Origin of the sequence: Klebsiella variicola (assembly GCF_000828055.2) — a bacterium.
GTDB classification, from domain to species: Bacteria; Pseudomonadota; Gammaproteobacteria; order Enterobacterales; family Enterobacteriaceae; genus Klebsiella; species Klebsiella variicola.
Window position 1 is genome coordinate 4,445,826 of the sequence record NZ_CP010523.2, and the last position, 461,373, is coordinate 4,907,198.

General features: G+C 57.2%; 406 protein-coding genes, 7 tRNA genes, 4 rRNA genes, 8 pseudogenes and 1 other annotated feature (1 of these 426 cut by a window edge). Of the genes and pseudogenes, 205 read left to right on the forward strand and 220 right to left on the reverse strand.

What is annotated here, in order from left to right; all coding sequences use genetic code 11:
* Positions 1 to 40: 40 nt before the first annotated feature.
* The 4 genes from SP68_RS20870 to gmhB all read right to left on the reverse strand — a co-directional run bounded on the left by SP68_RS20870 (position 41) and on the right by gmhB (position 2,774).
* Positions 41 to 116 (reverse strand) — tRNA-Ala (locus SP68_RS20870).
* Between the two features lie 36 nt (positions 117 to 152).
* Positions 153 to 229, reverse strand: a tRNA-Ile gene (locus SP68_RS20875).
* A gap of 69 nt (positions 230 to 298) precedes the next feature.
* A 16S ribosomal RNA gene (locus SP68_RS20880) occupies positions 299 to 1,838 on the reverse strand.
* Positions 1,839 to 2,207: 369 nt separating this feature from the next.
* Positions 2,208 to 2,774 (reverse strand): D-glycero-beta-D-manno-heptose 1,7-bisphosphate 7-phosphatase, encoded by a 567-nt coding sequence (gmhB, locus tag SP68_RS20885; protein ID WP_008807333.1) that lies wholly within the window; start codon positions 2,772 to 2,774, stop codon positions 2,208 to 2,210.
* A 188-nt stretch (positions 2,775 to 2,962) separates the two neighbouring features.
* Here gmhB and metN point away from each other — a divergent pair, with 188 nt between their 5' ends.
* The 7 genes from metN to SP68_RS20920 all read left to right on the forward strand — a co-directional run bounded on the left by metN (position 2,963) and on the right by SP68_RS20920 (position 9,453).
* Positions 2,963 to 3,994: a methionine ABC transporter ATP-binding protein MetN gene (gene metN, locus SP68_RS20890; protein WP_008807334.1), complete on the forward strand. Its 1,032-nt coding sequence runs from the start codon at positions 2,963 to 2,965 to the stop codon at positions 3,992 to 3,994.
* Positions 3,987 to 4,640: a methionine ABC transporter permease MetI gene (locus tag SP68_RS20895; protein WP_004204478.1), complete on the forward strand. Its 654-nt coding sequence runs from the start codon at positions 3,987 to 3,989 to the stop codon at positions 4,638 to 4,640. Before metN ends, SP68_RS20895 begins: the two co-directional genes overlap by 8 nt.
* 43 nt (positions 4,641 to 4,683) lie before the next feature.
* Positions 4,684 to 5,499 carry a methionine ABC transporter substrate-binding lipoprotein MetQ gene (gene metQ, locus SP68_RS20900; RefSeq protein ID WP_008807336.1) on the forward strand — a complete coding sequence of 272 codons (816 nt, stop codon included), beginning with the start codon at positions 4,684 to 4,686 and terminating at the stop codon, positions 5,497 to 5,499.
* A gap of 107 nt (positions 5,500 to 5,606) precedes the next feature.
* Positions 5,607 to 6,014 (forward strand): Rcs stress response system protein RcsF, encoded by a 408-nt coding sequence (gene rcsF / locus SP68_RS20905; RefSeq protein ID WP_008807337.1) that lies wholly within the window; start codon positions 5,607 to 5,609, stop codon positions 6,012 to 6,014.
* A complete protein-coding gene (gene tsaA, locus SP68_RS20910; RefSeq protein ID WP_012968898.1) occupies positions 6,011 to 6,718 on the forward strand; it encodes a tRNA (N6-threonylcarbamoyladenosine(37)-N6)-methyltransferase TrmO in 708 nt (235 codons plus the stop codon). The genes rcsF and tsaA overlap by 4 nt, the downstream gene beginning before the upstream one ends.
* Positions 6,719 to 6,831: 113 nt before the next feature.
* Positions 6,832 to 8,550, forward strand: a complete 1,719-nt coding sequence (gene proS / locus SP68_RS20915) for a proline--tRNA ligase (RefSeq protein ID WP_012968899.1) — start codon at positions 6,832 to 6,834, stop codon at positions 8,548 to 8,550.
* A gap of 60 nt (positions 8,551 to 8,610) precedes the next feature.
* The gene (locus SP68_RS20920) at positions 8,611 to 9,453 is read left to right on the forward strand and encodes a YaeF family permuted papain-like enzyme (protein ID WP_022065553.1); all 843 of its coding nucleotides are present in this window, start codon (positions 8,611 to 8,613) and stop codon (positions 9,451 to 9,453) included.
* A 130-nt stretch (positions 9,454 to 9,583) separates the two neighbouring features.
* On the opposite strand, the gene nlpE is transcribed toward SP68_RS20920, so the two are convergent.
* From nlpE to SP68_RS20935, 3 genes are read right to left on the reverse strand one after another with little or no spacing between them, the layout of a single operon-like run.
* Positions 9,584 to 10,282, reverse strand: coding sequence for an envelope stress response activation lipoprotein NlpE (gene nlpE, locus SP68_RS20925; RefSeq protein ID WP_012542804.1), 699 nt, complete (start codon positions 10,280 to 10,282; stop codon positions 9,584 to 9,586).
* Between the two features lie 42 nt (positions 10,283 to 10,324).
* Positions 10,325 to 10,738 carry an alternative ribosome rescue aminoacyl-tRNA hydrolase ArfB gene (arfB, locus tag SP68_RS20930; protein WP_008807342.1) on the reverse strand — a complete coding sequence of 138 codons (414 nt, stop codon included), beginning with the start codon at positions 10,736 to 10,738 and terminating at the stop codon, positions 10,325 to 10,327.
* A complete protein-coding gene (locus tag SP68_RS20935) occupies positions 10,735 to 11,280 on the reverse strand; it encodes a YaeQ family protein (protein ID WP_008807343.1) in 546 nt (181 codons plus the stop codon). Before SP68_RS20935 ends, arfB begins: the two co-directional genes overlap by 4 nt.
* 196 nt (positions 11,281 to 11,476) lie before the next feature.
* On the opposite strand from SP68_RS20935, the gene SP68_RS20940 reads away from it, so the two are divergent.
* Complete coding sequence (locus tag SP68_RS20940; RefSeq protein WP_002889429.1) at positions 11,477 to 11,677, forward strand: YaeP family protein; 201 nt, start codon at positions 11,477 to 11,479, stop codon at positions 11,675 to 11,677.
* The gene (gene rof, locus SP68_RS20945) at positions 11,664 to 11,924 is read left to right on the forward strand and encodes a Rho-binding antiterminator (RefSeq protein ID WP_002889424.1); all 261 of its coding nucleotides are present in this window, start codon (positions 11,664 to 11,666) and stop codon (positions 11,922 to 11,924) included. Before SP68_RS20940 ends, rof begins: the two co-directional genes overlap by 14 nt.
* Positions 11,925 to 11,936: 12 nt before the next feature.
* Here rof and tilS read toward each other — a convergent pair whose 3' ends face one another.
* The 20 genes from tilS to rpsB all read right to left on the reverse strand — a co-directional run bounded on the left by tilS (position 11,937) and on the right by rpsB (position 35,613).
* Positions 11,937 to 13,250: a tRNA lysidine(34) synthetase TilS gene (gene tilS / locus SP68_RS20950; protein ID WP_016160329.1), complete on the reverse strand. Its 1,314-nt coding sequence runs from the start codon at positions 13,248 to 13,250 to the stop codon at positions 11,937 to 11,939.
* Between the two features lie 53 nt (positions 13,251 to 13,303).
* Positions 13,304 to 13,693 carry a VOC family protein gene (locus SP68_RS20955; RefSeq protein WP_002889387.1) on the reverse strand — a complete coding sequence of 130 codons (390 nt, stop codon included), beginning with the start codon at positions 13,691 to 13,693 and terminating at the stop codon, positions 13,304 to 13,306.
* A gap of 46 nt (positions 13,694 to 13,739) precedes the next feature.
* Positions 13,740 to 15,893, reverse strand: coding sequence for a lysine decarboxylase LdcC (locus SP68_RS20960; protein ID WP_032691340.1), 2,154 nt, complete (start codon positions 15,891 to 15,893; stop codon positions 13,740 to 13,742).
* 113 nt (positions 15,894 to 16,006) lie between these two features.
* Positions 16,007 to 16,966 carry an acetyl-CoA carboxylase carboxyl transferase subunit alpha gene (gene accA / locus SP68_RS20965; RefSeq protein WP_008807345.1) on the reverse strand — a complete coding sequence of 320 codons (960 nt, stop codon included), beginning with the start codon at positions 16,964 to 16,966 and terminating at the stop codon, positions 16,007 to 16,009.
* A 12-nt stretch (positions 16,967 to 16,978) separates the two neighbouring features.
* Positions 16,979 to 20,461 carry a DNA polymerase III subunit alpha gene (dnaE, locus tag SP68_RS20970; protein ID WP_008807346.1) on the reverse strand — a complete coding sequence of 1,161 codons (3,483 nt, stop codon included), beginning with the start codon at positions 20,459 to 20,461 and terminating at the stop codon, positions 16,979 to 16,981.
* Between the two features lie 17 nt (positions 20,462 to 20,478).
* Positions 20,479 to 21,078 carry a ribonuclease HII gene (rnhB, locus tag SP68_RS20975; protein WP_012542806.1) on the reverse strand — a complete coding sequence of 200 codons (600 nt, stop codon included), beginning with the start codon at positions 21,076 to 21,078 and terminating at the stop codon, positions 20,479 to 20,481.
* A complete protein-coding gene (gene lpxB, locus SP68_RS20980; RefSeq protein WP_022065547.1) occupies positions 21,075 to 22,226 on the reverse strand; it encodes a lipid-A-disaccharide synthase in 1,152 nt (383 codons plus the stop codon). Before lpxB ends, rnhB begins: the two co-directional genes overlap by 4 nt.
* On the reverse strand, positions 22,226 to 23,014 hold the full coding sequence (lpxA, locus tag SP68_RS20985) for an acyl-ACP--UDP-N-acetylglucosamine O-acyltransferase (RefSeq protein ID WP_008807349.1): 789 nt from the start codon (positions 23,012 to 23,014) through the stop codon (positions 22,226 to 22,228). Before lpxA ends, lpxB begins: the two co-directional genes overlap by 1 nt.
* 3 nt (positions 23,015 to 23,017) lie before the next feature.
* A complete protein-coding gene (fabZ, locus tag SP68_RS20990; protein ID WP_004145858.1) occupies positions 23,018 to 23,473 on the reverse strand; it encodes a 3-hydroxyacyl-ACP dehydratase FabZ in 456 nt (151 codons plus the stop codon).
* Positions 23,474 to 23,578: 105 nt separating this feature from the next.
* Positions 23,579 to 24,604: a UDP-3-O-(3-hydroxymyristoyl)glucosamine N-acyltransferase gene (gene lpxD, locus SP68_RS20995; protein WP_022065546.1), complete on the reverse strand. Its 1,026-nt coding sequence runs from the start codon at positions 24,602 to 24,604 to the stop codon at positions 23,579 to 23,581.
* A gap of 3 nt (positions 24,605 to 24,607) precedes the next feature.
* The gene (gene skp / locus SP68_RS21000; protein WP_002889325.1) at positions 24,608 to 25,093 is read right to left on the reverse strand and encodes a molecular chaperone Skp; all 486 of its coding nucleotides are present in this window, start codon (positions 25,091 to 25,093) and stop codon (positions 24,608 to 24,610) included.
* Positions 25,094 to 25,214: 121 nt separating this feature from the next.
* Positions 25,215 to 27,644, reverse strand: a complete 2,430-nt coding sequence (gene bamA, locus SP68_RS21005; RefSeq protein ID WP_008807351.1) for an outer membrane protein assembly factor BamA — start codon at positions 27,642 to 27,644, stop codon at positions 25,215 to 25,217.
* A 31-nt stretch (positions 27,645 to 27,675) separates the two neighbouring features.
* Positions 27,676 to 29,028, reverse strand: a complete 1,353-nt coding sequence (gene rseP, locus SP68_RS21010) for a sigma E protease regulator RseP (protein ID WP_008807352.1) — start codon at positions 29,026 to 29,028, stop codon at positions 27,676 to 27,678.
* 11 nt (positions 29,029 to 29,039) lie between these two features.
* Positions 29,040 to 29,897 carry a phosphatidate cytidylyltransferase gene (cdsA, locus tag SP68_RS21015; RefSeq protein WP_022065545.1) on the reverse strand — a complete coding sequence of 286 codons (858 nt, stop codon included), beginning with the start codon at positions 29,895 to 29,897 and terminating at the stop codon, positions 29,040 to 29,042.
* A gap of 12 nt (positions 29,898 to 29,909) precedes the next feature.
* A complete protein-coding gene (gene ispU, locus SP68_RS21020) occupies positions 29,910 to 30,668 on the reverse strand; it encodes a (2E,6E)-farnesyl-diphosphate-specific ditrans,polycis-undecaprenyl-diphosphate synthase (protein WP_012968905.1) in 759 nt (252 codons plus the stop codon).
* 237 nt (positions 30,669 to 30,905) lie between these two features.
* Positions 30,906 to 32,108 (reverse strand): 1-deoxy-D-xylulose-5-phosphate reductoisomerase, encoded by a 1,203-nt coding sequence (gene ispC / locus SP68_RS21025; protein WP_012968906.1) that lies wholly within the window; start codon positions 32,106 to 32,108, stop codon positions 30,906 to 30,908.
* Positions 32,109 to 32,335: 227 nt separating this feature from the next.
* Positions 32,336 to 32,893, reverse strand: a complete 558-nt coding sequence (gene frr, locus SP68_RS21030; RefSeq protein WP_002889308.1) for a ribosome recycling factor — start codon at positions 32,891 to 32,893, stop codon at positions 32,336 to 32,338.
* Between the two features lie 150 nt (positions 32,894 to 33,043).
* Positions 33,044 to 33,769 carry a UMP kinase gene (gene pyrH, locus SP68_RS21035; protein WP_004098747.1) on the reverse strand — a complete coding sequence of 242 codons (726 nt, stop codon included), beginning with the start codon at positions 33,767 to 33,769 and terminating at the stop codon, positions 33,044 to 33,046.
* Between the two features lie 147 nt (positions 33,770 to 33,916).
* Positions 33,917 to 34,768: a translation elongation factor Ts gene (gene tsf / locus SP68_RS21040; RefSeq protein WP_004151930.1), complete on the reverse strand. Its 852-nt coding sequence runs from the start codon at positions 34,766 to 34,768 to the stop codon at positions 33,917 to 33,919.
* A 119-nt stretch (positions 34,769 to 34,887) separates the two neighbouring features.
* Positions 34,888 to 35,613 (reverse strand): 30S ribosomal protein S2, encoded by a 726-nt coding sequence (gene rpsB, locus SP68_RS21045; protein ID WP_008807356.1) that lies wholly within the window; start codon positions 35,611 to 35,613, stop codon positions 34,888 to 34,890.
* 323 nt (positions 35,614 to 35,936) lie between these two features.
* On the opposite strand from rpsB, the gene map reads away from it, so the two are divergent.
* The 4 genes from map (at position 35,937) to SP68_RS21065 (ending at position 40,801) form a co-directional block, all read left to right on the forward strand.
* Positions 35,937 to 36,731: a type I methionyl aminopeptidase gene (map, locus tag SP68_RS21050; protein WP_004204446.1), complete on the forward strand. Its 795-nt coding sequence runs from the start codon at positions 35,937 to 35,939 to the stop codon at positions 36,729 to 36,731.
* A 117-nt stretch (positions 36,732 to 36,848) separates the two neighbouring features.
* On the forward strand, positions 36,849 to 39,452 hold the full coding sequence (glnD, locus tag SP68_RS21055) for a bifunctional uridylyltransferase/uridylyl-removing protein GlnD (RefSeq protein ID WP_228961067.1): 2,604 nt from the start codon (positions 36,849 to 36,851) through the stop codon (positions 39,450 to 39,452).
* Between the two features lie 30 nt (positions 39,453 to 39,482).
* Entirely contained in the window at positions 39,483 to 40,307 is an 825-nt protein-coding gene (dapD, locus tag SP68_RS21060) for a 2,3,4,5-tetrahydropyridine-2,6-dicarboxylate N-succinyltransferase (RefSeq protein ID WP_002889295.1), read from the forward strand.
* Between the two features lie 107 nt (positions 40,308 to 40,414).
* Positions 40,415 to 40,801, forward strand: a complete 387-nt coding sequence (locus SP68_RS21065; RefSeq protein ID WP_002889292.1) for a DUF3461 family protein — start codon at positions 40,415 to 40,417, stop codon at positions 40,799 to 40,801.
* 116 nt (positions 40,802 to 40,917) lie between these two features.
* On the opposite strand, the gene cdaR is transcribed toward SP68_RS21065, so the two are convergent.
* The 3 genes from cdaR to dgt all read right to left on the reverse strand — a co-directional run bounded on the left by cdaR (position 40,918) and on the right by dgt (position 45,326).
* Positions 40,918 to 42,075 (reverse strand): DNA-binding transcriptional regulator CdaR, encoded by a 1,158-nt coding sequence (cdaR, locus tag SP68_RS21070; protein ID WP_002889289.1) that lies wholly within the window; start codon positions 42,073 to 42,075, stop codon positions 40,918 to 40,920.
* A gap of 168 nt (positions 42,076 to 42,243) precedes the next feature.
* Positions 42,244 to 43,677, reverse strand: a complete 1,434-nt coding sequence (gene degP / locus SP68_RS21075) for a serine endoprotease DegP (protein WP_008807359.1) — start codon at positions 43,675 to 43,677, stop codon at positions 42,244 to 42,246.
* Between the two features lie 134 nt (positions 43,678 to 43,811).
* Positions 43,812 to 45,326 (reverse strand): dGTPase, encoded by a 1,515-nt coding sequence (dgt, locus tag SP68_RS21080; RefSeq protein WP_008807360.1) that lies wholly within the window; start codon positions 45,324 to 45,326, stop codon positions 43,812 to 43,814.
* An 83-nt stretch (positions 45,327 to 45,409) separates the two neighbouring features.
* On the opposite strand from dgt, the gene mtnN reads away from it, so the two are divergent.
* From mtnN to SP68_RS21095, 3 genes are read left to right on the forward strand one after another with little or no spacing between them, the layout of a single operon-like run.
* Positions 45,410 to 46,108: a 5'-methylthioadenosine/S-adenosylhomocysteine nucleosidase gene (gene mtnN / locus SP68_RS21085; protein WP_040972999.1), complete on the forward strand. Its 699-nt coding sequence runs from the start codon at positions 45,410 to 45,412 to the stop codon at positions 46,106 to 46,108.
* Positions 46,101 to 46,901 (forward strand): vitamin B12 ABC transporter substrate-binding protein BtuF, encoded by an 801-nt coding sequence (gene btuF / locus SP68_RS21090; RefSeq protein WP_012542811.1) that lies wholly within the window; start codon positions 46,101 to 46,103, stop codon positions 46,899 to 46,901. Before mtnN ends, btuF begins: the two co-directional genes overlap by 8 nt.
* 36 nt (positions 46,902 to 46,937) lie before the next feature.
* The gene (locus SP68_RS21095; RefSeq protein WP_002889277.1) at positions 46,938 to 47,561 is read left to right on the forward strand and encodes a TRIC cation channel family protein; all 624 of its coding nucleotides are present in this window, start codon (positions 46,938 to 46,940) and stop codon (positions 47,559 to 47,561) included.
* 85 nt (positions 47,562 to 47,646) lie between these two features.
* Here the strand turns inward: SP68_RS21095 and erpA are convergent, their stop codons facing one another.
* Positions 47,647 to 47,991: an iron-sulfur cluster insertion protein ErpA gene (gene erpA / locus SP68_RS21100; protein ID WP_008807363.1), complete on the reverse strand. Its 345-nt coding sequence runs from the start codon at positions 47,989 to 47,991 to the stop codon at positions 47,647 to 47,649.
* Positions 47,992 to 48,072: 81 nt separating this feature from the next.
* Positions 48,073 to 49,491, reverse strand: coding sequence for a H(+)/Cl(-) exchange transporter ClcA (gene clcA / locus SP68_RS21105; RefSeq protein ID WP_040972995.1), 1,419 nt, complete (start codon positions 49,489 to 49,491; stop codon positions 48,073 to 48,075).
* Positions 49,492 to 49,671: 180 nt separating this feature from the next.
* Here clcA and hemL point away from each other — a divergent pair, with 180 nt between their 5' ends.
* The gene (hemL, locus tag SP68_RS21110; protein WP_022065539.1) at positions 49,672 to 50,952 is read left to right on the forward strand and encodes a glutamate-1-semialdehyde 2,1-aminomutase; all 1,281 of its coding nucleotides are present in this window, start codon (positions 49,672 to 49,674) and stop codon (positions 50,950 to 50,952) included.
* 309 nt (positions 50,953 to 51,261) lie between these two features.
* Here the strand turns inward: hemL and fhuB are convergent, their stop codons facing one another.
* The 5 genes from fhuB to mrcB all read right to left on the reverse strand — a co-directional run bounded on the left by fhuB (position 51,262) and on the right by mrcB (position 59,977).
* Positions 51,262 to 53,244: a Fe(3+)-hydroxamate ABC transporter permease FhuB gene (gene fhuB, locus SP68_RS21115; protein WP_040972993.1), complete on the reverse strand. Its 1,983-nt coding sequence runs from the start codon at positions 53,242 to 53,244 to the stop codon at positions 51,262 to 51,264.
* Entirely contained in the window at positions 53,241 to 54,134 is an 894-nt protein-coding gene (fhuD, locus tag SP68_RS21120; RefSeq protein WP_012968911.1) for a Fe(3+)-hydroxamate ABC transporter substrate-binding protein FhuD, read from the reverse strand. Before fhuD ends, fhuB begins: the two co-directional genes overlap by 4 nt.
* Entirely contained in the window at positions 54,134 to 54,931 is a 798-nt protein-coding gene (gene fhuC / locus SP68_RS21125) for a Fe3+-hydroxamate ABC transporter ATP-binding protein FhuC (RefSeq protein WP_022065535.1), read from the reverse strand. The genes fhuD and fhuC overlap by 1 nt, the downstream gene beginning before the upstream one ends.
* Before the next feature lie 45 nt (positions 54,932 to 54,976).
* Positions 54,977 to 57,184: a ferrichrome porin FhuA gene (gene fhuA, locus SP68_RS21130; protein WP_022065534.1), complete on the reverse strand. Its 2,208-nt coding sequence runs from the start codon at positions 57,182 to 57,184 to the stop codon at positions 54,977 to 54,979.
* A gap of 234 nt (positions 57,185 to 57,418) precedes the next feature.
* Complete coding sequence (mrcB, locus tag SP68_RS21135) at positions 57,419 to 59,977, reverse strand: bifunctional glycosyl transferase/transpeptidase (protein WP_016160318.1); 2,559 nt, start codon at positions 59,975 to 59,977, stop codon at positions 57,419 to 57,421.
* Between the two features lie 587 nt (positions 59,978 to 60,564).
* Here mrcB and gspS point away from each other — a divergent pair.
* Positions 60,565 to 60,939, forward strand: a complete 375-nt coding sequence (gene gspS, locus SP68_RS21140) for a type II secretion system pilot lipoprotein GspS (RefSeq protein WP_012968915.1) — start codon at positions 60,565 to 60,567, stop codon at positions 60,937 to 60,939.
* Positions 60,940 to 60,978: 39 nt separating this feature from the next.
* Here gspS and gspB read toward each other — a convergent pair whose 3' ends face one another.
* Complete coding sequence (gene gspB, locus SP68_RS21145) at positions 60,979 to 61,536, reverse strand: type II secretion system assembly factor GspB (RefSeq protein ID WP_040972991.1); 558 nt, start codon at positions 61,534 to 61,536, stop codon at positions 60,979 to 60,981.
* A gap of 256 nt (positions 61,537 to 61,792) precedes the next feature.
* On the reverse strand, positions 61,793 to 65,101 hold the full coding sequence (gene pulA / locus SP68_RS21150; RefSeq protein WP_016160315.1) for a pullulanase-type alpha-1,6-glucosidase: 3,309 nt from the start codon (positions 65,099 to 65,101) through the stop codon (positions 61,793 to 61,795).
* Positions 65,102 to 65,285: 184 nt separating this feature from the next.
* On the opposite strand from pulA, the gene SP68_RS28600 reads away from it, so the two are divergent.
* Genes SP68_RS28600 through SP68_RS21215 form a run of 14 tightly spaced genes read left to right on the forward strand, consistent with a single transcriptional unit; the run spans position 65,286 to position 77,029 of the window.
* Positions 65,286 to 65,423, forward strand: coding sequence for a hypothetical protein (locus SP68_RS28600; protein WP_004219434.1), 138 nt, complete (start codon positions 65,286 to 65,288; stop codon positions 65,421 to 65,423).
* On the forward strand, positions 65,408 to 66,250 hold the full coding sequence (gspC, locus tag SP68_RS21155; protein WP_040972989.1) for a type II secretion system protein GspC: 843 nt from the start codon (positions 65,408 to 65,410) through the stop codon (positions 66,248 to 66,250). The genes SP68_RS28600 and gspC overlap by 16 nt, the downstream gene beginning before the upstream one ends.
* 9 nt (positions 66,251 to 66,259) lie before the next feature.
* Complete coding sequence (gene pulD, locus SP68_RS21160) at positions 66,260 to 68,233, forward strand: GspD family T2SS secretin variant PulD (protein WP_162493344.1); 1,974 nt, start codon at positions 66,260 to 66,262, stop codon at positions 68,231 to 68,233.
* The gene (gene gspE / locus SP68_RS21165) at positions 68,230 to 69,723 is read left to right on the forward strand and encodes a type II secretion system ATPase GspE (protein ID WP_012542822.1); all 1,494 of its coding nucleotides are present in this window, start codon (positions 68,230 to 68,232) and stop codon (positions 69,721 to 69,723) included. Before pulD ends, gspE (SP68_RS21165) begins: the two co-directional genes overlap by 4 nt.
* Before the next feature lies 1 nt (position 69,724).
* Positions 69,725 to 70,939, forward strand: coding sequence for a type II secretion system inner membrane protein GspF (gene gspF, locus SP68_RS21170; RefSeq protein ID WP_040972986.1), 1,215 nt, complete (start codon positions 69,725 to 69,727; stop codon positions 70,937 to 70,939).
* A 20-nt stretch (positions 70,940 to 70,959) separates the two neighbouring features.
* Complete coding sequence (gene gspG / locus SP68_RS21175) at positions 70,960 to 71,382, forward strand: type II secretion system major pseudopilin GspG (RefSeq protein ID WP_002889054.1); 423 nt, start codon at positions 70,960 to 70,962, stop codon at positions 71,380 to 71,382.
* Positions 71,382 to 71,897: a type II secretion system minor pseudopilin GspH gene (gspH, locus tag SP68_RS21180; RefSeq protein WP_008807378.1), complete on the forward strand. Its 516-nt coding sequence runs from the start codon at positions 71,382 to 71,384 to the stop codon at positions 71,895 to 71,897. Before gspG ends, gspH begins: the two co-directional genes overlap by 1 nt.
* Complete coding sequence (gene gspI, locus SP68_RS21185) at positions 71,894 to 72,259, forward strand: type II secretion system minor pseudopilin GspI (protein WP_004894160.1); 366 nt, start codon at positions 71,894 to 71,896, stop codon at positions 72,257 to 72,259. The genes gspH and gspI overlap by 4 nt, the downstream gene beginning before the upstream one ends.
* A complete protein-coding gene (gene gspJ / locus SP68_RS21190; RefSeq protein WP_040972976.1) occupies positions 72,256 to 72,852 on the forward strand; it encodes a type II secretion system minor pseudopilin GspJ in 597 nt (198 codons plus the stop codon). Before gspI ends, gspJ begins: the two co-directional genes overlap by 4 nt.
* Entirely contained in the window at positions 72,849 to 73,829 is a 981-nt protein-coding gene (gene gspK / locus SP68_RS21195; RefSeq protein WP_077259456.1) for a type II secretion system minor pseudopilin GspK, read from the forward strand. The genes gspJ and gspK overlap by 4 nt, the downstream gene beginning before the upstream one ends.
* The gene (gspL, locus tag SP68_RS21200) at positions 73,822 to 75,018 is read left to right on the forward strand and encodes a type II secretion system protein GspL (protein ID WP_032740434.1); all 1,197 of its coding nucleotides are present in this window, start codon (positions 73,822 to 73,824) and stop codon (positions 75,016 to 75,018) included. The genes gspK and gspL overlap by 8 nt, the downstream gene beginning before the upstream one ends.
* Positions 75,011 to 75,496: a type II secretion system protein M gene (locus tag SP68_RS21205; protein ID WP_040972974.1), complete on the forward strand. Its 486-nt coding sequence runs from the start codon at positions 75,011 to 75,013 to the stop codon at positions 75,494 to 75,496. Before gspL ends, SP68_RS21205 begins: the two co-directional genes overlap by 8 nt.
* Entirely contained in the window at positions 75,486 to 76,232 is a 747-nt protein-coding gene (locus SP68_RS21210; protein WP_040972972.1) for a type II secretion system protein N, read from the forward strand. The genes SP68_RS21205 and SP68_RS21210 overlap by 11 nt, the downstream gene beginning before the upstream one ends.
* Positions 76,229 to 77,029 (forward strand): prepilin peptidase, encoded by an 801-nt coding sequence (locus tag SP68_RS21215; RefSeq protein WP_008807384.1) that lies wholly within the window; start codon positions 76,229 to 76,231, stop codon positions 77,027 to 77,029. Before SP68_RS21210 ends, SP68_RS21215 begins: the two co-directional genes overlap by 4 nt.
* A gap of 46 nt (positions 77,030 to 77,075) precedes the next feature.
* Here SP68_RS21215 and hrpB read toward each other — a convergent pair whose 3' ends face one another.
* A complete protein-coding gene (gene hrpB / locus SP68_RS21220; protein WP_040972970.1) occupies positions 77,076 to 79,505 on the reverse strand; it encodes an ATP-dependent helicase HrpB in 2,430 nt (809 codons plus the stop codon).
* A 72-nt stretch (positions 79,506 to 79,577) separates the two neighbouring features.
* Here hrpB and thpR point away from each other — a divergent pair, with 72 nt between their 5' ends.
* The 9 genes from thpR to panD all read left to right on the forward strand — a co-directional run bounded on the left by thpR (position 79,578) and on the right by panD (position 86,573).
* Entirely contained in the window at positions 79,578 to 80,114 is a 537-nt protein-coding gene (thpR, locus tag SP68_RS21225) for an RNA 2',3'-cyclic phosphodiesterase (protein WP_008807387.1), read from the forward strand.
* Positions 80,114 to 80,830 carry a DNA/RNA nuclease SfsA gene (sfsA, locus tag SP68_RS21230; RefSeq protein ID WP_022066362.1) on the forward strand — a complete coding sequence of 239 codons (717 nt, stop codon included), beginning with the start codon at positions 80,114 to 80,116 and terminating at the stop codon, positions 80,828 to 80,830. Before thpR ends, sfsA begins: the two co-directional genes overlap by 1 nt.
* A gap of 162 nt (positions 80,831 to 80,992) precedes the next feature.
* A complete protein-coding gene (dksA, locus tag SP68_RS21235; protein WP_007749299.1) occupies positions 80,993 to 81,448 on the forward strand; it encodes an RNA polymerase-binding protein DksA in 456 nt (151 codons plus the stop codon).
* Between the two features lie 59 nt (positions 81,449 to 81,507).
* Complete coding sequence (gene gluQRS, locus SP68_RS21240) at positions 81,508 to 82,389, forward strand: tRNA glutamyl-Q(34) synthetase GluQRS (protein ID WP_008807390.1); 882 nt, start codon at positions 81,508 to 81,510, stop codon at positions 82,387 to 82,389.
* 62 nt (positions 82,390 to 82,451) lie between these two features.
* Positions 82,452 to 83,846: a polynucleotide adenylyltransferase PcnB gene (gene pcnB, locus SP68_RS21245; protein WP_071582539.1), complete on the forward strand. Its 1,395-nt coding sequence runs from the start codon at positions 82,452 to 82,454 to the stop codon at positions 83,844 to 83,846.
* Positions 83,843 to 84,322 carry a 2-amino-4-hydroxy-6-hydroxymethyldihydropteridine diphosphokinase gene (gene folK / locus SP68_RS21250; RefSeq protein WP_012542831.1) on the forward strand — a complete coding sequence of 160 codons (480 nt, stop codon included), beginning with the start codon at positions 83,843 to 83,845 and terminating at the stop codon, positions 84,320 to 84,322. The genes pcnB and folK overlap by 4 nt, the downstream gene beginning before the upstream one ends.
* 119 nt (positions 84,323 to 84,441) lie before the next feature.
* Positions 84,442 to 85,233, forward strand: a complete 792-nt coding sequence (panB, locus tag SP68_RS21255; RefSeq protein ID WP_012542832.1) for a 3-methyl-2-oxobutanoate hydroxymethyltransferase — start codon at positions 84,442 to 84,444, stop codon at positions 85,231 to 85,233.
* Positions 85,234 to 85,244: 11 nt separating this feature from the next.
* On the forward strand, positions 85,245 to 86,099 hold the full coding sequence (gene panC / locus SP68_RS21260) for a pantoate--beta-alanine ligase (protein WP_008807394.1): 855 nt from the start codon (positions 85,245 to 85,247) through the stop codon (positions 86,097 to 86,099).
* Positions 86,100 to 86,192: 93 nt separating this feature from the next.
* Positions 86,193 to 86,573 carry an aspartate 1-decarboxylase gene (panD, locus tag SP68_RS21265; RefSeq protein WP_008807395.1) on the forward strand — a complete coding sequence of 127 codons (381 nt, stop codon included), beginning with the start codon at positions 86,193 to 86,195 and terminating at the stop codon, positions 86,571 to 86,573.
* 35 nt (positions 86,574 to 86,608) lie between these two features.
* On the opposite strand, the gene SP68_RS21270 is transcribed toward panD, so the two are convergent.
* The 4 genes from SP68_RS21270 to SP68_RS21285 form a co-directional block, all read right to left on the reverse strand.
* Positions 86,609 to 87,862, reverse strand: a complete 1,254-nt coding sequence (locus tag SP68_RS21270) for a polysaccharide deacetylase family protein (protein WP_008807396.1) — start codon at positions 87,860 to 87,862, stop codon at positions 86,609 to 86,611.
* A gap of 58 nt (positions 87,863 to 87,920) precedes the next feature.
* Positions 87,921 to 88,361: a PTS sugar transporter subunit IIA gene (locus SP68_RS21275; protein WP_008807397.1), complete on the reverse strand. Its 441-nt coding sequence runs from the start codon at positions 88,359 to 88,361 to the stop codon at positions 87,921 to 87,923.
* A gap of 122 nt (positions 88,362 to 88,483) precedes the next feature.
* Positions 88,484 to 89,254: an ABC transporter permease gene (locus SP68_RS21280; protein ID WP_008807398.1), complete on the reverse strand. Its 771-nt coding sequence runs from the start codon at positions 89,252 to 89,254 to the stop codon at positions 88,484 to 88,486.
* Positions 89,251 to 90,177: an ABC transporter ATP-binding protein gene (locus tag SP68_RS21285; RefSeq protein WP_008807399.1), complete on the reverse strand. Its 927-nt coding sequence runs from the start codon at positions 90,175 to 90,177 to the stop codon at positions 89,251 to 89,253. Before SP68_RS21285 ends, SP68_RS21280 begins: the two co-directional genes overlap by 4 nt.
* A 184-nt stretch (positions 90,178 to 90,361) precedes the next feature.
* On the opposite strand from SP68_RS21285, the gene can reads away from it, so the two are divergent.
* Positions 90,362 to 91,024, forward strand: coding sequence for a carbonate dehydratase (gene can, locus SP68_RS21290; RefSeq protein WP_004204385.1), 663 nt, complete (start codon positions 90,362 to 90,364; stop codon positions 91,022 to 91,024).
* 57 nt (positions 91,025 to 91,081) lie between these two features.
* Here the strand turns inward: can and hpt are convergent, their stop codons facing one another.
* Positions 91,082 to 91,618, reverse strand: coding sequence for a hypoxanthine phosphoribosyltransferase (gene hpt, locus SP68_RS21295; RefSeq protein ID WP_004204384.1), 537 nt, complete (start codon positions 91,616 to 91,618; stop codon positions 91,082 to 91,084).
* Positions 91,619 to 91,622: 4 nt separating this feature from the next.
* Positions 91,623 to 91,742 carry a hypothetical protein gene (locus SP68_RS28605; RefSeq protein ID WP_012542835.1) on the reverse strand — a complete coding sequence of 40 codons (120 nt, stop codon included), beginning with the start codon at positions 91,740 to 91,742 and terminating at the stop codon, positions 91,623 to 91,625.
* Positions 91,743 to 91,821: 79 nt separating this feature from the next.
* Between SP68_RS28605 and SP68_RS21300 the strand changes: the two genes are divergently transcribed.
* Positions 91,822 to 94,212 (forward strand): glucose/quinate/shikimate family membrane-bound PQQ-dependent dehydrogenase, encoded by a 2,391-nt coding sequence (locus SP68_RS21300; RefSeq protein ID WP_040972963.1) that lies wholly within the window; start codon positions 91,822 to 91,824, stop codon positions 94,210 to 94,212.
* A gap of 82 nt (positions 94,213 to 94,294) precedes the next feature.
* Here the strand turns inward: SP68_RS21300 and cueO are convergent, their stop codons facing one another.
* Complete coding sequence (gene cueO / locus SP68_RS21305) at positions 94,295 to 95,914, reverse strand: multicopper oxidase CueO (RefSeq protein ID WP_040972961.1); 1,620 nt, start codon at positions 95,912 to 95,914, stop codon at positions 94,295 to 94,297.
* A gap of 146 nt (positions 95,915 to 96,060) precedes the next feature.
* On the opposite strand from cueO, the gene SP68_RS21310 reads away from it, so the two are divergent.
* The 5 genes from SP68_RS21310 (at position 96,061) to speD (ending at position 100,841) form a co-directional block, all read left to right on the forward strand.
* On the forward strand, positions 96,061 to 96,408 hold the full coding sequence (locus SP68_RS21310) for a YacC family pilotin-like protein (protein ID WP_002888808.1): 348 nt from the start codon (positions 96,061 to 96,063) through the stop codon (positions 96,406 to 96,408).
* Between the two features lie 253 nt (positions 96,409 to 96,661).
* Positions 96,662 to 97,072, forward strand: a complete 411-nt coding sequence (locus tag SP68_RS21315; protein ID WP_008807403.1) for a hypothetical protein — start codon at positions 96,662 to 96,664, stop codon at positions 97,070 to 97,072.
* Positions 97,073 to 97,752: 680 nt separating this feature from the next.
* Positions 97,753 to 99,015, forward strand: coding sequence for an FKBP-type peptidyl-prolyl cis-trans isomerase N-terminal domain-containing protein (locus tag SP68_RS28610; RefSeq protein WP_162500009.1), 1,263 nt, complete (start codon positions 97,753 to 97,755; stop codon positions 99,013 to 99,015).
* 146 nt (positions 99,016 to 99,161) lie between these two features.
* Entirely contained in the window at positions 99,162 to 100,022 is an 861-nt protein-coding gene (speE, locus tag SP68_RS21325) for a polyamine aminopropyltransferase (protein ID WP_008807405.1), read from the forward strand.
* Positions 100,023 to 100,046: 24 nt separating this feature from the next.
* Positions 100,047 to 100,841 carry an adenosylmethionine decarboxylase gene (gene speD / locus SP68_RS21330; RefSeq protein ID WP_008807406.1) on the forward strand — a complete coding sequence of 265 codons (795 nt, stop codon included), beginning with the start codon at positions 100,047 to 100,049 and terminating at the stop codon, positions 100,839 to 100,841.
* A 157-nt stretch (positions 100,842 to 100,998) separates the two neighbouring features.
* Here speD and yacL read toward each other — a convergent pair whose 3' ends face one another.
* Entirely contained in the window at positions 100,999 to 101,361 is a 363-nt protein-coding gene (yacL, locus tag SP68_RS21335) for a protein YacL (protein WP_004204373.1), read from the reverse strand.
* 187 nt (positions 101,362 to 101,548) lie between these two features.
* Positions 101,549 to 104,146: a bifunctional aconitate hydratase 2/2-methylisocitrate dehydratase gene (gene acnB / locus SP68_RS21340; RefSeq protein ID WP_071891597.1), complete on the reverse strand. Its 2,598-nt coding sequence runs from the start codon at positions 104,144 to 104,146 to the stop codon at positions 101,549 to 101,551.
* Positions 104,147 to 104,577: 431 nt separating this feature from the next.
* On the opposite strand from acnB, the gene SP68_RS21345 reads away from it, so the two are divergent.
* Positions 104,578 to 106,200 carry a DUF3300 domain-containing protein gene (locus SP68_RS21345; protein WP_040972953.1) on the forward strand — a complete coding sequence of 541 codons (1,623 nt, stop codon included), beginning with the start codon at positions 104,578 to 104,580 and terminating at the stop codon, positions 106,198 to 106,200.
* A gap of 11 nt (positions 106,201 to 106,211) precedes the next feature.
* A complete protein-coding gene (locus SP68_RS21350) occupies positions 106,212 to 107,018 on the forward strand; it encodes a DUF2950 family protein (protein WP_032701154.1) in 807 nt (268 codons plus the stop codon).
* Between the two features lie 44 nt (positions 107,019 to 107,062).
* Here SP68_RS21350 and SP68_RS21355 read toward each other — a convergent pair whose 3' ends face one another.
* The 5 genes from SP68_RS21355 to pdhR all read right to left on the reverse strand — a co-directional run bounded on the left by SP68_RS21355 (position 107,063) and on the right by pdhR (position 114,630).
* The gene (locus SP68_RS21355; protein WP_008807410.1) at positions 107,063 to 107,347 is read right to left on the reverse strand and encodes a hypothetical protein; all 285 of its coding nucleotides are present in this window, start codon (positions 107,345 to 107,347) and stop codon (positions 107,063 to 107,065) included.
* Positions 107,348 to 107,511: 164 nt separating this feature from the next.
* Positions 107,512 to 108,936, reverse strand: a complete 1,425-nt coding sequence (lpdA, locus tag SP68_RS21360) for a dihydrolipoyl dehydrogenase (RefSeq protein WP_002888731.1) — start codon at positions 108,934 to 108,936, stop codon at positions 107,512 to 107,514.
* 206 nt (positions 108,937 to 109,142) lie between these two features.
* Positions 109,143 to 111,035, reverse strand: coding sequence for a pyruvate dehydrogenase complex dihydrolipoyllysine-residue acetyltransferase (gene aceF, locus SP68_RS21365; RefSeq protein ID WP_040972949.1), 1,893 nt, complete (start codon positions 111,033 to 111,035; stop codon positions 109,143 to 109,145).
* 14 nt (positions 111,036 to 111,049) lie between these two features.
* Entirely contained in the window at positions 111,050 to 113,713 is a 2,664-nt protein-coding gene (gene aceE / locus SP68_RS21370; RefSeq protein ID WP_008807412.1) for a pyruvate dehydrogenase (acetyl-transferring), homodimeric type, read from the reverse strand.
* 137 nt (positions 113,714 to 113,850) lie between these two features.
* The gene (gene pdhR, locus SP68_RS21375; protein ID WP_002888699.1) at positions 113,851 to 114,630 is read right to left on the reverse strand and encodes a pyruvate dehydrogenase complex transcriptional repressor PdhR; all 780 of its coding nucleotides are present in this window, start codon (positions 114,628 to 114,630) and stop codon (positions 113,851 to 113,853) included.
* 644 nt (positions 114,631 to 115,274) lie between these two features.
* Between pdhR and aroP the strand changes: the two genes are divergently transcribed.
* The 3 genes from aroP (at position 115,275) to SP68_RS21390 (ending at position 119,186) form a co-directional block, all read left to right on the forward strand.
* A complete protein-coding gene (gene aroP, locus SP68_RS21380; RefSeq protein ID WP_008807413.1) occupies positions 115,275 to 116,645 on the forward strand; it encodes an aromatic amino acid transporter AroP in 1,371 nt (456 codons plus the stop codon).
* 184 nt (positions 116,646 to 116,829) lie between these two features.
* Positions 116,830 to 118,236, forward strand: a complete 1,407-nt coding sequence (locus SP68_RS21385; protein WP_008807414.1) for a glycoside-pentoside-hexuronide (GPH):cation symporter — start codon at positions 116,830 to 116,832, stop codon at positions 118,234 to 118,236.
* Positions 118,236 to 119,186, forward strand: a complete 951-nt coding sequence (locus SP68_RS21390; protein ID WP_012968931.1) for a glycoside hydrolase family 43 protein — start codon at positions 118,236 to 118,238, stop codon at positions 119,184 to 119,186. Before SP68_RS21385 ends, SP68_RS21390 begins: the two co-directional genes overlap by 1 nt.
* A 120-nt stretch (positions 119,187 to 119,306) precedes the next feature.
* Here the strand turns inward: SP68_RS21390 and ampE are convergent, their stop codons facing one another.
* Positions 119,307 to 120,161, reverse strand: a complete 855-nt coding sequence (gene ampE / locus SP68_RS21395; RefSeq protein WP_012542846.1) for a beta-lactamase regulator AmpE — start codon at positions 120,159 to 120,161, stop codon at positions 119,307 to 119,309.
* Positions 120,158 to 120,721, reverse strand: coding sequence for a 1,6-anhydro-N-acetylmuramyl-L-alanine amidase AmpD (gene ampD / locus SP68_RS21400; RefSeq protein WP_012968932.1), 564 nt, complete (start codon positions 120,719 to 120,721; stop codon positions 120,158 to 120,160). Before ampD ends, ampE begins: the two co-directional genes overlap by 4 nt.
* A 133-nt stretch (positions 120,722 to 120,854) precedes the next feature.
* On the opposite strand from ampD, the gene nadC reads away from it, so the two are divergent.
* The 4 genes from nadC (at position 120,855) to hofC (ending at position 124,952) form a co-directional block, all read left to right on the forward strand.
* On the forward strand, positions 120,855 to 121,748 hold the full coding sequence (gene nadC / locus SP68_RS21405; RefSeq protein ID WP_002888684.1) for a carboxylating nicotinate-nucleotide diphosphorylase: 894 nt from the start codon (positions 120,855 to 120,857) through the stop codon (positions 121,746 to 121,748).
* A gap of 181 nt (positions 121,749 to 121,929) precedes the next feature.
* On the forward strand, positions 121,930 to 122,361 hold the full coding sequence (ppdD, locus tag SP68_RS21410) for a prepilin peptidase-dependent pilin (protein ID WP_008807418.1): 432 nt from the start codon (positions 121,930 to 121,932) through the stop codon (positions 122,359 to 122,361).
* 10 nt (positions 122,362 to 122,371) lie between these two features.
* Positions 122,372 to 123,757: a type II secretion system protein GspE gene (gspE, locus tag SP68_RS21415; RefSeq protein ID WP_012968933.1), complete on the forward strand. Its 1,386-nt coding sequence runs from the start codon at positions 122,372 to 122,374 to the stop codon at positions 123,755 to 123,757.
* The gene (gene hofC / locus SP68_RS21420; RefSeq protein WP_040972939.1) at positions 123,747 to 124,952 is read left to right on the forward strand and encodes a protein transport protein HofC; all 1,206 of its coding nucleotides are present in this window, start codon (positions 123,747 to 123,749) and stop codon (positions 124,950 to 124,952) included. The genes gspE (SP68_RS21415) and hofC overlap by 11 nt, the downstream gene beginning before the upstream one ends.
* 36 nt (positions 124,953 to 124,988) lie before the next feature.
* Here hofC and SP68_RS21425 read toward each other — a convergent pair whose 3' ends face one another.
* The gene (locus SP68_RS21425; RefSeq protein ID WP_023297067.1) at positions 124,989 to 126,032 is read right to left on the reverse strand and encodes a GMP reductase; all 1,044 of its coding nucleotides are present in this window, start codon (positions 126,030 to 126,032) and stop codon (positions 124,989 to 124,991) included.
* A gap of 343 nt (positions 126,033 to 126,375) precedes the next feature.
* Here SP68_RS21425 and coaE point away from each other — a divergent pair, with 343 nt between their 5' ends.
* The 3 genes from coaE to yacG are packed head-to-tail and all read left to right on the forward strand — an operon-like array spanning position 126,376 to position 127,943.
* Positions 126,376 to 126,996 carry a dephospho-CoA kinase gene (gene coaE / locus SP68_RS21430; protein ID WP_016160296.1) on the forward strand — a complete coding sequence of 207 codons (621 nt, stop codon included), beginning with the start codon at positions 126,376 to 126,378 and terminating at the stop codon, positions 126,994 to 126,996.
* A complete protein-coding gene (gene zapD / locus SP68_RS21435) occupies positions 126,996 to 127,739 on the forward strand; it encodes a cell division protein ZapD (RefSeq protein WP_008807424.1) in 744 nt (247 codons plus the stop codon). The genes coaE and zapD overlap by 1 nt, the downstream gene beginning before the upstream one ends.
* 9 nt (positions 127,740 to 127,748) lie before the next feature.
* Entirely contained in the window at positions 127,749 to 127,943 is a 195-nt protein-coding gene (yacG, locus tag SP68_RS21440; protein ID WP_008807425.1) for a DNA gyrase inhibitor YacG, read from the forward strand.
* Between the two features lie 52 nt (positions 127,944 to 127,995).
* Here yacG and mutT read toward each other — a convergent pair whose 3' ends face one another.
* From mutT to leuO, 23 genes are all read right to left on the reverse strand, one after another.
* Positions 127,996 to 128,388, reverse strand: coding sequence for an 8-oxo-dGTP diphosphatase MutT (mutT, locus tag SP68_RS21445; RefSeq protein WP_012542850.1), 393 nt, complete (start codon positions 128,386 to 128,388; stop codon positions 127,996 to 127,998).
* Positions 128,389 to 128,445: 57 nt separating this feature from the next.
* Positions 128,446 to 131,151: a preprotein translocase subunit SecA gene (gene secA, locus SP68_RS21450; RefSeq protein WP_008807427.1), complete on the reverse strand. Its 2,706-nt coding sequence runs from the start codon at positions 131,149 to 131,151 to the stop codon at positions 128,446 to 128,448.
* A gap of 62 nt (positions 131,152 to 131,213) precedes the next feature.
* Positions 131,214 to 131,711 carry a secA translation cis-regulator SecM gene (secM, locus tag SP68_RS21455; protein ID WP_049245540.1) on the reverse strand — a complete coding sequence of 166 codons (498 nt, stop codon included), beginning with the start codon at positions 131,709 to 131,711 and terminating at the stop codon, positions 131,214 to 131,216.
* Between the two features lie 323 nt (positions 131,712 to 132,034).
* Positions 132,035 to 132,952 (reverse strand): UDP-3-O-acyl-N-acetylglucosamine deacetylase, encoded by a 918-nt coding sequence (gene lpxC, locus SP68_RS21460; RefSeq protein WP_002888632.1) that lies wholly within the window; start codon positions 132,950 to 132,952, stop codon positions 132,035 to 132,037.
* A 100-nt stretch (positions 132,953 to 133,052) separates the two neighbouring features.
* Positions 133,053 to 134,204, reverse strand: a complete 1,152-nt coding sequence (gene ftsZ, locus SP68_RS21465) for a cell division protein FtsZ (protein ID WP_002888628.1) — start codon at positions 134,202 to 134,204, stop codon at positions 133,053 to 133,055.
* A 62-nt stretch (positions 134,205 to 134,266) separates the two neighbouring features.
* Positions 134,267 to 135,529: a cell division protein FtsA gene (ftsA, locus tag SP68_RS21470; protein WP_004204343.1), complete on the reverse strand. Its 1,263-nt coding sequence runs from the start codon at positions 135,527 to 135,529 to the stop codon at positions 134,267 to 134,269.
* Positions 135,526 to 136,356, reverse strand: coding sequence for a cell division protein FtsQ (ftsQ, locus tag SP68_RS21475; RefSeq protein WP_008807429.1), 831 nt, complete (start codon positions 136,354 to 136,356; stop codon positions 135,526 to 135,528). The genes ftsA and ftsQ overlap by 4 nt, the downstream gene beginning before the upstream one ends.
* A gap of 1 nt (position 136,357) precedes the next feature.
* Positions 136,358 to 137,278 carry a D-alanine--D-alanine ligase gene (locus SP68_RS21480; RefSeq protein WP_008807430.1) on the reverse strand — a complete coding sequence of 307 codons (921 nt, stop codon included), beginning with the start codon at positions 137,276 to 137,278 and terminating at the stop codon, positions 136,358 to 136,360.
* A complete protein-coding gene (gene murC / locus SP68_RS21485; RefSeq protein WP_008807431.1) occupies positions 137,271 to 138,746 on the reverse strand; it encodes a UDP-N-acetylmuramate--L-alanine ligase in 1,476 nt (491 codons plus the stop codon). Before murC ends, SP68_RS21480 begins: the two co-directional genes overlap by 8 nt.
* A gap of 48 nt (positions 138,747 to 138,794) precedes the next feature.
* Entirely contained in the window at positions 138,795 to 139,865 is a 1,071-nt protein-coding gene (murG, locus tag SP68_RS21490) for an undecaprenyldiphospho-muramoylpentapeptide beta-N-acetylglucosaminyltransferase (RefSeq protein ID WP_008807432.1), read from the reverse strand.
* The gene (ftsW, locus tag SP68_RS21495; RefSeq protein ID WP_004204337.1) at positions 139,862 to 141,136 is read right to left on the reverse strand and encodes a cell division protein FtsW; all 1,275 of its coding nucleotides are present in this window, start codon (positions 141,134 to 141,136) and stop codon (positions 139,862 to 139,864) included. The genes murG and ftsW overlap by 4 nt, the downstream gene beginning before the upstream one ends.
* On the reverse strand, positions 141,136 to 142,452 hold the full coding sequence (gene murD / locus SP68_RS21500) for a UDP-N-acetylmuramoyl-L-alanine--D-glutamate ligase (protein WP_008807433.1): 1,317 nt from the start codon (positions 142,450 to 142,452) through the stop codon (positions 141,136 to 141,138). Before murD ends, ftsW begins: the two co-directional genes overlap by 1 nt.
* 2 nt (positions 142,453 to 142,454) lie before the next feature.
* Positions 142,455 to 143,537, reverse strand: coding sequence for a phospho-N-acetylmuramoyl-pentapeptide-transferase (gene mraY, locus SP68_RS21505; protein WP_008807434.1), 1,083 nt, complete (start codon positions 143,535 to 143,537; stop codon positions 142,455 to 142,457).
* Positions 143,531 to 144,889, reverse strand: coding sequence for a UDP-N-acetylmuramoyl-tripeptide--D-alanyl-D-alanine ligase (gene murF / locus SP68_RS21510; RefSeq protein WP_012968939.1), 1,359 nt, complete (start codon positions 144,887 to 144,889; stop codon positions 143,531 to 143,533). Before murF ends, mraY begins: the two co-directional genes overlap by 7 nt.
* Complete coding sequence (gene murE, locus SP68_RS21515; RefSeq protein WP_032732509.1) at positions 144,886 to 146,373, reverse strand: UDP-N-acetylmuramoyl-L-alanyl-D-glutamate--2,6-diaminopimelate ligase; 1,488 nt, start codon at positions 146,371 to 146,373, stop codon at positions 144,886 to 144,888. Before murE ends, murF begins: the two co-directional genes overlap by 4 nt.
* The gene (locus tag SP68_RS21520) at positions 146,360 to 148,126 is read right to left on the reverse strand and encodes a peptidoglycan glycosyltransferase FtsI (RefSeq protein WP_008807437.1); all 1,767 of its coding nucleotides are present in this window, start codon (positions 148,124 to 148,126) and stop codon (positions 146,360 to 146,362) included. The genes murE and SP68_RS21520 overlap by 14 nt, the downstream gene beginning before the upstream one ends.
* Before the next feature lie 15 nt (positions 148,127 to 148,141).
* On the reverse strand, positions 148,142 to 148,507 hold the full coding sequence (gene ftsL / locus SP68_RS21525; RefSeq protein ID WP_002888550.1) for a cell division protein FtsL: 366 nt from the start codon (positions 148,505 to 148,507) through the stop codon (positions 148,142 to 148,144).
* A complete protein-coding gene (rsmH, locus tag SP68_RS21530) occupies positions 148,504 to 149,445 on the reverse strand; it encodes a 16S rRNA (cytosine(1402)-N(4))-methyltransferase RsmH (protein ID WP_008807438.1) in 942 nt (313 codons plus the stop codon). The genes ftsL and rsmH overlap by 4 nt, the downstream gene beginning before the upstream one ends.
* Before the next feature lie 2 nt (positions 149,446 to 149,447).
* Positions 149,448 to 149,906, reverse strand: coding sequence for a division/cell wall cluster transcriptional repressor MraZ (mraZ, locus tag SP68_RS21535; RefSeq protein WP_012542858.1), 459 nt, complete (start codon positions 149,904 to 149,906; stop codon positions 149,448 to 149,450).
* 640 nt (positions 149,907 to 150,546) lie between these two features.
* The gene (gene cra, locus SP68_RS21540) at positions 150,547 to 151,551 is read right to left on the reverse strand and encodes a catabolite repressor/activator (protein ID WP_004145952.1); all 1,005 of its coding nucleotides are present in this window, start codon (positions 151,549 to 151,551) and stop codon (positions 150,547 to 150,549) included.
* A gap of 180 nt (positions 151,552 to 151,731) precedes the next feature.
* Positions 151,732 to 152,223: an acetolactate synthase small subunit gene (gene ilvN / locus SP68_RS21545; RefSeq protein ID WP_002888536.1), complete on the reverse strand. Its 492-nt coding sequence runs from the start codon at positions 152,221 to 152,223 to the stop codon at positions 151,732 to 151,734.
* A gap of 2 nt (positions 152,224 to 152,225) precedes the next feature.
* Positions 152,226 to 153,950, reverse strand: a complete 1,725-nt coding sequence (ilvI, locus tag SP68_RS21550) for an acetolactate synthase 3 large subunit (protein WP_008807441.1) — start codon at positions 153,948 to 153,950, stop codon at positions 152,226 to 152,228.
* Between the two features lie 394 nt (positions 153,951 to 154,344).
* Positions 154,345 to 155,313 (reverse strand): transcriptional regulator LeuO, encoded by a 969-nt coding sequence (gene leuO, locus SP68_RS21555; RefSeq protein WP_072121929.1) that lies wholly within the window; start codon positions 155,311 to 155,313, stop codon positions 154,345 to 154,347.
* A gap of 612 nt (positions 155,314 to 155,925) precedes the next feature.
* On the opposite strand from leuO, the gene leuL reads away from it, so the two are divergent.
* From leuL to aroD, 9 genes are all read left to right on the forward strand, one after another.
* Positions 155,926 to 156,012: a leu operon leader peptide gene (gene leuL / locus SP68_RS26945; RefSeq protein WP_004222662.1), complete on the forward strand. Its 87-nt coding sequence runs from the start codon at positions 155,926 to 155,928 to the stop codon at positions 156,010 to 156,012.
* Between the two features lie 95 nt (positions 156,013 to 156,107).
* Positions 156,108 to 157,679, forward strand: coding sequence for a 2-isopropylmalate synthase (leuA, locus tag SP68_RS21560; protein WP_008807443.1), 1,572 nt, complete (start codon positions 156,108 to 156,110; stop codon positions 157,677 to 157,679).
* A complete protein-coding gene (gene leuB / locus SP68_RS21565; RefSeq protein ID WP_040972925.1) occupies positions 157,679 to 158,770 on the forward strand; it encodes a 3-isopropylmalate dehydrogenase in 1,092 nt (363 codons plus the stop codon). The genes leuA and leuB overlap by 1 nt, the downstream gene beginning before the upstream one ends.
* Positions 158,771 to 158,772: 2 nt before the next feature.
* Positions 158,773 to 160,173 carry a 3-isopropylmalate dehydratase large subunit gene (leuC, locus tag SP68_RS21570; protein WP_008807445.1) on the forward strand — a complete coding sequence of 467 codons (1,401 nt, stop codon included), beginning with the start codon at positions 158,773 to 158,775 and terminating at the stop codon, positions 160,171 to 160,173.
* A gap of 10 nt (positions 160,174 to 160,183) precedes the next feature.
* The gene (gene leuD / locus SP68_RS21575) at positions 160,184 to 160,789 is read left to right on the forward strand and encodes a 3-isopropylmalate dehydratase small subunit (protein WP_008807446.1); all 606 of its coding nucleotides are present in this window, start codon (positions 160,184 to 160,186) and stop codon (positions 160,787 to 160,789) included.
* A gap of 397 nt (positions 160,790 to 161,186) precedes the next feature.
* Positions 161,187 to 163,220, forward strand: a complete 2,034-nt coding sequence (locus SP68_RS21580; RefSeq protein WP_040972924.1) for an oxidoreductase — start codon at positions 161,187 to 161,189, stop codon at positions 163,218 to 163,220.
* Between the two features lie 11 nt (positions 163,221 to 163,231).
* Complete coding sequence (locus SP68_RS21585) at positions 163,232 to 164,095, forward strand: shikimate dehydrogenase (RefSeq protein ID WP_008807448.1); 864 nt, start codon at positions 163,232 to 163,234, stop codon at positions 164,093 to 164,095.
* A gap of 10 nt (positions 164,096 to 164,105) precedes the next feature.
* Positions 164,106 to 165,320, forward strand: coding sequence for an MFS transporter (locus SP68_RS21590; protein WP_012542861.1), 1,215 nt, complete (start codon positions 164,106 to 164,108; stop codon positions 165,318 to 165,320).
* Between the two features lie 30 nt (positions 165,321 to 165,350).
* Positions 165,351 to 166,106: a type I 3-dehydroquinate dehydratase gene (aroD, locus tag SP68_RS21595; protein WP_038422108.1), complete on the forward strand. Its 756-nt coding sequence runs from the start codon at positions 165,351 to 165,353 to the stop codon at positions 166,104 to 166,106.
* Between the two features lie 37 nt (positions 166,107 to 166,143).
* Here the strand turns inward: aroD and SP68_RS21600 are convergent, their stop codons facing one another.
* On the reverse strand, positions 166,144 to 167,040 hold the full coding sequence (locus SP68_RS21600) for a LysR family transcriptional regulator (RefSeq protein ID WP_012542863.1): 897 nt from the start codon (positions 167,038 to 167,040) through the stop codon (positions 166,144 to 166,146).
* A 231-nt stretch (positions 167,041 to 167,271) separates the two neighbouring features.
* Between SP68_RS21600 and SP68_RS21605 the strand changes: the two genes are divergently transcribed.
* Entirely contained in the window at positions 167,272 to 168,582 is a 1,311-nt protein-coding gene (locus tag SP68_RS21605) for an MFS transporter (protein ID WP_040972921.1), read from the forward strand.
* A 44-nt stretch (positions 168,583 to 168,626) separates the two neighbouring features.
* Here SP68_RS21605 and SP68_RS21610 read toward each other — a convergent pair whose 3' ends face one another.
* Together SP68_RS21610 and sgrT are read right to left on the reverse strand one after the other, a co-directional pair.
* A complete protein-coding gene (locus tag SP68_RS21610) occupies positions 168,627 to 169,811 on the reverse strand; it encodes a sugar efflux transporter (RefSeq protein ID WP_040972919.1) in 1,185 nt (394 codons plus the stop codon).
* 271 nt (positions 169,812 to 170,082) lie between these two features.
* Positions 170,083 to 170,235, reverse strand: a complete 153-nt coding sequence (sgrT, locus tag SP68_RS26955) for a glucose uptake inhibitor SgrT (protein WP_012542866.1) — start codon at positions 170,233 to 170,235, stop codon at positions 170,083 to 170,085.
* A gap of 87 nt (positions 170,236 to 170,322) precedes the next feature.
* Between sgrT and sgrR the strand changes: the two genes are divergently transcribed.
* The 4 genes from sgrR (at position 170,323) to thiQ (ending at position 175,522) form a co-directional block, all read left to right on the forward strand.
* On the forward strand, positions 170,323 to 171,978 hold the full coding sequence (gene sgrR, locus SP68_RS21615; RefSeq protein WP_008807454.1) for an HTH-type transcriptional regulator SgrR: 1,656 nt from the start codon (positions 170,323 to 170,325) through the stop codon (positions 171,976 to 171,978).
* A gap of 289 nt (positions 171,979 to 172,267) precedes the next feature.
* Positions 172,268 to 173,251, forward strand: coding sequence for a thiamine ABC transporter substrate binding subunit (thiB, locus tag SP68_RS21620; RefSeq protein ID WP_023297063.1), 984 nt, complete (start codon positions 172,268 to 172,270; stop codon positions 173,249 to 173,251).
* On the forward strand, positions 173,227 to 174,837 hold the full coding sequence (thiP, locus tag SP68_RS21625) for a thiamine/thiamine pyrophosphate ABC transporter permease ThiP (protein ID WP_032732502.1): 1,611 nt from the start codon (positions 173,227 to 173,229) through the stop codon (positions 174,835 to 174,837). Before thiB ends, thiP begins: the two co-directional genes overlap by 25 nt.
* On the forward strand, positions 174,821 to 175,522 hold the full coding sequence (gene thiQ / locus SP68_RS21630; RefSeq protein WP_023322058.1) for a thiamine ABC transporter ATP-binding protein ThiQ: 702 nt from the start codon (positions 174,821 to 174,823) through the stop codon (positions 175,520 to 175,522). Before thiP ends, thiQ begins: the two co-directional genes overlap by 17 nt.
* Here the strand turns inward: thiQ and SP68_RS21635 are convergent.
* Both SP68_RS21635 and araC read right to left on the reverse strand, forming a co-directional pair.
* Positions 175,509 to 176,276, reverse strand: coding sequence for a DedA family protein (locus SP68_RS21635; protein WP_008807458.1), 768 nt, complete (start codon positions 176,274 to 176,276; stop codon positions 175,509 to 175,511). The two genes, thiQ and SP68_RS21635, sit on opposite strands and share 14 nt — an antisense overlap.
* Before the next feature lie 128 nt (positions 176,277 to 176,404).
* A complete protein-coding gene (gene araC / locus SP68_RS21640; protein WP_004204301.1) occupies positions 176,405 to 177,250 on the reverse strand; it encodes an arabinose operon transcriptional regulator AraC in 846 nt (281 codons plus the stop codon).
* A gap of 336 nt (positions 177,251 to 177,586) precedes the next feature.
* On the opposite strand from araC, the gene araB reads away from it, so the two are divergent.
* The 6 genes from araB to rluA all read left to right on the forward strand — a co-directional run bounded on the left by araB (position 177,587) and on the right by rluA (position 187,869).
* Positions 177,587 to 179,296: a ribulokinase gene (gene araB / locus SP68_RS21645; RefSeq protein ID WP_012968947.1), complete on the forward strand. Its 1,710-nt coding sequence runs from the start codon at positions 177,587 to 177,589 to the stop codon at positions 179,294 to 179,296.
* 10 nt (positions 179,297 to 179,306) lie between these two features.
* Entirely contained in the window at positions 179,307 to 180,809 is a 1,503-nt protein-coding gene (araA, locus tag SP68_RS21650) for an L-arabinose isomerase (protein WP_008807461.1), read from the forward strand.
* Positions 180,810 to 180,946: 137 nt separating this feature from the next.
* The gene (gene araD / locus SP68_RS21655) at positions 180,947 to 181,642 is read left to right on the forward strand and encodes an L-ribulose-5-phosphate 4-epimerase (RefSeq protein ID WP_012968949.1); all 696 of its coding nucleotides are present in this window, start codon (positions 180,947 to 180,949) and stop codon (positions 181,640 to 181,642) included.
* A 104-nt stretch (positions 181,643 to 181,746) separates the two neighbouring features.
* Entirely contained in the window at positions 181,747 to 184,104 is a 2,358-nt protein-coding gene (gene polB / locus SP68_RS21660; RefSeq protein WP_040972913.1) for a DNA polymerase II, read from the forward strand.
* 186 nt (positions 184,105 to 184,290) lie between these two features.
* Positions 184,291 to 187,197 (forward strand): RNA polymerase-associated protein RapA, encoded by a 2,907-nt coding sequence (gene rapA / locus SP68_RS21670; protein WP_008807464.1) that lies wholly within the window; start codon positions 184,291 to 184,293, stop codon positions 187,195 to 187,197.
* A 12-nt stretch (positions 187,198 to 187,209) separates the two neighbouring features.
* Positions 187,210 to 187,869 (forward strand): bifunctional tRNA pseudouridine(32) synthase/23S rRNA pseudouridine(746) synthase RluA, encoded by a 660-nt coding sequence (gene rluA, locus SP68_RS21675; RefSeq protein ID WP_008807465.1) that lies wholly within the window; start codon positions 187,210 to 187,212, stop codon positions 187,867 to 187,869.
* Between the two features lie 42 nt (positions 187,870 to 187,911).
* Here the strand turns inward: rluA and citX are convergent, their stop codons facing one another.
* Both citX and SP68_RS21685 read right to left on the reverse strand, forming a co-directional pair.
* Positions 187,912 to 188,451: a citrate lyase holo-[acyl-carrier protein] synthase gene (gene citX / locus SP68_RS21680; protein WP_040972911.1), complete on the reverse strand. Its 540-nt coding sequence runs from the start codon at positions 188,449 to 188,451 to the stop codon at positions 187,912 to 187,914.
* Between the two features lie 179 nt (positions 188,452 to 188,630).
* Positions 188,631 to 189,995 carry a 2-hydroxycarboxylate transporter family protein gene (locus tag SP68_RS21685; protein ID WP_008807467.1) on the reverse strand — a complete coding sequence of 455 codons (1,365 nt, stop codon included), beginning with the start codon at positions 189,993 to 189,995 and terminating at the stop codon, positions 188,631 to 188,633.
* Between the two features lie 323 nt (positions 189,996 to 190,318).
* Here SP68_RS21685 and SP68_RS21690 point away from each other — a divergent pair, with 323 nt between their 5' ends.
* Together SP68_RS21690 and SP68_RS21695 are read left to right on the forward strand one after the other, a co-directional pair.
* Entirely contained in the window at positions 190,319 to 191,944 is a 1,626-nt protein-coding gene (locus SP68_RS21690) for an ATP-binding protein (RefSeq protein WP_012542874.1), read from the forward strand.
* Positions 191,934 to 192,632 (forward strand): response regulator, encoded by a 699-nt coding sequence (locus SP68_RS21695; RefSeq protein WP_008807469.1) that lies wholly within the window; start codon positions 191,934 to 191,936, stop codon positions 192,630 to 192,632. Before SP68_RS21690 ends, SP68_RS21695 begins: the two co-directional genes overlap by 11 nt.
* A gap of 32 nt (positions 192,633 to 192,664) precedes the next feature.
* On the opposite strand, the gene djlA is transcribed toward SP68_RS21695, so the two are convergent.
* A complete protein-coding gene (gene djlA, locus SP68_RS21700; RefSeq protein ID WP_040972909.1) occupies positions 192,665 to 193,492 on the reverse strand; it encodes a co-chaperone DjlA in 828 nt (275 codons plus the stop codon).
* A gap of 243 nt (positions 193,493 to 193,735) precedes the next feature.
* Between djlA and lptD the strand changes: the two genes are divergently transcribed.
* The 6 genes from lptD to apaH are packed head-to-tail and all read left to right on the forward strand — an operon-like array spanning position 193,736 to position 200,471.
* Positions 193,736 to 196,084 carry an LPS assembly protein LptD gene (gene lptD, locus SP68_RS21705; protein WP_040972907.1) on the forward strand — a complete coding sequence of 783 codons (2,349 nt, stop codon included), beginning with the start codon at positions 193,736 to 193,738 and terminating at the stop codon, positions 196,082 to 196,084.
* Positions 196,085 to 196,138: 54 nt separating this feature from the next.
* On the forward strand, positions 196,139 to 197,425 hold the full coding sequence (gene surA / locus SP68_RS21710) for a peptidylprolyl isomerase SurA (protein WP_008807472.1): 1,287 nt from the start codon (positions 196,139 to 196,141) through the stop codon (positions 197,423 to 197,425).
* Between the two features lie 5 nt (positions 197,426 to 197,430).
* A complete protein-coding gene (pdxA, locus tag SP68_RS21715; RefSeq protein WP_040972904.1) occupies positions 197,431 to 198,420 on the forward strand; it encodes a 4-hydroxythreonine-4-phosphate dehydrogenase PdxA in 990 nt (329 codons plus the stop codon).
* Positions 198,417 to 199,238 (forward strand): 16S rRNA (adenine(1518)-N(6)/adenine(1519)-N(6))-dimethyltransferase RsmA, encoded by an 822-nt coding sequence (gene rsmA, locus SP68_RS21720; RefSeq protein WP_008807474.1) that lies wholly within the window; start codon positions 198,417 to 198,419, stop codon positions 199,236 to 199,238. Before pdxA ends, rsmA begins: the two co-directional genes overlap by 4 nt.
* Positions 199,239 to 199,240: 2 nt before the next feature.
* Positions 199,241 to 199,618, forward strand: coding sequence for a Co2+/Mg2+ efflux protein ApaG (gene apaG / locus SP68_RS21725; protein WP_004204274.1), 378 nt, complete (start codon positions 199,241 to 199,243; stop codon positions 199,616 to 199,618).
* Between the two features lie 4 nt (positions 199,619 to 199,622).
* Positions 199,623 to 200,471, forward strand: coding sequence for a bis(5'-nucleosyl)-tetraphosphatase (symmetrical) ApaH (apaH, locus tag SP68_RS21730; RefSeq protein ID WP_008807475.1), 849 nt, complete (start codon positions 199,623 to 199,625; stop codon positions 200,469 to 200,471).
* Between the two features lie 291 nt (positions 200,472 to 200,762).
* Here the strand turns inward: apaH and folA are convergent, their stop codons facing one another.
* The 6 genes from folA to SP68_RS21760 all read right to left on the reverse strand — a co-directional run bounded on the left by folA (position 200,763) and on the right by SP68_RS21760 (position 207,432).
* Complete coding sequence (folA, locus tag SP68_RS21735) at positions 200,763 to 201,242, reverse strand: type 3 dihydrofolate reductase (RefSeq protein ID WP_008807476.1); 480 nt, start codon at positions 201,240 to 201,242, stop codon at positions 200,763 to 200,765.
* 174 nt (positions 201,243 to 201,416) lie between these two features.
* Positions 201,417 to 203,282 (reverse strand): glutathione-regulated potassium-efflux system protein KefC, encoded by a 1,866-nt coding sequence (gene kefC / locus SP68_RS21740; RefSeq protein WP_012542877.1) that lies wholly within the window; start codon positions 203,280 to 203,282, stop codon positions 201,417 to 201,419.
* Positions 203,275 to 203,808 carry a glutathione-regulated potassium-efflux system oxidoreductase KefF gene (kefF, locus tag SP68_RS21745; RefSeq protein WP_008807478.1) on the reverse strand — a complete coding sequence of 178 codons (534 nt, stop codon included), beginning with the start codon at positions 203,806 to 203,808 and terminating at the stop codon, positions 203,275 to 203,277. The genes kefC and kefF overlap by 8 nt, the downstream gene beginning before the upstream one ends.
* Positions 203,809 to 203,903: 95 nt before the next feature.
* A complete protein-coding gene (locus SP68_RS21750; protein WP_008807479.1) occupies positions 203,904 to 205,208 on the reverse strand; it encodes an MFS transporter in 1,305 nt (434 codons plus the stop codon).
* 70 nt (positions 205,209 to 205,278) lie between these two features.
* A complete protein-coding gene (locus tag SP68_RS21755; protein WP_040972901.1) occupies positions 205,279 to 206,229 on the reverse strand; it encodes a 2-hydroxyacid dehydrogenase in 951 nt (316 codons plus the stop codon).
* A gap of 210 nt (positions 206,230 to 206,439) precedes the next feature.
* Positions 206,440 to 207,432 (reverse strand): LacI family DNA-binding transcriptional regulator, encoded by a 993-nt coding sequence (locus tag SP68_RS21760; protein ID WP_012968956.1) that lies wholly within the window; start codon positions 207,430 to 207,432, stop codon positions 206,440 to 206,442.
* Between the two features lie 236 nt (positions 207,433 to 207,668).
* Between SP68_RS21760 and idnO the strand changes: the two genes are divergently transcribed.
* From idnO to SP68_RS21775, 3 genes are read left to right on the forward strand one after another with little or no spacing between them, the layout of a single operon-like run.
* Complete coding sequence (idnO, locus tag SP68_RS21765; protein WP_008807482.1) at positions 207,669 to 208,433, forward strand: gluconate 5-dehydrogenase; 765 nt, start codon at positions 207,669 to 207,671, stop codon at positions 208,431 to 208,433.
* A 15-nt stretch (positions 208,434 to 208,448) separates the two neighbouring features.
* Entirely contained in the window at positions 208,449 to 208,979 is a 531-nt protein-coding gene (locus SP68_RS21770; RefSeq protein WP_016160279.1) for a gluconokinase, read from the forward strand.
* Complete coding sequence (locus tag SP68_RS21775) at positions 208,976 to 209,443, forward strand: NanQ anomerase/TabA/YiaL family protein (RefSeq protein WP_008807484.1); 468 nt, start codon at positions 208,976 to 208,978, stop codon at positions 209,441 to 209,443. Before SP68_RS21770 ends, SP68_RS21775 begins: the two co-directional genes overlap by 4 nt.
* A 47-nt stretch (positions 209,444 to 209,490) precedes the next feature.
* Here SP68_RS21775 and SP68_RS21780 read toward each other — a convergent pair whose 3' ends face one another.
* The 9 genes from SP68_RS21780 to citC form a co-directional block, all read right to left on the reverse strand.
* On the reverse strand, positions 209,491 to 209,724 hold the full coding sequence (locus SP68_RS21780) for a YgdI/YgdR family lipoprotein (RefSeq protein ID WP_002888059.1): 234 nt from the start codon (positions 209,722 to 209,724) through the stop codon (positions 209,491 to 209,493).
* A gap of 167 nt (positions 209,725 to 209,891) precedes the next feature.
* Positions 209,892 to 213,116, reverse strand: a complete 3,225-nt coding sequence (gene carB, locus SP68_RS21785) for a carbamoyl-phosphate synthase large subunit (protein ID WP_008807485.1) — start codon at positions 213,114 to 213,116, stop codon at positions 209,892 to 209,894.
* A 17-nt stretch (positions 213,117 to 213,133) separates the two neighbouring features.
* Entirely contained in the window at positions 213,134 to 214,282 is a 1,149-nt protein-coding gene (gene carA, locus SP68_RS21790; RefSeq protein ID WP_012542883.1) for a glutamine-hydrolyzing carbamoyl-phosphate synthase small subunit, read from the reverse strand.
* Positions 214,283 to 214,739: 457 nt separating this feature from the next.
* Positions 214,740 to 215,561, reverse strand: coding sequence for a 4-hydroxy-tetrahydrodipicolinate reductase (dapB, locus tag SP68_RS21795; protein ID WP_008807487.1), 822 nt, complete (start codon positions 215,559 to 215,561; stop codon positions 214,740 to 214,742).
* Between the two features lie 228 nt (positions 215,562 to 215,789).
* Positions 215,790 to 216,698 (reverse strand): triphosphoribosyl-dephospho-CoA synthase CitG, encoded by a 909-nt coding sequence (gene citG, locus SP68_RS21800; protein WP_012542885.1) that lies wholly within the window; start codon positions 216,696 to 216,698, stop codon positions 215,790 to 215,792.
* Between the two features lie 18 nt (positions 216,699 to 216,716).
* On the reverse strand, positions 216,717 to 218,243 hold the full coding sequence (gene citF / locus SP68_RS21805) for a citrate lyase subunit alpha (RefSeq protein WP_040972894.1): 1,527 nt from the start codon (positions 218,241 to 218,243) through the stop codon (positions 216,717 to 216,719).
* Positions 218,244 to 218,253: 10 nt separating this feature from the next.
* Positions 218,254 to 219,123: a citrate (pro-3S)-lyase subunit beta gene (gene citE / locus SP68_RS21810; RefSeq protein WP_040972892.1), complete on the reverse strand. Its 870-nt coding sequence runs from the start codon at positions 219,121 to 219,123 to the stop codon at positions 218,254 to 218,256.
* A complete protein-coding gene (gene citD / locus SP68_RS21815; RefSeq protein WP_012542888.1) occupies positions 219,120 to 219,413 on the reverse strand; it encodes a citrate lyase acyl carrier protein in 294 nt (97 codons plus the stop codon). Before citD ends, citE begins: the two co-directional genes overlap by 4 nt.
* 30 nt (positions 219,414 to 219,443) lie before the next feature.
* Entirely contained in the window at positions 219,444 to 220,472 is a 1,029-nt protein-coding gene (gene citC, locus SP68_RS21820) for a [citrate (pro-3S)-lyase] ligase (protein WP_040972889.1), read from the reverse strand.
* Positions 220,473 to 220,728: 256 nt separating this feature from the next.
* Between citC and citS the strand changes: the two genes are divergently transcribed.
* The 6 genes from citS (at position 220,729) to citB (ending at position 228,076) form a co-directional block, all read left to right on the forward strand.
* Positions 220,729 to 222,069 (forward strand): citrate/sodium symporter CitS, encoded by a 1,341-nt coding sequence (citS, locus tag SP68_RS21825; RefSeq protein ID WP_040972887.1) that lies wholly within the window; start codon positions 220,729 to 220,731, stop codon positions 222,067 to 222,069.
* 156 nt (positions 222,070 to 222,225) lie between these two features.
* Complete coding sequence (locus SP68_RS21830; RefSeq protein ID WP_012540458.1) at positions 222,226 to 222,477, forward strand: oxaloacetate decarboxylase subunit gamma; 252 nt, start codon at positions 222,226 to 222,228, stop codon at positions 222,475 to 222,477.
* Between the two features lie 15 nt (positions 222,478 to 222,492).
* Positions 222,493 to 224,262, forward strand: a complete 1,770-nt coding sequence (gene oadA / locus SP68_RS21835; protein WP_040972885.1) for a sodium-extruding oxaloacetate decarboxylase subunit alpha — start codon at positions 222,493 to 222,495, stop codon at positions 224,260 to 224,262.
* A 15-nt stretch (positions 224,263 to 224,277) separates the two neighbouring features.
* Positions 224,278 to 225,579 (forward strand): oxaloacetate decarboxylase subunit beta, encoded by a 1,302-nt coding sequence (locus SP68_RS21840; RefSeq protein ID WP_040972883.1) that lies wholly within the window; start codon positions 224,278 to 224,280, stop codon positions 225,577 to 225,579.
* 171 nt (positions 225,580 to 225,750) lie between these two features.
* Entirely contained in the window at positions 225,751 to 227,379 is a 1,629-nt protein-coding gene (gene citA, locus SP68_RS21845; RefSeq protein ID WP_044649941.1) for a citrate sensor histidine kinase CitA, read from the forward strand.
* The gene (gene citB / locus SP68_RS21850; RefSeq protein WP_023339573.1) at positions 227,372 to 228,076 is read left to right on the forward strand and encodes a citrate response regulator transcription factor CitB; all 705 of its coding nucleotides are present in this window, start codon (positions 227,372 to 227,374) and stop codon (positions 228,074 to 228,076) included. Before citA ends, citB begins: the two co-directional genes overlap by 8 nt.
* Positions 228,077 to 228,081: 5 nt before the next feature.
* Here the strand turns inward: citB and SP68_RS21855 are convergent, their stop codons facing one another.
* Positions 228,082 to 228,711: an alanyl-tRNA editing protein gene (locus SP68_RS21855; RefSeq protein ID WP_040972881.1), complete on the reverse strand. Its 630-nt coding sequence runs from the start codon at positions 228,709 to 228,711 to the stop codon at positions 228,082 to 228,084.
* A 92-nt stretch (positions 228,712 to 228,803) separates the two neighbouring features.
* Between SP68_RS21855 and SP68_RS21860 the strand changes: the two genes are divergently transcribed.
* Positions 228,804 to 229,733 carry a LysR family transcriptional regulator gene (locus tag SP68_RS21860; RefSeq protein WP_032756186.1) on the forward strand — a complete coding sequence of 310 codons (930 nt, stop codon included), beginning with the start codon at positions 228,804 to 228,806 and terminating at the stop codon, positions 229,731 to 229,733.
* Here the strand turns inward: SP68_RS21860 and SP68_RS21865 are convergent.
* The 8 genes and pseudogenes from SP68_RS21865 to SP68_RS29125 all read right to left on the reverse strand — a co-directional run.
* Positions 229,681 to 230,046 (reverse strand): DUF805 domain-containing protein, encoded by a 366-nt coding sequence (locus SP68_RS21865; protein WP_016160277.1) that lies wholly within the window; start codon positions 230,044 to 230,046, stop codon positions 229,681 to 229,683. The two genes, SP68_RS21860 and SP68_RS21865, sit on opposite strands and share 53 nt — an antisense overlap.
* 30 nt (positions 230,047 to 230,076) lie before the next feature.
* Positions 230,077 to 230,991, reverse strand: coding sequence for a ribonucleoside hydrolase RihC (gene rihC, locus SP68_RS21870; protein WP_025711711.1), 915 nt, complete (start codon positions 230,989 to 230,991; stop codon positions 230,077 to 230,079).
* A 67-nt stretch (positions 230,992 to 231,058) separates the two neighbouring features.
* A complete protein-coding gene (gene ispH / locus SP68_RS21875; protein WP_002887979.1) occupies positions 231,059 to 232,009 on the reverse strand; it encodes a 4-hydroxy-3-methylbut-2-enyl diphosphate reductase in 951 nt (316 codons plus the stop codon).
* A 1-nt stretch (position 232,010) separates the two neighbouring features.
* The gene (gene fkpB, locus SP68_RS21880) at positions 232,011 to 232,460 is read right to left on the reverse strand and encodes an FKBP-type peptidyl-prolyl cis-trans isomerase (protein ID WP_002887976.1); all 450 of its coding nucleotides are present in this window, start codon (positions 232,458 to 232,460) and stop codon (positions 232,011 to 232,013) included.
* A 117-nt stretch (positions 232,461 to 232,577) separates the two neighbouring features.
* The gene (gene lspA, locus SP68_RS21885) at positions 232,578 to 233,078 is read right to left on the reverse strand and encodes a signal peptidase II (protein WP_008807492.1); all 501 of its coding nucleotides are present in this window, start codon (positions 233,076 to 233,078) and stop codon (positions 232,578 to 232,580) included.
* Entirely contained in the window at positions 233,078 to 235,894 is a 2,817-nt protein-coding gene (gene ileS / locus SP68_RS21890; RefSeq protein WP_039104211.1) for an isoleucine--tRNA ligase, read from the reverse strand. The genes lspA and ileS overlap by 1 nt, the downstream gene beginning before the upstream one ends.
* A 43-nt stretch (positions 235,895 to 235,937) precedes the next feature.
* Positions 235,938 to 236,876, reverse strand: coding sequence for a bifunctional riboflavin kinase/FAD synthetase (ribF, locus tag SP68_RS21895; protein WP_040972852.1), 939 nt, complete (start codon positions 236,874 to 236,876; stop codon positions 235,938 to 235,940).
* A 7-nt stretch (positions 236,877 to 236,883) separates the two neighbouring features.
* Positions 236,884 to 237,089: pseudogene (locus tag SP68_RS29125) on the reverse strand (DUF2575 domain-containing protein); the annotation flags it as partial.
* A gap of 116 nt (positions 237,090 to 237,205) precedes the next feature.
* Between SP68_RS29125 and rpsT the strand changes: the two are divergent.
* Positions 237,206 to 237,469 (forward strand): 30S ribosomal protein S20, encoded by a 264-nt coding sequence (gene rpsT, locus SP68_RS21900; RefSeq protein ID WP_002887965.1) that lies wholly within the window; start codon positions 237,206 to 237,208, stop codon positions 237,467 to 237,469.
* A gap of 119 nt (positions 237,470 to 237,588) precedes the next feature.
* Here the strand turns inward: rpsT and nhaR are convergent, their stop codons facing one another.
* The 4 genes from nhaR to dnaK form a co-directional block, all read right to left on the reverse strand.
* A complete protein-coding gene (nhaR, locus tag SP68_RS21905) occupies positions 237,589 to 238,485 on the reverse strand; it encodes a transcriptional activator NhaR (RefSeq protein WP_008807495.1) in 897 nt (298 codons plus the stop codon).
* Positions 238,486 to 238,539: 54 nt separating this feature from the next.
* Complete coding sequence (gene nhaA / locus SP68_RS21910) at positions 238,540 to 239,715, reverse strand: Na+/H+ antiporter NhaA (RefSeq protein ID WP_008807496.1); 1,176 nt, start codon at positions 239,713 to 239,715, stop codon at positions 238,540 to 238,542.
* A 175-nt stretch (positions 239,716 to 239,890) separates the two neighbouring features.
* The gene (gene dnaJ / locus SP68_RS21915; RefSeq protein ID WP_008807497.1) at positions 239,891 to 241,024 is read right to left on the reverse strand and encodes a molecular chaperone DnaJ; all 1,134 of its coding nucleotides are present in this window, start codon (positions 241,022 to 241,024) and stop codon (positions 239,891 to 239,893) included.
* A gap of 87 nt (positions 241,025 to 241,111) precedes the next feature.
* A complete protein-coding gene (gene dnaK / locus SP68_RS21920; protein ID WP_008807498.1) occupies positions 241,112 to 243,028 on the reverse strand; it encodes a molecular chaperone DnaK in 1,917 nt (638 codons plus the stop codon).
* A 386-nt stretch (positions 243,029 to 243,414) separates the two neighbouring features.
* Here dnaK and SP68_RS21925 point away from each other — a divergent pair, with 386 nt between their 5' ends.
* From SP68_RS21925 to satP, 3 genes are all read left to right on the forward strand, one after another.
* Positions 243,415 to 243,819: a DUF2541 family protein gene (locus SP68_RS21925; RefSeq protein WP_008807499.1), complete on the forward strand. Its 405-nt coding sequence runs from the start codon at positions 243,415 to 243,417 to the stop codon at positions 243,817 to 243,819.
* Between the two features lie 27 nt (positions 243,820 to 243,846).
* The gene (gene msyB / locus SP68_RS21930; RefSeq protein WP_008807500.1) at positions 243,847 to 244,596 is read left to right on the forward strand and encodes an acidic protein MsyB; all 750 of its coding nucleotides are present in this window, start codon (positions 243,847 to 243,849) and stop codon (positions 244,594 to 244,596) included.
* An 88-nt stretch (positions 244,597 to 244,684) separates the two neighbouring features.
* Positions 244,685 to 245,251 (forward strand): acetate uptake transporter, encoded by a 567-nt coding sequence (satP, locus tag SP68_RS21935; RefSeq protein ID WP_012542907.1) that lies wholly within the window; start codon positions 244,685 to 244,687, stop codon positions 245,249 to 245,251.
* Positions 245,252 to 245,307: 56 nt separating this feature from the next.
* On the opposite strand, the gene SP68_RS21940 is transcribed toward satP, so the two are convergent.
* The 3 genes from SP68_RS21940 to tal all read right to left on the reverse strand — a co-directional run bounded on the left by SP68_RS21940 (position 245,308) and on the right by tal (position 248,372).
* Positions 245,308 to 246,612: an MFS transporter gene (locus SP68_RS21940; protein WP_016160273.1), complete on the reverse strand. Its 1,305-nt coding sequence runs from the start codon at positions 246,610 to 246,612 to the stop codon at positions 245,308 to 245,310.
* A 119-nt stretch (positions 246,613 to 246,731) separates the two neighbouring features.
* The gene (gene mog, locus SP68_RS21945; protein WP_008807503.1) at positions 246,732 to 247,319 is read right to left on the reverse strand and encodes a molybdopterin adenylyltransferase; all 588 of its coding nucleotides are present in this window, start codon (positions 247,317 to 247,319) and stop codon (positions 246,732 to 246,734) included.
* A gap of 99 nt (positions 247,320 to 247,418) precedes the next feature.
* A complete protein-coding gene (gene tal / locus SP68_RS21950) occupies positions 247,419 to 248,372 on the reverse strand; it encodes a transaldolase (protein WP_004204228.1) in 954 nt (317 codons plus the stop codon).
* Positions 248,373 to 248,574: 202 nt separating this feature from the next.
* On the opposite strand from tal, the gene SP68_RS21955 reads away from it, so the two are divergent.
* A complete protein-coding gene (locus SP68_RS21955) occupies positions 248,575 to 250,005 on the forward strand; it encodes an alanine/glycine:cation symporter family protein (RefSeq protein WP_016160272.1) in 1,431 nt (476 codons plus the stop codon).
* A 77-nt stretch (positions 250,006 to 250,082) separates the two neighbouring features.
* Positions 250,083 to 250,856: a peroxide stress protein YaaA gene (gene yaaA / locus SP68_RS21960; protein ID WP_008807505.1), complete on the forward strand. Its 774-nt coding sequence runs from the start codon at positions 250,083 to 250,085 to the stop codon at positions 250,854 to 250,856.
* A gap of 39 nt (positions 250,857 to 250,895) precedes the next feature.
* Here yaaA and SP68_RS26975 read toward each other — a convergent pair whose 3' ends face one another.
* From SP68_RS26975 to yjjY, 7 genes are all read right to left on the reverse strand, one after another.
* Positions 250,896 to 251,195 carry a DUF2502 domain-containing protein gene (locus tag SP68_RS26975; RefSeq protein WP_012968980.1) on the reverse strand — a complete coding sequence of 100 codons (300 nt, stop codon included), beginning with the start codon at positions 251,193 to 251,195 and terminating at the stop codon, positions 250,896 to 250,898.
* Between the two features lie 194 nt (positions 251,196 to 251,389).
* Positions 251,390 to 252,670: a threonine synthase gene (thrC, locus tag SP68_RS21970; RefSeq protein WP_008807507.1), complete on the reverse strand. Its 1,281-nt coding sequence runs from the start codon at positions 252,668 to 252,670 to the stop codon at positions 251,390 to 251,392.
* A 3-nt stretch (positions 252,671 to 252,673) separates the two neighbouring features.
* On the reverse strand, positions 252,674 to 253,603 hold the full coding sequence (thrB, locus tag SP68_RS21975) for a homoserine kinase (RefSeq protein ID WP_008807508.1): 930 nt from the start codon (positions 253,601 to 253,603) through the stop codon (positions 252,674 to 252,676).
* A 1-nt stretch (position 253,604) separates the two neighbouring features.
* The gene (gene thrA, locus SP68_RS21980) at positions 253,605 to 256,067 is read right to left on the reverse strand and encodes a bifunctional aspartate kinase/homoserine dehydrogenase I (protein WP_040972846.1); all 2,463 of its coding nucleotides are present in this window, start codon (positions 256,065 to 256,067) and stop codon (positions 253,605 to 253,607) included.
* 25 nt (positions 256,068 to 256,092) lie between these two features.
* Positions 256,093 to 256,210 (reverse strand) — a sequence feature (Thr leader region).
* Positions 256,149 to 256,217 (reverse strand): thr operon leader peptide, encoded by a 69-nt coding sequence (gene thrL / locus SP68_RS26980; RefSeq protein ID WP_004222578.1) that lies wholly within the window; start codon positions 256,215 to 256,217, stop codon positions 256,149 to 256,151. Its footprint overlaps the feature before it by 62 nt.
* A 211-nt stretch (positions 256,218 to 256,428) precedes the next feature.
* Complete coding sequence (locus tag SP68_RS21985) at positions 256,429 to 257,115, reverse strand: tRNA/rRNA methyltransferase (RefSeq protein ID WP_008807510.1); 687 nt, start codon at positions 257,113 to 257,115, stop codon at positions 256,429 to 256,431.
* A gap of 396 nt (positions 257,116 to 257,511) precedes the next feature.
* On the reverse strand, positions 257,512 to 257,652 hold the full coding sequence (yjjY, locus tag SP68_RS27965; RefSeq protein ID WP_001541509.1) for a YjjY family protein: 141 nt from the start codon (positions 257,650 to 257,652) through the stop codon (positions 257,512 to 257,514).
* A gap of 95 nt (positions 257,653 to 257,747) precedes the next feature.
* On the opposite strand from yjjY, the gene arcA reads away from it, so the two are divergent.
* Positions 257,748 to 258,464 carry a two-component system response regulator ArcA gene (gene arcA / locus SP68_RS21990; protein ID WP_002887843.1) on the forward strand — a complete coding sequence of 239 codons (717 nt, stop codon included), beginning with the start codon at positions 257,748 to 257,750 and terminating at the stop codon, positions 258,462 to 258,464.
* A 62-nt stretch (positions 258,465 to 258,526) separates the two neighbouring features.
* Here the strand turns inward: arcA and creD are convergent, their stop codons facing one another.
* Genes creD through creA form a run of 4 tightly spaced genes read right to left on the reverse strand, consistent with a single transcriptional unit; the run spans position 258,527 to position 262,545 of the window.
* Positions 258,527 to 259,885, reverse strand: a complete 1,359-nt coding sequence (gene creD, locus SP68_RS21995; protein ID WP_040972829.1) for a cell envelope integrity protein CreD — start codon at positions 259,883 to 259,885, stop codon at positions 258,527 to 258,529.
* Positions 259,886 to 259,945: 60 nt separating this feature from the next.
* Complete coding sequence (creC, locus tag SP68_RS22000; protein ID WP_040972827.1) at positions 259,946 to 261,370, reverse strand: two-component system sensor histidine kinase CreC; 1,425 nt, start codon at positions 261,368 to 261,370, stop codon at positions 259,946 to 259,948.
* A complete protein-coding gene (gene creB, locus SP68_RS22005) occupies positions 261,370 to 262,059 on the reverse strand; it encodes a two-component system response regulator CreB (RefSeq protein ID WP_032731599.1) in 690 nt (229 codons plus the stop codon). Before creB ends, creC begins: the two co-directional genes overlap by 1 nt.
* Positions 262,060 to 262,071: 12 nt before the next feature.
* The gene (gene creA / locus SP68_RS22010; RefSeq protein WP_012542917.1) at positions 262,072 to 262,545 is read right to left on the reverse strand and encodes a protein CreA; all 474 of its coding nucleotides are present in this window, start codon (positions 262,543 to 262,545) and stop codon (positions 262,072 to 262,074) included.
* Positions 262,546 to 262,754: 209 nt separating this feature from the next.
* On the opposite strand from creA, the gene robA reads away from it, so the two are divergent.
* The gene (gene robA / locus SP68_RS22015) at positions 262,755 to 263,624 is read left to right on the forward strand and encodes an MDR efflux pump AcrAB transcriptional activator RobA (RefSeq protein WP_008807515.1); all 870 of its coding nucleotides are present in this window, start codon (positions 262,755 to 262,757) and stop codon (positions 263,622 to 263,624) included.
* On the opposite strand, the gene gpmB is transcribed toward robA, so the two are convergent.
* The gene (gene gpmB / locus SP68_RS22020) at positions 263,621 to 264,268 is read right to left on the reverse strand and encodes a 2,3-diphosphoglycerate-dependent phosphoglycerate mutase GpmB (RefSeq protein WP_008807516.1); all 648 of its coding nucleotides are present in this window, start codon (positions 264,266 to 264,268) and stop codon (positions 263,621 to 263,623) included. The genes robA and gpmB overlap by 4 nt on opposite strands.
* Before the next feature lie 113 nt (positions 264,269 to 264,381).
* Between gpmB and yjjX the strand changes: the two genes are divergently transcribed.
* Positions 264,382 to 264,897 carry an inosine/xanthosine triphosphatase gene (yjjX, locus tag SP68_RS22025; RefSeq protein ID WP_008807517.1) on the forward strand — a complete coding sequence of 172 codons (516 nt, stop codon included), beginning with the start codon at positions 264,382 to 264,384 and terminating at the stop codon, positions 264,895 to 264,897.
* Here yjjX and trpR read toward each other — a convergent pair.
* Both trpR and sltY read right to left on the reverse strand, forming a co-directional pair.
* A complete protein-coding gene (gene trpR, locus SP68_RS22030; protein ID WP_008807518.1) occupies positions 264,884 to 265,213 on the reverse strand; it encodes a trp operon repressor in 330 nt (109 codons plus the stop codon). The two genes, yjjX and trpR, sit on opposite strands and share 14 nt — an antisense overlap.
* Before the next feature lie 88 nt (positions 265,214 to 265,301).
* Positions 265,302 to 267,239 carry a murein transglycosylase gene (gene sltY / locus SP68_RS22035; RefSeq protein WP_040972824.1) on the reverse strand — a complete coding sequence of 646 codons (1,938 nt, stop codon included), beginning with the start codon at positions 267,237 to 267,239 and terminating at the stop codon, positions 265,302 to 265,304.
* 228 nt (positions 267,240 to 267,467) lie between these two features.
* Between sltY and ettA the strand changes: the two genes are divergently transcribed.
* The gene (ettA, locus tag SP68_RS22040; protein WP_012968984.1) at positions 267,468 to 269,135 is read left to right on the forward strand and encodes an energy-dependent translational throttle protein EttA; all 1,668 of its coding nucleotides are present in this window, start codon (positions 267,468 to 267,470) and stop codon (positions 269,133 to 269,135) included.
* 175 nt (positions 269,136 to 269,310) lie between these two features.
* Here the strand turns inward: ettA and nadR are convergent, their stop codons facing one another.
* The 3 genes from nadR to serB are packed head-to-tail and all read right to left on the reverse strand — an operon-like array spanning position 269,311 to position 272,928.
* On the reverse strand, positions 269,311 to 270,543 hold the full coding sequence (nadR, locus tag SP68_RS22045; RefSeq protein ID WP_002887802.1) for a multifunctional transcriptional regulator/nicotinamide-nucleotide adenylyltransferase/ribosylnicotinamide kinase NadR: 1,233 nt from the start codon (positions 270,541 to 270,543) through the stop codon (positions 269,311 to 269,313).
* 21 nt (positions 270,544 to 270,564) lie between these two features.
* Positions 270,565 to 271,947 (reverse strand): DNA repair protein RadA, encoded by a 1,383-nt coding sequence (gene radA / locus SP68_RS22050; protein WP_002887800.1) that lies wholly within the window; start codon positions 271,945 to 271,947, stop codon positions 270,565 to 270,567.
* Positions 271,948 to 271,956: 9 nt separating this feature from the next.
* Complete coding sequence (serB, locus tag SP68_RS22055; protein ID WP_016160266.1) at positions 271,957 to 272,928, reverse strand: phosphoserine phosphatase; 972 nt, start codon at positions 272,926 to 272,928, stop codon at positions 271,957 to 271,959.
* Positions 272,929 to 273,032: 104 nt separating this feature from the next.
* On the opposite strand from serB, the gene SP68_RS22060 reads away from it, so the two are divergent.
* Both SP68_RS22060 and lplA read left to right on the forward strand, forming a co-directional pair.
* Positions 273,033 to 273,680, forward strand: coding sequence for a YtjB family periplasmic protein (locus SP68_RS22060; RefSeq protein ID WP_012542920.1), 648 nt, complete (start codon positions 273,033 to 273,035; stop codon positions 273,678 to 273,680).
* Positions 273,680 to 274,696 carry a lipoate--protein ligase LplA gene (gene lplA, locus SP68_RS22065; protein ID WP_040972809.1) on the forward strand — a complete coding sequence of 339 codons (1,017 nt, stop codon included), beginning with the start codon at positions 273,680 to 273,682 and terminating at the stop codon, positions 274,694 to 274,696. Before SP68_RS22060 ends, lplA begins: the two co-directional genes overlap by 1 nt.
* Positions 274,697 to 274,785: 89 nt before the next feature.
* Here lplA and deoD read toward each other — a convergent pair whose 3' ends face one another.
* The 12 genes from deoD to SP68_RS22125 all read right to left on the reverse strand — a co-directional run bounded on the left by deoD (position 274,786) and on the right by SP68_RS22125 (position 285,855).
* Positions 274,786 to 275,505 carry a purine-nucleoside phosphorylase gene (deoD, locus tag SP68_RS22070; protein ID WP_004886539.1) on the reverse strand — a complete coding sequence of 240 codons (720 nt, stop codon included), beginning with the start codon at positions 275,503 to 275,505 and terminating at the stop codon, positions 274,786 to 274,788.
* 102 nt (positions 275,506 to 275,607) lie between these two features.
* Positions 275,608 to 276,831, reverse strand: a complete 1,224-nt coding sequence (deoB, locus tag SP68_RS22075; RefSeq protein WP_016160264.1) for a phosphopentomutase — start codon at positions 276,829 to 276,831, stop codon at positions 275,608 to 275,610.
* Positions 276,832 to 276,883: 52 nt separating this feature from the next.
* A complete protein-coding gene (gene deoA / locus SP68_RS22080) occupies positions 276,884 to 278,206 on the reverse strand; it encodes a thymidine phosphorylase (protein WP_022065752.1) in 1,323 nt (440 codons plus the stop codon).
* A gap of 113 nt (positions 278,207 to 278,319) precedes the next feature.
* Positions 278,320 to 279,099: a deoxyribose-phosphate aldolase gene (gene deoC, locus SP68_RS22085; protein WP_074184587.1), complete on the reverse strand. Its 780-nt coding sequence runs from the start codon at positions 279,097 to 279,099 to the stop codon at positions 278,320 to 278,322.
* Positions 279,100 to 279,514: 415 nt separating this feature from the next.
* Positions 279,515 to 280,300 carry a TatD family hydrolase gene (locus tag SP68_RS22090; RefSeq protein ID WP_022065753.1) on the reverse strand — a complete coding sequence of 262 codons (786 nt, stop codon included), beginning with the start codon at positions 280,298 to 280,300 and terminating at the stop codon, positions 279,515 to 279,517.
* The gene (locus SP68_RS22095; RefSeq protein ID WP_008807527.1) at positions 280,297 to 281,370 is read right to left on the reverse strand and encodes a patatin-like phospholipase family protein; all 1,074 of its coding nucleotides are present in this window, start codon (positions 281,368 to 281,370) and stop codon (positions 280,297 to 280,299) included. Before SP68_RS22095 ends, SP68_RS22090 begins: the two co-directional genes overlap by 4 nt.
* A gap of 153 nt (positions 281,371 to 281,523) precedes the next feature.
* Entirely contained in the window at positions 281,524 to 281,685 is a 162-nt protein-coding gene (locus SP68_RS22100) for a DUF1328 domain-containing protein (protein WP_002887716.1), read from the reverse strand.
* 129 nt (positions 281,686 to 281,814) lie between these two features.
* Positions 281,815 to 282,435 carry a molecular chaperone OsmY gene (gene osmY / locus SP68_RS22105; RefSeq protein ID WP_008807528.1) on the reverse strand — a complete coding sequence of 207 codons (621 nt, stop codon included), beginning with the start codon at positions 282,433 to 282,435 and terminating at the stop codon, positions 281,815 to 281,817.
* A gap of 219 nt (positions 282,436 to 282,654) precedes the next feature.
* Positions 282,655 to 284,244 carry a peptide chain release factor 3 gene (prfC, locus tag SP68_RS22110; RefSeq protein ID WP_008807529.1) on the reverse strand — a complete coding sequence of 530 codons (1,590 nt, stop codon included), beginning with the start codon at positions 284,242 to 284,244 and terminating at the stop codon, positions 282,655 to 282,657.
* A 90-nt stretch (positions 284,245 to 284,334) separates the two neighbouring features.
* The gene (gene yjjG, locus SP68_RS22115; protein ID WP_008807530.1) at positions 284,335 to 285,012 is read right to left on the reverse strand and encodes a pyrimidine 5'-nucleotidase; all 678 of its coding nucleotides are present in this window, start codon (positions 285,010 to 285,012) and stop codon (positions 284,335 to 284,337) included.
* 14 nt (positions 285,013 to 285,026) lie between these two features.
* Complete coding sequence (gene rimI, locus SP68_RS22120) at positions 285,027 to 285,473, reverse strand: ribosomal protein S18-alanine N-acetyltransferase (RefSeq protein WP_008807531.1); 447 nt, start codon at positions 285,471 to 285,473, stop codon at positions 285,027 to 285,029.
* On the reverse strand, positions 285,442 to 285,855 hold the full coding sequence (locus SP68_RS22125) for a DNA polymerase III subunit psi (protein ID WP_004146046.1): 414 nt from the start codon (positions 285,853 to 285,855) through the stop codon (positions 285,442 to 285,444). Before SP68_RS22125 ends, rimI begins: the two co-directional genes overlap by 32 nt.
* Before the next feature lie 102 nt (positions 285,856 to 285,957).
* On the opposite strand from SP68_RS22125, the gene rsmC reads away from it, so the two are divergent.
* The 4 genes from rsmC (at position 285,958) to SP68_RS22145 (ending at position 287,477) form a co-directional block, all read left to right on the forward strand.
* The gene (gene rsmC / locus SP68_RS22130) at positions 285,958 to 286,986 is read left to right on the forward strand and encodes a 16S rRNA (guanine(1207)-N(2))-methyltransferase RsmC (RefSeq protein WP_008807532.1); all 1,029 of its coding nucleotides are present in this window, start codon (positions 285,958 to 285,960) and stop codon (positions 286,984 to 286,986) included.
* Positions 286,987 to 287,157: 171 nt separating this feature from the next.
* A tRNA-Leu gene (locus tag SP68_RS22135) sits at positions 287,158 to 287,244 on the forward strand.
* A 28-nt stretch (positions 287,245 to 287,272) separates the two neighbouring features.
* Positions 287,273 to 287,359, forward strand: a tRNA-Leu gene (locus SP68_RS22140).
* A gap of 31 nt (positions 287,360 to 287,390) precedes the next feature.
* A tRNA-Leu gene (locus tag SP68_RS22145) sits at positions 287,391 to 287,477 on the forward strand.
* 21 nt (positions 287,478 to 287,498) lie between these two features.
* Here the strand turns inward: SP68_RS22145 and SP68_RS22150 are convergent.
* On the reverse strand, positions 287,499 to 287,738 hold the full coding sequence (locus SP68_RS22150) for a DUF1435 domain-containing protein (RefSeq protein WP_023297035.1): 240 nt from the start codon (positions 287,736 to 287,738) through the stop codon (positions 287,499 to 287,501).
* A 70-nt stretch (positions 287,739 to 287,808) separates the two neighbouring features.
* On the opposite strand from SP68_RS22150, the gene SP68_RS28640 reads away from it, so the two are divergent.
* The 3 genes from SP68_RS28640 to fhuF all read left to right on the forward strand — a co-directional run bounded on the left by SP68_RS28640 (position 287,809) and on the right by fhuF (position 289,949).
* Complete coding sequence (locus SP68_RS28640; protein WP_162500012.1) at positions 287,809 to 287,979, forward strand: hypothetical protein; 171 nt, start codon at positions 287,809 to 287,811, stop codon at positions 287,977 to 287,979.
* A 23-nt stretch (positions 287,980 to 288,002) separates the two neighbouring features.
* Positions 288,003 to 289,049: a GGDEF domain-containing protein gene (locus SP68_RS22155; RefSeq protein WP_008807534.1), complete on the forward strand. Its 1,047-nt coding sequence runs from the start codon at positions 288,003 to 288,005 to the stop codon at positions 289,047 to 289,049.
* A 111-nt stretch (positions 289,050 to 289,160) separates the two neighbouring features.
* The gene (fhuF, locus tag SP68_RS22160) at positions 289,161 to 289,949 is read left to right on the forward strand and encodes a siderophore-iron reductase FhuF (protein WP_040972797.1); all 789 of its coding nucleotides are present in this window, start codon (positions 289,161 to 289,163) and stop codon (positions 289,947 to 289,949) included.
* A gap of 48 nt (positions 289,950 to 289,997) precedes the next feature.
* On the opposite strand, the gene SP68_RS22165 is transcribed toward fhuF, so the two are convergent.
* A complete protein-coding gene (locus SP68_RS22165; RefSeq protein ID WP_008807536.1) occupies positions 289,998 to 291,341 on the reverse strand; it encodes a PTS cellobiose transporter subunit IIC in 1,344 nt (447 codons plus the stop codon).
* A 333-nt stretch (positions 291,342 to 291,674) separates the two neighbouring features.
* Between SP68_RS22165 and SP68_RS22170 the strand changes: the two genes are divergently transcribed.
* Positions 291,675 to 292,133: a YbaK/EbsC family protein gene (locus SP68_RS22170; protein WP_008807537.1), complete on the forward strand. Its 459-nt coding sequence runs from the start codon at positions 291,675 to 291,677 to the stop codon at positions 292,131 to 292,133.
* 5 nt (positions 292,134 to 292,138) lie between these two features.
* On the opposite strand, the gene bglJ is transcribed toward SP68_RS22170, so the two are convergent.
* The 4 genes from bglJ to pobA all read right to left on the reverse strand — a co-directional run bounded on the left by bglJ (position 292,139) and on the right by pobA (position 295,843).
* The gene (bglJ, locus tag SP68_RS22175; protein WP_022065583.1) at positions 292,139 to 292,813 is read right to left on the reverse strand and encodes a DNA-binding transcriptional activator BglJ; all 675 of its coding nucleotides are present in this window, start codon (positions 292,811 to 292,813) and stop codon (positions 292,139 to 292,141) included.
* Positions 292,774 to 293,496, reverse strand: coding sequence for a helix-turn-helix transcriptional regulator (locus tag SP68_RS22180; protein WP_008807539.1), 723 nt, complete (start codon positions 293,494 to 293,496; stop codon positions 292,774 to 292,776). Before SP68_RS22180 ends, bglJ begins: the two co-directional genes overlap by 40 nt.
* Before the next feature lie 264 nt (positions 293,497 to 293,760).
* Entirely contained in the window at positions 293,761 to 294,642 is an 882-nt protein-coding gene (locus SP68_RS22185; RefSeq protein ID WP_023339552.1) for a helix-turn-helix domain-containing protein, read from the reverse strand.
* Between the two features lie 16 nt (positions 294,643 to 294,658).
* A complete protein-coding gene (gene pobA, locus SP68_RS22190) occupies positions 294,659 to 295,843 on the reverse strand; it encodes a 4-hydroxybenzoate 3-monooxygenase (protein WP_022065581.1) in 1,185 nt (394 codons plus the stop codon).
* Between the two features lie 281 nt (positions 295,844 to 296,124).
* On the opposite strand from pobA, the gene SP68_RS22195 reads away from it, so the two are divergent.
* The 6 genes from SP68_RS22195 (at position 296,125) to opgB (ending at position 301,856) form a co-directional block, all read left to right on the forward strand.
* Complete coding sequence (locus tag SP68_RS22195) at positions 296,125 to 296,901, forward strand: threonine/serine exporter family protein (RefSeq protein ID WP_040972793.1); 777 nt, start codon at positions 296,125 to 296,127, stop codon at positions 296,899 to 296,901.
* Complete coding sequence (locus tag SP68_RS22200; RefSeq protein WP_012542936.1) at positions 296,892 to 297,365, forward strand: threonine/serine exporter; 474 nt, start codon at positions 296,892 to 296,894, stop codon at positions 297,363 to 297,365. Before SP68_RS22195 ends, SP68_RS22200 begins: the two co-directional genes overlap by 10 nt.
* 102 nt (positions 297,366 to 297,467) lie before the next feature.
* Complete coding sequence (dnaT, locus tag SP68_RS22205; RefSeq protein ID WP_012968990.1) at positions 297,468 to 298,007, forward strand: primosomal protein DnaT; 540 nt, start codon at positions 297,468 to 297,470, stop codon at positions 298,005 to 298,007.
* Between the two features lie 2 nt (positions 298,008 to 298,009).
* Entirely contained in the window at positions 298,010 to 298,747 is a 738-nt protein-coding gene (dnaC, locus tag SP68_RS22210) for a DNA replication protein DnaC (protein ID WP_008807545.1), read from the forward strand.
* Between the two features lie 65 nt (positions 298,748 to 298,812).
* Entirely contained in the window at positions 298,813 to 299,307 is a 495-nt protein-coding gene (locus tag SP68_RS22215; RefSeq protein ID WP_008807546.1) for a YjjA family protein, read from the forward strand.
* Positions 299,308 to 299,564: 257 nt separating this feature from the next.
* Positions 299,565 to 301,856, forward strand: coding sequence for a phosphatidylglycerol--membrane-oligosaccharide glycerophosphotransferase (opgB, locus tag SP68_RS22220; protein WP_012542938.1), 2,292 nt, complete (start codon positions 299,565 to 299,567; stop codon positions 301,854 to 301,856).
* Between the two features lie 60 nt (positions 301,857 to 301,916).
* Here the strand turns inward: opgB and SP68_RS22225 are convergent.
* The 10 genes and pseudogenes from SP68_RS22225 to SP68_RS22270 form a co-directional block, all read right to left on the reverse strand.
* Positions 301,917 to 302,423 (reverse strand): annotated as a pseudogene (locus SP68_RS22225) (Rpn family recombination-promoting nuclease/putative transposase); the annotation flags it as partial.
* 199 nt (positions 302,424 to 302,622) lie between these two features.
* Positions 302,623 to 303,633 carry an SIS domain-containing protein gene (locus SP68_RS22230; RefSeq protein ID WP_023339550.1) on the reverse strand — a complete coding sequence of 337 codons (1,011 nt, stop codon included), beginning with the start codon at positions 303,631 to 303,633 and terminating at the stop codon, positions 302,623 to 302,625.
* A gap of 17 nt (positions 303,634 to 303,650) precedes the next feature.
* The gene (locus SP68_RS22235; RefSeq protein ID WP_023339549.1) at positions 303,651 to 304,712 is read right to left on the reverse strand and encodes an SIS domain-containing protein; all 1,062 of its coding nucleotides are present in this window, start codon (positions 304,710 to 304,712) and stop codon (positions 303,651 to 303,653) included.
* Positions 304,713 to 304,724: 12 nt separating this feature from the next.
* A complete protein-coding gene (locus tag SP68_RS22240) occupies positions 304,725 to 305,576 on the reverse strand; it encodes a PTS system mannose/fructose/sorbose family transporter subunit IID (RefSeq protein ID WP_023339548.1) in 852 nt (283 codons plus the stop codon).
* Positions 305,554 to 306,333, reverse strand: a complete 780-nt coding sequence (locus SP68_RS22245) for a PTS mannose/fructose/sorbose/N-acetylgalactosamine transporter subunit IIC (RefSeq protein WP_008807552.1) — start codon at positions 306,331 to 306,333, stop codon at positions 305,554 to 305,556. The genes SP68_RS22240 and SP68_RS22245 overlap by 23 nt, the downstream gene beginning before the upstream one ends.
* 16 nt (positions 306,334 to 306,349) lie before the next feature.
* Positions 306,350 to 306,820 carry a PTS sugar transporter subunit IIB gene (locus SP68_RS22250; RefSeq protein WP_012542941.1) on the reverse strand — a complete coding sequence of 157 codons (471 nt, stop codon included), beginning with the start codon at positions 306,818 to 306,820 and terminating at the stop codon, positions 306,350 to 306,352.
* A gap of 14 nt (positions 306,821 to 306,834) precedes the next feature.
* Positions 306,835 to 307,257 (reverse strand): PTS sugar transporter subunit IIA, encoded by a 423-nt coding sequence (locus SP68_RS22255; RefSeq protein WP_012542942.1) that lies wholly within the window; start codon positions 307,255 to 307,257, stop codon positions 306,835 to 306,837.
* Between the two features lie 99 nt (positions 307,258 to 307,356).
* Positions 307,357 to 310,122: a sigma 54-interacting transcriptional regulator gene (locus SP68_RS22260; RefSeq protein ID WP_040972790.1), complete on the reverse strand. Its 2,766-nt coding sequence runs from the start codon at positions 310,120 to 310,122 to the stop codon at positions 307,357 to 307,359.
* 134 nt (positions 310,123 to 310,256) lie between these two features.
* The gene (locus tag SP68_RS22265) at positions 310,257 to 311,702 is read right to left on the reverse strand and encodes a tagaturonate reductase (RefSeq protein ID WP_040972788.1); all 1,446 of its coding nucleotides are present in this window, start codon (positions 311,700 to 311,702) and stop codon (positions 310,257 to 310,259) included.
* 11 nt (positions 311,703 to 311,713) lie between these two features.
* A complete protein-coding gene (locus SP68_RS22270; RefSeq protein WP_032731589.1) occupies positions 311,714 to 312,736 on the reverse strand; it encodes a zinc-binding alcohol dehydrogenase family protein in 1,023 nt (340 codons plus the stop codon).
* A 136-nt stretch (positions 312,737 to 312,872) separates the two neighbouring features.
* Here SP68_RS22270 and SP68_RS22275 point away from each other — a divergent pair, with 136 nt between their 5' ends.
* Together SP68_RS22275 and SP68_RS22280 are read left to right on the forward strand one after the other, a co-directional pair.
* Positions 312,873 to 313,787: a GntR family transcriptional regulator gene (locus tag SP68_RS22275; RefSeq protein WP_008807558.1), complete on the forward strand. Its 915-nt coding sequence runs from the start codon at positions 312,873 to 312,875 to the stop codon at positions 313,785 to 313,787.
* A 179-nt stretch (positions 313,788 to 313,966) separates the two neighbouring features.
* Entirely contained in the window at positions 313,967 to 315,328 is a 1,362-nt protein-coding gene (locus SP68_RS22280; RefSeq protein WP_040972786.1) for an MFS transporter, read from the forward strand.
* Positions 315,329 to 315,331: 3 nt separating this feature from the next.
* On the opposite strand, the gene SP68_RS22285 is transcribed toward SP68_RS22280, so the two are convergent.
* Positions 315,332 to 316,168 carry a GNAT family N-acetyltransferase gene (locus SP68_RS22285; RefSeq protein ID WP_040972784.1) on the reverse strand — a complete coding sequence of 279 codons (837 nt, stop codon included), beginning with the start codon at positions 316,166 to 316,168 and terminating at the stop codon, positions 315,332 to 315,334.
* 32 nt (positions 316,169 to 316,200) lie between these two features.
* On the opposite strand from SP68_RS22285, the gene SP68_RS22290 reads away from it, so the two are divergent.
* Positions 316,201 to 316,734: a GNAT family N-acetyltransferase gene (locus SP68_RS22290; protein WP_008807561.1), complete on the forward strand. Its 534-nt coding sequence runs from the start codon at positions 316,201 to 316,203 to the stop codon at positions 316,732 to 316,734.
* 28 nt (positions 316,735 to 316,762) lie between these two features.
* On the opposite strand, the gene SP68_RS22295 is transcribed toward SP68_RS22290, so the two are convergent.
* From SP68_RS22295 to SP68_RS22315, 5 genes are all read right to left on the reverse strand, one after another.
* Positions 316,763 to 317,773 carry an Ldh family oxidoreductase gene (locus SP68_RS22295; RefSeq protein ID WP_040972782.1) on the reverse strand — a complete coding sequence of 337 codons (1,011 nt, stop codon included), beginning with the start codon at positions 317,771 to 317,773 and terminating at the stop codon, positions 316,763 to 316,765.
* Between the two features lie 11 nt (positions 317,774 to 317,784).
* A complete protein-coding gene (locus SP68_RS22300) occupies positions 317,785 to 319,386 on the reverse strand; it encodes an APC family permease (RefSeq protein ID WP_052470377.1) in 1,602 nt (533 codons plus the stop codon).
* Positions 319,387 to 319,401: 15 nt separating this feature from the next.
* Positions 319,402 to 321,006, reverse strand: a complete 1,605-nt coding sequence (locus SP68_RS22305; protein WP_040972780.1) for an aldehyde dehydrogenase (NADP(+)) — start codon at positions 321,004 to 321,006, stop codon at positions 319,402 to 319,404.
* A 14-nt stretch (positions 321,007 to 321,020) separates the two neighbouring features.
* Complete coding sequence (locus SP68_RS22310) at positions 321,021 to 321,941, reverse strand: dihydrodipicolinate synthase family protein (RefSeq protein WP_008807565.1); 921 nt, start codon at positions 321,939 to 321,941, stop codon at positions 321,021 to 321,023.
* A gap of 151 nt (positions 321,942 to 322,092) precedes the next feature.
* Positions 322,093 to 322,917: a helix-turn-helix domain-containing protein gene (locus SP68_RS22315; RefSeq protein WP_008807566.1), complete on the reverse strand. Its 825-nt coding sequence runs from the start codon at positions 322,915 to 322,917 to the stop codon at positions 322,093 to 322,095.
* A gap of 310 nt (positions 322,918 to 323,227) precedes the next feature.
* On the opposite strand from SP68_RS22315, the gene SP68_RS22320 reads away from it, so the two are divergent.
* Genes SP68_RS22320 through SP68_RS22335 form a run of 4 tightly spaced genes read left to right on the forward strand, consistent with a single transcriptional unit; the run spans position 323,228 to position 326,784 of the window.
* Positions 323,228 to 324,175, forward strand: a complete 948-nt coding sequence (locus tag SP68_RS22320; protein WP_040972778.1) for a 4-hydroxyproline epimerase — start codon at positions 323,228 to 323,230, stop codon at positions 324,173 to 324,175.
* Entirely contained in the window at positions 324,172 to 325,281 is a 1,110-nt protein-coding gene (locus SP68_RS22325) for an NAD(P)/FAD-dependent oxidoreductase (RefSeq protein ID WP_040972776.1), read from the forward strand. The genes SP68_RS22320 and SP68_RS22325 overlap by 4 nt, the downstream gene beginning before the upstream one ends.
* The gene (locus SP68_RS22330) at positions 325,278 to 325,541 is read left to right on the forward strand and encodes a (2Fe-2S)-binding protein (protein WP_023322030.1); all 264 of its coding nucleotides are present in this window, start codon (positions 325,278 to 325,280) and stop codon (positions 325,539 to 325,541) included. The genes SP68_RS22325 and SP68_RS22330 overlap by 4 nt, the downstream gene beginning before the upstream one ends.
* The gene (locus tag SP68_RS22335; RefSeq protein ID WP_023322029.1) at positions 325,522 to 326,784 is read left to right on the forward strand and encodes an FAD-dependent oxidoreductase; all 1,263 of its coding nucleotides are present in this window, start codon (positions 325,522 to 325,524) and stop codon (positions 326,782 to 326,784) included. The genes SP68_RS22330 and SP68_RS22335 overlap by 20 nt, the downstream gene beginning before the upstream one ends.
* A gap of 3 nt (positions 326,785 to 326,787) precedes the next feature.
* Here SP68_RS22335 and hpaR read toward each other — a convergent pair whose 3' ends face one another.
* Entirely contained in the window at positions 326,788 to 327,228 is a 441-nt protein-coding gene (gene hpaR, locus SP68_RS22340; RefSeq protein WP_002887503.1) for a homoprotocatechuate degradation operon regulator HpaR, read from the reverse strand.
* Between the two features lie 64 nt (positions 327,229 to 327,292).
* Between hpaR and SP68_RS28645 the strand changes: the two are divergent.
* From SP68_RS28645 to SP68_RS22395, 12 genes and pseudogenes are all read left to right on the forward strand, one after another.
* Positions 327,293 to 327,457, forward strand: a pseudogene (locus SP68_RS28645) (hypothetical protein).
* Between the two features lie 58 nt (positions 327,458 to 327,515).
* Positions 327,516 to 328,148 carry a fumarylacetoacetate hydrolase family protein gene (locus tag SP68_RS22345; RefSeq protein ID WP_012969003.1) on the forward strand — a complete coding sequence of 211 codons (633 nt, stop codon included), beginning with the start codon at positions 327,516 to 327,518 and terminating at the stop codon, positions 328,146 to 328,148.
* Positions 328,145 to 328,909: a fumarylacetoacetate hydrolase family protein gene (locus SP68_RS22350; RefSeq protein ID WP_008807571.1), complete on the forward strand. Its 765-nt coding sequence runs from the start codon at positions 328,145 to 328,147 to the stop codon at positions 328,907 to 328,909. Before SP68_RS22345 ends, SP68_RS22350 begins: the two co-directional genes overlap by 4 nt.
* On the forward strand, positions 328,906 to 330,372 hold the full coding sequence (gene hpaE / locus SP68_RS22355) for a 5-carboxymethyl-2-hydroxymuconate semialdehyde dehydrogenase (RefSeq protein ID WP_023297017.1): 1,467 nt from the start codon (positions 328,906 to 328,908) through the stop codon (positions 330,370 to 330,372). The genes SP68_RS22350 and hpaE overlap by 4 nt, the downstream gene beginning before the upstream one ends.
* A gap of 1 nt (position 330,373) precedes the next feature.
* Positions 330,374 to 331,231 carry a 3,4-dihydroxyphenylacetate 2,3-dioxygenase gene (hpaD, locus tag SP68_RS22360; RefSeq protein WP_002887492.1) on the forward strand — a complete coding sequence of 286 codons (858 nt, stop codon included), beginning with the start codon at positions 330,374 to 330,376 and terminating at the stop codon, positions 331,229 to 331,231.
* A gap of 9 nt (positions 331,232 to 331,240) precedes the next feature.
* On the forward strand, positions 331,241 to 331,621 hold the full coding sequence (locus SP68_RS22365; RefSeq protein WP_040972771.1) for a 5-carboxymethyl-2-hydroxymuconate Delta-isomerase: 381 nt from the start codon (positions 331,241 to 331,243) through the stop codon (positions 331,619 to 331,621).
* A 108-nt stretch (positions 331,622 to 331,729) separates the two neighbouring features.
* Positions 331,730 to 332,533 (forward strand): 2-oxo-hept-4-ene-1,7-dioate hydratase, encoded by an 804-nt coding sequence (gene hpaH, locus SP68_RS22370; RefSeq protein ID WP_002887487.1) that lies wholly within the window; start codon positions 331,730 to 331,732, stop codon positions 332,531 to 332,533.
* Positions 332,534 to 332,543: 10 nt separating this feature from the next.
* A complete protein-coding gene (gene hpaI, locus SP68_RS22375; RefSeq protein WP_040972764.1) occupies positions 332,544 to 333,335 on the forward strand; it encodes a 4-hydroxy-2-oxoheptanedioate aldolase in 792 nt (263 codons plus the stop codon).
* Between the two features lie 118 nt (positions 333,336 to 333,453).
* Entirely contained in the window at positions 333,454 to 334,830 is a 1,377-nt protein-coding gene (gene hpaX, locus SP68_RS22380; protein ID WP_040972762.1) for a 4-hydroxyphenylacetate permease, read from the forward strand.
* 9 nt (positions 334,831 to 334,839) lie between these two features.
* Positions 334,840 to 335,730: a 4-hydroxyphenylacetate catabolism regulatory protein HpaA gene (gene hpaA / locus SP68_RS22385; RefSeq protein ID WP_012969005.1), complete on the forward strand. Its 891-nt coding sequence runs from the start codon at positions 334,840 to 334,842 to the stop codon at positions 335,728 to 335,730.
* A 225-nt stretch (positions 335,731 to 335,955) separates the two neighbouring features.
* A complete protein-coding gene (gene hpaB / locus SP68_RS22390; protein WP_040972760.1) occupies positions 335,956 to 337,518 on the forward strand; it encodes a 4-hydroxyphenylacetate 3-monooxygenase, oxygenase component in 1,563 nt (520 codons plus the stop codon).
* A gap of 19 nt (positions 337,519 to 337,537) precedes the next feature.
* Positions 337,538 to 338,050, forward strand: a complete 513-nt coding sequence (locus SP68_RS22395; protein WP_002887467.1) for a 4-hydroxyphenylacetate 3-monooxygenase reductase subunit — start codon at positions 337,538 to 337,540, stop codon at positions 338,048 to 338,050.
* 431 nt (positions 338,051 to 338,481) lie between these two features.
* Here SP68_RS22395 and SP68_RS29225 read toward each other — a convergent pair whose 3' ends face one another.
* From SP68_RS29225 to SP68_RS22435, 6 genes are all read right to left on the reverse strand, one after another.
* Positions 338,482 to 339,501: a hypothetical protein gene (locus tag SP68_RS29225; RefSeq protein WP_223168419.1), complete on the reverse strand. Its 1,020-nt coding sequence runs from the start codon at positions 339,499 to 339,501 to the stop codon at positions 338,482 to 338,484.
* Between the two features lie 400 nt (positions 339,502 to 339,901).
* Positions 339,902 to 340,519: a hypothetical protein gene (locus SP68_RS22415; RefSeq protein ID WP_023297013.1), complete on the reverse strand. Its 618-nt coding sequence runs from the start codon at positions 340,517 to 340,519 to the stop codon at positions 339,902 to 339,904.
* Between the two features lie 21 nt (positions 340,520 to 340,540).
* Positions 340,541 to 340,786: a hypothetical protein gene (locus SP68_RS22420; RefSeq protein ID WP_012969006.1), complete on the reverse strand. Its 246-nt coding sequence runs from the start codon at positions 340,784 to 340,786 to the stop codon at positions 340,541 to 340,543.
* Between the two features lie 81 nt (positions 340,787 to 340,867).
* Entirely contained in the window at positions 340,868 to 341,086 is a 219-nt protein-coding gene (locus tag SP68_RS22425; protein ID WP_012969007.1) for a hypothetical protein, read from the reverse strand.
* Positions 341,079 to 348,986 carry a two-partner secretion domain-containing protein gene (locus tag SP68_RS22430; protein WP_071891600.1) on the reverse strand — a complete coding sequence of 2,636 codons (7,908 nt, stop codon included), beginning with the start codon at positions 348,984 to 348,986 and terminating at the stop codon, positions 341,079 to 341,081. Before SP68_RS22430 ends, SP68_RS22425 begins: the two co-directional genes overlap by 8 nt.
* A gap of 88 nt (positions 348,987 to 349,074) precedes the next feature.
* Positions 349,075 to 350,757 (reverse strand): ShlB/FhaC/HecB family hemolysin secretion/activation protein, encoded by a 1,683-nt coding sequence (locus SP68_RS22435; RefSeq protein WP_040972755.1) that lies wholly within the window; start codon positions 350,755 to 350,757, stop codon positions 349,075 to 349,077.
* A 540-nt stretch (positions 350,758 to 351,297) separates the two neighbouring features.
* On the opposite strand from SP68_RS22435, the gene SP68_RS22440 reads away from it, so the two are divergent.
* From SP68_RS22440 to SP68_RS22460, 5 genes are all read left to right on the forward strand, one after another.
* Positions 351,298 to 353,448, forward strand: coding sequence for a carbon starvation CstA family protein (locus SP68_RS22440; protein ID WP_008807580.1), 2,151 nt, complete (start codon positions 351,298 to 351,300; stop codon positions 353,446 to 353,448).
* A 110-nt stretch (positions 353,449 to 353,558) separates the two neighbouring features.
* A complete protein-coding gene (locus tag SP68_RS22445; RefSeq protein WP_002887451.1) occupies positions 353,559 to 353,762 on the forward strand; it encodes a YbdD/YjiX family protein in 204 nt (67 codons plus the stop codon).
* 11 nt (positions 353,763 to 353,773) lie between these two features.
* Positions 353,774 to 354,730, forward strand: a complete 957-nt coding sequence (gene yjiA / locus SP68_RS22450; RefSeq protein WP_008807581.1) for a GTPase — start codon at positions 353,774 to 353,776, stop codon at positions 354,728 to 354,730.
* 393 nt (positions 354,731 to 355,123) lie between these two features.
* Positions 355,124 to 355,669, forward strand: coding sequence for a YfaZ family outer membrane protein (locus SP68_RS22455; RefSeq protein ID WP_008807582.1), 546 nt, complete (start codon positions 355,124 to 355,126; stop codon positions 355,667 to 355,669).
* Entirely contained in the window at positions 355,669 to 355,989 is a 321-nt protein-coding gene (locus SP68_RS22460; RefSeq protein ID WP_016160232.1) for a hypothetical protein, read from the forward strand. Before SP68_RS22455 ends, SP68_RS22460 begins: the two co-directional genes overlap by 1 nt.
* 49 nt (positions 355,990 to 356,038) lie before the next feature.
* On the opposite strand, the gene SP68_RS22465 is transcribed toward SP68_RS22460, so the two are convergent.
* Together SP68_RS22465 and SP68_RS22470 are read right to left on the reverse strand one after the other, a co-directional pair.
* A complete protein-coding gene (locus SP68_RS22465) occupies positions 356,039 to 357,409 on the reverse strand; it encodes an NAD-dependent succinate-semialdehyde dehydrogenase (protein WP_040972731.1) in 1,371 nt (456 codons plus the stop codon).
* A 158-nt stretch (positions 357,410 to 357,567) separates the two neighbouring features.
* Complete coding sequence (locus SP68_RS22470) at positions 357,568 to 358,482, reverse strand: Rpn family recombination-promoting nuclease/putative transposase (RefSeq protein WP_022065035.1); 915 nt, start codon at positions 358,480 to 358,482, stop codon at positions 357,568 to 357,570.
* A 217-nt stretch (positions 358,483 to 358,699) separates the two neighbouring features.
* Between SP68_RS22470 and SP68_RS22475 the strand changes: the two genes are divergently transcribed.
* The 8 genes and pseudogenes from SP68_RS22475 to SP68_RS22510 all read left to right on the forward strand — a co-directional run.
* A complete protein-coding gene (locus SP68_RS22475) occupies positions 358,700 to 359,515 on the forward strand; it encodes an AraC family transcriptional regulator (protein WP_040972729.1) in 816 nt (271 codons plus the stop codon).
* A gap of 47 nt (positions 359,516 to 359,562) precedes the next feature.
* On the forward strand, positions 359,563 to 360,225 hold the full coding sequence (locus SP68_RS22480) for a LysE family translocator (protein ID WP_040972727.1): 663 nt from the start codon (positions 359,563 to 359,565) through the stop codon (positions 360,223 to 360,225).
* Entirely contained in the window at positions 360,218 to 361,510 is a 1,293-nt protein-coding gene (locus tag SP68_RS22485; protein ID WP_008807587.1) for a DUF445 domain-containing protein, read from the forward strand. Before SP68_RS22480 ends, SP68_RS22485 begins: the two co-directional genes overlap by 8 nt.
* Before the next feature lie 53 nt (positions 361,511 to 361,563).
* Entirely contained in the window at positions 361,564 to 362,811 is a 1,248-nt protein-coding gene (mdtM, locus tag SP68_RS22490; RefSeq protein WP_012969015.1) for a multidrug efflux MFS transporter MdtM, read from the forward strand.
* Positions 362,812 to 362,836: 25 nt separating this feature from the next.
* Positions 362,837 to 363,076 carry a DUF2164 domain-containing protein gene (locus SP68_RS22495; protein WP_008807589.1) on the forward strand — a complete coding sequence of 80 codons (240 nt, stop codon included), beginning with the start codon at positions 362,837 to 362,839 and terminating at the stop codon, positions 363,074 to 363,076.
* A 97-nt stretch (positions 363,077 to 363,173) separates the two neighbouring features.
* A complete protein-coding gene (locus tag SP68_RS22500; RefSeq protein ID WP_040972725.1) occupies positions 363,174 to 364,325 on the forward strand; it encodes a double-cubane-cluster-containing anaerobic reductase in 1,152 nt (383 codons plus the stop codon).
* A gap of 9 nt (positions 364,326 to 364,334) precedes the next feature.
* A complete protein-coding gene (gene yjiL / locus SP68_RS22505; RefSeq protein ID WP_040972723.1) occupies positions 364,335 to 365,102 on the forward strand; it encodes a putative 2-hydroxyacyl-CoA dehydratase activator YjiL in 768 nt (255 codons plus the stop codon).
* Positions 365,099 to 365,350: pseudogene (locus SP68_RS22510) on the forward strand (putative Se/S carrier protein); the annotation flags it as partial. The gene yjiL and the pseudogene SP68_RS22510, both read left to right, overlap by 4 nt.
* A gap of 134 nt (positions 365,351 to 365,484) precedes the next feature.
* Here the strand turns inward: SP68_RS22510 and SP68_RS22515 are convergent.
* The 3 genes from SP68_RS22515 to SP68_RS22525 are packed head-to-tail and all read right to left on the reverse strand — an operon-like array spanning position 365,485 to position 367,752.
* The gene (locus SP68_RS22515; protein WP_032732454.1) at positions 365,485 to 366,588 is read right to left on the reverse strand and encodes a M20 peptidase aminoacylase family protein; all 1,104 of its coding nucleotides are present in this window, start codon (positions 366,586 to 366,588) and stop codon (positions 365,485 to 365,487) included.
* A 20-nt stretch (positions 366,589 to 366,608) separates the two neighbouring features.
* The gene (locus SP68_RS22520) at positions 366,609 to 367,076 is read right to left on the reverse strand and encodes a YjiG family protein (RefSeq protein ID WP_008807593.1); all 468 of its coding nucleotides are present in this window, start codon (positions 367,074 to 367,076) and stop codon (positions 366,609 to 366,611) included.
* Positions 367,069 to 367,752, reverse strand: coding sequence for a nucleoside recognition domain-containing protein (locus SP68_RS22525; RefSeq protein ID WP_008807594.1), 684 nt, complete (start codon positions 367,750 to 367,752; stop codon positions 367,069 to 367,071). The genes SP68_RS22520 and SP68_RS22525 overlap by 8 nt, the downstream gene beginning before the upstream one ends.
* 363 nt (positions 367,753 to 368,115) lie before the next feature.
* Here SP68_RS22525 and SP68_RS22530 point away from each other — a divergent pair, with 363 nt between their 5' ends.
* On the forward strand, positions 368,116 to 369,030 hold the full coding sequence (locus SP68_RS22530; RefSeq protein WP_040972718.1) for a LysR family transcriptional regulator: 915 nt from the start codon (positions 368,116 to 368,118) through the stop codon (positions 369,028 to 369,030).
* A 2-nt stretch (positions 369,031 to 369,032) separates the two neighbouring features.
* Here SP68_RS22530 and SP68_RS22535 read toward each other — a convergent pair whose 3' ends face one another.
* From SP68_RS22535 to SP68_RS22550, 4 genes are all read right to left on the reverse strand, one after another.
* A complete protein-coding gene (locus tag SP68_RS22535) occupies positions 369,033 to 370,097 on the reverse strand; it encodes a DUF2955 domain-containing protein (RefSeq protein ID WP_008807596.1) in 1,065 nt (354 codons plus the stop codon).
* Positions 370,087 to 371,154 carry an HlyD family secretion protein gene (locus tag SP68_RS22540; RefSeq protein ID WP_039102796.1) on the reverse strand — a complete coding sequence of 356 codons (1,068 nt, stop codon included), beginning with the start codon at positions 371,152 to 371,154 and terminating at the stop codon, positions 370,087 to 370,089. Before SP68_RS22540 ends, SP68_RS22535 begins: the two co-directional genes overlap by 11 nt.
* A 6-nt stretch (positions 371,155 to 371,160) precedes the next feature.
* Positions 371,161 to 371,625 (reverse strand): MarR family winged helix-turn-helix transcriptional regulator, encoded by a 465-nt coding sequence (locus tag SP68_RS22545; protein ID WP_040972717.1) that lies wholly within the window; start codon positions 371,623 to 371,625, stop codon positions 371,161 to 371,163.
* 165 nt (positions 371,626 to 371,790) lie between these two features.
* Complete coding sequence (locus tag SP68_RS22550; protein WP_008807599.1) at positions 371,791 to 371,955, reverse strand: DUF1127 domain-containing protein; 165 nt, start codon at positions 371,953 to 371,955, stop codon at positions 371,791 to 371,793.
* 177 nt (positions 371,956 to 372,132) lie between these two features.
* On the opposite strand from SP68_RS22550, the gene SP68_RS22555 reads away from it, so the two are divergent.
* On the forward strand, positions 372,133 to 373,545 hold the full coding sequence (locus SP68_RS22555; RefSeq protein ID WP_012969021.1) for an aminotransferase-like domain-containing protein: 1,413 nt from the start codon (positions 372,133 to 372,135) through the stop codon (positions 373,543 to 373,545).
* Between the two features lie 72 nt (positions 373,546 to 373,617).
* On the opposite strand, the gene fosA is transcribed toward SP68_RS22555, so the two are convergent.
* Positions 373,618 to 374,037, reverse strand: coding sequence for a FosA5 family fosfomycin resistance glutathione transferase (gene fosA, locus SP68_RS22560; RefSeq protein WP_032756137.1), 420 nt, complete (start codon positions 374,035 to 374,037; stop codon positions 373,618 to 373,620).
* Positions 374,031 to 374,939, reverse strand: coding sequence for a LysR family transcriptional regulator (locus SP68_RS22565; RefSeq protein ID WP_032756134.1), 909 nt, complete (start codon positions 374,937 to 374,939; stop codon positions 374,031 to 374,033). The genes fosA and SP68_RS22565 overlap by 7 nt, the downstream gene beginning before the upstream one ends.
* A gap of 86 nt (positions 374,940 to 375,025) precedes the next feature.
* On the opposite strand from SP68_RS22565, the gene SP68_RS22570 reads away from it, so the two are divergent.
* From SP68_RS22570 to trpS, 18 genes are all read left to right on the forward strand, one after another.
* A complete protein-coding gene (locus tag SP68_RS22570; RefSeq protein WP_012542981.1) occupies positions 375,026 to 375,808 on the forward strand; it encodes an NAD(P)H-dependent oxidoreductase in 783 nt (260 codons plus the stop codon).
* Positions 375,809 to 375,949: 141 nt separating this feature from the next.
* On the forward strand, positions 375,950 to 376,534 hold the full coding sequence (locus SP68_RS22575; protein WP_022065974.1) for a TetR/AcrR family transcriptional regulator: 585 nt from the start codon (positions 375,950 to 375,952) through the stop codon (positions 376,532 to 376,534).
* Positions 376,535 to 376,555: 21 nt separating this feature from the next.
* Positions 376,556 to 377,359, forward strand: coding sequence for a winged helix-turn-helix domain-containing protein (locus tag SP68_RS22580; RefSeq protein ID WP_022065975.1), 804 nt, complete (start codon positions 376,556 to 376,558; stop codon positions 377,357 to 377,359).
* A complete protein-coding gene (locus SP68_RS22585; RefSeq protein WP_004182811.1) occupies positions 377,356 to 377,874 on the forward strand; it encodes a FidL-like protein in 519 nt (172 codons plus the stop codon). The genes SP68_RS22580 and SP68_RS22585 overlap by 4 nt, the downstream gene beginning before the upstream one ends.
* Before the next feature lie 446 nt (positions 377,875 to 378,320).
* Complete coding sequence (locus SP68_RS22590) at positions 378,321 to 378,599, forward strand: BMC domain-containing protein (RefSeq protein WP_012542984.1); 279 nt, start codon at positions 378,321 to 378,323, stop codon at positions 378,597 to 378,599.
* A 17-nt stretch (positions 378,600 to 378,616) separates the two neighbouring features.
* Positions 378,617 to 378,901: a BMC domain-containing protein gene (locus SP68_RS22595; protein WP_002442227.1), complete on the forward strand. Its 285-nt coding sequence runs from the start codon at positions 378,617 to 378,619 to the stop codon at positions 378,899 to 378,901.
* Positions 378,902 to 378,913: 12 nt separating this feature from the next.
* Positions 378,914 to 379,192: a BMC domain-containing protein gene (locus SP68_RS22600; protein ID WP_004146125.1), complete on the forward strand. Its 279-nt coding sequence runs from the start codon at positions 378,914 to 378,916 to the stop codon at positions 379,190 to 379,192.
* Positions 379,193 to 379,245: 53 nt separating this feature from the next.
* Positions 379,246 to 380,847: an acetaldehyde dehydrogenase (acetylating) gene (locus SP68_RS22605; RefSeq protein ID WP_023297000.1), complete on the forward strand. Its 1,602-nt coding sequence runs from the start codon at positions 379,246 to 379,248 to the stop codon at positions 380,845 to 380,847.
* A 24-nt stretch (positions 380,848 to 380,871) separates the two neighbouring features.
* Positions 380,872 to 381,129: a EutN/CcmL family microcompartment protein gene (locus tag SP68_RS22610; RefSeq protein WP_040972713.1), complete on the forward strand. Its 258-nt coding sequence runs from the start codon at positions 380,872 to 380,874 to the stop codon at positions 381,127 to 381,129.
* Between the two features lie 17 nt (positions 381,130 to 381,146).
* Positions 381,147 to 382,328 carry a 1-propanol dehydrogenase PduQ gene (locus SP68_RS22615; RefSeq protein WP_040972711.1) on the forward strand — a complete coding sequence of 394 codons (1,182 nt, stop codon included), beginning with the start codon at positions 381,147 to 381,149 and terminating at the stop codon, positions 382,326 to 382,328.
* 131 nt (positions 382,329 to 382,459) lie between these two features.
* Complete coding sequence (cutC, locus tag SP68_RS22620) at positions 382,460 to 385,846, forward strand: choline trimethylamine-lyase (RefSeq protein WP_022065979.1); 3,387 nt, start codon at positions 382,460 to 382,462, stop codon at positions 385,844 to 385,846.
* Positions 385,847 to 385,931: 85 nt separating this feature from the next.
* Positions 385,932 to 386,879 carry a choline TMA-lyase-activating enzyme gene (gene cutD, locus SP68_RS22625; protein WP_032713216.1) on the forward strand — a complete coding sequence of 316 codons (948 nt, stop codon included), beginning with the start codon at positions 385,932 to 385,934 and terminating at the stop codon, positions 386,877 to 386,879.
* A 12-nt stretch (positions 386,880 to 386,891) separates the two neighbouring features.
* Complete coding sequence (locus SP68_RS22630; protein ID WP_040972707.1) at positions 386,892 to 387,290, forward strand: BMC domain-containing protein; 399 nt, start codon at positions 386,892 to 386,894, stop codon at positions 387,288 to 387,290.
* Positions 387,287 to 387,907 (forward strand): phosphate propanoyltransferase, encoded by a 621-nt coding sequence (locus SP68_RS22635; RefSeq protein ID WP_023296997.1) that lies wholly within the window; start codon positions 387,287 to 387,289, stop codon positions 387,905 to 387,907. The genes SP68_RS22630 and SP68_RS22635 overlap by 4 nt, the downstream gene beginning before the upstream one ends.
* Before the next feature lie 12 nt (positions 387,908 to 387,919).
* On the forward strand, positions 387,920 to 388,585 hold the full coding sequence (locus tag SP68_RS22640) for a hypothetical protein (RefSeq protein WP_040972704.1): 666 nt from the start codon (positions 387,920 to 387,922) through the stop codon (positions 388,583 to 388,585).
* 31 nt (positions 388,586 to 388,616) lie between these two features.
* A complete protein-coding gene (locus tag SP68_RS22645; protein WP_023321997.1) occupies positions 388,617 to 389,030 on the forward strand; it encodes a DMT family transporter in 414 nt (137 codons plus the stop codon).
* Between the two features lie 17 nt (positions 389,031 to 389,047).
* Positions 389,048 to 389,377, forward strand: a complete 330-nt coding sequence (locus SP68_RS22650) for a DMT family transporter (RefSeq protein WP_004204123.1) — start codon at positions 389,048 to 389,050, stop codon at positions 389,375 to 389,377.
* Between the two features lie 200 nt (positions 389,378 to 389,577).
* Positions 389,578 to 390,585, forward strand: coding sequence for a tryptophan--tRNA ligase (gene trpS, locus SP68_RS22655; protein ID WP_012542992.1), 1,008 nt, complete (start codon positions 389,578 to 389,580; stop codon positions 390,583 to 390,585).
* Between the two features lie 48 nt (positions 390,586 to 390,633).
* On the opposite strand, the gene SP68_RS22660 is transcribed toward trpS, so the two are convergent.
* Positions 390,634 to 392,028: a diguanylate cyclase gene (locus SP68_RS22660; RefSeq protein ID WP_040972698.1), complete on the reverse strand. Its 1,395-nt coding sequence runs from the start codon at positions 392,026 to 392,028 to the stop codon at positions 390,634 to 390,636.
* A 403-nt stretch (positions 392,029 to 392,431) separates the two neighbouring features.
* On the opposite strand from SP68_RS22660, the gene SP68_RS22665 reads away from it, so the two are divergent.
* The 3 genes from SP68_RS22665 to SP68_RS22675 are packed head-to-tail and all read left to right on the forward strand — an operon-like array spanning position 392,432 to position 397,379.
* Entirely contained in the window at positions 392,432 to 393,499 is a 1,068-nt protein-coding gene (locus SP68_RS22665) for an HlyD family secretion protein (RefSeq protein WP_008807610.1), read from the forward strand.
* Complete coding sequence (gene rbbA / locus SP68_RS22670) at positions 393,496 to 396,255, forward strand: ribosome-associated ATPase/putative transporter RbbA (protein WP_040972696.1); 2,760 nt, start codon at positions 393,496 to 393,498, stop codon at positions 396,253 to 396,255. The genes SP68_RS22665 and rbbA overlap by 4 nt, the downstream gene beginning before the upstream one ends.
* Positions 396,255 to 397,379, forward strand: a complete 1,125-nt coding sequence (locus SP68_RS22675) for an ABC transporter permease (protein WP_012542996.1) — start codon at positions 396,255 to 396,257, stop codon at positions 397,377 to 397,379. Before rbbA ends, SP68_RS22675 begins: the two co-directional genes overlap by 1 nt.
* A 40-nt stretch (positions 397,380 to 397,419) precedes the next feature.
* On the opposite strand, the gene SP68_RS22680 is transcribed toward SP68_RS22675, so the two are convergent.
* From SP68_RS22680 to SP68_RS22710, 6 genes are all read right to left on the reverse strand, one after another.
* Positions 397,420 to 397,737 carry a hypothetical protein gene (locus tag SP68_RS22680; protein ID WP_012969041.1) on the reverse strand — a complete coding sequence of 106 codons (318 nt, stop codon included), beginning with the start codon at positions 397,735 to 397,737 and terminating at the stop codon, positions 397,420 to 397,422.
* Between the two features lie 323 nt (positions 397,738 to 398,060).
* Positions 398,061 to 398,336, reverse strand: a complete 276-nt coding sequence (locus SP68_RS22685; RefSeq protein WP_012542998.1) for a DUF2574 family protein — start codon at positions 398,334 to 398,336, stop codon at positions 398,061 to 398,063.
* A 362-nt stretch (positions 398,337 to 398,698) separates the two neighbouring features.
* A 5S ribosomal RNA gene (gene rrf / locus SP68_RS22695) occupies positions 398,699 to 398,814 on the reverse strand.
* Between the two features lie 191 nt (positions 398,815 to 399,005).
* Positions 399,006 to 401,909, reverse strand: a 23S ribosomal RNA gene (locus SP68_RS22700).
* A gap of 191 nt (positions 401,910 to 402,100) precedes the next feature.
* Positions 402,101 to 402,176, reverse strand: a tRNA-Glu gene (locus tag SP68_RS22705).
* Between the two features lie 85 nt (positions 402,177 to 402,261).
* Positions 402,262 to 403,801, reverse strand: a 16S ribosomal RNA gene (locus SP68_RS22710).
* The 16S, 23S and 5S rRNA genes sit together here with 1 tRNA gene alongside, the layout of an rRNA operon.
* 592 nt (positions 403,802 to 404,393) lie before the next feature.
* Here SP68_RS22710 and SP68_RS22715 point away from each other — a divergent pair.
* Positions 404,394 to 405,515 (forward strand): ribosomal protein uL16 3-hydroxylase, encoded by a 1,122-nt coding sequence (locus tag SP68_RS22715; protein WP_012542999.1) that lies wholly within the window; start codon positions 404,394 to 404,396, stop codon positions 405,513 to 405,515.
* A gap of 63 nt (positions 405,516 to 405,578) precedes the next feature.
* On the opposite strand, the gene SP68_RS22720 is transcribed toward SP68_RS22715, so the two are convergent.
* Both SP68_RS22720 and cusR read right to left on the reverse strand, forming a co-directional pair.
* On the reverse strand, positions 405,579 to 407,012 hold the full coding sequence (locus SP68_RS22720) for a Cu(+)/Ag(+) sensor histidine kinase (RefSeq protein WP_040972695.1): 1,434 nt from the start codon (positions 407,010 to 407,012) through the stop codon (positions 405,579 to 405,581).
* Positions 407,002 to 407,685, reverse strand: coding sequence for a copper response regulator transcription factor CusR (cusR, locus tag SP68_RS22725; RefSeq protein ID WP_008807068.1), 684 nt, complete (start codon positions 407,683 to 407,685; stop codon positions 407,002 to 407,004). The genes SP68_RS22720 and cusR overlap by 11 nt, the downstream gene beginning before the upstream one ends.
* 172 nt (positions 407,686 to 407,857) lie before the next feature.
* Between cusR and SP68_RS22730 the strand changes: the two genes are divergently transcribed.
* From SP68_RS22730 to SP68_RS22750, 5 genes are all read left to right on the forward strand, one after another.
* Positions 407,858 to 409,243 carry an efflux transporter outer membrane subunit gene (locus tag SP68_RS22730; RefSeq protein ID WP_040976030.1) on the forward strand — a complete coding sequence of 462 codons (1,386 nt, stop codon included), beginning with the start codon at positions 407,858 to 407,860 and terminating at the stop codon, positions 409,241 to 409,243.
* Between the two features lie 17 nt (positions 409,244 to 409,260).
* Entirely contained in the window at positions 409,261 to 409,605 is a 345-nt protein-coding gene (gene cusF, locus SP68_RS22735) for a cation efflux system protein CusF (RefSeq protein ID WP_032736753.1), read from the forward strand.
* Positions 409,606 to 409,649: 44 nt separating this feature from the next.
* The gene (locus tag SP68_RS22740) at positions 409,650 to 410,912 is read left to right on the forward strand and encodes an efflux RND transporter periplasmic adaptor subunit (RefSeq protein ID WP_022064526.1); all 1,263 of its coding nucleotides are present in this window, start codon (positions 409,650 to 409,652) and stop codon (positions 410,910 to 410,912) included.
* An 11-nt stretch (positions 410,913 to 410,923) separates the two neighbouring features.
* Entirely contained in the window at positions 410,924 to 414,073 is a 3,150-nt protein-coding gene (locus SP68_RS22745) for a CusA/CzcA family heavy metal efflux RND transporter (protein WP_040972692.1), read from the forward strand.
* 72 nt (positions 414,074 to 414,145) lie between these two features.
* On the forward strand, positions 414,146 to 414,493 hold the full coding sequence (locus tag SP68_RS22750; RefSeq protein WP_008807073.1) for a DUF1294 domain-containing protein: 348 nt from the start codon (positions 414,146 to 414,148) through the stop codon (positions 414,491 to 414,493).
* A gap of 9 nt (positions 414,494 to 414,502) precedes the next feature.
* On the opposite strand, the gene SP68_RS22755 is transcribed toward SP68_RS22750, so the two are convergent.
* Entirely contained in the window at positions 414,503 to 415,036 is a 534-nt protein-coding gene (locus SP68_RS22755; protein ID WP_008807074.1) for a lipocalin family protein, read from the reverse strand.
* Between the two features lie 116 nt (positions 415,037 to 415,152).
* On the opposite strand from SP68_RS22755, the gene SP68_RS22760 reads away from it, so the two are divergent.
* The 10 genes from SP68_RS22760 (at position 415,153) to SP68_RS22805 (ending at position 422,966) form a co-directional block, all read left to right on the forward strand.
* On the forward strand, positions 415,153 to 415,881 hold the full coding sequence (locus SP68_RS22760; protein WP_008807075.1) for a MerR family transcriptional regulator: 729 nt from the start codon (positions 415,153 to 415,155) through the stop codon (positions 415,879 to 415,881).
* A gap of 230 nt (positions 415,882 to 416,111) precedes the next feature.
* A complete protein-coding gene (locus tag SP68_RS22765; protein WP_023323565.1) occupies positions 416,112 to 416,546 on the forward strand; it encodes a nuclear transport factor 2 family protein in 435 nt (144 codons plus the stop codon).
* Complete coding sequence (locus SP68_RS22770) at positions 416,543 to 417,262, forward strand: SDR family NAD(P)-dependent oxidoreductase (RefSeq protein ID WP_032736750.1); 720 nt, start codon at positions 416,543 to 416,545, stop codon at positions 417,260 to 417,262. The genes SP68_RS22765 and SP68_RS22770 overlap by 4 nt, the downstream gene beginning before the upstream one ends.
* Positions 417,259 to 418,518, forward strand: a complete 1,260-nt coding sequence (locus tag SP68_RS22775) for an NAD(P)/FAD-dependent oxidoreductase (RefSeq protein ID WP_040972689.1) — start codon at positions 417,259 to 417,261, stop codon at positions 418,516 to 418,518. The genes SP68_RS22770 and SP68_RS22775 overlap by 4 nt, the downstream gene beginning before the upstream one ends.
* Before the next feature lies 1 nt (position 418,519).
* Complete coding sequence (locus SP68_RS22780) at positions 418,520 to 419,242, forward strand: DUF1365 domain-containing protein (protein ID WP_016160202.1); 723 nt, start codon at positions 418,520 to 418,522, stop codon at positions 419,240 to 419,242.
* On the forward strand, positions 419,239 to 420,459 hold the full coding sequence (locus tag SP68_RS22785) for an SAM-dependent methyltransferase (protein WP_040972687.1): 1,221 nt from the start codon (positions 419,239 to 419,241) through the stop codon (positions 420,457 to 420,459). Before SP68_RS22780 ends, SP68_RS22785 begins: the two co-directional genes overlap by 4 nt.
* The gene (locus tag SP68_RS22790) at positions 420,456 to 420,941 is read left to right on the forward strand and encodes a DUF2878 domain-containing protein (RefSeq protein WP_032756428.1); all 486 of its coding nucleotides are present in this window, start codon (positions 420,456 to 420,458) and stop codon (positions 420,939 to 420,941) included. Before SP68_RS22785 ends, SP68_RS22790 begins: the two co-directional genes overlap by 4 nt.
* Complete coding sequence (locus SP68_RS22795; protein WP_032756426.1) at positions 420,938 to 421,462, forward strand: hypothetical protein; 525 nt, start codon at positions 420,938 to 420,940, stop codon at positions 421,460 to 421,462. The genes SP68_RS22790 and SP68_RS22795 overlap by 4 nt, the downstream gene beginning before the upstream one ends.
* Complete coding sequence (locus SP68_RS22800) at positions 421,459 to 422,010, forward strand: DUF3833 domain-containing protein (RefSeq protein WP_040972685.1); 552 nt, start codon at positions 421,459 to 421,461, stop codon at positions 422,008 to 422,010. Before SP68_RS22795 ends, SP68_RS22800 begins: the two co-directional genes overlap by 4 nt.
* Entirely contained in the window at positions 422,007 to 422,966 is a 960-nt protein-coding gene (locus SP68_RS22805; RefSeq protein WP_004178436.1) for a YbgA family protein, read from the forward strand. Before SP68_RS22800 ends, SP68_RS22805 begins: the two co-directional genes overlap by 4 nt.
* A gap of 130 nt (positions 422,967 to 423,096) precedes the next feature.
* Here the strand turns inward: SP68_RS22805 and SP68_RS22810 are convergent, their stop codons facing one another.
* Both SP68_RS22810 and xylA read right to left on the reverse strand, forming a co-directional pair.
* Positions 423,097 to 424,479, reverse strand: coding sequence for a carbohydrate porin (locus SP68_RS22810; RefSeq protein ID WP_040972683.1), 1,383 nt, complete (start codon positions 424,477 to 424,479; stop codon positions 423,097 to 423,099).
* 330 nt (positions 424,480 to 424,809) lie between these two features.
* Complete coding sequence (gene xylA, locus SP68_RS22815; RefSeq protein ID WP_040972681.1) at positions 424,810 to 426,129, reverse strand: xylose isomerase; 1,320 nt, start codon at positions 426,127 to 426,129, stop codon at positions 424,810 to 424,812.
* Between the two features lie 426 nt (positions 426,130 to 426,555).
* Between xylA and SP68_RS22820 the strand changes: the two genes are divergently transcribed.
* The 3 genes from SP68_RS22820 (at position 426,556) to SP68_RS22830 (ending at position 430,847) form a co-directional block, all read left to right on the forward strand.
* On the forward strand, positions 426,556 to 427,995 hold the full coding sequence (locus SP68_RS22820) for an MFS transporter (protein ID WP_162500013.1): 1,440 nt from the start codon (positions 426,556 to 426,558) through the stop codon (positions 427,993 to 427,995).
* Between the two features lie 58 nt (positions 427,996 to 428,053).
* A complete protein-coding gene (locus SP68_RS22825) occupies positions 428,054 to 429,733 on the forward strand; it encodes a glycoside hydrolase family 43 protein (protein WP_040972678.1) in 1,680 nt (559 codons plus the stop codon).
* A 244-nt stretch (positions 429,734 to 429,977) separates the two neighbouring features.
* Positions 429,978 to 430,847 carry a phosphorothioated DNA-binding restriction endonuclease gene (locus SP68_RS22830; RefSeq protein WP_040972676.1) on the forward strand — a complete coding sequence of 290 codons (870 nt, stop codon included), beginning with the start codon at positions 429,978 to 429,980 and terminating at the stop codon, positions 430,845 to 430,847.
* 28 nt (positions 430,848 to 430,875) lie between these two features.
* On the opposite strand, the pseudogene SP68_RS28775 reads toward SP68_RS22830, so the two are convergent.
* The 5 genes and pseudogenes from SP68_RS28775 to SP68_RS22850 all read right to left on the reverse strand — a co-directional run.
* A pseudogene (locus SP68_RS28775) lies at positions 430,876 to 430,968 on the reverse strand (type VI secretion system tube protein Hcp); the annotation flags it as partial.
* Between the two features lies 1 nt (position 430,969).
* Positions 430,970 to 431,236: a hypothetical protein gene (locus SP68_RS29135; protein ID WP_032701145.1), complete on the reverse strand. Its 267-nt coding sequence runs from the start codon at positions 431,234 to 431,236 to the stop codon at positions 430,970 to 430,972.
* Positions 431,237 to 431,245: 9 nt separating this feature from the next.
* Positions 431,246 to 431,479: pseudogene (locus SP68_RS29140) on the reverse strand (tlde1 domain-containing protein); the annotation flags it as partial.
* A 174-nt stretch (positions 431,480 to 431,653) separates the two neighbouring features.
* The gene (locus SP68_RS22845) at positions 431,654 to 432,190 is read right to left on the reverse strand and encodes a hypothetical protein (RefSeq protein WP_040972674.1); all 537 of its coding nucleotides are present in this window, start codon (positions 432,188 to 432,190) and stop codon (positions 431,654 to 431,656) included.
* Positions 432,191 to 432,343: 153 nt separating this feature from the next.
* Positions 432,344 to 433,384 (reverse strand): DUF1176 domain-containing protein, encoded by a 1,041-nt coding sequence (locus tag SP68_RS22850; protein ID WP_008807088.1) that lies wholly within the window; start codon positions 433,382 to 433,384, stop codon positions 432,344 to 432,346.
* A 149-nt stretch (positions 433,385 to 433,533) separates the two neighbouring features.
* Here SP68_RS22850 and SP68_RS27005 point away from each other — a divergent pair, with 149 nt between their 5' ends.
* From SP68_RS27005 to SP68_RS27010, 4 genes are all read left to right on the forward strand, one after another.
* A complete protein-coding gene (locus SP68_RS27005) occupies positions 433,534 to 433,716 on the forward strand; it encodes a hypothetical protein (protein ID WP_048331342.1) in 183 nt (60 codons plus the stop codon).
* Positions 433,717 to 433,980: 264 nt separating this feature from the next.
* Positions 433,981 to 434,655: a hypothetical protein gene (locus SP68_RS22855; RefSeq protein ID WP_040972671.1), complete on the forward strand. Its 675-nt coding sequence runs from the start codon at positions 433,981 to 433,983 to the stop codon at positions 434,653 to 434,655.
* 1 nt (position 434,656) lies between these two features.
* Positions 434,657 to 435,004: a hypothetical protein gene (locus tag SP68_RS22860; protein ID WP_040972669.1), complete on the forward strand. Its 348-nt coding sequence runs from the start codon at positions 434,657 to 434,659 to the stop codon at positions 435,002 to 435,004.
* Between the two features lie 2 nt (positions 435,005 to 435,006).
* On the forward strand, positions 435,007 to 435,486 hold the full coding sequence (locus tag SP68_RS27010) for an Hcp family type VI secretion system effector (protein ID WP_071891603.1): 480 nt from the start codon (positions 435,007 to 435,009) through the stop codon (positions 435,484 to 435,486).
* 271 nt (positions 435,487 to 435,757) lie between these two features.
* Here the strand turns inward: SP68_RS27010 and SP68_RS22865 are convergent.
* Together SP68_RS22865 and SP68_RS22870 are read right to left on the reverse strand one after the other, a co-directional pair.
* Positions 435,758 to 436,279: pseudogene (locus tag SP68_RS22865) on the reverse strand (tyrosine-type recombinase/integrase); the annotation flags it as partial.
* Positions 436,280 to 436,617: 338 nt separating this feature from the next.
* Positions 436,618 to 436,890, reverse strand: a pseudogene (locus tag SP68_RS22870) (VOC family protein); the annotation flags it as partial.
* Between the two features lie 170 nt (positions 436,891 to 437,060).
* Between SP68_RS22870 and queD the strand changes: the two are divergent.
* On the forward strand, positions 437,061 to 437,423 hold the full coding sequence (gene queD / locus SP68_RS22875; RefSeq protein WP_040972668.1) for a 6-carboxytetrahydropterin synthase QueD: 363 nt from the start codon (positions 437,061 to 437,063) through the stop codon (positions 437,421 to 437,423).
* Between the two features lie 50 nt (positions 437,424 to 437,473).
* Here queD and dpdD read toward each other — a convergent pair whose 3' ends face one another.
* From dpdD to SP68_RS22930, 13 genes are all read right to left on the reverse strand, one after another.
* Entirely contained in the window at positions 437,474 to 439,741 is a 2,268-nt protein-coding gene (gene dpdD, locus SP68_RS22880) for a protein DpdD (protein ID WP_040972666.1), read from the reverse strand.
* Complete coding sequence (gene dpdK, locus SP68_RS22885) at positions 439,738 to 440,280, reverse strand: phospholipase D-like domain-containing protein DpdK (protein WP_040972664.1); 543 nt, start codon at positions 440,278 to 440,280, stop codon at positions 439,738 to 439,740. The genes dpdD and dpdK overlap by 4 nt, the downstream gene beginning before the upstream one ends.
* A complete protein-coding gene (dpdJ, locus tag SP68_RS22890) occupies positions 440,277 to 444,806 on the reverse strand; it encodes a protein DpdJ (RefSeq protein WP_040972662.1) in 4,530 nt (1,509 codons plus the stop codon). Before dpdJ ends, dpdK begins: the two co-directional genes overlap by 4 nt.
* Before the next feature lie 14 nt (positions 444,807 to 444,820).
* Positions 444,821 to 445,606, reverse strand: a complete 786-nt coding sequence (locus SP68_RS22895; protein WP_040972660.1) for a hypothetical protein — start codon at positions 445,604 to 445,606, stop codon at positions 444,821 to 444,823.
* Complete coding sequence (gene dpdH, locus SP68_RS22900) at positions 445,603 to 448,665, reverse strand: protein DpdH (protein ID WP_040972658.1); 3,063 nt, start codon at positions 448,663 to 448,665, stop codon at positions 445,603 to 445,605. The genes SP68_RS22895 and dpdH overlap by 4 nt, the downstream gene beginning before the upstream one ends.
* Positions 448,665 to 449,573 carry a protein DpdG gene (dpdG, locus tag SP68_RS22905; protein WP_040972656.1) on the reverse strand — a complete coding sequence of 303 codons (909 nt, stop codon included), beginning with the start codon at positions 449,571 to 449,573 and terminating at the stop codon, positions 448,665 to 448,667. The genes dpdH and dpdG overlap by 1 nt, the downstream gene beginning before the upstream one ends.
* A complete protein-coding gene (gene dpdF, locus SP68_RS22910) occupies positions 449,557 to 452,124 on the reverse strand; it encodes a protein DpdF (protein ID WP_040972653.1) in 2,568 nt (855 codons plus the stop codon). Before dpdF ends, dpdG begins: the two co-directional genes overlap by 17 nt.
* Positions 452,125 to 452,129: 5 nt before the next feature.
* The gene (gene dpdE / locus SP68_RS22915; protein ID WP_040972651.1) at positions 452,130 to 455,285 is read right to left on the reverse strand and encodes a protein DpdE; all 3,156 of its coding nucleotides are present in this window, start codon (positions 455,283 to 455,285) and stop codon (positions 452,130 to 452,132) included.
* 424 nt (positions 455,286 to 455,709) lie between these two features.
* Positions 455,710 to 456,840 (reverse strand): DGQHR domain-containing protein DpdB, encoded by a 1,131-nt coding sequence (gene dbpB, locus SP68_RS22920; RefSeq protein WP_040972649.1) that lies wholly within the window; start codon positions 456,838 to 456,840, stop codon positions 455,710 to 455,712.
* Positions 456,841 to 456,842: 2 nt separating this feature from the next.
* Positions 456,843 to 458,087: a tRNA-guanine transglycosylase DpdA gene (dpdA, locus tag SP68_RS22925; protein ID WP_040972647.1), complete on the reverse strand. Its 1,245-nt coding sequence runs from the start codon at positions 458,085 to 458,087 to the stop codon at positions 456,843 to 456,845.
* A 70-nt stretch (positions 458,088 to 458,157) separates the two neighbouring features.
* Positions 458,158 to 459,114, reverse strand: a complete 957-nt coding sequence (locus tag SP68_RS27015; protein WP_071891604.1) for a hypothetical protein — start codon at positions 459,112 to 459,114, stop codon at positions 458,158 to 458,160.
* 102 nt (positions 459,115 to 459,216) lie between these two features.
* The gene (locus SP68_RS27020; RefSeq protein WP_023157763.1) at positions 459,217 to 459,450 is read right to left on the reverse strand and encodes a hypothetical protein; all 234 of its coding nucleotides are present in this window, start codon (positions 459,448 to 459,450) and stop codon (positions 459,217 to 459,219) included.
* Positions 459,451 to 459,648: 198 nt separating this feature from the next.
* Positions 459,649 to 459,733: transfer RNA gene (locus tag SP68_RS22930), tRNA-Leu, on the reverse strand.
* A gap of 591 nt (positions 459,734 to 460,324) precedes the next feature.
* On the opposite strand from SP68_RS22930, the gene SP68_RS22935 reads away from it, so the two are divergent.
* Both SP68_RS22935 and SP68_RS22940 read left to right on the forward strand, forming a co-directional pair.
* Positions 460,325 to 461,005 (forward strand): carbonic anhydrase, encoded by a 681-nt coding sequence (locus SP68_RS22935; protein ID WP_040972645.1) that lies wholly within the window; start codon positions 460,325 to 460,327, stop codon positions 461,003 to 461,005.
* Positions 461,002 to 461,373: the 5' end (the start) of a SulP family inorganic anion transporter gene (locus SP68_RS22940; RefSeq protein ID WP_040972644.1), read on the forward strand. The gene runs 1,098 nt beyond the window's last position; 372 of the gene's 1,470 nt are visible here — the first part of the coding sequence; it begins with the start codon at positions 461,002 to 461,004; its stop codon lies beyond the right edge, outside the window. Before SP68_RS22935 ends, SP68_RS22940 begins: the two co-directional genes overlap by 4 nt.

Consider the following 461,373-nt stretch of genomic DNA (forward strand, 5'->3'; position numbering starts at 1 on the left):
TCAGGTTCACTCTGAAGTTTTCTTGTGTTTGCAGTAAAGATGGTGGAGCTATGCGGGATCGAACCGCAGACCTCCTGCGTGCAAAGCAGGCGCTCTCCCAGCTGAGCTATAGCCCCATCGTTTGCAACCTCTTCAAATTTGCTTCGCAAATTTGGTAGGCCTGAGTGGACTTGAACCACCGACCTCACCCTTATCAGGGGTGCGCTCTAACCACCTGAGCTACAAGCCTGTAGAGGTTTTTACTGCTGTTTTTCATCAGACAATCTGTGTGAGCACTACAAAGGCAGGTTCTTTAAGGTAAGGAGGTGATCCAACCGCAGGTTCCCCTACGGTTACCTTGTTACGACTTCACCCCAGTCATGAATCACAAAGTGGTAAGCGCCCTCCCGAAGGTTAAGCTACCTACTTCTTTTGCAACCCACTCCCATGGTGTGACGGGCGGTGTGTACAAGGCCCGGGAACGTATTCACCGTAGCATTCTGATCTACGATTACTAGCGATTCCGACTTCATGGAGTCGAGTTGCAGACTCCAATCCGGACTACGACATACTTTATGAGGTCCGCTTGCTCTCGCGAGGTCGCTTCTCTTTGTATATGCCATTGTAGCACGTGTGTAGCCCTGGTCGTAAGGGCCATGATGACTTGACGTCATCCCCACCTTCCTCCAGTTTATCACTGGCAGTCTCCTTTGAGTTCCCGGCCGGACCGCTGGCAACAAAGGATAAGGGTTGCGCTCGTTGCGGGACTTAACCCAACATTTCACAACACGAGCTGACGACAGCCATGCAGCACCTGTCTCACAGTTCCCGAAGGCACCAATCCATCTCTGGAAAGTTCTGTGGATGTCAAGACCAGGTAAGGTTCTTCGCGTTGCATCGAATTAAACCACATGCTCCACCGCTTGTGCGGGCCCCCGTCAATTCATTTGAGTTTTAACCTTGCGGCCGTACTCCCCAGGCGGTCGATTTAACGCGTTAGCTCCGGAAGCCACGCCTCAAGGGCACAACCTCCAAATCGACATCGTTTACAGCGTGGACTACCAGGGTATCTAATCCTGTTTGCTCCCCACGCTTTCGCACCTGAGCGTCAGTCTTTGTCCAGGGGGCCGCCTTCGCCACCGGTATTCCTCCAGATCTCTACGCATTTCACCGCTACACCTGGAATTCTACCCCCCTCTACAAGACTCTAGCCTGCCAGTTTCGAATGCAGTTCCCAGGTTGAGCCCGGGGATTTCACATCCGACTTGACAGACCGCCTGCGTGCGCTTTACGCCCAGTAATTCCGATTAACGCTTGCACCCTCCGTATTACCGCGGCTGCTGGCACGGAGTTAGCCGGTGCTTCTTCTGCGGGTAACGTCAATCGGTGAGGTTATTAACCTCACCGCCTTCCTCCCCGCTGAAAGTGCTTTACAACCCGAAGGCCTTCTTCACACACGCGGCATGGCTGCATCAGGCTTGCGCCCATTGTGCAATATTCCCCACTGCTGCCTCCCGTAGGAGTCTGGACCGTGTCTCAGTTCCAGTGTGGCTGGTCATCCTCTCAGACCAGCTAGGGATCGTCGCCTAGGTGAGCCGTTACCCCACCTACTAGCTAATCCCATCTGGGCACATCTGATGGCATGAGGCCCGAAGGTCCCCCACTTTGGTCTTGCGACGTTATGCGGTATTAGCTACCGTTTCCAGTAGTTATCCCCCTCCATCAGGCAGTTTCCCAGACATTACTCACCCGTCCGCCGCTCGTCACCCGAGAGCAAGCTCTCTGTGCTACCGCTCGACTTGCATGTGTTAGGCCTGCCGCCAGCGTTCAATCTGAGCCATGATCAAACTCTTCAATTTAAGTTTGATGCTCGTGAATTAAACTTCGTAATGAATTACGCATGTTCACTCAGAGACTTGGTATTCATTTATTGTCCGAAGACATTAAGAATCCATGTCACTTTGAGTGCCCACACAGATTGTCTGATAAATTGTTAAAGAGCAGTTGCGACGCGCTTTAGCGCTCTGTCGCGAGGTGGCGTATATTACGCTTTCCTCTTTCAGAGTCAACCCTGAATTTCAGGATTTTTCTCTTCAATCGAACTGGCTGTTTGTGTGAAGTGATTCACATCCGCCGTGTCGATGGAGGCGCATTATAGGGAGCTCTCCGGGAATGACAAGCGGAAAAATACAATTTTATTTCAACCGCTCATCTTTTAAACGCAACGCTTATTTTTGCTGCTTTTTAATCGCCGCAGGCAACTCTGCCAGGCTATTTAGCACCCAGTCAGCCGCTTTTTCCGCTTCTTCAGTCAGGGGCTTACCGGTACGCACAAGCACTTTAGTACCGACATCTGCCGCCGCAGCAGCCTGCATATCTTCCAGTTTGTCCCCTACCATATAGGAAGAAGCCATATCGATATGCAGATAATCGCGGGCGGAGATCAGCATCCCCGGATGCGGTTTACGACAATCACAGGTCTGACGGTACTCTTCCACCGCACCCTGCGGGTGATGCGGGCAATAGTAGATACCGTCCAGGTCGACGCCACGATCGGCCAGAGACCAGTCCATCCATTCGGTCAGCGTTTCAAACTGGGCTTCGGTAAATTTACCGCGAGCAATACCGGACTGGTTAGTGACCAGCACCAGCGCATAGCCCATCTCTTTTAGTTCGCGCATCGCGTCAATGACGCCATCGATAAATTCAAAATTGTCGATTTCGTGGACGTAGCCATGATCGACATTAATAGTGCCGTCACGGTCGAGAAAAATTGCGGGTACTGACTTTGCCACCGGTTTGCTCCTGAAAAAGGCTAGTGCCGTTAGTATCGCATGTTTCAGCATGCAAGAAAGTGCTCATTATAAAGAGTCAGATTGATTTAGACGTCTGGATGCCTTAACATCCATTTCATTGACAGGCATCGCCTGGATACGGCAGAAGAAAATGCCACGGCAAACGGCTAAACGATAATAAATAACTGATGATTAAACTTTCCAATATCACCAAAGTGTTCCAGCAGGGGAATCGCAGCATTCAGGCGCTGAATAACGTCAGCCTGCATGTCCCTGCCGGACAAATTTATGGCGTCATCGGTGCCTCCGGCGCCGGTAAAAGTACGCTGATTCGCTGCGTCAACCTGCTGGAGCGCCCGACCGAGGGCAGCGTACAGGTTGACGGTCAGGAATTGACTGCACTGTCGGAAAAAGAGCTAACCCGTGCGCGCCGTCAGATTGGCATGATTTTCCAGCATTTTAACCTGCTGGCCTCCCGGACCGTTTTCGGCAACGTCGCGTTGCCCCTGGAACTGGATAACACCCCGCAGGCAGAAATCAAACGTCGTGTGACGGAGCTGCTGGATCTCGTCGGCCTGGGTGATAAGCACGACAGCTACCCGGCTAATCTCTCCGGTGGCCAGAAACAGCGCGTCGCCATTGCCCGCGCACTGGCCAGCAATCCTAAGGTATTGCTGTGCGATGAAGCCACCAGCGCTCTCGACCCAGCCACCACCCGTTCCATTCTCGAACTGCTGAAAGACATTAACCGTCGTCTGGGACTGACCATTCTGCTAATCACCCACGAAATGGATGTGGTGAAACGCATCTGCGACTGCGTGGCGGTGATTAGCAACGGCCAGCTTATTGAGCAGGACACGGTGAGCGAAGTCTTCTCCCATCCGAAGACGCCGCTGGCCCAGCAGTTTATTCAGTCCACGCTGCACCTGGATATTCCGGATGACTACCAGGCACGCCTGAAACCTACCGCCGCAGCGGACAGTGTACCGATGCTGCGCATGGAATTTACCGGCCACTCCGTCGATGCGCCGCTGCTCTCTGAAACCGCGCGTCGCTTCAATGTGAATAACAACATTATCAGCGCGCAGATGGATTATGCCGGCGGGGTGAAGTTCGGCATCATGCTCACCGAAATGCACGGTACACAGGAAGACACTCAGGCGGCCATCGCCTGGCTGCAGGAACATCATGTAAAAGTAGAGGTATTGGGTTATGTCTGAGGCAATGATGTGGCTGCTGTTGCGCGGCGTATGGGAAACGCTGGCAATGACCTTTGTCTCCGGCTTCTTCGGTTTTGTCCTTGGTCTGCCGGTGGGCGTGCTGCTGTATGTGACCCGGCCGGGGCAAATCGTCGCCAATGCCAAACTGTACCGTACTCTGTCGGCGCTGGTGAACATTTTCCGTTCCATTCCGTTCATTATCCTGCTGGTCTGGATGATCCCGTTTACCCGCGTAATCGTCGGCACCTCGATCGGCCTGCAGGCGGCAATCGTTCCGCTGACGGTGGGCGCCGCGCCGTTTATCGCCCGCATGGTGGAGAACGCCCTGCTGGAGATCCCGACCGGGCTCATCGAAGCTTCCCGCGCGATGGGCGCCACACCGCTGCAGATCGTCCGCAAGGTTCTGCTGCCTGAAGCGCTGCCGGGGCTGGTCAACGCCGCCACCATCACGCTTATTACCCTGGTAGGCTACTCCGCCATGGGCGGCGCGGTGGGCGCCGGTGGTCTGGGGCAGATTGGTTATCAGTACGGTTATATCGGCTACAACGCAACGGTGATGAATACCGTACTGGTGTTACTGGTTATTCTGGTTTATTTAATTCAATTCTCTGGCGATCGTATCGTCCGGGCTGTGACTCATAAATAACGTTATTGGCAGACAACACTCATTCTTACAGGAAGGAAATAACATGGCCTTTAATTTCAAAACCTTTGCGGCAGTTGGCGCGTTAATCGGTTCTCTGGCGCTGGTGGGTTGCGGTCAGGATGAAAAAGATCCGAATCATATTAAAGTCGGCGTTATCGTCGGGGCGGAACAGCAGGTCGCTGAAGTTGCGCAGAAAGTGGCAAAAGAGAAGTATGGTCTCGATGTTGAGCTGGTGACCTTCAACGATTACGTGCTGCCAAACGAAGCGCTAAGCAAAGGCGATATCGACGTGAACGCCTTCCAGCATAAACCGTATCTCGACCAGCAGATTAAAGACCGTGGCTATAAGCTGGTCTCCGTTGGCAACACCTTCGTCTATCCGATCGCGGGTTACTCGAAGAAAATCAAATCGCTGGACGAACTGCAGCCGGGCTCGCAGATCGCCGTCCCGAACGATCCGACTAACCTCGGCCGTTCCCTGCTGCTGCTGCAGCAGGTGGGTCTGATCAAACTGAAAGACGGCGTGGGCCTGCTGCCGACCTCGCTGGATATCGTCGAAAACCCGAAAAACCTGAAAATTGTTGAACTGGAAGCGCCACAGCTGCCGCGTTCGCTGGACGACGCACAGATTGCGCTGGCCGTCATCAACACCACTTACGCCAGCCAGATTGGCCTGACCCCGGCGAAAGACGGTATCTTTGTTGAAGGCAAAGAGTCTCCTTACGTGAACCTGATTGTGGCGCGTGAAGACAATAAAGATGCTGAGAATGTGAAGAAATTCGTTCAGGCTTACCAGAGCGATGAAGTTTACGAAGCGGCGAACAAGATCTTTAACGGCGGCGCAGTGAAAGGCTGGTAATCTTTTCTCACCGTAATATCATTCAGGACGGGCTTCACGCCCGTCTTGTCATTTATGCAAGCACCTGATTCAATAACGCCCTGTTTTTTATTCATTGAGGAAATACTATGCGTGCTTTACCGGTCTGTTTGTTAGCACTCATGTTAAGCGGTTGTTCCATGCTAAGCAGATCCCCCGTTGAACCTGTTCAAAGCACTGCAACCCCCCCGGTTAAATCTGAGCCGAGCAAACCACGCGCAACCCGTCCGGCGCCGGTACGTATTTATACCGATGCGTCAGAGCTGGTGGGAAAACCGTTCCGCGATCTGGGTGAAGTGACTGGTGAGTCATGCCAGGCCTCAAATCAGGATTCTCCGCCGAACATCCCAACCGCCCGCAAGCGTCTGCAGGTGAATGCGGCACGCATGAAAGCCAATGCCGTCCTGCTTCACCGCTGCGAAGTGACCAGCGGCACGCCAGGCTGCTACCGTCAGGCGGTTTGTCTGGGCTCGGCGCTTAACGTTTCGGCACAATGAGTGCATTCCAGTTCGCGCAGATAGGCGTTATCCGCTCGCCGTATAAAGAGAAATTTGCCGTTCCTCGCCAGCCTGGTCTGGTGAAACACGGCGGCGGAGAACTGCATCTGGTTGCGCCCTACAACCAGGCCGACGCCGTGCGAGGCCTGGAAAACTTCAGCCATCTGTGGATCCTGTTTGTGTTTCATCAGACCATGGAAGGCGGTTGGCGTCCGACGGTGCGCCCTCCCCGACTGGGAGGCAATGCGCGGATGGGCGTCTTCGCCACCCGTTCGACGTTTCGCCCCAACCCCATCGGCATGTCGCTGGTTGAGCTGAAAGGCGTTCGCTGCCAGAAGGATCAGGTGATCCTGGAACTCGGTAGCCTCGATCTCGTCGACGGGACGCCGGTGGTTGATATCAAACCGTATCTTCCTTTCGCCGAAGCCCTGCCGGATGCCAGCGCCAGCTATGCGCAACAGGCGCCGCTGGCGGGTATGAACGTCAGTTTTACACCGGAAACAGAAGCACAGTTACTGACCCTGGAAAAACGCTACCCGCATATCAAAGCGTTTATCCGCGAAGTATTGGCGCAGGATCCGCGCCCGGCCTACCGTAAAGAGGAAGAAGCAGGAAAAAATTATGCCGTCTGGTTGCTGGATTTCAACGTCCGCTGGCGGGTGGTTGCCTCTGGTTTTGAAGTCTTTGCCCTCGAAGCGCGCTAATTTTATTTTTCCTCTCTTTTGGCATCTTTGCCACACTGGTAAACTAAACCACTTTTTTTGTTTCAGGCTGGGCAACCAGCCTGTTCCGCTCGTTTAACTGGAACCGTTACAACATGCGTACTAGCCAATATCTGCTCTCCACTCTGAAGGAGACACCTGCCGACGCCGAGGTAATCAGCCACCAGCTGATGCTGCGCGCCGGGATGATCCGCAAGCTGGCCTCCGGGTTATACACCTGGCTGCCGACCGGCGTGCGCGTCCTGAAAAAAGTCGAAAACATCGTGCGTGAAGAAATGAATAATGCCGGTGCGATCGAGGTGTTAATGCCGGTCGTTCAGCCTTCTGAACTGTGGCAGGAGAGCGGTCGCTGGGAGCAGTATGGCCCGGAGCTGCTGCGCATTGCCGATCGTGGCGATCGCCCGTTTGTCCTCGGTCCAACCCACGAAGAGGTCATTACCGATCTGATCCGCAACGAGCTGAACTCCTATAAGCAGTTGCCGCTGAACTTCTATCAGATCCAGACCAAATTCCGCGACGAAGTGCGCCCGCGTTTCGGCGTGATGCGCTCCCGTGAATTCCTGATGAAAGATGCTTACTCTTTCCATACCTCTCAGGAATCGCTGCAGGAAACCTACGACGCGATGTATACCGCTTACAGCAAAATCTTCAGTCGTATGGGGCTGGATTTCCGTGCGGTACAGGCTGACACCGGTTCTATCGGCGGCAGCGCCTCTCATGAATTCCAGGTGCTGGCGCAGAGCGGCGAAGACGATGTGATCTTCTCCGACAGCTCCGACTACGCGGCAAACATCGAGTTTGCGGAAGCCGTTGCGCCAAAAGAGCCGCGCGCAGCCGCCACCCAGGAGATGACCCTGGTTGATACGCCGAACGCCAAAACCATCGCCGAGCTGGTTGAGCAGTTCGACCTGCCGATCGAAAAAACCGTGAAGACCCTGCTGGTGAAAGCGGTTGAAGGTAGCGCCTCCCCGCTGGTTGCCCTGCTGGTGCGCGGCGATCACGAGCTGAACGAAGTGAAAGCGGAAAAACTGCCGCAGGTCGCCAGCCCGCTGACCTTCGCCACCGAAGAAGAGATCCGCGCTCTGGTGAAAGCGGGTCCGGGCTCCCTGGGTCCGGTGAACCTGCCGATCCCGGTGGTTATCGACCGTACCGTCGCGGTAATGAGCGATTTCGCCGCTGGCGCTAACATCGATGGCAAACACTACTTCGGCATCAACTGGGATCGCGACGTCGCGACTCCGGAAGTTGCTGATATTCGTAACGTCGTTGCCGGCGATCCGAGCCCGGACGGCAAGGGTACTCTGCTTATCAAGCGCGGTATCGAAGTGGGCCACATCTTCCAGCTGGGTACTAAGTACTCTCAGGCGATGAATGCCGCAGTTCAGGGCGAAGATGGCCGTAACCAGATCCTGACCATGGGCTGCTACGGTATCGGGGTGACCCGCGTGGTGGCCGCCGCCATTGAGCAAAACTTTGACGATCGCGGGATTATCTGGCCAGACGCCATCGCGCCGTTCCAGGTGGCAATTCTGCCGATGAATATGCACAAGTCCTATCGCGTGCAGGAGCTGGCGGAGAAGCTGTACGCCGAGCTGCGTGCGCACGGCATCGATGTGCTGATGGACGACCGTAAAGAGCGTCCGGGCGTGATGTTCGCCGATATGGAGCTGATCGGTATTCCGCACACCATCGTGCTGGGCGATCGGAACCTCGATAACGATGATATCGAATACAAGTATCGTCGCAATGGTGAGAAGCAGCTGATTAAAACCGGTGATATCGTGGAATATCTGGTTAAAGCGATAAAAGGCTAAGCAACCACCTCAGGGCCCTGAACGGATGTCAGGGCCTTTTTTTTTACAAGGAAAGTACCCATGACTGCACCTATCCTCAGCAGCGGATTGCTTACTTCCGCCCTGCTGCTGCTTACCGCCTGCACCATAGACGTCGGCCGCAGCGCCGCTTCCGCATCCGCTACCGAGGGCCGCTCCCCGCCATGGGCTGTCACTCTCCAGCGTCAAAGCTCGATTGCCGGCAGCGGGCTCCACGAAATTGACGAAAGCGATCTCCGTTCCGGCGACCTGCTCTTCTCGTCCAGCCTGGGTATCACTTCGCTTGGGATCCGCGCCTTCAGCGCCTCTTCCGTTAGCCACGTCGCACTGTATCTTGGCGAGGGTCAGATCGCGGAAGCCACCGGCGCTGGCGTACAGGTGATTTCTGTTCAGCAGGCGCTGGCGCATAGCGATAAACTCTTTGCCCTCAGGGTGCCCGACCTGACGCCGGACCAGGCAACGGCGATGAAAAATTTTGTCTGGCAGGTCAAAGACAGCGGGTATAACTATCGCGGCATTATTCAGTTTATCCCTTATATGGTCACCAAACCGCTCTGCTCGCTCAACCCTTTCTCGCGTAACTTTCGTCAGCAGTGCGTGAGCGGCCTGGCCAAAGCGCAACTGGGCGATGCGGCAAGCGCCGACAAGAAAGCGTGGTTTTGCTCGGAGTTTGTCAGCGAGGCCTTCGTCAGAGCCGGGCATCCGCTGACCCTGGCGCAGGCGGCGTGGATAAGTCCTTCCGATCTGCTGCACATGCGGGAAGGAGACGTCGCCACGTTTAAACCCGAAACGCAGCTACAGTATGTCGGGCATCTGAAACTGGGCGTTTATCTTCAGGCCGGGAAGCTGGTGGGGCTGAATAAACCGAAGGACGATGCGGAGTAAAGAAAAGATTTGCGCTTTTCCGCCAGCCAGACCCACGCTCACTCTGTATATGACAGGGCGAATAGCAGGAGCAAGTAGGGGGACTGTGTGGGATCATCCCCTGCCCGTTTCCCGGGCAGGGGCCTGACAATCAATGGCTACAGTCTTTACCGGGAATAAATTTGCCGGCCTGGTCCGTCATCAGCGTCTTCATCATTTCGCCGGTGTCCGGGTTCGCCTCGAGGGTAAAGTGCCCCTCCACCACCAGCAGCACCGGTCGTGAATCATTGCCGCGGGCAGCGGCATAATCCCGCTCAAGCTGGGCATTGTTCGCCACCGCGACGCGTTTACCGGTCGCGCAATCGGTAAAGGTTGCCGCATCGGCCATATAGAAATACATGCCGCGCATCGCCATCGGGGTGGTCGGCAGGCTGGCCTTCACCGGCTCCAGGGTATAATTGAGAGGAGACTGAACGGGGCTCCCGTTGCGGTCAAGCATCTCCAGCTTGTCGCCCTTCGCGCGAAAATATGATTTCTCGCCTTTGCTGTCGGTCAGCACCAGTTTATCCGCTGTGCGAGCCCAGGTGCCATAAGAGGCAAAAGATGACGGTTCACGACGAGCGCCCTGGTAGTGCTCGTTCATCACCCAGGTACCGTCTTTTTCCAGGAACAGCGAGGTGTCGATACCTTCACAATCCGCGCAAGGCAGCACCCCACGCCAGCTTTGCTGCATCGGTTTGAGCTCTTCCATCGCCGCTGGCTGTACGGTGTCAGTCTCGGCGCGATGGTTACAACCAAACAGCGCGAACAGCGAGCAGGCCGCTATCACGGAGAATACGATTTTCTTCACTTTGCTTTCCTTATCATCCATTTCACCCGTTCGCCGACGTCTTCACTGGCGAACTTTCCCACGCAGCGCCTTGACTGAGGACTTCTGTGCCTTGGAAGCAAGGCGTCGCTCTTTGGATGCCCGAGTCGGTCGCGTCTCCCGGCGACTTTTTTGCACTGCGGTTAATTCTTTTATGAGGGCCACCAGCCGGGCAATCGCCGCTTCGCGGTTCATCTCCTGGCTGCGGTATTCCTGAGCCTTAATGATAACCACACCGTCAGCAGAAATTAAGTGGTGCCTGGCGGCGAGCAGGCGCTCTTTGTAAAACTCCGGCAGGCTTGAAGCTTTAATATCAAAGCGCAGATGAATTGCCGTCGACGCTTTGTTCACATGCTGGCCCCCGGCCCCCTGGGCACGAATACCTTCCAGCGTGACCTCGTTATCGGCAAGGGTCACGCTGCGGCTAATGGTAATCATGCCGGTGCTTGCCAGGCCGTCAAATGAATTTCCAGATTATTCCGAGCATCGGATAACCAGATACTACCGTCCTGCAGAGTAGCCTGCAGTGTCATGGTACGGTCGGCAAAGGCGCTAAGCTGCGCCAGTTGCGCGTCATCAAGATACCAGATGGTCAACTTCGGGTACGCCGCAAGCTTGTTCTGATTCTGCTGCCACCAGATTTCAGCGGCCCGGCTATTATAGGCAAACAGCGCTACCGCCTGCGCCCGTGAGCAGGCTTTCTTAATCCGCCGCTCATCCGGCAGACCCAGTTCGATCCACAGATCGACCCCGAGATGATCGTTAAGCAGCCACAGCTCCGGCTCGTCGTCCGACGACAGGCCGCGGGTAAACTGCAGCCGTTCATCGGCATATTTGATCCACGCCAGCAGGCGCAGCATCATGCGCTCCTGGGTTTCCGAGGGGTGCTGCGCCAGCGTCAGGTTAGCATCCAGAAACTGGTTGCGATCCAGATCGGCTACATTTACCGCAGCTTTATATATTGTCGCTTTCAGCGCCATGAATAAACTCCTGAAAAGAATGGCGGACATTGTAGCGAAACTGGCGGCAAAAGGCTGTCGTCAATCGCAGCAACCTGTTTCATCCTGCTGAAATTGCTTAAATGACTATGATATAGTTCCCTTGCTAAACAGAGTTTATCTTCGTAGGCTTAAACTTGCATCCCACGGTTGAGTCAGAACGCTGACAGGAGGGCATGTGGACCACTATTGTGAGTTAATACGCAAGCGGTATGCGGAAATAGCCAGCGGAGACTTAGGGTATATCCCGGATGCGCTGGGTTGCGTGTTGAAAGTATTGAATGAGATTGCGGCGGATGAGGCCCTTTCGGAGTCAGTCAGGGAAAAGGCCGCTTATGCGGCAGCAAACTTACTGGTGAGCGATTATGTCAATGAATGATACTTATCAACCCATTAACTGCGATGATTACGACAACCTGGAACTGGCTTGCCAGCATCACCTGGTGCTGACGCTGGCGCTGAAGGATGGCGAACAGCTGCAGGCAAAGGCCAGCGATCTAATCTCGCGTAAAAATATCGAGTATCTGGTGGTCGAACTCGCCGGCAACGTCCGCGAGCTGCGCCTGGATAAAATCGCCAGCTTCAGTCACCCGGAAATCGGCACCGTGGTGGTGAGCGAATCCTGAATCAAAACGGGCTTAACCGCCCGTTTTCCTCCATGACAGCCTGACCCCTTCCCCGTCCTTCACTTCACCTTCGGTGGTCACAAACAGATCGTCCGCTGCAGCGATCGGCGTTTCGCCGTAAAACAGCAGCGGCGTAGTGTCTCGTCGCCAGGGAGGAACGCCCAGCTCCTGCCAGATCTTCTTCAGCTTACGTCCGCCGTGGCGTCCGACGATATGCAGGTGGCCGCTGGCGCGAAAGCGGACAGTGACCGGCTCATCCGCAGACGGCGGGCGCAGCCTGCCGCCGGGCTGCAGCATCAGCTCGCCGAGACCGTCTGCCAGCCGCAGCGGCTGGCGCCAGTCGGGCCAGTGCTGGACACTTTCCGTCTGGCCGGGAAGATACTTCACCCAGTACAAACGCTGTTGAAAACGGCGGACGGTAAAATCCCCGAGCCGCAGACAAGGGCTGGCATCTTCCCGCGCCAGCGCCACCTCATGCCAGAGGCGCTCTGGCACCTCCCGGGCCGGCATCGGCGCCTGATGCCCGGCGAGCCAGCGACGCAGCAGCGCCGCGCGACGGGGTGGGCTCATCGACGTCAGCGGCGTGATAGACAGCGAGCCATCTTCGGCCACCAGCGACGCCAGCTCCGCCGCCAGCATTTCGTCCAGCAGTTGTTCCTGCTCGGCGCACAGGCTGGCGCTGCGGGCAACGGCCTCGCTAAAGTGCGGCCAGCGCTCGCGCAGGACCGGGATCACCCGCAGGCGCAGAAAGTTGCGGTCATAGGTATCGTCCTGATTACTCTCATCTTCAATCCACGACAGCTGATGGGCGAGCGCCCACTGGCGTAGCGATTCGCGGGTTTCATTGAGGAGAGGACGCAGTAGTCGGCTGCCGGCAAAGGCAGAGGATGGTGCCATCGCCGACAGACCAGTAGGACCGCTGCCGCGTTTTAACGCCAGCAGCAGCGTTTCGCACTGGTCATCCTGGTGCTGGGCGGTCACTAACACCTCGCCGGCATTGAGCGTATCCTGAAAGGCCTGATAGCGCGCCGCGCGGGCATGGGCCTCCACGCCGAGACCACCCCTGGCTAACGTCACATGATGCACCACCAGCGGCACCTGCCACTGCTGGCAAATCTGCCGACAATGCGCCACCCAGTCGTCTGCATGGGCGCTCAGGCCGTGGTGAACATGCACCGCCCGCAGCGTCAGCGAGGGATCCTGTTCCCGCAGCAGCACCAGCTGGTGCAGGAGAACCGTCGAATCCAGACCGCCGCTGAAGGCCACCAGCAGCTGGCGATGGGGATGAAGCGTATGCGCAATATCAGCCGTCATATCCACGAACATACCGAGAAGTGATGGCCCGGCAAGTTACCGGGCCAGGGTCGCGCTGGCAAGGTTTACTGCTGATATATTTCCAGCGGCAGGTCGTCCGGATCGCTAAAGAAGGTAAAGCGTTTGCCGGTAAAGGGATCGACGCGAATCGCTTCGCACTCGACGCCATGCGCCGTCAGATGCGCTACCGCGGCGTCGATATCATCCACGCTAAAGGCCAGATGACGCAGCCCGCAGGCTTCGGGGCGGCTGGGGCGGGCCGGGGGAAACGGGAACGAGAACAGCTCAATCACGTACTCGCCATTGAGCGCCAGATCGCCCTTCCAGGAGTCGCGCTCGGCGCGATAGAACTCACTTTGCAGCGTAAACCCCAGAATATCGCAATAGAACGCTTTACTGCGGGCGTAGTCAGTCGCAATGATGGCAATATGGTGAACCCGTTTCAAACCCAGCATGGTCAAACTCCTTCTGTTAAGCCAGCCACGTTACTCGTGCGCGCCGTTAACGCGCAAGCCTTTCGTCATTTTTTAAGACTCGTACCCGATACACGCCGTCCTCATCGCGCTTCGCCCCGTGAATATCGGTCTCAAACCCCGGATAATGACGGCCGATAGAGCAGAGCATCAGCAGGAAATCGAGCACTGCCCGGCTCTCCTCCGTGATCATCTCTCCCGGCATCAGCAGCGGTACGCCCGGCGGATAAGGGAGGATCATGTTGGCCGAAATCCGGCCGACCAGGTTCTCCAGTTCAATGGTTTCCACCTCACCCTTAATCTGGCGCTGCCAGGCGTGATGCGGCGTCATTTTCATTTCCGGCAGGACGTCAAAGGCGCTGAGCATCAGCTGCGGCAGCTGGTGCTGACGGATCAAGCGGTGGATCCCCTGCGCCAGATCCTGGATCCGCATGTTGCGGTAGAAGTCGGGATCTTCCGCGTACAGATCCGGCAACATATTTTTCACCCGCAGATTGAGATCGTAGGCGCGTTTGAACTCGGTCAGGCCGCGCAGCAGCCCCATCGCCCGGGTTTTATCAATACCGATGCTGAACAGGAACAGCAGGTTATAGGGGCCCGTTTTTTCCACCACCACGCCCCGCTCGTCGAGGAACTTCGCCACCAGCGCCGCCGGGATCCCCTCTTCATCCATATTCCCCTGCTCGTCCATGCCCGGCGTCAGAATGGTGACCTTCACCGGATCGAGATACATATGATCCGCATCGGCATCTTTGAAACCGTGCCAGTCTTCGCCAGGCGCCACCGGCCAGCACTCGGCTTTATCCACCACTTCCGGCTGCCAGATATCAAAGAACCAGCCGTCCGACTCCTCGCGCAGTCGCTGCACCTCTTTGCGGAAATCCAGCGCCCGCTCAATGGAGCGCTGGATCAGGCGCTTACCGGAGTTACCGCGCAGCATCGCCGCCGCGGTCTCAATCGACGCGACGATGGGATAGCTCGGCGACGTCGAGGTATGCATCATAAAGGCTTCATTAAAGGTCTCTTCATCATAGTTGCCCTTAATGTGGATCAGCGAGGCCTGCGACAGCGCGGCCAGCATCTTATGCGTGGACTGCGTCTCGAAGATGACTTTTCCGGGGATCCGCTCACCGCTCATGCCGCTTTTCCCCTGATATATCGGATGGAAATGGGTATAGGGCACCCAGGCGGAATCGAAATGGATCGACGGGACGTCGAGCGTCTCCTTAAGCCAGGTGGTGTTATAGAGCAGACCATCGTAGGTGGAGTTGGTGATCACCGCATGCACGGGCCACTGCGCCCCGCCCGTGTCGCGCACTTTCTGCTGAATGCTGTCGCGGGTAAATTCGCGTCGGGGGATACCGCCGAGGATCCCCAACGCGTTGCGGGTCGGCTTCAGCCACAGGGGAACCACATCGCTCATCATCAGCAGGTGGGCCAGTGATTTGTGACAGTTACGGTCAATCAGCAGCGTGCTGCCGGCGGGCGCCGAGTACATACCAACAATTTTGTTGGACGTCGAGGTGCCATTGGTCACCATGTAGCTCTGTTCAGCGCCAAAGGCGCGGGCAATATACTCCTCCGCCTCCAGATGCGGGCCGGTATGATCCAGCAGGGAGCCCAGCTCGGTGACCGAAATCGAGACATCCGCCTTCAGCGTATTTCCGCCAAAGAAATCATAGAACAGGCAGCCCACCGGGCTTTTCTGATAGGCGCTACCGCCCATATGGCCCGGTGTACAAAAGGTATACTTCCCCTCCTGCACATAGTTAAACAGCGCGCGGGTAAACGGCGGGGTGATATTGTCCAGGTACTCGCGGGTATACTGCCCAATGCGGGTGGCGATCTCTTCGGAGAGTCCCAGCGCATATTCGAAGAACCACAGCGTCATACGCAGATCCTGACTGCTGACGTCCATCGTCGAGTGGGCATTAATAAAGGCGTACAGGGGCAGATATTCATTGAGCTGATTGATATCGCTGCACAGATCGACGCTGTATTCATCCCAGTCGAAGATCACCCCGCAGATGCGCGGGTTGTGCTCAATAAACTGCAGCAGGTCGGCGCTGTTTTGCGGCCAGATGGTCTGGAAGCCCTGGCGCTGCAGCGCCGCTTCCAGTTCTTTGATCGGCTCGTCTTTGTGGTAGACGCCGTGAGGCCCCATGATGGCGATAATATTCACGCTTTCCTCCTGGTATTCACCTAAGTCAAGCATCATAGCAATCCCCTGGGCGCATCGCACACAAAAAAAGGGCCGGAAAATCCGGCCCTTAGTGTTTTTCGCTAGCGGAAAACTTAGGCGTAACCGTAGCTCATCAGACGCTGATAGCGGCGGTTCAGCAGCTCTTCTTCGCTGAGCAGATCGAGATCGGCCAGGTCTGCCAGCAGCTGCGCTTTCAGGCTCGCTGCCATTGCTTCCGGGTTGCGGTGCGCGCCGCCCAACGGTTCCTGAACGATAGAATCAATCAGCTTCAGCTCTTTCAGACGCGGTGCGACGATACCCATCGCTTCCGCGGCCAGCGGTGCTTTATCCGCGCTTTTCCACAGAATGGACGCGCAGCCTTCCGGCGAAATCACCGAATAGGTGCTGTACTGCAGCATATTGACCTTGTCGCCCACGCCAATCGCCAGCGCGCCGCCGGAGCCGCCTTCGCCGATCACGGTGCAGATAACCGGCACGCTCAGACGCGACATCTCACGCAGGTTGCGGGCAATCGCTTCCGACTGGCCGCGCTCTTCCGCGCCGACGCCCGGGTAGGCGCCAGGGGTGTCGATGAAGGTGATGATCGGCATTTTAAACCGCTCGGCCATTTCCATCAGGCGCAGCGCTTTGCGGTAGCCTTCCGGGGCCGGCATACCAAAGTTGCGACGGATCTTCTCTTTGGTTTCGCGACCTTTCTGGTGGCCGATGATCATCACCGGACGACCATCAAGACGCGCGATACCGCCGACAATCGCTTTATCGTCAGCGTAGGCGCGGTCACCGGCCAGTTCGTCAAATTCGTCGAACGCCAGGCGGACATAATCCAGGGTATAAGGACGGCGCGGGTGGCGCGCCAGTTGCGCAACCTGCCATGCACCGAGATCGGCGAAGATTTTGCGCGTCAGCTCTACGCTTTTCTCGCGCAGACGATGCACTTCTTCGTCGATGTTAATATCCAGTTTCTCATCCTGACGGCTTACCGCAGTCAGGGAATCGATTTTCGCTTCCAGCTCTGCAATCGGCTGTTCAAAATCTAGGAAATTCAGACTCATAGTATTCCTGTATTAGTCAAACTCCAGTTCCACCTGCTCCGAGCCGATAAGGCCACGCAGATCGTTAAGTAAACGATCGCTCGGAGAGACGCGCCATGTTGCGCCGAAACGCAACCGCGCGCGTGCATCCGCCCTCTGATAGTAGAGGTGCACTGGAATGGTTCCCGAACGGTGGGGTTCCAGAGACTGACGGAGTCGGTTTAAAAGCTGGTCATCAATTTGCCTGTCCGTCAGCGAGATAGCAAGCCCGCGAGCATATTTTTCCCGGGCTTCGTCAATGTCCATGACTTCGCGGGCGGTCATTTTAAGCCCCCCGCTAAAGTCATCAAAGCTGACCTGTCCGCTGACGATAAGTATGCGGTCTTTTTCCAGCAACTGCTGATATTTATCCAGCGCGTCGGTGAACAACATCACCTCCAGACGCCCGGAACGGTCATCCAGGGTACAGATGCCGATACGATTGCCGCGCTTGGTGACCATTACCCGCGCCGCAATCACCAGCCCCGCCGCCGTGGTCACTTTACCACGATCGGTCGGATGCATGTCTTTGAGCCGCACGCCGCCGACGTAGCGCTCAATCTCTTTCAGGTACTGGTTAATCGGGTGCCCGGTCAGGTATAGCCCCAGGGTTTCCCTTTCACCATCCAGCACCACCTGCTCAGGCCATGGCTGGCAGCTGGCGTAGGACTGTTCTATTTGTTCAGGCTCTTCCGCCAGTACGCCGAACATATCGGCCTGGCCAATAGCCTCCGCTTTCGCGTGCTGGTCGGCGGCTTTCAACGCATCGCCCAGCGAGTTCATCAGCGCCGCGCGATGCGGACCGAGACGATCGAACGCCCCGGACATAATCAGTTTTTCCAGCACCCGGCGGTTGAGCTTTTTAATATCGGTCCGCGCGCAGAGGTCGAACAGCTCGCGGAAATAACCGCCGTTGTTGCGCGCCTCAATGATCGCTTCGATCGGCCCTTCGCCAACGCCTTTGATGGCGCCGATGCCGTAGACAATCTCGCCGTCGTCGTTAACGTGGAAATGGTACAGGCCGGAGTTAATATCCGGGGGCAAAATTTTCAGCCCCATGCGCCAGCACTCGTCCACCAGGCCAACGACCTTCTCGGTGTTGTCCATATCGGCGGTCATTACCGCCGCCATAAACTCAGCCGGATAGTGCGCCTTAAGCCACAGCGTCTGGTAGGAGACCAGCGCGTAGGCGGCGGAGTGCGACTTGTTAAATCCGTAACCGGCGAATTTCTCCACCAGGTCGAAGATTTTCATCGCCAGTTCGCCGTCAACGCCGTTTTTCTTCGCCCCATCTTCAAAGATAGAACGCTGCTTGGCCATCTCCTCCGGTTTTTTCTTACCCATCGCACGGCGCAGCATATCCGCGCCGCCGAGGGTATAACCGGAGAGCACCTGGGCAATCTGCATGACCTGTTCCTGATACAGGATAATGCCGTAGGTCGGCTCCAGCACCGGTTTCAGGCTCTCATGCTGCCACTGCACGTCCGGGTAGGAAATCTCTTCGCGGCCGTGCTTACGGTCGATAAAGTTATCTACCATCCCCGACTGCAGCGGACCCGGGCGGAACAGGGCCACCAGCGCGATCATATCTTCGAAGCAGTCAGGCTGCAGACGCTTAATCAGATCTTTCATGCCGCGCGATTCAAGCTGGAAGACCGCGGTGGTTTCCGAGCGCTGCAGCATGTCAAAGCTTTTCTTGTCATCCAACGGGATAGCGGCGATATCCAACGGCCCTTCGCCGTTTTTCGCCCGCCGCTTGTTGATCATCTCCAGCGCCCAGTTAATGATAGTGAGCGTACGCAGACCGAGGAAGTCGAATTTTACCAGCCCGGCGTATTCCACGTCGTTTTTGTCAAACTGGGTAACCGGATGCAGCCCCTGCTCATCGCAATACAGCGGCGCAAAGTCGGTAATTTTAGTGGGAGCGATAACCACCCCACCGGCGTGTTTACCGGCGTTTCGCGTCACCCCTTCCAGCTTACGCGCCATGTCGATCAGCGCTTTAACTTCTTCGTCCGCCTCATAGATTTCCGGCAGCTGCGGTTCGGCTTCAAACGCTTTCGCCAGCGTCATACCCGGATCGGGCGGCACCAGCTTGGAGATACGGTCGACAAAGCCGTACGGGTGACCCAGCACGCGGCCCACATCGCGGATGACCGCTTTCGCCGCCATGGTGCCGAAGGTGATGATCTGCGATACCGCATCGCGGCCATACATGTCCGCCACGTGCTCAATAACCTGGTCGCGTTTCTCCATGCAGAAATCGACGTCGAAGTCGGGCATCGAGACACGTTCCGGGTTAAGGAAACGTTCGAACAGCAGGTCGAATTCCAGCGGATCAAGATCGGTGATCTTCAGCGCGTAGGCCACCAGCGAGCCGGCGCCGGAACCGCGGCCCGGGCCAACCGGCACGCCGTTATCCTTCGACCACTGGATAAACTCCATGACGATCAGGAAGTAGCCCGGGAACCCCATCTGGTTGATAACCTGCAGTTCAATATCCAGACGCTGGTCATACTCCGGGCGCTTTTCAGCACGGACGGCAGGATCCGGGAAGAGAAATTCCAGCCGCTCTTCCAGACCCTCTTTCGATTTCATGACCAGGAAATCTTCCGTGGTCATATCGCCGGTCGGGAACTGCGGCAGGAAATATTCGCCAAGCCGCACGGTGACGTTGCAGCGTTTGGCGATCTCGACGCTGTTCTCCAGCGCTTCCGGGATATCGGCGAACAGCTCGCACATCTCCTCCTCACTGCGCATATATTGCTGCGGCGAGTAGTTGCGCGGCCGTTTCGGGTCGTCGAGCGTAAAGCCGTCGTGGATCGCGACGCGGATTTCATGGGCGTCGAAATCGCTGGTGTCGAGGAAGCGGACATCGTTGGTCGCCACCACCGGCAGGCCGCGTGCTTCCGCCAGCGCCACGGCGGCGTGGAGATAGGCCTCTTCATCCTGACGACCGGTCCGGATCAGCTCAAGAAAATAACGGTCCGGGAAATGCTCTTCATAGAACGCGACGCACTGTTCCACTAACGGCATATTGCCGCGGATCAGGCTAACGCCGACGTCGCCTTTACGGCCGCCGGAAAGCAGAATCAGCCCTTCCTGGTGTTCCACCAGCCAGTCGCGGTCAATCCACGGCCCCAGCGCGCCGTAGCCGCGCTGATAGGCGCGGGAAATGAGCAGCGTCAGGTTCTGGTAACCGGTGTTGTTCGCCGCCAGCACGGTCAGCTCGGTAAACTCATCGCCGAGCAGGTCGCACTGCACGTGAAAATCGGCGCCGACAATCGGCTTAATACCCGCGCCGTGTCCCGTCCCGTAGAACTTCACCAGCCCGCACAGGTTGGTGAAATCGGTGATCGCCAGCGCCGGCATGCCAAGCGAGGCCGCCTTCTTGACCAGTGGCCCGGTCTTTGCCAGCCCATCGATCATGGAATAGTCGCTGTGCACCCGCAGGTGTACGAAACGTGGTTCAGCCATCTTTAGATCCCGGTGACTTAGTTGGACGCCAGGCCCAGGGCACGCTTCACCGGACCAAAACTGCGCCGGTGATGCTCTGTTGCGCCGTGTTCCTGCAGCTTCTGCAGGTGAACAGCGGTGGGATAGCCTTTATGCTGGGCAAATCCGTAGTGGGGAAATGCGAGGTCCAGCGTGGCCATTTCGGCGTCACGAGTGACTTTTGCCAGAATAGACGCTGCGCTGATTTCTGCCACCCGGCTGTCGCCTTTCACCACCGCCAGAGAGGGCATCGGCAGCGACGGACAGCGGTTGCCATCGATCAGGACAAACTCAGGAACAATGCTCAGGCCGGCGACGGCGCGCTGCATCGCCAGCATAGTGGCATGCAGAATATTCAGCTCGTCGATTTCGTGCGGCTCGGCACGCCCCAGGCTCCAGCACAGCGCTTTCTCTTTAATCTCATCGCACAGCGCCAGGCGACGCTTTTCGCTGAGTTTTTTGGAATCATTCAAACCCACAATCGGCTTCGCCGGATCGAGGATCACCGCCGCGGTCACGACCGCGCCAACCAGCGGCCCGCGGCCAACTTCATCAACGCCGGCAACCAGATGGGTATGCGGATAGACGAACTCCATCATTGTTTTGCTAACTCCAGTACGGCGTCCGCGGCCTGCTCATCGGCGTTGCAGCGGATCTGCTGATGCAGCGCGCGGAACGTCTCATGCATCTCGTGGCTGGTTTTGCCATCGGCCAGCAGCGGCTGCAGGGCGGCGGCCAGCGCCTGCGGCTCGCACTCATCCTGCAGTAGCTCTTTGACCAGCTCGCGACCGGCCAGCAGATTCGGCAAGGAGACGTAGTCGGTTTTCACCAGACGCTTTGCCAGCCAGAAGGTGAACGGCTTCATGCGGTAGCCAACCACCATCGGGCACTTCGCCAGCATGCACTCCAGCGCCGCCGTCCCGGAGGCCAGCAGCGCGGCGTCGCTGGCGATCATCGCATCGCGCGCCTGACCGTCCAGCATATGCACGATCATATCCGGCGCCGTCTCAGCTTTGATTCGCTCAAACTGCTCCCGCCGTTTGGCATTGACCAGCGGCACCACCACCTGCAAATCGGGATAGGTGCCGCGTAACAACTGCGCGGTTTTCAGAAAGTCCGCGCTGAGCATTTCGACTTCCGCGCCGCGGCTGCCGGGCAGCAACGCCAGACAGCGCACATTGTGCGGGATCCCTAACCGGTCGCGCGCAGCGCCTTTGTCAGGATCCAGCGGCATCGCATCCGCCATGGTATGGCCGATAAAGCGGCAGGGGACGTTAAATTTGTCATAAAACGCTTTTTCGAAAGGCAGAAAAGCCAGCACCAGGTCGGTCGCTCTGCCGATTTTGAAAACGCGTTTTTGTCGCCAGGCCCAGACCGACGGGCTGACGTAGTGAATCGTTTTGATGCCCTGCTTTTTCAGATTCCCTTCGAGGGTAATATTGAAGTCAGGGGCGTCGATGCCGACGAAGACATCGGGGCGCAGCTCGCCAAAGCGGCGGGTAAGATCGGCGCGAATATGCAGGAGACGGCGTAAGCGACCGAGCACCTCAACAATGCCCATCACCGCCAGCTCTTCCATTTCGTACCAGGCTTCGCACCCTTCCGCCTGCATCAGCGGCCCCGCCACGCCGACAAAGCGCGCGTCAGGGATGCGCGCTTTGAGAGCCCGGATGAGGCCTGCACCAAGAATATCGCCGGAGGTTTCTCCGGCGACCAGGGCAATCGTCAGGGGACGCGGTTCAGCCATTAACGAATCAAGCCGCGAGTGGAACGGGCAAAGAAATCAACAAACGGCTGAACTTCAGGATGCTGAGTCGCCAGTTCGGCGATTTCCGGTTTGGCTTCGTCCAGCGTTTTGCCGCTGCGGTACAGCAGTTTATACGCGTTACGAATCGCGGTAATCGCCTCACGGCTAAAGCCGCGGCGTTTCAGCCCTTCGATGTTGACGCCAAACGGCGTCGCGTGGTTACCCTGGGCAATCACGAACGGCGGAACGTCCTGCGCCACGCCGGAGCATCCGCCTACCATGACGTGTGCGCCGATGATGCAGAACTGGTGTACTGCGGTCATGCCGCCGATGATGACGAAATCATCCAGAGATACGTGACCGGCCAAGGTTGCGTTATTGGCCAGAATGCAGCGATCGCCAAGCGTACAATCGTGCGCCACATGGGCGTTGATCATCAGCAGGTTATCGTTGCCCACCTTTGTTAATCCACCGCCCTGTACTGTGCCGCGATGAATGGTGACGCTTTCGCGGATGCGGTTGCGATCGCCAATTTCCACCCGGGTCGGTTCGCCAGCATATTTCAGATCCTGGTTAACTTCGCCGATGGAAGCGAACTGATAGATCTCATTGTCACGGCCGATTTTGGTATGGCCGTTAACGACGACATGAGACTTCAGTACGGTGCCTTCGCCAATTTCGACGTTAGCGCCAACAATACAAAACGGACCAATGTGAACGTTAGCACCAATGACGGCGCCTTCTTCTACAATGGCGGTAGGATGAACAAAAGCGGTTTTATCAATCACGTATCAGGCCTCCCGGCTACGCGCACACATCATCGTCGCTTCGCATACCACTTTACCGTCAACCAGCGCGACGCCTTTGAAACGGGTCAGGCCGCGGCGGGTTTTCTCGAAAGTGACTTCCATAATCATCTGATCGCCTGGTACTACCGGACGTTTGAAGCGCGCTTCGTCGATGCCTGCGAAATAATACAGCTCGCCTGGCTCCAGTTTTCCGACGCTTTTAAATGCCAGAATCCCGGTGGCCTGCGCCATCGCTTCCAGAATCAGCACGCCAGGCAAAATCGGCTTACCAGGGAAGTGCCCCTGGAAAAACGGCTCGTTTACAGAAACATTTTTTACTGCGCGCAGAAAACGACCTTCTTCAAAATCCAGCACGCGGTCTACCAGCAGGAACGGGTAACGGTGAGGCAGAAGTTCCAGAATCTCTTCAATGTGCAGAGTATGAGTGTCAGTAGTCAAAATACTCTTCCTGTCTAAATGTACTAAAAGGCAATAATAACACGGCCTGCGGCAATCTTTTAGCGAATGCAACAGGCCGGAAATGTCATGTGACCAAATGATGAATTAGTCTTGTTGATTAACCTTGCGCTCAATCGCTTTCAGGCGCTTGCTCATCTCGTCAATATTCATCACCAGCGCCGCAGTTTTACGCCACGCCTTGTTCGGCTGCAGCGGAATACCGGAGGAGTATACGCCAGGTTCAGAGATAGGACGCATCACCATCCCCATCCCCGTGACGGTGACTTTATCGCAGATTTCCATATGGCCGTTAATCACGCTGGCGCCGCCAATCATGCAGTAGCGGCCAATTTTCAGGCTGCCCGCCATGATAACGCCGCCGGCAACCGCGGTATTGTCGCCAATTACCACGTTATGCGCAATCTGACACTGATTATCAATGATAACGCCGTTACCGATAAGGGTATCGTCCAGCGCGCCGCGATCGATGGTGGTGCAGGCGCCAATCTCCACGCGATCGCCAATAATGACGCGACCCAGTTGCGGGATCTTGACCCAGTTACCGCGATCGTTAGCATAACCGAAGCCATCCGCGCCGATCACCGTGCTGGACTGGATCAGGCAATTCTCGCCGATCTCAATCTCATGGTAAATGGTCACATTGGCCCACAAACGCGAGCCGGCACCGATTTTCGTATTTTTCCCAACGAAGCAGCCTGCGCCGATCGCCACGTTATCGCCCAGTACAACACCGGATTCGATAACCGCGTTAGCGCCGATCGCCACGTTGTTACCCAGCTTCGCCGACGGATCGATGACCGCGCTCGGCGCGATATCCTGTGCCGGCTGTGGCGTGGTATCAAGAATTTGAGCCATGCGCGCGTAGGTCAGGTAGGGATTACGCACTACCAGCGCGGCGCTATGGGCAAAAGGCAAATCATCCTGCGTCATGACAACGGCAGAAGCCTGACAAGCGGCCAGGTGTTCACGGTACTTAGGGTTGACCATGAAAGTGATTTGGCCCGTTTTCGCGCTCTGCATGGACGCAACGCCGGTGATGACGATATCGCCATCACCGTGTAATTCTGCATCCAACTGCTGCGCGAGATCAGCCAGTCGAATTGAAGGCATTACTTATTTAACCTGTTTCAGCACATCAGCGGTGATGTCTTTTACATCGCTGCTGTTGTATGCAACGGCATTTGCGTCAACCACCAGATCGATGCTCTGATCTTTCGCTACGCTCTGTACAGCAGTCTGGATGCGGGTAACCAGTTTGCCACGCTCTTCGTTGGAACGACGTGCGCGATCCTGTTCAAACGCCTGCGCTTTCTGGGAGAAGGTCTGGCGCTGAGCCATCACGTCTTTTTCCAGTTTGGTACGATCGGCGCCCGGCTTCATGGACTGCAGACGCTGCATTTTAGACTGCAGGTCGCCTTCCATACGCTGCAGTTCGCTAGCGCGGCCTTTGAACTCGTTTTCCAGCGTGTTGGAAACGCCAGTTTTCTGGGCAACCTGTTGGAACAGGCTGTTCATGTTCACCAGGGCAATTTTATCTGCCGCCTGAGCGGAAGTTACCATTGCCAAACCCAGACCTGCAGCTAATAACCACTTTTTCACAATAAACTCCTTACCATCCCATGAGTACCCAGGGGTACCGTTATTTGCGTGGCGAGGCGATAACCGCGTTATCGCCTACAGTCAGCGCTATACTGCACTTGCATTCCGTTGCCGCCAACAATTACCAGGTTTTACCAATGTTAAACTGGAACTGTTCGGCTTTGTCTCCATCGTACTTTTTGAACGGTTGGGCGTAGGAGAAGACCAACGGCCCCAACGGCGACATCCACTGCACGGCAATACCCGCAGACATACGGATGTTGCTCGGATCACTGTAATCCGGGTAACCGCCATAGGCGTTCGAATCCCAGTGAGTATCCCATACGGTACCCATATCCCAGAAGACGGAAGTACGGACCGAGTTCGCATATTTGTCACTAATAAACGGCGTCGGGGTAATCAGCTCCAGGCTGGCCACCGCCATCGCGTTACCGCCCACCGCATCATCGGATTTACACGGCGCGGATTCGGTGCTCTTACAGTCATTGGTATAACCGCTATCGCCATCATGACGGCTGCTCGACGGGAAGTACACCGCCTTCGGACCAATGGTGTTCGACTGGAAGCCACGCACGGTGCTGGAACCACCGGCATAGAAGTTCTCATAGAACGGCATCTCTTTGCCGCCGATACCATCGCCATAGCCAAAGCGGGTACGACCCAGCACTACCCACTGGTGATCGTTGTCGATCGGCACATAGGTGGCGGTATCCAGCGTCGCTTTGTAGTATTCGTTGTCTGAGCCCGGAATGGTCACCTTACCGTTCAGGTTGACGCGCGAACCTTCCGTTGGGAAGAAGCCGCGGTCAAGCTTGTTATAGGTCCAACCGTAGTTGAAGGTGAAGTCATTCGCACTGAACGAGTTCCGGTCGTTGGTGTTGTCCGGATACTGGCCCATCGAGTTCAGGTAACGCCACATCGCCACCTGCGGCTGCATATTGGACAGGGAGTTATGAACATAACCGACCCCGGCGCGCAGCGTGTTGTATTCGTTGACCGGGAAGCCCAGCGTGACGTCTGTACCATAACTTTTGTTGGTATAGTCAGACAGATCCGCATCGTTCGCATCGAAGTCATTATAGAAGATACGGCCGCCGAGGCTCACACCGTCAACGGTGAAGTACGGGTTGGTCACCGACAGTTCGGTATAGGTCTGGTAATCGTTTTTGGTGCCGTTGATCCCGACCGCATAACCGGTACCTAACCAGTTATCCTGCTGGACGCCCGCCTGGAAGCTGACGCCGCTTTCGGTACCGTAGCCGATACCGAAATTGAAGCTACCGGTGTTACGCTCTTTCACCTTGTAGACAACGTCGACCTGGTCCGGGCTGCCCGGCACGCGTTGGGTATCGGTATCCACCGTTTCGAAGAAGCCTAAACGGTTGAGACGGTCTTTACCCTGATCGACGAGATCGCTCCCCAGCCATGCGCCTTCCATCTGGCGCATTTCGCGGCGCAGGACGGCATCTTTGGAGGTGTCGTTACCTTCGAAGCGAATTTTACGCACGTAATAGCGGTTACCCGCATCGACGTTGACGTGCAGTTTGACGGTCTTATCGCTGTCGTTGATTTCCGGCTGCGACTGAACGCGCGGGTAGGCGTAACCATAACGACCCAACAGTTTCTTGATGTCGTTTTCCATCTTGGTTACTTTCGCGCCGTTGTACAGTTCGCCCGGCTCGACTTTGGTCAGCGCTTCGATTTCGGCCGAATGGCCCGCGAGATCGCCCGTTACCTGCACCCCGGAAAGCTTGTACTGATCGCCTTCGGTGATGTTGACGGTAATGTAGATCCCTTTCTTGTCCGGCGTCAGGCTAACCTGAGTAGAATCGATGTTGAAACGGGCATAACCGCGATCCAGATAGTAGCTGCGCAGGGTTTCAAGGTCGCCCGCCAGCTTCTGCTTCTGGTATTTACGGTCGCCGACCACGTTCCACCACGGTACCTCATCGCGCAGCTGGAAGTGGGAGATCAGTTCATCGGTCGAAAACGCATGGTTGCCGACGATATTGATCTGCTGAATTTTTGCGGAGACGCCTTCCTGGAAGACCAGCTTCAGATCGACACGGTTACGCGGCAGCGGCGTCACAACCGCTTTGACGCTGGCGCTGTATTTACCGACGCTGTAGTAGAAATCCTCCAGACCCTTCTCGATATCCGCGATGGTCGTGCGGTCAAGCGACTCGCCCACCCGAACACCAGAGGCCTCGAGGTTCTGCTTGAGCATGTCATCTTTCACCGACTTATTGCCGGAGAAGGTGATGCTGGCGATCGTCGGACGCTCTTTCACCTGCACCAGCAGGGTATCACCATCGCGCAGGACGCGGACGTCCTCAAAGTTGCCAGTGGCAAACAGCGCGCGAATAGTGTTACTGATATCATCGTCGGTCACCGTATCGCCAGGACGCACTGGCATACTGAGGAGGGCCGCACCAACAGCGACACGCTGCAAGCCTTCGAAATGAATGTCCTTCACCACGAACCCTTCAGCACCGTATACAGTCGCGCTGCTAAACAGCAGCGACGCTATGAGCAACTTTTTCATCGCCATCGTTATTATGCGTTCTTCCTAACAAACTCTCTTATAACCGAGAGAAATCATTGAAAAGTGCAAGCCCCATTAACAGCACCAGCAGTATTGAGCCAATGCGATAACTAAAGTCTTGAACTCGCTCGGATACCGGCCCGCCCTTCAGCTTTTCGATCGCTAAAAACAGCAGATGTCCCCCATCCAGTACGGGCAGTGGGAACAGGTTGATGATTCCGAGGTTCACGCTAATCAGCGCAAGGAACATCAGATAATAAATCAACCCAAACTCCGCTGACATTCCAGCCCCCTGAGCGATAGAGATCGGCCCACTGAGGTTGTTCAGTTTGACATCACCGGTTATCAATTTACCCAGCATCCTGACCGTCAGTGACATCAGCTGCCAGGTTTTATCCGTGGCTTCAGCGATGGCGGCAAACGGTCCGTACTGACGTACTGTCTTGTATTCCTCAGGTAGCGGGATGACCTTTGGCACCACCCCTGCGAACCCTTCTGCCTTACCTTTTACCGTTTTCGCATCCGGCGTCAGGGTTAACGGCAGCGCACTCCCCTGCCGTTCAATCTCCAGCGCCAGCGCTTTGCCCGGATTATCTCGCACCAGATTAACAAACGTCATCCACTGCGTTAACGGTTGACCATCGACTTTAACGATCCGGTCGCCCGCTTGCAAACCCGCTTTCTGAGCTGCCGAGCCCGTCTGGACCTCCGCCAGCACCGTATCAATCTGCGCGCTGCGCGGCTGGATCCCCAGCGAGGTCACGGGATCTTGCTTGTCTGGCTCAAACGCCCAGTGCCGCAGATCGACGATTTTATCCTGGCGCTGATTGGTCCCGAAAGGGGCGACGGTAAGTATTGTTTGCGGGTTGCCGATTTTGGCGACCAGCTGCATACGCACCGCATCCCAATCAGGCGTTTCGATACCATCTATCGCTTTAAGTTCCGTTCCTTTTGCAATTTGTGCTTGCGCGGCAACCGAATTGGGCGTTATTTCACCCACCACCGGTCGCACGCCAGGAACGCCGATAATAAAGACCAGCCAGTAAGCAAAGATAGCGAAAATGAAGTTAGCGATGGGGCCGGCGGCAATCACCGCCGCACGCTGGCCGACGGTTTTATTGTTGAAGGCGTAGTGGCGCATCTCCGGCGCCACCGCCTCGACGCGCTCGTCCAGCATCTTGACGTAGCCGCCCAGCGGGATCAGGGCAATCACGAACTCCGTGCCCTGCTTATCCATCCGCCGCCACAGCGCTTTGCCAAAGCCGATAGAAAAACGCTCAACCCGGATGCCGCAGCGGCGCGCCACCCAAAAATGGCCAAACTCATGCACCGTAATCAGTACGCCAAGCGCAATGATAAAAGCTGCCAGATTCCAGAGCACGCTCAGCATATAACCTTCCGTCAAATCGTCCTGAAGACCAACAGTAGCAGACAGGCGAAGACCGGTACCGCCGCCGTCAGGCTGTCGATACGATCGAGAATACCGCCGTGTCCGGGAATCAAGTGCCCGCTATCCTTAATGCCGGCCTCGCGCTTAAACATACTTTCCGTCAGATCGCCCAGCACGGAAGCCAGGGCCGCCACCACGGAACAGACCAGCAGCACCGTCGGCGTGACGTCAAGATGCGCCCATTCCCCGTAAGCCCAGGAGATCACGGCCGCCGTCAGCAAACCGCCAAAAAAACCCTGCCAGGTTTTTCCCGGTGAAACCTTCGGCGCCAGCTTATGCTTGCCGAACATTTTGCCAAACATGTAGGCGCCAGAGTCGGCTCCCCAGACCAGGATCATGACGTACAGCAGCCACACCGCACCGCTGTAGTGATTATCGGTATAGTGCCAGGCGCGCAGCGCCAGCATGCCCCAGAAAAACGGAACAATGGTCAATATGCCGAAGATAAGGCGCAGCACTTTGGAATGGCGCCAGAATGCCGCCGACGCCGGGTACGATAACACCAGCAACAGCGCGACGATCCACCAGGCGAATGAGGCCCATAGTGAACCTTCCACCATCGGTTGATGAACGTCATAATGGTATTCAGGCAGCAGAAAAAGCATGGCAGCCAGCAGAAGGCCGCACAGCACCGCCAGCCAGACCCGCTGCGACGTTGAGGTGAAACCGCTCAGTTGCCCCCACTCCCACGCGGCGAGCATGCAGACCACGAGGGTCACGATAGCAAATCCCATCGGCGGCAATAAGAACAGCGCCGCAATGACGACGGGAATTAAGACGAAAGCAGATATCAGGCGATACTTCAGCAAAAGTGACCCCCATCAGGCATGACTGCCACCCGGCTCAGTGCCGCCGAAACGACGCTCTCGATTAACAAAGGCATGGAGTGCACCTTCAAAGTCCTGTTCAGCAAAATCGGGCCAAAGAACATCCGTAAAGTAAAGTTCGGCATAGGCAATTTGCCAAATCAAAAAGTTACTTATTCGGTGCTCTCCCCCGGTCCTAATAACTAAATCAACGGGAGCCAGTTCATGCATGCAGACCTGCTGACTCAGCATTTCTTCCGTGATCTCTTCAGGCAGCAGCGTCCCGTCCTGTACTTGTTTCGCCAGCAGACGAACGCCCTGGGTAATATCCCAGCGACCGCCGTAATTTGCCGCAATGTTCAGCGTTAAGCCGGTATTGTTTGCGGTCAACGCTTCCGCTTTGCGGATGCGTTCCTGCAGGCGCGCATTGAAGCGCGTGGTGTCGCCAATGACCCGCAAACGCACATTGTGTCGGTGCAGGCTTTTGACTTCGCTATCCAGCGCCCAGACGAACAGTTCCATCAGCGCGCTGACTTCCTGGGCTGGACGGTTCCAGTTTTCGCTGCTGAACGCGTATAACGTTAACGCCTCAATTCCATTATTCGCCGCGAAGGAGACCGCGCGACGCACGGATTTCGCACCGGCCTTGTGCCCGAAAGCGCGAATTTTACCTTGCCGTTTCGCCCAACGGCCGTTGCCATCCATAATAATGGCGACATGACGGCAGCCATGAGTTGGCGATATTTCGCTGACAGTTTGATTAGCAGACAACATCACGCGTTTTAAGTCCATAATAAGGATTAACTAGCCACCAAACAGAGGCCACCGGGCCGCGCTGGATACGCATTTTTATCCGATGCCGGGGCTGCAGCCAATCGCAGAGAACAACCAAAAGCTTTACGCAAAAAAGCCGTGTTTTGCCACGGCCACCGTAATCTTTAACAACAAAATGCAACGATCGGGTGGCGCAGACTATATCACCGAAGCCTTTCGCCCACAAATACCACCGCGTTACGCCTGCGCGCCCAAACGATTAAGCTGCTGGTGAGCTACCGCACGAGCGTCAGCGTCGATAACCAGAACATCATCAATGCTTTGCGGCTCCTGCAGGTTCATCTTATCCAGCACCGCCAGATTCACCGCCGCAATATCGGTAAAGCGGATATCGCCATGCAGAAACGCGGCAACTGACTCTTCATTGGCCGCATTCAGCGCCGTGGTGGCCGCCTGGCCGACGTCAAACGCGTCCATCGCCAGCTTCAGGCAGGGATAGCGGGCGTAGTCCGGCGCGGAGAAGCTCAGGTTGCTCAGCTGGCAGAAGTCCAGTGGTTTGACCCCGGAGCTCAGGCGCTGTGGCCAGCCCATGGTATGAGCAATCGGCGTGCGCATATCCGGCTCCCCAAGCTGGGCCAGCACGCTGCCGTCCTGATAGCGAACCATCGAGTGGATCACCGACTGCGGGTGGATCAGCACTTCCATCTGCTGCGCCGAAGCATTGAACAGCCAGCGGGCTTCAATATATTCCAGACCTTTGTTCATCATCGTGGCTGAATCGACGGAGATCTTACGTCCCATCGACCAGTTGGGATGGCGGCAGGCCTGATCCGGGGTCATCGCCGATAGTTCAGCCACGTCCGTCTCGCGGAAAGGCCCCCCGGAACCGGTTAACAGAATGGACGAGACGCCATTCCGGGTGAGGTCAGCGTATCCCAGATGCTGTTGAATTGTCTCCGGCATACTCTGAAAAATCGCGTTATGTTCGCTATCGACCGGCAGCAATCGCGCCCCCGACCGCTGAACGGCCTCCATGAACAAGCGACCGCAGGTCACCAGCGATTCTTTATTCGCCAACAACACGGTTTTCCCGGCGCGGATCGCCGCCAGCGTCGGTACCAGCCCCGCCGCGCCGACGATTGCCGCCATCACCTGATCGACCTCATCCAGCGCCGCGACCTCAGCCGCCGCCTGCTGGCCGCTCAGCACTTCGGTACGGCAGCCATGCTCATGCAGACGGGTGCGCAACCGCTCAGCACTTTGCGCATCATCCATCACGGCGTAACGCGGAGTAAATTCCAGGCATTGTTCAACCATGCGGTCAACGTTTTTCCCCGCGACCAGCGCGGCGACGGAAAAGCAACCAGGGTTATGGCGTACCACGTCCAGCGTGCTACAGCCAATGGAGCCGGTCGAACCGAGAACGGTTAATTGCTTCATGAGACGTCCAGAAGAAAGGAAACAGAATAAAAAGCAAAACGCCGCCAGCAAGCCCCTACGCAACAACTATCGGGGGTAAGGCGGCGGCATCAGGCCTTCAACTTAGCGCTAAAGGCTACAAGGCCAGCCGGCTCAACGCAATCCCGAGAATTGAGCGTACAGTCTTCTGTACGGCGTTTCAGATTTTACTCAGGCCAGGAAGTATCGGCCCGAGCAACAGCAGAGCATCAGAACTGCATCAGTTCCGCTTCTTTATCTGCCAGCGCCGCGTCAACTTTCTTGATGGCGGCGTCAGTCATTTTCTGCACGTCGTCCTGAGAACGGCGATCGTCATCTTCGCTGATCTCTTTCTCTTTCAGCAGCGCTTTAACTTTGTCGTTCGCGTCACGGCGAACGTTACGCACGGCGACACGCGCCTGCTCAGCTTCGCCACGGACGATCTTGGTCAGATCTTTACGACGCTCTTCGGTCAGCGGCGGCAGCGGAACACGAATATCGCTGCCGGCGGAGCTTGGGTTCAGACCGAGGTCAGACGCCATGATCGCTTTTTCAACGGCCGCAGACATAGAACGGTCAAAGACGTTGATTTTCAGGGTACGGGAGTCTTCGACGGTGACGCTGGCCAGCTGGCGCAGCGGAGTCGGCGTACCGTAATATTCAACAACAATCCCGTCCAGCAGGCTCGGAGAAGCACGACCCGTGCGAATTTTGCTGATTTGGTTTTTGAATGCTTCGACGCATTTTTCCATGCGGATTTCAGCATCTTTTCTGATATCGCTAATCACGTTACGAATCCTTGAAAGCTTGTCTCAGTCAGACCAGACGGGACACCCGTCGGAAAATGAGCTAAGTATAGTCAGATTTAATGAAAATCACCGGGCAATATCCCCGCGAAAGTAAAGCGGAATATTACCCGGATTTGGCGCTGACGGGAATTATTCCGTGATCAATGTGCCTTCTTTTTCGCCCATGACCACGCGACGCAGGGCGCCGGGTTTGTTCATGTTGAAGACGCGAATCGGCAATTTGTGGTCACGCGCCAGGGTGAAGGCCGCCAGATCCATGACTTTCAGCTCTTTATCCAGCACTTCGCTGTAGGTCAGCTGATCGTACATGGTGGCAGAAGGATCTTTTGCCGGATCCGCGGTAAACACACCGTCAACCTTGGTCGCTTTCAGCACCACGTCGGCTTCAATTTCAATACCACGCAGGCAGGCTGCGGAATCGGTGGTAAAGAACGGGTTGCCGGTGCCTGCGGAGAGGATCACCACGCGGTTGTTGCGCAGCAGGCTGATCGCCTCTGCCCAGCTGTAGTTGTCGCACACGCCGTTCAGCGGGATGGCGGACATCAGACGAGCGTTCACATAGGCGCGGTGGAGCGCATCACGCATTGCCAGGCCGTTCATGACCGTTGCCAGCATGCCCATGTGGTCGCCCACAACGCGGTTCATACCCGCTTTCGCCAGACCAGCACCACGGAACAGGTTACCACCACCAATTACTACGCCAACCTGAATACCCAGCTCGACCAGCTCTTTGATCTCCTGAGCCATGCGGTCAAGTATGCTTGCATCAATACCGAAGCCTTCTGAGCCCTGCAGCGCTTCGCCACTTAATTTCAGCAGAATACGTTTGTAGACGGGTTTTGCATTGGTAGCCATGTTTCTTTCCTGAGACTGTCAACGAATGAGATATGAGAATTCTGGCGACATTGTATGTCGCATTTCAGCGCGGTCACTATACGCAGTTGGCTGAATTTACAAAATGGGCGCAAAAAGAAGCCGCCCTCAGGCGGCTCCTTGTAAAAATTAAGACTGCTTGGACATCGCAGCAACTTCTGCTGCAAAGTCAGTCTCAACTTTCTCGATGCCTTCGCCCACTTCAAAGCGGATGAAGCCAGTCACGTCAGCGTTGTGCTCTTTCAGCAGCTGACCAACAGATTTGCTCGGCTCCATAACGAAAGGCTGACCCGTCAGAGAAACTTCGCCGGTGAATTTCTTCATGCGGCCTTCAACCATTTTCTCTGCGATTTCTTTCGGCTTACCGGACTGCATCGCGATGTCCAGCTGAACCTGGTACTCTTTCTCTACCACTTCAGCAGACACGTCTTCCGGCTTAACGAATTCCGGCTTGCTTGCTGCAACGTGCATTGCCAGCTGCTTAACCAGCTCTTCGTCAGCGCCTTTAGCGGCAACCAGAACACCGATGCGCGCACCGTGCTGGTAGCTACCCAGAACGTCGCCTTCCAGAACAGCGATACGACGGATGTTGATGTTCTCACCGATTTTAGCAACCAGCGCAACGCGTTCTTCTTCGAACTGTGCTTTCAGAACTTCAACGTCGGAGATTTTACCCGCAACAGCAGCGTCCAGTACTTTGTCAGCAAATGCCTGGAAACCACCATCTTTAGCAACGAAGTCAGTCTGGCAGTTAACTTCCAGAATGTAACCGTAGTTGCCTTCGATTTTGGTTTTGATCACGCCGTCAGCAGCCACGTTGCCTGCTTTCTTCGCCGCTTTGATCGCGCCGGATTTACGCATGTTTTCGATTGCCAGCTCGATGTCGCCATTCGCTTCAGTCAGCGCTTTTTTGCAATCCATCATGCCTGCGCCAGTACGTTCGCGCAGTTCTTTTACCAGGGAAGCGGTAATTTCAGCCATTCTAAAATCCTCGGGAGATGTGGATACTGCCCGGCCAACGGCCAAACAGCGTAAATTGAAAAAAGGGGCCTGTAATGGGCCCCTATTCATACACGGTACTAATAAGGGCTTAAACCTTATTATTCAGCTTCTACGAAGCTTTCTTCCGCCTGAGAAGCCAGGTCCTGAGAGCGACCTTCACGAACGGTAGCAGCAACAGCGCCCAGGTACAGGCTTACTGCGCGGATTGCATCGTCGTTACCCGGGATAACGAAGTCTACGCCGTCCGGATCAGAGTTGGTATCAACGATAGCAAATACCGGGATACCCAGGTTGTTTGCTTCTTTGATAGCGATGTGCTCGTGGTCAGCGTCGATAACGAACAGTGCGTCCGGCAGGCCGCCCATGTCTTTGATACCGCCCAGGCTGTTTTCCAGCTTGTCCAGCTCACGAGTGCGCATCAGCGCTTCTTTCTTGGTCAGCTTGTCGAAAGTACCGTCCTGGGACTGAGTTTCCAGGTCTTTCAGACGTTTGATGGACTGACGAACGGTTTTCCAGTTAGTCAGCATACCGCCCAGCCAGCGATGGTTCACGAAGAACTGGTCGCAGCTGTTAGCAGCTTCTTTTACCGCTTCGCTTGCAGCGCGCTTAGTACCCACGAACAGGATCTTGCCTTTACGGGCAGAGATTTTGTTCAGCTCAGCCAGAGCTTCGTTGAACATCGGTACCGTTTTCTCAAGGTTGATGATGTGAACTTTGTTACGCGCGCCGAAGATGAAAGGCTTCATTTTCGGGTTCCAGTAACGGGTCTGGTGACCAAAGTGAACACCAGCCTTGAGCATGTCGCGCATGGAAACAGTTGCCATGTTTAAAACCTCTATAGATTAAATTGGGGTTATGCCTCCACGTATCCCATATTACCGACCCCAAAGGGCACCCCGGAATATGTGTCGATACGTGTGTGTTATTTACACAATATGAGTATGTCGCTTACGTCCCATCCTTGTGTATCTGAGATGGAACGGAAGTCCGGCGCGCTTTATACCACAAAATCCGCCCAGACACCAACTCTTGTTGACGCCACGTGCTGTTAATGATTCTCAATTTGGCACCAGCCTGCCCGGACTGTTACCATTGGCAGGACTTACTCTATTATTGTCGAAAATATCGACACTGCTGGACATACTCCATGGCTATCTCTATCAAGACATCTGAAGACATTGAAAAAATGCGCGTTGCCGGCCGCCTGGCCGCTGAAGTGCTGGAAATGATCGAACCCTGGGTTAAACCTGGCGTCAGCACCGGCGAACTGGACCGCATCTGTAACGACTATATCGTTAACGAGCAGAAGGCCATTTCCGCCTGCCTCGGCTATCACGGCTATCCGAAGTCCGTCTGCATTTCGGTCAACGAAGTGGTTTGCCACGGTATCCCTGACGACGGCAAACTGCTGAAAGATGGCGATATCGTTAACATCGACGTGACGGTCATTAAAGATGATTTCCATGGCGACACCTCCAAAATGTTTATCGTCGGTAAACCGACGATTCTCGGTGAGCGCCTGTGCCGCATCACTCAGGAAAGCCTGTATCTGGCGCTGAAAATGGTGAAGCCGGGGATCAACCTGCGCACCATCGGCGCGGCGATCCAGAAATACGTTGAAGCCGAAGGTTTTTCCGTGGTGCGCGAATACTGTGGCCACGGTATCGGCCGCGGCTTCCATGAAGAGCCGCAGGTGCTGCACTACGACTCACCGGAGACCAACGTTGTGCTCAAACCCGGCATGACCTTCACCATCGAGCCGATGGTCAACGCGGGTAAAAAAGAGATCCGCAGCATGAAAGACGGCTGGACGGTGAAAACTAAAGACCGGAGCTTGTCTGCGCAGTACGAGCATACTATTGTGGTGACAGACAACGGCTGCGAAATTCTGACGCTACGCAAGGATGACACCATCCCGGCGATAATCTCGCACGATGAATGATGAAAAGCCGGCGCCCGCCGGCTTTTTTATTAGATAGTTTTTTCTTATGGTGACGCGATGAGCAACTCATTACCTGACACAGCCTCCCCTCTTCTGCCCGTCCCGCCGGAACATCCGGTGAGCTGGCCGCAGGGCGATCTGAACTGTGCTGCAATTAAGGCGCACATCGATACCTTCCAGCACTGGCTGGGCGAGGCGTTTGACTCCGGCATCGCCGCGGAGCAGCTCATTGCGGCGCGCACCGAATTTATCGACCAGCTGCTGCAGCGGTTGTGGATCGCCTACGGTTTTGAATCCGTCTGCGATCTGGCGCTGGTCGCCGTCGGCGGCTATGGCCGCGGCGAGCTGCATCCGCTCTCTGACGTCGACCTGCTGATCCTCAGCCGCAAAAAACTGCCGGACGACCAGGCGCAAAAGGTCGGCGAACTGCTGACGCTGCTGTGGGACGTCAAGCTGGAGGTGGGCCACAGCGTGCGCACCCTCGAAGAGTGCCTGCTCGAAGGACTCTCGGATCTCACCGTCGCCACTAACTTGATTGAATCGCGCCTGCTGATCGGCGACGTCGCGCTGTTCCTTGAACTGCAAAAACATATTTTTAGCGACGGCTTCTGGCCATCGGAAAAGTTCTTCGCCGCCAAGGTGGAAGAGCAGAACGTCCGTCATCAACGCTATCACGGCACCAGCTATAACCTGGAGCCGGACGTGAAAAGCAGCCCCGGCGGCCTGCGTGACATCCATACGCTACAGTGGGTGGCTCGCCGTCATTTTGGCGCCACCTCGATGGATGAGATGGTCGGCTTCGGCTTTCTGACCGAAGCCGAGCGCAATGAGCTCAACGAGTGTCTGCATCAGCTGTGGCGCATCCGTTTCGCGCTGCATCTCGAGCTCACTCGCTATGACAACCGTCTGCTTTTCGACCGCCAGCTCAGCGTCGCCCGCCGGCTCGGCTATGAAGGCGACGGCAACCAGCCGATTGAGCATATGATGAAGGACTTCTTCCGCGTCACCCGCCGGGTGAGCGAGCTGAACCAGATGCTGCTTCAGCTGTTTGAAGAGGCTATTCTCGCCCTGACCGAGGATGAAAAACCGCGCCCGATAGACGATGACTTCCAGCTGCGCGGCACCCTTATCGATCTGCGTGACGATACGCTGTTTATTCGCGAACCGCAGGCCATTCTGCGCATGTTTTATATGATGGTACGCAACAGCACCATCACCGGCATCTACTCCACGACGTTGCGCCATCTGCGCCATGCCCGGCGCCATCTGACCCAGCCGCTGTGCTATATCCCGGAGGCGCGCACGCTCTTTCTCAGCATGCTGCGCCATCAGGGGGCGGTCAGCCGCGGACTGCTGCCGATGCATCGCCATAGCGTGCTGTGGGCCTATATGCCGCAGTGGTCACATATCGTCGGCCAGATGCAGTTCGATCTGTTTCACGCCTACACCGTCGATGAACACACCATCCGCGTGATGCTGAAGCTGGAGAGCTTTGCCAAAGAAGAAACCCGCAGCCGCCACCCGCTGTGCGTGGAGCTATGGCCGCGCTTAACGCACCCGGAGCTGATTTTAATCGCCGCCCTGTTCCACGACATTGCGAAAGGGCGTGGCGGCGACCACTCGATCCTCGGCGCGCAGGATGTGCTGAAGTTTGCCGAGCTGCACGGACTGAACTCTCGCGAAACGCAGCTGGTCGCCTGGCTGGTGCGTCACCATCTGCTGATGTCGGTCACCGCCCAGCGGCGCGACATTCAGGATCCGGAGGTGATTAAGCAGTTCGCCGAGGAAGTGCAAACGGAAAATCGCCTGCGCTATCTGGTGTGCCTGACCGTCGCCGACATCTGCGCCACCAACGAAACGCTGTGGAACAGCTGGAAGCAGAGTCTGCTGCGCGAACTCTATTTCGCCACCGAGAAACAGCTGCGTCGGGGCATGCAAAGCACCCCGGATATGCGCGAACGGGTGCGTCATCATCAGCTGCAGGCGCTGGCCCTGCTGCGGATGGACAATATTAATGAAGAGGCGCTGCATCAGATCTGGAACCGCTGCCGCGCCAACTATTTCGTGCGGCATACGCCGACGCAGCTCGCCTGGCACGCCCGCAACCTGCTGCGTCACGATCTGAATAAGCCGATGATTCTGCTGAGTTCGCAGGCCACCCGCGGCGGTACGGAGATTTTTATCTGGAGCCCGGATCGCCCTTATCTGTTTGCCGCGGTGTGCGGCGAACTGGACCGCCGCAACCTCAGCGTCCACGACGCGCAGATCTTCACCACCCGCGACGGCATGGCGATGGATACCTTTATTGTCCTCGAACCCGACGGCAGCCCGCTTTCAGCTGACCGCCACGACGCGATTCGCCACGGTCTTGAACAGACGATAACTCAGCGCAGCTGGGAACCCCCGGCCCCGCGTCGTCAGGCGGCAAAACTGCGTCACTTCTCTGTGCCGACAGAGGTGAATTTCCTGCCGACCCATACCGATCGAAAATCGTTTCTCGAGCTGATTGCGCTCGATCAGCCAGGGCTGCTCGCCCGCGTCGGCCAGGTGTTCGCCGACCTCGGTATTTCGCTTCACGGGGCGCGAATTACGACAATTGGTGAGCGAGTAGAAGATTTATTTATAATCGCCACCGCCGACCGGCGTGGCCTTAATAATGAGCTACAACAAGAAGTGCAACAACGGTTGACAGAGGCCCTCAATCCAAACGATAAAGGGTGACGTATTTTTTTTAGTGAATGGAAAGAAACAATGCAGCAGTTACAGAACGTTATTGAGTCCGCCTTCGAGCGTCGCGCCGACATCACGCCGGCCAATGTGGATACCGTGACCCGCGAAGCGGTAAACCAGGTTATCGCCCTTCTGGATTCCGGCGCGCTGCGCGTCGCTGAGAAGATCGATGGTCAGTGGGTGACGCATCAATGGCTGAAGAAAGCGGTACTGCTCTCTTTCCGTATTAACGATAACCAGGTTATCGATGGTGCGGAAAGCCGCTACTTCGATAAAGTACCGATGAAATTCGCTGACTATGACGAAGCGCGTTTCCAGAAAGAAGGTTTCCGCGTGGTGCCGCCGGCAGCGGTACGTCAGGGCGCATTCATCGCCCGCAACACCGTGCTGATGCCGTCCTACGTTAACATCGGCGCCTACGTTGACGAAGGCACCATGGTTGATACCTGGGCTACCGTCGGCTCCTGCGCGCAGATCGGTAAAAACGTTCACCTGTCCGGCGGCGTCGGCATCGGTGGCGTACTGGAGCCGCTGCAGGCGAACCCGACCATCATCGAAGACAACTGCTTCATCGGCGCGCGCTCTGAAGTGGTTGAAGGGGTGATTGTCGAAGAAGGCTCCGTCATCTCCATGGGCGTTTACCTGGGTCAGAGCACCAAAATCTACGATCGCGAAACCGGTGAAGTCTTCTACGGCCGCGTACCGGCTGGCTCGGTAGTCGTGTCAGGCAACCTGCCGTCGAAGGATGGTAAATACAGCCTGTACTGCGCGGTGATCGTTAAGAAAGTCGATGCCAAAACCCGCGGCAAAGTCGGCATTAACGAACTGCTGCGCACCATCGACTAAAGCAAATAAAAAGCGGGAGATATCCCGCTTTTTTTATATTTGATGCTGGCGAAAATGGATTTTTTCGTTAATTATTCAATGGTTATGATGCTATCAAAGGTACCGTTATGTACGATAATCTGAAAAGTCTTGGCATTACCAACCCTGATGAGATCGATCGCTATAGCCTGCGGCAGGAAGCTAACAACGACATCCTGAAAATCTATTTTCAGAAAGACAAAGGCGAATTCTTCGCCAAGAGCGTGAAGTTTAAATACCCGCGTCAGCGCAAAACCGTTGTCGCCGACGGCGTCGGCCAGGGCTACAAAGAAGTCCAGGAGATCAGCCCCAATCTGCGCTACGTCATCGACGAACTGGATCAGATCTGCCAGCGCGATCGCACTGAAATCGATCTCAAGCGTAAAATCCTCGACGATTTACGCCATCTGGAAAGCGTGGTCACCAATAAGATCAGCGAAATCGAAGCCGATCTGGAAAAACTTACCCGTAAGTGACAGCGTTCCCGGCGGCGCACCGCCTGACCGGGCAACCAATATAATCTGCCGCTTACGCCATGCATCCTCCAGGCCGGGTAAGGCGAACCGCCTCCCGGCATTTTTATCTCGACTCCCTATCGTTGCTCATCCAGCTGCAGGGCTATATAGAGCAGCAGCCGATCGTCAAAGCTGCCGAGATCCAGACCGGTCAGCTCCGAGATACGGTTCAACCGATACTCCAGGGTATTGCGATGAATAAACAGCGCCTTTGATGTCGCCAGCGGCTGCACGTTATGGCGAAACCACGCCTGCAGCGTACGCCGCAGCAAACCGTTGTTATCCATAGCCTTCAGACGCGCCAGCGGACGGGCCAGTTCATTGGCCTGCCAGCCGCCGCGCAGGCTGTCTAGCAGCACCGGCAGCATCAGATCCTGATAGAAATAGCTGCGGCTCTCCGGCATTCGTTGCTTACCCACCATCATGGTCGTCCGTGCGGTACGGTAAGAGCGGGCGATACTCCCGGGGCCGGTGAAGAAGTTGCCCAGCGCCACGCGAAAGCGGAGCTGACCATTCTCTTTCATCCTGGCGATAAGCTGCTCGACGCGGCGGACGTGATCGTCGGCGTCCCAGCGGCCAAAGCTGTTCAGCGCTGGTTTCAGCACCACCATTTCCGTGAGTGACACAATGGCCACCAGATTATTGCGATCAGGGGTGGTCAGCGCGTTCTGCAACTGCTGCAGTTCCGCCATCGCGCTATCCACGCCGAGCTGGCCGCTGTCCACCTCAATCATCGCCACCACCCGCGGCTGATTGAGATCGATACCTAACCGCTGAGCCCATTCGTTCAGCGCCGGGGTATGCTCTTCCGCCTGAATCAGGTTCATCACCAGCTCTTCGCGCAGGCGGCTGTCCTGCGCAAGGAGATGCATCAGCCGCGACTGCTCCAGCATCATCTCTGCCGTCATGCACACCAGCTCGCCATATTTCCGCAGCGACTCCGGCTCGCCGGTCAGGCCGATCACCCCGACGATTTCACCTTCGAGGCGTAGCGGCAGGTTGATCCCCTGACGCACTCCGTGCAGATGGCGAGCGACCGCATCGTCGATATCCACCACCCGCCCCTGAGAAAGCACCAGCAGCGCGCCTTCGTGCAATTCACCAATTCTTTCCCGATCGCCGCTGCCGATAATCCGCCCGCGGGCATCCATCACGTTGATGTTGGTATCGATGATGCGCATCGTGCGCGCCACAATATCCTGCGCCATTTTGGTATCAAGATGCCAGCCAGCCATGTAATCCTCCCCTATGCAGGGCACCAGCATAAAAGAGTCTCCGTCCTGCTGCATTGTGCATATGCCCGAAGGCGGGGCGAGATATGTGGAGTTGTGGAAGTGGTCACAGAACGAAAAAAAAGCCCCTGCCCTCGGCGAGGGAAGGGGCTGTGGCGCTTGCGCTGACGATTACTGCAACAGCAGGTAGATAGAGGCGTCGCCGCGCTGAATGTTCAGCGCCAGCACGGACGGTTTGGCGTCGAAGATTTTCCGCAGATCGGCGATGTTTTTCACCGGCTGCTGATTCGCCCCGACAATGATATCGCCTTTCTTGAGGCCAATCTGCGCCGCCGGGGTGCCGGCTTTCACATTGTTGACCACCACGCCCTTATCCTGACCCTTGTTACTCATTTCCGCCCCTTCAATCCCGTTGAAGATGGTGCTGGAATCCACCTGGGTCTGGTTGCTCTGCTGCAGTTCGACGGTAACGGTGACCGGTTTGCCGTCGCGGAGCAGGCCAAGCTCAACTTTGCTGCCGATAGGCATGGTGCCGACCTGAGCACGTAGCGCGGCGAAGCTGCTGATCGCCTTGCCATTGAGGGTGGTGATCACGTCGCCGGCTTTAATGCCCGCTTTGGCGGCTGCCGAACCTGGCATCACCTGGCTGACAAAGGCGCCGCGCTGGGCGTCGACTTTCATCGCTTTCGCCAGTTCAGAGTTCAGTTCGGTGCCCATGATGCCCAGCTCACCGCGTTTCACCTGGCCATATTTCACCATCTGCTCGGTCAGGTTTTTTACCATGTTGCTCGGGATAGCAAAACCGATACCGATGTTGCCGCCGTCCGGCGCCAGGATGGCGGTGTTAATGCCGATCAGCTCGCCGTTGAGGTTCACCAGCGCGCCGCCGGAGTTCCCGCGGTTAATCGCCGCATCGGTCTGGATAAAGTTTTCGTAGTTTTCCACGTTCAGGCCGCTACGGCCCAGCGCGGAGACAATCCCGGAGGTCACGGTTTCGCCCAGACCAAACGGGTTACCGATAGCCACGGTGTAGTCGCCGACGCGCAGCGCATCAGAATCAGCCAGCTTAATCGCCGTCAGGTTTTTCGGATCCTGAATCTGAATCAGCGCGATATCGGAGCGCGGATCTTTGCCCACGACTTTGGCATCAAACTTACGGCCATCGCTCAGTTGAACCTTAATCGTGGTGGCGTTGTCCACAACGTGGTTGTTGGTCACCACATACCCTTTGGCCGCATCAATGATGACGCCGGAGCCCAGCGCCATAAATTTCTGCTGCTGGCCGCCGTCAGGCTGACCGCCCTGTCCACCGCCCTGGCAAAACGGTGAACTCTGGAAAGGAGAACCATCCTGGCAGAACGGCGAGTTATCGCCAAAGAACTGCTGGAAGTTACGCGGCATCCGTGGGGTATTAACAGTAGTGCTACCTTCAACGTTAATGCTCACCACCGATGGCATCACCTTCTCCAGCATCGGGGCCAGGCTTGGCATCTGCTGTGCATTAGTGGCCGAAGATGCCGTTTCTGCCGCGCTCGCAGAGAGCGGGGACAACGCCAGACCTAAACTCAGAGCCAGTGCACTCATTGCTAACGTGGTTTTTTTCATCAGTTTCAATCTCAATATCAGATAACGAAAGTTGCTGTGTACGTGACTATCAGAGTCATTTTATAGCGCTAAGTTCCGGAATTAAGTTTCTGGAAAAAGTAAAAATTTATTGTTCATCTTTACAAAACTCCAGCCTATTCCACCGCCATCAGTCGCCGATATTCATCCCACGCATACAAATCCGTCATTCCGCTGATATAATCCTGGATCAGACGGCAGCGATAATAGTATTCCATCAGCGCAAATTCAGGCGCCGTGCGCACCAGCTTATTTACTGCTTCAACATAGGCCAGCCGGTGACGGGTTGAAAGTTTCTGATACAGCCGGGAGGCAATGGGTAACCGCCGTACCCGCTCCTGCGCCACTAATTCGCTGAAATCCTCCAGAGATAATTTCAGCAGCGGCTGATAGATATCCAGCAGGCCGCTAATCACCCGGTAGCCCTGCAATTCCAGCTGCTCGACATCCGGATGGCTAAAGACCTGTTTCATCGCTACATTTTTATAGAGTTCCAGCAGCTGGCTGCAATCGCTATCGTCCTCAAGCAGCGCATGATTAAAGTCGCCAGTGAAGATGGCCGGCAGGTTATCAATAAATCGGCGCGCCGCGTAGGGCACCAGCTTATTCAGCGTGTTTACCCGCAAATACATAAAAAACTGATCTTCCGCGCTCTGTCGCAGGTAATTAGCTCGCGATTTTTCCCAGGCATTTTCCACTACCTGAGAGAATAACGATCCTTTTTCATGGTTGCCCCAGGCGTCGTAAAGATGCTGATAAAGCTGCTCGGCGCTGAAAATACGTTTTTCAACCGCGTCCTCGAGATCCGCGACGCAATATGAGATGTCATCCGCGGCCTCCATAATCCAGGTTAATGGGAATCGATTGTAAGGTGCCAGATCCAGTTCTTTACGCAGGCGCGCGACATACTCTTCTTCGGCTAAATAATAGCCAGGCTTCTTCATTAAATAACTGTGACTGGCTGGCGTCGCCTCGAACCACCACGCCGGTCGGGTATATTTCAGGATACAGCCCACCTGCGCCCAGGTCAGATTCATCCGCATCAGCGTGTGGACCAGACGAATCCCCTGCGCGTTGCCCTCAAAGCTGCAGAGATCCTGGCGCACTTTACGCCGCAGCGCATTCAGCGCCGTTTCCCCTTCGTGCAGGCGTAACGCCTGCACCTCGCAGCGATCGTCGGTCAACGGCTGGCCGAGCGCATCGCCGGGGGCCAGGCGCTGGCGAAACCAGTCGTTAATCGCCGCCTCGCCAAAGTGGCCAAACGGCGGGTTGCCAATGTCGTGCATCAGGCAGGCCATTTCAACCACGCTCTCGAATGGCCCGGTCAGCTCTTCCAGGCCATACTCTTCCAGTAGCTTCTGCTCTTTCAGCCTGCTCAGCACTTCTTTGGCGATATAGCGCCCCACCTGCTGCACCTCCAGCGAGTGGGTCAGGCGAGTACGGACCGCCGCGTTGCGCTCCAGCGGGAAGACCTGGGTTTTTTGCTGTAGGCGGCGGATGGCCGGCGAGTTGACGATCCGCCCGCGATCGCTTTCGAAGATCCGCAGGATGTCGCGCTCCGTCTCCACCCGCGGCGGCGAACGGAAGCGTCGACGCCAGTTTATCTTGTTGCGAAAATCAATCTTTGCCATAGCCTCTCCCGCGCGAGCAATACGCTTCCCCTTAAGCGCATGATAGACTATGCAACTAAACCTGACACATCGCGAGTAAATCTATGAAAATTGGCATTATTGGCGCTATGGAAGAGGAAGTTACCCTCCTGCGCGACAAAATCGAAAACCGCCAGACTATCACTATTGGCGGGAGCGAAATCTATACCGGCCAACTTCACGGCGTTGACGTCGCTCTGCTGAAGTCTGGTATCGGGAAAGTGGCGGCGGCGACGGGCGCGACCCTGCTGCTGGAGCGCTGCCAGCCTGACGTGATCATTAATACCGGTTCTGCCGGCGGCCTCGCGCCGACGCTGAAGGTCGGCGATATCGTCGTCTCCGATGAAGCGCGCTACCACGATGCCGACGTCACCGCCTTCGGTTATGACTATGGCCAGTTGCCTGGCTGCCCGGCGGGCTTTAAAGCGGACGATAAGCTGGTGGCCGCCGCCGAAGACTGCATTAAAGCGTTAGATCTCAATGCCGTTCGCGGCCTGATCGTCAGCGGCGATGCCTTCATTAACGGCTCCGTCGCGCTGGCGAAGATCCGCCATAATTTCCCGCAGGCAATCGCCGTGGAAATGGAAGCGACCGCCATCGCTCACGTCTGCCATAACTTCAAGGTTCCCTTCGTGGTGGTTCGCGCCATCTCCGACGTGGCCGATCAGCAGTCCCACCTCAGTTTTGAGGAGTTCCTTGCGGTCGCCGCCAGACAGTCCACCCTGATGGTGGAGAATCTGGTACAGAACCTGGCACGTGGCTAAGTCGCTATCCTTCGCGCTTGCCGCGCTGCTGTTACTCGCCCCGGCGTGGCTACTGGCCGCGCCGCGGGTGGTCACCCTCTCCCCCGCCAATACCGAACTGGCCTTTGCCGCCGGGATCACGCCGGTCGGCGTCAGCAGCTATTCCGATTATCCGCCGCAGGCCAAAACCATAGAACAGGTTGCCAGCTGGCAGGGGATGAACCTGGAGCGCATCGTGGCGCTAAAGCCAGACGTGGTGCTGGCCTGGCGCGGGGGCAATGCCGAACGCCAGGTTAACCAGCTGCAGTCGCTGGGTATTCATGTCCTCTGGGTGCAGACCTCGACGATAGAAGAGATCATCGCCACCCTGCGTCAGCTGGCGCAGTGGAGCCCGCAGCCGGAAAAAGCGCAGCAGGCGGCGCAGGCGATGCAGCAGGAATACGATACGCTGAAAGCGCGCTATGCCAATGCGCCGAAGAAACGCGTCTTCCTGCAGTTCGGATCCGCGCCGCTATTCACCAGTGGTCCCGGTTCGATTCAGGATCAGGTGCTGGGGCTGTGCGGCGGCGAGAATATCTTTGCCACCAGCCGTGTTCCCTGGCCGCAGGTGAGCCGCGAACAGGTGCTGGCCCGCCAGCCGCAGGCGATCGTGGTGACCGGCGACGCCAGCCGCATTGCCGAAGCGCAGCGCTTTTGGCAACATCAGCTCACCATTTCGTTGATTGCGTTACACAGCGACTGGTTTGAACGCGCAAGCCCACGTATTATCCTCGCCGCCAAACAACTTTGTGCGGCGCTTGACCAGGTAAAATAATCATCCGGCACACCGGATGTTCAGTGGGAATCAACGATGCTTGTCTATTGGCTGGATATTATTGGCACGGCTGTCTTCGCGATCTCCGGCGTTCTGCTGGCGGGAAAATTACGCATGGACCCATTCGGCGTGCTGGTGTTAGGCGTGGTGACGGCGGTGGGCGGCGGAACCATCCGCGACATGGCGCTGGCGAATGGCCCGGTATTCTGGGTCAAAGATCCCACCGATCTGGTGGTGGCGATGGTCACCAGCATGCTGACCATCCTGCTGGTCCGCCAGCCGCGTCGGCTGCCGAAATGGATACTGCCCGTTCTTGATGCCGTCGGTCTGGCGGTGTTTGTCGGCATCGGCGTCAATAAAGCCTTTCTCGCCGGCAGTGGTCCGCTGGTGGCGGTCTGCATGGGGGTGGTCACCGGCGTCGGCGGCGGGATTATCCGTGACGTGCTGGCGCGCGAAATTCCCATGATTCTGCGCACCGAGATCTACGCCACCGCCTGTATTGTCGGCGGCATTGTCCACGCTACAGCGCACGACACCTTCCATCTCCCGCTGGAGAATTCGGCGATGATGGGCATGGTGGTGACACTGGTGATCCGTCTGGCGGCGATCCGCTGGCACCTGAAGCTGCCGACGTTTGCCCTGGACGATAACGGGCGGTAGTAAAAGCAAAACGGTAACCTTAAGGTTACCGTTTTTCGCGTTGGCTCCCTCTCGCTGGAGGAGAAGGCGCCCGGTCGCACTCGCTTTAAACGCTGAATGAGGAACCGCAACCGCAGGTGCTTTTCGCGTTCGGGTTGGTCACGATGAAACGCGAACCTTCCAGACCCTCGGTATAGTCGACGGCGCCGCCGACCAGATACTGCAGGCTCATTGGGTCAACCACCAGGCCGACGCCCTGTTTCTCGATGGTCATATCGCCTTCGTTCACCTGATCGTCAAAGGTGAAGCCATACTGGAAACCGCTGCAACCGCCGCCGGTGATATACACGCGCAGTTTCAGGTTCGGATTATCTTCATCCGCAATCAGGTGTTTTACTTTGTTGGCTGCGGCTTCGGTAAACTCCAGCGGCAACGCTACGTCATCACTCATTTTTTGCTCCCATTGATACTTCCGGCCGGTTAAAGAATAACCGGACCTTTTGAGCCATTATCTAATACCCTGGTAAATCGTTCAAGTATTCTCCCGCGGTGCCTGCTGCGCTTTTGCCGCCTGCTCGGCCTCCTGCTTCGCCAGAGTACGTTGCAGAATGGTCGAATACAAAGGCTTACCGCCGAGGAATTGCGCCAGTAGTGTTGCGCCAAGGCAGGTAATAATCATTGGCAAAATGAGCTGATAGTTATCCGTCATCTCCAGCACCAGCACAATCCCGGTGAGCGGCGCGCGCACCGAGGCGGCCAGCAGCGCCCCCATCCCGGCGATGGCGAAGGTGCCGGCATCGAGATGGTAGGCCGGAAACAGCGGAATAGCCGCCATGCCGAACGCCGTGCCCAGCAAGGTGCCCAGCGCCAGCATCGGCGCGAAGATCCCCCCCGGCGCGCCGGAAGAGAAGCAGATCAGCGTGGTCACCACGCGGGCAATAAAGATAAACAGCAGCAAACCGACGGAGAAATTACCGGCGGCGGCGATGGGGATCAGGTTAAAGCCACCGCCCACCGCGGAGGGCTGCATCAGCCCCAGCAGGCCGCAGATCCCGCCGATGACCCCGCCCATCAATACCCATTTTTTGATATTGCCACCGTGGATGCGCTGGAAGATATCCTGGGTGCGCAGCACCAGGAAGTTAAACAGCGGACCAAAGCAACCAAAGAGCATGCCCAGCACCAGATACAGCCACAGGGTATTCACCGGGGCGTTGCTCAGCTTGCCTACCTCAATGATCGCCGCTTCGCCATTGAAAATACGAAACACAATGCTCGACATGATCACGCCGGTAAATACCGCTTTAATGGAGATCAGGTTGTAGCGAAACTGCGGGCGCATCTCTTCGATGATAAACAGAATACCGGCCAGCGGCGCATTAAAGGCCGCCGAGAGCCCCGACGCCGCACCGGTCGCCAGCAGCGTGTGCCGCGCCTCCGGAATGCGCATGCGGAAGATATCCAGCACCATGCGTCCAATGTTGCCGCCAAGCTGCACCATCGGCCCTTCGCGTCCCAGCACCATTCCGGCGCCCAGGGTCCCCATGCCGCCGATGAATTTCACCGGCAGCACGCGCCACCAGCGCACCGGCCGCAGCTCCTCCAGCGCCCCTTCGATTTCCGGGATCCCGGAGCCGCCCGCCTCCGGCGCAAAGCGGCGCACGAGAAAATAACCGACCATTGCCAGCAGCGCCGACAAGATAAACGCCAGCGGCCAGACCAGATACCAATGATCGGCCACCTGCGCCAGCGCGCCGATCCGCTGGTTCTGCACCCAGTTCACGCTCTTTTCAAACGCCACGCCCACCAGACCGGCCAGCGTGCCAACCACCGCCGCCATCAACAGGACCGCCAGCGGCGTTTTATCGCGCTGAATCAAACGGCGCACCGCATCGCCGCGACGTACCCGCACGAACTGATGTGCTTCAAAAGAGGGAGTTTCTGCTTTCATGCCATTATCAATTATTGGTAATACAAATGAAGAGAGAGGCATTTTAGCCGTCCCGGCGCGCTGCGTCGTCAAAAAAATGCCCTTGCGGCACATTGTTTCAATTGGGCAAAACTTTCATAACCATCCTGGAATAACTTAGAATAGCCGATAAAACATTTTTCACGAACCAGGACCCTGGCCATGAGCAAATCTGAAAATCTATACCATGCTGCGCGCGAACTGATCCCCGGCGGCGTTAACTCGCCGGTGCGCGCCTTCACCGGCGTCGGCGGCACGCCGCTGTTTATCGAACGCGCGGATGGCGCCTATCTTTATGACGTGGACGGGAAGGCCTATATCGATTATGTCGGCTCCTGGGGTCCGATGGTGCTGGGCCACAACCACCCGGCTATCCGCAATGCGGTGATCGAAGCGGCGTCCCGCGGCCTGAGCTTTGGCGCGCCGACCGAAATGGAAGTGAAAATGGCGGAGCTGGTGACCGAGCTGGTCCCGACCATGGATATGGTGCGGATGGTGAACTCCGGCACCGAAGCGACCATGAGCGCCATTCGCCTGGCCCGCGGCTTCACCGGCCGCGATAAGATCATTAAGTTCGAAGGCTGCTATCACGGCCATGCCGACTGTCTGCTGGTGAAAGCCGGTTCCGGCGCGCTGACCCTCGGCCAGCCAAACTCGCCGGGCGTGCCAGCCGATTTCGCGAAACATACCCTGACCTGCACCTATAACGACCTCGCCTCGGTACGCGCGGCGTTCGAGCAATATCCACAGGATATCGCCTGCATCATCGTCGAGCCGGTCGCCGGGAATATGAACTGCATTCCGCCGCAGCCGGAGTTCCTGCCGGGCCTGCGCGCGTTGTGCGACGAATTTGGCGCCCTGCTGATCATCGACGAAGTGATGACCGGCTTCCGCGTGGCGCTGGCGGGCGCCCAGGCTTATTACGGCGTGGAGCCGGATCTGACCTGTCTCGGGAAAATCATCGGCGGCGGGATGCCGGTGGGCGCCTTCGGCGGCCGCCGCGAAGTGATGGACGCGCTGGCGCCGACCGGCCCGGTGTACCAGGCTGGTACGCTCTCCGGTAACCCGATCGCCATGGCCGCTGGCTTCGCCTGCTTAAGCGAAGTGGCGCAGCCGGGTGTGCATGAAACCCTGACCGATCTGACCAACCAGCTGGCGGATGGCCTGCTGAACGCGGCGCGCGAAACCGGGATCCCGCTGGTGGTCAATAACGTCGGCGGCATGTTCGGCATCTTCTTTACCGATGCCGAAACCGTCACCTGCTATCAGGACGTGGTGAAGTGCGATGTCGAACGCTTCAAGCGCTTCTTCCACCTGATGCTGGAGGAAGGCGTGTACCTGGCGCCGTCGGCATTTGAAGCCGGCTTTATGTCCATCGCTCACAGCGAAGAGGACATTAACAACACCATCGACGCCGCCCGTCGGGTGTTTGCCAAACTGTAAGGTACTTGAAGGCCTGGTGGCGCAGGGATTTTCCCGGAGGCGGCGCGCTGCGCCTTATCCGGGCTACCAAATCGCACAGCGCTGTAGCCCCGGTAAGCGCTAGCGCCACCGGGGATTTTCCCGGAGGCGGCGCGCTGCGCCTTGTCCGGGCTACCAAATTGCACAGCGCTGTAGCCCCGGTAAGCGCTAGCGCCACCGGGGATTTTCCCTGAGGCGGCGCGCTGCGCCTTGTCCGGGCTACCAAATCGCACAGCGCTGTAGCCCCGGTAAGCGCTAGCGCCACCGGGGATATTGAGGCCATCGGGATCGTTAGCGGCTCTGCTTTCTCAGCAAATAGATAAAGTACGGCGCGCCGATAAAGGTCGACAACAGCCCCGCCGGGATCTGGTAGGGGAACATCATCATTCGCCCGCACCAGTCGGCAAAGACCAGCAGCATCCCGCCCGTCAGCCCGGAAATCACCATATGCGGCATCGTCCGGCGGAATCCCAGCATCCTCGCAATGTGCGGCGCCATCAGGCCAACGAAACTTAACGGCCCAATGGTGAGCGTCGCCGTCGCCGTCAGGCTCGCCGCCAGCAGCAGCAACCCGATACGCGATGGCGTCAGCGCCATCCCCACCGCCCGCGCCGCCTCGCCGCCCAGCGGCAAAATAGTCAGCCAGCGGCGGCAGAGCGGCGCCAGCGCCAGCAGCGCCAGCATCACCACGCCACTACGCAGCGCCATCTCCGGCGTCGCGCTATAGGTCGAACCGGACATCCACGTCAGGATCTGCGCCATGCGCGGATCGCCGCTGGCCTGCAGCATCATCAACAGCATGGTGAAGGCGGTACTCAGCGCCATCCCCGCCAGCAGCATCCGGTGCGGCGAGAAACCGCCGCGCCCGGCGGCGATCAGAATAACCAGCAGCGTTGCCGCCGCGCCAAGGCTGCCGGCAGGCAGCAGCCAGACAAAGGCGTTGCCCGGCACGAAGAACAGCATCAATACCACACCGAACGCCGCGCCAGAGCTGATGCCCAGTACTTCCGGGCTGGCCATCGGGTTGCCGGTCAGGCGTTGAATGATGCAGCCCGCGACCGCCAGCATCACCCCGGCGAACAGCGCCGAGAGCACACGTGGCCAGCGCCAGGGCATCAGTTGCGCCAGCAGATCGCCGCTGGCCCACTGCCAGCCATGGGCATCGCGACCAAAGGTCAGCGCGGCGGTTATCGCCAACAGCAGCAGCGCTAAGCCGCCCAGCGCGAACCACGGCACGTGGCGGCGCTCAATCAGCGCTTTATCGCCGCCATTCATCACCGGGGCGCTGATGCTGCGCAGCCGCGGCAGCAGCCACAGCAATAAAGGCGCGCCAATCAGCGCGGTGACTGACCCGGTCGAGACTTCCCGCCAGACCCGGCTGAGCCAGAGAATAATTTGATCGGAAAGCCACAGGATCAACGCGCCAATTAGCGCCGCCAGCAGCAATCGCGGCAGCAGGCGGCGGGCGCCGAGCATTTTCGCCAGCAGCGGCGCGAACAGACCGATAAAGCCGATAATGCCGACCGCGTTAACCAGCAGCGCGCTGATGGCAATCGCCAGCGTCAGCACGCCAAGCCGCGCCAGAGACAGCGCCAGCCCAAGGTTACGCGCCACGCCATCATCGAGTCCCATCAGGGTTAACGGGCGTAGCAATAACAGCGTCAACATCGCGCCGCCGAGCAGCTGCGGCCACAGGCGTTGCACCACGCTCCAGTCGGTCTGCGTCAGGGTGCCGGTACTCCACAGGAACATGCTTTGCAGCTGATCGTGATGGAAAATCACCATCAGCTGATTGACCGCGCCGCAATAGAGACTCACTACCAGGCCGGCCAGGATCAGCGTCACCGGCGACAGACGTTTGCCCCACGAGACGCCAAACACCAGCGCCCCCACCAGACAAGCCCCAGCCAGCGCCGCAAACTGCGAGGCCAGCACGCCAGGGATGGCCCATAGCGTCGTCACCGTCATTCCCAGCTGTGCGCCGGTGGCGACGCCGAGCGTGGTTGGCTCCGCCAGCGGGTTACGCAGCACCTGCTGGAACAGCACGCCGACCAGCCCCAGCCCGGCGCCGACCAGCAGCGATATCGCCAGCCTCGGCAGCAGGCTGTAATGGAACAGCATCTGGGCGATATTATCGATATCCGGCTGCCACAGCGCCTGACGCCATTGCGCGTAAGGTAAAGCGACATTGAGGTTGACGATGCTCAGCGCGAAAGCGGCAACCAGCAGCCCGGTCAGCAGGAAAATGGCTAACGGCGAGAGACGCGCGTTCATACCGCCGCCCTCCCCTGCGCATCGGCCAGCACGCGGGCGAAATGCATCGCCGACAGCGTCGCGCCATAGAACCACACCGCCGGAACCCGCTGGAAACGCCCCGCGCGCACGAACGGCATCGCCTGCCACAGCGGGGTCGCCAACAGCTGGGCCATCTCCCGATCGTTGCCATGATCGAAACAGATCACATCGGCCTCGTTAAATGCCGCCAGCCGATCAATACCGACGGTGACGCTGCCCCAGAATGCCGCTTCGCCGCGCCAGGCGTTTTGAATGCCAAAGCGGTCAAGCACCTCCTGGAACAGGCAGTTCTCACCGAATACCAGCACGTGGCGGGCATCAAGCAGCGAAATCATCAGCAGTGGGCGATCGCCACGCCGGGCAAATCGCGGACGCAGGTTCTCCATCAGCGCGTCGAACTCCGCCAGATGGCGCTTCGCCTGCTGTTGTTTACCCAGCAGGTCGGCCATTTCCAGTAGCGAACGCTGGGCCATCGCCAGCGGCCGTTTGCCGTCGCTGAAGGTGAAACCACGGCCAGGCGCGATACGCGCCAGCTTTTCTGGCGACGGGCCATAGCCTGCCGACCAGACGATAAACGACGGTTTCATCTGCGTCAGCAGCTCAAGATTGGGTTCGGTGCGCAGGCCGACATCGATTACCGACGCGGGCAGCGCGGGTTCGTTCACCCACAGGCGATAGTTGGGAATGTCGGCCACGCCGTAGGGCGTGACGCCAAGCGCCAGCAGCAGTTCGGCCGGCAGCCACTCCAGCGCGACGACGCGCTGCGGGTCAATGTTCGCCGCCTGCGCGCCGCGCATCTGCCACAGCAGCGGCGAGAGCGCCATCGCGGTCAGCAGGCGGCGTCGGGTTATCAGAGTTGGGTTCATCATCAATAGACAAAACTTACCGGCGCCGCGCCCGCCGGGTGCGGCAGGATCCCCATCGGGATGCCGTAGATTTGTTCCAGCGTGTCGCTGCGCATCAGTTCTGCTGGCGTTCCCTGGGCGATCATTTCCCCACCGCGCAGCGCGACCAGATAATCGCAGTAGCGGGCAGCCATATTGATATCATGCAGGACCGCGATCACCGTCAGGCCACGCTGCTGGCTGAGACGATGCACCAGCGCCAGGACATCGACCTGATGGGCGATATCCAGCGCCGAGGTCGGTTCATCAAGCAGCAGACAGCGGCTATCCTGCGCCACCAGCATGGCGATCCACGCCCGCTGACGCTCGCCGCCGGAGAGACTGTCCACCAGCCGCTGCGCCAAAGGCTTCAGCCCCACCAGCGCGATCGCCTCTTCCACCTTTTCGCGATCCGCCACGCCGAAGCGCCCCAGCGCGCCATGCCACGGGTAGCGACCTATCGCCACCAGCTCGCGAACTGTCATCCCTTCCGCCGCCGGCAGCTGCTGCGGCAGATAGGCCACTTTGCGGGCAAACGCCTTGCTACTCCAGCTCTCCAGCGGCTGGCCGTCCAGCAGCACCTCGCCCGCGGAAGGCGGCTGATGGCGGCCGAGCATTTTCAGTAATGTGGATTTGCCGGAACCGTTATGGCCTATTAGGCCAGTCACTTTTCCTGCCGGGAAGGTTAACGAAAGGGGGTGAAGCAGCGTGCGACCCGGTACGCGAAAGGTCACGCCATTTAACGCAAAGGTGGTCTCAGAGTGCGGAGTCTGTTCCTGCATAGCAACAACCTGATGTTGGGCGCGGCGAACCGCGCCCGTGAGTAGTTAGAAGCGGAAGGTTGCGGTCGCGACAACCTGACGTCCCGCACCCCAGTAGCAGGCGTATTCGCTATAGCAGCTGGAGACATATTCGCGGTCAAACAGGTTGTTGACGTTGACGCCGACCGAAGAGCCCGGCAGGCCAAAGCGCGCCAGATCGTATTTGACCGTCGCATCCATCAGCGCATAACCGGCCACATTGAAGGCATCATTTTTGTTACCGGTGCTGGTGTCAGTTTTGTAATAGCTGACCGTAGAACCGATATAGCGCGCCCCGGCGCCGACCGTCAAACCGCTGAGCGCGGTTTCGTGGAAGGTGTAATCCGCCCACAGGGAGGCCATATTGCGCGGCACTTCCGCCGGACGCTTGCCGTTGAACACCGTATCGTGAGTGTATTCCGCATCGGTATAGCTGTAAGCCGCGGTGACGTTGATATTGGCGTTCACCGCCGCTTTCGCCTCCAGCTCAAGGCCGCGGGAGCGGATCTCGCCGGTCTGGATGCTGAACGCCTGGTTAGCCGGATCCGCCGTCAGGTTCTTATCTTTGGTCAGCTGATAGACCGCGGCGGTGACCACCACCGGCATGTCTTTCGGCACATATTTCACGCCAGCTTCATACTGCTTGCCACGCGACGGATCGAACGGCTGGCCGTTAAGCCCGGAGCCCGATACCGGCTCGAAGGATTCGCTGTAGCTGAAGTACGGAGAGATGCCGTTATCAAACAGGTAATTGATACCGCCGCGCCAGGTGAACTGCTGGTCGTGATTCTCCGCCAGGCTGTTGCTGGAGCGAGTTAACGTTGAGGTGGTGGCGTAATCGTAACGGCCGCCCAGGGTCATGACCCACTTATCCCACTCCATCTGATCCTGCGCGTACAGGCCCGTCTGCTCCATTCGGTTGAGGACCGCGTACGGGAAAGTGACCTGAATATTCGGATTGCCGTATTGCGGGTTGCTCATGCTGATAGGATCCGCCGTCCCGTAGTCGGCATCCACATCGTTGCGCATCCGCGAGTAATCCACGCCGGTCAGCAGCGTATGGCTGACCGCGCCGGTGGCGAAAGCAGACTGCAGCTGGGTATCGACGGTAAAGGTGTTCAGGTGCTCATCAGAACGCACATAGGCGCGATTCATGTAGCCCGGGGCGACATAGCCATTCCCGTACACCGAGCGATACAAGGTATCAACCTCGGCATAGCGCAGGTTCTGCCGCACGGTAAAGGTGTCATCAAACTGATGGGAGAAGCTATAACCCACCATCTTCTGGCGGCGCGAGATCTTATTATCCGCCTCGCCTTCGTTGAAATCAGTCGGCAGCTTGTGCGCCTTCCCGTTGGCATCGTAATACGGCACCACGGTGCCTTCGCGCGGCAGCCAGCCGTAGTAGCCCGCATCCGGGTCATTCTGGAAGTTGCTCAGGAAGGTGAAGTCGGTTTTATCGTCCGGGCGCCAGCTAAAGGACGGCGCCACCGCATAGCGTGTAGACTTCGCCATCTGCTGCTGGGTATCCTGGCTGCGGCCCAGGCCGGTCAGGCGATAGGACCAGACGCCGGCATCATCAATGGCGTCGCTGAAGTCAAACCCGGTCTGCCACAGGTTGTCGGTGCCCATCTTGAACTGCACTTCTTTCAGCGGCTCAGTGGTCGGGCGTTTGCTGACCATGCTGACGATACCGCCAGGGTTGCTGTTGCCGTACAGCACCGAGGTTGGCCCGCGCATCACTTCCACGCGCTCGAGGAAATACGGGTCCATGGAGACTTCAGAGTAGTTATTTCCCTGCAGCTTCATGCCGTCCAAATACTGGTTGGTATTGACGGTCGTCGAGGTAGTGAAACCGCGGATGGTGACCACATCATAGGTGGTCGAGCTACCGCGGGTGGAGAAGACGCTCGGCGTATAGGAGAGCGCCTCTTTTACCGTGGTCGGCTGGCGCATCTCCATCTCCTGGCGCGTGACCACCGAGACAGACTGCGGCGTTTTTTCGATCGGGGTATCGGTTTTCGTCGCCGTGGCAGAGCGTTTTGCCGCGATGGTCGGCGCCGGTCCCCAGGCACTTTCCTGGGCGGCCGGTGCCGCAACGACGGTGATAGTCTCTTCTTGTTTCGGTTGTTCCGCAGCCTGTGCATAGACAGACATGCCACTAACCGCCGTGGCTACTACGACTGCGATTTTACGCAGCGAGTGATTTGGCTGAGCAGTTTTTGGACGCGCCATGGGTATATCTCTGATGAAAGTGAATGATAACGTAAACGATAATTATTATTATGACGGGCGATATAATAGGCGAAACGCCGAAGGCAAGGCAAGCGATATGCCAGCCTGGCGAGACCGAAGGCCGAATTAATAACCAGATAGTTATTATGGAGTTAAAGAGGCGTTAACTTTTTTACAGGTATAAAAAAACCCCTTAATACTTTCGTATTAAGGGGTCGGGTTGTGCGGCCAAAATCAGTTACTGCCGAACATATCCTTGATCCAGCCCGCGACGCCGTCGCTCTTCTCCTGCTGCTTCGGCTGTTGCTGCTGTTGCTGCTGCTGTTGCTGCTGCGGCTGCTGTTGCCCGGACTGATTAAACGGGTTGTTCGCTTCCTGCTGCTGCAACTGCTGCTGCTGCATCATCTCGCCCTGGCGGCACAGCGCATCCGGCTGCGTCGTCCAGACCGGCAGCGAACGGACGCCACCGCTGCAGACGAGGTTGCCGTTGCTGTCCACGCCCATGTCGACCACGTCTTCCGGCGCCGTCAACGCCAGCGGCGTCGGCGTCTGGTTCGCCAGATAGCGCTGGTAAATCGACATCGCGCCGCTGGCGCCGTACAGTTTGGTCGGCTGGTTGTTGTCGCGGCCCACCCAGGTGATGGTCACCTGGCTACCGTCGATGCCGGCGAACCAGGTATCGACGTTATTGTTGGTGGTCCCGGTTTTCCCCGCCAGATGCAGGCCCGGATACTTCGCGCCCAGCTGACGCCCCGTGCCGCGCTGCACCACCTGCTGCATGGTCCACAGCGTCATGTAGGCCGCCTGGGCAGGCACGGCGCGTTCCGCCTGCGGGTAGCTCTGGTAAAGCACCGTGCCATCTTCCGCAATCACTGACCGCAGGGCGGACAGCGGCGCACGGTTGCCGCCGCTGGCAATCGTCTGGAAGGCCTGCGCCACTTCAATCGGCGTCAGGTTCAGCGCACCCAGCAGCATCGCCGGCACCGCGTTGAGCTGATTCTTCGGCGCCCCCAGTTTAGTCCAGGTATCGACGACCGCCGGCAAGCCCAGCGCCATCCCGAGGTTAACCGTCGGGACGTTCATCGAGCGGGTCAAGGCATCCACCAGCATCACCTGGCCGCTGAAGCGACGATCGTCGTTCTGCGGGGACCACGTCTGGCCGTTGGACAGGCGAATGGTCACCGGCGCATCGGCGATCCAGGTGTTCAGGCGATACTGGTTCGGCTGGCTCAGCGCGGTCAGATAGGTCGCCGGCTTGGCCAGAGAACCAATCGACCGGCGGGCCTGCATCGCGCGGTTGTAGCCGGCGAACTGCGGCTCCGCGCCGCCGACCATCGCCCGCACTTCACCGGTAAAGCGGTCCACCACCACCATGGCGGTTTCCAGATCTGCCAGCTTGCGCTGTTTCTTCAGTACCGGGATCCCTTCAGTAGCCGCTTTTTCCGCCGCATCCTGCGCCACCGAGTCGAAGGTGGTGAAGATCTTCACGCCGGAGAGATCTTTCACTTTATCGCCCAGCTTCGCCTGCAGCTCCTGACGAACCATCTGCATAAAGGCCGGCTGCGGTGAAATCACCCCGCCGCGCGGCTGCACGCCCAGCGGACGCGCGCTCAGCATATCGTACAGCTCCTGGTCGATAACCTGCTGCTGCTGCAGCAGACGCAGCACCAGATTGCGTCGCTCAAGGGCCAGTTTCGGGTTGCGCCACGGGTTATACACCGACGCCCCTTTCACCATCCCCACCAGCAGCGCCTGCTGATCGAGGCTCAGCTCTTCCACCGGACGGCCAAAGTAGTACAGGCTGGCCAGCGGGAAGCCGCGAATTTCATTATCGCCGCTCTGGCCGAGGTACACCTCGTTCATATACAGCTCAAGGATGCGATCCTTGCTGTAACGGGCATCGACGATCAGCGCCATATACGCTTCGTTGGCTTTACGCCAGTAGGAGCGCTCGCTGGAGAGGAACAGGTTTTTCACCAGCTGCTGGGTCAGGGTACTCGCCCCCTGCACCGTACGACCTGCCGTCAGGTTCGCCAGCACCGCGCGGCCGATGGAATACAGGCTGATACCATCGTGCTCGTAGAAGTGGCGGTCTTCGGTCGCCAGCAGCGTATCCACCAGCAGATCCGGGAAGCCACTGCGCTTCACGAACAGGCGCTGCTCACCGTTCGGCGACTGCAGCATGGTAATAAGACGCGGATCGAGACGGAAGAAACCGAACTGGCGGTTATTATCCATATTCTCGATGGTCTCCAGATGGTCGCCATCGAAGGTCAGACGCGCGCGCACCTGCCCTTCTTTACTGTCCGGGAAATCGAACGGACGACGGATCATCTCGATGCTGTTGGCCTGCACGGTGTATTCGCCCGGGCGCGTCATCGCGCTGACCTGACGATACTGGGTGGCGTTCAGCAGACGCACCATCTCGTTTTTGCTGATCTGCATGTCCGGCTCAAGGTTCACCATCCGGCCATAAACCGCGGCCGGCAGCTCCCAGACTTTACCGTCAATGCGGCTGCGGATTTTCTGATCGAGGTAGACGCCATAGGCGGCAATCAGCACCGCGAAGACAATCCCCAGCTTGACCAGCAGCCACAGCCAGCGGCGCTTACGACGAGGTTTGCCACCGTTGCCTTTTCCTTTTCTCGGCACCGGTTTCTCATCCTCATAATCATCGTCATCATACTCATCGTCGTAGTCCTCTTCCCGGACCCGGCGACGGGTAACTTTTTGTTTTGTCGGACGTGAGGGTCTCCCCTTACGTCCGATAGGCTCGCGGTCATCTCCCGCCATGCTTTTTCTCCGCAACGTTCAGGCGCAAGGGCCTGATTCTCAATACTTCCCCTGCACAGAGGAAGAAGAAATCTCTCAAATTAACGTCCAGGCTGCTTATCCTTCGGACGACAACCTGCTGGCAGGCAGGACATGCCGCCAGCCTTTCATGAGGTTGGTTTGCTTCGTTTTACATGATATTAACAATAAGAATTCACCATAAAATCATTATGTTAAACGCATCATCAGCAGAAATGGTCAGAACATAGCACGTAATGTTCAGGGCATACAGGATAGCACTAAAATGCGACATTCTTAACCAGCATTTTACCTCCTGCGCACGTAACAAGATGGGAAAGAGTATGTTTTTTAATAACATAAAAAATGACGCTCGCCCTGATGCCAAATGCGGCGGCATCGCCTCACACCGAAAATATATTTCCCGGACGACAACATTTATTATTGAGAGAAGTAAAGGGAATTAATCGAGTTTCTGCCAATAAAAATGAGAGCCTGTTAACATTTATGCAGAATAATATTTTATGATGACACCAGGAAAATCTTTGTTAAACTAGCAGCCAGTGATTCATTATTTTGATTACTTTACTATGCGCATTCCGCTTATATTTTCGCTTTGCGTGGTCGCCGTGCTCTCTGGCTGCCAACAGAAACCCGCCTCAACGCTCAGCCCGGCCATCAGCAGCCAGGCGCAGCTGGAGCAGCTCTCGTCGGTAGCAGCCGGGACGCGCTATCTCAAGAATAAATGTAATCGTAGCGATCTCCCCGCCGATGAAACGATATATCGGGCAGCGGTGAATGTCGGCAAAGCGCGCGGGTGGGGAAATATTGACGTGGCGACGTTAAGCCAAAATAGCGACCGGCTTTATCAACAACTTTTGCAGGACAGCACTCCGGAAGCCACACAGTGTAGTCAATTTAATCGCCAGCTCGCTCCCTTTATTGCCAGCTTGCGCAGCGACTAAACAAAATATTCTCAACGCGCATTTTATTGCGCGTAGCCCTTATTCCCCTTTCGGCTCCTCGTCAATTTTCCCGCCTGGCCAGTCATCCAGCGCCGCCAGGGTAAATGTTGTGCCGTTGAAGCTAAAGATCGTCACATCCTGCTGGATCTGCTCCACCACCAGATTGGGCAGCGGGGAATCACCCTCCGACCACGCTTTGCCGTTTAACACAATGCTGCGCTTTTCCGGTAGCGAGGCGTAGACATGGGCGCTGTAGCGCAGGGGCGGCAGCGTATCGCTGTCCACTACCGGCGCCGCTGGCGCGCTGGGTTTTACCGCCGACGGCGGGTTTTTTGGCGCGGTCTCCCCGGCGGCGGTTAACGGCAAAAGCGCCGCATGAGCCACCGGCAGAGGCAGCGTTTGCGGCGGTGACGGATGGCGCCACTGCTCGCCGCCAAACCAGCCGAGCGCGATAAATAATCCGGCGTACAGCGGGATAATCCAGCCGGGGATCTGCACCATCCGACCGCGGCTTACCGGCGCGTCTGCCTGCGCGGTGGACGGCTGAGGCGCCGTCAGCGGCGAGATGCCTCTTTCACTATCATCACGAACAATCACAACCGTCTCCTGTTCCCTCACGGTGCAGAGAAGGCGCCCTTACGGGCGCCCCAGACTGCTGACAAAGTGCATTCTTCAGAGATTGCCCGGCGGCGCTACGCTAGTGCGGGCCGACAGATAACTGCATAACTGTTTGATATTGCAGTCTTTCGTAGGCCGGGTAAGGCGAAAGCCGCCACCCGGCAGAAAGGCGAGCACAATAACGAAACAGGTTTGTCATCAGCCAGAGGCGCCCTTACGGGCGCCCCACGTTATGTTATTTACTGCTCACCGGCAGGCCAGCGCCCTGCGATTCCCCCTGTGGCAGCTCGAGGACCGCTACCGACCAGGCCGGCAGCGTGACCGAGCCGTCAGCGGCAACCTGCACGCCGCTCGCCAGCGAACGGTCGCCTGCCGCCTGCTGGATGGCGCTCAGCTGCAGCGATGTGCCGGCGAAGTCCTGCAGCGTCCGGCTTTCCGGTGCGGCGTTGATCGCCACCACGATGCCGTCGACACGGCTGTCCAGACTGGCGCCAGCCTGCATCCCATCATCGATGGTCATCACCAGCAGACCCGTCTGCTGATCGGCGCCGGTGTTGCGGAAGTCCACGCGCTTCATCACCGTCGCGCCGTCACCGAGGGTAAACAGCGGAGAGGATTTACGCAGCGCGGTCAGCTCCTGATAAAACGCGGTCATCTGCTTGAGCTCCGTTTCACCCGGGGTCGCCACCGCGTCTTTTACCCGGGCGATGATGTCATAGTTGCTGCCATCATCGCTGCTGCGCGGCATACCGACGTTGTAGTTGTTGTCCTGCAGGGAGTAATCCACGCGGTTAAACCAGTCACCGGAATCATACGAATCGCGGGTAAAAGATTTAGAGCGCAGCAGCTCCGAGCCCTGCTGGTCAAAGGCGATCCCCTGGCCGAGCATCACCGTCGCCAGCGACACCGCCTGCATCCGGACGCGGGTATCGAGATCCGCCTCCTGAGCAGCTTTATAGCTGATCATGTCCCACAGCGTTTGGTTGTCGTGTTTTGACACATAATTCACGACTTCCGTCGGGTCAGCCGCATAGCCGCCAGGCGCGCCGTTATAGTCAATCTCGCTGCCTTTCTTCACCGCGCCGTCTTTGTCGATCAGCACGAAGTCCGCGAGGTTACCGGCCATGCCCAGACGGGTCAGATCGGCGAGGTGGCGCGCCTGATCGTCGGTCATGCTGGTCAGCTCATTTGGCTGAACGCCGGCGCCGCTGCCCACCCCCTGATTCTGGCGCAATGCATCGCCGGAATCGAACGGCCCGCCACCGCGCACGGCGTCGCGCAGACGATCGGAGAACGTGCCGATCCCGGTGCCTTTCAGATTGATTTGCGAGGCAATTTCAAAGCGATCGCTCTGGTTGGAATCCCAGCCTTCACCAAAGAAATAAATGTCCGGGTTCAGCGCTTTAATGCGCTCCCAGGCCGAGAGGATCTGCGCTTTCGGATGATAGCCCATCAGGTCGAAGCGGAAGCCATCGATCTTATAATCGGTGGTCCATACCGCCAGTGAATCGGCGATAAGCTTGGCGAACATCCGGTGCTCTGGCGCCGAGTCGGAGCAACAGGTGGCCGATTCTACGCTGCCGGTGGTTTCATTCAGGCGCTGATAGTACCAGGGGACGATCTTATCCAGCACCGAGGTGCGGTCGGTCGGGCCGGCGGCGTTGGTGTGGTTGTACACCACGTCCATAATGACGTTCATTCCCAGATCCTGCTTGATCGCCTGAATCATGGTGCGGAACTCTTTAATGCGCGCCGTGCCTTCCGGATCGGTGGCGTAGGATCCTTCCGGCACCGTGTAGTGGAACGGATCGTAGCCCCAGTTATAGGAGTCGGTCTGCGCCACCAGCGTATTCAACGCCTGCACCTGCGGGTTATCCTTGCTGTCGTTCTGCTTCAGCTGGGTCAGCACCTCTTCGACCGTCGAACCGCTGTCGCAATAGCCCGCGAACTCGCTGCTCTTCACCGCGCTGTTGATCTCGCACAGGCGACTGAACGGCTGCTGAATATCGGCGACTTTGTCGCTGAACTCATTGACCGTCGCCAGATCGAAGACCGGCAGCAGCTCAATATGGGTCACTCCCGAGGCCGACAGCTGTTTCAGATGCTGGACCATATTGCTCTCCTGGGCGGTGAGCGCCAGATACTTACCGCGCAGTTCGGCGGGAACGGTTTGATCCCAGGCAGAGAGATCGCGAATATGCGACTCGTGGATCGTCATTTTCGCCAGGTCGGCTTTGGTTTTCTGCGCGTGCGGCATCGTCAGCCCGTCCCAGCCTTCCGGCTTCAGCGCGCTGTCGTTGAGATCGACCACCTGGCTGTACTCCGAGTTGGTCGACAAACTATGGGCGTAGGGATCGGTCACTTCGTACTGCTCGACTTTACGCGACTGCGGGTGGTAGACGGTCATCGCGTAGCGGTAGAACGCGCCCTTCAGGTCGCTCCCGCCCTGCCAGGACCAGGCGCCGGAGGCGCTGTCGCGGGTCATCGGATGGCTGGCCACCACCTTCTTGTCGGCGCTGTAGACCACCAGCTCAACCTGCTGCGCCGTGGGCGCCCAGACGCGGAAGGTCACGCCGCTATCAGTTAGCTGGGCGCCATAGCTCAGCGCCTCGGCGGCAGCGGCATAGGTATCGTCCAGCACGCCGGCGGTCTGCACCTGGGTGGCGGAGCTAAGGATCCCGTCGCTTTCGGCGGATATCGCCACCGTCTCGCCCTGCAGCAATTCATCGACATTGACATCATCCGGCAGCTTAAAGGCAGGATAGCTGGCGAGATGCGGGAAGCGCATGCTCACCTGCTGGCTGACAGTAGTGGGGGTCAGCTTGACATATTTATCGGTAAATTCGCCGTTACTGTCGGCGGCCACCTTACTGCTGTGGCTGTAATAGAGGCGCACAATGGGTTTATTTTCGCCGCCCGGCCACAGCAGGGTGGTTTTATCGACCCAGTGCGCATCGGCCAGCGCCACGCCAAAGGCGGCGCGGAAGGCGTCGGCGCGGGAGTCATAGACCGCGCTGTTGCCAGCGATGACCGATACCGTGCGATCGGTGAAATCGCCAAAAGAGACGCGCAGGTCGCTGTCGATAAGCTTATTGGTGCCATCGCGGACGATAACGTTGATACATCCGCTCTCTTTAGTCAGCGGGATCACCCAGTAAGGGCCATATTTGTCGCTGCCGGTCGGCGTAGTGCTGACATCATTCCAGTCCGCCACCGGCGCGCTCAGCGCATCACAGGTTTCGTTATTCCATAGATAGAGGTTTTTAGTCGCATAGTCGGCCGGCGTGCTGCTGGTGATGCCGGCGATATCGACAAGGTGAATGACAGCCTGGTTGGCGGAAGCCTGCGCCGCTTCGCCAGGGACGGCAACGTCCGGTAAGCGGACGACCACATCCTGCGGGTCGGGCGTACCGGGTGTGCCTGGGTTGCCAGGATTGCCTGGTGAACCCGGTGAGCCAGAGGGTGAAGAGGAAGAGCTGTTATCACAGCCACTCAATAATACTAACGATCCAAGAAATAGGGCATGACAGGTATATCTGAGCATTCGATAGTCCCTAATATGCTTATTAAATTATAAAAGGTAAGAAAGGATGAATATCTTTACAGCGCGCTAATTAGATATTTTTGCTTTCCGGGGCGCAATCATCCCCCACAAATGAGAGGGGGGCGTAGGAAGCCGGGGGAGTAAATCAATAAAGGGAATGACGACCCGAAACCGCAAACTGATTATGATTCGCCACGCTTATCGCCACTCTCCGGCAATAAATAATTCAAAAGCCAATAATCACCTACCTGTTTCGGTAGGGTATTACGCCAACGTGCAGAAAAATAAATTAGCAAAGGAATTAAAATGCCAGTTTCTGTGATGGGGTTAACAAATATAAATAAAGGGATAATTAAATTATTACCACAAATTGTGACGCTCATCATATTAATAACCGCTATCCCCCAGCTGGCGAAATTAACCTGGCGCCTGGTATTCCCTGTGAGTCATGAGGATATTTCCGCCCTGCCATTAACCGCTTCTCCAATGGCGGAGTCGGAATTAAAAACCGAACGGCCTGTATTTACCCTGTTTGGTCTGGCGGCAAAAAACAACCCCGCGCCAACGGATGCAACCCACCTCAATCAGGTGCCGGTTTCCAGCCTGAAACTACGCCTTACAGGTCTGCTCGCCAGCAGTAACCCGGCACGATCCATCGCCATTATAGAAAAAGGAAATCAGCAGGTTAGCCTTAGTTCCGGCGATACTATCCCGGGGTACGATGCGCGGATCGTCGCCATTCTTCCCGACCGGATCATCGTTAACTATCAGGGACGCAAAGAGGCCATTTTGTTATTTAACGATACCCGCGCGCCGTCGTCATCGCCCGCTACAGCGGCCACTCCGCCTCTTGTGAAGCAACTCCGCGAACAGCCGCAAAATATCCTCACTTATTTATCTATTTCGCCGGTGCTCAGTGGCGACAAACTGCAGGGCTATCGCCTTAATCCAGGCAAAGACGCCTCGCTATTTCGTCAGTCCGGCCTGCAGGAAAATGATTTAGCCATTGCCCTAAATGGCATTGATTTACGCGATCAGGCGCAAGCACAGCAGGCGCTGCAACACCTGAATGAACAGACCGAAATAACGCTGACCGTTGAGCGAGAAGGTCAACGACACGATATCGCTTTCGCGCTGGGGGATGAATAATTGCCAACCATAAAACGACTGCGGAAAATGCTGACTGTGCTGCTGATATTAACGCCGCTGCTATTTCGTCCGGCCATCGCAGAAGAATTTTCCGCCAGCTTTAAAGGCACCGATATCCAGGAATTTATCAATACCGTCAGCAAAAACCTGAATAAAACGGTGATTATCGATCCCAGCGTGCGCGGCACCATTACCGTACGCAGTTACGATATGCTCAATGAAGAGCAATATTATCAATTCTTCCTTAGCGTGCTGGATGTGTATGGCTTCGCCGTGATCAATATGAATAACGGCGTACTGAAGGTAGTGCGGGCTAAAGATGCAAAAACCTCGGCCGTCCCGGTCGCCAGCGAGGCTGCACCGGGCGAAGGCGATGAAGTGGTCACCCGGGTGGTGCCCCTGACCAACGTCGCCGCCCGCGATCTCGCCCCGCTGCTTCGCCAGCTGAACGATAACGCCGGCGCCGGCAGCGTGGTCCATTATGAGCCCTCCAACGTATTGCTGATGACCGGCCGCGCAGCGGTCATCAAACGCCTGCTGACCATTGTCGAGCGCGTCGACAACGCCGGGGATCGCAGCGTGGTGACAGTTCCCCTCTCCTGGGCCTCCGCCGCGGAGGTGGTCAAACTGGTTACCGAGCTCAATAAAGACAGCAGCAAGTCGGCGCTGCCGGGCTCGATGGTGGCGAACGTGGTGGCCGATGAGCGCACCAACGCGGTACTGGTCAGCGGCGAGCCGAACTCGCGCCAGCGCATTATCGCCATGATCAAACAGCTCGACCGCCAGCAGGCGGTGCAGGGCAACACCAAAGTGATCTACCTGAAGTACGCCAAAGCCGCCGATCTGGTGGAGGTCCTCACCGGGATCAGCAGCTCACTACAGAACGATAAGCAAAGCGCCAAACCGGTGGCCGCGATCGACAAAAATATCATTATCAAAGCCCACGGCCAGACCAACGCCCTGATCGTCACCGCGGCGCCGGACGTGATGAACGATCTTGAGCGAGTGATCGCCCAGCTCGATATCCGCCGCCCGCAGGTGCTGGTGGAGGCGATTATCGCCGAAGTGCAGGATGCCGACGGCCTCAACCTCGGTATCCAGTGGGCCAATAAAAATGCCGGCATGACCCAGTTCACCAACAGCGGGCTGCCGATCTCCACGGTTATCGCCGGCGCCAACCAATACAACAAAGACGGTACCGTCAGCAGCTCGCTGGCCAGCGCTCTGGGCTCGTTTAACGGTATCGCCGCCGGCTTCTATCAGGGGAACTGGGCGATGCTGCTCACCGCCCTCTCCAGCAGTACCAAGAACGATATTCTGGCCACCCCCAGCATCGTGACCCTCGACAACATGCAAGCCACCTTTAACGTCGGCCAGGAAGTTCCGGTGTTAACCGGCTCGCAAACCACCTCCGGCGACAACATCTTTAATACCGTCGAGCGCAAAACCGTCGGCATTAAGCTGAAGGTGAAACCGCAGATTAACGAAGGCGATGCCGTGCTGCTGGAGATTGAGCAGGAGGTATCGAGCGTCGCCGACTCGGCCTCCAGCACCAGTAGCGATCTCGGCGCGACCTTCAATACCCGGACGGTGAATAACGCCGTGCTGGTCGGCAGCGGTGAAACGGTGGTGGTTGGCGGGCTGCTGGATAAAAGCGTCACCGATACCGCCGACAAAGTGCCGCTGCTCGGCGACATCCCGGTGATCGGCGCCCTGTTCCGCTCCGAGAGCAAGAAAGTGTCGAAACGCAACCTGATGCTGTTTATCCGTCCGACCATCATTCGCGATCGTGATGAGTACCGTCAGGCCTCTTCCGGCCAGTACACCGCATTCGACAATGCGCAAACCAAACAGCGGGGCAAAGACAGCAGCGAAGCGACACTCAGTAATGACCTGCTGCACATCTATCCAAAGCAGGAGACCCAGGCCTTCCGCCAGGTCAGCGCCGCCATTGACGCCTTTAACCTCGGAGGCCGCCCATGACGCCAGCCGCCGAACGCCGTCCGCTGCTGCCCTTTGCCTGGGCCCGCGCACATCATCTTGTGCTGCTCAGCGACGGCGAACGCTGCGAAGCGCTGTGCCGCTCCGATACCGCCGCCCGGGCGCTGCTGGAAGCGCGTCGCCTGGCGGACGGACCGATGAGCGTCAGCCGTCTGGCGCCGGACGCGTTCGAGAAAGTGCTGGTGCTCAGCTATCAGCGCGACTCGGCGGAAGCGCACCGCATGATGGCCGATATCGGCAATGAGCTCGACCTCTATACCCTCGCCGAAGAGCTACCGGACAGCGACGATCTGCTCGACAGCGAGGACGACGCGCCGATCATCCGCCTGATCAACGCCATGCTCACCGAGGCCATCAAAGAGAAAGCCTCGGATATTCATATCGAAACCTATGAGCGCCATCTGCAGATCCGCTTTCGCGTCGACGGCGTGCTGCGCGAAATTCTGCGCCCGCAGCGGCGGCTGGCCGCGCTGTTAATTTCGCGTATCAAGGTGATGGCCAGCCTGGATATTGCTGAAAAACGGATCCCTCAGGATGGGCGGATGGCGCTGCGCATCGGCGGGCGGGCAATCGACGTGCGCGTCTCCACCCTGCCCTCCAGCCACGGCGAACGCGTCGTCCTGCGCCTGCTGGACAAAAACAGCGTCAACCTGGATCTGCTGACGCTGGGCATGCCCCCCGCTCTGCTCGATCGGGTCGACGCGCTGATCGCCCGGCCACACGGCATTATTCTGGTCACCGGGCCGACCGGGTCGGGGAAAAGCACTACCCTGTATGCCGCCCTCAGCCGCCTCGACGCCCACGAACGCAATATCATGACCATTGAAGATCCGGTGGAGTATGAGCTGGAGGGCATCGGCCAGACTCAGGTCAACGCCAAAGTCGATATGACTTTCGCCCGCGGCCTGCGCGCCATACTGCGCCAGGATCCGGATGTGGTACTGGTGGGGGAAATCCGCGATGGCGAAACCGCCCAGATCGCCGTCCAGGCCTCGCTGACCGGACACCTGGTGCTGTCGACCCTGCACACCAACAGCGCGCTGGGCGCCATTTCCCGTCTGCAGGATATGGGCGTGGAGCCTTTTTTACTCTCCACGTCGCTGCTGGCGGTGATGTCGCAGCGGCTGGTGCGCCAACTGTGCCCGCACTGCCGTCAGCCCACGCAGGCGGATGCCGACACCGCCCGGCAGATGGCGGTCCCGGTCGGCGCGCGGCTGTGGCAGCCCAAAGGCTGTCCGGAGTGTAATTTCATCGGCTATCGCGGACGCACCGGTATTCATGAACTGCTGCTGGTTGACGACCGCGTCCGCGCCGCCATCCACCGCGGCGAGAATGAGATCACCCTGATCCAGCAGCTGGGGCCAGCCTGGCAAACCCTGCGCCATGCCGGACGCGACAAAGCGCTGGCGGGGATCACCAGCTGGGAAGAGGTGATGCGGGTCACCGAACAGCAAACGACGGAAAGCGTCTGAGATGGCCCTGTTTCGCTATCAGGCACTGGACCCGCAGGGCAAAACCCGCCGCGGCGTTCAGCAGGCCGACTCCGCCCGCCACGCCCGCCAGCTGCTGCGGGACAACGGCTGGCTGGCGCTGGAAGTGACCGCCGCCGACCCGGCGCGCCGGCTGTGGCGCGGCGGATCCCTCACCCGGCGCACCAGCGCCGGTGATTTAGCCCTGCTCACCCGCCAGCTGGCCACCCTGGTTGCCGCCGGGATCCCGCTGGAAAAGGCGCTCGATGCCGTCGCCCAGCAGTGCGAAAAGGCGCCGCTAAGAACGTTAATGGCCGGGGTGCGCAGCAAAGTACTCGAAGGCCACTCGCTGGCGGAGGCGATGCGCGGCTATCCCGCCTGCTTCGACGGGCTGTTCTGCGCCATGGTGGCGGCCGGCGAAACCTCCGGCCATCTCGACGGCGTGCTGAACCGGCTGGCGGACTATACCGAGCAGCGCCAGCAGCTTCGCGCCCGCCTGCTGCAGGCGATGATCTATCCCATCGTGCTGACGCTGGTCGCCATCAGCGTGATCGCCATTCTGCTCTCCACCGTGGTCCCGAAAGTCGTTGAGCAGTTTGTTCATCTGAAACAGGCCCTGCCGTTCTCCACCCGGCTGCTGATGAGCCTGAGCGATATCGTGCGCAGCGCAGGGCCCTGGCTGGTGCTGCTGTCGCTACTGGCGCTGTTGACGCTGCGTTATCTGCTGCGCCAGCCCGCCCGGCGGCTCGCCTGGGACCGGATGCTGCTGCGCCTGCCGGTCATCGGGCGCGTGGCGCGCAGCGTCAACAGTGCGCGCTACGCCCGCACCTTAAGCATTCTCAATGCCAGCGCGGTGCCGCTGCTGCTGTCGATGCGTATCAGCGCCGGCGTCCTCAGCAACGCCTGGGCGAGCAGCCAGCTGGCGGCGGCCAGCGAATCGGTACGCGAAGGCGTCAGTCTGCATCGGGCACTGGAATCCACCGCCCTGTTCCCGCCGATGATGCGCTACATGATCGCCAGCGGCGAGCAGAGCGGCGAGTTGACCGCGATGCTGGAGCGCGCGGCGGAGAACCAGGACCGGGAGCTGAGCGCGCAGATCCAGATGGCCCTCAGTCTGTTTGAACCCCTGCTGGTGGTCACCATGGCCGGCATGGTGCTGTTTATCGTGCTGGCCATCCTGCAGCCGATCCTGCAACTGAACACCCTTATGAGTATGTAACTGTATTAATGGAGAAAACTATGCAACGGCAACGCGGTTTCACGTTACTGGAAATTATGGTGGTGATCGTCATTCTCGGCATTCTCGCCAGCCTGGTGGTGCCCAACCTGATGGGCAACAAGGAGAAAGCGGACCGCCAGAAAGTCGTCAGCGATCTGGTGGCGCTCGAGGGGGCGCTGGATATGTATAAACTGGACAACAGCCGCTACCCCAACACCGAGCAGGGACTGCAGGCGCTGGTGACCGCCCCGGCCGCCGAGCCGCACGCCCGCAACTACCCGGAAGGCGGCTATATCCGCCGCCTGCCGCAGGACCCGTGGGGAAATGAGTATCAACTGTTAAGCCCGGGTCAGCATGGCGCCATCGACGTCTTCAGCGTCGGCCCGGACGGGATGCCCGACACCAATGACGATATCGGCAACTGGACCCTCGGGAAGAAATAGTGTCTCAGCGCGGTTTCACGCTCCTTGAGATGATGCTGGTCCTGCTGCTGATTGGCGTCAGCGCCAGCATGGTGCTGCTGGCGTTTCCCTCCGCCCGCACCCAGGAGGCTACGCAGATCCTGGCGCGCTTTCAGGCGCAGCTGGATTTTGTCCGCGAGCGCGGGCAGCAAACCGGTCAGCTCTTCGGGATCGTCATCCACCCTGACCGCTGGCAGTTTATGCGCCTGCAGCCTGCCGACGAAGACGCTCCGGCGGCGGCTGACGACCGCTGGGGCAACGCGCAGTGGCTGCCGCTGCAGGCCGGACGCGTCACCACGGCGGAAACCCTCCCCCGGACCAGGCTGACGCTGCGCTTTCCCGACGGCCAGGCGTGGACGCCAGGCGAGCAGCCCGACGTGCTGATCTTCCCAGGCGGCGAAGTCACACCGTTTCAGCTGCGGATTGACGCCGCGACGGGCATCACCATCGACGCCCAGGGTGACAGCCAGCCGCTGGCGGCGCGGGAGCAGCCATGAAACGCCAGGCCGGGATGACGCTTATCGAAGTGATGGTCGCGCTGGTGATTTTCGCCCTCGCCGGTCTGGCGGTGATGCAGTCCACCCTGCAGCAGACGCGCCAGCTTGGACGTATGGAAGAGAAAATCCTCGCCAGCTGGCTGGCGGATAATCAGCTGGTGCAGCTGCGGCTGGAGAAACGCTGGCCCGCCCTCAGCTGGTCCGAAACCACCGTGGAAGCCGCCGGAACGCGCTGGTTTGTCCGCTGGCAAGGGGTGGAAACCGCGCTTCCGCAGCTGCGGGCGCTGGACGTGGAGGTCCGGCGGCAAAAAAGCGATCCCGCGCCGCTGGCGACCCTGCGCACCTGGGTGACGCCGCCATGATAACCAGGATGCGCGGTTTCACCCTGATTGAAACGCTGCTGGCGCTGGCTATCCTCGCCGTCCTCAGCGCCGCCGCCGTGATGGTGCTGCAGAACGTCATCCGCGCCGATGGCCTGACCCGCGAGAAGAGCCAGCAGATCGCTGCCCTCCAGCGCGCCTTTCGCCAGATCGCCGACGATGTCACCCACATCATTCCCCGTCGCGCCAGAAACAGCGACACGCTTTTCTTCGCCGGACGTTTCCAGTTGCAGAGCGACGACTGGGGGCTGGCCTTCAGCCGCAGCGGCTGGCCGAACCCGCTGGGGATCCTCCCGCGTTCGGAGATCCAGAACGTCAGCTACCGTCTGCGCCAGCAACAGCTTGAGCGACTGAGCTTCGATCAGCAGGATCCGCTGACCGGCAGCCAGCCGACGGTTCGGGTGGTATTGCGCGAGGTGACGGCGTTTCGCCTGCGGTTCTACGCCGACGGACGCTGGCAGGAGACCTGGGATCGCTCGCAGACGCTGCCGCAGGGGCTGGAGATCACCCTGACGCTGGCGAAAAGCGGGGGGATCACCCGCCTGTTTTTACTCACCCCGGGAGGCAGCCAGTGAAAAATCGGCAACGCGGCGTCGCGCTCCTGATGGTGCTGTTCATCCTCGCCCTGATGATGATCCTCGCCAGCGCCATGACCGAACGCACCGCGGTCATGTATCAGCATACCGCCGTGACCCTCGATAATCTGCAGGCCAGATGGTACGCCCTGGCGGCGGAAAACATGGCCGCCGCGCTGCTGCAACGCGACGCGCTGGACTCACCCAGTCAAACGAACCTGGCGCAAAGCTGGGCGCAGGAGGGGCGCCGCTTTACCCTCGACGATGGCGAAATCCGCGCCACGATCCGCGACGGGCGCGCCTGCTTTAACCTCAATGCCATCAACCATCGCGCGGATGAGACCAGCGGCGAAACGCCCTACCCGACCGACGTCTTCGTCCGGCTGTTGGCGCTGCTCGGCGAATCGCCGCTGCGCGCCAGCCAGATCGCCGCCGCCCTTGGCGACTGGACGGACAGCGACGGCCAGCCGCGGCTGAACGGAGCAGAGGATGAGGTCTACATGGCGCAAACTCCGGGCTATCTCGCCGCCAACCAGCCGATGCAGGATGTCAGCGAGCTGCGCCTGCTGGCGGGTATGGACGCCGCCCTCTATCAGCGCTTGCTCCCCTTCGTCTGCGTCCAGCCGGATGACGCGCTGCAGGTCAATGTCAACACCCTGCGGCCCTCCCAGGCCGCTCTGCTGGTGGCCCTCTTTCCCGGCGAGCTGACGCTGCAGGAGGCGCAACAACTGCTGCACAACCGCCCGCGAACCGGATGGAGCAGCGTCGCTGCGTTTCTCGCGCAGCCGACGCTGCAGAAAACCGATACCACGCTTGCCCGCCCCTGGCTGACGGTGCACAGCACGCGCTTTATCGCCGCCTTTAGCGTGGTGACCGGCAATCTTCGCTTTCAGCTGCACAGCGTCCTGCAACAGGAGGGGCGCACGTTTACCGTCGTCCAGCGGCGATATGGACTTTCTATGGTGGTCGATGAATAAGTTTAACGCTTCTCCCCAGGCCATGCTGATCGTGCGCTTCGCCCCCGGGCTGGCGCCGCTGCACTGGCAACTCTTCGCCCCCGGCGAGCCACACCACGAGGCCAGCGGCCGGTGGCCGGCTGAGGACGCCAGCCCTTTCCCGGCGCTGGCGGCGCACTACCCCGCCTGGGTGCTGATCCCGGCCAGCGACTGCGCGTTTCACTCGCTCACCCTGCCGGCGGGCTTGCGTAAACCGCCGCTGCAGGTCGCCCCATTCCTGCTGGAAGAGCAGCTGGCCGACGATGTCGAAGCCACCCATTTTGCCTTGCTCCACCGCCAGCAGGCGCAGTGCGAGATCGTCGCCGTACAGCGGCAAAAAATGCGCGACTGGCTGGCCCGCTGCGAGTCGCTCTCCCTTCGGCCCCTGGCGTTGACGCCCGACGTGCTGGCCCTGCCCTGGCATCCGCCAGCGTGGAGCGCGGTGCAGGTGGACGAGCAGTGGCTGATCCGCCACCAGCCGTGGGGCGGCATGGCGGCGGAAAACGTCTGGCTGACGGAGCTGCTGCAGAGCGAGGCGGAAGAACCAGTCATCGACAGCTATTCACCGCCGCCCGCGGCGCCGGGCGTCTGGCGGGCGCAACCTGCGCAGACATTGCTGACCCTTGCCGCACGCTATCCGGCAACGCAGCAGCTCAGTCTGCTGCAGGGGGAGTTTGCCGTCCGTCGGCGGCGGCCTGCACAGGCGACCTGGCGTTCGGCGCAATATGCCGCACTGGCTCTGGCGTTACTGGTGGGGACAAACAGCGTGCTGGACCATCTCGATCTGGCGCGTCAGGCCGAGGCGGCGCAGCAGGCCAGCCGGGCTTTCTATCACCGCTGGTTTCCGACGGAGAAAAAGGTGATTAATCCGCGACTGCAGATGCAGCAACACCTGCAAACCCTCGCCCGTCAGGCGCAGCATGCCCCCCTCGTCGATCGCCTCAGCGCGCTGCAAAACATCCTCAGCGACACGCCGGGGATCCGCCTGCGGACGCTGAGCTGGGATGCCGCGGGCAACCGTCTGCAGCTGGATATCGCCGCGGTCTCTTCCCGGGCGCTGGAGCAGTTCACCCAGCGGGCGCAGCCGCGGTTTCGCGTCCGGCCAGGCGACATGACCACGAAACCGGATGGCATTGAGGGACAACTGACGCTGGAGGAAAACAATGGCTAATCTGCTTATCTGGTGGCGGCAGCGCACGCCGTCCGAGCAACGCCTGCTGCTCGGACTCGCGGGGCTGCTGGTGGTATGCGCCCTCTGGTACGGATTGTGGCAGCCCTGGCGAGCCCGTGAGGCGCAGTGGCGACAAACCCTGATGAAAGAGCAGGCCAGCCTGCGCTGGATGACGCAGCAGAGCCCACGCCTGCAGCAGCTCAGCCAGCAGCCCACGCCGACGGCAAAAGAGGCGCTCACCGCCCTGGTGATGCGCGAGGCGGCGAGCCACGGGCTGGTCGTCGCCCGCCTGCAGCCGCAGGGAAAACGTCTGCAGGTCACCCTCCAGCCCTGCACCTTCCAGGCACTGATGGCGTGGCTCGACGCCCCGGCGATGCGTGGCGTCAACGCGGTCTCCCTGTCCGTGACCGGGCAGCCGTCGCGGCCCGGCTGGGTTATGGTCAACCATCTGCTGCTGGAGCGCGACGATGAAAGCTAAAGGGATCGCGGTGGCGCTGCTGCTGGCGCTCTATCTGCTGTGGCTGGCTGCTACCGCCCCGGCGCGCCTGCTGGTCCCGATGCTGCCGCCCGGCGTACAGGTGGGCAGCCTCAGCGGCAGCGTCTGGCGCGGCGCGGCGCAACCGGTCTACTGGCATGGCGAACGGCTTGAACGACTGGCGTGGTCGCTGACCCTGGCTGGCTGGCAGGTCTCTCTCAGCGATCCCCGCGGTGTGGAGGGTCAGGCCCGGCTGTGGGGCCTGCGCGATCTGCGCCTGCATGAGGGGCGGCTCACCGCCCCCGCCAGCCTGCTCAGCCGCTGGCTGATGTCGACCATGCCCGTCAGCGCCGAGGGAGAGGTCACTTTCAGCCTGGCCGAAGCGCACTTCAGCGAGGGGCGCTGCCGACAAATCACCGCCGGAGGCGCGCAGTGGCGTCAGGCCCGACTGCACTCCCCGGTCGGCAGCCTGGAGCTGACCCAGGTTAATGGCACCTTCCGCTGTACGGCGGACGGCGCCGTGGCGCTGACCCTCCGCCAGGATTCTCATCAGCTGAGCCTCAGCGGCCAGGGGACCCTGTCGCCCGATGGCCGCTATCTGTTTCGCGGTACGCTACAGCCCCGGCAGGGAATGCCGCCGCTGTTGGCGCTGCTGGTGACGCGCCCCGCCTCTAAAAACGAGCCGGGTCGCACACCGTGGCAGATTCAGGGAAAATGGTTACCCCAGGAGCAAAAATGACGACATTAACGGCATTATCGCTGCACTTTCCCCTTGTCTGGTATGGCTTCCTGCTGCTGTTCGGCCTGGCGCTGGGCAGCTTTTACAACGTGGTGATCTATCGTCTGCCGCGCATGTTGACCCAGACCGCGGACGACGAGCGGATAACCCTCAGCACCCCGGGCTCCTCCTGCCCGCAGTGCCGCCAGCCGATCGCCTGGCGGGACAATATCCCGCTGCTCAGTTTCCTCTGGCTGGGCCGTCGCGCCCGCTGCTGTCAGGCGCCCATCGCGTGGAGCTATCCGCTGACCGAGCTGGCCACCGGCCTGCTGTTTATCCTCGCCGGGGCGCTGCTCGCGCCGGGCCTGCCGCTGGCGGGCGGCCTGCTGCTGCTCTCGTTCCTGCTGATGCTGGCGCGGATTGACGCCCGGACCCAGCTGTTGCCCGACCGTCTGACGCTGCCCCTGCTGTGGGCCGGGCTGCTGTTCAATCTTAACGAGGTGTACATTGCCCTGCCGGACGCGGTCGCCGGGGCGATGGCCGGTTATCTGGCGCTGTGGTCGGTCTACTGGCTGTTCCGCCTGCTGACCGGGAAAGAGGCGCTGGGCTATGGCGATTTTAAGCTGCTGGCGGCGCTGGGCGCCTGGTGCGGCTGGCAGGTTCTGCCGCAGGTGCTGTTGCTCGCCTCGGCCTGCGGGCTGGTGTGGACCCTGCTGCAGCGCCTGTGGACCCGGCAGTCGCTGCAGCAGCCGCTGGCCTTCGGCCCCTGGCTGGCGCTGGCCGGAGGGGGCATTTTTCTCTGGCAGCAGATGGTCTAGCGGTTACTGCCCGCCTGGCCGGGCAGGATACCGCCCGGCCAGACGGCTACGAATATTTTTTGCTGCGCCGGGTCGGGGCGGTGTTGGCCGGATCGTCCGGCCAGACGTGTTTCGGGTAGCGTCCCTTCATCTCTTTTTGCACCTCGCGGTAGCTTCCCTGCCAGAAGGCGCTCAGATCGCGGGTGATCTGCAGCGGACGCTGGGCGGGCGACAGCAGCTCCAGCACCAGCGGCACCCGCCCCTCGGCGATAACCGGCGTCGTCGCCTCGCCGAACATCTCCTGCATACGTACCGCCAGCGCTGGCGGGTTCTCCGCATGGTAACGGATCGCCAGACGGCTGCCGGTCGGCACGGTATAGTGCGTCGGCAGCTCGCGATCCAGCTTCTGGCGCAGCGGCCACGGCAGCCAGTCCTGTAGCGCCTGACGCAGATCCAGTGCCTTCAGCGCCCGCAGCGAGTGAACGCCGTTCATCTGCGGCAGCAGCCATGCCTCCAGCGAGGCCAATAGCGAAGCGTCATCCACCGCGGGCCACGCCTCTTCCGGCAACCACTGCGCCGCACACTGCAGCCGCAGTCGCAGCTGCTCAGCCTCTGGCGTCCAGTTGAGCACACCGAGGCCTTTCTCACGAATACCGTTGAGCATCGCCTGATGCAGCTCCGCCTCAGAGGGCTTCGCCAGCGGCTGGGTCTTGATCACCAGCTGGCCTATCACCGTCCGCCGCCAGGCTTTCAGCGTCCCCTGCGCTTCATCCCACTCCACCGTGTCGGAACGCTGCGCCAGCTCGGGACGGGCGGCGATCAGCTCGCCGATATCCACTGGCAGAGCCAACAGCATGCGGGCATCCGGCGAGGCGCTGCCCTGCAGCAGCAGCGGAGCGATCAGCCACTCATGGCGGCCCAGCGCGTCGTCGGCGTCCAGCATCGCGCCCATGCCGTTCGCCAGCTGGTAGCGCCCCTCCTGACCGCGGCGTCGGGCGATGCGATCGGCGAAGGCCGACGCCAGCAACCCCGCCATTCCTCCGGCATCGGGCTGGCCGCCGCGGCGGGCCAGACGCTTCATCAGCTGCTGCGCCCGCTGCTGCCAGTTGGTCTGCTGACGGGAAAAGACGGCGCCCAAATCCACCAGCCCGCCGCGCGGAGGCTCCTCAAGGATCGCCGCCAGCCTGGCCGCCGTCGCCGCCTCGTCATCGGTCTGCGCGGCGGCCAGCATCGCCGCCAGCCGGGGCTCGTTGCCGAGGGTCGCCATTTTGCGGCCAAACGCCGACAGCCGCTCGCCGTCCAGCGCCGAGAGCGCCTCCAGCAGGCGGCGCGCGGCGGCCAGGTTCACCGCGGGCGGCTGATCCAGCCAGGCCAGCGCGGCCGGATCGTGGCAGCCCCACTGCAGCAGCTCCAGCAGTAGCGCCGACAGATCGCTGTGCAGGATCTCCGGTTCGCTCTGCGCCGCCGCCCGTTCCGCCTGTTCTTTGCCGAGCAAATGCAGGCAGATCCCCGGAGAGAGACGGCCGGCGCGTCCGGCACGCTGCGTCATCGATGCCTGGCTGATGCGCTGCGTCACCAGCCGGGTCAGGCCGGTGCGCGGGTCAAAGCGGGCGACCCGCTCCTGGGCACTGTCGACCACCAGGCGGATCCCCTCGATGGTCAGACTGGTCTCGGCGATATTGGTGGCCAGCACCACTTTGCGCTTCCCGGCCGGCGCCGGGAGGATCGCTTTGCGCTGCTCGCTTAAGGGCAGCGCGCCGTACAGCGGGCAGAGGATGACATCCTCCGCCACGCGCTCCGTCAGTTGTTCCTGAACGCGCTGGATCTCACCGACGCCGGGCAGAAACAGCAGCATCGATCCCTGCTCATGTCGCAACAGCTCCGCTGCCGCCACCGCCACCGCCTCATCAAAGCGCTGGTGCGTGGGAAGCGGGTTGAAACGGCGCTCCACCGGATAAGCGCGCCCCTCCGAGACCACCACTGGCGCCTCAGGCAGCAGACGCTGCAGGCGATCGTTATCGAGGGTCGCCGACATGATCAGCAGCTTGAGATCGTCACGCAATCCCTGCTGGACGTCGAGCAGCAAGGCCAGCGCCAGATCCGCCTGCAGGCTACGCTCGTGAAACTCATCGAGGATCACCAGCCCCACGCCCGCCAGCTCCGGATCGCGCTGGATCATGCGCGTCAGGATCCCCTCCGTGACCACCTCCAGGCGGGTCTGCGGCCCGACGCAGGTTTCGGCGCGCATGCGGTAACCCACGGTCTCCCCCGGCTTTTCGCCAAGCAGTTCAGCCAGCCGCTGCGCGACATTACGCGCCGCCAGGCGCCTCGGCTCCAGCAGGATAATGCGTCCCGCGATGTTGCCCTCGGCGAGGATCTGCAGCGGCAGCCAGGTCGATTTCCCGGCGCCGGTAGGCGCGTTGAGCAAAACCTGCGGCGCGTGCTGCAGGGCGGATAACAGTTCTGGGAGGACGGCGGCAACCGGCAATGAGGACACAAAAGGCTCCGGGGGTTAACATTCAGGGGCTCGCATTGTAGCATCCCCCTAATTCATTACCGAGTCTCTATCATGTCTGAGCCGAAAAGGCTGTTTTTTGCGCTTGAACTGCCGTCTGCCGTCCAGAAACAGATCGTCCAGTGGCGGGCAAGCCACTTCCCCGAGGATGCCGGCAGGCCCGTCGCGGCGGATAACCTCCATCTGACGCTGGCGTTTCTCGGCGAGGTGAGCGCGGAAAAACAGCGGGCGCTGGCCGCCCTCGCTGGCCGGCTGCGCCAGCCGGGCTTTACCCTGACACTGGACGATGCCGGACAGTGGCTGCGCTCGCGGGTGGTCTGGCTCGGGACCCGTCAGCCGCCGCGCGGCCTGCTGCAGCTCGCCAGTATGCTGCGCGCTCAGGCGGCGCGCAGCGGCTGCTATCAGAGCCCGCAGCCGTTTCATCCGCATATTACCCTGTGGCGCGATGCCCGCCAGGCGGTGCCGATCCCGGCTCCCGGCTTTCACTGGTCGTTTCCGGTGAACGAGTTCGTGCTTTATGAGTCCAGCTTCGGCCGGGGGCGCACGCGCTACACGGCGCTGGAACGTTATCCGTTTCATAAGGAAAGTTGATGCAGTTTGATCCGCCGTTACAGCCCGCTATTTTGCTTAAACGTTACAAACGATTTCTTGCTGACGTGATTACCCCCGATGGCCGTGAGCTGACGCTTCACTGCCCCAATACCGGCGCAATGACCGGTTGCGCCGCCCCGGGCGACACCGTCTGGTATTCCACTTCTGACAATGCGAAGCGCAAATATGCCCACACCTGGGAATTAACTGAAACGCAGCAGGGCGCGGTTATTTGCGTCAATACGCTGCGCGCGAATTCGCTGGCAAAAGAGGCGATTTCCGCCGGAATAATCCCTGAGCTTTCCGGCTATAACCAGCTGAAAAGCGAAGTGAAATATGGCGAAGAGAATAGCCGTATCGATATTATGTTACAGGCAGATGACCGACAAAACTGCTATATTGAAGTGAAATCGGTTACGTTGGCGGAGAAAGAATACGGTTATTTTCCCGATGCGGTGACCACGCGCGGTCAGAAGCACCTGCGGGAGCTGATGGCCGTCGCGGCAAATGGCGACCGTGCGGTGATTTTATTTGCCGTTTTGCATTCGGCAATTGACCGTTTCTCTCCCGCGCATCATATTGATGCCAGATACGCACAGCTGTTAACAGAAGCCCGCGACAAGGGGGTGGAAATTCTCGCCTGGAAGGCGGAACTTTCTACGACGAAGATGACTCTGAATAAGCCGATTGCCGTGGTGTTAAACCCCGGGAAATAAGTGGCTAAATAGTGTTCGGGTCGCAAGCGCGAATACGCTTTTCTTCACAGGGTTGTCAAGTGTAACGTTTAGATAATTGCTATCCGGAAAAGCATCTGCTATTTATAGCGGCCTGATTTTCCCCCACATGGGGATCGATAGTGCGTGTTAAGGAGAAGCAACATGCAAGAAGGGCAAAACCGTAAAACATCGTCCCTGAGTATTCTCGCCATCGCTGGGGTGGAGCCGTACCAAGAGAAGCCGGGCGAAGAGTATATGAACGAAGCCCAGCTGGCGCACTTCAAGCGTATTCTTGAAGCATGGCGTAATCAACTCAGGGATGAAGTGGATCGCACCGTAACGCACATGCAGGATGAAGCTGCTAACTTCCCGGATCCGGTAGACCGTGCCGCCCAGGAGGAAGAGTTCAGCCTGGAACTGCGTAACCGCGACCGCGAACGTAAACTGATCAAAAAGATCGAGAAAACGCTGAAAAAAGTTGAAGATGAAGACTTCGGCTACTGCGAATCCTGCGGCGTGGAGATCGGCATTCGCCGTCTGGAAGCGCGTCCGACTGCGGATCTGTGCATTGACTGCAAAACCCTGGCGGAAATTCGCGAAAAACAGATGGCGGGCTAATCCCCTGCTGCCTCACTCTCTGGCGGGAGTCTCTCCCGCCTGGTTCTGTTGTCCGTAACATGACTGACTCACGCTATATTGGGCGCTTTGCTCCCTCCCCCTCCGGTGAACTCCACTTCGGCTCTTTGATTGCCGCGCTCGGCAGCTACCTGCAAGCCCGCGCGAACCAGGGTATCTGGCGCGTTCGTATTGAAGATATCGACCCGCCGCGCGAAGTCCCCGGGGCCGCCGACACCATTCTGCGCCAGCTTGACCACTACGGTCTGCACTGGGACGGCGACGTGCTCTGGCAGTCGCAACGACATGAAGCTTACCGCGAGGCGCTGGCCTGGCTGGGTGAACAAGGGCTGAGCTATTACTGCACCTGCACCCGCGCGCGGATCCATGCCGTAGGCGGGATCTACGATGGTCACTGCCGCGACCTCGGGCTGGGGGCGGAAAACGCCGCGCTGCGCCTGCGCCAGACCCGTCCGGTGCTGCAGTTCACCGATCGCCTGCGCGGCACGCTGGTCGCCAACGAGCCGCTGGCGCGCGAGGATTTTATTATCCACCGTCGCGACGGCCTGTTTGCCTACAATCTGGCGGTGGTGGTTGATGACCACTTTCAGGGGATCACCGAGATCGTCCGCGGCGCTGACCTGATTGAGCCGACGGTCCGGCAGATTTCACTGTATCAGCATTTTGGCTGGCAGGCGCCGGACTACCTCCATCTGCCGCTGGCCCTCAATGCTGACGGGAATAAACTCTCTAAACAAAACCACGCACCGGCGCTGCCGGAAGGCGATCCGCGCCCCGAAATTGTCCGGGCGCTCCGGTTTCTTAATCAGGACATCGCCCAGGACTGGCAAGCCCTGAGCATGGACGATTTACTCAGTCAGGCCGTCGCCAACTGGCAGCCCGCAAAAATCGAGCATTCTCAAATGGCTCCCGCTGAGCTATGATTAGCCGCTATTTTTATACTGTACAGTTGATCTGAAGTCCGTCTGACACTACGAGGTGCACCATTTTTACCCGAGTCGCTAATTTTTGCCGTAAGGTGCTAAGCCGTGAGGAGCGCGAGGCAGAAGCCGCCGTCGAACCCATGCCTATGACGGTGATCCCGCGTGAGCAGCATGCTATTTCCCGCAAAGATATCAGTGAAAACGCCCTCAAGGTCATGTACCGCCTCAACAAGGCAGGCTACGAATCCTGGCTGGTCGGCGGCGGTGTCCGCGACCTGCTGCTTGGCAAAAAGCCGAAAGATTTTGACGTCACCACCAACGCCACGCCGGATCAGGTGCGCAAGCTGTTCCGCAACTGCCGTCTGGTCGGGCGACGTTTCCGCCTGGCGCACGTCATGTTCGGGCCGGAAATCATTGAAGTGGCCACCTTCCGCGGCCACCACGAAGGGCACACCACCGATCGCGTGACCTCCCAGCAGGGCCAGAATGGCATGCTGCTGCGGGATAACATCTTCGGCTCGATCGAAGAGGATGCCCAGCGTCGCGACTTCACCATCAATAGCCTTTATTACAGCGTGGCTGACTTTACCGTTCGCGACTACGTCGGCGGCATGAAGGATCTGCAGGACGGCGTGATCCGCCTGATCGGCAATCCGGAAACCCGCTATCGCGAAGATCCGGTACGCATGCTGCGCGCGGTGCGCTTTGCCGCCAAGCTGGATATGCGTATCAGCCCGGAAACGGCTGAACCGCTGCCGCGCCTGGCCACCCTGCTCCACGACGTGCCGCCGGCACGCCTGTTTGAAGAGGTGCTTAAGCTGCTGCAGGCCGGGTATGGCTACCAGACCTACATGCTGCTGCGCGAATACAACCTGTTCCAGCCGCTGTTCCCGACCATCACCCGCTACTTTACCGAGCGCGGCGACAGCCCGATGGAACGGATCATCAGCCAGGTGCTGAAGAACACCGATAACCGCATTCATAACGACATGCGCGTCAATCCGGCCTTCCTCTTCGCGGTGATGTTCTGGTATCCGCTGCTGGAGACGGCGCAAAAAATCGCCCAGGAGAGCGGCCTGGCATACTACGATGCCTTCGCTCTGGCGATGAACGATGTCCTGGACGAAGCCTGCCGTACGCTGGCGATCCCTAAACGCATCACTACCCTTATTCGTGATATCTGGCAGCTGCAGCTGCGCATGTCCCGTCGCCAGGGCAAACGCGCCTGGAAACTGATGGAGCATCCGAAATTCCGTGCCGCCTACGATCTGCTGGAGCTGCGCGCCGGGGCGGAAAACAACAGCGAACTGCAGCGTCTGACCAAATGGTGGGGCGAATTCCAGGTCGCCGCGCCGCCGGAACAAAAAGACATGCTCAACGACCTCGGGGACGATCCGGCGCCACGCCGTCGCCACCGCCGTCCGCGCAAACGCGCGCCGCGTCAGGGTAACGCATGACCCTGGTCTATATCGCGCTTGGCAGTAACCTTGCTTCTCCGCTGGAGCAGGTGCAGGCAGCCATCCGCGCGCTGGGCGATATTCCGCACAGCCGCGTGGTGAACGTCTCTTCGTTCTACCGCACGCCGCCGCTGGGCCCGCAGGATCAGCCGGACTATCTCAACGCCGCCGTCGCGCTGGAAACCACCCTGGCGCCCGATGCGCTGCTCGATCACACTCAGCGCATCGAGCTGCAGCAGGGTCGGGTGCGCAAAGCTGAACGCTGGGGACCGCGCACGCTCGACCTCGACATCATGCTGTTTGGCGATGAGGTCATCAATAGCCCGCGCCTGACCGTTCCGCACTATGATATGAAAAACCGCGGCTTTATGCTCTGGCCGCTGTTCGAGATCGCTCCGGATCTCCATTTTCCTGACGGCCCTGCGCTGCGCGCCGTGCTGGATGATCTGGGCGCGGAAAAACCCGCGAGCTGGTAATCCCCTCTCCTTTTTTAGCATTTGCGGCGATCGTCGTAATCGGTTGCCCAAAATCATTGCCCCTCTGAATGCTGCTGTTAGAATGCCGGTTAATATGACTTTCATCATCAGGAAATGTTATGAAACCGACCACCATTGCCCTGCTGCAGAAATGCAAACAGGAAAAGAAGCGCTTTGCCACCATTACCGCCTACGACCATAGCTTCGCGAAGCTGTTCGCCGATGAAGGCATTAATGTGCTGCTGGTGGGCGATTCCCTGGGAATGACGGTACAGGGTCACGACTCCACCCTGCCGGTCACCGTGGAAGATATCGCCTATCACACCCGCGCCGTCCGCCGCGGTGCGCCGAACAGCCTGCTGCTTGCCGACCTGCCGTTCATGGCCTACGCCACCCCCGAACAGACCTTCGAAAATGCGGCCATCGTGATGCGCGCTGGCGCCAATATGGTCAAACTCGAAGGCGGCGCCTGGCTGGCCGATACCGTGAAGATGCTGGCGGAACGCGCGGTGCCGGTTTGCGGCCACCTCGGCCTCACGCCGCAGTCGGTAAACGTATTCGGCGGGTATAAAGTGCAGGGGCGCGGCGATGCAGCGCAGACCCTGTTTGACGACGCATTAGCGCTGGAAGCGGCTGGCGCGCAGCTGCTGGTGCTGGAGTGCGTCCCGGTAGAACTGGCGAAACGCATTACCGACGCCCTGACCATTCCAGTGATCGGCATCGGCGCGGGCAACGTCACCGACGGGCAGATCCTGGTGATGCATGACGCATTCGGGATCACCGGCGGCCACATCCCTAAATTCGCCAAGAATTTCCTTGCCGAAGCGGGCGACATCCGCGCCGCGGTACGGCAGTATATTGCCGAAGTTGAATCCGGGGTCTATCCGGGCGAAGAACACAGTTTCCATTAAGGAGTCTTGTTGTGCTGATTATTGAATCCGTGCTGCTGCTGCGTCAGCATATCCGCCGTCTGCGTCAGGAAGGTAAGCGTATCGCGCTGGTTCCGACGATGGGCAACCTGCATGATGGTCATATGAAGCTGGTTGATGAGGCTAAAGCCAGCGCGGACGTGGTGGTGGTCAGTATTTTCGTCAATCCGATGCAGTTTGACCGCGCCGACGACCTGGCGCGCTATCCGCGTACCCTGCAGGATGATTGCGAAAAGCTGAACAAGCGCCATGTCGACTTTGTCTTCGCGCCGACGCCGGCGGAAGTTTATCCCCAGGGCACCGAAGGCCAGACCTACGTCGACGTCCCCGGCCTGTCCACTATGCTGGAAGGCGCCAGCCGCCCGGGCCACTTCCGCGGCGTGTCGACCATCGTCAGTAAGCTGTTCAATCTGGTTCAGCCGGACGTCGCCTGCTTCGGCGAGAAAGACTTTCAGCAGCTGGCGCTGATCCGCAAGATGGTCGCCGACATGGGCTACGATATCGAGATTATCGGCGTGCCGATCGTCCGCGCGAAAGATGGCCTGGCGCTGAGCTCGCGTAACGGCTACCTGACCGCCGACCAGCGCAAAATCGCTCCCGGCCTCTACAAAGTGCTGAGCGCGGTGGCGGAAAAACTGGCCGCCGGCGATCGCCAGCTCGATGAGATCATCGCTATCGCTGAACAGGAGCTAAATGAAAAAGGCTTCCGCGCCGACGACATTCAGATCCGCGATGCCGACACCCTGCTTGAGCTGACGGATGCCAGCCAGCGCGCGGTGATCCTGATGGCCGCCTGGCTGGGTCAGGCCCGCCTGATCGACAACCAGATCGTCACGCTCGGTCAGTAGACAGCGGGTAAAAATCGGGCAATACTTGCCCGGGCTTTTCTCAGGGCGGACGACCTGTCCGCTCTGCTACATTAAGGTTGAAGGGTAGAAGTTATGATGCGTAATATGCTGCAGGGCAAGCTCCACCGCGTAAAAGTCACGCAGGCTGACCTGCACTATGAAGGTTCATGCGCCATTGACCAGGATTTCCTGGATGCGGCCGGTATTCTGGAGAATGAAACCATTCACCTCTGGAACGTCACCAACGGCAATCGTTTCTCCACCTATGCGATTGCCGCCGAACGGGGTTCCAGAATCATCTCCGTCAACGGCGCCGCCGCGCACTGCGCCAGCGTCGGCGATATCCTGATCATCGCCAGCTTCGTCACCATGTCGGACGAAGAGGCGCGCACCTGGCAGCCCAACATCGCCTACTTCGAAGGCGACAATGAAATGAAGCGCCAGGCGAAAGCCATTCCGGTGCAGGTCGCCTGATGACCGCGGCGCTGCGCTCAGGCGCAGCGCCGGTATTACCCCTGCGGCTGGTTACTGATCAGCCGCGACATCGTCTCCAGCGAATCCGTGCGTAAGATATATAACCGCTTTAACAGAAACGGATTGTCACCCGGCTTCACCTTCCCACGCACCGTTGTCACCGCCATATGAAACCCGGCGTCATTCGCCGCCTGCACCGCCGTGGCGTTATAGCCGCCGAAGGGATAGGAAAGGTAGAGAACATGTGGATTAAACTGGCTGAGCGCCCGGCGCGAGCGGGCGAAATCAAACAGAATATTATGGTAATTGCGGCTGAATAAAATCGGCCGGCGGCCGGCGTCAACCCGATGCAGGAAGTGGGTATGCGACTGAATATCAAAAACATCCTGGATCTGCCGGAGCTCAGAAATACTCATGAACTGCAGCGATTTCGGATCCCATTTCTGCGGATGGCGCTTAATACGCGAGGAGATAATAAACGCGGTGGCATGAAAACCGTACTGCTTTAGTACCGGATAGGCGTAACGGTTTACCGATTTCAGGCCGTCATCGAAGGTGATGACCACTGCCCGCGCCGGAAGGTTGATTTTATTACGCACATAGCCTTCCAGCTGATACAGGGTCAGCGTGGTATAGCCCTGATCGCGCAGCCAGGTCATCTGGTTGTTGAAGGCGCGTACCGAGGTCGTGGTCGAGGTATGGCGGAAACGGGTGTTCTCTTCGTCGCGCAGAATGTGATGATAGGTCAGTACGGGAATACCATTATCTTCCTGTGCATCCAGACTGCTGACCCACGCCAGCCGGTCGCCAATGCGGATCTGAAACCAGGTCTGATTGAGCCGGTCTTTTAGCTTGCTGAGGATCGGATAGCGCAGGTTAGTGGCCAGCGTACCAAACGGCACGCTGCTCACGGCGGGTGTGTTGTAGAGCGGCGTATCTTTCCAGGTGAGCAAATTCTGGTTACTCAACGGTTTATTGAGATCCCCCAGTCGGTCCTCCACTCGCTGCTTACCCTGTACCGGCTCGAGGTGGCCTTTATCAATAAACCCGGTGCCGAAGCCGAAGCGAAATTCATAATAGTCAGCCGCCGTCGGGACGACCGCGAGGATCTGCCCGGCACGCACATTGCCGACGCTGACCACATGATTCCCCACCTGCGCCCAGATGACCGCATCTTCGGTGGTCTGCATATAGTGTACAGGCTTGCCCTGCTGGCTAAGCAGACTGGCGGAAGCGCTGAGCGAGGTCAGTAAAAGAAGCAGCGTAAAAAATCGGGCAAGCATGCGCATCGAACCGGTAAACCATCAACGGCAGTTATTGTAACAAAAGCAGCATCTGTCACGCTGTTTAATTTCCGAAGGTATCATGGCGCAAGCGGAACGGGGGATTCTTCTGCTGCTGATGCCACAGGCTGCTCACCATCGGCCCGCCCGCGCTGACGATGGCCTGGCGAAACGCCTCGCTGCTTAACGTGTTCCGCAGCAGATACATTCGCTCAAGTAATGAATAGCTGACGCCGGAGATCACTTCGCAGTGGGTATGTTTGTGGCTCATCAGCGCCGCGGCCCGATAAGGCGCCGCGCCGGTTCTGTCGGTCAGGAAAATGACCCCGTCCCCGGAGTCGGTGGCATGCAGCGCATCGCACATCATCCGGCTCAACATATTACTGCTGAGATTGCGCCAGTAATTGACCGCCCGGCACTGGGCCAGCGGACCAAATTTTCGTTCAAGACGATCCAGCATCTCCTGCGCCAGCTCATCGTGGCAGGTAATGACCCAACCAAGCATGCTTCCCTCCTTAGCCAGCCAACAATGTAGCAAGGGGAGGATGACGTATCGGTGATGGCGGTCAAAGATAAGCGGTTAGCGCTTCGCGTATTGGCATCAGGAAGCGCTAACCGTGATGAACATCAGCTGCGCAGGCCGCGGCCGCGCTGGATTAACGACCAGCAAAGCAGATAGAAGGCGACGATGAAGACCACCAGCACCGCAAAGGTGGTCACCAGCGGCACATCGTTGATACCCAGGAAGCCGAAGCGGAAACCGCTGATCATGTAGACGATGGGATTCAGATGCGACAGCCCCTGCCAGAACGGCGGCAGCAGGGTCAGCGAGTAGAACACCCCGCCGAGGTAGGTCAGCGGCGTCAGCACAAAGGTCGGGATCAGGCTAATGTCGTCAAAGGTCTTGGCAAACACCGCGTTCAACAGGCCCGCCAGCGAGAACAGCACCGCGGTGAGGATCAGCGTCAGGGCGACAAACAGCCAGGAGTGAACCTGGAACGGCACAAAGAACAGTGATACCGCCGTCACCAGGATCCCCACGCACAGTCCGCGCGCCACGCCGCCGCCAACGTAGCCAGCGATGATCACATGCGTCGGCACCGGCGCCACCAGCAGCTCTTCAATATTGCGCTGAAACTTGGCGCTGAAGAACGACGAGGCGACATTGGCATAAGCGTTGGTGATCACCGCCATCATGATCAGGCCCGGCACGATAAACTGCATATAGGTAAAGCCGTGCATCTCGCCGATGCGCGACCCGATCAGGTTGCCGAAAATCACGAAGTACAGGGTCATGGTGATCACCGGCGGCACCAGCGTCTGGATCCAGATGCGCATAAAACGGTGGATCTCTTTGGTCCAGATGCTTTTCAGCGCGACCCAATAAAGCTGCATCATGCTGACTCTCCTTTTCGCTCATGCACCAGCGTGACAAACAGCTCTTCCAGACGGTTAGCTTTGTTACGCATACTCAGTACCTGCACCCCCTGGGCGCTCAGTTGGGCAAAGACGCTGTTAATCCCCTGCTCGCGCAGAACCTCGACTTCCAGCGTCGAGGTATCGACCAGTTGATACTGGTAGCCTTCGAGCTTCGGTACCGGGCTTTTTGGCGCGAGGTCAAGAATAAAGGTCTCTGACTTCAGCTTCGAAAGCAGCGCTTTCATCGAGGTGTTTTCCACCAGCGCGCCGTGCTGGATGATGCCGATGTTGCGGCATAGCATTTCGGCCTCTTCGAGATAGTGGGTGGTCAGGATAATGGTGGTTCCGCGATCGTTCAGATCCTTAAGAAAGCCCCACATTGAGCGACGCAGTTCAATATCGACGCCAGCGGTCGGTTCGTCGAGGATCAGCAGCTTCGGCTCATGCATTAGCGCGCGGGCGATCATCAGGCGACGCTTCATCCCGCCGGAGAGCATCCGCGCGCGTTCGTTGCGTTTTTCCCACAGATCGAGCTGTTTTAGGTATTTTTCGCTGCGGGCGACAGCTTCTTTGCGTTCCACGCCGTAGTAGCCCGCCTGGTTAACGACAATCTGCTGCACGGTCTCGAACGGGTTGAAGTTAAATTCCTGCGGCACCAGGCCAAGCTGACGCTTGGCATTGACGACGTCTTTTTCCAGATCGTAGCCAAAGACATTGACCTGACCGGAGGTTTTATTCACCAGCGAACTGATGATGCCGATAGTCGTGGATTTTCCGGCCCCGTTCGGCCCCAGCAGGGCATAGAAATCCCCCGCCTCGACCTGCAGGTCGATTCCCCGCAGCGCCTGAACCCCGCCGGGGTAGGTTTTTTTGAGCTGTTTTAATTCCAGAGCAATGGTCATTAAATATCTCTTCTCGTGTCGTGACACGTCATTAACCCGCCTGACTCACGTTTGCGTTCTACTGGCGCTGGCGCCGCCAACGCATCGGTAGCCTGACGTATCACGGGTTAAGATGGTTTTAAAAAAGGTGAGCTTACCCTATATTAGCGCAACGCACTTACTTGGTTACAGGCCGATAACGTCCATGAATGATATAGATACACTCATCAGCAATAATGCACTATGGTCAAAAATGCTGGTGGAAGAGGACCCCGGCTTTTTTGAGAAACTGTCGCAGACGCAGAAACCGCGCTTCCTTTGGATTGGCTGCTCTGACAGCCGCGTTCCCGCTGAGCGACTTACCGGCCTGGAACCTGGCGAACTGTTTGTCCATCGTAACGTCGCTAACCTGGTGATCCACACCGACCTGAACTGCCTGTCGGTGGTGCAGTATGCCGTCGATGTCCTCGAAGTCGAGCACATTATTATTTGCGGCCACTACGGCTGCGGCGGCGTGCAGGCGGCGGTGGAAAACCCGGAGCTGGGGCTTATCGACAACTGGCTCCTGCATATCCGCGATATTTGGTTCAAGCACAGCTCACTGCTAGGTGAAATGCCGGAGGAGCGCCGTCTGGATACCCTTTGCGAACTCAACGTGATGGAGCAGGTGTACAACCTGGGACATTCGACGATTATGCAATCGGCGTGGAAGCGCGGACAGAAGGTCACCATCCACGGCTGGGCATATGGCATTCACGACGGGCTGCTGCGCGATCTGGATGTCACCGCCGTGAGCCGGGAAACCCTCGAACAGCGCTATCGCCACGGCATCTCCAACCTCAAGATCAAGCACATCAACCACAAATAGCCTTCAGGCTTAGCCCCCCTGGAGAGCGCGGCGCGCGCTGTCCTGGGGGGATATCTCTTACTCGTCCAGCAGGGTAACTTTGCCAATATACGGCAGATGACGGTAGCGCTGGGCGTAGTCGATACCGTAGCCCACCACGAACTCGTCCGGAATGGCGAAACCGACGAACTCAACCGGGACATTCACTTCACGACGGCTTGGTTTATCCAGCAGCGTACAAATGGCCAGCGATTTCGGCTCGCGCAGGCTGAGGATCTCACGCACTTTAGACAGGGTATTGCCGGAATCGATGATGTCTTCCACGATCAGTACATCTTTACCACGGATGTCTTCATCCAGATCTTTGAGGATTTTCACATCACGGGTGGTGGACATGCCGCTGCCGTAGCTGGAGGCGGTCATAAAATCGACTTCATGCGGCACCTGCACTTCACGGCACAGGTCGGCCATGAACATAAATGAGCCGCGAAGCAGCCCCACCAGCACCATTTCGCTGCCGCTGTCCTGATAATGTTCGTTGATTTGACGACCCAGTTCCGCGATGCGCGCTTTGATCTCGGATTCCGGGATCATCACTTCTACAGTATGTTTCATAAGACTAACCATTTGATTCTAAATATAAATCATCAAAGCCGCTGCTTTCGCCCCGACGATGACCGGCAAGCCATCCAGTATACCAGCAAAAAGAAATCTTCGGTGCAGGGATTAATAAAGCCATATTTGTGATTCCGATCACACTTGTTAAAACCTATAATTAATTGCAGTTAAAAAATTAACAAACACATGAGTAACTTTCTATGGCTGAAACAAAGTCTCAACAATCAAGGCTCCTGGTGACGCTGACTGCGCTATTTGCAGCGTTCTGCGGCCTCTATCTTTTAATCGGCGGAGCATGGCTGGTCGTGCTTGGCGGCTCCTGGTACTACCCTATCGCCGGTCTGGTGATGCTGGGCGTGACCGTGATGCTGCTGCGCGGCAAACGCGCTGCGCTGTGGCTGTACGCTGCGCTGCTGCTGGCGACCATGATCTGGGGCGTCTGGGAAGTCGGCTTCGACTTCTGGGCGCTGACGCCGCGTAGCGATATCCTCGTCTTCTTTGGCATCTGGCTGATCCTGCCCTTTGTCTGGCGTCGTCTGCCGGTGCCTTCCGCTGGCGCCGTTGGCGCGCTGGTCGTCGCCCTGCTGATCAGCGGCGGCATGCTGACCTGGGCTGGTTTTAACGACCCGCAGGAAGTCAACGGCACCCTGAGCGCCGACGCCACCCCGGCCGCGCCGATCTCCAACGTTGCCGACGGCGACTGGCCGGCCTATGGCCGCAACCAGGAAGGCCAGCGCTTCTCTCCGCTGAAGCAGATTAACGCCGACAACGTGAAGAACCTGAAGGAAGCCTGGGTATTCCGCACCGGCGACCTGAAGCAACCGAACGACCCGGGTGAAATCACCAACGAAGTGACGCCGATTAAAGTCGGCGACACGCTCTTCCTGTGTACCGCCCACCAGCGTCTGTTCGCGCTGGACGCGGCCACCGGTAAAGAGAAGTGGCATTTTGACCCGCAGCTGAACGCCGATCCGTCGTTCCAGCACGTCACCTGCCGCGGCGTCTCTTATCACGAAGCCAAAGCGGATAACGCGCCTGCCGACGTCGTCGCCGACTGTCCGCGCCGTATTATCCTGCCGGTGAACGATGGCCGCCTGTTCGCGGTGAACGCCGACAACGGTAAGCTGTGCGAAACCTTTGCCAATAAAGGTATTCTCAACCTGCAGACCAACATGCCGGTCACCACGCCGGGTATGTATGAACCCACTTCTCCGCCGATTATCACCGATAAGACCATCGTGATTGCCGGCGCGGTCACCGATAACTTCTCAACCCGCGAGCCGTCTGGCGTCATCCGCGGCTTTGATGTGAATACCGGTAAACTCTTGTGGGCCTTCGATCCGGGTGCGAAAGATCCGAACGCCATCCCGAGCGATGAACATCACTTCACGCTCAACTCACCGAACTCCTGGGCGCCTGCCGCCTACGACGCTAAGCTGGATCTGGTCTATCTGCCGATGGGCGTGACCACCCCGGATATCTGGGGCGGCAACCGCACGCCGGAGCAAGAGCGTTACGCCAGCTCGATTGTGGCGCTGAACGCCACCACCGGTAAGCTGGCCTGGAGCTACCAGACCGTCCACCACGATCTGTGGGATATGGATATGCCCTCCCAGCCGACGCTGGCGGACATTGAGGTTAATGGTAAAACCGTACCGGTCGTCTATGCCCCGGCGAAAACCGGCAACATCTTCGTACTGGATCGCCGTAATGGCGAGCTGGTGGTCCCGGCCCCGGAAAAACCGGTTCCGCAGGGCGCTGCCAAAGGGGATTACGTCGCCAAAACCCAGCCGTTCTCCGATCTGAGCTTCCGTCCGAAGAAAGATCTGACCGGGGCGGACATGTGGGGCGCCACCATGTTCGACCAACTGGTGTGTCGCGTGATCTTCCACCAGATGCGCTATGAAGGTATCTTCACCCCGCCATCTGAGCAGGGCACTCTCGTCTTCCCGGGTAACCTGGGGATGTTTGAATGGGGCGGTATCTCCGTCGATCCGAACCGTCAGGTGGCTATTGCCAACCCGATGGCGCTGCCGTTCGTCTCTAAACTGATCCCACGCGGCCCGGGCAACCCGATGGAGCCGCCGAAAGATGCGAAAGGCTCTGGCACCGAGTCCGGCGTGCAGCCACAGTACGGTGTCCCGTACGGCGTCACCCTGAATCCGTTCCTGTCGCCGTTCGGTCTGCCGTGCAAACAACCGGCCTGGGGCTATATCTCCGCGCTGGATCTGAAAACCAACGAAGTGGTATGGAAAAAACGTATCGGTACTCCGCAGGACAGCCTGCCGTTCCCGATGCCGGTTAAGCTGCCGTTCACCATGGGGATGCCGATGCTTGGCGGTCCGATCTCCACGGCCGGTAACGTCCTGTTCATCGGCGCGACCGCAGATAACTACCTGCGCGCGTACAATATGAGCAACGGCGAGAAGCTGTGGGAAGCCCGTCTGCCAGCCGGCGGTCAGGCCACCCCAATGACCTACGAAGTGAGTGGCAAACAGTATGTTGTCATCTCTGCCGGCGGTCACGGCTCGTTCGGTACCAAAATGGGCGATTACATCGTCGCCTATGCGCTCCCGGATGACGCCAAATAAAACGCAAAACGGCAACGAAAGTTGCCGTTTTTTTTGTGTTTATCCCTTCTCCCCATGGAAGATGGCAGCAGGCCGCAGAGCCCTAAACCGTGAATCCCAACATCATCCCGGTGTCTTCATGCTCCAGCAGGTGGCAGTGGGCCATATAGGCAAACTCCTTCGGCGCCGGATGATCAAACTTCACCAACACTTCACTGACGTCACCTTCCACGCGGACGGTATCTTTCCAGCCGCTGCGGTGCGCGGCTGGCGGCTTGCCGTTCTCGCTGAGGATACGGAACTGGGTGCCGTGGATATGGAACGGATGCAGCATCATGTCGCCCTTACCCGATATCACCCAGCGCTCATACTGGCCTCTGGCCGCGGCAAACATCGGCACATTCATGTCGAAGGCTTTGCCGTTGATGCGGTTGGCGTTATGGAAATCAAACCCCTTGCCTGACGACATGCCATGATCCCGACCAGCCTCGTGGTTCATATTGCTCATATTGCTCATATTGCTCATGTCGCCATGGTGCATATTGCTCATGTCGCCCATGCCGCCATGCCCCATCATGCCGTGGTCCATTCCCGCCATCGCCTGGTCGCCATACTTCTCCATCAGCGCCTGCATGCCCATCCTGTCGAGCATCGGATCCATCGACAGCTGGAGCTGACGCTGCGTCAGCCCCGTCAGGGACGGTAGCGCCGGCAGCGTGGCCAGCGTATCCAGCAGTTTGCCGGAGGCGGGAATGACCAGCGGCTGAACGCGCAGCACCGGCTGTGGTTTATCAAAAGGCGCAATGGCCATGCCCATCTGGCTCACCGGCAGGGTCACCAGATCGAAAGGTTTACCGTCGCTGGTGTCCACCAGCACCTCAAAGCGTTCCCCCATCAACACCGGCAATTCATCGACCTTCACCGGCTCGGCCAACAGACCGCCGTCACTGGCCACCACGTACAGCGGACGCTTATCGCTGGTGGCAAAATTGAGGGAACGGGCATTACAGCCGTTTAGCAAGCGCAGACGGAGCCAGTCGCGCGGGGCGGCATGTTCGGGATAGAGAGCGCCATTGGTCAGCAGCGTATCGCCAAACCAGCCGACAGCGGCGCTCATCACATCCAGCTGGTAGTCGATCTCGCCGGCGGCGGTGAACTTCTTGTCCTGGACAATCACCGGCACATCATCGATTCCCCATTGCTTAGGCAGCAGCAGGCGTCCGCTCTCTTCATCCTCGATCAGCACCAGGCCGGCCAGCCCCATCGCCACCTGCCGGCCGGTGGTCCCATGTTGATGCGGATGAAACCAGCAGGTGGCCGCCCGCTGCGTCGGCGTGAAGCTCACCGTACGGGTGGCGCCCGGGGCGATAACCCCCTGCGGTCCGCCGTCGACCTCGCCCGGGACCTCCAGGCCATGCCAGTGCAGCGTGGTCTCTTCCGCCAGCTGGTTGGTAATGTCAACCGTAATGGTCTTCCCCTGCGTCAACTGTAGCGCAGGACCCAGCAGTGAACCGTTATAGCCCCAGGTGGTGGCGTGCAGAGCGCCAAACTGTGTTTTGCCCGCCTGGATCGTCAGGGCGATACGGTTGCGCGCATCGGCCGTTAACAGCGTCGGTATCGGCAGAGCCGGGCGACTGGCCGCAAAAACCGCACGGCTCCATAGCGGTAATGCGCTGGCCACGCTAACCGCGGCGGTCAGTTTGAGGAAGTCTCGACGTTGCATATTCACATCCTTTTTATTCTGCGGGCGAATATTTGAGCTTAAACCCTACCGTAACGGGAAGGTCAAGCAGAAGAGTAAGAATAAAGATCGGCGCTGTGTAAAGAAGTATGCTAATTTGAAGCGTCGGTGATCTAATGGTAGAAAAAATGAAGACGCTTTTCAGAACAATGGTACTCGGCAGCCTGCTTGCTCTCTCCGCCAACAGCTACGCGCTCAGCGAATCAGAAGCAGAAGATATGGCTGATTTAACCGCGGTTTTTGTGTTCCTGAAAAACGACTGTGGCTACCAGAACCTGCCCAATACACAGATCCGACGCGCGCTGGTGTTCTTTGCCCAACAGAACCAGTGGGACCTGAGCAACTACGACAGCTACAACATGAAAGCGCTTGGCGAGGATAGCTACCGCGATCTCAGCGGTATTAACATCCCGACGGCGAAAAAATGCAAAGCGCTGGCCCGCGATTCGCTCAGCCTGTTGGCTTACGTCAAATAATGACCGGCGCGGACGGTCACGCTCCGCGCCTTTGCCGTTTCATTTGTCACATTTAAATATTTATATCTATATTTATTATTGTATATAAACAAACATTATTTAATTGCAAACCTATCAATTCGCCAAATAAATTAAACCCCTAATAATGATGAATGACTAAAAAACTAATAAAATATCATTAGCCATATATTGCAAAATAAAAAGCACCCTTCTAGAATCCGGTGAAAATATCCCTACTTCATGGACTGAAATTGTGAATATCTCGCCGACTCTCCGTATTATCCCGCTCGCCGCACTTTTATTAGTGGGCTGTAGCAATACCTCTTCTCGCCAGCAGGTAAAACCGATCACCACGCCGCTCACATCACAGCAGCAGGCTGAGCAGGAGCGAGCGGCCAGCGAACAGGAGCGTATTGAGTCCTGCCGAAAGGCGCTGGATTCACTTAAAGAGGTGAACCCACAGCAGGCAACTAAACTCAGCAATGAGTTCAATGCCCTGGTGCGTTCGGCATCGCAATACAACAATGTGCGCGATAAAGTGGCCGATCCCACCCGACTGGGCATTGACTCCATGTATCAGTTTAAATCCATCAAACTGTGTTCCGATATCCAGAAAACGCTGATCGATACCCTGGTACAGCGTGGTGAAAACAAACTGCCATGAACAAACCCGCCACGCTGACCCCTAAAGCACCACTGCTGATGCTCGTCGCGGCGCTGGCGCTTTCAACCTCATTCTACGCCGGTGCTACGCCGGCTTTTCTCGATTACGCCCAGCAGCAAACTCAGCAAGCTCAAGCGCAAGAAGAGAAAAGCTCTGCGGCCACAGCAAAGCAAGCGTCAGACGCTCGCCAGAACGCGGACAATAAAAAAACGACGGCCAATAACGCACAGTTGCAAAAAAGAATCGCCAGCCAACAGGCAACGATTGCGCAAAAAGATAAAATTATCCAACAATTAAAAAAACAGCTTACCGCCACACCAGCCACGGATACATCCATTGCGAATGAGCAAGCGGCGTTAAATAATAAAATAAAGCAATTACAGCTCGCCTTAACCGCCGCCACGGCGGAAAATGAGACGTTAATTAAAAAGGAAGTCGTTGCCCGGAATAATACTCTGCAACAGAGCCAGGCTGCCGCACTTAAGCAGATCCAACAATTAACGTCGCAGCTTCAGAGCGTCGAAGCGGAAAATAAACGGCTCAGCACCAGCCTCACCACGCTGAATACAGATAAACAAACGCTGACCTCCCGGCTGGCCGCCGCGGAAAAAGCACAGCAGACCGCACTCGGCCAGCTCACCGCCCTCGACACAGACAAGCAGACACTCACCGCCCGGCTGATGGCTGCGGAAAAAGAGAAACAGGCCGCCCTCGACCAGGCCAAAGCCCTTAACGCCGACAAACAGCCGCTGGCCACCCGACTGGCCGTGGTGGAAAAAGAGAAGCTGGCTGCCCTCGAGCAGGTTAAAGCGCTGACCACCGATAAGCAGTCGCTGACTATCCGGCTCGCCGCTGCGGAGAAGGCACAGCAGGCCGCCCTCGACCAGGCCAAAACACTGAACGCTGATAAACAGCCGCTGGCCAGCCGACTGGCCGTGGCGGAAAAAGAGAAGCTGTCCGCCCTCGACCAGGTCAAAGCGCTGACCACCGATAAGCAGTCGCTGACTATCCGGCTCGACGCCGCGGAGAAAACGCAGCAGGCCGCTCTCGACCAGGTCAAGGCGCTAAACGCCGACAAGCAGTCGTTAACCGCCCGGTTGGCCGCCGCGGAAAAAGCGCCAACAACCCGCCCTGATAACGCTGCAGCGCCAAAAAATGAGCCGCCGGAGATGGCGGCGGTTGTTGCAGCCTACCGCCTGCAGGCGGATAAAGACAACGCCCAGCTACGGATGAAAGAAGATGAAATCCAACTGCTGAGAACACAGCTTTCTGTACAGTCCAAAACGCGCAGCGGCGAGAGCGCCGCCGCCAAACTCAGCGCATCGGGAGAACAGCAGGCTTATGCGATCGGCGCCTCGATGGGAGCAGAAGCCCTTAACGTTCTCACCACCCGTCGCACTCAGGGAATTACCGTCGACGCCGGGCTGGTGCTGCGGGGTATCGAAGATGCTTTTAGCGGCCAGCTTCGTCTCGGAGAACAGGAGCGTAACAAGGCGCTGTTTGACGTCTCGCAGCAGGTTTTCCAGAACCTGAATAAAATCGAGCAGAAAAACATCAGTGCCGGTAAGAAATATCAGCAGGCGTTTGCGCGCAAAAAAGATGTGGTCTTCAAAGATGGCGTCTACAGTCGCGTCGATTATCCGGGCAAAGGAACAATAAGCGGTAACGATCTGGTCACCGTAGTAATCAAAGAGATGCTGACGGACGGGACAGTGATCAACGATATGGAAGCGAAAGATCAGGCGCTCACCCAGAAGCTGGATGCCTATCCCCCGGTGTTTCGCGGCCCGCTGCAACGCCTGCAGAACCATGGCTCCTTGACGCTGGTCGTCCCGCCCGAAAAAGCCTATGGCAGTAAAGGATTACCGCCGAAAATCCCGCCAGGCGCCACCATGGTTTATTCCGTGCGGATAGTAGATAGCCAACCCGCACCGGCGAAATAACCCTCCCCCCACCGCTCTCCCCGGGCGGTGGCGGTTATTCCTGCCGCATTGCTGCAATAACCGCCGTGCATCCTCATCTATAGTTGTCTATGATGTTGCACTCGTTTTACGGGTGTAACAGATGTTAACGAAGGAGGAGCCTCACCGTGGCCGATAATCCACTGTGGCATGAAACGCTGCATGACCATTTTGGTCAGTACTTTAGCGTTGATAACGTGCTGTACCACGAAAAAACCGATCATCAGGATTTGATCATCTTCGACAACCGCGCCTTTGGCCGGGTGATGGCGCTGGATGGCGTCGTGCAAACCACCGAACGCGATGAGTTTATTTATCACGAAATGATGACCCACGTGCCGCTGCTGGCCCACGGCAACGCGAAGCATGTCCTGATCATCGGCGGCGGCGACGGCGCGATGCTGCGCGAAGTCTCTCGTCACCGTAGCATCGAAACCATCACCATGGTGGAAATCGATGCCGGGGTGGTCTCATTCTGCCGTCAGTACCTGCCCAACCATAGCGCCGGGGCCTACGACGATCCGCGCTTCACGCTGGTGATTGATGATGGCGTCAATTTTGTTAACCAGACGACGCAAACGTTTGACGTGATCATTTCGGACTGTACCGACCCTATCGGTCCGGGCGAAAGCCTGTTCACCTCGGCTTTTTATGAAGGCTGCAAACGCTGCCTGAACCCGGGGGGCGTGTTCGTTGCCCAAAACGGCGTTTGTTTCCTGCAGCAGGACGAAGCGGTCGGTAGCCATCGCAAACTGAGCCACTATTTTCGCGACGTCAGCTTCTACCAGGCGGCCATCCCAACCTATTACGGCGGGATCATGACTTTTGCCTGGGCGAGCGACAACGAGGCGTTGCGCCATCTCTCCAGCGAAATCATTCAGGCGCGCTTTCACAAAGCCAACCTGACCTGCCGTTACTACAATCCGGCAATCCATACGGCGGCCTTCGCCTTACCACAATATCTGCATGATGCTTTGTCCGCACCGTGACGCGAAGTAAGGGGGTGAACTAAATTGAAAAAATTGAAGCTGCATGGCTTTAACAACCTGACCAAAAGCCTGAGTTTTTGTATCTACGATATCTGTTACGCCAAAACGGCAGAGGAGCGTGACGGCTACATCGCTTATATCGACGAACTCTATAATGCCAATCGCCTGACGGAGATCCTGACAGAAACCTGTTCTATTATTGGCGCCAATATCCTGAATATCGCCCGCCAGGATTATGAACCCCAGGGCGCCAGCGTGACCATTCTGGTCAGCGAAGAGCCTGTCGATCCCAAGCTTATCGACCAGACCGAACATCCAGGTCCGTTACCGGAAACCGTGGTCGCCCATCTCGATAAGAGCCATATCTGCGTGCATACCTACCCGGAGAGCCATCCGGAAGGTGGACTGTGCACCTTCCGCGCCGATATCGAAGTCTCTACCTGCGGGGTCATTTCTCCGCTTAAAGCGCTGAACTATCTGATCCACCAGCTGGAATCGGACATTGTGACCATTGACTACCGCGTGCGCGGCTTTACCCGCGATATCAATGGGATGAAGCATTTTATCGATCATGAAATCAATTCGATTCAGAACTTTATGTCCGATGACATTAAGTCGTTGTATGACATGGTCGATGTGAACGTTTATCAGGAAAATATCTTCCATACCAAAATGTTGCTCAAGGAGTTCGACCTTAAGCACTACATGTTCCATACCCGACCGGAAGAATTGACCGCCGAAGAGCGCAAGGTCATTACCGACCTGCTGTGGAAAGAGATGCGCGAGATTTACTACGGCCGCAATATTCCTGCCGTGTAATATTGGAAATGCCCGGCGGCGCTTGCGCTTGCCGGGCCTGGGATTCTGCGCCGCCTGGTCGCCCGGGTAAGGCACCAGCCGCTACCCGGGGATTTCCCCTGCTCACGCTACGCTTAGCAGGGCTACGCTCTTGCGCCACCCGACATAAAAGGCGTCATTAACGCTGCTGCATAAATTCACGATAAGCGGCAACGACCTGCAGGAAATCCTCCACGCCGCAGAGAGAGAGACTTTCTTCGTCGTAGTAGCTCATCCCCTCCTCGATTTCGTCGCCGGAAAACTCCAGCTGATTGGCGCGGATCATCACCTCTTCGCCATCCAGCCACAGCGTATATTCATGGCCAGCCCGCTGCCAGGAACGTTCACTGCCCTTCACGGTGCGTGCAGCCTGCTCTACTTCATCAAGCAGGGCAAGATTGTCTTTCACCTCTTCGTTGAACCAGTGGCCGATCGCCTCGTGATCCATCGACATTCGCACCTTTACCACTCCGGTAATATCGCGCAGAAATTCGTAGTCCATAGTCTTTTCCTCTGCAAGGGCAATGCGTCACCGCTGCACTGTACCCATGCAGTAATTATCGCAGCAGACAGAAAGAAAAAAAGCGTAACGGGCAGGAGGTTTGGAAATAAAAATGCCCGGTGATGCAATGTTCACCGGGCATTGGGGAGTTTATCGCCAAACGGTCAGCCGGGCTGACCGAATGGTTTTACACCGCGGTCTGGAAGATCACGCCGTCAGCTTTTTCAGTGTACTGATCCAGCTGGTTGAAGTTCAGATAACGGTAGGTATCTTCCGCTGTCTTATCCACCTGCGCCACGAAGGTCTGGTACTCTTCCGGCGTCGGCAATTTGCCGAGCAGAGAAGCCACCGCTGCCAGCTCGGCAGAGGCCAGATAGACGTTAGCGCCGGTACCTAAACGGTTCGGGAAGTTACGGGTGGAGGTGGAGACCACCGTCGCACCGTCGGCCACGCGAGCCTGGTTACCCATACACAGGGAACAGCCAGGGATTTCGATACGCGCCCCGCTCTTACCAAACACGCTGTAGTAGCCTTCTTCGGTCAGCTGCGCGGCGTCCATACGGGTTGGCGGCGCCACCCACAGGCGAGTCGGCAGCTGGCCTTTGTGGCTGTCCAGCAGCTTACCGGCGGCACGGAAGTGGCCGATGTTGGTCATGCAGGAACCGATGAACACTTCGTCGATCTTCTCGCCCTGCACGTCAGACAGCAGACGGGCATCGTCCGGATCGTTCGGCGCGCACAGGATTGGCTCTTTGATATCCGCCAGATCGATGTCGATCACTGCCGCGTATTCCGCGTCAGCGTCGGCTTCCAGCAGCTGCGGATCCGCCAGCCATTTTTCCATGCCCTGGATACGGCGTTCCAGCGTACGGCGGTCGCCGTAGCCTTCGGCGATCATCCACTTCAGCAGGACGATGTTGGAGTTCAGGTACTCAACGATCGGCTCTTTGTTCAGCTTGATGGTACAGCCGGCAGCAGAACGCTCAGCAGACGCATCGGTCAGTTCAAATGCCTGCTCGACTTTCAGATCCGGCAGACCTTCGATCTCGAGGATGCGACCAGAGAAGATGTTTTTCTTACCTTTCTTCTCAACGGTCAGCAGGCCCTGCTTGATGGCATACAGTGGGATGGCATGAACCAGGTCGCGCAGGGTGATACCCGGCTGCATTTTCCCTTTGAAGCGCACCAGCACCGATTCCGGCATATCCAACGGCATCACGCCGGTCGCAGCGGCGAAGGCCACCAGACCAGAGCCCGCCGGGAAGGAGATACCGATTGGGAAACGGGTATGGGAGTCGCCGCCGGTACCCACGGTATCCGGCAGCAGCATGCGGTTCAGCCAGGAGTGGATAACGCCATCGCCCGGACGTAGAGAAACACCGCCGCGGTTCATGATGAAGTCCGGCAGGGTATGGTGCGTGGTCACGTCAACCGGCTTCGGATAGGCTGCGGTGTGGCAGAAGGACTGCATCACCAGGTCAGCGGAGAAGCCCAGGCACGCCAGGTCTTTCAGTTCATCACGGGTCATTGGACCGGTGGTGTCCTGAGAACCGACGGAGGTCATTTTCGGCTCGCAGTAGGCGCCCGGACGGATACCGGCAACGCCGCAGGCGCGGCCAACCATTTTCTGCGCCAGAGAGAAGCCGCGGGTGCTTTCCGCCACGTCTTTCGCCTGACGGAAGACGTCGCTGTGCGGCAGCCCCAGCGCTTCGCGCGCTTTGGTGGTCAAGCCGCGGCCGATGATCAGCGGAATACGGCCACCGGCGCGCACTTCGTCGATCAGCACATCGGTTTTCAGCTCGAAGCTGGCCAGCAGTTCGTTGGTTTCGTGATTACGCACTTCGCCTTTGAACGGGTAAACGTCAATCACGTCGCCCATGTTCAGGTTTGACACATCAACTTCGATAGGCAGCGCACCTGCATCTTCCATGGTGTTGAAGAAGATTGGCGCGATTTTGCCGCCCAGGCACAGACCGCCGCCGCGCTTGTTCGGCACGTTCGGAATATCGTCGCCCATAAACCACAGCACCGAGTTGGTCGCGGATTTACGCGAGGAACCCGTACCGACCACGTCGCCGACGTAGGCCAGCGGATAGCCTTTCTGCTGCAGGGCTTCGATTTGTTTAATCGGGCCGACGACGCCCGGCTGGTCCGGATCAATTCCTTCGCGGGCGTTTTTCAGCATCGCCAGCGCATGCAGTGGGATATCCGGGCGCGACCAGGCATCCGGCGCCGGAGACAGGTCATCGGTATTGGTTTCGCCGGTGACCTTGAAGACGGTAACGGTGATTTTCTCTGCCAGCTGCGGGCGGTTCAGGAACCACTCAGCGTCAGCCCAGGATTGCATGACCCGTTTAGCATGCTCGTTACCTGCTTTTGCTTTCTCTTCTACGTCGTAGAAGTTATCGAACATCAGCAGAGTATGAGACAGCGCTTTCGCGGCAATCGGCGCCAGTTTCGCGTCGTCCAGCGCATCGATCAGCGGATGAATGTTGTAACCGCCCTGCATGGTGCCCAGCAGTTCAACGGCTTTTTCAGGGGTTACCAGAGGGGAGGTCGCTTCGCCTTTGGCGATCGCGGCAAGGAATCCAGCTTTAACATAGGCGGCTTCGTCGACGCCCGGCGGTACACGGTTAATCAGCAGGTCTAACAGGAATTCTTCTTCGCCCGCAGGCGGGTTTTTCAGCAGTTCTACCAGCGCGGCCATTTGGCTTGCATCTAAGGGTTTGGCAACAATCCCCATGGCGGCACGCTCAGCTACGTGCTTACGGTATTCTTCTAGCACGACGGTTCTCCTCGCTTCTCATTGTCATAATGCGGCCTACACGTCTTCAATCAATCTGCTTCGGTATTGGCAGTTTGCCGCCTTGACGCATCTTGAAGGATTTAGTGGCTGGGCGATTTTCTTCACGCTCCTGTGAGACAGCAGTTTGTAGGGTAAATGCCCGATACCGCGTCGGCAGCATAGCAGGATTTTTGAAAGGTGTTAATCTGTTTACAAAAAAGCAACATTAAAATTTAGCTGAATCGTTAAGGGCAGGATATTGCAGGCTTTCTGTTCAAATACCGCGACAAAAATTCCTTTCCGCGTACAACTCCCCGGGCCGATCCCAACAATAATCAATAAAAAGCCATACCGCTTACTTATACTCAGCAAACGCGCCGTTTTCGCCGATACTTTAGCGAGATGGGTTACTTTTTGGGTCAGGAGCTTCCATGTCACTGCCGTTCAAACCCCATATCTTCGCCCTGCTCTGTAGCGCTGGCTTACTCGCGGCGGCGGGAACACTCTATGTGCAAAGCCGTACTCCAGAGAAGGTCACTGAGGCGGCGGCGCAGCCTGCACCGGCACCAACGCCAACCTCACCTCCTGCCGCAGCGCAGCCGGTGACCACCACCTACACCCAGGCGCAAATTGATCAGTGGGTCGCGCCCATCGCGCTCTACCCGGACAGTCTGCTGTCGCAGGTGTTGATGGCCTCCACTTATCCCGACAACGTCATGCAGGCGGTACAGTGGTCCCAGGATAACCCCGCGATGAAAGGGGATGCGGCGGTTCAGGCGGTTGCCAGTCAGCCGTGGGATCCCAGCGTCAAATCCCTTGTCGCTTTCCCTGCCCTGCTGGCGATGATGGGCGAAAATCCGCCCTGGGTGGAGAACCTCGGCAATGCGTTTTTGGCCCAGCCGCATGATGTGATGGACTCGGTGCAGCGCCTGCGTACTATTGCCCAGCAGACCGGGACACTGAAATCCACGCCACAGCAGAAAGTGATTGTCACCCCTGCCGCACCGGTTTCCGCCAGCAGCACGGCAGCAACGTCCACCACCCACTCGGCGGCGCCTGCGCCCACGCAGGTTATTAAAATAGAACCGACCAATCCGCAGGTGGTCTATGTTCCCAGCTATAACCCCTCTACCGTCTATGGTACCTGGCCAAACAGCGCCTATCCGCCGGTCTACCTGCCGCCGCCTCCCGGGGAGCAGTTTACCGATAGCTTCGTCAAAGGCTTCGGTTACAGCCTGGGCGTGGCCACTACCTGGGCGCTGTTTAGCAGTATCGACTGGGATGATGATGACCACCACCATCACGATGACGACTATCACCACGGCGATTACTCGCATAATGGCGATAACATCAATATTAATATAAATAATTTCAATCATATAACGGGAGAAAACCTGCCGGGCAACCACGTTAACTGGCAGCATAATCCTGCCTATCGCGGTCACACACCGTATCCCGATAATACGGTTGCTCAACGCTTCCATCAGACCAACGTTGCTGGCGGGCTGAGCACTACCCAACATGCGCCAGTCGATCGCGAAGCGCAGCGCCAGGCAGCGATGACCCAGCTGCAGCATAACGTACCGGCGGCGACAGCGGGCAACCTGGCGGCAAACAACGCCTCACGCGATGCCCAGCGTCAGGCAGCTTCGGCGCAATTGAAACAAGCCACCCAGCGCAGCAACTATCGCGGTTACGACAGCACACCAACCTCGACCCAGCAGCAGCGTCGCGAGGCGGCGAAAACGCAGTTGAAAAATCCCACGCCGCAACAACAGCAGCGTCGGGAAACCGTTAAGAGCCGCGAGCAGAACCTGACACCTCAGCAGCAACAGCATCGGCAGCAGATCCAGTCCGCCACGCCCGCGCAGCGTCAGCAGCAGGTTAGTCATTTACGCGCCAGCGCTCTTAGCGGCAACGAAAGCCGCGCCCCCTCCTGGCAAGCGCAGCAGGAACGGGGACTGCAAAGTCGGCAGTTTTCCGCTGTAAACCGCGAGGAGCGTGGCGGCGCCAGAGAACGTCTTTCCGAACACCATGAACTGCGCCGCCGCTGAGGATGAGCAGAATGAGAAACCTATTACCTATTGCCCTGTTCACATTGATACTGTCACCGTTAGCCGCCTTCGCCCAGCAGCAGTTTTCTACCCCGGAACAGGCCGCGAGCGCGCTGGCTGAGGCGCTCAGCCAGCAAAATGAAGCGGCGCTGAGCAAGGTGCTCGGCGATAACTGGCAGCAATTTTTACCTACCGATGGGATCGACCCCAGCGCCGTCGACCGTTTTCAGCGCGACTGGCAGGTAAAACATGTCATCGTGCAGCAGGGTGATAACGCCTGGCTCGACGTCGGCAGCGAGGCATGGCGGTTGCCGGTGCCTATCGTAAAAACGTCTCAGGGCTGGCGCTTTGATATGGCCGCAGGCGAAGAGGAGATCCTCACCCGCGCCATCGGTCGCAATGAACTGTCAGCGATAGCCGCCATGCACGCTTACATTGACGCCCAGCAGGATTACTACCAGCTTAATCACCGCTGGGCGCAGAAAATCATCAGCAGTGAAGGCAAAAAAGATGGGTTGTACTGGCCGACGTCGCCGGGTGAGACGCCCAGCCCGCTGGGGCCGGCATTCAGCCCGACGGAGCCCGGCGCCGGTTATCATGGCTATCGTTTCCGCATTATCGCAGGCCGCGATGACCAGGATGCGGCCTTGCTTGCCTGGCCTGTGGAATGGGGTGAAACCGGAGTGATGAGCTTTATGATCGATCTGCACGATACCGTTTATCAGGCTAATCTCGGCGAAGAGAGCGCCGCAAAAGCGCAGGCCATCACGCGCTTTGCCCCCGATGCTGACGCCGGCTGGCAGGTTGTCAAACCATAAAAAAACGCCAGGTTGCCCTCAAGCAACCTGGCGTTTCTATTCGCTTAGCCCTGATGGGGCATCAGAGACGGATCGCCAGCAAAAGTCGGCTTTGTGCTGGATAATGCCGCTTCATCAGCGCTGATGCTTCCGGAGTTCGCCGCCCATACCCCCTCATTCGTCTTCGTCACCTGCTGATGCTGGGCATTCAGATCCTGCCCCATCGCCGCGATATGGGTCGTTTCCGTGCCACCGCTGTTGTCCGCCCAGGGGATGGTGGCGTCAGCCGCGCAGGCCACACCGGATAGGCACGTTGCAGCGACCAGCGCTGCGGTTAAAAAGCGTTTCATCTCACACCTCAACTATATCGTTAACTGCCTATAAGTTTATGGCGTGATTATTTTCAAAGTATGTATGAGGTGTAGCGGTTTATGAACGGAGACATAGTTCTAAACATCAGGCATAAAAAAAGCGGCTCCGGGAGCCGCTTATGCTTTTAGCCTGAAAGAAAAAGTTACTTTTTCTTCGCTTTGGCGTTTGGCAGATCGGTGATGCTGCCTTCGAAGACTTCTGCCGCCAGGCCAACAGACTCGTGCAGAGTCGGGTGAGCATGGATGGTCAGCGCGATGTCTTCAGCGTCGCAGCCCATTTCGATAGCCAGGCCGATCTCACCCAGCAGCTCGCCGCCGTTGGTGCCGACAATCGCGCCGCCGATAACACGGTGGGTCTCTTTGTCGAAGATCAGTTTGGTCATACCGTCTGCGCAGTCGGAAGCGATAGCACGGCCGGAAGCAGCCCACGGGAAGGTGGCGGTTTCGTAGCTGATGCCTTTCTCTTTCGCTTCTTTCTCAGTCAGACCAACCCATGCCACTTCTGGCTCAGTGTAGGCGATGGACGGGATCACTTTCGGATCGAAGTAGTGTTTCAGGCCGGAGATAACTTCTGCGGCAACGTGACCTTCGTGTACGCCTTTGTGCGCCAGCATCGGCTGACCGACGATATCGCCGATAGCAAAGATGTGCGGCACGTTGGTGCGCATTTGTTTGTCAACGCGGATGAAGCCACGATCGTCCACTTCCACGCCCGCTTTACCTGCGTCGAGGTTTTTGCCGTTCGGTACGCGACCGATAGCGACCAGCACGGCGTCGTAACGCTGCGCTTCAGCCGGCGCTTTTTTGCCTTCCATGGAAACGTAAATACCGTCTTCTTTCGCTTCAACGGCAGTCACTTTGGTTTCCAGCATCAGGTTGAATTTCTTGCTGATGCGTTTAGTGAAGACTTTCACCACGTCTTTATCGGCAGCCGGGATAACCTGGTCGAACATTTCAACCACGTCAATCTCTGAACCCAGCGCATGGTATACGGTACCCATTTCCAGACCGATGATACCGCCACCCATGACCAGCATACGTTTCGGTACGGATTTCAGTTCCAGGGCGTCGGTGGAGTCCCATACGCGCGGATCTTCATGCGGGATAAACGGCAGCTGAATCGGACGGGAGCCCGCCGCGATGATGGCGTTGTCGAAGTTGATCACGGTTTTACCGTTTTCGCCTTCCACTTCCAGGGTGTTGGCGCCGGTAAATTTACCCAGACCGTTAACCACTTTCACTTTACGGCCTTTAGCCATGCCAGCCAGGCCGCCGGTCAGCTGAGTGATAACTTTTTCTTTCCAGGTGCGGATCTTGTCAATGTCGGTTTTCGGTTCGCCGAAAACGATGCCGTGTTCGGCCAGCGCTTTCGCTTCTTCGATAACTTTTGCCACGTGCAGCAGCGCTTTAGACGGGATACAACCCACGTTCAGGCAAACGCCACCGAGGGTGCTGTAACGTTCTACGATGACGGTTTCCAGACCTAAATCAGCGCAACGGAAGGCTGCAGAGTAACCTGCGGGGCCTGCCCCAAGTACCACGACCTGAGTTTTGATTTCAGTACTCATCATGACCTCTGTAATTTATATCCGGCGGGTCTGACGCTATTATTCTTACGCCCAAGTCCACCGGGACGTTCTATCCGCGTGTATTTTACAAAATTGTTAACAATTTTTAAACAACAAACGGCAAACGATTTTGTCCTTTGTTGCTGATAATCCCCAACAGCCTGAGGTTATCAGAAAAAAGCCGGCCGTCAGGCCGGCTTTTTCGATTACATCACCAGACGGCGAATGTCGCTCAAGGTGTTGTTAATGATGGTAATGAAGCGGGCACCATCAGCACCGTCGATGACGCGGTGGTCGAAGGACAGAGAGATCGGCATCATCAGACGCGGAACGAACTCTTTACCATTCCATACCGGCTCCATCGCGGACTTAGACACGCCCAGGATGGCCACTTCCGGCGCGTTAACAATCGGCGCGAAGTGGGTAGTGCCCAGGCCGCCGATGCTGGAGATGGTGAAGCAACCGCCCTGCATTTCGCCAGCCGTCAGCTTGCCATCGCGCGCTTTCTTCGAGATGGTGGTCAGTTCACGAGACAGCTCGGTGATGCTCTTCTTATTCACGTCTTTGAAGACCGGAACCACCAGACCGTTCGGGGTATCAACCGCCACACCGATGTTGATGTATTTCTTCAGCGTCAGGCGCTGACCATCTTCGGACAGCGAGCTGTTGAAGCGCGGCATCTGCTCAAGCGCAGCGGCAACGGCTTTCATGATGAAGACCACTGGGGTGAATTTCACGTCCAGTTTACGCTTCTCAGCTTCGGCGTTCTGCTGCTTACGGAACGCTTCCAGATCGGTGATATCGGTTTTGTCGAAGTGGGTAACGTGCGGGATCATCACCCAGTTACGGCTCAGGTTAGCCCCAGAGATTTTCTGGATACGACCCAGTTCCACTTCTTCGATTTCACCAAACTTGCTGAAGTCAACCTTCGGCCATGGCAGCATGCCCGGGATACCGCCGCCAGCGGCAGCCGCCGGTGCGGATTCAGCGCGTTTAACCGCGTCTTTCACATAAGCCTGAACGTCTTCGCGCAGGATACGACCTTTACGGCCGGTGCCTTTCACTTTTGCCAGGTTAACGCCGAACTCGCGCGCCAGGCGGCGAATCAGCGGCGTCGCGTGAACGTAAGCATCGTTTTCAGCGAATTCAGTTTTGCCTTCTGCTTTCGCAGCCGGTGCAGCGGCAGGATTAGCGGCCTGAGCCGGTGCAGCAGCCGGTGCCGGAGCAGCAGCCTGAGCCGGCGCGGCGGCAGGCGCAGCGCCTTCCACTTCGAAGACCATGATCAGGGAACCGGTTTTGACTTTATCGCCGGTGCTGATTTTGATCTCTTTGACGGTACCTGCGAATGGCGCCGGCACTTCCATAGACGCTTTGTCGCCTTCGACGGTGATCAGGGACTGCTCAGCAGCCACTTTATCGCCGACTTTGACCATCACTTCGGTGACTTCAACTTCGTCGCCGCCGATGTCCGGTACGTTAACGTCTTTCGCACCGCCAGCCGCAGCTGGAGCAGCCGCCGCCGGAGCAGCAGCCTGAGCAGGTGCGGCGGCAGGCGCAGCGCCCGCCACTTCGAAGATCATGATCAGGGAGCCGGTGGACACTTTGTCACCGGTGTTGATTTTGATCTCTTTCACGGTACCCGCGAACGGCGCCGGCACTTCCATAGAGGCTTTATCGCCTTCTACGGTGATCAGGGATTGCTCAGCGGCGATGGTGTCGCCCACTTTAACCATGATCTCGGTAACTTCAACTTCATCGCCGCCGATATCCGGGACGTGAACTTCTTTCGCTGCCGCGGCAGCTGCTGGCGCAGCCGGAGCGGCTTCTTTCTTCTCTTCCTGCGCAGGTGCAGCGGCTGCTGCACCCTCGGCGGAATCGAAAATCATAATCAGTTTGCCAGTCTCGGTTTTGTCGCCGACGGAGACTTTAATCTCTTTCACGACGCCAGCCTGCGGAGACGGGACTTCCATAGAGGCTTTATCGCCTTCTACGGTGATCAGCGACTGTTCAGCTTCTACTTTGTCGCCCACTTTGACCAGGATCTCGGTGATTTCAACTTCATCAGCCCCGATGTCCGGTACTTTGATTTCGATAGCCATTATTCTTTTACCTCTTACGCCAGACGCGGGTTAACTTTTTCTGCATCGATGTCGAATTTCGCGATAGCGTCAGCCACCACTTTCTTATCGATTTCACCACGTTTAGCCAGTTCGCCCAGCGCTGCAACGACCACATAGGAAGCATCGACTTCGAAGTGGTGACGCAGGTTTTCACGGCTGTCGGAACGACCGAAGCCATCGGTACCCAGTACGCGGTAATCATCAGCCGGTACATAAGTACGAACCTGCTCAGCGAACAGTTTCATATAGTCAGTGGATGCCACGGCCGGAGCGTCGTTCATTACCTGAGCGATATACGGCACGCGCGGGGTTTCCAGCGGGTGCAGCATGTTCCAGCGTTCGCAATCCTGGCCATCACGCGCCAGTTCGGTGAAGGAGGTGACGCTATACACGTCAGAGCCCACGCCGTAGTCTTTCGCCAGGATCTGCGCTGCTTCACGAACGTGACGCAGGATAGAACCGGAGCCCAGCAGCTGAACTTTACCTTTGCTACCTTCAATGGTTTCGAGTTTGTAGATACCTTTACGGATACCTTCCTCGGCGCCTTCCGGCATGGCCGGCATGTGGTAGTTTTCGTTCAGCGTAGTGATGTAGTAGTAAACGTTCTCTTGTTTCTCACCGTACATACGCTCCAGGCCATCATGCATGATGACCGCCACTTCGTATGCATAGGACGGATCGTAAGAGATACAGTTCGGGATAGTCAGCGACTGAATATGGCTGTGGCCATCTTCGTGCTGCAGACCTTCGCCGTTCAGCGTTGTACGACCGGAAGTACCACCGATCAGGAAGCCGCGAGCCTGCTGGTCGCCTGCCTGCCAGCACAGGTCGCCGATACGCTGGAACCCGAACATCGAGTAGTAGATGTAGAACGGGATCATCGGCAGGTTGTTGGTGCTGTAAGAAGTCGCCGCAGCCAGCCAGGATGCGCCTGCGCCCAGCTCGTTGATCCCTTCCTGCAGGATCTGGCCTTTCTCGTCTTCTTTGTAGTAAGCAACCTGCTCACGGTCCTGCGGGGTGTACTGCTGGCCGTTCGGGCTGTAAATACCGATCTGACGGAACAGACCTTCCATACCGAAAGTACGCGCTTCGTCGGCGATAATCGGCACGAGGCGGTCTTTGATGGATTTGTTCTTCAGCATCACGTTCAGGGCACGAACAAATGCGATAGTGGTAGAGATCTCTTTATTCTGCTCTTCCAGCAGCGGAGCGAAATCTTCCAGCGTCGGCAGCTCCAGCTTCTCAGAGAAGTTCGGCTGACGGCTCGGCAGATAGCCGTGCAGTTTCTGGCGCTGAGCGTGCAGATAGGTGTGCTCTTCGGAACCTTCCGGGAAGGTGACGTACGGCAGTTTTTCGAGATCGGCATCGGCAACCGGCACGTTGAAACGATCGCGGACGTAACGAACGCCGTCCATGTTCATTTTCTTAACCTGGTGGGCGATGTTCTTACCTTCAGCGGTGTCACCCATGCCGTAACCTTTAATGGTATGGGCGAGGATTACGGTCGCTTTGCCTTTGGTTTCCTGCGCTTTTTTCAGTGCAGCGTAAACTTTCTTCGGATCGTGGCCGCCGCGGTTCAGGGCCCAAATCTGCTCGTCAGTCCAGTCGGCAACCAGCGCCGCGGTCTCCGGATATTTACCGAAGAAGTGCTCGCGCACATATGCGCCGTCTTTGGATTTGAAGGTCTGGTAATCGCCGTCAACGGTTTCTTCCATCAGCTGGATCAGCTTACCGCTGGTGTCTTTACGCAGCAGCTCATCCCAACGACCGCCCCAGATAACCTTGATAACGTTCCAGCCTGCACCCGCGAAGATGCCTTCCAGTTCGTTGATGATTTTGCCGTTACCCGTTACCGGGCCATCAAGACGCTGCAGGTTACAGTTGATAACGAAGACCAGGTTGTCCAGCTTCTCGCGGGTGGCGATGGTGATCGCACCTTTAGATTCCGGCTCGTCCATCTCACCGTCGCCCAGGAAAGCATAAACGGTTTGTTTGGAGGTGTCTTTCAGACCACGGTGTTCCAGATATTTCAGGAATTTAGCCTGATAAATTGCCCCGATTGGGCCCAGACCCATAGAAACGGTCGGGAACTGCCAGAATTCCGGCATCAGTTTCGGGTGCGGATAAGAGGACAGACCTTTACCGTGAACTTCCTGACGGAAATTGTTCATCTGCTCTTCAGTCAGACGACCTTCCAGGAAAGCACGCGCATACACGCCCGGAGAGATGTGGCCCTGGAAGTACACCAGATCGCCGCCATCCTGCTCGTTGCGTGCGCGGAAGAAGTGGTTGAAGCACACTTCGTAGAAGGTTGCGGAAGACTGGAAGGAAGCCATGTGGCCACCCAGTTCGAGATCTTTTTTCGATGCGCGCAGAACGGTCATGATCGCGTTCCAGCGGATCGCAGAACGGATACGACGTTCCAGATCCAGATTACCCGGGTATTCCGGTTCATCTTCAACGGCAATAGTGTTGACGTAACCGCCGGTCGATGCGCCAGCAGCCACTTTCACCCCGCCTTTGCGGGCTTCAGAAAGGAGTTGGTCAATAAGATACTGAGCACGCTCAACACCTTCTTCACGGATGACCGATTCGATCGCCTGTAGCCAGTCGCGAGTTTCGATCGGATCCACGTCATTTGGTAAACGTTCTGACATGGGGGGTATTCCTTATCTATCTAATCGTTGATTAATCTGGAACCTGTCCCATTGAACTCTTCGTTCTTCACCTTTGAACAACCAAAAATTCAATAAGACAGGTTCTGCGTTTAGTTGCCGCGCTCTAAAAATGGCGCTTAAGAACCGGAGTTCTCGTCCTTTCGTTGCTGTAAACGACGCAGTGAGCGCTCTCTACGACTCTGCTCACGGCTACGGTCCAGCAAAATTTCCTCAATGAACGCCAGGTGACGGTGCGACGCCTCACGCGCCTGCTCCGGCTCCCCGGCCATTATCGCCTCGAAAATGCGAGTACGATGGTTGCTGACCAACGGGAGCATTTCCCGGCGGGCATACAGCAATTCAAAGTTCTGACGAACGTTTTGTGCCAGCATCGGCTCCATACACCTTAGCAGATGGAGCAAAACCACATTGTGTGCCGCCTCGGTGACGGCGATTTGATACTGGACGACGGCGCCGGACTCAGCGTCCAGATCGCCCGACTGCTGCGCCCGTTCAATGGCCTGATGCAGCTCGCGGATACGATCGCGATCTTCATCATTGCTGCGCAGCGCCGCGTAATAAGCCGCGATGCCTTCCAGCGCGTGACGGGTCTCAAGCAGATCGAATTGGGATTCAGGGTGATCGGACAGCAGCTCGACCAGCGGATCGCTGAAGCTCTGCCACAGGCGGCTCTGAACAAACGTTCCACCTCCCTGACGACGAAGCAACAAGCCCTTGGCTTCGAGGCGTTGAATCGCCTCACGCAGCGAGGGGCGGGAAACGTCGAACTGCTTAGCCAGTTCGCGTTCGGGCGGAAGTTTTTCACCGGGGCGCAAGGTCCCCTCAAGGATCAGAAACTCCAGCTGCTGCTCTATCACATCGGATAATTTTGGTTGGCGGATTTTGCTGTAGGCCATATTCCCTGTCTCTGCCATTAGCCCGGAGTCAATTGGTCTTACCAATTTAAAGTTCGTAGCGCTAAAGTAACAAAGTATTCACCTTCTGTCCATACAGGTTTTGATTGAAATCAGTAAACCGCGGACATTTTAACAACCTTACAGAAATAACATTTCAGAAATGTAACCTTGCACAAATGTTACGTTTACTCACAAAGGGGTAGCGTTAACTTTATGGAAACGAAAAATTACGCTATCTGAACCGATTCAACTGCGCCATAGATGAATAAAAAATCAAATTAACAGAATAAATAACCACTCATGGGTAATGCGATGGAATAATACTGAATGTGTCTATTGATGTCTTTTTAGACACATCGTCATCATCCCTTCATAAAGCAGGTGCATTCGGTCGCGCTTAACACTATTCTCCCTCAGACGAAAGGCCTTTTTTTGAATTACCACACCGCCTTCCGTAAACAAAACAATACAGAAACGGAAGTCGCTAAATACACAAACACAACAATATGTGCGCGCCATCACTCAGGTAAAAAGTGGGCCACTTCGCCCAAATTTTCGCTGGCTATGCTTTCTGGCAGGGACAGCAGAGCAGCAGCAACCTGACGGATGACGTACACAAAAAATAACCACACACGAGGTTTCATATGGAAGGTCAACAGCACGGCGATCGGCTGAAGCGCGGCCTGAAAAACCGCCACATTCAGCTTATCGCGCTGGGCGGGGCTATCGGCACCGGCCTGTTTCTGGGAAGCGCGTCCGTCATTCAGTCCGCCGGCCCGGGTATCATTCTTGGTTACGCTATCGCCGGCTTTATCGCCTTTCTGATCATGCGTCAGTTGGGTGAGATGGTGGTGGAAGAGCCGGTAGCAGGTTCGTTTAGCCACTTCGCATATAAATACTGGGGCGGCTTTGCCGGCTTCGCTTCCGGCTGGAACTACTGGGTGCTGTATGTCCTGGTGGCCATGGCGGAACTCACCGCCGTCGGCAAATATATCCAGTTCTGGTGGCCGGAAATCCCGACCTGGGCCTCGGCGGCGGTCTTCTTCATCGCTATCAACGCCATTAACCTGACCAACGTGAAAGTGTTCGGGGAAATGGAGTTCTGGTTCGCGATTATCAAAGTGGTCGCCGTGGTGGCGATGATTCTGTTCGGCGGCTGGCTGCTGTTCAGCGGCAACGGCGGCCCGCAGGCGACGGTACGTAACCTGTGGGATCAGGGTGGCTTCCTGCCGCACGGCTTTACCGGACTGGTAATGATGATGGCGATCATCATGTTCTCCTTCGGCGGTCTGGAGCTGGTGGGGATCACCGCGGCGGAAGCGGATAATCCGGAGCAAAGCATTCCGAAAGCCACCAACCAGGTTATCTACCGTATCCTGATCTTCTATGTTGGCTCGCTGGCGGTGCTGCTCTCCCTGCTGCCGTGGACCCGCGTGACCGCGGACACCAGCCCATTCGTCCTGATTTTCCATGAGCTTGGCGATACGCTGGTGGCAAATGCCCTTAACGTCGTGGTGCTGACGGCGGCTCTGTCGGTTTATAACAGCTGCGTCTACTGCAACAGCCGTATGCTGTTCGGCCTTGCCCAGCAGGGTAACGCGCCGAAAGCGCTGCTCAGCGTCGACAAACGCGGCGTGCCGGTGAATACCATCCTCGTCTCGGCCCTGGTGACCGCGCTGTGCGTACTGATAAACTACCTGGCGCCGGAATCCGCCTTCGGCCTGTTGATGGCGCTGGTGGTCTCGGCCCTGGTTATCAACTGGGCGATGATCAGCCTGGCGCATATGAAATTCCGTCGCGCCAAACAGCAGCAGGGGGTCACCACTCGCTTCCCTGCCCTCTTCTACCCGCTGGGTAACTGGGTGTGCCTGCTGTTTATGGCGGCAGTGCTGGTGATTATGCTGATGACCCCGGGGATGGCGATTTCCGTTTGGCTGATCCCGGTATGGATTGCGGTGCTGGGCGTGGGCTATCTGTTTAAACAGAAAGCCGCCGCCACCATAAAAGCACAATAATACATCTCATAAATATTTCTCTTTGCTCTGCGCCCCTCCCTGAATAACGGGCGCAGAGCATTGTTATCTGCTTCACACTTTCCCCTCCATAGCTGATATATCCATATCGTTAACGAGTTCCTGCAACGTATTTCCCTCGATAGCAGCCAATAATTCTCTCCATACTGCAACGGAGAGACCGCACATGGCAGACAATAGACTATCAATAAAGGAAAAGATTGGTTACGGGATGGGTGATGCCGGATGCAATATCATATTTGGCGCCATCATGCTGTTTGTTAACTATTTTTATACCGATATCTTCGGCCTGGCGCCGGCGCTGGTCGGCGTACTGCTGTTGTCGGTGCGCGTCATCGATGCGGTGACCGATCCGATTATGGGCGCCCTTGCCGACCGTACCCGCAGTAAATATGGCCGCTTTCGTCCATGGCTACTGTGGATTGCCTTCCCCTACGCCCTGTTCAGCGTGCTGATGTTCACTACTCCTGAGTGGACCTATAACAGCAAAGTTATCTATGCGTTCGTGACCTACTTTCTGCTGTCGGTGACCTATACCGCGATTAACATCCCCTACTGCTCGCTGGGAACGGTGATGACCGCTGATCCGAAAGAACGCGTTGCCTGCCAGTCCTATCGTTTTGTGATGGTGGGTATCGCCACGCTGCTGCTGTCATTGACGCTGCTGCCAATGGCCGACTGGTTCGGCGGCGCCGATAAAGCGAAGGGCTACCAGATGGCGATGACCGTGCTGGCCTTTATCGGCATGTGTATGTTCCTGTTCTGCTTCGCTACCGTGCGTGAACGCATACACCCGGCGGTGCAGACGAATGATGAACTGAAAAAAGACCTCAAAGACGTGTGGAAAAATGACCAGTGGGTGCGCATCCTGCTGCTCACGCTGTGCAACGTCTGCCCGGGCTTTATTCGCATGGCCGCCACCATGTATTACGTCACCTGGGTGATGGGACAAAGCACCCATTTTGCCACCCTGTTTATCAGCCTCGGCGTGGTCGGGATGATGATTGGCAGCATGCTGGCGAAAGTCCTCACCGACCGCTGGTGCAAACTGCAGGTTTTCTTCTGGACCAACATCGTGCTGGCGATTTTCTCCTGCGCCTTCTACTTCTTTAATCCGCACGCCACCACGCTGATTATGGTGCTCTACTTCCTGCTCAACATCCTGCATCAGATCCCCTCTCCGCTGCACTGGTCGCTGATGTCCGACGTTGACGACTATGGCGAGTGGAAAACCGGTAAGCGCATCACCGGCATTAGCTTCTCCGGCAATCTGTTCTTCCTCAAGGTCGGCCTGGCGGTCGCCGGAGCAATGGTAGGTTTCCTGCTGTCATGGTACGGCTACGACGCCGGCGCGAAAGCGCAAAGCGCCTCCGCCCTCAACGGCATCGTGCTCCTATTCTCGGTCATCCCCGGCGTCGGCTATCTGATCACCGCCGGCGTGGTGCGCCTGCTGAAGGTTGACCGCACCCTGATGCGCCAGATTCAAAGCGATTTAGAGAAGCGCCGCAGCAACTACAGCGAGCTGAACGAATACCAGGAACTGAAAACCAGTGAACACGTAAGGAAAGCCTGATGAACAACTGGCCAAACCCCTTTATTGAACAGCGCGCAGACCCCTTTATTCTGCGCCACCTTAATCACTACTACTTTATTGCCTCGGTACCGGAATATGACCGGCTGGAGATCCGGCGCGCGGCCACCCTTGAAGGATTGCGCGATGCTGAGCCGGTAGTGGTCTGGCGCGCGCCGCAAAGCGGGCCGATGAGCCAGCTGATTTGGGCGCCGGAGCTGCATGAAATAGACGGTAAGTGGTATATCTATTTTGCCGCCACCCATACTCACGATCTGGATGCGCTGGGGATGTTCCAGCATCGCATGTTCGTTCTCGAGTGCGCCGACAACGATCCGCTGACCGGTCGCTGGCAGGAAAAAGGCCAGGTGGTCACGCCTTTCGATACCTTCGCCCTCGATGCCACTACTTTTATCCATCAGGGCAAACGCTGGTATCTGTGGGCGCAAAAATCCCCGCATATCGAAGGCAACTCAAACTTATATCTTGCTGAAATGGCCAACCCGTGGACGCTAAAAGGCGAGCCGGTCATGCTGAGCAAGCCGGAGTTCGACTGGGAGTGCCGGGGATTTAAGGTCAACGAAGGTCCTGCGGTGCTGGTGCATGGCGATAAGCTGTTCATCAGCTATTCCGCCAGCGCCACCGATGAAAACTACTGCATGGGGTTGTTATGGATCGACCGGCAGGCCGATCCGCTGCAGCCGACGAACTGGCATAAAGCCCCGCAGCCGGTCTTTCGTACCAGCTATGAAAACCGCCAGTATGGCCCGGGCCATAATAGTTTTACCCAAACGCCGGCAGGGGAAGATGTGCTGGTGTATCACGCGCGGAATTACACCGAGATAGAAGGCGATCCACTGTATGACCCCAATCGCCATACGCGGTTAAAACTCGTCAGCTGGAGGGAGGACGGGATGCCCGACTTCGGCATCCCGCCGGCGGATACGCTGTAGCGGTTCGGAATGAAGCCCGCTGACGCGGGTTCTGCAGGCCGGGTCAGGCGAAGCCGCCACCCGGCAACAAGAGTCCCGCAGGTGCATGTATCGTGGCAGGCTGAGCGCGGGCTCAGGCCGTTAAACCAGGGTGCCGTAAATCGTCAGCAGCGCCATGATCACCACCACCACCAGCGAGGTTTTCTTGGCCATCGACACCGCGGCCTTCGGGGTCGCCACTTTATCCACGTGCGGTTCACGAGCCAGGGAATACTGCGCCAGGCGGGTCAATACCTGATACTGCGATGAATGGCGGTCGCCTAACGATGCAAACCACGCCGGGAGCGCTTTCTCTCCATGCCCCACCAGAGCATAGACAACCCCCACCAGACGCACCGGCAGCCAGTCCACGATATGCAAGAGACCATCGATTCCAGACTGCAAACGATGATGCGGCGTCTGGTAGCGCGCCAGCCACGTCTGCCAGGCACGCAGGACGCTATAAGCGATAAGCGTCAGCGGCCCCCACGCGCCCCCCACCACAAACCAGAAAAGCGGCGCCAGGTAATATCGATAGTTAATCCACAGCAGCGCATTTTGCAGCTCACTCAGATATTCACGCTCATCGCAGCCCGGCGGTACGCCGTGGATCAGCGTCAGCTCGCTGGCCATGGCATCGCAGGCGCGACTGTCATTGCGCGACGCCGCTTTCAGATAGGCATGATAATGCAGCCGAACCTTGCCTGCCCCGATGCACAACAGGCCCAGCAAGATCCAGAACACCAGCAGAGGTACGTTAAATAGCTGCCCCTGCAGCAGGCGCTGAATGAGATACACCACCGCGACAGCCACCACCGTCATCAGCAGCGTGCCCAGCAGCGAAAAATGTTTTATCCGGCGGAACACCACCTCCAGCCGATGATCAAGCTGCCAGTGTTCGCCCAGCTTAAACAGCCGTTCGGCGATAAGCACCAGCAGCGTCGTAAACAGCGTCATGATGTCTCCTTATCTGACGGCGCACTGAGTAGCGCCCGGAATTTTATCCAGTCAAAGGCCGGTCCTGGATCGGTTTTCCGCACGGGCGCGATATCGCTGTGGCCCGCGATGTTTTCGGCGATAGCCGGGTAAATCGTGATCAGTAGTTCCGTCACCGCCGCCAGCTGCTGGTACTGCGCATCGGTATACGCCAGGGTATCCGTGCCTTCCAGCTCAATGCCAATGGAAAAGTCATTGCAGCGTTCTCGCCCCTGATAGCAGGAGATCCCCGCATGCCACGCACGCTTATCGAAAGGCACATACTGCACGATTTCGCCATCACGGCGAATCAGACAATGTGCCGAAACGCGCAGATGAGCAATCTCGGCAAAGAAAGGATGCGCATGCGGATCCAGGGTGCCAGTGAACAGCGCATCAATCCACGGACCACCAAATTCACCCGGTGGCAGGCTAATGTTATGCACCACCAGTAAGGAAGGGGCTTCTTCATCCGGACGGCAGTCATGGTGCGGCGAGGGAACCCGACGCGCGCCGACCAGCCATCCCTCGTTCAACTGCATGCGGGATCTCCTTTCGCGAACTCATGCTTCCGGGCCACACGCCGGCCCAAAGGATGAAGTGTGTATGGTACTGAAACGTCGTTCAGGTTAGCATGTTTCCCACTTCTGAATCTTATCTATCTGGAGCTTTATCATGTCGCCTCGTCGTTACAACCCCGACCGCCGCCGTGACGTGCTGCTGGAACGTATTAACCTCGATATTACCGATGCTGTCGCACACTCCCTGCGGGAAGATTTGGGCGGCGAAGTCGACGCCAACAACGATATTAGCGCGCAATTATTGCCGCAGGATGCACGCTCCCATGCGGTGGTCATTACCCGCGAAGATGGCGTCTTCTGTGGCAAACGCTGGGTGGAAGAGGTCTTTATTCAGCTCGCCGGTGACGACGTGAATATCACCTGGCACGTGGCCGACGGCGATGCGGTCAAAGCCGACCAGCCGCTGTTCGAGCTGGAAGGCCCGTCGCGTATTCTGCTCACCGGCGAACGCACGGCGCTGAACTTTGTGCAAACTCTCTCCGGCGTCGCCAGCGTCGTCCGTCGCTACGTCGACCTGCTGGCCGGCACCAAAACCCAACTTCTGGATACCCGTAAAACGCTGCCAGGGCTGCGTACCGCGCTGAAATACGCGGTACTCTGCGGCGGCGGAGCCAACCACCGCCTGGGCCTGTTCGACGCTTTCCTGATTAAAGAAAACCATATCATCGCCTCCGGCTCGATCCGTCAGGCGGTGGAAAAGGCGTTCTGGCTACATCCTGATGTGCCGGTGGAAGTGGAAGTGGAAACCCTGGATGAGCTGGAGCAGGCGTTAAAAGCCGGGGCGGACATCATTATGCTCGATAACTTCACCACCGACCTGATGCGCGAGGCGGTGAAAATCACCGCAGGCCAGGCGGCGCTGGAGGTCTCCGGTAACGTCACCTTCGACACCATCCGCGAATTTGCCGACACCGGCGTCGACTATATCTCCGTCGGCGCCCTGACCAAACATGTGCAGGCGCTCGACCTGTCGATGCGTTTTCGCTAAGTAATTGGCCTTCACGCTGCCGGGCGTGAGGGCCTGATTTTGCGAGCCGACTCGCAGCCGTTCATGCCCACCATGTAAGCAAAGTAAAAACCCTGGAATCTGGTTTCCCGGATTGTTTTCGCCTCCTCGCCTGGTATCCCAAATCCCGTCACAGTGCTCCTGTCACAACAAGGAGCGACTTATGGATAAACAACGTGGTTTCACCCTGATTGAACTGATGGTGGTCATTGGGATCATCGCTATTCTCAGTGCCATTGGCATCCCGGCCTACCAGAACTACCTGCGTAAAGCCGCCCTCACCGACCTGCTGCAGACCTTTGTCCCTTACCGGACGGCCATCGAACTTTGCGCGCTCGATCATGGCGGCCTGACGGTATGTGACGGCGGCAGCAACGGCATTCCCTCGCCGACAACCACACGCTACCTCTCCGCTATGAGCGTGGCCAAAGGGGTCGTCACCCTCACCGGCCAGGAAAGCCTGAACGGACTGGGCGTCACTCTGACGCCGACCTGGGATAACGCCGAGGGCGTCACTGGCTGGCAGCGCGTCTGCACTATCACCGGCAACAGCGCCCTTCAGCAGGCCTGCGAAGACGTCTTCCGGGTGAAGTAAGGGCAAACACATGAAAACAGAACAGCTGATCCCTCTCTGTCGCCGCTATCACGCCATGTTGCTGCATAGCGACGAGCAGACAATAGCCATTGCGGTGGTCGATACCCCACCGGCGGAGCTGATGGAGGCGCTGCGCTTCGCGACGCAAAAGCGAATCGATATTGAATGCTGGAGCCAGGAACAGATGGACAAGCGTCTGCAGGCCCAGGAAAAGCAGGCGCAACTGGCGCAAAACGCGGGGCCGGAAAATATCGCCGAACGGGTCAACCAGATCCTCGAACAGGCTCTGCGTCAGCGGGCGTCCGATATTCATATCGAACCCACGGAAACGCATTTACGCATCCGCCTGCGGGTCGATGGCGTCCTCCATGCCCTGCCGTTGCTGGCCCCCGAGCTGGCGGCACCGATTATCGCGCGACTCAAGGTCATGGCCAGTCTCGATATCGCCGAGCATCGTTTACCACAGGATGGTCAGTTCGCGCTGAACCTCGGCGGACGACCGCTCTCCTTTCGCATCGCCACTCTACCCTGCCGCTATGGCGAAAAAATTGTCCTGCGTCTTCTGCATCAGGTTGACCAGGCCCTGGATCTGGAGGCCCTCGGACTCTCCTCTTCCCAGCTGGCGGCTTTTCGCCAGGCGCTTAATCAGCCGCAGGGTCTACTGCTGGTCACCGGCCCGACCGGAAGCGGTAAAACGGTGACCCTCTACAGCGCCCTGCAGGCCAGAAACCGGGAGCAAGTGAACATCTGTAGCGTCGAGGATCCGCTGGAGATCCCCATCGCCGGGATGAATCAGACGCAAATTAATCCGCGTTCCGGGCTCACCTTTCACAGCGTACTCCGCGCCCTGTTACGCCAGGATCCGGATATTGTCATGGTAGGCGAGATTCGTGACGCCGAGACCGCTGAAATAGCCCTGAAAGCCGCCCAGACCGGCCATCTGGTGCTTTCCACCCTGCACACCAACTCCACCAGCGAAACCCTCACCCGCCTGCAGCAGATGGGCATCGCCCGCTGGATGATATCTTCAGCGCTCTCGCTGGTTATCGCCCAGCGCCTGGTCCGCAAGCTGTGCCCCCACTGTCGGCGCAATGTCGGTAGCGCCGCCGACCTGCCGCACAGCCTGTGGCCACGCCCGCTGCCGCGCTGGCAGGCGGCTGGCTGCGATCACTGTTATCACGGTTATCACGGCAGGCTGGCGCTGTTTGAGGTCATGCCTGTCACCCCCGGGTTACGCCAGGGAATAGTCCAGGGGTTGAATGCCATTGAGATTGAATCTCTGGCGCGAGCCGCGGGGATGATGACGCTTTTTGAAAGCGGTTGTCAGGCTATCGAACAGGGGCTGACCAGCCTTGAAGAGGTGGTGCGGGTGCTGGGGATCCCCCATGGCGACTAAGCGTCTCTGGCGCTGGCGCGGTATCGATGCGCACGGCGCCCCTTGCCAGGGGATGCTATGGCAAGCCAGTCGTCTGGAGGTGCTGCACGACCTTCAGCAGCAGCGCGTCATGCCGCTGGCCGTGCGCCGCTGTGCAGTGAAGCTGAATCTCTGGCACTCACGCTACAGTAGCGAAACGATCCGTCAGCTCGCCACCCTGCTGCAGGCCGGCCTGCCGCTGGCGGACGGTTTATCTCTGCTGGCGCAGCAGCAACCACACCCGCAATGGCAAGCGCTGCTTGAGTCCCTGGGCCGCGAACTGGCTCAGGGTGTAGCTTTCACTACCGCGCTGGCGCAGTGGCCGCAAGCCTTTCCGCCGCTTTATCTGGCGATGATTAGCACCGGCGAACTGACAGGCAAGCTCGATATTTGCTGCCAGCAGCTGGCCAACCAACAGCAGGAGCAGCAGCGGCTCGCCGGCAAGGTCAAAAAAGCGCTGCGTTACCCGCTGATCGTACTCGCCCTGGCGCTGCTGGTGGTGCTGGGGATGCTCTATTTTGTCCTGCCCGAGTTCACCGCTATCTACCAGACGTTCAGTACGCCGCTGCCGCTGTTGACGCGGATGGTCGTTGCGGCAGGCGACATGCTAAGTCGCGGCTGGCCGCTACTGCTGGCCCTTTTCCTGAGCCCGCTGCTGCTCAACCAGCTGGTCCGGCGGCGTAGCGACTGGTTGCTGCGTCGCCAGCGATTGCTGAACGCGCTCCCTCTCATCGGCCCCCTGATCGGCGGCCAACAGCTGAGCCTGATCTTTACCATCCTGGCGTTAACCCAAAGCGCCGGTATTAGCTTTCTGCAGGGTTTGCAAAGTGTTGAAGCAACTCTGTCGTGCCCACTCTGGCGCCAGCGCCTGGCGCAAGCCCGTACGCTGATAGCCCAGGGGGAACCGATTTGGCAGGCGTTAAGCCGGTGCGGCGGTTTTACTCCGCTGTGCCTGCAGCTCATCCGTACGGGTGAAAGCGTGGGGGCGCTGGATCAAATGCTGGAAAATCTGGCGCACCATCATCGAGAGCAAACGCATCAGCGAGCCGACAGTCTGGCTGCGCATCTCGAACCCATCATGCTGGTGATAACCGGTTCACTGGTCGGCATTCTGGTGGTGGCGATGTATTTGCCCGTTTTTCATCTGGGCGATGCCATTGGCGGGGCGGGAGGGTGAGAAACGCTGGCGCAGCACAGGCGCCAGCGAAGCCGCTTACAGGCTATTGAATATCCGGTTCTCTTGTTCCTGAACGCGGATAAAGGTCGTCCGTTTGGTCAGCTCTTTCAGACGCGACGCGCCAACATAGGTGCAGGCTGAACGCAGGCCGCCAAGGATATCGCGAGCAGTATTATCCACCGGGCCACGCAGCGGTAGCTTAACGGTTTTACCTTCCGCCGCGCGGTATTTCGCGACACCGCCCACATGGCGCGTCATCGCTGACTCGGAGCTCATGCCATAGAACAGCATGAATTTTTCCCCGTTCTCTTCAACGATGGTTCCGCCGCTCTCTTCATGGCCCGCCAGCATGCCGCCGAGCATCACGAAATCGGCGCCGCCGCCGAAAGCTTTCGCCACATCACCCGGCATGGTGCATCCCCCGTCGCTGATGATCTGGCCGCCCAGGCCGTGCGCCGCATCAGCGCACTCGATCACGGCGGAGAGCTGCGGATAGCCGACGCCCGTTTTGACGCGGGTAGTGCAGACGGAACCCGGGCCAATCCCGACTTTCACAATATCGGCGCCGGAGAGGATCAGCTCTTCGCACATTTCACCAGTGACCACGTTTCCAGCGATAATGGTTTTCTGCGGCCAGGCTTCACGGGCTTTCGCCACAAACTGCACGAAGTGCTCAGAGTAGCCGTTAGCCACGTCGATGCACACAAAGTTCAGTTGCGGATTCTGAGAGAGGATCTGTTGCGTCTTTTCGAAATCCGCATCGGAAGTGCCGGTGGAAACCATCACATGCTTGAGGACGTCTGCGGACGCGCCCTGTACAAACGCCTGCCATTCCTCAACGGTGTAGTGCTTGTGTACCGCGGTCAGAATACCAAAAGTGGCCAGCGCTTGCGCCATACTGAAGGTGCCGACGGTATCCATGTTGGCCGCAATAATTGGCACACCGGACCAGGTCTGGCCTGAATGTTTGAAAGTGAATTCACGTTCCAGCTCAACATCAGAACGGCTTTTGAGAGTAGAGCGTTTCGGGCGGATAAGAACGTCTTTGAAACCAAGCTTCAGATCTTCTTCAATACGCATGTGCGAATTCCTGGGGTTAATTGCATTATTGTGAGAGCACAACTCCAGTGACGTTATCATACGCACGAATCAGGCCTGCGCAAGACTGCGATTTTCACTTTTTTTACGCTACAATCGTATAAATTTACCTGGTGAATGGAGAAAAAAGCGCTTATGCCTTTCCTCGCCAGCGTATTATTTTTAACCATTTGATTTGCTTGATTAAAAGAAACAGAATAGCGGGCGGCGATCCCGGTTGGCACGTGACTATCACGACATGATCACTATCACCTCTCCGACGTGCGGCCAGTCATCGCTGTCTGAATGCAAAAAATACGAGCAATCCGTTTCAGGGTCAGAAGATATGGGGTACACAGTCGCGTTAACAGGTGGGATCGGCAGCGGTAAAAGCACGGTCGCCGACGCCTTCGCGCAGCTCGGGGTTAACGTTGTTGATGCCGATGTTATCGCCCGCCAGGTGGTCGAACCTGGCACCCCAGCGCTCCAGGCCATCGCCGGCCACTTTGGGTCGCAGATGATTGCCCCCGACGGCACGCTGAACCGCCGCCTGCTGCGGGAAAAAATTTTTGCTCACGTGGAGGATAAAGCCTGGCTTAACGCGCTGTTGCATCCGCTGATCCAGCAGGAAACGCGCCGCCAGATGCAGGCTGCTACCTCCCCTTATCTCCTCTGGGTCGTACCTTTGCTGGTCGAAAACCGCCTGTCCGGTCAGGCCGATCGCGTACTGGTCGTCGATGTGCCAAAAGAAACGCAGATCGAACGCACCATGCTGCGTGACAAGGTCAGCCGCGAACATGCTGAACATATTCTTGCCGCTCAGGCCACGCGCGAGCAGCGCCTGGCCGCCGCGGACGATGTTATTGAAAACACTGGCACGCCGGATGCAGTGGCATCGGATGTTGCCCGCCTGCACGAAAAGTATTTAATGCTGGCATCGCAGGCCGCCTCACAGGAAAACTCGTAATGCATACCCCCGTTCTGTTTGAACATCCTCTTAATGAGAAAATGCGTACCTGGCTGCGCATCGAATTTCTGATCCAGCAAATGGCTTTCCATCCGATGATTGCCACTCATGCCGATGCGCTCCATTTTTTCCGTAACGCCGGCGATCTGTTGGATGTGCTGGAGCGTGGCGAGGTGCGTACCGACCTGGTTAAAGAACTGGAGCGCCAGCAGCGCAAGCTCCAGTCCTGGGCTGAAGTACCGGGCGTCGATCAGGAGCGCATTAACGAACTGCGCCAGCAGCTGAAGCAATCCTCCAGCACCCTGATGGCCGCGCCGCGTATTGGCCAGTTTCTGCGTGAAGATCGCCTGATTGCGCTGGTGCGTCAGCGCCTGAGTATTCCAGGCGGCTGCTGCAGCTTCGATTTACCGACCCTGCATATCTGGCTCCATATGCCACAGGCGCATCGGGACGAGCAGGTGGCCAGCTGGCTCGCCAGCCTCGATCCGCTGATCCAGTCCCTGAACCTGATCCTCGACCTGATCCGTAACTCTGCGCTGTTTCGCAAACAGACCAGCCTCAACGGCTTTTACCAGGATAATGGCGAAGATGCCGATCTGCTACGTCTGCGTCTCGATCTGGCTCACCAGCTGTATCCGCAGATCTCCGGCCATAAGAGCCGTTTCGCTATCCGTTTCCTGCCGCTGGACAGTGAGTATGGGATCGTGCCGGAGCGCTTTGATTTTGAACTGGCCTGCTGCTAAGGAGATAACATGTCTGAAGAGACCATCGTCAACTGCCCGACCTGCGGCAAAAACGTGGTGTGGGGTGAGCAGAGTCCCTTTCGTCCATTCTGCAGCAAGCGCTGTCAGCTGATCGATCTGGGAGAATGGGCCGCAGAAGAGAAACGCATCCCCAGTGCGGGCGATCTCTCCGACAGCGATGACTGGAGCGAGCAGCAGCCCTGATTTACCGGCACGCTAACCCGATAATTATCGGGTTAGCGTTGTAGCCTGAGGCTCAGCACAGGCCGATAAGTTTGTTGATAACCGGTTCATTCGCCGGGGGGAACGCCTCTGGATCCAGTGTCTGACCCGCCATCCACCGTCCCGGTTGCCCTTCTTTACCCCATGGCTCGCCTTGCCAATTTTCCACAAGGAAAAACCACAGCGTTATATGGCGGTCAGGGAACTGATACTCCAGCTTATCAAATAGCGTTGCAGACCTTACCGTAATTCCAACCTCTTCCTGCAGCTCGCGAATTAGCGCCTGCTCCGGCGTCTCATCAGATTCAATCTTCCCGCCCGGGAACTCCAGCTTATTCGCCATATGGGCATCAGCGGCGCGCTGGGTAATAAAGATTTCGCCTTGCGGATTGCGAATTATCCCGACGGCGATTTGCAGTTTTTTCATTGAATCAGCTCCATAAAAAAGGCGCAGAACTCTGCGCCTTTGTTTTTTTATCAGGCCTTAGCTCAGACGGCCGTGGCACTGTTTATATTTTTTACCGGAACCGCACGGACAGGGATCGTTACGCCCCACTTTACGCTCGCCGGTTTGTGCCGCCAGATCCTCGGCAGCGGCCTCATCATCGCTCTGATGGCTGAGCTGCTGCATCTGCGCCAGGCGCTCGGCTTCTTCACGACGCTGTTGCTCCATCGCTTCGACTTCTTCCGGCATACGCACCTGGACTTTGCTCAGGGTGCTAATCACTTCATACTTCAGTGACTCCAGCATCGCAGCAAACATAGAGAACGATTCGCGCTTGTACTCCTGCTTCGGATCTTTCTGCGCATAGCCACGCAGATGGATACCCTGACGCAGATAGTCCATCGCTGCCAGGTGCTCTTTCCACAGGGAGTCCAGGGTCTGCAGCATCACACCTTTCTCAAAGTGACGCATCATCTCGGCACCGACCACTTCTTCTTTACGCTGGTAAGTTTCTACCGCGCTCTGCAGAATACGTTCACGCAGGGTCTCTTCATGCAGCTCCGGCTCTTTATCCAGCCACTCTTTGATCGGCAGCTCGAGGTCGAAGTCGTTTTTCAGACGCTCCTGCAGGCCTTCAATATCCCACATCTCTTCCAGCGACTGCGGCGGAATATGCGCATCGATAGTCGCTTTAAAGACGTCTTCGCGGATGCTGTTGATGGTTTCGCTGACATCAGACACGTCCAGCAGTTCGTTACGCTGAGTGTAGATCGCGCGGCGCTGGTCGTTAGCCACATCATCATATTCCAGCAGCTGCTTACGAATATCGAAGTTACGGCTTTCCACTTTACGCTGAGCGTTGGCGATAGCCTTAGTTACCCACGGGTGCTCGATGGCTTCACCCGGCTTCATCCCCAGTTTGCGCATCATGCCGGACACACGATCGGAGGCGAAGATACGCATCAGAGCATCTTCCATCGACAGGTAGAAGCGAGACGAACCGGCATCACCCTGACGACCCGCACGGCCACGCAGCTGGTTATCGATACGGCGTGATTCATGACGCTCAGTACCGATAATGTGTAGACCGCCTGCGGCCAGAACCGCATCATGGCGCACCTGCCAGTCCGCTTTGATTTTTTCAATCTGTTCCGGCGTCGGATTTTCCAGCGCGGCGACTTCCGCCTGCCAGCTACCGCCGAGCATAATATCGGTACCACGACCCGCCATGTTGGTGGCAATGGTCACCGCTGCCGGATAACCCGCCTGGGCGACGATATCCGCTTCGCTGGCGTGGAACTTGGCGTTCAGTACGTTGTGCTTGATGCCGGCTTTGGTCAGCTCGCGCGAAACTACTTCGGATTTTTCGATCGAGATAGTCCCCACCAGCACCGGCTGGCCGGCAGCGGTGCGGGTTTTAATATCTTCGATAATCGCCTGAATTTTTTCCGCTTCGGTCATATAGACCAGATCCGCCATGTCCTTACGGATCATCGGACGGTTGGTCGGCACGACAACGGTATCCAGCTTATAGATAGAGCTGAATTCGAAGGCTTCGGTATCCGCTGTACCGGTCATCCCCGCCAGTTTCTCGTACAGGCGGAAGTAGTTCTGGAAGGTGATAGAGGCCAGCGTCTGGTTCTCGTTCTGGATCTCCACGCCTTCTTTGGCTTCTACCGCCTGGTGCAGACCATCGGACCAACGGCGGCCTTGCATCGTACGGCCAGTGTGCTCATCGACGATGATAACTTCGCCATCTTTAACGATGTAGTCAACGTCGCGGGTGAACAACGCATGGGCGCGCAGCGCGGCGGTCACGTGGTGCATCAGCATGATGTTGGTCGGGGAGTACAGCGACTCACCTTCTTCCATAATGCCTTCCTGCACCAGCAGCTCTTCGATGAGCACCAGACCGCGTTCGGTCAGGTTAACCTGGCGGGCTTTCTCATCAACAGAGAAGTGGCCTTCACCGGTAAAGGTATCCGAATCCTCTTTTTCCTGACGGATCAGGTGCGGGATGATTTTGTTTACCTTACGGTACATTTCAGAGCTGTCTTCCGCCGGACCGGAAATGATCAGCGGGGTACGCGCTTCGTCGATCAGGATGGAGTCCACCTCATCCACCAGCGCATAGTGCAGTTTACGTTGAACGCGCTCTTCCGGGCTGAAGGCCATGTTGTCGCGCAGATAGTCGAAGCCGTATTCGTTGTTGGTGCCGTAGGTAATATCGGCAGCGTAGGCTTCACGCTTCGCCGGCGCCGGCAGACCGGACATATTGATGCCCACGCTCATACCAAGGAATTCGAACAGCGGACGGTTGTTTTCGGCGTCACGCTGCGCCAGATAGTCGTTGACGGTCACCACGTGGACGCCTTTACCGGTCAGCGCGTTGAGGTACGCCGGCAGGGTCGCGGTCAGCGTTTTACCTTCACCAGTACGCATCTCGGCGATGCAGCGATCGTTAAGCACCATACCGCCCAGCAGCTGGACGTCGAAGTGGCGCATGCCGAACACACGCTTACTGGCTTCGCGAACGACGGCAAAGGCTTCCGGGATCAGGTTTTCCAGCACTTCGCCTTTTTCCAGGCGCGCGCGGAATTCAGCAGTTTTCGCTTTCAGCTCGTCATCAGAGAGTTTTTCCATCGCCGGTTCCATACCGTTGATGATATTGACAACTTTGCGCATACGACGCAGCGTACGGTCGTTACGGCTGCCGAAAACCTTAGTTAACATTTTAATAAGCATAATAAAATCTCAAACGCCCCGCGGTGCGGAGTCACAAAAAATAGGATGGTCCGTGGTTATTTTCAGCTGAGACGTTGAGGTCCTGCGCGGATCCCCGCCACCTGGCTAATCCAGGCGCTCACGCGGAAGGCAGAATATGAGGAAGAGATGTAAGCCACCTGGCGGATCACCACCGGCGGCGTGCTGTCCTGGGTCAGCAGCGCGCTGAGCGTATCAAGCAGCGCCAGATGTTGGGCCTGCAGCGGGGAAGTTTCTTCCGCCACCGGCAATGCCTGTGGCGCCATCGCGAAGGAGAGATGACGAATAACGGTGCGAATGGCGTGCTGATGCCAGTAGTCGACGGTAAAGTTCGGCCGACGATTACTCTCCAGCAGCGCCAGCTGAGAGAAGTTAACTTTGCTCGGATTATGGTTGCTGGACGTTGCCTTCGCCGGCGTCGCAGTTTCGTGGCTGTTGCTAAGCGCGGGCAGGCCGAAGCTGGCCGCGACCATCCCCAACAGGAGATGCGGCCAAAAATACCGTCTGCCAAACTGTCGCCAGCGCGTCAGCAATCCACTCACTTTCATTACCTTTCGTTGGTATACCCGTCGTCGTTCAGGCCGCCTCTTAATTAGCGTTTTTTGCAGGACACCCTGACATCCACGGGGTAAAGCAACCCGGAGAAATAATTTTGCGCTCAAATACTAACATTATTACCGCGCTGAGGCAGCATGAATGAAGGCGATTGCCCGGGGAAAACGCTTAATAAAACAGCGAACGCGCGCTAATTATTGCCCGACAATCACTGCGAAAAATAACTGGAAGGGGTTATAAAAGAAAAACGACTGGTTCCCTGGTCGGAGAGAGTACCAGGTTACCAGTCGAATTTACTGAATGGTCAGGCTTACGCCAGAACCATCGACGGTGCGCGGAACGCCATAGGCAGTTTTGCGTCGTCTTCGAAGGTCACATACTCCCAGGCTTCCTGTTTTGCCAGGACCGCCTGCAGCAGTTTGTTATTCAACGCGTGACCCGATTTGTACGCCGTGAATGCGCCGATAATGTTGTGACCACACATAAACAGGTCACCGATCGCATCCAGCATTTTGTGGCGAACAAATTCGTCTTCAAAGCGCAGACCGTCTTCGTTCAGTACGCGATAATCGTCAACAACGATGGCACAATCGAAGCTGCCGCCCAGGCACAGGCCGCGGGACTGCAGATATTCGATATCGCGCATAAAACCGAAGGTACGCGCACGGCTAATCTGACGCATGAACGCATCGGCCGAGAAGTTCAGCGTATAGCGCTGGGTGCTGGCATCAATCGCCGGATGGTTAAAATCGATGGTGAAATCCAGCGAAAAACCATTGTACGGTTTGAATTCAGCCCATTTGTCGCCATCTTCGACGCGAACCGTCTCTTTGATACGAACAAATTTCTTGGCGCAATTCAGTTCATCGATGCCGGCGTCCAGCAACAGATAAACGAACGGAGCCGCACTGCCGTCCATAATCGGGATTTCCGGTGCGTCGACTTCAACAATAATGTTGTCGATACCCAGGCCAGCCAATGCGGCGTTCAGGTGTTCAACCGTAGAAATCCGCACGTCATGCTCATTAACCAGGCAAGTACAGAGCATGGTATCACGCACAGATTTGGCATCAGCCGGAAAATCTACCGGTGGATTCAAGTCGGTGCGACGATAGATGACCCCGGTATTTGCCGGCGCAGGGCGTAACGTCAGTGTGACTTTCTTGCCGGTATGCAAACCGACACCAGTCGCCTGAACGATACGTTTAAGAGTCCTTTGTTTGATCATCGTATAATCTCGCCAATTTACCTATCCAACCGAAGTGTACACCACTATCGGGAGGCCAGTTTAGCACAAAGAGCGCAGATGCCCAACTTCCAGTCGATTCTTAATCGGCTTGCTTACGCAGGAAGGCTGGGATATCCAGATAATCCGGCTCTTTCGCGGTTTGCGGCGTATTGTCGTTCACCACTTTTGCTGCCGGCTTCTGCTCTTGCGTCAGCGGCGACATACCGTGCTGCTGGTAGCGATCCATCACCGGCTGCTGAACCTGTTTGTTGGTCACCAGGGTAATTTCCGGACGCTTGTCCATGCCGATACCAGTCGCCACCACGGTCACGCGCAGCTCGTCGTTCATATCCGGGTCCAGAGAAGTACCGATAACCACGGTCGCGTTATCCGACGCAAAGGCACGGATGGTGTTACCCACGGTTTCGAACTCATCCAGACGCAGGTCGAAGCCCGCAGTAATGTTAACCAGTACGCCGCGCGCGCCGGACAGGTCGATATCTTCCAGCAGCGGAGAAGAGATAGCCATTTCAGCCGCTTCTTCCGCACGGTCTTCACCACTCGCCACGCCGGAGCCCATCATCGCGTAGCCCATTTCTGACATCACGGTACGGACGTCCGCGAAGTCGACGTTCATCAGGCCCGGACGCGTAATCAGTTCGGCGATACCCTGCACCGCGCCTTTCAGTACATCGTTTGCCGCGCCGAACGCGTCGAGCAGAGAAATACCACGGCCGAGTACTTTCAGCAGCTTGTCGTTCGGGATGGTGATCAGTGAGTCAACGTGCTTGGACAGCTCGGTGATCCCCTGCTCAGCAAACGCCATGCGCTTCTTGCCTTCGAAATTAAACGGCTTCGTGACCACCGCAACGGTGAGGATACCCAGATCCTTCGCCACTTCCGCAACCACTGGCGCCGCACCGGTACCGGTACCGCCGCCCATACCTGCCGCGATGAACACCATGTCTGCGCCATCAAGGGCCGCACGCAGCGCTTCGCGGTCTTCGTCCGCCGCATTGCGGCCGACTTCCGGGTTCGCGCCCGCACCCAGACCTTTGGTAATACCGCTACCGATCTGGATAGTCTGGCCAACAGCCGTTTTACGCAGCGCCTGCGCATCGGTGTTCACCGCGAAGAATTCAACACCCTCAATGCGCTCGCGCACCATGTGTTCAACGGCGTTACCGCCGCCGCCACCGACGCCGATGACTTTAATCACCGCGTCGTTGGTCAGTTCCATAGGTTCAAACATAGTTTCTCTCCGTCTTGTGCCTGTCGCCTGAGAACGCTAATTGTCTGCGTTCTCTTAAAAAATTAAAACTCTTTTCGCAGCCAGCTGTTGAGTCGTTTAATCCACGAGCCCACTGACGCCGTCACGCGTTTTTCGACTTCCGCTTCACCACTCAAATGTGACTCTTTGCCGTAGTGCAGCAGCCCAACCGCCGTCGAATAATACGGCTCCTGGGCGTAATCCGTTAAACCAGTAATGTTCAGCGGCGCGCCAATACGCACCTGGGTATGGAATACCCGCTGCGCGCAGGCCGCCAGGCCTTCAATTTGCGCCGCGCCGCCGGTTAACACAATCCCTGCCGCCAGATGATGTTTGACACCCTGCTGGCGAAGCTGTTCCTGCAGCTGCAGGATCTCTTCGTTGACCAGATTAAGCAGCTCGGTATAGCGCGGTTCGATCACCTCTGCCAGCGTCTGACGCTGCAGGCTGCGCGGCGGACGTCCGCCTACGCTCGGGACTTCGACGTTTTCGTCTTTACCGACGATGGAACCTAATGCGCAACCGTGACGAACCTTAATCGCTTCGGCATCGCTCGGCGGCGTACCAAAGGCATAGGCGATATCGCTGGTCACCACGTTCCCGGCGTACGGGATCACTTTGGTGTGACGCAATGCGCCGCCGGTGTAGACGGCGATATCCATTGTACCACCGCCGATGTCCACGACGCAGACGCCCAGCTCACGTTCATCTTCTGTTAATACCGAATAACTGGCCGCTAACCCGGCGAAAATAAGTTGGTCAACTTTCAGACCGCAACGTTCCACCGCTTTAACAATGTTTTTCGCCATATCGTTATGGCAGGTAATCAGATGCACCTTCGCCTGCATACGCACGCCGGACAGCCCTACCGGGTTTTTAATCCCTTCCTGGTAGTCGATGGCATATTCCTGCGGAATCACGTGCAGGACGCGATGTTCATCGCGGACGCGAACCGACTTCGCGGTGTGGACCACGTTCTCAACGTCATCCAGCGTCACTTCTTCTTCCGAAATCGGTACCATCCCGATTTCATTCTGACAGCTTATATGTTTACCCGAAAGTGCCAAATAAACTGATGAAATCTGGCAATCCGCCATCAGTTCGGCCTGGTCGATGGCGCGCTGTACGCATTTCACCACCGACTCGAGGTCGTTCACACCGCCTTTATCCATACCACGTGATGGGCAACTGCCCACGCCGATGATATTAATCATGCCGTCGGGCAGAACTTCCCCTACTAAAGCGGCCACCTTAGCGGTGCCAATCTCCAGTCCAACTACCAGTTTTCTGTCCGTCGCCTTGATCATTGTTGTTCTGCCTGTGCCTGATTCTGTTGTTGATTAGTTTCCTCTACGGGAGCAGGTACCCAGCCCACTGCCGCACCCGAGTCATAACGCAAATCAACGTAGCTAATCCGTTTGCCGTCGGTCTGCGCCTGCTGCTGGAGAACCGGGTAGAGTTCCATAAAGCGCTGAAGCCGTTTCATGGTATCGCCACGGCCAAGGTTGAGCTTAATGTCATTATTAAGCGTCAACTGCCAGGAGCGACGGGCGGTCATCGCCGCCACTTTCAACGTGAATTTATCCTTTGCCAGCACCTGCCCCATGTCACGATACCCTTGCAGCACTTCGTTCTCACTGCCTTCCGGGCCGTATAACATCGGTAAATTCTGTTTGCTGGTGCGATCCGCCGGTACGCTGAAGGCATTTCCTTCTGCATCCACCATATGTTGATCATTCCAGCGCGCAATCGGCACATATTCAACCAGATGAATCTTCAATTCATCGGGCCACTGCTTACGGACGCTCGCCTGCTTAATCCACGGCAAGCGTTCAATTTGACTCTGAATAATGTTCACATCCTGAGTCATGAAAGTACCCGGTGAACCCAACGCCAGAATCGCCTGGCGGATGTCATCATTGCGCGTATAGTGACGCTCGCCGGTCACCACCATCTTCGACAGCGGCAAGCGCTGCGCATCTTCCATCCAGCCAAGAACCATCCACCCGCTGACCAGCACGGTAAACAGCACCGCCAGCAGGAAAACGATCCCTGCCAGCCGCGTTCCATTACTCCGACGCGAAGAAGAAACGTCCTCTTCATGGTTCCGCGTATTCAGCGCAGCCTGCGACATATCACCCCGCCAGGTCCAGAATTCGTACAACAAGCTGGGAGAAGCTCATTCCTGCCTGACGCGCCGCCATCGGTACAAGGCTATGGCTGGTCATGCCCGGGGAAGTATTTGCTTCCAGCAGATAAAACTGGCCATCGCTGTCCAGCATCACGTCAATACGGCCCCAGCCTTTACAACCCAGAACATTCCAGGCTTTAAGCACCAGGCTCTGGATGTCTGACTCACGCGCGGGATCTTCAAATCCAGGGCAGAAATATTGCGTCTCATCAGACAGATACTTCGCCTCATAATCATAGAAGGTTCCCGCGGCCTGGATACGTATTGACGGTAAAATTTCTTCACCGACGATGGCGACGGTAAATTCCGGCCCACTAAGCCATTTTTCGACCAAAACTTCATCATCATGCTGAAAAGCCAGCGCCAATGCACTCGGTAAATCACAGCTTTCGCTGACTTTCGACATCCCGACGCTGGAGCCTTCACGGCTCGGCTTGATGATGACCGGCAGGCCCAGCGCCGCAATCTGTTGTTCAACGGCAGCAGAAAGTCCTGCAGTAAACTGGGCGCGGGTCAGCGCGACCCACGGCGCGACCGGCAATCCCGCCCCCTGCCACAGCCATTTGCTGCGCAGTTTATCCATCGACAGCGCAGAGGCCATCACCCCGCTGCCGGTATAAGGCAACTGGATCAGATCCAGCAGCCCCTGCAATGTGCCATCTTCCCCGCCGCGGCCATGGAGGGCAATAAACGCTTTCTTAAAGCCCAGATTTTTTAACTGGGTAATATCGATGTCGCGCGGGTCGACCGGATGGGCATCCACCCCGCCTTCACGCAGCCCGGCCAGCACCGCGGCGCCTGAATTCAGCGACACTTCACGTTCAGCGGAGGTTCCACCGAAAAGCACCGCGATTTTATCAGCCATGGCGCTCTTCCTCCGTTTTTTGCGGAGCCAGTTTGATTTCAGCCAGGTGACGGGCAATTTTTCCGATATTGCCCGCGCCCTGCACCAGCACTAAATCGTTACCGGTCAGCACCGACGCCAGCATCTCCGCGGCCTGAGCCGGGTCAGAGACCAGGATTGGGTCAACTTTACCGCGACCGCGGATCGTACGGCACAGTGAGCGGCTATCGGCGCCCGGGATCGGCGCTTCGCCCGCCGGATAGACATCCAGCATCAGCAGCGCATCGACCTGGGTCAGCACGTTGGCGAAATCGTCATACAGATCGCGGGTACGGGTATAACGGTGCGGCTGGAACAGCATCACCAGATTTTTATCCGGCCAGCCAGCGCGCGCGGCTTTGATGGTGGCGTCCACTTCCGTCGGGTGGTGGCCGTAGTCATCGATCAGCATCGCGCTGCCCGGCTTGCCGTTGACTTCCGCCAGCGGAAACTCGCCAAGAAAATCAAAGCGGCGTCCGGTTCCCTGGAAACTTTCCAGCGCGCGCAGGATCGCCTGGTCGTCAATCCCCTCTTCCGTCGCCACGGCCACCGCCGCCGCCGCGTTCAATGCGTTATGGCGTCCCGGGGCATTGAGCGTGACCTGCAGGATCTCTTTATCCTGACGCACCAGGCGAAAATGGCCTTGAGCCCCAAGCTGACGGTAGTCCTCGACGCGAACGTCGGCGTCGTCGCTAAAACCGTAGGTGGTGATCTGCCGGCCGACGCGCGGCAGCAGTTCACGGATCACCGGATCGTCCACGCACATCACCGCGCGTCCGTAGAACGGCAGGTTGTGCAGGAAGTTAATAAAGGTCTGCTTCAGATTTTCGAAGTCGCCATGGTAGGTATCCATATGGTCGGCTTCGATGTTGGTCACAATCGCGACCATCGGCTGCAGATGCAGGAACGACGCATCGCTCTCATCCGCTTCCGCAATCAGATAACGGCTATGGCCGAGACGGGCATGCACGCCCGCTGCTTTCACCAGCCCGCCGTTGACGAAGGTCGGGTCGAGCCCGGCTTCGGCGTAAATACTGGACACCATCGCGGTGGTAGTGGTTTTGCCGTGAGTTCCGGCAATCGCAATCCCGTGGCGGAAGCGCATCAGCTCCGCCAGCATTTCCGCACGGCGGATCACCGGAATGCGCGCTTCGTGTGCGGCAACGATTTCCGGGTTATCTGCGGAAATCGCGCTGGAAACGACCACAACGCTGGCATCGCGCACGTTTTCCGGGCGATGGTTGAAATAAATAGTGGCGCCAAGCTGCGACAGCTGCTGGGTCACCGGATTCGGCGCCAGGTCGGAGCCGCTGATCTGGTAACCTTCATTAGCCAACACTTCGGCAATACCGCCCATACCGGCACCGCCGATGCCGACAAAGTGAATGTGCCGGACGCGACGCATCTCGGGCACTATGGAACGCAGTTTTGCCAAATCTTGTGTATTCATTCTTTACGCCATCAACTTCTGTCATTCGGGCGGTGAAAATCACCGCAATTAGCGCGCCAAAGCTACGGCGCTGACCTCTTCTGCTACTCGCTCGGTAGCGTCCGGAATCGAAGCGCCACGCGCTCGTTCCGCCATATCCAGCAACGTTTCCCGATCCCAGCTCGCCAGGGTAGAGGCAACCGCCTCTACCGTGAACTCAGGCTGTTCAAGAATTTTCGCCGCGCCGGCTTTCTCCAGCGGCAGCGCATTCCAGTACTGCTGACGATCTTTGTGCTGGAAGGGTACAAACAGCGCCGGTAAACCTGCAGCCGCGATTTCGCTGACCGTCAGCGCGCCGGAACGGCAAACCACGACATCAGCCCAGGCATAGGCCGCGGCCATGTCATCAATAAATTCCGTCACTTTATGCTGCGGCTGCCCCGCAGCGGCATAGGCCTGTTGCACGGTTTGCTGACCGCCTTTGCCGCTCTGATGCCAGATGGTCACCGCATCACCGAGCTTCGCCGCCACCTGCGGCATAGTCTGGTTCAGGACGCGCGCGCCCTGAGAGCCACCGACCACCAGCACGCGAATCGGTCCATGACGCCCCACCAGACGCTGACCCGGCAGCGGCAGCGCCAGTACATCGGTACGCACCGGGTTCCCGACCACGTCCGCATGCGGGAACGCGCCGGGAAACGCCTGCATCACTTTCTTCGCAATCTTCGCCAGCCATTTGTTAGTCAGACCGGCAATACCGTTTTGTTCGTGGAGGACCACCGGGATCCCCAACGACCACGCCGCCAGACCGCCAGGCCCGGAGACATAGCCGCCCATGCCCAGCACCACATCCGGCTGGAAACGCTTCATGATCGCTCGCGCCTGACGCCAGGCGTTGAAGATACGCACCGGCGCCAACAGTTGCGCTTTTATCCCTTTACCACGCAGGCCAGAGATACGGATAAAATCAATCTCGATGCCGTTTTTCGGCACTAAATCCGCTTCCATACGATCGGCGGTACCCAGCCAGCGAACCTGCCAGCCCTGGTCCATTAAATGGTGCGCGACCGCCAGCCCCGGGAACACATGCCCGCCGGTACCGCCCGCCATCACCATCAACCGCTTTTCCTGACCGCTCATCGAACACCCCGTGTAAACGCCTGGGCTTTTTCCAGACGCGTTTCATAATCTATTCGCAACAACAACATGATGGCCGTCGACATAATCAGCAGACTGGAACCACCATAACTGATCAGCGGCAGCGTCAGACCTTTCGTCGGCAGCATCCCCGCCGCCGCCCCGACGTTAACTAACGCCTGGAAGCTAAACCAGATACCAATCGCACAGGCGAGGAAGCCGGAGAAGCGATGATCGATCTCCAGCGCTTTACGGCCAATCGACATGGCGCGGAAAGCGACGAAGAATACCATTAAAAGCGCCAGTACCACACCGATATAACCGAGTTCTTCGCCGATAATGGCGAAGATAAAGTCAGTGTGCGCTTCCGGCAAATACTCCAGTTTTTGCACTGAGTTGCCGAGGCCCTGCCCCCACATCTCGCCGCGGCCAAAGGCCATCAGCGACTGGGTCAGCTGGTAACCACTGCCGAACGGGTCTTCCCATGGGTTCCAGAAGGAGGTCACGCGGCGAATACGGTACGGTTCGGCGAGGATCAGCAGGACCACCGCCGAGATACCCATGCCGATAATGGCGATGAACTGCCACAGCTTCGCGCCGGCAAGGAAGAGCATCGCCAGCGTGGTGACGAACAGCACCACCACGGTACCGAGGTCAGGCTGCGCCAGCAGCAGGATCGCCAGCACGAAAATCACGCCCATCGGTTTTAAGAACCCGCGCAGGTTGTTACGCACTTCATCCGCTTTACGCACCAGATAGTTGGCGATATAGCAGAACAGCGACAGCTTGGTGAACTCCGCCGGCTGAATACGCAGCGGGCCAAGGGCGATCCAGCGCGATGCGCCGTTTACCGAGCTGCCCACCACCAGTACGATCAGCAGCATCACAATTGAGGCAATCAGCATCGCGGTACTGTGGCGCTGCCAGAAATCCATCGGCAGGCGCAGCGTCACCAGCGCGAGGACAAAGGCCAGCACAATGTACAGGCCATCACGCTTGGCAAAGAGGAAAGGATCGTTCGCCAGGCGCTGCCCCACCGGCATCGACGCCGAGGTCACCATGATAAAGCCGATCGCCGCCAGGCCGAAGGTCAGCCATAGCAGCATCCGGTCATACATCACCAGACTGTCGTTATCTTTCGGGCGCGAGCCCATCACCCAGCCTTTTAGCGCGGCGAACAGCCAGGCGAAGATAAACATCCCCGGCAGTCGCGGCAGTCTCAACCGAGGCAAGCTCAGCTGCGGCATTCTCAGGCGTGGGAGAGAGAAACGCATCAACCTAACTCCTTCGCCAGACGGGCAAACATATCGCCCCGTTGTTCAAAATTCTTAAACTGATCCAGGCTGGCGCACGCCGGCGACAGGAGAACCATGTCGCCCGCTTTCACCAGGGGCGCTATCTGACGCATCGCCTGTTCCATGGTTTCAGTTTGTACCGCCACGTCAGGACGCAGCTCGGCGAGCTCGGCGCCGTCGCGACCAAAGCAGTACAGACGGATACGATCGCCGCCGAGGTAGCGCTTCAGCGGGGTGAAATCAGCGGACTTGCCGTCGCCGCCCAGCAGCAGATACAGCGTGCCATCCAGCTGCAGGCCGTTCAGCGCCGCCTCGGTGCTGCCGACGTTGGTTGCCTTCGAGTCGTTAATCCAGCGTACGCCGTTGTGATCCAGCACCAGCTGAAAGCGATGGGCCAGACCAGTGAAGGTGGTTAATGCCTTGAGGCTACTGGCCCGCGGCAGGCCCGCGGCATCGGCCAGCGCCAGTGCCGCCAGGGCGTTGCTGTAGTTATGCTGACCGGTGAGAGGCATCTCTTTCACATTGAGGACTTTCTCACCTTTAACGCGCAGCCAGGTTTCGCCCTGCTGACGGTTAAGGTGGTAGTCACCGACATCGACACCAAAGCTGATGCAGCGATCGTCCGCCCCGCGTACCGGCATCGTGAGCGCATCGTCCGCGTTCACCACGCAGGTTTTTGCATTCTCGTAAATCCGCAGCTTCGCCGCGCGATACTGCTGCAGCCCCAGCGGGTAGCGGTCCATATGGTCCTCAGTCACGTTGAGGATGGTTGCCGCCACCGCCTGCAGGCTGGAAGTCGTTTCCAGCTGGAAGCTGGAGAGCTCCAGCACATACAGCTCACGATCGGTGTCCAGCAGCATCAGCGCCGGCAGGCCGATATTACCGCCCACGCCGACGTTAACCCCGGCCGCTTTCGCCATCTCGCCCACCAGAGTAGTGACAGTGCTTTTGCCGTTAGAGCCGGTAATGGCGATAATCGGCGCCTGCGCCTCGCGGCAGAACAGTTCGATATCACCAACGATCTCTACGCCTGCATCGGCTGCCGCGCTCAGTGAAGGATGGGCCAGCGCGATGCCGGGACTGGCGACAATCAGATCCGCCGCCAGCAGCCAGGTATCATTGAGTCCACCGACATGGCATTCGACCGATTCGGGTAATTTATCCAGCCCCGGAGGCGCGACGCGGGTGTCCATCACGCGCGGCGTCACGCCGCGCGCCATGAAAAAGTCCACGCATGACAGGCCGGTCATACCCAGCCCAATAATGACGACTTTTTTACCCTGATAATCTGCCATGATTAACGTACCTTCAGCGTCGCCAGGCCAATCAGCACCAGCATCAGCGAAATAATCCAGAAGCGCACGATAACGCGCGGCTCCGGCCAGCCCTTCAGTTCATAGTGATGGTGAATCGGCGCCATACGGAAGATGCGCTGACCGCGCAGCTTAAAGGAGCCAACCTGCAGGATCACCGACAGAGTCTCCACGACGAAAACGCCGCCCATAATCACCAGCAGGAATTCCTGACGCAGCAGCACGGCGATAATGCCAAGCGCGCCACCGAGCGCCAGCGAACCGACGTCGCCCATAAAGACCTGCGCCGGATAGGTGTTAAACCACAGGAAGCCCAGACCCGCGCCGACAATCGCCGTACAGACGATCACCAGCTCGCCAGCATGGCGCAGATAAGGAATGTGCAGGTAGTTGGCGAAGTTCATGTTGCCGGTAGCCCATGCCACCAGCGCAAAGCCGGCAGCGACGAAGACGGTCGGCATAATCGCCAGGCCGTCGAGGCCATCGGTCAGGTTGACCGCATTGCCGGTACCGACGATAACGAAGTAAGCCAGCAGGATATAGAGCAGGCCCAGCTGCGGCATCACGTCTTTAAAGAATGGCACCACCAGCTCGGTCGCCGGGGTGTCTTTCCCGGCCAGATAGAGCGCGAACGCCACGCCCAGCGCGATCACCGACATCCAGAAATACTTCCAGCGAGCGATCAGGCCTTTGGTATCTTTGCGCACGACTTTACGGTAATCATCAACAAAGCCGATGATCCCGTAGCCGATTAATACCGTCAGTACGCACCAGACGTACGGGTTGGAGGGGTAAGCCCACAGCAGAACGGAGACGGTGATCGCAGTGAGGATCATGATCCCCCCCATGGTCGGCGTGCCGCGTTTGCTGAAATGGGACTCTGGACCGTCGTTACGTACGACCTGGCCGAAGGAGAGTTTTTGCAGACGGGCGATCATGCGCGGGCCCATCCACAACGAGATGAACAGCGCGGTCAGCAGGCTGACGATGGCGCGAAACGTCAGATAAGAAAAGACGTTAAAGCCGGAATAATATTTGACCAAATGTTCGGCCAGCCATACTAACATGTCCCAGTCTCCTGTAATGCGCGTACTACCTCTTCCATGGCGGCACTACGTGAACCCTTCACTAAAATGGTCATTATCTTGTGCTCCGCCAGCAGCTCGCGCAGGCGAGCCACTACTGCGGCTTTATCATTAAAATGTTCGCCCACGCCGCTGGCGCGGCTGATATCCGCGCTCAAGGTGCCGACGCTGAGGACGCAATCCAGCCCCGCCGCTTTCGCTGCCTCGCCGACTTCGCGATGGCAGGCCGCGCTTTCCGCGCCAAGCTCCGCCATATCGCCGACCACCATCGCCCGGAAGCCGGGCATCTCTGACAGTACCTGCACTGCCGCGGTCATCGAACCAACGTTGGCGTTGTAGGAGTCATCCAGCAGCAGCTGGCTCTCCGTCAGCCGGATCGGGAACAGACGCCCCGGAACGGCCTTCAGCTGCGCCAGACCGGCTTTTACCGCCGCCAGATCGGCGCCTACCGCCATCGCCAGCGAGGTCGCCGCCAGCGCGTTAGCGATGTTATGGCGTCCCGGCAGCGGCAGCAGGACGTCAACGTTGCCGGTTGGGGTCTGCAGCGTAAATTCGGTACCGTGGCTGGTGATCTGCACGTTGGTCGCCGTGAAGTCGCTGTTGGCCGCATTCGGTGAGAAGCGCCACACTTTGCGATCGCCAATCACCGCCTGCCAGTTCAGCCAGTCGTTGTTATCGGCATTGAGAATGGCGATGCCGTTTTCCGGCAGACCGGTATAGATTTCGCCCTTCGCCTTCGCCACGCCCGCCAGCGAGCCGAAACCTTCGAGGTGCGCCGCAGCAAGGTTGTTGACCAGCGCGGCTTCCGGACGCGTCAGGCTGACGGTCCAGGCGATTTCGCCCTGGTGGTTGGCGCCGAGTTCGATCACCGCGTACTGATGCTCTTTAGTCAGGCGCAGCAGCGTCATCGGTACACCGATATCGTTGTTCAGGTTGCCAGCGGTATACAGTGTGTTGCCGCACTGGCTAAGGATCGCCGCGGTCATCTCTTTGACCGAGGTTTTACCGGACGAGCCGGTCAGGGCGACGACGCGTGTCGGTACCTGCTGACGCACCCAGGCGGCTAACTCGCCGAAAGCCTGGCGGGTATCTTTCACGATCACCTGCGGGAGATCGCAGGCCAGCGGACGGCTCACCAGCAGCGCGCCGGCGCCAGCTGCTTTCGCCTGTTCGGCAAAATCATGAGCGTCGAAACGCTCGCCTTTCAGCGCCACAAACAGGCAGCCCGCCGTCACTTTACGGGTATCGGAGGTCACCTCGTCGATAGCGATGTCGCTACCCTGCCGTTCGCCATGGGCGATCGCGGCGAGCTGGCTTAACGTAAAGCGAATCATGCTACCGCTCCCAGCAGACGCGCGACGGTGACGCGGTCGGAATAATCCAGACGGCGATTGCCGACGATCTGGTAATCTTCATGGCCTTTACCCGCCACCAGCACCACGTCATTCTCTTTCGCCTGCATCACGGCGTTGGTGACCGCTTCCGCGCGGCCTTCCATCACCTTCGCATGACCCGCATCGAGCATGCCGGCCAGAATATCGTTGATAATCGCCCGCGGCTCTTCAGTACGCGGGTTGTCATCAGTGACCACCACGATGTCGGCAAATTCTTCAGCGATAGCGCCCATCAGCGGACGCTTGCCTTTATCACGGTCGCCGCCGCAGCCGAAAACGCACCACAGCTTACCGCTGCAGTGCAGGCGCGCGGCCTGCAGCGCTTTTTCCAGCGCGTCAGGCGTATGGGCATAATCCACCACCACGGCTGGTTTACCGGGCGCGCTGAACACTTCCATACGGCCACATACCGGCTGTAAACGCGCTGCGGTTTTCAGCAGATCGGCCAGCGGATAGCCCAGCGCCAGCAGCGTCGCCAGCGCCAGCAGCAGGTTGCTGACGTTAAAGGCGCCCATCAGGCGGCTTTCGATTTCACCGTTGCCCCAGCTGGAGTCAAACTGAATGGTCGCGCCGCTGTCGTGATAGTTGACCGCGGTGGCCTTCAGCCAGCGGCCGTGGCAGTTCGGATTGATATGATCTTCCATCGACACCGCCACCGCATCCGGCAGCTTCGCCAGCCAGCGACGCCCCACTTCATCGTCAGCGTTGACGATGGCCTGGCCGCAATGGTGGGTCGAGTACAGCAGCCATTTCGCCGCTTCGTAGTGCTCCATGTCGCCATGGTAGTCGAGGTGGTCGCGGCTCAGATTGGTAAACACCGAGGCGGCAAACTGCAGCGCCGCCACGCGGTGTTGCACCAGACCGTGGGAAGAGACTTCCATCGCGCCGAAGGTTGCCCCCTGCCCGACCAGACAGGAGAGCACATGCTGAACGTCTACCGCAGAACCGGTGGTATTTTCGGTCGGCACGACCTTATCCAGCAGGCCGTTGCCAACGGTCCCCATCACTGCGCTGGTTTCGCCGAGCAGCTTCGCCCACTGCGCCAGCAGTTGAGTGGTGGTCGTTTTACCGTTAGTACCGGTGACGCCCACCAGACGCAGCTGCTGCGACGGCTGATGATAAAAACGCCCGGCCAGCGCCGATAAGCGTTCGTTAAGCTGGCTCAGGTAAATAACCGGCACGCCGTGCATTTCACGGATCTCACCGTCTTCAGCCTCGCCCTGCGCTTCAGCAATAATGGCAGCCACACCTTGCGCTATCGCCTGCGGGATATAACGACGCCCGTCCGCCTGATGACCCTGTACCGCGATAAAGAGATCGCCGGAAGCAGCCACCCGGCTGTCCAGCGTCATCTCTCGCAGAATGCGCTCCGGTGCGTTTGGCACCCACGGAGCGAGTAGGTCGCGCAAATTACGATCTGCCACCTGTTCCCTCGCCTTGATTAATTACAAATTCACTTTTTTCGCCCGTTGCCAGCGCATCCGGCTCGATGTTCATGGTGCGCAATACGCCGCCCATGATGGCACCGAAGACCGGCGCGGAAACGGCGCCACCGTAGTATTTACCTGCCTGCGGGTCGTTGATCACCACCACCAGCGCGAAGCGCGGATGGCTGGCGGGCGCAACGCCTGCGGTGTAAGCAATATATTTGTTGATATAGCGGCCATCCGGCCCCACTTTTTTCGCCGTACCGGTTTTAATCGCGATGCGATAGCCTTTGATCGCCGCTTTCACGCCGCCGCCGCCGGGCAGCGCCACGCTTTCCATCATATGAACGACGGTACGAACGAGTGATTCCGGGAAGACGCGCTCGCCCGGAACCGGTGGATCAACCTTGGTAATTGACAGCGGGCGATAGATGCCATAGCTGCCAATCGTTGCGTAGACTCGCGCTAACTGTAACGGGGTTACCATTAGCCCGTAGCCGAAAGAAAAGGTGGCCCTCTCTATGTCAGACCACCGTTGTTTTTGAGGATATAAGCCACTGCGTTCTCCGACCAACCCCAAATTGGTCGCCTTTCCAAGCCCAAAACGTGAGTAAGTATCTACTAACGCTGAGGACGGCATCGCTAACGCCAGCTTAGAAACACCGACGTTACTCGACTTCTGTAGCACCCCGGTCAGGGTCAATTCGCTATAACGCGCCACGTCTTTGATTTCGTGGCCGTTAATTCGATAGGGAATGGTATTCAGCACGGTATTTTCGTTGACGATACCGCGTTGCAGCGCCGTCATCACCACCATCGGTTTCACCGTCGAACCCGGTTCGAATACGTCGGTGATAGCGCGGTTACGCATGGTGTCTTTCGCCGTACCGGCGAAGTTGTTCGGGTTATAGGAGGGGCTGTTGGCCATCGCCAGCACTTCCCCGGTGTTAACGTCCACTAACACGGCGCTGCCCGACTCGGCTTTGTTAAAGGCCACGGCGTTGTTCAGCTCGCGATAGACCAGCGCCTGCAGACGTTCGTCGATGCTCAGCGCCAGGTTGTGCGCCGCCTGGCTGTCGGTAGAAGAGATATCTTCAATGACCCGGCCATAGCGGTCTTTACGCACGATACGCTCGCCCGGCTGGCCGGTAAGCCATTTATCAAAGCTTTTTTCGACCCCTTCAATCCCCTGGCTGTCGACGTTGGTAAAGCCAATGAGGTGAGCAGTCACTTCTCCGGAAGGGTAATAACGACGGGACTCTTCACGCAGATGAATGCCCGGCAGCTTTAGCTTTTTGATGTAGTCGGCCATGTCAGGGTTTACCTGACGCGCCAGATAGATAAAACGCATCCGCGGATTGGTATTGATGCGCGTTGCCAGCTGATCCAGCGGCATATTGAGGGCGTCCGCCAGCGCCTTCCAGCGCGTATCCAGGGTGACCCCGCCAGCATCATGCAGCTCCTTCGGATCGGCCCAGATAGCCTTCACCGGTACGCTGACCGCCAGCGGCCGCCCGGAGCGGTCGGTAATCATCCCGCGCGCGGTAGACACTTCCTGGACGCGCAGCGAGCGCATATCGCCCTGACGCACCAGCATGTCGGGGCTGACCACCTGGAGCCAGGCGACACGACCCAGCAGGAAAGTCAGCGCCAGCAGAATACAGCCGCACAGCAACGCAAAACGCCAACTGATAAAGTTGGCCTGTTCTTCCTGACGCTTTGCTTTTGGCGTTTTTGGCGCTGCTTTCATCCGTCGCAATAATCCTTATTTCTGTACAACGATATTTTCTTGTGATGGATCGACGTGTTGCATCTGCAACTTCTCGGTCGCGATCCGCTCAACCCGACTGTGATCGCCGAGCGCGTTCTCTTCGAGGATCAGGTTGCGCCACTCGATATCCAGGGCGTCGCGTTCCAGAACCAGTTGTTCACGCTGCGCGGTCAGCAGGCGCGTATGGTGCGCGGTGGTGACCACGGTAATCGCCGTAATAATGATGCAAATGAACAGGCAGAGTGGCAGTTTCCCAAACCGCAGAAGGTCGTCCCCGATCACGCCAGGCAAAGCATGGCGCTCGTTGCTTCCAATCGACCCTTTAACCTTGCTTAAGGCCTCTGTCACTCTGCCGATCATGCGTTCGTCCTCTCTGCAATACGCAGCACTGAACTACGGGCACGTGGATTCTCTGCCACCTCTTCTTCGCCCGGCATCAACTTGCCTAGTGCTCGTAACTCACGGCCGCCCAGTTTTTTGAGCTGCGCTTCGGTCATCGGTATTCCCGCCGGAACCTGCGGACCGCGGCTTTGTTCACGCATAAAGCGCTTCACAATGCGATCTTCCAGCGAATGAAAACTAATGATCGATAGCCGCCCACCCGGGGCCAGCACGCTGAGCGAGCTTTTTAGCGCCTGCTCTATCTCCTCCAGTTCACTGTTTACCCATATGCGCACCGCCTGGAAGGTACGGGTCGCGGGATGTTTATGCTTATCTTTTACCGGCATCGCCGCAGCAATGACCTCCGCCAGCTCTTTGGTGCGGGTCATCGGTTCAATACGGTTACGTTCGACGATCGCGCGGGCGATACGTTTACCGAAACGCTCTTCGCCGAAGGTTTTAATCACCCAGGCGATATCGGCTTCTTCTGCCGTCTGCAGCCACTCGGCCGCGGACTGACCGCGCGTCGGATCCATGCGCATGTCCAGCGGCCCGTCGCGCATAAAGGAAAAGCCGCGTTCCGCATCGTCAAGCTGCGGGGAAGAGACGCCGAGATCGAGCAGAATGCCGTCGATCTTACCGGTAAGATTACGCTCGTCGACGTAGTCAGCGAGCTGTGAAAAAGGACCATGTACGATGGAAAAGCGGGGATCATCGATGGTTTTCGCGACGGCAATCGCCTGTGGATCGCGATCGATTGCCAGCAAGCGTCCTTCCGCTCCCAGCCGGGAGAGGATCAGGCGCGAGTGACCACCGCGGCCAAAAGTACCATCAATATAGATACCGTCTGGACGAATATTGAGGCCGTTGACGGCTTCATCCAGAAGTACCGTAGTATGTTTATAATTTTCCATCATTTTTATAAGGACAAATCCTGCAGGCGCTCCGACAGTTCACCGGTCGCGGACTGCTCAGCGTCGATATCTTCCTTGACCCGTTGATACCAGGTCGTTTCATCCCACAGTTCAAACTTATTAAACTGCCCGACCAGCATCACTTCTTTTGTCAGCCCGGCATGCTGCCGTAACACCGGCGCGATGAGCAATCGTCCGGCATTATCCATCTGACATTCGCTGGCATGACCCAGAAGCAAACGCTGTACGCGCCGCTCAACGGGATTCATGCTCGATAAACGCGACAATTTCTGCTCGATGATTTCCCATTCAGGCAATGGATAAAGCAGCAGGCACGGGTGATGAATGTCAATGGTGCATACCAATTGACCGGCAGCGTCCTCGATCAGCCCATCGCGATAGCGCGTTGGCACGGCCAGGCGGCCTTTGCTGTCGAGATTGACCAACGTTGCTCCACGGAACATGCCAGCCTCACCCCTTTTCGCCACTTTATCCCACAAATTCCCACCAGAAGGAGTTTACGGAGCGGAGGAAAAGCTTGTCAAGCCAGCACGGATGCCAACAGAGCTCAAAAACCCATTATTTACAGCCGACATTAGCCCTGATGAAAAAATCATCAACAGGCGAGGCAAATTAACGTTATGAATACGTGTAAGAAAATAACCAACAAACTCGTAACAGTTATAAACAACAAAATATCTTCGGCGGGAAAATATAAAGTGTCAGTTTGCGACGCGAGCGGCATTTTAGGCCATTATGCCGGTCGTTAACAGTACCTGTTGCTGGCTGAGGGGCGGACCAGACGCGGGATAGGGCAGAAGAGAAAGGCTGGGGCGTACAAAATGAGTGTTAATTCAGCAATTAACCTGGTGAATGTAACAAAATAATACAATTAAAGCCTGCGCAATCATTTTTTGTGTCCCGTTTTGAGTAACAAAACGATTGCCAGCGAATTAAACAAAATAACACGTAAAGAAGTTTAGGGATTTGTCTGAAATATATTCAGTTTTGCATTTTGGACGTCAATTGCCTGATTAATCGCCAAAGGCCTGCTTTCCGGCAGGCCCGCCAGGAATATTCCTGGGCTCTGGCGATATTGCGCGCTTAGCGGCGATTCAGGCTACCACGACGATAGAGATTACGGCGAATACGGCTCAGGCCCGGCTTTGGCTTGCGCGGTTCATCGAGGCTGGCGAGGACGATCTCCAGCACCCGCTCAGCGACATCGCGATGGCGCTGAGCCACCGCCAGCACCGGGCACTGCAGAAAATCGAGCAGCTCATTATCGCCGAAGGTGGCGATCGCCAGCTCGGAGGGCAGTTTGCCCTCACGGCGCAGCGTCACATCCATCACGCCCTGCAGCAACGGGAAAGAGGTAGTAAACAGCGCCTGAGGCATCGGATGGGTTTCAAGCCATTTCTCAAACAGCTGAGCCGCCGCTTCGCGCTCATAGCTGTTGGCATAGAGATAATGCACCTCGCGCGGATCGTCCTGCCAGGCTTTGCGGAAGCCCTGCTCGCGCAGGAAGCTCACCGACAGTTCCGGCAGCGCGCCGAGATAAAGTACCGTTTCGCCAGGGAAGGTCCGCAGCTCGGCAGCGAGCATTTCAGCGTCATCCTGATCAGCGCCGACCACACTGGTGAAATGCTCGCGGTCAAGGGCGCGGTCAAGCGCGACAATCGGAAATGGATCGTTAGCCCAGCGTTGATAGAAAGGGTGCTCCGGCGGCAGCGAAGTGGAGACAATGATAGCGTCAACCTGGCGCTGCAGCAGATGCTCAATGCAGCGCATCTCGTTATCGGGTTGATCCTCCGAACAGGCAATCAGCAGCTGATAGCCGCGCTGACGCGCCTGACGTTCGAGATAATTTGCAATGCGGGTATAGCTGGTATTTTCGAGATCCGGGATCACCAGACCGATAGATCGTGTGCGTCCTGCACGCAGGCCAGCGGCGACCGCATTCGGATGATAGTTATGCTCTCGCACCACAGCCATCACCTTTTCGACCGTTTTATCGCTTACGCGGTACTGCTTCGCTTTGCCATTAATCACATAGCTCGCGGTGGTTCTTGAAACACCGGCCAGCCGGGCGATTTCATCCAGTTTCACAATTGCCCCTTGGGTAAGAAGTGCCAAACATAACCATTATTCAGGTATGGAACCCTTTTTATAACATCTAAGCGCAGAATAGTTAGCGCAGCAACCGCTTTCGCTTACAGTTCCTACTGATTTCGCAAAAAAAAAGCCCGACAGTCGCTGCCGGGCTATTTTTGCATCAGTTCCCGATCCTCAGCGCATGATTTTATCACCGCGAGACAGGCCGACCACACCGGAGCGAGCCACTTCTACGATCCGAGCGACATCGCGCAGCGAAGCCAGGAAAGCATCAAGCTTATCACTGGTTCCGGCGAGCTGAACGGTATAGATAGAAGGCGTCACATCGATAATCTGTCCGCGAAAGATTTCGGTGTTGCGTTTCACTTCTTCACGGCCATAGCCGCTGGCCTGAACCTTCACCAGCATGATTTCGCGTTCGACATGGGCCCCCTGCCCCAATTCGCTGACCCGCAGCACATCCACCAGCTTGTGCAGCTGCTTTTCAATCTGCTCGATCGCTTTTTCATCGCCCACGGTCTGGATGGTCATTCTGGAGAGCGTAGGGTCGTCCGTCGGCGCCACAGTCAGGCTTTCTATATTATAGCCGCGCTGGGAAAAGAGGCCGATAACGCGGGACAATGCGCCCGATTCGTTTTCCAGTAATACCGATAATATCCGGCGCATAATCAGGTCCTCTCCGTTTTGCTCAACCACATCTCATCCATGCCGCCGCCGCGGATCTGCATGGGGTACACATGCTCACTGCCGTCGACGGTGACATCGACAAACACCAGCCGGCGCTGACGCACCTGCTCCAGCGCTTCAGCAAGCTTTGACTCCAGCTCCTGCGGCTCGCTGATGCGGATCCCGACGTGACCATAGGCTTCCGCCAGACGCACAAAGTCCGGCAGCGATTCCATATAGGACTGGGAGTGGCGCCCGGAATAGAGCATATCCTGCCACTGCTTCACCATCCCGAGATAGCGGTTGTTGAGGTTAAGCACCAGGACCGGTAACTCATACTGCAGCGCAGTAGAGAGTTCCTGAATGTTCATCTGGATACTGCCGTCACCGGTCACGCAGACCACCATTTCGTCCGGCAGAGCCATTTTGACCCCCAGCGCAGCCGGTAGGCCAAAGCCCATGGTGCCGAGACCACCGGAGTTAATCCAGCGCCGTGGTTTGTCGAAGGGGTAATACAGGGCGGCGAACATCTGGTGCTGGCCCACATCGGAAGTGACGTAGGCATCGCCCTGGGTCAACCGCCAGATAGTTTCAATCACCGCCTGCGGTTTGATTTTATCGCTCTGGTCGTCGTAGCGCAGACAATGGCGGGCACGCCACTGCTCGATCTGTTGCCACCAGTCGCGAATGTCGTCCAGCGGCTGCTGCGTCTCTTCCTGGTCCAGTAGCTCCAGCATCTGCTCCAGTACCAGCCGGGCATCGCCGACGATCGGCACATCTGCCGGCACGGTTTTCGAGATCGAGGTCGGATCGATATCAATATGCAGCACCGTCGCGTTCGGACAGTACTTGGCCAGATTGTTGGTGGTCCGATCGTCAAAGCGGACGCCGACGGCGAAAATGACGTCCGAATGGTGCATGGTCATGTTGGCTTCATAGGTGCCGTGCATACCCAGCATCCCCAGCGCCTGCGGGTGCGTCGCCGGGAAAGCGCCAAGCCCCATCAGGGAGGAAGCAACCGGCAGCTTCAGCTTTTCCACCAGTTCACGCAGCTGGGGTTCGCAATGCGCATTGATCGCCCCGCCGCCGACGTAAACGACCGGCTTACTCGCCGCCACCAGGGTCTGCAGGGCGCGTTTAATCTGTCCCTTATGACCGCTGGTGGTCGGGTTATACGAACGCATACTCACCGCCTCCGGCCAGGCGTACGGCAGCTTTTTCGCCGGATTGAGAATATCTTTTGGTAGATCGACCACCACCGGTCCGGGGCGACCGCTGGCCGCCAGCCAGAAAGCTTTCTTCAGGACACCGGGAATATCTTCGGTCTGCTTCACCAGGAAACTGTGCTTCACCACCGGACGGGAAATCCCCACCATGTCGCACTCCTGGAAGGCATCGTAGCCGATCAGCGATGTCGCCACCTGCCCGGAGAGGATCACCAGCGGAATGGAATCCATATAGGCCGTCGCGATGCCGGTGATGGCGTTCGTCGCCCCTGGTCCAGAGGTGACCAGCACGACGCCAACCTCGCCGGTCGCCCGCGCCAGGCCATCCGCCATATGCACTGCCGCCTGCTCGTGGCGAACCAGCACATGATCGATACCGCCAAGGGTATGTAACGCATCATAGATATCGAGGACTGCGCCTCCGGGATAGCCGAATACTTGCTTGACGCCCTGATCGACAAGCGATTGGACGACCATCTCGGCTCCTGACAACATCTCCATGGTTTGCCTCCAGGCTTATTGTTTTACGACAGCGGAACTCAATTTCCGCGCGCTCGCACGATGCGGAGGAGAGACCCTCCGCACTGAGGTGAATGGACTGCATGCCACTACCATAACTGCTCGCCAGCAGGCAGGCAATTCGCCGCAGGGGATGTGTTATCCCCGTAATAAGAAGAAAAGAAAGCGGAGAAGTGAAAATATGGTGGATTGCTTCAGAGATAAGAAAAGGGAATGGTAAATACTCGGAGAAAAGGCGTGATAGCAGGAATTGATCCATTTTTCACGAACCCAACGAATGCCTCGAACAGGTCAAACAGAACAAAATTCTGCATTATCGAATTTACATCATATAAAAAAAGGAGCCGAAGCTCCTTTTATCCTCGTTGCCATCGGCTCAGCGCTTGCAAATATCCACCAGCAGCTCTTCCATCCACTGATGGCCTTTATCGCGGCCAGCCGCTTCATGCCACGAGAGATAGCAGGTCCGGCTGTTAACCTTCAACGGCAAAGGTAATATTTGCAGGGCTAATTTATCGGCAAACTCATTGGCCAGCCAGCGCGGGGCAATCGCCACCATCTGAGTTTGCGATACCACGTTTAATACGCTGACCATCGCATTACCCTGATAGGCGATACGCGCCTGTTTATCGGCCGTGTCATACCACGGTAAACTGAATGAGGCATAGCGATCGAGAGCCACCGTAGCATGCTCCTCACGATAAATATCCGCCTCCATCACCGGCCCGGAAATACGGGGGTGGTTGCGACTGGCCACCAAAACCATTTCGTCTTTGAATAACGGGACGCAGGCAAACTCAGGGCGACGGAACTCTTCATAACCGATCACAAATTCCGTTTCCTGATAACGTAACTGATGTTCCGTATTTTGATTCAGCGCGGATTTAAAGACCAAATGAATATTGGGTGCGATCTCCGCAACTTTATTAAAAATAACCGACGTCAGGATGTTATCCAGCGGGCTGCAGACGCACAGATGGAAAACGCGCTCACTGCTTAGCGGTTCAAAACCGGAGCCCGGCAATTCGTTTTGGACCAGCTGCAGAGCCTGGCGCACAGAACCAAAAAGCTGATAGGCCCGCGCCGTCGGCTGAATACCGCGGCCATAGCGCACAAACAGCTCATCATTAAACATCACTTTCAGACGTGAAACCGCGTTACTCACCGCGGGTTGAGACATGCCGAGCGTATGGGCGGCACGGGTGATATTCTGCTCTTGCATAACCGCATCAAAAACGGTGAGCAGATTGAGATCAACCATCCGTAGTTGAGGTTTAACGACTTCCTGTCCGGGGGCTGATTTATATTCTGGAGTGTCAATTAACATATCTAATTCCGCCGTCACGATGAATTCCCTTTACTAAACCGCTATAATTAGCGTCGAAAATATCATTTATCATGCAAATGACATTTGCAAAATAGCAAAGGAGATTTTTAGGAATATATCAAGGCTATGAGTGGCAGTGAAAAAGCGGGACTACCAGGAAAATGAACCGCTCAAACCATACCGGTTACTTAATGATGATGAGTGTACCCATAATCCGTAAAAATAAAAACAACACCACTAGTTAACTGTAACTTAAGCAATAATAAAGTATTTTATTTTTAACCTCATAAAATTAACAACTGCTTATCATTGAAAAATAATCCGCTAATGAGCAAATACATTCATAAGGAAAATAAATATAATATTTTCATTCAGATAGCTTTTTTTGCCGCCTCGTTCACGGTTCATCGTGGCTGATGCGTTGAATGCAAAGCACTTTTTCAAATGAAACAAATGAGGGTGTGCCTCCCTTTGTCCAAAATAGGATCTTCGGCAAAACGGGGCTTACATCAGCACAATTTGCTAATTCACATCGTGAGCCAATAACGCTTTTTCCGTGCCAGGGGTTGACTTTAAAACGGCTATCCAGTAACTCTAAAAGCATAACGATTTCATCTGGAGTTTGACGCAATGATTCGCACCGCTCGTATCACCAGCCTACTACTACTAAACGCATGCCATTTGCGCGGTAGGCTGTTGGGCGACGTTCAGCGTTAAGTCATCTTCCAGCAAGACTATAAAACCCGCGCCTTGGCGCGGGTTTTTTTATGCTCGTCAACAAGGCGCCAGGACACAGACTAAGGATCCAAACCATGAGCCAGCAAGTCATTATTTTCGATACGACCTTACGTGATGGCGAACAAGCGTTACAGGCAAGCCTGAGTGTCAAAGAGAAGCTGCAGATCGCTCTGGCCCTTGAGCGTATGGGGGTCGACGTAATGGAAGTCGGTTTCCCGGTCTCTTCCCCGGGCGATTTTGAATCGGTGCAAAGCATCGCACGCACCATCAAAAACAGCCGTGTTTGCGCTCTGGCGCGCTGCGTTGAGAAAGATATCGATGTGGCAGCAGAATCCTTAAAGGTGGCTGAAGCTTTCCGCATCCATACCTTTATTGCAACCTCGCCGATGCATATCGCCACCAAACTGCGCAGCACGCTGGATGAAGTGATTGAGCGCGCGATCTATATGGTGAAGCGGGCGCGCAACTACACTGACGATGTCGAATTCTCCTGTGAAGACGCCGGCCGCACGCCGATTGCCGATCTGGCTCGCGTCGTGGAAGCGGCGATCAACGCTGGCGCCACCACCATTAATATCCCGGACACCGTCGGCTACACCATGCCGTTCGAATACGCCAACATTATCAGCGGCCTGTATGATCGCGTGCCGAATATCGACAAAGCGATTATTTCCGTCCACACCCATGATGACCTGGGCATCGCCGTCGGTAACGCCCTCGCCGCGGTCCACGCCGGTGCGCGCCAGGTAGAAGGCGCGATGAACGGTATCGGCGAACGCGCTGGCAACTGTGCGCTGGAAGAAGTGATCATGGCGATCAAAGTACGCAAAGACATCATGAACGTGCACACCAACATTAATCATCATGAAATCTGGCGCACCAGCCAGACCGTCAGCCAGATCTGCAATATGCCGATCCCGGCCAACAAAGCCATCGTCGGCACCGGCGCCTTCGCCCACTCCTCCGGCATCCACCAGGACGGCGTACTGAAGAACCGCGAAAACTACGAAATCATGACTCCGGAATCCATCGGCCTGAACCAGGTACAGCTGAACCTGACTTCCCGCTCCGGTCGCGCGGCGGTGAAACACCGGATGGAAGAGATGGGTTACCAGGAGAGCGATTACAACCTGGATCATCTGTACGACGCGTTCCTGAAGCTGGCGGACAAAAAAGGCCAGGTCTTCGATTACGATCTGGAAGCGCTGGCGTTTATCAACAAGCAGCAGGAAGAGCCGGAGCATTTCCGCCTGGACTACTTCAGCGTCCAGTCTGGCTCCAGCGATATCGCCACCGCTTCAATCAAGCTGGTCTGCGGGGATGAAATCAAAACCGAAGCCGCTAATGGCAACGGTCCGGTCGACGCCATCTACCAGGCTATTAACCGCGTGACAAACTACAACATTGATTTAGTGAAGTATGGCTTAAGTGCGAAAGGCCACGGCAAAGACGCCCTGGGCCAGGTGGATATCGTCGTTGACTACAACGGCCGCCGTTTCCACGGGGTTGGCCTGGCCACAGATATCGTTGAGTCGTCAGCAAAAGCCATGGTTCACGTGCTGAACAACATCTGGCGCGCCGCCGAAGTCGAAAAAGAATTGCAACGCAAAGCTCAGAATAAAGAGAACAATAAGGAAACCGTGTAATGTCGAAGAATTACCATATTGCCGTTTTGCCGGGTGATGGCATTGGCCCGGAAGTGATGAACCAGGCGATGAAAGTACTGGAAGCCGTGCGCCAACGTTTTGCCATGCACATTACCACCAGCCAGTATGACGTCGGTGGGGCGGCTATTGACCGTCAGGGGACTCCCCTGCCGCAGGCGACCGTCGCCGGATGCGAACAGGCGGATGCGATCCTGTTCGGCTCCGTCGGTGGTCCGAAATGGGAACACCTGCCGCCCGCCGAGCAGCCAGAGCGCGGTGCGCTGCTGCCGCTGCGTAAGCACTTCAAACTGTTCAGCAATCTGCGTCCGGCCAAACTGTACCAGGGGCTGGAGGAGTTCTGCCCGCTGCGCGCCGACATCGCTGCCAACGGCTTCGACATTCTCTGCGTTCGCGAACTGACCGGCGGCATCTACTTCGGCCAGCCAAAAGGCCGCGAAGGCAGCGGTCAGCATGAGAAAGCCTTTGATACCGAGGTGTATCACCGCTTTGAAATCGAACGTATCGCGCGCATCGCTTTTGAATCCGCTCGTAAGCGTCGTCACAAAGTGACCTCCATCGATAAGGCCAACGTCCTGCAGTCGTCCATTCTGTGGCGCGAAATCGTCACCGAGCTCGGCAAGGAGTATCCGGACGTTGAGCTGGCGCATATGTATATCGATAACGCCACCATGCAACTGATTAAAGATCCGTCCCAGTTCGACGTGCTGCTGTGCTCCAACCTGTTTGGCGACATCCTCTCCGACGAGTGCGCGATGATCACCGGCTCTATGGGCATGTTGCCGTCCGCCAGCCTCAACGAGCAAGGTTTTGGCCTGTATGAACCAGCGGGCGGCTCGGCGCCGGACATCGCGGGCAAAAATATCGCTAACCCGATCGCGCAGATCCTCTCTCTGGCCCTGCTGCTGCGCTACAGCCTCGACGCTGACGAAGCGGCAACCGCCATTGAAAGCGCCATCAACCGTGCTTTAGAGGAAGGGGTTCGTACCGGCGACCTGGCGCGCGGAACGGCGGCGGTCAGTACTGATGAAATGGGCGATATCATTGCCCGCTATGTCGCAGAAGGGGTGTAATCATGGCGAAGACGTTATACGAAAAATTATTTGATGCGCACGTAGTGTATGAGGCGCAGAACGAAACCCCGCTGCTGTACATCGACCGCCATCTGGTGCACGAAGTGACCTCCCCGCAGGCGTTTGACGGCCTGCGCGCGCATGGCCGCCAGGTGCGCCAGCCGGGTAAAACCTTCGCGACCATGGATCACAACGTCTCGACGCAGACCAAAGATATCAACGCGTCCGGCGAGATGGCCCGTATCCAGATGCAGGAGCTGATTAAGAACTGTAAAGAGTTTGGCGTTGAGCTGTATGACTTAAATCACCCATACCAGGGTATCGTCCACGTCATGGGCCCGGAGCAGGGCGTCACCCTGCCGGGGATGACCATTGTTTGCGGTGACTCCCATACCGCCACCCACGGCGCGTTCGGGGCGCTGGCGTTCGGTATCGGCACCTCCGAAGTGGAGCATGTGCTGGCGACCCAGACCCTGAAACAGGGCCGCGCGAAGACCATGAAAATCGACGTGCAAGGCAAAGCGGCGCCGGGTATTACCGCTAAAGATATCGTGCTGGCCATCATTGGTAAAACCGGTAGCGCCGGCGGCACCGGCCATGTGGTTGAGTTCTGCGGCGAAGCGATCCGCGATCTGAGCATGGAAGGGCGTATGACCCTGTGCAACATGGCGATCGAGATGGGCGCCAAAGCGGGCCTGGTCGCGCCGGACGAAACCACCTTCAATTACGTACGCGGCCGTCTGCATGCGCCGAAAGGCAAAGATTTTGACGATGCCGTCGCGTACTGGAAAACCCTGAAAACCGACGATGGCGCGACGTTTGATACCGTGGTGACGCTGCAGGCGGCGGAGATTGCCCCGCAGGTAACCTGGGGCACCAACCCGGGCCAGGTGATCTCAGTGACGGATAATATCCCCGATCCGGCGTCATTCAGCGATCCAGTGGAACGCGCCAGCGCCGAAAAAGCGCTGGCCTACATGGGCCTGAAATCCGGGATCCCGCTGACGGATGTGGCTATCGATAAAGTGTTTATCGGCTCCTGCACCAACTCGCGAATCGAAGATTTACGCGCCGCGGCGGAAATCGCTAAAGGACGTAAAGTGGCGCCGGGTGTCCAGGCGCTGGTGGTGCCGGGTTCCGGTCCGGTGAAAGCGCAGGCGGAAGCGGAAGGCCTGGATAAGATCTTCATCGAAGCCGGCTTTGAGTGGCGCTTACCGGGTTGCTCGATGTGTCTGGCAATGAACAATGACCGCCTGAATCCGGGCGAGCGCTGTGCCTCCACCAGCAACCGTAATTTTGAAGGCCGTCAGGGCCGCGGCGGACGCACGCACCTGGTGAGCCCGGCAATGGCCGCAGCGGCAGCTGTTACCGGTCATTTCGCCGATATCCGTAATCTGAAGTAAGGAGACCATCATGGCAGAGAAATTTACCCAACATACCGGCCTGGTGGTTCCGCTGGATGCTGCAAACGTCGATACCGACGCGATTATTCCCAAGCAGTTTTTGCAGAAAGTGACTCGCACCGGCTTCGGCGCCCACCTGTTTAACGACTGGCGCTTTCTCGACGATAAAGGCCAGCAGCCGAACCCGGATTTTGTGCTGAATTTCCCGCAATACAAAGGGGCGTCAATCCTGCTGGCACGTGAAAACTTCGGCTGCGGCTCCTCGCGCGAGCACGCGCCGTGGGCGTTGACCGATTACGGCTTTAAGGTCGTGATTGCGCCAAGCTTTGCCGATATCTTTTACGGCAACAGCTTCAATAACCAGCTGCTGCCGGTGACCCTGAGCGACGAGCAGGTCGATGAGCTGTTCAAGCTGGTGCAGGCCAACCCGGGCATGACGTTTGAAGTGGATCTGGAAGCTCAGGTAGTTAAAGCTGGGGATAAAACCTACAGCTTTAAGATCGACGACTTCCGCCGCCACTGTATGCTCAACGGCCTGGATAGCATCGGCCTGACGCTGCAGCACGGAGAGGCGATTTCCGACTATGAACGCAAGCTGCCGGCGTTTATGAATTAACCTTCGGGCCCGGTCATTTGACCGGGCTTTTTAATTTTATCGCGGCGGAAATTGCGATCTCACGCACAAAAAACAATATTGATTCGCTGATTGTCAGGCCTTGCCCCCACCCTGCCCCACACCATAAAGAAGAATCATTCCGCTTTCCTTCTCTTCCTCATCGTTGTTTATGTATTATCCCTTCACTGCAAGTAAAAATAAGGCACGAGTGTTTAATATAAAAATATAAGAATGTGAAAGAAGCGTTAATCTCATAGAGAACCCCTATAGCTCAGAACAAAAAAAAACATTATTTTTCGATTTTTCCCCTCGCTATCGTTGCCCACAGAGAAATATTAACTAAGGACACGCCCGGGCCCCCGCATATCGGCCTCCCGGCCTCCTGTGGAGAGAAGAGATGAGCCACTATCCGCACCTTTTCAGTCCGTTGACCATCAACGGCATGACGCTAAAAAACCGCATTATCATGCCCCCTATGGGCACCAATATGGCCACGCTCAACGGCGAGGTCTCGCAGGAACAGCTGGAATACTATGAACTGCGGGCCAAAGGCGGCACCGGACTTATCACCATCGAAAACATCTGTATTGATTTTCCCTTTGCTTCCAACGGCACCACGCAGTTACGCATCGATAACGATCAATATATTCCGCGACTGTTTAAATTAACCGAGACCCTGCATAAACATGGCGCCTGCGTATCCATTCAGTTAAATCATGCTGGCGCTTCGGCGTACGCCTACCGCCTTGACGGTCAGACGCCACTCTCTTCCTCCACGACGCCCTCGAAAAAGCACGGAAATATTCCACGCCCAATGACGCATGAGGAAATTTATCATGCCGTTGAAAAGTTTGGTGATGCCGCGGAGCGCGTTCGTCGTGCGGGTTTTGACAGCGTCGAAATTCATGCCGGTCATTCCTATTTAATTAGCCAGTTTTTATCGCCGTTATTTAACAAACGCACCGATGAATTTGGCGGCACCGTCGAAAATCGCACCCGGATATTAAGTCTGATTATCGATAAAGTGCGCGCCTGCGTGGGGCCGCGTTTTCCGGTCAGCCTGCGCATCAGCGCCGACGACTTCCTCAAGGGGGGCAATACCCTCGAAGATTCCCTGCGCATCCTTGAACTCTGCCAGGATAAGGTCGATATCATCAACGTCTCTGCGGCGCAGAATGACAACCTGAATCTGCAAATCGACCAGATGTCGCTGGAGGATGGCTGGAAGCGCTACCTCTCCCGCGCGGTGCGCGATAAATTCCATAAGCCCACGGTCATCGCCGGCAATATTCGCTCACCACAGGTGGCCGAGGATATTCTCGCCAGCGGCGATGCCGACCTTATTGCCATTGGCCGCGGCCTGATTGCCGAGCCGGAGTGGGTGCAGAAGGTGCAAGGCGGTAAAGAGCGCCTGATGCGCAAATGCATCTCCTGCAATATCGGTTGCGCTGACCATCGTATCGCCCGCTCGCGCCCGCTGCGCTGTTCGATTAACCCGGACATCATCCACGGCGATGCCTACAAAATGCGCCGCGTCAGTCGCGAAACGAACGTGGTGGTCATCGGCGCTGGCACCGCCGGGATGGAAGCCGCCTGCACGGCGGCGGAAGTCGGTTGCCATACCTGGCTGCTGGAGGCGAAAAACCACGTCGGCGGCCTCGCCAGCGATATCTCCCGTCTGCCGGAGAAAAAGCGTATCGCCGATTTCCCGCAGTTTATGAAAAATCGCATCGCCTCGCTGGACAACCTGATGCTGCAGGTCGGCAAACGTGCCGACGTGGCCTCAGTTTCCGCCCTGCATCCGCATCTGATTGTCAACGCCACCGGCTCAACGCCGCTGCTGCCGCCCATTGAGGGCTTGCGGGAAAACATTGATACCGCGGACGGCAAAGTCTTTTCCATTACCGGCATGATCGACAACCTGGCGAAATTTACCAATATCGAGGGTAAACGTATCGCCGTCGTCGGCGCAGGCGCCGTTGGCCTCGACGTTATCGAATACTTTACGGCGCGCGGCGCGCAGGCGGTATTAATCGAAATGCAGGACGCCGCCGGTCGCGACCTCGACATCATTACCAAAAATGCCATGTTGACCATGCTCGACGAGCACCAGGTCGAACAGCACATGAATACCCAACTGATGGCAGTCGCTGCCGACCATTTCCGGGTGAAAAATACACAGCAAACCTTCGATATCCCCTTTGACTACGGCTTTGTCTGCCTGGGGATGCGCGCCAACCAGACGGGTCTCGACGAGATCGAGCGCTGGGCCAATGCCAATAACGTCAAAATCATGAATATCGGCGACAGCCTGATGGCGCGGCGCATTATCGACGGCATCCGCGAAGGCCGCAACGTGCTGGATACCCTGGAAGACATGGGTGCGCTGGGCAGTCGCGAAGCACAACGAATTCCCTTTCTAACTTATTGAGGATTTTTGTCATGGCAGAACGTATTACTGGACACACTGAGCTGATTGGCCTGATCGCCACCCCGATTCGCCACAGCATGTCACCCACCATGCATAACGAGGCTTTCGCCCATCTCGGGCTGGACTATGTTTATCTGGCTTTTGAAGTCGGTAATCAGGAGCTGAAGGACGTTGTGCAGGGCTTTCGGGCAATGAAGCTGCGCGGCTTTAATGTCTCTATGCCGAACAAAACCGAAATTTGCCAGTATCTCGATAAGCTGTCGCCGGCGGCGCAGCTGGTCGGGGCGGTCAACACCGTGGTCAACGACGATGGCGTACTGACCGGACATATCACCGACGGCACCGGCTATATGCGCGCCCTTAGCGAAGCGGGTATCGATATCATCGGCAAGAAGATGACCGTCCTCGGCGCCGGCGGCGCGGCGACCGCGCTCTGCGTCCAGGCGGCTCTGGATGGCGTGAAGGCGATCTCCATCTTTAACCGCCGCGATAAATTCTTCGCCAACGCCGAAGAAACGGTAGCTAAGATCCGCAACAACACCAACTGCGAGATCCATCTGTTCGATCTCGACGATCATGACAAGCTGCGCGCCGAAATCGACAGCAGCGTGATCCTGACCAATGCCACCGGCGTCGGCATGAAGCCGTTCGAAGGCCAAATGTTGCTGCCGAACGACAGCTTCCTGCGCCCGGATCTGATCGTCTCTGACGTCGTCTACAACCCACGTAAAACCCACCTGCTGGAAGTGGCGGAGAAAAAAGGCTGCCGCACCCTGAACGGTCTGGGGATGATGCTGTGGCAAGGCGCGCGCGCGTTCGAAATCTGGACGGGTAAACAGATGCCGGTTGATTACATCAAGAGCATTCTGTTCTAAGAGGCGAATGATGAAAAATAAATACATCCCTACTGCGGCAGGGCTGTATCTCAACTACCTGATTCACGGCATGGGGGTGCTCTTAATCACCCTCAACATGGCCCATCTTCAGGAACAGTGGGGAACAGACGCTGCTGGCGTATCCATCGTTATCTCCTCGTTAGGTATCGGCAAGCTGGCGACCATTGTGACCGGCTTTTTGTCGGATCGCTTTGGCCGTAAGCCTTTTATTTATCTGGGGATCCTCAGCTATCTGATCTTCTTCGTCGGCATCCTGCTGACTAAAAATATCTATCTGGCCTACGTCTTCGGCATTATGGCGGGCCTGGCGAATAGCTTCCTCGACTCCGGAACCTATCCGGCGCTAATGGAGTCTTTCCCGCACTCCGCCAGCCGGGCCAACGTGCTGATCAAAGCCTTCGTTTCCGCCGGGCAGTTCCTGCTGCCGTTCATTATCAGCTTCCTGATCTGGGCGAATCTGTGGTTCGGCTGGTCGTTCGTCATTGCGGCGGGACTGTTTGTCCTGAGCGGCATCTACCTGCTCAAAATGCCATTCCCGGATAGCCAGTCGGCGAAAAAAGAGGAGGCCCCTACGGCGCAGGCGGAAGCAACTGCCCGGCCGCAGGCTAATAAGCTGGATATGGTGATCTTCACCCTGTACGGCTACATTGGCATGGCAACCTTCTATCTGGTCAGCCAGTGGCTGGCGCAGTACGGTCAATTCGTGGTCGGCCTGCCCTACGCCTCGGCGATTAAACTGCTTAGCATCTATACCGTCGGTTCGCTGGTCTGCGTCTTCGTGACCGCCGCCTTCGTCAAAGAGGTGTTCAGCTCAGCCATCGCCATGATCATCTATACTGGCCTGTCGATGATTTCGCTGCTGCTGGTGTGCCTGTTCCCGACGCCGATGATGGTCACCGGCTTCGCCTTTATCATCGGCTTTGCCGCCGCCGGCGGGGTACTGCAGTTGGGAGCAACAATCATGGCAATGAGTTTCCCGAACGGAAAAGGCAAAGCAACCGGGATCTTCTACACCGCCGGCAGTATCGCCAGCTTCACGATCCCCCTGATCACCGCAAAGCTTTCGCAGATCAGTATTGCCAGCATTATGTGGTTTGATTTTGCAATCGCCGTGATCGGCTTTGTGATCGCCCTGTACATCGGCTATCGTCAACTGCAGGCTCGGGCGGCGCAAAAAGTGTCCCGCACCGCAGTCACCGCCTGAGGTTCAACGCGAACAATAATGGATACCTACATGACAAATGCAGTAACCGTAAAGAACATCACCTTTCAGGAAGGGGAAACCCTCATTTGTGTACCGCTGATCGGCAAAACCCTCGATGAGATACTGGGTAACGCCCATGGTCTGGTCGATGCCGGCGCCGATATTATCGAATGGCGCGTTGACCACTTTACCCAGGTCAGAGACATGACCCAGGTGATGGCCGCGCTGGCGGAAATCCGTGGCGCGCTGAAAGCGCTCCCGCTGCTGTTCACCTTCCGCAGCAAGAAAGAAGGTGGCGAAACCGAGATCAGCGACGAAGCGTACTTCGCGCTCAATCGCGAAGCCGCGCGCAGCGGACTGGTTGATGTTATCGATATCGAGCTATTCAATGATGAAGCGCAGATCCGCGCGCTGGTTAACGATGCGCATGCCGCGGGCGTCAAGGTGATCATGAGTAACCATGATTTCCACAAGACTCCCGCTCAGGAAGATATTATCTATCGCCTGCGCCGCATGCAGGATCTGGGCGCCGACCTGCCGAAGATCGCGGTGATGCCGCAGTCGCCGCAGGACGTTCTGACCTTGCTTGCCGCTACGCTGACCATGAAAGAAAAATATGCCACTCGCCCGCTGATTACCATGTCGATGGGCAAATCCGGTGGCGTTAGCCGGGTGACCGGGCGCTTATTCGGCTCGGCGATGACCTTCGGTACCGTAGGACAGGCTTCTGCGCCAGGACAGATCGCCATCGCCAAACTACGTGAAGTGATGGATATTCTCTCCTGATGCCCGAATGGCCCGGAGGCGATCTCCGGGCCATCCGCTAACAGAGATTCTGGCTGTCGTGGATAACCACATTTTTAAATGACTGTAGCGCCGGGGAAAGTAACCGATCTTTCATTGTCGCCAGATAGATATAGCGTGGGGGGATGGTGTTTTTAATCTTCAGGATGTGAACGTTGTAATAGGAGAGCGCGGAGATCCGCGGCATAATCGCGATCCCATAGTCAATACTGACCAACCCGGCCATCGCGGTATCCTCATCCACGTAGCAGGCGATCTCCGGCACCAGCTTTTGCTGCATAAACACATTATCGATAAACGGACGTAAACCGCTATTCTCTGAAAAATAGATATAGGGATAATGAATCGTCTCTACCAGATCGACCTCATGTTCATACAGGCGGGCCAACGGATGATCCTTCGCCGTGACCACCACCAGCTCCTGCTGAATAACAGGAATAAAATCGATATCCGGCTCATCCGCAATATAAGAGCAAATCGCCAGATCGACTTTGCCAGCTTTCAGCTCCTGCAATAGGGTCAGCGATGTCCCCTGAGTAAAAGAAAAAGTAACGTTGTGACATTCAGGTGAAAGAGAATATTGATTAATTAACTGCGGAACAACATATTCGCCCATCGTGTAAATAAAGGCGATGCGAATATTCTCTTTATTCTCGGCGCCATTTTTTTGTAATGTCATCCGGCCATTCTCCAGCGAGGCCAGCGCATCTTCGACATACGGCAAAAAACGCTTGCCGTTTTGCGTAATTTTAACGTTCCGTCCCTGTCTGGCGAACAGCGCGACCCCTAACTCCTTCTCCAGCTCCGATATCGCATGGCTTAGCGAGGGCTGGGTGATGCACAGACTGGAGGCGGCTTCGGTGTAATGTTCGGTTTCAGACAGACGTTTAAAATAATAAAGTTGCTTTAGGTTCATTATTTTTGCCCGTATAATATAAGAATAAATGCACTGACGCTAATATACCATGCAAGCCACCAATAATGTGCGGGAGCGGGTAAATATCGGCGTTACATCAAATATTCTTTTGTGAAGCGTATGAATGTGCAACAAAGCGTTGCCATTCATAGATACTATCTATAGTTCCTGGAGATGTTTTTGCATGTGCGAATATATGCAAAAATATTTTAAACTTTAAAGGAACTCGCTATGAGTATGTCAAACTCTCAGGAAGTCCTCACTTCCTCATCGGGGACGAAAAAAAGAAGCCGCGTTCGGATAGTTATTTTACTGCTGTTGTCCGTCGGAACGATGATCAATTATCTCGATCGCACCATCCTGGGTATTGTCGCCCCACAATTAACCCAGGAAATTCATATCGATCCAGCGATGATGGGCATCATTTTCTCCGCCTTTGCCTGGACCTATGCGCTGGCGCAGATCCCTGGCGGGGTATTTTTAGACCGTTTTGGTAACAAGCTCACCTATGCCCTGTCTATTTTCTTCTGGTCGCTGTTTACTCTGCTGCAAAGTTTTACCCTCGGGCTGAAAACCCTGCTCCTCCTGCGCCTGGGGCTTGGCGTCAGCGAAGCACCCTGCTTTCCGGCCAACAGCCGCATCGTCAGCACCTGGTTTCCCCAGCATGAGCGCGCGCGGGCGACGGCAACATATACAGTTGGCGAATATATAGGGCTGGCCGCTTTCTCGCCGCTGTTATTTTTAATCCTCGAACACCATGGCTGGAGAACGCTGTTTTTTCTCACCGGCGGATTAGGTATTTTATTTACGTTGGTGTGGTGGCGTTTTTATCACGAACCGCATGAATCACGCACGGCTAATAAAGCAGAGTTGGATTACATCGGCGCAAACAACATTAACAATAAAATCCAGAACGTTCCATTTAACTGGCGTGACGCCAGGTGTCTGCTGGGCTGTCGTCAGATCGTAGGCGCCAGTCTGGGCCAGTTTGCCGGGAACACCACGCTGGTGTTTTTTCTGACGTGGTTTCCCAGCTATCTTGCCAACGAGCGCCATCTCCCCTGGCTTCACGTTGGATTCTTCGCCACCTGGCCCTTCCTCGCCGCCGCGATCGGCATCCTCTTCGGCGGCTGGATCTCGGACCGGTTGCTGAAGCGAACCGGCTCCGTCAACATCAGTCGAAAGTTACCAATAATTTCCGGTTTACTACTGTCCAGCTGTATTATTGCGGCGAACTGGGTAAGCGCTAACAGCACCGTAATCATTATTATGTCGGTGGCATTTTTTGGCCAGGGGATGGTCGGTCTGGGCTGGACCTTAATTTCTGATATTGCCCCGGAAAATATGGCAGGCCTCACCGGCGGCATATTTAATTTTTGCGCCAATATGGCATCTATTATTGCGCCACTGATAATTGGTGTGATTATCTCCGCAACGGGTAATTTCTTTTACGCGCTGATCTACGTCGGCCTGACGGCGCTGATCGGCGTGATTGCCTACATTTTTATCATCGGCGATATCAAGCGTATCGTCCTGGAGTAGTCAGCTTGCCCCGGCGACGCGGCTCGCCGGGGCAAGGCAGATTGTCAGATATCCTTCACCTTGCTGGTCAAAAACAGCGTCACCAGCGAAATCGCGGCGATCGTCCAGTAGACGCTGGCATGGCCATAACTTTGCGACAGCGCCCCCTGCATCACGCCGGCGAGGATCACGCCGGTGGAAATACTGTTGGTGAACAGGGTGGTCGCTGCCCCCGCCCGGCCCGGCATTAAATCCTGGAACCACAGCATACCGATCCCGGCGATAATACCGATAAAGACCGCGTTAAATAGCTGCAGGGCCAGCAGCGCCGTACGGCCATGAAACAGAATCAACCCGGCATAAAACAGCACACCGGCCGCGACCGCCGCCACCATCATTTTACGTTTACCAAAGCGCTTCACGTAGTAGCCGGCGAGGATCATCGCCGGTATTTCCAGTCCGGCGGCGGTGCCCATCAGGATCCCGGCAAGGCTGTCGGGAAGACCGAGATCGTTACTGATCCACAGCGGCATATCAATGATATACATCGTGTTGCAGGTCCACATCAGCGTGGAGGCGATAAACAGCATGCGCACGTTCTTATCCTGCCAGCCGCCGACCTGCACCAGCGCCGCCGCCTCTTCCGAAGGCTGTTCCACCCGCGGGACCGAGGGCAGTTTAATGGCAATCAGCGCCAGACTAATCACAAAGATGCCCGCCGCAATGGAAAACATGGTGGTAAAGCCATAATTGAGGGCCAGCATAAAGGCCAGCGGCGGGCCAATAACCCACGCCAGCGACAGCTGGGCGCGCATGATCGAGCTGAACATCACCACTTCCCGCGCCGAGCTGTCGGCATACTCCCGGGCCAGGGCGAAGAGCTGCGGCATGGCGGCATTGGCGATGGACGCCAGCATCACCCCGCAGGTAATTAACGTCAGGTAGTGACGGTTGAAGGCAAACAGCAGCGCATTGCCCACCGCCATCAGGCAGCAGAGCATAATTAACCGCCGCCGATCGCCGCGGCTATCAGAGCGCTTAGCCAACGCCAGACTCACCAGGATCCCGGCAATGGCATTTACCGTGTAGAACAGGCCCACCCAGAACGGCTGCGCCCCTACTTCGCGGCTGAGAAACAAACTCAACGTCGGCGCCTGCAACGCGCCCGCCACGCCCATCATAAAAGCAACCAGCATAAAGGCGGCATACACGCCGTTTAGCCGTCGTCCCATCGTCATCAACCACAGCATGGAATGTCCTTAACACACGCGAAGTAAACGAAAAAAGCCAGCAGAGGATTTCTGCTGGCGGGTGATTCTATACTCTATGGGTTTCATGTTGCAGGACAAAACGGTTAACCGTTTTGCACAGCGCTTGTGCTGGCCCTGAAAGGGTGAGCGTGGCCAGAACGTCAGACCCTGAGCGCATCGACAGCGAAACGAGCGGTCGCGGCCAACGCCCCTGCAGCGTGAAAAACGACGAGTATAACACCAATACTCAGTCACACATGATGTCTGCAAGTCAATGATCAGAGGCCTTTGACGTCACTCCCCACTGCATCAGTTCTCCCAGGATTTCCTGTTGTCGTCCTGCCATCAGGCGGGCCAGCCAGGACGCATCCTGCGTCGCAGAAAAATAGCGCTGGTAGAACGATTTTGCGGTAGACCTCATCATATTCACCTCCTCGCTTCATCGGGATTCATTATTGGCTTAATATGGGGAGTAATAAATTGCTGAGTTTTGCGCAGGAGTTCCCCTTTTATGTCTTCCAGCCGTCTGCAACAACAGTTCATCCGCTTATGGCAGTGCTGCGACGGCAAGTCGCAGGAGACCACCCTCAACGAGCTGGCGGAAATGCTGAGCTGCTCGCGTCGCCATATGCGCACCCTGCTCAATATGATGGAGTCCCGCGGCTGGCTGGCCTGGGAGGCGGAGGCAGGCCGCGGCAAGCGTTCGCGGCTAACCTTTCTCTATACCGGCCTCGCCCTGCAGCAGCAGCGTGCCGAAGATCTCCTCGAGCAGGATCGCATCGATCAGCTGGTGCAGCTGGTCGGCGATAAGGCCGCCGTCCGCCAGATGCTGATCTCTCATCTTGGCCGCAGCTTTCGCCAGGGACGCCATATCCTGCGCGTGCTCTACTATCGTCCGATGAAGAATTTACTGCCCGGCAGTGCGCTGCGGCGTTCGGAAACGCATATTGCCCGGCAAATTTTCAGCGCCCTGACGCGGGTAAATGAGGAAAATGGGGAACTGGAAGCCGATATTGCCCACCACTGGCAGCAACTGACCCCCACCCACTGGCGCTTTTTCCTCCGTCCCGGCATCCATTTTCACCACGGCCGTGAGCTGGAGATGGCGGATGTGATCGCCTCTCTGCAGCGCAGCAATGCCCTGCCGCTCTATTCACATATCGAACGCATCGAATCGCCCACCGCCTGGACCCTGGATATTCATCTGCGCCAGCCCGACCGCTGGCTGCCCTGGCTGCTGGGTCAGGTGCCGGCGATGGTGCTGCCGCAGGAGTGGCAGACCATGAACCACTTTTCCTCCATGCCGGTCGGCACCGGCCCTTATGCCGTGGTGCGTAACAATCAGAACCAGCTCAAGATCCATGCCTTTGAAGACTATTTTGGCTACCGGGCGCTGATCGATGAGGTGAACGTCTGGGTGCTGCCGGAAATTAGTGAAGAGCCCAATGGCGGCCTGACGCTGCAGGGCAATACCGAAAGCGAAAAAGCGGTGGAGAGTCGCCTGGAAGAGGGCTGCTATTACCTGCTGTTCGACTCGCGAAGCCCGCTGGGGGCCAACGACGCGGTGCGTCGCTGGTTAAGCTATCTGTTTCAGCCCGCCAACCTGCTCTACCATGCGGGCGAACACTACCAGGGCAACTGGTTTCCCGCCTACGGCCTGCTGCCGCGCTGGCATCACGCCAGCAACCACGCCTGCGAGAAGCCGGCGGGGCTGGAGACCGTCACCCTCACCTATTACCGCGATCACGTCGAACATCGGGTGATCGGCGGGATTATGCGCGACCTGCTGGCAGCGCATCAGGTAAAACTGGAGATCCAGGAGCTGGAGTATGATGCCTGGCATCGCGGCGAGGTGGTCAGCGATATCTGGCTTAACAGCGTTAACTTCACCTTACCGATCGAATTCTCACTCTTCGCCTATCTGTACGAAGTCCCGCTCATTCAGCGCTGCATCCCCATTGACTGGCAGGCAGACGCCTGCCGCTGGCGCGCGGGAGAGTTTAATCCGGCCACCTGGAGCCAGCGGCTGCTGGCCGGGCAACATATCGTGCCGCTGATCCACCACTGGCTGATGATTCAGGGGCAGCGCAGTATGCGCGGCGTACGGATGAACACCCTCGGCTGGTTCGACTTTAAATCCGCGTGGTTTGCGCCGCCGGAGCCGTAAGCGCTTTCCGTCATCTGACAAAATCATTACACTAAGGCCGTTCTCAACGGGGTGCTAATAAACATACGCAATATCATTCAAGTTGCATCACGGCAGCAAGCGGGTGAATCCCCTGGAGCATAGATAACTATGTGACAGGGGTGAACGCGCGAAGCTAACGCAGATGCGGCTTGAAGGATGAAGCGTATGGGCTGAGAAAATACCCGTCGAACCTGATCCGGATAACGCCGGCGAAGGGATTTGAGGCTCACTCAAAATCCTTTGCCACCCCTTTTTTCTGAGGTGCAAAGTGTTGAAAAAATTACTCCCGCTGCTGGCGCTGGTCGCCATGCCCGCTCTGGCTAAGCCTGTCCTCACCGTCTATACCTATGACTCCTTCTCTGCCGACTGGGGCCCCGGCCCGGCGGTCAAAAAAGCCTTTGAAGCGGACTGCGGCTGCGAACTGAAGTTCGTCGCCCTGGAAGATGGCGTTTCGCTACTGAATCGCCTGCGCATGGAAGGCAAGAACAGCAAGGCCGACATCGTGCTTGGCCTGGATAACAACCTGCTGGAAGCCGCGGCGCAGAGTAAACTGTTCGCCAAAAGCCACGTACCTGCCAGCGCGGTCAGCGTGCCAGGCGGATGGGATAATGACACCTTTGTCCCCTACGATTACGGCTATTTCGCCTTCGTCTATGACAAAAATAAACTGGCTAACCCGCCGAAAAGCCTGAAAGAGCTGGTTGAGAGCCCGCAGAAATGGCGCGTCATCTACGAAGATCCCCGCACCAGCACCCCGGGGCTGGGCCTGCTGCTGTGGATGCAAAAGGTCTATGGCGATAAAGCGCCCGAGGCCTGGCAGAAGCTGGCGGCGAAAACGATCACCGTCACCAAGGGCTGGAGTGAAGCCTACGGTCTGTTCCTGAAAGGGGAAAGCGACCTGGTCTTAAGCTACACCACCTCGCCGGCTTACCACATTATTGAAGAGAAGAAAGACAACTATGCGGCGGCGAGCTTCGCTGAAGGCCATTATCTGCAGGTCGAAGTTGCCGCGCGTACCGCCGCCAGCAAGCAGCCGGAACTGGCGGAGAAGTTCCTCAAATTTATGGTCTCGCCTGGCTTCCAGAACGCCATCCCCACCGGGAACTGGATGTATCCGGTGACTCAGGTCGCGCTGCCGGCCGGGTTTGATACCCTGGTGAAGCCGCAGACCACCCTGTCGTTTACCCCGCAGCAGGTCGCCAGCGAGCGTCAGACCTGGATTAGCGCATGGCAACGCGCCGTCAGCCGCTAAACCTTCGCGGGCTATTGCCGGGCCTTTTTGCCGCCACCCTGCTCTGCGCCGTCGCGCTGGCGGCGTTTCTGGCGCTGTGGTTTAGCGCCCCCGGCGCGGGCTGGCAATCGGTCTTCAGCGATAGCTACCTGTGGCACGTGGTGCGCTTCTCCTTCTGGCAGGCGTCGCTGTCAGCGCTGTTCTCGGTGGTGCCGGCCATCTTTCTCGCCCGCGCCCTTTACCGGCGTCGCTTCCCGGGCCGCACACTGCTGCTGCGCCTGTGCGCGATGACCCTGATCCTGCCGGTGCTGGTGGCGGTGTTCGGCATCCTCAGCGTCTATGGCCGCCAGGGCTGGCTGGCCTCGCTGTTTCACGCGCTCGGCTGGCAGTGGGATTTCTCGCCCTACGGTCTGCAGGGCATCCTGCTGGCGCACGTCTTTTTCAATATGCCGATGGCCACCCGCCTGCTGCTGCAGGCGCTGGAGAGTATCCCTGGTGAACAGCGGCAAATTGCCGCCCAGCTTGGCATGCGCGGTTATGCCTTCTTCCGCCTCGTCGAATGGCCGTGGATGCGCCGGCACATTCCCGCCGTCGCTGCGCTGATTTTTATGCTCTGCTTCGCCAGCTTCGCCACCGTGCTGTCGCTGGGCGGCGGCCCGAAGGCCACCACAATTGAGCTGGCTATCTACCAGGCGCTGAGCTTTGACTACGATCCGGCGCGCGCGGCAATGCTGGCGTTGATCCAGATGCTTTGCTGCCTGGGGCTGGTGCTGCTCAGCCAGCGCCTCAGTAAAGCGGTGGCTATCGGCGTCAGCCATGTCCGCGGCTGGCGCGACCCTGACGATCGTCTGCACAGCCGCCTGAGCGACGGACTCTTGATCGGCGCCGCCCTGCTGCTGCTGCTCCCGCCTCTGCTGGCGGTCATCGTCGACGGGATCAACCGCAACATGCTGAACGTGCTGGCGCAGCCGGCGCTCTGGCAGGCATTGAGTACCTCTCTGCGCATCGCCATCGCCGCCGGGCTGTTGAGCGTAACCCTGACGATGATGCTGCTGTGGAGCAGCCGGGAGCTGCGCGCCCGCCAGCGGCCGCTGGCCGGGCAGGCGATGGAGCTGAGCGGCATGTTAATCCTTGCCATGCCGGGGATTGTGCTGGCCACTGGCTTTTTTCTGCTGCTCAGTAACAGCGTCGGACTGCCGGAGTCCGCCGACGGCATCGTCATCTTCACCAATGCCCTGATGGCGATCCCCTACGCGCTCAAAGTGCTGGAAAACCCGATGCGCGACGTGACCGCTCGCTACAGTATGCTGTGCCAGTCGTTGGGGATTGAAGGCTTCACGCGGCTGCGGGTGGTTGAGCTTCGCGCCCTCCGGCGCCCGCTGGCCCAGGCGCTCGCCTTTGCCTGCGTGCTGTCGATTGGTGACTTCGGCGTGGTGGCCCTGTTCGGCAACGAGGCGTTCCGCACCCTGCCTTTCTATCTCTACCAGCAGATAGGCGCCTACCGCAGCCAGGACGGCGCCGTCACCGCCCTGCTCCTGCTGCTGCTCTGTTTCTTATTATTTACGCTGATTGAAAAACTTCCGGGGCGTGATGCTAAAACTCAATGATGTGACCTGGCTGTACCAGCATCTGCCGATGCGCTTTACCCTCGACGTCGCGCGCGGCGAGCGCATCGCGGTGCTCGGCCCCAGCGGCGCCGGAAAGAGCACCCTGCTGAATCTGATCGCCGGTTTTCTACCGCCCGCCAGCGGCAGCCTGCGGATCAATGGCGAGGCGCATAACGCGACGCCGCCGGCGCAGCGTCCGGTCTCGATGCTGTTCCAGGAGAATAACCTGTTTAACCATCTCACGGTTCGGCAGAATATCAGCCTCGGGATCCACCCGGGCCTGAAACTGAGCCGCGAGCAGCAGGCGCAGGTGGCGGCAATGGCCGGACAGATGGGAATTGATGCGCTGCTGGAACGCCTGCCGGGCGAGCTTTCCGGCGGTCAGCGGCAGCGCGCGGCGCTGGCCCGCTGTCTGGTGCGCCAGCAGCCGGTGCTGTTACTGGATGAACCCTTCTCAGCGCTTGACCCGGCGCTGCGTCAGGAAATGCTGTCCCTGGTCGCCGATGTCTGCGAGCAGCAGCAGCTCACTCTGCTGATGGTCTCCCACAGCGTGGAAGATGCCGCGCGCATCGCGCCGCGCTCGATAGTGGTCGCCGAAGGGCGGATTGTCTGGGATGGCGCCACCGCCGAGCTGTTAAGCGGCAACAGCAGCGCCTCACATCTGATGGGCATCAGCGCGCAATAACCTTGTGCAGGATCGCCAGATAGACCGGCATCAGCGGATGGCGGCAGACCAGAGTCAGCGCCGTCGCGGCGACCACCACCATCAGCGGTGACAGCCACAGTAGTCGGCCGCGCGGCAGCCAGCGGGTCAGGCGATCGCCTGAGGTTTTCGCGCTCCGCCACAGCCGCCAGCACAGCCACCCTGCCAGCCAGGCCAGCAGCGCCGCCCCCAACAGCAGCCATTTAAAGCTGGCGCTGTTTTCATCGGCCGGAATATCAATCGCCGCCCCGGCGAGAATGCCGGGCAGGAAATAGAGCGGCGGCCAGAGCAGGCAGCCGATAATATTCGGTAGCACAAACTTCGCCACCGGCAGATCGAGCATCCCGGCGACCATCGGCACCAGCGGTCGCGTCGGCCCAACAAAGCGGCCGATCAGAATGGTGATCATGCTGTGCTGATGCAACGCATGCTCGGTCTTCTCCAACAGGGCACGGTTTTTCTTCATAAACGACCAGCGGTGCAGCGGCTTTTTAAAGCGCCAGCCGAGCCAGAATGAGATCCAGTCGCCCAGCAGACAGCCGACAATCCCCGCCAGCCACGCCTGCCAGAAGTTAACCTCACCGCTGCCGATAAGCGCCCCAAGGCCGGCCATCATCACCGTTCCGGGTAAGATAAGCCCCACCAGCGCCAGCGACTCGAGAAAGGCCACCAGCATCACGGCTAACAACGAGTAGACCGTGGATTGGGTGATAAAGTGTTCCAGCAATGCTTGCATAATGTACCCGGTTAAAAAACGAAGCCCGGATTCTCCGGAGCCATCGCGCCCTCGTCAAGCCACCAATTGTCTTAATAGTTTACTGGCTGTGATATTTAAGCGGGTCATCATTTCACTTTCTTTACTTTTTATTCACATCCTGCACGGAATTCGCTCGGGCTGGCGCCGGTGCATTTTTTAAATACGCGCGAAAAATAGAGCTGATCTTCAAAGCCAACGTTGCGCCCGACGGTGGCGATCGGCATCCGTGTCGTGCTCAGCAGCAGTTTGGCCTGGCTGATGCGCTGATCTTCCCGCCAGCCGAGCACGCTGATCCCCAACTGCTGGCGGAACAGGTGCGACAGACGCGAGGGCGACAGGCAGACGTGCTGGGCGACGCTGGCAATATCAAAATGGCTGTCCGCCAGATGGTCGCTGATGTACTGGCAGGCGTCGCGCACCCGGTTATCCAGCGGCGGATGCAGCGATTCGTTGATCGCCTCCATGCGCCGCAGCAGCAGCTGTTCCAGCAGATTTATCGCCAGCAGTTCGGAATAGCGCCCCGCCCCCTGCCCGGCATCGACGATCTGGCCGAACAGTTCGCCAAAGCGCGCCTGCCACTGTTCATCCGGACGGAAAAAGCCGGTCTGGGCGAAGATCGTCGGCCAGTTGAGCCACTCGTGCCAGTAGGCGCGCGGCCGGAAGTAGACCCACTGGTGATACCACTCGCTGGCGTCGGGATGGCGGCCGTAGTGATGGATTTCCCCTGGCGGGAACAGCAGCATATCACCCGGCCGGCAGACGAACTGTTCGCCGTGGTTGTTGATAACACCCTCGCCGCGGATCGTCAGGTTGAGAATATAGCCTTTCATGCCCAGCGGGCGGTCGATAAAGAAATCCAGGTATCCCTGCGCCTCAATCGGCGTGAGGCCGGTGACCAGATGAGCGTTAAAAGAGTAGCCCGGCAGCAGCGGATCGTTTTGCGTTTCGGCCATACGCGTGGTTCTCCCCGAAGGTATTAGTGACACCAATTGTCCATATTCATCATTTTATCGCTCTCGGCCCTGTCGCGACTGCGACGGCGGTGGGAATTTCGCTAAAAAGCCGCACGGTAAGCGAAAAAGCGCCAGCAGCGTGCATTCCACCGTGATATACCGGGTAACAAAAGTGTCTATAAATACGGCAGGAAAGTCCACATCGAATATTTGCACGGCGTCACACTTTGCGAGGTGACAGCAAAATAATCCATAAGATTAGCGAATCCGGCCTGACGGATTTTGCCGGGGATATCTACTGTTGCTGCATGAATGATTTCTGCATGGAGTAACAAGATGGCAATTGCGATTGGCCTCGACTTTGGTAGTGACTCAGTCCGCGCCCTGGCGGTGGAATGCGCGTCCGGCGCAGAGCTGGCGGCAAGCGTAGAGTGGTATCCGCGCTGGCGGGAAGGACAGTATTGCGATGGGGCTAACAACCGGTTCCGCCACCACCCGCGAGATTACATCGAGTCCATGGAAGCGGCGCTGAAAAGCGTGCTCGCTTCGCTGAGCGCCGAACAGCGCGCCGACGTCGTGGGCATTGGCGTCGATAGCACCGGCTCAACCCCGGCTCCCGTTGATGCCGAGGGCAACGTGCTGGCGCTGCGCGAAGAATTCGCTGACAACCCTAACGCCATGTTTGTCCTGTGGAAGGATCACACCGCGGTCGAGGAAGCCGAGGCGATCACCCGCCTGTGTCACCAGCCGGGCAAAGAGGATTACTCGCGCTATATCGGCGGTATCTACTCCAGCGAATGGTTCTGGGCCAAAATCCTTCACGTCACCCGCGAAGATAGCGCCGTCGCCCAGGCTGCCGCCTCGTGGGTAGAGCTTTGCGACTGGGTACCCGCCCTGCTCTCCGGCACCACCCGTCCGCAGGATCTGCGCCGCGGCCGCTGCAGCGCCGGACATAAATCGCTGTGGCATGAAAGCTGGGGCGGTCTGCCGCCGGCCAGCTTCTTCGATGAGCTTGATCCCATCATTAACCAGCATCTGGCCTGGCCGCTGTTCACCGATACCTGGACGGCCGATGTGCCGGTCGGCACGCTGAGCGCAGAGTGGGCCCAGCGTCTGGGTCTGTCGCAGACCGTGGCCATCTCCGGCGGCGCCTTCGACTGCCATATGGGCGCCGTTGGCGCCGGGGCGCAACCTAACGCGCTGGTGAAAGTCATCGGCACCTCCACCTGCGACATCCTGATTGCCGATAAAGAGAGCGTCGGCGAGCGCACGGTAAAAGGTATCTGCGGGCAGGTTGACGGCAGCGTGGTTCCGCACTTTATCGGCATGGAGGCAGGCCAGTCCGCCTTCGGCGATATTTACGCCTGGTTTGGCCGCATTCTCGGCTGGCCGCTGGAACAACTGGCTCAGCAGCAGCCGGCGTTGCGCGAGCAAATCAAAGCCAGCCAAAAACAGTTACTGCCGGCGCTCACCGAAGCCTGGGCCAATAATCCGTCCCTCGATCACCTGCCGGTGGTGCTCGACTGGTTCAACGGCCGCCGCACGCCGAATGCCAACCAGCGTCTGAAAGGGGTGATCACCGATCTTAACCTGGCGACCGACGCGCCGGCGCTGTTCGGTGGCCTCATCGCCGCCACCGCCTTTGGCGCCCGCGCCATTATGGAGTGCTTCACCGAGCAGGGGATCCCGGTTAACAACGTGATGGCCCTCGGCGGTATCGCACGGAAAAACCAGGTCATCATGCAGGCCTGCTGCGATGTGCTGAACCGCCCGCTGCAGATTGTCGCCTCCGATCAGTGCTGTGCGCTGGGGGCGGCTATCTTCGCCGCCGTCGCCGCCGGCGTCTATGACGATATTCCCGCCGCCCAGCAGCGGATGGCAAGCCAGGTGGAAACCACCCTGCAGCCACGCCCGGCGCAGGCGCAACGTTTCGAACAACTCTATCAGCGCTACCAGCAGTGGTCGGTCAGCGCTGAACAACACTATCTCCCTTCGGCTGCAAAGGCGGAAAAAGCCCCGCAATCTCAGGCAGCGCTCACCCATTAAGGATACGAAAATGACGATTTTTGATAACTATGAAGTATGGTTCGTTATTGGCAGCCAACATCTGTACGGCCCGGAAGCCCTGCGCCAGGTGACGAAGCATGCCGAACATGTGGTGAACAGCCTGAATGCGGAAGCCAAACTGCCTTGCAAACTGGTCCTTAAGCCGCTGGGCACCACCCCGGACGAGATCACTCATATCTGCCGCGACGCCAACTACGATGACAAATGCGCCGGGTTAGTGGTCTGGTTGCATACCTTCTCGCCGGCAAAAATGTGGATCAACGGCCTGACCATCCTCAATAAGCCGCTGCTGCAGTTCCATACGCAATACAATGCCGCGCTGCCGTGGGACAGCATCGATATGGACTTTATGAACCTGAACCAGACCGCGCACGGCGGCCGCGAGTTCGGTTTCATCGGCGCCCGTATGCGCCAGCAACACAGCGTGGTCACCGGCCACTGGCAGGATAAAGAAGCCCACCAGCGCATCGGCGGCTGGATGCGCCAGGCGGTCTCCAAACAGGATACTCGCCATCTGAAAGTGTGCCGTTTCGGCGATAACATGCGCGAAGTGGCGGTGACCGACGGCGATAAAGTCGCGGCGCAGATCAAGTTTGGCTTCTCAGTGAACACCTGGGCGGTCGGCGATCTGGTGCAGGTGGTCAACAGCATCAGCGACGGCGATATCAGCGCGCTGGTCGATGAATATGAAAGCAGCTACCGTCTGACCCCGGCGGCGCAGGTTCACGGCGAGAAGCGCCAGAACGTGCTGGACGCCGCGCGCATTGAGCTGGGGATGAAACGCTTCCTCGAGCAGGGCGGGTTCCACGCCTTTACCACCACCTTTGAAGATCTCCACGGCCTGAAACAGCTTCCGGGTCTCGCCGTGCAGCGCCTGATGCAGCAGGGCTACGGCTTTGCCGGTGAAGGCGACTGGAAAACCGCCGCTCTGCTTCGCATCATGAAGGTGATGTCAACCGGTCTGCAGGGCGGCACCTCCTTTATGGAGGATTACACCTACCACTTCGACAACGGCAACGATCTGGTGCTCGGTTCGCATATGCTGGAAGTGTGCCCGACGATCGCTACCGCTGAGAAACCGATCCTCGACGTCCAGCCGCTGGGTATCGGCGGCAAAGCGGATCCGGCGCGTTTGATCTTCAATACCCAGACCGGCCCGGCGATTGTCGCCAGCCTGATCGATCTGGGAGATCGCTTCCGTCTGCTGGTCAACACCATTGAAACCGTCCCGACGCCGCACGATCTGCCGAAGCTGCCGGTGGCCAACGCTCTGTGGAAAGCGCAGCCGGATCTGCGTACCGCTTCGGAAGCCTGGATCATCGCCGGTGGCGCGCACCATACCGTCTTCAGCCATGCGCTGAATCTCGACGATATGCGCCAGTTCGCCGAGCTGCACAATATCGAGCTGACGGTCATCGACAACGATACCCGTCTGCCGTCCTTCAAGGACGCGCTGCGCTGGAATGAAGTGTATTACGGTTCAAAACGCTAAGAGGCCGTCCCCTCACCCTTTCCCTCTCCCCGTTGGGGAGAGGATACCGTCAGGGCGCCATGCCGCCTTTCTCCCTCTCCCGCCGGGAGAGGGTCGGGGTGAGGGATACCCGACTCGCCTGCTATTCGGAGCACACTATGTTAGAAGATCTTAAACGCCAGGTTCTGGAAGCCAACTTAGCGCTGCCGCAGCATAATCTGGTGACCTTAACCTGGGGTAACGTCAGCGCCGTCGACCGCGACCAGGGCGTTCTGGTTATCAAACCCTCCGGCGTGGATTACCGCGTGATGACCGCCGACGATATGGTGGTCGTCAGTCTGGAGACTGGCGAGGTGGTGGAAGGCAACAAGAAGCCCTCGTCGGATACCCCTACTCATCGCCTGCTGTATCAGGCCTTCCCGACGCTGGGCGGTATTGTGCATACCCATTCGCGCCACGCCACCATCTGGGCGCAGGCCGGACAATCCATTCCAGCGACCGGCACCACCCACGCTGACTATTTCTATGGCCCGGTTCCCTGCACCCGGTTGATGACCGATGCGGAGATCAACGGCGAATATGAGTGGGAAACCGGCAACGTGATTGTCGAAACTTTCCGTCAGCAGGGAATCGACCCGGCGCAGATGCCCGGCGTGCTGGTGCATTCCCACGGCCCGTTTGCCTGGGGTAAGAATGCCGAAGACGCGGTGCATAACGCCATCGTGCTGGAAGAGATCGCCTATATGGGCATCTTCTGTCGCCAGCTGGCGCCGCAGCTGCCGGATATGCAGCAGACGCTGCTCGATAAGCACTATCTGCGTAAGCACGGGGCCAAAGCCTACTACGGCCAATAATCACCCTGCTCGCCACCTTAGCGCCGAATACCTGTATAAAACCCCAGCGTCCATCATGAAACCAGGCTATAATCAGGCCTGGTTTTTTATCGGCGAGAATACCCGTGACCCAGCCACAAGCAGGTTTTTTACTCACCCGTCACTGGCGGGACACCCCGCAGGGCAGCGAGCTCTCCTTCTGGCTGGCCACCGACGACGGCCCGCTGCAGGTCACGCTGCCGCCGCAGGAGTCCGTTGCCTTTATCCCCGAAGCGCAGCAGGCGCAGGCTGAACGGCTGCTGCAGGGGGAGAAAGGCTTCCGCTTAGCTCCACTGACCCTGAGAGATTTCCACCGGCAGCCGGTTGTCGGCCTTTACTGTCGCGCCCATCGTCAATTGATGCGTCTGGAGAAGATGCTCCGCGACAGCGGCGTCACCGTCTACGAGGGTGATATCCGTCCGCCGGAGCGCTACCTGATGGAGCGCTTTATTACCGCCCCGGTGTGGGTGGAAGGCAAAACGCGCGGCTCACAGCTGGTCAACGCGCGCATGAAACCGAACCCTGACTATCGCCCGCCGCTGAAATGGGTGTCGCTGGATATCGAAACCAGCCGCCACGGCGAGCTGTACTGCATCGGTCTGGAAGGCTGCGGCCAGCGGGTGGTCTACATGCTGGGCCCCGAACCGGAAACGCCGCCAGACGTCGACTTCGAGCTGGTCTTCATCGCCAGCCGTCCCCTGCTGCTGGAAAAGCTCAACGCCTGGTTTGCCGAACACGACCCTGACGTGCTGATCGGCTGGAACGTGGTGCAGTTCGATCTGCGGGTCCTGCAAAAGCACGCCGAGCGCTATCGTATCCCGCTGCGTCTCGGCCGCGGCAACAGCGAGCTGGAGTGGCGTGAGCACGGTTTTAAGAACGGCGTCTTTTTCGCCCAGGCCAACGGGCGGCTAATTATCGACGGCATCGACGCGCTAAAATCCGCGTTCTGGAACTTCTCCTCCTTTTCACTGGAGGCCGTGGCCCGCGAACTGCTGGGTGAAGGTAAAGCCATTGACAACCCGTGGGATCGGATGGACGAGATCGATCGCCGCTTCCATGAAGACAAACCGGCGCTGGCGATCTATAACCTGCAGGATTGCGAGCTGGTCACGCGGATCTTCCACAAAACGGAGATCATGCCGTTTCTGCTCGAACGGGCGACGGTTAACGGTCTGCCCGCCGATCGCCACGGCGGATCGGTGGCCGCCTTCAGCCATCTCTATTTCCCACGCATGCACCGCCTGGGCTACGTGGCGCCGAACCTCGGCGACGTCCCCCCGCAAGCCAGCCCCGGCGGCTACGTGATGGACTCCCGCCCCGGTCTGTATGACTCGGTGCTGGTGCTGGACTATAAAAGCCTGTATCCGTCGATTATTCGTACCTTTCTAATCGATCCGGTCGGCCTGGTGGAAGGCCTGGCGCAGCCCGATGATCAGCACAGCATCGAGGGCTTCCTCGGCGCCCGCTTTTCGCGCGACAAACACTGCCTGCCCGGCATCGTCGGGCAGATCTGGCACGGCCGCGATGAAGCCAAACGCCAGCATAATAAGCCGCTCTCCCAGGCGCTGAAGATTATCATGAACGCCTTCTACGGCGTGCTGGGCACCAGCGCCTGCCGCTTCTTCGACCCGCGTCTCGCCTCGTCGATTACCATGCGCGGTCACGCGATCATGCGCCAGACCAAAGCGCTAATTGAAGCCAAAGGCTACGACGTTATCTACGGCGATACCGATTCCACCTTCGTCTGGCTGAGACGCCCGCATAGCGAAGCACAGGCAGCGGAGATCGGCCGCGAGCTGGTCAGCGACGTCAATGCCTGGTGGGCGCAGGAGCTTGGTAAAAGCCAGCTGACCAGCGCCCTGGAGCTGGAGTATGAAACCCACTTCTGCCGCTTTTTAATGCCGACGATCCGCGGCGCCGATACCGGCAGCAAGAAGCGCTATGCCGGGATGATTCAGGAGGGCGATGCCCAGCGCATGGTGTTCAAGGGGCTGGAGACGGTACGCACCGACTGGACGCCGCTAGCCCAGCAGTTTCAACAGGAGTTATACCTGCGCATCTTCCGCAACCAGCCGTATCAGGATTATGTGCGGGAGACTATCGCCAGGCTGATGAATGGCGAACTCGACAAGCAGCTGGTTTATCGCAAGCGCCTGCGCCGACCGCTGGCCGAGTATCAACGTAACGTGCCGCCGCACGTGCGCGCCGCGAGGCTGGCGGATGAACACAACGTGAAGCTTGGGCGGGCGCAGCAGTATCAGCAGCGCGGCACCATCAAATACGTCTGGACCACCAGCGGCCCGGAGCCGGTGGATTACCAGCAGTCGCCGCTCGATTACGATCACTATTTAACAAAGCAGTTGCAGCCGGTGGCGGAAGGGATCCTGCCCTTCGTCAACGATGACTTTGCTACAATAGTGACAGGACAGCTGGGGCTATTTTAATTTTTTCTCACTCATTCCGCAGGCACAAAAGCCGAAAAATGAAGGGTGCGGAGGAGGTGACGAACGTTCCTCCATCCAGTAATATAGCGCCCTTTCCATTCCTGGCCCCAATTTTGACGCATCTCCGATTATTCATGGAGATGATCAACTATTGCCTGCAATTAAAGAACAAAGAGCCGAACACATATGCCTTTTACACTTGGTCAACGCTGGATTAGCGACACAGAGAGCGAACTAGGATTAGGGACGGTGGTAGCGCTGGATGCGCGCATGGTCACTCTCCTTTTCCCCGCCATCGGCGAAAACCGTCTGTACTCTCGCAACGATTCCCCGATCACCCGCGTGATGTTTAACCCGGGCGACACCATTACCAGCCATGAAGGCTGGCAGCTCCACGTTGACAAAGTGAATGAAGAGAACGGGCTGCTGTCCTACACCGGTACTCGCCTGGACACCCAGGAAGCGAACGTGACTCTGCGTGAAGTGCTGCTCGACAGCAAACTGGTGTTCAGCAAGCCGCAGGACCGCCTGTTTGCCGGTCAAATTGACCGTATGGACCGCTTTGCCCTGCGCTACCGTGCGCGTAAGTTCCAGAGCGAGCAGTACCGCATGCCGTGGAGCGGCCTGCGCGGCCAGCGCACCAGCCTGATCCCGCATCAGCTGAACATCGCCCATGACGTGGGCCGTCGTCACGCGCCGCGCGTCCTGCTGGCCGATGAAGTGGGCTTAGGTAAAACCATTGAAGCCGGGATGATCCTGCATCAGCAGCTGCTCTCCGGCGCCGCCGAGCGCGTGCTGATTGTGGTCCCGGAAACCCTCCAGCACCAGTGGCTGGTGGAAATGCTACGCCGTTTCAACCTGCGTTTCTCGCTGTTCGACGACGAACGTTACGCCGAAGCGCAGCACGATGCCTACAACCCGTTCGAAACCGAACAGCTGGTGATCTGCTCTTTAGACTTCGTGCGCCGCAGCAAACAGCGCCTGGAGCATCTGTGCGACGCCGAGTGGGACCTGATGGTGGTCGACGAAGCGCACCACCTGGTGTGGAGCGAAGAGGCGCCGAGCCGTGAATATCAGGCCATTGAACAGCTGGCCGAGCGCGTGCCGGGCATCCTGCTGCTGACCGCGACGCCGGAACAGTTGGGGATGGAGAGCCACTTTGCGCGCCTGCGTCTGCTGGATCCAAACCGCTTCCACGATTTTGCCCAGTTTGTTGAAGAACAACAAAACTACCGCCCGGTCGCCGATGCCGTCGCCCTGCTGCTGGCGGGCAACACGCTGAGCGATAGCGAACTCAATACCCTTGGCGATCTGATCGGCGAGCAGGATATCGAGCCGCTGCTGCAGGCTGCCAACAGCGATCGCGAAGACGCTCAGGCCGCGCGCCAGGAGCTGGTCTCGATGCTGATGGACCGCCACGGCACCAGCCGCGTGCTGTTCCGGAACACCCGTAACGGCGTGAAAGGCTTCCCGAAACGCGAGCTGCACACCATTCGTCTGCCGCTGCCGACCCAGTACCAGACGGCCATCAAGGTCTCTGGCATCATGGGCGCCCGCAAAACCGCGGAAGAGCGCGCGCGCGACATGCTCTATCCGGAGCAGATCTATCAGGAATTTGAAGGCGATACCGGCACCTGGTGGAACTTCGACCCGCGCGTCGAGTGGCTGATGGGCTACCTGACCAGCCATCGCTCGCAGAAGGTCCTGGTGATTTGCGCCAAAGCCGCCACCGCGCTACAGCTGGAGCAGGTGCTGCGCGAGCGCGAAGGCATCCGCGCCGCGGTGTTCCATGAAGGGATGTCGATTATCGAACGCGACCGCGCCGCGGCGTGGTTTGCCGAAGAAGACACCGGCGCGCAGGTGTTGCTGTGCTCCGAAATCGGCTCCGAAGGACGTAACTTCCAGTTCGCCAGCAACCTGGTGATGTTCGACCTGCCATTTAACCCGGATCTGCTGGAGCAGCGTATCGGCCGTCTCGACCGTATCGGTCAGGCACACGATATCCAGATCCACGTTCCATACCTGGAAAAGACCGCGCAGTCGGTGCTGGTGCGCTGGTATCACGAAGGGCTCGATGCCTTCGAACATACCTGCCCGACCGGCCGCACCGTCTACGACAGCGTCCATGATGAACTGATCAACTATCTTGCGGCGCCAGAATCCACCGATGGCTTTGACGATCTGATCAAATCCTGCCGCCAACAGCATGACGCCCTGAAGGCGCAGCTGGAGCAAGGCCGCGACCGTCTGCTGGAGATCCACTCCAACGGCGGTGAGAAAGCGCAGGCGCTGGCGGAGAGCATCGAAGAGCAGGATGACGACACCAGTCTGATCGCCTTCTCGATGAACCTGTTCGATATCGTCGGCATCAACCAGGACGACCGCGGTGAAAACCTGATCGTCCTCACCCCGTCCGACCATATGCTGGTCCCGGATTTCCCGGGCCTGCCGGAAGACGGCTGCACCATCACCTTCGAGCGTGACGTGGCGCTGTCGCGTGAAGATGCGCAGTTCATCACCTGGGAACATCCGCTGATCCGCAACGGTCTGGATCTGATCCTCTCCGGCGATACCGGCAGCAGCACCATTTCCCTGCTGAAGAATAAGGCGCTGCCGGTCGGCACCCTGCTGCTGGAGCTGATCTACGTCGTCGAAGCGCAGGCGCCGAAGCAGCTGCAGCTTAACCGCTTCCTGCCGGCGACCCCGGTTCGCCTGCTGCTGGATAAAAACGGCAACAACCTCGCCGGCCAGGTGGAATTTGAAAGCTTCAACCGCCAGCTGAGCGCGGTCAACCGCCACACCGGCAGCAAACTGGTCAACGCGGTGCAGCAGGACGTTCACGCCATTCTGCAACAGGGCGAAGCGCAGATCGCCAAAGCGGCGCAGGGGCTGATCGACGCAGCGCGTAACGAAGCCGATGAAAAGCTGACGGCGGAGCTGTCGCGTCTGGAAGCGCTGAAGGCGGTGAATCCGAACATCCGTGACGACGAACTGGCGGCGATCGAAAGCAACCGTCAGCAGGTGATGGATGCGCTGGCGCAGGCCGGATGGCGTCTGGACGCGCTGCGTCTGATCGTCGTCACCCACCAGTAACGGAACGCGAACATGGCGATGGAAAACTACAATCCGCCGCAGGATCCCTGGCTGGTGATCCTGTATCAGGATGAGCACATCATGGTGGTCAACAAGCCGAGCGGCTTGTTGTCCGTACCCGGTCGTCTTGAGGAGCATAAAGACAGCGTGATGACGCGCATTCAGCGCGACTTCCCGCAGGCCGAATCGGTGCATCGCCTGGATATGGCCACCAGCGGCGTGATTGTGGTGGCGCTGAATAAGGCCGCGGAGCGTGAGCTGAAACGTCAGTTCCGCGAGCGCGAGCCGAAAAAACAGTACGTCGCCCGCGTCTGGGGCCATCCGCAGCCGGCGGAAGGTCTGGTGGATTTACCGCTGATTTGCGACTGGCCGAACCGGCCAAAGCAGAAGGTGTGCTACGAAACCGGCAAAGCGGCGCAAACCGAGTATGAGGTGCTGGAGTACGCGGAGGACAACACCGCCCGCGTGCGCCTGAAGCCGATTACCGGGCGCTCGCATCAGCTGCGCGTGCATATGCTGGCGCTGGGGCATCCGATCCTTGGCGACCGCTTTTACGCCACGCCGGAGGCGCTGGCGATGGCCCCGCGTCTGCTGCTGCACGCCGAGACGCTCACCATCACCCACCCTGCCTACGGCAACGCGATGACCTTTCGCGCGCCGGTCGACTTTTAGGATGTCCCCGGTAGCGCCTTGCCGCCGGGGAATACTGACCCGTTAGTCGCGGGCAAACCACGCATCAATCATCTGCTCAACGCGCGCCACGACGAGATCGGTGTCGTGGCGACGGCTGCGCGCGCAGGCGTGCGCCGGCTCATCACACAGCAGACAGCGGCGCTGCGACTCACCCAGCGACTGACGTCCCACCTGCCCGTTGTGTGGGCAGATCACATCGATATCCCACAGGCGTCCCAGCGGATGGCTCTGCTCCAGCGTGCTGCACATCGCTTTGATTTCGCTGGCCGGGTGCGCCACGCACCACAGCGCTTCGGGCCCGGTCGGCAACCACAGCACCTGACGATCCAGCGCTTGCCAGCGGTGCTTCCACAGCAGCTGGTCGCAGGCCTGGAGGGCAACGCCCATCATGTTGCGATAGCGAATGCTGTCTTTCACCGCCCCCGGGGTCACCAGGGTCAGGGAAATAACAGGCTGCTGATAATGGGCCAGCCAGTCAGCCTGGCGGGCTGCACGCTGCTCTTTCGCCGCCAGCAATGCATCGATGCTGACGCCCGCCTGGGCGGGAGTATCCACTGACATTAATTCCTCTCCTACATATGATAAATGCGACAGCGCCTGGGCTGTCATGATGATGGATGCGATAGCCGATCGCGCGCTGATTGTAACGCTAAATGCGGAGCATTTAGGATACAGAACGCAGATATTTTCTGCGTTCTGTAGCGGAAAATGGCAGATTTATCGCTTAGCGCAGCGTTTAATCACGCCAGATAGTGGCTGAGGAACAGCAGTCCCAGCGAGACATTTATCGCCCCGCCGATGCGGGTAGCGATCTGCGCGAACGGCATCAGGCTCATGCGGTTACCGGCGGTCAGGATCGCCACATCGCCGGTGCCGCCCTGCCCGCTCTGGCAACAGGAGACAATCGCCACATCGATCGGGTGCATCCCTATTTTTTTACCCACAAAGAACCCGGTCGCCACCAGCGCCGAGACGGTACTGACAATCACCAGCAGGTTGGTCAGCGTGAAGGCGTTTACCAGTTCCTGCCACGGGGTGATCGCCACGCCGACGGCAAAGAGGATCGGGTAAGTCACCGCGGTGCGGAAGAATTTATACACCATCTGCGATCCCTCCTGCAGGCGTGGAGAAACCACGTTAGCCAGCTTTAACAGCACCGCGAGGAACAGCATGCCCACCGGCGCCGGCAGGCCAATCAGTTTGTGGCCAAGCATCCCCATCATATACAGCAGCACCGCCAGCAGCGCGCCGGAGGCCAGGGTCCCGACGTCGGTTTTGCCGCTCACACCTTCGCTCTCGCCGAGGCTACGGGTTTCATTGCTGCGGTTCGGCATCAGTTGCCCTTCACCGGTGAGATGCGGAGAACGCTTGCCGAGCTGGTTGAGGCAGCCGGAGATAACGATCGCCGTCAGACTGCCGAGCATCACCATCGGCAATATCCGGCCCAGCGCCACGCCCTGCTCCATATGCATCAGCGCGGCGTAACCCATTGACAGCGGGATCGCCCCTTCCCCCACGCCACCGGCCATGATCGGCAGCACGATAAAGAAGAACACCTGGAACGGCTCCATGCCCAGCAGCGTGCCGACGCCGATGCCCACCAGCATGCCGACCACTTCGCCACACAGCATCGGGAAGAAGATCTTCAGAAAGCCCTGAATCAGCGTGGTGCGGTTCATACTCATGATGCTGCCGACGATGATGCAGCAGATGTAGAGATAGAGGATATTGGTGGATTTATAGAATTTGGTGGTGGATTCCACGACCACATCCGGCAGCAGACCGTAGTGGACCAGCGCGGAAGGAATAAAAGTGGCGCAGATCGCCGCCGCGCCGAGTTTTCCCAGCACCGGCAGGCGCTTACCAAACTCGCCGCAGGCGAAGCCAAAGAAAGCCAGGGTGGCCACCATCACCACGATATCGCTCGGCAGTTTACCGCCAAGGCAGTCGAGGGCAATCAGCCCCCCGGCCAGTAAAAACAGCGGCAGCGGGACGATCCCTACCTTCCAGTTATCCATGATGTGCCACCAGCGCTGCTTCAGCGTGGTTTTCGGCGTATTGATCGGTTCAAGGGTTGCAGAGAATGCATTGTCTGTGGTGCTCATAAATTCAGCCCTGTCGTTATTATTCATTTTCAGCGTAAAGGGACAGCGGCGTCGTTAATGTGAAGCTCCCCAGATTAAAAAAGAAGTTTTAATGGTCACTATGGTTTTTATGGTTTCTATTCACGGAACCGCTAAGGGGTGATATATCTCTGATTTATTATTGTGGTTTTTATGGTTTTTATTCTCCCTGACGCGTTATTTCCGCTGAGTCCCCCGCCGACAGCCAGCGCCTGCGCAGGCGATCACAACTTCTTCTTAACATTTACGTCACGTGACAGAAAAATGATAGAGTGCCGGTATGGTGAATACGCAGTACGGGACCTATGAAGCTCTCTTTTCAATATAAGCTGTTTATTTCGCTGGTCGCCTTTTTCTCGGTCCTCTTTATAGCGCTGGGCATTTATTATTATTTTGACGCCAGCCGCCAGCTGTATCAGGAGATGAGTGGCCGGGCCAAAATTCAGGCTGAAGAGATAGCCCTGATGCCAAATTTGCGTCAGCAGGTCAGCCAGCACGATCCGCAGGCGATCCGGGCGTTTATGCAGCAAATCGCCGCCCATAGCGACGCCAGTTTTATCGTCATCGGCGATCGGCAGGGCGTGCATCTGTTTCACTCCGTCCATCCGGAGTGGGTTGGCACGCGGCTGGTCGGCGGCGACAATCAGGCGGTGCTGGAGGGGCACTCCATCACCACCATTCGCAAAGGCGGCCTCGGCGTCTCACTGCGCAGCAAAACGCCCATCGTCGATGACGAGGGGCAGGTGATCGGCATTGTCTCCGTTGGCTACCTCACCAGCTATCTCGACAGCATCACGCTGACCAAAGTGATCAATATTTTTATCGCCGCCATCCTGCTGCTCATCGCCCTGTTTATCTTCTCCTGGTACTTTACCCGCAGCATCAAGAAGCAGATTTTTTCGCTCGAGCCGCGGGAGATCGGCCTGCTGGTACGTCAGCAAAAGGCAATGATGGAGTCGATCTTTGAAGGGGTGATCGTCATCGATCACCAGCGGCGCATTGAGGTGATTAATCATGCCGCCCGCAGCCTGCTGGGGCTCAGCCAGCCTGCCCGTCAGCTGCGCGGCCAGTCAATCGACAGCGTCATTTCGCCGCAGCCGTTTTTCGCCAGCGGCGACATGCTCGAGCGTGACACTCATGACGAGCTGTGCCGCTTCAACCAGCTGACCGTGCTCGCCAGCCGGGTGCGCATTATGCTGGAGAATACGCTGCAGGGCTGGGTGATCACCTTCCGCGACCGCAACGAAATCAATGCCCTCACCGCCCAGCTCAGCCAGGTGAAGCGCTATGTCGACAACCTGCGCATCATGCGCCACGAACAGCTCAACCGGATGACCACCCTCTCCGGTCTGCTGCATATGGGTCACTATGACGAAGCGATCCGCTATATTCAGGCCCAGTCGGAGCATGCCCAGGAGCTGCTGGACTTCATCTCCTCGCACTTCCACTCGCCGACGCTGTGCGGCCTGCTGTTGGGCAAAGCGACCCGCGCCCGCGAAAAAGGCGTGGTCCTGAGCTTCGACCCGGCCTGTCGTATCGATCGTCCGCTGCCGTCGCTAAAGGAATCCGAACTGATCTCCATCATCGGCAACCTGCTGGATAACGCCATCGAAGCCACGCAGCGCGCCGAGCTGCCGCACGAGCCGGTGGAAGTGCTGATTCAGCTCAACGCCCGGGAACTGATCATCGAAGTGGCTGACCGCGGCGTCGGCATTCGTCCCGATATTCGCGACCGCATTTTTGAACGCGGCGTGACCACCAAAACCCGTGGCGATCACGGCATTGGTCTGTATCTTATTGAACATTATGTCACTCAGGCGGGCGGCACCATCGAAGTCGCCGACAACGCGCCGCGGGGAACCATCTTCACCCTGTTTATCCCGGCCGACGCGCCCGCCTGTCCGCAAACGGAGGCCCACAATGCATCATGACCTGGTCGATGTGCTGATCATTGAAGATGAGAGCGAGCTGGCGCGCCTGCACGCCGAGCTTGTGCAAAAACACCCGCGACTGCGGCTGGCAGGCATGGCGGCCTCCCTCGCTCAGGCGCGGCAGTTGCTCCACGCCAGTCCGCCGCAGCTGGTGCTGCTGGATAACTATTTACCGGACGGCAAAGGCGTCACGCTGATGACCGACCCGGTGCTGGCAACCACCCATTGCTCAGTGATCTTTATCACCGCCGCCAGCGATATGGAAACCTGCAGCCTGGCCATCCGCAACGGCGCCTTCGACTATATCCTTAAGCCCGTCTCCTGGAAGCGGCTGAGCCAGTCGCTTGAGCGCTTTATCCAGTTTTACGATCAGCAGCGGGAATGGAAAATCGTCGATCAGCAGAACGTCGATTCTCTCTACCAACTGCAGGCGAAGAACTTCCGCGTGGATAGCGGCAGTAAGGGCATTGAAGAGAAGACGCTGGCGCTGGTGCAGGGATTGTTTAGCGGCCGGGAAGCACACTGTTTTTCCGTCGATGAGGTGGTCAGCGCCGCCGGGCTCAGCAAAACCACCGCCCGGCGCTATCTGGAACACGGTGTCGAGACCGGCTTTCTGGAAGTGGAGATGCTGTATGGAAAAATCGGCCATCCGCGGCGGCTGTACCGACGCGCACAGCCTAAAAACTAAAACCCCTCGCCGGACGGGAGGGGCGGGAAAACTCAGAAGCCGCGCTGCTCTTTGATCAGCTCCCAGGCCTTCTGGATCTCCTGAGCTTTCTGTTTGGCCATCTCCATCATCTCCGGCGGCAGCCCTTTCGCCACTAGCTTGTCCGGATGATGTTCGTTCATCAGCTTACGATAGGCGCGCTTCACCGTCGCCGCGTCATCGGTCGGTTTCACCCCCAGCACATTGCAGGCATCTTCGAGGGTTGGCCCGCGCTGCGCCTGCTGCCAGCCGGCATTGCCGCCGTGCTGACCATACGATTGCTGCTGCGAACCGCCGCCAAACTGGGCGCCGCCCTGCATCATCCGCAGGAATTGATCGAACTGGGCGCGGGAGATGCCAAGCTCGTCAGCGATGACGAACAGCACTTCACGTTCGTTGGGGTGCAATTCGCCGTCAGCGAACGCCGCCTGCAGCTGAATTTCCAGAAACATCCGAATCAGATCGAAGCGTCCAAAGCAGACGCTGCGCAGCTGACGCATCTTCTCGCGCAGCGGATAGTTGTCGGCCTTGCCGTCGCGAAACGCCTGCTGCGCCGCCGTACGCGATGCGCCGTGCAGGTTCATGCGATCCATCAGCACATTGGCGACATGAATATCAGCTTCGGTGACGCGACCCTTGGATTTGGTCAGATGCCCCATCACTTCAAAGGTGGTGGAAAAGAAGAGCGACTGGCGTTCCTGTTGATTGGCGAAGAGATTCAACCGGCGACTGCGCGCCCGGTCAAACATATGGCCCACCAGGAAGCCGAGCACGATGCCCCAAAACCCACCGCCCATCAGCAAAGCCACTGCCACGCCAATCACTTTACCCAAATACTGCATAGACTCCCCAACTGTTTATCGCCGTTAAGCTCGAATATGACCGCACGTTACCCGGCACTCGCGCCTCGGTCAATTGTGGGACATAGCCTATAATTTGCTTTATCATACTCGTCATTCAACAGGGTGCCTAACGCTCGGGCTCGAAACGGGCAGGATTAACACTAGCGTGATAATGTTGAGTAAGTTAGGCTCTGACCGTTTGCAAGCCGCTGCCACAAGATGATGGAACAATAAATACAACGTATGAAAAAACGTATTCCCAGCCTCCTGGCTACGATGATTGCCAGCGCCTTGTATAGCCAACAAGGCCTCGCTGCCGATCTCGCAACGCAATGTATGCTTGGCGTGCCAAGCTTTGATCGTCCGCTCGTGGAAGGGCGGCCTGGCGATCTGCCGGTGACGATTAACGCCGATCATGCGAAGGGCAACTACCCGGATAATGCCGTCTTCACCGGCAACGTCGATATTAACCAGGGGAACAGCCGCCTGCGTGCCGACGAAGTGCAGCTGCATCAGCAGCAGGCCGCGGGCCAGGCGCAACCGGTGCGAACGGTGGATGCGCTGGGCAACGTCCATTACGACGATAACCAGGTGATCCTCAAAGGGCCTAAAGCCTGGTCAAACCTGAACACCAAAGATACCAACGTCTTGCAGGGCGATTATCAAATGGTCGGACGCCAGGGACGCGGCACGGCGGACCTGATGAAACAGCGCGGCGAAAACCGCTATACCATTCTGGAAAACGGCAGCTTTACCTCCTGTCTGCCGGGCTCCGACACCTGGAGCGTCGTGGGCAGCGAAGTCATCCACGACCGTGAAGAGCAGGTTGCCGAGATCTGGAACGCCCGCTTTAAGCTGGGCTCAGTACCGATTTTCTACAGCCCTTACCTGCAGTTGCCGGTGGGCGACAAACGTCGTTCCGGTTTCCTGATCCCGAACGCCAAATACAGTACCAAAAACGGTGTGGAATTCTCCCTGCCGTACTACTGGAACATTGCGCCGAACTTCGATGCCACTATCACCCCGCACTATATGAACAAACGCGGCGGCGTGATGTGGGAAAACGAATTCCGCTACCTGACCCAGCTCGGCGGCGGCTTAACTGAATTCGACTACCTGCCGTCGGATAAAGTCTACGAAGACGATCACTCGAGCGACAGCAACAGCCGCCGCTGGCTGTTCTACTGGAACCACTCCGGGGTTATCGATCAGGTATGGCGTCTGAACGCTGACTACACCAAGGTCAGCGATCCTGACTACTTCAACGATTTCAGCTCGAAATATGGTTCCAGTACCGACGGCTATGCGACGCAGAAATTCAGCGCCGGTTACGTCAATCAGAACTTTGACGCGACGGTATCGACCAAGCAGTTCCAGGTCTTTGACCGGGAATCGAGCAACTCCTACTCGGCTGAGCCGCAGCTCGACATCAATTACTACCAGAACGATGTCGGTCCGTTCGATACCCATCTGTACGGTCAGGTCGCCCATTTTGTTAACTCGAATAACAACATGCCGGAAGCGACCCGCGTTCACCTCGAACCGACGATCAACCTGCCGCTGTCCAACGCCTGGGGCAGTCTGAATACTGAAGCCAAGCTGCTGGCGACCCACTACCAGCAGAGCAACCTCGATAAGTACAACGCCGCCAACGGCACTGACTACAAAGAGTCTGTCAGCCGCGTAATGCCGCAGTTTAAAATCGACGGTAAAATGGTCTTTGAACGCGACCTGCAGGAGGGATTCACCCAAACGCTGGAACCGCGCATGCAGTATCTGTACGTGCCGTACCGCGATCAGAGTGAAATCGGTAGCTACGACTCCACGCTATTGCAGTCGGACTACACCGGCCTGTTCCGCGACCGTACCTATAGCGGTCTGGACCGCATCGCGTCAGCCAACCAGGTCACTACCGGCATCACCTCTCGCGTGTATGATGCCGCCGCCGTGGAACGTTTTAATATTTCCGTTGGTCAAATCTACTATTTCACCGAGTCACGCACCGGTGATGACAACATCAACTGGGAGAACAACGACACCACGGGTTCACTAGTATGGGCCGGCGATACCTACTGGCGCATCGCCGATGACTGGGGTTTACGCGGAGGGATCCAGTACGACACCCGTCTGGATAACGTCGCCACCGGTAACGGCACCATTGAATACCGTCGCGATGAAAACCGCTTAGTCCAGCTTAACTATCGTTACGCCAGCCCGGAATATATTCAGGCTACACTGCCTTCATATTCCACGGCGGCACAATATAAACAGGGTATTTCGCAGGTGGGGATGACCGCCAGTTGGCCGATCGTCGATCGCTGGTCCGTGGTCGGGGCATACTACTTCGATACCAATACCCGGAAAGCAGCAAACCAGATGTTGGGTGTTCAGTATAACTCCTGCTGCTACGCCATCCGTCTTGGCTACGAACGTAAAGTCAACGGCTGGGATAGCAACAACAACGGCGGCGAGAGCAAATACGACAATACCTTCGGAATCAATATTGAATTGCGCGGTCTGAGCTCTAACTACGGCCTCGGCACCCAGCAGATGCTGCGTTCGAACATTTTACCGTACCAGAGCTCCCTGTGATGCGGCTGGTTTACAACATCGTCCGCATTTGCGGTTAATTGAAATGGAAAAAGTATGAAGAACTGGAAAACGCTGCTTCTCGGTATCGCCATGATCGCGAATACCAGTTTCGCTGCCCCTCAGGTGGTCGATAAAGTAGCGGCCGTCGTCAATAATGGCGTCGTGCTGGAAAGCGACGTCGATGGTTTGATGCAATCAGTTAAGCTCAATGCGGGTCAGGCTGGCCAACAGCTGCCGGATGACGCGACACTGCGCCATCAAATCCTCGAAAGACTGATCATGGACCAGATTGTATTGCAGTTGGGGCAGAAGATGGGCGTGAAGGTCTCTGACGACCAGCTCGATCAGGCCATCGCCAACATCGCCAAACAAAACAACATGACCATGGATCAGATGCGCAGCCGTCTGGCCTATGAAGGCATCAACTACAACACCTACCGTAGCCAGATCCGCAAAGAGATGCTGATTTCGGAAGTGCGTAACAATGAAGTGCGTCGCCGTATCACCGTGCTGCCGCAGGAAGTCGAAGCGCTGGCAAAACAGATTGGCGACCAGAACGATGCCAGCACCGAGCTTAACCTGAGCCACATCCTGATCCCGCTGGCGGAAAACCCGACCGCGGATGAAGTTGCCGCAGCTCAGGAGCAAGCAAATGCCATCGTTGAACAAGCGCGCAACGGCGCTAACTTCGGTAAACTGGCCATCACCTACTCCGCTGACCAACAGGCGCTGAAGGGAGGCCAGATGGGCTGGGGTCGTATCCAGGAGCTGCCTGGTATTTTCGCCCAGGCGTTAAGCACCGCCAAAAAAGGGGATATCGTCGGCCCGATCCGCTCTGGCGTCGGCTTCCACATTCTGAAAGTCAACGACCTGCGCGGCGGGACTCAGAACATCTCCGTCACCGAAGTGCATGCCCGTCATATTCTGCTTAAGCCGTCGCCGATCATGAATGATGCCCAGGCCCAGGCCAAACTGGAACAGATCGCGGCTGACATTAAGAGCGGGAAAACCACCTTCGCCAAAGCGGCGAAAGCGTTCTCTGAAGATCCGGGTTCAGCAAACCAGGGCGGTGATTTAGGTTGGGCGACGCCGGACATCTTCGATCCGGCATTCCGCGATGCGCTGATGCGTCTGAACAAAGGGCAGACCAGCGGACCGGTGCACTCCTCCTTCGGCTGGCATCTGATCGAACTGCTGGATAGCCGTCAGGTCGACAGAACCGACGCCGCGCAGAAAGATCGTGCATACCGCATGCTGATGAACCGCAAATTCTCTGAAGAAGCGGCAACCTGGATGCAGGAACAGCGCGCCAGTGCGTATGTTAAAATTCTGAGCAACTAATATCGATGCCTGAAATCCGTAAAGTTGTCATCACTCCCGGCGAACCCGCCGGGATTGGCCCTGACCTGGTCGTGCAGCTTGCCCAGCGCGACTGGCCAGTTGAGCTGGTGATCTGCGCCGACGGCGCCCTGTTAACTGACCGAGCCCAGCGGCTCGGTCTTCCTTTATCTCTCCTCCCATACGATCCTGCGCAACCGCCCGTTCCGCAGCGCGCCGGTACGCTGACGCTGCTTAACGTATCGCTGAACGTCCCGGCGGAACCTGGCGTGCTGAACGTGCAAAACGGCGCCTATGTCGTGGAAACGCTGGCGCGCGCCTGCGACGGCTGCCTTAGCGGCGAATTTGCGGCGTTAGTGACCGGCCCGGTGCACAAAGGCAACATCAACGACGCCGGCATCGCCTTCACCGGTCATACCGAGTTCTTCGAAGAGCGCGCGAAGGCCAGCAAAGTGGTGATGATGCTGGCGACCGAGGAGCTGCGGGTGGCGCTGGTGACGACCCATCTGCCGTTGAAAGCCATCAGCGAAGCGATAACGCCCGAGCTGCTGCGCGAGATCATCACCATTCTCGATCACGACCTGCGCACGAAATTTGGCATTGCCCAGCCGCATGTGCTGGTTTGCGGGCTTAACCCGCACGCTGGCGAAGGCGGCCATATGGGAACGGAAGAGATAGACACCATTATTCCGGTGCTGGAAGAGATGCGCGCGAAGGGGATGAACCTCAGCGGTCCGCTGCCGGCAGACACCCTCTTTCAGCCCAAATACCTTGACCATGCCGATGCGGTACTCGCGATGTACCACGATCAGGGCCTGCCCGTGCTAAAATACCAGGGCTTTGGCCGTGGCGTGAACATTACGCTCGGTTTACCTTTTATTCGTACCTCCGTCGACCACGGCACCGCACTGGAATTAGCGGGTCAGGGAAAAGCGGACGTCGGCAGTTTTATCACGGCGCTTAATCTCGCCATCAAAATGATTGTTAATACCCAATGAATAATCGAGTCCATCAGGGCCATTTAGCCCGTAAACGCTTCGGGCAGAACTTCCTCAACGATCAGTTTGTGATCGACAGCATCGTCTCGGCGATTAATCCGCAGAAAGGCCAGGCGATGGTTGAAATCGGCCCGGGTCTCGCCGCGCTGACCGAACCGGTCGGCGAACGTCTTGACCAGCTGACCGTTATCGAACTGGACCGCGATCTGGCGGCTCGCCTGCAGACGCACCCGTTCCTCGGACCGAAGCTGACCATCTATCAGCAGGATGCGATGACCATGAACTTCGGCGAACTGGCGGAGAAAATGGGCCAGCCGCTGCGCGTCTTCGGCAACCTGCCGTACAATATCTCGACGCCGCTAATGTTCCATCTGTTCAGCTATACTGATGCCATTGCCGATATGCACTTTATGCTGCAGAAGGAAGTGGTCAATCGTCTGGTTGCCGGGCCGAACAGTAAGGCGTATGGTCGGTTAAGCGTGATGGCGCAATATTATTGCCAGGTGATCCCGGTACTCGAAGTGCCGCCGAGCGCGTTTACCCCGCCGCCTAAGGTCGACTCCGCGGTGGTTCGCCTGGTGCCGCACCGCACCATGCCGTATCCGGTAAAAGAGGTCCGGGTACTGAGCCGCATCACCACCGAAGCCTTCAACCAGCGCCGTAAGACCATCCGCAATAGTCTCGGCAATCTGTTTAGCGTTGAAGTGTTGACCGAGCTGGGCGTCGACCCGGCAGTGCGTGCGGAAAATATTTCTGTAGAGCAGTACTGTAAGATGGCCAACTGGTTATCCAACAATCTGCCTTCGAAGGAGAGCTAACCATGATTAATTCGCCTCGTGTTTGCGTTCAGGTGCAAAGCGTCTATATCGAATCGCAGTCTTCTCCGGAAGAAGAGCGTTACGTCTTCGCTTATACCGTCACCATTCGCAATCTGGGGCGGAGTCAGGTTCAGCTGCTTGGCCGCTACTGGCTCATCACTAACGGCCACGGTCGTGAGACTGAAGTTCAGGGTGAAGGGGTGGTCGGCGAGCAACCGCATATTCCCGCAGGCGGTGAATATCAATATACCAGCGGCGCAGTCATCGAAACGCCGCTGGGAACCATGCAGGGTCATTATGAGATGATCGATATCGACGGCGCGCCGTTCCGTATCGAGATCCCTGTGTTCCGTCTCGCAGTTCCAACGCTCATTCATTAAAACAATGTCAACATACCTTATTGGCGACGTTCACGGTTGCTACGATGAACTGATCGCATTATTAGCGCAGGTTGAATTCGACCCGAGCACCGATACGCTATGGCTGACCGGCGATCTGGTGGCCCGTGGCCCGGGGTCGCTGGAGGTCCTGCGCTATGTCAAATCTCTGGGCGACAGTGTGCGACTGGTGCTGGGCAACCATGATCTCCACCTGCTGGCCGTCTTCGCCGGTATCAGCCGTAACAAGCCGAAGGATCGTCTGAAATCCCTGCTGGAAGCCCCGGATGCCGACGAGCTGCTCAACTGGTTGCGTCGCCAGCCGCTGCTGCAGGTGGATGAAGAGAAAAAGCTGGTGATGGCCCACGCGGGCATCACGCCGCAGTGGGATCTGGAGACCGCCCAGCAGTGCGCGCGCGATGTAGAAGCGGTGCTCTCCAGCGACTCCTACCCTTTCTTCCTCGATGCCATGTATGGCGATATGCCGAATCACTGGAGCAACGAGCTGAGCGGTCTGGCGCGCCTGCGCTTTATCTCTAATGCTTTTACCCGCATGCGCTACTGCTTCCCCAACGGCCAGCTGGATATGTATTCGAAAGAGGCGCCCGAGGACGCCCCGGCGCCGCTGAAGCCGTGGTTTGCCATTCCTGGCCCGGTCAGCAATGCCTACAGCATTGCCTTTGGCCACTGGGCTTCACTGGAGGGACGCGGTACGCCGGAGGGGATTTACGCCCTGGATACGGGCTGCTGCTGGGGCGGGGAACTCACCTGCCTGCGCTGGGAAGATAAGCAGTACTTCACCCAGCCGTCGAACCGCCAGAAAAGCCTCGACGAAGGCGAAGCCGTCGCGTCCTGAGTCTTCCCGGATGGCGGCGCGTTGCGCCTTATCCGGGCTACATTGCCTTGCGATTTGTCGCCCCGGGCAAGAACGGCGGACGCGAAGCCACTTTTGTGTCGGGTGGCGGCTAACGCCTTACCCGACCTACATTTCCTTGCGATTTGTCGCCAGGACAGCGCTCCCGAAAGACGAGGCCCGCGGCGGGGAACATGACGAGATACTGAGTGCGCCTTCGTCGCGGAATTCACGCAAAAGAAAACCCCGGTCACGCCAGGCGCACCGGGGTTTTTTCATTGCTATCCTTCCCGCTTAACGGCGTTCGAGGATCTCAAAGCAGTAGCTGTGGGAGTTCTGCGCGTCAGCGTCATGAAACTCGCTGAACACCGACTCCCACTCGTCCGGGTCGTAATCCGGGAAATGGGTATCGCCTTCCACTTCCGCATCAATGTGCGTCAGATAGAGCTTATGCGCTTTCGGCAGGAACTGCTCATAAACGCGGCCGCCGCCAATCACCATAATCTCTTCCACATCGCCGCAGGCAGCAATCGCTTCCTCCACTGAGGAGACCCACTGCACGCGATCGTCGCTGCCGGGTTTGCTGCTGATCACGATATTTTTACGCCCCGGCAACGGGCGCCCAATGGATTCCCAGGTCAGACGCCCCATCACCACCGGCTTATTTAACGTGTTGCGTTTGAACCAGGCGAGATCGGCAGGCAGGTTCCATGGCATGGCGTTTTCCATACCAATGACGCGATCTACCGCTAACGCCGCAATCAGACTGATCATTCATTCATTCCCGAGTGCAAAAAATTGTCGCCACTATACGGAAAGCGTACTACTTCGTCGACTGGCCGGAAGGTAAAGAATAAGAAAATTTTCTGATTTGCTGGCAAGCCCACGTTCACACCGTGGGCCGCCAGAACCGGTTCTAAACGGAAAACAAAATGTTACTGACGAGCGTCAGGCTGAGGGCTTATTTTCCGGCTCATCGGCAATATCCCCGGTGTGCCTGCCCTCTTCCGTCCCCTGCCAGCCGTGACGCTGCACCAGCGACAGATGATGACGATCTTCGTTGATGATGCCGGTGAGCATATCGCTGGTCCGCTTGAAGACCGCCACCCGCGACGCCGCGTCGTTTTCCGCCATCGCCACCATCTCTTCGACCATCTGCAGGTTGAAGCGACGGAACAGATCGGCCCGCTCGCGGGCTTCATAGGCGCCGAGTCCCAGCGCCTCCAGCGTCATTCGGCCGGACTTCAGCGCCGCCTCGAAGGTTTCACGCTCCGGCGCCTCGACGCCAGCCTGGCGCAGCTTAATGTAATGATCGACATCGCGGGCGCGGGAGATGATCTGCAGATGCGGAAAATGCTCTTTTACCCTCTCCACCAGCTCAAGGCTGACGTGCGGATCGTCTATGGCATTGATCAGTACTTCCGCCTTTTCGGCGCCGGCCGATTCCAGCAGGTCGACCCGGGTGGCATCGCCGTAGAAAACCTTCATATCAAATTTGCGCAAGGTATCAACATGATCCGGGTCGTGATCGAGGATAACCATCTTCACCCCGCTGGAGAGCAACAGTCGCCCGGCAATCTGCCCGAAGCGGCCAAAGCCGGCAACAATCACCCGCGGCTGCTCTTCATCAATCTCGTCAGCATCCCGCGCCTGGCCGCTGGCCGATTTCTCCAGACGGGTCAGCAGGACCAGCAAGACCGGCGTTGCCGCCATCGACAGCGCCACCGCCAGGGTCAGCGCCTTAGCCCATTCGCCGTCCAGCACATCCGCCATCCGCGCGGCGCCAAAGACCACAAACGCGAACTCGCTTCCCTGCCCCAGCAGCACCGCAAACCAGCGGCGCTGGGCGCGTGGCACGCCCAGCGGCCTGGCGATAAGCCACAGCATCAGCATTTTTATCGCCAGGAAACCGACCAGCAAAATAACGATACGCAGCGGATGGGTCACGAGAGTGCCGAAGTCAATCGACATGCCGACGCCGATAAAGAACAGCCCCAGCAGCAGCCCTTTAAACGGCTCGATATCGCTCTCCAGCGCATGACGATACTCGGAGCTGGCCAGCAGCACCCCGGCGAGAAACGCCCCCATCGCCATCGACAGCCCGACTTCCTCCAGCAGCAATCCAAAGCCGAAGACCAGGAACAGCGCCACGGCGCTGAACACTTCGCGCAGGCCGGAACGGGCGACAAAGCGCAGCAGCGGACGGGTCAGATAGCGCCCCAGGGCCACCACCAGCGCCAGCGCCGCGGCCACCTTCAGCGCGGAGAGGGCAAACGCCACCAGCGAGGTGGCGCCGCCGCTGGCCGCCAGCAGGGGGATCATCGCCACCAATGGGATCGCCGCGATATCCTGGAACAGCAGCACCGCGAAGGCGCTCCGCCCCATCTGCGACACCGTCAGATTGCGCTCATTCATCGCCTGCATCGCAATGGCTGTGGAAGAGAGCGCCAGCGTCATGCCTATCAGCTCGGCCACCTGCCAGCGCAGGCCCAGCAGCATGCAGAACAGACCGATCAATACCCCGCAGGCCACCATCTGCAGCGCGCCGCCGCCGAACACCGAGGCGCGTAGCTTCCACAGCCGCTGCGGATCCAGCTCCAGACCAATGACGAACAGCATCAGCACCACGCCGATCTCGGCAAAGTGCAGAATCGCCTCGGCGTCAGTCACCAGCCGCAGCCCCCACGGGCCGATAATACAGCCAGCGATCAGATAGCCCAGCACCGACCCCAGCCCCAGGCGGACGGCGATGGGCACAATCAGCGCCGCGGCGCCCAGGTAAATCAGCGCTTGTATCAGCGTATGGCTATCCATTCTGGTGTGCCTCCTGCCAGTCGATTAAGCGTTGACGATAATGGCGGGCTTGCGCCTGCAGCGTTTCGTCATCGCAGATAAAAGTGCAGTGCATGGCGAACGGCGGCAGCCATTTCATTCCGCAGTAAAGCGCGGTTGCCTGCAACGGCTGCGCCAGCACCGGAAAACCGGGGAATGAGCCGATGTCGAAGTGGCTTTCACCGCCGCCGGTGGTCACCGCCCACATCAGCGATTTACCGCGCAGGGCAATACCGTTGTGACCATAGGCCCAGCCGTGCGCCAACACTTTGTCCATCCACAGCTTGAGCAGCGGCGGTACGCTGTACCACTGCATAGGGTGCTGCCAGATAACCAGATCGGCACGGGCCAGCGCCGCCTGCTCGGCGGCGACATCGATATTAAAGTCGGGATAGAGTTGATAGAGGGAGCGTATCTCTACGCCTTCAAGCGTCCCTGCCTGTTCAAGCATTCGCTTATTCGCATGAGAATGCTGCGGATAAGGATGCGCATAAATTATCAGAATCATTGATTGGCCTGCGTTTGCTCTTGTCGTAATCAGCAAGAGTGTAGACAGTTAAGCCAACCGCTTACAATGATAACTGTGATTTATGTCGCAGTGGGTTACGCATTTCGGGGTTGCTTCTTGATCGCCACATCAGAATCGCTGTCGACCAGATCGCATTGCTTCGGTAGCAGAAAGGTCATTGTGCCGGCGATAATCAACGAACCGGCCAGGGCGCAGACCGCCACATTCTGGCCGTAGAGATACATCATCACGCCCACCAGATAGGGGCCACAGAATCCGCCGAGATTGCCCAGACCATTGATCACCCCGCGTGCGCTGCCCGCCACCTCCGGCGAAGCGATACGCCCCGGCATCGACCAGAACGGACTGGTAGCCGATTTGAGAAAGAAGCCGCAGATCACCAGCGCGATATAGGCCGCCACCATGTGGTCGCGCAGCACCACCGACGCCACCAGCGCTGCCGCAAAACTGTAGAGCGAGAAGCGAACCCACAGACGACGCTTACCGCTGTGGTCGCTGAACAACGAAATAACATAGATCCCGGCCAGCGTGGCGACAAACGGCAGCACCGCCAGGAAGCCAACGCTGGCCATGTTGCCGCCGGTTAACCCCTTCAGAATGGTCGGCAGCCACAGCGTGTAGCCATAATCCCCGGTCTGGTAGAAAAAATTGAGGATCACCAGCTTCATCAGTCCGGCATTACCAAACACATCCTTCACCGGGGCCTTGCTGACAGGGGCTTCTGCCTGCTTCGCCGCACGCTCGGCGGCCAGGGTGGTCACCAGATAGTCACGCTCGCGGGCGGGCAACCAGTGGGCCTCTTGCGGACGGTCACTGATCATAAACCACCACACGACCAGCACCACCAGCGACAACAGCCCTTCGATGATAAACAGCCAGCGCCAGTCAAGCGCCGCAATAATGGCGCCGGAGACCGGCGCGGTGAGCATGCCGCCGAGCGGGGCAAACATCATCACAAACGCGTTCGCGCGACCCAGCTCTTTTTCCGGAAACCAATTGCTGACCATGGTCAGCACTACCGGCAGCATTCCCCCTTCCGAAACCCCGAGAATAAATCGCAGCACCAGCAGTTGATATTGATGAGTCACAAACCCTGTCGCCACGGAAACGATAGCCCAGGCTACCAGCGACCAGGCAATAAATTTTTTACCGCTGCCGTTAACCGCAATTCGCCCACCGGGAATTTGCAAAAATAAATAACCAATAAAAAAGATACCACTGGCCACGCCGGCCATTTGGCTGGTAATGCCTAAATCGGCCTCCATGCCGCCTGGCAGGGCAAAGCTAATATTAACCCGGTCCATAAATGACATAATACAGGCAATTAACACCGGCACAATGATACGCAGCCAACGGGTGCTGGGAATTTTCTCGTTCATATATTTGCACTCTCTATGCAGAGGTTATTGTTTTGATTGAGATCGCGCGGGTACAGAAATAAAAAGCTAATTAATCGATAGCGTTTGGCAGCGCTGCGCCGGCAAACCAGGCGGCGACGTTAGCAAAAACCACTTCGCTCATTTTCTGTCGTGTTTCCTGCGTGGCGCTGGCGACATGCGGCTGCAGCACCACGTTATCGAGGGCGATCAGCGCCGCCGGGACCTGGGGTTCCTGTTCGAAAACATCGAGCCCGGCCCCGGCGATAACGCCGTTTTGTAACGCGTGGATCAACGCCTTTTCATCCACCAGCGAACCGCGGGCAATATTGATAAGCCAGGCATGCGCCGGCATCACGTTAAACACCGAGGCGTCGATGATGCCGCGGTTCGCCTCGCCGCCGGATGCGGCAATCACCAGAAAATCGCTCTCATGCGCCAGGATATGCAGGTCGGCACACCACTGATAATCGAGGCCCGCTATCTTTTTACGGTCGGTATACAGCACCTGCATATCAAAACCCCGCGCCCGGCGGGCGATCGCCTGGCCAATATTCCCCATACCCAGCAGGCCGATACGCTTCCCGCTGACCTGAGTCGCCAACGGCATACCACCGCTCAGCCAGCGTCCCTCGCGGACAAAGCGATCGCCCTGACAGAGCTGACGGGAACCGGCCAGCAGCAGCCCCATCGCCAGGTCAGCGACATCATTCGTCAACACCCCGGAGGTGATGGTGACGGCAATTTGCCGCGAGCGGGCATACGCCAGATCCACCGCATCGGTACCGACGCCGAAGATGGCAATCAGCCCAGCCTGAGGCAGCAACTCAAGGACGCTGTTTGCTACGCCGACGTCGCCGCGAGTGACCACGACGGCAATGTTCTCTCCTTGTTCACGCAGAAAGGCGATCGGATCGTCCTGCTCGTAGAGACGCAGCAGCGGGAAATGCTCCGCCAGCTGCAGCTGCAGGGTTTCAATTACGGGGGCCACTAAAAGGACGGCGCGGGGAATAACACTCTTCATCAGATCACCTGTTTGACGTTTGGTTACGACGGTAGCCACTATCAAACGGGTTTTTATCGGGGGATTTTGCGATCTGTATCACGCTGAATCGTGTTAAAAATGCATGTTACCGGACGCGTGATCGTGAAGACAAAACGGCGACCAGACAGGCGATGGACTGCGCGCGCATTAACCTTTTGCTAACACACGACAGGCGCTGGCTGGTGGCCGTTAAATCGTTTCGCCCATCGACAGGCGGTAGTGGAGATCCACCTTTTCAATGGTGGGCAGTCCTTTGATTTTCTTTATTAAAATCTCTGTCGCCACCTTACCCATCTCGAAGCGCGGCGTCAGGACGCTGGCCAGCCGGGGAGAGACGATCTGGCCAATCTCCAGGCCATGAAAGCCCGCGATAGCCAGCTCCTGGGGCACGCTGATACCGGATGCCAGGCACTCCTGTAACACGCCCACCGCCAGGTCGTCATTAGTGCACAGGATACCGTCCATATCGGCGTACATTTGCCGCGCCAGGGTCATCATGCCGGTGCCAATGGAAACCGACGAGACTTTATTCGGCGCAATGCGCCCCACCGCCAGCCCGGCACTCTCCATCGCCCGACAGTAGCCCAGATAACGCTGCTCGTCGCGGACGTCGGACATCGAGCCGAAGTAGATGATCCGTCGTTTACCGCTGGCCAGCAGCATGGTGGTCATATCGAAGCCGGCCTGGAAGTTATCGAATCCGACGTTGATGCGTCCTGGATTCTCCGCCAGCCCCATCACTTCGGCGATCGGGATCTTCGCGGCATTCAGATACTTGTCCGCCCGCAGGGAGTGCACCGACTCGGTCAGCAGCAGTCCTTTCACATTAAACGCCAGCACGGCGGCAATCTGCTCCTCTTCACGCTGGCGATCGTAGTCGTAATTCACCACCAGCGTCTGGTAACCATGCCCGGCGGCAACAGATTCGATGCCGGCCAGCAGATCGGCAAAAATTTGATTATGAAAGGAGGGAATGAGTACGCCAATCCGCGGCACGGCGACGCTGGTCATCGCCGGATTATCCGGGTCGGGCTGATAGCCGATCTCCGCTATCACGCTGGCAATACGCTCCGCCGTCTCCGGTTTCACCTTTTCCGGGGTGCGCAAATAGCGGCTAACGGTCATCTTGGTTACGCCAGCCAGCTCGGCAATATCATGGAGAGTAATGCGTTGTGCTTTCATCTGTGTGTCCGCCAAATACCTGACTGCTTCAGGCCATTATGCCTGTCGGGGGGGCAAAAGAGAATGCCAGTCCGTAGCCGTTAACCTGTTGAGTCAGCGAGATTTACCGGCAGCGTCACGTTTAAAGTAACCCCTTTTTGTAACACGGTTCCGAGTGATCTTCATCACAGTTTCCCCCGGTAAAAATCCGTGAGATAGGGCACAGGTTTTCTTCAGCCGCTAATCAGGATATCGAGATGAACGATCTTTTCAGCTTACAAGGTAAACGCATTTTAATTACGGGCGCAGGACAGGGGATCGGTTTTGTCATGGCTCAGGGTCTGGCGCAATATGGCGCAGAAATCATTATTAATGACCTTTCTGCCCCGCGAGCGGACGATGCGGTGATGAAGCTCCGCGACGAAGGCGCCACCGCCCATGCTGCGGTATTTAACGTGACCGATGCCGAGGCCGTTGAAGAAGCCATTGCCAATATCGAAGCGCATCTTGGCCCGATTGACGTGTTATTCAATAACGCCGGGATCCAGCGCCGCCACCCGTTTACCGAATTCCCGGTGCAGGAATGGAATGACGTGATTTCAGTTAACCAGACGGCGGTATTTCTCGTCTCTCAGGCCGTCGCGAAGCGCATGGTTGACCGCCAGCAGGGAAAAATCATCAATATCTGCTCCATGCAGAGCGAGCTGGGGCGCGACACCATCACCCCCTACGCCGCCGCCAAAGGCGCGGTGAAGATGCTAACCCGCGGAATGTGCGTTGAGCTGGCGCGGCACAACATTCAGGTCAACGGCATTGCCCCGGGCTACTTTAATACGGCGATGACCCGGACGCTGGTTGAGGATAAGGCGTTTACCGACTGGTTATGCAAACGCACCCCTGCCGCCCGCTGGGGCGATCCGCAGGAGCTGGTCGGCGCTGCCGTCTTTTTATCGTCAAACGCGTCGAATTTCGTCAACGGCCATCTGCTGTTCGTTGACGGCGGCATGCTGGTCGCGGTCTGAGAGAAGGAGCGCATGATGGCAGGACAATGCATTATTTTGATGGGCGTCTCCGGAACCGGCAAATCCACCGTCGGTCAGGCATTGGCCCACGCGCTGGGAGCGAAATTTATCGACGGCGACGACCTTCATCCACGCAACAATATCGTCAAAATGGCCACCAGCCAGCCGCTGAATGATGAGGATCGTCAGCCGTGGCTGACGCGTATCGCCGACGTCATTTTCAGTCTTGAGCAGAAAAACGAGTCAGGTGTATTGGTCTGTTCCGCATTAAAAAAGCGCTATCGCGACCGCCTGCGTGAGGGGAACGCGAAGCTACGCTTCCTGTGGTTGACCGGGGATTATGACTGCATTTTGCAGCGAATGCGCCAGCGTAAAGGCCACTTTATGCCAGAAGCGTTACTGCGTAGCCAGTTCGCCGCCCTGGAGACGCCAGACGCCAGTGAAAGCGATGTTCTGGCCGTCGATATTACCCCCGACATCGCCAGTATTGTCGCTCACTCATTAACGTTACTTCATTCGCAACAACCGCAGAGGATCCCGGCATGATTATCGATACCTTAACCGCCGCCGCCGAAAATGAGCTCTATCCGCCGGTGATCCGCCAGGCGCTGCAGGCCGTGTTACAGCAACAACCGCACGCGCTGCCGCCGGGGAAATATACCGTCGAGAGTGATAATGTGTTTTTTACCGTCGTCGAAGGCCATACCCGGCCGCTGAGCGAGCAACGCCCGGAATATCATCGTCAATATCTCGACATTCACATTGTGCTGAAAGGTGAAGAGATCATCGGTGCCGGGAATAAAGGGCTGCCGGTCGTTGAAGATGGTCACTTCAACACGACGCAGGATATCGGTTTCTGTCAGGCTATCGACAGCGAAACGCTGATTCATCTCTACCCGGAAGAGCTGGCGATCCTCTTCCCTGGCGAATTACACCGCCCGATGGCCTGCCTCGAACAAGGCGCAGCGTTGCGTAAAATCGTGGTTAAAATCGATCGCGCGCTACTGTAACGCGCTCGTTAGGCCCCGCACACTCCCCGCGGGGCCTGGGATAACCATTAGTTATCCAGCTCATCCATGGACTTCACCTGGTCGCGGTTAATCTGCTCCACGCGGCCGGTTTCGGCATTTTTGTATGAGACGAGGCCGGTGTCATCATCCACCTGCGGTTTGCCGCTGGTGACAATGGTCTTGCCATCGGTTGTTTTGATCGACTGATTCGATGAGCATCCGGCCACGAACATGATTGCCGTCGCTGCCAGTGCGGATGCCACCAGAATATTGTTCCGCATTGTATCCTCCTGTCTTTTCATCAATAGGTATCGTTATGGTGCTCACTATAGTTAGCCTGACCCGACAGGTGGTTAAAAGCAGAACTCTCCGAAGATGACTGCAGCCAAAAAAAGGGCTGACGATGTCGTCAGCCCTGGTTTATTGCTCTCCGGCCAGGCCGGCGCGCTTATTTGGTGATTTGCGCGTGCATTTCCTGAACCGAAATCACCTTCTCGGTGGCGTCAGCGTTCAGCGCCATCGCGGTGGCAAAGCCGCCGTTCAGGGTGGTGTCGTAATGCACCTTGTACTGCAGCGCGCTGCGGCGAATCAGCTTGGAGTCTTCAATCGCCTGGCGACCTGCGGTGGTGTTGATGATGTAGGTGTATTCGCCATTCTTGATACGGTCCTGAATGTGCGGACGACCTTCATGCACCTTGTTCACCAGACGCGGGTTGATACCGGCTTCGCCCAGTACAATCGCCGTACCGTGGGTCGCATCCAGCTCAAAGCCAAACTTCAGCAGCTTCGCCGCCAGGTCAACCACGCGCTCTTTATCGCCTTCGCGGACGGAGAGCAGCGCGCGGCCCTGTTTCTTCATGGTTGAGTTGCTGCCCAGCTGCGCTTTGGCGAACGCTTCCGCGAAGGTACGACCCACGCCCATCACTTCCCCGGTAGAGCGCATTTCAGGCCCTAACAGCGGGTCAACGCCCGGGAATTTGTTGAACGGCAGAACCACCTCTTTCACCGAGTAGTACGGCGGGATGATCTCTTTGGTCACGCCCTGCTGCGCCAGCGTCTTACCGGCCATTACGCGCGCCGCGACTTTCGCCAGCGGGACACCGGTGGCTTTGGAGACGAACGGCACGGTACGCGCCGCACGCGGGTTCACTTCAATCAGATAAACTTCGTTATCTTTCACCGCGAACTGGACGTTCATCAGACCACGAACCTGCAGCTCGAAAGCCAGCTTCTGCACCTGCTCGCGCATCACATCCTGAATTTCCTGGCTCAGCGTATACGCTGGCAGGGAACAGGCTGAGTCGCCGGAGTGTACGCCCGCCTGCTCGATATGCTCCATGATGCCGCCAATCAGCACCATTTCGCCGTCGCAGATGGCATCGACATCCACTTCAATCGCGTCGTCGAGGAAGCGATCCAGCAGTACCGGTGCATCGTTGGAGACGCTAACCGCGGTCTGGAAGTAGCGGCGCAGATCCTGCTCGTCGTAAACAATTTCCATCGCCCGGCCGCCAAGCACGTAAGACGGACGAACCACCAGCGGGTAGCCAATCTCTTTCGCTCTCTCTACCGCCTGCTCAATGGCAGTGACGGTGGCGTTCGCCGGCTGCTTCAGCTTCAGACGGTCAACCGCATGCTGGAAGCGCTCACGGTCTTCCGCGCGGTCGATAGCGTCCGGGCTGGTGCCGATAACCGGTACGCCTGCGGCTTCCAGGGCGCGCGCCAGCTTCAGCGGCGTCTGGCCGCCGTACTGCACGATAACGCCCTTCGGCTTCTCGATGCGCACGATTTCCAGCACGTCTTCCAGGGTCACCGGCTCGAAGTACAGACGGTCGGAGGTGTCATAGTCGGTAGACACGGTTTCCGGGTTACAGTTGACCATGATGGTCTCGTAACCGTCTTCGCGCAGCGCCAGAGAGGCGTGTACGCAGCAGTAGTCAAATTCGATACCCTGGCCGATACGGTTCGGGCCGCCGCCGAGGACCATGATTTTATCGCGGTCAACGGACGGGTTGGACTCACACTCTTCTTCATAAGTGGAGTACATGTAGGCGGTATCGGTGGCGAATTCGGCGGCGCAGGTGTCCACGCGCTTGTAGACCGGATGCAGGTCATACTGGTCGCGCAGCTTGCGAATTTCCGCTTCCCGCACGCCCGCCAGTTTCGCCAGACGCGCATCGGCAAAGCCTTTACGCTTCAGGGTACGCAGGAAGTCGGCGTCGAGGCCGTTGATGCCCACTTCCACCACTTTCTCTTCCAGACGCACCAGCTCTTCAATCTGCACCAGGAACCAGCGGTCGATATTGGTCAGGTTGAAGACGCCGTCTACCGAGAGGCCGGCGCGGAAGGCATCCGCGATGTACCAGATACGCTCGGCGCCAGCGTCTTTCAGCTCGCGGCGAATTTTGGTCAGCGCTTCCGGGTCGTCGAGGCTCACTTTCGGGTCGAAGCCGGTGGCGCCCACTTCCAGGCCGCGCAGCGCTTTCTGCAGCGATTCCTGCTGGGTGCGGCCAATCGCCATCACTTCGCCGACGGATTTCATCTGCGTGGTTAGACGGTCGTTCGCGCCAGCGAATTTTTCGAAGTTGAAGCGTGGAATTTTGGTTACCACGTAGTCGATGGAGGGCTCGAAGGAAGCCGGAGTGCGGCCGCCGGTGATGTCGTTCATCAGCTCGTCAAGGGTGTAGCCCACTGCCAGCTTGGCCGCCACTTTAGCAATCGGGAAGCCGGTGGCTTTCGAGGCCAGCGCCGAAGAGCGGGAGACGCGCGGGTTCATTTCGATAACGATCAGGCGACCGTCTTTCGGGTTCACCGAGAACTGCACGTTTGAGCCGCCGGTTTCCACACCGATTTCACGCAGGACCGCCATCGAGGCGTTACGCATGATTTGGTATTCTTTGTCGGTCAGGGTCTGCGCCGGGGCAACGGTGATGGAGTCGCCGGTATGGATCCCCATGGCATCGAAGTTTTCAATCGAGCAGACGATGATGCAGTTGTCGTTCTTATCGCGCACCACTTCCATCTCGTACTCTTTCCAGCCGATCAGCGATTCATCGATCAGCAGTTCGTTGGTCGGAGAGAGATCCAGGCCGCGTTCGCAGATTTCTTCGAACTCTTCGCGGTTATAGGCGATACCGCCGCCGGTGCCGCCCATCGTAAAGGACGGACGGATAATGCACGGGAAGCCAACGTCGGCGGCAACCGCCAGCGCTTCTTCCATGGTGTGGGCGATGCCGGAGCGCGCGGTGTCGAGGCCGATTTTCTTCATCGCCACGTCGAAGCGACGACGGTCTTCCGCTTTATCAATCGCGTCCGCAGTGGCGCCGATCATGGTCACGCCGAACTCTGCCAGCACGCCCTGACGTTCCAGCTCCAGCGCACAGTTCAGCGCGGTCTGGCCGCCCATGGTCGGCAGCACGGCATCCGGGCGCTCTTTTTCGATAATTTTACGTACCACTTCCCAGTGAATCGGCTCGATGTAGGTCGCATCAGCCATTTCCGGGTCGGTCATGATGGTCGCCGGGTTGGAGTTCACCAGAATAACGCGGTAGCCCTCTTCACGCAGGGCTTTACAGGCCTGCGCGCCGGAGTAGTCAAACTCACACGCCTGACCGATAACAATCGGGCCCGCGCCCAGAATCAGGATACTTTTTATGTCTGTACGTTTTGGCATTGCTCTTTTACTCCTGATTATTTCGCGGACTGACGGTAGAGCTCAATTAACTCGATAAAGTGGTCGAACAGCGGCGCGGCATCGTGCGGCCCCGGGCTCGCTTCAGGGTGCCCCTGGAAGCTAAACGCCGGTTTGTCGGTACGATGAATGCCCTGCAGGGTGCCGTCGAACAGCGACTTGTGGGTCACGCGCAGGTTGGCCGGCAAGGTGGCTTCGTCAACCGCAAAACCGTGGTTCTGCGCGGTGATCATCACCACATTGTTATCAATATCTTTCACCGGATGGTTGCCGCCGTGGTGGCCGAACTTCATCTTAATGGTCTTCGCACCACTCGCCAGCGCCAGCAGCTGATGGCCAAGGCAGATACCGAATACCGGAATATCGGTCTCAAGGAATTTTTCAATCGCGTCGATAGCGTAATCGCACGGCGCCGGGTCGCCTGGGCCGTTAGAGAGGAAAATACCGTCCGGATTCATTTTCAGCACGTCTTCGGCAGAGGTCTGCGCCGGCACCACCGTCAGGCGGCAGCCGCGGTCCACCAGCATGCGCAGGATGTTGCGTTTCGCGCCGAAGTCATACGCCACAACGTGGAACGGCAGCTCGCTTTCCGCTTTCGCTTCCGGCAGGTCGCCCGCCAGAGTCCAGCTGCCCTGCGTCCAGCTGTAGGTTTCTGCGGTGGTCACTTCCTTCGCCAGATCCATGCCGTTCAGACCCGGGAACGCTTTCGCTTTCTCCAGCGCCAGCTGAGCATCCGGGCTGTCGCCCGCGATGATGCAGCCGTTCTGCGCCCCTTTCTCACGCAGCAGACGCGTCAGCTTGCGGGTATCGATATCGGCAATCGCCACGATGTTATGGCGCTTCAGATAAGAAGAAAGATCTTCAGTATTGCGGAAGTTGCTGGCAATCAGCGGCAGATCGCGGATCACCAGACCCTGCGCGTGTACCTGAGAAGATTCTTCATCGGCGGCGTTGGTGCCGACATTACCAATATGAGGATAAGTAAGAGTGACGATTTGGCGGGAATAGGAAGGATCAGTGAGGATTTCTTGATAACCGGTCATTGAAGTATTGAAAACGACTTCCCCAACCGCCGTGCCGGTTGCCCCGATGGCCCGACCGTGAAACTGGGTTCCGTCTTCCAGAACCAATAGCGCTGACTTAATCAAAACACCCTCCAGAGAATATCCACTCACTTTATTTGCATATTAATTCATAAACACGATCTGAATCAATGCAAATCTGTTGCCAGCAGATTTTTGGCAAACGGCGGCATTCTGGAGAGATGTCGGATAAAAGTCAACTTAAAGCGGAGATTTTTAATGTCATTTTACGCCACTGGCGCATAACATGTGATTTTTACGCCAAAAAGATCAACAAACCTGGCTGAGAAAACGCTTGCGGACGGGAAAGAGTGTAAAACCTGGCGACGAAGCGCTAAAAAGTGGACTAAATGGTCAAAATTTACATTTCATTCACCAAAAACAGCATGAATATTATTATTTATAGCTATCACAACGTAAAACACACACCAAACCCATAAAAATAAAAAAGGGCAACAATATATTGCCCCTTGCATCAATAACTTATTGATTGCAATAACCACATCACGATGGGTAATAATCGTTATAAACTGTTCAAATCCAGCACATCACGCATGTCAAACAGACCATTTTTCTTGTCTTTCAGCCACAATGCAGAGCGAACCGCGCCATTAGCAAAGGTCATCCGGCTGGAGGCTTTATGGGTGATTTCAATACGCTCACCGATATCAGCAAACATCGCCGTATGCTCCCCGACGATATCGCCCGCACGGACGGTGGCGAAGCCAATGGTGCCCGGAACGCGTTCGCCGGTATGACCTTCACGACTGTAGACGGCGCATTCCTTCAGATCTTTGTTCAATGCTCCGGCGATCGCTTCGCCCATCGCCAGCGCGGTGCCTGACGGCGCATCCACTTTATGCCGGTGGTGCGCTTCGATAATTTCGATGTCGGTGTAGTCGCCCATCACCTTTGCCGCCTTCTCCAGCAGCTTTAACAGGACGTTGACGCCGACGCTAAAGTTAGCGGCGAAGACAATGGCAATCTCCTGCGCGGCGTCGCGAATCGCCTGCTTGCCAGCGTCGTCAAAACCGGTGGTGCCGATGACCATCCCTTTGCCGTGCTCGCGGCAAAACGCCAGATGATTCAGCGTGCCTTCCGGGCGGGTAAAATCGATCAACACGTCGAAATCATCTTTTACCGCCGTCAGGCTGCTCTGCACCGCGACGCCCGCTTTGCCGGCGCCCGCCAGCTCCCCGGCGTCGCTGCCCACCAGGCTTGACCCTTCGCGCTCCAGCGCCGCGCCCAGCGCCACGCCTTCCATCTGCAATGCAGCCTGAATTAACTGGCGTCCCATCCGGCCGCCCGCGCCGGCGATGGCCACGCGGATTTGTGCATCATGCATAGCTATTCTCTTTTGTTAACATTACGTAAATTGTTTTCAGAGTAACCAGCCCGTCAGCGGGCCGCTACTCAAAAACGCCGATAATTAGAAATTTATGACAAACGGCGGACGATATCAGTAAAAACTATACGATTGTGCCGCAATTCCATGTTTACGTAGTGACAACCGGGAAGACTAATGATGGCGCCTTCGCCCGTACAGTGCGGGCGAAGGCGGTGTTGCAGTGGGTTACAGCGGGAAAAGCGCGCCGGCGGGAAACGTGGATAAAAACCAGGTCACCGCCAGCAGATCGGCGCTGCCGCCGGGGCTGAGATGGCGGGCAATCAGCTCATCGTCAAACTGGCGCAGCGCCTCCAGCCCGCCGTCCGCCAGCACGCCGCCCTGCCACAGCAGTCGCTGCGCCTCCTGCTGGACAAAGTTCAGCCCGGCAAGCCCGCCGCGCGAGACCAGGTTGGTGTCATCATTCCACGCCATCAGATGCAGCAGGGTTTGCAGCAGCGCCAGATTGCTGTCGCCGGTCTCTTCCATCATGCGGGTAAAGACTGGCAAGGCCTGGGTACGCACCGTCAGGAAACCGCTCTCCGCCTCGCCGCGGGCCCCGGGGAGACCATAACGCAGAAAATGAGCCTCGCCTTTACTGAGCCGTTCCCCGCCAGCAGAAGACAATTCCTGCATAACCATGCCGCGACAGAAGCGCGCCACCTGGTCGCAAAGCCGGTGCTGCTCTATCGGCTCACCTTTCGACACCAGCCTGCCCGCCGCCGCGCTGAGCAGGCCAAAAGCGAAGATCGCCCCGCGATGGGTATTCACCCCTCCGGTGGCCTCCAGCATATCGTTCTCACAGGCCATTCCCACCGGGCGCAGCATCATCAATACCTGCTCCGGCGCGACCGCCGCAGTATCGTGGCCCATGATGAAAAATTTCTCCATCCATGGCGCCACCACCGCGGTGCTGGCCTCAAACGAGGCCAGATCCATATCCCGGTGCGCGCCAGCGTTACGAATATCCACCAACCCGGGCTTAGGGGTCAGGCGAACTTCAGTCAACAGCGCGCGCTCTACCGCGCTGACCACCTCTTCGGCACTCAGTGGCTTCACGCGCCGCACACGCGCCGGATTCATTAACACGTCGCTCATGGCCTTTCCCCTCTGCGTTTAGTCGCTGTTTTTCACCTGACGAATCACATCGATGACCGAACCGTCGCGATAGCGCACCACCGCCACCACCCGATCGGTAAATTCGATCGGCTGCGGCTTGCCGGTTAGCAGTTCCGCACGCTGCTGCAGCTCCTCAATGGTCATCAGCGGAATGCCTGCGCTGCGCAAATTGTCGATCAGGTCCTGACGTGCCGGGTTGACCGCTATGCCGTGGTCAGTGACCAGCACATCCACGCTGGCTCCCGGCGTCACGCGGGTCAGCACTTTTTCCACGACGCAGGGAATTCGCCCGCGAACTAACGGCGCGGTAATGATGGTCAGATCCGCGCCGGCGGCGGTATCGCTATGTCCGCCGGAAGCGCCGCGCAGCACGCCGTTAGAGCCGGTCATCACGTTGACGTTAAAGTCGGTATCGATTTCCAGCGCGCTGAGCATTACCACGTTTAAGCGCTCGCAGGAGGCGCCTTTAGAGCCTGGGCTGGCATACTGATTGGTGGAGATCTCGACGTGGTTCGGGTTCTGCGCCAGCGAACGCGCGGCGTCGCCATCGAACGACTGGGTATCGAGCAGCGTTTTGATCAGCCCCTTTTCGTGCAGATCGACCATCGTGCCGGTGATGCCGCCGAGGCCGAAGCTGGCGGTGATGCCGTTACGGCGCATTTTGTCTTCGAGAAAGCGGCTGACAGCCAGCGAGGCGCCGCCGGTGCCAGTCTGCAGCGAGAAGCCGTCTTTAAAGTACCCGGAATGCTCGACCACCTTCGCCGCCTGGCGGGCAATCAGCAGTTCGCGCGGGTTGCTGGTCAGACGGATCGCCCCAGCGGTAATTTTTTCCGGATCGCCGACTTCGTCCACCTGGACGATCAGATCCACCTGATCCTGGGCAATGCTGGCCGGATAGTTTGGGTAATCCACCCACGCTTCGGTCAACAGCACCACGCATTTGGCATGTTCCGCATCAACGCGCGCATAGCCCAGCGAACCGCAGCGCGACTTACCGCTAAAGCCGTTGGCATTGCCAAACTCATCGCAGCAAGGGACGCCGAGAAACGCCACATCAATCGACAGTTCGCCGCTTTGGATCAGCTGTACGCGACCGCCGTGGGAGTGGATCTGCACCGGGTTTTCCATCAGGCCGGCGGAGATCTCCTCGCCAAGCTTGCCGCGCAGACCGGAGGTGTAGATCTGGCGGATCACGCCATTTTTAATATGCTCGATCAGCGGCCAGTGGGCGTCGATCAGCGAACTGGATGCCAGGGTCAGATCGCGAAAGCCCATTTTCGCCAGCGTTGCCATGACCATGTTGACCACTTTGTCACCGCCGCGAAACGCGTGGTGGAACGAAATGGTCATGCCGTTTTGCAGGCCGGAGCGACGGATTGCCGTTTCCAGCGAGTCGCAGATTTTACGCTGGCGCTTTTCTGTTTCACTGGCCAGCCACGGACTTTTCGCCGTCACGCCCGCATAAGGGGTCAGTCCTTCCGGCATCACGTACTGCTGATTAAGCATTGCTACAGTCTCTTTCATCTTGTTCCCCTTAATCACGAATCCCGGAAGCCGAGAGCGCCACCACTTTGCGCGCGTGGTCAATAATCGGTCCATCGATCATTTTGCCGTTCAGCGATACCACGCCCAGACCGCGCGACTCTGCCTCTTCCGCGGCGGCAATCACCTCCAGCGCATGGTCGACCTCTTTGCGCGTCGGGGCATAGACCTGATGCAGGAGTTCAATTTGTCGTGGGTTGACCAGCGATTTGCCGTTGAAGCCGAGGTTTTTAGCCAGATTTGCTTCCGCCAGGAAGCCCTCTTCGTTATTGATATCCGACCACACCACGTCATAGGCGGCGATGCCGGCAACGCGCGCGGCATGCAGTACCGCACAGCGGGCGTAGAACAGTTCAGTACCGTCGCCGCGGGAGGTGCCCATATCCATGACGTAATCGAAGGCCGCCAGCGCGATCGCCGCCAGACGCGGGCTGGCGCGCGCAATCTCCACCGCGTTCACCACGCCCAGCGCCGACTCGATCGCCGCCATTAACTTGGTGCTGCCCACTTCCCGGCCGCACTCGCGTTCAATCCGCTCAACGTGCGCTTCCAGCTCATGGATATCTTCTTTGCTGTCGGTTTTCGGCAAACGCACCATGTCCACACCCGCGCGGACCACCGCTTCAAGATCGGCCAGACCGAACGGCGTATTCAGCGGGTTAATGCGCACCACGGTTTCGATATCCTGATACAGCGGATGCTGCAGCGCCTGATGCACCAGCAAGCGGGCGGTATCTTTTTCGCGTAGCGAAACGGCATCTTCCAGGTCGAACATCACCGCATCAGCGCCGTAGACGAATGACGTGCTTAACATGGCGGCATTGGCGCCAGGGATGAACAGCATACTGCGACGTGGTTTCATAACTGGCTCCATTGCAATTGAGACTGTTGCGCCGCGCGCAGCGCCGCGGCCTGTACACGGGCCCGCAGTACGCACTCCAGGGCGCCTTTATCATCGACCACCACGTTGGCCTGCTTCACGCCAAGCTGCGCCAGCGTTTCTCTGACCACCTGCTCAATCGCAGCGCCAAACTGTTGTTTCACAATGCTGTCGATTTCCAGCTGAATGCCCGGCTGCGCCGCCGGTCCAATCCTGACCATCACATCGCTGGACTCCAGCGTGCCGGCCAGGGCGTCAATCTTCATTTCCATAGGGGAAAATCCTTTGTTAGGGCGTATAAATCAGGCGGTTTGATGTTCGCTCTCCGCCAGTTGCATCAGAAAAGAGAGGGTGCCCGGCGGCACCAGCGCCGCGACGGCTTGCCAGTTGCGCTGTCGGTACAGCTCGCGCACGCGGGAAGCGGATATCGGCCCGCCGTTTTTTTCGATGCGCGCCAGCTCCACAACTTCAACTGGCGGCGCGTCACCGGGCGCTTCCAGCAACGCTTTCATGCGCTGGTTGTAGCTACGGGTCAGCGAACACAGCGGCTCGGTGCCGACAAAGCGATGGGTTATCTGCAGCGCCGGGGCCAGGCGTTCACGGAATATCTGCAGGTCAATCTGGCTGTGGCAGTCATCGACCACGCCCTGCTCTTTGAGGAAGTAGCCGGGAAACGTCGCCCGCGAGATGAGGTATGCCGAGCCGGGATGCAGCGTCACTTTGTCGATGCCGGCGATACCTTTTTCGATAAGCGTAAAGCGATCGTGATAGGAAAAGCAGGAGGCATCTTCCTTCACGACAAACAGATGTAACCAGTCGCACTGGCGTGCCGCCTGCTCCACCAGCCAACGGTGGCCGAGAGTGAAGGGATTGGCATTCATCACAATGGCGCCGATTTTGCGCCCCGGCTGACGGTACATCGCCAGCTGTCGGCAATAGCGCGTCAGCCGTTCGCGGCTGTTTTCCATTAATACAGCGCGATCGCCCGCCTGGGCAATTGGCCAGAAGCCTGCCCCGGAAAATAGCGCAGCGTTACTGGGTTTAGTGAATAAAAACAGCTCGCTGCGCCCCAGCTCATAGGCCAGCGTCAGGAGCTCGGTCAGTAATTTAAGGCTCAGCCCCTCCCCCTGCAGCGAGGGATCGATGGCGATGCATTTCAGCACATTGCCGGCGATAGCACCGCAGCCGACCAGCCGCTGCTGATACTCGGCGATAATCGCCATTTCGCAGTCGGCCTCTAACGACAGTTGATGCTGGCGGAGAAACCGATCGATCGCCTCTCGCCGCGGTTTATCTTTTAATAGCTGAACGCGTTTTAATATCAGTGTCATTTTTTAGCGCTTCGTAATTTCAAAACGAACTGTATTTCGCCAGCGTTCGGCTATGGATTCTTGTATTTAAGTCACAGTTTTTCTCGTGGCTTAATTGGCTTTATGGTTTTTATGTTGTTAATTAATTCAGAATCATAAAACCAATTAAATTAATAAAAAACACGAGTATTCAGTGAAGATAATCACACCTTACCCCTGGGTCTATTTATTACTATGCGCCGGTCTTACTACTCCATCAATAAACAGGATAACGTTTATGACTAACATGAGTCAGGCTCCGGCAGCGGAGAAGAAGGGCGTTAACGACCTGCTGGGATTTAAAATCTTCGGCATGCCGCTACCTCTTTACGCGTTTGCGTTAATTACACTATTACTTTCACATTTCTATAACGCTTTACCCACCGACATTGTCGGCGGTTTCGCCATCATGTTTATTATCGGCGCCTTGTTCGGCGAAATTGGTAAGCGCCTGCCAATATTCAATAAATATATCGGTGGCGCACCAGTGATGATTTTCCTGGTGGCAGCCTATTTCGTTTATGCCGGTATTTTCACGCAGAAAGAGATCGATGCCATCAGCAATGTGATGGATAAGAGTAACTTCCTTAACTTGTTCATCGCAGTATTAATTACCGGTGCGATTCTGTCGGTGAACCGCCGCCTGCTGCTGAAATCGCTGCTCGGCTACATCCCAACCATCCTGATGGGCATTATCGGCGCGTCGATTTTCGGTATCGCTATCGGTCTGGTGTTCGGGATTCCGGTTGATCGCATCATGATGCTCTACGTTCTGCCGATCATGGGCGGCGGCAACGGCGCGGGCGCAGTCCCCCTGTCGGAGATCTACCACTCCGTCACTGGTCGTTCTCGCGAAGAATATTACTCTACTGCCATCGCTATCCTGACCATCGCCAACATCTTCGCCATCGTCTTTGCCGCGATACTCGATATCATCGGTAAAAAGCACACCTGGCTGAGCGGCGAAGGCGAACTGGTGCGTAAAGCCTCATTCAAAGTGGAAGACGATGAAAAAGCGGGACAAATCACCCATCGTGAAACCGCCGTCGGCCTGGTGCTGTCCACTACCTGTTTCCTGCTGGCCTACGTCGTCGCCAAGAAAATCCTGCCCAGCATTGGCGGCGTTTCGATTCACTACTTCGCGTGGATGGTATTGATCGTTGCGGCGCTAAACGCCTCCGGCCTGTGCTCACCAGAAATCAAAGCCGGCGCCAAGCGTCTGTCTGATTTCTTCTCCAAACAGTTGCTGTGGGTACTGATGGTCGGCGTCGGCGTCTGCTACACCGACCTGCAGGAAATCATCAATGCCATTACTGTCTATAACGTTGTTATCGCCGCCGTAATCGTTATCGGCGCAGTGCTCGGCGCGGCGATCGGCGGCTGGATGATGGGCTTCTTCCCAATTGAATCGGCGATCACGGCGGGCCTGTGTATGGCTAACCGCGGCGGTTCCGGAGACCTGGAAGTCCTTTCCGCCTGTAACCGTATGAGCCTTATCTCTTATGCGCAAATCTCCTCCCGTTTGGGCGGCGGTATTGTGCTGGTCATCGCCAGTATCGTGTTCGGCATGATGATTTAACCCATTTGCACGGTGGCGCGTTGAACTGACGAGGTAAATGGCTTATCAGGGTCCCATGCCGGGAGCGGTAGAGGGAAATCCACCCTACTCCTTAGCCGGAAACGCCAGAAACGTCACCAGGCAGCGCGCCATCGTGCCTCTATTTGAGATGTACCAATGACTGACAATGCCGTCCTGTTAGGCGAAGGCTTCACCCTGATGTTTCTCGGCATGGGCTTTGTGCTGGTGTTCCTGCTGCTGCTCATCTTTGCCATCCGGGGAATGTCCCTCGCCGTCAACCGCCTGTTTCCCGAGCCGCCTGCCGCCCCCAAACCGGCACCGGCCGCCGTCGCGCCCGCCGACGACTTCGCCCGCTTAAAGCCGGCGATTGTCGCCGCCATTCACCACCATCGCCGTCTTCACCCTTAATTCACGGAGGAATTTATGACCGTTGCCATTACCGATGTCGTCCTGCGCGACGCCCACCAGTCCCTGTTCGCCACCCGTCTGCGTCTCGACGATATGCTCCCCGTCGCCGCTCAGCTGGATGACGTCGGCTACCGCTCGCTGGAGTGCTGGGGCGGCGCCACCTTTGACGCCTGCATCCGCTTCCTCGGCGAGGACCCGTGGGTCCGCCTGCGCGAGCTGAAAAAGGCGATGCCGAAGACCCCGCTGCAGATGCTGCTCCGCGGCCAGAACCTGCTCGGCTACCGCCACTACGCCGACGACGTGGTGGAGCGCTTCGTGGAGCGCGCCGTCAAAAACGGCATGGACGTCTTCCGCGTCTTCGACGCCATGAACGACCCGCGCAACATGCAGGCCGCCCTGCAGGCGGTCCGCCGCCACGGCGCCCACGCCCAGGGTACGCTTTCGTACACCACCAGCCCGGCGCACACCCTGCAGACCTGGCTCGACCTCACCGAACAGCTGCTGGAGACCGGCGTTGACTCCGTCGCCATCAAGGACATGTCCGGCATTCTGACGCCGCATGCCGCCTTTGAGCTGGTCAGCGAAATCAAGAAGCGCTACGACGTCACCCTGCACCTGCACTGTCATGCCACCACCGGGATGGCGGAGATGGCCCTGCTGAAGGCCATTGAAGCCGGGGTCGACGGCGTGGATACGGCGATTTCGTCCATGAGCGCCACCTACGGCCACCCGGCCACCGAGGCGCTGGTCGCCACCCTCGCCGGCACGCAATATGACACCGGGCTGGATATCCACAAGCTGGAGAGCATCGCCGCGTACTTCCGCGAGGTGCGTAAGAAGTACCACGCCTTCGAAGGCCAGCTGAAGGGCACCGACAGCCGCATCCTCGTCGCCCAGGTCCCGGGCGGGATGCTCACCAACCTCGAAAGTCAGCTGAAGCAGCAGAGCGCCGCCCACCGTCTGGATGAGGTGCTGGCGGAAATCCCCCGCGTGCGCGAGGACCTCGGCTTCATCCCGCTGGTGACCCCGACCTCGCAGATTGTCGGCACCCAGGCGGTGCTCAACGTCCTGACCGGCGAGCGCTACAAAACCATCGCGAAGGAGACCGCCGGTATCCTGAAGGGTGAGTACGGCCGCACCCCGGCGCCGGTGAACGCCGCCCTGCAGGCGCGGGTGCTCGAGGGCGCTGAAGCCATCACCTGCCGCCCGGCCGACCTGCTGAAGCCGGAGCTGGCGCAGCTGGAAGCGGATGTGAAACGCCAGGCACAGGAGAAGGGCATCACCCTTGCCGAAAACGCCATCGACGACGTGCTCACCGTGGCCCTGTTCCCGCAGCCCGGCCTGAAGTTCCTCGAAAACCGCCACAACCCGGCAGCCTTTGAGCCGGTACCGCAGGCGGAAGCCGCGCAGCCGCTGGCAAAAGCAGAAAAACCTGCCGCCTCCGGCGTCTACACCGTCGAAGTGGAAGGCAAAGCCTTTGTGGTCAAAGTCAGCGACGGCGGCGATGTCAGCCAGCTCAGCGCCGCGCCGGTGGCCGCGGCGCCTGCTGCCGCCCCGGCTCCGGCCGGCGCCGGCACCCCGGTGACCGCCCCGCTGGCGGGCACTATCTGGAAGGTGCTGGCCGCGGAAGGCCAGACGGTGGCCGAAGGCGAGGTGCTGCTGATTCTGGAAGCCATGAAGATGGAAACCGAAATCCGCGCCGCGCAGGCCGGGACCGTACGCGGTATCGCGGTGAAAGCCGGCGACGCGGTGGCGGTCGGCGACACTCTGCTGCAGCTGGCGTAAGGACGAGGAGCGGAAATGGAAAGTCTGAACGCCCTGATTCAGGGCATGGGGCTGATGCACCTCGGCGCCGGCCAGGCGGTGATGCTGCTGGTCAGCCTGCTGCTGCTGTGGCTGGCGATTGCGAAGAAGTTCGAGCCGTTACTGCTGCTGCCGATTGGCTTCGGCGGCCTGCTGTCGAACATCCCGGAGGCCGGGCTGGCGCTCACCGCCCTGGAGAGCCTGCTGGCCCACCACGACCCGGCGCAGCTGGCGGTGATTGCCGCGAAGCTCCACTGCGCGCCGGACGTCCACGCCATCAAAGAGGCACTGGCGCTGGCCCTGCCGTCGGTGCAGGGGCAGATGGAGAGCCTCGCGGTGGACATGGGCTACTCCGCCGGGGTGCTGGCCATCTTCTATAAGGTGGCGATTGGCTCAGGCATCGCGCCGCTGGTCATCTTTATGGGCGTCGGGGCAATGACCGATTTCGGCCCGCTGCTGGCCAACCCGCGCACCCTGCTGCTGGGGGCGGCGGCGCAGTTCGGGATCTTCGCCACCGTGCTCGGGGCGCTGACGCTGAACTACTTCGGCATCATCAGCTTCACCCTGCCGCAGGCGGCGGCCATCGGCATCATCGGCGGCGCCGACGGCCCGACGGCGATTTACCTGTCGGGCAAGCTGGCACCGGAGCTGCTGGGGGCCATCGCGGTGGCGGCCTACTCCTATATGGCGCTGGTGCCGCTGATCCAGCCGCCGATCATGAAGGCGCTGACCAGCGACAGGGAGCGGAAGATCCGCATGGTGCAGCTGCGCACGGTGAGTAAGCGGGAGAAGATCCTGTTCCCGGCGGTGCTGTTGCTGCTGGTGGCGCTCCTGCTGCCGGACGCCGCGCCGCTGCTGGGGATGTTCTGCTTCGGCAACCTGATGCGCGAGAGCGGCGTGGTGGAGCGGCTGAGCGATACGGTGCAGAACGCGCTGATCAACATCGTGACCATCTTCCTCGGACTGTCGGTGGGGGCCAAGCTGGTGGCGGACAAGTTCCTGCAGCCGCAGACGCTGGGGATCCTGGTGCTGGGGGTGATCGCCTTCTGCGTGGGCACCGCGGCCGGGGTGCTGATGGCGAAGCTGCTGAACAGGTTCAGTAAGAACCCGATCAACCCGCTGATCGGCTCGGCGGGGGTGTCGGCGGTGCCGATGGCGGCGCGGGTGTCGAACAAGGTGGGTCTGGAAGCGGACGGGCAGAACTTCCTGCTGATGCACGCCATGGGCCCGAACGTGGCCGGGGTGATCGGCTCGGCGATCGCCGCCGGGGTGATGCTCAAGTACGTGCTGGCGATGTAGGCCAGCGTTCTTCCCGGAGGTGTGTCTGTCGCCCCGCCTCCGGGCTGATTTGATACCCACTCCTGGCATGACGGGGCCGGGTACATGTCTGAAATTTTCTGTTCTGTGCTCCACCTGTCGGCGCCGGGGGCGCAAAACGGGGAGAATAACAATTTAATGTCTATCTACCCAATGTATACCCGAAAAATCACCCACTGGTTTGCCCGGCGATCGTTTCAGAATCGCATCTTCCTGCTGATCTTATTTACCTCGACGATCGTCATGCTGGCGATGTCATGGTATCTGACAGACATCACCGAGGAGCGTCTGCATTATCAGGTCGGGCAACGGGCGCTGATTCAGGCGATGCAGATTTCGGCGATGCCGGAGCTGGTGGAGGCGGTACAGAAACGCGACCTCGCCAGAATCAAAGCCCTTATCGACCCCATGCGTTCGTTCTCCGACGCCACCTACATCACCGTCGGTGATGCCAGCGGCCAGCGCCTCTATCACGTCAATCCTGATGAAATCGGCAAATCGATGGAGGGCGGCGATAGTGATGAGGCATTGATAAACGCCAAAAGCTACGTGTCAGTGCGCAAAGGCTCGCTGGGATCCTCGTTGCGTGGTAAATCGCCGATTCAGGACGCGACCGGCAAAGTGATCGGCATTGTGTCGGTAGGCTATACCATCGAGCAACTGGAGAACTGGCTCAGCCTGCAGATAAGCTCGCTGCTGATCCCGATGGCCATCATGTTACTGCTCCTGCTCTATTGCGCCCGCCGCTTCTCACTGCATATCAAAAAGCAGATGCTCAATATGGAACCCCAGCAGCTGTCACAGCTGTTGATCCAGCAAAGCGTGCTGTTTGAATCGGTGTTCGAAGGGCTTATCGCCATCGACTCCGGTTATAAAATCACTGCGATTAATCAGACTGCCCGCCGCCTGCTCAATTTGAGCCAACCGGAAACCACGCTTATCGGCAAAGGGATCAACAACGTTATCTCGCAGGAGACCTTTTTCTACGATGCGCCACAGGCCAATAAAAAAGACGAAATCGTCACCTTCAATCAGATCAAAGTGATCGCCAGCCGGATGGCGGTGATCTTAAACAATGAGCCACAGGGTTGGGTGATCAGCTTTCGCAGCAAAGACGATATCAACACCCTTAGCCTGCAGCTCAGCCAGGTGCAACAGTATGCGGATAACCTGCGCGCCGTGCAGCATGAGCATCGCAATCTGATCTCCACTATCGCTGGCCTGCTGTTTCTTAAACGCTACGATCATGCGCTGGATCTGATCCAACAGCAGTCGGAAAGTCACCAGAAGGTGATCGATTTTATCGCGCGGAATTTCCAGGATAACCATCTGGCCGGACTGTTGATCGGCAAGTATTACCGGGCCAAAGAGCTCGGTCTGGAGCTGGTTTTCGATCCGGCCTGCTTCGTTGACAGATTACCCACCGCCCTTTCTCACAATGAATGGATCTCGATCGTGGGGAATCTGCTTGATAACGCCTACAATGCCAGCCTGCGTCAGCCGCAGGGGTCAAGACAGATAGAATGCCTGATCAACAGCGACGGTCACGAAGTGATCATTGAGATCGCCGACCAGGGATGCGGCATTGACGAGACGCTGCGCGATCGGATCTTCGAGCGCGGCGTCACCAGCAGCGCCAGTAAAGATCATGGTATCGGACTCTGGCTGGTACGCAGCTATGTGGAACAGGCAGGCGGCAGTATTGTCGTCGAAAATAATATTCCTTTTGGCACCATCTTTACGCTTTATATCCCCCTGACCCGAGAAGAACATCATGGATAGCATCACTACTCTTATCGTTGAAGACGAACCTATGCTGGCGGAGATCCTGGTGGATAACATTAAACAGTTTCCCCAGTTCGACGTCATTGGTATTGCGGATAAGCTTGAGAGCGCCAGGAAACAGCTCAGACTGTATCAACCGCAGCTGATCCTGCTGGATAATTTTTTACCCGACGGCAAAGGTATCGATCTGATCCGCCATGCTGTCAGTACGCATTACAAGGGACGGATTATCTTTATTACCGCAGATAATCATATGGATACCATTAGCGAAGCGCTGCGTCTTGGGGTGTTCGATTACCTGATTAAGCCGGTGCACTATCAGCGCCTGCAGCACACACTGGAGCGCTTTGCCCGCTATCGTAGCTCGCTGCGCTCCAGCGAACAGGCCAGCCAGATCCATGTCGATGCACTGTTTAATATTCAGGCCCGGGAGCAAACGGAACCCGCCAGCGCACCACTGCGCGGGATCGATGAAAGCACCTTTCAGCGCGTGCTCCAGCTGTTTGCCGACCCGTCGGTGGTACATACCGCCGACTCGCTGGCCCGTATCCTCGGCAGCAGCAAAACCACCGCCCGCCGTTATCTGGAACAAGGGGTGAAGAACGACTTTCTGGAAGCGGAAATCAGCTACGGCAAGGTTGGCCGACCGGAGCGCATTTATCACGGCAAGCAGGCCTATCCTGAGCAGAGATAAAACGCTTACGCCAGGGTGTAGCTGACCACCAGCTGCCCCTTCTTCATTTTAATCTGGCTGACGACGACGTCGCCCAGCTCCGCCAGACGGGCGACGTGGGTGCCACCGCAGGGATAAGCGGGCAGTTCGCCGAAGCCCACCTGGCGCAAGCCATCAGCGAACGTCACCTGACGCGGTAAGTCCTGCGCCTGCCAGGCCTTCACCGGCGCCAGTAGCGCACTGGCGTCCGGCAGCGCGGCATTGTTCCTGCTGGTAAAGGTTATCCGCCCTTCGCCGGGCCAGTGGTGCGCTTTCACCGGTTGCCAGCCAAGCTGTTCGCCCGCCAGGCCAAGCAGGTGGCCGGCAGAATGCAGACGGGCATGCAGCTGTCTCGCGGAGGCATCAATTTTCATCTCCACGTCACCGAGGGGAAGCGCTTGCGACAGGATATGCAGCACGCTGTCGCCGCGCACAATAACCGTCTCAACCACCTGCCCAGCTATCCAGCCGCGGTCTGCCGGTTGACCGCCTCCTTGCGGGTGAAACAACGTCCGATCCAGTTCGATGGCGTAACGGCCATCCACTTCTGCGGTGCAGGCGATGATCTGGGCGCGCCCGTCGGTAGCATCGCTGGTGTAATAAACTCGTTCAGTCATGGTGATTCTCCTCTCTGTCCGACCAGTATATTGATAATATCGACAGCGATAATCCCACCACCCGCCAATGCACTTTTGCCCCGGGAGCACAAATGAATCTAAACCTCCTGCCGGACCTCGCCCTCTTCGTCCAGATTGTCGACCAGGGCAGCTTTTCCGCCGTCGCCCGCCAGAGCGGACTGACGCCCTCCGCCGTGAGCCGCAGCGTGTCGCGGCTGGAGCGGGAGATGGGCAGCAAGCTGCTGCATCGTACCACCCGCAAGCTGCGACTGAGCGATGCCGGGGAAACAGTGTATCAGCATGCCCAGCAGATGCTGGAAGCGGCGCGGCAGGCGATAGATTCCGCCAGCAGTCGCCAAACGGTCGCTCAGGGAAAGCTGACGCTCAGCGTACCGAAAGCCGTCGGCCGCTTTGTGATCCACCCGCTGATGATGGCGTTTTTCCATCGCTACCCGCAGGTGGACGTCTGCCTGCGGCTGGAAGATCGCCCTCTGGATTTTATCGATGACGGTATTGATTTGGCGCTGCGCATCACCGATACCCCTTCCCCTGGTCTGCATGGCAAACCGCTGATGCCAATCAGGCACGTTATCTGCGCCACTGAGCCCTATTTACAGCAGCACGGTACGCCGTATACGCCGCAGGATCTGCGCGCGCATTGCTGCATTAGTCTTGGCGAAACGCCCGCCGACGCGCGCTGGAAGTTCCGCCGGGAAGGGAAAAGCGAAACAGTGCAAACCTACGGGCGGTACGCCGCCAACCATACCGCCGTACGCCTCGACGCGGTTAAGCAGCATCTGGGCATTGGCAGCCTGCCGCTGTTCACCGCCCGTGAGGCGCTGGCGAAGGGCGATATCGTGCAGGTGCTGCCCGAGTGGGAATTCATCAGCAGCTACTCCGGCGACCTGTGGCTGCTGTGGGCGGGAGATAAACATATGCCCGCCAGAATGCGGGCGATGATTGATTATCTCAGCGAGACGGTGCCGGCGTTGAACGCAGGCAGCACAGAGCCAGCGAAATAATTGCAAACCACGGAATGATAACCCCCAACACAAACCAGATCCCGGAGCGGCCGATATCATGCATCCGCCGGCAGCCAACAGCCAGCAAGGGGAGCGCCATCAGCAGCAGCCAGAGCGCGGCAAAGGGAATGACAACAAAACTGAGGATGCCGTATTGAGGGTTAACGCTGGTTGCCAGACACCAGGCCGCTAGCGGCATGGTGGCGATCAATACATTGATGAGAAAAAACGTCCAGAACTGCTGCCGGCTGGCGCGGCCACTAAAATTAAAGGTCTCTTTCCAGCCGCTCAAATACGCCTGTCCATAGGTCATTGCTTCTTTCCTTGAAAATCGAGTGATTTATCACGGCGCCAGGGCAATCACCTCCGCTGCCCAGCGCTGAAACCCTTCCACGTCGATATCGAGCGCCACCAGGGCGTTCGCCGGCTGACCCAGTCGTCCTTCGATATCCACCACCGTGGTGCCGGCGGTCCAGGTCCCCTGCGTCTCCACCGCCACAAAACACGGCTGGAGAGTGAACAGTTCCGGGCGCGCCAGCCACGCAATAGCGCAGAGATCGTGCATTCGCAAACCACTGCTCATGCTGCCGCTGCGATAGTGGCTAAACAGAGCATGAAGCATTTTACCGGTCTGGTTCAGCGTCGGTAGCGTCGCCAGGTAATCTGCCGTCAGCAGCGCCCGGTTGGTGACGTCCAGCCCGCACATCACAATCTCCAGCCCGCTGTGGAACACTTTCGCGGCGGCTTCCGGGTCGATAGCAATATTGAATTCCGCATTCGGCGTGAAGTTGCCGCGGCCCGCCGAGCCGCCCATGATCACCAGCCGGCGAATGTTGAACACGCATTCCGGGTACTGGGTCAGCAGCAGCGCTATATTGGTCAGCGGGCCAATCGCCACCAGAGTAATCGGCTCGGCAGCGTGCATCAATGCATCGCGGATCGCCTGGAAGGCCGGCTTCGCCAGCGGCTGACGTTGATGCTCAACAAAGTCATACCCCTCCATGCCGGATTCTCCATGCACCGAGGCGGCGTCGCGCAACGGACGCACCAGCGGCATCGACGCCCCCTGCGCCAGCGGCACATCGGCATTCCAGAAGTGCAGCAGCTGCAGCGCGTTACGGGTCGTCTTCTCCACCGAAACGTTGCCCGCCACGGTGGTCATCAGTTGCAGATCCAGCTCGGGCGCGAACAGCGCCGCGGCAATGGCGGCAGCATCGTCGATGCCCGGGTCAGTATCAAGAATGATCGGTAAGCGCATGGTTTCTCCCTAAAAAAAATGCCAGACGTTAAGTCTGGCATCTTCTCATACTGCTGGAGGAAAGAACTTACTCTACTTCACGGACATCCACACGCAGCTCTTTCGGCACTTCAAAGACGATATTCTCTTCCCGGCCTTCCAGTGGCACGGCTTCGCCGCCGCCCAGCTCCTGCAGGCGGGTAATGACGTTCTGCACCAGAATATCCGGCGCCGATGCGCCCGCCGTCACACCGACACAGGCCGCATCCTTGACCCACGCTTCCTGTATATCGGAGGCGTCGTCAATCAGGTAAGCCGCTTTGCCCATTCGCTGCGCCAGCTCGGCGAGGCGGTTAGAGTTGGAGGAGTTTTTCGACCCGACCACCAGCACCACGTCAGCCTGCTCCGCCAGCGCGCGCACGGCTTCCTGACGGTTAGTGGTGGCATAGCAAATGTCGTCTTTGCGCGGGCCGACGATTTTCGGGAAACGCGCGCGCAGGGCGTCAATAACGTCAGATGTATCGTCGACGGAGAGCGTGGTCTGGGTCATAAACGACAGCCGGGCGTCGTTTTTGACTTCCAGCTTGAGAACGTCTTCCGGCGACTCGACCAGGTACATGCCTCCTTGCGGGTTATTGTACTGCCCCATAGTACCTTCGACTTCCGGGTGGCCGGCATGGCCAATCAGAATCGACTCTTCGCCGCGGCGGCTGGCGCGGGCGACTTCCATATGGACTTTGGTCACCAGCGGACAGGTGGCATCGAACACCGTCAGGTCGCGGCTCTTCGCTTCGTTGCGTACCGCCTGCGAAACACCGTGGGCGGAGAAAATCAGGATCGCGCCGTCCGGCACTTCGCTGATCTGTTCGATAAAAATGGCGCCGCGCTTGCGCAGGCTATCCACCACATAGCGGTTGTGCACCACTTCATGGCGAACATAGATCGGTGCGCCATACAGCGTCAGCGCGTTTTCTACAATGCTGATAGCGCGGTCAACGCCAGCGCAAAAACCGCGCGGGTTAGCCAACAGGATCTGCATGTTACTCCTCCAGTGCCGGATCGATCTCCAGCACTTCAATATCAAAATGAACGGTGCGCCCGGCCAGCGGATGGTTGAAGTCGACGGTGATGGAATCGCCGTTCACTTCGCGGATCACGCCAGGCATTTCGCTGCCATCCATTGCGGTAAAGAGCATAATCGCGCCGATCTCTGGTTCGCCAGCGTCGATAAATTCACGGCGAGAGAAATACTGAATCAGGTCCGGGCTGGGTACGCCAAAGGCGGCGTCAGGCTCCAGCGAAAAGGCCTTTTTCTCCCCCTCTTTCAGACCGAGAAGCTGTTGCTCCAGCCCTTCGGACAGAGAGGTGTCGCCGAGGCGAAACAGCGCCGGTTTGCCGTTGCTGCGGGTGGACTCGGCGGTGGAGCCGTCGTCCAGTTTCAGTGTGAAGTGCACCAGTACCGCGCTGTTGCTCTGTACGGATTTAGACATGCAAATTGCTCGCTTGTTTTAGGTCACCGGTTGCCCGGTGGCGCTATGCTAACCGGACCGACGGGCGGCCACAAATTCTGTAGGCCGGGTAAGCGTAGCGCCACCCGGCATTGACATTTACGCCTGCTCTTTCGCGGTCGGTTTCGGCAAGAAACCTTCCAGCACAATCAGCGCTGCGCCGATGCAGATCGCACTATCGGCGAGGTTGAAGGTGGCGAAATGCCAGTCGCCGACGTAGAAGTCGATCATATCGACCACGAAGCCGTGCCACAGGCGATCGAACAAGTTACCCAGCGCACCGCCGATAATCAGGGCGTAGGCAATATTGTTCAGCTTTTGCGTCGCCTTCGAACGGTACATCAGTACCGTCAGCACCACACAAATGCCGATCGCGATCCCGGAAAAGAACCAGCGCTGCCAGCCGCCGCTGTCGGCGAGGAAACTAAACGCCGCGCCATAGTTGCGGGCATAATGCAGATTAAGCGACGGGAACAGCGGAACCGTCTCCCCCAGAGCGAAGTTCTGGAGGATCAGGAATTTGCTACCCAGATCGATAATCAGCACGGCTACGACGACCCACAGCCAGCGTAGCCCCGTTGAACAGATCGATTTACTCATCAGGCGAATTTACGTTGCTCGCCGTTACCGGCGACGTTGCTCACACAGCGACCGCAGATTTCTGCGTGTTCCGCTACCTTGCCGACGTCACTGGTGTAATGCCAGCAGCGTGGGCACTTCTCGCCCTCGGCTTTGCTCAGGACCACTTTCAGCCCTTTCAGCAGATCGCTCTGCCAGGCATCAGCCGGCGCCTGGGCATAATCGGCAACGTTGGCGCCGGAGGTCAACAGGACAAATCGTAATTCATCGCCCAGCGCGTTGAGCTTGGCCGCCAGGTCGGCATCGGCATACAGCGTGACCGCTGCTTCCAGAGAGCCACCGACTTTCTTATCCGCACGCGCTTGCTCGATCACCTTGTTGACTTCGCCGCGCACCTTGAGCAATTCATCCCAGAAACCGTCGTTCATCGCTTCATCGTCGGCCAGGCCGAACAGACCTTCATACCACTCGCCGGTGAAGACATATTTCTCACGATCGCCCGGCAGGTAGCCCCAGATTTCGTCCGCGGTGAAGGACATGATCGGCGCCATCCAGCGCACCAGCGCTTCCACGATGTGGAACAGCGCGGTCTGGCAGCTGCGACGCGCCACGCTGTCCGCTTTCGCGGTGTACTGGCGGTCTTTGATGATGTCGAGGTAGAACGAGCCCATTTCGATGGAGCAGAAGCGCATCAGGCGCTGTACCACTTCATGGAAGTCGTAGGATTCGTAGGCTTTCAGGATATCTTCCTGTGCCGCCTGCGCGCAGCCGACTGCCCAGCGGTCCAGCACCACCATCTCTTCCGGTTTAACCATGTCTTTCGCTGGATCGAAACCGTTCAGGTTCGCCAGCAGGAAGCGCGCGGTGTTACGGATACGACGATAGCTGTCCGCGGCGCGTTTGAGGATCTCATCGGAGACCGCCATTTCGCCGGTGTAGTCGGTGGAAGCCACCCACAGACGCAGGATATCGGCGCCCAGCTTGTTCATCACGTCCTGCGGGCTAACGGTGTTACCGATAGACTTGGACATTTTGCGGCCCTGGCCATCGACGGTGAAGCCGTGGGTCAGTACCTGGCGATATGGCGCTTTGCCTTTCATCGCCGTGGAGATCATCAGTGAAGACATGAACCAGCCGCGATGCTGGTCAGAGCCTTCCAGATACATGTCCGCGGCGTGACCGGCAAATTCCGGACGCACATCAACCACGGAAGAGTGGGTCGACCCGGAGTCAAACCACACGTCGAGGGTATCCGGCACTTTCTCGTAGCTGTCGGCGTCATCGCCAAGGATGTCGCGGGAATCGAGATCCCACCACGCCTGGATGCCGTCAACTTCAACGCGTTTCGCCACTTCTTCCATCAGTTCGAGGGTACGCGGGTGCAGTTCGTGGGTTTCTTTGTGCACGAACAGCGACATCGGCACGCCCCAGGTACGCTGACGGGAGATACACCAGTCAGGGCGGTTAGCGACCATCGATTCGATACGCGCCTGGCCCCAGTCCGGGATCCACTGCACGCCTTTGATCTCTTTCAGCGACTGCGCGCGCAGGCCTTTCTGATCCATGCTGACGAACCACTGCGGGGTGGCGCGGAAGATGATCGGCGATTTGTGGCGCCAGCAGCACGGATAGCTGTGCTGCATTTTTTCCACGTGCAGCAGCGCGCCGCTGTCACGCAGCATCTCAACGATGATGTCGTTGGCTTTGAAGACGTTGATGCCATCCAGAGACGGATAGGTACCAGGCAGGTAAGCACCGTCCGGGCCAACCGGGTTGGCGATTTCCAGACCGTATTTCTGGCTGATGGTGTAGTCGTCCGGACCGTGGCCGCCGGCGGTATGCACCGCACCGGTACCCGCGTCCAGCGTCACGTGGTCGCCAAGGATCGCCGGCACGTCGAAATCGAGGAACGGATGCTTAAAGCGCATCAGCTCAAGCTCAGAACCTTGTACCGCCGCCAGAATAGTGTAGTCCGTCGCGCCAACGCGCTTCATTACGCTCTCAACCAGGTCTTTCGCCAGGATCAGCGCCTGACCGTCAACCTGCACCAGCGCGTAGTCGAATTCCGGCGACAGAGAGATGGCACGGTTAGCCGGCAGGGTCCACGGCGTGGTGGTCCAGATAACCAGGGAAACCGGGCCGTTGACGTCGGCTACGCCGAATTTCGCCAGTACCGCGGCTTTGTCTACCGCGTGGAACGCCACATCGATAGACGGAGAGGTTTTGTCGTAATACTCCACTTCCGCTTCCGCCAGCGCGGAACGGCAGTCAACGCACCAGTGCACCGGCTTAGCGCCTTTATGCAGATGACCGTTGCCGATGATTTTACCCAGCGCACGGATGATGTTGGCTTCGGTTTTGAAGTCCATGGTCAGGTACGGACGCGACCAGTCGCCCAGCACGCCCAGGCGGATAAAGTCTTTACGCTGACCGTCGATCTGCTCCGCGGCATATTCGCGGCACTTGGCGCGGAATTCAGCGGCGGTGAATTTCTCACCCGGCTTACCGTATTGCTGCTCGACTTTCAGCTCGATCGGCAGACCGTGGCAGTCCCAACCCGGAACGTACGGCGAGTCAAAGCCCGTCAGTCCTTTGGACTTAACGATAATGTCTTTCAGAATCTTGTTAACCGAGTGACCAATATGAATGCTGCCATTCGCATAAGGAGGGCCATCATGCAGAATGAAGGTTTTTTTGCCTTTTTTGGCTGCACGAATGATGCCGTACAGGTCATCATCGGTCCAACGCGCCAGCATTCCCGGTTCGCGTTTGGCGAGGTCGCCACGCATAGGGAACCCTGTTTCCGGCAAATTCAGGGTCGATTTATAGTCACTCATCAGATTCTCGGTTCCGTATTTCGGTTTGATAAACACCAGCGGCTCAGGCCTGGCTGGTCAGCCCAAATAATTCGCGGGCCGTTAACTCATCACGTGCGATTTGCGCCTTCAGCTCGTCCAGCGACGCAAACCGCTGCTCGTTACGTATCTTTTTACGCAGTACTACATTGATATGGCGACCGTAGAGGTCCATTACAACGTCCAACAGATGTACTTCAAGCTGCTGACGCACGCCCGCGACCGTTGGACGGGTGCCAATATTGGCGACGCCCGCTATGGGTTTGTCGCCCAGCCCTGTCACTTCTACCGCATAGACCCCTTTAACCGGGGAAACCTGACGACGCAGCGGTAAGTTCGCCGTCGGAAAACCTATGGTACGGCCCAGTTCATCACCATGAACGACGCGTCCGGAGATGCTAAACGGATGGCCCAGCAGCGTCTCCGCCAGCAGGAGATCGTCATCCGCCAGCGCCTGACGCACCGCCGTACTGCTGATACGCACCCCACCTTCGCAGAAAGTCTGGGTGCTGGTCACGTCGAAGCCGTATTCCGCTCCGGCCTTTTGTAATAACAAGAAATCCCCCTGGCGACCAGCGCCAAAGCGGAAATCATCACCGACGGCAAGGAACTGCACACCCAGGCGGCGCACCAGCAGTTTGCTGATAAAATCCTGCGCGGTTAGCGCGGCGAACCGGCGGTCAAAGCGAACGCACAATACATAGTCGACCCCGCTTTCAGCCAGATAGCCCAGCTTTTCACGCAGGCGGGTCAACCGCGCCGGGGCTTTATCGGCGGCAAAGAGCTCCAGCGGCTGGGGTTCGAAAATCATCACCACCACCGGTAAACCGCGCTGGCGGCCCTCTTCGCGCAACCGCTGCAGCAGTGCCTGATGCCCACGATGCACGCCGTCAAAATTACCAATGGTCAGCACGCACCCGTGCGGCGCCTGACTGAGATTATGTATGCCGCGTATCAGCTTCATGTCTGGCTCAAAACAGTGAAAATCGTCCGAGTATACCTTGTACAACTGTCAACGTTAACCAGCGATTGCACCTCGGCAACGAAAGTTCTCAGGAATTCATTCACTCAGCGCGAGAAAGCGGGAAAACTGGCCGCGCCCGGCGATTTTTATGGTGGAAAAGCTGTATTCGACTGCAACAAGCTGGTAGAATCTTGCGCCATCACTACGTAATGAAGCGCTGTGGTGTTAAACGGCGCTTATTTGCACAAATCCATTGACAAAAGAAGGCTAAACGGGCATATTCCTCGGCCTTTGAATTGTCCATATAGAACACATTTGGGAGTTGGACCTTGGCTAATATCAAATCAGCTAAGAAGCGCGCCGTTCAGTCTGAAAAGGCTCGCAAGCACAACGCAAGCCGTCGCTCTATGATGCGTACTTTCATCAAGAAAGTATACGCAGCTATCGAAGCTGGCGACAAAGCTGCTGCACAGAAAGCATTTAACGAAATGCAACCAATCGTGGACCGTCAGGCTGCTAAAGGTCTGATCCACAAAAACAAAGCTGCGCGTCATAAAGCAAACCTGACTGCACAGATCAACAAACTGGCTTAATCGCCTGCTTGCTGAACTTTGTTAAAGAAACCCGCGAAAGCGGGTTTTTTTATGCCCGCCATCTTCCCCCGCTAACGCGCGCTGGCGCGGCCAGCGCCACGCCAGCCCACGCCGGCAGGCTATCGGGGTTCGGTAAACAGTGACGAGTAATCGCGATTACAGATGCGCTGAACCGCGGGATGCTGAATCATTCGCTCGGCAAAAATAGCGTGATACTCCTCCATCACGCTATCCATGCGGCCAATTTCGATAATCGATTCGTCATAGTAGAAATCATGCGCATAGAGCGTCGGCGCGACAAATATCGCATTATGCGCGGCGCCGAAGGCTTTCATGAGCGCCGCATCGTCAAATTCGCCGAGGATCTCCACCTTCAGGCCCTGCACGTTAATCCAGTTCAGCAGTTTACGCCCCAGCATCGAACGCCGACCGGGGATCAGCAGCCGCCGCTCTTCCAGACAGGCCGGAAACGGCTTCGTCGGCGCCGGATTCATGCACCAGAAGCTGACGCTGCACTCGCCAATCTTCACCGAAAATAGCCCTTCCTGCTGTGTCGAGTCGATCGGACAGTCAGAGATAATCATATCGAGCTTATGCTGGCTCAGTTGCTCCAGCAGCAGCTCATGGGTGGATTCAAAACAGCGCAGATGGATCTGCTCACTCTCAACGACGGCGGCATCCAGCACGCCGCTGACCAGCCGCTTGGATAACGCATCAGCGACGCCGACATCAAACAGCAGATTCGACTCTTTGCGGTAGTTGACGATGTCGAGCATCTCCTGGCTGAGGGTAAACATGCGGTCGGCATAGCGGAAGACCAGCTCGCCCAGCTCACTCGGCTCCAGTCCCCTTCCTTTTCGCTTAAACAACTTACCCTGCAGGCGCTCTTCCAGGGCTTTGATCTGCCCGGTAATCGTCTGCGGCGTCAGAAACAGCGCCTCCGCCGCGCCAACGACGGACCCTTCTTTATACACGTGCCAGAAGTAGTACAGATGGTTGTAGTTGATATGTGACATGCTTCTCTCCCTGATAATGTCCAGGAGAGCCACGCAGGCTCTCCTGCAGAAAGGTTATACCGCGAGGCGAGTCTCCGTCACGCGCTGACGCAGTATGAGATATCCGATGACTGCTGATAGCACTGAGCCAATCAGGATGCCAAGCTTGGCCCAGTTGATCAACGCGGGGTCGACGCTACCGAAGGCCAGAGTGGCGATGAAAATCGACATCGTAAAGCCAATCCCACACAGAATACCCACCGCCATGATCTGCTTGCAGGTGGTCCCCTCCGGCAGCGAGGCCCACTTCAGCTTCAGCGCCAGCCAGCAGAACAGGCTGATCCCCAGCGGCTTGCCGATAAACAGCCCGGCCATAATGCCCAGCGGCAGAAGCGACGTCAGTCCGGCCAGGGTGACTCCCTGCAGCGAAACGCCAGCGTTGGCGAAGGCGAACAGCGGCAGGATCATAAACGCGACCCACGGGTGCAGGACATGCTCAAGCGCTTTGGCCGGTGACTTGCCATGCTTTTCCTCGAGCGGGATCATAAAGCCGACGATCACCCCGGCAAGGGTCGCATGAACGCCAGACTTCAGCACCGCCGTCCACAGCACCGCGCCAACCAGAATATAGATCCCGGTACGCCGCACGCCGCTGAGGTTCAGGGCCACCAGCACCGCAATTGCCGCCGCCGCCACGCCCAGCGAAAGCATGGACAGGTCGTGGGTATAAAACAGCGCGATAATCACGATAGCCCCGAGGTCATCAATAATCGCCAGCGCCATCAGGAAAATCTTCAGCGCCGTCGGTACCCGGCTACCTAACAGCGCCAGCACACCGAGCGCAAAGGCAATATCCGTCGCCGCGGGGATCGCCCACCCCTCTCTGGCGACAGGATCCTGGGCGTTAAAAGCCAGATAGACCAGGGCCGGCACAATCATCCCGCCGAGCGCGGCAATCACTGGAAACACCGCCTGACGACGGCTCGCCAGCGACCCCTGAATCAGCTCACGTTTGACCTCCAGGCCAATCAGTAAAAAAAACACCGCCATCAGGGCATCATTGATCCATAACAGCATGTTTTTATTGATCTCCAGCGCCCCGACTCGCAGCTGAACTGGCGTCTCCAGGAAGGAGTGATACAGACCGCTGGTCACGCTGGTATTGGCCATCACCATCGCCAGCGCGGCGGCAATGATTAAGACAATGCCGCCGGAAGCATCGCTACTAAAGAATCGTTGCAGATGTTTCACTTTTACTTTCATCCTGTTGGTGAATAACTCGATAAAAGCATAATACACACACTGATAACTCGAAAAAATCAGATTTAAATTGCTTTAAAGTTCGTTTTTTACGAATAAAAGAGGAGGCGTAAGGCAAAAAAAGCCCGGGCAGCAAGGCCCGGGCCGGATATCAGGAAAAGCGGAATTAGCGGGTCAGGTCGTCGAAGAACTTCTTCACACCGTCGAAGAAGCTTTTCGAACGCGGGCTGTTGTTTTCCCCGGTCGGGCCGCCGAAGCTCTCCTGCAGCTCTTTCAGCAGCTGCTTCTGCTTCTCGTTCAGCCCTACCGGCGTCTCCACCACCACGCGGCACAGCAGATCGCCCTGGGCGCCGCCGCGAACGGATTTCACACCTTTGCCACGCATGCGGAACAGCTTGCCGGTCTGGGTTTCACCCGGCACTTTCAGACTGACGCGACCGTCGAGCGTCGGCACTTCAATCTCACCACCCAGCGCCGCCATCGTGAAGTTGATCGGGACTTCGCAGTACAGGTTATTACCTTCACGCTCAAAGATAGCGTGCTGCTTCACCTGGACCTGTACGTACAGATCGCCTGCCGGTGCGCCATGCTCGCCAGCTTCGCCTTCGCCCGCCAGACGGATCCGATCGCCGGTGTCCACACCTGCCGGAATTTTAACCGACAAGGTTTTCGTTTTCTCTACACGCCCATGACCATGACATTTGTTGCATGGATCTTTAATCAGCGTACCGCGTCCCTGACAGTGCGGACAGGTCTGCTGTACCGCAAAGAAGCCCTGACGCATCTGCACCTGGCCTGCGCCATGACAGGTCGGACAGGTCTGCGGCTTGCTGCCGGCCTTGGCGCCGCTGCCGTGACAGACGTCGCACTCTTCCAGCGTCGGAATACGGATCTCTTTGGTGACGCCACGCACCGCTTCTTCCAGCGTCAGCTCCATGTTGTAACGGAGATCGGCGCCGCGCGCCGCGCGCTGACGACCACGTCCGCCGCCAAAGATATCGCCGAAAACATCGCCAAAGATATCGCTGAAATCCGCACCGCCGCCAAAACCGCCGCCGCCGCCCATGCCGCCCTGTTCGAAGGCCGCGTGGCCGTACTGATCGTAGGCCGCACGCTTCTGGGCATCAGTCAGGATTTCATACGCTTCTTTGATTTCTTTAAATTTGGCTTCGGCCTCTTTATCACCCTGGTTGCGGTCCGGGTGATACTTCATGGCCAGGCGCTTGTAAGCCTTTTTGATTTCACGCTCTTCCGCTGTTTTGGAGACGCCTAAAATCTCGTAGTAATCTTGCTTTGCCATCGGTGTTTTTCAGCCCCTTAACATGCGTGCACGGGCGGAGAGGAAACCTCTTCGCCCGTGCCAGTGTTTTACCCGTTCAAAGGGCGATTATTTTTTATCTTTCACTTCTTCGAACTCAGCGTCGACAACATCGTCGTCTTTCGCGTTGCTCGCCTGAGCGTCAGCGGAACCCGCCTGCTGCTGAGCGTGCTGCTGCTGAGCAATTTCCATCAGCTTCTGAGAAGCCTGCGCCAGCGCCTGCATTTTCGCTTCGATGTCCGCTTTGTCTTCGCCTTTCAGGGAAGTTTCCAGCGCGGTCAGCGCAGATTCAATAGCGGTTTTGTCATCAGCCGGCAGTTTATCGCCTGCTTCTTCAACCTGCTTACGAGTGCTGTGCAGCAGATGGTCACCCTGGTTACGGGTCTGTACCAGCTCTTCGAACTTACGGTCAGATTCGGCGTTAGCTTCTGCTTCGCGAACCATTTTCTGAATTTCTTCTTCATTCAGACCGGAAGACGCCTTGATGGTGATCTTCTGCTCTTTACCGCTGTTTTTGTCTTTCGCGGAAACGTGCAGGATACCGTCAGCATCGATGTCGAAGGTGACTTCGATCTGCGGCATACCGCGCGGCGCCGGGTTAATACCATCCAGGTTGAACTGACCCAGTGATTTGTTATCAGACGCGCGTTTACGCTCACCCTGCAGCACATGGATGGTTACCGCAGACTGGTTGTCTTCTGCAGTAGAGAACACCTGGCTGTGCTTGGTCGGGATAGTGGTGTTTTTGTTGATAAGCGCTGTCATCACGCCGCCCATGGTTTCGATACCCAGCGACAGCGGGGTTACGTCCAGCAGCAGAACGTCTTTCACATCACCCGTCAGTACACCACCCTGAACCGCTGCGCCGATCGCCACAGCTTCATCCGGGTTAACGTCTTTACGCGGCTCTTTACCGAAGAACTCAGCGACTTTTTTCTGCACCATCGGCATACGAGTCTGACCACCAACGAGGATCACGTCGTTGATATCGGAAACGGACAGACCGGCATCCTGCAGGGCCACTTTCAGCGGCTCGATGGAACGGTTAACCAGGTCTTCTACCAGGCTTTCCAGTTTCGCGCGAGTCACTTTGATATTCATGTGTTTCGGACCGGTCGCATCTGCAGTGATATACGGCAGGTTAACGTCGGTCTGCTGAGCAGAAGACAGTTCAATCTTCGCTTTCTCAGCGGCTTCTTTCAGGCGCTGCATGGCCAGCGGGTCGTTACGCAGGTCAATGCCCTGATCTTTCTTGAACTCATCAACGAGGTAGTTGATCAGACGCGTATCGAAGTCTTCACCGCCCAGGTGGGTGTCACCGTTGGTCGCCAGTACTTCAAAGGTTTTCTCGCCGTCAACTTCGTCGATTTCGATAATAGAGATATCGAAAGTACCACCACCGAGGTCGTATACCGCGATAGTGCGGTTACCGACTTCTTTATCCAGACCGTAAGCCAGCGCGGCCGCGGTTGGTTCGTTGATGATACGTTTGACTTCCAGACCGGCGATACGGCCGGCATCTTTGGTTGCCTGACGCTGCGCATCGTTGAAGTAAGCCGGTACGGTGATAACCGCTTCAGTTACCGGTTCACCCAGGTAATCTTCAGCCGTTTTCTTCATTTTTTTCAGCACTTCAGCAGAGATCTGCGGCGGTGCAGTTTTGGTGCCTTTCACATCCAGCCATGCGTCGCCATTGTCTGCGGCCACAATTTTGTATGGCATGATAGAAACGTCACGCTGAACTTCTTCGTCCTGGAAGCGGCGGCCAATCAGGCGTTTAATCGCAAACAGGGTGTTTTGCGGGTTTGTCACTGCCTGACGTTTAGCCGGCTGACCAACCAGAGTTTCACCATCCTGGGTATAGGCAATGATAGAAGGCGTGGTGCGATCGCCTTCGGCGTTCTCCAGCACGCGTGCAGTAGTGCCATCCATAATCGCTACACAAGAGTTGGTAGTACCCAGGTCGATACCAATAATTTTACCCATCTAAACGTCTCCACTAAAAATTCGATCAACATGTGGTTGTGAACCTGTAATAAGGGCGAAACGTGCGGTTTCAACTGCCCAGACATCATTTTTTTTCAGGTTCTTCACTGCGGTTGACTACAAGATGGGGTCGCCCACCCCGGCATCAAGGGGCAAGCCTAAAAATTTTTTGCACCGTGCCCCGACCTGAGTCGTGAAAAGCGTCCCGAGCGACATTGTCAGGCGCCAAAAGAGGCAGCGAAATACATATATAAATGATGAATGTGAAAACAAAATATATTCATAATATCATTGACATAACCCGCAATACTTGCGCGCTAATGGCCCCACGCCCCTGGTGATAATATCCCTCGCCGTCGCACTTTACTTATTCAGGGGACATATTGATGAAACCACTATTCCGGATTTCCGCGGGGCTTATCCTCGGCTTATCGTTTATCACCTCGGCGGCCGCCAACGACCATAAAATCCTCGGTGTGGTAGCCATGCCGCGCAATGAAACCAACGACCTGACGCTGAAACTCCCGGTCTGTCGGGTCGTCAAACGCATTCAGCTCAGCGCCGAACGCGGCGATGTACAGCTCTCCGGGGCGACGGTCTACTTTAAGGCCAGCCGCGGCGCCAGCCATACGCTGAACGTCCCCGCCGGGATAAAAGAGGGCAGCACCTCCGGCTGGATCAACATCAATAGCGATAACGACAGCAAACGCTGTGTGAAGAAAATCGCCTTCTCCGGCCACACGGTCCACTCCTCAGATATGGCCTCATTAAAAATTATCGGCGACGACTAACCTCGTTATCCTGAGGAGGGATGATTTATGCATATTAACTATCTGGCAGATGACGATCTGGCCTTTCTTCCTGAGTGCAGCGAGGCGCATCTGGAAGCTTTTACCCGTATTCTGACCCACGGCGAAAACGGCAAACCCCGTCTCTCCAGCACGCTGCTGCGCAACGAGACCTTTTTAGCAATGGAGGGCCACCCTGAACGCTATCGCCGCAACTGGCAGCTGATTGCCGGAGAGCTACAGCATTTTGGCGGCGACAGCATCGCCAACACCCTACGCCGCCACGGCAAATTTTATCGCGCGATCCTGCTGGATGTGTGTAAACGGCTGAAGGCGAAGGTCGACAAACAGATGACGACGCCGCAGATCGAACAGCAGTTACTGGAACATTTCCTGCAGCACAGCTGGAATAAGCTGGATGCGGAGCAAAAGGCACAATTTCTTGCCGCGGTGGATTGCCGGAGCCATGAGCTGGAAAATCTGTTGCCCCATCTGCTGAGGCACCGCAAGCTAAGCGAAGGGGTCGCCCTGTTGCTGGACGAGCGCTTAACCGCCATTCTGCGCACCCATGCCGCCGTAAGCGTTATTGGTCATGGTCTGGTGCGCGGCGCCGGGCTGGGCGGGCCGCTCGGCGCCGCGCTGAACAGCGTCAAAGCGGTGAGCGGCAGCGCTTACCGGGTCACCATCCCTGCGGTCCTGCATATTGCCTGTTTACGGCAAATGATCCAGCCGCCGTCGGGCGCAACAGAAATTGGTGAAAAATACCCCGCCAGATCATAGACAGCCCTTCAGCGCCTCATTATTATGCCGCGCCCCGCCGCCAAGTCGCGGGGTAATGCTTCCCTTTTAATGATAATTTTGAGGAATTATGGGCAACACTAAGTTGGCTAATCCGGCACCGCTGGGCCTTATGGGCTTCGGCATGACCACTATTCTGCTTAACCTGGCGAATAGCGGCCTGTTCGCATTCGATGTAGCTATCCTGGCGATGGGCATTTTTTACGGCGGCATTGCGCAAATTTTTGCCGGCCTGCTTGAATACAAGAAAGGCAACACCTTTGGCTTAACCGCTTTTACCTCCTACGGCAGCTTCTGGCTGACGCTGGTGGCTATCCTCCTGATGCCGAAAATGGGTCTGGCGGAAGCGCCGAACGCGCACTTCCTCGGCATGTACCTCGGCCTGTGGGGCGTCTTTACCCTGTTTATGTTCTTTGGCACCCTGAAAGCAGCCCGCATGCTGCAGTTTGTCTTCCTGAGCCTGACCGTGTTGTTCGCGCTGCTGGCGATTGGTCATCTGGTGGATAACGAAGGCATTGTGAAAGTCGCTGGCTGGGTCGGCCTGGTTTGTGGCGCCAGCGCTATTTACCTGGCGATGGGTGAAGTGCTGAACGAGCAGTTCGGCCGCACCGTGCTGCCGATCGGCGAACCACGTTAATCGTCCGCCGCCGTCCTGTCACAGGGCGGCGGCAGGTCATCATCGGTAAACCAGACTCAACGCTGCAGTTCCCCTTCCGGCAATCCCGCCGACGCCGTCATCCCCTGACGCAGCCAGATACCTAATCCTAGCCCCATCAGCGAGAGGGCCAGCACATACCAGGCTGGCGCCATCGGCGACACGCCCATCAGCATGGTGACCGCAATCGGCGTCAGGCCGCCAAAGATCGCGTACGACAGGTTGTAGGAAAATGAGATGCCGGTGAAGCGCACTTCAGCCGGGAAGGCCCGCACCATGACATAAGGCACCGCCCCTACCACCCCGACGCAGAGCCCCACCGTGCCGTAGAGCAGAAACAGCCGCTGCGGGCTGGCGCCGGACAGGTGGTAAAATGCCCAGCTGGCAACCGCCAGCAGCAGGCTGCCGACGATGAAAGTCCGGCTGGCGCCAAAGCGATCCGCCGCCAGCCCGGCGAGCAGACAGCCGATGCACAACATAATCGTGGCGATGCTATTGGCCTGCAGGGTAATCGCCGGCGCGAAGCCATAGTGTTTCTGCAGCCAGACCGGCGACATCAGGATCACCACCACCACGCCTGCCGACAGCAGCCAGGTCAGCAGCATAGAGATCACCACCGCCTTCTGGTGCTTCAGCGCTACTGCTTTTACCGGCAGCTCCTGCGCCAGCGCTTTACGCTGCTGCATCTCAAGAAAAATCGGCGTCTCCTGCAGCCAGCGACGCAGATACATCGCAATCAGACCAAATACACCGCCCAGCAGGAAGGGGATCCGCCAGCCGCCGTCGTGGATCCCCTGCGGCGTCAGGCTGGTGTTGATAAGCGTCGCCACCACCGACCCCAACAGAATGCCAACCGTCAGGCCGGCCGTCAGCGTACCGCAGGCGATACCAATGCGTTTTTCCGGGACATGCTCGGCGACAAACACCCAGGCGCCAGGAACTTCCCCGCCGATCGCCGCCCCCTGCAGAATACGCATCAGCAGTAACAGCAACGGCGCGACGATGCCCACCGAGCTATAGGTTGGCAGCAGGCCAATCGCCAGGGTCGGCAGCGCCATCAGCAGGATGCTGAGGGTGAACATTTTCTTGCGTCCCACCAGATCGCCAAAGTGGGCCATGATGATCCCCCCCAGCGGGCGCGCCAGATAACCGGCGGCGAAAATGCCAAAGGTTTGTACCTGACGGAGCCATTCGGGAATATCTGCGGGAAAGAAGAGCTCACCGACGACGGCGGCAAAGAAAACGAAAATGATAAAGTCATAAAACTCCAGCGCGCCGCCCAGGGCGGCCAGCGTCAGCGTTTTATAATCCTGGCGGTTTAGCGGTCGGTTTGCATATGACATAACGCGATTTCATCCTGAGGTGTGCAGCGTGATTTATAGCGTGTAAAGCAAACAGCACTATATCGTAAATAAAACGGCACACCATCAGCGATGCAGGTTATGTCACAAATGCATTAAATTCAGGATAAAGTTTCGCGCCTGGCGCTCTTAGGACGAAATGCTTCTACCACACGGCCATCGGTTTCCACATAAGGCCCCTCCAGCAACTGTACACAATAAGGTACACTTGCAAAAATACCGTGCACCAGTACCTTGCCGTCAGCATCTTTTACCCCTTCCAGGGTCTCCTGAATCGCTTTCGGTTGTCCGGGAAGGTTGAGGATCAACGCCTGCTTGCGGATCACCCCGACCTGCCGGGAAAGGATAGCCGTCGGCACAAAGTGTAGGCTAACCTGGCGCATTTGCTCGCCGAAGCCCGGCATCTCGCGATCGGCAATCGCCAGCGTTGCGTCAGGCGTCACATCGCGACGCGCAGGGCCGGTTCCGCCGGTGGTCAGCACCAGATGGCACCCCATCTCGTCAACCAGTTCGCACAGCGTTTGCTCAATGATCACCTGCTCATCCGGAATCAGGCGGGTTTGCAGTTCGAAAGGGGTGGTGAGGGCACGCGCCAGCCACTCTTCCAGTGCCGGGATGCCTTTATCCTGATAGACGCCGCTGGAGGCGCGATCGGAGATGGAAACTAAGCCGATTCGTAAGGTATTCATGGTTATTCCGTTCAAACTGTGGCGTTAAACGAAATGATACACTGCCGGAGGCGGGACAGACAGTGTAATGTGGCCGACGGGCGTCGGCCACCTGCGGGATTACAGCAGTTCGCCGATCATTTTTTCCAGTTTTTCCTGGTCGATCGCAAACTTACGGATACCTTCCGCCAGTTTGTCTACCGCCATCGGATCCTGGTTATGCTGCCACAGGAACTCAGATTCGGTAATACGTTCCGGACGCGCTTTCACTTCGCCGGTATAAACCAGTTTGCGCTCAACGGCGCCTTCGCTTTCAGACAGCTCTTTCAGCAGCGCCGGGGCGATGGTCAGGCGGTCACAGCCGGCCAGTTCCAGGATTTCGCCAACATTACGGAAGCTGGCGCCCATCACCACGGTTTCATAGCCGTGCTGCTTGTAGTATTCGTAGATTTCGCTGACGGAAACCACGCCCGGATCTTCTGCCGGCGCGTACTCTTTCTTGTCGGTGTTGGCTTTGTACCAGTCGAGGATACGGCCAACAAACGGCGAAATCAGGAAGACGCCCGCTTCGGCGCAAGCGCGAGCCTGAGCGAAGGAGAACAGCAGCGTCAGGTTACAGTTGATGCCTTCTTTTTCCAGCTGTTCAGCGGCGCGAATGCCCTGCCAGGTGGAAGCCAGCTTGATAAGAATACGATCGTTGCTGATGCCCGCGTCGTTATACAGCTTGATGATACGCTTGGCTTTCGCGATAGACGCTTCAGTATCATAGGAGAGGCGTGCATCCACTTCAGTGGAAATACGGCCCGGGATCAGTTTCAGGATTTCGAGACCGATGTTCACCGCCAGCTTGTCGGAAGCATCGAGGATCTGCTGCGCGCGATCGCTGCTCTGGCTACGTGCCCAGGCCACAGCGTCATCAATCAGCTTACGGTACTCAGGGATCTGAGCCGCGCCGAGAATCAGGGAAGGGTTGGTGGTGGCATCCTGAGGCTGATACAGCTTCATTGCCGCAATATCTCCGGTGTCAGCGACGACAGTGGTGTACTGACGCAGAGAAGTTAATTTATCCGTCATGATATATTTCTCTTAAACAGCAGTTAAGGGGATGTAACCGGTCTGCCCAGATGATAACACGCTGCCGGGTCAGCGCAACCGCCGACGAGAGAAGAGCGCAGAGTGTGATAAACTGTGCCGCTTAATTTGCTGAAAGCGAAAGGATTGTCACTTAATTGGTAACGCTTACACAAGCGTACCGGCATGGACAAGAGGATGTTTAATGCCTGATTTTCTCTCATTTATCAATGAAATACTCTGGGGCTCAGTGATGATTTATCTGTTACTGGGGGCGGGGATCTGGTTTAGCTGGCAAACCCGGGGTATTCAGTTCCGTTACGTGCGCAAATTCGGCCGCAGTCTGAAAAAAAGCCTGCACCCGCAGCCGGGCGGTTTAACATCCTTCCAGGCGCTCTGTACCAGTCTTGCCGCCCGGGTCGGCAGCGGCAACCTTGCCGGGGTGACGCTGGCGATCGCCGCCGGCGGGCCTGGGGCCGTATTCTGGATGTGGGTTTCCGCCCTGCTCGGCATGGCCAGCAGCTTCGCTGAGTGTTCTCTTGCGCAACTATACAAAGAGCGCGACAGCCAGGGACAGTTTCGCGGCGGCCCGGCGTGGTATATGGCGCGCGGTCTCGGCATGCGCTGGATGGGTGTCCTGTTTTCGATCCTTCTGCTGCTGGCCTATGGATTTATCTTTAATACCGTGCAGGCCAACTCGGTGGCCCATGCCCTGCACTATGCGTTCGATCTGCCAGCGGCAGTCAGCGGCGGCGTGCTGGCCATTTTCGTTTTCCTGGCCATTCTCCGTGGCCTGCGCGGCGTGGCGCGCCTGATGCAATGGCTGGTGCCCATCATGGCGCTGCTGTGGATCGCCACCAGTCTGCTCATCGGCCTGTGGCACGTCACCGCCCTGCCGACCATTTTTGCCACCATCTTTCGCTGCGCCTTCGGCTGGCAGGAAGCCGCCGCCGGCGCGGTGGGCTACTCCATCAGCCAGGCACTGACCAGTGGCTTCCAGCGCGGCATGTTCTCCAATGAAGCAGGGATGGGTTCTTCGCCTAACGCCGCCGCGGCCGCCGCCTCCTGGCCGCCGCACCCGGCAGCGCAGGGGATCGTGCAGATGATTGGCGTGTTTATCGATACCATCGTGATCTGTACTGCCAGCGCGATTATCGTCATGCTGGCGCCGCGCCCCGACAATGAATATACGCTCAATGGCATTCAGGACTTGCAACATGCGATGAGCGTGCTGGTCGGCGGCTGGGGAGCCGATTTTATCGCCCTCATCGTGCTGCTGTTCGCCTTTAGCTCTATTGTGGCCAACTACGTGTATGCGGAAAATAATCTGGTCTTTCTGCGTCTGGATAAGCCTCGCTACATCTGGGGGCTGCGAATACTCACCGTCCTGATGGTGCTGCTGGGGACCCTGGTAAGCCTGCCTGTCGTCTGGCAGAGCGCGGATATCATCATGGCGCTGATGGCGATGACCAACCTGACGGCCATCCTGCTGCTTTCCCCGACGGTGCGGATTATCGCCAGCGATTATCTGCGCCAGCGGCGGCTGGGTATCCAGCCCACTTTCGATGCCGCCCGCTACCCGGATATTCACCAGCAACTGGCCCCGGGCGCCTGGAATGAACTGCCGCGCGAATAGCGCGGCAATCGCAGCTATCGATCCCACCATGCACTTTTTTTGTTAAAATTCGTCGAAATTACCTGCAAGGACTGGATATGCTGATTCTGATTTCACCTGCTAAAACGCTCGATTATCAAAGCCCGCTGGCAACGACTCGCTATACCCAGCCCGAACTCCTCGAGTATTCTCAACAGCTTATCGGCATCGCTCGTAAGCTGACCGCGCCGCAAATCGGCAAGCTAATGAGCATTAGCGACAAGCTGGCGGATCTGAACGCCACCCGTTTCCACGACTGGCATCCTGACTTTACGCCGCAAAATGCCCGCCAGGCGATCCTTGCCTTTAAGGGCGATGTCTACACCGGCCTGCAGGCAGAGACGCTCACCGAGGACGACTTTGACTTCGCCCAGCGACACCTGCGCATGCTCTCCGGCCTGTATGGCGTGCTGCGCCCGCTGGACCTGATGCAGCCCTACCGCCTGGAGATGGGGATCCGTCTGGAAAACCCGCGCGGCAAAGATCTGTACCAGTTCTGGGGCGAGACCATTACCGAGAAGCTGAATCAGGCGCTGCAGGCTCAGGGCGACGATATCGTCATCAATCTGGCTTCCGATGAGTATTTTAAATCGGTGAAAACGCAAAAATTGCAGGGTCAGCTGATCAAGCCGGTCTTCCTCGATGAGAAAAACGGTAAATTCAAAGTGATCAGCTTCTATGCGAAAAAGGCGCGCGGTCTGATGAGTCGCTACATTATCGAAAACCGCTTAACCCAGCCGGAGCAGCTCAAAGCCTTTAATAGCGAAGGCTATTTCTTTGATGCGGAGGCTTCGGAGAAAGGTGAGCTGGTGTTTAAACGCCACGAGCAGTAGGCCTCGATGCCCCCGGCCTCTCAGCGGGGGCAAAGATGATCAGTCGTCGTGGTGATGCCGCTCGTGCCCATGGCCATGATGGCCTTGATCGTCATCATCGTCGCGATCATGGTGGCGATAATCATCATGCGGGCGCCAGCGATCGTCACGCCAGTCATAATGGTGAGCCCACCAGTCACGATCGCGCCAATGATCGCCATCCCAGTAGTGCCCATAATCATCGCGATCGCCGATTTGCAGCTTCACCGCCGGGAGCAGGGTGATTTCGTCGGCATGAACCAACGCAGGAGCGACCAGCAATATAGAAAGTGCCAGCAAAGCAGATTTCAGCGTTGTCATAAGTGACCTCTTCTATCCGTCCCCGTTATGGGCCGATAGCAAAATATTAACGCCACAAAACTATTCTGATTATTCTCTGCAATCTGAATCTAGAGTGCGCCGCATTTATTGCTCGTTCGTACACAATATCTCCATCTTCGAGCGTAAAAAAACCGGGCACCAGGCCCGGTTTAGCTGGTGGATGAACGACAATACTAGCCCATCATCAGCTTACGCAGCGCGGCGAAATCCGCCGGCAGATTGTGGGACAGCAGCGGCAGGTCGGCGCGGTCAGCCAGCTCCTTCGGCAGCGGCAGGGTTTCCTGCAGGATCTCTTCCACGCTCTCTTTGAATTTCGCCGGATGCGCGGTACCGAGGAACAGGCCGTACTCTCCCGGCTGCAGCTGATCGCGCAGCGCGCGCCAGGCAATCGCCGCGTGCGGCTCAGAGATGTAGCCGATGGCCTTCAGCTCGCGCATCGCCGCTTTGGTGGTCTCATCATCGACCGCGGCGTAACCCAGCTCGCTCAGGCGCCAGATTTTACGGCGGAACAGCTCCTCGACGCGCGGCCAGTTGTTCGGCTGGCTGACGTCCATGGCGTTAGACAGCGTCGCCTGGGTAGCTTTTGGCGCCCACTCGCCGCCCTGCAGATAACGGGGAACGGTGTCGTTCGCGTTGGTGGCGGCAATAAAGCGCTTAATCGGCAGACCCAGCGACTTGGCCAGCAGACCAGCGGTCAGATCGCCGAAGTTGCCGCTTGGCACGGAAATCACCAGCTGATTGCGAGCTTCCTGAGGCAGCTGCGCCGCCGCTTCGAAGTAGTAGCAGATCTGCGCCAGCAGGCGGCTGATGTTGATGGAGTTAGCCGAGTTGAGCCCCAGCGTGGCCTTCAGCTCTTCATCGTCAAACGCCTGCTTCACCAGCGCCTGGCAGGCATCAAAGTCGCCATCAATCGCCACGGTTTCAATGTTGCCGCCGAGGGTACAGAACAGCTTCTCCTGCAGCGGGCTGATCTTACCGCGCGGATAGAGGATCACGACCTTGACGTTCGGCAGACCGTAGAAGGCATGCGCCACCGCCGCCCCGGTGTCGCCGGAGGTTGCGGTGAGAATGGTGACCGGCTTATCGCCGGCGATATGGGTCAGCATCTGCGCCATAAAGCGGCCGCCAAAATCTTTAAACGCCAGCGTCGGGCCGTGGAACAGCTCCAGGCAGCCGACATCGTCCTGAACCTTGCTTACTGGCGCCGGAAACGCAAACGCTGCGCGCACCCGCTGCTGCAGGACATCCTGCGGGATCTCATCGCCGATAAAGGCCGATAAAATTTTGGCGCTGCGGGTGACAAAATCCTGCGCCAGCATGTCGTCGATTTCAGTCAGGCTGAATTCCGGCAGATCGTGCGGAAAGAACAGACCCTGATGCTTGCCAAGTCCCTGGGTGACGGCCTGCGCAAAGCTGACCTGCTCGTTATGATCTTTTAAGTTATACAGTTTCATTGGTTATCCCACTACGCGTGCGCCCGCCGTGTCCAGCCGGCAAATATGAACAAAGCCTTCCTGATTCTGCAGATAGTGCGCGCCAAGCCAGTCGGCGACGCGCTGTGCGGTGTCCGGTTTATCACACAACGCAAACAGCGTCGGGCCAGAGCCGGAGATGCCGCAAGCCTGCGCACCGATCTCCATTGTCGCCTGGCGCGCTTCGCTAAAGCCCGGCAACAGTTTGGTACGGTACGGTTCGGCAATGACATCTTTCATCAATTTTGCCGCCAGCTGCGGCTGGCGGGTGTAGCAGGCATGAATAAAGCCCGCGAGGTGGCGACCATGGGCGATACAATCCTGGCGGCGGTATTGTGCCGGCAGAATCGCCCGCGCTTCGGCGGTGGATACTTTAATCCCCGGATAGGCCAACACCCACAGCCACTCATCAAACCCCGGCACCTGCTGGCTGATAATCCCGTTCTCTTCGATCATCAACTGCATGCCGCCAAGATAGCACGGCGCCACGTTATCGTAGTGAATGCTGCCGGAGATACGCCCTTCCATCTCCCCCATCAGCGCCAGCATCCGCGTCTCGTTGAGCGGCTTACCGCAGAACTCGTTCATGGCCACCAGCGCGGCGACCACCGAGCAGGCGCTGGAGCCGAGCCCGGAGCCGATCGGCATGTTTTTTTCCAGGGTCATCGTCACCGGTACCGTCTTACCGATCTCCCGGCAAAAGCTTTCCCAGCACTGATAAACAATGTTTTCCTGCGGCGCCGTCGGCAGTTTGCTGGCGAAGCGTCCCAGATTGTGCAGACTGAATTGCTCTGCCGCTTCAACAGTGACGTTATCGCCCAGCAGCGTGCCATCCACCGGCGTGACCGCCGCGCCCAACACATCAAACCCGACGCTCATATTGGCACTGGAAGCCGGGGCATATACTTTGACCATCTTAAACTCCTAACTTCCAGGACAAGGTGCGCAGCAGGTCGGCAAATACGCCGGCCGCCGTGACGTCGTTCCCGGCGCCATAGCCGCGCAGCACCAGCGGCAGTGGCTGATAATAGTGGCTGTAAAAGGCCAGCGCGTTCTCACCATTTTTGACTTTGAATAACGGATCGTTGCCGTCAACGGCGGCAATTTTCACGCGGCAGGTACCATCCTCTTCGATGTTACCGACGTAGCGCAAGACTTTACCTTCATCACGTGCCTTAGCAACCCGCGAGGCAAACCCATCGTCCAGCGAGGGCAGACGGGCCATAAAGGTTTCGACGTCGCCGCTGGCGTCGAAGTCCGCTGGCAGCGCCGACTCGACGATAATGTCCGACAGCTCCAGTTCACGCCCGGTCTCACGGGCCAGAATCAACAGTTTACGCGCGACATCCACCCCGGATAAATCGTCGCGCGGATCCGGCTCGGTATACCCCATCTCACGGGCCAGCGCCGTCGCGGCTGAGAAACTCACCCCCTCGTCCAGCTTGCCGAAGATAAAGGACAGAGAGCCGGAAAGGATCCCGGAGAAGTGGCGCAGCTCATCGCCGGCGTTGAGCAGGTTCTGCAGGTTCTCAATCACCGGCAGGCCAGCGCCAACGTTAGTGTCATAGAGGAACTTACGGCGCGAGCTGCTGGCCGCATGGCGCAGCTGGTGATAGTAATCCAGCGAAGAGGTATTGGCCTTTTTGTTCGGCGTCACCACATGGAAACCTTCGCGCAGGAAGTCGGCGTACTGATCGGCGACCGCCTGGCTGGAGGTACAGTCGACGATCACCGGATTGAGCAGGTGGTACTCTTTCACCAGGCGGATCAGACGGCCAAGATTAAACGGCTCTTTCGCCTCAGCCAGCGCTTCACTCCAGTTCTCCAGATTCAGGCCATGAACGCTGGTCAGCAGCGCCTGAGAATTGGCTACACCGCAGACGCGCAGATCGATATGTTTGTTCTTCAGCCATCCCTGCTGGCGCTTGATCTGCTCCAGCAGCGCGCCGCCGACGCCGCCGACGCCGATGACAAACACTTCAATCACCTGGTCGGTGTTGAACAGCATCTGATGGGTCACGCGCACGCCGGTGGTGGCGTCGTCATTGCTGACCACCACCGAAATAGAGCGCTCGGAAGAGCCCTGGGCAATCGCCACGATATTGATATTGGCGCGGGCCAGCGCCGCAAAAAATTTCGCCGAGATACCGCGCAGGGTACGCATCCCGTCGCCCACCACGGAGATGATGGCCAGACGCTCCATAATGGCCAGCGGCTCCAGCAGCCCCTCTTTCAGCTCGAGATAAAACTCATCTTCCATCGCCCGTTTGGCACGCGCGCAATCGCTCTGCGGCACGCAGAAACTGATGCTGTACTCCGAAGAGGATTGGGTGATCAATACCACCGAGATGCCAGCGCGAGACATGGTGGCGAAGACGCGTGCCGCCATGCCGACCATACCTTTCATCCCCGGACCGGAGACGTTGAACATCGCCATATTGTTGAGGTTAGAGATGCCTTTCACCGGCAGGTCGTCTTCATCGCGACTGGCGCCGATGAGCGTTCCCGGCGCCTGCGGGTTGCCGGTATTTTTGATCAGGCATGGGATCTGAAACTGAGCGATAGGGGCAATGGTGCGCGGATGCAGCACTTTCGCGCCAAAGTAGGAGAGCTCCATCGCCTCCTGATAAGACATTGATTTCAGCAGACGTGCATCTGGCACCTGGCGCGGATCGCAGGTATACACCCCGTCGACATCGGTCCAGATTTCGCAACAGTCCGCGCGCAGGCAGGCGGCCAGTACCGCCGCCGAATAGTCGGAGCCGTTACGCCCCAGCACCACCAGTTCGCCCTTCTCATTGCCGGCGGTAAATCCGGCCATCAGGATCATATGGTCTGCCGGGATCTGGCTAGCGGCAATGCGGCGGGTGGATTCGGCGATATCGACGGTGGATTCCAGATAGTGGCCCACGGCGAGCAGTTTTTCGACCGGGTTAATCACACTGACTTTATGTCCACGGGCTTCCAGCAGACCCGCCATGATGGCGATGGAGAGCTTTTCGCCACGGCAGATCAGCGCGGCATTAACCCCATCCGGGCATTGGCCCAGCAGGCTGATGCCGTGCAGGACATGCTTAATCTGAGCAAATTCCTGCTCAACGAAGGCTTTCAGTTGGGCAAGCGGGAAAGCGGGATGGGCATCGGCAAGGCCCTGGAGAAGTTCGGCAAAAATGCGTTCAGCGTCGGCAATATTCGGGAGGGCATCCTGGCCACCGATCGTTTTTTCAATCATCGCCACCAGGTGGTTGGTGATCTTCGCCGGGGCAGACAGTACGGTCGCTACCTGCCCCTGCCTGGCATTACTCTCCAGAATATCGGCAACCCGCAGAAAACGTTCCGCATTTGCCACTGATGTACCGCCGAACTTCAACACTCGCATGGTTCTTACCCCTTGATCTCTTGTCAAAAAAAAAGCCCGCACTGTTCAGGTGCGGGCTTTTTTCTGTGTTTCCTGTACGCGTCAGCCCGCACCGTTACCTGTGGTAATGGTGGTGGTGATAATGGTGGTAATCATGCCGATGCGATTCATGGATGTTGTGTACTCTGTATTTTTATCTGTCTGTGTGTCCTGCCTATATTGGTTAAAGTATCTGCCTTCTTAAGTCAATGAATTTCTCAATTAACCCCATTTCAGCCAGCTTACGTATTGCGCCGTCATGGCAAGAAAAAACATCCAGTTCGGCGGAATTCAGCCCACAAAAACAGCACAGATAACTATAAACAAAAAATATGACAGAGCTTTATTCTGGCAGGTTTTTTTCAATATCATGCAGCAATCGATGCAACATTGCCGTGTCGCGCTGCTGCAGCAGCCCCATTCGTTGCGCCAGCCAGTCGGCCAGTTTGGCATCCTCTTCCACGCCTAAACGCGAAAGCAATGCCTCGGTGCGGATGCGTAATGCCTGCAGCTGATGATGATCTGCCGCGGCGGCGGCGGGAGCCGTTTGTTGCATAAGCGATGCTAATTGATAACAGTAGACCATCACCGACTGGCCGAGATTGAGCGATGGATAATCCGCTACCATCGGCACGCCGGTGAGCACATCGGCCAGGGCCAGTTCCTCATTGCTCAACCCGGAGTCTTCACGGCCAAAAACCAGCGCCGCGTGCGTCATCCACTGCGCCTTCTCCTCCAGCAGCGGCAACAGTTGCTGCGGCGTGGCGTAGTAATGAAACCGCGCGCGACTGCGGGCGGTGGTGGCGACGGTAAAATCGACGTCGTGCAGCGCCGCAGCAAGGGTTGGATAGGTAGTGACGCCATCGAGGATATCACCTGAACCATGCGCCACCCAGCGTGCCGCTGGCGCCAGGTGGGCTTCACTGTCCACGATCCTGAGATCGCGAAATCCCATCGTTTTCATTGCTCTGGCAGCGGCACCGACGTTTTCTGCCCGGGCTGGGGCGACTAAAATAATCGTTAAACGCATTGCGGTTTCTTTCTCTCTCTCAGGCGTTGGCGAAGCGCTGGCCCCACCATTTTACGCGGTGAAAATTTACAAATTTGCAACAAAAATCACTAAAATTGCGTTTGCTTACCCATAAAAAAATCTAAACTGTTCTCAGGAGGCCATGACGAGGAGTATGTTAACAGAACCCATTTATCCATATGATGGGCAATGAAATTTCATCTGAGCCATCGTTCCATGCATTGGATTCACTGTATTTATTAATTTATCCACGCAACTAGTTGAGCTGTGTAAGGATTGTGACTATAAAGAGCATGACGATGCAATGATTTCACAAGACTGTTAACGTGCTACAATTGAACTTGATATATGTCAACGAAGCGTAGTTTTATTGGGTGTTCGGCCTCTCTTAGCCTGTTATGTTGCTGTTAAAATGGTTAGGATGACAGCCGTTTTTGACACCGTCGGGTCCAGAGGGAAAGTACCCACGACCAAGCTAATGATGTTGTTGACGTTGATGGAAAGTGCATCAAGAACGCAATTACGTACTTTAGTCATGTTACGCCGCGCATGTTAATTTGCGACATGCAGCAGGCAGGTCAGGGACTTTGGTACTTCCTGTTTCGATTTAGTTGGCAATTTAGGTAGCAAACATGCAGACCCCGCACATTCTTATCGTTGAAGACGAGTTGGTAACACGCAACACGTTAAAAAGTATTTTCGAAGCAGAAGGTTACGATGTATTCGAAGCGACCGATGGCGCGGAAATGCATCAGATCCTGTCTGAAAATGATATCAACCTGGTAATCATGGATATCAACCTGCCGGGTAAAAATGGTCTTCTGCTGGCGCGCGAGTTGCGTGAGCAGGCTGACGTCGCGCTGATGTTCTTAACCGGCCGCGACAACGAAGTGGATAAGATCCTTGGCCTCGAAATCGGCGCTGACGACTATATCACTAAACCGTTTAACCCGCGTGAGCTGACCATCCGCGCGCGCAACCTGCTCTCCCGTACCATGAATCTCGGTACCGTGAGCGAAGAGCGCCGCAGCGTGGAGAGCTACAAGTTCAATGGTTGGGAACTCGATATCAACAGCCGCTCACTGGTGAGCCCGAACGGCGAGCAGTACAAGCTGCCGCGCAGTGAATTCCGCGCGATGCTGCACTTCTGCGAAAACCCGGGCAAAATTCAGTCTCGCGCCGAGCTGCTGAAGAAAATGACCGGTCGCGAGCTGAAGCCGCATGACCGTACCGTTGACGTGACCATTCGTCGGATTCGTAAACACTTCGAATCCACTCCGGATACCCCGGAAATCATCGCCACCATTCACGGTGAAGGCTACCGTTTCTGTGGCGATCTGCAGGAATAATGCGTTTTATTCCGCAGCCATGATGTGAAAACGGCGCCTCAGGGCGCCGTTTTTTTATGTCGTCACTCTTTCCAGAGGCGCAGCTTGTCGTCATCGGCAGCCGGCGGCGGGGGCGCACTGCCTTTCGGTAACGATAACGCATACCAGTCCACCCGGCGGGTCAAAAACATCAGGACGCTCAGCGCCAGTACCAGTACCCCGGTACCCAGCAGTAGCGCGCTGTCCTCGGAATGCAGCAGAAACCACATCACCCCATCCAGCAGCAGCAGCGCGGCGACAAACAGCAGGCTGTTACGCCATCCCCTGAGCACTGCCTGTAAATAGACCCCGTTCATCACCGCGCCGGACAGGCTGGCCGCCAGCCAGGCGGCGGTAAATCCAACGTGCTCCGAGAGCGCCAGCAGCACCAGGTAAAACAGCACCAGCGACAGGCCCACCAGCAGATATTGCATCGGATGCAGGGGACGACGGGTCAGGCTCTCGAACACGAAAAAGGCCATAAAGGTGAGCCCAATTAACAGGATGGCGTATTTTGTCGCCCGATCGGTTAGCTGGTACTGGTCGGCAAGGGACATCACATCGGCACTGAACGCCGGCAGTCGCGACCACGGGATCTCCATATCATCCTTAAAATAGCTCCCCATATCGTTGGCGAACCAGCTGCTTTGCCAGTGGGCGCGATAGCCGGCAGCACTCACTTCCCGTTGCGTTGGCAGGAAGCTGCCGAGAAAGCCGGGATGCGGCCAGTTACTGGTTAACTGCAGCTCGCTGTTACGCCCGATCGGCACCAGTGAAAACTCTCCCGTCCCGTTCAGATCGAGTGAAAAGGCAATCTCAAGCGGCTTGTTGTCCTCCGCCAGCGCAGGCATTGGCATATGAATACCTGCGCCATCGCCGCTTATCCCCAGCCCCGGCTCCACGCTTAATACGTTACCGTTGACCTCCGGGGCATGGATGGCGCCAATACCGCGGGCATCGCCGACGCTCACCACCAGCCGCGGCGGGCCTAAGACGATATTCGTTTTTCTCAGCGCCGCCAGACGCAGCGGATCAAACGAGGCCTTAATCTGCAAGGCGTTATGCCAAACCTGGCCGCTGTAGATACCCACCCGCCGCGACTCCACGGTCTGTTTGCCGGTGACCGCCAGCGACTCCGGCAGCCAGTAGTACTCCCAGCTCCGCTGATAGTTGACCTCTTTTTGATTCTCCATGCGGGTCAGGGTCTCGGTCACCGGAATGGCGATCAGCGGCCCGGCGAGTTTTTGCGAGCCACTGGTGCTTTGCTCAATGGCATCCACCACTTCGCTACGATAATCCGCCCGCTCATTAATAAGCTCCCTGACCATCATTAACGGCAAAGATAACAGCACAACACAACCGATTAACGTGGTGATTTTCCAGAATAACGGTGATTTCAACATAGCCTTTCTCCCTATCGTGATGGCCTCACTGTAGAGCGGCTATGTGGGGGGAATTTGAAGCTATGTGAAGGGACGGTGAAGTCGCAGCGTGGCGACCACGCCGCCTTCGGGCCGATTGTACAGATTGATATCGCCGTGATGCAGGCGCGCGACTTCACGAACGAACGCCAGTCCCAGGCCGCTGCTCTTATGGCCGTCTTCGCGCGGCAGCGAATAGAATCGCTCAAAGATTCGTTCCAGGGCATAGTCCGGAATACCGCACCCGTTGTCGATAACGCTCAATTGCACCTCTTCATTTCGCTTCTCCGCAGCCAGGGCGATCTCGCCGCCCTTGGGGGTAAAGTCAATCGCGTTGTCGAGCAGATTACCCAGCGCCTGGGCCAGCAGCTCGCCATCGCCATTGACCAGCATCCCACTCTCCCGCCAGCGCAGGGTGATAGCTTTCGCCGCCAGAGCGATGTCACGCTCCTCCGTCAGCCGTTGGTATAGCGCATCTATCGACACCGGCTGCGGCTTTATCTCCAGCCGGCTTTCCAGTCGCGCCTGCTGGAGCAGCCGCTCCACCAGCAGTTGCATCCGGGTGTTTTGCGCGAGGATATTATCAGTAAACCGCGCCGCCACAGCAGGCGGCGGCCCTTCGCGCAGGATCTCCGCCGCGCCGCGGATGGCCGCCAGCGGGCTTTTCAGTTCATGGGTCAGGTCATAGACATAGTTTTCGATGGCATTCTTACCTTCGAGCTTTACCCGCATGCTCTCCAGGGCCTGGGCCAGCTTGCGCAATTCGCTGCTGCCAACCTCCGGCAGCGGCAGCGGGCGCTCAGCGGTCACCGAGTCCGCATAGCGCACCAGCTTGCCGATAGAGAAATTGATCCACCAGACGACGCCGACGCCAATCAACAACGCAATGCCCAGCAGGGCGCCGCCGGCCCAGAGGATCCGCCGTTCGCTGCGCTTGATGACCGGCGTCATCGCCAGGTTGGGTTTACCGACGCTCAGCACCCCGATAATCCGCCCCTTATCCATCACTGGCGCGGCGATATACATGACTGAGCTGGTTTCATCATGCGGATCGCTGCGCGTACTGCGCGCGCCGTACTGGCCGCGCAGGGTGAGCCAGACGTCATTCCAGCGCGAATAGTCCTGCCCTGTCGCCTGTCCGCTGGAGTCAAACACTACCTTGCCCCTGGCATCGGTCAGATAGACACGGTACTCATTACGCACCTTTTTAATTCCGCCAATATGGGCGTTGATCGGCTGCTGGTTGAGCTGTTGAAAGGCCTGAGCCAGCCTGCCCTGCTGCGGATTTGCCGCCAGCAGGTCCTCACGCGCCAGCGCCGCCAGCAGCGTGGCGGTATCGTTGAGGGTCCCCTCCGTCGCCCCGCGCACGCCTGGCTTCACTTCCTGGACAAAGATCGACAGCACAAACCACGCGGCGATAGCGACGATAAGAAAATAGCCCAGCAGCAGGCGCATGCCGATACGCATCAGCCACGCCCCAGGCTGTAGCCCATGCCGCGATGGGTATTGATCGGCGTAACCTCGGGATTCACGGCCCGCAGCTTGGCGCGCAGGGTTTTGATATGGGTATCGACGGTACGGTCGAGGCTTTCCCAGGCATCGCTCCACACCAGCTCCATCAATTGCTGACGGGAGAAGACGCGACCAGGCGCGTGAAGCAGGGTTTTCAACAGCAGGAATTCGTAGCGCGTCAGGTTCAGCGGCTGGCCGAACCAGCTTATCGACGCCGCCTGCTCATCGAGCACAAACTCGCCGACGCGCACCACCGGCGAAGGCGCGGCAAACTTCTGCAGCCGCCGCAGCACGGTTCGCACCCGCGCGCAGACTTCGCGCGGCGAAAACGGCTTGGCGATATAATCGTCAGCGCCGATTTCCAGCCCCAGCAGCTTATCGACCTCGTCGCTCCGCGCCGTCAGAAACAGCACCGGCAGCGCCGGATAACGCGTCAGCATGCGCCGACAGAGCTCAAAGCCGCTGATATCCGGCAAGCCGACGTCAAGGATGGCGACATCGGGCGCCTGATGCGCCGCCGCCTCCAGCGCGGGCAACCCGCGGCCAAAGACGGTGACCTGGAAGCCCTCCTGCTGCAGCATGTAAACCAGGGTATCAGCGATACTCTGTTCATCCTCGACTAACCAAATCCGTGGCTGCTGCATGCGCGCTCCCGTTTATTTATTCCATGGCATGATCGGCACGGCGCTGATGGCGTTCTTCGGCGAGCCATCAACCACTTTATCCGAGTAGGTCAGATAGACCAGCGCATTGCGCTTGGCATCATAGAAACGCACGACCTGCAGTTTTTTAAACACCAGCGAGGTGCGCTTCTGGAACACCACGTCGCCCTGGCTTTTGCCGTTTTTGATTTTGTCCGTCAGCTCAATCGGCCCGACCTGCTGGCAGGAGATGGCCGCGTCGGAGGTATCTTCCGCCAGCCCCAACCCGCCTTTGATCCCGCCGGTTTTCGCCCGGCTGATATAGCAGGTCACGTTCTGCACATCCGGATCGTCAAAGGCTTCGACGACAATTTTGTGATCCGGCCCTAACCATTTGAAGACCGTATCCACGGAACCAATCTGCTCCGCCTGAGCCATCTGGCAGCCGGCCAGCAGCAGCAGGCCCATCGCAAACTTCTTGTATTTCATATTGTTACCATTATTAAAAAATATAGCTGAGTGATTATCACGCACTTAGCAGAAAAGGTTTATAGATCACAGCTTTACAAAATTATCGTTCAGCTCCACTGACCTTCCGCATTTAAAAGCAAAAAAAACACTGAATGCTAAAACATCAAAAAATGCTATTATCCGCTACTTTAATATCAGGCACCTGTGTTTAAGGATGGGGACATTTTATGGATCAAGCAGGGATTATTCGCGATCTCCTTAGCTGGCTGGAAGGTCACCTGGATCAGCCGCTTTCTCTGGACAATGTGGCGGCGAAGGCAGGTTATTCCAAGTGGCATTTACAGCGAATGTTTAAGGATGTCACCGGCCATGCCATCGGTGCCTATATTCGCGCGCGCCGGTTATCGAAATCTGCTGTCGCATTACGTCTAACCGCCCGTCCAATCCTTGATATTGCGCTTCAGTACCGTTTCGACTCCCAGCAGACCTTCACCCGGGCATTTAAAAAGCAGTTCTCGCTGACGCCGGCGCTCTACCGCCGCTCCCCGGACTGGAGCTCGTTCGGTATGCGTCCGCCGCTGCGTCTTGGCGAATTCACGCTGCCAAAGCATGAATTTGTCGCCCTGCCCACCACTCAGTTGCTCGGCGTCACCCAGAGCTATACCTGTAAGCTCGAGGAAATCTCCGATTTCCGCAACCAGATGCGCGTCCAGTTCTGGCGGGACTTCCTCGGCAATTCGCCGTCGATCCCTCCGGTGCTCTACGGGCTGCATGAGCCGCGTCCGAGCCTGGAGAAAGACGATGAGCAGGAAGTGTTCTATACCACCGCGTTGACGCCGGAGATGGCTAATGGTCATCTGCAGAACGCCCACCCGGTCACCCTGGAGGGCGGCGAGTATGTCATGTTCACGTATGAAGGACTGGGCACCGGCCTGCAGGAATTCATCCTGACGGTCTACGGTACCTGCATGCCGATGCTAAACCTGACCCGTCGCAAGGGGCTGGATATTGAACGCTTCTACCCTGAAGATGAAAACCGGGATCAGGCTACGCCGATTCAGTTACGCTGCGAGTATCTGATCCCGATTCGTCGTTAACGCTGCAGCTCGTCCATCGCGGGGGCGTCAAGATGCGAGACGTCGCCCGCCGTTTCCACCACCCAGCCGGAAGCCAGCCACGGGCTTTGCTGATAGTCAACGCGCGAGATAGAGCAGTTGCGCAGTCGCAAACGACGCTCAGCGTATGCCGGCAGCCCTAAAATCGTGCTTACCAGGCAGCCCAGCGCAATCCCATGACTCACCAGCAGCGGTCGGCTACCGGCCGGTAATTCCAGACAGGATGCCAGCGCCGCATGCATCCGCTCGCTGAGCTCCTGCATCGATTCGCCCTGCGGAATACGGCCATCCGGCGTGCCGTTGACCAGCTGGCGACGCCAGCCCTCTTCTTCGTCGCTGAGCGAGTCGATATGGCGCTTCTCCAGCACCCCCATATCCAGCTCGCGCAGACGCGCATCGGCGATCACGCTGCAGCCGCAGGCTTCGGCGATAATCTCTGCTGTGCGGCGGGTTCGTCCCAGATCGCTGGTAATAATATGGGTGATCCCCAGCGTTCTGGCGCGCTCGCCAACCTGCCAGGCCTGGCGCTCACCGTGTGCGGTCAGCGGGCTATCGGACTGACCCTGAATACGTCGCTCGGCGTTCCACTGCGTTTCACCGTGGCGAACAAGGTATACCTGTAACATGCTTTTTTTCCGTTCTGGACTCGTTATCAACCGGGTTTGGGCATTACCGCCTGCCCTGAGGGTGATTTAGAGTATACTGCGATGACGTTAGTTTATTCTGAGTTGTTTTGATTATGCACCATGTTGTCTCAGCGACCACTAATCCCGCCAAAATTCAGGCAATTCTGCAGGCTTTTAACGAGATTTTCGGCGAAGGATCCTGCCATATTGAGTCCGTCTCCGTCGAGAGCGGCGTGCCGGAACAGCCCTTCGGCAGCGAGGAAACGCGCGCTGGCGCACGAAATCGCGTCGCCAATGCGCGTCTTGTCCAACCCAGTGCCGATTTCTGGGTGGCCATTGAGGCCGGTATCGACGATGGCAGCACCTTTAGCTGGGTGGTCATTGAAAGCGCTGATCGGCGCGGAGAAGCACGCTCAGCCACGCTGCCGTTACCTGAGGTTATTCTTGAGCAGGTTCGCGCTGGTGAAGCCCTGGGACCGGTCATGTCGCAGTATACCGGCATCGACCAGATCGGTCGTAAAGAGGGAGCGATTGGGGTTTTCACCGGTGGAAAATTAACCCGCAGCAGCGTTTACCATCAGGCGGTCGTGCTGGCGTTGAGCCCGTTTCATAACGCTATTTATCGCTAGCCAACAGCGTCTGTTCCAGCCACTGACGCAGTTCGGCCGGCGCTGATTTCAGGCTGTTCGACCCGCGGGTAATGGTCGCAATCCCGGCGCCGAGCTCATTTTTCAGTTCGCGCTGGCTCATCTCGCCGCGCAGCAGCTCTTCAATAATGCGCACCCGGGTGCCCAGCGCTTCGCGCTCGTCGGGGGTCAGCATCAGCTGCAGCAATGGCAGATGCAGATCCTCAGCATAGGCCTGCTGTAACAGCGCCACAAAGCGCAGCCACTCCTGATGACGTTGTTCGGCAACGGCCGCGGAATAAGGAGATTGTTGGGTCATATCGCGCCACCATATTGAGACGGGCAGCTTACGCTGCCCGTCGAATGTACTCTTCAACGAGTACAAAGCATAACATACTTCCCGGCGATCAGTAACGCTGCCGCCACTCCGCATCGCTGAAGAGCTTATCCTGCTGCCCCATAAAGTAGCGATAGTAGGCGTCATAGGAGAGGACATTCTTCACGTAGCCGCGGGTTTCCGAGAACGGAATACTCTCGATAAACGCCACCGCATCGATCCGTCCGGCGCTGTTCCCCTGCCAGGTACGAACCCGGCCCGGCCCGGCGTTATAGGCCGCCGAGGCATAGATACGGTTATTGCCGAACTGCTGGTAGACATACTGCAGATAGCTGGTGCCGATGTTGATGTTGGTTTCCGGATCCAACAGCTGCGACGGGCCGCTGTAGCCGGGAATGCTGAACATGCTGACGGTATGCGTCGCGGTGCCCGGCATAATCTGCATCAGTCCGCTGGCGCCAACCGGCGAGCGCACTTTCGGGTTCCAGGCACTCTCCTGGCGGGCAATCGCCATCGCATAGCTCTGCGGGATATCTTTGCCACTGATGTAACGCGCGAACAGATCGTTATACGCCAGCGGGAAGCGCTCCTCCAGCTGATCCCACAGTTTGCCGGCGATCGTCGCCTGCACGCTCAGATCCCACCAGTGCTGATCAAAAGCGTAACGCGCCAGCTGCGCCTGCTGGGATTTGGTTCGGCTGGTGACGAGGTTCGCCCATTCTGTGCGCGCGGTGTTATCCATATTCCAGTACATCAGCTCGCGTACCCGCGCCATCTCCGGACCGGAAGCCAGCGCCGGATCGATCGTTCCCGAGGCTTTATCGATGCGGAAGGTATACTCCTCGCCAAGTCGCTGCGCAGCGACCATCGGATAGAAGCCTCGCTGTTGCATCAACGAGCGAAGGATCGCCTGCGCCTCCTCGTCCCTACCGCGCTCCAGCAGCAGATCCGCTTGCCAGTAGCGCCATTCGTCTTTCTCTTTCGCCTCCATCGGCAGGCGCGCCAGCCAGGTGTTCAGACCATGGCGATCGCCCGTCCCCAGCGCCATCCGCACGCGCCGCTCCACCAGCGGCGTGGACTGTGAGCGCATGATCGCGTCATCGCGCCAGATAGCCTGCTCTTCGGTTACATCGGTACCCATCAGGCGCCAGGCGACAATATCACGTAGCTCCTGAGTCTGATCCTCATTGAGCTGCTGAGCCTGCACCAGCGAAGGGATCATCAGGCGGGCATTTTCCACATCCTGACGGGCGACGCTGGCGAAGGCGACGGCGGCCATCTGGCGGGTAAAGTCCGTCGCCCCGGTGGTGCGGGCAAAGGTCAGAACGCTGTTTGGATCGTTAGCCAGGGCGACGACGGCGGAAGCGATGCTCTGATAGTTGCCGGGCATTTGCTGAGCCAGCGATTTGACCAGCCCGATATTGCCGGCCTTCATCGCCAGGCGGATCCGTTCGAGATAGGCCAGCGGATCCTGCTGTCCGGAGTCGCGCCAGGCGCTGAACAGCGGCTCACAGGCGCCAGGCTGGTTCTTGCCCGTCAGCCACAGGTCTTTCGCCCCGCTCCAGGCTTCCTGCGACTGCCCCACGCTCAGCTTGGCGTAGTAATAGTTGCACTGTGCCTCGGTGCTGGTCGGCTTATCGGGACTAAACGCCAGTAGGCCGCGCCAGTCGCTGCGCCGGGCCAGCTCATTCACGAAGCGCGAACGTAATGAACGCGCCGGGGGCAGCGTCGGATTGGCGTCAATAAAGTTTTTCACCACCAGTGCCGGCTGGTTCATCAGATCGTCGGTGATCTGCCGGTACTGCAAATAGGGGTACAGGGGATAGGTGCTTAACGTGGGCATCAGCTGGTCGACTACATCCATCTGCCGGTTATCCCACGCCTGCTTAATTTGTGCGTAGCGGTTGCGCTGTTCATCCAGTGAATCCGCATGCGCCAGCTGACTCAACGTCAACAGACCAACGCTGGCAGCCAAAAGACGCCACGCCATTTTTTTGGCTTTTTCCACAAGCTCTTCCTCTTTCCGGTGCATTTTCGCAGCATCGTGCCGCTTAAAAGCCCCCGCCGGTTCGGCAGGCAGCTTTACTTATGCTAATCAGACAACGCTAAACGCGCCATGTCCTGGACATTTTTTTACGCTTCTGTGAATCCTGTCGCCTCGCTGGGATTAGCGCGCGAAAAAGGCTACACTTCGGCTTTGAACTATCTATCAAAATAGAAAGAGGCGAAGTCCAACGTGGCTCAATTCGTTTATACCATGCATCGTGTCGGCAAAGTGGTTCCGCCGAAACGTCATATTTTGAAAAATATCTCCCTCAGCTTCTTCCCTGGCGCGAAAATCGGTGTGCTCGGTCTGAACGGCGCCGGTAAGTCTACCCTGCTGCGCATCATGGCCGGTATCGACACCGAGATCGAAGGTGAAGCGCGTCCGCAGCCTGGCATCAAAATCGGCTACCTGCCGCAGGAGCCGCAGCTCAACCCGGAGCACACCGTGCGCGAGTCCGTTGAAGAAGCGGTCGCCGAAGTGGTTAACGCGCTGAAGGGTCTGGACGAAGTGTATGCCAAATACGCTGAGCCGGATGCGGACTTCGATAAGCTTGCCGCCCAGCAAGGCAAGTTCGAAGAGATTATCCAGGCGCACGACGGCCACAACCTGAACGTGCAGCTGGAGCGCGCGGCCGATGCCCTGCGCCTGCCGGACTGGGATGCGAAAATCGCGAATCTTTCCGGTGGTGAACGCCGCCGCGTCGCGCTGTGCCGCCTGCTACTGGAAAAACCAGATATGCTGCTGCTCGACGAACCGACCAACCACCTGGACGCCGAGTCCGTCGCCTGGCTGGAACGCTTCCTGCACGATTTCGAAGGCACCGTGGTGGCGATTACCCACGACCGTTACTTCCTCGACAACGTCGCCGGCTGGATCCTCGAACTTGACCGCGGCGAAGGTATTCCGTGGGAAGGCAACTACTCCTCCTGGCTGGAGCAGAAAGATCAGCGTCTGGCGCAGGAAGCTTCTCAGGAAGCGGCGCGTCGTAAATCCATCGAGAAAGAGCTCGAGTGGGTTCGCCAGGGCGCGAAAGGCCGTCAGTCTAAGGGCAAAGCCCGTCTGGCGCGCTTTGAAGAGCTTAACAACGTCGAATACCAGAAACGCAACGAGACTAACGAACTGTTCATTCCGCCAGGCGCGCGTCTGGGCGATAAAGTTCTGGAAGTCAGCCATCTGCGCAAATCCTACGGCGACCGCGTGCTGATTGACGATCTGAGCTTCTCGGTACCGAAAGGCGCTATCGTCGGCATCATCGGTCCGAACGGCGCGGGTAAATCCACCCTGTTCCGTATGATGTCCGGCCAGGAGCAGCCAGATTCCGGCACCATCACCCTGGGTGAAACCGTTAAGCTGGCCTCCGTCGATCAGTTCCGCGACGCGATGGACAACAGCAAGACCGTGTGGGAAGAAGTGTCTGGCGGCCTGGATATCATGAAGATCGGCAACACCGAGATGCCGAGCCGCGCCTACGTGGGCCGCTTTAACTTCAAAGGCGTCGACCAGGGTAAACGCGTTGGCGAGCTGTCCGGCGGTGAGCGTGGTCGTCTGCACCTGGCGAAACTGCTGCAGGTCGGCGGTAACGTCCTGCTGCTCGATGAACCGACCAACGACCTGGATATCGAAACCCTGCGCGCGCTGGAAAACGCCCTGCTGGAGTTCCCGGGCTGCGCGATGGTTATCTCGCACGACCGCTGGTTCCTTGACCGTATTGCCACCCACATTCTGGATTACCAGGATGAAGGTAAGGTTGAGTTCTTCGAAGGTAACTTTACCGAGTACGAAGAGTACAAGAAACGCACCCTCGGCGCCGACGCGCTGGAGCCGAAGCGAATCAAGTACAAGCGTATCGCGAAATAAAACGCAAAAAGGCAACTTCGGTTGCCTTTTTTATTGTTTGCTCCCTCTCCCACCGGGAGAGGGTTGGGGTGAGGGCAAGGTAAATGCAAAAAGGCAACGCAAGTTGCCTTTTTTAGGGTTTGCTCCCTCTCCCACCGGGAGAGGGTTGGGGTGAGGGCAACAGCCCGCAGAGGACCTACCCCTGCTCGCCCATCAGCTGTTTCACCAGCTCAACGCAGCGCAGGAACCGGGCATCGTAGTCCGACTCCTTAACATGGACAAACTCGATCTCGTTCTCTTTCAGCAGCGACACCAGCAGCGACTGAAACTCTTTACGATCCACCGAACTCCCAAGGCTGCGTAACCCATCGGCCACCCACGGGGTATTGTTCTCCAGCAGGATCACCAGGTCGAAACGGTATTCATCAATCAGCGCCTGCACGAACGGGTGCTCACGCCCCTCGTACTTCAGGCAGAAGGCCTGAGTGCTGACGAAGTCGGTATCGATAAACGCCACCTTGTTGGCGTATTTCACTGCAAAATCAATATACTGCGCATGTCCGAGGGCAATTTTATCGTAATCCGAATACTGGAGCGCCATCTCATCGCCGCCGAGATGTGAAAAGACATAATCCCGGCCATATTCCCAGGCGCTGGTGGTATTGAAGATATTGGCGAGCTTATTGACCAGCGTCGATTTACCGCTCGACTCGCCGCCGAGGATCGCCACCGTCCGCACAAAGAACGGTTTCACTTCCGTCGGAATATATTCCCAGTAGCGGAACGGGTTCTCGCGGATCTGTCCGCCGCTAATATTCATAAAGGTCCGCTTAGGATCGATAAGCACCGTCTCGATCCCCAGATGCTCAAGGTACTGCGGCGCATCGGCCTCTTCCGAGGTATAGATCCGGTTCGGCTCGATCCCTTTTTCACTCATAAAAGCGCGGATCCCATGACTCCAGACGTCCCAGCCATGCGGATAGGGCTCCATCCCCTCTTCATTGAAGGCGTGGATGCGAATATTCTTCTGATATTTAAAGGTCTGCAGCAGCCAGCGCAGGCGGTCAGGCACCGTCGGCTGCTGCGACATGGCGCTCTCTTCAAACAGCTCGCGGTCGCGGGTATCGTCATAGCCCATGATGATATGTAGCTCATCGACCTGGCTACAGGCGCGCTGTATCAGATAGATATGCCCGGTATGCAGCGGGTAAAACTTACCAAACACCACGCCGACGCTTTTCTGCCGGCGGGGAAACTCCAGCCCGAGGAAACGATGCAGCGCTTCAAGCTTCTGCGCGCTCGGGCTTTTGATTTTGGCATTCAGCAGCTGGCTGAGATACCCCTTGGTCATTCCGCTGGCTTCCGCCACCTGCTGCAGGGTACAGCCTTTCTGCTTAATGGCGCTTTTTAAATAGTCAAATGACGACATCGCTAATCTCCTTTTAACTTATTATAAGTCGTCAAAAACGCTTAGCGCGTCTGAAAGCTTTTTCACACCAAAGATTTGCATGCCTTCCGGTACTTTTTTCGGCACATTGGCCGCCGGGACGATGGCGCGGCGGAAACCATGCTTCGCCGCTTCGGATATACGCTCCTGACCGCTCGGCACCGGGCGAATTTCCCCGGCCAGCCCGACTTCGCCAAAGACCACCAGATCCTGTGGCAGCGGGCGATCGCGCAGGCTGGAAACCATCGCCAGCAGCAGCGCCAGATCAGCGCTGGTTTCGGTGACCTTCACCCCGCCAACCACGTTGACGAAGACGTCCTGATCGGCCATCTGCAGGCCGCCGTGACGATGCAGCACCGCCAGCAGGATCGCCAGACGGTTCTGTTCCAGCCCCACCGCCACGCGGCGCGGGTTGGACATCATCGAGTGATCCACCAGCGCCTGGATCTCCACCAGCAGCGGGCGGGTCCCTTCCCAGACCACCATCACCGAACTGCCGGAGGTGATTTCATCTCCCCGGCTAAGGAAGATAGCGGAGGGGTTGCTGACTTCGCGCAGGCCCTGCTCGGTCATGGCGAAAACGCCGAGTTCATTGACCGCGCCAAAGCGGTTTTTGTGGCTACGTAACGTGCGGAAACGGGAATCGGCATCCCCATCCAGCAGCACCGAGCAGTCGATACAGTGCTCCAGCACCTTCGGACCGGCCAGCGAGCCATCTTTGGTGACGTGGCCGACCATCACAATCGCCACGCCGCGAGTTTTAGCAAAGCGCGTCAAATAAGCCGCGGTTTCACGTACCTGGGCGACACTGCCCGGCGACGACTGCACGTCGGCCATATGCATCACCTGGATGGAGTCGATCACCATCAGCTGCGGCTTTTCTTCATCGGCGATCTGACAGATCTGCTCAATGCTGGTTTCCGAGAGCATGTTCAGGTTGGCCGTCGGCAACCCGAGACGATGGGCGCGCATCGCCACCTGTTGCAGGGACTCCTCCCCGGTGACGTACAGGGTTTTCATCCCCTCCGCCAGTTTGCAGAGGGTTTGCAGCAGCAGCGTCGATTTCCCGGCGCCGGGGTTGCCGCCAATCAGGATCGCGCTGCCCGGCACTACGCCGCCGCCCAGCACGCGGTCAAACTCTTTAAAGCCGGTGGAGAAACGCGGCAGCGCCTCCAGGCTGATATCTGACAGCTTCTGCACCTTCGACACGCCGGCGTTACCGGCATAGCCTGAAAGACGCTCGTTTCTCGCCACCTGCGGCGACGCGGCGATGCGCATCTCGGTGATGGTGTTCCAGGCATGGCAGGCGCTGCACTGCCCCTGCCAGCGCGGATAATCCGCACCACATTCATTACAGACAAATGCGCGTTTTGGAGCTTTCGCCACGTTTACCTCTTACTTTTGGTTCATGCTGCCCGAGAGAATACAGAATACCCCCATCAGGTCAGCGTGGCGGATAGTCACTTCCGCCTGTTCATTCACTTTAGGCTTCGCGTGATAGGCGATGCCGAGGCCTGCCGCCTTAATCATCGGCAGGTCGTTGGCGCCATCACCGATAGCCACAGTTTGCGCCGTTGGGATCTCATACTTTTCCGCCAGCTTGCGCAGCGTATTGGCTTTATATTTCGCATCGACGATATCGCCGAGCACGTTGCCGGTGAGCTTGCCGTCGCGGATCTCCAGCTCATTGGCGAACACCGCGTCGAGATGCAGCTTGTCGCGCAGGTACTCCGCAAAGAAGGTGAAGCCGCCGGAGGCGATCGCCACTTTCCAGCCTAACGTTTCCAGCTTGAGCACCAGCTGTGCCAGGCCCGGCATCAGCGGCAGCGCGTCGCGCACCTGCAGCAAAATACTGGCATCCGCATCTTTCAGTGTCGCCACGCGCTGGCGCAGGCTGGCGGTGAAGTCCAGCTCCCCACGCATCGCCCGCTCGGTCACTTCCGAGACCAGCTCGCCGGTGCCAGCCAGTTTCGCAATCTCATCGATGCATTCGATCTGGATCGCCGTGGAGTCCATGTCCATCACCAGCAGGCCCGGGGTGCGCAGATGGGGGATTTTACCCAATGGCGCGACGTCCAGCCCCGCCTCATGCGCCAGTCGCGTCGCACGGGGAGTCAGCGAACCGGCCAGGCGGATCACCTGGTAATCCTCGACCACCCAGGAGGCAACGATCACTAACGCGGCGCCCAGCTCGCGCTGCCAGTCCGTCAGACGGCGCTTATTCAGCCCACGCCCGTACAGCAGCCAGCCGCTGCGCCCGGCGTGATAATCCAGCGGCATGACCTCATCGCCGCTCAGGGAAAGCGGCAACCCAGGCCACAGGGAAACGTCTTCAGGCAGGTCGCACCAGGTCAAACTGTTAGGCATTACGGCTCCACATCTCTTCATTCAGGCGAGGAAAATAACGCATGAGGCTACCTTGTAACCAGCGCTTCTGGCAACATTAAGCTGCAAATTTTCAAAGGTGGAATATGGTTCGCGCAAAACTGAAATTCCGGCTGCATCGTGCGGTCATTGTCCTTATCTGTCTGGCGCTGCTCGTCGCACTGATGCAGGGCGCCTCGTGGTTCAGTCAGAACAGTCAGAAACAACGCAATCCGCAGCTGGAAGAGCTGGCCCGCACGCTGGCGCAGCAGGTGGTACTGAATCTCGTGCCGCTGATGCGCAGCGAAACACCGGACGAGAAGCGCATTAATCAACTGTTGACGCAGCTGACCCATAACAGCCGCGTACTGGACGCCGGCGTGTATGACGAACAGGGCGACCTGGTGGCACGCTCTGGCGAAAGCGTCGAGGTTCGCGACCGGCTGGCGCTGGATGGCAAAAAAGCCGGCGGCTACTTCAACCAGCAGATTGTCGAGCCGGTTCCGGGAAAAAACGGCCCGCTGGGCTACCTGCGTCTGACCCTCGATACTCATACCCTGGCGACCGAGGCGAAGCAGGTGGATAATACCACCAATATATTACGCCTGATGCTGTTGCTGTCCCTGGCTATCGGCGTGGTGCTGACCCGCACGCTGCTGCAGGGCAAACGCACCCGCTGGCAGCAATCGCCCTTCCTGCTCACCGCCAACAAGCCGGTTGAGGATGAAGACGATGAAAAGAAAGGAAATCTATAATGTCCACATTGCGCCTCCTGCTCTCTGACTCTTACGACCCGTGGTTCAACCTGGCGGTCGAGGAGTGTATTTTCCGCCAGATGCCCGCCACCCAGCGGGTGCTGTTCCTGTGGCGCAATGCCGATACCGTGGTCATCGGCCGCGCGCAGAATCCGTGGAAGGAGTGTAATACTCGCCGCATGGAGGAAGATCACGTGCGGCTGGCCCGTCGCAGCAGCGGCGGCGGCGCGGTGTTCCACGACCTCGGCAATACCTGCTTTACCTTTATGGCAGGCAAACCGGAGTACGACAAAACCGTCTCCACCGCTATCGTGCTGGCGGCGCTCAATTCACTCGGCGTAACCGCCGAAGCCTCCGGGCGCAACGATCTGGTGGTCAAAACCGACAGCGGCGACCGCAAGGTGTCTGGTTCCGCCTATCGCGAAACCATCGACCGCGGCTTCCATCACGGCACCCTGCTGCTGAATGCCGATTTAAGTCGCCTCGCTAACTACCTTAACCCGGACCAGAAAAAGCTACAGGCCAAAGGCATTACCTCGGTGCGCGGTCGCGTGGCGAACCTGGTTGAGCTGCTGCCGGGCATTACCCATCAGCACATTTGCGAGGCGATTCAGGAGGCGTTCTTCAACCATTACGGCGAACGGGTGGACGCCGAGGTGATCTCCCCGGACAACACGCCGGACCTGCCGAATTTTGCTGAGACCTTCGCCCGCCAGAGCAGCTGGGAGTGGAACTTCGGCCAGGCGCCGGCCTTCTCTCATCTGCTGGACGAGCGCTTTCGCTGGGGCGGCGTTGAGCTGCATTTTGATGTCGAGAAAGGCCATATCACCCGCACGCAAGCCTTTACCGATAGCCTGAACCCGGCGCCGCTGGAGGCCCTGGCGGCACGCTTAGTTGGCTGTCAGTATCGGGCGGAAGTCTTGCAGCAGCAGTGTGAGGCGCTGGTCGGCGATTTCCCGGAGCAGGAAGCGGAACTCAAAGAACTGTCGGCGTGGATAGCCGGCGCGGTGCGCTGATAAAAAAAGCCGGATGGCGGCTACGCCTTATCCGGCCTACAGATTTGATGCAAGCCCGGTAAACAAAGCGCCACCGGGCTATACCACGCTTACTCCTGGTCGCCCAGCAGTACCGATTCCAGCGCGATTTTGATCATATCGTTGAAGGTCGTCTGACGCTCAGCGGCAGTGGTCTGCTCGTGAGTACGGATGTGGTCGGAGACGGTGCAGATGGTCAGCGCTTTCGCGCCGAATTCTGCCGCCACGCCGTAGATCCCGGCCGCTTCCATTTCCACGCCCAGGATGCCGTATTTTTCCATCACGTCGAACATGGACGGGTCTGGCGTATAGAACAGGTCAGCGGAGAAGATGTTGCCTACGCGCGCGTCAACGCCCAGCGCTTTCGCCGCGTCTACCGCGTTACGCACCATGCCGAAATCGGCAATTGCCGCGAAATCATGGTCTTTGAAACGCAGACGGTTCACTTTAGAGTCGGTGCACGCGCCCATGCCGATCACCACGTCACGCAGTTTGACATCTTCACGCACCGCGCCGCAGGAGCCCACGCGGATGATTTTCTTCACGCCGAAATCGGTGATCAGCTCTTTGGTGTAGATTGAGCAGGACGGGATACCCATCCCGTGGCCCATCACGGAGATTTTGCGGCCTTTATAAGTACCGGTGAAGCCCAGCATGCCGCGCACGTTGTTCACTTCACGCACGTCTTCAAGGAAGGTTTCTGCAATGTGCTTCGCGCGCAGCGGGTCGCCCGGCATCAAAACGACGTCAGCGAAATCGCCCATTTCTGCGTTAATGTGAGGAGTTGCCATCTTCAGTTCCTTTTACATTGTTGTTTTTGCCGGGTGGCGGCTACGCCTTACCCGGCCTACAAATCGTAGGCCCGGATCGCTGTGCGCCACCGGGCAATGACCTCAGAACATGGCTTTGCCATATTCCATGTCAGACGTACCAAAGTATTTCGCAATAGTCTGGCCGATGTCCGCGAAGGTTTCACGGTGACCGAGCGAACCCGGTTTCACTTTCGGGCCGTACACCAGCACCGGAATATGCTCGCGGGTATGGTCGGTACCGGTCCAGGTCGGGTCACAGCCATGGTCGGCGGTGAGGATCAGAATGTCGTCCTCGCCAACCAGCTCCATCAGCTCCGGCAGACGGCGGTCGAACAGCTCCAGACCCGCCGCGTAGCCGGCGACATCGCGACGGTGGCCCCAGGAGGAGTCAAAGTCGACGAAGTTAGTGAAGACGATGGTCTCGTCGCCCGCTTCCTTCATCTCTTTGATGGTCGCGTCGAACAGCGCGTCCAGCCCGGTGGCTTTCACTTTCTTAGTGATGCCGCAGTTGGCGTAGATGTCGGCGATTTTACCCACGGACACCACGTGGCCGTTCTTCTCGTCAACCAGCTTCTGCAGCACGGTCGGCGCCGGCGGTTCGACCGCCAGATCGTGACGGTTGCCGGTACGCTGGAAGTTACCGGCTTTGTCGCCGATAAACGGACGGGCGATGACGCGGCCAATGTTATAGCCGCCTTCGGTCAGCTCTTCACGCGCAATTTCGCACAGCTCATACAGCTTGTCGAGGCCAAAGGTCTCTTCGTGACAAGCGATCTGGAACACCGAGTCAGCGGAGGTATAGAAGATCGGTTTCCCGGTTTTCATATGTTCTTCGCCGAGCTGATCGAGGATCACCGTCCCGGAGGAGTGGCAGTTGCCGAGGTAGCCCGGCAGGTTGGCGCGTTTCACCAGCTTATCCAGCAGCTCCTGCGGGAAGCTGTTTTCATGGTCGCTAAAGTAGCCCCAGTCAAACAGCACCGGCACACCGGCGATTTCCCAGTGACCGGACGGCGTATCTTTACCAGAAGAGAGTTCATGCGCCCAGGCATAGGCACCAATCACTTCGGCATTGCCATCCATTCCGGCGGCAATTTTACCGGTAGAACCTTCATGCGCTTTCACCAGACCCAGACGGGTCAGGTTCGGTAAATTCAGCGGGCCTTTGCGGCCATTGTCAGCCTCGCCTTTGGCGCAGGCTTCCGCAATGTGGCCCAGCGTATCGGCGCCGACGTCGCCAAAGCGGTCTGCGTCTTCCGTTGCACCAATCCCAAAGGAGTCCAGCACCATGATAAATGCACGTTTCATCTTGTTCTCCATACATCTTGCGCTGCAAAAAAGCGATCAGATCAGTATATCGCTATTCAGTGATGCGGCGATAGACTGTCGGTGTAATTTCCGGGGCTTTATCGTCCAGTTTAATGGCCGCTTTGACCGCTTTCGCGGCCTCCTGCCAACTGTTCTCGTCTTTGGCATGGATCACCGCCAGCGGACGCTGTCCGTCAACGTGGTCACCCAGACGCGCCATATCGGTAAAGCCAACGCTATAGTCAATGGTATCTGATGCCTGGCGGCGGCCGCCGCCCATAGAAACCACTGCCATTCCCAGCGCGCGAGTATCCATCGCGCTGATAAAACCTTCGGTATCAGCATAGACCGCTTTGCTCAGCATCGCCGTCGGCAGATAATGATCATAATTCTCGACAAAGTCGGTCGGCCCTTTCTGCGCCGCGACCATGCGGCCAAAGACTTCCGCCGCTTTACCGTTCTCCAGCACCGCCTGCAGCTTCGCGCGCGCCTCGGCGTCATCCGCCGCCAGCTTGCCGGAGATCAGCATTTCCACACACAGCGCCATCGTCACGTCGAACAGGCGTGGGTTGCGATATTCGCCGGTCAGGAACTGCACCGCTTCGCGAACTTCAACGGCGTTGCCGGCGCTGGATGCCAGCACCTGATTCATATCGGTCAGCAGCGCGGTGGTACGCACGCCGGCGCCGTTGGCAACACCCACGATCGCTTCGGCCAGCGCGGCAGAGAGTTCATAAGTCGGCATAAAGGCGCCGCTGCCGACTTTGACGTCCATCACCAGCGCGTCCAGCCCTTCCGCCAGTTTCTTGGCCAGAATCGAGGCGGTAATCAGCGGGATGGAGTCCACCGTCGCGGTAATATCGCGGGTGGCATAGAAACGTTTGTCGGCCGGAGCAAGCGAGCTGGTCTGCCCGATAATCGCCACGCCGACATCTTTAATAATCTCGCGGAAGCGGTTGTCGTCCGGGAAGATATCGAAGCCCGGGATCGCTTCCAGTTTATCCAGCGTACCGCCGGTATGGCCGAGGCCACGCCCGGAGATCATCGGTACATAACCGCCGCAGGCGGCCACCATTGGCCCCAACATCAGCGAGGTCACGTCACCCACGCCGCCGGTGGAGTGTTTATCGACGATCGGGCCGTTGAGGTTAAGACTTTTCCAGTTGAGAACGGTGCCGGAATCCCGCATCGCCATGGTCAGCGAAACACGCTCCGGCATGGACATATCGTGGAAGAAAATGGTCATCGCCAGCGCGGCGATCTGCCCTTCTGAGATAGTATTGTCGCGGATGCCGTTGATGAAAAAGCGGATCTCTTCATCGCTTAATGCATGACCATCACGTTTTTTACGAATAATTTCTTGTGCGAGAAACACGGTAACCTCCCAAAGAGAATAAATTGCCGGATGACGGCGCGAGCGCCTTATCCGGCCTACAGGCATCCATTCGTAGGCCGGATAAGCGCAGCGCCATCCGGCAAATCAAGGGATTAGTAGCTGCTGGCGCTCTTGCCGTCGCCGTGACCCAGCGCTTTCAACAGGCTAGCCAGCAGGCTGGATGCGCCAAAACGATAGTGACGAGAATCGGCCCAGTCGGCGCCGAACAGTTCATCAGCGATCGCCAGGAACTGCTGCGCATCTTCCGCGCTGCGTACGCCGCCGGCAGGCTTGAAGCCAACGGTTTTCTCAACGCCCATATCGCGGATCACTTCCATCATGATGCGCGCGCTTTCCGGCGTGGCATTCACCGGCACTTTACCGGTCGAAGTCTTGATAAAGTCAGCGCCTGCCTTGATAGAGATTTCAGACGCTTTGCGGATCAGCGCTTCTTCTTTCAGCTCACCGGTTTCGATGATCACTTTCAGCAGCACGTTGGCCGCCGCGCAGGCCTCTTTACAGGCTTTCACCAGCTCGAAACCGACCTGCTCGTTGCCGACGATCAGCGCGCGGTACGGGAAGACCACGTCCACTTCATCGGCACCGTAAGCGATCGCTGCGCGGGTTTCCGCCAGCGCAATGTCGATATCGTCATTACCGTGCGGGAAGTTGGTGACCGTGGCGATGCGAATATCCGGCGTTCCTTGCTCGTTCAGCGTTTTACGGGCAATCGGGATGAAGCGCGGGTAGATACACACCGCCGCAGTGTTACCCACCGGGGTTTTCGCCTGATGACACAGGGCAATGACTTTCTCATTGGTGTCGTCGTCATTCAGGGTGGTCAGGTCCATCAGTTTTAACGCGCGCAGGCTGCTTGCTTTTAAATCAGTCATTTCATACTCCGCCGGCGTCATGCCGGATCAATAGTTTGTTCACCTTGCGAGTCTGTTACTATTGTAACATCCACTCGCTGTTACACTTCGACATTCATCACAGTTAATGAAAACTACTTACTAATTTGCATTACTGTGATGTGATTCAAGTCACAATTAATCATCCACTATCGCGACGCTTACCTTTACGTCCTGTTTAAGCATAACCGGCAAAGCGCAGTGAGTGATGATGTTATTATTCTAACATATCCTACTAAGGTTTCTCGACGCCATGGCGCACAATTTGTGCACATCGTCGCCATAAACAACAGTTTATTATTGAGATATAAAGAATTTTAGATGGACAAAAAATGATGGAATTATCACAGAAGGCCAAAATCGAGGCCTGCTTCATCTCGGGCGGAAAAGGAGAGGCTTAGCCCGCGAGCGCGGAAAAGAGGCTTTTTGTATTCGCCATCACCGCGGCTTCAATCGTCGGTGCCGGTTCCGCGCGCAGTTCACATAGCGCGTCAAATACGCGCGCCACCTGTTCAGGGCGGTTCGGCTGACCCTGAAAACCATTCAGCGGCATATCCGGCGCATCGGTCTCCAGCAGCAGCGCGGAAAGCGGCAGACGCGCCATCACTTCGCGGGTTTTGCTGGCGCGCGGATAGGTAATGGTGCCGCCAACGCCAATCTTATAGCCGAGCTGAACGAAGCGCTCGGCCTGCTGTAGGCTGCCGGCGAAGCCATGTACCACGCCGGTGCGCGGCAGGGCATGTTTTTTCAGCAGCATCGCCAGCTTATCGTGGGTACGTCGGGAGTGGAGGATCACCGGCAGATCGTAACGCTTCGCCAGCCTCAGTTGCTCCTCCAGCAGCGCTTGCTGGCGGTCAAACTGCGGATCGTCGCGATAGAGATCGAGGCCAATCTCCCCCACCGCCACCAGTTTTGGCGGACGCAGGGACAGACACCTCTCCAGCTGCGCCAACCCCTCATCGGCATGCTGCTCAATGACGATCGGATGCATGCCCAGCGCGGCGTACAGCGCCTCATGCTGCGCCGCCAGCGCCAGCACCCGGTTAAAACGCGCAGCGGAGATGGCCGGGACAATGATCTGCCCGACACCGGCCTGGGCCGCGCGCGCCAGGCTGGCGGTTTCATCCTCGGCGAAGGGAGGAAAATCGAAGTGGCAGTGGGTATCGATAAAACGGTGGCTCATGCCAGATCCTCATGATCAAAGCTGGCGTCATTCGCCTGCGGTGCAGGAATGACAGTCGCCTGAGGCGCTTCATTGGCCACCGGTACGGGCGGCACCACCACCGGCGCAGGCCGGGCAATACGCGGCGCATGGCGCAGCAGCGGCGGCTGGTCGGCCAGCAGTTTACCCACCGTCGCCAGGAAATAGCGGCCACACTGACGTCCGGTTTTGTAGTCCTCCAGCAGCGCCGGCAGCCGACTGCCAAGCGCCATACTGCGCAATGGCCGCTGCGGGTAGATTTCGAAGATCCGCAGCTTGCCGGGTGGCTTCTCGATGAACTGCTGGATAGCGCGGTAAGTGTTTTCGTGGTGGTGCACCAGATTGACCAGCGGCTGCAGGCTGCTCTCCCCCAGCCAGCGCTCCATCCGCTTAAACCACTGCGGGGTATAAAACATCTGCGAGGGGACGGTACGGATCACCACGATGGTCTGCGCGCCGCGGCGGGCCGCCTCCTGCACCGGGATCGCATCGCTGACGCCGCCGTCAAGGTAGCTGACGCCGTCGAGCAACACGCCGCTGCGATAAAAGCCGGGGATGGCGCTGGAGGCGCGGATCAGGTCCAGCCACGTTTGCGGCGTCGGCGAAAAATAGCTGGCAGAGTAATCGTCACCGCGGCAGGCGCACAGCCACAGCTCTTTCCCCAACGCGAACTGCGCTTCAGCATAATTCATGGCCAGCGGCATCTGCTGCGAAGTGGCCTCCACCAGCCAGTCGAGATCGATAAGGTTGCCGCCGCGCACAAAGCGCATCGGATCGAAAAACTGGCGTGAGGTGGTGTAGCGGGTGATAACTTTGCGGGCATAGCCTTGCTGATTACACATGTAGGCGGAGAGGTTTTGCGCGCCAGCGGAGGTCCCCAACATCAGATCAAAGGGGTTAAATCCGGCGCGCATAAATTCGTCCAGCACCCCGGCAGTAAAAATCCCTCGCTGTCCCCCGCCTTCGCATACCAGCGCCAGCTTACCTGGTCGGAAGGGTTTAACCGCCAGCGGGGCGATATTGCCCAGCGTGACGGGAATGCGTTGCCCCACCCTGCTTTCCTGTTCGATTGGTCTTCTCCTGACAAGGTAACGCAATTTGCCCATCGCTTAAACCGCGAAAGCCAGTCCGCAGGACTGGCTTTGTGTAAGATGACGTGTCAGTAAAAATGCTCAGGCTTCAGCATCGCCCGCATCGCGGGCCACCTAAGGACGTCTGCGTCCTGTAAACAGGCTCACCAGGAACAGGATAATCCCGACGACAAAGACGATTTTCGCGGCGCCAGCGGCAGTACCCGCCAGACCACCAAAGCCCAGGGCCGCAGCAATTAATGCAATGACCAGAAAAATAATTCCCCATCGAAACATACTTTTCTCCTTACCATAATGGACGGTGAACAGCGGTTTGCGCACCCTTTCTGTATAGCTCATCGCTCAGAGGATGCTGCTATTCGTTCGGCAACCTTGGCCAGACAACACTTTTGTTAATAACTCGATTTACTTAACGCTAAGATCGTTGCGGACGCTTTTCACGCCGGAGACCGCTTTCGCAATCTCTGCCGCACGCTCCGCCTGCGCCGCGGAAGCCACCGTACCGGTCAGATGCACCGCGCCGGCGTTGGTTTCGACTTTCACATTGCGCGAAGGGACAATGTCATCCGCCAGCAGCTTGGCTTTCACTTCGCTGGTAATGGCGGTATCCCCGGCATAGCCTTTCAGCGTCGCCGTCTCGCTCGATGATTTATGATGGACCGTCAGCTTGTCGTTAACGTGCGAGACGCCTTCGACCCCTTTCGCTACGCTCAGTGCCTGACTTTTCTGTTCAGTACTGGTGACGTCGCCGCTGAGGGTGACCACTTTATTCTCCGTTTTCACCGAAATATCGCCGGAGTTAATATCTTTATGGTCGATCAACGCCGCTTTTACCCGCGCGGTAATGGTGCTGTCATCCATAAAATCGCCGACTTTATTAATCGAATTGTCTACCGCCTCTCCCGCATTGCTGGCAGCCGACTTCGCACTGTCTACCGTTGTTTTTTCCGTCTCTGCCGAGGCGTTCAACGCGGCTAAGCCTAAGAAGAGCGCCAGCAACATATTGGCATTCTTTAGTCTGGTCATCGTGATGTCCTCGTTTTTTCACCAGCGCTGGCGTCTGAAAGCAGTGAATTACGCCAGCATTTTTAAAATCACGAATTAAATATAGTAGACAGACGAAGGGGTTGCGGATGATATGGACAAAAAACAGACGAATTAGCGGTGTTTTAAGAACTTTCCAGAAGGAGGGAAACGCGAGCTTGGAAAGAAAAAAGCGCGGGCTATGCCGCGCTTCATCAGGGATTAGTGCTCGCGCGTTTTGCGGAACACCACGTCAGGATAACGCTCCTGCGTCAGGTTCAGGTTGACCATTGTCGGGGCGATATAGGTCAGATTATCGCCGCCATCCAGCGCCAGCTGAACTTCGTTTTTACGTTTGAACTCTTCGAATTTCTTCACATCCGTGGATTCAACCCAGCGCGCGGTGGCCACGTTGACCGATTCGTAAATCGCTTCCACGTTGTATTCGCTTTTCAGACGCGCTACCACCACGTCAAACTGCAGCACACCAACGGCGCCGACGATCAGGTCGTTATTGGCGATCGGACGGAAGACCTGTACCGCGCCCTCTTCAGAGAGCTGAACCAGCCCTTTCAGCAGCTGTTTCTGCTTCAGCGGATCCTTCAGGCGAATACGACGGAACAGTTCCGGTGCGAAGTTCGGAATACCGGTGAACTTCATCATCTCGCCCTGGGTGAAGGTATCGCCAATCTGAATGGTGCCGTGGTTATGCAGGCCGATGATATCGCCCGGATACGCTTCTTCAACGTGAGAACGGTCGCCGGCCATAAAGGTCAGCGCGTCGGAAATCACGACGTCTTTACCGATACGCACCTGACGCAGCTTCATGCCTTTTTCATATTTGCCGGACACCACGCGCATGAAAGCCACACGGTCGCGGTGTTTCGGGTCCATGTTGGCCTGAATTTTAAACACGAAGCCGGTGAATTTCTCTTCCGTGGCGGTGACTTCACGCGTGTCGGTGTTACGCGGCATCGGCGCCGGCGCCCACTCCACCAGGCCATCCAGCATATGGTCAACGCCGAAGTTACCTAACGCGGTCCCGAAGAACACCGGGGTGATTTCGCCCGCCAGGAACAGATCTTTATCGAACTCGTTTGACGCGCCCTGCACCAGCTCCAGCTCGTCGCGCAACTGCTGCGCCAGGTCTTCCCCCACCGCTGCGTCGAGTTCCGGGTTGTTGAGCCCCTTCACGATGCGCACTTCCTGAATGGTGTGGCCTTTACCGGTCTGATACAGGTAGGTTTCATCTTTGTAGAGATGATAAACGCCTTTGAACAGCTTGCCACAGCCGATAGGCCAGGTAATCGGCGCGCAGCCGATTTTCAGCTCATTCTCAACTTCATCCAGCAACTCCATCGGATCGCGGATATCACGGTCGAGTTTGTTCATAAAGGTGAGGATCGGCGTGTCGCGCAGACGGGTAACTTCCATCAGCTTACGGGTCCGGTCTTCAACGCCTTTCGCCGCGTCGATCACCATCAGACAGCAGTCAACCGCCGTCAGAGTACGGTAGGTATCTTCGGAGAAGTCTTCGTGCCCCGGCGTATCCAGCAGGTTCACCAGGCAGTCGTGATACGGGAACTGCATCACCGAGGTGGTGATTGAGATCCCACGCTGCTTTTCCATCTCCATCCAGTCGGACTTTGCATGCTGGCTGGAGCCACGGCCTTTTACGGTACCGGCGGTCTGAATCGCCTGTCCGAACAGCAGCACCTTTTCGGTGATGGTGGTCTTACCGGCATCCGGGTGAGAAATAATGGCAAAAGTGCGGCGTTTGGCCACCTCTTGCAGATAAGGAGACAACGTCATAATTAATCTTCTAAGTAAACGCAGCAACGGGCTGCGCATGTGGAATACGAAAAATTGCGGCTATTTTACCCATCAATGGGGGGGAGGCAATCAGTGTTTACACAGGAGCTGCTCCAGTTCGCTTAACGAGGTCACCGTCCAGTCGGGCTGCAGGTCTACCGGCAGCGTTTGCTGGTGCGCATTCAGCCAGCAGGTCGCCAGGCCGGCATTCACGCCGCCGCGGATATCCGACTCAGCGGTATCACCGACCATCAGTACTCGCGAGCGCGGTGGATTACCCGCCTGCGCCAGCGCGTAATCGAAGATGCGCGCATCCGGCTTGGCGACGCCGACTTCTTCAGAAATAATCAGTAAATCAAAGTGATCGCGTAAACCTGTGCGTTCCAGACGAGTCTGCTGCAGCGAGGTAAAACCGTTGGTGATGATGCCCATCCTGACCTTGCCCTGCAGCGCGTTGAGCAGCGAGACCGCCCCCGGCAGCGGGGCACAGATTTCCGCCATCGCATTCATAAACGCGTCGTTGAGCTCACCCGGCTTAACATTCAAACGTTCCGCCCAGCTGTCAAAGCGCTGGTGCTGCAGCTGCAGCGAGGTGATGACGCCGTTTTGATAATCCACCCACAGCGGCTTATTCACGGCCTGATAGTCCTGAAAATCTTCGGCGGTAAATGTCACGCTGTAGTCGAGAAACATCCGCTGTAAGCCGCTGAAAGAATCAAACGAAAACAACGTTTCATCGGCATCAAAGAAAATCCAGTCCCATTTCATCGTATCACCTTGTCTTACATACTGATTGGCAGAGCCATAATAATGGCGTCTTCGCGCCCGTCGACCGTCGGATAGTAGTTGCGGCGGATGGTCGCTTCGTTAAAACCCACGCTTTCATAGAGCGCAATGGCGGCTGCGTTGGAAGCGCGCACCTCCAGCCACAGCGTGACGACGCCGCGTTTTTCAACTTCATCGATAACATGTTCCAGCAGTTCCCGTCCCAGGCCACGGCGCTGGTATGCGGGGTCGACGGCGATGTTAAACAGCGTCGCTTCATCAAGGACAATCTGAGTAATGGCAAATGCCGCCATTTCCCCATCCACTGCCAGTTGGTAATTCAGATAACGTTCACCCTGATTGCTGGCAAAGGTCTGTTCGCTCCACGGGAAAGCGTGGGCGCGTTTTTCGATTTGCCAGGCGTTGGATAAATCAGCCGTGCTGAGGGTAGAAATCGTGTTCATGTGCGCAGATTTGTTGCCAGAGCGCCCTGCGAGCAGGCGCGCTGGTCTGAAGTTCATCAAAAGCGGGGGTGGACACCTGGGCGCCCGCCAGCGGCAGCGACGCCTCTGTGCCCAACCGCCAGCTGTTGCAACGGCTGTCCTGCGGCAGCATCGCCACCCGCTCGGGGGTAAGCTGCAGGACCTGATCTGGCGTCACGGCCAGCGCGCGTAATATGTCGCCAATCAGCGGCTCTGTCAGCGACGGCGGGGTTTCTGCCACCATCACCAGACGAATATGTTCAGGAAGCGAGATAGCGATTTCGCCCTGCAACGCCCCCGGTCGGCGCAGCGACCACTGGGTAATGCCCAGCTGCTGTAATTGCCAGTCTCGTCGGGATGTCATAGCGAAACACTCCTGGTAAACAAGCGCGCAATATAGCAAATCCGTCGTATCTGCGCCAACAAACTACTATAATCGGCGCCAGTCTTAATGAAGGAGTGTTTCATGTCCGCTTTTACCCCGGCAAGTGAAGTCTTGCTGCGCCACAGTGATGATTTCGAGTCCGCCCGCGTTCTGTTTGCCGGTGACCTGCAGGATGACCTGCCTGCGCGTCTGGATACCGCGGCCAGCCGCGCTCATACCCAACAGTTCCACCACTGGCAGGTGCTGAACCGTCAGATGGGTGACAACGTCCGTTTTAGCTTAGTGGCCGAGGCCGCCGACGTCGCCGATTGCGACACCCTGATCTACTACTGGCCGAAGAACAAACCCGAGGCGCAGTTCCAACTGATGAACCTGCTCTCTCTGCTGCCAGTGGGAATCGATATTTTCGTCGTCGGGGAAAACCGTAGCGGCGTTCGCAGCGCAGAGCAAATGCTGGCCGAATATGCCCCGCTGAATAAAATCGACAGCGCCCGTCGCTGTGGCCTCTACCATGGTCGTCTGGAAAAGCAGCCAACCTTCGACGCCGACGCATTCTGGGGCGAGTATGCGCTGGATAATCTGACGATTAAAACGCTGCCTGGCGTGTTTAGTCGCGACGGTCTGGACGTCGGCAGTCAGCTGCTGCTGTCCACTCTCGAGCCGCATACCAAAGGGAAAGTGCTGGACGTCGGCTGCGGCGCGGGCGTGCTGGCCGCAGTGCTGGCCAGCCATTCGCCGAAGGTGCGTCTGACCCTGTGCGACGTCAGCGCCCCGGCGGTCGAAGCCAGCCGCGCGACGCTTGCCGCTAATGGTTTTGCAGGCGATGTGTTTGCCAGCAACGTCTTTTCGGAGGTCAATGGTCGCTTCGACATGATCATCTCCAACCCACCATTCCATGATGGGCTGCAGACCAGCCTCGAAGCGGCCCAGGCGCTGATCCGCGGCGCGGTTCGCCATCTGAACAGCGGCGGCGAACTGCGCATTGTCGCCAACGCCTTCCTGCCGTATCCCCAGGTACTGGATGAGACATTTGGCTTCCATGAAGTGATCGCCCAAACAGGACGGTTTAAGGTCTATCGCACCATCATGACCCGCCAGGCGAAAAAATAATCGTCTTCTGGCGCCAGCGGCCCATTTGTGGTGCCGCTGGCCCTTCTTCGCGGCAAACCCGCCCATTTTTGCAGCAATCGATACAACCTGCATAATTAACTATTGACGTGCCGCCGAAAACCACTAGAATGCGCCTCCGTGGTAACGATACTTTCATAGTGTCGATGGTATGCGAAGGTGGCGGAATTGGTAGACGCGCTAGCTTCAGGTGTTAGTGTCCTTACGGACGTGGGGGTTCAAGTCCCCCCCCTCGCACCATAATCCACAAAGATATTGCTCGCACTGGGCGAAGGTGGCGGAATTGGTAGACGCGCTAGCTTCAGGTGTTAGTGTCCTTACGGACGTGGGGGTTCAAGTCCCCCCCCTCGCACCAACGAGGCAATATCCTAAAGAAAGAATACTGTGCGAAGGTGGCGGAATTGGTAGACGCGCTAGCTTCAGGTGTTAGTGTCCTTACGGACGTGGGGGTTCAAGTCCCCCCCCTCGCACCAATATTCTTTTCTCTTCCGGCATTATCCCCCTAGTTTAAAATCCAGAATCATCAGCATTATTCCACCAATCAATGCAACGCAAGATGGCAGCAGGATAAAATGGCGCAGTTGACGATGCCATATCATCGCTGCGGACATCAGCATGCCCACCGTGACCAGCGTCCGCCACACATCGGCCGAGACTCCGGCATACCCGAGAGCGGCAATCAGCACGCCGGGAACCACCACACCCCAACCACTCCCTAATGCCCGCTGCAACATGGTTTCACCTCTTAAAACGATAATGATAACCAATATCATATGATAACATTTATCATTTGTCATTTGCGATGTGCTTTGCGTCTTTTTCTTTACGTTAGCGGTAATGACATACATTCATGAAGGTGATAAATTAAGCGGATTATCGATATATATTAAATATTTTGCTTATTTTGCAAATAACCTTTTTTTGCACATTGTTATCAGACTCTTCATTTTTGGCTTTCATCATTTTGAAATTTAACGACTAATAATGATTCTTCCGATATGACTGCACAAACCTGGCGAGCACACTACGCACAAAAATATCAATATTCCTTACGGCTTTTTTTACTGCTTAATTTCATTTCCTCCTCTCTGTCGCTGGTCAGCCCACTATTTACGGTAGTTCGTTTTACGCTGCCCTGCGCCCTGATCGTGGCCTGCAGCGGGCTGTTGCTGCTCTGGCACTGGAAATGGCCGCAAGCGAAAATAAATATTCCGGCTATCTCGTTGTTATTTGGCATGCTCTGGGCATGGCACGTGGTGGCAAAAGCGATGCTATTGACACCGCCGCATTTTAACTATCTGGTAATCGCCCTATTAAGCATTCTGTTTATCGGCACCATCGCTTTTTCCAATAATATCACTGCCTTTACCCTTCACTCTTTACCGACTTTCCTTATCTGCCTGATAATGTCAGAGGGGGAACAATGGTTGCGCATGACCTACTGTTTTGTGCTGCCTATTGCCGGTATTACCCTGCAAAATATTATCCAGAAGCGCAACGATGCCTTCACGCAAGGATTAATGGATAAACTGATGCAGGAACGCAACACGCTCAACGATCTCAGTATGCTGGATCCCCTGACCGGTTTGTATAATCGCCGCGGGCTGCAGAACCGCCTCGACACCCTGCTGGCGCTGGACGGCGACAACCACTTTGTGCTGCTCCTCGATATCGATCACTTTAAAGCCTATAACGACCACTATGGCCATATGATGGGCGACCAGGCGCTGATTCGCGTCTCTGCCGCGATCCGCAACGCCGTGCGCTCACGCGATATTGTCGCTCGTTTTGGTGGGGAAGAGTTTATGGTCCTGCTGACCAACAGCAGCGAGGAAACCGCCTGGCAGGCTGCCGAACGCATTCGCCAGCGGGTCTATGATCTGAAGATCCCGCATATGTTTAATGAAAGTGTCGCCACCAACGTGACCATCAGCATTGGCCTGACGCCGCTCATTGATGACAACATTGAGCAAGCGCTGGCACGAGCCGATGGCGCACTGTATGAGGCCAAAAATAAAGGACGCAATATTATTCTTGCCAGTTAGCTTTTCCTTCGCGCGCCGCGGTATCGCGGCGCCGACAAACTCCTTGCCATGCCGCCTGCAAACAACTAATATCAGGAATCATTATCATTTAGATTTGTATCTGGAAATCAAATGGCCTGGCGCTCCCTTTCTCTTAGCGACGAACTCATCTGGCGGGCTCCCTTCCCGACGGCTGAACGCGCGCTGGCGGAGAGTCTTCGGGCAAAAATCACTGCCCTGCGCCCTCATCTGCTGGATTTCCTGCGTCTTGATGAGCCTGCCCCGCCGCATGCGTTAACGCTCGCCGAGTGGTCGCAACCCATCGCGTTACGCACCCTGCTGGCCACCTGGTCCGATCATATCTATCGTCATCAGCCCACGCAGCCGCGTGAACAGAAGCCCCTGCTCTCGCTCTGGGCCCAGTGGTATATCGGCCTGCTGGTGCCGCCGCTGATGCTGGCGCTGCTTAATGAACCGCAGGGACTCAGCCTGGCGCCAGAACATTTCCATGTCGAATTTCACGAGAGCGGTCGGGCTGCCTGCTTCTGGATTGATGTGCATAACGATGCCAGGATAGCAGCGCTTCCACCGCAGGCGCGGATAGATGCCCTGGTGATTCGTACCCTGCAGCCGGTTGTTGAGGCGCTGGAAGCGACGGGCGAGATCAATGGCAAACTTATCTGGAGTAATACCGGCTATCTGATCAACTGGTATTTAGGTGAAATGCACACGCTGCTGGGCGATGAGCAGGTCGCCGCTCTGCGTCAGCACTGTTTTTTTGAAAAACAGCTCGCCGATGGTCAGGATAACCCGCTGTGGCGAACGGTGGTGCTGCGTGAAGGGCTGTTAGTCCGACGCACCTGCTGCCAGCGCTATCGCCTGCCGGATGTCCAACAGTGCGGCGACTGCACGCTGAAATAACGCCCCCTACCTCAAAATTAACGGGCGGCCCTTGCCGCCCGTTGCTATTTATGCGGTCTGTTGACTCTCCTGCTCTGCTCGCTCGGCCTCTTCCGCTTCCTGAGCAAGCAGCTGTTTCTCATACACCTTAAAGAACGGGAAGTAGATAATCGCCGATACGCAGGCCAGAACGATCACCAGAACCGCCGCCCGAAAATCCCAGCCCAGCGCCCAGGCGCCGCCAATCGGTGCTGGCGCCGTCCACGGTACCACCGAGATAACGCGGCCAATCAGATCCAGCTTCATTGCTGCCCAGGCCAGCACCGCGTTCACCATTGGCGCCAGCAGGAACGGAATAAAGAACACCGGATTCATGACGATAGGCGTCCCAAAGATAACCGGCTCGTTAATGTTAAACAGGCTTGGCACCACGCTCAGACGACCAATGGAGCGCAAATGCGCTGAGCGGCTACGCAGATAACAGAACACCAGCCCCATGGTCGCCCCGGAACCACCAACCACTATGAAGAATGTCCAGAACGCCTCCATGAAGATATGCGGCAGAGGCGCCCCCTGGGCCAGCGCCTGCTGGTTCATACCGAGGTTGGTCAGCCAGAACATCTGCAGCATCCCGGACACAATCGCGGCACCGTGGATCCCGGCGAACCACAACAGGTGGCCAATAAGCACCGCTAGCAGAATTGCCGGCAGAGAGTCGGCTGCCGAAACCAGCGGTTTGAAGATGGCCATAATGGCCTGCGGGATCAGCATGTCAAAATGGTGCTGGATAAACAGACTCAGCGGATACAGCGTCAGCACGACCACCAGCACCGGGATCAACAGATCAAAGGAGTTTTTGATCATCGGCGGAACCTGGTCCGGCAAGCGGATCCCAATGTTGTGCGCTTTCAAAAAACGCATCATTTCCACGCAATAGATCGCCACCAGAATTGCGGTAAAGATCCCGGTCCCCCCGAGGCTATCCACCGGCAGCGTGCCATTGGTCTTCGGCGCGGCAATCAGCAAAAAGGCCATGATCGACAGCATTGCGCACATAAAGGGATCGAGCTGATTGGATTTCTCGTAGTGCTTACCGAGGTTATAGGAGATCGCCGCGCAGATGTAGATCGACATGATCCCCATCGTCATATCAAAGGGGGTCAGAATACGCCCCTCAAACTCTTTTGCCAGATCCAGCCAGGCGCGGGCAAAACCCCAGGTGGTATCCGGTGAGAAAGGTGGATAAGCAAATACCAGCAGGAACGATCCGACGATCATAAATGGCATCGCTGAGATAAAACCGTCACGGATAGCCATGACGTGGCGCTGCGATGAGATCCGCCCTGCTATGGGGCTTATGTAATTTTCTACAAAGCGAAATATCAAATTAAACGCAGCATGGTTAGCAGACATAGTAGCCCTCCTGACAGGCTATTGATACTGGCCCAACAACGATTACCCTGCCGTTACGATGACCGCTTTTTGATGCAGCAGGCCGCTGATGGATTACCGGCTATACTGCTCATGACGCAACGATTCATACACGGCTCTTATGTTATAAATAAAGTGAGAAGTGACTGTTCCAGTATTCATCTCTACGCGCACAACCGCAACCGGTTACAGTAACCGGTTACGGTGAATGTGAAGGAGATCGACAAAATAGAAAGAATCTGGATTGTCCGCGCTGTTATTTACACTCCGCCAGGCTTGTGACAGATTTAACCAGGCTTAAATCAGGAGAATCCAATGAGTCTGCAGTCTGTACGGCAGTTTTTTGCCGAACACGCCCCCGATATCGAAATTATTGAGTTAAATCAGAGTACCGCCACCGTCGCGCTCGCCGCTGCCGCACACAACGTTGAGCCTGGACAAATCGCCAAAACGCTGTCGCTCAAGATCAAGGATAAGATTGTACTGATCGTCGCCAGGGGCGATGCGCGGCTGGATAACAAAAAGCTGAAAGAGACCTTTGGTGCGAAAGCCAGAATGTTAAGCAGCGATGAGGTGGTGACCTGGACCGGTCATCCGGTAGGCGGCGTGTGCCCTTTTGGTCTGGAAAACCCGCTGGCCGTCTATTGCGACGTCTCGCTCAGGCACTATCAGGAGGTGCTACCCGCAGCGGGAGCCATTCACAGCGCCGTTCGTATTGAACCAGAACGATTGGCGCAGCTCACCGATGCGACATGGGTAGACGTGTGTTTATAGCCGCGTTACGCCACCTGTTTAACGGCGTTGTTCGCGCCGCTCATCGGTAAATGCAGCAAGATATCCGCCGCGTTTAATAAACCGATGTCTGAGCGAACCCCGAGCTTGGTCATGGCGTTAAATTTATGCGCGCGGATAGTTTTAATGTTCCGGTTCAGCTGTATCGCAATATCAGAAAGCGAATATCCCCACGACATATACCGAAGGATGGCGTGCTCCGTTGGACTTAGCGGATCGTTGCACGCCTCTCTGTCGCAAAATTGTTCGCTGCCGCTGAGATGATGATTGTCCAGCAACTGTAACAAACGCTCCTGTAACCCGCGTCGCGGCGCGGATTTATTCAGTATGCCATGCAGACAAGCCGGCATAAGATGGCCGATCAGATGCATTTCACTTTCATTATTAGCCAGAATAATTGCCTGGACTTCCGGCCGACACCGCGCCATTTCATGAACAAAAAGCAGACTCTCAGCTCGTGAAGAACGGCTTCCCGAAAGAGAAAAGATAATGGCCGACCAGGAAAACGATGTTTCCGCCGCCCTGAGCATACTGACATTTTTAAACAGATGAATATGATATCGGCTATTATCTTCACGACTAAAGATATAGCGCCAGGCCATTTCCGTCATCACACATTTCTCTACGATGGCGACATGGCGGGTTGTGCTATTTTTTTCCATTCCATTTGCTCCCCGTAAGCTGAATTGATATTCAGCTCTTGCATTCCCTGCACGCTGTTGATCCAGGCATACATTTCAGCATTGCTTCGCAGTGATAAGCGTCGCATTGCGCTATTTTTCTGCGCACTGATGGTTTTATTGCTCTTTTTCAACAGCGCAGCGATCTGATTGATTCCCCATCCCTTTGCCAGAAGACGCAAAACCTTGCGTTCCGAAAGGGTCAGCATCGCCGCAGAGTGGTAGCTTGCGAAATCGCTATCCTCGTCTCCGGTGAACAACGTCCGGCTAATTTGCTCAGCGGCACGACTGCCGGCGCAAATCACCTCAATCAACCGGTTAACCGGCTCACTCTCCGAGATCAGCGAGCTTTCAGGGCGAATTAAAAGCTCAACGGCCAATGGATAGAGGCTGTCACTGACCATAAAAACCCAGTGAATATCACGATACTGCGTCATCAGAGAGTAATAACGCTCGCAGACGGCACGGGGATGCGCAATCTCGCCGGAGATATCCGCGACGACCAGCACTGCCCGCCGCAGTTGCAAAAGGGTGAGCTCATCATGAGAACGACAAAAACTGAGTTCGTAATCAGGGAGATTTTCATTGAAGATAACCTTTAACCCTGACTGCATGACGGGAATTTTACTAATAACAACACCAAACTTACCTTGTCCTGGTAACATAACACCTCCGCTTCCTGTCGAAGTTCCTTCGCCTGCCGGCAAACAATCGGCGCTTAACATCATCGCCTTATCATTCTCTGAATGAATATAAAAAGTATATTCATGGCCTGCGTACACGGTATACGTAACGACCGAACCGTGGTCATACCGTGTAAATATTATTGCTGTGTATACTTGCGATTAATATTAGCACAGACGCTCCTGCGCTAATAAATTAGAAAAGATAAAACTATTATTTAGCAAAAGTAATTTCAGGCACGTGAGTTATAAAGCATTATCTTTGATTGTTTCTCTAAATGCTTTAGGCGACATCCCGCTATAGCGGCGGAAAAAGCGAGAAAAATAGGCAGCATCACTAAACCCTAAGTAATCAGAGAGTTGTGTTACCGTCATGCGGGTGTACTGCAGATTGCGTCGCGCTTCCAGCATCAGGCGTTGATGCAATACCCCCAGCGCGCTACAGCCATAGAACTCGCGGCATAAATAATTTAAGTGCGTGACCGACAACCCAATTAGCTTCGCATACTCCGCCAGCGGGAGATGCTGCCGATAGTGGCTCTCAATAAGTCGGGAAAAGTGGCGCATCATACTGCGCTTCCGCTCCGCTTTATCTTCCGTGGGCGGTGCGGGGCGGCACTGCCGGTTCAGCCAGACCAGCAGCGTCCCCAGCAACGAGTACAACATCATCTCCCGGGCATCATGCTCTTCGCAATATTCCTCGCGAAGCGCCGAAAATAGCGTATGCATATGCCCCCGGGAACGGCCTACCGGCACGCACTGCGGTACGCTAAGCACATCCAGCGGCCGGCCGAACTGGTTTTCAAACCGGCTCAGCAGCGGCAGCGCCAGGGAGAGCACATACCCTTGTGTCCCGGGTGAAAAATGAAACCCATGAATACAAAGGGCGGGAACCACCTGGATGCAGGACGCCGTCATCACCGCGGTGGCGCCTTCAATTTCGATCTCCGCCCGGCCCTGATGCAGGTAGAGGAGCTGGACCATTTCCGCATGCTGATGAACGCGAATATGCCACTCGTACAGACTGCTACGCTGCAAAATCGACTCGCAGTGCAGCAGGTCCGGCGTTGGCCAGCCGCGCTCTTCGCCATACAGCTTAAATACGGGGACGGCTTGTATGGGCGGCATAATCACTCCTCTTTAGTCAGGTAACGCGTTCCATGGGCAAGCCCACGTAGTTTTCCGCGATGGTGGTCAGCCCGGCGCGGGAGCCAAGGTAGTAGCGGCGGTCGGCGGCCTGCATTTTGGCGTCGAACGCATTCTGGTCCGGGAAATCATGCAGCAGGCGAGTCATAAACCAGCTAAAGCGTTCCCCTTTCCACACCCGATCCAGCGCCAGTTGCGAGTAGGTCGCCAGCAGATCGCTGCGGCCACGATGATAGTATTCACGCAGGATCCGCCACAGGTAGTTAACATCCGATGCCGCCAGGTTTAACCCTTTGGCGCCGGTTGGCGGAACGATATGCGCCGCATCTCCCACCAGAAACAGCCGCCCATACTGCATCGGCTCCACCACGAAACTGCGCAGCGGGGCAATGCTCTTCTCAAGTGAGTGACCAGTCACTAACCTGGATGCCAGGTCCTCCGGCAAGCGGCTTTTCAGCTCCTGCCAGAAACGTTCGTCCGACCAGGCTTCAACCTTATCGCTCAGCGGAACCTGTAGATAATAGCGGCTGCGCGTAAGTGAGCGCTGACTACACAATACAAACCCCCGCTGATGGTGTGCATAAATCAGCTCCGGATTGACCGGCGGCGTATCCGCCAGCAGGCCTAACCAACCAAACGGCCACACGCTCTCGTAGGTTTTGAGAATGTCAGCGGGAATGCTTTGCCGTGACACCCCGTGAAAACCGTCGCAACCGGCGATAAAGTCGCACTCCAGGCGGCAGGTTTCACCTTCGCTGAGGTAGGTGACCGTCGGTCGGTCGCTTTTCGCGTCATGAATAGCCACCTCGCTCACGCCATAGACGATCGGCGCGCCGCTGGCGGCCCGGGCCGCCATCAGATCGCGGGTCACTTCCGTCTGGCCATAAACCATCACACTCTTGCCGTCAGTCAGCTCGCTCAGTGCGACGGGTACCCGCTGGCCATCAAACAGAAACTCCACCCCATGATGCACCAGGCCTTCGGCATCCATCCGCTGCGCCACGCCCGCTTCGCGTAGCAGATCGACGGTGCCGCTTTCCAGAATTCCCGCGCGGATGCGCCCCAGCACATACTGTGGCGTTTGACGCTCGAGGATCACGGTATGGATCCCGGCGTTGTGCAACAACTGCCCCAGCAGCAGCCCGGAGGGACCTGCGCCAATAATCGCGACCTGTGTTTTCATAGGGTTGTCTCACTCTTGCAGGGTTAATTATTTGTATATTTTTTGTTTAATAAAAGTACTTTCCTGCATTTTTGATAAGTCAGACGGGAAAAAGAAGGGATGAATGGCGGCAAAAATTGCACTTTTCACCAAACTGGCAAAAGTGTGGGATGCTTCAAATTCTGCCGCCCCGCCAGCCGGGACATTTTTGCATATTATTTGATCCCGCCCCCCTCAGCCGCTACGGCGCTTCAGGTTAAAGTATCGACAGATAACCAGACGTCGCGGACAGCAGAGGAATTATGCAGGTTGATCGGTCACAGCAGCGGGCAATCACACGATTGTGCATCCAGTGTGGTCTTTTTTTGTTACAGCACGGCGCCGAAAGTGCGCTGGTGGAAGAGCTATCCACCCGCCTCGGACGGGCGCTGGGAATGGACAGCGTCGAAAGCGCCATCTCGTCTAATGCCATCGTGCTGACCACCATTAAAGATGGCGAATGTCTCACCTCAACGCGTAAAAATGTCGACCGCGGCATCAATATGCATGTGGTAACGGAAGTGCAGCACATTGTGATCCTCGCCGAACATAAGCTGCTCGACTATCGCGATGTCGAGAAGCGCTTTTCGCAGATCGTTCCCTTGCGTTATCCGCGCTGGCTGCTGGTCATCATGGTGGGGCTCTCCTGCGCCTGTTTCTGCAAACTGAATAACGGCGGCTGGGACGGTGCGCTGGTCAGCTTCTGCGCCAGTACGGTAGCCATGTACATTCGCCAGGTGCTGACCCACCGGTCCATGCATCCGCAGATCAACTTCTGCATCACCGCCTTTGTCGCCACAACCATCTCCGGGCTGCTGCTGCGCCTCCAGGCCTTTGCCAGTACGCCGACCATTGCCATGGCCGCCAGCGTCCTGCTGCTGGTTCCGGGTTTTCCTTTGATCAACGCCGTCGCCGATATGTTTAAAGGGCATATTAATACGGGGCTCGCCCGCTGGGCGATCGCCAGCCTGTTAACCCTTGCCACCTGCATTGGCGTGGTGATGGCGATGACCGTATGGGGGCTGCGCGGATGGGCATAATCTCGTTTATTTTCGCACTGGCGGAAGACATGCTGCTGGCGGCAATCCCTGCCGTTGGTTTTGCCATGGTCTTTAATGTCCCCCAGCGCGCCTTGCGCTGGTGCGCGCTGCTGGGGGCGATCGGTCACGGCTCGCGCATGGTCATGATGAGCGCCGGTTTTAACATTGAATGGGCCACCTTTCTCGCCGCGCTGCTGGTGGGCAGCATCGGCATTCAGTGGTCACGCTGGTATCTGGCGCATCCGAAGATTTTTACCGTCGCCGCCGTGATCCCGATGTTTCCCGGCATCTCGGCCTATACCGCGATGATCTCCGCGGTAAAGATCAGCCATTTTGGCTATTCTGAAGAGATGATGATTTTGCTGCTGAGCAATTTTTTAAAGGCGTCGTCTATTGTGGGCGCCCTTTCTATTGGCCTGTCGATACCCGGTCTGTGGCTGTATCGTAAGCGCCCTCGCGTCTGATCCCGGCGTCGCGGTACAGCCGCGACGCTCCTTCCGCGATAGGCTCTGTGCTACTATGTGCAGATCACCCCACTCTTTGCAGTTCAGAGTTGAGATAGAGTTATGTCTTCGCGAATTTTAACCTCCCATTTTAGCGGCCTGGAAGAGTTCCTCCAGCAGCACGCGGCGCTGCTGGCGAAATCAACTGACGGCACCGTTGCCGTTTTTGCCAATAACGCGCCGGCATTCTATGCGCTGACGCCAGCGCGGCTGGCGCAACTGCTGGAGCTGGAAGCCAGACTGGCGCGCCCCGGCAGCGACATCGCCCTTGACCCGCAGTTTTTCGAGGAGCCCGCCGCGGCGCCAGTTGCGGTGCCAATGGGCAAATTTGCTATGTACGCCGACTGGCAGCCGGACGCCGATTTTCAGCGCCTGGCCGCGCTGTGGGGCATTGCCCTGAGCCAGCCAGTCACGCCGGAAGAGCTGGCTGCCTTCGTCGCTTACTGGCAGGCGGAAGGTAAAGTGTTTCACCACGTGCAGTGGCAGCAGAAGCTGGCACGTAGCGTGCAAATCAGCCGCGCCAGCAACGGCGGACAGCCGAAGCGCGATGTGAACAGCGTGAGCGAACCCGACAGTCATATTCCGCGAGGTTTCCGAGGATGAGCATGAAAAACGTGGGCGACCTGATGAAGCGTCTGCAGAAAATGATGCCGGCCCATATCGAACCGGCGTTTAAAACCGGCGAAGAACTGCTGGCCTGGCAAAAAGAGCAAGGCCGGCTGCGTTCCGAAGCGCTGGAGCGGGAGAATCGCGCGATGAAAATGCAGCGCACCTTCAACCGCTCAGGGATCCGCCCGCTGCATCAGAACTGTTCCTTTGATAACTACCGCGTCGAGTGCGAAGGACAGATGAACGCCCTCGCCCGCGCACGTCAGTATGTGGAAGAGTTCGATGGCAATATCGCCAGCTTTATCTTCTCCGGTAAACCGGGGACCGGCAAAAATCACCTGGCGGCAGCCATCTGCAACGAGCTGCTGCTGCGCGGGAAGTCGGTCTTAATCATCACCGTGGCCGATATTATGTCGGCGATGAAAGATACCTTTGGCAACCGGGAAACGAGCGAAGAGCAGTTACTGAGCGACCTCAGCAAAGTCGACCTGTTAGTGATTGATGAAATTGGTATGCAGACGGAGTCTCGCTATGAGAAGGTCATTATCAATCAGATAGTTGACCGTCGTTCTTCATCCAAACGGCCTACCGGGATGCTCACCAACAGTAATATGGAAGAGATGAACAAGCTGCTCGGCGAACGGGTAATGGACCGTATGCGGCTGGGGAACAGTCTGTGGGTTATCTTCAACTGGGAAAGTTACCGGCACCGCGTCACTGGCAAGGAGTATTAAGAGATTTCCGGACGATGACGGCGTTATACTAAAGCGATTATTCAGTCACGCTTATGAGTCCGTCTATGAAATCGTTTAAAAATGGCTTACTTGCCGCTTTTGCCGCCAGTGCATTTACCCTCGCCGGCGCTCACGCTGCCTCCTGGCAGGATTCTCTTAACAGCGCCGCCAGCCAGCTTAGCGGCAGCAGCACCCAGGCTGGCAGCGGCGGCATGTCCGTCTCCTCGCTAACCAGCCTGCTCAGCGGCAGCAGCCAGTCTCTGACCGCCAGCAGCATGAATAATGCGGCCGGGATCCTGTCATATTGCGCGCAACAGAAACTGGCCTCCGTGACCAGCGCCGATAACGTCAAAAACCAGGTGCTGGATAAACTGGGACTCAGCACGCCGGAAAAACAGAAACAAGACACCAACTATCTTGATGGCCTGCAGGGCTTGCTCAACAGTAATAACGGCCAGCAGCTGGACCTGAATACGCTTGGCAACAGCTCGCTGGCGAAACAGGTGAAAACCAAAGCCTGCGATCTGGTCTTAAAACAGGGCGTTAACTTCCTCTCCTGATACGTACTGCTCATGCCGCGTTTGTTGCCTTCGCGACGGCAGCGCGGCCTGAAACGTTTTTTTTACCCTTTTTCCCTCTCCGCTTCCCCGCCACACCCGATGCGACACCGATCAAAAAAGGCAACATCTAAACCAATTCTGAATAACTGCACAGTTTCATGACGCTAGAATTGCAGCAAGATGGCGCTGCAATTACAGTGTGGCGTGAAAAGTAATCTATTCTGCCAGCCGACAACTGGCGCTAATGAGGATGAGCTGTGTCAGAGTTGTTATCCATCGCCTTATTTTTAGCTTCGGTGGTGCTGTATGCCTGGAAAGCGGGTCGTAACACTTGGTGGTTTGCCGCCACGCTCACGGTGTTAGGTCTGTTCGTGGTGCTGAATATCACCCTCTACGCCAGCGACTACTTTACCGGCGACGGCATCAACGACGCGGTGCTCTATACCCTGACCAACAGCCTGACTGGCGCCGGGATCGGCAAATACATTCTGCCGGGCGTCGGGGTGGGCGTCGCGCTGGTTGCCGTCTTTGGCGCGCTGGGCTGGGTGCTGCGCCGCCGTCGGCATCATCCTCATCACGTCGGTTACAGCCTGGCGGCGCTGCTGCTGGCGCTGGCCTCCGTGGATGCCAGCCCGGCCTTCCATCAGATCAGCGAGCTGGTGAAATCGCAGTCACGGGAAGGTGACCCGGACTTTGCCGCATACTACAAAGAGCCGTCGAAGCGTATCGACAATCCACAGCTGAACCTGGTCTATATCTATGGCGAAAGCCTCGAGCGTACCTATTTTGATAACGATGCCTTTCCTAACCTCACCCCTGAGCTCGGCAAAATAAAAGATCAGGGCCTCGATTTCAGCAATACCATGCAGCTCCCGGGGACGGATTACACCATCGCCGGTATGGTCGCCTCGCAGTGCGGCATTCCGCTGTTCGCGCCGTTTGAAGGCAACGCCTCGGCCTCGGTCTCCAGCTTCTTTCCCCAGAATATCTGCCTTGGCGATATCCTGAAAAACTCCGGCTATGAAAACTATTTTGTGCAGGGAGCCAACCTGCGCTTTGCCGGCAAAGACGTGTTTCTCAAATCCCACGGCTTCGATCACCTGTACGGGGCGGAAGAGCTCAAAACTACGGTAGCGGATCCCGCCTATCGCAACGACTGGGGCTTCTATGACGACACCGTGCTCGATGAGACGTGGAAAAAATTCGAAGAGCTGTCGCGCTCCGGTAAACGCTTCTCGCTGTTCGCCCTGACGGTGGATACCCACCACCCCGATGGCTTTATCTCGCGCACCTGCGAGCGTAAACGCTATGACGTGGACGGTAAGAAAAACCTCTCCTTCAGCGCCGTTAGCTGCAGCCAGGAACATATCGCCGCGCTGATAGAGAAGATTAAAGCCTCACCCTATTTCAAAAACACGGTCATCGTGGTCTCTTCCGATCACCTGGCCATGAAAAACAGCGCCTGGGATTACCTCAACAAGCACGATCGCAGCAATCTGTTCTTCGTCCTGCGCGGCGATAAACCGCAGCAGGAGACCCTGGCGGTGAAACGCAACACCATGGATAACGGCGCGACGGTGCTCGATATTCTCGGCGGCGATAACTATATCGGCCTCGGGCGCAGCAGCCTCTCCGGCCAGTCGCTCTCCGGTATTTTCATGAATATGAAAGAGAAGGTCCTGGCCTGGAAACCGGACGTGATCCGCCTGTGGAACTTCCCGAAAGAGATGAAAAACTTCACCATCGATTCGCAGAAGAACATGATCGCCTTCTCCGGCAGCCATTTCCGTCTGCCGCTACTGCTCAGGGTATCAAACCAGCGCGTTGAACCGCTGCCGGAGAGCGAATACTCCGCGCCGCTGCGCTTCCAGCTGGCCGATTTCGCGCCGCGGGATAATTTCGTCTGGGTCGATCGCTGCTATAAAATGGGGCAGCTGTGGGCGCCTGAACTCGCGCTCTCTACCGACTGGTGCGTCTCGCAGGGGCAGCTGGGCGGTGAGCAAAAGGTTCAGCACGTCGATAAGCCGCAGTGGCAAGGCAAAACCGCTTTCAGGGATACCCTTATCGATATGGAGCGCTATAAGGGGAACGTCGATACGCTAAAAGTCGTCGACAACGATATTCGCTACAAGGCCGACAGCTTCGTGTTTAACGTCGCCGGCGCCCCGGAAGAGGTCAAGCAGTTCAGCGGCATTTCGCGTCCCGAGTCCTGGGGTCGGTGGTCCAATGCCCAGCTGGGCAGCGACGTGAAGATTGAATATAAAGAGCCGCTACCGGAAAAATTTGATCTGGTGATCACCGCCAAAGCTTACGGCCCAAACGCCAATAAGCCGATCCCGGTGCGGGTAGGTGAAAGTGAGCAAGTGCTTACGCTGGCCAATGATGTGACCACTACGACGCTGCATTTCGACAACCCGTCGCGCAGCAACACCCTGACCATCACTCCGCCGGACCCGCAGTCCACCAACGAGGGCAATATCCTTGGTCACTCCCCACGTCAGCTGGGGATCGGCATGGTGGAGATCAAAGTGGTGAAAAGCGAAGGCTAAAACCATCCTGCCCGGCGGGTTTCCGCGCCGGGCAACGGTTGCCGTGGCAGGGCGTTAACCCTACAGCGGCTGTAGTTCATCAGCCGACAGTCCAGTGATTTTCTGTACCATCTCTTTGTCGAGGCCATTTTGTAACATACTGCCGGCAATGCGCAGCGCCTCGCGCCGGCTTCCTTCCTGCAAGCCCTCCTGGTGCCCTTCTTCCCGGCCTTCTAGTCGACCTTCTTGCCGACCTTCCTGCTTAAGCTTTTGCGCGATAGACATCAGTGTCTCCTCATACTGTGGCAGACGGCGGGCCAGCCGGCGGAGAAACACGCCCGGCTCGGCCGTATTACCGTACTGCAGCATATAGTGAAACAGCATTCTCAACTGCCGACGGTTAGTGTATCCCAGCATCACAACGGCCGCCAACGACTCCGTTATGCTGCTGAGATCGCGCTGACGAATATGTTTTTGCATCAGCTCCAGCAAGGCGACTCGCCGATGCTGCACGAGGTCATCATCTGGCATCACCGTAACGTCGATCAACGTAAACGGACAGCCATACAGCGTCTTCGCCGTCTCCGGGTGGCGAAGAAATCGTTTAAAGACCGCATCGTGCGGCGTCGAGGTCATCCGTTTTTTCATGGCCATCCGCTTGCCTGAAAGAGAAGGAAAGCCGGACTCTACCACCGGTTTTTACCCGAATGGATTTGACGATAATTTTCTGGGAAGCGCCTCGGAGAATAGCATGGCGGCCAGCCCGGCTGGCCGCCATCAACACAGCTTAGTAATCAAACTGACGGTAGTAACGGCGGATATTGAGGTCGTGGCCGGTATGGTGTTCAAAGTGGGTCGCCAGCCGATCCACCAGCAGGGTGGACACCACGCACGGCGCCATAATCCAGCGGAACGCGTCATCAATGCCGTTCAGCGGATAGTCGCGCGGGTCGATCACCACCAGATGGTCAGTTATCTTTTCGGCAAAGCGTTCGACGCGCTCGTCCAGCGCCCGGCATTTCCCCTCTCCTTTCACCAGAAACAGCGGGACCTCTTTTTCCAGCAGCTCCAGGGTGCCGTGGAAAAATTCAGCCGAGCTCACGGATTTCGTCCGCTTCCACTGCATCTCTTCGAGAATACACATTGAGAACAGGTAAACCTCGCCCCACATTTCCGCGCCGCCAATCCACATCATATAGTCGCAGTCGTGGTATTGTGCGGCAATGCTATCCGCCTGGAGATCGAACTGGCGCTTGGCCTGCAGGAGATTTTCCGGCAGTAATTCGAGCTGGCTGGCAAATCGCGCATAATTTTCAAACTCGCCGTGACGATAAATAACGCGGAAGAATAACCAGTACAGCAGCATATATTCATATTCCACACCGTTCTTGTGGCACATCGGAATATGCCAGCTGGCGGCGGCGGCCAATGGCGAGTCGGCATGACGGGTAATAGCCACCACGCGGATCCCCTGCGCCTTGCACCACTCGGCAATAGCCACCGACTCTTTGGTATCACCGGATTTAGATAACGTAACGACAACTGCATCTTTATTTAATTTTTTATGTCCGCGATGAATTAATTCGGCCGCCTGCTCAAGATATACCGGCACACTGGTTAATTCTTTGGCAAACTCATTAATGGCCATCATCGGTGCCAGAGAACCGCCTACCGAGGCAAAAAATAATGCGCTGCAGCCGCTGTCATAAATATCATCGGCCACGGTTTCAGCCTGTTTACGCGCAGCGATGATCTCGCGAGCACTGGTCAGGTACTCGTCCTGATTAAAACCCAACATAGTTTTCTCCTGAATATTCAGATTTTACTTTTTAATACGTGGTCAAAATCGTCAAAAATACGTTTAGCCAGATCGATGCCTTTCAGTCCGGCGGTATGCCAGGCCAGCATCTGGACGGGAACAATCAGCAACAGCGGCGCCAGGTGATGCTCGCACGGACAGTTTAGCGCCAGCGTCTGCGCATCCTCGTCATCGCTCAGCGTTAGCGTAAAAGCCCGGGCAATGGACGGCGCCATATAGTCCCGCAGCGCCCGGGTTCGCGCATCCGGCGCATCTTCAATAAACAGCATCACATGGCGGGCGTTGGCTTCCAGATAGGGACCGTGCATATAGGCTTCCAGCTCAAAGCCGCTGGAAGGCACGCGCACCGTTTCAGTAAATTTGGTTTCAAATTCCTTCGCCACGCCAACCAGCGCACCGTAGCCGGTGGCGACAAAGCGCTCCCCGCTCCGCAGCGTTTCGCTATACCGGTCGATAAAGCGCGAGGTGCGGGCGATAACATCCGGGATCGCCGCAAGCAGCCGCTGGAATTCAGCGAGATAGTGCTGCTCCTCCACCTCGCTGACTTTCCCCTGCTGACGAGCAATGATCAGCGCTATCAGCAACAGATTCAGCACCGTCGCGCTAAAACCGCGGGTCACAAACCCTACGCTCTCGATCCCGGTATTGATATCCAGAACGCCATCGCAAGCGCGGGCTATCGGGCTTTGCGGGTCGGAGGTCAGGGCAAACACCGGCAGTCCTGAGGCCTGTACCTTACGCATCGCCTCCAGCGTTGACGCGCTTTTCCCGCTCTGTGAAATCGCCACCACCAGATCGGTATGCGGGTCGATCGCTTCGTAATGGGTAAAGTTGTACGGCTCTTTAATGTCAACCAGCACGCCGAAGCGTTGTTCAAAGAAATAGCGCGCGCACAGCGCGGCATTCAGCGACGATCCGGTCGCCAGCAGCAAAATTCGGCGTACCGGGTGCTGGCGGGCAAAGGTCTCAATCGCCGCCAGCTTTTGCCGGTAGCCACGCAGGATCTGCGCCAGGCAGGCCGGCTCTTCACTGATATAGGTCATCATTGTTGGTCGCATAGCTCACTCCCGTTAAAACAATCCGATCCACGAACCCAGAATGCCTACCAGCGCCATGCCGCCAATAATTGAGAGCGGTTTAACTTTCCGTCCCAGCAGCCAGTAGACGATGCCAAAACTCACCAGCGGCAGCATGCAGGGCAGAATGTCATTGATAATGTCCTGCACCTGAGTTTTGGCTTCTCCGGCACCAAAGGAGAGAGGGATGGTGATATCGATCATTGAGGCGGTCATCGCCCCGACCACCATCAGGCCGATAATCGACGCTCCGTAGGTCAGGCTCTCCATCATTCCGCTCTTCTGGATCCGCTGCAGGACCCCGGTTCCCAGCACGTAGCCCCAGCGGGTAAAGCACCAGCGCACCAGAATGTGCGGCACGTTAAACACCAGCAGAAACAGGATCGGCCCGAGGATGTTGCCCTTCAGCGCCAGGCTGGTGCCGATCCCGGTGGCGATCAGGCGCAGCGTCCCCCAGAAGAAAGAGTCCCCCAGCCCGGCCAGCGGCCCCATCAGCGAGGCTTTGACGTTATCAATCGCAATGGCATCCATGTTTTTCTGCTGGCTGTTTTTCTCCTCCATCGCCGTGGTGATCCCCAGCAGCAGGGTGACGATATGCGGCGTGGTATTGAAAAACACCAGATGACGTTTCAGCGCCCTGGCTAGCTCCTCTTTGCGCGGATAGAGCTTTTTCAGCACCGGAATCAGCGCGTAAACAAAGGCGAGATTCATCTGCCGCTCATAGTTCCACGAGAACTCCATCTGGAAGGAGCGCCAGAACACCCGGCGTAAATCTCGTGGCGTAATCCGCGTTTCTTCCTGCTCCTGCGGTTGCAGGGTCTCTTCAGAAATCGTCTTCGTCGTCATCGCTGACTCCTTGTTCTGTCGTCGTACGAGGTGAATTCAACGCGGTGACGTTAACCATGACCACCGCCACGATGGCGCCGAGAATGGCGATGCCGGTCACCGGGATTTTCAAATAAGCCATTAGCACAAAGCCGAGGAAAAAGTACGGCGCAACTTTCTTGTTAATCAGCAACCTGGCAAGCATCGCGAAGCCGAGCGCCGGGATCATGCCGGTGGCGACGCTGAGCCCGTGTTTGATAAATTCCGGGATGGTATCGAGCAGGGATTTCACCGCGTTGCTGCCCACCAGGAATGAAACGGTCACCACCGTGGCCAGCATCAGCGACAGCCCGAAGCCGGCAATCAGATGCATCCGCTCAATGCCCCGCGTATCCGCCCGTTCCGCATACCCGTCCGCCTTCTGGCTGAGCATCGGGATAAACATCCCCAGATAAACGTTTTTCAGGATCAGGGTCAGGGTGGCGATAGGCAGGCCGAGCAACAGCGCCGTTTCCGTGCCCGCACCGGAGGTGATGGCGAACGCCACGCCGAGAATACCGCCCGTCACCACGTCGGGCGGGATCGAGGCACCAACGGAGAAAGAACCGATAAACGCCAGCTCCAGCGTCGCGCCCATAATGACGCCGGTCTGTACATCCCCCAGCACCAGTCCGGTCAGCAGCCCGGTGACGATAGGCCGGGAAATCAGCGACGTCCCTAAGGCATATTCCGATTGCGCGATAAACGCCACCAGACCCAGTAAGAGAGCCTCTACCATAATCTGTCCTCCGGAATTACACGCATTCCGTAAAAAGCTGTTTGCGATCGTTCGGGACCTGGCGAATCTCCACCTCGACGCCCTTCCCCACCAGTTGTTGTAGCTGCTCTATTTCTGTCGGCAGTAAATTAATCGCCTTAGAGATATTTTTACTGCCCTCTTTAGCCTTAATTCCGCCGAGATTTATGCTTTTTATTTCCCCGATAGCGCAGGCAATACGCCAGGCGTCATTGACCGATTCCACGACAATAAATAAATTATATTTATCGGTCACCCCACTTTTTATCGCCTCAATAGCATCATTGATATTTTTAATCACCAGTTTTACCGAGGGCGGTTTGGCAAGCTTAATGGTGGTTTTCCGCAGTTCATCTTCAGGGACACTGTCGTTGGCGATCAAAATGCAATCGGCGCCGACATATTGGGTCCAGGAAAAGGCCACCTGGCCGTGAAGTAATCGATGGTCTACCCTTAATAACGTAATCATCATGCTTCCTCATTTCAGAAGTCTTTATCCATAGTCATCGCACTGGCAATCGTTTGATTGCAGTACTGAATGCTCTCTTTGGCGCTAGTTAATGCTTCGGTAATTAATTTTTCAGTATTCTCTTCCGCTGCGGAAATCAGCAAGTCAATAATTAACGGCAGATTTAAACCGGATAATAAATGGAAGTGTGGGCGTGATAAAAAACGCACAAACTCGTTATTCACGCTACCGGCAAAAATATCCGTAATCACTATCAGCTCATCCTGCGCCGGGAAACGCGCCAGTAGCGCCTCCACCTGCTGCGTGAGATCGGACTCCTCTTCTACATAGGCGCACAGGGTATGAATATCCGGCTGTTTACCGAGGATTAGCTCCACGGAGTTCAGCAAACCGTTAGCAAAGGTGCCATGGCTGGCAAAAATATAGTGTCGTTTCATCCTTACCTCGAAAGCGCATTCCACTGCTTTCTTAATTGCAACCGGCGTGCCAGAAACAGTGGCGCGCTGGTTAGCGCAAAGACGAACGGACTGAGGGAACTAAAACTCTTGATCTTCCTGAATAAATTCCGTTTCCCGCGTCAGAATATCGTGAATGTAGCAGAGCTCGACGACGGGGATTTTGACACTATACCCGCTCTCTATGACACTAAAAGCCTCGCGGAGCGTCGCCAGCTCGCTCTGCGGACACTGCCTTCCGGAATAATGGGATGGCGACGCGTTGCGGATCAGGCGCTCTATCAGACAGCTGATATGCACATACAGCGCCACCTTGCGATCGTTGGGCACGTCGCAGCCGGCCAGATGCTCATAGCGCAGTAAAAACTGCTCGACCTGATTGATGACCTTTGCGGTATCGAGGATCGTCACCGACTCGATCACCCGGCGCAGCGAGAAATTTTTCAGGATCAGGTTATTGATCTCGCTGACTTGTTCAGAGGAGGCCAGCTCGCCGAAGATACGCATCAGCGGGCGGCTGCCCTGGCCGGAAATCAGCGAATCCAGCGAGATCCACGGCAGATCGGCAAGCTGCGGATCCAGGGTACCGACGATCGCCAGCACCTCATAGCGGCTGAGCATCGGTTGCCGCCGCGCGGGATCGGCGAGCGTTTCCACATCACAGGCCACAATATCGATCCCCAGCGCTTCAGGAATGCTGGCTTTTAACAGCGCCGACAGATTCGCTGCCGCGCCCAGACCGGTGGCGCAGGTCGTAAGAATCGCCCGCGGTTTATCGGTTTGCGGGTAATAGAGCTGGTGCTCAACCGCAAGGTCATCGCCGAGGTCGCGGACGATATCTTCCAGCATAACGCCCTGCAAAATGCGCTCCCCAACGTACATCGCCATCCCGGTCGAGACGTTATTAATTATCGCCATCGGCGTACTCAGCCGACGATTAAAATGGCGATGAATGGCGTTCAGCGATCCCATATCGACCAGAATGATCAACCCTGACGCCAGGGCGTGGCTCTCAATATAGGCCATCACCTGGTTAGCAATAGCCTCCGGTGTCACGTCGAGCGGCATATCGAATGACTCAAACAGCTGGCTTTTCAGCAACCGGTTCGCCACGTTGGCGATGCTGCTGGCGGTGGCGTAACCGTGGGCGAGGATAATTGCCCGGGTCACCTGCTGCTGGCTGATGGCGCCATTTTTCTGTAACCACAGCACCAGCAGCAGCAGGTCAATGCGCCGGGGTTCAATGTCCAGCTTCAGCGCCAGCGCAGCGAGGATCTCTTCGCAAAAGCGATACAGCAGCGGATATTTCTGCGCCAGAAAATCCTCCAGCAGGCGGCTTTTCTCGTTGCTCATCGTGGACGGCCCCTGCCGGGAACGATGTATCAGGTAGTGGCTTAAAGCGTAGATACAGTTGCCGTTAAACTGGATATTGAAGCGCTTTTCAAGGCGATAAAACTCCTCCCGCACCTGATGCGTTATCAGCAGCAGCATATGCGAACTATTGGCATCGTGATTATCGAAAATCAGCCGATCGAAGAGGGTTTCAATCTCCTCGCCCATGCTTTTTTGCGCCTCTTCCCAGAGCGTTTTTTTACTCTGCACCGCCTCATACAGCGCGAGAACGCGGCACTGAGTATCATAAATCAGCCCCTGAATCGGGTCGCGCGCGCGCAGCAGCCAGACCAGGCTGGTCTGCGGCTCGATAAGCAGCGGCTCCTGCTGGCCCATCGCTTCACTGAGCGCTGGCGTCGCAGCCATGATATTTTCCGGCAGATCGTGCAGCGTCACGGTAAGCATCTCGCTGCCCGGACACCTGGCCCAGGCCGACGCCACGGTGTATTTCACCACATTCTTCAGCTCACCGACGTTACCGCGATAAACATAGTGCGTCAGCACCTGTAGCAGCCGGGGCGTCAGCTGCAGCCGGGTAGCCAACGTGCGCGCCTCCTGCCAGAAAAACTGCAGCGTGAGCGCGTCTTTTTCGTGGCGGCTGCGGGTCTGTAAATCAGGCAGGCTAACGAGGATCGGGATACGACGAATAAAGGTGGTCAGAAACGTGCTGTGAATATCTTCGGTGGTGGCAAACACCAGCCTCAGCGAAATCGGCATCCCCTGCGCCGTTTCCCCCACCCGATAGATCTCCTTACGGTCCAGCCATGTGAACAGCTTCTCCTGCCCCTGCGCATCCAGGCGGTGGACTTCGTCGAGAAACAGCACGCCGCCGTTTGCCGCTTCAAACGCCCCGGCTTTATCGCTCTGCGCGCCGGTAAACGCGCCTTTGACGTAACCAAACAGGTTGGCGGCCAACAGCTCCGGGTTGCTGGCATACTGGGCGCAGTTAAAGCTGACAAAAGGCGCATCGGGCGGCAGCAGCCCCTGGGCGATAGCAAACTCATGCATCAGCTCCGCCATATAGCTCTTGCCAGTTCCGCTGTCGCCAACGATCAGCAGCGGAAGCCCACCGTTGGGATAAAACAGCGCGGTTTTCATCTGTTCGATAGGCTTGCGCAGGCTACCGTCATGGCCGGTCAGCAATGAGAAATGATCCGCCTGCTCCGGCTGCCGGTCGCTCTCTGCGAGCAGCTCCGCCATGCTGGCGTACTCGCTGCGGGAAAGAGGGAAGAACTGCTGGCAGAAGGCGGCCTTATGCAGGAAATAGACTGGTCGAGTATTGATCTTCACCAGCACATCCTGGGCCACCAACTGATTCAGATAGTGGCTGGCGGTATTTCTTTGCATCGCAAAAAGCCGGGCCAGGTAGCCAGCGGTGAAGACCTCGCTCAGGTTATCCGGATCAAAAAAATCGGTCTGATTTTGCAGAAAAGCCAACAGTTCCGTTTTACGCATGACATCCCCCTCTTCACCTTACAGAGGCTTATGATGCGGGAAATCCACCAGGCGTTGGCGCTAAATTCACTTTTTGCGGTTCGGAGCACAAAAAAAACGGCGCCCAAATCCGCGGACGCCGCATAACAAAACCGTTACAGCCGCGCCAGGGCCTCCCGCATTCCTGAGCGCAAAATCATTTCCAGATAGCGCGTGACCTGGTCGGAAAGGCCGGGAATAGCCGTCAGATCCTCGCCCCAGTGCGCGTTATCCTGTAAAACCTCCAGCACCAGTCCATGCAGCGGGCTCCCGTTCGCCACCTGCTTCCATCCTTGCGAGAAGCGGGTTAACCAGACGTCATCATCCTGCAGCGGATACACCTGTCCGTCGCGCTGGCCGCGATAGAAGGCGATAAGCGCCGCCAGGGCAAACGTTAGCCGCGGCGGGATCGCGCCGTGCTGGCGGATTGTCGTCAGCAGCTGCGGCAGGATCCGGGTGCGGAACTTAGTCATGCCGTTCAGGGCGATGGCGAGCAATTGATGGCGAATATAGGGATTAAGAAAGCGCCCGGTGACCGCATCGGCAAACTGACGAAGCTCCTCGGCCGGTAAATCGAGCGCCGGGATAATCTCTTCATCAATCGTCTGCTGTACATAATGGCGAATGGCTTCGTCCTGCATCGCTTCGCCAACGGTATCCACCCCGCACAGCCATGCTACCGGCACCAGCGCGGTATGCGCACCGTTAAGAATGGCAACCTTGCGCGCTTTATAGGGCCGGATATCCTCTACGATGCGGATATTAAGCGAGTAGCGATCCAGCCGCAGCGTTTCCGCCAGCGCCTGCGGACCCTGAATGACGAATAACCAAAAGTATTCGGCGGTATCAAGGAAAGCATCATGGTAGCCCAGCTCCGCTTCCAGCTTTTCTGCTTCATCACGCGGGTAGCCGGTGACGATGCGGTCAACCAGCGTTGAACAAAACGTATTGGCGGTCTCAACCCAGTCGCGAAAAGCCGCGGGCAATTGCCACTCTTTGGCGTAGCGTAGCACCAGCGCCTTCAGCGCTTCGCCGTTGTAGTCGATCAGCTCGCAGGGGATAATCGTCCACCCCTTATCCGCAGCGCCATTGAAATGGCGGAAACGTTCGAGCAGCAGTTGGGTCAGCTTCGCCGGGAAGCTAACCGGCGGCTTATCGTCAAGCCGGTCTCCGGCATGATAGCTAATACCCGCTTCGGTAGTATTTGAAAATACGAACGCGATCGCCGGATTACGAGCCAGCGCCAGATAGCTGGCAAAATCCTGCCAGGGATTGAGCTCGTTATTAACGGAGCGAATAATCCGCGATTCGCTCACCGCCTCGCCGCGTTCATTCAACCCACGAATGATCGTGGTATAGAGTCCGTCCTGGGTATTTAACGACGGCGGAAACGCGGTGTTGATCGGGCGAATAATGGTCACGCCCGCCGCCAGATCGGTTTGCTCATTCAGCAGATCCAGCTGCCAGTCAATAAATGCCCGCAGGAAGTTGCCCTCGCCAAACTGAATCGCGCGCGTCGGGTACTGCGGCCCGGGAAAATCTTGTCGGTTTAACGATTTCATAAGCTTACCTGCTAAAAATGAATAACGCCTTTGATCAGCTGACGATTGTTAATCACTTCGCTTTCGTAAATGTCCGCCAGCGACCTGAAATCGTAACGGTGGGTCAGCATCATCCTGGCGGTGATTTTCCCCTCGGCCATCAGCCGCCCAACTTTGGCAAAATCCTCTTCCGTCGCATTACGACTGCCCATCATCGTCGTCTCTTTCTTATGAAATTCCGGGTCGGAGAACTGCAGTTCCCCCTTAAACAGACCAACAAAAATGATGCTGCCGCCGTGACGGATTAAATTAACGGTGTTATTCATCGCCTGCTGATTTCCCGTCGCGTCAATCACTTTCTGCGCCAGAGAACCGCCAAACGTGGCAGACAGTTGCTCGATAAACAGCGGATCGGAGGGATCGAGGGTGGTCAGGCCGAGATGCTGTGCCACATGATCGCGCCGCGCCGGGCTGGTATCCGCCACCACCACCTGCGCGCCGTCAGCCTTAGCGATCGCCGCCGCCCCAAGGCCGATGGGGCCCGCGCCAACCACCAGCACCTGCTCCCCTGCCCGGATAGCGGCGCGGCGCACCGCGTGGGCGCTGATGGCGAATGGCTCAATCAACGCCACGGCTTCAGGATCGACGTCATCCACCACCAGCAGATTGTTTACCGGCACGCAGAGATACTCGCTAAACCCGCCGTCCCGATGCACGCCGATCACCGAAATCTTCTCGCAGCAGTTTGTCCGGCCGTTCAGACAGGCCGGACACTGGCGGCAGGCGACATAGGGAATCACAGCAACCTGTTGGCCGCTCTTCAAATTAAGAATATTTTTACCCAGCCCAATTATCTCACCGCATATTTCATGTCCAAGAACACGCGGATAACTAAAAAAAGGCTGATTGCCGCCCCATGCATGAATGTCTGTCCCACAAATCCCCACTGCCTTTATTTTAATGAGCACTTCATCATCGCCGGGAATGGGAATCTGGCGTTTTTCCCAGTGTAGTTTTTTAGGTTCCTGACACACTAAAGTATTCATCGATGTCATAATAATTGCCTCCGTATTTGTTGGCTTAGATATCGATGAAAAATAGAAACAGAGTGAAACTCATTGCAAAATCTGTGAAATGTCGCGCACAAAACTGTTTTAAATCCGGCTTTAATGGATAAAAAAGGAAAACGTTATGAGTCGCTCACAAAACCTACGTCACAATGTTATTAACCAGGTCATCAACGATATGGCGCGTGGCTTTATCCCCTCGCCGCTACCCTCGCAAAGCGCACTGGCGGAGATGTATAACATCAGCCGCACCACGGTGCGCCATATCCTTTGCCACTTATGCGAGCGCGGCGTCTTGAGCCAGGTCAATCACGACTACCAGATCCTTCGTCAGCCGGAAGTACAGGACGGCTTCGATGGTTCCAGCGCCTCGCTGACCGAACAAAACCGTCTCTTTGAACAAGCGTTTTTTACCATGATTAACCAGCGTCAGCTACGCGCCGGGGAGCGGTTCTCCGAACTGCAACTGGCGCGTGCCGCGGGCGTCAGCCCGGTCGTGGTCAGAGAATTTTTACTGAAATTCAGCCGCTACAACCTGATTGAAAGCGAAAAGCGCGGCCAGTGGAACATGAAAAAATTTGAGCAATCCTGGGCCGAGCAACTGTTCGAATTGCGGGAAATGCTGGAAACCCACGCACTTCAACATTTTCTTAATCTGCCGGACAGCGATGCCCGCTGGCTGCAGGCCAAAACCCTGCTCGAGCGCCACCGCACCCTGCGGGACAGCATCGGCAACAGCTTTCGTATGTTCTCCCAGCTCGATCGTGATTTTCATTCGCTGCTGCTTTCCGCTGCTGATAATATATTTTTTAATCAATCACTTGAAATTATTTCCGTGATCTTTCACTTCCACTATCAGTGGGATGAAAGTGACCTTAAACAGCGCAATATCATCGCCATTGATGAACATATGACGATCCTGAGCGCACTCATCTGTCGCAGCGATCTGGATGCCAACCTGGCGCTACGTAACCACCTGAACTCCGCGAAGCAATCCATGATTAACTCTCTCAAGCAAAGTGAATCGCTGGCACATTAAGTACCGATTAAAAACAGAAAATGATTAGCAACAGCACAAATCCAAAAACGTAATCCGGCGCCCTCAAAAAGGTTATTTATGCTGAAAACAAGTCGACTTACTTTACTGTGAAACAGGTGGGTGATGTTTACCCCCTTCGTTGTCACTTGGTATTCAAAAATAATAATCAGGAGTCAGGCGTGGAATCACAAAATATAACCATAGACCCGCAGACCGACTTTAAAAAGGGGGAAGCGGAAACCCTTTCAGTTCCCTTAGAAAATACACTACAACGTAGTTCTCGTATTAAAAATATTCAAACAACGGCAATGATTCTGTTATTTCTGGCGGCGGTGATTAACTACCTCGACCGAAGTTCATTGTCCGTTGCGAACTTAACGATTCGCGAGGAGTTAGGGCTTACCGCCACTGAAATCGGGGCGCTGTTATCGGTTTTCTCTCTGGCCTATGGCATTGCGCAACTGCCCTGCGGGCCGTTGCTGGATCGCAAAGGTCCACGCATCATGCTGGGGCTGGGGATGTTTTTCTGGTCGCTATTTCAGGCGGTCTCCGGGATGGTGCACAGCTTTACCCAGTTTGTCCTGGTGCGTATCGGCATGGGGATCGGCGAAGCGCCGATGAACCCGTGCGGCGTCAAGGTGATCAACGACTGGTTTAATATTAAAGAGCGCGGCCGCCCAATGGGCTTCTTTAACGCCGCCTCGACGATTGGCGTGGCGATCAGCCCGCCGATCCTTGCCGCGATGATGCTGATGATGGGCTGGCGCTGGATGTTTATTACCATCGGCGTACTGGGGATCTTTGTCGCTATCGGCTGGTATATGCTTTATCGCAACCGGGAGGATATCCCCCTCACCGCCGATGAGCAGGCCTACCTTAATGCCGGAAGCGTCAACGTGCGCCGCGACCCGCTGAGCTTTGCCGAATGGCGCAGTCTGTTTAAAAACAAAACCATGTGGGGAATGATGTTCGGCTTCAGCGGCATCAACTATACCGCCTGGCTATATCTGGCATGGCTGCCGGGTTACCTGCAAACGGCGTATAACCTCGATCTGAAAAGTACCGGGTTTATGGCCGCCATTCCTTTCCTGTTTGGTGCCGCCGGTATGCTGATCAATGGCTACGTCACCGACTGGCTGGTCAAAGGCGGCATGGCCCCGATCAAAAGCCGCAAGATCTGCATTATTGCCGGGATGTTCTGCTCCGCGGCGTTTACGCTGATCGTGCCGCATGCCACCACCTCAATCGCGGCGGTGCTGTTAATCGGTATGGCGTTGTTCTGTATTCATTTTGCCGGAACGTCCTGCTGGGGATTGATCCACGTCGCCGTAGCATCAAGAATGACGGCTTCCGTCGGCAGTATTCAGAATTTCGCCAGCTTTATCTGCGCTTCATTCGCACCGGTGGTGACCGGATTTATTGTCGATACCACCCATTCCTTCCAGCTGGCACTGGTTATATGCGGCTGTGTGACCGCTCTCGGCGCACTGGCCTACATTTTCCTGGTTCGCCAGCCGATTAGTGACCCGCGTAACGACTGAATCTTAACGCCCTGCTGACCGCAGGGCATTCATCGTTGCGCTCATTTCATACTGCTGCAGCGATAGCGGCGCATATCCCGCCGCGGCAAACAGCGGTGTAAACGTTTCCGGGACCGTCACCGAAGTCCCCACACCCGGGAACTGCTGCGCCAGCGTCACCAGCAGCTCACGCGCCAGCCCCTGACGGCGGGCGGCGGGCTCCACCCACAAAAATTGCAGTACAGGCCGTGAGCCCGCCGTCGTTAGAACCGCGAAGGCGCGCTGTTCCAGCGTCACGACCTGACATGGCAGGGTGGCGAAGGTGAGCGGATCCAGCAGCCAGGGGAGCTGACTGTTACTCTCGTCAATGACGCGCCGTAGCAGGGCCAGGGTGGGATAAAGCTGTAACACCTTCGATGTCGCAGCCAGAGGCGCTGTGCTCAGGTAGCCGCAGAGCCCATAGCGCCGCGTAAAGCCCAGCGTCTGATATAGCGCGACGGCCGCATGGTTATCGCGGATCACCTCCAGAGATACCGTCTCAACCCCCTGTTGTTGCAGGAGCATTAGCAGATCTTGCATCAGTTCCCGGCCCAGGCCTTTGCCGCGCCAGGCCGGGCGCAGGGCAAAGGCCGCCAGGCGAGCGGCACTTCCCCGGCGGGCGACAATCGCGATCGCCGCCGGTTCATCTCCGGCCAGCCAGACGCGGGAATCGATCAGGCTCATTCCTTCGGCGCTAAAACGCTGTGCAAATCCCGCCACCGACTGGGTAACAGGCACCAGATAGGCTTCAAAACAGGCGTTGAGAATATCCGTTAACTGCACGCTGCTGAACTGCGTGGCGGGAACGGCGGTCAGCTCCATACTTTTCTCCCGAAGGCTGCTATGCTGAGGTGATGAAAACTAACACTATAACTGCCGGTGCCGTATTACGCCTGACTCAGGAGAGCGATATCGCCCTTCTGCCCGCCATTGAACGTTCTGCCGCCCAGGCATTTCGCCAGATCCCCTCTCTCGCCTGGCTGGCGGACAGTGAGGTGATTAGCGTTGCGCGTCATCATGATTATCTGGAAACCGAGCATAGCCTGCTGGCGGAAGCCGCCGGGCAGCCGATTGGCTTTATTCTGACCGAACCGCTCGACGATGCGTTATTTATCGTCGAAGTCGCCGTCCATCAGGACTGGCAGCATCAGGGCATCGGCAGGATGCTGCTGAAGCAGGTTATCGAGGGCGCACAGCAGATGGGCTACCCGGCGGTAACCCTCACCACCTTCCGCGAGGTGCCGTGGAATGCGCCGTTTTATACCCGTCTGGGATTCACCATGCTCGATGAGCTGACCCTGCCTGCCGGACTGGCGGCAAAAAGGGAACAGGAGACCCGGCACGGCCTGCCGCCCGAGTCGCGCTGCGCCATGCGCCTGTCGCTCTGATGGTCGGCCCGCCGCGCTCCGCGCTTTACTATGGCCGCAAGGCGCAAATCTCATCATGCAATGAACGACTGATGGTAACCCCCTGCTGCTCACTCTGCTGACGGCAGGCGAACCGCCGCTCGCCCGGCAGCCGCGCCCCCTGATCCTGCATCGCATTGAACAGCGTTTCGGCGCGCGCCAGCTGCTCCTGTGCCTGCGCGCCGAGAAAGCGCTGCGGATCCAGCGCCAGAATCAGCTCGCCGCCGTAGGGGAGACCGCCCGCGCCATTATCCCACGCCAGCGATTCGGCGCTGGTCATATCGCCGATAAGCGGCCCGGCCAGCAGCTCAACCATTGCCGCCAGCGCCGAGCCCTTATGGCCGCCGAAGGTTAACATCGCGCCGTTCAGCACCTCTGCGGCATCGGTCGTTGGCTGTCCCTGACTGTCGATTCCCCACCCTTCCGGTAGCGCTTTGCCGGCGCGCTGATGCAGCTGGATCTCGCCGCGCGCCGCGGCGCTGGTCGCCATATCAACAATAAACGGCGGCTTGTCCCGCCGCGGCCAGCCAAAGGCGATAGGGTTGGTGCCGAACAGCGGACGCGTGCCGCCCGCCGGGGCGACCCAGGCGTGGCTTGGCGTACAGGCCAGCCCCACCAGCCCTGCCTCGGTCAACGGCTCAATATCGGCAAACAGCGCGGAAAAATGGACGCAGCGATTAATCGCCAGCGCCGCAATGCCGTTGTGCCGCGCCTTCTCCAGCAGCAGCGGCAGCGCGCGCTCGTAGGCCAGCAGGGAAAAAGCGCCCCCGGCATCCGCCCGCGCAATCGCCGGCGCCTGGTCGTGGATCTGCGGCTCGGCATCAGGCGATACCTTACCTTTGCGCAAGGTATCGACAATGCCCAACAGCCGCCACAGGCCGTGGGAAGCGCAGCCGTCGCGCTCCCCGGCAGCCACGTTACGGGCGATGGCCGCCGCGTGGTCGGCGCCGAATCCATTGGCGCTGAGCACCGCCAGCGCCAGGTCATAAGCTTCAGGTAACGATAGAGTTACCGACTCCATACTGTTCTCCTTTACTCTTCTTCGTCTCCGCTAAAATTAGCCTGCGGCAGGCAGCTGCGCGCGCCCCAGTAGTAAATCCCCAACGACATCGCCGCCACCAGCACCGTATCCCAGGGGTGACCGATAACATTAAGCCCGCCGAAGCTGCCCAGCCAGGAAAAGAGGATAATCAACGCATAAAACACGATCAGCCACAGCGAAGACTTCACCTGCTGCGCCAGGCTCACGGCATGTTCCGGCACCTGACCTTTGCACATCACGTAGACGACAAACATCACGATTTGCAGCCCCAGCAGCCACGAGAGCGTATTCCAGCCTGACCAGTAGACAATCAGCGCCGAGATCATAAACGATACCGGGCCGATGATGCCGAAGGCGCGCACGCGGAACGGCCGCGGCAGATCCGGCGCGTTGCGGCGCAGCCCGGCAGCGGTCACCGGAGCGATGGCGTAGCTCAGCACCAGGGCAGCCGACACCACGCTAATCAGCTGTTCCCAGGAGGGGAACGGCAGCGTCCAGAAGATTGAAAGCCCGAAGGTCAGCCACAGCGCCGGACGCGGAATCCCGGACGCTTTATCGATATGGGTAAAGGCTTTAAAGAAAGTACCCGCCTTCGCCCAGCCGTAGATCACCCGCGGCGTCGCGTTCATATAGATATTGCCGGTGCCGCTCGGGGAGATGATCGCATCGCTTATCACCATAAAGGCCAGCCAGCCCATGCCGAGGGTAATGGCAATATCGCGATACGGCAGCGAGAACTGTTTGCTCACCTCGGCCCAACCGCCGTTCAGCATTTCGGTGGGGATACTGCCAAGGAACGCCAGCTGCAGCAGCACGTAGATAATCGTCGACAGCACCACTGATAAAATCAACGCAATAGGGATAGTCCGCTGCGGCTTTTGTACTTCGCTGGCCACCGAGATAATCGGCGTCAGTCCCAGATAAGCGAAGATAATTCCGCCCGCGCTGATCGCCGCTTCCACCCCGGACATGCCGAATGGCGCAATCCCCTGCGCGTGCAGGTTCTCCGGTTTAAAGAAGGCGAACAGCGTCACCACCACCAGCAGCGGCACCAAAAACTTGAGCACGCTGATGAAGTTGTTCGATCGGGCGAAGGTCTTAACGCTGTAGTAGTTAAGCGCAAAGAAGAAACAGAGCAGCAGGAACTGCACCACCCACCCCAGCAGCGTCGGCGAACTGGAACCCGGCTGGGTCAGCGCCGGAAACCAGGCGGCGGCATATTGCCGGGCGGCGACAATTTCAATCGAGATCAGGCTGGAGAAAGCGATCAGGGTGATGAACCCCAGCAGATAGCCCATCAGCTCACCGTGGGAAAAGACCGGGTAGCGAATAATGCCGCCGGCGCGCGGCAGCGCCGCCCCCAGCTCGCAGTAGACAATCCCCAGCAGCAATACTGCAAAGCCGCCGATCACCCACGAGGCGATCCCGGCCGGACCGGCGATGGAGGCCACGTGGCTGGCGGCGAATAACCATCCGGAGCCGAATATCGCCCCCAGGCCGATAAAGGTGAGATCGGTCAGGGTCAGCTGTTTTTTAAACTTACCCGACTCAGCAACGCGGGTTTGACTGTTATGCGTAGTGTGAATGGTCATGGTGATGCCCTTGCGTCAATGAGAGGAGGAAATCGCTTCCCGGGTCCACTGGCCGTTGACCAGGCGCAGCAGGTTCAAAGGGTTCGCATCCTGCAGCGCCGGCGGTAACAGGGCGGCGGGCGCGTTCTGCAGACAGACCGGGCGCAGAAAGCGTTCAATCGCCCGGCTGCCGACCGAAGTCCCGCGTGCGTCGGTGGTCGCCGGCCACGGGCCGCCGTGGACCATCGCATCGCACACTTCCACGCCGGTGGGATACCCGTTAAACAGCACCCGTCCGGCCTTCTCACAAAGCAGCGGTAGCAGGCTCGCCGCCAGCGGGCCATCATCCGCCTCGGCATGCAGCGTCGCGGTGAGCTGACCCTGCAGCGCTTTCACCACCGCCTGCAGCTGGGCCACGTCGTCCACTTCCACCAGTAGCGATAACGGGCCGAAAACTTCGGTCTGCAGCAGCGTATCCTGCGCCAGCAGATCCTCGACCTGAGCCTGCCACAGCAGGGTCTGCGCCTGCCCGGCGCCGGCGGCGATGCCGCTCGCCAACTTCTCGATACGCGGGTGCGCCGCCAGTGCCGCCACTCCCTGACGGTAGTGCTGAAGGGTCGGCGCATTGAGCAACACCTGCGGCGTGGAGTCCGCTACCGCCGCGCACAGCGCCGACTTGAAGCGTTCCAGCCCGGCGCCGCGCAGCGCCAGAATCAGCCCCGGACGGGTACAGAACTGGCCGCCGCCGAGGGTGAATGACGCCACCAGCTCGTTTGCCAGCGCCCCGGCCCGCGTCTGCAGCGCCTGCGGCAGAATAATCAATGGGTTAATCGCCGACATTTCAGCAAACAGCGGAATTGGCTGCGGGCGCTGCTGCGCCAGCTGATACAGCGCCTTACCGCCGGCCAACGAACCGGTAAAGCCAACGGCCTGAATCGCCGGATGACGGACCAATTCGGCGCCGATATCGGTCCCGAAAATCATATTGAATACGCCGCCGGGTAAACCGCACCGTACCACCGCCCTGACGATCGCCTCGGCGGTCAGCTCGGCGGTGGCCATATGGCCCGGATGGGCCTTCACCACCACCGGGCAGCCAGCCGCCAGCGCCGAGGCGGTATCGCCGCCAGCGGTAGAAAAGGCCAACGGAAAGTTGCTGGCGCCAAACACCGCCACCGGCCCTAACGCCTGCTGATACTGGCGCAGGTCCGGGCGCGGCAGCGGCTGACGGTCGGCTAAGGCGGTATCAATACGGGCGGCGAAGGTATCACCGCGCAGGATCACGTCAGCAAACATCCGCAACTGGCCGCTGGTGCGCGCCCGCTCTCCCTGTAGCCGCGCCAGCGGCAGCGCGGTCTCCTGCCCGGCGATAGCAAAAAACGGCTCGCCCAGCGCGTCCAGTTCATCGGCAATCGCGCAGAGAAAGTGCGCCCGCTGCTGCGGCGTGGTTTGTGAATAGACGGCAAAGGCCTGCTGCGCGGCTTCTGCGGCCAGTGCGGCTTCCTCACGGGAAGCCGGATAAAAGCGGTGGCCGGTGGCTTCGCCGTCCACCGCCCGCAGGCTCAATAGCGTCGCCTCACCGCTGGCAATACGGCGTCCGGCGATAAACTGCCGTCCCGCCATGGTCTGAGATGCATTCATAGTGACTCCTGTGCTCAGAGGCCGACATCCGGCAGCGTCGGACGAGTGGCCAGCGCCTGTTCAACGATCGCCACCACCTGCTGGCGCGTTTCGCCTTCCAGCGCCAGACGCGGCGGACGGGTAATGGCGCTGCCGCGGCCCAGCAACTCTTCACACAGCTTGATGCACTGCACCAGATCCGGACGCGCATCGAGATGCAGCAGCGGCATGAACCAGCGGTACAGCGCCATCGCCTCTTCGTAACGCTGCTGGCGGGCGAGACGGAATAACGTTTCCCCTTCGCGCGGGAAGGCGTTGGACATTCCGGAGATCCAGCCTTCCGCGCCGACGGCGATGCTTTCCACCACCACGTCATCCAGCCCGGCAAACAGCACGAAGCGGTCGCCAACGGTGTTACGCAGGTCGATAAAGCGGCGGGTATCGCCGGAGGAGTCTTTAAAGCAGACGATGTTGTCGCAGTCAGTCAGGGTGGCGAGAATGTCCGGCGTCACGTCGTTTTTGTAAATCGGCGGGTTGTTGTAGACCATAATCGGCAGGTCGGTAGCGCTCGCCACGCTGCGGAAGTGGGCCGCGGTTTCATGCGGTTTTGAGGAGTAGACCAGCGCCGGCATCACCATGATCCCGTCGACGCCGACGCGCTCCGCCTCTTTCGCCATTTTCTGGGCGAAGGCGGTGGTGAACTCGGCCACCCCGGCGATGACCGGAATTTTGCCGCCGGCGGCATCCTTCGCCACCTCGATAATCTGTAGTTTTTCATCGGTGCTCAGCGAGGTGTTTTCACCCACGCTGCCGCATACCACCAGCCCGGAAACGCCATCTTTCACCAGGTTTTTCATCACCGCGTGAGTGGCGTCTAAATCGAGGGAGTAATCGCTACGAAACTGCGTGCTGACCGCCGGGAATACGCCGCTCCAGTGAATCGCTTTTTTGCTCATGCTCGGTTCCTTGTCGTCATTTTGTTAAGTCGAAGTGAATGAATGGTGAATATTCACTGACAGATTGACGTGTCGCGGAACCGGCGGCTTGTCGGTTTTCCCTCAATACAATGACGAAATTAGCACAGTCGGCAAAAGTGTGAGCCAGCGTTTATCCGAGCAGCGTGAGGCGAAAATCGCGCGGCGTCGAGCCGGTCATCGCCTTGAACTGGCGGCTAAAGGCGCTGTGATCGGTATACCCGCACTGCAGGGCGATATCGGTAATCGGCGTATCGCCAGCCAGCAGTTCGGTCGCTTTTTCCAGCCGCACTTTGTGGATCATCTGCCGCGGAGTGAGATGAAAGATCCGTTTGCAGTAGCGTTCGATCTGCGCAATCGACATCCCGCTTAAGGCGGTTAACTCTTCCATGGCGATCGGCCGGTGATAATGGCGGCGGATATGATCGTCGACGATCGCCAGCCGCTGCCACGCCGGATGGCGGGCATGAGCCTCCTGCAGATCGTGCGAGATCCCGGCCATGCCGATCACCTGCCCGCGGACATCGCGCAGCGCCAGTTTCTGCGTCAGGCACCAGCCGCGCTCGCGGCCATTGTAGAGATGCATTTCCAGCTGATCGCGCAGGGTCACACCTTCGCGCAACACCCGCAGATCCTGTTCGGTATAACCCTGACCCAGCGCGGAAGGAAAGACATCAGCGGAGGTTTTGCCCAGCAGCGAGGAGACGCTTTTGAAACCACAGCGGCGGGCCAGCGTCAGGTTCGCCAGCAGATAGCGCGCCTGACGATCTTTGATAAAAAAGACCACATTAGGAATGGCATTGAGCAGGGGCGCAATCAGCGCCAGCGCATTCAGCAGCGCGGGCATATTTTCCGGCCGCTGGCGCGCCAGCCCTTCGCAGATCTGGCTCAGCTCATCGACGGCCAGCTCAGGTTGGTTAACCGCGCGCGGCGGCGCCGCATCAGAAACACCGATCATAAGGCCTCCTCATGGTAAGTGACCGAAGGATATTTATTCACTTTCCGTTAACACCTCAAGCAGCATCCCTCGGTTTTGCGATCCTGGATCCGCTTTACGCCTTCCCCTGATTTAGCCACTGGCGCAATGGTCACTTTCGGTTTACCACAGCATTAAGCAAATGATTAATAAGAAATAACTATGTGAAATAGAAATATACCGCGCTCATGACTGTGCAGATTTCGTCATTTTCTCTGACGAAAGCGCTCAAGCAGGTCGGGAAAGGTTGCGCCAGCATGATGAAACATGTTGTTAACTTCCGGAGAGCCTGATGACCGCGCCACGCCCCCCTGTTACGTTGAGAGCTATTGATTCACATACCGGCGGCGAACCGACCCGCCTGATCGTTGACGGATTCCCCGACCTCGGCGGCGGCAGCATGGCGGAGCGCCGCGACCGCTTCGCCCGCGACTTCGACCATTGGCGTCAGGCGGCCATTCTCGAACCGCGCGGCAATGACGTACTGGTCGGCGCGCTGCTGTGCAAACCGGTCTCGGCAGCGGCTACCGCTGGCGTGATTTTCTTCAACAACGCCGGTTTTCTGAATATGTGCGGCCACGGCACAATCGGGCTTATCGCCTCGCTGGCCTGGCTTGGGCGTATCCAGCCCGGCGTACATCTGATTGAAACACCGGTCGGCGACGTAAGCGCTACGTTGCACGACGATGGCAGCGTATCGGTGCAAAACGTCCCGGCCCGCCGCTGGAAAAAACAGATCCGCGTTGAGACCGCGCATGGTCCCGTCATCGGCGATATTGCCTGGGGCGGCAACTGGTTTTTCCTGATTAACGACCACCCGTTCGCCATTACCCCCGAACATATTCCACAGCTCACCGCCTACGCCTGGGCAGTGCGCGAGGGGCTGGAAGCCGCGGGGATCCGCGGCGACGACGGCGGCGTTATCGACCATATCGAACTCTTCGCCGATGACGATACCGCCGACAGCCGCAACTTCGTACTCTGTCCGGGAAAGGCCTGGGATCGCTCGCCGTGCGGTACCGGCACCAGCGCCAAGCTGGCCTGCCTGGCGCAGGATGGCAAGCTGCAGCCGGGGGAAATCTGGCGTCAGGCCAGCATCATCGGCAGCCAGTTTACCGCCAGCTACCAGCGCACCGCGGAAGGCATCATCCCAACGATCCGCGGCGAAGCCTGGGTGTGTGGAGACAACCAGTTGATCCTCAACCCTGACGATCCCTTCTGCTGGGGGATCGCGCCGTGAAGCAGTGTGATGTCATCGTGATCGGCGCCGGGATCATCGGCGCCGCCTGCGCGTGGCAGCTGGCGAAGCGGGGGCAGAGCGTGACGCTTATCGACGACGGTCAGCCCGGCGCCACGGCGGCAGGTATGGGCCATCTGGTGTGCATGGATGACGACCCCGCCGAGCTTGCATTATCGGCATGGTCGCTGGAACGCTGGCGCGCTATCACGCCACGGATGCCCGACAATTGCGCCTGGCGCGGCTGCGGCACGCTGTGGCTGGCGGAAAGCGAAGAAGAGATGGCCGTCGCGGGCGAAAAACTGCGGCGGCTGGCCAGCTATCAGGTGCCCAGCGAACGCCAGACCCCGCAGCAGATCGCCGGGCGCGAACCGCTGCTGCGCGGCGGGCTGGCGGGCGGCCTGTGGGTGCCAGGCGATGGCATCCTTTACGCGCCAAACGTCGCCCGCTGGCTGATGGCCGATGCCGGAGACCATCTTACCTGCCTGCACGACAGCGCGCAGGCGATTACCGAACCGCAGGTGCTGCTCGCCAGCGGCAAACGGCTACAGGCGCGGGCCATCGTGGTGGCCTGCGGACTTGAAGCCAACGCGCTGTTAGCGGAAAACTGGCTGCGACCGAAAAAAGGCCAACTGGCGATTACCGATCGCTACCGGCCGCGGGTGCATCACCAGCTGGTTGAGCTGGGTTACGGCGCCAGCGCCCATGGCGGCGGCACCTCGGTGGCGTTTAACCTTCAGCCGCGGCCAACCGGCCAGCTGCTGATTGGCTCTTCGCGTCAGTTTGATAACCGTGAGCGCGAGTTGGATCTGCCCTTGCTGGCGCAGATGCTCGATCGCGCCCGCCATTTCGTTCCGGCGCTGGCGACGTTGAATATCATCCGCTGCTGGAGCGGCCTGCGCGCCGCCTCGCAGGATGGCAACCCGCTGATCGGCCCGCATCCCACGCGCCGTGGCGTATGGCTGGCGCTGGGCCATGAAGGGCTGGGCGTCACCACCGCTCCGGCCACAGCTGAACTGCTGGCGGCGCAGATCCTCGATGAACGCTGCCCATTGGCGCCCGACGCCTGGCTCCCGGCCCGTTTGTGTCAACAGGAGGCGATTGCATGAAGGCCACGCTCACTATCACCATTGATGGCGAAGCGCTGACGGTGCCGGAAGGCATTAGCGTGGCGGCGGCGCTGGCGTTGACCGGCGACCCCACCACCCGCCAGGCGGTTAACGGCGAGCTCCGCGCGCCGTTTTGCGGCATGGGCGTCTGCCAGGAGTGCCGGGTCACCGTCGATGGCCTTCGGGTGCTGGCCTGCCAGACCCTGTGCCGGGCCGGTATGCAAATAGAAAGGAGCCACGATGAACACGCTGCGCTGTGACATTTTAATCCTCGGCGCCGGCCCCGCCGGCATGGCGGCCGCGCTCTCCGCCGCCGCCTGCGATAAACAGGTGATTATTCTCGACGATAACCCCGCCCCTGGCGGACAAATCTGGCGCGCCGGTCCGCAGGCGACGCAGCCCGCCCTGGCCCGGCGCTACCGCGACGCCATCGCCGCGTCTGCCGCCATCCGGGTAGTGAACGGCGCGCGGCTGATTGCCCGCCCCTCCGCGCACAGCGTGCTGTTTGAAACCGCCGACGGCGGCGGCGTGGTTTGCTGGCAGAAACTGATCCTCTGCTGCGGCGCGCGCGAGCTGTCGCTGCCCTTTCCCGGCTGGACCTTACCCGGCGTGACCGGCGCGGGCGGCCTGCAGGCGCAAATCAAACAGGGCCTGTCGCTGAAAGGAGAAAAGGTGGTGATTGCCGGCAGCGGTCCGCTACTGCTGGCGGTGGCGGATACGGTGAACAAGGCTGGAGGCGACGTGACGAATATCATTGAACAAGCGCCGCTCCCGGCGCTGCTGCGCTTCGCCGGCGGGCTGTGGCGCTGGCCGCAGAAGCTGCGCCAGTTAGCGACGCTGGCCCCGAAAGGCTATCTGAGCGGCGCGCAGACGATCCGCGCTCACGGCGCAACGCGGCTGGAAGCCGTTACGCTTCGCCAGCGCGGCGTCGAGCGGACTATCGCCTGCGATCGGCTGGCTATCGGCTACGGGCTGATACCCAATATCGAGACGGGGCTGCTGTTTGGCTGCGCCACGGCACAGGAGGCGATCCAGGTTAACCGCTGGCAGCAGACCAGCGTCGCGGATATCTATGCCGCCGGCGAGTGCACCGGTTTCGGCGGTAGCGAGCTGGCGCTGGCGGAGGGCGAAATCGCCGGGTATGCCGCCGCCGGGGCCAGCCAGCAAGCGCAGGCGTTATTTACCCGCCGCGCCCGCTGGCAGCGTTTCGCCGAAGCAATCAACCGTACCTTCCGGCTGACGGAATCCTTGAAAGACGCCGCAACGCCGGAGAGCCTGCTGTGCCGCTGCGAGGATGTACGCTGCGGCGATGTGGCGGCCGCCGGAGGCTGGCCGCAGGCCAAACTTACCCAGCGCTGCGGAATGGGCGCCTGTCAGGGGCGCACCTGCGCCGCCAGCGCCCGCTGGTTGTACGGCTGGCCGCTGCCGCAGCCAAGAGAACCGCTGGCCCCCGCCCGCGCGGAAACGCTTATTGCCCTCGCCCGACCGAGCGCCGAGCCGTAACCGCTACTCTTCTTCATCACCGCGCCCGGCAGGGACGCCAAGCGCAATAAACTCCTCCAGCAGCGAGGTCAGTTGCTGCAGCTTTTCCGTGGTGAACTGGGCCTCCAGCAGACGATAGGTTTCTTCCACCTCGGCCTGAGCGCTTTCATACAGCGCGGTTCCGGCAGGCGTCAGCGAGACGTACAGCTTGCGCTGATCGTTAACCGGCTTTAAGCGCAGCACCAGCCCATCCCGCTCCATGCGCGTCAAAATCCCGGTCAGGCTGGGGCGCAGGATGCAGGCGCGAAAGGCCAGATCGTGAAAATCCATCGACGGACGTTCGGCGAGAATTCGCACGATCCGCCACTGCTGTTCGGTGAGATTGTGCCGTTTGACGATCGGCCGAAAGTAGGCCATCGCCGCCTCACGCGCCTGCAACAAGGCAATGGTTAATGAATCATGCATAGTATCCCCTCTACAGCCTCATCCAAAACTTATTAACAACTTAATAATTAGCTTTAATCCTGCCATGTACAACCGGTTTCTGCACCTGAAAAGTACCAGCCCCTTCCTGAAAAACAGTCAACTCATTGATTAAAAACCAATAAGTTATTGATGTGTAAATATTGTGTTAATCAGATCACAAAACATTCACTTCCAGTTGCTAAACCTGGCCGCAAAGCATAAAAGATGATCATTAACATATTAATGAAATGCATTTAAATCCGAAATCAGTACCAGAGGAGTGGTGAATGAAAGGTACCATCTTCGCCGTTGCGCTCAATCATCGCAGCCAGCTCGACGCCTGGCGCGAAGCGTTTCAACAGGCCCCCTACAAGACGCCGCCGAAAACCGCGGTCTGGTTTATCAAGCCGCGCAATACCGTGATTGGCGACGGCGAGGCGATCCCCTATCCGCAGGGCGAGACCGTACAAAGCGGCGCGACGGTGGCGCTGATTGTCGGCAAAACCGCGCGTAAAGTGGCGGCGGCAGAGGCAGCGAACTATATCGCCGGCTACGCGCTGGCTAACGATGTGAGTCTGCCGGAAGAGAGTTTTTATCGCCCGGCGATCAAGGCGAAATGCCGCGATGGCTTCTGCCCCGTCGGCGCGCTGTCGGCGGTGCGTAACGTCGATAACCTGACCATCATCACCGAAATCAACGGCCGCGAGGCGGATAGCTGGCATACCGGCGATCTGCAGCGTAACGCCGCGCAGCTGCTGAGCGCCTTAAGCGAGTTCGCCACCCTCAATCCCGGCGACGCGATCCTTATCGGCACGCCCCACTCTCGCGTCACGCTGCGCCCCGGCGACCGCGTACGTATTCTCGCCGACGGATTCCCGGCGCTGGAAAACCCGGTTGTCGCAGAAGGAGAGCTGGCATGAAACAGGCACGCATTGAATGGCAGGGACAGGTACGCGACGTGCTGGTCGATGAACGCGACCAGGTGCGCCTGAACGATGGCACGGTATTGAAAGAAGGCGAATTCCGCTGGCTGCCGCCCGCCGACGGCACGCTATTCGCGCTGGGGCTCAACTACGCCGACCACGCCAGCGAGCTGGAGTTTAAACCGCCAACCGAGCCATTGGTGTTCATCAAAGCGCCGAACACCTTTATTGGCCACCAGCAGCAGTCGGTACGCCCGGATAACGTCGAATACATGCACTACGAAGCCGAACTGGTGGTGGTGATCGGGAAAACCGCGCGCCGCGTCAGCGAAGCCGAGGCCATGGACTATGTCGCTGGCTATACCGTGTGCAACGACTACGCGATCCGCGACTATCTGGAAAACTACTACCGCCCGAACCTGCGGGTCAAAAGCCGCGACACCCTGACGCCGATCGGCCCGTGGATCGTCGCCAAAGAGGCGATCCCGGATCCGCATAATCTGGCCCTGCGTACCTGGGTCAACGGCGAACTGCGCCAGCAGGGCACCACCGCCGATCTGATCTTCAGCATCCCGTTCCTCATCGCTTATTTAAGCGAATTTATGACCCTGCAACCGGGCGACATGATCGCCACCGGCACGCCGAAAGGGCTATCCGATGTGGTGCCGGGCGACGAGGTGATCGTTGAAGTCGAGGGCGTGGGCCGCCTGGTCAACCATATCATCAGCCAGCAAGCGTATGAGGAGACACTGTCATGAAAAAGATTAACCATTGGATCAACGGTAAAAACGTTGCCGGCGCAGACTATTTTCATACCACCAACCCGGCCACCGGCGAGGTACTGGCTGAAGTCGCCTCTGGCGGCGAAGCCGAGGTTCACCAGGCGGTAGCGGCGGCGAAAGAGGCCTTTCCGAAGTGGGCTAACCTGCCGATGAAAGAGCGCGCGCGCCTGATGCGCCGCCTGGGGGATCTGATCGATCAGAACGTCCCGGAGATCGCGGCGATGGAAACCGCCGATACCGGCCTGCCTATCCACCAGACCAAAAACGTGCTGATCCCGCGGGCGTCGCATAACTTCGAATTTTTCGCCGAAGTGTGCCAGCAGATGAACGGCAAGACCTATCCGGTCGATGACAAGATGCTTAACTATACCCTCGTGCAGCCGGTTGGCGTGTGCGCGCTGGTGTCGCCGTGGAACGTGCCGTTTATGACCGCGACCTGGAAGGTGGCGCCGTGCCTGGCGCTGGGGAATACCGCGGTGCTGAAAATGTCCGAGCTGTCGCCGCTGACCGCCGATCGTCTGGGCGAGCTGGCGCTGGAAGCCGGGATCCCGGCTGGCGTGCTCAACGTGGTGCAGGGCTATGGCGCCACCGCCGGCGACGCGCTGGTGCGCCATCATGATGTGCGCGCCGTCTCCTTCACCGGCGGCACCGCCACCGGCCGCAACATCATGAAGAACGCCGGTCTGAAAAAGTACTCTATGGAGCTCGGCGGAAAATCGCCGGTGCTGATTTTTGAAGACGCCGATATTGAGCGCGCGCTCGACGCCGCGCTGTTCACCATCTTCTCGATCAACGGCGAACGCTGCACCGCCGGTTCGCGCATTTTCATTCAGCAGAGTATTTATCCGGAGTTCGTCAAGCGCTTCGCCGAGCGCGCCAACCGCCTGCGCGTGGGCGATCCGACCGATCCGAATACCCAGGTCGGCGCGCTGATTAGCAAGCAGCACTGGGAGAAAGTGTCCGGCTACATTCGCCTCGGCATCGAAGAGGGCGCCACCCTGCTGGCCGGCGGCGCGGATAAACCGTCCGACCTGCCGGCGCATCTGAAAGCCGGCAACTTCCTGCGCCCGACGGTACTGGCGGATGTCGACAACCGCATGCGCGTCGCCCAGGAAGAGATTTTTGGCCCGGTCGCCTGCCTGCTGCCGTTCAAAGACGAAGCGGAAGGGCTGCGCCTGGCGAACGATGTGGAATACGGCCTGGCGTCGTATATCTGGACCCAGGACGTCAGCAAAGTGCTGCGTCTGGCGCGCGGTATTGAAGCCGGGATGGTGTTCGTCAACACCCAGAACGTGCGCGACCTGCGTCAGCCGTTCGGCGGCGTGAAGGCCTCCGGCACCGGCCGCGAAGGCGGCGAGTACAGCTTTGAAGTGTTCGCCGAAATGAAAAACGTCTGCATCTCGATGGGCGACCATCCGATCCCGAAATGGGGAGTCTGATATGGGTAAGTTAGCGTTAGCAGCAAAAATCACTCACGTGCCGTCGATGTATCTGTCTGAGCTGCCGGGGAAAAACCACGGCTGCCGCCAGGGCGCGATCGACGGGCATAAAGAAATTGGCAAGCGCTGCCGTGAAATGGGCGTCGATACCATCATCGTGTTCGACACCCACTGGCTGGTCAACAGCGCCTATCACATCAACTGCGCCGACCATTTTCAGGGCGTCTACACCAGTAACGAACTGCCGCATTTTATTCGCGACATGACCTACGACTACGACGGCAACCCGGAGCTGGGCCAGCTTATCGCCGACGAGGCCGTAAAGCTCGGCGTACGCGCCAAAGCACACAATATTCCGAGCCTGAAGCTGGAGTACGGCACCCTGGTGCCGATGCGCTACATGAACAGCGATAAGCATTTCAAAGTGGTATCTATCTCCGCTTTCTGTACCGTTCACGACTTTGCCGACAGCCGCAGGCTGGGCGAAGCGATCCTCAAAGCCATTGAGAAATATGACGGCACCGTAGCGGTGCTGGCCAGCGGTTCGCTGTCGCACCGCTTTATCGATGACCAGCGCGCCGAAGAGGGCATGAACAGCTACACCCGCGAGTTTGATCATCAGATGGATGAGCGCGTGGTGAAACTGTGGCGGGAGGGCAAATTCAAAGAGTTCTGCACCATGCTGCCGGAGTACGCCGACTACTGCTACGGCGAAGGCAACATGCACGACACGGTGATGCTGCTCGGTCTGCTGGGTTGGGATAAATACGACGGCAAGGTGGAGTTTATCACCGAGCTATTCGCCAGCTCCGGTACCGGCCAGGTTAACGCCGTGTTCCCGCTGCCGGCGCAGGCGTAAGGAGGCCCCATGCCGCATTTTATCGCCGAGTGTACCGACAATATCCGTGAACAGGCCGATTTACCGGGCCTGTTCGCCAAAGTCAACGAGGCGCTGGCCGCCACCGGTATCTTCCCGATCGGCGGTATTCGCAGCCGCGCCCACTGGCTGGATACCTGGCAGATGGCCGACGGCAAGCAGGATTACGCCTTCGTGCATATGACCCTGAAGATCGGCGCCGGGCGCAGTCTGGAGAGCCGTCAGGACGTGGGAGATATGCTGTTCGCGCTGCTCAAAGCCCATTTTGCTGCGCTAATGGAGAGCCGCTATCTGGCGCTGTCGTTCGCCATGGAAGAGCTCGACCCGACGCTGAACTACAAACAGAACAACGTGCACGCGTTATTTAAATAATGTGCAAATTGCCCGGTGGCGCTGCGCTTACCGGGCCTACAACGGCCATGAATTTGTAGGCCGGATAAGCGAAGCGCCATCCGGCAATACAATGCCACAGGAATCACTATGCTCGATAAACAGACCCGCACCCTGATTGCCCAGCGGCTGAACCAGGCCGAAAAACAGCGTGAACAGATCCGCGCGATCTCGCTGGATTATCCGTCGATCACCATTGAGGACGCCTACGCCGTCCAGCGCGAGTGGGTCGAGATGAAGATCGCCGAAGGCCGCGTGCTCAAAGGCCACAAGATCGGCCTGACCTCTAAAGCGATGCAGGCCAGCTCGCAGATCAGCGAGCCGGACTACGGCGCGCTGCTCGACGATATGTTCTTCCACGACGGCAGCGATATTCCCACCGACCGCTTTATCGTGCCGCGTATTGAAGTCGAGCTGGCCTTCGTGCTGGCCAAACCGCTGCGCGGCCCGAACTGTACGCTGTTTGATGTCTACAACGCCACCGACTACGTTATCCCGGCGCTGGAGCTTATCGACGCGCGTTGCCACAACATCGACCCGGAAACCCAGCGTCCGCGCAAAGTGTTCGACACCATCTCCGATAACGCCGCCAACGCCGGGGTGATCCTCGGCGGCCGGCCGATTAAACCGGATGAGCTCGACCTGCGCTGGATCTCCGCCCTGCTGTATCGCAACGGCGTGATTGAAGAGACCGGCGTCGCCGCGGGCGTACTCAATCATCCGGCCAACGGCGTGGCCTGGCTGGCCAACAAACTGGCGCCATACGATGTCCAGCTCGAAGCCGGGCAGATTATCCTCGGCGGCTCCTTCACCCGCCCGGTCCCGGCGCGCAAGGGCGATACCTTCCACGTCGACTACGGCAACATGGGCGCCATCAGCTGCCGCTTTGTTTGAGGAGAGCAACATGAACAACGCATTTAAAGAGGCGCTCAAGGCCGGCCGTCCGCAAATCGGCCTATGGCTTGGGCTGTGCAGCAGCTACAGCGCCGAACTGCTGGCCGGCGCGGGCTTCGACTGGCTGCTGATCGACGGCGAACACGCGCCCAACAACGTACAAACGGTGCTGACCCAGTTGCAGGCCATTGCGCCCTACCCCAGCCAGCCGGTAGTGCGTCCGTCGTGGAACGATCCGGTACAAATTAAACAACTGCTGGATGTCGGCGCGCAAAGCCTGCTGGTGCCGATGGTGCAGAATGCCGAAGAAGCGCGGCTGGCGGTAAGCGCCACCCGCTATCCGCCAGCCGGCATTCGCGGCGTCGGCAGCGCGCTGGCCCGCGCCTCACGCTGGAATCGCATTCCGGATTATATCCACCGGGCCAATGACGCCATGTGCGTACTGGTACAGATTGAGACCCGCGAAGCGCTGAAAAATTTGCCGCAGATCCTCGATGTCGACGGGGTGGACGGCGTGTTTATCGGCCCGGCGGATCTCAGCGCCGATATGGGCCACGGCGGCAACCCACAACACCCGGAAGTGCAGGCCGCCATTGAAGATGCCATCCAGCAAATCCGCCAGGCCGGAAAGGCGCCGGGGATCCTGATGGCCAATGAACAGCTGGCGAAACGCTATCTCGAACTGGGCGCGCTGTTCGTCGCCGTCGGCGTCGATACCACCCTGCTGGCCCGCGGCGCAGAAGCGCTGGCGGCGCGGTTTGGCGCGGAAAAAACCGACCTGGGTTCGTCAGGCGTCTACTAACGCCGGGTGGCGCTACGCTCATCCGGCCCGGAGCAGCAGCGAATCGCAGGTCCGGTAAGCGCAGCACTACCGGGCAACCCGCAGTACCCTACAAAATTCCCATTAGAGGAAAATAATAATGAGCGATACATCACCTGCCATCCCGGAAAAGTTCGATCCGACGAATCAGCACAAACAGCTGACGGCGCAGCAGCAGTCGGTTATCAACAAGCTCTTCCGCCGTCTGATCGTGTTTTTATTAGTCCTGTTTATCTTTTCGTTTTTAGACCGGATCAATATCGGCTTTGCTGGATTAACCATGGGGCAGGATCTGGGCCTCAACGCCACCATGTTTGGCCTGGCCACCACCCTGTTTTACGCCACTTACGTCATTTTTGGCATTCCCAGCAACGTGATGCTCAGCATCGTCGGCGCACGACGCTGGATCGCTACCATCATGGTGCTGTGGGGCATCGCCTCTACCGCCACCATGTTCGCCACCGGACCAAAAAGTCTCTATGTTCTGCGCATGCTGGTGGGGATCACCGAGGCCGGTTTCCTGCCGGGTATCCTGCTGTACCTGACCTACTGGTTCCCGGCATTTTTCCGCGCCCGCGCTAACGCGTTGTTTATGATTGCGATGCCGGTGACCACCGCGCTGGGGTCGATCGTCTCCGGCTATATCTTGTCCCTCGACGGTCTGCTGAACCTGCACGGCTGGCAGTGGCTGTTCCTGCTGGAAGGCTTCCCGTCGGTGCTGCTCGGCATTATGGTCTGGTTCTGGCTGGATGATTCTCCGTCGAAGGCCAGGTGGCTGACGGCGGAGGACAAAAAATGTCTGCAGGAGATGATGGATAACGATCGCCTGACTCTGGTGCAGCCGGAAGGGGCCATCAGCCATCACGCCATGCAGCAGCGCAGCCTGTGGCGGGAAGTGTTCACCCCGATCGTGTTGATGTATACCCTCGCCTACTTCTGCCTGACCAATACGCTCAGCGCGATCAGCATCTGGACGCCGCAGATCCTCAAAAGTTTTAACGAAAGCAGCAGCAATATCACCATCGGTCTGCTGGCGGCGATCCCGCAAATTTGTACCATTCTCGGGATGATCTACTGGAGCCGCCACTCCGATAAATACCAGGAGCGGAAGCATCACACTGCCCTGCCGTTCCTGTTCGCCGCTGCGGGCTGGCTGCTGGCGTCAGCCACCGATCATAACCTGATCCAGCTGCTCGGGATCGTGATGGCCTCCACCGGATCGTTTAGCGCTATGGCCATCTTCTGGACCACGCCGGATCAGTCCATCAGTCTGCGTGCCCGCGCAATCGGCATTGCGGTGATCAACGCCACCGGCAATATCGGATCGGCGCTCAGTCCCTTTATGATCGGCTGGCTGAAGGATATTACCGGCAGCTTCAGCAGCGGGCTGTGGTTCGTCGCCGCACTGCTGGTGATTGGCGCGGTGATCATCTGGGCGATTCCGATGAAGGGCTCGCGCCCTCGCGCGACACCGTAAGGAGCCGCTATGTGCCAAAGCCCAATCGCCAACATCGATATCAATAAAGAGTACGACGAGAGCCTGGGCACCGAAGAGGTGCACTATCAGTCGTTTTCCCGCATGGCGGCCTTTTTTGGCCGCGACATGCAGGCGCATCGTCACGACCGTTATTTCCAGATGCACTACCTTGATACCGGGCAGATTGAGCTGCAGCTTGATGACCATCGCTATTCGGTGCAGGCGCCGCTGTTTGTGTTAACGCCGCCCTCGGTGCCGCACGCGTTTATTACCGAGTCCGATAGCGATGGTCACGTGTTGACGGTGCACGAAGAACTCATCTGGCCGCTGCTGGAGGTGCTTTATCCCGGCACGCGGGAGACCTTCGGCCTGCCGGGGATCTGTCTGTCGCTGGCGGATAAACCCGACGAGCTGGCGGCGCTGGCGCACTACTGGCAGCTGATTCGCCGTGAATCTACCGCTCAGCTGCCGGGGCGCGAGCATACCCTGGCGCTGCTGGCGCAGGCGGTATTTACCCTGCTGCTGCGCAACGCCAGGCTCGACGATCATGCCGCCAGCGGGATGCGCGGCGAGCTGAAATTATTCCAGCGCTTTAACCAGATGATCGACAGCCACTTTCATCAGCACTGGACGGTACCGGATTACGCCAGGGAGCTGCATCTGACCGAATCGCGGCTGACCGATATCTGCCGCCGCTTCGCCAACCGTTCGCCGAAGCGGCTGATATTCGACCGCCAGCTGCGCGAGGCGAAGCGGCTGCTGCTGTTTTCCGATAGCGCGGTCAATGAGATTGCCTGGCAGCTGGGGTTTAAAGACCCTGCCTATTTTGCGCGCTTTTTTAGCCGCCAGGTCGGCTGCTCGCCCAGCAGCTACCGGGCGCAAAAAGTACCGGTGTCGTAATACCCCGGCGGCGCTGCGCTTGCCTGGGCTACAGACCACAGGACGGGTCAGCGCCGCGCCACCCGCCAAAAGCTGCCGAGATCACAAAATTTAATCCCGCCTGAAAAGTACCCGCCGTTGTCGCAAACGTCCCTTCACGGCAAGCGCAATAACCGCTTCAATTAAACAACAAAAACAAAACATATATTTAACATTATTTTTCCGATAAATACTGAAGAGGCCCCTATGAAACCTGAAGATTTCCGCGCCGACGCGAAACGCCCGTTAACTGGCGAAGAGTATTTAAAAAGCCTGCAGGATGGCCGCGAAATTTATATCTACGGCGAGCGCGTAAAGGATGTCACCACCCACCCGGCCTTCCGTAACGCCGCCGCTTCCGTCGCGCAGCTGTACGATGCGCTGCACAAACCGGAGATGCAGGATTCCCTGTGCTGGGGCACCGATACCGGCAGCGGCGGCTACACCCATAAATTCTTCCGCGTGGCGAAAAGCGCCGACGACCTGCGCCAGCAGCGCGACGCCATCGCCGAGTGGTCGCGCTTAAGCTACGGCTGGATGGGCCGCACCCCGGACTACAAAGCCGCCTTCGGCTGCGCGCTGGGCGCCAACCCGGCGTTTTACGGCCAGTTCGAGCAGAACGCCCGCAACTGGTACACCCGCATTCAGGAAACCGGCCTGTACTTTAACCACGCGATCGTCAACCCGCCGATCGACCGCCACAAGCCGGCTGATGAAGTGAAGGATGTCTACATCAAGCTGGAAAAAGAGACCGATGCCGGGATCATCGTCAGCGGCGCGAAAGTGGTCGCCACCAACTCAGCGCTGACCCACTACAACATGATCGGCTTCGGCTCCGCACAGGTGATGGGCGAGAACCCGGACTTCGCGCTGATGTTCGTCGCGCCGATGGATGCCGAAGGCGTCAAGCTTATCTCCCGCGCCTCCTATGAGATGGTCGCCGGTGCGACCGGCTCCCCGTACGACTATCCGCTTTCCAGCCGTTTCGACGAGAACGACGCGATTCTGGTAATGGATAAAGTGCTGATCCCCTGGGAGAACGTGCTGATTTACCGCGACTTTGACCGCTGCCGTCGCTGGACCATGGAGGGCGGTTTCGCCCGCATGTATCCCCTGCAGGCCTGCGTACGCCTGGCGGTAAAACTGGACTTTATCACTGCCCTGCTGAAACGCTCTCTGGAATGTACCGGCACCCTCGAGTTCCGCGGCGTACAGGCCGACCTCGGCGAAGTAGTCGCATGGCGCAACATGTTCTGGGCGCTTAGCGATTCCATGTGCTCGGAAGCGACGCCGTGGGTCAACGGCGCATGGCTGCCGGATCACGCCGCGCTGCAGACCTATCGCGTGATAGCCCCGATGGCCTACGCCAAGATCAAGAACATCATCGAGCGCAACGTCACCAGCGGCCTGATTTATCTGCCGTCCAGCGCCCGCGATCTGAACAACCCGCAGATCGACCAGTATCTGGCGAAGTACGTGCGCGGCTCCAACGGTATGGATCACGTTGAACGTATCAAGATCCTCAAACTGATGTGGGACGCGATCGGCAGCGAATTCGGCGGTCGCCATGAACTGTATGAGATCAACTACTCCGGTAGCCAGGATGAAATTCGCCTGCAGTGTCTGCGCCAGGCGCAGAGCTCCGGCAATATGGACAAAATGATGGCGATGGTCGACCGCTGCCTGTCCGAGTACGACCAGAACGGCTGGACGGTGCCGCATCTGCACAATAACGCTGATATCAACATGTTGGATAAGCTGCTGAAGTAATTCACAGCGGGAGGTCATAATGCAATTAGATGAACAACGCCTGCGTTTTCGCGATGCCATGGCTAGCCTGTCGGCGGCGGTGAACGTTGTCACCACCGCAGGTGAAGCCGGCCGCTGCGGCATTACCGCCACGGCGGTTTGCTCGGTGACGGATACGCCGCCATCGGTGATGGTGTGTATCAACGCCAACAGTGCGATGAACCCGGTGTTTCAGGGTAACGGCAAGTTGTGCATCAACGTGCTGAACCACGAACAGGAAATCATGGCCCGTCATTTCGCCGGGATGACCGGGGTGACGATGGAAGAGCGGTTCGCCCTCAGCGGCTGGCAGCAGGGCGCGCTCGGGCAGCCGGTGCTGAAGGGCTCGCTGGCCAGCCTCGAAGGCGAAATTAGCCAGGTGCAAACCATCGGCACCCACCTGGTGTATCTGGTGGAGATCCGCAATATTACCCTGAGCCCGCAAGGGCACGGCCTGATTTACTTTAAACGCCGTTTCCACCCGGTGATGATGGAAATGGAAGTGGCGGTGTAATGGCCTCGCCTGCCTCTCCCCGGATAACGGGGAGGGGCTACATAGATTCGCGTTAGCGTTCCTGCTGGGCAAACTGTGTCAGCGCCGCCTTCTGGTACTTTCCGCCCGTATCGTAGTCCGTCGTCGCCGTCCGGCTCACCTGCGCGCTGATTTGCTCCTCGCTCGGATGGGGATTCCCTCCCGCTACCTATTACGATTTTTCTTGTAGCCCTGGTAATAAATCCACCAACAACCAGTAGCTATCAACGCCCCTGTGAAACATGCAGCTTTTGTATACTTCCATGTATCACTCCAAATCAGCTCAAATGGGATGTGGTAAACCAATAAGAGGTAACCTCTAATGAGCACGTATATAATTAAAAACAATACGATCATTGCTACATTGCAAGCAAAAAATAGATAGAAAAAAATAAAGAACCAAGATTTTCTATTCATTTTTGGTTCCCTTTTTGGAATTTCACACCTGTTTTACCCGCTTGATCATTGAGGATCTCTGTCACCGCACTACCCGAGGCATTACCAGCAATACCAGGTACTGGATTAATCGGCAGCGGTTTGGATATTCCCATCCCGACATCTGTCCAGATCCAGTCTTTCCATGGCTTCATCGGGTTGTAAATTTTATCCATAGGCAGCTCAATGAGTTTTCCTGCACCATAACCCACTCCAGAGGCCAAACCATTACTTAAGCCACCTGTAAAAGGATTATCCCCTTTCAGATAGCTGGATATTGCACCACCTGCCGCATTCCATCCCACAGTTCCTAACCAACCAGTTTTTGAGGTTGCTGCTCCAACCCAAGTCGCTATCAACGCATCTATGTAATTCACTTCACTAGTCGTGGCATATTGTATTGCAGTATTGGCTCCGCCACTGATGGCAGCTGTTACCAAAGCCCCCTTAGGCAATATGCCTAACCCAACAGTATCTGCCAGATGGGCTGATACTACTGCATTCCCTTCTGCCACATCTTCAGCAAGTTTTCCTTTACAGTCTGTATCGCAGTCTGGCGTCTGCCTGTGAATGATTTCCGCCACATACGGACTCACTGCGCCACTCGCCGCCTGCGCCAGGTTGCCCCCCGCCAGACCCTGCATCGCCGCCGTTACCGCCTGCGCCACCTTCTGGTACTTTCCGCCCGTATCGTAGTCCGCCGTCGCCGTCCGGCTCACCTGCGCGCTGATTTGCTCCTCGCTCGGACTGCCATTCCCTCCCGCTACCAGCTTCGCCCGCGCCGCTGCCCGCGCCGCCGGGTCGCTCTGCGCCGCCTGCGCGTTCAGCTTGCCCTGCGTCACCAGCACATCACTCACCTGGCGCCCGATTTCACCTGTCTTCTGCGCCGTCGCCAGACGGTTTTGCTCTTTCTCCTGATCAAATATCGGACTCAGCGTCTGGTTCGCATGCGCCGCATCCCGGCTTAACCCCGTCACGTCCTGCTGCTGACTCGCCATATCGCAGATGACGAGGGTTCCTTCAGGAACGGGCTGTGGATAAGGTCTGATAAAACGATCCCGCCGCGATGGCCGGGCTCGCTTATGCTATGTCTGAACTGCTAATCTTCATACCCCAGAGCAAATACGCAGGAGAATTTTGGGGAAGAGCGATCTGTATTACCTAAACTTGGGAATAAAGTAATACATTAACCAAACACCAAAACCTGCAATAAACCCACCGAAGGCACCAGCTTTAATAAATAATAGCGCTCGCATAAAATTAACATCCCATGTCCCTGTCAAGAAAAAAACATAGGCTATAAATACAAACTGTAAAACTAGTGCACACAAAGAGATAACCAATGTGTGGAGGCCTACGATCATGGAAAAAACTTTTAATTCATTGTATATATTCACATTAATCCTCGTTCAATATATCAATGAGTTTAGAGCCGCCCTGACTTCCCATCTCAGTAGCTAACGCTGCACCACTGTTACCAGATATACCGGGTAATGAGCTCAACTGCATTGGTTTACTTACCCCCATCCCCATATCAATCCACTCGTAATTTTTCCATGCAGGATTAACCCATTTATCTAATGAAATTTTGGCAACTTTACCTATTCCATAACCGATACCCGAAGCGGCACCACTTATTACGCCACCTTTAAATGGATCATCACCGTTCAGATAGCTGGATGTTGCACCACCTGCCGCATTCCAGCCCACAGTTCCCCAGACTCCCGTATTTGCAGTAAATGCTCCAACATAAGTCGCGATTAATACATCAGTTGGATTAACCGTTCCATTAATCGCATACTGAATACCTGCATTTGCCGTTCCGCCTATCGCGCCAGTAATCTGCATTCCTCCCGGCAGATAGATTAGCCCCGCTGAAGCCAACGCACCTGCATAAGCTTTATTCTCAGCAATTCCTCGCTGGCAGGCTTCACCAGACGGGTTATCTGCGCATGAGAGAACATCTGCGCCATGCTCTCTGGCTTTCTCACCCTGGCCCCATTCGTTCCCACCCATCAGGTTATTCTCAACAACAGCTTACTTATTTAACATTCGCTTTCTATAAGACAAGTAATAGGAAAGCCATAGACATATCCCGACAAAAAAACCTATAACTGCCATTTTGAGAGCAACATACACTTGTTCATAGCCAAAGAAATCAACATCAAATCCAGGTACAAGGATCCACTGAAATACCAGACTCAGCATGAACATAGTGGCGGGAACAGCTGTACAGGAATAAAAAAATAACAATACTAATTGCCATGTTGGTACTTTCATCATTTCTCTTCCTCCCCATTTTTATCACTCGTAGCATAATTGGAAAGACCAGAAACGGTTGCAGACTCAGCGCATTATTCTCCACTAAAATCCTTTAATCTTAAAAAGACGACATAAAACGATCCCTGCACCAATAATGCAGCCACCACCAAAACCTACTTTCAGATTATGCAGAGCTTCAGAGGAAGAAAAACTGAAGCTACCCTGTATGACATAATCAACAATAAGTAAGGACACATAAGCCAGTTCGGCCATGAGAATCCCCGCCACCACAGAGAAGATAAAAAAGAGAACATTAATCATTTTTTCTCTCCCCCATAGAATCCGCGCGCTTCTCTATACCTTTACCTGTTATTTCCGAGAAGAATGAACCACCAAAATCACCAAAAGCCCCAGGAACGCGGCTCGGAGTCATTTCCTTCGAAATACCAAAATCCCCCTTAATTTCAGTAAACTGCCTCAATTCAGCGTTAAACTTCGGATCCCAGCCTCCTTTCCACCAGTTTGCCCCGGCATTAACACCCCATGAGAGTCCTTTACCAATGCCATAGCCAATACCCGAACCGGCACCATTGATAAGCGCACCAGACAGTGGATCTTTGTCATCTATCCAGTTGCCCAGCGCACCACCTGCGGCATTCCAGCCTACCGTACCTGCCAGACCATTCCCCATACTGAGCACGTTTACCCAGCCAGCAATAGTCGCATTTGCCGGATCTATCGTGCCATCTGCCAGATAACTGATACCGGCATTTGCACTTGCTCCCAGTCCCCACATTGCCTGAGCACCACCTGGTAACAGGGCCACACTACCCGATGCCAGCGCAAGTCCTACCGCATTACGCTCATTTATCGCTTTCTGACATGCCGACCCGCCTGGGTTATCGGAACAACTCGCCATATCGATGCCGTGCTGGCGCAACCATGCCGCCTGCGCATCTTCACTGCCGCTCAGTAAGTTATTCTCCACCGCATTCTTCCCGGCCTGCGCACCCGCCACCGCATCCGCGCTGCTGCCTCCGCTAAGCCCCCCCATCAGTCCCGCCGCCAGCGTACTCAGCGCGCTTATCGTCGACTTCTGCTCATCCGACAGCTCTTCTGTCTTAACACCCGGATAATATTCCGCCGCTATCCAGCGCCCCAGCAGCTCGCCACTCACTGCGCCTGCCGCTCCCGCCAGCGCGCTGTTATTTCCCGATGCCGCCGCTATCGCTCCCCACACCGCGTGCGCCATCGCATTGGCTTCCACATTCACCTTGCCCGTCGCGCTGTCCGTCGTCTGGCTGTGAATGATTTCCGCCACATACGGGCTCACTGCGCCACTCGCCGCCTGCGCCAGGTCGCCCCCCGCCAGACCCTGCATCGCCGCCGTTACCGCCTGCGCCACCTTCTGGTACTTTCCGCCCGTATCGTAGTCCGCCGTCGCCGTTCGGCTCACCTGCGCGTTGATTTTCTCCTCGCTCGGACTGCCATTCCCTCCCGCTACCAGCTTCGCCCGCGCCGCTGCCCGCGCCGCCGGGTCGCTCTGCGCCGCCTGCGCGTTCAGCTTGCCCTGCGTCACCAGCACATCACTCACCTGGCGCCCGATTTCACCTGTCTTCTGCGCTGTCGCCAGACGGTTCTGCTCTTTCTCCTTATCAAATATCGGACTCAGCGTCTGGTTCGCATGCGCCGCATCCCGGCTTAACCCCGTCACGTCCTGCTGCTGATTCGCGCCGTCGCGGATAACGATACTGCCCTCGCTCACCGCCGACCGCGTCAGCGAACTGTCGCTGCCGCTGCCGTTCGCCCCCATCAGCAGACCGCTGGCTGCATTCCCGAGGAACTGCCCCGCCACGCTACCGCTCGTGCTCACTCCCTCGCTCTGCTGCTCCACGCTGTACTCGGCATAGTTTTTAATATCCCGGAAACCCAGCGTCCCGGTATCCAGCCGGTTCAGCTCCGCCGCCGCCGTGCTCGCCAGCACGCTGCCGTTCAGCTGCGTATGCCCGCCCACCTTCACATCAAAACCGCCCTCGCCGGCAAAAATCCCCGTCTGCGCCTCCACCGACGCCCAGGTGCTGTGCATTTTGCTCTGGCTCAGGTTAAGAGACCCCGAACCGCCGCCCATGCTGCCGCTCGCCCCCACGCTGCCGCTACGCTGCTTCGAATCGTAGTTATCGCTGTCCTGCTCGCTGCTCAGCGTCAGGTTACGCCCGACGTCCATTGTCACCTGATGGCCGCTCACCTGCGCCCCGGTCAGCGTCGTATCGCGACCGCTGACGATAGTCACCCGCTCACCGGCGCTGAGGGTCGTTTCGTTATGCGTCAGGCTGTTACCCTTCTCGTGGCCCTTCCCGGCGTTGGCGCTGGCGCTGACCGTCAGCCCGTTCGCGCCCTGACCGAAGTTAATACCGACGCCAAACGAACTCCCATGGCTCTCGTTTTTACCGCTCAGGGTGCTGGCGTTCTCCGCAGAGAATAAATTCACATCGCGCGCGGCATTGAGCAACGCGCTGCCGCCGGCCTGCAGCTGGCTGCCCTCAACGTTGATATCCGTCTCCGTGGCGATAATGCTGAGATTGTTGCCGGCCATCAGGCTGCTGCCGCGGCTGGTGTTCTGCGTTTGTCGCTGAGTGGATTTCGAGGACTGGCTACCCCAGGAAAGGTTGACCCCTATCATGCTCTCCGGACTGGAATCCGCAGTCTGCATCTGCGATGCCTGATACGCCTGTACGCCCGATAATGCCGACTGCAGCCCGCTCAGCGCGGCGAGACGGCCATTGCTCTCGGTGCTGGCCTGGTTGGCGCTGGAAACCGCGGTATTAATGGCGCTGCCCACCATCCCGGATAACGCCAGCGTCAGGCCGCTGGTTTTCTGCTCCACGGTATGGGTCTGGGTGCTCTGGTTTTCCGCTGCCAGAATATTCACGGTTTTACCGGTCAACGCCATATTGTTGCCGGCCACCAGGTCAGATCCCTGAACCGTCAATACATTACCGGCGCTCAGGCTCAAGTTGCCCTGTGAGCTTCCGACGGTACTGGCGGCGCTACTCAACGCCGTCGTCACATCGGTGGCTTTCAGCGACGAACTGCCGACGCTGAAGCCGACGCCGCCGGTGCCGGAAAAGCCGCTATGTTTCTCTTTACGTAGATGGTTTTCCTGGCGACGCTCCTCGGCGGTGGTGATGGTCAGGTTACGCCCCGCCGCAAGGTTGACGTCCTGGGTGCCGGCAACACTGCTGCCGGACACCAGCAGGTCGCGCCCGGCCTGCATCACAATACTGTCACCGCTAAAATTGCTGCCGATGGCGTTCTGCGCCCACACTTCATCGTGAGTGGTGAGCGAGCGGCGAGCCAGCAGGCCGCTGCTGCTTTGATGGCTGTTTTCCGTCAGGTGCCATGAGGACTCGCCGCTGCTGAGGTTAATATCATTGCCGGCGGCAACCGTCAGGCTGCTGGTCGCCGTCACGCTGGCGGCGCGGGCATGAATATCGTGGCCTGCGGACAGCGCCACCGCGCCGCCGTTAATTTGCGTGCCGAGATCGCTACGCTGGGTCAAGGAACGATCGTTGCCTTTCCCCCAGTTTCCGCTTTCGCTATGGGTGGTGGCGAGCGTCTGCAGATTGAGATCGTTGCCGGCGATAATCTGCGTCTGGCTGCCCGCCGCGCTGTTACTCACCATGCTTGCCGTCAGATTAATGTTATGTAACGCCTGCAGCCCCAGCTGGCCGTTTTCATTCTGGACATAAATCCCCGCAGGCCGATCGAGGCTGATGTTACCCGGGCCTCCGCTGAGGGTGCTGGCGCTGTTGATATCACGCCCGGCTTGCGCGATCAGGCTATCGCCGCCCTGCAGCGTTCCGCCAATATTGTTGATATCAGTACGCGCGTTTAGCGTGAGCTGGTTGCCGCCGATATAGCCGCTGTTATGAATGTTTTCCGCGGTTAGCTGCGTCACGCCGCGGCTTTGGATGTGCCCGCTGTTGATCACATCACGGCTCACGCTGAACGCCACGTTTTCACCGCCGAGCAACGCGCCGCTGCCATCGAGATCGCCCGCTTTAACCCGCGCGTAAACCTGCGGCACCAGCACCTGCTGCACGGAGCCATCCGTTAGCGTGACCTCTCTGGCGACCAGCCAGACCATATCGCTGGTCAACAGCGCCATCTGCGCTGGCGTCAGCGCCACCCCGACCGTCAGGTTGTACTGTTTGGCGAAGGCGACGCCCGCGTCCATCAGTGCCCGATACTGCTCTTCATCGTTACTGTAGCCCTGCAGGTAGCGCCCGCCGCTCAGCTTAACGATCTGCTCACGTACCAGCCGCTGTTCGTAATAGCCGTCGCCAAGCCGCTTCATCGCCTGATCAATGCCCAGCTGATTTTGCATGTAGTCGCTGGCGAGCCACGCTTTACCGTTGGTAAAACGCGGATCGGTTTCCACCAGATAGCCTGCTTTAGCCTGCGGATCGATCTGATACAGGCTGCTGACAGGAAGCCGGGTATCCGGCGTGACGACGCGAATAACCGTTCCATCAGCGTTAACCGGCGTCACTTCCACCAGCCGTCCGGCGGGTAGTTCGCCTGTTTCATCGGCGCGATCGCGCGGATTAATCACACCGCTATGGCCATCAATTTGGGTATTGCCCTGCCACTTCATGGTTTGCAAATCGATGGTCTGAACCGTCGGCGTCGGTTCATATTCGCTGCTTTTTTTCCCCTGGCTGGTTTTGGTGCCGCCAAACGGGCGGCTGGTCTTTTTCTCATACCAACGGGTCTGGGTGCCGACGTCGGTGGTCACCCGTTTACCGGTCGTGGCGACGTTGTTTAGTTCGCCAATCACGCCACCGAGCGCTCCTCCGGCGATAATCTGGCTATCGTAGTTATTCAGCTTATCGCTGTTGATGATGAGCTGGCCGCCGGAGAGGATTTTGCCAGGATCGCTTTCCACCACCTGCGTTTCCACAACGGTACGCTGGTACTGGTATTCATAGAACTCATCGCCGCGGCTACCGTCCGGCATGATGGCGTCGTGAACGCCGTATTTGTTTTTATAGCTGGTATCGACCAGCGACCAGTCGAAGCGCTGTACCGATCCTTTCAGCGCCGCTTCATGGCGCCATGACTGCTCGACCATCACATCTTTCGTCACCAGATGGTCGTTGTAGTTATTGATTTGTTGGATATCGAGCGCCATATCACCGGCGGACTCAAGCGTTGCGCTGTGGTTATTAAACACTCCCGCCCAGCCGCTGAGCGAACCGTCTTCGGCAAGCTGGCCGCCAATAGCGAGCGTACCGTCGCTGTAGATTAGCGCGTGATCCTGGTTATTGAGCGTGCCGACGCCCATTGCCAGTGATGCCCGTGCGGCAATCGTCGCCGCCACGCCGTTCTCCGCGGCGTTAGTCAGCGTTGCCGCCTGCAGCGCGACGGCGTCGCCGTACAGGCGCCCGCTGCCGATATTGGTTAACGTCGTGGCGACAATATGGGTTAAACCACCGTCAATCAGCCCCCGATTGACCAACTCGCCGCTGACCGTCAAATGGTTCTCGCCAGCGCTGATTTCACCTTCCTGACGGTTATCCAGCTTTGCCGCATAGATATTGAGCGCCCGGCCGGCGCTGATAACCCCCTGATTAATCAGTCCCAGTCCGGAGAGATTCCACTGCAGGTTGCCGTTGGCGATGACCCTCCCGGCGTTATGAAATGCCTGACGCAACGTGAGCGACATATCGCCCTGAGAGAGCACCTCGCCATCGCCGCTGAGGGAATCGGCATCGAGGCTAAGTTTGCTCGCGGCAAGTAACGTTCCGCCCGTATTAGCCAACGCCAGGTTGACGCCTGCTATTTCCAGAGCGGTGGCGGAGACGATCTGCCCCTGTCGGTTATCCAGCCCCCGGTTGTGAATGGTGATGTTGAGATTACCGCCGGACTGCAGTTCTCCCTGCCGGTTATCAACGGTGGCGCTCTGAATACCCAGGGCATCAAAGGCGGTGATTGTGCCCTGCTGGTTATCCAGTAAACCGCTCGTCGTCAGGTTGACGCTGCCCCGCTGCGCCGTGCCTATCTGCCCGTGACGATTATTAAGATTTTCAGCCTGTAGTTGGATGTCGCCGCTGGCGATGATATTCCCCTGCGAGTTATCCACCCCATGGCGCGCAGTGAGCTGAATGTCGCCCTGCGCCGCGCTGATTTTTCCGCCATGGTTGGTCAGATTGTCGGCGTCAAGCTTGATATTGCCATTTGCGGCAAGAACGCCTTCGCCGTTATCCAGCCCTCCTTCAGCGCTCATGGCCAGGTCGCCCTGCGCCGCAATCAATTGCCCCTGCTGGTTCCGAAGGCTGGCCACTTGTAGAGAAAGGCTGCCGCCAGCAACGATATTCCCTTGCGAATTTTCCAGCTCGTGACGGGTAGTGAGCTGAGCATTGCCCTGCGTCGTGCTGATTTTACCGCTGCGATTATTAATGTTATCAGAGTACAAAACGATATTGCCGTTAGCGGCAATAGTGCCTTCGCCGTTGTCCAGCGCGCCATCAATGGTAATAGACATGCCGCCGCTGCCGGTATGCAGCAGCGTTCCGTTTTGATTGAGCAACTGGCTGGTGCTGAGCGTCAAAGCATGGCTGTTGCTGGCAATCTCACCGCCGCGATTATCCAATCCCGCGCGAAAATCAAGGCGTAGATCGTCCTCGCCCGTCTGCTGGATTACGCCCTGTTGGTTATCCAGCGCCATTGCTTTCAGCTCAAGCTGGCTGGCCGTCAGCAGGCCACTGTGGTTGTTGAGTTTGCCGCTGGCGGCCAACTGCAGTTTTTCGCTGGCCACCACCACCGCATCTCGGGTGGTGATATCGCCGGACGCGGCGCTGACCACGATCCGCGCCCCCGAGGTTCGACTGTTATCAAAATCCACCGTCCTGCCCTGCGCCGTCAGCGTTCCTGCCGCCAGATTGCGGCCATTCAGCGCCAGCGAGCTCTGGCTATTCAGCGTCAGCGCGCCGCTGCTGGCGGTAGAACCATCGCTATTTAATCCGGCGGCGAGCGTGCTGTTTTGCGTGCTGCGCAAAGCGTTGGCGGCAATCTGCGTATCGCCTTGCGCGGCGATCATGCCGTCATTGGTTAGCGTCGCGCTGGCCGTCACCACGCTATCTTTTCCGGCGTACAGCTGCCCCTGGTTGTGAAGATCGCCCTTAACGGACAGTTGCAGATTCTGCGCGGACTGAATCACGCCGCTGTTGCTGAGCGCGCCATCAGCGCTGATTGCTACATCCCCCGCCGCCGCGCCGATATTGCCGGCATTGTGAACGCCTACGCCGCGCTCGGTACCGACAAGACGAATTTTATGAGCGTACATCCCGCCCAGCGCGCTGACGTCTATCGCCACCGCAGGCAGCGCACTGCCGTCGGCTGATTTTGCCGTCGTTCGGCTGTGCGCCGCATCGATCTGATTACGCCCTGCGGTGACCTTTAGCTCCTGCGCCCAAACCCCGGCGTTGATTTTCACCGCGCGGGCGAGCAGGTCGGTACTGTCTACCGAGCTCGCATCAAGGCCGCCGCCCTGTACGAGAATTTCGCCGCGATTGACATCATAACCGCTAATCTGCCCGTTACCGTACTGTACCTGGCCTGTCGTCAGCGTTGCGCGGTTGGCATTGATGAACCCGCAGCCGTCGCAGCTAATTCCGGCAGGGTTAGCGATAACCACCTGCGCTTTTTGTCCGGCAACCTCGATATAGCCATTCAGCCGGCTCGGATCGCGGGTATTCACCTCGTTGAGGATCACTCTGGCTTCCCCTTTCGCCAGATTCGGGTTCCCGGCGACCATCCCGGCCAGTTGGGTTGAAGTGTTGGCACGGCTGTTATTCAGCACCACGCCGCGCCCATCGACGTCAAACTGGCTGTAAACGTTGCGTGAAACGCCTGCGCCGCTCGGTGTCTGAATATTGACCTGCGGCGTGCCATTAGCGCTATTGGCGATCTGCGGTTGCTGGCCGCCTGGCGCATGGTTATCGGCGACAATCGCCGCCTGAGCCGGGGTAAGACAGGAAAAAGCGAGCAGAAAGCTAAAGGCCAGCGGCGCCAGGGTGGAGGTCAGCATCGACCCGGTTCGCGCGTCGGCGCCGGATTGCGGCGACACGCCCGCCCGATGAGAGCGGGTCGTTTCCGCCACCACCATCAGCATCCCGCGAGCCTTATTAAATACGATTCGATAAAAGCGTTTATTCATTGCCGTTACTCGTCATCCATTGTCCACCGCGGCGCGGAAAATCATCCCTGTGCGCAGCACGCGCCGCCAAACGGCGCATGAGTGAAAATCAGTAGCTCCAGCTAACGCTGAAACCAAAAGTTGCCGGATCGGTTTTAAAGCCATCGGGTTGGGCTAAAGGGATACCGGCGAACAGGTCGTAGCTGGCGCGGTGGTACTGGCCGCGCAGCCCTGCCACGCCCCCGGCGAGGTGTTTGCCCACCAGCGTTTCACTGCCCGCGCCGCCGACTTCGCCGTAATCCGCCCCCAGATAAAACTCTTGCCCCGGTAACGGGGTCGACCAGGCGATATCGTTACGTATGTACCAGCCGTGACTGGCGGTCAGGGTGCGCTCGCCGTCAAAGCCGCGAACCGTCCAACGGTTGCCGATGGAAAACATATCCGGCGAAGTCAGCGGCGTGCTGCTCATCTGCCGCTGATAGCGACTGGTAAAGCGAAAATTTTGCCCGCCCAGGGCAAAAAGCAAATTGAGCTGAGCATTGAATTGCAGGATTTTGCTGAGGGCGGTTGCTTCCCCCCATTGCTCTTCCGGCGCGGGCTGAGCGCCAAACCAGCGGGTACCGCGCTGATAGCTCACTCCGGCATCGAGAGTGGCGTTGCCCAGGTAATGGCGATGCTGCAGACCAAGCTTCCAGGCCGCCGTCTGCCGCCGCTGAACGGCAATCTCGGTGTCGTTAATGAAGTTGCGCTGCTCGCGGGCTACCACATCGGCGCTAAGAGTGGTCTTCTGACTACCGCTCCGGTGCAGTACGCGGCTCATCTGGAAATCAACGTTCTTGCTTTTACCGCTGTACTGGTAATCGCCGTTGGCCCCCGCCACGGTTTGCATGTAATCATACTGGCTGGCGGTTAATCCGAGCTGCCAGTAACCCAGCGGAATCGAATAGTGGCCGGTCAGGTTCTTTGAGGATTTACCGCCATTGCCATCGAGGTTATGTGAGCCGGAAAGGTAAAAAAGATCGCTTAAGGCTAACGGGTTATCCAGGGATAGCGTCAGGTTACCCTGATAGCGGCCGGTGGCATTAGAGCCGGAATCATCGAGCGAGGCGTCAACGCGCCAGAAGCGTTCCTGTTGGCGGTTAATGACAATATCGCTTTGCCCCGGCGTATCGCCCGGAATAATTTCCATGCTGGCCTGTACCGTCGGCAGGCGCTGCAAGTTTTCCAGCCCCTGTTCAATATCGCGCAGGTCCAGTAGTTTCCCGTCAGTCGCCGGAAACGCGCTCGCCAGCCACAGATAATCATCGCTGTCCTCCGTAAGCCTGGCTTCACGGATATAACCCGGCATCACCACCAGGCGCAAAACACCGCTTTTTAAGTCCTGCTGCGGGGCAAGGATCCGGCTGGTGATATAACCGCGATCGATTAATATATTCTGCAACTGGGCCATCAGTAGATTAATGCCCTTCCCTCCCAGACAACGCCCAATTGCTTTATTTGTCTGGCGCTGGAGCGGAAGCCAATGCGGTAAGGCTTCAGCGCCCTGCAAAATAACCTGAGAAATAGCAAAGCAAGGTTGTTCCACGGGAAATAAACCATCATCGGTATTTATTTCTTCCGCTGATAAATGAATATCCGGTGACGGCGGCGCGAGCTGGTTTTCCAGCGCCTGCTGGCGCTGCTGCTGGTTGATGAACTGCTGCTCACGTACGGTATCCACAGGCGCAGCCCATGCCCAGGCAGGCAATATACAGATAATTAAAACTTTATGAACGAAATTCCATTTATTCATTATAGTTAAGTCACAACGTTCCATGTCGAGTAATAAAAAGCGAAGCGTGGCATTTAATACAACCAAACCCATATCAATATCAACACATATTATTCAAGCCACTTCAAAAATTATTGCTTAAAATTATAAACGCGATCATTACTCCATTCTAATGATATGGATGAATCACCGCTAAGTTCTGCCAAAGACAATATGAAATCATCATGAAATAAGAATATGAGATTATGAATTAATATCGATTCACACTGAGAGCATTAGCGCGACCTCTTTTTAGATTCTGCCGCTCCCCCATCGCACTGGGCTGAAATATGCCGTGATCTCAATCACATAATTATCTCTTGTTCACTTGATGGCCAACCGCTTATTTCAGCTAGCGACCGCTTAACCTTCCATACAACCACTCACCGATTTACCCAACTTTACGCGCGCGCTGTTCTGGCAAGATCGGAGGCAGCCTAGCTAATCAATACCTCCATCAACCCTTACTTAAAACCAGACGGCTTCGGCCAATTATTCATCTAATTAACGCCAGGTTTTACTATGGATACCAAAAAACTATTCAAGCACATACCCTGGGTGATTCTCGGAATCATCGGGGCATTTTGCCTCTCAGTCGTCGCGTTGCGCCGCGGTGAGCACGTCAGTGCCCTGTGGATCGTCGTCGCCTCGGTTTCTGTGTACCTCGTCGCCTACCGTTATTACAGCCTGTACATCGCGCAGAAGGTGATGAAGCTTGACCCAACGCGCTCGACGCCGGCGGTCATTAATAACGATGGCCTGAACTACGTGCCAACCAACCGCTACGTGCTGTTTGGCCACCACTTCGCCGCCATTGCCGGCGCCGGCCCGCTGGTTGGCCCGGTACTGGCCGCGCAGATGGGCTATCTACCGGGCACCCTGTGGCTGCTGGCCGGCGTGGTGCTGGCGGGCGCGGTACAGGACTTCATGGTGCTGTTTATCTCCTCGCGGCGTAACGGCGCCTCGCTGGGCGAGATGATCAAGCAGGAAATGGGGCCGGTTCCGGGCTCTATCGCGCTGTTCGGCTGCTTCCTGATTATGATCATCATCCTCGCGGTGCTGGCGCTCATCGTGGTGAAAGCGCTGGCGGAAAGCCCGTGGGGCGTCTTTACCGTCTGCTCGACGGTGCCTATTGCCCTGTTTATGGGGATCTACATGCGCTTCCTGCGCCCTGGCCGCGTGGGTGAAGTGTCGGTTATCGGTATCGTGCTGCTGGTGGCGTCCATCTGGTTCGGCGGCATCATTGCCCACGACCCGTACTGGGGCCCGGCGCTGACCTTTAAAGACACCACCATCACCTTTACCCTGATTGGCTACGCGTTTATCTCCGCGCTGCTGCCGGTATGGCTGATTCTGGCGCCGCGTGACTATCTGGCCACCTTCCTGAAAATCGGCGTGATCGTCGGCCTGGCGCTGGGGATCGTTATCCTCAACCCGGACCTGAAAATGCCGGCGGTGACCCAGTACATTGATGGTACCGGCCCGCTGTGGAAAGGCGCGCTGTTCCCGTTCCTGTTTATCACCATCGCCTGCGGCGCGGTCTCCGGCTTCCACGCGCTGATCGCCTCCGGCACCACGCCGAAGCTGCTGGCCAACGAAACCGATGCCCGCTTTATCGGCTACGGTGCGATGCTGATGGAGTCGTTCGTCGCCATCATGGCGCTGGTCGCCGCCTCGATTATCGAACCGGGTCTCTACTTCGCGATGAACACCCCGCCAGCGGGCCTTGGCATCGTCATGCCGAACCTGCATGAAATGGGCGGTGAAAACGCGGCGATGATCGCCGCGCAGCTGAAAGAAGTGACCGTCCATGCGGCGGCGACCGTCAGCTCCTGGGGCTTCGTGATCTCCCCTGAGCAGATCCTGCAGACGGCGAAAGATATCGGCGAACCTTCGGTACTGAACCGCGCCGGCGGCGCGCCGACGCTGGCCGTCGGTATCGCCCATGTGTTCCATAAAATCATCCCGATGGCGGATATGGGCTTCTGGTACCACTTTGGTATCCTGTTTGAAGCGCTGTTTATCCTCACCGCGCTGGATGCCGGTACCCGCGCAGGCCGCTTTATGCTGCAGGATCTGTTGGGTAACTTCGTGCCGTTCCTGAAAAAAACCGACTCGCTGGTCGCCGGGATTATCGGTACCGCGGGCTGCGTCGGGCTGTGGGGCTACCTGCTGTATCAGGGCGTGGTCGACCCGCTGGGCGGTGTGAAGAGCCTGTGGCCGCTGTTCGGTATCTCTAACCAGATGCTGGCCGCCGTGGCGCTGGTGCTTGGCACCGTGGTGCTGGTCAAAATGCAGCGCACCAAATATATCTGGGTCACCGTTATCCCGGCAGCGTGGCTGCTGCTGTGCACCACCTGGGCGCTGGGTCTGAAGCTGTTCAGCAGCAATCCGCAGATGGAAGGCTTCTTCTTTATGGCTCAGCAGTATAAAGAGAAGATTGCCGCCGGCGGCGAGCTGACCGCGCAGCAGATTGCCAACATGAATCATATCGTGGTCAACAACTACACCAACGCCGGGCTGAGTATCCTGTTCCTGGTGGTGGTGTACAGCATCATCTTCTACGGCATCAAAACCTGGCTCAACGTGCGCAACAATAAGGTGCGTACCGACAAAGAGACCCCGTACGTGCCGGTACCGGAAGGCGGCGTGAAGACCTCGTCACATCATTAACCCTGATGCCGGATAGTGCTACGCGTATCCGGCCTACAGAAAAGTGCATCAACGTAGGCCGGATAAGGCGCTAGCCGCCATCCGGCTTTATTCGTTATCTGGAACTTACAATGTTTGGTAACTTAGGTCAGGCAAAAAAATATCTCGGTCAGGCGGCAAAAATGCTGATTGGCATTCCGGATTACGACAACTACGTCACGCATATGCAAACCAACCATCCGGATCAGCCCTACATGACTTATGAAGAATTCTTCCGCGAACGCCAGCAGGCCCGCTACGGCGGAGACGGCAAAGGCGGCGTACGCTGCTGTTAATGGAGGCAATAATGGCACCGATTGCAGTCACCCTACTCACCGGTTTTCTCGGCGCAGGAAAAACCACCCTCCTGCGCCATATCCTGAATGAGCAGCACGGTTTCAAAATCGCCGTGATTGAAAATGAATTTGGCGAAGTCTCCGTTGACGATCAGCTGATCGGCGACCGCGCCACGCAGATCAAAACCCTGACCAACGGCTGTATCTGCTGTACGCGCTCCAACGAACTGGAAGACGCCCTGCTCGATCTCCTCGACAGTCGCGATCGCGGCGAAATCGAGTTTGACCGGCTGGTGATTGAGTGCACCGGCATGGCCGACCCGGGGCCGATTATCCAGACCTTTTTCTCCCATGAGGTGCTCTGCGAGCGCTATCTGCTGGACGGCGTGATCGCCCTGGTGGATGCCGTCCATGCCGACCAGCAGATGGATCAGTTCACCATCGCCCAGTCGCAGGTCGGCTATGCGGACCGCATTTTGCTAACCAAAACCGATGTTGCCGGCGACACCGAGAAGCTGCGCGAACGGCTGGCGCGCATCAATGCGCGGGCGCCGGTTTATACCGTCATTCACGGCGATATCGATCTAAGCCAGCTGTTTAACACCAGCGGCTTTATGCTGGAAGAAAAGGTTGTCAGCGCCACACCGCGTTTTCATTTTGTTGCAGAAAAGCAGAACGACGTCTCGTCGATTGTGGTCGAGCTCGACTATCCGGTGGATATCAGTGAAGTTTCACGGGTAATGGAGAACCTGTTGCTCTCCTTCGCCGAGCAACTGATGCGCTATAAAGGCATGCTGTGGATCGACGGCGAGCCAAATCGCCTGCTGTTCCAGGGCGTGCAGCGCCTCTACAGCGCCGACTGGGATCGCCCGTGGGGCGATGAAACGCCGCACAGCACGCTGGTATTTATCGGCATTCAGCTGCCGGAAGAGGAAATTCGCGCCGCATTTGCCGGGTTACGACGCTAACCTGCCCGCCTGCGCCCCAAGGCGCAGGCACCATCCTCTCTCTGACACCTCGCCAAAAACAGGGACCAAACGTCGGCAGCGCGTCGAAAAATGTAAAGCAACGTTTTAATAAGTAACAGCAGAAACACTTTTGGAAATAATAAGAAACTAAATGAATAGGATCCTTAATAATTAATGCCCGCCCTGTTCAGTTTCTGTTTAGCCCACCCATTAAACCGCGGCTAAACAGACCAAATTTGCTGATTGACCTCGCCGTAACCCAACGTCATTACAACATTTTCAAAACACCGCCCTGACAAAACCAGCATAAAAAATTGACGTAAGTCACATTTGCAGAGGTAAACATCGATTGTTAAGGTGCGCTCAGACAAATTTAATGACGAGGAGCAAACCATGAAAAAGCTTAACATCCTGATTGTTGCTGCCCTGACCGCGGTCTCTGGTTCCGCCATGGCGATGGGATTTACCGTTGAACAAGGTAAAAACTTCACCAATCTGAATATGGAAATGGGTAAATCCTCTTCTGGCCTGTACGCCGAAAGCCACTGGCTGAAGAATACCGATGATGGTAGCCAGACCGGCGGCGTTGGCGCGGGTTACAATCTGGAAGTAGGTCCGGTTATGCTCAACGCTGGCGCGAAAGCTATCTACCTCGGGCCGAAAAAAGGCGATAACGGCGTCGCGTTTCCGGTCGGCGGCGGGGTGAACGTGGCCCTGACCGACAGCATCCACGTGTTTGGCGAAGGGTATGTCGCGCCGGACGGCCTGAACAACAGCGTAAAAAACTATGTCGAAGCGAACGGCGGCGTAAGCTGGTCCCCGATTGGTCCAGTGACGTTGAAAGTGGGTTACCGTCACGTGAGCGTTGACGGCAAAGAGGGTCGCCCAAACCACACCCTGATTGATGGCGCCTACGTGGGCGGCGGAGTCACCTTCTGATGAAACCACGTCTCGCCGCGCTCTCTGCGCTGAGCCTGGCGTTGCTGCTGACCGGCTGCACTCAGTATACCTGGGTGAAGCCGGGTTTAAGCGATGCCGAAATGCATAAAAAGCTCACCGAATGTGAAGCGCAGGCCCTGGTCGATCTCCCTCCGGATAACGTGGTGACCGGGTCCAGTTCAGAAAAAACGGACAAAAAACATAAGAAACAGGATGTTGAAACAAGCTATACGGTAGAAGACGCGAATGAATATCAGCGGGAGACCTTAGTCGACAGCTGTATGTTCAAAAGCGGCTGGGATAAAGTCGAAGTGCAATGAATCTATTATAAAAAAACCTGCCGAATGGCAGGTTTTTTTATGGCCGGGCTTAGTGGCGCACCACCACCAGCTTCTGGTTCACAAACTCTTTGATGCCGAGATCGGAGAGCTCCCGTCCGTAACCGGAACGCTTCACGCCGCCAAACGGCAGCTCCGGCGCGGTATCGGTAAGCCAGTTGATATAAACCATCCCGGTTTCAATGGCGGAGGCCATCCGTTTGGCGCGTTCGATATCCTGACTGAAGACCGCGCCGCCCAGACCATAGTGGGAATCATTGGCCAGCTGGATTGCCTCCTCGTCATTTTTCACCACGTAGATCTGCGCCACCGGGCCAAAGAACTCTTCGAAGTACGCCGGGTTGTCACGGGTGATACCGGTCAAAATGGTGGGTTCAAAGAAATTGCCTTCTCGTGCCACCGCTTTGCCACCCAGATGCAGCGTAGCGCCATTTTTCACCGCCTCGTCCACCTGTTTGCTTAGGGTGTCCAGCGCATCTTTGGAAGAGAGCGGCCCCAGCGTGGTGCTTTCATCCAGCGGATCGCCGATTTTCACCTGGCGAAACGCCTCACTAAATTTCGCCAGAAACGACTCAGCGATATTTTCGTGCAGGATAAAACGCTTGGCAGCGGTACACACCTGGCCGGCGTTATTCAGCCGCGCCTGGACGCCGATTTTCACCGCGCGTTCCAGGTCGGCATCGTCCAGTACCACAAATACATCGTTACCGCCCAGTTCCAGCGTCGATTTCTTAATATGCTTCGCCGCCTGCGCCGCCACCACGCTGCCGGCTTTCTCCGACCCGGTGAGCGCCGCGCCCTGCACGCGATCGTCGGCGATAATCTTCGCCACCTGCTCCTGGGAGATAAACAGGTTGGTCCACGCCCCTTCCGGTGCGCCGGCCTCACGCACCAGATGGGCAAAGGTCTCCGCGCAGTGCGGCACAATGCTGGCGTGTTTGGCGATAACCGGGTTGCCGGCCGCCAGGTTTGGCGCCAGGACGCGCATCAGCTGGTAATAGGGGAAGTTCCACGGCTCCACCGCCATTAAGACGCCGATGGGATGATGCTCAACCCAGGCGTCGCCGAGTTCGGAGGGATATTTCACCGGCGCCAGCAACGATTTGGCGTTATCGGCATAATAGCGGGCGATCTGCGCGCAAAGTTTCACTTCGCCGCGGCTCTGCTTAATGAGTTTCCCCATATCCTGGCTGGCGATTTTTGCCAGTTCCTCCGCCCGGCTGTCGATCAGATCAGCCAGCTTATGCAGTACCGCCAGCCGCGGTTCAATATCGCCTTTTGCCCAGGCTGAATGGTAGAGCGCATCCGCCTGCTGCAGCGCCGCCTCCACGTCCGCGTCGCTGTGCGCCGGGTACGTTTTAATAAGCTGATTATTCGCAGGATTCACCGTCTGATAGGCCATATCGCATGTCTCCTTGTTATCGCTATTAAGGCAGTCAAAAATGCCGTCAAGGATATTAAGGGTAGTCGAGATGGCTGGCGATGCGGGTAAAGTTAGGTATATCCGGAATATTCCATAAAAAGGCTAACCGGGGCTACCTTCAGGCCGCCCCGGCGTTATCAATGCGCCAGCGTGGCGATCTCGTCGGCGGCCAGGCCAGTGATTTTCACCACCGTCTCGCGGGCAATACCGTCGTCCAGCATCCTCTGTGCAATGCGCAGCGCCTCGGCATGCTGTCCTTCTTGCCGGCCTTCCCGTTTGCCTTTTCTGCGGCCCACTTCCTGTAATCTTTCGGCGATGGTCATTAAGCTCTCCCTGTGCTGAGGAACCCGTTGCGCCACTTCGTGGATAAACCGGCCAAAGCGGCGCGCGTTGCCAGTTTGCAGCAGATAATTAAACAGCGTTTTTAGCTGTCTGTCATTAGCGTCACCGCTAAGTAAAATCGTCGTCAGCTGCTCAACAATCCCCATTAAATCGCGCTGGCGAATATGCTTCTGTATCAGCTCAAGTAGCGCCACGCGCCGATGGCTAACGATTTCATCGTCGGGGATCACCGTGATATCCACCAGCGGAAAGGGCGAGATATAAAGCTCCCTCGCCAGTTGCGGATCGGTAAAGCAGTCCAGCCAGTTGAGCGACCACGGGTATGGCGTGGTCGCCCCGTGGTAGAACAGCATCGGCACCACCAGCGGCAGTCTGGTATGACCACTATCAAGATGGCGCTGCATCGCGGCGATGGCGTAGCGCATCAGGCGGAAGGCCATCTGCGCATCCGGCGAGCTCTGATGTTCGATAACCACATAAATGTAGCCCTCGCCAGACGCGGTTTTGAGTGACCACAGCACATCGGAGTACCAGGCCCGCAGGCTCTCCTCGATAAAGCTTGCCGATTCCAGCTGTAAGGTATCGAGGTCGCAGCGCTGACGCAGCGCAGGCGGTAAATGGATCGCCAGGAAATCACGCGCGGTGTCGGCCTGAGTGAGAAACTGTTTAAACACCGCATCATGCGGCGTCGAGGTGGTACCCTTTGCCATCGGCTCATCCCTGCCTGCTTATCCTGCAGGGACTCTACGCGCTCGGAATGTTTCTGACACCCGGGCAATACAACCTTTACGCACCGCCACGAAAATAGATTTCCCCGGACTGCAAGCGCGACATCCTTTTTCGAGGCGGTACGCAAATCCAGGCGGGCGACAGCCTCCGCGCAGCATGCTATAAACGACCTCTCCCTCCTCAGCAAAGGTCGATGCGGTGAACCATACCCGAGATATCCCCCAAACCTTCTGGCGAGACGATCGTCTACCGTGGCTGGAGCTGCGCAGCACCTGGCGCAGCCGCCAGGCCTACAAACGCCACAGCCACCCGCAGCTCTCGGTGGGGGCGATTATCGAGGGGGAAACGCGCTGCCTGTGCAATGGTGAGGAATATCTCCTGCAGCCCGGGGATCTGATCGTGATCCCCCCGCACGCGCCGCATAGCTGTAATCCGCTGCATGACAGGCCGCGCAGCTATCATATGCTGTACCTGGAGGCGGCATGGTGCCACGCGCAGCGCCCGGATATTCCCCCTGGCGCCAGTATCGCCTCGCCGCAGCCACTGTTGCGCGACAGCCCTCTCTTTGCCTGTTTCCAGCAGGTTGTCGCCCTGATGAGCCGCGGGAGCCTTGAACAACTGCCCGCCCGGCTGGCGCAACTCCTGCACGCGCTGCCGCTGTGCGCCACCGCGCCGCAGGCGCCACATCACGCCAGCGCCCTGCTGTTTCAGCGCCTGGCGACAGATCTGCCAGCGCCGCCGTCGCTGGATAAGCTGGCCCACGACAGCGCGCTTCGTAAAGAGACCGTTATCCGCGCCGTGAAACAGGATACCGGCCTGACACCCGCCAGTTTGATCAACATGGCGCGCATCGAATATGCGAAAACGCGTTTACGCGCCGGGGATCCTATTGCCGATGTCGGCTATCAGGCTGGCTTTGCCGATCAGAGCCATTTCCATAAAACCTTTGTCAGCTATACCGCCGCCACGCCGCGGCAATATGCGCATCGCAGATCAATATCCGACAATAAGTAATACGGTACTTCGCTTAGGGTGGCCTCAGTACCATTATCGAGGCCACTATGCATACCTTATCGACGCTCTTTCCCGCCGTCTTCCCGGCGCTAGCCCTGTCTCACTTTGTCGCTCTGCTCAGCCCGGGCCCTGATTTTTTTCTGTTAGTCGGCTACGCCGTGCGCTACCGGATCCGCGGCAGCATCGGGCTATGTCTCGGCATCGCCGCCGGCAATGCGCTATATATTGTTCTCGCCATCGTCGGCTGGGGGCTTCTGCGTCAGGCGCCGCTGCTGTTTTTGCTCATTGAGCTGTTGGGGGCGGGCTATTTACTGTGGGTTGGCAGCCTGCTGATACGCAGCCGTCCCGCGACGCTGGCGGTGGAGAGCATTCGCGCATCGCGTCCGGGGTTCGGCAGGCAGCTGCTGCTCGGGCTGGGGTCATCGCTGCTCAACCCCAAAAACGCTCTGTTTTATCTGGCGCTGATGACTTCCCTGCTCGGGCCGGCGGTCACCCTGTTGCAGCAAACGGTGAGCGGGTTGTGGATGGTCAGCGTGGTGTTCTTCTGGGATTTACTGCTGGTGAGTGCGATTGCGCTGCCGCAGGTACAGCGCCGCCTGGGCGCCATCGTCTGGCGAGTCGAGCGGGCGGCAGGGGCGGTCCTGATGATCTTCGGTCTGTGGATTATCTGGCGATTTTTGCACGACCTCGCCGTCAGGTTATATGCTTAAGTTTATGGAAAAACTCGCTGAACTCAAACGCGCCAAACTGCTGGCGCTGTCGCTGCTGCTGATCGCCGCCGCGCTATTTATCACCACCCTGCTGCTGCCGCCGACGCCGTGGGTCAGCGCGCTAAAGGCCATTTCCGAAGCGGCGATGGTCGGGGCGCTGGCCGACTGGTTTGCGGTGGTCGCGTTGTTTCGTCGTATTCCGCTGCCCTTTGTCGCCCGCCATACCGCGATTATCCCGCGTAACAAAGACCGCATCGCCGATAATCTTGGCCGCTTTGTCGAGGAGAAGTTCCTCGATACCCCGTCGCTGGTCGCGTTGATCCGCCGCTATGAGCCAGCCCTGATGCTCGGCAACTGGTTCAGCCAGCCGGAGAATGCCCGGCGGGTCGGCCAGCATCTGCTGCAGGTGATGAGCGGTTTTCTTGAACTGACCGACGACGCACGCATTCAGCGCCTGCTGCGCCGCGCGGTACATAAGGCGATCGATAAAGTCGACCTGACGCAGACCAGCGCCATGATGCTGGAGGGAATGACCCGCGACAATCGCCACCAGAAGCTGCTGGATTCGCTGATAAGCCAGCTTATCGCCCTGCTGCAGCGGGACAACTCCCGCGCCTTTATCGCCCGCGGCATCGTGCGCTGGCTGGAGACCGAGCACCCGCTGAAGGCCAAACTGTTACCCACCGAGTGGCTCGGCGAGCACAGCGCCGAGATGGTCACCGATGCGGTGAATACCCTGCTGGACGAGGTGAGCCATGACCGTACCCACCAGATCCGCCAGGCCTTCGACCACGCGGTGCAGAAGCTTATCGACAACCTGAAATCCGACCCGCTCATGGCGCAGAAGGCCGAGAACATCAAAGCATATCTGAAAAATGATGAGACCTTTAACCGCTATCTCGGTGAAGTGTGGGGCGACCTGCGCAGCTGGGTAAAAAACGATATCAGCAGCGATGACTCACGTATTAAGCAGCGCATCGCCGAGGCTGGCCAGTGGTTCGGTGAAACCTTACTCCGCGACGACGCCCTGCGCGAATCGCTTAACGAACACCTGGAACAGGCGGCGCACCGGGTGGCGCCGGAGTTCGCCGCCTTCCTCACCCGCCATATCAGCGACACGGTGAAGAGCTGGGACGCCCGCGATATGTCGCGGCAGATCGAGCTCAATATCGGTAAAGATCTGCAGTTTATCCGCATCAACGGCACCCTGGTGGGGGGGACCATCGGCCTGATGTTGTGGCTGTTCTCGCAGATCCCCTCGCTGCTGCATCTGCATATTGGTTAGCAATGATACTATCCGAACAATAGCGCTGATAAATATTCCACAGGGAGGGAGAAATGATGCACCGGATTTCCCACTGGCTGACCCGCCACGCCGCCGCGCTGTTCTTCCCGGCGGCGCTCATTCTGTATGATTTTTCAGCCTATCTTACTACCGACCTGATCCAGCCGGGGATCCTCCACGTGGTGCGGGATTTCAATGCCGATGTGGCGCTGGCTCCTGCCTCGGTGAGCCTGTATATGGCCGGCGGCATGGCGCTGCAATGGCTGTTGGGGCCGCTCTCTGACCGGATCGGACGGCGTCCGGTACTGCTCACCGGCGCGCTGATTTTCACCCTCGCGTGCCTGGCGACGTTGTTCACCACCTCCATGACCCAGTTCCTGATTGCCCGCTTCGTGCAGGGCACCAGCATCTGCTTTATCGCCACCGTCGGCTACGTCACCGTGCAGGAGGCCTTTGAGGAAAAAAGATCGATCAGGCTGATGGCGGTGATCACCTCCGTCGTGCTGGTGGCGCCGATCGTCGGCCCGCTCTCCGGCGCGGCGCTGATGCATTTCATCCACTGGAAAGCGCTGTTCGGCATCATCGCCGCCATGGGGCTGGTGGCCTGGCTCGGCCTGCTGTTGACCATGCCGGAGACGGTGCGCCGCGGCGATGTGCCATTCAGCCTGCCCGGCGTGCTGCGCGATTTCCGCGCCGTCTTTCGTAACCGCATCTTTTTACTCGGCGCCGCCACGCTGTCTCTGAGCTATATTCCGCTGATGAGCTGGGTGGCGGTATCGCCAGTGATTTTAATGGACGCCGGCGGGCTGACCACCAGCGAGTTCGCCTGGAGCCAGGTACCAGTCTTTAGCGCCGTCATCATCGCTAATCTGTCGGTGGCGCGCTGGGTAAAAGATCCCACCCGCCCGCGCTTTGTGCTCAGCGCGGTCCCGATACAGATGCTCGGCCTGGCCATCCTGATCGTTGGGAATCTGATATGGCCGCACGTCTGGCTGTGGTCAGTGCTCGGCACCTGCTTCTACGCCTTCGGCATCGGGCTGATTTTCCCGACGCTGTTTCGCTTTACCCTCTTTTCCAACGACCTGCCGAAAGGCACGGTCTCCGCCTCGCTGAATATCGTGATCCTCAGCGTCAGCGCGTTATCGATTGAAGGCGCGCGCTGGCTGTGGTTCCATGGCGGCAGACTCCCCTTCCACCTGTTGGCGGTGGCCGCCGGGATCGTCGCCGCCTGCTGCCTGGCCGGACTGTTACGCCATCAGCGCCAGTGTGGGCAAGCGGTGATCGAAGCCCGGCAGTCGTGAGCCCTTTTACGGAGAAAGCTCCATCATGAACGACATTGAACTCAGCCCGGCACAGCGCGACCTGCTGCGCGATAAGCTCAGCAAGTACTGCGAAGAGACCTTCAACCTCGAGCTGGAGCAGTTTGACGCCGAGTTTTTTGTCGACTTTATCGCCAAAGAGCTGGGGCCGCTGTTTTACAACGCCGGTATCGAAGAGGCTATCCGCACCCATCTGGCGTGGAGCGAGCGGATCCAGGAAGAGATGGATTTGAAGAAGGTCTATTAACGCCGCGCGCAGACGCAGGAGATCAATAAAAGCTCACAAACAACAGGGCTATAATGGCGACTCTTTCAGCATCTCCCGTGTACGGGGAAGGAAAATCATGTCGCTTATCACCGATCTACCCGCCATTTTTGACCAGTTCTCAGAAGCTCGCCAGAAGGGCTTTCTCACCGTCATGGATCTTAAAGAGCAGAACGTGCCGCTGGTGGGCACCTACTGCACCTTTATGCCTCAGGAGATCGCCATGGCGGCGGGCGCCATTGTCGTTTCACTGTGCTCCACCTCCGATGAAACCATCGAGGAAGCGGAAAAAGATCTGCCGCGCAACCTCTGCCCGCTTATCAAAAGCAGCTATGGCTTCGGCAAAACCGATAAATGCCCGTACTTCTATTTCTCTGACCTGGTGGTCGGGGAAACCACCTGCGACGGTAAAAAGAAGATGTACGAGTACATGGCCGAGTTCAAGGCGGTCCACGTCATGCAGTTGCCGAACAGCGCCAGCGACGCCGCCTCCCGCGCGCTGTGGAAAGCGGAGATCCTGCGCCTGCAGCAGGTGATTGAGGACCGGTTTGGCACGCCGATTAGCGAGGCGGCGCTGCGCGAAGCCATCGTGTTGAAAAATCGCGAGCGCCGGGCGCTGGCCCACTTTTATCGTCTCGGGCAACTCAATCCGCCGGCGCTCAGCGGCGGCGACATCCTGAAAGTGGTATATGGCGCCACCTTCCGTTTCGACAAAACCGCCCTGATTGATGAACTGCATGCCATGGCGGACCGCATCCATCAGGAGTGGCGGCAGGGTAAACGGCTCGAGCCACGTCCGCGGATCCTGATCACCGGCTGCCCGATCGGCGGCGCGGCGGAAAAAGTGGTCCGCGCCATCGAGGAAAACGGCGGCTGGGTGGTCGGCTATGAAAACTGCACCGGCGCGAAAGCCACCGAGCGCTGCGTGGCGGAAGAGGGCGACGTCTACGACGCCTTAACCGATAAATATCTCGCCATCGGTTGCTCCTGTATCTCCCCTAACGACCAGCGTCTGCAGTTGCTGAGCCAGATGGTGGAGGAGTATCAGGCCGACGGGGTGATCGACGTCATTTTGCAGGCCTGCCATACCTATGCCGTGGAATCGCTGGCGATTAAACGCCATCTGCGCCAGCAGCACGACCTTCCTTATATGGCGATAGAAACCGACTATTCGACGGCGGACCTCGGCCAGCTCAGCACCCGCGTCGCCGCCTTTATCGAAATGCTGTAAGGAGCTCGCGTGAACTATACGGTTGGCATTGATTCCGGCTCCACCGCCACAAAAGGCATCCTGCTGGCGGACGGCGTCATTGTACGCCGCTTCCTCTGCCCCACTCCCTTTCGCCCCGCCGACGCCATCCATAAGGCCTGGGAAACGCTACGCGCCGGCCTCACGGAGACGCCTTTTTTAACCCTCACCGGCTATGGTCGCCAGTTGGTGGATTTTGCCGATAAGCAGGTGACGGAGATCTCTTGTCACGGCCTCGGCGCTCGCCTGCTGGCGCCGGAGACCCGCACGGTGATTGACATCGGCGGCCAGGACAGCAAAGTCATCCAGCTGGACGCCGAGGGCAACCTCAGCGACTTCCTGATGAATGATAAATGCGCCGCCGGCACCGGCCGCTTTCTGGACGTCATTTCGCGGACGCTTGGCGCCAGCGTCGAACAACTCGACAGCATCACTACAGACGTCGAGCCGCATGCGATTACCAGCATGTGCACGGTGTTTGCCGAATCGGAGGTCATTAGCCTGCGGTCGGCCGGCGTCGCGCCGGAGGCGATTCTGGCCGGGGTGATTAACGCCATGGCCCGGCGCAGCGCGAACTTTATTGGCCGCTTATCGGCGCAGGGGCCGCTGCTGTTTACCGGCGGCGTCAGCCACTGCGCCACCTTTGCCCGGATGCTGGAAAGCCATGTCGGCATGGCGGTGACATCCCATCCCGACGCCCAGTTTGCCGGGGCGATCGGCGCGGCGCTGATCGGCCAGCGCCAGCGGAGGCGCGGATGACAACCTTTCTGTTTTTATTTCATTCCACGGTGGGGGTGGTGCGGATGCGCAAAGCCCTGCAGGCGGCGGGAATGACCTTCGAGGTGAAGGATATTCCGCGCCAGCTGCGCAGCGGCTGCGGATTGTGCATTTACCTGAGCTGCATGCCAGGCGATGAGCAACGATGGGTTATACCCGGCGAAACGGCAGCCCTGTTTCGCGTCGCCGGAAATGACTATCACCTGTTGGCGACCTATGCACACCGCGGTAGCCCGGATGAGGCGTTAGCCGACATCCGGGACGCTTCCCCGGTAGCGCTTACGCTTACCGGGGCTACCGACAAAATGCCCAACCGTAGCCCGGGTAAGGCGTAAGCCGCTACCCGGGGGCTGGCAGCTTAGCCTCAGCCCAACAGCTGGCGAACGCAGGATTTGAATACCCGCACGCCATCCGCCAGCGCGGTGCGATCGAAATGCATTTCCGGATGATGCAGGCCCGGCAGCAGGTTGCAGCCCAGTCCCCAGAAGCCACCTTTCACCGCCGGGCGCAGACGCAAATAGTGGAAAAAATCTTCGCTGCCCGGCGTACTCTTCGCGGCCGTTAAGCCCGCCTCGCCAAAGGTTTCGCATATTGCCTGGCTTATGATAGCCGTGGCTTCTGCGTCGATAATCGCCGCCGGCATCTCTTTGACTACCCGGATGTCGACGCTGGCGCCATATGCTGCTGCGCTACTCTCGATAGCCCTGACCACGCGTTCTTTGAGTGTCGCCATGCCGTCATTTTCCTCGCAGCGCAGATCCCAACAGACGTGCGCTTTCGCCGGCACCGAATTGGTGACGCCCGCATCGCAAAGAAAGCGCGTCGCTTTCGCGCTCCAGGTGAGCGACGGCGCCAGATGGATACCGTTCACCGCCTGTACTGCATGCGAGGCGGCATCCAGCGCGTTAATGCCCAGATGCGGACGAGCGGCGTGAGCGGCTTTGCCGTGAAAATCCACCATCACCGTCGCCGAAGCGGAATAGTACATTGCCGGTACCGCCTGGCCCATCGGACACTCTTCCAGCGGCCGGAGATGGAAGCCGAACAGCATCTCTACGTCATCCAGTACCCCGGCCTCCGTTAAAGCGATCGCGCCCGTCCCCAGCTCTTCAGCAGGCTGAAAAAGCACTTTTAACTTCCCACGCTTTACCAGTCCCTCGGCGAGGATCTCTTCGGCGGCGGTTAATACCACCGAAGAGTGGCCATCATGACCGCAGGTATGACGGGCCTCTAAGCGGCCATCGATAATATGGCCCAGCGCATCCATATCTGCCCGTAGCGCCACCACTGGCCCCGGTTCCCCGCTATCGATTTCGGCGACAATCCCGGTAGTCCCGCCAACGTTGCGGTGAACCCGGAACCCTGCCGCCGCCAGGGCGTCGCCGATGTAAGCCGAGGTTTTGTACTCCTCAAAGCCCAACTCAGGTATTTGGTGCAGATAATTGAAATGCTCTAACGTTCGCGACACGACTGACTCCTTGCCTTTCATTATGCCATCACGCGCATGACCAGCATGGCGATGACGGCGTTGATAATGCTCACCGCCATCAGCAGCGGCCAGTATTTTTTCGGGACATCCGCCACCCCAAGCAGCCGCCCCATATACTGTAGTTGCGAACCCATCAGGAAGATGGCCGGGATCAGGATAGTGACGTCCGCCACGTTGAGGGTGCCTTTACTCAACAGGCTCACCGCCACTCCCGTCCCCGCCGAGGCGGAAAGCCAGGAGGTGAGCAGCACGGTAATCGCTTCGCCCGGTAAGCCAAACAGGCCCATCAGCGGCGCGCAGACCTGGCCTATCAACTGCATCACCCCGAGCAAATTAAGCATTTCGGCGATCACATATGCCATTAATACATTCGGCATCAGATTGTTGATGGCGATATTAAATCCTTTACGTGCACCGATAACAAAAATATCAAACGGATTACTGGCCACTTTTGCCGAATTACTCATTATCAAAATCCCCTTTATAGGCCGTATTCAAAACCAGACGGGTGATTGCCGCGCCCACGAATTTCAGCACAAACATTAACAGCAGCGGAATAATAATAGGGATGGTTAACGATGCGAAAAGCGCTGAGCCAATGGAGAAATAGTTATTGATCAGACCGGCGCCGGAATATTGCCATGCCCCCATAATCACCACATCTTTCCGACTAATTTTTTTGCTGTCATACAGCTCTTTGGTCAACGCGGCCCCGGCATCGGTGCTTTGGAGGTCGGTAATTAACGCCAGACCGGTATAACCCGGGATCCCCAGTAACGGGCGTAACAACGGCGTCAGCAGCTTATGCGCTGCACGTATCGCGCCATAATGGGTAAAGATTTCCAGCAACCCCAGCGCCAGCATCACCGTAGGGACCAGCGACAGCGCAAACAAGAAACCGGCCTTGGCGCTGATGCCGCCGCTGCCGATAAAAGTGTTAGTTTCCGGGGTCTTCATCGTGCCAAATGCGCCGCCGAGGGTGGTAAAGTCGAAAGCCCCCAGCCAGGCCATCCCTTCCACTTTAAACAGCAGCCCGGAGAAGACTAATAACACCACCACCAGCGAGATCCATGCTCCAGGTCCTACCCGCCACTCATTTGTCGCGTCGTCGGAGGAACGTTCCAACGTTTTATTTTCACTCATACCCTGTCCTCACATTATGAAATATTTTATTGGTCTTTTGCCATTTGGACGCTTTTCAATGTATTGGTTTTGGCATTGATTATTTTGACGTAAAACACCCATCAATAAATAAGGTGCCTCTCTTTTCCCGAAAAGCCGGCAACAGGCATATACCTCACTTATTTATCTTTTTACTGGCATATCGATATCTTATTATTGGCAACCACCGGTGGTACTGGTTTATTGCCATGGCAGTTAATCCGTTCCGTGACTCCCCTTGTCTGTTATGTACCTGAATCACGATTATCTATAACTAGCCGGGATGATAAATGTCTGGTAAAGGATGTTATTGTTGACCTGAAGTCAACAAAGGAGGGAGACAGGATGTTGCATGAACGACCCATGAGCTATCTGTACGAAGTGGGGATCCAGGGGGGCATTCGGCGGGCCGCTGATATTCTGGGGATTAATCCGTCGGTTATCAGCCGCCAGATAGCGCATCTGGAGCGAACGCTGGAACTCCCTCTGCTGGAGCGACAGGGGCGCAATGTGGCGCTCACTGAAGCCGGACGTTTGCTGGCCGAGGATTACCACGAAAGCCGCCAGCGGCGGGAAAAGCTGGAGAGTCATCTAAAGGATTTACGCCATATGCGTGGCGGCACCATCTCTGTGAGAATTGGCGGGGGGTTGGTGACGACCTTTATCGAGTCGGTGATGAGCACGTTTTCGCAGTCGTGGCCGAACGTATTCGTTGATATTAGCGTCGGCAATATGCAGGAGATGCTCAACGATATCGCCAGCGGTGAAGCGGATATGGCGGTCGCCTTCGGCCCCATCGGCAATCCGGAGCTTAAACGCCACAGCTTCCAGTGGGGGCCCATCTGCGCGGTGGTCTCTCCGCAGCATCCCATCGCGCGACAGTCAATGGTGACCATCGATGAGCTGACGCAATATCGCCTGATCGCCCTGACAGAAAGCTTTGGCCTACAGCGCCATATGAACGCCATGTTTAAAACCGCCGGGCGGCAGTTTCATCCGGCCTATCGCTGCAACCTCTTTTCCACCGCCATGAGCCTGAGCCAGGCCGGTCTGGGGATCTCTTTCATGACCGAATTCGCCGCCCGGGAAGCAATCGCTCACGGCATACTAAAGGCGGTCCCCATCGACCATCCGATCGCCAGCAGCGCCCAATGCCACTTATTACGCAACTCGAACCGCCGCTTTCCCCCCGCCGCGCACCATATGTGGCGCTTACTCCATAACGCCTTTCGCGATGCGCAGCGGGCGATGACGGTGTGACCCTATTCGCTCACCACAAAGCGCGTCGCCGCAAAGCAGTTCAGAAGACGGTGCATGAGAAAGACCAGAGTCAGCGTCACCACCAGCGAGACCGTCACCGAGGTGATGCGGTACAGGTCGCTGAATACCAGATCCTGATAGGGATGCAGATTCTGGCCGAACATAATGCCGATGGTGGTGATGCTGGCGAAGCCCACCCCGGCGCCCACTTTCTCCATCACGTGCAGGCGGGCGCTGAAGGCCAGCCCGAGACCAATCAGCGGCATCATCAGGATCATGTGGTTGCTGAAATCATAGATGATCAGTTGCACCACCAGAATATAGAGACAGGCCAGCACCACCCCGACGACGCGCCAGATCGAGCTGATCACCGCCCCGCGATAGTGCATCGGGAACAGGATCAGGATCCCGGCCATCAGCGCCGACAGCGAGTCACTGAGATCGCAGATCTGGAACACCACAAAGATGATCGTCGCGACCGTACCGGAGAGCAGCGACTCGTGGCGAATGCGGGCGGCGTCTTTTTCAATGCGCGGCGGCGGCTTGCGCGGTTCGACGTCCGGGATCAGGTAATGCAGCAGCGCGCTCAGCGCCACCGCCAGCACGCAGGCTTCCATATTGGAGAACATCAGGGTGTGCCAGTTGCTGGTGGGATAGCTCATAAAGTTGAGCATCGTGCTCTGGCACACCACGCCCATCGACCCCAGCAGAAACAGCGGCCCCTGGCTCATAAAGCGAAAACGCATCACGTACAGGGCGAACACCACCAGGGTCATGATCACCGGCCACTGCGACAGATAACCGACGATCAGTACCATTTCGACGCAGTTCACCGCCGCGCTGAACACAAACTGGCGGGCGACATGGCGGTTGAACACCGGCACCAGCGACATCAGCATCAGCGGATACACCACAAAAAATACGCCGTACTGCACGTCGTAGAAGGTGGAGATGCTGAGCGCAATCGTCCCGGCCACGGCGATACGCACCGTCTGGCGAAAATCATTCGCCGTGTAGACGATATTGCCGTGCGGCGTAAAGACGTGCGCCAGGGTATTAATAGACATAGTGCAACCAGCTCACCAGGTGGATCTGCAGGCCGGCAAAGGTGCGGGCGAAAGGTCCTTCGCTATTGTACAGTTGCACCGTAGCGCGGGCGCCGGTCGGCAGCGGTTTGTCTAGCGGCTGATCCAGGGCGACGTGAATGCGCATGCGCTGTGCGTCGCGCACCCAGCGGGTGGACTGCTCCGGCTGCGACAGCTGGCCGTTCACCGCCTCCTGCCCCGCCAGAATCCCGGCATCGCTGCTGGTGACGTGCGCCGGGAAGACTTGCCCCGGCAGGGCATCAAAGACCACCGCTGCATCGGTATTCACCGCCGTGTGGCGCAGGCTCTTTTCACGGAAGTCAGCGACGATATCTGTATTGTTGTTGACCAGCGCCAGCACGGCCGTCGCCGCGGTGGCGTAGATCCCCGGGTTAAGCTGCAGGTTGCTGACCATACCGTCAGTTTCGGCACGCACCTGGGTCCAGGCCAGGTTCAGCTGCGCCTCCTCCAGCGCATTACGGTATTTCTGCAGAGTGACGTTGCGCTTATCGTCGCGCTCACCGCGCTGGATCAGCAGGTTCTGGATCTGCGCGTTCAGCGCCGAGACCGACTGCTCGCTGGTCTGCCAGGTGGTCCGCACCTTATCGAGGTCGGACTGCGAGACGTTCTGCATCGTACTCAGGCGCTGGTAGCGATCGAGCGTGACCTTATCGTTACGGGCGGTGTACTGTGCGGTGCGCAGGTTGGCGCGGGCGGCGGCGATTTGTGCATCCAGTTGCTGGTTGCTCAGTTTCGCCTGCTCGAGGGCGATCTGCGCCGCTTCAACTTTATTAATGAATGGCGTTGGGTCGAGCTCATACAGCAGGTCGCCCTTTTTCACCTGGCTGTTGTTGTGCACATAAACGTGCGAGACATAGCCGGAGACCCGCGACGAAACCGGGGTCACCACGCGCATGACGGTGGAGTCCGGCGTCAGCGGGATCCAGATATCGGCAACGATAAACCAGGCGAATATTCCCAGAAAAGCGGCAATACTCACCCGTACCCAGCGGGCAAATTTTTGTTCAGGCGTCATCATAGTGTGTTAGATCTTGTTATCTTCTTCGCGGATATTCCGCAAACGGCAGGCGATTTGATTTAATGTGTCGCTGAAGGTGGCGAGGTCGGCCTCCGGGATGGTCTGAGTCACGCGTTCCTGATAGGTCTCGATCACGCAGCTCAGTTTTGCCAGAATCGCCCGCCCCTCGGCGGTCAGCGTCAGCAGGCGAATGCGTTTGTCATATGGCGATGTAGAACGCACCAGATAGCCCTGCTTTTCCAGTAACGAGAGGGTGCGCATCAGCGGCGGCAGTTCAATTCCCTGCACCTCCGCCAGTTCGCTGACCGAGACGTTGTCTCCCAGCTGATGCAGTTGCATCAACACCGTCCAGCTGGACTGGGTGAGTCCGGTATCGGTGATAGCGGAGTCAATAATGGCGCGCCACTGGCGCACCACCATGGCCATTCTCATCCCCAACGGGCGGCGGGCAAACAGGTCGTCTTCGGTCACAGGTTTTCCTCTCATTGTTGAGAAGAAAATAATACTTATCAGGGTAAGTATCAAGAAACGGACGATCGCGCCGCATCAATTGATAAATTTCGTGAATGTATTCCCCGGCGTCGCCAGCGCTTACCGGGGCAAAGAAGGAATGATGCCTGAAAAAAACCGCACTTTTTAATTGATCTGATCCCGACGCAGGCCGATGTCTTTCAGCTGTTCGTCGCTCATTCGCTGCAAAGCTCTGCGCGTTTGCTCCTGAAGCCACCATTTTTTGATAAAGCGCACCAGCAGTACGAAACCGATAAATGGCTGTCTTGCCCTGTTCTCGTGAAATTCCATCCTCTACCTCCTCACCTTGCCAGAGGCTTTATCTTCACGGATTTGGGGCCAAGGAATACAGATTCACAAAACGCTTTTCTTTAACATACAGATTAGCTAAAACGTACACCAGAACCCAATTTTTACGCCAATCTGTACTGGTTATTCCATCTGTATGGCGGAAATTAAGGATACAGCATGACCCGCTACCAACATCTCGCTACGCTGCTGGCCGAACGCATCGAACAGGGCCTGTATCGCCACGGCGAAAAACTGCCGTCGGTGCGCAGCCTGAGCCAGGAGCACGGCGTCAGCATCAGCACCGTCCAGCAGGCCTATCAGTTGCTTGAGCAGCAGCAGATGATCGTACCGCAGCCGCGATCGGGCTATTTCGTTGCCCCGCGCAAGGCCCAGCCGCCGGTGCCGCCGATGTCGCGTCCGGTACAGCGCCCGGTGGAGATCACCCAGTGGGATCAGGTGCTGACCATGCTCGACGCCCGCTACGATAAATCGATTATCCCCTTCGGCGGCGGCTCGCCGGATGTCACACAGCCAAGCCTGAAGCCTATCTGGCGCGAACTGAGCCGGGCGATCCAGCATAACCTCAGCGAAGTGCTGAACTATGACGAGCTGGCCGGGCGCCGCGAGCTGAGGGAGCAGATCGCCCGTCTGATGCTTGACGGCGGCTCGATAGTGACGGCTGACGATCTGGTGCTCACCAGCGGCTGCCATAGCGCGCTGTCTCTGGCCTTGCTGTCGGTATGCCAGCCTGGCGATATCGTGGCGGTGGAATCTCCCTGCTACTACGGCACGATGCAGATGCTGCGCGGACTGGGATTAAAGACCATTGAGATCCCTACCGATCCGGAAACCGGGATCAGCATTGAGGCCCTGGAGCTGGCGCTGGATCAGTGGCCGATCAAAGGGGTGATCCTCGTGCCAAACTGCAATAACCCGCTGGGCTTTATCATGCCGGACGCTCGCAAGCGCGCGGTGCTGAACCTGGCCCAGCGCCACGATATCGTGATTTTCGAGGATGATATTTACGGCGAGCTGGCCACCGAGTACCCGCGCCCGCGCACCATTCACTCCTGGGATATCGACGGCCGGGTGATGCTCTGCAGCTCTTTTACCAAAACCATCGCCCCCGGCCTGCGCATCGGTTGGATAGCGCCCGGGCGCTACTACGACAAGCTGCTACAGATGAAGTACGCCGCCAGCGGCACTAACGTCCCCTCCACTCAGCTGGCGGCTTGCAATTTTATTCGCGAAGGCCACTATCACCGCCACGTGCGGCGGATGCGGCAGATCTATCAGCGTAATATGGAGATCTACACCTGCTGGCTGCGGGAATTTTTCCCGTGCGGGATCTGCGTCACCCGGCCAAAAGGCGGTTTTATGCTGTGGGTGGAGCTCCCGGAGCAGGTGGATATGGTCTGCGTCGCCAAACAGCTGTGCCGGTTGAAGATCCAGGTCGCGCCGGGCTCGCTGTTTTCGGCAGCGGGCAAGTATCGCAACTGCGTCAGGATCAACTGCGCCCTGCCGCCGACCGAGAAACATAAAGCAGTGATGGTGAAGCTGGGAGAAGCGGTGAAGGTGGCGATGGAGTGAAGTTTAACCTGTTCTCCCCGGTGGCGCTGCGCTTACCGGGGCTACGGGTTACCCCGCGTCCGCAAATCAGCTTCACTGGTCAAAAAACACCATTCCCTTATACGGCTGCTCACGGCAGGCGGCCAGCCGCTGGTCGAGACTGCCGACGTGCAGCTCCAGCTTGTGGCCATCGGGATCGAGGAAATAGTGCGAGGCGCCTTCGCTGCGGTTTAGCTTCCAGACCGCCACGCCGGCAACCTCCAGGCGGGCGGCGAAGCTGGCGAAATCCGCCTCGCTAATGCTAAACGCATAATGGGTGTAGTCGCTCTCTTCCGACGGGGTGATGCGCCGCTGCGGATCCAGCGACAGGCACAGCCACAGATCGCCGCAGGAGAGATAGGCGCCACTGTCCCAGCGGGCGTGCAGCGTCATGCCCAGCAGTTGCTGATAAAACGCCACGCTCGGCGCCAACTGGCTGACTGCCAGGGTCAGGTGATTCAGTCCACTCAGCATGTCTGTTCCTCCAGTGAATTCACAATGAACTGACGCAGCCATTGATGCGCCGGGTCGCGGTGCCAGCGCTCGTGCCACAGCATCAGCATCTCAAAGCCGGCGACCGCCAGTGGCGGCTCGACGACTTCCAGCCCGCTCTGCCCGCGCACCAGCCGCTCCGGCAGCACCGCCACCAGATCGCTATTGCGCAGGGTCTCCAGCATAAACAGGAAATGTGGCACGGAAAGGACAACCCGCCGCGCCAGGCCAAGATTCGCCAGCGCGGTATCGGTCGCCGCGCTGAAGCCGCCCCCGTCCGGGGAGACGATCACGTGCTCCAGCTGACAGAACGTTTCCAGGCTAAGCCCAGGCCGCAGCGCCGGATGCTCCGCCCGGCCTGCCAGCACATAGCGTTCGCGAAACAGCAGGCGCTGATGTAGCCCCGGCGGCGCGCCCTCGCGGGTATGAAAGAAGAGATCTACTGTATCGCTGGCCGCCTGCTGCTCCAGCCGCGCCGGCTGTAGCTCGAACACCGCCAGCCGACTGCCGGGAGAGGCCAGCCGTAGCCTGCCCAGCATCGGCAGGAGGATCGCCGAGGCCATATAGTCCGTCGCTGCCACCCGCCAGGTCTCCGCCGCCGTCGCCGGATCAAAAGGCGCCACCGGCGCCACCGCCTGCTCCAGTGCGGCTAGCGCTGCGCGCAGCGGCTGGCGAAGTTCATCGGCGCGGGCGGTGGGCTGCATGCCGCGCGGACCCGGCATCAGCAGCGGGTCGGCGAAAATCTCCCGCAGCCTGGCGAGCTGAATGCTCACCGAGGGCTGCGACAGATTCAGCCGCTGCGCCGCCCGGGTGACATTATTTTCACTGAGCAGCACATCAAGCGTGCGCAGCAGATTAAGATCCAGACGATGTAAATTAAGCACGGCTATACCTGGAATTTAAGTAATTAATTTCTACTATAGCGTCAGCTTTCCTACTCTGCAGCTCTCCATACGCCAGAGGTGATGTTATGAAAGTACTGCTGATTTACGCCCATCCGGAACCGCGCTCGCTTAATGGCGCGCTGAAAAATTTTGCCGTCCGCCATCTGCAGCAGGCCGGGCATGAAGTGCAAGTCTCCGATCTCTACGCCATGCGCTGGAAGGCAGGGTATGACGCCGATGACAGCGGCGCCCCGCCGGTCGGCGAGTTCTGGCGGCCGACCCTCGATTCCAAACAGGCTTTTGCCCAGGGCACCCAAAGTGCGGATATCGCAGCCGAGCAGGAAAAGCTGCTGTGGGCCGATACGGTGATTTTCCAGTTTCCGCTGTGGTGGTTCTCAATGCCCGCCATCATGAAGGGCTGGATCGACCGGGTGTACGCCTGGGGCTTTGCCTATGGCGTCGGCGAGCACAGCGACCGCCACTGGGGCGATCGCTATGGGGAAGGCACCTTCGTCGGCAAACGGGCGATGCTGATCGTCACCGCCGGCGGCTGGGCGGAACACTATTCACCGCGCGGGATCAATGGCCCCATCGACGACATCCTGTTCCCCATTCAGCACGGTATGCTGTTCTATCCCGGCTTTGAGGTGCTTCCGCCGCTGGTGTTCTACCGCACGGATAAAACCGATGCCGGGCAATTCGCCGACCAGTGCGCCACGCTGGCCGAGCGGCTGGACACGCTGTGGCAAACCGAGCCCATTCCATTCCGCCGGCAAAATCATGGCGATTATCTGATCCCGTCGCTGACGCTGCGCCCGGAGCTGGCGCCGGGGCAAAGCGGCCTGGCGGTGCATCTGGCAACGAAATAAACCTCAACGCGATAGCCCATCCGGGTTATCGCGTTCATTAATATGACAATTTGTGAGCCTCCACGCATTAACGGTATCCCGTCGCACGAAGCCACCTCTCATATTGATAGCGATCAAGAATAATCATACCGTCTGGTCGGTATGATTCCGGCCATGAATATGGAAGCCCAGCATCGTAAAAAAGATCCCGTCCGTCTCCACCGTCAGTTGCTTGAATCGGCAGCGATGATTGCCGGCCGGGATGGTATCGCCGCCCTGTCGCTGAACGCCGTCGCCCGCGAGGCTGGCGTGAGCAAAGGTGGCCTCCTGCATCACTTTCCCAATAAGCAGGCGCTGATTTTCGCCCTGTTCGCCCGGCTGCTGGCGATCATGGAAAAGGCGATTAGCGAACTGATGGCCGCCGATAACATCGCTTACGGGCGCTTTACCCGCGCCTATTTGCGCTATCTGTCCAACCCGGAGCTGACGGACACTCACGAAAGCCGCCAGTTGATGGTGCTGTCGCTGGCGATGCCGGACGAGCCGGTGCTGCGAAAATGCTGGCGCGACTGGATGCTGGATCACCTGGCGCAGGGCGATGCGCTGGATAACGGCCCGACCGGCACGCTGGTACGCTACGCGGCCGACGGCATCTGGTTATCGGAACTGACCGAAGGGCGCACCATGAGCAATGAACACCGCCAGTCGCTGGTGAACGATCTGACCAAAATGACGCTTCCCGCGTGAAGCGAATAGAGTGAGGCCGCGATGCGCTATAACATCAATGCCCGTCTCATTTATGATGCAACGGACGGCACGCTTACCCTGCCCGGCAGCGATGAACCGGATAGCCAGCTATCCATCACCGCCAGCGCGCTACTCTATTTTTTTCTCCGCCATACCGGCGTCGTCAGCCGCGATGAAGTATTAAAAAAAGTCTGGGATGATAACGGCTTAACCTCTTCCAACAGCAACCTCAATCAATACCTGAGTATGCTGCGCAAAACCTTCCGCCACTACGATATCGATAACATTATCGTCACCGTGTCGCGCGGCATGCTGCAGCTGAACCAGGATCTGAGTATTGAACTGCTCGATGCCGGGCCGGCGCTTACCGAGGCCGCTAACCCACCCGAGAGGGCTGCTGAAACCGTCCCCCCGGCGGCGACAACGCCGCCCACCGATTCGCCACATGCGCGCGGAATGTGCTGGTATCTGGCCGGCGGCTGTCTGCTGATCATCGCCCTGCTGCTGGTGGCATTCACTTTTGCCGGTACCCACGTCGCCCGACCGATCAATCTGACGCTGATGAACCACAGCCAGTGCGAACTGCTGGCCAGCGATGAAATGCTGCGTTCGGTTTCCGCCACGGCCTACGCTAAGAATTTCGATGAGGTGCGTCAGCGGCTGAAGCTCGGCTGCAAGCCGGGGGAGCGTTTCGTTTTCTTCTACGGCGACCGGCTGGAGACTAACGGCCTGGGCCGGGTATTTCTCGCCCACTGCGCGATGCACGAGGACAACCCGTTTAGCTATTGCGATAACTACTTTTACTACTCCTGGAAGCCGCAATGAAACTCGCGCCCCGCACCTTTTTCGCCCTTTCCGCTCTGACGTTTGTCGCCGCCGCCGGTTTTAGCGTCTGGCGCCTGCTGCCAGATGCCAACGATGGCGTGATGAGCTGCTCCACCAAAGCGATCATGCGTTTTGAAAACATGGAAAAAGAGAATGTGAACGGCAATATCCATTTTAACTTTGCCGCTAACGGCAACGGTTCGATGGTGGTGGAAGGCTATACCGATTCTGCCGCCGGCTGGCTCTACCTGCAGCGCTACGTCAAATTCAGCTACACCAGCCAACGCATCTCGGCAACCGAACGCCACTACCGCATCAAAAAGTGGGAATCCAGCGCCTCATCCATCGACGAATCGCCGAATGTCATCTTCGACTACTTCATGCGCGAAATGTCCGACAGCCATGACGGCCTGTTCCTCAACGCGCAAAAGCTTAACGACAAAGCTATCCTGCTGAGCTCTATCAACTCGCCGCTCTACATCTGCACGCTGAAGTCCGGCAGCACGCTTAACTAACCCGTCCCCCCTGAACCGCCGCGAGGAAAATGCGCCCTCGCTCACGCTCCATTATTGCCCCCTCTTTCCACGATGCTAAAAGCGCACGTTTTGCATTTAGCTTCGACGCCAAAACATGAGCATACCCACAATTATCACGCGGCTATATTACTAACCGCTGGCAAGTAATTAACATCTTATTAACATTCATCTCCCGCCGATAAATAGCCTAAAAAAGCGCCATATCATCATAAAAATCAATACGCATAAAACAGAACGAAAAGATAAATAGAAGCCTGGATAAGGCTAAATCACAGAGTAAAAACCTAAAATATTCATCTACACGGATTTAAATTTCACTTCCTTCCCCATTCCCTATAGTGAACCCCGAACGCCGCTTCCGCGTGTTGATGCCGTTACGCGGACGGTTTTCCCGAATAACAAAACCTGTTCTGGAGGAGATCACGATGGGTGATGCATTGGGGCTTATCGAAACCAAAGGTCTGGTGGCCTGTATTGAAGCAGCGGACGCGATGTGTAAAGCCGCCAACGTCGAACTGATCGGCTATGAAAACGTCGGCTCCGGCCTGGTCACCGTGATGGTGAAAGGCGACGTCGGCGCGGTAAAAGCGGCGGTGGATTCCGGTGTGGAATCCGCGCAGCGCATCGGCGAAGTGGTGACCTCGCTGGTCATCGCGCGTCCACATAACGACATCAACAAAATCGTCATTAAACACAAGGCCTGAAGGCCAGGAGAACACAAATGGGTGATGCATTAGGTCTGATTGAAACCAAAGGTCTGGTGGCCTGCATTGAAGCGGCGGATGCGATGTGTAAAGCCGCCAACGTCGAGCTTATCGGCTATGAAAACGTCGGCTCCGGCCTCGTCACCGCCATGGTGAAAGGCGACGTCGGCGCGGTAAAAGCGGCAGTCGATTCCGGCGTTGAATCCGCACAACGCATCGGCGAAGTGGTGACCTCGCTGGTCATCGCCCGTCCGCATAACGACATCAACAAAATCGTCTCGCATTACAAAATTGCGGACTAACGGAGAAACCTGATGAAAGAAGCGCTTGGTCTTATCGAAACCAAAGGTCTGGTGGCCTGTATTGAAGCCGCGGATGCGATGTGCAAAGCCGCCAACGTCGAATTGATTGGCTATGAAAACGTCGGCTCCGGCCTGGTCACCGCGATGGTGAAAGGCGACGTCGGCGCGGTCAACGCAGCGGTCGACTCCGGCGTGGAAGCGGCGAAACGCATCGGCGAAGTCGTCAGCTCTCGCGTCATTGCGCGTCCACATAACGACATCGAAAAAATCGCGGCGCAGCACAAAGCATGACCTGACAGGGCGCGCCCCGTCTCCACTCTTTTCGTCTGATGAAGGATAGACTCATGATTGAACTGGATAACGATTTGCAGTCCCGGCAGAACGCGCGGGAACTGGTGCGCAACGCCAAAAAGGCGCAGGCGATGCTGGCCACCTTTTCGCAGCAGCAAATCGACGCCATCGTGAAAAACGTGGCCCAGGAAGCAGCGCACCACGCCGAAGCGCTGGCGAAAATGGCCGCGGAAGAGACCGGTTTTGGCAACTGGCAGGACAAAGTGCTGAAAAACCGTTTCGCCTCGCTGCGCGTCTACGACGCCATCAAAGATATGAAGACCGTTGGCATCATTCATGACGACCCGGTAAAAAAAGTGATGGACGTGGGCGTGCCGCTGGGCGTCATTTGCGCGCTGGTCCCCTCAACGAACCCAACCTCTACGGTTATCTACAAAGCGCTGATCGCCCTCAAGGCCGGCAACGCCATTATCTTCTCCCCGCATCCGGGCGCGCGTCAGTGCAGCTGGAAGGCGATTGAAATCGTCAAACGCGCGGCGGAAGCGGCCGGTGCGCCGGAGGGCTGCGTCGACGGCATCACCCAGCTGACGCTCGAAGCCACCTCTGAGCTGATGCACAGCAAAGACGTGTCGCTGATCCTCGCCACCGGCGGCGAAGGCATGGTGCGTGCGGCCTATGCGTCCGGCACCCCAACCATCAGCGGCGGCCCGGGCAACGGCCCGGCGTTTATCGAACGCAGCGCCGATATCCACCACGCGGTGAAAGATATCATCACCAGCAAAACCTTCGATAATGGGGTGATCTGCGCCTCCGAGCAGTCGATCATCGTCGAAGGCTGCATTTACGACGAGGTTCACCGCGAGCTGGAAGCGCAGGGTGCCTACTTTATGAATGAAGATGAAGCGGCGAAAATGGCGGCGCTGCTGCTGCGCCCGAACGGCACCATCAACCCGAAAGTGGTCGGCAAAACCGCGCTGTACCTCAGCCAGATGGCGGGCTTCTGTGTCCCGGCCAGCACTAAAGTACTGATCGCCGAACAGACCACCGTATCGCCGAAAAACCCCTACTCGCGCGAAAAACTGTGCCCGGTGCTCGGCCTGTACGTGGCAGAGGACTGGAAAGCCGCCTGCCACCGCGTGGTGGAGCTGCTGACCAACGAAGGACTCGGCCATACGCTGGTGATCCACACCCGTAATCAGGACGTCATCCGCCAGTTCAGCCTCGAAAAACCAGTTAACCGTATTCTGATTAATACCCCGGCGGCACTCGGCGGTATCGGCGCGACCACTAACATCTCCCCGGCGCTGACCCTCGGCTGCGGCGCGGTCGGCGGCGGCTCCAGCTCCGACAACGTCGGCCCGATGAACCTGCTCAATATCCGCAAAGTCGGCTACGGCGTGCGGTCGATCGACGAGCTTCGCGCCCCGGGCAGCCGCCCTGAACCACAGCCGACCATCGTCTCTCCGGCGAGCGATCCGCAGCGCAGCATTCTTGATGACCTGCGTTTCAACGCCCCGGCCAACGCCGCGCCAGCGCGATCCGCAGGCAGCGATGACCGTTTCGCCAGCGCAGGCGCCGCCAGCATGGAAGGCGAAATCAACGAGCAAAACGTGGAACGCGTTATCCGCCAGGTGCTGGAGCGCCTTGCTAAGTAACGCACTGATATAAGGCGATAAACGATGATTCTCGCAAAGGTAACCGGCCATGTCGTCGCCACGCAGAAATGCGATGAGCTACGCGGCAGCAACCTGCTGTTGGTCACCCGACTGGATGACAATCAGCAGCCGATGAAGGACCAGACCTGGGTCGCCGTCGATAACGTCGGCGCCGGTATGCACGACATCGTGCTGGCGGAAGAGTACTTCGCGCTCAATAAAGACCGCTACAAAGCGATGTCGGTGGTCGCCATTGTCGAGAACGTGTTTCGGGACGCCTAACAGGAGTGAATAGCCCAATGAGTGAATTTTTACTGAAACCGCGGATTTGCTTCGGTCAGGACGCCCTCTCGGTGCTGAACGAACTCTCCGCCCGTAGCGTGCTGCTGGTGACCGATCAAGCGATGGTGAAGTTTGGCCTCGCCGAGCGCGTCACCGCCCTGCTGCGCCAGCGCGGGATCGCCTGGCAGGTGTGGGACGACGTGGTGGCCGATCCGGATATCGCCACCGTGGTGCGCGGCATGAAGCTGATGGATAACCACTATCCGGATCTGGTTATCGCGCTCGGCGGCGGTTCGGTAATCGATGCCGCCAAAGCGGTTATTTTCTCCCTGGCGCAAACCCGTCCGCAGGCTAACCGGCCGCGTCCATGCTTTGTCGCCATCCCCACCACCAGCGGCACTGGTTCGGAAGTCACCGCCTTTTCGGTGGTGAAAGCCAACGCGGAGAAGCTGGTGTTGGTGGATGCGTCGCTGCTGCCGGATATCGCCATTCTTGACCCGGCGCTGGTGGCTTCGGTACCGCCGGCAATTACCGCCGACACCGGCATGGACGTGCTGTGTCACGCCCTTGAGGCCTACGTCTCCCGCGCCGCCAGCGACTTTTCCGACGCGCTGGCGGAGAAAGTGGTGCAGCAGGTATTTCGCTATCTGCCGACCTGCTGGCGCAGCGGCGACAACCTGCTGGCGCGCGAAAAGATGCACAACGCCTCCTGCATGGCGGGCATGGCCTTCACCAATGCCTCGCTGGGGATAACCCACAGCCTGGCACACGCCCTCGGCGGCGTCTTCCGCGTGCCCCATGGCCGCGCCAACGCCCTGCTGATGGCGCACGTCGTCGCCTGGAACGCCGATGTCGACGGCCAGTGCGACACCCTCGCGGCGCATAAATATGCCCGTCTGGCGCATCTGCTGGATCTGCCTGCCGCCTCGCCACGCCAGGGCGTCGCCAGCCTGCTGGTCGCCATTCAGGCTTTAAAAGAAGAGATGAGCATGCCCTCCGGCATTAGCGACACCGGCATCGCGGCGGCTGAATTCGAGCGCCGCCTGCCGGAGATGGTCGGCCAGGCGCTGCGCGACAGCTGTACTCCGACCAACCCACGCGCGCCAGACGCTAACGCGTTAACCGAACTTTATCGCCAGGCGTGGCATGGACAACAGACATCGCCCGGCGGCGCTCCGCTTGCGCGGGCCTACGGGTAACAGATAACCGGGTGATCGCTGGGTTATTTGTAGGCCGGGTAAGGCGTCAGCCGCCACCCGGCAGAAACGGACACTGTATCCACAACCGGGTTGTCATCAGCCGCGGAAAAAGAACATCTGGAGAATACTTCATGGCACACTACAACTTAACGCCGCGCGTCAAAGTGCTGGCAGACCGTTTACTCGCCCAGAAAAGCACGCTGTGCACCGAACATGCCACCACGCTGAACGCTCTTGATGGCGACATCGCGGGCGTTCCCGCCGCCGTTAAACCGGCGCGCCGCTTCTATGAACTGATGCGCCAGCTGCCGCTGACCATCAGCGCCGACGAGCTGATCGTCGGTAACCAGACCCGTAAACCGCACGGGGCGATTTTCCATGATGAAAGCGCCGCGCATCGCCCATCCGCGTTCCAGTTCCTCAACCTCAACAGCGATCTGGATTCACCGGACTACAAACTGGTGGTCGAAAAAGGCGTGCTGGCGATTAAACACCAGTTAGAAGAGAAAACTCGCGCCCTCGGTAGCGCGGTCAGCCGCAGCGGTATGGATGAAGTCAATGGCTGCCGCGCCGCCATCTACGCCTGCGACGCCCTGCTGGCGCTGGCGCAAAATCTGGCCAACAGCGCCGAACAGCTGGCGGCAGCGGAAACCAATGCTTATCGCAAAGCCGAGCTGCTCGACAGCGCGGCCATTCTGCACCACGTTCCGGCCCATCCGGCGCGTAATTTCAAAGAAGCCTGCCAGGCATTCTATCTGTTCCAGCTGGCGCTACAGCTGGACAACGGCAGCTATGCGGTTAACCCGCAAGGGGCGGATATCGCGCTACTGCCTTACTTCCAACGCGATATCAACAGCGGCGCGCTGAATACCCAGCAGGCCTATGAGATCGTGGAGTGCCTGTGGTTCAAGCTGGCGGAACTGAGCGAAGTCCGCGCCGCCTGCGCCATTGACGGCTATCCGATGCTCGACGCCATGCTGCGCGGCGCCGCTTTTGACCATGCTGAAGTGAACGAACTCTCGGCGATGTTTATCAGCGCCCAGCGCAACCTCAGCGCGCTGAATCTGCCGGTGCGCCTGTTTAGCGGCGTACAGCCGGTCAGCCACGCGCCGTTCGCCGCCTGCGCCGACACGCCGGTGATGGAAGGCTTAACCCCGCGCATGCAGCGCCTGCGTAACCACTACCTGACGGTACGCCCGAGCGTCTCTATCTATCGCGCGCTGGCCTTTACCGAAGTGGTCAAAGCCAACCCGGGCATGCCGACCATTCTGCTGCGGGCGAAAGCTTTTCGCCACGCCTGCGAAACCGCGCCGATTCTGATTCAGGACGATGAGCTGATCGTCGGCCATCCGTGCGGCAAGCCGCGCGCGGGCGCCTTCTCGCCGGATATCGCCTGGCGCTGGGTGCGCGACGAGCTCGACACCATGAGCACCCGCCCGCAGGATCCGTTTGAGATCAGCGAAGCAGATAAAAAAACCATTCGCGAAGAGATCGTCCCATTCTGGGAAGGCCGTTCGCTGGATGAGATTTGCGAAGCGCAATACCGTGAAGCCGGCGTCTGGGCCTTCAGCGGCGAGACCTTCGTCAGCGACCTCTCCTATCACCAGATTAACGGCGGCGGCGATACCTGTCCGGGCTACGACGTGCTGCTGTTCACCAAAGGGATGAACGGCATTAAAGCCGATGCCGAAGCGCATCTGGCCAGCCTGAGCATGGAAAACCCGGAAGATATCGACCGTATCTACTACTACAAAGCGGCGATTGAAACCTGTGAAGGGGTGGTCAACTACGCCCGCCGCATCGCCGCCCACGCCCGCGAACTGGCGGCTAAAGAGCAAAACGCCCAGCGCCGCGCCGAGTTGCTGACCATCGCCGACGTCAACGAAAACGTGCCGGCCAATCCGCCGAAGACCCTGCAGGAAGCGCTGCAGAGTATCTGGACCGTCGAATCACTGTTTGAAATCGAAGAGAACCAGACCGGGCTGTCGCTGGGGCGCGTCGACCAGTACTGCTACCCGATGTTCGAAGCCGATATCCGCGAAGGCCGCCTGACCCACGACAGCGCGCTGGAGCTGCTGCAGGCGTTCATCATCAAATGTGCCGAACTGATGTGGATGTCGAGCGAGCTGGGCGCGAAATATTTCGCGGGTTATCAGCCGTTTATCAACCTCACCGTTGGCGGCCAGAAACGTAGCGGGGGCGATGCCTGTAACGATCTGACCTATCTGATTATGGACGCCGTGCGCTTTGTGAAGGTTTACCAGCCGTCGCTGGCCTGCCGTATTCACAACCAGTCGCCGCAGAAATACATGGAAAAAATCGTCGACGTGGTGAAAGCGGGAATGGGCTTCCCGGCCTGCCACTTCGATGACTCCCACATCAAGATGATGCTGCGCAAAGGCTTCGATTTTGAAGACGCCCGCGATTACTGCCTGATGGGCTGCGTTGAGCCGCAGAAATCCGGGCGCATCTACCAGTGGACCTCCACCGGCTACACCCAGTGGCCTATCGCTATCGAATTCGTGCTCAACCGCGGGCGGATGGTGCTGTTCGATAGCTATCAGGGGCTGGATACCGGCGACCTGCGCGACCTGCGCACCTTCGACGAATTCGATGCGGCGGTGAAACAGCAGATCGCCCATATCGTGCGCCTGTCGGCCATCGGCACCGTCATCAGCCAGCGCGTCCACCGCGATGTGGCGCCGAAGCCGCTGATGTCGTTGCTGGTTGAAGGCTGTATGGAGAGCGGCAAAGATGTCGCCGCCGGCGGCGCGATGGTCAACCACGGTCCGGGGCTGATTTTCTCCGGTCTGGCGACCTACGTCGACTCGATGGCGGCGATCCGCAAGCTGGTGTTCGAAGAGAAGAAATACACCCTTGAGCAGATCCGCGATGCGCTGCTGGCCAACTTTGAAGGTTACGAAGCGCTGCGCCGCGACTGCCTGAACGCGCCGAAATACGGTAACGACGATAACTACGTCGACCAGTACGCGCTGGATATTACCGAATGGACCGAGAAAGAGTGCCGTAAGTACAAAATGCTCTACTCGACCCTCAGCCACGGCACCCTGTCTATCTCCAACAATACGCCAATCGGCGAGCTGACCAACGCCACGCCGAACGGCCGCCTGGCGTGGATGCCGCTCTCCGACGGCATCAGCCCGACTCAGGGCGCGGATAAACAAGGCCCGACGGCGATTATCAAGTCGGTCAGCAAGATGAACGTGGAGACCATGAACATCGGTATGGTGCACAACTTCAAGTTCCTCAAAGGGCTGCTGGATACCCCGGAAGGTCGCCACGGCTTGATTACCCTGCTGCGTACCGCCTCGATTCTCGGCAATGGCCAGATGCAGTTCAGCTATGTCGATAACGAAGTGCTGAAGAAGGCGCAGCAGGAGCCGGAGAAATACCGCGACCTGATCGTCCGCGTCGCCGGCTACAGCGCTTACTTCGTCGAGCTGTGCAAAGAGGTCCAGGACGAGATCATCAGCCGTACGGTGATTGAGAAGTTCTAGTTCTCTTAAAGAGAATTAAATGAGCTGTATTTGAGAAATAACCGGAAGTTCTCCGTCCCGTAACGGGACGGAGCGGGAGGCAAGCGTGATCGCAAAACAAGAATTAACGGGCCGAATTTTCAATATCCAGAAATATTCGATCTATGACGGCGATGGCATTCGCACGCTGGTGTTTTTTAAGGGCTGCAACATTCGCTGCCCGTGGTGCGCCAACCCGGAAGGGCTGAACAGCCAGTTCCAGGTGATGTTCTCGCACGACAAATGCATTAACTGCGGCGACTGCGTCAGCGTCTGTCCGGCGGGTATTCATTATCGGGCGGAAGAGAACGGCGAAATGAAGCACTTCGTCGACCGCAATAAAGACTGCATCGGCTGCCGCAAATGCGAAGAGATTTGCACCCAGAACGCGCTGGACATTATGGGCAAGGACGTCACCGTCAGCGAGCTGATGGAGATCATCATGCAGGACTACGACTTCTACATCTCCTCCGGCGGCGGCGTCACCATCGGCGGCGGCGAGATGAGCCTGCAGACCGATTTTGCCGTCGCCTTATTCAGCGAATGCAAAAAGATGATGATTAACACCGCTGTCGAAACCCAGGGCACCACCCCGCTTGCCAACTACCAGAAGCTGGCGCCGGTCACCGACACCTTCTTGTTCGACATAAAGCAGATTAACAGCGAACACCACAAAGCGATGCTCGGTATCGGCAACGAAGGGATCCGCCGCAATCTCGAATGGCTGGTGGATTCCGGTGCCAACGTCATTGTGCGTATGCCGCTCATTCGCGGCTACAACGACTCATTCGACGCCATTACCGGCGCCATTGATTACGTACAGAAGCTGGCGAAGCGTGGAAATATCCGCCGCATCGACATGCTGCCGTACCACCAGTTGGGACGCAAAAAGTACGAACGCCTGGATATGCCCTACCCGATTACCCAGGACCCGTCTTATACACCGGACGAACTGGACCGGCTGGAAACCTTCTTCCAGCAATTTGATTTTGATATTCGCTTAGTCCGCCATTAACAGGAGCCGACCATGAAAAGTTTAGGCGTAATTGAAACGCGAGGATGGGTCGCCGCCATTCAGGCCGTCGACGCCGCCTGTAAAGCTGCGGGAGTGACCTGCATTGGCTATCGCAAACCAGGCTCCGGGCTGGTGAGCGTCTGCTTTGAAGGGGAGATCAGCGCCATCCACACCGCCATTGAACGCGGCGTGGCGGTCGCAGGCGCCGAGCACACCGTGAAGTCGCTGGTGATTGCCCGCCCGGAGCGCTGCGTGGTTGAAGCGTTAAGCAACCTCAAAGGCAACCCGCCGCGCGAGCAAAAAAAGGCCGAACCGGTGGTTATCTCCGCCCCGGAACCTATCGTCCCCCCTGCCGCCCCGAACGAAACGGAAGATAAACATCCGGCGCTGAAGAAAGGGAAGAAGTCATGATCGACACCCTGGTTCGCGAAAAAATCGCCGCCCGCCTGAGCGCAACGGCGCCGGCGATCCCGGTGGGGATCTCCAACCGCCACGTCCATCTCGCGCAACAGGACGTCGAGGCGTTGTTCGGCAAAGGCTACAGCCTGACGCCGTTTAAACCGCTGCGCCAGCCGGGGCAGTTTGCCGCCCAGGAGTGCGTGACCGTTGTCGGGCCGAAGGGCTCGCTGACCAACGTCCGTGTCCTCGGGCCGACCCGCCCGGTTTCGCAGCTGGAAGTATCGCGCGCCGACTGTTTCACGCTCGGGATTAAGGCGCCGGTTCGTGAGTCCGGCCAGCTGGATAATGCCGGTAGCGCGCTGCTGATTGGGCCCGCAGGCCACGTTGAACTCCATTCGCAGGTGATCTGCGCCTGGCGGCATATTCATATGTCGCCGCAGGACGCGCGCCAGCTCAACGTTAGCAATGGCCAGAAGGTCAGCGTGCGCAGCAACGGCAAGCGTCAGCTGACTTTCGATGAAGTGGTGGTGCGGGTGCGCGATGACTTCGCGCTGGAGTTTCACATCGATACCGAAGAAGCCAATGCCGCAGGGTTGAAAAACGGCGCGCAGGTGACGCTCATCGGCTAACGGAGGCTCGCCATGACCGACAAACAGATTGAAGGTTTAGTCGCGCGAATTTTACAGCGCCTGCGCCCGCCGGTACTGGTGATGGTGACCGCCGCTGACGGCTACCGCACGGCAATCCGCCAGCGCCTGGCAAGCTGCGGCTACCCGCTGCGCCTCGCGCTAGAGGAGGGTCTCGCCGACGCCGCCGCGTGGCAGGAGGTGGGCGAGATTATCCCGTCATCGGCCTGGCAGGATGCCCTGCCGTCAGCGCCGTGGCGGGCGGTACTGCTGCCGTTTCTCGATTACCCGCTGGCTTCAGACCTGCTGAACGGCACGCTGCGCAGCCCGCTCGCCCGCTGCGCGCACGAGGCGCTGCTGACGGGGATCCCGGTGCTGGCGCTGCGCTACCACTGCGATCCGCTCAGCGAACTCAACCAGTTGCGCGGGGCGCAGGCCGACAGCGCCTACGCCGGACATCTGCAGGCCACGCTGACTCGCCTGGAAGCCTGCGGCGTCTTCCTCGGCACCATGAATGAGCTGCTGACGACGCTGGACGCGCCCACCGCGCCTGCCGCCAGCAGCGAACCGCGCCGTTATCTCACCGTCACAGACATAGTGAATAATCCGGCGCTGGCGGCGGCCCCGCACGCGCAACTGACCGATGCGGCCATTGATTATTTAAAAAACAGAAAGATATGACCTTACCCAACTATGAACCTGGAGCTTAACGATGTCTTCGAAAACAAAATGCTGGTTATGGATGCTGCTGGTTATCCTCTCCGAAACCTCGGCAACCTCGACGTTAAAAATGTTCGGTAGCAGCGAAGGCAGCACAAAAATGCTGCTGCTCGTATTGCTGATTGCGCTCTATTGCACCTGCTATTACTCGCTCTCAAGGGCGGTGAAAGATATTCCGGTCGGTCTCGCATACGCCACCTGGTCCGGCACCGGTATCCTGGTGGTCTCGACGCTGGGAATGGCGTTTTACGGCCAGCACCCGGATACCGCCGCCATCATCGGCATGGCGGTGATCGCCAGCGGCATCGTTATCATGAACCTGTTCTCGAAGATGGGTTCGGAAGAGAGTGAAGAGCCCGCACCCGCCGCGCCAGTCGCCTCCATGGATAAGAACATCGCTAACTAACAGGAAAGGAATACCCTATGTTTAATCTCGGATTTTTATGGCTGGCGCTGTCTATCGGCTCCGAAATCACCGGCACCTCGATGATCAAAAAAACCAACGGCTTCAGCAAACTGGCGCCTTCGGTGCTGGTGGTCTGCGCCTACGGCCTGTGTTACTTCGCCCTCACCCGCGCGATGAGCACCATTCCGGTGGGCGTAGCCTACTCGCTGTGGTGCGGCTTCGGTATCGTCGGCGTGACGATTTGCTCCATGATCCTCTATAAGCAGAAACCGGACCTGGCGGCCATTATCGCCATGGCGCTGATTATCTCCGGCGGCGTGATCATGAACGTCTTCTCGACCATGTAATACGAGGCGGGTTTACCCCGCCGTGATTTCGTGGCAGGATAAAAAGATGAACAGAAACGTTATCGTTACCTATCCCCGTCGTTGGTGGCTGCCTGCATAACAGGCGGTACGATACACGTTTCCATTTTCAAAGCCGCCGGAAGGCGGCTTTGGTGTTTTCAGGACGTCTTTCGGCTGAACAGTCTGATAAGGAGTCCCTGATGAACCATTCGCAAACCATCCTCACTGGCGACCGGCCGACCGGCCAGCTGCACCTTGGCCACTACGTCGGCTCGCTACGCCAGCGCGTCGCGCTGCAGCACGACCACCAGCAGTTTATCCTGATCGCCGACCTGCAAGGGCTCACCGATAACGGCAGCAACCCACAAAAAATCAGCCACCATATCCTCGAAGTCATGGCCGATTATCTGGCCGTCGGCATCGACCCCAGGCTCACCACTATTTGCCTGCAGTCCGCTCTGCCCGCGCTGGCGGAGCTCAGCGCGCTGTATATGAATATCGTCACCGTCGCCCGCGTGGAACGTAATCCGACGGTCAAAAATGAGATTGCCCAAAAGGGATTCGCCCGTTCGCTGCCAGTGGGCTTTCTTGCCTATCCGATTAGCCAGGCGGCCGATATCACCGCCTTCAAGGCCGAACTGGTGCCGGTGGGTGACGATCAGCTACCGATGATTGAGCAGACCAACGAGATCGTCCACAAGATGAATAGCCTCACCGGCGAGCCGGTGCTGCGCCACTGTAAGGCGCTACTCAGCGAAGTGAGCCGCCTGCCGGGCGTCGACGGTAATGCCAAAATGTCGAAATCGCTGGGCAACACGCTGACGTTATCGGCCAGTGAAGAGGAGATCCACCGCGCGGTCAGCGCGATGTATACCGACCCGACGCACCTGAGAGTCAGCGATCCGGGGCATGTCGACGGCAACGTGGTGTTCACCTATCTCGACGCTTTCCATAGCGATAAGGCGCTGGTGGCAGAGATGAAAGCCCACTATCAGCGCGGCGGGCTGGGCGATCGCCAGTGTAAGAATGAACTGGAAACCTGCCTGCAGGCGCTACTGGCGCCAATCCGCGAACGCCGGGCTACCTATATTCAGGATAAAGGGATGCTGCTTGAGCTGCTGCGTCAGGGCAGCGAACGCGCCCACCAGCTCACGCAGCAGACGCTGCATGAAGTGAAGCGCGGGCTGGGGCTGCCGGTGCTGTTCTGAGTTTCAGAGCCCTTCCCCGGTCGCGCTACGCTTACCGGGGCTACGGTTTTATCCCCCGCCTTTGTGCATCTTCACGCAGTTGCGCCCCTCGCGCTTGGCGGCATACAGCGCGTTATCGGCGTCGCGCAGCAGCAGGTTGTAATCGGGGTGACCGGTGTGGGCGGCAAAGCCAATGCTGGCGGTGATGGGGATCTGCGTGTCGCCGCCAACGTTAAACGCCAGCTGGCCAATCTTTTTGCGCAGACGTTCAAGGAGAGGGGAAGCCTCTGCCGCACGGGTCTCCACCAGCACCAGCAGAAACTCCTCGCCGCCGTAGCGGAAGAGATAGTCGCTGGAGCGAATATTATCGCTGAGCAGATCGGCTACGTGCTTAATGGCGCGGTCGCCGACCATATGGCCCCATTTGTCATTGATCTCTTTAAAGAAATCAATATCGATAATCGCTACCGTCAGCGGCAGGTCATACTCAATCGCCAGGGTGACTTCATGCTTGAGCACCACCGGCAGATAGCGACGGTTAAGCAGGTTGGTCAGTGCGTCTTTGCCATTTTGCATCTGCGACAGACTACTGAATAACACTCCCAGCTGGCTGCTGATGTGCTGGCAATGGATATGGATCTTTTGCAGCAGGCTCTGAGTATTTTTATAACCAGCATCCTGTTCCGCGGTACGCCATTCGGTAATCAACGCATCCACCTGACCGATCAACTCAGTAATCTCCCCCATCTGCGGATTGTGGTTAAAATAGCGAACGCATTTATGGCGAAACCACAAACCAAATTCGGATTCAGATAATAACGTTGCGTTAAGGTCCGTCCTGTTCTCACTGACGATATTAAAAATCGCACTATTTTCCCAACCCGAAAGCGATGCCTGCTGCTTGCCATACTCCATCGGGACGTTATCCATCAGGCTGTACAGACGAAAAGCTTCTTCATTTTTGGTAGCCCGATAATGCGACAGCGTATAGGCGTGACACATCATCTCCACCGCCATATTCATCGCCATGATCGCGTAATGGATAGCCGCTATCCCTGTGTCCCGCGCGACCTGGCTGTCACGAATCGCCTCCACCAGCCCGGATTTTATCTGCCGCGCGCCGCGCAGCACCGCCTCTGCCGGGATGCCAATCCGCGAATGAATGCTGCCGATCTGATACTGGCGCTCCGCAAGAGCCTGAAGATCCTCTTTTTCACAGGTCAGGATCTGCTGTACCCATCCCGCCAGAGAGCGGCTCAGACGTTCCTCAACCAGCTCATAAGAGAGGTGCCTGGCGATATCCGGATCCTGAAAAATAAAATCGTAAAAGCGGGTCGCTAACATCGACGATCGCTCATCGGCCATTTTTTTAAGTAATGCACGGACGTCCGGCGTCAGGCTGTCATACAGCGGTAGCCATTCCTTAAAAATCACGGCGATATATTTTTGGCTTTCTTCATTCATGAAATTAAAGCACTCGTCGGATGTTTCTCAATGCCAGGAGCGGAATCATATCGTAGTTACCGGGGGGCAACCAGATAACAAAACAGGCGCCCTGTTTTCGCGGTTTTATCCTGACGGTTGGTATTTCTGTTAACGCACCGACAAGACCATGCACTTCGTATGGACAACATCGCCACGAATGTTACTATCGCGATGACGGTAGCTCTCACTATGCGTGTTTCATTAAGGCCTGGATCGCTGATGATGACCACATAAGTAGCACAGCGATCGGCTGCGCATCGACGCGGCAGAGCGCGGCGTCAGCGGCCTTTACCCCCACCTTTTCGTCCCTCGCAAGGAGGACGCTCCGCTCGGCGGAGGAAACACGCGCACCACTCAGCAAAGGGAATCAAGCGAGTCGCGTATGGACAAAATAAAGAAACGTTGGGCAGGGTATCTTGTCGGCTTACTGGTGGTGCTCGCCGCCGCCGCATGGTGGCTGCTGCGCCCGCCAGGTCTCCCGGACGGTTTTGCCAGTAGCAACGGCCGAATCGAAGCCACCGAAGTCGATATTGCCAGTAAAATCGCCGGGCGTATCGACACGATTTTGGTCAAAGAGGGCCAGTTTGTGCGTCAGGGAGAAGTCCTCGCGAGGATGGATACTCGCGTACTGAACGAGCAGCGTCTTGAAGCCGCCGCACAAATCAAGGAGGCGGAAAGCGCGGTGCTCGCCGCCAGAGCCTTGCTCGATCAGCGGCAGAGTGAAATGCGCGCCAGCGAAGCAGTGGTGAAGCAGCGCCAGGCGGAGCTGGATTCCTCGGCGAAACGCCATGTCCGCTCGAATGCCCTGTCGCAGCGCGGCGCCGTCTCCGCCCAGCAGCTGGATGACGACCGCGCGGCAGCAGAGAGTGCCCGCGCGGCGCTGGAATCGGCAAAAGCCCAGGTCTCTGCCGCCCGCGCCGCCATCGAAGCTGCCCGCACCAGCATTATTCAGGCGCAAACCCGCGTCGAAGCCGCCCAGGCGACCGAACGGCGGATCCTTGCCGATATTGACGATAGCGAGCTGAAAGCACCCCGTGATGGCCGCATTCAGTATCGCGTCGCTGAGCCAGGCGAAGTCCTGGCCGCCGGTGGCCGGGTGCTGAATATGGTCGATCTCGCCGATGTCTATATGACCTTCTTTCTGCCAACCGAACAGGCTGGCCTGCTGGCGCTCGGCAGCGAAGCGCGCTTGATCCTTGATGCCGCGCCGGATCTGGTGATCCCGGCCAACATCAGCTTTGTCGCCAGCGTCGCCCAGTTCACGCCGAAAACGGTAGAAACCAGCGACGAGCGCCTTAAGCTGATGTTCCGCGTCAAAGCGCGCATCCCGCCGGAGCTGCTGGCGCAGCATCTGGAATATGTCAAAACCGGCCTGCCCGGCATGGCTTACGTGCGGGTGGATAAACAACAACCCTGGCCTGAGGCGCTAACGGTGAGGTTGCCGCAATGAAACTGACGCCGCAGGATACCTCGCCCCCCGTCGCCCTGCTGGAAAACGTTGGCCAGCAGTATGGCGCCACCATCGCGCTGCGGGATATCAGCCTGGCGATCCCGGCACGGCGTATGGTTGGTCTGATTGGCCCGGACGGCGTCGGCAAATCGAGCCTGCTCTCGCTGATCGCCGGGGCGCGGGCCATTGGACAGGGTAACGTGATGGTGCTTGGCGGCGATATGCGTGATGTGCATCACCGCCGCGACGTGTGCCCGAAAATCGCGTGGATGCCACAGGGGCTGGGGAAAAACCTCTATCACACCCTCTCGGTGTATGAAAACGTCGACTTCTTCGCCCGCCTGTTTGGTCACGATAAAGCAGAGCGCGAACTGCGTATCAACGAGCTGCTGCAGAGCACCGGGCTGGCGCCGTTTCGCGATCGCCCCGCCGGAAAACTCTCCGGTGGGATGAAGCAAAAGCTCGGCCTGTGCTGCGCGCTGATCCATGACCCTCAATTACTGATCCTCGATGAACCGACCACCGGCGTCGACCCGCTTTCCCGGGCGCAGTTCTGGGAGCTTATCGACAGTATTCGCCAGCGCCAGCCGGAGATGAGCGTGCTGGTGGCTACCGCCTACATGGAAGAGGCCGAGCGCTTTGACTGGCTGGTGGCGATGAATGCCGGCGAGGTGCTGGCGACCGGCAGCGCCGCGGAGCTCAAAGCCCAGACCGGCAGCCAGACCCTGGAGCAGGCGTTTATCGCCCTGCTACCTGAAGCGCAACGTCAGGCGCATAAGGCGGTAATCATCCCGCCGCGCGACGACCGTGAGGAAGAGATCGCTATCGAAGCGCGCGGCCTGACCATGCGCTTCGGCAACTTTGTTGCCGTCGACCACGTTAACTTTCGCATCGCCCGCGGCGAAATCTTTGGCTTCCTTGGATCTAACGGCTGCGGCAAATCCACCACCATGAAGATGCTCACCGGCCTGCTGCCCGCCAGCGAAGGTGAAGCCTGGCTGTTCGGCCAGCCGGTCGACCCGAAGGATATCGCCACCCGCCAGCGGGTGGGCTATATGTCACAGGCCTTTTCGCTCTATAGCGAACTGAGCGTTCGGCAAAACCTCGAGCTGCACGCCCGCCTGTTTCATATCCCGGACGACGAAATAGCCCACCGGGTCGCTGAGATGAGCGAGCGCTTTATGCTGACCGAGGTTAAAGACGCGCTTCCCGCCGATCTGCCGCTGGGGATCCGTCAGCGCCTGTCGTTAGCGGTGGCGGTCATCCACCGCCCGGAGATGCTGATCCTCGATGAGCCGACCTCCGGCGTCGACCCGGTGGCGCGCGATATGTTCTGGCAGCTGATGGTAGACCTGGCGCGCCAGGATCGCGTTACTATATTTATCTCCACCCACTTTATGAATGAGGCGGAACGCTGCGATCGCATCTCGCTGATGCACGCCGGCAAGGTGCTGGCCAGCGATACGCCGCAGGCGCTGGTTGAGCAACGTGGCTCAGCCAGCCTCGAAGAGGCGTTTATCGCCTGGCTGCAGGAAGCGGCGGATGCCGCACAACCGACCGTTTCTGTCTCTACCACGCCCGCACCGCCTGCTGTCGTATCACACCAGCAGAACGCGTCCCCACGCCAGTCATTCAGCCTGCGCCGCCTGTTTAGCTACAGCCGCCGCGAGGCGCTGGAGCTGCGCCGCGATCCGGTGCGATCGACGCTGGCGCTGCTGGGGACGGTGATCCTGATGTTTATCATGGGTTATGGGATCAGCATGGACGTTGAGGATCTGCGCTTTGCCGTCCTCGACCGCGACCAAACCCTCAGCAGCCAGGGCTGGTCGCAGAACATAGCCGGTTCACGCTACTTTATCGAGCAGGCGCCACTGCACAGCTATGACGAACTGGACCGCCGGATGCGTGACGGCGAACTGGCGGTGGCAATAGAGATCCCGCCGAACTTTGGTCGCGATATCGCCCGCGGCACACCGGTGCAAATCGGCGTCTGGGTGGACGGCGCGATGCCCAACCGCGCGGAAACCGTGCGCGGTTACGTGCAGGCGATGCATCTCGCCTGGCTGCAGGAGATGGCCGGCCGCCAGAGCAGCCCACAGCGCGATACCTCGCTCATCTCCATCGAGACCCGCTATCGCTATAATCCGGACGTGAAGAGCCTGCCGGCCATCGTCCCGGCGGTGATCCCGCTGCTGCTGATGATGATCCCGGCGATGCTCAGCGCCCTGAGCGTAGTCCGTGAGAAAGAGCTCGGATCGATTATCAACTTGTACGTGACGCCAACCACCCGCAGTGAATTTCTGCTCGGCAAGCAGCTGCCTTACATCGTACTGGGGATGTTTAACTTCTTCCTGCTGTGCGCGCTGTCGGTCTTTGTCTTTGGCGTCGCGCATAAGGGCAGCTTTCTGACGCTGACCCTGGCGGCGCTGCTGTATGTCACCATCGCCACCGGTCTGGGGCTGCTGATCTCAACCTTTATGAAGAGCCAAATCGCCGCCATCTTCGGTACCGCGATCATTACGCTGATCCCGGCAACCCAGTTCTCCGGGATGATCGATCCGGTGGCGTCGCTGGAAGGGCCCGGGCGCTGGATCGGGCAAATTTATCCGACCAGCCACTTCCTGACTATCGCTCGCGGCACCTTCTCCAAAGCGCTGAATCTCAGCGATTTGTGGGGCTCGTTCATTCCGCTATTGCTTGCGGTGCCGCTGGTGCTCGGGCTGAGCGTGCTGCTGCTGAAGAAACAGGAGGAATGATGCGCGGATTACGCAATATTTATAATCTTGGCGTCAAAGAGCTGCGCAGCCTGCTCGGCGATAAAGCGATGCTGGCGCTGATCGTGTTTGCGTTTACCGTGTCGGTGTACTCCTCGGCCACGGTGATGCCCGGTTCGCTGCACCTGGCGCCGATCGCGGTTGCTGATATGGATAAATCCCAGCTCTCTTCACGCATTATTAACGCTTTCTACCGTCCCTGGTTTCTCGAGCCGGAGCTGATCACCGCTGATGAGATGGACGCCGGGCTGGATGCCGGGCGCTACACTTTCGCCATCAACATCCCGCCTAACTTCCAGCGCGATGTGCTGGCCGGTCGGCAGCCGGAAATCCAGGTCAACGTCGACGCCACGCGCATGAGCCAGGCCTTTACCGGTAACGGCTATATCCAGAATATTATCAGTGGCGAAGTCAACAGCTTTGTCGCCCGTTATCGGGATAACAGCGTACTGCCGGTAGAGCTGGCGGTAAGGATGCGTTTTAACCCTAACCTTGAGCAGGAGCGCTTTGGCGCGGTGATGGCGATCATCAATAACATCACCATGCTGGCGATCGTCCTCACCGGTTCGGCGCTGATCCGCGAGCGGGAACATGGCACCATAGAGCACTTGTTGGTGATGCCAGTAACGCCGTTTGAAATCATGATGGCCAAGATCTGGTCGATGGGCCTGGTGGTGCTGGTGGTCTCCGGGTTGTCGCTGATACTGATGGTGCAGGGGATTTTGCAGGTGCCCATTGAGGGGTCAATTCCCCTGTTTATGCTGGGGGTGGCGCTCAGCCTGTTCGCCACGACCTCAATCGGCATTTTTATGGGCACCCTCGCCCGCTCGATGCCGCAGCTGGGGCTGCTGATGATTCTGGTGCTGCTGCCGCTGCAGATGCTTTCCGGCGGATCCACGCCGCGGGAAAGTATGCCGCAGCTGGTACAGGATATTATGTTGACCATGCCGACCACCCACTTCGTCAGTCTGGCGCAGGCGATACTGTACCGTGGCGCCAGCTTTGCCATCGTCTGGCCGCAGTTCTTAACCTTGCTGGCTATCGGCGGGGTGTTCTTTACTATCGCGTTGCTGCGTTTTCGTAAGACTATTGGCGAGATGGCGTAAGGGCTTAAGAAGGGCCGTCGACTTACGGCGGCCCAGGGATTTATTTGTGGCGGTTCATAAAGCGACGTAAACCCCAGGTGAAGGCCATCGCCATACTAAACAGGATAAACAATAAGACAATCCAGCTGATGGAGATGCGCAGCAGCGTGCCGGGGGTCATAAACGGCTGCAGATAAACGGTGAAGGACTGGGCGGGTGATTTCCCCAGCAGTTCATAAACGTTATCCATAAGCCATACGCCGACCCGGCAGAACAGCCAGATAATCGCTGGCCAGCAGAGCAGCACCAGAAAGGTAAAGCGCTCCTGAATGTAAGTGAAGAGCTGGCGCAGTGGCGACCAGTTAAGCAGGATTTTCATTTCTATTCTCATATTGCCAGCCGATAACCTGCATATGTCTCGCAAGGTATTTCGGGCAGCATCCATACAGGCAATCATCCCCCTTTGTATAACAAATTTTCCGCCATATAAACCAGATCAAGTTAACAAAGTGTTAATGATGTAGCTCATTAAGACAAAAACAGGGAAGAAGCATACTGTTTGGCACAATACATCCGGGAGCGAAGTATTCAGTCACGGAAATATTTTTTCTGAATCGTAAGTGCGTTATTTTGCGGGAGGAAGAGGCAGCGCCATTATTTTACCGAGGCACAATAAAATGGCGCTGAAATAGAGAGATCATATTAATCGTAACTACTAATAATTATTTTCCGACTTGCATCATCCGGTAAATTCACCGTCCGCGTGATCACGCCGCGAGCATTCGTCACGCTATTTTGCGAAGCAATAAGATAGGTATTCTTTCCGCAACGCTGCTGAGGTTGTTTATTGACGATATCGGTACTGCAGGTTTCTGAAACCACCCGCCCGGAGAGCGTTAATGTGGCGGTATCAGCAGCAAACAGAGGTAAGCTTAGTCCATAAGCGAAAGCCAGAATCCCAATTAGCGGTTTTTTCATTGAATTTATAACCAGTTAACAGGATGAGAAATAAGCGAGTTGCTTTCTATTTTTCTCCCTCGGGAGAGATGATGCGTTGATTCATCACGCAGGGAATATAATCCATATTATTAGTAAGGACAATTGCAGGATAACCTATTAATGTGATAGGTATTGCTGATGTTAACGAACCCGGCGGTCGGGCCGGATGTTTCCCCGGAGGCGGTGCTGCGCACCTTGTCCGGGCTACAGGTCGTGCAGGGCGGGTGCGAATCCGTAGCCCCGGTAAGCGCAGCGCCACCGGGGAGACATACCGGCACGGTTGCCGGACCACTGAAACGCAAAAAGCCCATCCGGCAGGATGGGCTTTTTACTTGTTTGATGCCTGGCAGTTCCCTACTCTCACATGGGGAGACCCCACACTACCATCGGCGCTACGGCGTTTCACTTCTGAGTTCGGCATGGGGTCAGGTGGGACCACCGCGCTAGTGCCGCCAGGCAAATTCTTTGTGCTCGTCCTGTGTCTTTTGCGCTCATACTGCGTTGGCTGCTCTCGCGAGTGTCAGTCACATACTTATGTATGCTCCTTCCATCGCCTCGTTTGCCGCCTTGTCTCAGCGCAAAATCCTTCGGACTCTGAATCAGAGCTGAAAATCTTCTCTCAAATCGCCAAAACAGCTTCGGCGTTGTAAGGTTAAGCCTCACGGTTCATTAGTACCGGTTAGCTCAACGCATCGCTGCGCTTACACACCCGGCCTATCAACGTCGTCGTCTTCAACGTTCCTTCAGGAGACTTATAGTCTCAGGGAGAACTCATCTCGGGGCAAGTTTCGTGCTTAGATGCTTTCAGCACTTATCTCTTCCGCATTTAGCTACCGGGCAGTGCCATTGGCATGACAACCCGAACACCAGTGATGCGTCCACTCCGGTCCTCTCGTACTAGGAGCAGCCCCCCTCAATTCTCCAGCGCCCACGGCAGATAGGGACCGAACTGTCTCACGACGTTCTAAACCCAGCTCGCGTACCACTTTAAATGGCGAACAGCCATACCCTTGGGACCTACTTCAGCCCCAGGATGTGATGAGCCGACATCGAGGTGCCAAACACCGCCGTCGATATGAACTCTTGGGCGGTATCAGCCTGTTATCCCCGGAGTACCTTTTATCCGTTGAGCGATGGCCCTTCCATTCAGAACCACCGGATCACTATGACCTGCTTTCGCACCTGCTCGCGCCGTCACGCTCGCAGTCAAGCTAGCTTATGCCATTGCACTAACCTCCTGATGTCCGACCAGGATTAGCTAACCTTCGTGCTCCTCCGTTACTCTTTGGGAGGAGACCGCCCCAGTCAAACTACCCACCAGACACTGTCCGCAACCCCGGTCAGGGGCCTACGTTAGAACATCAAACATTAAAGGGTGGTATTTCAAGGTTGGCTCCACGCAGACTGGCGTCCACGCTTCAAAGCCTCCCACCTATCCTACACATCAAGGCTCAATGTTCAGTGTCAAGCTATAGTAAAGGTTCACGGGGTCTTTCCGTCTTGCCGCGGGTACACTGCATCTTCACAGCGAGTTCAATTTCACTGAGTCTCGGGTGGAGACAGCCTGGCCATCATTACGCCATTCGTGCAGGTCGGAACTTACCCGACAAGGAATTTCGCTACCTTAGGACCGTTATAGTTACGGCCGCCGTTTACCGGGGCTTCGATCAAGAGCTTCTCCTTACGGATAACCCCATCAATTAACCTTCCGGCACCGGGCAGGCGTCACACCGTATACGTCCACTTTCGTGTTTGCACAGTGCTGTGTTTTTAATAAACAGTTGCAGCCAGCTGGTATCTTCGACTGGTCTCAGCTCCGTCCGCAGGGACTTCACCTACACACCAGCGTGCCTTCTCCCGAAGTTACGGCACCATTTTGCCTAGTTCCTTCACCCGAGTTCTCTCAAGCGCCTTGGTATTCTCTACCTGACCACCTGTGTCGGTTTGGGGTACGATTTGATGTTACCTGATGCTTAGAGGCTTTTCCTGGAAGCAGGGCATTTGTTACTTCAGCACCGTAGTGCCTCGTCATCACACCTCAGCGTTAAAAGGTACCGGATTTACCTGGAACCTCCGCCTACATGCTTAAACCGGGACAACCGTCGCCCGGCTAACATAGCCTTCTCCGTCCCCCCTTCGCAGTAACACCAAGTACAGGAATATTAACCTGTTTCCCATCGACTACGCCTTTCGGCCTCGCCTTAGGGGTCGACTCACCCTGCCCCGATTAACGTTGGACAGGAACCCTTGGTCTTCCGGCGAGCGGGCTTTTCACCCGCTTTATCGTTACTTATGTCAGCATTCGCACTTCTGATACCTCCAGCAACCCTCACAGGTCACCTTCGCAGGCTTACAGAACGCTCCCCTACCCAACAACACATAGTGTTGCTGCCGCAGCTTCGGTGCATGGTTTAGCCCCGTTACATCTTCCGCGCAGGCCGACTCGACCAGTGAGCTATTACGCTTTCTTTAAATGATGGCTGCTTCTAAGCCAACATCCTGGCTGTCTGTGCCTTCCCACATCGTTTCCCACTTAACCATGACTTTGGGACCTTAGCTGGCGGTCTGGGTTGTTTCCCTCTTCACGACGGACGTTAGCACCCGCCGTGTGTCTCCCGTGATAACATTCTTCGGTATTCGTAGTTTGCATCGGGTTGGTAAGTCGGGATGACCCCCTAGCCGAAACAGTGCTCTACCCCCGAAGATGAGTTCACGAGGCGCTACCTAAATAGCTTTCGGGGAGAACCAGCTATCTCCCGGTTTGATTGGCCTTTCACCCCCAGCCACAAGTCATCCGCTAATTTTTCAACATTAGTCGGTTCGGTCCTCCAGTTAGTGTTACCCAACCTTCAACCTGCCCATGGCTAGATCACCGGGTTTCGGGTCTATACCCTGCAACTTAACGCCCAGTTAAGACTCGGTTTCCCTGCGGCTCCCCTATACGGTTAACCTTGCTACAGAATATAAGTCGCTGACCCATTATACAAAAGGTACGCAGTCACACCCGAAGGTGCTCCCACTGCTTGTACGTACACGGTTTCAGGTTCTTTTTCACTCCCCTCGCCGGGGTTCTTTTCGCCTTTCCCTCACGGTACTGGTTCACTATCGGTCAGTCAGGAGTATTTAGCCTTGGAGGATGGTCCCCCCATATTCAGACAGGATACCACGTGTCCCGCCCTACTCTTCGAGTTCACAACCTGTGCATTTTGGTGTACGGGACTATCACCCTGTACCGTCGGACTTTCCAGACCGTTCCACTAACACACAAGCTGATTCAGACTCTGGGCTGCTCCCCGTTCGCTCGCCGCTACTGGGGGAATCTCGGTTGATTTCTTTTCCTCGGGGTACTTAGATGTTTCAGTTCCCCCGGTTCGCCTCGTTAACCTATGTATTCAGTTAACGATAGTGCAACGAATTGCACTGGGTTTCCCCATTCGGACATCGCCGGCTGTAACGGTTCATATCACCTTACCGACGCTTTTCGCAGATTAGCACGTCCTTCATCGCCTCTGACTGCCAGGGCATCCACCGTGTACGCTTAGTCGCTTAACCTCACAACCCGAAGATGTTTCGTAAAACACCATCGTGTCGCGAAAATTTGAGAGACTCGAACACACCATTAAAGATGTGTCGTTTCAATTTTCAGCTTGATCCAGATTTTTAAAGAGCAAATATCTCAAACGTCACCCGAAGATGAGTTTTGAGATACATCGGCACGCGTCTTTCACTCACGAACCAGCAAGTGGCGTCCCCTAGGGGATTCGAACCCCTGTTACCGCCGTGAAAGGGCGGTGTCCTGGGCCTCTAGACGAAGGGGACACTGAAGTCTCAATCGCAAGACGCCTTGCTTCTTTACTTTCATCAGACAATCTGTGTGAGCACTACAAAGGCAGGTTCTTTAAGGTAAGGAGGTGATCCAACCGCAGGTTCCCCTACGGTTACCTTGTTACGACTTCACCCCAGTCATGAATCACAAAGTGGTAAGCGCCCTCCCGAAGGTTAAGCTACCTACTTCTTTTGCAACCCACTCCCATGGTGTGACGGGCGGTGTGTACAAGGCCCGGGAACGTATTCACCGTAGCATTCTGATCTACGATTACTAGCGATTCCGACTTCATGGAGTCGAGTTGCAGACTCCAATCCGGACTACGACATACTTTATGAGGTCCGCTTGCTCTCGCGAGGTCGCTTCTCTTTGTATATGCCATTGTAGCACGTGTGTAGCCCTGGTCGTAAGGGCCATGATGACTTGACGTCATCCCCACCTTCCTCCAGTTTATCACTGGCAGTCTCCTTTGAGTTCCCGGCCTAACCGCTGGCAACAAAGGATAAGGGTTGCGCTCGTTGCGGGACTTAACCCAACATTTCACAACACGAGCTGACGACAGCCATGCAGCACCTGTCTCACAGTTCCCGAAGGCACCAATCCATCTCTGGAAAGTTCTGTGGATGTCAAGACCAGGTAAGGTTCTTCGCGTTGCATCGAATTAAACCACATGCTCCACCGCTTGTGCGGGCCCCCGTCAATTCATTTGAGTTTTAACCTTGCGGCCGTACTCCCCAGGCGGTCGATTTAACGCGTTAGCTCCGGAAGCCACGCCTCAAGGGCACAACCTCCAAATCGACATCGTTTACAGCGTGGACTACCAGGGTATCTAATCCTGTTTGCTCCCCACGCTTTCGCACCTGAGCGTCAGTCTTTGTCCAGGGGGCCGCCTTCGCCACCGGTATTCCTCCAGATCTCTACGCATTTCACCGCTACACCTGGAATTCTACCCCCCTCTACAAGACTCTAGCCTGCCAGTTTCGAATGCAGTTCCCAGGTTGAGCCCGGGGATTTCACATCCGACTTGACAGACCGCCTGCGTGCGCTTTACGCCCAGTAATTCCGATTAACGCTTGCACCCTCCGTATTACCGCGGCTGCTGGCACGGAGTTAGCCGGTGCTTCTTCTGCGGGTAACGTCAATCGACAAGGTTATTAACCTTATCGCCTTCCTCCCCGCTGAAAGTGCTTTACAACCCGAAAGCCTTCTTCACACACGCGGCATGGCTGCATCAGGCTTGCGCCCATTGTGCAATATTCCCCACTGCTGCCTCCCGTAGGAGTCTGGACCGTGTCTCAGTTCCAGTGTGGCTGGTCATCCTCTCAGACCAGCTAGGGATCGTCGCCTAGGTGAGCCGTTACCCCACCTACCAGCTAATCCCATCTGGGCACATCTGATGGCATGAGGCCCGAAGGTCCCCCACTTTGGTCTTGCGACGTTATGCGGTATTAGCTACCGTTTCCAGTAGTTATCCCCCTCCATCAGGCAGTTTCCCAGACATTACTCACCCGTCCGCCGCTCGTCACCCGAGAGCAAGCTCTCTGTGCTACCGCTCGACTTGCATGTGTTAGGCCTGCCGCCAGCGTTCAATCTGAGCCATGATCAAACTCTTCAATTTAAGTTTGATGCTCGTGAATTAAACTTCGTAATGAATTACGCATGTTCACTCAGAGACTTGGTATTCATTTATTGTCCGAAGACATTAAGAATCCATGTCACTTTGAGTGCCCACACAGATTGTCTGATAAATTGTTAAAGAGCAGTTGCGACACGCTTTAGCGCTCTGTCGCGAGGTGGCGTATATTACGCTTTCCTCTTTCAGAGTCAACCCTGAATTTCAGGATTTTTCTCTTCAACCGAACTGGCTGTTTGTGTGAAGTGATTCACATCTGCCGTGTCAGTGGGAGCGCATTATAGGGAGTTCGCCGGAAGTAGCAAGCGTTAAAATAGAAAAATCTTATCGACCGCTCATTATTTGAACTTTTCGCTTATTCATCTTCTTACCATTCAAGGCGCCATCCCAGTGTTCATGCGGCCTGCAGCGCCGTTTACGCTAAGATCGTTTTTTGGCAAAAATGTGATTTTTCTCTCTTACCCAACGCCATTATCGCGCCGATGGTGAATTAAGCACCACTCTTGACCCACGACAAAGCGCCCACCTGGCCCCCGTTTCTATAATCAGGCCCGTTTCTTCTTACTGGTAATAATCGATGGCTTATCAACTCAACATTAACTGGCCCGAGTTTTTAGAGAAGTACTGGCAAAAACAGCCGGTGGTATTAAAAAACGCGTTTCCGGACTTCGTCGACCCGATTACTCCGGACGAGCTGGCCGGATTAGCCATGGAGCCGGAAGTCGACAGCCGGCTGGTCAGCCTGACCAATGGCAAATGGCAGGCCAGCAATGGTCCTTTTGAACATTTCGACGGGCTGGGCGAAACCGGCTGGTCGCTGCTGGCCCAGGCGGTAAACCACTGGCATATGCCCGCCGCCGAGCTGGTGCGCCCGTTCCGCGTACTGCCGGACTGGCGTCTGGACGACCTGATGATCTCCTTCTCCGTCCCCGGCGGCGGCGTCGGCCCGCATATCGATCAGTATGACGTCTTTATTATTCAGGGCATGGGCAGCCGCCGCTGGCGCGTGGGCGATAAGCTGCCGATGCGTCAGTTCTGCCCGCATCCGGCACTGCTGCACGTCGATCCGTTCCCGCCGATCATTGATGAAGATCTGCAGCCGGGCGATATCCTCTATATTCCACCAGGATTCCCGCACGATGGCGTGACCCACGAAACCGCACTGAACTACTCCGTCGGCTTCCGCGGGCCAAACGGTCGCGACCTGATCAGCAGCTTCGCCGACTATGTGCTGGAGAACGATCTTGGCGGTGAGCACTACAGCGATCCGGACCTCACCTGCCGCGAGCATCCGGGCCGGGTTGAGGAGTATGAACTCGAACGTCTGCGCACCATGATGATCGACATGATTCGCCAGCCGGAAGACTTCAAGCAGTGGTTCGGCAGTTTCGTGACCACCCCGCGTCACGAGCTGGATATTGCGCCGGCGGAACCACCGTATGAAGAAGAGGAAGTGGTCGATGCGCTGCTGGGCGGCGAAAAGCTTTCTCGTCTGAGCGGCCTGCGCGTTCTGCATATCGGCGACAGCTTCTTCGTGCATAGCGAACAGCTGGACACCACCGATGCCGAAGCGCTGGATGCGCTGTGCCGCTATACCTCATTAGGTCAGGAAGAGCTCGGCAGCGGCCTGCAGAATCCGGCGTTCGTGAGCGAACTGACGCGGCTGATTAATCAGGGCTACTGGTACTTCGAAGAGTAAGAGAGCGGCAATACTGCGGGCGGCCGCCTGGCGCTGCCCGCTGGCTTTCAGCCGTTATTGCGTCTATTTCGGCAGCACCACAATAAACCGCGTAGAGCGCCGATCGGACTGCACCGCTACGCTGCCGTGGTGGGCGCTGACGATGGATTTCACAATCGCCAGGCCGATACCGCTGCCCTCGCCTTTGCGCTGACGCGAGGGATCGACGCGATAGAAACGGTCAAACAGCCGGGGAAGATGCTCGGCGGCAATCGGCGTGCCGGGGTTCTCCACCACCAGACGGATCGTCTCGGCGCTTTCGCTCAACTGGATGGTCACCGCCTGGCCGGCCGGCGTGTAGCGGATCGCATTCGACAGCAGGTTGCTGATCGCTCGCCGCAGCATCAGCGGATCGCCCGTCACCCGGCAGTGGCTACCGACAAAGCGCAGCGCCACCGCCTTCTCTTCCGCCCACGCTTCAAAGAACTCAAACACCTTATGCACTTCATCAGCCAGATCCAGCGCCTGTTGCTCAGGGATCAGTTGGTTATTATCCGCCTGGGCGAGGAACAGCATATCGCTGACCATCCGCGACATCCGCGAGAACTCTTCAAGATTGGAATAGAGCACCTCTTCCAGCTCCTGCTGGCTGCGGCTCTGGCTTAAGGCGATTTCAGTTTGCGTCACCAGGTTAGTAATCGGCGTGCGGATTTCATGGGCGATATCGGCGGAGAAGTTGGACTGGCGGGTAAAGACATCCTCTATGCGCTCCAGCATATGGTTAAACGACAGCGCCAGCCGTTCCAGCTCGATAGGCACGGCCTGCGGGTCAAGGCGCACGTCGAGATCCCGCGAGGTAATATTCTGGATCTGGCGACTGATCTGGCGGATGGGCTTATGCCCCTGATAGACCACAAACAGCACGATGGCGATGATCAGCAAACTGATTATCGTCGCCGCGGAAATCAGCTTCGCTTTCAGCTCGTTAATATAGTGCAGGTGAAAATCGATGGATAAGGCCATCAGCAGGTGGTACGCCGGTTTGCCGTCCGCCTGCTTGCCCAGCGGCAGCATGATCAGCCGCCAGGCGCGGGTCTCCATTGGATGATTATCATGAACCATCTTCCGCGGCTGCGGGTCAGTCCATGAAATCACATTCCCGTCGCGCAGCTGCATCGCCAGCCCCGGCGTACTCAGCATATGGCTGAGATCCGGCCCGTCGGGCGACTGAAACAGAATATTGCCCTGGCCGTCGTCCAGACAGATAAAGACGTTGGCGTAACCCGCAATGATATTCCTCACGATCTCCAGTCGCCGCGCCTGCGGGTAGTCGGCGTGGTTGAGCACCGTCTCCAGGGTGGTGCTGAGCTGCCTGAGATCGTGCACGTCGCGCTCTTCAAAGTGGGCCTTCACCGAATGGATCATGATCCAGGTGAAAGCAAAGAAGGCAATGATGGTGGCGAGGCTAATAAAGAAGGTCAGCCGGGTGGCCAGGGAAAAGGGGCGCTTAGCGGCCATCCGGCACCTCAAGCATATAGCCGACGCCGCGCACGGTCTGGATAAGCTTCGGCTCGAAGTCGTTATCAATTTTGGCGCGCAGCCGCTTCACCGCCACGTCAATGGCGTTAGTGTCGCTGTCGAAATTCATATCCCAGACCTGCGAGGCAATCAGCGAACGCGGCAGCACCTCGCCCTGATGGCGCAAGAAGAACTCCAGCAGGGTAAACTCTTTGCTGGTCAGGGTGATACGCGTCGCGCCGCGCGTCACCTTGCGGCTGACCAAATCAACGCTGAGATCCGCCGCCTGAAACTGGCTTTCGACGATGACCGCTGCTCCACGGCGCAGCAGGGTCCGCACTCGCGCCAGCAGCTCCGCAAAAGCAAATGGCTTAACCAGATAGTCGTCGGCGCCCAGCTCCAGCCCCTTCACCCGATGCTCAATAGTGCCGAGCGCGGTGAGCAGCAGGATCGGCATCCCTTTATTGGCGGCCCGCAGCATGCGGACGATATCCCAGCCGTTCACATCCGGCAGCATGATGTCGAGGATCAGCAGATCGTAATCGCTGGTCATTGCCAGGTGATAGCCGTTAAGGCCGTTATCGGCCAGGTCGACGACGAAGCCAGCCTCGGTGAGCCCTTTGGTCAGGTACTCTCCGGTTTTCTTCTCATCTTCGACAATCAAAATCTTCACGGCAGGCTCCTTCACGCGCGCTTCGTGCGGGTATTCAATTTTAGAGAAGCGACTCCGGATAGCAATGAAATATCAGGAAAATGACAGCTTTGTCATTTTCCTGTCACGCGTTGAACAGAGCCCGCTACGTAAAGTAGCCGCCATGGATAAATCGTCGAAACCGTCTGCCGCCATGCGTTCTATACAGCTACTTACCCTCAGCGTGATATTTGCCTTAACCGGCTGTCTGTCGCTTGCTCCGGACTACCAGCGCCCCGCCGCGCCGGTGCCGCAGCAGTTCTCACTCAGCCAGAACAGACTGGTTGCCGCAACGGCGGGTTACCAGGAGACCGGCTGGCGCACCTTTTTCGTCGACCCGCAGGTGAAAAGCCTGATTAGTACCGCGCTGATAAATAACCGCGATCTACGGATGGCGACGCTGAAAGTGCAGGAAGCCCGCGCCCAGTACCGGGTTACCGACGCCGACCGCTACCCGCAATTGAACGGTGACGGCAGCACCACCTATGGCGGCAAGCTTAAAGGCGACACCACCACCAGCAGCGATTATGCCGCCGGCCTGAATCTCAGCTATGACCTCGACTTCTTTGGCCGGTTGAAAAACCTCAGCGAGGCCGACCGGCAGAACTTCTTCGCCAGCGAAGAGGCCCGGCGTGCGGTGCATATCCTGTTGATTGCTAACGTTTCACAAAGCTACTTCAACCAGCGGCTGGCGGCAGCGCAGTTGCAGGTGGCCAACGACACCTTACAAAACTATCAGCAGTCTTACGCCTTCGTTGAAAAACAGCTGCTGACCGGAAGCACCACCGTGCTGGCGCTGGAGCAGGCGCGCGGGATGATCGAAAGCACCCGCGCCGATATCGCCAAACGTCAGGGCCAGCTGGCGCAGGCCAATAACGCCCTGCAACTGCTGCTCGGCAGCTACCAGCATCTGCCGGACGATAGCGCCAGCAGCGCGGTGGACCTGAAAGGCGTAACCCTGCCGCCGTCGCTCTCCTCAGCGATCCTGTTGCAGCGGCCGGATATTTTAGAGGCCGAACACAGCCTGCTGGCGGCCAACGCCAATATCGGCGCCGCGCGGGCGGCCTTCTTCCCGGCGATCACCCTGACCAGCTCGCTCTCTGGCAGCAGCAGCGAGCTCTCCAGCCTGTTTAACGCCGGCAGCGCGATGTGGAACTTCATCCCCAAAATTGAACTGCCGATTTTCAACGCCGGGCGCAATCAGGCCAACCTCGATCTGGCGGAAATCCGCCAGCAGCAGCAGGTGGTCAACTATGAGCAAAAAATACAGTCCGCCTTTAAAGAGGTGGCCGACGCGCTGGCCCTGCGCCAGAGCCTGGCCGATCAGATTGCCGCCCAGGAGCGCTATCTCGCTTCACTAAATATCACCCTGCAGCGCGCTACTGCGCTCTATCGTCACGGCGCGGTCAGCTACATCGAAGTCCTGAGCGCCCAGCGCGACATTTTTACCACCCGACAAACCCTGCTGGAACTCAACTATTCCCGTCAGGCAAATGAAATCACCCTGTTCACCGCCCTCGGCGGCGGCTGGATGGAATAACCCAAGGAGTCCCGATCATGAATTCACTCTCTAAAGTCGCCCTGTTCACTCTGATTTCTGGCACGGTTTTCGCCGCCCAGGCTGCCGACCCGCATGCCGGTATGGCGATGCACGAACAACCCGCCGCCACGCAGACGCAAAGCATCAGCGGCAAAGGGGTCATTAAAGCTATTGATATGGATAGCAAAAAAATCACCATCGCCCACGAAGCCATCCCGGCGGTGAACTGGCCGCCGATGACCATGCGCTTCACCATCACCCCGCAGACGCAGCTCAACAATGTGAAGGATGGCGACAGCGTGGACTTCACCTTCGTTCAGCAGGGCAACCTGTCGCTGCTGCAGGATATTCGCGCCAACTAATGGCCCGGCGACGGTAAGCCCCTCAACGACTAAATGGACGACACATGGCATCCCTGACACTGAAAAATACGGCGCTGATCCTTGGCAGCATGGTGATTGGCGGCGCGCTTACTGCGGCGCTGTACGCCCGGCTTTCCCCGCCCCACGCTGCCGCTCCGGCGGCCGAGCAGCAGCGTAAAGTGCTGTTCTGGTACGATCCGATGTACCCGAACACCCGCTTCGATAAACCGGGTAAATCGCCGTTTATGGATATGGATCTGGTGCCGAAATACGCCGATGAGGGAAGTACCGCCGCCGGTGCGCCGGGGGTGCGTATCGACCCGACGCAGACCCAGAATCTCGGCGTAAAAACCGCCGCGGTCACCCGCGGGCCGCTGCGCTACGCTCAGACCTTCCCGGCCAACATTAGCTATAACGAGTACCAGTATGTGATTATGCAGGCGCGGGCGGCGGGCTTTATCAATAAAGTCTATCCGCTGACCGTCGGCGACAAGGTGAAACAAGGCACGCCGCTCCTCGAGCTGACCATCCCTGACTGGGTGGAAGCGCAGAGCGAATATCTGTTATTGCAGGAGACCGGGGGCACCGCCACCCAGGTTGAGGGGATCCTCGAACGCCTGCGCCTTGCCGGAATGCCGGATGACGATATCCGCCGCCTGAAAGCCACGCGTAAAATCCAGACCCGCTTTACCCTCAAAGCACCGATCGATGGCGTGATTACCGCCTTCGATCTGCGTGCCGGAATGAACATCGCCAAAGATAATGTGGTGGCGAAAATTCAGGGCATGGATCCGGTGTGGGTCAGCGTGGCGGTGCCGGAATCCATCGCCTGGCTGATTAAAGACGCCTCGCAGTTCACCATTCAGGTTCCCGCCTGGCCAGGAAAAACTTTCAGCATCAGCAAATGGACCCTTCTCCCCAGCGTCGATAGCGCCACCCGCACCCTGCAGCTGCGCCTGCAGGTCAACAACCCGGATGAAGCGCTGAAGCCGGGGATGAATGCCTATCTGCAACTGACCAGTGAAAGCGAACCGATGCTGCTGATCCCGTCAAAAGCGCTGATCGACAGCGGCAGCGAGCAGCGAGTGATTACCGTGGATAACGAGGGGCGCTTCGTGCCGAAACTCGTGCAGGTATTCCATGAATCCGCTGGCGTCACGGCCATTCGCAGCGGGCTGCAGGAGGGTGAGAAAGTCGTCGCCAGCGGCCTGTTCCTGATCGACTCGGAAGCCAATATCTCCGGCGCGCTGGAGCGCATGCGTGCGCAGGCTCCCGGTACCGCGGCCCCTGCCGCCCACGCGCACTGAGGAACGGAACCATGATTGAATGGATTATCCGCCGCTCGGTGGCCAACCGTTTCCTGGTGATGATGGGCGCGCTGTTTCTCAGCATCTGGGGGACCTGGACTATCGTCCACACCCCGGTGGATGCCCTGCCGGATCTCTCTGATGTACAGGTGATCATCAAAACCAGCTACCCGGGACAGGCGCCGCAGATCGTCGAAAACCAGGTCACCTGGCCGCTGACCACCACCATGCTGTCGGTACCCGGCGCCAAAACGGTTCGCGGCTTCTCGCAGTTTGGCGACTCCTACGTCTACGTGATTTTTGAAGACGGCACCGATCCTTACTGGGCGCGCTCGCGGGTGCTGGAGTATCTCAACCAGGTGCAGGGCAAACTTCCCGCCGGGGTCAGCGCCGAAATGGGCCCGGACGCCACCGGCGTCGGCTGGGTCTTCGAGTACGCGCTGGTCGACCGCAGCGGCAAGCACGACCTCGCCGAACTGCGCTCCCTGCAGGACTGGTTCTTAAAATATGAGCTGAAAACCATCCCTAACGTCTCGGAAGTGGCGTCGGTGGGCGGCGTGGTCAAGGAGTACCAGATTGTCGTCGACCCGATGAAGCTGACCCAGTACGGCATCAGCCTCGGCGAGGTGAAATCGGCGCTGGACGCCTCTAACCAGGAGGCGGGCGGCTCTTCCGTCGAACTGGCGGAAGCCGAATATATGGTGCGCGCCAGCGGCTACCTGCAGACGCTCGACGACTTCAAAAACATCGTGCTGAAAACCGGTGACAACGGTGTGCCGGTCTATCTCGGCGACGTCGCGCGGGTGCAGATCGGCCCGGAAATGCGCCGCGGTATCGCCGAGCTTAACGGCGAAGGCGAAGTGGCCGGCGGGGTGGTGATCCTGCGCTCCGGCAAGAACGCCCGCGAAGTGATCTCGGCGGTCAAAGCGAAGCTGGCGTCGCTGCAAAGCAGCCTGCCGGAAGGGGTTGAAGTGGTCACCACCTACGACCGCAGCCAGCTTATCGACCGCGCCATCGACAACCTCAGCCATAAGCTGCTGGAAGAGTTTATCGTCGTCGCGCTGGTCTGTGCCCTGTTCCTGTGGCACGTACGCTCGGCGCTGGTGGCGATTATTTCGCTGCCGCTCGGCCTGTGCTTCGCCTTTATCATGATGCATTTCCAGGGGCTTAACGCCAACATCATGTCGCTGGGCGGAATCGCCATTGCGGTAGGGGCGATGGTCGATGCCGCCATCGTGATGATTGAGAACGCCCACAAGCGGCTGGAGGAGTGGGAACATCAGCACCCGGGAGAGAAGCTCAGCAACGACATCCGCTGGAAAATCATTACCGAGGCGTCGGTGGAGGTCGGCCCGGCGCTGTTTATCAGCCTGCTGATCATTACCCTGTCGTTTATCCCGATTTTCACCCTCGAAGGCCAGGAGGGCAAACTGTTCGGCCCGCTGGCCTTCACCAAAACCTGGTCGATGGCCGGGGCGGCGCTGCTGGCGATCGTGGTGATCCCGATCCTGATGGGCTTCTGGATCCGCGGCAAGATCCCAGCGGAGAACAGCAACCCGCTGAACCGCTTTTTGATCCGCATTTATCACCCGCTGCTGCTGAAGGTGCTGCACTGGCCGAAGACCACCCTGTTGATTGCGCTCCTGTCGATCCTGACGGTTATCTGGCCGCTTAACCGGGTCGGCGGCGAGTTTCTGCCGCAGATTAACGAAGGCGATCTGCTGTATATGCCGTCAACGCTGCCGGGGATCTCCGCTGCGCAGGCGGCGGATATGCTGCAGAAAACCGATAAGCTGATCATGACGGTGCCGGAAGTGGCCCGGGTGTTCGGCAAAACCGGCAAGGCCGAAACCGCTACCGACTCAGCGCCGCTGGAGATGGTAGAGACCACCATTCAGCTTAAGCCCCAGGATCAGTGGCGACCGGGGATGACCATGGAAAAGATCGTCGAGGAGCTGGACAAGACCGTGCGCCTGCCGGGGCTGGCGAACCTGTGGGTGCCGCCGATCCGCAACCGCATCGACATGCTCTCCACCGGCATCAAGAGCCCGATTGGCATTAAAGTTTCCGGCACTAATCTGGCCGATATCGACGCCATCGCCGAACAAATTGAAGGGGTGGCGCGCACCGTGCCGGGAGTCACGTCGGCATTAGCCGAGCGGCTGGTCGGCGGGCGCTACCTCAATATTGATATTCAGCGTGAGAAGGCGGCCCGCTACGGGATGACCGTCGGCGACGTGCAGCTGTTCGTCTCGTCCGCCATCGGCGGCGCGATGGTTGGCGAAACGGTAGAGGGCGTCGAGCGCTACCCGATCAACATCCGCTACCCGCAGAGCTATCGCGACAGCCCGGAGACCCTCCGCCAGCTGCCGATCCTCACGCCGCTGAAGCAGCAGATCGTCCTCGGCGACGTGGCTGAGGTGAAGGTGGTCACCGGACCATCCATGCTGAAGACCGAGAACGCCCGCCCGACCAGTTGGATCTACATCGACGCCCGCGACCGCGACATGGTGTCGGTAGTGCACGATCTGCAGCAGGCCATCGGCAAGGAGGTGAAGCTGAATCCGGGCATCAGTGTGTCCTACTCCGGGCAGTTTGAGCTGCTGGAGCGCGCCAATCAGAAGCTGAAGCTGATGGTGCCGATGACGCTGATGATTATCTTCGTGCTGCTGTATCTGGCGTTCCGCCGCGTCGGCGAGGCGCTGCTGATTATCACCAGCGTGCCGTTCGCCCTCGTCGGCGGGATCTGGTTTCTCTACTGGATGGGGTTCCATTTATCGGTAGCCACCGGGACCGGCTTTATCGCCCTGGCCGGGGTGGCGGCGGAGTTTGGCGTGGTGATGCTGATGTACCTGCGCCACGCCATCGAGGCGGAACCGTCGCTGAAGAATCCGCAGACTTTCAGCGTCGATAAGCTCGACGAGGCGCTGTACCAGGGCGCGGTGCTGCGCGTGCGACCGAAGGCGATGACCGTGGCGGTGATTATCGCCGGCCTGCTGCCGATTTTATGGGGCACCGGCGCCGGGTCGGAAGTGATGAGTCGCATCGCCGCGCCGATGATTGGCGGGATGATCACCGCCCCGCTGCTGTCGCTGTTTATCATTCCGGCGGCATATAAGCTGATGTGGCTGTCCCGGCATCGGGGCAAGCGTAGCGAATAACCCGCCGCGTTTACGCCGGTCCGGGAAATTGGCTATAGTGGCGCCATTCTTCTGGCCGGCGTGAACGTCCCTATGAATCTGAACCTGGTGTGTTATTCCCTGCTGCTGCTCACCGCCGTGGGCAGCGCCCTGCTGCCCTACCCGCTGGCGATGTGGTTTTTACTGAGCAGCCTTCTGACATGGCTTATCTATGGCGCCGACAAGCTGGCGGCGCGCAAAGCCTGGCGACGGGTGCCGGAAACCACGCTGCTGGTGCTGGGCCTGGCGGGAGGCTGGCCGGGGGCCATCCTCGGCCAGCAGTGCTTTCGCCATAAAACGCAAAAGCAGCCCTTCCGGCGGTGGTTTTTCGTCAGCGTGGCGCTGAACGTGGCGGCGCTGGCCGGGCTGTACGTGGTTTATACCCACCTGCTCAGCCGCTAAGGGGCGAGGCTAGCGCGGCGTCTGGCGGATCCACACCAGGCGATCGACGTCAAAGCCCAGCTCGCGCGCGGTATTCAGGTAATCCTGCTTCACCGCCGCCGGAATGGTGGGGGTGCGCGACAGGATCCACAGATAGTCGCGGTTGGGGCCACTGACCAGCGCGTATTGGTAGTCGTCGTCCAGGCGGATCACGTTATAGCCGCCGTAGAATGGCCCGAAGAACGACACCTTCAGCGCCGCGGTGGTGGGGGCGCCGGTGAAATAGGCTTTTCCGTCGCTCTCACTCCAGCGTTTTTTGACCGGGTCATAACCGCGATTGACGACGCTGATCCCCCCGTCGCTGCGGGCGCCGTAGGTGGCGGTCACCTGCTCCAGGCCTCGCTCGAAGCGATTCTCCAGGCGGGCGACTTCATACCATTTTCCAAGGTAACGGCTGGCGTCAAACCCGCTAATCGGCTGAACGCCCTTCGGCGGGGTGGGCGATTTGCAGGCCACCAGGGTCAACGCGATAGCAACGCCAGTGACAACAGGCCATAGCTTCATGAGAACTCCTTTCATTTACGCGGTAGGGGAAAGTGTAGTGCAAAGCCACTACACTTCACGCCAGCCGACGTGATTCGTAGTATATTGAGAATATTCTTTGTTAACAGGTGGCCTCCATGCCTTACTCCATCGGCGAATTTGCCCGACTATGCGGGATAAATGCGACCACGCTTCGCGCCTGGCAGCGCCGCTATGGCCTGCTCAAGCCGCTGCGCACCGATGGTGGTCACCGTCAGTACAGCGATGACGACGTCCAGCAGGCGCTGAAGATCCTCGACTGGGTGAAAAAAGGGGTACCGGTCAGCCAGGTGAAGCCCCTGCTGTCGCGCCCCGGCGCACGGCGCACCAACAACTGGTTGACGTTGCAGGAGACCATGCTGCAGCGGCTGAAAGAGGGAAAAATCGAGTCCCTGCGCCAGCTGATCTACGACGCCGGGCGCGAATATCCGCGCCAGGAGCTGGTCACCGAAGTGCTGCGTCCGCTGCGCAGCCAGGTCTCCGCCAACGTGCCGGCCATTATGACGCTACGCGAAATCCTCGACGGCATCATCATCGCCTATACCTCGTTTTGCCTCGAAGGCGACAAGAAGGCGCCCGGGGACAACTTTCTGATCACCGGCTGGCACCTGACCGACGCCTGCGAAATCTGGCTTGAGGCGCTCAAACGTACCGGCCAGGGTCATCGCATCGACGTTCTGCCGGTGCCTCCCGCCGCCCTGGCGCCGGAGATTTTTCCCCAGCGCAACTGGCTGCTGGTTACCAGCGGCAAACTTTCCGCCGCCCGCCAGAGGCAGGTCGAACTCTGGCAGCAGCAGGTCGTCTCCCTCGAGGTAATTCCGCTCTAACTCCCTGTTTTAACTTACCCCACTCTCTGTTCCGCCAGCGCCCGGTGGCGCGGCGGGCGCACGCTTGCCTTTTGCAACACACGCGATTTTCACCCCTTAAAACACCAATCATAACAACATGATTTTTAACACAAATAAAATATATTTTTCTACAAACTTGGACAAATAATTTTATTTGTGTAAGTTTTAAGTATGCCATTACGCTACCGTATCTAGCCAGGATGTGATCCATGAGCACCTCGCCGTCTGTGATTCGTCGTTTCGTTGAGTACTACGCCGGGCTGGATGCGCAGCCGCCCGCGGCGCTGGCCGCGCTGTACCATCCGGACGCGACGCTGAGCGATCCTTTTGGTCAGCATCAGGGGCTGTTCGCCATCCAGCGCTACTTTACCCATCTGCTGGCCAACGTGGAGCAGTGCCGGTTCACCATCGACACGCCGCTTTGCGACGGCCAACGGTTCGCCGTGACCTGGACCATGCACTGGTCGCATCCGCGCATTGCCGGTGGAGAAACCCTGGCCCTGCCGGGTTGCTCCATGGTGGACATCGCCGGGGAGCAGATCCTTCACCAGCGCGACTACTACGACGCCGGGGAGATGATCTACGAGCATCTTCCTCTACTGGGCTGGGCGGTGCGCGGCGTGAAGCGGAGGGTGCGCTCATGATGACGGTACTCATCACCGGCGCCAGCTCCGGGATCGGCGCCGGTCTGGCGAAATCCTTCGCGGCGGATGGCCATCTGGTTATCGCCTGCGGGCGAGATGCTTCGCGCCTGTCGGCGCTCCAGCAGTTCAGCCCCAACATCAGCGGGCGCCTGTTCGATATGACAGACAGGGACGCCTGTCGCCAGGCGCTGACGGGCTGTTTTGCCGACCTGATCATTCTCTGCGCCGGGACCTGCGAATACCTCGACCACGGGCAGGTGGATGCCGCCCTCGTGGAGCGAGTGATGGCCACCAACTTTCTCGGGCCGGTGAACTGCCTGGCGGCGCTGCAGACGCAGCTGGAGGCAGGCGATCGGGTGGTGCTGGTCAGCTCGATGGCGCACTGGCTACCCTTCCCGCGCGCGGAAGCCTATGGCGCCTCCAAGGCGGCGCTGACCTGGTTTGCCAACAGCCTGCGTCTGGACTGGGAGCCGAAAGGGGTCGCCGTCACGGTGGTCTCTCCGGGCTTCGTCGACACCCCGCTGACGCGCAAAAACGACTTCGCCATGCCCGGCCGGGTGAGCGTGGATCGGGCGGTGACGGCGATCCGCCATGGCCTGGCGAAAGGCCAAAACCACATTGCCTTCCCCACCGGTTTCAGCCTGGCCCTGCGGCTGCTGGCCAGCCTGCCATCGGGTATCCAGCGCCTGCTGTTGCGCAGGATGGTGCGCTCATGAACATCGCCATCATCGGTAGCGGCATCGCCGGGCTGACCTGCGCCTGGCGGCTGGCCGGACACCATCAGGTGACGCTGTTCGAAGCGGGCGCCACGCCGGGCGGCCACACCGCCACCGTGGATGTCGCCACGCCGCAGGGCACCTGGGCCATCGATACCGGATTTATCGTCTACAACGATCGCACCTATCCGCGCTTTATGGGCCTGCTCAGCGAGCTGGGGATCGACGGGCAAAAAACGCAGATGAGCTTCTCGGTTCACAACCCGACCAGCGGCCTGGAGTACAACGGTCACAGCCTGACCTCGCTTTTCGCCCAGCGGCGCAATCTGCTGAAGCCGGCCTTCTGGGGGCTGCTGAGCGAAATCGTCCGCTTCAACCGGCTGGCAAAACTGGCGCTGACCGAGGCGCTGGATCCGGGCGCGACGCTGGAGAACTTCCTCTCCCGCCACCGTTTTAGCCCCTTCTTCGCCCGCCACTATATCCTGCCGATGGGGGCGGCCATCTGGTCGTCGTCGCTGCAGGAGATGCGCCGCTTCCCGCTACCGCTATTTTTGCGCTTCTTTGAAAACCACGGTCTGCTGGATATTCGCGATCGTCCGCAATGGTACGTGGTGCCCGGCGGTTCCCGGGAATACGTCCGCGCCCTGCTCGCCAGGCTCGGCGATCGCCTGGACCTGCGGCTCAACGCGCCGGTGCAGCAGGTGGACCGCCACCCGGCGGGAGTTATCCTGCGGCTGGCGTCCGGGGAGGCGCATTTTGACCAGGTGATCTTCGCCTGCCACTCCGCGCAGGCGCTGGCGATGCTGGCGGCGCCCACCGACGCCGAGCGTGAGGTGCTGGGGGATATCGGCTGGCAGCGCAACGAGGTGGTGCTGCACAGCGATCCGCGCTGGCTGCCGGAGCGCCAGCGCGCCTGGGCCAGCTGGAACTATCGCCTGAGCGACGGGGATCGGGCCCGGGCCTGCGTCACCTACAACATGAATATTCTCCAGGGGCTGCCCGCGGACGCGCCGCTGTTCTGCGTCACCCTGAACCCGGACGCGCCGGTGGACGATCGCTACGTCTGGCAGCGCTTCGTCTATGAGCATCCGCTGTTTAACCCGCAAAGCTGGTCGGCCCAGCTGCGGCGCGAAGAGATTAACGGCCAGCAGCGGAGCTGGTACTGCGGGGCCTACTGGTACAACGGCTTTCATGAGGACGGGGTGCGCAGCGCGCTCGACGTGGTGCAGGGCATCGCCGCGGCGGAGGGCAACTGAGATGAACAGCTGCCTCTATCAGGGCGTCCTGCGCCACCGTCGCCTGCAGCCGAAGGCGCACCACTTCGTCTACCGCCTGTTTATGGCCTGGCTCGACCTCGACGAACTGGACAGGCTGCCTGAGGCGGGCATCCGCCGCAACCGCCTGGCCGCCGCTGCCTGGTACGACGCCGATTATCCGCTGGGCGCGCCGCTGAAGGCCCAGGTGCTGAACCGGCTGGAGAGCCTGACCGGCTGCCGCCCGGCGGGACGCGTGATGCTCCTGACCCAGCTGCGCTACTTCGGCTTCCATTTTAATCCGGTCAACTTTTACTACTGCTATGACGAGGCCGACACCCTGCGCTGGGTGCTGGCCGAAGTGCGTAACACGCCGTGGAATGAGCGTCATTACTACGCGGTGGACGGCCAGCAGGCGCGCCCGCTGGAGAAAGCCTTTCACGTTTCGCCGTTTAACCCGATGGACATGGTCTATCACTGGCGCTTCAACGCGCCCGGCAAAACGCTGCACATGCATATTGAAAACCATCAGGCCAGCAAGGTGTTCGACGCCACCCTGGCCCTGAGCCGCGTGCCATTGACCCGCGCCAACCTGCGCGGGCTGCTGCTGCGTCTGCCGCTGATGACCCTGAAAACCGTCCTCGCCATCTACTGGCAGGCGCTGCGGCTGTGGCTGAAGCGCGTGCCGCTGTACAACCATCCTGTCAGCAGGAGTGAACGCTCATGACCGATCCCGTCTTTGCGCTTGAACCCGATGTGCCGCGCAACGTGCGGCTCGCGCGCTGGCTGCTCTTTCGTCTGTTGAGCGGCCTCCGCGAAGGCTCGCTCACCGTGCGCGAAGGGGCGCAGACGTTTCATTTTGGCGACCCCGCCGCCGCGCTGCGCGCCGAGGCGCGGGTCTGCACGCCGGAGGTGTACTGGCGTCTGCTGACCGGCGGCAGCCTGGCGGCGGCCGAGGCCTGGATGGACGGCGACTGGGAGAGCCACCAGCTGACGGCGCTGCTGCAGATCCTCGCGCGCAACGGCGAGGTGCTGGAGCGTCTGGAGCGCGGCTTTCGTCTGCTGGGCAAGCCCGTCGCCCGCCTGCACCACTGGACCCGCCGCAACACCCGCGCCCAGGCGCGGGAGAACATCGCCGCCCATTACGACCTCGGCAACGAATTTTATGCCCACTTTCTGGATGACGACCTGCTCTACTCCAGCGCGTTGTTTACCGATGACCAGCAGGATCTGCCCCAGGCCCAGCGGGCCAAGATGGCGCGCCTGTGCGACCAGTTGGCGCTCACTCCCGGCGATCATTTGCTGGAGATTGGCACCGGTTGGGGGGCGCTGGCCGAGTACGCCGCCCGCCATTACGGCTGCCGGGTCACCACCACCACCCTTTCCCGGGAGCAGCACCGCTGGGCTACCGAGCGCATGGCCCGCGCCGGGCTGCAGGATCGCGTCGAGGTGCTGCTCTGCGACTACCGCGATCTGCGCGGCGAGTACGACAAACTGGTGTCGGTGGAGATGATTGAGGCGGTGGGCCAGCGCTACCTCCCGGCCTTCTTCCGCACCTGCCAGGCGCGCCTGCGCCCGGGCGGCAGAATGGCCCTGCAGGCGATCACCATCCAGGATCAGCGCTATCGCGACTACAGCAAAAGCGTCGATTTTATCCAGCGCTACATCTTCCCCGGCGGCTTTTTGCCCAGCATCACCGCAATGAGCGAGCTGATGACCCGCCATACCGATTTTGTGGTGCGCAACCTGTTCGACATGGGCCCGGACTACGCCCGCACCCTGGCGCACTGGCGGCAGCGTTTTACCCACGCCTGGCAGGATATTGAAAAGCTCGGCTTTGATGAGCGCTTCCGCCGGATGTGGCTCTACTACTTCGGCTACTGCGAAGCCGGATTTAACGCCCGCACCATCAGCGTGGTGCAGCTCACCGCGGAGCGGGTATGACACGCCCGGCGCAGCACCTGCTGATGGCCCTTGCGTTCGATGTTTACTGGACGCTGGTGGTGATGTTACGCGAGCGCGGTCTGCTGATCTGGCTGACGCTGGCCATTTTCGCCTGGCTGCGGTTGCCGGCGGCCAGCCGTCCGCCCGCCCTGCTGTTGGCCGCGGCGGGCTGCGGCCTGGACGCCTGCTGGGCGCTGGCGGGACTGATCGATTTTCGCGGCGACAGCCTGCTGCCCCTGTGGATGGTGGCCCTGTGGCTGATGTTCGCCGTCGTCTGGACCCGACTGACCCGCACCACGACGCTTCCCGGCTGGGTGCTGGCCACGGTGGCGACCCTCGGCGGCCCGGTGGCCTACCTGATCGGCGCTCGCCTCGGAGCCATGACCCTGCTGGTGCCGATGGCGCTTGCCGTGGCCGCCATGGCCTGCGGCTGGCTGGTGCTCATGCTGTTATTCCATCTGGGGATGGGGAGGCGAAAATGAGATTCGCGCTGTTACTGCTGTGGCTGACCACCCTCGCTCCGGAGGCCCACGCCGCCGACTGGCTGACGTGGCGTCGCGTCGGCGAGGCGACCCTCACCTGGGGGCCATTCACCGTCTATCAATCGCAGCTGCGCACGCCCAATGGCCGGTATGACGGCCCGCAGCAGGATCGGGCGCTGATCATCACCTACCGGCGCGACATCGATCGCGATGCGCTGGTGGACGCCACCCGTGACCAGTGGCAGGCGCAGGGCATTCTGCAGCAGGAGCCGCGCAGCGAAGCCTGGCTGCGCATGCTGCAGGGGATCTGGCCGGACGTCGCGCCGGGCAGCCAGCTGGCGTTCGTGGTCAGCGGCGGCGAGGGGCAGTTCTGGTACCGCGCCAGCGCCGCGCAGACCGCCTTTACCCCGCTCGGCCCGCGCCAGTCGGCGGCGTTCAGCACCCGCTTTCTCGCCATCTGGCTCGATCCGCGCACCACTTATCCCGAACTGCGTCAGCAGTTGATCGGAGGTACACCATGAAACGCATTCTGACCCTTGGCCTGGCGCTGCTGATGCTGATCCTCGCCGGCTGCAGCATTGAGGTCACGGAGTACCGGCAGCAGCAGCCCGCCCTCGACATCTTTCACTATTTTCAGGGGCGAACCGAGGCGTGGGGGATGGTGCAGGATCGTAGCGGCAAGCAGCTGCGCCGCTTCCATGTAGAGATCGAGGGCGACGTCGTCGGCGACACCCTGACGCTCCATGAGCGCTTTGTCTATGACGACGGCGAGAAGCAACAGCGGGTATGGCGCATTCGCCGCACCGGCGATAACCGTTATCAGGGTACCGCCGGGGATATCGAAGGGGTGGCCAGCGGCCAGGCGGCAGGCAATGCCTTTCACTGGCGCTACAGCATGAACGTCGAGGCCAGCGGCAGCCGGTGGCTGCTGCACTTTGACGACTGGATGTTCCTGCAGGACGGCAGCCATTTATTTAACAAAACCGAGATGAAGAAATTCGGCATTACGGTCGCCACCGTGACCCTTTTCTTTACCCGAACCACAGCAGAAGAGAGGACAGCGCCATGAACACGCAACCTGTCATTGGGATCAGCGGATGTTTAACCGGCTCAGCCGTGCGATTCGACGGCGGGCATAAGCGTATGGGCTTTGTGATGGATGAGCTCGCGCAGTGGGTGGCGTTTAAACCCGTCTGCCCGGAGATGGCGATCGGCCTGCCCGTTCCCCGCCCGGCGCTCCGCCTGGTGCAGACCCCGGTCGGGGAGATCCGCATGCGCTTCAGCCACGCCCCGCACGAGGATGTGACGGAGAAGATGGCCGATTTCGCCAGCGCCCATCTGGCAACCCTGGGCGAGCTGTCGGGCTTTATCGTCTGCGCCAAATCGCCGAGCTGCGGGATGGAGCGCGTGCGGCTGTATGACGAAAAAGGCAATCGCGGGCGTAAGGAAGGCGTGGGGCTGTTTACCGGCGCCCTGATGGCGCGCTACCCGTGGCTACCGGTGGAAGAGGATGGCCGGCTGCACGATCCGTTGCTGCGGGAGAATTTTGTCGAGCGCGTTTTCGCCCTGCATGAACTCAACGCCCTGCGCGCCCGCGGCCTGACCCGTCACGGCCTGCTGGCCTTTCACAGCCGCTACAAGCTGCAGCTGCTGGCTCACCACCAGGCGGGCTACCGGGAGATCGGCCCGTTCGTCGCCTCGCTGCATGAATGGGAGGATCTGGAGGCTTTCTTCGAGGTCTACCGCGAAAAGCTGATGGCGATCCTCAAGCAGCCCGCCTCGCGGAAAAACCACACCAACGTGCTGATGCATATTCAGGGTTATTTCCGCGACCAGCTGAACAGCCGCCAGCGCGGCGAGCTGCGGGAGGTGATCCTCAACTATCGCGCCGGGCTGCTGCCGATCCTCGCCCCGCTGACGCTGCTTAAGCACTATCTGGCCGAGTATCCGGATCGCTACCTCCAGGCGCAGAACTATTTTGACCCCTACCCGCAGGATCTGGCCCTGCGCCTGACGGTGAACTAAGGGAACCAGGGCCAGCTGCCCGGCGGCGCTGCGCTTGCCGGGCCTGGGGGGGGATCCCGTAGGCCTCCTCAGTCGTAGCCCGGCTAAGCGTAGCGCCAGCCGGGAACGCTCCTTCGGCAACGCTATCGCATCAGAACCACGCCTCAAACATCCCGCCGACGTTCAGCGAATCCAGCTGCTGGTCCTGGGTGCCGTTAACCTTCGCGGTATGCTCGTTGTCCACCTGGCCACCGGTCACGTAGAAGCGCAGCATCGGACGGAACTCCGGCCCCATGCCGATGGCGATGTTCTGCGACAGCGTCAGCTTCCAGCCGTGGTTATCCCCGCCCTGGTCGTAATCCACGCGCTGGTAGCCCGCTTCCAGCCAGGTGGAGTGCACGTCGTTCCAGAAGTACATTGGCCGCACGATGGCGCCGTAGTTTTTACGGTTGTCGGTATTGTCCTTGCCGTTGTCATAGTCATGGAAAGCCAGCAGGTATTCGATCTGCGCCTGCTGGGTGAACTTATGGCTGCCCTCGAAGCTGGCGTAGACCGTGGTCAGGTCGTCGGTTTTGTTGTAGACGCTGTTATCCGAGTTGTCGGAGTAGCGCAGGATCACCTTGTTCACCCCGCTGTCGTTGGTGTGGCTCAGCACCAGGCCGCCCTGCCAGGCTTCGAGGCGCGCGTCGCTGTCCACCGCCTTCGAGTCAAAGCCGTAGTTGGCGTACACCTCGACGTCGATCGGCCCGGCCTTGATGTTGTGGGTTTTGGTGGTCAGCGCGTAGTGGCCGTTGTCGCCGGTGTCGGAGCTGCCGGTACAGGTGATGCGCGACGGGTTGGTCTCGTCGGCCATCACTTCCGGGCTACAGGATTTCACCTGCGACACCGTCGCCACGTCGAACTGCACGCCGCCGATATCAAAGTTCTTCACCCCGGCGCCCTGGCCGTCATGGTTCATCCAGAAGTAGTCGTTGATCCCCTGTTGCGGACGCTGGTGGAAGTCGCGGCCGGCCCAGAGATAGGCGTTGGGGTTGGAGTCGAGGACGTTGGTGACGCCGACGTAGGCCTTCTTCAGGTTAACCTCGTCGCTCCAGTGGTCGAACATCACGTTAAGATCCCAGATAGCCCCCTGCGCGCTTTTGAAGGCCTTGCTGATCTGGAATTCGCCGCCGTTGCTTTCGTTGCCCAGGCGGCCGATCGCCGAGGCGCCGTTATAGGAGCCGTCGACGCCGACATATTTCTGGTCGCCGGTCTGGAAGTGGGCGCCATAGCGGGCGTAGCCGCTGAACTTGAGGCCGAACGGAATGGCCATATCCGGCGAGGCGGCGGTGGTCTGCGGGTTGGTGATCACGTCGACCTTTTTGTCGGCCGCGGCGTCGATTTTCGCCTGGCGTTCGGCCAGCGCTTTATCAACGGCTTTGGCGACGATGGCGTCGATCTGTTCCTGAGTAAATTCTTGCGCCATTACAGAGGTAAGCGGAAAAAACGCGGCGATAACCGCCATGGTTAATGGAAGTTTTTTTATCATTGTCATGAGTTTCTCAATATAGGTTAATTTTATTCAGACAATAACCAGCCTATTCTGAGCTGACAGAATATGTCGCTATCATCAGAACAAGTTATTTTTTATTTTGTACGGTCACAGAGGCATTACACAATTATCGCGACTCTTCCTCCTTCACTAATATTAAACAGGTGGCACAATAGCAGAACCATCCGCACGGCGGATTGTTCTGCTATAAACAGTCAAACAGATGGCCTTACGGCGCAGACAGCATAAATACAACACGAACCAATAAAGGCTATTTCCCGGCAGCGGACAAACAGCGTAATACATGCCCCCGCAGGGGCATGTCAGCAAAATTTAACCAAAGATATAGGTATTGACGAGATTTTCGAGTAATTCCTGACGCCCGCTCTGATGCTGCGGATTCAGATTATGCTGCTCAGCGTATCGGGCAATATTATCCAGCGACATCTGCCCGGTCATAATTTTCTGCCCCAGCTCGCTCTGCCAGCCGGCATAGCGTTTTGCCAGACCCTGATCGAGCTTGCCATCCTCAATCATGCGCGCGGCCAGCTTAAGGGACAGCGCCATCACGTCCATGGCGCCAATATGGCCATAGAACATGTCGTATTTGTCGGTGCTCTGCCGACGAACTTTGGCGTCAAAGTTCAGGCCGCCGGTGGTGAATCCCCCGGCTTTGAGGATCTCGTACATCACCAGGGTATTTTCTTCCACGCTGTTCGGGAACTGGTCCGTATCCCAGCCGAGCTGCGCATCGCCGCGGTTGGCATCAACGGAGCCGAAGATCCCCAGCGCGATGGCGCTGGCGATTTCATGGTGGAAAGAGTGCCCCGCCAGAGTGGCGTGGTTGGCTTCAATGTTCACCTTGATCTCATTTTCCAGGCCAAACTGCTTCAGGAAACCATACACCGTCGCGACATCGTAATCGTACTGATGCTTGGTGGGCTCCTGCGGTTTCGGCTCGATAAGCAGCGTGCCGCCAAAGCCAATCTTATGCTTGTGCTCCACCACCATCTGCAGGAAGCGGCCAATCTGCTCACGCTCCTGACGCAGGTCGGTATTAAGCAGCGACTCGTAACCTTCGCGGCCGCCCCACAGAACATAGTTTTCGCCGCCGAGCTGGTGGGTAGCGTTCATGGCGGTCACTACCTGCGTGGCCGCCCAGGCAAACACCTCCGGATCGGGGTTGGTCGCCGCTCCGGCGCCGTAGCGCGGGTGGGTAAAGCAGTTGGCGGTGCCCCACAGCAGTTTCACGCCGGTTTGCTGCTGTTTCTCCGCCAGCACCTCGGTCATGATGGCGAAATTATGCAAATACTCTTTCAGCGACGCGCCTTCTGGCGAGACGTCGACATCGTGGAAGCAGTAATACGGCACATTGAGCTTGTAGAAAAATTCAAACGCCACGTCCGCTTTGCGTTTGGCCATTTCCAGCGCATCGCCCGCGGCCTGCCAGGGACGCTCAAACGAGCCGGCGCCAAACATATCCGCGCCATTCCAGCAGAAGTTATGCCAATAACAGGCGGCAAAACGCAAATGGTCTGCCATGCGTTTTCCCAGCACGATTTCATCCGGATTATAGTGGCGAAACGCCAGCGGATTATCGGTTTTGGGTCCGGCAAAGCGAACGCGATCAACCTGGTCGAAATAGGTTTGCATGATGAACTCCGAAATTGAGAAAGAGGAAAATTAACAACTGTGACACATCGTGTATTCTCATCGTCGGTTGCTCAATTACGTTATTTCACTCGGCGATTGAGAAAATGCTCAAATGTGAGCCATCTCGCAAATAAAACTATTTTAAATATCTCGCTTCGCGCGCGTATAGAGTACACTCCTTGGGGAATTCAGGTATCCATATCAAATTAAAATGCCGGTTTTGTCACATTGCCTGTCTGCCAGAAAATTAGCGGCGGATAACGGTTCAATGCAGGTGATACAGGCCTTTGCTTCGAGGATCACAGAAGTAAAAAAACATAATTACGTAATTTAAAAACGTAATAGATTCTTCCAGGTCAACTGTGTCAGAAAGTGTTTCACCTACACAAAACAAACCGGAGTCTGCTTAGAATGAGTAAAAACATAATGCACAGTCGGCATGATGAATATCATAAATTAACCCGTGGAGAACGAATTGGTTATGGCATGGGCGACTTTGCACAAAACCTGGTTTTCGGCACAATTGGGGGTTTTCTGGCTTTGCATATGCTGACGGTAAATACCATCAGCACGGCAACGGCAGGCTTTATTTTTCTTTTTGTCCGCATCATTAATGTGTTTTGGGATCCGATGGTCGGAACCTACGTGGATAAACGAACCTCGAAAGCGGGGAAATATCGTCCCTGGCTGTTACGAGCCGGCGTTCCGCTGGTGATCCTGTCGGCATTACTGTTCGCGCCCATCCCTGGGGTGAAAGGTTCGGTGGCTTTCGCCTTTATTATTTATCTGGCGCTGGACTTAGTTTATTCCTTAGTCAATATTCCCTATGGCTCGCTGAATGCGTCACTGACCCGCGACCCGGAATCGATCGATAAGCTGACCAGTACCCGCATGATGCTGGCCAACAGCGCCAACCTGCTGGTCTATACCCTGTTCCCGATGTTTGTGCAGATGGCGGCGCCGAAAGATCGCAGCCTGAAAGACACCGGCTTTTTTGGCCTTGAGCTGAATCTCGGCAACTATACCGATCCGTCGGCGAACTACGCCTGGTTTGGCGTGTACGCCATCTATATGATCATCGGCGCGGTGGCCCTGTTTATCTGTTATAAATTCACCAAAGAACGCGTTGTCGCGACCGCCGAGCAGACCGCCAACGTCAAAACCACTGACCTTTTCCACGAACTCAGACATAACCGCCCGCTGGTGATCCTCGGCATGTTCTTTATGCTGGCCTTTACCTTCATGTTCTTCATGAACACCGTTAACGGCTTCTTCAACCAGTTCGTCGTCGGCCATTCCGAATGGATGGGCGCCGTAGGTCTCGTCGCGTCTATTCCCGGCATCGCCTTCCCGGTGTTCTGGCCGAAACTGAAAAAAATCTTTGGTAAAAAAGGCTTCTTCCATCTGTTCCTCGCCATGTTCATCGTCGGCGAACTGCTGACCTACGTCTGGTCACGCGAAGGGATGCACGACGCCCTGTGGCTGGCCTACATCGCCACCTTTATTAAACAGTGGGGCTTAACCTCCGCCACCGGCTTTATGTGGGCGCTGGTACCGGAAGTCATCGCGTACGGCGAATTAAAATCTGGCAAACGCAATGCCGCCATTATCAATGCCATTATGGGACTCTTCTTCAAGATCGGCTTCACCATCGGCGGCGCTATCCCGCTGTGGCTGCTGGCGGTGTATGGATTTAATGAAAGCGGTGCCATGCAGAGCGCCAGCGCCATCGACGGGATCATTATGACCGCGGTGTGGATCCCGATCGCGCTGGCCGCTATTTCGATGGTGATTATCCAGGTTTATCCGATCTCCGATAAACATGTTACCGACATTAACCGTCAGCTGGATGAGATCCGCGTGTAGTTAAAAAAATTATAAATCAGACCGATTCGTCACTTTCCATTTTAAAAGGTGTAATGAAATGTCACTTATTCAAAACCCGATATTACGCGGCTTTAATGCCGACCCCAGTATTATTCGCGTCGAAGATACGTACTATATTGCCAACTCGACGTTTGAGTGGTTCCCGGGCGTGCGTTTACATGAGTCGAAAGACCTGAAAAACTGGAACCTGCTGCCTTCGCCGCTCTCCACCACTACCCTGCTGGACATGAAGGGCAACCCCTCCTCCGGCGGCATTTGGGCGCCGGCGCTCTCCTGGGCCGATGGGCAATTCTGGTTGGTGTATACCGATGTGAAGGTCACCGAAGGCGCCTTTAAAGACATGACCAACTACCTGACTACCGCGAAGGATATTCGGGGCCCGTGGAGCGACCCGATCAAGCTGAACGGTGTCGGGTTTGACGCCTCGCTGTTCCATGACGACGATGGCCGGAAATATATCGTCCAGCAAACCTGGGATCACCGGGAGTACCATCACCCATTCGATGGCATTACCTTAACGGAGCTGGATACCAACACGCTGAAGTTAATGCCGGAAACCGCGCGCACCATCTACCGCGGCACCGCCGTGGCGCTGGTCGAGGGGCCGCACCTCTATAAACTGAACGGCTACTACTATCTGTTTGCCGCCCAGGGCGGCACCGTGTTTACCCACCAGGAGGTGGTGGCGCGGTCGAAAACCCTCGAGGCCGACAGCTTCGAAACCGAGCCGGGCGACGTGTTCTTAACCAACGTCGACACGCCGGACAGCTACATCCAGAAACAGGGCCATGGCGCGCTGGTCTCCACTCCGGAAGGCGAATGGTATTACGCTTCGCTCTGCGCCCGGCCGTGGAATCGCCCGGGGGAATCCATCTACGACCCGCGCGGCTGGTCAACCCTCGGCCGGGAAACCTCGATCCAGAAAGTGTACTGGGACGATGAGGGCTGGCCGCGTATTGAAGGCGGTCACGGCGGGAAAACCTTCGTCGAAGGGCCGAAAGACGCCATCTTCACCGAAAGCGCCGGCGATAATAGCCAGCAGGATGACTTTATCTCGCCAGCGCTCGACCCGAACTGGAATACCCTGCGGGTGCCGTTTACGGCCAAAATGGGCACCACCGGCGACGGCAAATTAACCTTAATCGGCCAGGGTTCGTTAGCCAATACGCATGACCTGTCGCTGATTGCCCGCCGCTGGCAGGCCTTCTATTTTGACGCCGCGGTGAAGGTGAAATTCGAGCCCTTCAGCTACCAGCAGATGGCCGGATTAACGAATTACTATAACGACCGCCACTGGAGCTTTGTCTTCCTGACCTGGAATGAAATTAACGGCAAGGTCATCGAAGTTGGCGAAAATAACCGCGGAAAATACACGTCGTACCTGAAAGATAATGCCATCAAGGTGCCGGACGGCGTGGAATACGTCTGGTTCCGGACCAAAGTCCGCAAGCAGACCTACAGCTATGAATACAGCTTCGATGGCGTGACGTTCACCGAGATCCCGGTCCAGCTGGATGCCGCAGTGCTGTCCGATGACTATGTGTTGCAGAGCTACGGAGGGTTCTTTACCGGGGCGTTCGTCGGCCTGGCGGCGGTAGACTACGCCGGGTACGGCACCCAGGCTGAGTTTTATCAGTTCGAGTATCAGGAGCTGGGCGATAGGTTAGCGGCCGATGGCAGCTACAGCTGGGAGGCTGGCGAGAAGCGGGATAAGTAAGAGAGAGCAGGCCCACGCTACCGGTAAGGTAGCGTGGGGTTTGTGGTGTGCGGGAACGCAACGGTTATGCGCTCCCGATTTTTTTCAGGCTTGCGCCGCAAGAGGCGAACGCGGTCTCCACTCCCACAGCAAGATCCGTTGTGATACTTAAAAAGCAATCCACCTGGAATCGCCGCATCTGGTGGGTTGATCGGCAAGGATTTTGCGAGCATCATCGCATTTATTTAGCTGCCAATGTAATGCTATGCCCTCCAGCACGACCCTGCAACACGCGATCGAGAACATCACCATCTGGCGCAAAGGCGAACAGCGTGCGCCGCATAAGCCACTGCTGCTGCTGTACGTCCTCTCGCAGTACCAGCGCGGCCATGCGCGGATGTTCGACTACGCCTCGGAGATACGCGATGAGCTGCATAGCCTGCTGGAACGCTTTGGCCCGCAGCGCCGCCAGTACCGGCCGGACATGCCCTTCTGGCGCCTGAAAGGCGACGGCTTCTGGGAGCTGCACAACAGCGAACAGTGTTCAACCCAGGGCAGCCGACAGCCGCCCGGCAAAGAGCTGGAGCTCTGCCACGTCGCCGGCGGCTTCGATGAGCCACATTTTGCGCTACTCAACAGAAATAAGAAGCTGATCAATACCCTCGCCCATCAGATCCTTGAGGCGCACTTCCCGGAGAGTATTCAGGAAGAACTGGCTGAAGAGATGGGGTTTGATCTGCAGCAGATCCGCAAAGAGCGCGACCCGCATTTTCGCCAGCAGGTGCTGCGCGCCTATAACTATGAGTGCGCGATCTGCGGCTTCAATATGCGCCATGATAATACCTCCGTCGCCCTGGAAGCGGCCCATATCAAATGGAAGCAGCACGGCGGCCCCTGCGAGATCCCTAACGGCCTGGCGCTCTGCGCGATTCACCATAAGGCTTTTGATAAAGGATCCATTGGTCTGGATGAGGATATGTGCATCCAGGTTTCGCCGGCGGTGAACGGCGGGGGCATCGTTGGCAGGCTTTTCTGGGATTTTGATGGTAAGCCGATTACCTTACCGCAGGGGAAAGAATGCTATCCGCAGGAAGGGTTTGTGGCGTGGCACCGGCGGGAGGTGTTCAGGGGATGAGGAGGTATGGGGATGGTGATAAGCGGGTTTCGATGCTGCCTTCTCGCTCCTGAACATCAACAGCTCCTTTCATGTCTGCGCCACCATCGTCTTTAAGCCACATATACGGAGGAATTAGCATCTCATTTGCTCCTCATCGTTGAAATTAACTGCAATGTAATAATGTAGAGTACAGTTGAAAGGCATATCACTATTATTAGCGATATATAAAAGAAAGTGTCATACATCGTATCGGCGTTCACACTCCCGAACAAGAAGTGGCAAATATCCCTTGCGATATCATAATCAAGATAGATTTCCGGCCTTGGAAGCGCACGTCCCAGAACCAAAAACAGCAATATAAAATAAATAATCTTACTGATTTTACGGGCAAGCGTTGTTAGAGCCAATGGCAACTCCTTATTGACCGCACCCTTAATTTCTCGTCCCTTTTGAGAAAACCAGTTTCCTTCATTGCGGTCAACAATCCAGTATTTTCCCAAGGGCAGCGGACCATCTTTTACTACTGCGCTGCATGCGGCTTTATTGCGATATACACCCCGCCCTGAATGTGCCATAAAAACACCGACGCTGTACAAATTAAAAGTCACATAATCAGCATCATTTAATATCAACTTTCCCTGTAGAGCCATGATATACCATCGTTCCTTAGTGATTTGAGATATGGTAGTGGCTGGTTTAGAAAGGTTCCAGAGTTAGGCTATGATTTTCAGATAATATTAATTTTATTAGGTATTGGGGTTAAAGCATTAGGTAGTATGTAGTGGCAGTGTTTATTTTTATAACAGAGAGAATTGGCATTCAGCTTATAAATGAACAAGTATTTTACCAAATTCTTTTGGTAGTGATTTTTTTCGCAATGACCAGTAGCAAGCAATCGTTAAAAATAAGTAAAAGCTCACAATCGCCGCCATTGCGAAAGTTGAATATTTTTGTTGAGGGCATACGGAGTCATAAGGTAGTAAGCGAAATATTACCCAAAACAGGATGGTAAAGCTAAATATTTTAGCGAATTGCCGCAAGGTAGCACTGACCAACCCTCTGAGAAGATCGATAATGATAAATTTATATTTTACTGCACGGCATAACGTGATTAAGACAGTCATAACAGGTACGCTGATCAATATATTAGTCAGGATGCTAATATAGGTGTTCAGAGATTGCCAAACTTCTAAATCAGGCTCACCCAAAATGAAATGAGTAAACCTGTCAGCGCTCTGATAAGTAAAAATTACCATAATAGCGTCAACTAATCCCTCATACGGAATCACTTTCGCAACCACCACCATTACTACAGCGAATAATGTTAGCTTAATAAACAAATGAAAAACATGCCGGCTCAATCTCGTCTCCTTGCATTGCGCAGTGCTCCCGGTCGGTCAATAATCAAGAATTGACCTGCTGGTACCAGGCCTCCCTTAGGGAGCACTCTATATGTTCTACAGTTGCGGTAAGGAACTCATTTCATGCCCGGGATGACGGGCGCTTATTTCTGCTTACTTTGCTGGCTTAACATCTGTCACCCACGTAGGGAGATCCCACGTGCCACCGAGATGGAGATAACGGCACATTCCGGTCGTTGCTTCGCGACTTTTGCGGAACGTCTCGCCATCCCAAACCCAGCTTGCCGACCCCCAGCAATCCCCAAGGCCACGGCCTTTCTGGCTCATGAAAATAACGCCATCGCCATAATCAGATCCAGAAACCGTGATGAGCTCCGGTTTCCCCGCTAGTTTACTGTCCACCACCCAGTAACCATATCCTTCGTTATACGCCGCCCGCCAACACAGCGCAGAAATCAGAGAATGCACGTTATCCAACGGCGTCAGGCTGATGGTCTCGGCTTCCTGTTCTTCTGAAGGCTGGATGCGATCGCACCAGTCATCTTCGCTCAGGGTCGCGAGAAGCTTTGGTTTCAGCACCGCGAGCTCAGGCACTGTAAGGGGCCTTTCCTGAGTTTTCTCTGGCTTCACCTGGTAAATAACCGGGGCAGGAGCGGCAGCCTGGACGCTACTTTCCGGCTTATCGCCTTTTTTGGTTAATGCGCCGGGCGTTCCGATGCGCCCCTGAACATCATCCATTTTCAGCAGCACCGCATAAGCGCCTTCACCAGAGAGAACAAACGGATCGGGCCCGCCTTTAAACTCAACTTTTCCGCTGCCTTTGACTGCCGCAATAATGTCCCGGGTCTGTTTGACCGACAGCCGCCAGTTACCTTCCTTATCAGGCTTTACACCACCTGCCAGCTGGTCATTAATCAAGAGTGTCAGCTTTGAAGGCTGGGGGGCGCCATCAGATTGAAGCTCCGCCAGCATCACCTCTCCCGAAACCGATGTCCCTGCGCCAGCCTGACGGGTCAGCAGTACCGATCCCCCTTTTCCTTCTTCCGGACTATATCCCGCCGCCCGGCAGGTCAGCGTGTTATCACACACCACTTCCCAGTTCTTATGGCTGAAGGACACGCCGCTTTCCTGCGCCATCAGCGGGGCACTCAGTATCGCCAGAGCCAACAGTCCTTTCCTGGCTTCATTTTTCATACCATCGCTCCATAATAGGTAATGACTATAGTCTGATTAATACACACGACCGAGAGAAGCTTTTCCCCCTGGTAAACAAGCATTTTCAGACAATAACAATTAGTGATGGTCACCAGCCATTCCCCCACCGTAGTTCGCGGAAGGACGTAATGAAACGATTGGTGTTAGCCCTGCTTTTATTTATTTTCAAACAATTGGCTATAGCCCCCGATCTCACGCCGGAAGCGGATATCACTCTGGTGAATCCGTCAATGTTTGCTTGTGGAGGATATCCACGGCACAACATGATGCTGTCGATGTGTTCACATAAACCGCCTGTTCATGAGTCATAACCTGTTTCTGCCATGAACAAGTCAGAGCAAATACATATAAACCAATAATTTTAACATCCAAACTTCTGCGTATCCAATCACTAATCGAATACTTATATGCGCTTTATTATTTATTGAATTAATACATCTCACGCAAGACAGTTTGTAACAATTAGATTATAGTAACACTTACCAAGTTTTTTATTCTCTTGTAAATTAACATCGCTTATTTCTTGCAAAAATGATGTACATCCTCAGTCATTTATTTAAACATAGGATAGCTATATGGCAGACATAGAAGGGATAGCGCGGAAGATATATGACATCATTATTTCTCCTGATACAGTTACAGGACTTATCAATGGCGGATTATCTGTTCCTTTAGATTATGGTTATCTGATTTACGGTATCTTTGATACGGATACAAGATATGAACGTGAAACAGAAAGAATCCGTATGATGACCGCGATAAGACATGACATTCTTAACTATGAAAATATCGTTAATGCAGTTAAATTAATCTTTCAGTTATTTAATAAATATCTATCCGAATCAGAACAAGATAGAATATACAGAAGTGTAGTTACCTCTATCGTGGGTAGAATCTCTACGAATATTATCGCATCGAACATCGCTAAAGCCGTTATAGAAAAAACGTCATTTACTTATGTAGTATTTAAGGGGAAAGGGAATCCAATAGCCTTTTTAAGTACTATCCTCTTGTTTGGTGGAATGGCAGAGCGTTCCATCAGGACGTCTGATAAACTCAGAAATGAAGCGCCCGAGGTATACTCGTTATTAAGACCCCGCGATTATGATCTGCTTTATTTCTTATTTGCCGATGCGGTACAACCTTTTGTTGATGCCATCCATGCAGGATACACTGAGGGCAACTCCGTGTTCGATAAGATTATGAAAAAATTGGAAGATCATTTAAATACAAATGCTAAGGCTGGGTGACATGAAAAAAATTATCACGCCACTCGTCGATGTAGTTCTCTGCACCTATATTATTACTGTATGCTTTATTTGCTTGGCTGAGTTTAATAACTGGCAGAATAAAATAATCGCAGTAACGATTACAATCGGCAGCGCTTATATCATCGCCATTGCGTTGAATAGATTGCTGGGAACAAAGATAGGTGTGTTAAGCGGTGTTTTTAATTTACTATCAGGCCCGCTACTAATTATAGGCGCTATTGTTTGCATAGCCTTACTTGACCCGTGGCCGGTTAAGATTATTGGTCTGTTTTTATGGGTCATTATAATGTTTTGTTTACCTTCATTTATAAATAGAGATAAGGAATAATCATGTCAAATCCAGCATATCTTTGGCTAACCGATACAAACGGCTCCCCTATAACGGGTAGTTCTCTCGTTACAGGGCGTATTGGCGCTATTGAATTAAAAGCGGTAACGCACCACCTATCCATTCCTGTGGATGGAAACACCGGGAGATTAACAGGAACCAGAGTACATACACCTATTACGGTACAGAAAGATTTTGATAAAACAACGCCCCTTTTATACAAAGCGCTGAGTGAGAACCAAACATTAAAGTCGGCAACCATAAAGATGTATCAAATCCTTGATGCAGGTGTTGAAAGCGAATATTTTAATATTATATTAGAGAATGTAAAAGTAACCGGAATTACCCCCAACTTATTTCCTGATTCTGGTACAGGCACACATAGCGAAACGATTCAGTTAAGGTATGAGGCCATCACCTGGAAACATTGCGATGGGAATATCGTTTACAAAGATTCCTGGAATCATCGGGCAACAGCATAAACTCCCCTTAGACTAAAGGCCATTCAAAAAAGTGGCCTTTTCTAAGTTTAACTGATGATTTAAACCACCCTCACCAAACAAGCCATCCAAATGCAACCGCATGGTTTGGAGGCATAGTATCTTGAAGCTATACCTCCTTGAGTAGTGCTAAATTAATTCAACACATTCGATACCTGCATTGCTTTAAGCCCCCTATAACTTCCGCTGCTCCAGGCTGGAATAAATCGTTTTAATTTCCTCTTGTAAGCTTTCGCCACGGTAAGCTCCAGTGCCGCACGATGCTGTCTTTTCGCTGTTGCAAACGAGTCGCAACTTCGAGTCGCCCGGACGACTCCACCGCTTTGATGGGGACAAGCAGATCCCGAGTCTTCAGGTCAGCAGTGTTCCGCTTACCGATGGCAGCAAAGAGATTATCTTCGAGGCTTTTCAATACACGAGCGCTATGCGATGCAGACCACTTCTGATTGCTGGCGTGCCACTCTCTGGCTACCACTTCAAACGTAATCGCCTCTTGCTCATGCTCTACCTTAACAGCTTTCTTGTTCTCACTAGGATCGACGCCGTTAGCTAACAACTTACGGGGCTTCATCCCGACGATTTCTGGCATCAGCCAACGACACTTCAGGGTATTTCCCCTGCGCCAGCATCTTCTCTTTCCCACCGAAGCGATAACGAAGCCGCCAATATTTGGAGCCGTTAGGGTGAACCAGCAAACCATGCCTTCACCGTCAGTCAGTTTGTAGACTTTTGCTTCAGGCTTTGCCGAACGAACCTTCACATCACTCAGAGCCATGATGATTATCCTTTCAAGGGTTCTGTGTGGGTACAAACATTATCGAACCGGGATATACCCGCAGTTGTACCCGCATCAGTAAGTTGATGTAGATTGAATCTGGTTGACTTAGGTTGAGTGAAAAAGCGAGGAAAGCCTTGTGGATACTGGATTTCAGGCACAAAAAAAGACCTCAGTTGAGGTCCATTTACATGCTTTTGGTGCGAAGGCCGGACTCGCCTTTACGTTTAATTTATTGAAAATTAATGTGTTGATAGGTTTTGCTTTGGGGATTTGCCCCCAGAATGGGACATAAAATTGAATACTGCGTGGAAGATCACAAAGTTGCGTGATTATTTTCAAGGACCGAAACGCATTCCAGAGTAAGGTTTCTCCCGGCATTGCGCCAGTCGAGATGATAAATCTCCCACATATAGCTCCAGCTTGTGGCCATCCGGGTCAAGAAAATAGAAAGATTGCCCTTCGCTTTTATTGTCTTTCCAGACCGTCACTCCCGCCTGTTTCAGCTTATACGAAAACGGTTCAAAATCTTCTGGCGCGATGCTGAATGCATAGTGGGTGTAGTCGCTTTCCTGAGGGGCTACGTAGTTACGGGATACGTCATACGAAAGGTGCCGGTAAGGACAATACATCTAACTAACCAATCAATCTTACTTGTTTTACGAATGAATGAGTTAATGCACCTTGGCCAAACTATCCAGATTTTTATTTAACATACTCAAGTTACGTACTTCCTATCTCAGATTTGATTTGTTATATTATAACAAAAATTGAGGTACTCATGAAAACGACTCTGTATAAAGATTTCACATTTGAAGCCGCACACCGACTACCCAATGTACCTGATGGGCATAAGTGCGGACGTTTACACGGGCACTCGTTCGTTGTTCGCCTTGAGATCACTGGAGAGGTGGATAAGCACACGGGGTGGATTATTGATTTCGCAGAATTAAAAGCGATCTTCAAACCTACGCTGAATAGGCTGGACCACTATTATCTCAACGATATTCCTGGCCTTGAGAACCCAACAAGCGAAGTTCTGGCTCAATGGATCTGGAATCAGGTTAAACCACAACTCCCGATCCTGAGCGCAGTTATCGTGAAAGAGACATGCTCTGCAGGTTGCATTTACCGCGGCGAATAACCTCGAACGTGAAGTGTAGACGGTGGCGTGAACACGCCACCCAAGATTATTTATGCTGACAATCCCTTTAGATAGGTGCGAATACAGTCTAGCATGCTGGTGCTACCTTTCCCCGAAGGTTGTAGAAAAGGTTTTTCACCACGTTCTTCTTTTATTGCGTAATAAGCTGAATGTTTCGAACTAAGCCAAGCAAAAACAAATAAATCCGCCTCCTTTGCTAAAGAGCGTAGAATTGTCGATCCGCCTTTATCACTGTTGAGACGAATATCTGCATGAGGGTAATCGGCTAGAAGTTGTTTTTTCACTCGCTGTGCTACCGGCTCAGTTAAAGTATAAATGCCTACAACTTTATTATTCAGCGTTGCCCCTGCCTGAACTTCCCCCGAAATTCCTTCATTATTTTCATCTGTAGCCTGAAGAGGAATTTCAAATACAAGACCGCACTCTTCAGAAAACTGAGCTAATAGATTCCATTGCAATTTGCTATAACGGACTGGGTTACTATAGAACTTGCTGTATACCAAGCTGAATAATTGCTCTCTGGCAAGCTTGTCAACGGTTGGATAGATAAGAAAGAGTTCAAGTATATCCAGCCACGCACTAGCACTATTCGTGCCGGAACTCTCAATCATAACCTGTAGGTTTTCTATCAATTCACGATAGTCGTTCGCATTTATGTCCCCTTCTAAGTAACCGCGAGCCAGATCGCAAGCAATAATGACATCTTCACGGGAACTGTTGTCATCTAATACTAATTGCTGCAATAACGCTAACCTGACAGGTTGCCATGAAGCCTCAGCCTGATGGTTATCCAGCCATTCAAGTAGAACAGGGATAGCATCACGCAAGATCATGCCTGTACGATTATCGCTCTTATCAAGTAGCGAAATGAATACCTCTGTCTCGAGTGCACTTGTAGGCCATTGATGGCTAGTCTGTTCTACGGCTTCAATTGCTCGCACCCACTGAGGATCCTCTAGCACTTTCTGTAACCAGTCCTGCCAGTTATTGAACCCAACTGCATTCTCTACTGCGAGCGTGACAGGTAAAAATGTCTGCAGCTCTGCGTAGTAACGCTGAAAAGTCGGTTTTGCCAACAACAAATCTCGTTCCTGTTGCACCAACTGCTGCAAAAAGCTAATAGCTTTTACAGCTGCTCCTGTACTGCCCACAACCCAAGCGCATTGCAACGCGATAGCTACACCAGGTGCGCTAACAGGCAGTAATACCAATTCTTCCAGTGCGCTTTCCGGATGTTCATCAGCCAAAACAAGCAACTCATCAATGTCTTTGATAGGCCGAACAGAATTTATTTCATTAGGGAAGGCTGCCAGCAATTGGCTGATCCAGAAACGGTCATTGTCCGATGCTCCCTCCATCCCGGCCACTAATTGATGTGCCTGCTCCTTCAACCTTGAAGGCGCACTATGAGTATCGGAAAGAAGCCACAGAAGAGTATTTTTAACCGCTGCTGGAGTGCGAATCCCCTGTATCACCAGGAATAAGCGCGGCACACTATTTGCCAAAGAATCATTAAAGACCCTGCGTTGGGCTGCCAAGTCTTCTTCAAGTTCATACTTTAGTAGCATCTGCTGATAAAGCACCGCCATCACTTCTTCAGCTAGCACTAAAGGATGTGGTATATCCATCACCCTGCGTAGCTCAGGCGATTCAAGTAAACTTTTGGCGTCCTTTTCCATTGCCAAACAACGCAGCTCAATAAATAACTCGTTGATATGGCCGATGCCACCGGCATCACGCAACTCTTGCAAGTAGATACGTGTTTGCGGCACATCATGGCGACGCAGCGCAGCTCTAATGTCTCGCAGGATACGACCACGCGGGCGTAAAAGTGCGTAATGATGGCTCGGTCGGTTAGCAAGTTGGAGGCGCAGACGCTCAATGCCTTTAAAAACCTCCAGAATCATAGGTCGCGAGAGCGAGCTAAACTTATATACACTATCGCCATAGTGCTCGATCAATGCTTTTTCTACTGAACTATTTGGATTCAACATAATACGCTGGCGGTTAAAATCCGACCATGATGTACCCACATGTGAATCTATCAATTCACCTAGCTCTGCGTAGTTTCGTTCTTCATCGGCTATAGCATACCAAGTAACTTTATCATTGCAGCCCTTCATGACGCGCGGCAGGATCACAGGGAAACATCCGCTCCTGACATCCTCAATCCACGGCTTCAAACGCCGTAAAGTAGATTTTTCCAACTGCTCACTCTCAATTTTTTCCCAAGAGATAATATTTTCATCCCCATCGAAAAAGTTACGCAGTAGTTGCTCGCTGCCTTTGATATTCATACCCCCCCTCCCTGTACAGGTTGGTAATAGTCATTGAATACCAGTGAAGCCTGTACAATCGCGGTTTTGTCTGTGGTCAGATTGATCTGTTCGTCATTAATCACAATCCCACCAATCGTCAGATTCATCGATCCGCTCAAGAAGAAATGGTCACCCAGAACCCCTTTGGTATGCAACTCCTGTTTCTGACCAATGAATAGGCTATCCAACATACCGTAGTTAGCTACGCGTTCAGTTAGCTGTCTGATAAAACGAGCGTTATGCTGGGTTTCGTTGGTCATCACCTTCAGCGTACAACCATTGGCAACTGCACGCGCCAGCAGTTCTGAAGTCTGTACCATACGCTGTCCCCAAGCAGGTTCGAGGTAATCAAAACGCCCAGTACGATTATCCAGTAGATCAAGATCGGTGATCCAAGGCGAGACAAGCCACAACTCCGCGCTTGGCTGAACGATCTCAGCAACAAGCAAGGAACTGAGTACATCCATCACTTCACTTTGGCGGGAGGATCTGGATTTAAAAATACGCCGGGTATTCATTGGATAGCCTCCGGGATTTCAATAATGACGAAGGAATCATTATTGTGGCGGCGCAGGGCACTAACGCGGGGATAGAAGAATAACCCGTACATTTCTACTGGGGTGACCAATAAAGTAGCGATGGCCTCATTAAGTGCGTCTCCCAGTTCAGCCAATAACTCACATTTACCATCATTCTCCAGATGATGGTGACACTTTTGAATCCAGTCGGTTTGGTTGAGTGCCACCTGGGCGCAACTGTGCTGCACCACATGTGCCAACAGTAGGCGCTCAGTTGGTCCAGCAAAGCTGTAGGGATTATACCAAGTAAGCCAGTTGTCGCGGATTGTATAACCACGTGGCCACAATAGGCCATTACAAGTATTAAATCGCCAACTCTCCAGATTGTGCTGCCCTTGGCTAGCTTGTCTTAATTGTTGATCAAGTAAACTGGACTGACTACAGGTAAAAGCAAACACGCGTTGCGGTAATTCAATGCCTAATCGCTTCTCATGCTTTCTCCATTCTTGTTGCAATTGCAGCATAAAGAAGTCACTACTGGCATCGGTTCCTGGCCGTAGTAAGCGGGTATTGATCGCTGACAGGAAGCTATGGCTGGTCATAAACCCACTGCGCTGCAACTCTCCCAATAGATTGCGCTGTGCCTGAATCTGGCTAACGTGGCTATTCGCAAGACGCATCTCGTCCATACGAGCAGGCAGTGGTGATGTCGGAATCGCCAAATTCTGCAATAGATACCAGACATTATTATCCATTGTCTCATAATCGCCAGGGCGAAGATTGAAGTCCAACAGTTCAAAAAAGCGGCGCGGATCCTCACGATAAATATGTTGAATTTTTTCAATGATTCCACCGCCACCGACGGTGGTTTCTGATAACCAGATTTCATGTATCCCTGGACCCAAATGCTCAGTGCGAATCGGCCCCCCACTGAGATCAAGGATAAGATCGTTCTCGTCAGCATCCGGGCACAGTTGCATTGCAGTTTGCAGCAACGCCGCACCCAAAGTGTTAGTGAAGTTAAAGGTGAACCAATCCAGCCAATTATCATCCAAGGGCTGCCAGAGTAATTCAGCCCAATCGGCTATTTTTGCCATTACGGGGGCCTGGGAAAGTAATTCACGCAGACTATGCTGTAGATCCTGCTCAACTTCCTCTCCCGTCTGCACATCATGGAGTGTCTGGAAAATTCGTGCGGGAACGTCAAATAAAGGAATTTGAGCAACATTTTGTTGCAGTGCGTAAAACGCCTGTTCTAGCGAACAATCTTTCAAAACTGCTTCACAGCCAATGCCTGCCAGTACAGTTTCTGCTAGCCATCCCCCCAAGAAAGGGTTAGTACTAATAGCATCATCGTTGCTGACTTCATACATGAAACGCGCTGTACGTAACCCAGCCATCAATTCCCAGTTATTGCTAATATTGGCAAGATCAAAATTAGGTATCTGATACTGGAATCTCACCGCATCAACCCATAATGAGAAGCCAAAGGCAGCAGGTTTACCCTCATGTTCAAATTTAAAATTAATCTGCAAATCATCTCGCTGATCGCTGAATTTTATATTGGCTTTTGAACCGGTGGCGAAACGTACTGCCTCAATAGGGCAGTGTTGTTGATGACTGTAAAACTCCACCTGCTGGAATATTCTCTCCCAAATATTATTGGATGGCACTTCTGCCGGGATACCACGCTGAGGAGGACGAATCTCACTATGCCAAGTCAGGAACGCATTTGAGGTTTCACTAAGTTTTAATTCATCCGGTGGAATGCTGGTCGACACATCCCAAGCGCGGAAGCAGGGAATAGTCTTCATACCACTGCGAGTGGTAATATGGCCATCTGGCATGCTTTCACGTTTGTCTGGTGGGCAATAATCATCAATAGGGAAAAGATGCGTTCCGTCTTTCAGATCTAAATTTTTTGGCACTACCCAGTGACGTTCTCGAATGTTATTAATGGCAAAACGCTTGCTAATTCGGCCAGGGGCGAAATCTTTCATTCCCTGTAAAATCGGCATAGTTTGCGGCTCAGGTTCTTTACCAACCTCATTTGGCAGGTTAATTTGCAACTCAGGCAAGCAAAGATCGTTAAACAGCGCAGACGGAACAAAATCCGGCATGGGTATGCCTTTACGGCAATTATCGGCCTGTTCAACACCAAGACGTGACCAGTTAGAGCGAAGCCTTCTTAATACCGTTGGCAAAAATGCCGTCATTATTGCGCGCGGTGGTTGCCATAGCAATGATTGCAACTGGTTGTTTTCCTTAATGCCCAACGCTTCAGCCAGCCATTCATTGAAAACCTGCTGAGTTTTTTGATTACACAAAAGTTCTTCAATAATCTCAGCTAGTTTTAACTGGGCGTTAGAGATCTTGCCATTATCCTGCGGGATGGACAGGTCATCCCAAATACCACTATTCCACTCTTTGAGATATTTATTACGACTTGAAAGCCAGTCCATCGTTGCATAAGCGGCCTGCATACGCAGTACGTAGCTATTACCAATAGGTAATTGTTTTGCTTTCAATACCGGTTCGAACAGGTTTTCGTAACATTGAAATGCCATGCGATCGCGTCCATAGTCGGAAAGCACCACAACAGTCCACGGTCGCATAGCACGTTGACGTCCCGCACGTCCTTTCCGCTGTAAAAACTGAGCGTTATCACGCGGCGCTTTATGCTGAATCACTGCTCCGACGTTAGGATCGTTAAAACCGACCTCCAGCGAGGCTGTAGCTACAATAAGATCCGCAACAAGATCGACCCCAGCATCCTGCGAAGAGGTTCTCTTGACGTTACTACGGTCAGCAGAATCAAGTGTGTGCCCAATAACTTTGGATAGTGGCCATTGCTGACCAAAGGTAAATTTCTCTTCATTAGGCGCATCACCGCGCAGCATCGCTAGCGGTTCTTTTCTGACATTAATATTGCCATTTGAGTAACGGCCCTCCGCGTCCAGGAGTTGAAAGTAGAGTCGGTTAATGACATCCATATCATCTGTAAAGACGAAACTGCGCGTACCATAAATACCTTTGCTGGCAACAGATGTTGCATTATCGAGCATACGTTTGGTAAGCATGGAGGTCTGAATCGTAGTGGACAGAAGACTGGATCGAGAAGCCGGATCGCCCCTAAGCGCCAGCATATACTCAGCACCTTCTGTTTCCATATCGTCCTCATTCGGACTAACTTCCACCACAAGATGTTCTGCCAGACCGGTCAGAGCCCCCATAAAGCAAGTAGCCTGTTCTAGCGTCGCAGATAACCCAACAAAGTGTGGTGTGGCTCCGGACAGATGCCGCCAACGGCGGATTAACATACCGTTCTGTGCACCACTGATACCTGAATATGTATGTACTTCATCAAGCAGCATCAATGATGGAGGGATAATATTTTTTCCAATACCAAATAACGAAGCAAGAAAGGGATTACCCATCTGTTTATTCAGCATTTCAGTACTGGTAAAAAGAATATCAGGTAGTTCAACCTTCATCCGTGTGCGAGTTAAAATAACCTCATCAGGCTCAATGGTCTGGCTACAACTATCGCAATGCAGTCGCTCGTAGCCCTTATCGTAGTCGGCTGCGTGCCAAACCATTTTGCCGCGGCATTTCTCAGTTGGACAGGGAATATAGAGACAAGCCACGCCATTGCGATGACGACTCCAGGCACTTTTCATATATTCACGATGGATGGTTTCTTTTTTCGTTGGCACCATGCCGAATAGTGCGGCGATTCGTATCTTGCGCACTCCATTCTTAGCTAATTCATCGTTCAACTTACGAGTCTGGCGCAATGTCTCTATAAACTGGTCCTTCAACAGTTCATTACGCGGATAGATAGCCAGTGCTTTCACCGAGTCTTTCTTCCTGGCGACCAGTTCGCTACCGATAAAGGTCAAGGCTGGAAGATAGAATGCCAGCGTTTTACCGGTCCCAGTCCCGGCACAAACAATGGTCGCAGTCGAACGATGCTTGCTCTGTTGTATCCCACGTAGAACGTTTTTGCAGGATTCCAACTGAAAACGCGCAAGGTTGTACATTCCCCCCGGATGGCTGATCAGCGTCGATAGTAACTGGTGGTGTATAGGAGTAAAACCATCAATTTCATCAAGTTGGTGAAACACCTCTATAGGCTGCAGGTTGCGCTTGGGATATTTGCGCTGGCGGCGTAGAAAGCGGTAGTCAGATACCAGAGTCGCCGCAGTACGCCAATTATTACCTCGGCCATGTTTGGGGAACATCTGCCGTAACTGGCTATAAAGCCGCACTGACTCAGCCATGCGGGTACGAAACACCGAAAAGCCATTTTGCTGGTGGCGCAGCAGCAATCCGCGATCGATCATAACTTTCGCTATGCCAAAACTAGTTAGGCCGTTGGCGTCGAGCGGGTGGTTCTGTAGGACCTGAGAAATAGTATTACGGAGCTCGGTCTCAGTGAAAAAACCTTGTGTGTTACCCCAAGTGAGCAGTACCGCCTCTTGCGACTCCAGCCCATCAAGTACTTTGCGAATAATCTGTTCCATTGAACTACGATTCCTTACAGGCGTCTTATACGATAGCGCGTCGGGTCGTCTTCTTCAGTCAGCCAACTGAGTACATTAGGCGTCAACATATCGAGCGTGGCGCCTTGCCCAGATACGGCTTTGAGGAAGAGATTGACCTCTTCCGGAACGTCCAGCTTGAGTGCGTCGCGCTGGTGGCAAAGTTGCTCATGCAAGTCGATTATGGCCTCAACTTCGTCAGCAGTTTTTGGCAGCCCACGACTACTGTTAGTGAACTGAGCGACAAGGTCACAGTAGTGCTGTTGTACTTTTCGTTGTCCTTCCTGATGAGCAAGGTTGCTGAAAAGTCTCTGATCCACTTCCCACTGCGCTTTTAACGTACGGATGTATTCACGCCACGCAGTGCTGGTATGTTCATTGAGAGTACTGGCTAAGCGCTCAATTTCCAGAACCAGCAAACCAAACTCGTGGGCTTGAGCAACATCGTATGTACGCGCCCCATACTGCTGAAGAAAGGCCGCCAGCAGGGCCTGTGGATTGCCAAATGTTTCGCGGTCAAAGAGGCCAACAATTGGATTACCGCTCTCACTATCGCAAACCTGTCGTAGCAGCAGATAGCTAGTGAGGATCTGCGCCAGTTTTTTCGCCGGAGCATCGATTTTTTGCGCCACCTGCAACAGGCTGTTGCGTATCTCCTGAGCCTTTTCCAGTTGCTGATGGCGCTCAAGGCGCGTTTTAAATTCGCCGCTGCGCCGTGCAAAAACGCTAATTTCTTCCGACGCGCTGGAGATTACCACTTCACTGATGCTTACTTCACTCATGCTAAGTTATTCTCCAGCAGCGTTAATTGTTCTGCCAACCTTGTCAGGGTTTGTGCGACTTCATTTTCGGCTCCCTCAATCTGGTCGCCGCCCTCATCACGGTGACGCTGCTGCAGATAGCTGCCGGTAGCATCTTCGAACTTGCTCCAGGCTTCCAGCAGTAGCCGAAATGCCTCGTATTGTTTGCCGTTGACGGCAAGAATTTCTCTCATCAACACCTGAGGGTTATCGGCTGGCAGGGTCAGTTTCTCCAGTTGTCTGATCTGGTTTTTCAACTCCGGTTCTTTCCAACCCTTCAATAGTTTCAGCAGAACCGGCACCGTCTCACCCACCGGGCGGACGACATCAGCGCTGTTCGCCAGTTCGACTATCTCCTTCATGATATCGCAGATATTAATCGTTGCCAGACTGGAGCTTTTGCCGTCGCTCAGGCGTTCAGTAATGTCCATCTGAGCCTTCAGCAGCATGCTCCGATAATCACCCAGTTTATTTTTGACTTCGTGGATCTTACCCGGTCGTTTCCCGACGGCGACTTGATGGCTTTTTGCCGCCTCCACAAGCATTAATCCGTTGATGGCATAGGGTTGACCACGGTTTTTTTTCGCAGCAGTGAGCGCGATTAAGCGCTCACGCAGTTTCTGGTGATCATTGATCACGGCGGCTCGCGCCTGGGTTAAGAAATCATCTAGCAGTGGATGACTATTGCCCGCGGGTTGCTGTTCGGTTAAAAGAGCCTGTACCAGAGTGGTTGAGACTGGTGACGATAATCCATCCTGACCGAGAAATGCACCACATAACTGTAGATCTTTGACAATACTGACAAGCTCCTCGCGTTCTTCATTCAATACGTTTAGTTTGAACTCGGATTCAATGCCGTCAAAAAAGCTATGGTAGGCCGCATAGTCTATTTCACTGCCTTCATAGGTCCAACTCTGGTAGTAGTCGAAACGCACCATTGCTAGGCAGGCGCTGTATAACTCGGGCGTATCTTCTATTTCAACGAGTGGACGGGACTGTTTGTTCACTAGTACTCGTGGCAGGCGGACTCGCCCTGCTATTGTTGCTGAGCTGGCAGTAAGTGAAATATCCAATAACTCGGTTGACCAGTCGATTCGCGAAAACAAAGTTTCAAGGATTAACTTACGTAGATGAAGTGCTTTTTTCTGCTCAAGATTTCCACCCTGATTCCATTTTTCCAGCGTCGCTTTCCAATTAACAATTACTTGATCTTCTGAATTGTTATCTTTTTCACTCTCAACTTCGCCATTATCATCATCATCATCATCATCATCTTTATCACCGCCCTGATCGTTACTCAGCAATGCCGCTGCATGCGGTAGACCGAACTCTCTACAAATGTCGGAATTTAGACCTATCAAACTTGCACTATTACCTCCCCACACCGCCAGAAGCGAATTGACTCGTTCAGGCTGGCTAATACCCTCCACGCGCACACGTAACTGAAGTTCTTGATTGCAAACAATGCTTTCATACTTTGATGGCGGAAACTGTCCGTTCAGGTAACTCTGGCGGTAGTTCTTCAGCGGCTCGCGCAAGATCTCACGAAGAATATTACGCGGAATATAAACCAGCCCTTGATCTTTGACTCTGCAGTGGCGTTCAACCAACTGCCCAACTGCTACCGGATTAAACGGAAATAGCGGATGCCCAGCACTGCTGAAACCAAAACTGGCCAGCACTGGCGCAGCAGATTCACTTTCCAGTACTTCTTGATCCTGCCATACAGGGATATCTCGATACTGTTGACCGTCCTGCTGGTGGTGATATTTTTCCAACGCCGCAGCCCCATGTCGGGCGGCATTAAGATAGCGACCACAGAAGTCGACAACGCGTTTTTTCAGTGCGGCATCGCTTTCGGTGGCATGCTGCTGGATCACCCATTCATAGCGAGCACGGGTGCCCAACGTATTGCGGTGGCGTTTAAAGCTGTCGTGGCCCTCGGTCACTGCAATAATCGAATGCAGGGTACACAATACCTTTTTGCCTTCGTACTCTTCTTCTTCCAGCAGACAGTCGATCAGCACATCCTCAATAGCTGAAGTGGCAGCCAGATCTTCCACCAGCAATATTAGGCTCCGACCTTCTGTGAGGAGCTGACTGCGAATCATGCGCATCAACTCTTGGAAACTGGCCCGGTTAAAGCTGAACAATTCTCCGAAGGTGTCTCCCAGTGCCTGTGGGATCACCTCGTTTACAACCCGAGCAGCTGCTTGTTTTTTTTCATCACTAGTAAGTAACTGCTGATTGACAAGATAGGGTAGTACTGCCGGTGAAACCTTCCTGAGGTTCAGGCCGCTAAAAGCGAAGTCCTCCGCAGACATCTCATAGCGCAGGTTGGAAATGCTGTCGTTGTCAGCCCCCTGGCAGAAACGCAGCGCTATATTGTGCAGGCAGGAACCAGGGACGGTGAAATATTCGGTCATCACGCTGTCAAAAAACAGCGCTGGAAGACGGGTTGATGCGGCGTGCTGTTGAATATCTTTCAACTGCTGAATTCTGCTTTCGTCCAGCTGAAGTTTTCCCATCTGTGCCCGCTGAAGCTCCTTCGGGGCTGCTGCGAATGCAGCGTTCAGCGCCTGTCGCAGTTTGAGGGCAATATGTTCAGCAACATTTTCAGGGATCAGTTGCTGCCCGACCCCATTAACTTTCTCGCGGATCCTCTGATACTCTTCACCCTCAAGACCGTCAAGTATACTGGTGAGTACACGTGGCAGCGAAGCATTTTTCGGAATGCGGATGATGTGGTAGCTAGCGCGATCTTCCCGGCGTTTGAGCTGTGCATGGACCCAGCGCACTAGGTGGGATTTCCCCACGCCGGAGGCACCAATCAAGGGCAGTGGGCGATTATGCTCCAGCAGAAATTCCAGCAATGCGCTCTCTCGGACCTGTGTGACCTTTCCACTATGGAATTCAATACGATCGAGGCGCATTGGTTCATGCACCGCCAGCAACTGACTGTCAGCTAGAGACTCAGCTTCGGTCAGGATACATGCGGTAACATTTTCTACGTCAGGCCAGTAGCTCTGTAATTGTGGCATCAGTAGACTCCCGTATGTGTCAAGGTAAGGTGGGTTACAGTGCGCAACACGCTCCCTTTTATTCCAGTTAACTGCATTGCGCCACTGGCATCAGCCTTCTCATCCATATTGATTATCCCAGATAGCTGAAGCCGTAGCAGTGCACGCGACAGCGATGTCGACAACCGATCTGAGCTAAGCGGTCGCCACCCCTTCCGGCTGATGCGATCTTCGACATTTTGGCGATAGCTACCGCCGTCCAGCACCGGTAACGCTCGATTAAGGCGTTGTAGCACTTCAGCGATAGACAGTTGTTCACCGAGTTGCATTAGAAACGGCAACTCTTCACGGATAGCGTTAGTGGGGTCAATAGCATAGCTTTCGCGAGTGATCTGCTGAACAAAACCCAGCCAACTGAGATATGCAGGAACCACTGGCGCTTCGTTAGAGCTGTTGATACGAAAATCAGGCAGTAAATGATTTACCAACTGCTCCAAATTACGCTTACTGATCTCGGGGTTGTGATAGACATCCAGCGCCAGTAACAATGCAGCTAGAAGGGTGAGATCGACGGCACGCTCATCGCGTGAGTTCAAGTCTCGATTGTTCTCTACAGCCAGCAAGCAGCGGCGTGTGGCTTGGCGCAGGGGCATATCTTTTGTACTGAAATATCTCGCATTAAGGCTGATTTCAGTTGTGTTGTTACCGGATTCTTCCTTTAGTAATCCTAAGTCTAACCACGCATTTAGTTCTTTTGGCGCTTTCCCGCTCGCATTTTCTGAATCGCCAGTTTGCAACGATGCCGGTGCGCAGAGCGCCATCAGTTTTTCACGCGGTAACGTGTTTTTTGGGCTGACTTTCAGCACCTGATAGAATGCGACCAACACGGCATACTGACTGCCGCCGTGGGCGTTATTGATAATCGACACAGTCTAGTTTCCTTTGAAGTTGTTCGAGAGTAATCCAATTGTGATTATCGAGGTGAACGTAATGCGCCCCGCTTGAGTGACAGGGATCAGGCATATCATGCGGGATCAGCGTCAGTTGAAGTGCTGCTGGGTTGAACGGCGGCATGTAACCGTTGGCGCAGGACTCTTGCGTGGGAAGTACCAACTCTGCCAACTCGGCCATTACATCGTTATCCGGCGCAGGCTCATCACGTGCAGGCAATTCGTCACTCAACAAGATCAGGCGCTCGCCGCGCGGAATGGCGCTAAATATACTATGCAACAAGGTAGGATCTGCCCAGACGCGCTGGACAATGCCTCTAAGATGCAACTGCACCAATAGCGTCGCGACGCGGTGATACCAGTTCTCACGTTCCCACTCATCGTCGTTGACTGGCTGATAGGTGATAAAGCAACTGGAGTAAGATAGGCCGCTGAGCGCCTGCCAGCGGCTTAACGCCTGCTGTGCCACCGACGCTGGCGGGTTAAGCAACAGCGGCGGTGGACTCAGGTAATTATTAGTAAGCGCCTGCTTATCGCGACAGGCAGGGCAACCACCACAGGCGTGACCCGGAATAAATTCCGCCATCGAGTAGAGATCCACAAGTGCCTCGCACAGCGGTTTGCTCAGTGGCGTATTCAGCCAGTTGATTAATGCATTATGGTTAGCCCTTGCAGCTTGCAGCGTCTCTTCACGGGAGGGGATAATACGTGTTTTCCACATTTCTTCTCCGGTGTGGTGACTACGCAGGATGCGTACTACCAGTGAGTTTCCGTTCTGTCGGATGATTTGCTCTTTTGCCGCTTCGTAGCGATTAACATCGGCAAAGTCTTTTTTGTCTGGCGGGTTTTGTAGATCGGCATCCAGTTCCAGCACTCCTGCACGCACCATCATCAGTACGGTACGCAAGTTCCATAATTTATTTTGTTTGCTGCGGAAATTAAGGCCGCTATGGATCCTCTCTATATCAATACGATAAAGGTTGTCGCCCACCGATTCGGCACTGCCCCATAACTTTTTCCAGCGTTCCAGGCCCAACTCAAGACCAATCAACTTTTGTGAGGACAGATGTTCTGCCTGTTTGACATCCTGATGATTGTAAATTAGCAGTGAGGTGCAGGCATAGCCATCGCGTCCACCACGTCCCACTTCCTGGTAGAAGCGGTCCATGTTTTCCGGCACTGTGGCATGGATCACTGTGCGCACGTCGTTTTTATCCATACCTACGCCAAATGCTGAGGTCGCAATCATGATATCCAGCTGGTTTTTATCCCATTTTTCCAGCAGGCTTCGGCGTACTTCACTCGGCGTATCACCGGTAAATGTTGCCAAACGCTGATACCCCTGCAAACGCAACTGTTGCGCCCACTCTTCAGCTTCTTTCGGTCGTGTCACGTAGAGGATCAGCGGGCGTGGCGCATGAGCCAGCGATTGCAGCACCTTATCCCGTTTGTCGCTGTGGTCTTTTGCCCGATAACACCAGTAAGCAGGTTCCGGGCGCAGATGGCAGGCATGGACTTCGCTCATCTCCTGATCGAAGGTATCGCGCAGGATTTTACGACTGGCTTCGGTGATAGTCGCACTCATCAGCAGTGTTGAGCACGGTGTAAGATTCGCTTCACGGCTGACGCGCTTCAGCCCGCGAATTAAGCCACCAAGTTGCTGGAAATGCGGGCGAAAGTCGTTCCCCCAGCTGGCGACAATATGCGCTTCATCAACAATAACATGCCGCAGCCCTCCCTGTTTTGCTGCTTCAAATAAGGCGAACTGCAGGGAACTGCAGGTCGCTTCAGGAGAGGTGACGATCAGCCGCTGCTCACCCACACGGATACGCATGTACGTATCATATTTATCCTGCGCCGGTAAGCCGCTATACCAGCCGGTGACAGATTCTGCTTTGTTCCCTGCTTCAATCAGTAACTTCCGGAAACGGCTAGCCAGCTCCAACACCAGCGCCGTGGTCGGGGCGATCAGTACACAAAGTGCCCCAGGAGCTGAGGCTGTCAGAGCTAATGCTTGCGCTACCAGTGTTTTCCCGGTGCCAGTGGGCAAATTGACCAACAGCGTACTGCCCGGTGGGGCGAACAGAGCCCGGCGTACCGCATCGCGCTGGCCCGGTGCCTGATAGCTGATATAGTTGTCCTTCTTGAAGTAACGGCGCAGGACATGGTCCATCGGTACTCGAGTGTCCTGGCGGCAGAATTGGTGCTGATCGCTGGCGAGAAAAGGCATGCCGTTTCCCTGCTCCAGCCACTGCGGACACCAAGCAGGGCCAGCGCTGAGCAGAAAGGTCTGACCTAGTCGTTGACAGTTAATACCGCTGGCTTCCCACTCCTCCTGTCTTGGCCAACCAGGGTGGCTGTCATCAGGGACGGTCAGTTCGTTATCGTTGTGATGGGCATGTTTTTCCCGGTACAGCCAGTCACGGATCAACGCCCGGCGGTCGAGGTGTCCGGCAGTCGCCTCCAGCAGCAGGCACCCCCTCAACCTTGATGAAATAACATAATTATCAATCAGTTGCGTCAGATTCATCCGATTTATGAGTCCTCATCCAATATAGCTTCTGATGCAATGATTAAGGCACGCGTCGCCAGGCAGGTCATTTTCGGCTGTGCAATACCCTGGCGCAGCGTCTGCCCCGTCTCCTGCCGGTTAGCATGATGCAGCGCGGCGCTGCTTAGATAATGTTCCAGTCGGCTCAGGCTGAGAGCCTGTTGTGTGGCGAACTGTTCCACCGCCAGTCGCTGGGCTATGTTATAGCTATCGTTACACCAGGTACGCCAATCTTTAGCGCTGATGCAATGGGAAATCTGCGCCCAGCGTTCCTCATTGAGATTTAGGTGGCGTCCGCCCTTATCCTTCGGTTTATAGTCTTCATTAAGTATCATCAACACCTCTGCGTTGGTGACCAGCTCGCCGGCCTGGTCCAGCCACAGGGTAATGGTTTCAGGAGGCATCAGATGGTCGGCCAGTCGTTGCAGAGCTGGTGTATTGACATCCGCTTCAATCAGAAAATCGTAGCGGAAAAAAATATTTTCATCGCCCATGCCTGGTGTGATGCGGATAATCGCGCTAGCAACACCGCGTTCTTCAAAATCCAGCATTTGTAGGATGGCATCATGGAAAGGTTCACCCAAGCGAGCCGGGCGGATTTTACCCTGAGAGGTATCAGCCCGGTAGTAGCTAAGCGGCCAAGTCATGGGCGAACTTCCGCTAGATTGGTTAAGATCAAAGCCCAGCAGGCAGTGTTTTTGTAGGCGATGTGGGCTGACTAAGGTGCCCGTCCCTCTATCACCAGGGTTGAAGCGATAGCGGAATATCGATGGATCTTTCTCATCTGGAATAAAATCGAATTTCAGTACATTACCTATCAGATTACGAGCGCAGCGGCGGAATTCCTCTTCATTCTCATCTATATCCGCCAGTGCATCGGCATACTCTCTGGCTTCGATGATATCGCCATCAATTTGCAGCAGGACTTCCTGCATTTCGATGCGCTGCTTTTCCACCGTAAGGCGGCCATCTTCACCAGCCAGACGCGCACTGAGTTGCATCATGCTCTCTTCACCCAGCGGGTAAAGATTGGAAATAAGCTGCTGTAATTCCTCATCAATCAAGTATTGTAGGCTTGCAATCGACTCTTCGAAGACATCGAACACTTCATTGAGAATAGTCAGCCACTGATTTTGCAGACCCTCTGCTTCACTCACCAGCGCCATGCTGAGGATAGTAGTCGCACTCTCAGTCGCGCAGTAGCGATTCAAGCGGCCAAGACGCTGTTCCATACGGTTAGGCGACAGCAACAAGTCGTAATGCAGCGCAATCTTGCGCCCGCCGTGCAGATTGACACCTTCTTCAGCCCGGCGATCGCACACTAAGATCTGGCATTTGCTTCCCTTGCCAAAGCGCACTTCTTTGTCGGGGTTATGGCGCTGGATTTTGCCAATAAATGGTATCATCAGGTCGGTAAATACCTGGTCGGCTACCCATGGCTGGTCACAGAACACCACAATATAAGGGAGTTCTCTGACGTTACTATCCAGAAGTTTTTCCAATACATCAATTAAGCGCTGGCGCTTGCTGTCACACTCCATTTTGCAGCGGTCTATCAGCTCAAGCAGGATCTCCTTCTCGCCATCAAACAGCGGATGCTGCAACAGCGCGAGCTGTGAATCACTATAGAGAAAGCCCTGCGCGGCATCAAGTGACTCCTGCTGTAAGCGATAGTTTGCAAGCCGGGCCAGTAGCTCCGGCGTAGCGATAGCGGCTTCAAACAGTAACTGATAAATTGCCACCAACGTGGGGTCTTGTGGGTGCATCATTATTGCCGATTCGCGCCAGGCGATCATCATGTCGTTGCTGGCGTTCGTCGTGGCATATTTTTTTAGTGATAGGCCGGACAAGCCAGGCATCAGGACACTAATGGCGGGGTTGCTACGGCGGTTGCGTAGCAGGCGGTGGTGCAGACGGTAACGGTTACCAATGTAGTGGCGGATTTTATTGATCAGCAGATCACGCACCTCACTCCGCAGCGGTTGCATCATATCTAAATGGGGAAGCAACTGTGAAGCCATCCCGTTTAGTACTTCATCCTCAGGAAACATCCTAGTCAACGCTTCCAGGTTCTCTTCCAGCGTCATGTTGTCGTTTTCACAGTTAAACGCGTAGAACAGTGAACCTATTTCTTCGCGCTGCTGGATACGCTGCTGAAATTTCAGTAAGCCAGTGTCAGTCAGTGGGTAATTTTTAGCATCCAGCAGATGCAGCATGGCCAGGAAGTTCTTTTCATTGCCAGTTACGGGCGTCGCTGATAGTAATAGCAATTTTTCACTTTGTTGCGCCAAGTAGTTCACACTAGCGTAGCGCTGCTCGTACTCTGCATCCCATGCCCATGCACCGACCTGATGAGCTTCGTCAATCACCAGCATATCGGGGCGGAACGACAGGGGGTCCGCTGTGCTGAAGGCCGCCATATCAATGATATGGATCGACTTATTAAGCAGTTCCTCCAGGTGAAAACGTGCAGAAAGTTCCTGCTGCCACTGCCGGTGCAGAACTCCAGGCGCCACAATCACCACGCAGTGGGTGAGCGGATTTTCCGTGACGTGTTGACGCACGATCAGCCCAGCTTCGATGGTTTTCCCGAGGCCGACTTCATCAGCCAACAGATAGCGTTGAATAGGGTCAGATAACACCCGACGCGCGACGGCCAACTGGTAAGGTTCGAGTTCAATACTGGACGACAGCGAAGAGGTAATCCCAGCACAAGCGTTGCGTTGTTTCAGCATCTGATGCTGATAAGCTAGACGGGCATCTTGCCAGAAGGGGGTATAGGTAATGCGCTCGGCCAGAAGGGCCGCAGCATCGCTGATAGGGCGATCCCAGCGCACAAAGATATCATTTAAGCTGACGTCTTCCTGCTGCTTGTTAGGAAAATGCAAACGCACCCCTCCAGGCACGGCACCAACAACACGTGCAATCTGCCAGTGTGCTACCTCGTAGTCGTAGCGATAAACCAGACTTTCCGCGTGGAGTTCGGCTTTTTTTAGGTGTTTTATTTCGACAGTTTGCTCTATGCCTTCATAATTTACGGGAGAATCGAAATACTTAATTAGAGCATCATTATTGTTAATGCGAATAAGTTTGCCGATTCCATAAGGCGAGTCAACGAGGTCGCCTGCTTCAAGGGGCATATATCCATCCATAAGTTTGCTGTGCGTAACAGTGATTTTAAAAGTCTTTGATTAATGATGATTTTTTATACGTATAATATCACTGAATACAAGGACAATGTCATACACTGCAACCCGTAAAGATGATTGTCAAGGAGGGGGATCACGGTTACTAGTCTACTATGACTTTTAGGGGGAGGTAATCCGGTGCGGCCTGTGACTTATTTACCGGCCTTCAAAACTCGTGAAACGACTAAATCTCAAAAAAACTCTTAATTTTTTATGAGTTACGAACATATATCGTAACAAGGTCAGCGTTTGATGATAAGAATGAAAGCATGGGGCTGTCTGGCGCTTGTACAGAATTTGAACTTCTGCACCATATCTGCAGCCCCACGTCGATTTTCAGCACTCGATACTTATAATGCCAATTGGGTTGTCACCCTTATTTAATATCTGCATTGACAGTTTTCATATAGTTAGTTACCAAATAATCTGTAACCAACGATATATCTTTCGATAGATTCTGTACCTCGTTCCACTTACGAACGATCGGATGACCATCAATATCCGTGCCTAAGTTCCACACTCCACTACTCCATGCACAAAGCGGCTTGATACGATTTAACTCTTCTACAAAGCGGGAATAGGAAGGGATCTCGGTCCATCCTGGTTCGCCTTTGTACTCCTGATGCACTTGATCAATTTCATCCATCAGGCTACCGAGAGCAAGAATCCCCACACCGTGTAACAAGCGAGAGTAACGAGGTTTTTTATCCCAATCGTCAGTAAACACAGTTTCTACAGCAGACCAGAAGTTATTCAGCAACTTGACCATTTTGGCTTCATCGCCAAGTCCAGTTGCCGGGTCACGAAAGCGATACAATGCTCCCTCACGTAGGCTAGAGTCGATCATTTTGATCATTGAGTTGTCAGCAATCACTCCGTCCGGGTTGGTCGCAGTCTTAATTCGCCCAGCCAATGGCCCCTCACCAAAGTTAAGACGCTGTGTCAGCAGTGAAGGGAATTTGCGCAGTTGCAGATCGGAAGGCAAGCGGCCATGCGTATGCGGAGCCAGTTCGTACAACAGCGTTTTAGGCAACGGTTTGGTGGAGTTCACCAGCATAAACTGTTCGCGTTGTTCTTCGGCATCATTGGCGATAAATGCCGATACCGGCATCATAAAAGAGTTGATGTCCGCTTCTCGTAACGCAGCTGTACGTTGCTGTCCATCAACGATAAACCCAGGTTTGTCGAAGTTTACCTCTTCAGAATACGGAATAACGAGATGCCCCATATCACTGTTTTCCAGCAGCGGTTCAAAGCGTACGCGCTGATCGAAAGCGATAATGACGGGGTTGGGGATCATCGGATTCGCGCTTTCAATATAGCGCTGGATTTCCTTAATATGGCTACGTACTTCCGGACGCTGATAACCAACCAGGTTCTCATCTCCGCGTCGAATGCGTGAAATCGCAGCAATTTTGCTGATTTGTTTGCCTTCAATGGCCAAGCTGTAAAGCTGTCTCTTCTCACCCTGACGAATACGCAGGGCGGGGACACGAAACTCACTCATGATTAATCCTCTGAGCGTAATGACAATGTGTGCTGCAAGCGACTGTACAGCACCTGAATATTGTGGAATCCGCGACGGCGATTACGCTCGGCGCCACGGAAAATAATCACGTTAATCCCAATGGATTTGCAGATATTGCACTGGCACTTCCGCCAAGGTTGGTCGGCAAGCGTACGTTCGTAATCGGCACGGATCTTCTCCGCTTCTTTTTCACCCGAGTGTAGACGTTCATAGGCCATTACAGCCTCCAGAACTTTTTCTAGCGACAACGCGTCTTTATCGTATTCAGCCAAGGCATGCATGGCATCTTTTTCCAGAAGACGCGCCACATCCTGGTCAATAACGCCAGATTTTATCTTACGACTGAGACTAGGGTTGGCATCGAACTGCGGCACACGCACAGCTGTATAAGCTCGTCCCTCAGGCGTATGGTAGTTATTTTTGCGATCTTTAAACGCCTGCTGAAGGGGGGTTGTTGAGTCGATACTGGTAACACCAAGACGAACGAAATCCGTAAAGCTCTCCGGACGAGCAATACCAAGCAGATGAACCCGGGTATCACTTTTGAGAAGTGGTTTAATCTCTTCCAAGGTTTCAAGGATCTGCGCCGTTTTCAGGGGCACCATCCCCCCCATGGTGATATTCTTATACCCCATAGCCAGCAGTGCTTCTACTGATTGTCTGTAAGATGCCTTGTTCCAACCGTGCGCAACGCCAAAGGGCGTGAAGCAACTCTTCTGCGATTTAACTAAAAAATCCTGCGCCAGAGTCAAGGTGATATCCTGGCGACGACGACATTCTGCCAGCACCTCACCTGAGAAAGATTCTCCCGGTTTTTCGTAGCCAAAAATGATATGGTCAAGTGATACCCCGTAGTTAAAGCGGGATGTTTCATAGAATTCAATAACATCTTCGACGCGATATGGAGGAACATCTTGATTTACATAAGTAAATGCACCACAGTCTCCCATTGTTTGCATCGTCTCTGGCAAACGAAAGAAATGTTTCATTCCATTCCGGAAGTACCGTAATCGTTGTGCTCGCGTATATTTACTTTCACCGCGACCTAAGCCATCTACAACCGCTTTCGAAACTAGCATTCCATCATAAGGATGGGGGAAAACCTCATGCGGATAGAGGTCGTCACGCTGGCGAACACGATGTTCATTGCGCGTTTCTCGAAGGAAGTCGAAACTAGGATCGATAAAATCCTGACTATCCGGAAAAAAATACTTTAGCTTCGACAACACTGATCTCCTGTGACGCCTTTTACTGTCAAAAAACGTGAGATTTTAGCATAGTCTTATTGCTGCGACATTATCGATTAGTCAACAAAACTGCCTGGTACAGCGTTCGAAATCGCTTCTCTTCAAAACTATTGCCTTGATCACGAAATGACCGAAGTGCCCGGGAAGCACTTCCATCTGGATTTGCATGTATATACGAAGAAATCCAAATAGTTACCTCTTCTGGTCTCCTGCGCACCCCGCGAACAGTATGCTTTTTAGGCAGTACTGAAAATGTTGAACGAAGACGCTCAGCAAGCAACCCCAAATGGCCATCATCCATACTCATAAACTGTTCAATTACATACTGAGCTATTTTAATATTTAACATAAGCATATTACTGTTAAAAAACTCAGCGATTGATTTATTGCTTACCAATAGTTTTTTTTTCAAAGAAAATTTAGCCTGCGAAGAAGATATAATGATTAACTGTCTATCGACATCCTTTAAGTAAGAGATGCCTTTCATTAAATCCATGTTTATTGCGTTTATATAATCAGGTGATGCACAGATAATAAAATACTCATCGGACTTATCCATCATTAAGTCAGATAAGGATACAGGATGAGATTTTTTTAATGGGGATGCTTCATTTAATTTTCCCCACCATTCTTGATGAAAGGATTTCTTTCCATATTTATCGGAAAAAAGAGGTATGGAATCTTTATGTCCTGTAGCAAATGTCGCTTGATAAGGAACTATAGCATCCCCATGTTTCAACAGTCCAAAACCAGCTGAAAGAACCCATAATTCAATGGGTTGAGCGTCATATATCGACATTGCCGTTGACCAGTGCCCCCCCTTATATAACTTTTCTACAGGAACAACTAACTTCGTCGATAGAGCCGAATTTACGGCCTCACCCCAGGCATGAATCAAACCTTTCGGCGTTTTATATTTTTCAGAAAAGGTGGCAAGATTCAGTACTGAATGACCGTTATTATGCTTGCTATTAGTGCAACTTGTAATCAGATTTAGTCGGCTCACAATATTACCCTCAAGAATCCCCCCGCAAAGCTACCGTATGTAGGGGTTCGTTGCAAGCCTAATTAGGTAAAAAACTTTTATCGTAACCTATCACGAATTCAATTAATGTGGAGAATACTCATAATAAACATCTTCATCCCTATCACACGGGGCATTACGTTTAATAACTCCCTGGGATTCTAAATATTCGCAAAATTCTTGACAATCTTTTAACAAACATCCACCTGCTTTGGCCTTTTTATTAGAAATCAAAGCCCTGGCAAGAGTATCATAACTAAACCCCCCCGTTGAGTGGGTGATCATATCCATAGCAGCATGCGTATCAAATGACATCATCGATGACTCTCCCTCGGTTTTATATCCAATGAAGGTATAATTAAGTCATCATAGTTTTGCAAGAACAAGGCACCAAATACTACTTTATACAACTTTCGCTTCGATCCCATCCAAACTACACGGCTATCAGGTTTTCAGAAGTTGCATAGAAATCAAGACACAAAAAAAGCCGCCCTTGAGCGACTTGATTGTATCTTTTGGTGCCGAAGGCCGGACTCGAACCGGCACGTATTTCTACGGTTGATTTTGAATCAACTGCGTCTACCGATTTCGCCACTTCGGCACTGAAGGGGATGCGGAAACGTTCTGGATTATACCTGTCGGCGGCGGCCATGCAAGCGACAGCGTGTCGTCATTGCGCTAAGTGTTGAAAAAAACAGCGCTATCCTGCGCGACGTCACCTTTTACGACCGTTCCGGAGCGCCAATGCCACCAGCAACCCTCCTCTCACAACCCCGCGACCCCAACTCCGCCTGCCAGCCATACCCCTTTCCCCCAGCACTCCCTAACCCCACTCAAACTTATCTCAAATTTTTCTCACCACGCTCTCACCTGCATCCCTATCACAATCCATCTCTCCTCAAACAAATGCCCAATATCCACTCCCCAACTATTCTCCCAACCCCACCCACTATCACTCCCATATATTCCAGAAAGTTTTAGCCAATGCCTTTTTGTTATTCACCCACTCCGCAGTCAAATATTAATTTCATCAATATTTTTATAACTTTACATTAATGAAAAGTTTTCTTTTTGCCGTTTATTCCAGGATTTTCCTCAGGCGTGAAGGGTTCCGGTAAACACTATTTTTACTAGTCGCTGTACGAGTCTTGATGGACATATTCACTCGATGAATTAACTCAGGAGAATACTTGTGACGACGTTAAAACCTTTGCTGGCCCGCAACCGCAGCTGGGCGCTGCAGAAGTGTCAGCATGACCCGGACTATTTCGAAAAATGGGTCGACGGGCAGCGGCCCCACTCGCTGTGGATCGGCTGCTCCGACAGCCGCGTTCCCGCCGAGGTGCTCACCGGCAGCCAGCCCGGCGAGCTCTTTGTCCACCGCAATATCGCCAACATGCTCGACCCCGCCGACGACAACGTCATGAGCGTCCTGCAGTATGCCCTCCACTACCTTGAGGTGGAGCGGGTGGTGCTCTGCGGCCACTACGGCTGCGGCGGTGTGCAGGCGGCGCTCTCTCTGCCCACCCTGCCGCTGGCGCAGGAGTCCTCGGCGCTGGCTCGCCGCATCGGCCAGCTGCGCCACACCCTGCATCACGAAATTGCGCAGATCGCCGATGGGTGTGGTGTTGAGGCCTCCCCCGGCGCCAGTGCCAGCGCCAGCACCGACGCGGAGTGCTCTCGCCGTGCCCTTGATGCCCTGGTGGAAGCCAACGTTCGCGCCCAGTTCGCCCGTCTGCTGGAGAGTGAACCGGTGCAGACGGTGCTCGCCAGCGGGCGGCCGCTCAGCCTGCACGGCTGCGTCTACGATCTGGCTTCCGGCCATTTAACCACCCTCGTCGAACACCTCTCACCGCAGGAGCACGCCCCATGAACACGCTTCGTCAGGACTCTCTCGCCGGCATCGTCGTCTTCCTTGTCGCCCTGCCGCTGTGCCTCGGCATCGCCCAGGCCAGCGGCTTACCGCCCTTCGTCGGCCTGCTGACCGGCATCATCGGCGGCCTGGTCGTCACCGCCCTCAGCCCCTCCCGCTTCGCCGTCAGCGGCCCCGCCGCCGGACTGGTCACCATCGTCGTCGCCGCCATTGAATCCCTGGGTTCCTTCTCCGTCTTCCTGATGGCGCTGGTGCTGGCCGGCGTGCTGCAGCTGCTGTTCGGCATCCTGCGGGCCGGGCGCTTTATCTCGCTGGTTCCCGCCAGCGTCATCAAAGGCATGCTGGCGGCGATCGGCATCCTGCTGATT

What these genes read in the sequence shown, in the direction of transcription:
- SP68_RS22895 (WP_040972660.1), bottom strand. Translation starts at nt 445,606, where the DNA reads ATGAGTGAAGTAAGCATCAGTGAAGTGGTAATCTCCAGCGCGTCGGAA.
- SP68_RS22770 (WP_032736750.1), top strand. Translation starts at nt 416,543, where the DNA reads ATGATGACGGTACTCATCACCGGCGCCAGCTCCGGGATCGGCGCCGGT.
- rimI (WP_008807531.1), bottom strand. Translation starts at nt 285,473, where the DNA reads ATGAACACGATTTCTACCCTCAGCACGGCTGATTTATCCAACGCCTGG.
- gspE (WP_012968933.1), top strand. Translation starts at nt 122,372, where the DNA reads ATGAAAACAGAACAGCTGATCCCTCTCTGTCGCCGCTATCACGCCATG.
- SP68_RS22420 (WP_012969006.1), bottom strand. Translation starts at nt 340,786, where the DNA reads ATGATGAAAGTACCAACATGGCAATTAGTATTGTTATTTTTTTATTCC.
- leuC (WP_008807445.1), top strand. Translation starts at nt 158,773, where the DNA reads ATGGCGAAGACGTTATACGAAAAATTATTTGATGCGCACGTAGTGTAT.
- SP68_RS21355 (WP_008807410.1), bottom strand. Translation starts at nt 107,347, where the DNA reads ATGAAACGCTTTTTAACCGCAGCGCTGGTCGCTGCAACGTGCCTATCC.
- SP68_RS22350 (WP_008807571.1), top strand. Translation starts at nt 328,145, where the DNA reads ATGAAACAGGCACGCATTGAATGGCAGGGACAGGTACGCGACGTGCTG.
- SP68_RS22775 (WP_040972689.1), top strand. Translation starts at nt 417,259, where the DNA reads ATGAACATCGCCATCATCGGTAGCGGCATCGCCGGGCTGACCTGCGCC.
- hofC (WP_040972939.1), top strand. Translation starts at nt 123,747, where the DNA reads ATGGCGACTAAGCGTCTCTGGCGCTGGCGCGGTATCGATGCGCACGGC.
- thpR (WP_008807387.1), top strand. Translation starts at nt 79,578, where the DNA reads ATGTCTGAGCCGAAAAGGCTGTTTTTTGCGCTTGAACTGCCGTCTGCC.
- SP68_RS22195 (WP_040972793.1), top strand. Translation starts at nt 296,125, where the DNA reads ATGCAGGTTGATCGGTCACAGCAGCGGGCAATCACACGATTGTGCATC.
- ribF (WP_040972852.1), bottom strand. Translation starts at nt 236,876, where the DNA reads ATGAAGCTGATACGCGGCATACATAATCTCAGTCAGGCGCCGCACGGG.
- msyB (WP_008807500.1), top strand. Translation starts at nt 243,847, where the DNA reads ATGCATATTAACTATCTGGCAGATGACGATCTGGCCTTTCTTCCTGAG.
- citE (WP_040972892.1), bottom strand. Translation starts at nt 219,123, where the DNA reads ATGAAACCACGTCGCAGTATGCTGTTCATCCCTGGCGCCAATGCCGCC.
- SP68_RS21390 (WP_012968931.1), top strand. Translation starts at nt 118,236, where the DNA reads ATGAACAACTGGCCAAACCCCTTTATTGAACAGCGCGCAGACCCCTTT.
- oadA (WP_040972885.1), top strand. Translation starts at nt 222,493, where the DNA reads ATGACCGTTGCCATTACCGATGTCGTCCTGCGCGACGCCCACCAGTCC.
- tsaA (WP_012968898.1), top strand. Translation starts at nt 6,011, where the DNA reads ATGAGTGCATTCCAGTTCGCGCAGATAGGCGTTATCCGCTCGCCGTAT.
- SP68_RS20955 (WP_002889387.1), bottom strand. Translation starts at nt 13,693, where the DNA reads ATGCTGGGTTTGAAACGGGTTCACCATATTGCCATCATTGCGACTGAC.
- SP68_RS21585 (WP_008807448.1), top strand. Translation starts at nt 163,232, where the DNA reads ATGGCAGAACGTATTACTGGACACACTGAGCTGATTGGCCTGATCGCC.
- xylA (WP_040972681.1), bottom strand. Translation starts at nt 426,129, where the DNA reads ATGCAAACCTATTTCGACCAGGTTGATCGCGTTCGCTTTGCCGGACCC.
- murC (WP_008807431.1), bottom strand. Translation starts at nt 138,746, where the DNA reads ATGAATACACAAGATTTGGCAAAACTGCGTTCCATAGTGCCCGAGATG.
- SP68_RS22455 (WP_008807582.1), top strand. Translation starts at nt 355,124, where the DNA reads ATGAAAAAGCTTAACATCCTGATTGTTGCTGCCCTGACCGCGGTCTCT.
- metQ (WP_008807336.1), top strand. Translation starts at nt 4,684, where the DNA reads ATGGCCTTTAATTTCAAAACCTTTGCGGCAGTTGGCGCGTTAATCGGT.
- thiQ (WP_023322058.1), top strand. Translation starts at nt 174,821, where the DNA reads ATGCTAAAACTCAATGATGTGACCTGGCTGTACCAGCATCTGCCGATG.
- dapD (WP_002889295.1), top strand. Translation starts at nt 39,483, where the DNA reads ATGCAGCAGTTACAGAACGTTATTGAGTCCGCCTTCGAGCGTCGCGCC.
- gspC (WP_040972989.1), top strand. Translation starts at nt 65,408, where the DNA reads ATGCCAGTTTCTGTGATGGGGTTAACAAATATAAATAAAGGGATAATT.
- SP68_RS21750 (WP_008807479.1), bottom strand. Translation starts at nt 205,208, where the DNA reads ATGAACGAGAAAATTCCCAGCACCCGTTGGCTGCGTATCATTGTGCCG.
- dbpB (WP_040972649.1), bottom strand. Translation starts at nt 456,840, where the DNA reads ATGAGTGAGTTTCGTGTCCCCGCCCTGCGTATTCGTCAGGGTGAGAAG.
- dnaT (WP_012968990.1), top strand. Translation starts at nt 297,468, where the DNA reads ATGTCTTCGCGAATTTTAACCTCCCATTTTAGCGGCCTGGAAGAGTTC.
- SP68_RS22615 (WP_040972711.1), top strand. Translation starts at nt 381,147, where the DNA reads ATGAGTGAATTTTTACTGAAACCGCGGATTTGCTTCGGTCAGGACGCC.
- folA (WP_008807476.1), bottom strand. Translation starts at nt 201,242, where the DNA reads ATGATCAGTCTGATTGCGGCGTTAGCGGTAGATCGCGTCATTGGTATG.
- ampE (WP_012542846.1), bottom strand. Translation starts at nt 120,161, where the DNA reads ATGACGCTGTTTACGACGCTGCTGGTGCTTATCGCCGAACGGCTGTTT.
- SP68_RS22335 (WP_023322029.1), top strand. Translation starts at nt 325,522, where the DNA reads ATGAACACGCTGCGCTGTGACATTTTAATCCTCGGCGCCGGCCCCGCC.
- SP68_RS22610 (WP_040972713.1), top strand. Translation starts at nt 380,872, where the DNA reads ATGATTCTCGCAAAGGTAACCGGCCATGTCGTCGCCACGCAGAAATGC.
- SP68_RS21925 (WP_008807499.1), top strand. Translation starts at nt 243,415, where the DNA reads ATGAAACCACTATTCCGGATTTCCGCGGGGCTTATCCTCGGCTTATCG.
- gluQRS (WP_008807390.1), top strand. Translation starts at nt 81,508, where the DNA reads ATGACTGACTCACGCTATATTGGGCGCTTTGCTCCCTCCCCCTCCGGT.
- thrC (WP_008807507.1), bottom strand. Translation starts at nt 252,670, where the DNA reads ATGAAACTGTATAACTTAAAAGATCATAACGAGCAGGTCAGCTTTGCG.
- SP68_RS22645 (WP_023321997.1), top strand. Translation starts at nt 388,617, where the DNA reads ATGTCTTCGAAAACAAAATGCTGGTTATGGATGCTGCTGGTTATCCTC.
- yacL (WP_004204373.1), bottom strand. Translation starts at nt 101,361, where the DNA reads ATGGACTACGAATTTCTGCGCGATATTACCGGAGTGGTAAAGGTGCGA.
- panB (WP_012542832.1), top strand. Translation starts at nt 84,442, where the DNA reads ATGAAACCGACCACCATTGCCCTGCTGCAGAAATGCAAACAGGAAAAG.
- tal (WP_004204228.1), bottom strand. Translation starts at nt 248,372, where the DNA reads ATGACGGATAAATTAACTTCTCTGCGTCAGTACACCACTGTCGTCGCT.
- fhuF (WP_040972797.1), top strand. Translation starts at nt 289,161, where the DNA reads ATGGCCTGGCGCTCCCTTTCTCTTAGCGACGAACTCATCTGGCGGGCT.
- SP68_RS22480 (WP_040972727.1), top strand. Translation starts at nt 359,563, where the DNA reads ATGCATACCTTATCGACGCTCTTTCCCGCCGTCTTCCCGGCGCTAGCC.
- pdxA (WP_040972904.1), top strand. Translation starts at nt 197,431, where the DNA reads ATGCCTGAAATCCGTAAAGTTGTCATCACTCCCGGCGAACCCGCCGGG.
- hpaA (WP_012969005.1), top strand. Translation starts at nt 334,840, where the DNA reads ATGTGCCAAAGCCCAATCGCCAACATCGATATCAATAAAGAGTACGAC.
- kefC (WP_012542877.1), bottom strand. Translation starts at nt 203,282, where the DNA reads ATGGATAGCCATACGCTGATACAAGCGCTGATTTACCTGGGCGCCGCG.
- rsmH (WP_008807438.1), bottom strand. Translation starts at nt 149,445, where the DNA reads ATGATGGAAAATTATAAACATACTACGGTACTTCTGGATGAAGCCGTC.
- gspL (WP_032740434.1), top strand. Translation starts at nt 73,822, where the DNA reads ATGAATAAGTTTAACGCTTCTCCCCAGGCCATGCTGATCGTGCGCTTC.
- araA (WP_008807461.1), top strand. Translation starts at nt 179,307, where the DNA reads ATGACGATTTTTGATAACTATGAAGTATGGTTCGTTATTGGCAGCCAA.
- SP68_RS22270 (WP_032731589.1), bottom strand. Translation starts at nt 312,736, where the DNA reads ATGACATCGATGAATACTTTAGTGTGTCAGGAACCTAAAAAACTACAC.
- can (WP_004204385.1), top strand. Translation starts at nt 90,362, where the DNA reads ATGAATGATATAGATACACTCATCAGCAATAATGCACTATGGTCAAAA.
- mraZ (WP_012542858.1), bottom strand. Translation starts at nt 149,906, where the DNA reads ATGTTCCGTGGAGCAACGTTGGTCAATCTCGACAGCAAAGGCCGCCTG.
- SP68_RS21690 (WP_012542874.1), top strand. Translation starts at nt 190,319, where the DNA reads ATGAAGCTCTCTTTTCAATATAAGCTGTTTATTTCGCTGGTCGCCTTT.
- idnO (WP_008807482.1), top strand. Translation starts at nt 207,669, where the DNA reads ATGAACGATCTTTTCAGCTTACAAGGTAAACGCATTTTAATTACGGGC.
- SP68_RS22520 (WP_008807593.1), bottom strand. Translation starts at nt 367,076, where the DNA reads ATGAGTAATTCGGCAAAAGTGGCCAGTAATCCGTTTGATATTTTTGTT.
- SP68_RS22440 (WP_008807580.1), top strand. Translation starts at nt 351,298, where the DNA reads ATGGATACCAAAAAACTATTCAAGCACATACCCTGGGTGATTCTCGGA.
- SP68_RS22755 (WP_008807074.1), bottom strand. Translation starts at nt 415,036, where the DNA reads ATGAAGCTATGGCCTGTTGTCACTGGCGTTGCTATCGCGTTGACCCTG.
- fosA (WP_032756137.1), bottom strand. Translation starts at nt 374,037, where the DNA reads ATGCTGAGTGGACTGAATCACCTGACCCTGGCAGTCAGCCAGTTGGCG.
- thiP (WP_032732502.1), top strand. Translation starts at nt 173,227, where the DNA reads ATGGCAACGCGCCGTCAGCCGCTAAACCTTCGCGGGCTATTGCCGGGC.
- coaE (WP_016160296.1), top strand. Translation starts at nt 126,376, where the DNA reads ATGGGGTACACAGTCGCGTTAACAGGTGGGATCGGCAGCGGTAAAAGC.
- carB (WP_008807485.1), bottom strand. Translation starts at nt 213,116, where the DNA reads ATGCCAAAACGTACAGACATAAAAAGTATCCTGATTCTGGGCGCGGGC.
- SP68_RS22155 (WP_008807534.1), top strand. Translation starts at nt 288,003, where the DNA reads ATGACTGCACAAACCTGGCGAGCACACTACGCACAAAAATATCAATAT.
- sfsA (WP_022066362.1), top strand. Translation starts at nt 80,114, where the DNA reads ATGCAGTTTGATCCGCCGTTACAGCCCGCTATTTTGCTTAAACGTTAC.
- map (WP_004204446.1), top strand. Translation starts at nt 35,937, where the DNA reads ATGGCTATCTCTATCAAGACATCTGAAGACATTGAAAAAATGCGCGTT.
- apaG (WP_004204274.1), top strand. Translation starts at nt 199,241, where the DNA reads ATGATTAATTCGCCTCGTGTTTGCGTTCAGGTGCAAAGCGTCTATATC.
- lptD (WP_040972907.1), top strand. Translation starts at nt 193,736, where the DNA reads ATGAAAAAACGTATTCCCAGCCTCCTGGCTACGATGATTGCCAGCGCC.
- fhuC (WP_022065535.1), bottom strand. Translation starts at nt 54,931, where the DNA reads ATGCAGGAACAGACTCCGCACTCTGAGACCACCTTTGCGTTAAATGGC.
- SP68_RS21425 (WP_023297067.1), bottom strand. Translation starts at nt 126,032, where the DNA reads ATGCGTATTGAAGAAGATCTGAAGCTTGGTTTCAAAGACGTTCTTATC.
- dapB (WP_008807487.1), bottom strand. Translation starts at nt 215,561, where the DNA reads ATGCATGATGCACAAATCCGCGTGGCCATCGCCGGCGCGGGCGGCCGG.
- SP68_RS22090 (WP_022065753.1), bottom strand. Translation starts at nt 280,300, where the DNA reads ATGAGCCACCGTTTTATCGATACCCACTGCCACTTCGATTTTCCTCCC.
- SP68_RS22235 (WP_023339549.1), bottom strand. Translation starts at nt 304,712, where the DNA reads ATGCGACCAACAATGATGACCTATATCAGTGAAGAGCCGGCCTGCCTG.
- SP68_RS22315 (WP_008807566.1), bottom strand. Translation starts at nt 322,917, where the DNA reads ATGATCGGTGTTTCTGATGCGGCGCCGCCGCGCGCGGTTAACCAACCT.
- SP68_RS22485 (WP_008807587.1), top strand. Translation starts at nt 360,218, where the DNA reads ATGCTTAAGTTTATGGAAAAACTCGCTGAACTCAAACGCGCCAAACTG.
- yaaA (WP_008807505.1), top strand. Translation starts at nt 250,083, where the DNA reads ATGCTGATTCTGATTTCACCTGCTAAAACGCTCGATTATCAAAGCCCG.
- rihC (WP_025711711.1), bottom strand. Translation starts at nt 230,991, where the DNA reads ATGCGCTTACCGATCATTCTTGATACTGACCCGGGCATCGACGATGCT.
- citG (WP_012542885.1), bottom strand. Translation starts at nt 216,698, where the DNA reads ATGAGCGACGTGTTAATGAATCCGGCGCGTGTGCGGCGCGTGAAGCCA.
- SP68_RS28610 (WP_162500009.1), top strand. Translation starts at nt 97,753, where the DNA reads ATGGCTGCGGAAAAAGAGAAACAGGCCGCCCTCGACCAGGCCAAAGCC.
- hpaR (WP_002887503.1), bottom strand. Translation starts at nt 327,228, where the DNA reads ATGCATGATTCATTAACCATTGCCTTGTTGCAGGCGCGTGAGGCGGCG.
- SP68_RS21210 (WP_040972972.1), top strand. Translation starts at nt 75,486, where the DNA reads ATGAAAGCTAAAGGGATCGCGGTGGCGCTGCTGCTGGCGCTCTATCTG.
- SP68_RS22170 (WP_008807537.1), top strand. Translation starts at nt 291,675, where the DNA reads ATGAGTCTGCAGTCTGTACGGCAGTTTTTTGCCGAACACGCCCCCGAT.
- SP68_RS27010 (WP_071891603.1), top strand. Translation starts at nt 435,007, where the DNA reads ATGTCAAATCCAGCATATCTTTGGCTAACCGATACAAACGGCTCCCCT.
- gspS (WP_012968915.1), top strand. Translation starts at nt 60,565, where the DNA reads ATGCGCATTCCGCTTATATTTTCGCTTTGCGTGGTCGCCGTGCTCTCT.
- nadC (WP_002888684.1), top strand. Translation starts at nt 120,855, where the DNA reads ATGTCGCCTCGTCGTTACAACCCCGACCGCCGCCGTGACGTGCTGCTG.
- SP68_RS22640 (WP_040972704.1), top strand. Translation starts at nt 387,920, where the DNA reads ATGACCGACAAACAGATTGAAGGTTTAGTCGCGCGAATTTTACAGCGC.
- SP68_RS22100 (WP_002887716.1), bottom strand. Translation starts at nt 281,685, where the DNA reads ATGTTTCGATGGGGAATTATTTTTCTGGTCATTGCATTAATTGCTGCG.
- murG (WP_008807432.1), bottom strand. Translation starts at nt 139,865, where the DNA reads ATGAGCGGTCAGGAAAAGCGGTTGATGGTGATGGCGGGCGGTACCGGC.
- dnaK (WP_008807498.1), bottom strand. Translation starts at nt 243,028, where the DNA reads ATGGGTAAAATTATTGGTATCGACCTGGGTACTACCAACTCTTGTGTA.
- SP68_RS20920 (WP_022065553.1), top strand. Translation starts at nt 8,611, where the DNA reads ATGACTGCACCTATCCTCAGCAGCGGATTGCTTACTTCCGCCCTGCTG.
- SP68_RS21635 (WP_008807458.1), bottom strand. Translation starts at nt 176,276, where the DNA reads ATGCAAGCATTGCTGGAACACTTTATCACCCAATCCACGGTCTACTCG.
- thrB (WP_008807508.1), bottom strand. Translation starts at nt 253,603, where the DNA reads ATGGTCAAAGTATATGCCCCGGCTTCCAGTGCCAATATGAGCGTCGGG.
- SP68_RS22660 (WP_040972698.1), bottom strand. Translation starts at nt 392,028, where the DNA reads ATGAATGAAGAAAGCCAAAAATATATCGCCGTGATTTTTAAGGAATGG.
- citB (WP_023339573.1), top strand. Translation starts at nt 227,372, where the DNA reads ATGGATAGCATCACTACTCTTATCGTTGAAGACGAACCTATGCTGGCG.
- secA (WP_008807427.1), bottom strand. Translation starts at nt 131,151, where the DNA reads ATGCTTATTAAAATGTTAACTAAGGTTTTCGGCAGCCGTAACGACCGT.
- gspG (WP_002889054.1), top strand. Translation starts at nt 70,960, where the DNA reads ATGCAACGGCAACGCGGTTTCACGTTACTGGAAATTATGGTGGTGATC.
- SP68_RS29225 (WP_223168419.1), bottom strand. Translation starts at nt 339,501, where the DNA reads ATGGCGAGTCAGCAGCAGGACGTGACGGGGTTAAGCCGGGATGCGGCG.
- ilvI (WP_008807441.1), bottom strand. Translation starts at nt 153,950, where the DNA reads ATGGAGATGTTGTCAGGAGCCGAGATGGTCGTCCAATCGCTTGTCGAT.
- SP68_RS22650 (WP_004204123.1), top strand. Translation starts at nt 389,048, where the DNA reads ATGTTTAATCTCGGATTTTTATGGCTGGCGCTGTCTATCGGCTCCGAA.
- ftsW (WP_004204337.1), bottom strand. Translation starts at nt 141,136, where the DNA reads ATGCGTTTCTCTCTCCCACGCCTGAGAATGCCGCAGCTGAGCTTGCCT.
- deoC (WP_074184587.1), bottom strand. Translation starts at nt 279,099, where the DNA reads ATGACTGATTTAAAAGCAAGCAGCCTGCGCGCGTTAAAACTGATGGAC.
- ppdD (WP_008807418.1), top strand. Translation starts at nt 121,930, where the DNA reads ATGGATAAACAACGTGGTTTCACCCTGATTGAACTGATGGTGGTCATT.
- SP68_RS22305 (WP_040972780.1), bottom strand. Translation starts at nt 321,006, where the DNA reads ATGAATGCATCTCAGACCATGGCGGGACGGCAGTTTATCGCCGGACGC.
- SP68_RS22555 (WP_012969021.1), top strand. Translation starts at nt 372,133, where the DNA reads ATGACCCGCTACCAACATCTCGCTACGCTGCTGGCCGAACGCATCGAA.
- SP68_RS22460 (WP_016160232.1), top strand. Translation starts at nt 355,669, where the DNA reads ATGAAACCACGTCTCGCCGCGCTCTCTGCGCTGAGCCTGGCGTTGCTG.
- SP68_RS22760 (WP_008807075.1), top strand. Translation starts at nt 415,153, where the DNA reads ATGCCTTACTCCATCGGCGAATTTGCCCGACTATGCGGGATAAATGCG.
- araB (WP_012968947.1), top strand. Translation starts at nt 177,587, where the DNA reads ATGGCAATTGCGATTGGCCTCGACTTTGGTAGTGACTCAGTCCGCGCC.
- fhuB (WP_040972993.1), bottom strand. Translation starts at nt 53,244, where the DNA reads ATGAACGCGCGTCTCTCGCCGTTAGCCATTTTCCTGCTGACCGGGCTG.
- SP68_RS22465 (WP_040972731.1), bottom strand. Translation starts at nt 357,409, where the DNA reads ATGGCCTATCAGACGGTGAATCCTGCGAATAATCAGCTTATTAAAACG.
- rseP (WP_008807352.1), bottom strand. Translation starts at nt 29,028, where the DNA reads ATGCTGAGCGTGCTCTGGAATCTGGCAGCTTTTATCATTGCGCTTGGC.
- araC (WP_004204301.1), bottom strand. Translation starts at nt 177,250, where the DNA reads ATGGCCGAAACGCAAAACGATCCGCTGCTGCCGGGCTACTCTTTTAAC.
- SP68_RS21385 (WP_008807414.1), top strand. Translation starts at nt 116,830, where the DNA reads ATGGCAGACAATAGACTATCAATAAAGGAAAAGATTGGTTACGGGATG.
- dnaC (WP_008807545.1), top strand. Translation starts at nt 298,010, where the DNA reads ATGAAAAACGTGGGCGACCTGATGAAGCGTCTGCAGAAAATGATGCCG.
- SP68_RS21780 (WP_002888059.1), bottom strand. Translation starts at nt 209,724, where the DNA reads ATGCGGAACAATATTCTGGTGGCATCCGCACTGGCAGCGACGGCAATC.
- SP68_RS21860 (WP_032756186.1), top strand. Translation starts at nt 228,804, where the DNA reads ATGAATCTAAACCTCCTGCCGGACCTCGCCCTCTTCGTCCAGATTGTC.
- aroD (WP_038422108.1), top strand. Translation starts at nt 165,351, where the DNA reads ATGACAAATGCAGTAACCGTAAAGAACATCACCTTTCAGGAAGGGGAA.
- SP68_RS22415 (WP_023297013.1), bottom strand. Translation starts at nt 340,519, where the DNA reads ATGGGTGGGAACGAATGGGGCCAGGGTGAGAAAGCCAGAGAGCATGGC.
- thrA (WP_040972846.1), bottom strand. Translation starts at nt 256,067, where the DNA reads ATGCGAGTGTTGAAGTTCGGCGGTACATCAGTGGCAAATGCGGAACGT.
- ileS (WP_039104211.1), bottom strand. Translation starts at nt 235,894, where the DNA reads ATGAGTGACTATAAATCGACCCTGAATTTGCCGGAAACAGGGTTCCCT.
- lpdA (WP_002888731.1), bottom strand. Translation starts at nt 108,936, where the DNA reads ATGAGTACTGAAATCAAAACTCAGGTCGTGGTACTTGGGGCAGGCCCC.
- SP68_RS21215 (WP_008807384.1), top strand. Translation starts at nt 76,229, where the DNA reads ATGACGACATTAACGGCATTATCGCTGCACTTTCCCCTTGTCTGGTAT.
- SP68_RS22255 (WP_012542942.1), bottom strand. Translation starts at nt 307,257, where the DNA reads ATGAAACGACACTATATTTTTGCCAGCCATGGCACCTTTGCTAACGGT.
- hpaD (WP_002887492.1), top strand. Translation starts at nt 330,374, where the DNA reads ATGGGTAAGTTAGCGTTAGCAGCAAAAATCACTCACGTGCCGTCGATG.
- SP68_RS22430 (WP_071891600.1), bottom strand. Translation starts at nt 348,986, where the DNA reads ATGAATAAACGCTTTTATCGAATCGTATTTAATAAGGCTCGCGGGATG.
- SP68_RS22575 (WP_022065974.1), top strand. Translation starts at nt 375,950, where the DNA reads ATGATTCCGGCCATGAATATGGAAGCCCAGCATCGTAAAAAAGATCCC.
- ftsQ (WP_008807429.1), bottom strand. Translation starts at nt 136,356, where the DNA reads ATGTCGCAGGCTGCGCTGAATACGCGGAACCATGAAGAGGACGTTTCT.
- prfC (WP_008807529.1), bottom strand. Translation starts at nt 284,244, where the DNA reads ATGACGTTGTCTCCTTATCTGCAAGAGGTGGCCAAACGCCGCACTTTT.
- SP68_RS20935 (WP_008807343.1), bottom strand. Translation starts at nt 11,280, where the DNA reads ATGGCGCTGAAAGCGACAATATATAAAGCTGCGGTAAATGTAGCCGAT.
- SP68_RS22125 (WP_004146046.1), bottom strand. Translation starts at nt 285,855, where the DNA reads ATGACATCCCGACGAGACTGGCAATTACAGCAGCTGGGCATTACCCAG.
- rcsF (WP_008807337.1), top strand. Translation starts at nt 5,607, where the DNA reads ATGCGTGCTTTACCGGTCTGTTTGTTAGCACTCATGTTAAGCGGTTGT.
- arcA (WP_002887843.1), top strand. Translation starts at nt 257,748, where the DNA reads ATGCAGACCCCGCACATTCTTATCGTTGAAGACGAGTTGGTAACACGC.
- mtnN (WP_040972999.1), top strand. Translation starts at nt 45,410, where the DNA reads ATGAAAATTGGCATTATTGGCGCTATGGAAGAGGAAGTTACCCTCCTG.
- leuL (WP_004222662.1), top strand. Translation starts at nt 155,926, where the DNA reads ATGATTCGCACCGCTCGTATCACCAGCCTACTACTACTAAACGCATGC.
- SP68_RS21770 (WP_016160279.1), top strand. Translation starts at nt 208,449, where the DNA reads ATGGCAGGACAATGCATTATTTTGATGGGCGTCTCCGGAACCGGCAAA.
- SP68_RS22365 (WP_040972771.1), top strand. Translation starts at nt 331,241, where the DNA reads ATGCCGCATTTTATCGCCGAGTGTACCGACAATATCCGTGAACAGGCC.
- SP68_RS22250 (WP_012542941.1), bottom strand. Translation starts at nt 306,820, where the DNA reads ATGATTACGTTATTAAGGGTAGACCATCGATTACTTCACGGCCAGGTG.
- dnaE (WP_008807346.1), bottom strand. Translation starts at nt 20,461, where the DNA reads ATGGCTGAACCACGTTTCGTACACCTGCGGGTGCACAGCGACTATTCC.
- deoD (WP_004886539.1), bottom strand. Translation starts at nt 275,505, where the DNA reads ATGGCAACTCCTCACATTAACGCAGAAATGGGCGATTTCGCTGACGTC.
- zapD (WP_008807424.1), top strand. Translation starts at nt 126,996, where the DNA reads ATGCATACCCCCGTTCTGTTTGAACATCCTCTTAATGAGAAAATGCGT.
- creD (WP_040972829.1), bottom strand. Translation starts at nt 259,885, where the DNA reads ATGTTGAAATCACCGTTATTCTGGAAAATCACCACGTTAATCGGTTGT.
- citX (WP_040972911.1), bottom strand. Translation starts at nt 188,451, where the DNA reads ATGTCAGTGGATACTCCCGCCCAGGCGGGCGTCAGCATCGATGCATTG.
- lpxD (WP_022065546.1), bottom strand. Translation starts at nt 24,604, where the DNA reads ATGCCTTCAATTCGACTGGCTGATCTCGCGCAGCAGTTGGATGCAGAA.
- accA (WP_008807345.1), bottom strand. Translation starts at nt 16,966, where the DNA reads ATGAGTCTGAATTTCCTAGATTTTGAACAGCCGATTGCAGAGCTGGAA.
- dnaJ (WP_008807497.1), bottom strand. Translation starts at nt 241,024, where the DNA reads ATGGCAAAGCAAGATTACTACGAGATTTTAGGCGTCTCCAAAACAGCG.
- SP68_RS22850 (WP_008807088.1), bottom strand. Translation starts at nt 433,384, where the DNA reads ATGAAAAATGAAGCCAGGAAAGGACTGTTGGCTCTGGCGATACTGAGT.
- SP68_RS22570 (WP_012542981.1), top strand. Translation starts at nt 375,026, where the DNA reads ATGAAAGTACTGCTGATTTACGCCCATCCGGAACCGCGCTCGCTTAAT.
- dpdK (WP_040972664.1), bottom strand. Translation starts at nt 440,280, where the DNA reads ATGAATACCCGGCGTATTTTTAAATCCAGATCCTCCCGCCAAAGTGAA.
- SP68_RS22295 (WP_040972782.1), bottom strand. Translation starts at nt 317,773, where the DNA reads ATGGAGTCGGTAACTCTATCGTTACCTGAAGCTTATGACCTGGCGCTG.
- bamA (WP_008807351.1), bottom strand. Translation starts at nt 27,644, where the DNA reads ATGGCGATGAAAAAGTTGCTCATAGCGTCGCTGCTGTTTAGCAGCGCG.
- SP68_RS22275 (WP_008807558.1), top strand. Translation starts at nt 312,873, where the DNA reads ATGAGTCGCTCACAAAACCTACGTCACAATGTTATTAACCAGGTCATC.
- SP68_RS21840 (WP_040972883.1), top strand. Translation starts at nt 224,278, where the DNA reads ATGGAAAGTCTGAACGCCCTGATTCAGGGCATGGGGCTGATGCACCTC.
- SP68_RS28600 (WP_004219434.1), top strand. Translation starts at nt 65,286, where the DNA reads ATGATTCGCCACGCTTATCGCCACTCTCCGGCAATAAATAATTCAAAA.
- SP68_RS22310 (WP_008807565.1), bottom strand. Translation starts at nt 321,941, where the DNA reads ATGAGCAAAAAAGCGATTCACTGGAGCGGCGTATTCCCGGCGGTCAGC.
- SP68_RS22285 (WP_040972784.1), bottom strand. Translation starts at nt 316,168, where the DNA reads ATGGAGCTGACCGCCGTTCCCGCCACGCAGTTCAGCAGCGTGCAGTTA.
- SP68_RS22820 (WP_162500013.1), top strand. Translation starts at nt 426,556, where the DNA reads ATGCACAGTCGGCATGATGAATATCATAAATTAACCCGTGGAGAACGA.
- metN (WP_008807334.1), top strand. Translation starts at nt 2,963, where the DNA reads ATGATTAAACTTTCCAATATCACCAAAGTGTTCCAGCAGGGGAATCGC.
- SP68_RS22435 (WP_040972755.1), bottom strand. Translation starts at nt 350,757, where the DNA reads ATGAATAAATGGAATTTCGTTCATAAAGTTTTAATTATCTGTATATTG.
- SP68_RS22715 (WP_012542999.1), top strand. Translation starts at nt 404,394, where the DNA reads ATGGCTTATCAACTCAACATTAACTGGCCCGAGTTTTTAGAGAAGTAC.
- cueO (WP_040972961.1), bottom strand. Translation starts at nt 95,914, where the DNA reads ATGCAACGTCGAGACTTCCTCAAACTGACCGCCGCGGTTAGCGTGGCC.
- SP68_RS22540 (WP_039102796.1), bottom strand. Translation starts at nt 371,154, where the DNA reads ATGATGACGCCTGAACAAAAATTTGCCCGCTGGGTACGGGTGAGTATT.
- SP68_RS22795 (WP_032756426.1), top strand. Translation starts at nt 420,938, where the DNA reads ATGAGATTCGCGCTGTTACTGCTGTGGCTGACCACCCTCGCTCCGGAG.
- SP68_RS27005 (WP_048331342.1), top strand. Translation starts at nt 433,534, where the DNA reads ATGAAACGATTGGTGTTAGCCCTGCTTTTATTTATTTTCAAACAATTG.
- rof (WP_002889424.1), top strand. Translation starts at nt 11,664, where the DNA reads ATGTCAATGAATGATACTTATCAACCCATTAACTGCGATGATTACGAC.
- murD (WP_008807433.1), bottom strand. Translation starts at nt 142,452, where the DNA reads ATGGCAGATTATCAGGGTAAAAAAGTCGTCATTATTGGGCTGGGTATG.
- creB (WP_032731599.1), bottom strand. Translation starts at nt 262,059, where the DNA reads ATGCAGCAGCCACGGATTTGGTTAGTCGAGGATGAACAGAGTATCGCT.
- SP68_RS21280 (WP_008807398.1), bottom strand. Translation starts at nt 89,254, where the DNA reads ATGATGCAGCTTTATTGGGTCGCGCTGAAAAGCATCTGGACCAAAGAG.
- citA (WP_044649941.1), top strand. Translation starts at nt 225,751, where the DNA reads ATGTATACCCGAAAAATCACCCACTGGTTTGCCCGGCGATCGTTTCAG.
- mraY (WP_008807434.1), bottom strand. Translation starts at nt 143,537, where the DNA reads ATGTTAGTATGGCTGGCCGAACATTTGGTCAAATATTATTCCGGCTTT.
- SP68_RS22785 (WP_040972687.1), top strand. Translation starts at nt 419,239, where the DNA reads ATGACCGATCCCGTCTTTGCGCTTGAACCCGATGTGCCGCGCAACGTG.
- SP68_RS22580 (WP_022065975.1), top strand. Translation starts at nt 376,556, where the DNA reads ATGCGCTATAACATCAATGCCCGTCTCATTTATGATGCAACGGACGGC.
- cutC (WP_022065979.1), top strand. Translation starts at nt 382,460, where the DNA reads ATGGCACACTACAACTTAACGCCGCGCGTCAAAGTGCTGGCAGACCGT.
- SP68_RS22665 (WP_008807610.1), top strand. Translation starts at nt 392,432, where the DNA reads ATGGACAAAATAAAGAAACGTTGGGCAGGGTATCTTGTCGGCTTACTG.
- yjiA (WP_008807581.1), top strand. Translation starts at nt 353,774, where the DNA reads ATGGCACCGATTGCAGTCACCCTACTCACCGGTTTTCTCGGCGCAGGA.
- dpdJ (WP_040972662.1), bottom strand. Translation starts at nt 444,806, where the DNA reads ATGGAACAGATTATTCGCAAAGTACTTGATGGGCTGGAGTCGCAAGAG.
- cusF (WP_032736753.1), top strand. Translation starts at nt 409,261, where the DNA reads ATGAATTCACTCTCTAAAGTCGCCCTGTTCACTCTGATTTCTGGCACG.
- mdtM (WP_012969015.1), top strand. Translation starts at nt 361,564, where the DNA reads ATGATGCACCGGATTTCCCACTGGCTGACCCGCCACGCCGCCGCGCTG.
- aceE (WP_008807412.1), bottom strand. Translation starts at nt 113,713, where the DNA reads ATGTCAGAACGTTTACCAAATGACGTGGATCCGATCGAAACTCGCGAC.
- mrcB (WP_016160318.1), bottom strand. Translation starts at nt 59,977, where the DNA reads ATGGCGGGAGATGACCGCGAGCCTATCGGACGTAAGGGGAGACCCTCA.
- SP68_RS22200 (WP_012542936.1), top strand. Translation starts at nt 296,892, where the DNA reads ATGGGCATAATCTCGTTTATTTTCGCACTGGCGGAAGACATGCTGCTG.
- pyrH (WP_004098747.1), bottom strand. Translation starts at nt 33,769, where the DNA reads ATGGCTACCAATGCAAAACCCGTCTACAAACGTATTCTGCTGAAATTA.
- aceF (WP_040972949.1), bottom strand. Translation starts at nt 111,035, where the DNA reads ATGGCTATCGAAATCAAAGTACCGGACATCGGGGCTGATGAAGTTGAA.
- tilS (WP_016160329.1), bottom strand. Translation starts at nt 13,250, where the DNA reads ATGTTCGTGGATATGACGGCTGATATTGCGCATACGCTTCATCCCCAT.
- rapA (WP_008807464.1), top strand. Translation starts at nt 184,291, where the DNA reads ATGCCTTTTACACTTGGTCAACGCTGGATTAGCGACACAGAGAGCGAA.
- nadR (WP_002887802.1), bottom strand. Translation starts at nt 270,543, where the DNA reads ATGTCGTCATTTGACTATTTAAAAAGCGCCATTAAGCAGAAAGGCTGT.
- cdaR (WP_002889289.1), bottom strand. Translation starts at nt 42,075, where the DNA reads ATGGCTGGCTGGCATCTTGATACCAAAATGGCGCAGGATATTGTGGCG.
- SP68_RS22685 (WP_012542998.1), bottom strand. Translation starts at nt 398,336, where the DNA reads ATGAAAAAACCGCTAATTGGGATTCTGGCTTTCGCTTATGGACTAAGC.
- SP68_RS22765 (WP_023323565.1), top strand. Translation starts at nt 416,112, where the DNA reads ATGAGCACCTCGCCGTCTGTGATTCGTCGTTTCGTTGAGTACTACGCC.
- SP68_RS22745 (WP_040972692.1), top strand. Translation starts at nt 410,924, where the DNA reads ATGATTGAATGGATTATCCGCCGCTCGGTGGCCAACCGTTTCCTGGTG.
- gspJ (WP_040972976.1), top strand. Translation starts at nt 72,256, where the DNA reads ATGATAACCAGGATGCGCGGTTTCACCCTGATTGAAACGCTGCTGGCG.
- SP68_RS22185 (WP_023339552.1), bottom strand. Translation starts at nt 294,642, where the DNA reads ATGCCGCCCATACAAGCCGTCCCCGTATTTAAGCTGTATGGCGAAGAG.
- SP68_RS21065 (WP_002889292.1), top strand. Translation starts at nt 40,415, where the DNA reads ATGTACGATAATCTGAAAAGTCTTGGCATTACCAACCCTGATGAGATC.
- SP68_RS22860 (WP_040972669.1), top strand. Translation starts at nt 434,657, where the DNA reads ATGAAAAAAATTATCACGCCACTCGTCGATGTAGTTCTCTGCACCTAT.
- SP68_RS22680 (WP_012969041.1), bottom strand. Translation starts at nt 397,737, where the DNA reads ATGAAAATCCTGCTTAACTGGTCGCCACTGCGCCAGCTCTTCACTTAC.
- SP68_RS22750 (WP_008807073.1), top strand. Translation starts at nt 414,146, where the DNA reads ATGAATCTGAACCTGGTGTGTTATTCCCTGCTGCTGCTCACCGCCGTG.
- SP68_RS21695 (WP_008807469.1), top strand. Translation starts at nt 191,934, where the DNA reads ATGCATCATGACCTGGTCGATGTGCTGATCATTGAAGATGAGAGCGAG.
- citC (WP_040972889.1), bottom strand. Translation starts at nt 220,472, where the DNA reads ATGACACTGATATTAAAACGCGTTCAGCTATTAAAAGATAAACCGCGG.
- SP68_RS22780 (WP_016160202.1), top strand. Translation starts at nt 418,520, where the DNA reads ATGAACAGCTGCCTCTATCAGGGCGTCCTGCGCCACCGTCGCCTGCAG.
- ampD (WP_012968932.1), bottom strand. Translation starts at nt 120,721, where the DNA reads ATGCAGTTGAACGAGGGATGGCTGGTCGGCGCGCGTCGGGTTCCCTCG.
- ftsZ (WP_002888628.1), bottom strand. Translation starts at nt 134,204, where the DNA reads ATGTTTGAACCTATGGAACTGACCAACGACGCGGTGATTAAAGTCATC.
- djlA (WP_040972909.1), bottom strand. Translation starts at nt 193,492, where the DNA reads ATGCAGTATTTGGGTAAAGTGATTGGCGTGGCAGTGGCTTTGCTGATG.
- SP68_RS22290 (WP_008807561.1), top strand. Translation starts at nt 316,201, where the DNA reads ATGAAAACTAACACTATAACTGCCGGTGCCGTATTACGCCTGACTCAG.
- SP68_RS22330 (WP_023322030.1), top strand. Translation starts at nt 325,278, where the DNA reads ATGAAGGCCACGCTCACTATCACCATTGATGGCGAAGCGCTGACGGTG.
- SP68_RS21350 (WP_032701154.1), top strand. Translation starts at nt 106,212, where the DNA reads ATGAGAAACCTATTACCTATTGCCCTGTTCACATTGATACTGTCACCG.
- SP68_RS21600 (WP_012542863.1), bottom strand. Translation starts at nt 167,040, where the DNA reads ATGAACCTAAAGCAACTTTATTATTTTAAACGTCTGTCTGAAACCGAA.
- SP68_RS21275 (WP_008807397.1), bottom strand. Translation starts at nt 88,361, where the DNA reads ATGCTTGGTTGGGTCATTACCTGCCACGATGAGCTGGCGCAGGAGATG.
- dpdE (WP_040972651.1), bottom strand. Translation starts at nt 455,285, where the DNA reads ATGCCCCTTGAAGCAGGCGACCTCGTTGACTCGCCTTATGGAATCGGC.
- SP68_RS21285 (WP_008807399.1), bottom strand. Translation starts at nt 90,177, where the DNA reads ATGACCATTGCTCTGGAATTAAAACAGCTCAAAAAAACCTACCCCGGC.
- leuB (WP_040972925.1), top strand. Translation starts at nt 157,679, where the DNA reads ATGTCGAAGAATTACCATATTGCCGTTTTGCCGGGTGATGGCATTGGC.
- SP68_RS21605 (WP_040972921.1), top strand. Translation starts at nt 167,272, where the DNA reads ATGAGTATGTCAAACTCTCAGGAAGTCCTCACTTCCTCATCGGGGACG.
- SP68_RS22855 (WP_040972671.1), top strand. Translation starts at nt 433,981, where the DNA reads ATGGCAGACATAGAAGGGATAGCGCGGAAGATATATGACATCATTATT.
- fhuA (WP_022065534.1), bottom strand. Translation starts at nt 57,184, where the DNA reads ATGGCGCGTCCAAAAACTGCTCAGCCAAATCACTCGCTGCGTAAAATC.
- SP68_RS22245 (WP_008807552.1), bottom strand. Translation starts at nt 306,333, where the DNA reads ATGGTAGAGGCTCTCTTACTGGGTCTGGTGGCGTTTATCGCGCAATCG.
- SP68_RS20895 (WP_004204478.1), top strand. Translation starts at nt 3,987, where the DNA reads ATGTCTGAGGCAATGATGTGGCTGCTGTTGCGCGGCGTATGGGAAACG.
- rnhB (WP_012542806.1), bottom strand. Translation starts at nt 21,078, where the DNA reads ATGATGGAGTTCGTCTATCCGCATACCCATCTGGTTGCCGGCGTTGAT.
- SP68_RS22535 (WP_008807596.1), bottom strand. Translation starts at nt 370,097, where the DNA reads ATGTCTATTAATACCCTGGCGCACGTCTTTACGCCGCACGGCAATATC.
- pulA (WP_016160315.1), bottom strand. Translation starts at nt 65,101, where the DNA reads ATGCTCAGATATACCTGTCATGCCCTATTTCTTGGATCGTTAGTATTA.
- creA (WP_012542917.1), bottom strand. Translation starts at nt 262,545, where the DNA reads ATGAAATACAAGAAGTTTGCGATGGGCCTGCTGCTGCTGGCCGGCTGC.
- yjjX (WP_008807517.1), top strand. Translation starts at nt 264,382, where the DNA reads ATGCACCATGTTGTCTCAGCGACCACTAATCCCGCCAAAATTCAGGCA.
- gpmB (WP_008807516.1), bottom strand. Translation starts at nt 264,268, where the DNA reads ATGTTACAGGTATACCTTGTTCGCCACGGTGAAACGCAGTGGAACGCC.
- SP68_RS21270 (WP_008807396.1), bottom strand. Translation starts at nt 87,862, where the DNA reads ATGCGCATGCTTGCCCGATTTTTTACGCTGCTTCTTTTACTGACCTCG.
- mutT (WP_012542850.1), bottom strand. Translation starts at nt 128,388, where the DNA reads ATGAAAAAACTGCAAATCGCCGTCGGGATAATTCGCAATCCGCAAGGC.
- SP68_RS21520 (WP_008807437.1), bottom strand. Translation starts at nt 148,126, where the DNA reads ATGAAAGCAGCGCCAAAAACGCCAAAAGCAAAGCGTCAGGAAGAACAG.
- SP68_RS21480 (WP_008807430.1), bottom strand. Translation starts at nt 137,278, where the DNA reads ATGGCTGATAAAATCGCGGTGCTTTTCGGTGGAACCTCCGCTGAACGT.
- surA (WP_008807472.1), top strand. Translation starts at nt 196,139, where the DNA reads ATGAAGAACTGGAAAACGCTGCTTCTCGGTATCGCCATGATCGCGAAT.
- SP68_RS22345 (WP_012969003.1), top strand. Translation starts at nt 327,516, where the DNA reads ATGAAAGGTACCATCTTCGCCGTTGCGCTCAATCATCGCAGCCAGCTC.
- SP68_RS22300 (WP_052470377.1), bottom strand. Translation starts at nt 319,386, where the DNA reads ATGACCATTCACACTACGCATAACAGTCAAACCCGCGTTGCTGAGTCG.
- yjjY (WP_001541509.1), bottom strand. Translation starts at nt 257,652, where the DNA reads ATGACTAAAGTACGTAATTGCGTTCTTGATGCACTTTCCATCAACGTC.
- osmY (WP_008807528.1), bottom strand. Translation starts at nt 282,435, where the DNA reads ATGACCAGACTAAAGAATGCCAATATGTTGCTGGCGCTCTTCTTAGGC.
- SP68_RS21685 (WP_008807467.1), bottom strand. Translation starts at nt 189,995, where the DNA reads ATGAGCACCACAGACAATGCATTCTCTGCAACCCTTGAACCGATCAAT.
- SP68_RS22590 (WP_012542984.1), top strand. Translation starts at nt 378,321, where the DNA reads ATGGGTGATGCATTGGGGCTTATCGAAACCAAAGGTCTGGTGGCCTGT.
- SP68_RS21205 (WP_040972974.1), top strand. Translation starts at nt 75,011, where the DNA reads ATGGCTAATCTGCTTATCTGGTGGCGGCAGCGCACGCCGTCCGAGCAA.
- sgrT (WP_012542866.1), bottom strand. Translation starts at nt 170,235, where the DNA reads ATGATGAGGTCTACCGCAAAATCGTTCTACCAGCGCTATTTTTCTGCG.
- lpxC (WP_002888632.1), bottom strand. Translation starts at nt 132,952, where the DNA reads ATGATCAAACAAAGGACTCTTAAACGTATCGTTCAGGCGACTGGTGTC.
- rsmC (WP_008807532.1), top strand. Translation starts at nt 285,958, where the DNA reads ATGTCCGCTTTTACCCCGGCAAGTGAAGTCTTGCTGCGCCACAGTGAT.
- araD (WP_012968949.1), top strand. Translation starts at nt 180,947, where the DNA reads ATGTTAGAAGATCTTAAACGCCAGGTTCTGGAAGCCAACTTAGCGCTG.
- SP68_RS21775 (WP_008807484.1), top strand. Translation starts at nt 208,976, where the DNA reads ATGATTATCGATACCTTAACCGCCGCCGCCGAAAATGAGCTCTATCCG.
- SP68_RS21300 (WP_040972963.1), top strand. Translation starts at nt 91,822, where the DNA reads ATGGCTGAAACAAAGTCTCAACAATCAAGGCTCCTGGTGACGCTGACT.
- ftsA (WP_004204343.1), bottom strand. Translation starts at nt 135,529, where the DNA reads ATGATCAAGGCGACGGACAGAAAACTGGTAGTTGGACTGGAGATTGGC.
- SP68_RS22530 (WP_040972718.1), top strand. Translation starts at nt 368,116, where the DNA reads ATGTTGCATGAACGACCCATGAGCTATCTGTACGAAGTGGGGATCCAG.
- proS (WP_012968899.1), top strand. Translation starts at nt 6,832, where the DNA reads ATGCGTACTAGCCAATATCTGCTCTCCACTCTGAAGGAGACACCTGCC.
- SP68_RS21610 (WP_040972919.1), bottom strand. Translation starts at nt 169,811, where the DNA reads ATGCTGTGGTTGATGACGATGGGACGACGGCTAAACGGCGTGTATGCC.
- serB (WP_016160266.1), bottom strand. Translation starts at nt 272,928, where the DNA reads ATGCCTAACAGTTTGACCTGGTGCGACCTGCCTGAAGACGTTTCCCTG.
- pobA (WP_022065581.1), bottom strand. Translation starts at nt 295,843, where the DNA reads ATGAAAACACAGGTCGCGATTATTGGCGCAGGTCCCTCCGGGCTGCTG.
- SP68_RS22810 (WP_040972683.1), bottom strand. Translation starts at nt 424,479, where the DNA reads ATGACAATGATAAAAAAACTTCCATTAACCATGGCGGTTATCGCCGCG.
- dpdH (WP_040972658.1), bottom strand. Translation starts at nt 448,665, where the DNA reads ATGCCACAATTACAGAGCTACTGGCCTGACGTAGAAAATGTTACCGCA.
- hpaX (WP_040972762.1), top strand. Translation starts at nt 333,454, where the DNA reads ATGAGCGATACATCACCTGCCATCCCGGAAAAGTTCGATCCGACGAAT.
- clcA (WP_040972995.1), bottom strand. Translation starts at nt 49,491, where the DNA reads ATGAAAGCAGAAACTCCCTCTTTTGAAGCACATCAGTTCGTGCGGGTA.
- lpxB (WP_022065547.1), bottom strand. Translation starts at nt 22,226, where the DNA reads ATGGCTGAACCGCGTCCCCTGACGATTGCCCTGGTCGCCGGAGAAACC.
- SP68_RS22165 (WP_008807536.1), bottom strand. Translation starts at nt 291,341, where the DNA reads ATGTCTGCTAACCATGCTGCGTTTAATTTGATATTTCGCTTTGTAGAA.
- SP68_RS22605 (WP_023297000.1), top strand. Translation starts at nt 379,246, where the DNA reads ATGATTGAACTGGATAACGATTTGCAGTCCCGGCAGAACGCGCGGGAA.
- SP68_RS21855 (WP_040972881.1), bottom strand. Translation starts at nt 228,711, where the DNA reads ATGACTGAACGAGTTTATTACACCAGCGATGCTACCGACGGGCGCGCC.
- SP68_RS21830 (WP_012540458.1), top strand. Translation starts at nt 222,226, where the DNA reads ATGACTGACAATGCCGTCCTGTTAGGCGAAGGCTTCACCCTGATGTTT.
- SP68_RS28605 (WP_012542835.1), bottom strand. Translation starts at nt 91,742, where the DNA reads ATGGCTTTATTAATCCCTGCACCGAAGATTTCTTTTTGCTGGTATACT.
- deoB (WP_016160264.1), bottom strand. Translation starts at nt 276,831, where the DNA reads ATGAAACGTGCATTTATCATGGTGCTGGACTCCTTTGGGATTGGTGCA.
- SP68_RS22445 (WP_002887451.1), top strand. Translation starts at nt 353,559, where the DNA reads ATGTTTGGTAACTTAGGTCAGGCAAAAAAATATCTCGGTCAGGCGGCA.
- SP68_RS22230 (WP_023339550.1), bottom strand. Translation starts at nt 303,633, where the DNA reads ATGTTGGGTTTTAATCAGGACGAGTACCTGACCAGTGCTCGCGAGATC.
- rluA (WP_008807465.1), top strand. Translation starts at nt 187,210, where the DNA reads ATGGCGATGGAAAACTACAATCCGCCGCAGGATCCCTGGCTGGTGATC.
- SP68_RS22830 (WP_040972676.1), top strand. Translation starts at nt 429,978, where the DNA reads ATGCCCTCCAGCACGACCCTGCAACACGCGATCGAGAACATCACCATC.
- SP68_RS22320 (WP_040972778.1), top strand. Translation starts at nt 323,228, where the DNA reads ATGACCGCGCCACGCCCCCCTGTTACGTTGAGAGCTATTGATTCACAT.
- queD (WP_040972668.1), top strand. Translation starts at nt 437,061, where the DNA reads ATGAAAACGACTCTGTATAAAGATTTCACATTTGAAGCCGCACACCGA.
- ispC (WP_012968906.1), bottom strand. Translation starts at nt 32,108, where the DNA reads ATGAAGCAATTAACCGTTCTCGGTTCGACCGGCTCCATTGGCTGTAGC.
- SP68_RS22240 (WP_023339548.1), bottom strand. Translation starts at nt 305,576, where the DNA reads ATGACGACGAAGACGATTTCTGAAGAGACCCTGCAACCGCAGGAGCAG.
- SP68_RS21345 (WP_040972953.1), top strand. Translation starts at nt 104,578, where the DNA reads ATGTCACTGCCGTTCAAACCCCATATCTTCGCCCTGCTCTGTAGCGCT.
- ftsL (WP_002888550.1), bottom strand. Translation starts at nt 148,507, where the DNA reads ATGATCGGCAGAGTGACAGAGGCCTTAAGCAAGGTTAAAGGGTCGATT.
- lplA (WP_040972809.1), top strand. Translation starts at nt 273,680, where the DNA reads ATGTCCACATTGCGCCTCCTGCTCTCTGACTCTTACGACCCGTGGTTC.
- kefF (WP_008807478.1), bottom strand. Translation starts at nt 203,808, where the DNA reads ATGATTCTGATAATTTATGCGCATCCTTATCCGCAGCATTCTCATGCG.
- mog (WP_008807503.1), bottom strand. Translation starts at nt 247,319, where the DNA reads ATGAATACCTTACGAATCGGCTTAGTTTCCATCTCCGATCGCGCCTCC.
- SP68_RS21755 (WP_040972901.1), bottom strand. Translation starts at nt 206,229, where the DNA reads ATGAAGAGTGTTATTCCCCGCGCCGTCCTTTTAGTGGCCCCCGTAATT.
- yjjG (WP_008807530.1), bottom strand. Translation starts at nt 285,012, where the DNA reads ATGAAATGGGACTGGATTTTCTTTGATGCCGATGAAACGTTGTTTTCG.
- rpsB (WP_008807356.1), bottom strand. Translation starts at nt 35,613, where the DNA reads ATGGCAACTGTTTCCATGCGCGACATGCTCAAGGCTGGTGTTCACTTT.
- SP68_RS21955 (WP_016160272.1), top strand. Translation starts at nt 248,575, where the DNA reads ATGCCTGATTTTCTCTCATTTATCAATGAAATACTCTGGGGCTCAGTG.
- SP68_RS21590 (WP_012542861.1), top strand. Translation starts at nt 164,106, where the DNA reads ATGAAAAATAAATACATCCCTACTGCGGCAGGGCTGTATCTCAACTAC.
- hpaI (WP_040972764.1), top strand. Translation starts at nt 332,544, where the DNA reads ATGAACAACGCATTTAAAGAGGCGCTCAAGGCCGGCCGTCCGCAAATC.
- citD (WP_012542888.1), bottom strand. Translation starts at nt 219,413, where the DNA reads ATGGAAATGAAGATTGACGCCCTGGCCGGCACGCTGGAGTCCAGCGAT.
- SP68_RS22265 (WP_040972788.1), bottom strand. Translation starts at nt 311,702, where the DNA reads ATGAAATCGTTAAACCGACAAGATTTTCCCGGGCCGCAGTACCCGACG.
- ispU (WP_012968905.1), bottom strand. Translation starts at nt 30,668, where the DNA reads ATGTTGTCTGCTAATCAAACTGTCAGCGAAATATCGCCAACTCATGGC.
- yacG (WP_008807425.1), top strand. Translation starts at nt 127,749, where the DNA reads ATGTCTGAAGAGACCATCGTCAACTGCCCGACCTGCGGCAAAAACGTG.
- hpaH (WP_002887487.1), top strand. Translation starts at nt 331,730, where the DNA reads ATGCTCGATAAACAGACCCGCACCCTGATTGCCCAGCGGCTGAACCAG.
- SP68_RS22730 (WP_040976030.1), top strand. Translation starts at nt 407,858, where the DNA reads ATGCGTTCTATACAGCTACTTACCCTCAGCGTGATATTTGCCTTAACC.
- SP68_RS22060 (WP_012542920.1), top strand. Translation starts at nt 273,033, where the DNA reads ATGGTTCGCGCAAAACTGAAATTCCGGCTGCATCGTGCGGTCATTGTC.
- SP68_RS22180 (WP_008807539.1), bottom strand. Translation starts at nt 293,496, where the DNA reads ATGTTACCAGGACAAGGTAAGTTTGGTGTTGTTATTAGTAAAATTCCC.
- fkpB (WP_002887976.1), bottom strand. Translation starts at nt 232,460, where the DNA reads ATGTCTAAATCCGTACAGAGCAACAGCGCGGTACTGGTGCACTTCACA.
- gspF (WP_040972986.1), top strand. Translation starts at nt 69,725, where the DNA reads ATGGCCCTGTTTCGCTATCAGGCACTGGACCCGCAGGGCAAAACCCGC.
- murF (WP_012968939.1), bottom strand. Translation starts at nt 144,889, where the DNA reads ATGATTCGCTTTACGTTAAGCCAGCTCGCCGCGATCGCCCATGGCGAA.
- creC (WP_040972827.1), bottom strand. Translation starts at nt 261,370, where the DNA reads ATGCGTATCGGCATGCGCCTGCTGCTGGGCTATTTTCTTATCGTCGCT.
- ispH (WP_002887979.1), bottom strand. Translation starts at nt 232,009, where the DNA reads ATGCAGATCCTGTTGGCTAACCCGCGCGGTTTTTGCGCTGGCGTTGAC.
- SP68_RS21095 (WP_002889277.1), top strand. Translation starts at nt 46,938, where the DNA reads ATGCTTGTCTATTGGCTGGATATTATTGGCACGGCTGTCTTCGCGATC.
- SP68_RS22805 (WP_004178436.1), top strand. Translation starts at nt 422,007, where the DNA reads ATGAACACGCAACCTGTCATTGGGATCAGCGGATGTTTAACCGGCTCA.
- degP (WP_008807359.1), bottom strand. Translation starts at nt 43,677, where the DNA reads ATGAAAAAAACCACGTTAGCAATGAGTGCACTGGCTCTGAGTTTAGGT.
- leuA (WP_008807443.1), top strand. Translation starts at nt 156,108, where the DNA reads ATGAGCCAGCAAGTCATTATTTTCGATACGACCTTACGTGATGGCGAA.
- dgt (WP_008807360.1), bottom strand. Translation starts at nt 45,326, where the DNA reads ATGGCAAAGATTGATTTTCGCAACAAGATAAACTGGCGTCGACGCTTC.
- SP68_RS22550 (WP_008807599.1), bottom strand. Translation starts at nt 371,955, where the DNA reads ATGGAATTTCACGAGAACAGGGCAAGACAGCCATTTATCGGTTTCGTA.
- SP68_RS21580 (WP_040972924.1), top strand. Translation starts at nt 161,187, where the DNA reads ATGAGCCACTATCCGCACCTTTTCAGTCCGTTGACCATCAACGGCATG.
- SP68_RS22600 (WP_004146125.1), top strand. Translation starts at nt 378,914, where the DNA reads ATGAAAGAAGCGCTTGGTCTTATCGAAACCAAAGGTCTGGTGGCCTGT.
- citS (WP_040972887.1), top strand. Translation starts at nt 220,729, where the DNA reads ATGACTAACATGAGTCAGGCTCCGGCAGCGGAGAAGAAGGGCGTTAAC.
- hpaB (WP_040972760.1), top strand. Translation starts at nt 335,956, where the DNA reads ATGAAACCTGAAGATTTCCGCGCCGACGCGAAACGCCCGTTAACTGGC.
- hemL (WP_022065539.1), top strand. Translation starts at nt 49,672, where the DNA reads ATGAGCAAATCTGAAAATCTATACCATGCTGCGCGCGAACTGATCCCC.
- SP68_RS22495 (WP_008807589.1), top strand. Translation starts at nt 362,837, where the DNA reads ATGAACGACATTGAACTCAGCCCGGCACAGCGCGACCTGCTGCGCGAT.
- gspI (WP_004894160.1), top strand. Translation starts at nt 71,894, where the DNA reads ATGAAACGCCAGGCCGGGATGACGCTTATCGAAGTGATGGTCGCGCTG.
- SP68_RS22800 (WP_040972685.1), top strand. Translation starts at nt 421,459, where the DNA reads ATGAAACGCATTCTGACCCTTGGCCTGGCGCTGCTGATGCTGATCCTC.
- fhuD (WP_012968911.1), bottom strand. Translation starts at nt 54,134, where the DNA reads ATGATGAACCCAACTCTGATAACCCGACGCCGCCTGCTGACCGCGATG.
- nhaR (WP_008807495.1), bottom strand. Translation starts at nt 238,485, where the DNA reads ATGTCACATATCAACTACAACCATCTGTACTACTTCTGGCACGTGTAT.
- hpt (WP_004204384.1), bottom strand. Translation starts at nt 91,618, where the DNA reads ATGAAACATACTGTAGAAGTGATGATCCCGGAATCCGAGATCAAAGCG.
- SP68_RS27020 (WP_023157763.1), bottom strand. Translation starts at nt 459,450, where the DNA reads ATGATGTCATTTGATACGCATGCTGCTATGGATATGATCACCCACTCA.
- SP68_RS22395 (WP_002887467.1), top strand. Translation starts at nt 337,538, where the DNA reads ATGCAATTAGATGAACAACGCCTGCGTTTTCGCGATGCCATGGCTAGC.
- leuD (WP_008807446.1), top strand. Translation starts at nt 160,184, where the DNA reads ATGGCAGAGAAATTTACCCAACATACCGGCCTGGTGGTTCCGCTGGAT.
- trpR (WP_008807518.1), bottom strand. Translation starts at nt 265,213, where the DNA reads ATGACCCAACAATCTCCTTATTCCGCGGCCGTTGCCGAACAACGTCAT.
- aroP (WP_008807413.1), top strand. Translation starts at nt 115,275, where the DNA reads ATGGAAGGTCAACAGCACGGCGATCGGCTGAAGCGCGGCCTGAAAAAC.
- erpA (WP_008807363.1), bottom strand. Translation starts at nt 47,991, where the DNA reads ATGAGTGATGACGTAGCGTTGCCGCTGGAGTTTACCGAAGCCGCAGCC.
- SP68_RS22825 (WP_040972678.1), top strand. Translation starts at nt 428,054, where the DNA reads ATGTCACTTATTCAAAACCCGATATTACGCGGCTTTAATGCCGACCCC.
- SP68_RS22500 (WP_040972725.1), top strand. Translation starts at nt 363,174, where the DNA reads ATGTCGCTTATCACCGATCTACCCGCCATTTTTGACCAGTTCTCAGAA.
- satP (WP_012542907.1), top strand. Translation starts at nt 244,685, where the DNA reads ATGGGCAACACTAAGTTGGCTAATCCGGCACCGCTGGGCCTTATGGGC.
- SP68_RS22585 (WP_004182811.1), top strand. Translation starts at nt 377,356, where the DNA reads ATGAAACTCGCGCCCCGCACCTTTTTCGCCCTTTCCGCTCTGACGTTT.
- folK (WP_012542831.1), top strand. Translation starts at nt 83,843, where the DNA reads ATGACCCTGGTCTATATCGCGCTTGGCAGTAACCTTGCTTCTCCGCTG.
- SP68_RS21940 (WP_016160273.1), bottom strand. Translation starts at nt 246,612, where the DNA reads ATGTCATATGCAAACCGACCGCTAAACCGCCAGGATTATAAAACGCTG.
- citF (WP_040972894.1), bottom strand. Translation starts at nt 218,243, where the DNA reads ATGAAAGAGACTGTAGCAATGCTTAATCAGCAGTACGTGATGCCGGAA.
- apaH (WP_008807475.1), top strand. Translation starts at nt 199,623, where the DNA reads ATGTCAACATACCTTATTGGCGACGTTCACGGTTGCTACGATGAACTG.
- SP68_RS21760 (WP_012968956.1), bottom strand. Translation starts at nt 207,432, where the DNA reads ATGAAAGCACAACGCATTACTCTCCATGATATTGCCGAGCTGGCTGGC.
- hpaE (WP_023297017.1), top strand. Translation starts at nt 328,906, where the DNA reads ATGAAAAAGATTAACCATTGGATCAACGGTAAAAACGTTGCCGGCGCA.
- SP68_RS22595 (WP_002442227.1), top strand. Translation starts at nt 378,617, where the DNA reads ATGGGTGATGCATTAGGTCTGATTGAAACCAAAGGTCTGGTGGCCTGC.
- gspE (WP_012542822.1), top strand. Translation starts at nt 68,230, where the DNA reads ATGACGCCAGCCGCCGAACGCCGTCCGCTGCTGCCCTTTGCCTGGGCC.
- SP68_RS22740 (WP_022064526.1), top strand. Translation starts at nt 409,650, where the DNA reads ATGGCATCCCTGACACTGAAAAATACGGCGCTGATCCTTGGCAGCATG.
- SP68_RS22470 (WP_022065035.1), bottom strand. Translation starts at nt 358,482, where the DNA reads ATGGCAAAGGGTACCACCTCGACGCCGCATGATGCGGTGTTTAAACAG.
- rbbA (WP_040972696.1), top strand. Translation starts at nt 393,496, where the DNA reads ATGAAACTGACGCCGCAGGATACCTCGCCCCCCGTCGCCCTGCTGGAA.
- SP68_RS22525 (WP_008807594.1), bottom strand. Translation starts at nt 367,752, where the DNA reads ATGAGTGAAAATAAAACGTTGGAACGTTCCTCCGACGACGCGACAAAT.
- robA (WP_008807515.1), top strand. Translation starts at nt 262,755, where the DNA reads ATGGATCAAGCAGGGATTATTCGCGATCTCCTTAGCTGGCTGGAAGGT.
- ilvN (WP_002888536.1), bottom strand. Translation starts at nt 152,223, where the DNA reads ATGCGCCGGATATTATCGGTATTACTGGAAAACGAATCGGGCGCATTG.
- lspA (WP_008807492.1), bottom strand. Translation starts at nt 233,078, where the DNA reads ATGAGTAAATCGATCTGTTCAACGGGGCTACGCTGGCTGTGGGTCGTC.
- SP68_RS26975 (WP_012968980.1), bottom strand. Translation starts at nt 251,195, where the DNA reads ATGACAACGCTGAAATCTGCTTTGCTGGCACTTTCTATATTGCTGGTC.
- bglJ (WP_022065583.1), bottom strand. Translation starts at nt 292,813, where the DNA reads ATGGAAAAAAATAGCACAACCCGCCATGTCGCCATCGTAGAGAAATGT.
- SP68_RS22675 (WP_012542996.1), top strand. Translation starts at nt 396,255, where the DNA reads ATGCGCGGATTACGCAATATTTATAATCTTGGCGTCAAAGAGCTGCGC.
- SP68_RS22215 (WP_008807546.1), top strand. Translation starts at nt 298,813, where the DNA reads ATGAAATCGTTTAAAAATGGCTTACTTGCCGCTTTTGCCGCCAGTGCA.
- SP68_RS22425 (WP_012969007.1), bottom strand. Translation starts at nt 341,086, where the DNA reads ATGATTAATGTTCTCTTTTTTATCTTCTCTGTGGTGGCGGGGATTCTC.
- SP68_RS22150 (WP_023297035.1), bottom strand. Translation starts at nt 287,738, where the DNA reads ATGTTGCAGCGGGCATTAGGGAGTGGTTGGGGTGTGGTGGTTCCCGGC.
- SP68_RS21865 (WP_016160277.1), bottom strand. Translation starts at nt 230,046, where the DNA reads ATGACCTATGGACAGGCGTATTTGAGCGGCTGGAAAGAGACCTTTAAT.
- SP68_RS22630 (WP_040972707.1), top strand. Translation starts at nt 386,892, where the DNA reads ATGAAAAGTTTAGGCGTAATTGAAACGCGAGGATGGGTCGCCGCCATT.
- sgrR (WP_008807454.1), top strand. Translation starts at nt 170,323, where the DNA reads ATGTCTTCCAGCCGTCTGCAACAACAGTTCATCCGCTTATGGCAGTGC.
- arfB (WP_008807342.1), bottom strand. Translation starts at nt 10,738, where the DNA reads ATGATTACCATTAGCCGCAGCGTGACCCTTGCCGATAACGAGGTCACG.
- SP68_RS22720 (WP_040972695.1), bottom strand. Translation starts at nt 407,012, where the DNA reads ATGGCCGCTAAGCGCCCCTTTTCCCTGGCCACCCGGCTGACCTTCTTT.
- dksA (WP_007749299.1), top strand. Translation starts at nt 80,993, where the DNA reads ATGCAAGAAGGGCAAAACCGTAAAACATCGTCCCTGAGTATTCTCGCC.
- SP68_RS22790 (WP_032756428.1), top strand. Translation starts at nt 420,456, where the DNA reads ATGACACGCCCGGCGCAGCACCTGCTGATGGCCCTTGCGTTCGATGTT.
- tsf (WP_004151930.1), bottom strand. Translation starts at nt 34,768, where the DNA reads ATGGCTGAAATTACCGCTTCCCTGGTAAAAGAACTGCGCGAACGTACT.
- SP68_RS22635 (WP_023296997.1), top strand. Translation starts at nt 387,287, where the DNA reads ATGATCGACACCCTGGTTCGCGAAAAAATCGCCGCCCGCCTGAGCGCA.
- dpdD (WP_040972666.1), bottom strand. Translation starts at nt 439,741, where the DNA reads ATGAATATCAAAGGCAGCGAGCAACTACTGCGTAACTTTTTCGATGGG.
- SP68_RS21985 (WP_008807510.1), bottom strand. Translation starts at nt 257,115, where the DNA reads ATGCGTTTAACGATTATTTTAGTCGCCCCAGCCCGGGCAGAAAACGTC.
- rsmA (WP_008807474.1), top strand. Translation starts at nt 198,417, where the DNA reads ATGAATAATCGAGTCCATCAGGGCCATTTAGCCCGTAAACGCTTCGGG.
- SP68_RS22260 (WP_040972790.1), bottom strand. Translation starts at nt 310,122, where the DNA reads ATGCGTAAAACGGAACTGTTGGCTTTTCTGCAAAATCAGACCGATTTT.
- trpS (WP_012542992.1), top strand. Translation starts at nt 389,578, where the DNA reads ATGAACCATTCGCAAACCATCCTCACTGGCGACCGGCCGACCGGCCAG.
- pdhR (WP_002888699.1), bottom strand. Translation starts at nt 114,630, where the DNA reads ATGGCCTACAGCAAAATCCGCCAACCAAAATTATCCGATGTGATAGAG.
- SP68_RS21310 (WP_002888808.1), top strand. Translation starts at nt 96,061, where the DNA reads ATGAAGACGCTTTTCAGAACAATGGTACTCGGCAGCCTGCTTGCTCTC.
- panD (WP_008807395.1), top strand. Translation starts at nt 86,193, where the DNA reads ATGATGCGTAATATGCTGCAGGGCAAGCTCCACCGCGTAAAAGTCACG.
- dpdF (WP_040972653.1), bottom strand. Translation starts at nt 452,124, where the DNA reads ATGAATCTGACGCAACTGATTGATAATTATGTTATTTCATCAAGGTTG.